This is a genomic window from Neobacillus niacini, from assembly GCF_048572935.1.
Classification (GTDB): Bacteria; Bacillota; Bacilli; order Bacillales; family Cytobacillaceae; genus Neobacillus; species Neobacillus niacini.
Window position 1 is genome coordinate 980,343 of sequence record NZ_CP183883.1, and the last position, 461,373, is coordinate 1,441,715.

General features: G+C 39.5%; 436 protein-coding genes, 9 pseudogenes and 1 riboswitch (2 of these 446 running past the window's edge). Of the genes and pseudogenes, 322 read left to right on the forward strand and 123 right to left on the reverse strand.

The window, feature by feature from the left end:
• On the reverse strand, positions 1–114 hold the beginning of the coding sequence (gene pepT, locus ACN6MT_RS04655; RefSeq protein WP_419954915.1) for a peptidase T. It extends 1,113 nt beyond the left edge of the window; only the first 114 of its 1,227 coding nucleotides appear in the window; it begins with the start codon at positions 112–114; its stop codon lies off the left edge, out of view.
• A 294-nt stretch (positions 115–408) separates the two neighbouring features.
• Here pepT and ACN6MT_RS04660 point away from each other — a divergent pair, with 294 nt between their 5' ends.
• Both ACN6MT_RS04660 and ACN6MT_RS04665 read left to right on the forward strand, forming a co-directional pair.
• Complete coding sequence (locus ACN6MT_RS04660; protein ID WP_419954916.1) at positions 409–2,334, forward strand: hypothetical protein; 1,926 nt, start codon at positions 409–411, stop codon at positions 2,332–2,334.
• A gap of 101 nt (positions 2,335–2,435) precedes the next feature.
• Entirely contained in the window at positions 2,436–2,900 is a 465-nt protein-coding gene (locus ACN6MT_RS04665) for a hypothetical protein (RefSeq protein ID WP_419954917.1), read from the forward strand.
• A 687-nt stretch (positions 2,901–3,587) separates the two neighbouring features.
• Here the strand turns inward: ACN6MT_RS04665 and ACN6MT_RS04670 are convergent.
• Positions 3,588–5,303: an LPXTG cell wall anchor domain-containing protein gene (locus ACN6MT_RS04670; RefSeq protein ID WP_419954918.1), complete on the reverse strand. Its 1,716-nt coding sequence runs from the start codon at positions 5,301–5,303 to the stop codon at positions 3,588–3,590.
• Between the two features lie 329 nt (positions 5,304–5,632).
• Between ACN6MT_RS04670 and ACN6MT_RS04675 the strand changes: the two genes are divergently transcribed.
• The 13 genes from ACN6MT_RS04675 to ACN6MT_RS04735 all read left to right on the forward strand — a co-directional run bounded on the left by ACN6MT_RS04675 (position 5,633) and on the right by ACN6MT_RS04735 (position 19,071).
• Positions 5,633–6,256 (forward strand): TetR/AcrR family transcriptional regulator, encoded by a 624-nt coding sequence (locus tag ACN6MT_RS04675; protein WP_419954919.1) that lies wholly within the window; start codon positions 5,633–5,635, stop codon positions 6,254–6,256.
• A 13-nt stretch (positions 6,257–6,269) separates the two neighbouring features.
• Positions 6,270–7,154: an ABC transporter ATP-binding protein gene (locus tag ACN6MT_RS04680; RefSeq protein ID WP_419954920.1), complete on the forward strand. Its 885-nt coding sequence runs from the start codon at positions 6,270–6,272 to the stop codon at positions 7,152–7,154.
• Positions 7,155–7,958 (forward strand): ABC transporter permease subunit, encoded by an 804-nt coding sequence (locus tag ACN6MT_RS04685; RefSeq protein WP_419954921.1) that lies wholly within the window; start codon positions 7,155–7,157, stop codon positions 7,956–7,958.
• Positions 7,959–7,986: 28 nt separating this feature from the next.
• Positions 7,987–8,784, forward strand: a complete 798-nt coding sequence (locus ACN6MT_RS04690) for an ABC transporter permease subunit (RefSeq protein ID WP_419954922.1) — start codon at positions 7,987–7,989, stop codon at positions 8,782–8,784.
• A 67-nt stretch (positions 8,785–8,851) separates the two neighbouring features.
• On the forward strand, positions 8,852–9,199 hold the full coding sequence (locus ACN6MT_RS04695; RefSeq protein ID WP_419954923.1) for an ASCH domain-containing protein: 348 nt from the start codon (positions 8,852–8,854) through the stop codon (positions 9,197–9,199).
• Between the two features lie 95 nt (positions 9,200–9,294).
• Positions 9,295–11,025: an ABC transporter ATP-binding protein gene (locus ACN6MT_RS04700; RefSeq protein ID WP_419954924.1), complete on the forward strand. Its 1,731-nt coding sequence runs from the start codon at positions 9,295–9,297 to the stop codon at positions 11,023–11,025.
• Positions 11,026–12,885, forward strand: coding sequence for an ABC transporter ATP-binding protein (locus ACN6MT_RS04705; RefSeq protein WP_419954925.1), 1,860 nt, complete (start codon positions 11,026–11,028; stop codon positions 12,883–12,885). It begins immediately after the preceding gene.
• Positions 12,886–12,944: 59 nt separating this feature from the next.
• Positions 12,945–14,144 carry an MFS transporter gene (locus tag ACN6MT_RS04710; protein ID WP_419954926.1) on the forward strand — a complete coding sequence of 400 codons (1,200 nt, stop codon included), beginning with the start codon at positions 12,945–12,947 and terminating at the stop codon, positions 14,142–14,144.
• 289 nt (positions 14,145–14,433) lie between these two features.
• Positions 14,434–15,612, forward strand: coding sequence for an ABC transporter substrate-binding protein (locus ACN6MT_RS04715; protein ID WP_419954927.1), 1,179 nt, complete (start codon positions 14,434–14,436; stop codon positions 15,610–15,612).
• 131 nt (positions 15,613–15,743) lie between these two features.
• On the forward strand, positions 15,744–16,622 hold the full coding sequence (locus tag ACN6MT_RS04720; protein WP_063254713.1) for a branched-chain amino acid ABC transporter permease: 879 nt from the start codon (positions 15,744–15,746) through the stop codon (positions 16,620–16,622).
• 13 nt (positions 16,623–16,635) lie between these two features.
• The gene (locus tag ACN6MT_RS04725) at positions 16,636–17,610 is read left to right on the forward strand and encodes a branched-chain amino acid ABC transporter permease (RefSeq protein ID WP_063254714.1); all 975 of its coding nucleotides are present in this window, start codon (positions 16,636–16,638) and stop codon (positions 17,608–17,610) included.
• A complete protein-coding gene (locus ACN6MT_RS04730; protein WP_063254715.1) occupies positions 17,585–18,364 on the forward strand; it encodes an ABC transporter ATP-binding protein in 780 nt (259 codons plus the stop codon). The genes ACN6MT_RS04725 and ACN6MT_RS04730 overlap by 26 nt, the downstream gene beginning before the upstream one ends.
• Entirely contained in the window at positions 18,364–19,071 is a 708-nt protein-coding gene (locus tag ACN6MT_RS04735; RefSeq protein ID WP_063254716.1) for an ABC transporter ATP-binding protein, read from the forward strand. Before ACN6MT_RS04730 ends, ACN6MT_RS04735 begins: the two co-directional genes overlap by 1 nt.
• A gap of 35 nt (positions 19,072–19,106) precedes the next feature.
• Here the strand turns inward: ACN6MT_RS04735 and ACN6MT_RS04740 are convergent, their stop codons facing one another.
• Positions 19,107–20,918, reverse strand: a complete 1,812-nt coding sequence (locus tag ACN6MT_RS04740) for a TIGR04190 family B12-binding domain/radical SAM domain protein (RefSeq protein ID WP_419954928.1) — start codon at positions 20,916–20,918, stop codon at positions 19,107–19,109.
• A 311-nt stretch (positions 20,919–21,229) separates the two neighbouring features.
• On the opposite strand from ACN6MT_RS04740, the gene ACN6MT_RS04745 reads away from it, so the two are divergent.
• The 7 genes from ACN6MT_RS04745 to ACN6MT_RS04775 all read left to right on the forward strand — a co-directional run bounded on the left by ACN6MT_RS04745 (position 21,230) and on the right by ACN6MT_RS04775 (position 29,348).
• Entirely contained in the window at positions 21,230–21,667 is a 438-nt protein-coding gene (locus ACN6MT_RS04745) for a hypothetical protein (protein WP_419956379.1), read from the forward strand.
• Positions 21,668–22,021: 354 nt separating this feature from the next.
• Positions 22,022–23,887, forward strand: coding sequence for a GAF domain-containing sensor histidine kinase (locus ACN6MT_RS04750; protein WP_419954929.1), 1,866 nt, complete (start codon positions 22,022–22,024; stop codon positions 23,885–23,887).
• The gene (locus ACN6MT_RS04755) at positions 23,862–24,512 is read left to right on the forward strand and encodes a response regulator (RefSeq protein ID WP_419954930.1); all 651 of its coding nucleotides are present in this window, start codon (positions 23,862–23,864) and stop codon (positions 24,510–24,512) included. Before ACN6MT_RS04750 ends, ACN6MT_RS04755 begins: the two co-directional genes overlap by 26 nt.
• Positions 24,513–24,677: 165 nt before the next feature.
• On the forward strand, positions 24,678–27,137 hold the full coding sequence (locus ACN6MT_RS04760; RefSeq protein ID WP_419954931.1) for a S8 family serine peptidase: 2,460 nt from the start codon (positions 24,678–24,680) through the stop codon (positions 27,135–27,137).
• A gap of 80 nt (positions 27,138–27,217) precedes the next feature.
• Complete coding sequence (gene ybaK / locus ACN6MT_RS04765) at positions 27,218–27,694, forward strand: Cys-tRNA(Pro) deacylase (protein WP_419954932.1); 477 nt, start codon at positions 27,218–27,220, stop codon at positions 27,692–27,694.
• Between the two features lie 211 nt (positions 27,695–27,905).
• On the forward strand, positions 27,906–29,021 hold the full coding sequence (locus ACN6MT_RS04770) for a PRK06851 family protein (RefSeq protein ID WP_419954933.1): 1,116 nt from the start codon (positions 27,906–27,908) through the stop codon (positions 29,019–29,021).
• A gap of 123 nt (positions 29,022–29,144) precedes the next feature.
• Positions 29,145–29,348, forward strand: coding sequence for a hypothetical protein (locus ACN6MT_RS04775; protein ID WP_419954934.1), 204 nt, complete (start codon positions 29,145–29,147; stop codon positions 29,346–29,348).
• Positions 29,349–29,392: 44 nt separating this feature from the next.
• On the opposite strand, the gene ACN6MT_RS04780 is transcribed toward ACN6MT_RS04775, so the two are convergent.
• On the reverse strand, positions 29,393–29,548 hold the full coding sequence (locus ACN6MT_RS04780) for a hypothetical protein (RefSeq protein ID WP_419954935.1): 156 nt from the start codon (positions 29,546–29,548) through the stop codon (positions 29,393–29,395).
• 146 nt (positions 29,549–29,694) lie between these two features.
• On the opposite strand from ACN6MT_RS04780, the gene ACN6MT_RS04785 reads away from it, so the two are divergent.
• The 4 genes from ACN6MT_RS04785 to ACN6MT_RS04800 all read left to right on the forward strand — a co-directional run bounded on the left by ACN6MT_RS04785 (position 29,695) and on the right by ACN6MT_RS04800 (position 32,633).
• Positions 29,695–30,360, forward strand: a complete 666-nt coding sequence (locus tag ACN6MT_RS04785; RefSeq protein ID WP_419954936.1) for a DNA alkylation repair protein — start codon at positions 29,695–29,697, stop codon at positions 30,358–30,360.
• 72 nt (positions 30,361–30,432) lie between these two features.
• Complete coding sequence (locus ACN6MT_RS04790; protein ID WP_419954937.1) at positions 30,433–31,287, forward strand: HAD family hydrolase; 855 nt, start codon at positions 30,433–30,435, stop codon at positions 31,285–31,287.
• Between the two features lie 15 nt (positions 31,288–31,302).
• On the forward strand, positions 31,303–32,385 hold the full coding sequence (locus ACN6MT_RS04795; protein ID WP_419954938.1) for a PQQ-dependent sugar dehydrogenase: 1,083 nt from the start codon (positions 31,303–31,305) through the stop codon (positions 32,383–32,385).
• Between the two features lie 14 nt (positions 32,386–32,399).
• Entirely contained in the window at positions 32,400–32,633 is a 234-nt protein-coding gene (locus tag ACN6MT_RS04800) for a hypothetical protein (RefSeq protein WP_419954939.1), read from the forward strand.
• A gap of 78 nt (positions 32,634–32,711) precedes the next feature.
• On the opposite strand, the gene ACN6MT_RS04805 is transcribed toward ACN6MT_RS04800, so the two are convergent.
• The 7 genes from ACN6MT_RS04805 to ACN6MT_RS04835 form a co-directional block, all read right to left on the reverse strand.
• Positions 32,712–33,614 (reverse strand): FixH family protein, encoded by a 903-nt coding sequence (locus ACN6MT_RS04805; protein ID WP_419954940.1) that lies wholly within the window; start codon positions 33,612–33,614, stop codon positions 32,712–32,714.
• A complete protein-coding gene (locus ACN6MT_RS04810) occupies positions 33,611–34,288 on the reverse strand; it encodes an ABC transporter ATP-binding protein (protein WP_419954941.1) in 678 nt (225 codons plus the stop codon). Before ACN6MT_RS04810 ends, ACN6MT_RS04805 begins: the two co-directional genes overlap by 4 nt.
• The gene (locus ACN6MT_RS04815; RefSeq protein ID WP_419954942.1) at positions 34,285–35,082 is read right to left on the reverse strand and encodes an ABC transporter permease subunit; all 798 of its coding nucleotides are present in this window, start codon (positions 35,080–35,082) and stop codon (positions 34,285–34,287) included. Before ACN6MT_RS04815 ends, ACN6MT_RS04810 begins: the two co-directional genes overlap by 4 nt.
• A 177-nt stretch (positions 35,083–35,259) precedes the next feature.
• Complete coding sequence (gene nosD, locus ACN6MT_RS04820; RefSeq protein WP_419954943.1) at positions 35,260–36,576, reverse strand: nitrous oxide reductase family maturation protein NosD; 1,317 nt, start codon at positions 36,574–36,576, stop codon at positions 35,260–35,262.
• Positions 36,573–37,139, reverse strand: a complete 567-nt coding sequence (locus ACN6MT_RS04825; RefSeq protein WP_419954944.1) for a hypothetical protein — start codon at positions 37,137–37,139, stop codon at positions 36,573–36,575. The genes nosD and ACN6MT_RS04825 overlap by 4 nt, the downstream gene beginning before the upstream one ends.
• A gap of 67 nt (positions 37,140–37,206) precedes the next feature.
• Positions 37,207–39,075 carry a Sec-dependent nitrous-oxide reductase gene (gene nosZ, locus ACN6MT_RS04830; RefSeq protein WP_419954945.1) on the reverse strand — a complete coding sequence of 623 codons (1,869 nt, stop codon included), beginning with the start codon at positions 39,073–39,075 and terminating at the stop codon, positions 37,207–37,209.
• A 16-nt stretch (positions 39,076–39,091) separates the two neighbouring features.
• Positions 39,092–39,535, reverse strand: a complete 444-nt coding sequence (locus ACN6MT_RS04835; RefSeq protein ID WP_419954946.1) for a cytochrome C — start codon at positions 39,533–39,535, stop codon at positions 39,092–39,094.
• A 232-nt stretch (positions 39,536–39,767) separates the two neighbouring features.
• Between ACN6MT_RS04835 and ACN6MT_RS04840 the strand changes: the two genes are divergently transcribed.
• Complete coding sequence (locus ACN6MT_RS04840) at positions 39,768–40,511, forward strand: Crp/Fnr family transcriptional regulator (protein ID WP_419954947.1); 744 nt, start codon at positions 39,768–39,770, stop codon at positions 40,509–40,511.
• 798 nt (positions 40,512–41,309) lie between these two features.
• Here the strand turns inward: ACN6MT_RS04840 and bshB2 are convergent.
• The 3 genes from bshB2 to pdxK all read right to left on the reverse strand — a co-directional run bounded on the left by bshB2 (position 41,310) and on the right by pdxK (position 43,328).
• Positions 41,310–41,981, reverse strand: a complete 672-nt coding sequence (gene bshB2 / locus ACN6MT_RS04845; RefSeq protein WP_063254734.1) for a bacillithiol biosynthesis deacetylase BshB2 — start codon at positions 41,979–41,981, stop codon at positions 41,310–41,312.
• 18 nt (positions 41,982–41,999) lie between these two features.
• Positions 42,000–42,350, reverse strand: coding sequence for a YojF family protein (locus tag ACN6MT_RS04850; RefSeq protein ID WP_063254735.1), 351 nt, complete (start codon positions 42,348–42,350; stop codon positions 42,000–42,002).
• 150 nt (positions 42,351–42,500) lie between these two features.
• Positions 42,501–43,328, reverse strand: a complete 828-nt coding sequence (pdxK, locus tag ACN6MT_RS04855; protein WP_419954948.1) for a pyridoxine/pyridoxal/pyridoxamine kinase — start codon at positions 43,326–43,328, stop codon at positions 42,501–42,503.
• Between the two features lie 453 nt (positions 43,329–43,781).
• On the opposite strand from pdxK, the gene fdhD reads away from it, so the two are divergent.
• The 13 genes from fdhD to ACN6MT_RS04920 all read left to right on the forward strand — a co-directional run bounded on the left by fdhD (position 43,782) and on the right by ACN6MT_RS04920 (position 57,113).
• The gene (gene fdhD / locus ACN6MT_RS04860) at positions 43,782–44,543 is read left to right on the forward strand and encodes a formate dehydrogenase accessory sulfurtransferase FdhD (protein ID WP_419954949.1); all 762 of its coding nucleotides are present in this window, start codon (positions 43,782–43,784) and stop codon (positions 44,541–44,543) included.
• An 82-nt stretch (positions 44,544–44,625) separates the two neighbouring features.
• Complete coding sequence (gene fdnG / locus ACN6MT_RS04865) at positions 44,626–47,598, forward strand: formate dehydrogenase-N subunit alpha (protein ID WP_419956380.1); 2,973 nt, start codon at positions 44,626–44,628, stop codon at positions 47,596–47,598.
• 2 nt (positions 47,599–47,600) lie between these two features.
• Positions 47,601–48,431, forward strand: coding sequence for a 4Fe-4S dicluster domain-containing protein (locus ACN6MT_RS04870; protein WP_419954950.1), 831 nt, complete (start codon positions 47,601–47,603; stop codon positions 48,429–48,431).
• Positions 48,424–49,161, forward strand: coding sequence for a formate dehydrogenase subunit gamma (locus ACN6MT_RS04875; RefSeq protein ID WP_063254741.1), 738 nt, complete (start codon positions 48,424–48,426; stop codon positions 49,159–49,161). The genes ACN6MT_RS04870 and ACN6MT_RS04875 overlap by 8 nt, the downstream gene beginning before the upstream one ends.
• Positions 49,162–49,364: 203 nt before the next feature.
• On the forward strand, positions 49,365–50,174 hold the full coding sequence (locus tag ACN6MT_RS04880; protein ID WP_419954951.1) for a formate dehydrogenase accessory protein FdhE: 810 nt from the start codon (positions 49,365–49,367) through the stop codon (positions 50,172–50,174).
• 15 nt (positions 50,175–50,189) lie between these two features.
• Positions 50,190–50,801: a molybdenum cofactor guanylyltransferase gene (gene mobA / locus ACN6MT_RS04885; protein WP_419954952.1), complete on the forward strand. Its 612-nt coding sequence runs from the start codon at positions 50,190–50,192 to the stop codon at positions 50,799–50,801.
• Between the two features lie 6 nt (positions 50,802–50,807).
• On the forward strand, positions 50,808–52,040 hold the full coding sequence (glp, locus tag ACN6MT_RS04890; protein WP_419954953.1) for a gephyrin-like molybdotransferase Glp: 1,233 nt from the start codon (positions 50,808–50,810) through the stop codon (positions 52,038–52,040).
• A 13-nt stretch (positions 52,041–52,053) separates the two neighbouring features.
• Positions 52,054–53,976 carry a molybdopterin biosynthesis protein gene (locus ACN6MT_RS04895; protein ID WP_419954954.1) on the forward strand — a complete coding sequence of 641 codons (1,923 nt, stop codon included), beginning with the start codon at positions 52,054–52,056 and terminating at the stop codon, positions 53,974–53,976.
• A 13-nt stretch (positions 53,977–53,989) separates the two neighbouring features.
• Positions 53,990–54,454: a molybdenum cofactor biosynthesis protein MoaE gene (locus ACN6MT_RS04900; protein ID WP_063254746.1), complete on the forward strand. Its 465-nt coding sequence runs from the start codon at positions 53,990–53,992 to the stop codon at positions 54,452–54,454.
• Positions 54,447–54,680, forward strand: coding sequence for a molybdopterin converting factor subunit 1 (gene moaD / locus ACN6MT_RS04905; RefSeq protein WP_419954955.1), 234 nt, complete (start codon positions 54,447–54,449; stop codon positions 54,678–54,680). The genes ACN6MT_RS04900 and moaD overlap by 8 nt, the downstream gene beginning before the upstream one ends.
• A 28-nt stretch (positions 54,681–54,708) precedes the next feature.
• Entirely contained in the window at positions 54,709–55,728 is a 1,020-nt protein-coding gene (locus ACN6MT_RS04910; protein WP_419954956.1) for a MoeB/ThiF family adenylyltransferase, read from the forward strand.
• A gap of 442 nt (positions 55,729–56,170) precedes the next feature.
• The gene (locus tag ACN6MT_RS04915; RefSeq protein WP_419954957.1) at positions 56,171–56,458 is read left to right on the forward strand and encodes a YwdI family protein; all 288 of its coding nucleotides are present in this window, start codon (positions 56,171–56,173) and stop codon (positions 56,456–56,458) included.
• Positions 56,459–56,741: 283 nt separating this feature from the next.
• Positions 56,742–57,113, forward strand: a complete 372-nt coding sequence (locus tag ACN6MT_RS04920) for a DUF423 domain-containing protein (protein WP_063254751.1) — start codon at positions 56,742–56,744, stop codon at positions 57,111–57,113.
• 43 nt (positions 57,114–57,156) lie between these two features.
• On the opposite strand, the gene gerQ is transcribed toward ACN6MT_RS04920, so the two are convergent.
• Both gerQ and hemQ read right to left on the reverse strand, forming a co-directional pair.
• Positions 57,157–57,621, reverse strand: a complete 465-nt coding sequence (gene gerQ / locus ACN6MT_RS04925) for a spore coat protein GerQ (protein ID WP_063254752.1) — start codon at positions 57,619–57,621, stop codon at positions 57,157–57,159.
• A 212-nt stretch (positions 57,622–57,833) separates the two neighbouring features.
• Entirely contained in the window at positions 57,834–58,577 is a 744-nt protein-coding gene (hemQ, locus tag ACN6MT_RS04930) for a hydrogen peroxide-dependent heme synthase (RefSeq protein WP_419954958.1), read from the reverse strand.
• Between the two features lie 235 nt (positions 58,578–58,812).
• On the opposite strand from hemQ, the gene pta reads away from it, so the two are divergent.
• Together pta and ACN6MT_RS04940 are read left to right on the forward strand one after the other, a co-directional pair.
• Entirely contained in the window at positions 58,813–59,787 is a 975-nt protein-coding gene (gene pta, locus ACN6MT_RS04935; RefSeq protein ID WP_419954959.1) for a phosphate acetyltransferase, read from the forward strand.
• An 83-nt stretch (positions 59,788–59,870) separates the two neighbouring features.
• Positions 59,871–60,701: a lipoate--protein ligase family protein gene (locus tag ACN6MT_RS04940; protein WP_419954960.1), complete on the forward strand. Its 831-nt coding sequence runs from the start codon at positions 59,871–59,873 to the stop codon at positions 60,699–60,701.
• Positions 60,702–60,895: 194 nt separating this feature from the next.
• On the opposite strand, the gene ACN6MT_RS04945 is transcribed toward ACN6MT_RS04940, so the two are convergent.
• Positions 60,896–61,654, reverse strand: a complete 759-nt coding sequence (locus ACN6MT_RS04945; RefSeq protein ID WP_419954961.1) for an RsfA family transcriptional regulator — start codon at positions 61,652–61,654, stop codon at positions 60,896–60,898.
• A 259-nt stretch (positions 61,655–61,913) separates the two neighbouring features.
• On the opposite strand from ACN6MT_RS04945, the gene ACN6MT_RS04950 reads away from it, so the two are divergent.
• The 3 genes from ACN6MT_RS04950 (at position 61,914) to ACN6MT_RS04960 (ending at position 64,086) form a co-directional block, all read left to right on the forward strand.
• Entirely contained in the window at positions 61,914–62,135 is a 222-nt protein-coding gene (locus tag ACN6MT_RS04950; protein ID WP_179598768.1) for a DUF1450 domain-containing protein, read from the forward strand.
• A 119-nt stretch (positions 62,136–62,254) separates the two neighbouring features.
• Entirely contained in the window at positions 62,255–63,553 is a 1,299-nt protein-coding gene (locus ACN6MT_RS04955; protein ID WP_419954962.1) for an HD domain-containing protein, read from the forward strand.
• A gap of 23 nt (positions 63,554–63,576) precedes the next feature.
• The gene (locus ACN6MT_RS04960) at positions 63,577–64,086 is read left to right on the forward strand and encodes a YwgA family protein (protein ID WP_419954963.1); all 510 of its coding nucleotides are present in this window, start codon (positions 63,577–63,579) and stop codon (positions 64,084–64,086) included.
• 52 nt (positions 64,087–64,138) lie between these two features.
• Here ACN6MT_RS04960 and ACN6MT_RS04965 read toward each other — a convergent pair whose 3' ends face one another.
• Positions 64,139–64,324 carry a 2-hydroxymuconate tautomerase gene (locus ACN6MT_RS04965; RefSeq protein ID WP_045515968.1) on the reverse strand — a complete coding sequence of 62 codons (186 nt, stop codon included), beginning with the start codon at positions 64,322–64,324 and terminating at the stop codon, positions 64,139–64,141.
• 109 nt (positions 64,325–64,433) lie between these two features.
• Between ACN6MT_RS04965 and ACN6MT_RS04970 the strand changes: the two genes are divergently transcribed.
• Together ACN6MT_RS04970 and ACN6MT_RS04975 are read left to right on the forward strand one after the other, a co-directional pair.
• Positions 64,434–65,087, forward strand: coding sequence for a site-2 protease family protein (locus ACN6MT_RS04970; RefSeq protein WP_419954964.1), 654 nt, complete (start codon positions 64,434–64,436; stop codon positions 65,085–65,087).
• Between the two features lie 66 nt (positions 65,088–65,153).
• On the forward strand, positions 65,154–65,666 hold the full coding sequence (locus ACN6MT_RS04975) for a YwhD family protein (protein WP_419954965.1): 513 nt from the start codon (positions 65,154–65,156) through the stop codon (positions 65,664–65,666).
• A gap of 157 nt (positions 65,667–65,823) precedes the next feature.
• Here the strand turns inward: ACN6MT_RS04975 and ACN6MT_RS04980 are convergent, their stop codons facing one another.
• Positions 65,824–67,893: a transglycosylase domain-containing protein gene (locus ACN6MT_RS04980; RefSeq protein WP_419954966.1), complete on the reverse strand. Its 2,070-nt coding sequence runs from the start codon at positions 67,891–67,893 to the stop codon at positions 65,824–65,826.
• A 221-nt stretch (positions 67,894–68,114) separates the two neighbouring features.
• Here ACN6MT_RS04980 and speE point away from each other — a divergent pair, with 221 nt between their 5' ends.
• The 5 genes from speE (at position 68,115) to ACN6MT_RS05005 (ending at position 72,673) form a co-directional block, all read left to right on the forward strand.
• Positions 68,115–68,942, forward strand: coding sequence for a spermidine synthase (gene speE / locus ACN6MT_RS04985; protein WP_063254556.1), 828 nt, complete (start codon positions 68,115–68,117; stop codon positions 68,940–68,942).
• A 280-nt stretch (positions 68,943–69,222) separates the two neighbouring features.
• Positions 69,223–70,095, forward strand: coding sequence for an agmatinase (gene speB / locus ACN6MT_RS04990; protein WP_063254557.1), 873 nt, complete (start codon positions 69,223–69,225; stop codon positions 70,093–70,095).
• Positions 70,096–70,230: 135 nt separating this feature from the next.
• Positions 70,231–70,650, forward strand: coding sequence for a DUF1934 domain-containing protein (locus ACN6MT_RS04995; RefSeq protein ID WP_419954967.1), 420 nt, complete (start codon positions 70,231–70,233; stop codon positions 70,648–70,650).
• Positions 70,647–72,317 carry an arginine--tRNA ligase gene (gene argS, locus ACN6MT_RS05000; protein WP_419954968.1) on the forward strand — a complete coding sequence of 557 codons (1,671 nt, stop codon included), beginning with the start codon at positions 70,647–70,649 and terminating at the stop codon, positions 72,315–72,317. Before ACN6MT_RS04995 ends, argS begins: the two co-directional genes overlap by 4 nt.
• Before the next feature lie 176 nt (positions 72,318–72,493).
• Positions 72,494–72,673 (forward strand): H-type small acid-soluble spore protein, encoded by a 180-nt coding sequence (locus tag ACN6MT_RS05005; protein ID WP_063254560.1) that lies wholly within the window; start codon positions 72,494–72,496, stop codon positions 72,671–72,673.
• A 407-nt stretch (positions 72,674–73,080) separates the two neighbouring features.
• Here ACN6MT_RS05005 and ACN6MT_RS05010 read toward each other — a convergent pair whose 3' ends face one another.
• The 3 genes from ACN6MT_RS05010 to cls (ACN6MT_RS05020) form a co-directional block, all read right to left on the reverse strand.
• A complete protein-coding gene (locus ACN6MT_RS05010; RefSeq protein WP_082799618.1) occupies positions 73,081–73,209 on the reverse strand; it encodes a DUF4023 family protein in 129 nt (42 codons plus the stop codon).
• A gap of 66 nt (positions 73,210–73,275) precedes the next feature.
• Entirely contained in the window at positions 73,276–74,232 is a 957-nt protein-coding gene (gene uvsE, locus ACN6MT_RS05015; protein ID WP_419954969.1) for a UV DNA damage repair endonuclease UvsE, read from the reverse strand.
• Between the two features lie 15 nt (positions 74,233–74,247).
• A complete protein-coding gene (gene cls, locus ACN6MT_RS05020) occupies positions 74,248–75,450 on the reverse strand; it encodes a cardiolipin synthase (RefSeq protein WP_419954970.1) in 1,203 nt (400 codons plus the stop codon).
• A gap of 217 nt (positions 75,451–75,667) precedes the next feature.
• On the opposite strand from cls (ACN6MT_RS05020), the gene ACN6MT_RS05025 reads away from it, so the two are divergent.
• From ACN6MT_RS05025 to ACN6MT_RS05070, 10 genes are all read left to right on the forward strand, one after another.
• Entirely contained in the window at positions 75,668–77,767 is a 2,100-nt protein-coding gene (locus tag ACN6MT_RS05025; protein WP_419954971.1) for a heterodisulfide reductase-related iron-sulfur binding cluster, read from the forward strand.
• Positions 77,768–78,220: 453 nt separating this feature from the next.
• Positions 78,221–79,408, forward strand: coding sequence for an acetyl-CoA C-acetyltransferase (locus ACN6MT_RS05030; protein WP_419954972.1), 1,188 nt, complete (start codon positions 78,221–78,223; stop codon positions 79,406–79,408).
• A gap of 134 nt (positions 79,409–79,542) precedes the next feature.
• Positions 79,543–80,394 carry a 3-hydroxybutyryl-CoA dehydrogenase gene (locus ACN6MT_RS05035; RefSeq protein ID WP_419954973.1) on the forward strand — a complete coding sequence of 284 codons (852 nt, stop codon included), beginning with the start codon at positions 79,543–79,545 and terminating at the stop codon, positions 80,392–80,394.
• 14 nt (positions 80,395–80,408) lie between these two features.
• Positions 80,409–81,539, forward strand: coding sequence for an acyl-CoA dehydrogenase (locus ACN6MT_RS05040; RefSeq protein WP_419954974.1), 1,131 nt, complete (start codon positions 80,409–80,411; stop codon positions 81,537–81,539).
• A gap of 412 nt (positions 81,540–81,951) precedes the next feature.
• A complete protein-coding gene (locus ACN6MT_RS05045; RefSeq protein ID WP_419954975.1) occupies positions 81,952–83,091 on the forward strand; it encodes an acyl-CoA dehydrogenase in 1,140 nt (379 codons plus the stop codon).
• 30 nt (positions 83,092–83,121) lie between these two features.
• Entirely contained in the window at positions 83,122–83,778 is a 657-nt protein-coding gene (locus tag ACN6MT_RS05050; protein ID WP_419954976.1) for a TetR/AcrR family transcriptional regulator, read from the forward strand.
• 11 nt (positions 83,779–83,789) lie between these two features.
• Positions 83,790–87,056 (forward strand): fused isobutyryl-CoA mutase/GTPase IcmF, encoded by a 3,267-nt coding sequence (gene icmF / locus ACN6MT_RS05055; RefSeq protein WP_419954977.1) that lies wholly within the window; start codon positions 83,790–83,792, stop codon positions 87,054–87,056.
• 329 nt (positions 87,057–87,385) lie between these two features.
• Positions 87,386–87,583 (forward strand): hypothetical protein, encoded by a 198-nt coding sequence (locus ACN6MT_RS05060; protein ID WP_063254570.1) that lies wholly within the window; start codon positions 87,386–87,388, stop codon positions 87,581–87,583.
• A gap of 141 nt (positions 87,584–87,724) precedes the next feature.
• Positions 87,725–88,312, forward strand: a complete 588-nt coding sequence (gene rpoE, locus ACN6MT_RS05065; RefSeq protein ID WP_419954978.1) for a DNA-directed RNA polymerase subunit delta — start codon at positions 87,725–87,727, stop codon at positions 88,310–88,312.
• A gap of 240 nt (positions 88,313–88,552) precedes the next feature.
• The gene (locus ACN6MT_RS05070) at positions 88,553–90,148 is read left to right on the forward strand and encodes a CTP synthase (protein ID WP_419954979.1); all 1,596 of its coding nucleotides are present in this window, start codon (positions 88,553–88,555) and stop codon (positions 90,146–90,148) included.
• A 28-nt stretch (positions 90,149–90,176) separates the two neighbouring features.
• Here the strand turns inward: ACN6MT_RS05070 and ACN6MT_RS05075 are convergent, their stop codons facing one another.
• On the reverse strand, positions 90,177–90,674 hold the full coding sequence (locus ACN6MT_RS05075; RefSeq protein WP_419954980.1) for a DUF2529 domain-containing protein: 498 nt from the start codon (positions 90,672–90,674) through the stop codon (positions 90,177–90,179).
• Between the two features lie 167 nt (positions 90,675–90,841).
• On the opposite strand from ACN6MT_RS05075, the gene ACN6MT_RS05080 reads away from it, so the two are divergent.
• The 10 genes from ACN6MT_RS05080 to prmC all read left to right on the forward strand — a co-directional run bounded on the left by ACN6MT_RS05080 (position 90,842) and on the right by prmC (position 100,692).
• Entirely contained in the window at positions 90,842–91,213 is a 372-nt protein-coding gene (locus ACN6MT_RS05080; protein ID WP_063254574.1) for a response regulator, read from the forward strand.
• A 232-nt stretch (positions 91,214–91,445) separates the two neighbouring features.
• Positions 91,446–92,303, forward strand: a complete 858-nt coding sequence (locus tag ACN6MT_RS05085) for a class II fructose-bisphosphate aldolase (protein ID WP_419954981.1) — start codon at positions 91,446–91,448, stop codon at positions 92,301–92,303.
• A gap of 401 nt (positions 92,304–92,704) precedes the next feature.
• Positions 92,705–93,994, forward strand: a complete 1,290-nt coding sequence (locus tag ACN6MT_RS05090; RefSeq protein WP_419954982.1) for a UDP-N-acetylglucosamine 1-carboxyvinyltransferase — start codon at positions 92,705–92,707, stop codon at positions 93,992–93,994.
• Between the two features lie 80 nt (positions 93,995–94,074).
• Positions 94,075–95,037 carry a class II fructose-bisphosphatase gene (gene glpX / locus ACN6MT_RS05095; RefSeq protein WP_419954983.1) on the forward strand — a complete coding sequence of 321 codons (963 nt, stop codon included), beginning with the start codon at positions 94,075–94,077 and terminating at the stop codon, positions 95,035–95,037.
• Positions 95,038–95,300: 263 nt separating this feature from the next.
• A complete protein-coding gene (gene rho / locus ACN6MT_RS05100; RefSeq protein WP_063254578.1) occupies positions 95,301–96,566 on the forward strand; it encodes a transcription termination factor Rho in 1,266 nt (421 codons plus the stop codon).
• Between the two features lie 346 nt (positions 96,567–96,912).
• Entirely contained in the window at positions 96,913–97,134 is a 222-nt protein-coding gene (gene rpmE / locus ACN6MT_RS05105) for a 50S ribosomal protein L31 (protein ID WP_419954984.1), read from the forward strand.
• 308 nt (positions 97,135–97,442) lie between these two features.
• Positions 97,443–98,054, forward strand: coding sequence for a thymidine kinase (locus tag ACN6MT_RS05110; protein WP_063254580.1), 612 nt, complete (start codon positions 97,443–97,445; stop codon positions 98,052–98,054).
• 102 nt (positions 98,055–98,156) lie between these two features.
• Positions 98,157–98,612, forward strand: a complete 456-nt coding sequence (locus tag ACN6MT_RS05115; protein ID WP_419954985.1) for a hypothetical protein — start codon at positions 98,157–98,159, stop codon at positions 98,610–98,612.
• A 168-nt stretch (positions 98,613–98,780) separates the two neighbouring features.
• Positions 98,781–99,854 carry a peptide chain release factor 1 gene (gene prfA / locus ACN6MT_RS05120; protein WP_063254582.1) on the forward strand — a complete coding sequence of 358 codons (1,074 nt, stop codon included), beginning with the start codon at positions 98,781–98,783 and terminating at the stop codon, positions 99,852–99,854.
• Positions 99,847–100,692 carry a peptide chain release factor N(5)-glutamine methyltransferase gene (prmC, locus tag ACN6MT_RS05125; RefSeq protein ID WP_419954986.1) on the forward strand — a complete coding sequence of 282 codons (846 nt, stop codon included), beginning with the start codon at positions 99,847–99,849 and terminating at the stop codon, positions 100,690–100,692. Before prfA ends, prmC begins: the two co-directional genes overlap by 8 nt.
• A gap of 306 nt (positions 100,693–100,998) precedes the next feature.
• On the opposite strand, the gene ACN6MT_RS05130 is transcribed toward prmC, so the two are convergent.
• On the reverse strand, positions 100,999–101,124 hold the full coding sequence (locus ACN6MT_RS05130; protein ID WP_268875102.1) for a hypothetical protein: 126 nt from the start codon (positions 101,122–101,124) through the stop codon (positions 100,999–101,001).
• 161 nt (positions 101,125–101,285) lie between these two features.
• On the opposite strand from ACN6MT_RS05130, the gene ACN6MT_RS05135 reads away from it, so the two are divergent.
• From ACN6MT_RS05135 to ACN6MT_RS05285, 31 genes and pseudogenes are all read left to right on the forward strand, one after another.
• Positions 101,286–101,489: an alpha/beta-type small acid-soluble spore protein gene (locus ACN6MT_RS05135; protein WP_063254584.1), complete on the forward strand. Its 204-nt coding sequence runs from the start codon at positions 101,286–101,288 to the stop codon at positions 101,487–101,489.
• A 141-nt stretch (positions 101,490–101,630) separates the two neighbouring features.
• The gene (gene spoIIR, locus ACN6MT_RS05140; protein WP_419954987.1) at positions 101,631–102,512 is read left to right on the forward strand and encodes a stage II sporulation protein R; all 882 of its coding nucleotides are present in this window, start codon (positions 101,631–101,633) and stop codon (positions 102,510–102,512) included.
• Between the two features lie 114 nt (positions 102,513–102,626).
• Positions 102,627–103,073 (forward strand): GNAT family N-acetyltransferase, encoded by a 447-nt coding sequence (locus tag ACN6MT_RS05145; protein WP_419954988.1) that lies wholly within the window; start codon positions 102,627–102,629, stop codon positions 103,071–103,073.
• 174 nt (positions 103,074–103,247) lie between these two features.
• On the forward strand, positions 103,248–104,291 hold the full coding sequence (locus tag ACN6MT_RS05150; RefSeq protein ID WP_419954989.1) for an L-threonylcarbamoyladenylate synthase: 1,044 nt from the start codon (positions 103,248–103,250) through the stop codon (positions 104,289–104,291).
• Positions 104,292–104,387: 96 nt separating this feature from the next.
• On the forward strand, positions 104,388–104,945 hold the full coding sequence (locus ACN6MT_RS05155) for a manganese efflux pump MntP family protein (RefSeq protein WP_419954990.1): 558 nt from the start codon (positions 104,388–104,390) through the stop codon (positions 104,943–104,945).
• A gap of 88 nt (positions 104,946–105,033) precedes the next feature.
• Positions 105,034–105,468, forward strand: a complete 435-nt coding sequence (locus ACN6MT_RS05160; RefSeq protein WP_419954991.1) for a low molecular weight protein arginine phosphatase — start codon at positions 105,034–105,036, stop codon at positions 105,466–105,468.
• Positions 105,469–105,546: 78 nt separating this feature from the next.
• Positions 105,547–105,987: a ribose 5-phosphate isomerase B gene (rpiB, locus tag ACN6MT_RS05165; RefSeq protein ID WP_419954992.1), complete on the forward strand. Its 441-nt coding sequence runs from the start codon at positions 105,547–105,549 to the stop codon at positions 105,985–105,987.
• Between the two features lie 9 nt (positions 105,988–105,996).
• Positions 105,997–106,563, forward strand: a complete 567-nt coding sequence (locus ACN6MT_RS05170; protein ID WP_419954993.1) for a TIGR01440 family protein — start codon at positions 105,997–105,999, stop codon at positions 106,561–106,563.
• Between the two features lie 198 nt (positions 106,564–106,761).
• Complete coding sequence (glyA, locus tag ACN6MT_RS05175) at positions 106,762–108,003, forward strand: serine hydroxymethyltransferase (protein ID WP_419954994.1); 1,242 nt, start codon at positions 106,762–106,764, stop codon at positions 108,001–108,003.
• A gap of 114 nt (positions 108,004–108,117) precedes the next feature.
• Complete coding sequence (gene upp / locus ACN6MT_RS05180; protein ID WP_063254591.1) at positions 108,118–108,747, forward strand: uracil phosphoribosyltransferase; 630 nt, start codon at positions 108,118–108,120, stop codon at positions 108,745–108,747.
• Between the two features lie 698 nt (positions 108,748–109,445).
• Complete coding sequence (locus tag ACN6MT_RS05185; protein WP_419954995.1) at positions 109,446–111,632, forward strand: S8 family serine peptidase; 2,187 nt, start codon at positions 109,446–109,448, stop codon at positions 111,630–111,632.
• A gap of 325 nt (positions 111,633–111,957) precedes the next feature.
• Positions 111,958–112,179: an AtpZ/AtpI family protein gene (locus ACN6MT_RS05190; RefSeq protein WP_063254594.1), complete on the forward strand. Its 222-nt coding sequence runs from the start codon at positions 111,958–111,960 to the stop codon at positions 112,177–112,179.
• A gap of 7 nt (positions 112,180–112,186) precedes the next feature.
• Complete coding sequence (locus ACN6MT_RS05195) at positions 112,187–112,561, forward strand: ATP synthase subunit I (RefSeq protein ID WP_063254595.1); 375 nt, start codon at positions 112,187–112,189, stop codon at positions 112,559–112,561.
• 23 nt (positions 112,562–112,584) lie between these two features.
• The gene (atpB, locus tag ACN6MT_RS05200) at positions 112,585–113,295 is read left to right on the forward strand and encodes a F0F1 ATP synthase subunit A (RefSeq protein WP_063254596.1); all 711 of its coding nucleotides are present in this window, start codon (positions 112,585–112,587) and stop codon (positions 113,293–113,295) included.
• A gap of 73 nt (positions 113,296–113,368) precedes the next feature.
• Positions 113,369–113,581 (forward strand): F0F1 ATP synthase subunit C, encoded by a 213-nt coding sequence (atpE, locus tag ACN6MT_RS05205; protein ID WP_053368380.1) that lies wholly within the window; start codon positions 113,369–113,371, stop codon positions 113,579–113,581.
• Between the two features lie 162 nt (positions 113,582–113,743).
• The gene (locus ACN6MT_RS05210; protein WP_419954996.1) at positions 113,744–114,271 is read left to right on the forward strand and encodes a F0F1 ATP synthase subunit B; all 528 of its coding nucleotides are present in this window, start codon (positions 113,744–113,746) and stop codon (positions 114,269–114,271) included.
• Positions 114,268–114,804 (forward strand): F0F1 ATP synthase subunit delta, encoded by a 537-nt coding sequence (locus ACN6MT_RS05215; protein ID WP_419954997.1) that lies wholly within the window; start codon positions 114,268–114,270, stop codon positions 114,802–114,804. The genes ACN6MT_RS05210 and ACN6MT_RS05215 overlap by 4 nt, the downstream gene beginning before the upstream one ends.
• Positions 114,805–114,830: 26 nt before the next feature.
• Complete coding sequence (gene atpA, locus ACN6MT_RS05220; RefSeq protein ID WP_063254599.1) at positions 114,831–116,339, forward strand: F0F1 ATP synthase subunit alpha; 1,509 nt, start codon at positions 114,831–114,833, stop codon at positions 116,337–116,339.
• A gap of 149 nt (positions 116,340–116,488) precedes the next feature.
• Positions 116,489–117,346: an ATP synthase F1 subunit gamma gene (atpG, locus tag ACN6MT_RS05225; protein WP_063254600.1), complete on the forward strand. Its 858-nt coding sequence runs from the start codon at positions 116,489–116,491 to the stop codon at positions 117,344–117,346.
• 162 nt (positions 117,347–117,508) lie between these two features.
• Positions 117,509–118,930 (forward strand): F0F1 ATP synthase subunit beta, encoded by a 1,422-nt coding sequence (atpD, locus tag ACN6MT_RS05230; RefSeq protein WP_419954998.1) that lies wholly within the window; start codon positions 117,509–117,511, stop codon positions 118,928–118,930.
• A gap of 21 nt (positions 118,931–118,951) precedes the next feature.
• Positions 118,952–119,362: a F0F1 ATP synthase subunit epsilon gene (locus ACN6MT_RS05235; protein WP_063254602.1), complete on the forward strand. Its 411-nt coding sequence runs from the start codon at positions 118,952–118,954 to the stop codon at positions 119,360–119,362.
• Positions 119,363–119,506: 144 nt separating this feature from the next.
• Complete coding sequence (locus ACN6MT_RS05240) at positions 119,507–120,604, forward strand: GerAB/ArcD/ProY family transporter (protein ID WP_419954999.1); 1,098 nt, start codon at positions 119,507–119,509, stop codon at positions 120,602–120,604.
• Between the two features lie 28 nt (positions 120,605–120,632).
• The gene (locus tag ACN6MT_RS05245) at positions 120,633–122,195 is read left to right on the forward strand and encodes a spore germination protein (RefSeq protein ID WP_419955000.1); all 1,563 of its coding nucleotides are present in this window, start codon (positions 120,633–120,635) and stop codon (positions 122,193–122,195) included.
• A 178-nt stretch (positions 122,196–122,373) separates the two neighbouring features.
• Positions 122,374–123,522 carry a Ger(x)C family spore germination protein gene (locus tag ACN6MT_RS05250; protein WP_419955001.1) on the forward strand — a complete coding sequence of 383 codons (1,149 nt, stop codon included), beginning with the start codon at positions 122,374–122,376 and terminating at the stop codon, positions 123,520–123,522.
• Between the two features lie 16 nt (positions 123,523–123,538).
• Entirely contained in the window at positions 123,539–123,703 is a 165-nt protein-coding gene (locus ACN6MT_RS05255) for a hypothetical protein (RefSeq protein WP_419955002.1), read from the forward strand.
• 669 nt (positions 123,704–124,372) lie between these two features.
• Positions 124,373–125,647: an ABC transporter substrate-binding protein gene (locus ACN6MT_RS05260; RefSeq protein ID WP_419955003.1), complete on the forward strand. Its 1,275-nt coding sequence runs from the start codon at positions 124,373–124,375 to the stop codon at positions 125,645–125,647.
• A 95-nt stretch (positions 125,648–125,742) separates the two neighbouring features.
• Positions 125,743–126,618, forward strand: coding sequence for a carbohydrate ABC transporter permease (locus ACN6MT_RS05265; RefSeq protein WP_419955004.1), 876 nt, complete (start codon positions 125,743–125,745; stop codon positions 126,616–126,618).
• Between the two features lie 161 nt (positions 126,619–126,779).
• A pseudogene (locus ACN6MT_RS05270) lies at positions 126,780–127,436 on the forward strand (carbohydrate ABC transporter permease); the annotation flags it as partial.
• Positions 127,406–127,543 carry a hypothetical protein gene (locus tag ACN6MT_RS05275; protein ID WP_419955005.1) on the forward strand — a complete coding sequence of 46 codons (138 nt, stop codon included), beginning with the start codon at positions 127,406–127,408 and terminating at the stop codon, positions 127,541–127,543. The pseudogene ACN6MT_RS05270 and the gene ACN6MT_RS05275, both read left to right, overlap by 31 nt.
• 91 nt (positions 127,544–127,634) lie before the next feature.
• Positions 127,635–128,648, forward strand: a complete 1,014-nt coding sequence (locus ACN6MT_RS05280; RefSeq protein WP_419955006.1) for an SIS domain-containing protein — start codon at positions 127,635–127,637, stop codon at positions 128,646–128,648.
• Positions 128,649–128,768: 120 nt separating this feature from the next.
• Positions 128,769–129,605 carry a PfkB family carbohydrate kinase gene (locus ACN6MT_RS05285; RefSeq protein WP_419955007.1) on the forward strand — a complete coding sequence of 279 codons (837 nt, stop codon included), beginning with the start codon at positions 128,769–128,771 and terminating at the stop codon, positions 129,603–129,605.
• Positions 129,606–129,940: 335 nt separating this feature from the next.
• Here ACN6MT_RS05285 and ACN6MT_RS05290 read toward each other — a convergent pair whose 3' ends face one another.
• Positions 129,941–130,927, reverse strand: a complete 987-nt coding sequence (locus ACN6MT_RS05290) for an SIS domain-containing protein (protein ID WP_419955008.1) — start codon at positions 130,925–130,927, stop codon at positions 129,941–129,943.
• Positions 130,928–131,131: 204 nt separating this feature from the next.
• Here ACN6MT_RS05290 and ACN6MT_RS05295 point away from each other — a divergent pair, with 204 nt between their 5' ends.
• From ACN6MT_RS05295 to nuoN, 15 genes are all read left to right on the forward strand, one after another.
• Entirely contained in the window at positions 131,132–131,968 is an 837-nt protein-coding gene (locus ACN6MT_RS05295; RefSeq protein WP_419955009.1) for a sugar phosphate isomerase/epimerase family protein, read from the forward strand.
• 121 nt (positions 131,969–132,089) lie between these two features.
• The gene (locus tag ACN6MT_RS05300) at positions 132,090–132,809 is read left to right on the forward strand and encodes a GntR family transcriptional regulator (protein WP_419955010.1); all 720 of its coding nucleotides are present in this window, start codon (positions 132,090–132,092) and stop codon (positions 132,807–132,809) included.
• A 65-nt stretch (positions 132,810–132,874) separates the two neighbouring features.
• Entirely contained in the window at positions 132,875–133,708 is an 834-nt protein-coding gene (locus ACN6MT_RS05305) for a YitT family protein (protein ID WP_419955011.1), read from the forward strand.
• Between the two features lie 61 nt (positions 133,709–133,769).
• Positions 133,770–134,426 carry an HAD family hydrolase gene (locus ACN6MT_RS05310; protein WP_419955012.1) on the forward strand — a complete coding sequence of 219 codons (657 nt, stop codon included), beginning with the start codon at positions 133,770–133,772 and terminating at the stop codon, positions 134,424–134,426.
• 1,404 nt (positions 134,427–135,830) lie between these two features.
• Positions 135,831–136,205 (forward strand): NADH-quinone oxidoreductase subunit A, encoded by a 375-nt coding sequence (locus ACN6MT_RS05315; protein ID WP_419955013.1) that lies wholly within the window; start codon positions 135,831–135,833, stop codon positions 136,203–136,205.
• Positions 136,196–136,708 carry a NuoB/complex I 20 kDa subunit family protein gene (locus tag ACN6MT_RS05320; protein WP_063254614.1) on the forward strand — a complete coding sequence of 171 codons (513 nt, stop codon included), beginning with the start codon at positions 136,196–136,198 and terminating at the stop codon, positions 136,706–136,708. The genes ACN6MT_RS05315 and ACN6MT_RS05320 overlap by 10 nt, the downstream gene beginning before the upstream one ends.
• Positions 136,709–136,711: 3 nt before the next feature.
• A complete protein-coding gene (locus tag ACN6MT_RS05325) occupies positions 136,712–138,214 on the forward strand; it encodes an NADH-quinone oxidoreductase subunit C (RefSeq protein WP_419955014.1) in 1,503 nt (500 codons plus the stop codon).
• Between the two features lie 3 nt (positions 138,215–138,217).
• Entirely contained in the window at positions 138,218–139,318 is a 1,101-nt protein-coding gene (locus ACN6MT_RS05330) for an NADH-quinone oxidoreductase subunit D (protein WP_419955015.1), read from the forward strand.
• A complete protein-coding gene (gene nuoH / locus ACN6MT_RS05335) occupies positions 139,318–140,322 on the forward strand; it encodes an NADH-quinone oxidoreductase subunit NuoH (RefSeq protein WP_419955016.1) in 1,005 nt (334 codons plus the stop codon). The genes ACN6MT_RS05330 and nuoH overlap by 1 nt, the downstream gene beginning before the upstream one ends.
• Positions 140,323–140,566: 244 nt before the next feature.
• Positions 140,567–140,986 (forward strand): NADH-quinone oxidoreductase subunit NuoI, encoded by a 420-nt coding sequence (nuoI, locus tag ACN6MT_RS05340; RefSeq protein WP_063255622.1) that lies wholly within the window; start codon positions 140,567–140,569, stop codon positions 140,984–140,986.
• Positions 140,983–141,501: an NADH-quinone oxidoreductase subunit J gene (locus tag ACN6MT_RS05345; protein WP_063255621.1), complete on the forward strand. Its 519-nt coding sequence runs from the start codon at positions 140,983–140,985 to the stop codon at positions 141,499–141,501. The genes nuoI and ACN6MT_RS05345 overlap by 4 nt, the downstream gene beginning before the upstream one ends.
• Positions 141,498–141,812, forward strand: a complete 315-nt coding sequence (gene nuoK, locus ACN6MT_RS05350; RefSeq protein WP_063255620.1) for an NADH-quinone oxidoreductase subunit NuoK — start codon at positions 141,498–141,500, stop codon at positions 141,810–141,812. Before ACN6MT_RS05345 ends, nuoK begins: the two co-directional genes overlap by 4 nt.
• 159 nt (positions 141,813–141,971) lie before the next feature.
• Positions 141,972–143,834 carry an NADH-quinone oxidoreductase subunit L gene (nuoL, locus tag ACN6MT_RS05355; protein ID WP_419956381.1) on the forward strand — a complete coding sequence of 621 codons (1,863 nt, stop codon included), beginning with the start codon at positions 141,972–141,974 and terminating at the stop codon, positions 143,832–143,834.
• A gap of 1 nt (position 143,835) precedes the next feature.
• On the forward strand, positions 143,836–145,344 hold the full coding sequence (locus ACN6MT_RS05360) for a complex I subunit 4 family protein (protein ID WP_419955017.1): 1,509 nt from the start codon (positions 143,836–143,838) through the stop codon (positions 145,342–145,344).
• A 6-nt stretch (positions 145,345–145,350) separates the two neighbouring features.
• Positions 145,351–146,868 carry an NADH-quinone oxidoreductase subunit NuoN gene (nuoN, locus tag ACN6MT_RS05365; protein ID WP_419955018.1) on the forward strand — a complete coding sequence of 506 codons (1,518 nt, stop codon included), beginning with the start codon at positions 145,351–145,353 and terminating at the stop codon, positions 146,866–146,868.
• 132 nt (positions 146,869–147,000) lie between these two features.
• Here nuoN and ACN6MT_RS05370 read toward each other — a convergent pair whose 3' ends face one another.
• From ACN6MT_RS05370 to ACN6MT_RS05380, 3 genes are read right to left on the reverse strand one after another with little or no spacing between them, the layout of a single operon-like run.
• Positions 147,001–147,600, reverse strand: a complete 600-nt coding sequence (locus ACN6MT_RS05370; protein ID WP_082799701.1) for a general stress protein — start codon at positions 147,598–147,600, stop codon at positions 147,001–147,003.
• 60 nt (positions 147,601–147,660) lie between these two features.
• Positions 147,661–147,831, reverse strand: coding sequence for a CsbD family protein (locus tag ACN6MT_RS05375; RefSeq protein ID WP_419955019.1), 171 nt, complete (start codon positions 147,829–147,831; stop codon positions 147,661–147,663).
• Positions 147,832–147,874: 43 nt separating this feature from the next.
• On the reverse strand, positions 147,875–148,123 hold the full coding sequence (locus ACN6MT_RS05380; protein ID WP_063255615.1) for a hypothetical protein: 249 nt from the start codon (positions 148,121–148,123) through the stop codon (positions 147,875–147,877).
• 231 nt (positions 148,124–148,354) lie between these two features.
• Between ACN6MT_RS05380 and ACN6MT_RS05385 the strand changes: the two genes are divergently transcribed.
• The 3 genes from ACN6MT_RS05385 (at position 148,355) to ACN6MT_RS05395 (ending at position 151,801) form a co-directional block, all read left to right on the forward strand.
• Complete coding sequence (locus ACN6MT_RS05385) at positions 148,355–148,516, forward strand: hypothetical protein (RefSeq protein WP_169803758.1); 162 nt, start codon at positions 148,355–148,357, stop codon at positions 148,514–148,516.
• A 73-nt stretch (positions 148,517–148,589) separates the two neighbouring features.
• Positions 148,590–150,095, forward strand: a complete 1,506-nt coding sequence (locus ACN6MT_RS05390) for a mechanosensitive ion channel (protein ID WP_419955020.1) — start codon at positions 148,590–148,592, stop codon at positions 150,093–150,095.
• 404 nt (positions 150,096–150,499) lie between these two features.
• Positions 150,500–151,801 carry a hemolysin family protein gene (locus ACN6MT_RS05395; protein ID WP_419955021.1) on the forward strand — a complete coding sequence of 434 codons (1,302 nt, stop codon included), beginning with the start codon at positions 150,500–150,502 and terminating at the stop codon, positions 151,799–151,801.
• Between the two features lie 97 nt (positions 151,802–151,898).
• Here ACN6MT_RS05395 and ACN6MT_RS05400 read toward each other — a convergent pair whose 3' ends face one another.
• On the reverse strand, positions 151,899–152,621 hold the full coding sequence (locus tag ACN6MT_RS05400; protein WP_419955022.1) for a hypothetical protein: 723 nt from the start codon (positions 152,619–152,621) through the stop codon (positions 151,899–151,901).
• A 494-nt stretch (positions 152,622–153,115) separates the two neighbouring features.
• On the opposite strand from ACN6MT_RS05400, the gene gsiB reads away from it, so the two are divergent.
• From gsiB to ACN6MT_RS05420, 4 genes are all read left to right on the forward strand, one after another.
• On the forward strand, positions 153,116–153,502 hold the full coding sequence (gsiB, locus tag ACN6MT_RS05405) for a glucose starvation-inducible protein GsiB (protein ID WP_063255587.1): 387 nt from the start codon (positions 153,116–153,118) through the stop codon (positions 153,500–153,502).
• Between the two features lie 94 nt (positions 153,503–153,596).
• On the forward strand, positions 153,597–153,746 hold the full coding sequence (locus tag ACN6MT_RS05410; protein ID WP_419955023.1) for a hypothetical protein: 150 nt from the start codon (positions 153,597–153,599) through the stop codon (positions 153,744–153,746).
• A gap of 153 nt (positions 153,747–153,899) precedes the next feature.
• Positions 153,900–155,051 (forward strand): AI-2E family transporter, encoded by a 1,152-nt coding sequence (locus ACN6MT_RS05415; protein WP_419955024.1) that lies wholly within the window; start codon positions 153,900–153,902, stop codon positions 155,049–155,051.
• A gap of 76 nt (positions 155,052–155,127) precedes the next feature.
• On the forward strand, positions 155,128–155,610 hold the full coding sequence (locus tag ACN6MT_RS05420; RefSeq protein ID WP_419955025.1) for a TraR/DksA C4-type zinc finger protein: 483 nt from the start codon (positions 155,128–155,130) through the stop codon (positions 155,608–155,610).
• Positions 155,611–155,984: 374 nt separating this feature from the next.
• Here the strand turns inward: ACN6MT_RS05420 and ACN6MT_RS05425 are convergent, their stop codons facing one another.
• A complete protein-coding gene (locus ACN6MT_RS05425; protein WP_419955026.1) occupies positions 155,985–156,254 on the reverse strand; it encodes a hypothetical protein in 270 nt (89 codons plus the stop codon).
• A gap of 127 nt (positions 156,255–156,381) precedes the next feature.
• Here ACN6MT_RS05425 and ACN6MT_RS05430 point away from each other — a divergent pair, with 127 nt between their 5' ends.
• The 6 genes from ACN6MT_RS05430 (at position 156,382) to ACN6MT_RS05455 (ending at position 160,829) form a co-directional block, all read left to right on the forward strand.
• Positions 156,382–157,314: a magnesium transporter CorA family protein gene (locus ACN6MT_RS05430; RefSeq protein ID WP_419955027.1), complete on the forward strand. Its 933-nt coding sequence runs from the start codon at positions 156,382–156,384 to the stop codon at positions 157,312–157,314.
• A 173-nt stretch (positions 157,315–157,487) separates the two neighbouring features.
• Positions 157,488–157,796, forward strand: coding sequence for a hypothetical protein (locus tag ACN6MT_RS05435; protein ID WP_419955028.1), 309 nt, complete (start codon positions 157,488–157,490; stop codon positions 157,794–157,796).
• A gap of 267 nt (positions 157,797–158,063) precedes the next feature.
• Positions 158,064–158,387, forward strand: coding sequence for an anti-sigma factor antagonist (locus ACN6MT_RS05440; protein ID WP_419955029.1), 324 nt, complete (start codon positions 158,064–158,066; stop codon positions 158,385–158,387).
• Positions 158,384–158,866, forward strand: coding sequence for an anti-sigma B factor RsbW (gene rsbW, locus ACN6MT_RS05445; protein WP_419955030.1), 483 nt, complete (start codon positions 158,384–158,386; stop codon positions 158,864–158,866). Before ACN6MT_RS05440 ends, rsbW begins: the two co-directional genes overlap by 4 nt.
• Positions 158,832–159,623: an RNA polymerase sigma factor SigB gene (gene sigB / locus ACN6MT_RS05450; protein ID WP_419955031.1), complete on the forward strand. Its 792-nt coding sequence runs from the start codon at positions 158,832–158,834 to the stop codon at positions 159,621–159,623. Before rsbW ends, sigB begins: the two co-directional genes overlap by 35 nt.
• A 66-nt stretch (positions 159,624–159,689) precedes the next feature.
• Complete coding sequence (locus ACN6MT_RS05455; protein WP_419956382.1) at positions 159,690–160,829, forward strand: PP2C family protein-serine/threonine phosphatase; 1,140 nt, start codon at positions 159,690–159,692, stop codon at positions 160,827–160,829.
• Positions 160,830–160,869: 40 nt separating this feature from the next.
• Here ACN6MT_RS05455 and ACN6MT_RS05460 read toward each other — a convergent pair whose 3' ends face one another.
• Positions 160,870–161,343, reverse strand: a complete 474-nt coding sequence (locus tag ACN6MT_RS05460; protein WP_419955032.1) for a Dps family protein — start codon at positions 161,341–161,343, stop codon at positions 160,870–160,872.
• A 475-nt stretch (positions 161,344–161,818) separates the two neighbouring features.
• Between ACN6MT_RS05460 and ACN6MT_RS05465 the strand changes: the two genes are divergently transcribed.
• The 3 genes from ACN6MT_RS05465 (at position 161,819) to cls (ACN6MT_RS05475) (ending at position 167,047) form a co-directional block, all read left to right on the forward strand.
• On the forward strand, positions 161,819–164,599 hold the full coding sequence (locus tag ACN6MT_RS05465; RefSeq protein WP_419955033.1) for a CHASE3 domain-containing protein: 2,781 nt from the start codon (positions 161,819–161,821) through the stop codon (positions 164,597–164,599).
• Between the two features lie 98 nt (positions 164,600–164,697).
• Complete coding sequence (locus ACN6MT_RS05470) at positions 164,698–165,468, forward strand: CheR family methyltransferase (RefSeq protein WP_419956383.1); 771 nt, start codon at positions 164,698–164,700, stop codon at positions 165,466–165,468.
• Positions 165,469–165,547: 79 nt separating this feature from the next.
• Positions 165,548–167,047, forward strand: coding sequence for a cardiolipin synthase (gene cls, locus ACN6MT_RS05475; protein WP_419955034.1), 1,500 nt, complete (start codon positions 165,548–165,550; stop codon positions 167,045–167,047).
• Positions 167,048–168,261: 1,214 nt separating this feature from the next.
• Here cls (ACN6MT_RS05475) and ACN6MT_RS05480 read toward each other — a convergent pair.
• Together ACN6MT_RS05480 and ACN6MT_RS05485 are read right to left on the reverse strand one after the other, a co-directional pair.
• On the reverse strand, positions 168,262–168,513 hold the full coding sequence (locus tag ACN6MT_RS05480; RefSeq protein ID WP_419955035.1) for a GlsB/YeaQ/YmgE family stress response membrane protein: 252 nt from the start codon (positions 168,511–168,513) through the stop codon (positions 168,262–168,264).
• A 68-nt stretch (positions 168,514–168,581) separates the two neighbouring features.
• On the reverse strand, positions 168,582–168,791 hold the full coding sequence (locus ACN6MT_RS05485) for an IDEAL domain-containing protein (protein ID WP_063254767.1): 210 nt from the start codon (positions 168,789–168,791) through the stop codon (positions 168,582–168,584).
• A 169-nt stretch (positions 168,792–168,960) separates the two neighbouring features.
• On the opposite strand from ACN6MT_RS05485, the gene ACN6MT_RS05490 reads away from it, so the two are divergent.
• From ACN6MT_RS05490 to ACN6MT_RS05515, 6 genes are all read left to right on the forward strand, one after another.
• Complete coding sequence (locus ACN6MT_RS05490; RefSeq protein ID WP_063254768.1) at positions 168,961–169,287, forward strand: general stress protein; 327 nt, start codon at positions 168,961–168,963, stop codon at positions 169,285–169,287.
• A gap of 407 nt (positions 169,288–169,694) precedes the next feature.
• Positions 169,695–169,946, forward strand: coding sequence for a DUF1146 family protein (locus ACN6MT_RS05495; RefSeq protein ID WP_063254822.1), 252 nt, complete (start codon positions 169,695–169,697; stop codon positions 169,944–169,946).
• A 288-nt stretch (positions 169,947–170,234) separates the two neighbouring features.
• On the forward strand, positions 170,235–170,981 hold the full coding sequence (locus ACN6MT_RS05500; protein WP_419955036.1) for a YwmB family TATA-box binding protein: 747 nt from the start codon (positions 170,235–170,237) through the stop codon (positions 170,979–170,981).
• Positions 170,982–171,013: 32 nt separating this feature from the next.
• Positions 171,014–172,324: a UDP-N-acetylglucosamine 1-carboxyvinyltransferase gene (gene murA, locus ACN6MT_RS05505; protein ID WP_419955037.1), complete on the forward strand. Its 1,311-nt coding sequence runs from the start codon at positions 171,014–171,016 to the stop codon at positions 172,322–172,324.
• 178 nt (positions 172,325–172,502) lie between these two features.
• Positions 172,503–173,531, forward strand: a complete 1,029-nt coding sequence (spoIID, locus tag ACN6MT_RS05510; RefSeq protein WP_063254772.1) for a stage II sporulation protein D — start codon at positions 172,503–172,505, stop codon at positions 173,529–173,531.
• Between the two features lie 1,234 nt (positions 173,532–174,765).
• Positions 174,766–175,722 (forward strand): nuclease-related domain-containing protein, encoded by a 957-nt coding sequence (locus ACN6MT_RS05515; protein ID WP_419955038.1) that lies wholly within the window; start codon positions 174,766–174,768, stop codon positions 175,720–175,722.
• Positions 175,723–175,749: 27 nt separating this feature from the next.
• Here the strand turns inward: ACN6MT_RS05515 and ACN6MT_RS05520 are convergent, their stop codons facing one another.
• A complete protein-coding gene (locus tag ACN6MT_RS05520; RefSeq protein WP_419955039.1) occupies positions 175,750–176,166 on the reverse strand; it encodes a VanZ family protein in 417 nt (138 codons plus the stop codon).
• Positions 176,167–176,286: 120 nt separating this feature from the next.
• Between ACN6MT_RS05520 and ACN6MT_RS05525 the strand changes: the two genes are divergently transcribed.
• The 4 genes from ACN6MT_RS05525 to ACN6MT_RS05540 all read left to right on the forward strand — a co-directional run bounded on the left by ACN6MT_RS05525 (position 176,287) and on the right by ACN6MT_RS05540 (position 180,641).
• Positions 176,287–177,177 carry a M23 family metallopeptidase gene (locus tag ACN6MT_RS05525; protein ID WP_063254775.1) on the forward strand — a complete coding sequence of 297 codons (891 nt, stop codon included), beginning with the start codon at positions 176,287–176,289 and terminating at the stop codon, positions 177,175–177,177.
• 159 nt (positions 177,178–177,336) lie between these two features.
• A complete protein-coding gene (locus tag ACN6MT_RS05530; protein WP_419956384.1) occupies positions 177,337–179,325 on the forward strand; it encodes a penicillin-binding transpeptidase domain-containing protein in 1,989 nt (662 codons plus the stop codon).
• An 89-nt stretch (positions 179,326–179,414) separates the two neighbouring features.
• Positions 179,415–180,179: a hypothetical protein gene (locus tag ACN6MT_RS05535; RefSeq protein ID WP_419955040.1), complete on the forward strand. Its 765-nt coding sequence runs from the start codon at positions 179,415–179,417 to the stop codon at positions 180,177–180,179.
• 15 nt (positions 180,180–180,194) lie between these two features.
• Positions 180,195–180,641, forward strand: a complete 447-nt coding sequence (locus tag ACN6MT_RS05540) for a hypothetical protein (protein WP_419955041.1) — start codon at positions 180,195–180,197, stop codon at positions 180,639–180,641.
• A 13-nt stretch (positions 180,642–180,654) separates the two neighbouring features.
• Here the strand turns inward: ACN6MT_RS05540 and ACN6MT_RS05545 are convergent, their stop codons facing one another.
• On the reverse strand, positions 180,655–180,960 hold the full coding sequence (locus ACN6MT_RS05545; RefSeq protein WP_419955042.1) for an MGMT family protein: 306 nt from the start codon (positions 180,958–180,960) through the stop codon (positions 180,655–180,657).
• A 529-nt stretch (positions 180,961–181,489) separates the two neighbouring features.
• Between ACN6MT_RS05545 and spoIIID the strand changes: the two genes are divergently transcribed.
• The 5 genes from spoIIID to ACN6MT_RS05570 all read left to right on the forward strand — a co-directional run bounded on the left by spoIIID (position 181,490) and on the right by ACN6MT_RS05570 (position 184,844).
• Positions 181,490–181,762 (forward strand): sporulation transcriptional regulator SpoIIID, encoded by a 273-nt coding sequence (gene spoIIID / locus ACN6MT_RS05550; protein ID WP_007086083.1) that lies wholly within the window; start codon positions 181,490–181,492, stop codon positions 181,760–181,762.
• 534 nt (positions 181,763–182,296) lie between these two features.
• Positions 182,297–183,298 (forward strand): rod shape-determining protein, encoded by a 1,002-nt coding sequence (locus tag ACN6MT_RS05555; protein ID WP_063254779.1) that lies wholly within the window; start codon positions 182,297–182,299, stop codon positions 183,296–183,298.
• 251 nt (positions 183,299–183,549) lie between these two features.
• On the forward strand, positions 183,550–183,864 hold the full coding sequence (locus tag ACN6MT_RS05560) for a DNA-directed RNA polymerase subunit beta (protein ID WP_063254780.1): 315 nt from the start codon (positions 183,550–183,552) through the stop codon (positions 183,862–183,864).
• An 84-nt stretch (positions 183,865–183,948) separates the two neighbouring features.
• Positions 183,949–184,374 carry a 3-hydroxyacyl-ACP dehydratase FabZ gene (fabZ, locus tag ACN6MT_RS05565; protein WP_063254781.1) on the forward strand — a complete coding sequence of 142 codons (426 nt, stop codon included), beginning with the start codon at positions 183,949–183,951 and terminating at the stop codon, positions 184,372–184,374.
• Between the two features lie 110 nt (positions 184,375–184,484).
• Positions 184,485–184,844, forward strand: a complete 360-nt coding sequence (locus tag ACN6MT_RS05570) for a hypothetical protein (protein ID WP_419955043.1) — start codon at positions 184,485–184,487, stop codon at positions 184,842–184,844.
• Between the two features lie 36 nt (positions 184,845–184,880).
• Here the strand turns inward: ACN6MT_RS05570 and ACN6MT_RS05575 are convergent, their stop codons facing one another.
• Positions 184,881–185,312 carry a YwpF family protein gene (locus tag ACN6MT_RS05575; protein WP_063254783.1) on the reverse strand — a complete coding sequence of 144 codons (432 nt, stop codon included), beginning with the start codon at positions 185,310–185,312 and terminating at the stop codon, positions 184,881–184,883.
• Positions 185,313–185,574: 262 nt separating this feature from the next.
• Here ACN6MT_RS05575 and ACN6MT_RS05580 point away from each other — a divergent pair, with 262 nt between their 5' ends.
• Positions 185,575–185,964 (forward strand): single-stranded DNA-binding protein, encoded by a 390-nt coding sequence (locus ACN6MT_RS05580; protein WP_419955044.1) that lies wholly within the window; start codon positions 185,575–185,577, stop codon positions 185,962–185,964.
• Positions 185,961–186,236 (forward strand): hypothetical protein, encoded by a 276-nt coding sequence (locus ACN6MT_RS05585; RefSeq protein WP_419955045.1) that lies wholly within the window; start codon positions 185,961–185,963, stop codon positions 186,234–186,236. Before ACN6MT_RS05580 ends, ACN6MT_RS05585 begins: the two co-directional genes overlap by 4 nt.
• A gap of 265 nt (positions 186,237–186,501) precedes the next feature.
• Here ACN6MT_RS05585 and ACN6MT_RS05590 read toward each other — a convergent pair whose 3' ends face one another.
• Complete coding sequence (locus tag ACN6MT_RS05590) at positions 186,502–186,912, reverse strand: helix-turn-helix domain-containing protein (protein WP_419955046.1); 411 nt, start codon at positions 186,910–186,912, stop codon at positions 186,502–186,504.
• Between the two features lie 219 nt (positions 186,913–187,131).
• On the opposite strand from ACN6MT_RS05590, the gene ACN6MT_RS05595 reads away from it, so the two are divergent.
• Both ACN6MT_RS05595 and ACN6MT_RS05600 read left to right on the forward strand, forming a co-directional pair.
• Positions 187,132–187,524 carry a hypothetical protein gene (locus ACN6MT_RS05595; protein WP_419955047.1) on the forward strand — a complete coding sequence of 131 codons (393 nt, stop codon included), beginning with the start codon at positions 187,132–187,134 and terminating at the stop codon, positions 187,522–187,524.
• Between the two features lie 450 nt (positions 187,525–187,974).
• Positions 187,975–189,051, forward strand: a complete 1,077-nt coding sequence (locus ACN6MT_RS05600) for a 3D domain-containing protein (RefSeq protein ID WP_419955048.1) — start codon at positions 187,975–187,977, stop codon at positions 189,049–189,051.
• A gap of 356 nt (positions 189,052–189,407) precedes the next feature.
• On the opposite strand, the gene ACN6MT_RS05605 is transcribed toward ACN6MT_RS05600, so the two are convergent.
• The 4 genes from ACN6MT_RS05605 to ACN6MT_RS05620 all read right to left on the reverse strand — a co-directional run bounded on the left by ACN6MT_RS05605 (position 189,408) and on the right by ACN6MT_RS05620 (position 194,930).
• A complete protein-coding gene (locus ACN6MT_RS05605) occupies positions 189,408–192,317 on the reverse strand; it encodes a DEAD/DEAH box helicase (protein ID WP_419955049.1) in 2,910 nt (969 codons plus the stop codon).
• Between the two features lie 235 nt (positions 192,318–192,552).
• The gene (locus ACN6MT_RS05610; protein WP_419955050.1) at positions 192,553–194,184 is read right to left on the reverse strand and encodes an SWIM zinc finger family protein; all 1,632 of its coding nucleotides are present in this window, start codon (positions 194,182–194,184) and stop codon (positions 192,553–192,555) included.
• A 271-nt stretch (positions 194,185–194,455) separates the two neighbouring features.
• Positions 194,456–194,599: a hypothetical protein gene (locus ACN6MT_RS05615; protein ID WP_419955051.1), complete on the reverse strand. Its 144-nt coding sequence runs from the start codon at positions 194,597–194,599 to the stop codon at positions 194,456–194,458.
• 193 nt (positions 194,600–194,792) lie between these two features.
• On the reverse strand, positions 194,793–194,930 hold the full coding sequence (locus ACN6MT_RS05620) for a hypothetical protein (RefSeq protein ID WP_419955052.1): 138 nt from the start codon (positions 194,928–194,930) through the stop codon (positions 194,793–194,795).
• 195 nt (positions 194,931–195,125) lie between these two features.
• On the opposite strand from ACN6MT_RS05620, the gene ACN6MT_RS05625 reads away from it, so the two are divergent.
• Together ACN6MT_RS05625 and ACN6MT_RS05630 are read left to right on the forward strand one after the other, a co-directional pair.
• A complete protein-coding gene (locus tag ACN6MT_RS05625; RefSeq protein WP_063254825.1) occupies positions 195,126–195,692 on the forward strand; it encodes a TetR/AcrR family transcriptional regulator in 567 nt (188 codons plus the stop codon).
• Between the two features lie 100 nt (positions 195,693–195,792).
• The gene (locus ACN6MT_RS05630; protein WP_419955053.1) at positions 195,793–197,946 is read left to right on the forward strand and encodes a YhgE/Pip family protein; all 2,154 of its coding nucleotides are present in this window, start codon (positions 195,793–195,795) and stop codon (positions 197,944–197,946) included.
• Between the two features lie 747 nt (positions 197,947–198,693).
• On the opposite strand, the gene ACN6MT_RS05635 is transcribed toward ACN6MT_RS05630, so the two are convergent.
• Together ACN6MT_RS05635 and ACN6MT_RS05640 are read right to left on the reverse strand one after the other, a co-directional pair.
• A complete protein-coding gene (locus tag ACN6MT_RS05635; protein WP_419955054.1) occupies positions 198,694–199,380 on the reverse strand; it encodes a DUF1129 family protein in 687 nt (228 codons plus the stop codon).
• A complete protein-coding gene (locus ACN6MT_RS05640) occupies positions 199,358–199,708 on the reverse strand; it encodes a PadR family transcriptional regulator (protein WP_419955055.1) in 351 nt (116 codons plus the stop codon). The genes ACN6MT_RS05635 and ACN6MT_RS05640 overlap by 23 nt, the downstream gene beginning before the upstream one ends.
• Positions 199,709–199,922: 214 nt before the next feature.
• Between ACN6MT_RS05640 and ACN6MT_RS05645 the strand changes: the two genes are divergently transcribed.
• The 3 genes from ACN6MT_RS05645 to ACN6MT_RS05655 are packed head-to-tail and all read left to right on the forward strand — an operon-like array spanning position 199,923 to position 201,557.
• On the forward strand, positions 199,923–200,282 hold the full coding sequence (locus tag ACN6MT_RS05645; protein WP_419956385.1) for a cupin domain-containing protein: 360 nt from the start codon (positions 199,923–199,925) through the stop codon (positions 200,280–200,282).
• Positions 200,282–200,929, forward strand: a complete 648-nt coding sequence (locus tag ACN6MT_RS05650; protein WP_419955056.1) for a metallophosphoesterase family protein — start codon at positions 200,282–200,284, stop codon at positions 200,927–200,929. The genes ACN6MT_RS05645 and ACN6MT_RS05650 overlap by 1 nt, the downstream gene beginning before the upstream one ends.
• A 55-nt stretch (positions 200,930–200,984) precedes the next feature.
• The gene (locus tag ACN6MT_RS05655; RefSeq protein WP_419955057.1) at positions 200,985–201,557 is read left to right on the forward strand and encodes a nucleotidyltransferase family protein; all 573 of its coding nucleotides are present in this window, start codon (positions 200,985–200,987) and stop codon (positions 201,555–201,557) included.
• Between the two features lie 222 nt (positions 201,558–201,779).
• Here ACN6MT_RS05655 and ACN6MT_RS05660 read toward each other — a convergent pair whose 3' ends face one another.
• Positions 201,780–202,007: a hypothetical protein gene (locus ACN6MT_RS05660; protein ID WP_419955058.1), complete on the reverse strand. Its 228-nt coding sequence runs from the start codon at positions 202,005–202,007 to the stop codon at positions 201,780–201,782.
• Between ACN6MT_RS05660 and ACN6MT_RS05665 the strand changes: the two genes are divergently transcribed.
• From ACN6MT_RS05665 to ACN6MT_RS05680, 4 genes are all read left to right on the forward strand, one after another.
• Positions 201,988–202,614, forward strand: coding sequence for a hypothetical protein (locus ACN6MT_RS05665; protein WP_419955059.1), 627 nt, complete (start codon positions 201,988–201,990; stop codon positions 202,612–202,614). The two genes, ACN6MT_RS05660 and ACN6MT_RS05665, sit on opposite strands and share 20 nt — an antisense overlap.
• A 16-nt stretch (positions 202,615–202,630) precedes the next feature.
• Positions 202,631–203,269, forward strand: a complete 639-nt coding sequence (locus ACN6MT_RS05670; protein WP_419955060.1) for a hypothetical protein — start codon at positions 202,631–202,633, stop codon at positions 203,267–203,269.
• Positions 203,270–203,715: 446 nt separating this feature from the next.
• Positions 203,716–204,384 (forward strand): alpha/beta hydrolase, encoded by a 669-nt coding sequence (locus ACN6MT_RS05675; RefSeq protein WP_419955061.1) that lies wholly within the window; start codon positions 203,716–203,718, stop codon positions 204,382–204,384.
• Positions 204,385–204,465: 81 nt separating this feature from the next.
• Positions 204,466–204,951: a tetratricopeptide repeat protein gene (locus ACN6MT_RS05680; protein ID WP_419955062.1), complete on the forward strand. Its 486-nt coding sequence runs from the start codon at positions 204,466–204,468 to the stop codon at positions 204,949–204,951.
• An 80-nt stretch (positions 204,952–205,031) separates the two neighbouring features.
• On the opposite strand, the gene ACN6MT_RS05685 is transcribed toward ACN6MT_RS05680, so the two are convergent.
• Positions 205,032–205,712 (reverse strand): hypothetical protein, encoded by a 681-nt coding sequence (locus tag ACN6MT_RS05685; protein WP_419955063.1) that lies wholly within the window; start codon positions 205,710–205,712, stop codon positions 205,032–205,034.
• A 224-nt stretch (positions 205,713–205,936) separates the two neighbouring features.
• Here ACN6MT_RS05685 and ACN6MT_RS05690 point away from each other — a divergent pair, with 224 nt between their 5' ends.
• Both ACN6MT_RS05690 and ACN6MT_RS05695 read left to right on the forward strand, forming a co-directional pair.
• The gene (locus ACN6MT_RS05690) at positions 205,937–206,809 is read left to right on the forward strand and encodes a hypothetical protein (protein WP_419955064.1); all 873 of its coding nucleotides are present in this window, start codon (positions 205,937–205,939) and stop codon (positions 206,807–206,809) included.
• An 87-nt stretch (positions 206,810–206,896) separates the two neighbouring features.
• A complete protein-coding gene (locus ACN6MT_RS05695) occupies positions 206,897–207,250 on the forward strand; it encodes a VOC family protein (RefSeq protein ID WP_419955065.1) in 354 nt (117 codons plus the stop codon).
• A gap of 265 nt (positions 207,251–207,515) precedes the next feature.
• Here the strand turns inward: ACN6MT_RS05695 and ACN6MT_RS05700 are convergent, their stop codons facing one another.
• Positions 207,516–208,127: a LysE family translocator gene (locus tag ACN6MT_RS05700; protein WP_419955066.1), complete on the reverse strand. Its 612-nt coding sequence runs from the start codon at positions 208,125–208,127 to the stop codon at positions 207,516–207,518.
• Positions 208,128–208,371: 244 nt separating this feature from the next.
• On the opposite strand from ACN6MT_RS05700, the gene ACN6MT_RS05705 reads away from it, so the two are divergent.
• Positions 208,372–209,559 carry a glycosyl hydrolase family 28-related protein gene (locus tag ACN6MT_RS05705; RefSeq protein WP_419955067.1) on the forward strand — a complete coding sequence of 396 codons (1,188 nt, stop codon included), beginning with the start codon at positions 208,372–208,374 and terminating at the stop codon, positions 209,557–209,559.
• A gap of 32 nt (positions 209,560–209,591) precedes the next feature.
• On the opposite strand, the gene ACN6MT_RS05710 is transcribed toward ACN6MT_RS05705, so the two are convergent.
• Together ACN6MT_RS05710 and ACN6MT_RS05715 are read right to left on the reverse strand one after the other, a co-directional pair.
• Entirely contained in the window at positions 209,592–210,032 is a 441-nt protein-coding gene (locus tag ACN6MT_RS05710; RefSeq protein WP_419955068.1) for a hypothetical protein, read from the reverse strand.
• A 143-nt stretch (positions 210,033–210,175) separates the two neighbouring features.
• On the reverse strand, positions 210,176–210,658 hold the full coding sequence (locus ACN6MT_RS05715) for an FUSC family protein (RefSeq protein ID WP_419955069.1): 483 nt from the start codon (positions 210,656–210,658) through the stop codon (positions 210,176–210,178).
• A gap of 265 nt (positions 210,659–210,923) precedes the next feature.
• Here ACN6MT_RS05715 and ACN6MT_RS05720 point away from each other — a divergent pair, with 265 nt between their 5' ends.
• Positions 210,924–211,253 carry a four-helix bundle copper-binding protein gene (locus ACN6MT_RS05720; RefSeq protein WP_419955070.1) on the forward strand — a complete coding sequence of 110 codons (330 nt, stop codon included), beginning with the start codon at positions 210,924–210,926 and terminating at the stop codon, positions 211,251–211,253.
• A gap of 97 nt (positions 211,254–211,350) precedes the next feature.
• Here the strand turns inward: ACN6MT_RS05720 and ACN6MT_RS05725 are convergent, their stop codons facing one another.
• From ACN6MT_RS05725 to ACN6MT_RS05735, 3 genes are all read right to left on the reverse strand, one after another.
• A complete protein-coding gene (locus ACN6MT_RS05725) occupies positions 211,351–211,971 on the reverse strand; it encodes an NAD(P)-dependent oxidoreductase (protein WP_419955071.1) in 621 nt (206 codons plus the stop codon).
• A 248-nt stretch (positions 211,972–212,219) separates the two neighbouring features.
• Positions 212,220–213,209 carry a DUF3231 family protein gene (locus tag ACN6MT_RS05730; RefSeq protein ID WP_419955072.1) on the reverse strand — a complete coding sequence of 330 codons (990 nt, stop codon included), beginning with the start codon at positions 213,207–213,209 and terminating at the stop codon, positions 212,220–212,222.
• 394 nt (positions 213,210–213,603) lie between these two features.
• Entirely contained in the window at positions 213,604–214,617 is a 1,014-nt protein-coding gene (locus ACN6MT_RS05735; RefSeq protein WP_419955073.1) for a DUF3231 family protein, read from the reverse strand.
• Positions 214,618–214,922: 305 nt separating this feature from the next.
• Between ACN6MT_RS05735 and ACN6MT_RS05740 the strand changes: the two genes are divergently transcribed.
• The 4 genes from ACN6MT_RS05740 to ACN6MT_RS05755 all read left to right on the forward strand — a co-directional run bounded on the left by ACN6MT_RS05740 (position 214,923) and on the right by ACN6MT_RS05755 (position 218,528).
• The gene (locus ACN6MT_RS05740; protein WP_419955074.1) at positions 214,923–215,927 is read left to right on the forward strand and encodes a DUF3231 family protein; all 1,005 of its coding nucleotides are present in this window, start codon (positions 214,923–214,925) and stop codon (positions 215,925–215,927) included.
• Positions 215,928–216,823: 896 nt separating this feature from the next.
• The gene (locus ACN6MT_RS05745) at positions 216,824–217,636 is read left to right on the forward strand and encodes an aspartyl protease family protein (protein WP_419955075.1); all 813 of its coding nucleotides are present in this window, start codon (positions 216,824–216,826) and stop codon (positions 217,634–217,636) included.
• A gap of 115 nt (positions 217,637–217,751) precedes the next feature.
• The gene (locus ACN6MT_RS05750; RefSeq protein WP_419955076.1) at positions 217,752–217,961 is read left to right on the forward strand and encodes a hypothetical protein; all 210 of its coding nucleotides are present in this window, start codon (positions 217,752–217,754) and stop codon (positions 217,959–217,961) included.
• Between the two features lie 351 nt (positions 217,962–218,312).
• The gene (locus ACN6MT_RS05755; protein WP_419955077.1) at positions 218,313–218,528 is read left to right on the forward strand and encodes a hypothetical protein; all 216 of its coding nucleotides are present in this window, start codon (positions 218,313–218,315) and stop codon (positions 218,526–218,528) included.
• A gap of 150 nt (positions 218,529–218,678) precedes the next feature.
• Here the strand turns inward: ACN6MT_RS05755 and hpaB are convergent, their stop codons facing one another.
• On the reverse strand, positions 218,679–220,124 hold the full coding sequence (hpaB, locus tag ACN6MT_RS05760) for a 4-hydroxyphenylacetate 3-monooxygenase, oxygenase component (protein ID WP_419955078.1): 1,446 nt from the start codon (positions 220,122–220,124) through the stop codon (positions 218,679–218,681).
• Positions 220,125–220,416: 292 nt separating this feature from the next.
• Between hpaB and ACN6MT_RS05765 the strand changes: the two genes are divergently transcribed.
• From ACN6MT_RS05765 to ACN6MT_RS05830, 14 genes and pseudogenes are all read left to right on the forward strand, one after another.
• On the forward strand, positions 220,417–221,526 hold the full coding sequence (locus tag ACN6MT_RS05765) for a glycosyl hydrolase family 18 protein (RefSeq protein WP_419955079.1): 1,110 nt from the start codon (positions 220,417–220,419) through the stop codon (positions 221,524–221,526).
• Between the two features lie 125 nt (positions 221,527–221,651).
• Positions 221,652–221,753, forward strand: a pseudogene (locus tag ACN6MT_RS05770) (N-acetyltransferase); the annotation flags it as partial.
• 1,068 nt (positions 221,754–222,821) lie between these two features.
• The gene (locus ACN6MT_RS05775; RefSeq protein ID WP_419956386.1) at positions 222,822–223,490 is read left to right on the forward strand and encodes a Type 1 glutamine amidotransferase-like domain-containing protein; all 669 of its coding nucleotides are present in this window, start codon (positions 222,822–222,824) and stop codon (positions 223,488–223,490) included.
• Positions 223,491–223,649: 159 nt separating this feature from the next.
• Positions 223,650–224,084, forward strand: coding sequence for a GNAT family N-acetyltransferase (locus ACN6MT_RS05780; protein ID WP_419955080.1), 435 nt, complete (start codon positions 223,650–223,652; stop codon positions 224,082–224,084).
• Positions 224,085–224,282: 198 nt separating this feature from the next.
• Positions 224,283–225,110, forward strand: coding sequence for a hypothetical protein (locus tag ACN6MT_RS05785; RefSeq protein ID WP_419955081.1), 828 nt, complete (start codon positions 224,283–224,285; stop codon positions 225,108–225,110).
• 498 nt (positions 225,111–225,608) lie between these two features.
• Entirely contained in the window at positions 225,609–227,231 is a 1,623-nt protein-coding gene (locus ACN6MT_RS05790; protein ID WP_419955082.1) for a spore germination protein, read from the forward strand.
• The gene (locus tag ACN6MT_RS05795) at positions 227,231–228,418 is read left to right on the forward strand and encodes a Ger(x)C family spore germination protein (RefSeq protein WP_419956387.1); all 1,188 of its coding nucleotides are present in this window, start codon (positions 227,231–227,233) and stop codon (positions 228,416–228,418) included. The genes ACN6MT_RS05790 and ACN6MT_RS05795 overlap by 1 nt, the downstream gene beginning before the upstream one ends.
• 5 nt (positions 228,419–228,423) lie before the next feature.
• A complete protein-coding gene (locus tag ACN6MT_RS05800) occupies positions 228,424–228,648 on the forward strand; it encodes a hypothetical protein (protein WP_419955083.1) in 225 nt (74 codons plus the stop codon).
• 39 nt (positions 228,649–228,687) lie between these two features.
• The gene (locus tag ACN6MT_RS05805; RefSeq protein WP_419955084.1) at positions 228,688–229,803 is read left to right on the forward strand and encodes a GerAB/ArcD/ProY family transporter; all 1,116 of its coding nucleotides are present in this window, start codon (positions 228,688–228,690) and stop codon (positions 229,801–229,803) included.
• A gap of 102 nt (positions 229,804–229,905) precedes the next feature.
• Positions 229,906–231,063, forward strand: coding sequence for an acyltransferase family protein (locus tag ACN6MT_RS05810; protein ID WP_419955085.1), 1,158 nt, complete (start codon positions 229,906–229,908; stop codon positions 231,061–231,063).
• Between the two features lie 112 nt (positions 231,064–231,175).
• Positions 231,176–231,556 (forward strand): hypothetical protein, encoded by a 381-nt coding sequence (locus ACN6MT_RS05815; protein ID WP_419955086.1) that lies wholly within the window; start codon positions 231,176–231,178, stop codon positions 231,554–231,556.
• Positions 231,557–232,295: 739 nt separating this feature from the next.
• The gene (locus ACN6MT_RS05820) at positions 232,296–233,468 is read left to right on the forward strand and encodes a DUF3231 family protein (RefSeq protein ID WP_419955087.1); all 1,173 of its coding nucleotides are present in this window, start codon (positions 232,296–232,298) and stop codon (positions 233,466–233,468) included.
• 169 nt (positions 233,469–233,637) lie between these two features.
• The gene (locus ACN6MT_RS05825; protein ID WP_419955088.1) at positions 233,638–234,141 is read left to right on the forward strand and encodes a CBO0543 family protein; all 504 of its coding nucleotides are present in this window, start codon (positions 233,638–233,640) and stop codon (positions 234,139–234,141) included.
• A 99-nt stretch (positions 234,142–234,240) separates the two neighbouring features.
• Positions 234,241–234,603 (forward strand): YciI family protein, encoded by a 363-nt coding sequence (locus ACN6MT_RS05830; protein WP_419955089.1) that lies wholly within the window; start codon positions 234,241–234,243, stop codon positions 234,601–234,603.
• A 204-nt stretch (positions 234,604–234,807) separates the two neighbouring features.
• Here ACN6MT_RS05830 and ACN6MT_RS05835 read toward each other — a convergent pair whose 3' ends face one another.
• From ACN6MT_RS05835 to ACN6MT_RS05850, 4 genes are all read right to left on the reverse strand, one after another.
• On the reverse strand, positions 234,808–235,110 hold the full coding sequence (locus ACN6MT_RS05835) for a hypothetical protein (protein ID WP_419955090.1): 303 nt from the start codon (positions 235,108–235,110) through the stop codon (positions 234,808–234,810).
• Between the two features lie 181 nt (positions 235,111–235,291).
• Positions 235,292–235,762, reverse strand: coding sequence for a DinB family protein (locus tag ACN6MT_RS05840; protein ID WP_419955091.1), 471 nt, complete (start codon positions 235,760–235,762; stop codon positions 235,292–235,294).
• 319 nt (positions 235,763–236,081) lie between these two features.
• Complete coding sequence (locus tag ACN6MT_RS05845; RefSeq protein ID WP_326160860.1) at positions 236,082–236,192, reverse strand: YjcZ family sporulation protein; 111 nt, start codon at positions 236,190–236,192, stop codon at positions 236,082–236,084.
• A 323-nt stretch (positions 236,193–236,515) separates the two neighbouring features.
• Positions 236,516–236,623, reverse strand: coding sequence for a YjcZ family sporulation protein (locus ACN6MT_RS05850; protein ID WP_419955092.1), 108 nt, complete (start codon positions 236,621–236,623; stop codon positions 236,516–236,518).
• A 222-nt stretch (positions 236,624–236,845) separates the two neighbouring features.
• On the opposite strand from ACN6MT_RS05850, the gene ACN6MT_RS05855 reads away from it, so the two are divergent.
• The 7 genes from ACN6MT_RS05855 to ACN6MT_RS05885 all read left to right on the forward strand — a co-directional run bounded on the left by ACN6MT_RS05855 (position 236,846) and on the right by ACN6MT_RS05885 (position 240,792).
• Positions 236,846–236,977 carry a hypothetical protein gene (locus ACN6MT_RS05855; RefSeq protein WP_419955093.1) on the forward strand — a complete coding sequence of 44 codons (132 nt, stop codon included), beginning with the start codon at positions 236,846–236,848 and terminating at the stop codon, positions 236,975–236,977.
• 262 nt (positions 236,978–237,239) lie between these two features.
• The gene (locus ACN6MT_RS05860; protein ID WP_419955094.1) at positions 237,240–237,578 is read left to right on the forward strand and encodes a YolD-like family protein; all 339 of its coding nucleotides are present in this window, start codon (positions 237,240–237,242) and stop codon (positions 237,576–237,578) included.
• A gap of 203 nt (positions 237,579–237,781) precedes the next feature.
• On the forward strand, positions 237,782–238,279 hold the full coding sequence (locus ACN6MT_RS05865) for an arsinothricin resistance N-acetyltransferase ArsN1 family A (RefSeq protein WP_419955095.1): 498 nt from the start codon (positions 237,782–237,784) through the stop codon (positions 238,277–238,279).
• Between the two features lie 320 nt (positions 238,280–238,599).
• Positions 238,600–238,947 carry an ArsR/SmtB family transcription factor gene (locus ACN6MT_RS05870; protein WP_419955096.1) on the forward strand — a complete coding sequence of 116 codons (348 nt, stop codon included), beginning with the start codon at positions 238,600–238,602 and terminating at the stop codon, positions 238,945–238,947.
• Positions 238,948–238,972: 25 nt separating this feature from the next.
• Complete coding sequence (arsB, locus tag ACN6MT_RS05875) at positions 238,973–240,028, forward strand: ACR3 family arsenite efflux transporter (RefSeq protein WP_419955097.1); 1,056 nt, start codon at positions 238,973–238,975, stop codon at positions 240,026–240,028.
• Positions 240,029–240,056: 28 nt separating this feature from the next.
• A complete protein-coding gene (gene arsC / locus ACN6MT_RS05880; RefSeq protein WP_419955098.1) occupies positions 240,057–240,479 on the forward strand; it encodes an arsenate reductase (thioredoxin) in 423 nt (140 codons plus the stop codon).
• A gap of 184 nt (positions 240,480–240,663) precedes the next feature.
• Positions 240,664–240,792 (forward strand): hypothetical protein, encoded by a 129-nt coding sequence (locus ACN6MT_RS05885; protein WP_419955099.1) that lies wholly within the window; start codon positions 240,664–240,666, stop codon positions 240,790–240,792.
• Positions 240,793–240,836: 44 nt separating this feature from the next.
• Here ACN6MT_RS05885 and ACN6MT_RS05890 read toward each other — a convergent pair whose 3' ends face one another.
• From ACN6MT_RS05890 to ACN6MT_RS05900, 3 genes are all read right to left on the reverse strand, one after another.
• Positions 240,837–241,064: a hypothetical protein gene (locus ACN6MT_RS05890; RefSeq protein ID WP_419955100.1), complete on the reverse strand. Its 228-nt coding sequence runs from the start codon at positions 241,062–241,064 to the stop codon at positions 240,837–240,839.
• A 28-nt stretch (positions 241,065–241,092) separates the two neighbouring features.
• Positions 241,093–241,284 carry a hypothetical protein gene (locus tag ACN6MT_RS05895; protein ID WP_419955101.1) on the reverse strand — a complete coding sequence of 64 codons (192 nt, stop codon included), beginning with the start codon at positions 241,282–241,284 and terminating at the stop codon, positions 241,093–241,095.
• 73 nt (positions 241,285–241,357) lie between these two features.
• Complete coding sequence (locus tag ACN6MT_RS05900; protein ID WP_419955102.1) at positions 241,358–241,684, reverse strand: ArsR/SmtB family transcription factor; 327 nt, start codon at positions 241,682–241,684, stop codon at positions 241,358–241,360.
• Between the two features lie 292 nt (positions 241,685–241,976).
• On the opposite strand from ACN6MT_RS05900, the gene ACN6MT_RS05905 reads away from it, so the two are divergent.
• From ACN6MT_RS05905 to ACN6MT_RS05930, 6 genes are all read left to right on the forward strand, one after another.
• On the forward strand, positions 241,977–242,393 hold the full coding sequence (locus ACN6MT_RS05905) for an ArsI/CadI family heavy metal resistance metalloenzyme (RefSeq protein ID WP_419955103.1): 417 nt from the start codon (positions 241,977–241,979) through the stop codon (positions 242,391–242,393).
• Between the two features lie 460 nt (positions 242,394–242,853).
• The gene (locus ACN6MT_RS05910) at positions 242,854–243,240 is read left to right on the forward strand and encodes a BlaI/MecI/CopY family transcriptional regulator (protein ID WP_419955104.1); all 387 of its coding nucleotides are present in this window, start codon (positions 242,854–242,856) and stop codon (positions 243,238–243,240) included.
• Complete coding sequence (locus ACN6MT_RS05915; RefSeq protein ID WP_419955105.1) at positions 243,240–245,036, forward strand: BlaR1 family beta-lactam sensor/signal transducer; 1,797 nt, start codon at positions 243,240–243,242, stop codon at positions 245,034–245,036. The genes ACN6MT_RS05910 and ACN6MT_RS05915 overlap by 1 nt, the downstream gene beginning before the upstream one ends.
• Positions 245,037–245,155: 119 nt before the next feature.
• Positions 245,156–247,198, forward strand: a complete 2,043-nt coding sequence (locus ACN6MT_RS05920; RefSeq protein ID WP_419955106.1) for a peptidoglycan D,D-transpeptidase FtsI family protein — start codon at positions 245,156–245,158, stop codon at positions 247,196–247,198.
• Positions 247,199–247,451: 253 nt separating this feature from the next.
• Positions 247,452–248,366: a class A beta-lactamase gene (gene bla, locus ACN6MT_RS05925; protein ID WP_419956388.1), complete on the forward strand. Its 915-nt coding sequence runs from the start codon at positions 247,452–247,454 to the stop codon at positions 248,364–248,366.
• Positions 248,367–249,165: 799 nt separating this feature from the next.
• Positions 249,166–250,086, forward strand: coding sequence for a DNA/RNA non-specific endonuclease (locus ACN6MT_RS05930; RefSeq protein WP_419955107.1), 921 nt, complete (start codon positions 249,166–249,168; stop codon positions 250,084–250,086).
• A 571-nt stretch (positions 250,087–250,657) separates the two neighbouring features.
• On the opposite strand, the gene ACN6MT_RS05935 is transcribed toward ACN6MT_RS05930, so the two are convergent.
• The 3 genes from ACN6MT_RS05935 to ACN6MT_RS05945 form a co-directional block, all read right to left on the reverse strand.
• On the reverse strand, positions 250,658–251,077 hold the full coding sequence (locus tag ACN6MT_RS05935; protein WP_419955108.1) for a GNAT family N-acetyltransferase: 420 nt from the start codon (positions 251,075–251,077) through the stop codon (positions 250,658–250,660).
• Between the two features lie 697 nt (positions 251,078–251,774).
• On the reverse strand, positions 251,775–253,193 hold the full coding sequence (gene nhaC / locus ACN6MT_RS05940; RefSeq protein WP_419955109.1) for a Na+/H+ antiporter NhaC: 1,419 nt from the start codon (positions 253,191–253,193) through the stop codon (positions 251,775–251,777).
• 510 nt (positions 253,194–253,703) lie between these two features.
• On the reverse strand, positions 253,704–254,099 hold the full coding sequence (locus ACN6MT_RS05945) for a hypothetical protein (RefSeq protein WP_419956560.1): 396 nt from the start codon (positions 254,097–254,099) through the stop codon (positions 253,704–253,706).
• Here ACN6MT_RS05945 and ACN6MT_RS05950 point away from each other — a divergent pair.
• The 6 genes and pseudogenes from ACN6MT_RS05950 to ACN6MT_RS05975 form a co-directional block, all read left to right on the forward strand.
• Positions 253,996–254,205 (forward strand): annotated as a pseudogene (locus tag ACN6MT_RS05950) (hypothetical protein); the annotation flags it as partial. The gene ACN6MT_RS05945 and the pseudogene ACN6MT_RS05950 sit on opposite strands and share 104 nt — an antisense overlap.
• A complete protein-coding gene (locus ACN6MT_RS05955) occupies positions 254,202–254,336 on the forward strand; it encodes a hypothetical protein (protein ID WP_419955110.1) in 135 nt (44 codons plus the stop codon). The pseudogene ACN6MT_RS05950 and the gene ACN6MT_RS05955, both read left to right, overlap by 4 nt.
• Positions 254,337–254,438: 102 nt before the next feature.
• Positions 254,439–254,813: a YciI family protein gene (locus tag ACN6MT_RS05960; protein WP_419955111.1), complete on the forward strand. Its 375-nt coding sequence runs from the start codon at positions 254,439–254,441 to the stop codon at positions 254,811–254,813.
• 864 nt (positions 254,814–255,677) lie between these two features.
• Positions 255,678–257,450 carry a group II intron reverse transcriptase/maturase gene (gene ltrA / locus ACN6MT_RS05965; RefSeq protein ID WP_419956389.1) on the forward strand — a complete coding sequence of 591 codons (1,773 nt, stop codon included), beginning with the start codon at positions 255,678–255,680 and terminating at the stop codon, positions 257,448–257,450.
• Between the two features lie 208 nt (positions 257,451–257,658).
• A complete protein-coding gene (locus ACN6MT_RS05970; RefSeq protein WP_419955112.1) occupies positions 257,659–258,051 on the forward strand; it encodes a VOC family protein in 393 nt (130 codons plus the stop codon).
• A gap of 184 nt (positions 258,052–258,235) precedes the next feature.
• Positions 258,236–259,078 (forward strand): pentapeptide repeat-containing protein, encoded by an 843-nt coding sequence (locus ACN6MT_RS05975; protein WP_419956390.1) that lies wholly within the window; start codon positions 258,236–258,238, stop codon positions 259,076–259,078.
• Between the two features lie 267 nt (positions 259,079–259,345).
• Here the strand turns inward: ACN6MT_RS05975 and ACN6MT_RS05980 are convergent, their stop codons facing one another.
• A complete protein-coding gene (locus ACN6MT_RS05980) occupies positions 259,346–259,807 on the reverse strand; it encodes a DinB family protein (protein WP_419955113.1) in 462 nt (153 codons plus the stop codon).
• A gap of 257 nt (positions 259,808–260,064) precedes the next feature.
• Here ACN6MT_RS05980 and ACN6MT_RS05985 point away from each other — a divergent pair, with 257 nt between their 5' ends.
• The 3 genes from ACN6MT_RS05985 to ACN6MT_RS05995 are packed head-to-tail and all read left to right on the forward strand — an operon-like array spanning position 260,065 to position 263,196.
• Positions 260,065–261,045 carry a serine hydrolase domain-containing protein gene (locus tag ACN6MT_RS05985; protein ID WP_419956391.1) on the forward strand — a complete coding sequence of 327 codons (981 nt, stop codon included), beginning with the start codon at positions 260,065–260,067 and terminating at the stop codon, positions 261,043–261,045.
• 13 nt (positions 261,046–261,058) lie between these two features.
• Positions 261,059–262,657: an ABC1 kinase family protein gene (locus ACN6MT_RS05990; protein WP_419955114.1), complete on the forward strand. Its 1,599-nt coding sequence runs from the start codon at positions 261,059–261,061 to the stop codon at positions 262,655–262,657.
• Between the two features lie 11 nt (positions 262,658–262,668).
• Complete coding sequence (locus ACN6MT_RS05995; RefSeq protein WP_419955115.1) at positions 262,669–263,196, forward strand: dihydrofolate reductase family protein; 528 nt, start codon at positions 262,669–262,671, stop codon at positions 263,194–263,196.
• A 27-nt stretch (positions 263,197–263,223) separates the two neighbouring features.
• Here the strand turns inward: ACN6MT_RS05995 and ACN6MT_RS06000 are convergent, their stop codons facing one another.
• Entirely contained in the window at positions 263,224–263,559 is a 336-nt protein-coding gene (locus ACN6MT_RS06000) for a DUF3889 domain-containing protein (RefSeq protein WP_419955116.1), read from the reverse strand.
• A gap of 108 nt (positions 263,560–263,667) precedes the next feature.
• On the opposite strand from ACN6MT_RS06000, the gene ACN6MT_RS06005 reads away from it, so the two are divergent.
• The gene (locus ACN6MT_RS06005) at positions 263,668–264,324 is read left to right on the forward strand and encodes a hypothetical protein (RefSeq protein WP_419955117.1); all 657 of its coding nucleotides are present in this window, start codon (positions 263,668–263,670) and stop codon (positions 264,322–264,324) included.
• 1 nt (position 264,325) lies between these two features.
• On the opposite strand, the gene ACN6MT_RS06010 is transcribed toward ACN6MT_RS06005, so the two are convergent.
• Positions 264,326–264,631: a putative quinol monooxygenase gene (locus tag ACN6MT_RS06010; RefSeq protein WP_419955118.1), complete on the reverse strand. Its 306-nt coding sequence runs from the start codon at positions 264,629–264,631 to the stop codon at positions 264,326–264,328.
• Positions 264,632–264,753: 122 nt separating this feature from the next.
• Here ACN6MT_RS06010 and ACN6MT_RS06015 point away from each other — a divergent pair, with 122 nt between their 5' ends.
• From ACN6MT_RS06015 to ACN6MT_RS06055, 9 genes and pseudogenes are all read left to right on the forward strand, one after another.
• On the forward strand, positions 264,754–265,401 hold the full coding sequence (locus ACN6MT_RS06015; protein WP_419955119.1) for a CBO0543 family protein: 648 nt from the start codon (positions 264,754–264,756) through the stop codon (positions 265,399–265,401).
• Positions 265,402–265,696: 295 nt separating this feature from the next.
• Positions 265,697–265,840 (forward strand): annotated as a pseudogene (locus tag ACN6MT_RS06020) (transposase); the annotation flags it as partial.
• A gap of 460 nt (positions 265,841–266,300) precedes the next feature.
• Positions 266,301–267,488, forward strand: coding sequence for a glycosyltransferase family 4 protein (locus ACN6MT_RS06025; RefSeq protein WP_419955120.1), 1,188 nt, complete (start codon positions 266,301–266,303; stop codon positions 267,486–267,488).
• 25 nt (positions 267,489–267,513) lie between these two features.
• On the forward strand, positions 267,514–268,803 hold the full coding sequence (locus ACN6MT_RS06030) for a glycosyltransferase (protein WP_419955121.1): 1,290 nt from the start codon (positions 267,514–267,516) through the stop codon (positions 268,801–268,803).
• A gap of 148 nt (positions 268,804–268,951) precedes the next feature.
• Positions 268,952–270,952, forward strand: a complete 2,001-nt coding sequence (locus tag ACN6MT_RS06035) for a methyltransferase domain-containing protein (protein WP_419955122.1) — start codon at positions 268,952–268,954, stop codon at positions 270,950–270,952.
• 4 nt (positions 270,953–270,956) lie between these two features.
• Positions 270,957–273,230, forward strand: coding sequence for a glycosyltransferase (locus ACN6MT_RS06040; protein WP_419955123.1), 2,274 nt, complete (start codon positions 270,957–270,959; stop codon positions 273,228–273,230).
• 53 nt (positions 273,231–273,283) lie between these two features.
• A complete protein-coding gene (locus ACN6MT_RS06045; RefSeq protein ID WP_419955124.1) occupies positions 273,284–274,561 on the forward strand; it encodes a nucleotide sugar dehydrogenase in 1,278 nt (425 codons plus the stop codon).
• On the forward strand, positions 274,558–275,361 hold the full coding sequence (locus ACN6MT_RS06050; RefSeq protein WP_419955125.1) for an ABC transporter permease: 804 nt from the start codon (positions 274,558–274,560) through the stop codon (positions 275,359–275,361). The genes ACN6MT_RS06045 and ACN6MT_RS06050 overlap by 4 nt, the downstream gene beginning before the upstream one ends.
• Positions 275,362–275,378: 17 nt before the next feature.
• Positions 275,379–276,344, forward strand: coding sequence for an ABC transporter ATP-binding protein (locus tag ACN6MT_RS06055; RefSeq protein WP_419955126.1), 966 nt, complete (start codon positions 275,379–275,381; stop codon positions 276,342–276,344).
• A gap of 55 nt (positions 276,345–276,399) precedes the next feature.
• Here the strand turns inward: ACN6MT_RS06055 and ACN6MT_RS06060 are convergent, their stop codons facing one another.
• Entirely contained in the window at positions 276,400–277,695 is a 1,296-nt protein-coding gene (locus ACN6MT_RS06060; RefSeq protein WP_419955127.1) for a glycosyl hydrolase family 28-related protein, read from the reverse strand.
• 414 nt (positions 277,696–278,109) lie between these two features.
• On the opposite strand from ACN6MT_RS06060, the gene ACN6MT_RS06065 reads away from it, so the two are divergent.
• The 6 genes from ACN6MT_RS06065 to ACN6MT_RS06090 all read left to right on the forward strand — a co-directional run bounded on the left by ACN6MT_RS06065 (position 278,110) and on the right by ACN6MT_RS06090 (position 282,803).
• On the forward strand, positions 278,110–279,111 hold the full coding sequence (locus tag ACN6MT_RS06065; RefSeq protein ID WP_419955128.1) for a hypothetical protein: 1,002 nt from the start codon (positions 278,110–278,112) through the stop codon (positions 279,109–279,111).
• A gap of 66 nt (positions 279,112–279,177) precedes the next feature.
• A complete protein-coding gene (gene wecB, locus ACN6MT_RS06070; protein WP_419955129.1) occupies positions 279,178–280,326 on the forward strand; it encodes a non-hydrolyzing UDP-N-acetylglucosamine 2-epimerase in 1,149 nt (382 codons plus the stop codon).
• A gap of 133 nt (positions 280,327–280,459) precedes the next feature.
• Positions 280,460–281,641, forward strand: coding sequence for a hypothetical protein (locus ACN6MT_RS06075; protein ID WP_419955130.1), 1,182 nt, complete (start codon positions 280,460–280,462; stop codon positions 281,639–281,641).
• 227 nt (positions 281,642–281,868) lie between these two features.
• Positions 281,869–282,144 carry a hypothetical protein gene (locus ACN6MT_RS06080; RefSeq protein ID WP_419955131.1) on the forward strand — a complete coding sequence of 92 codons (276 nt, stop codon included), beginning with the start codon at positions 281,869–281,871 and terminating at the stop codon, positions 282,142–282,144.
• Between the two features lie 297 nt (positions 282,145–282,441).
• On the forward strand, positions 282,442–282,597 hold the full coding sequence (locus ACN6MT_RS06085; protein WP_157411865.1) for a hypothetical protein: 156 nt from the start codon (positions 282,442–282,444) through the stop codon (positions 282,595–282,597).
• A gap of 53 nt (positions 282,598–282,650) precedes the next feature.
• A complete protein-coding gene (locus ACN6MT_RS06090) occupies positions 282,651–282,803 on the forward strand; it encodes a hypothetical protein (RefSeq protein WP_034673593.1) in 153 nt (50 codons plus the stop codon).
• A 184-nt stretch (positions 282,804–282,987) separates the two neighbouring features.
• On the opposite strand, the gene ACN6MT_RS06095 is transcribed toward ACN6MT_RS06090, so the two are convergent.
• A complete protein-coding gene (locus ACN6MT_RS06095) occupies positions 282,988–284,217 on the reverse strand; it encodes a LysM peptidoglycan-binding domain-containing protein (protein WP_419955132.1) in 1,230 nt (409 codons plus the stop codon).
• A gap of 214 nt (positions 284,218–284,431) precedes the next feature.
• Between ACN6MT_RS06095 and ACN6MT_RS06100 the strand changes: the two genes are divergently transcribed.
• Positions 284,432–284,584: a hypothetical protein gene (locus tag ACN6MT_RS06100; RefSeq protein WP_419955133.1), complete on the forward strand. Its 153-nt coding sequence runs from the start codon at positions 284,432–284,434 to the stop codon at positions 284,582–284,584.
• Between the two features lie 34 nt (positions 284,585–284,618).
• Here the strand turns inward: ACN6MT_RS06100 and ACN6MT_RS06105 are convergent, their stop codons facing one another.
• The gene (locus tag ACN6MT_RS06105; protein WP_419955134.1) at positions 284,619–285,380 is read right to left on the reverse strand and encodes an SGNH/GDSL hydrolase family protein; all 762 of its coding nucleotides are present in this window, start codon (positions 285,378–285,380) and stop codon (positions 284,619–284,621) included.
• Positions 285,381–285,687: 307 nt separating this feature from the next.
• Here ACN6MT_RS06105 and ACN6MT_RS06110 point away from each other — a divergent pair, with 307 nt between their 5' ends.
• The 23 genes and pseudogenes from ACN6MT_RS06110 (at position 285,688) to ACN6MT_RS06220 (ending at position 308,039) form a co-directional block, all read left to right on the forward strand.
• Positions 285,688–286,446: a YveK family protein gene (locus ACN6MT_RS06110; RefSeq protein WP_419955135.1), complete on the forward strand. Its 759-nt coding sequence runs from the start codon at positions 285,688–285,690 to the stop codon at positions 286,444–286,446.
• Positions 286,436–287,140, forward strand: a complete 705-nt coding sequence (locus ACN6MT_RS06115) for a CpsD/CapB family tyrosine-protein kinase (protein WP_419955136.1) — start codon at positions 286,436–286,438, stop codon at positions 287,138–287,140. Before ACN6MT_RS06110 ends, ACN6MT_RS06115 begins: the two co-directional genes overlap by 11 nt.
• Before the next feature lie 102 nt (positions 287,141–287,242).
• A complete protein-coding gene (locus ACN6MT_RS06120) occupies positions 287,243–288,007 on the forward strand; it encodes a tyrosine-protein phosphatase (RefSeq protein ID WP_419955137.1) in 765 nt (254 codons plus the stop codon).
• 320 nt (positions 288,008–288,327) lie between these two features.
• Positions 288,328–289,221, forward strand: a complete 894-nt coding sequence (galU, locus tag ACN6MT_RS06125) for a UTP--glucose-1-phosphate uridylyltransferase GalU (RefSeq protein WP_419955138.1) — start codon at positions 288,328–288,330, stop codon at positions 289,219–289,221.
• A 19-nt stretch (positions 289,222–289,240) separates the two neighbouring features.
• Positions 289,241–289,918: a sugar transferase gene (locus ACN6MT_RS06130; RefSeq protein ID WP_419955139.1), complete on the forward strand. Its 678-nt coding sequence runs from the start codon at positions 289,241–289,243 to the stop codon at positions 289,916–289,918.
• 143 nt (positions 289,919–290,061) lie between these two features.
• Entirely contained in the window at positions 290,062–291,162 is a 1,101-nt protein-coding gene (locus tag ACN6MT_RS06135; protein ID WP_419955140.1) for a glycosyltransferase family 4 protein, read from the forward strand.
• A gap of 10 nt (positions 291,163–291,172) precedes the next feature.
• Positions 291,173–292,321: a DUF1972 domain-containing protein gene (locus ACN6MT_RS06140; protein WP_419955141.1), complete on the forward strand. Its 1,149-nt coding sequence runs from the start codon at positions 291,173–291,175 to the stop codon at positions 292,319–292,321.
• Between the two features lie 50 nt (positions 292,322–292,371).
• A complete protein-coding gene (locus ACN6MT_RS06145; protein WP_419955142.1) occupies positions 292,372–293,511 on the forward strand; it encodes a glycosyltransferase family 4 protein in 1,140 nt (379 codons plus the stop codon).
• Complete coding sequence (locus ACN6MT_RS06150) at positions 293,508–294,827, forward strand: O-antigen ligase family protein (RefSeq protein ID WP_419955143.1); 1,320 nt, start codon at positions 293,508–293,510, stop codon at positions 294,825–294,827. The genes ACN6MT_RS06145 and ACN6MT_RS06150 overlap by 4 nt, the downstream gene beginning before the upstream one ends.
• Positions 294,811–296,337, forward strand: a complete 1,527-nt coding sequence (gene murJ, locus ACN6MT_RS06155; RefSeq protein ID WP_419955144.1) for a murein biosynthesis integral membrane protein MurJ — start codon at positions 294,811–294,813, stop codon at positions 296,335–296,337. Before ACN6MT_RS06150 ends, murJ begins: the two co-directional genes overlap by 17 nt.
• Entirely contained in the window at positions 296,330–297,544 is a 1,215-nt protein-coding gene (locus ACN6MT_RS06160) for a glycosyltransferase (protein WP_419955145.1), read from the forward strand. Before murJ ends, ACN6MT_RS06160 begins: the two co-directional genes overlap by 8 nt.
• A 2-nt stretch (positions 297,545–297,546) precedes the next feature.
• Positions 297,547–298,614 carry a glycosyltransferase gene (locus ACN6MT_RS06165; RefSeq protein WP_419955146.1) on the forward strand — a complete coding sequence of 356 codons (1,068 nt, stop codon included), beginning with the start codon at positions 297,547–297,549 and terminating at the stop codon, positions 298,612–298,614.
• Positions 298,615–298,626: 12 nt separating this feature from the next.
• Positions 298,627–299,151: a serine O-acetyltransferase gene (locus ACN6MT_RS06170; RefSeq protein ID WP_419955147.1), complete on the forward strand. Its 525-nt coding sequence runs from the start codon at positions 298,627–298,629 to the stop codon at positions 299,149–299,151.
• Between the two features lie 85 nt (positions 299,152–299,236).
• The gene (locus ACN6MT_RS06175) at positions 299,237–300,613 is read left to right on the forward strand and encodes a sugar phosphate nucleotidyltransferase (protein ID WP_419955148.1); all 1,377 of its coding nucleotides are present in this window, start codon (positions 299,237–299,239) and stop codon (positions 300,611–300,613) included.
• A 287-nt stretch (positions 300,614–300,900) separates the two neighbouring features.
• Positions 300,901–302,220, forward strand: a complete 1,320-nt coding sequence (locus ACN6MT_RS06180; RefSeq protein WP_419955149.1) for a UDP-glucose dehydrogenase family protein — start codon at positions 300,901–300,903, stop codon at positions 302,218–302,220.
• 103 nt (positions 302,221–302,323) lie between these two features.
• Positions 302,324–303,202: a glucose-1-phosphate thymidylyltransferase RfbA gene (gene rfbA, locus ACN6MT_RS06185; protein WP_419955150.1), complete on the forward strand. Its 879-nt coding sequence runs from the start codon at positions 302,324–302,326 to the stop codon at positions 303,200–303,202.
• Between the two features lie 95 nt (positions 303,203–303,297).
• A complete protein-coding gene (rfbC, locus tag ACN6MT_RS06190) occupies positions 303,298–303,780 on the forward strand; it encodes a dTDP-4-dehydrorhamnose 3,5-epimerase (protein ID WP_419955151.1) in 483 nt (160 codons plus the stop codon).
• Between the two features lie 3 nt (positions 303,781–303,783).
• On the forward strand, positions 303,784–303,906 hold the full coding sequence (locus ACN6MT_RS06195) for a hypothetical protein (protein ID WP_419955152.1): 123 nt from the start codon (positions 303,784–303,786) through the stop codon (positions 303,904–303,906).
• A 15-nt stretch (positions 303,907–303,921) separates the two neighbouring features.
• Positions 303,922–304,630 (forward strand): annotated as a pseudogene (gene rfbD, locus ACN6MT_RS06200) (dTDP-4-dehydrorhamnose reductase).
• 4 nt (positions 304,631–304,634) lie between these two features.
• The gene (gene rfbB / locus ACN6MT_RS06205) at positions 304,635–305,657 is read left to right on the forward strand and encodes a dTDP-glucose 4,6-dehydratase (protein WP_419955153.1); all 1,023 of its coding nucleotides are present in this window, start codon (positions 304,635–304,637) and stop codon (positions 305,655–305,657) included.
• Positions 305,658–306,533: 876 nt separating this feature from the next.
• Entirely contained in the window at positions 306,534–306,737 is a 204-nt protein-coding gene (locus tag ACN6MT_RS06210; protein WP_419955154.1) for a hypothetical protein, read from the forward strand.
• Between the two features lie 85 nt (positions 306,738–306,822).
• On the forward strand, positions 306,823–307,326 hold the full coding sequence (locus ACN6MT_RS06215) for a glycosyltransferase (protein WP_419955155.1): 504 nt from the start codon (positions 306,823–306,825) through the stop codon (positions 307,324–307,326).
• Between the two features lie 263 nt (positions 307,327–307,589).
• Positions 307,590–308,039, forward strand: coding sequence for a VanZ family protein (locus tag ACN6MT_RS06220; RefSeq protein WP_419955156.1), 450 nt, complete (start codon positions 307,590–307,592; stop codon positions 308,037–308,039).
• A 315-nt stretch (positions 308,040–308,354) separates the two neighbouring features.
• Here the strand turns inward: ACN6MT_RS06220 and ACN6MT_RS06225 are convergent, their stop codons facing one another.
• The 6 genes from ACN6MT_RS06225 to ACN6MT_RS06250 form a co-directional block, all read right to left on the reverse strand.
• A complete protein-coding gene (locus ACN6MT_RS06225) occupies positions 308,355–308,630 on the reverse strand; it encodes a hypothetical protein (RefSeq protein WP_419955157.1) in 276 nt (91 codons plus the stop codon).
• Between the two features lie 354 nt (positions 308,631–308,984).
• Positions 308,985–309,215, reverse strand: a complete 231-nt coding sequence (locus ACN6MT_RS06230) for a helix-turn-helix domain-containing protein (protein ID WP_419955158.1) — start codon at positions 309,213–309,215, stop codon at positions 308,985–308,987.
• A 307-nt stretch (positions 309,216–309,522) separates the two neighbouring features.
• Positions 309,523–309,753 carry a helix-turn-helix domain-containing protein gene (locus tag ACN6MT_RS06235; protein WP_419955159.1) on the reverse strand — a complete coding sequence of 77 codons (231 nt, stop codon included), beginning with the start codon at positions 309,751–309,753 and terminating at the stop codon, positions 309,523–309,525.
• Between the two features lie 44 nt (positions 309,754–309,797).
• A complete protein-coding gene (locus ACN6MT_RS06240) occupies positions 309,798–310,325 on the reverse strand; it encodes a competence protein ComK (RefSeq protein ID WP_419955160.1) in 528 nt (175 codons plus the stop codon).
• Between the two features lie 256 nt (positions 310,326–310,581).
• Entirely contained in the window at positions 310,582–311,424 is an 843-nt protein-coding gene (locus tag ACN6MT_RS06245; RefSeq protein ID WP_419955161.1) for a hypothetical protein, read from the reverse strand.
• Positions 311,425–311,886: 462 nt separating this feature from the next.
• The gene (locus ACN6MT_RS06250) at positions 311,887–312,822 is read right to left on the reverse strand and encodes a LytR family transcriptional regulator (RefSeq protein WP_419955162.1); all 936 of its coding nucleotides are present in this window, start codon (positions 312,820–312,822) and stop codon (positions 311,887–311,889) included.
• A 581-nt stretch (positions 312,823–313,403) separates the two neighbouring features.
• Here ACN6MT_RS06250 and ACN6MT_RS06255 point away from each other — a divergent pair.
• Entirely contained in the window at positions 313,404–316,721 is a 3,318-nt protein-coding gene (locus tag ACN6MT_RS06255; protein ID WP_419955163.1) for a glycosyltransferase, read from the forward strand.
• 216 nt (positions 316,722–316,937) lie between these two features.
• Here ACN6MT_RS06255 and ACN6MT_RS06260 read toward each other — a convergent pair whose 3' ends face one another.
• On the reverse strand, positions 316,938–317,123 hold the full coding sequence (locus ACN6MT_RS06260; RefSeq protein ID WP_419956392.1) for a hypothetical protein: 186 nt from the start codon (positions 317,121–317,123) through the stop codon (positions 316,938–316,940).
• Between the two features lie 790 nt (positions 317,124–317,913).
• Between ACN6MT_RS06260 and ACN6MT_RS06265 the strand changes: the two genes are divergently transcribed.
• Positions 317,914–318,654: an SDR family NAD(P)-dependent oxidoreductase gene (locus ACN6MT_RS06265; protein WP_419955164.1), complete on the forward strand. Its 741-nt coding sequence runs from the start codon at positions 317,914–317,916 to the stop codon at positions 318,652–318,654.
• A gap of 420 nt (positions 318,655–319,074) precedes the next feature.
• Here the strand turns inward: ACN6MT_RS06265 and ACN6MT_RS06270 are convergent, their stop codons facing one another.
• A complete protein-coding gene (locus ACN6MT_RS06270) occupies positions 319,075–319,827 on the reverse strand; it encodes a hypothetical protein (RefSeq protein WP_419955165.1) in 753 nt (250 codons plus the stop codon).
• Positions 319,828–320,321: 494 nt separating this feature from the next.
• On the reverse strand, positions 320,322–320,477 hold the full coding sequence (locus ACN6MT_RS06275) for a hypothetical protein (protein ID WP_419955166.1): 156 nt from the start codon (positions 320,475–320,477) through the stop codon (positions 320,322–320,324).
• Positions 320,478–320,590: 113 nt separating this feature from the next.
• On the opposite strand from ACN6MT_RS06275, the gene ACN6MT_RS06280 reads away from it, so the two are divergent.
• Positions 320,591–321,973 carry a reverse transcriptase domain-containing protein gene (locus ACN6MT_RS06280; protein WP_419955167.1) on the forward strand — a complete coding sequence of 461 codons (1,383 nt, stop codon included), beginning with the start codon at positions 320,591–320,593 and terminating at the stop codon, positions 321,971–321,973.
• Between the two features lie 260 nt (positions 321,974–322,233).
• Positions 322,234–322,374 carry a VanZ family protein gene (locus ACN6MT_RS06285; RefSeq protein ID WP_419955168.1) on the forward strand — a complete coding sequence of 47 codons (141 nt, stop codon included), beginning with the start codon at positions 322,234–322,236 and terminating at the stop codon, positions 322,372–322,374.
• Between the two features lie 72 nt (positions 322,375–322,446).
• On the opposite strand, the gene ACN6MT_RS06290 is transcribed toward ACN6MT_RS06285, so the two are convergent.
• Complete coding sequence (locus tag ACN6MT_RS06290; RefSeq protein WP_419955169.1) at positions 322,447–322,590, reverse strand: hypothetical protein; 144 nt, start codon at positions 322,588–322,590, stop codon at positions 322,447–322,449.
• A gap of 582 nt (positions 322,591–323,172) precedes the next feature.
• Between ACN6MT_RS06290 and ACN6MT_RS06295 the strand changes: the two genes are divergently transcribed.
• The gene (locus ACN6MT_RS06295) at positions 323,173–324,549 is read left to right on the forward strand and encodes an ATP-dependent nuclease (RefSeq protein WP_419955170.1); all 1,377 of its coding nucleotides are present in this window, start codon (positions 323,173–323,175) and stop codon (positions 324,547–324,549) included.
• Positions 324,550–324,999: 450 nt separating this feature from the next.
• Here the strand turns inward: ACN6MT_RS06295 and ACN6MT_RS06300 are convergent, their stop codons facing one another.
• From ACN6MT_RS06300 to ACN6MT_RS06310, 3 genes are all read right to left on the reverse strand, one after another.
• The gene (locus ACN6MT_RS06300) at positions 325,000–325,512 is read right to left on the reverse strand and encodes an AAA family ATPase (RefSeq protein ID WP_419955171.1); all 513 of its coding nucleotides are present in this window, start codon (positions 325,510–325,512) and stop codon (positions 325,000–325,002) included.
• Between the two features lie 488 nt (positions 325,513–326,000).
• Positions 326,001–326,723, reverse strand: a complete 723-nt coding sequence (locus ACN6MT_RS06305; protein ID WP_419955172.1) for a hypothetical protein — start codon at positions 326,721–326,723, stop codon at positions 326,001–326,003.
• A 371-nt stretch (positions 326,724–327,094) separates the two neighbouring features.
• A complete protein-coding gene (locus tag ACN6MT_RS06310; protein ID WP_419955173.1) occupies positions 327,095–327,493 on the reverse strand; it encodes a hypothetical protein in 399 nt (132 codons plus the stop codon).
• Here ACN6MT_RS06310 and ACN6MT_RS06315 point away from each other — a divergent pair.
• Positions 327,471–327,851, forward strand: a complete 381-nt coding sequence (locus tag ACN6MT_RS06315; RefSeq protein ID WP_419955174.1) for an alpha-L-arabinofuranosidase C-terminal domain-containing protein — start codon at positions 327,471–327,473, stop codon at positions 327,849–327,851. The genes ACN6MT_RS06310 and ACN6MT_RS06315 overlap by 23 nt on opposite strands.
• A gap of 71 nt (positions 327,852–327,922) precedes the next feature.
• Positions 327,923–329,308: an MFS transporter gene (locus ACN6MT_RS06320; protein ID WP_419955175.1), complete on the forward strand. Its 1,386-nt coding sequence runs from the start codon at positions 327,923–327,925 to the stop codon at positions 329,306–329,308.
• A 1,115-nt stretch (positions 329,309–330,423) separates the two neighbouring features.
• Here ACN6MT_RS06320 and ACN6MT_RS06325 read toward each other — a convergent pair.
• From ACN6MT_RS06325 to ACN6MT_RS06355, 7 genes are all read right to left on the reverse strand, one after another.
• The gene (locus tag ACN6MT_RS06325) at positions 330,424–330,978 is read right to left on the reverse strand and encodes a recombinase family protein (RefSeq protein WP_308105479.1); all 555 of its coding nucleotides are present in this window, start codon (positions 330,976–330,978) and stop codon (positions 330,424–330,426) included.
• Between the two features lie 324 nt (positions 330,979–331,302).
• Positions 331,303–331,641, reverse strand: a complete 339-nt coding sequence (locus tag ACN6MT_RS06330) for a L,D-transpeptidase (RefSeq protein ID WP_251461276.1) — start codon at positions 331,639–331,641, stop codon at positions 331,303–331,305.
• 454 nt (positions 331,642–332,095) lie between these two features.
• A complete protein-coding gene (locus tag ACN6MT_RS06335) occupies positions 332,096–332,587 on the reverse strand; it encodes a PTS sugar transporter subunit IIA (protein WP_061810986.1) in 492 nt (163 codons plus the stop codon).
• Positions 332,588–332,602: 15 nt separating this feature from the next.
• Positions 332,603–333,373 (reverse strand): MurR/RpiR family transcriptional regulator, encoded by a 771-nt coding sequence (locus tag ACN6MT_RS06340; RefSeq protein ID WP_251461274.1) that lies wholly within the window; start codon positions 333,371–333,373, stop codon positions 332,603–332,605.
• Positions 333,374–333,459: 86 nt separating this feature from the next.
• Positions 333,460–334,794: a 6-phospho-alpha-glucosidase gene (locus ACN6MT_RS06345; protein WP_061810984.1), complete on the reverse strand. Its 1,335-nt coding sequence runs from the start codon at positions 334,792–334,794 to the stop codon at positions 333,460–333,462.
• Positions 334,795–334,954: 160 nt separating this feature from the next.
• The gene (locus ACN6MT_RS06350) at positions 334,955–336,532 is read right to left on the reverse strand and encodes an alpha-glucoside-specific PTS transporter subunit IIBC (protein WP_308105478.1); all 1,578 of its coding nucleotides are present in this window, start codon (positions 336,530–336,532) and stop codon (positions 334,955–334,957) included.
• 215 nt (positions 336,533–336,747) lie between these two features.
• Entirely contained in the window at positions 336,748–337,740 is a 993-nt protein-coding gene (locus ACN6MT_RS06355; protein WP_308105477.1) for a Gfo/Idh/MocA family oxidoreductase, read from the reverse strand.
• Positions 337,741–338,411: 671 nt separating this feature from the next.
• Between ACN6MT_RS06355 and ACN6MT_RS06360 the strand changes: the two genes are divergently transcribed.
• Positions 338,412–338,888: a hypothetical protein gene (locus ACN6MT_RS06360; protein WP_308105476.1), complete on the forward strand. Its 477-nt coding sequence runs from the start codon at positions 338,412–338,414 to the stop codon at positions 338,886–338,888.
• 311 nt (positions 338,889–339,199) lie between these two features.
• Here the strand turns inward: ACN6MT_RS06360 and ACN6MT_RS06365 are convergent, their stop codons facing one another.
• Positions 339,200–340,060 carry a hypothetical protein gene (locus ACN6MT_RS06365; RefSeq protein WP_419955176.1) on the reverse strand — a complete coding sequence of 287 codons (861 nt, stop codon included), beginning with the start codon at positions 340,058–340,060 and terminating at the stop codon, positions 339,200–339,202.
• 48 nt (positions 340,061–340,108) lie between these two features.
• Between ACN6MT_RS06365 and ACN6MT_RS06370 the strand changes: the two are divergent.
• Positions 340,109–340,444: pseudogene (locus ACN6MT_RS06370) on the forward strand (dimethylarginine dimethylaminohydrolase family protein); the annotation flags it as partial.
• A 713-nt stretch (positions 340,445–341,157) separates the two neighbouring features.
• On the opposite strand, the gene ACN6MT_RS06375 reads toward ACN6MT_RS06370, so the two are convergent.
• Both ACN6MT_RS06375 and ACN6MT_RS06380 read right to left on the reverse strand, forming a co-directional pair.
• A complete protein-coding gene (locus ACN6MT_RS06375) occupies positions 341,158–341,322 on the reverse strand; it encodes a hypothetical protein (protein WP_419955177.1) in 165 nt (54 codons plus the stop codon).
• A gap of 214 nt (positions 341,323–341,536) precedes the next feature.
• A complete protein-coding gene (locus tag ACN6MT_RS06380) occupies positions 341,537–341,662 on the reverse strand; it encodes a hypothetical protein (RefSeq protein ID WP_419955178.1) in 126 nt (41 codons plus the stop codon).
• Between the two features lie 564 nt (positions 341,663–342,226).
• Here ACN6MT_RS06380 and nhaC (ACN6MT_RS06385) point away from each other — a divergent pair.
• Positions 342,227–343,645 carry a Na+/H+ antiporter NhaC gene (nhaC, locus tag ACN6MT_RS06385; protein WP_419955179.1) on the forward strand — a complete coding sequence of 473 codons (1,419 nt, stop codon included), beginning with the start codon at positions 342,227–342,229 and terminating at the stop codon, positions 343,643–343,645.
• Between the two features lie 433 nt (positions 343,646–344,078).
• On the opposite strand, the gene ACN6MT_RS06390 is transcribed toward nhaC (ACN6MT_RS06385), so the two are convergent.
• A complete protein-coding gene (locus tag ACN6MT_RS06390; RefSeq protein WP_419955180.1) occupies positions 344,079–345,152 on the reverse strand; it encodes a PrsW family intramembrane metalloprotease in 1,074 nt (357 codons plus the stop codon).
• 1,212 nt (positions 345,153–346,364) lie between these two features.
• Between ACN6MT_RS06390 and ACN6MT_RS06395 the strand changes: the two genes are divergently transcribed.
• The 4 genes from ACN6MT_RS06395 (at position 346,365) to ACN6MT_RS06410 (ending at position 350,921) form a co-directional block, all read left to right on the forward strand.
• Positions 346,365–346,973 (forward strand): DUF3267 domain-containing protein, encoded by a 609-nt coding sequence (locus tag ACN6MT_RS06395; protein ID WP_419955181.1) that lies wholly within the window; start codon positions 346,365–346,367, stop codon positions 346,971–346,973.
• A gap of 616 nt (positions 346,974–347,589) precedes the next feature.
• Positions 347,590–347,859, forward strand: coding sequence for a CD3324 family protein (locus tag ACN6MT_RS06400; RefSeq protein WP_419955182.1), 270 nt, complete (start codon positions 347,590–347,592; stop codon positions 347,857–347,859).
• 389 nt (positions 347,860–348,248) lie between these two features.
• Complete coding sequence (locus ACN6MT_RS06405) at positions 348,249–348,899, forward strand: FusB/FusC family EF-G-binding protein (protein ID WP_419955183.1); 651 nt, start codon at positions 348,249–348,251, stop codon at positions 348,897–348,899.
• A 105-nt stretch (positions 348,900–349,004) separates the two neighbouring features.
• Positions 349,005–350,921 (forward strand): BglG family transcription antiterminator, encoded by a 1,917-nt coding sequence (locus tag ACN6MT_RS06410; RefSeq protein WP_419955184.1) that lies wholly within the window; start codon positions 349,005–349,007, stop codon positions 350,919–350,921.
• A gap of 389 nt (positions 350,922–351,310) precedes the next feature.
• On the opposite strand, the gene ACN6MT_RS06415 is transcribed toward ACN6MT_RS06410, so the two are convergent.
• Positions 351,311–352,183, reverse strand: coding sequence for an SDR family oxidoreductase (locus ACN6MT_RS06415; RefSeq protein WP_419955185.1), 873 nt, complete (start codon positions 352,181–352,183; stop codon positions 351,311–351,313).
• A gap of 208 nt (positions 352,184–352,391) precedes the next feature.
• Between ACN6MT_RS06415 and ACN6MT_RS06420 the strand changes: the two genes are divergently transcribed.
• On the forward strand, positions 352,392–352,835 hold the full coding sequence (locus tag ACN6MT_RS06420) for an Rrf2 family transcriptional regulator (protein ID WP_100407839.1): 444 nt from the start codon (positions 352,392–352,394) through the stop codon (positions 352,833–352,835).
• A 193-nt stretch (positions 352,836–353,028) separates the two neighbouring features.
• On the opposite strand, the gene ACN6MT_RS06425 is transcribed toward ACN6MT_RS06420, so the two are convergent.
• The gene (locus ACN6MT_RS06425) at positions 353,029–353,631 is read right to left on the reverse strand and encodes a pyridoxamine 5'-phosphate oxidase family protein (protein ID WP_419955186.1); all 603 of its coding nucleotides are present in this window, start codon (positions 353,629–353,631) and stop codon (positions 353,029–353,031) included.
• Between the two features lie 569 nt (positions 353,632–354,200).
• On the opposite strand from ACN6MT_RS06425, the gene ACN6MT_RS06430 reads away from it, so the two are divergent.
• The 4 genes from ACN6MT_RS06430 (at position 354,201) to ACN6MT_RS06445 (ending at position 360,105) form a co-directional block, all read left to right on the forward strand.
• Positions 354,201–356,147 carry a fructose-specific PTS transporter subunit EIIC gene (locus ACN6MT_RS06430; RefSeq protein WP_419955187.1) on the forward strand — a complete coding sequence of 649 codons (1,947 nt, stop codon included), beginning with the start codon at positions 354,201–354,203 and terminating at the stop codon, positions 356,145–356,147.
• Between the two features lie 66 nt (positions 356,148–356,213).
• On the forward strand, positions 356,214–357,173 hold the full coding sequence (manA, locus tag ACN6MT_RS06435; RefSeq protein ID WP_419955188.1) for a mannose-6-phosphate isomerase, class I: 960 nt from the start codon (positions 356,214–356,216) through the stop codon (positions 357,171–357,173).
• A gap of 203 nt (positions 357,174–357,376) precedes the next feature.
• On the forward strand, positions 357,377–358,255 hold the full coding sequence (locus ACN6MT_RS06440; RefSeq protein ID WP_419955189.1) for an aldose 1-epimerase family protein: 879 nt from the start codon (positions 357,377–357,379) through the stop codon (positions 358,253–358,255).
• A gap of 596 nt (positions 358,256–358,851) precedes the next feature.
• Positions 358,852–360,105 carry an SH3 domain-containing protein gene (locus tag ACN6MT_RS06445; RefSeq protein ID WP_419955190.1) on the forward strand — a complete coding sequence of 418 codons (1,254 nt, stop codon included), beginning with the start codon at positions 358,852–358,854 and terminating at the stop codon, positions 360,103–360,105.
• 49 nt (positions 360,106–360,154) lie between these two features.
• Here ACN6MT_RS06445 and ACN6MT_RS06450 read toward each other — a convergent pair whose 3' ends face one another.
• A complete protein-coding gene (locus tag ACN6MT_RS06450; RefSeq protein ID WP_419955191.1) occupies positions 360,155–360,703 on the reverse strand; it encodes a hypothetical protein in 549 nt (182 codons plus the stop codon).
• A 571-nt stretch (positions 360,704–361,274) separates the two neighbouring features.
• On the opposite strand from ACN6MT_RS06450, the gene ACN6MT_RS06455 reads away from it, so the two are divergent.
• Entirely contained in the window at positions 361,275–361,790 is a 516-nt protein-coding gene (locus ACN6MT_RS06455; protein ID WP_419955192.1) for a type 1 glutamine amidotransferase domain-containing protein, read from the forward strand.
• A gap of 208 nt (positions 361,791–361,998) precedes the next feature.
• Positions 361,999–362,454, forward strand: coding sequence for a nucleoside-diphosphate kinase (ndk, locus tag ACN6MT_RS06460; RefSeq protein ID WP_419956393.1), 456 nt, complete (start codon positions 361,999–362,001; stop codon positions 362,452–362,454).
• 162 nt (positions 362,455–362,616) lie between these two features.
• Here the strand turns inward: ndk and ACN6MT_RS06465 are convergent, their stop codons facing one another.
• Entirely contained in the window at positions 362,617–363,585 is a 969-nt protein-coding gene (locus ACN6MT_RS06465; RefSeq protein WP_419955193.1) for a YbgA family protein, read from the reverse strand.
• A gap of 15 nt (positions 363,586–363,600) precedes the next feature.
• Complete coding sequence (locus ACN6MT_RS06470) at positions 363,601–364,473, reverse strand: MerR family transcriptional regulator (RefSeq protein ID WP_419955194.1); 873 nt, start codon at positions 364,471–364,473, stop codon at positions 363,601–363,603.
• A gap of 208 nt (positions 364,474–364,681) precedes the next feature.
• On the opposite strand from ACN6MT_RS06470, the gene ACN6MT_RS06475 reads away from it, so the two are divergent.
• The 3 genes from ACN6MT_RS06475 to ACN6MT_RS06485 all read left to right on the forward strand — a co-directional run bounded on the left by ACN6MT_RS06475 (position 364,682) and on the right by ACN6MT_RS06485 (position 367,016).
• Positions 364,682–364,879, forward strand: coding sequence for a DUF378 domain-containing protein (locus ACN6MT_RS06475; protein WP_419955195.1), 198 nt, complete (start codon positions 364,682–364,684; stop codon positions 364,877–364,879).
• 401 nt (positions 364,880–365,280) lie between these two features.
• Positions 365,281–366,243: an ATP-binding cassette domain-containing protein gene (locus tag ACN6MT_RS06480; protein WP_419956394.1), complete on the forward strand. Its 963-nt coding sequence runs from the start codon at positions 365,281–365,283 to the stop codon at positions 366,241–366,243.
• Complete coding sequence (locus ACN6MT_RS06485; protein WP_419955196.1) at positions 366,240–367,016, forward strand: ABC transporter permease; 777 nt, start codon at positions 366,240–366,242, stop codon at positions 367,014–367,016. The genes ACN6MT_RS06480 and ACN6MT_RS06485 overlap by 4 nt, the downstream gene beginning before the upstream one ends.
• Positions 367,017–367,145: 129 nt before the next feature.
• On the opposite strand, the gene ACN6MT_RS06490 is transcribed toward ACN6MT_RS06485, so the two are convergent.
• Entirely contained in the window at positions 367,146–367,361 is a 216-nt protein-coding gene (locus ACN6MT_RS06490) for a spore germination protein (protein ID WP_419955197.1), read from the reverse strand.
• 668 nt (positions 367,362–368,029) lie between these two features.
• On the opposite strand from ACN6MT_RS06490, the gene ACN6MT_RS06495 reads away from it, so the two are divergent.
• From ACN6MT_RS06495 to ACN6MT_RS06525, 7 genes are all read left to right on the forward strand, one after another.
• On the forward strand, positions 368,030–368,203 hold the full coding sequence (locus tag ACN6MT_RS06495) for a hypothetical protein (RefSeq protein WP_063254623.1): 174 nt from the start codon (positions 368,030–368,032) through the stop codon (positions 368,201–368,203).
• Between the two features lie 753 nt (positions 368,204–368,956).
• A complete protein-coding gene (locus ACN6MT_RS06500; RefSeq protein ID WP_419955198.1) occupies positions 368,957–369,619 on the forward strand; it encodes a DNA-binding response regulator in 663 nt (220 codons plus the stop codon).
• Positions 369,620–370,948: 1,329 nt separating this feature from the next.
• On the forward strand, positions 370,949–371,626 hold the full coding sequence (locus ACN6MT_RS06505; protein ID WP_063254624.1) for a FadR/GntR family transcriptional regulator: 678 nt from the start codon (positions 370,949–370,951) through the stop codon (positions 371,624–371,626).
• A gap of 16 nt (positions 371,627–371,642) precedes the next feature.
• Positions 371,643–372,812 carry a trans-sulfuration enzyme family protein gene (locus ACN6MT_RS06510; protein ID WP_419955199.1) on the forward strand — a complete coding sequence of 390 codons (1,170 nt, stop codon included), beginning with the start codon at positions 371,643–371,645 and terminating at the stop codon, positions 372,810–372,812.
• 66 nt (positions 372,813–372,878) lie between these two features.
• Positions 372,879–374,204, forward strand: a complete 1,326-nt coding sequence (locus ACN6MT_RS06515) for an ABC transporter substrate-binding protein (RefSeq protein WP_419955200.1) — start codon at positions 372,879–372,881, stop codon at positions 374,202–374,204.
• A gap of 67 nt (positions 374,205–374,271) precedes the next feature.
• The gene (locus ACN6MT_RS06520) at positions 374,272–375,204 is read left to right on the forward strand and encodes a carbohydrate ABC transporter permease (RefSeq protein WP_419955201.1); all 933 of its coding nucleotides are present in this window, start codon (positions 374,272–374,274) and stop codon (positions 375,202–375,204) included.
• On the forward strand, positions 375,204–376,037 hold the full coding sequence (locus ACN6MT_RS06525; RefSeq protein WP_419955202.1) for a carbohydrate ABC transporter permease: 834 nt from the start codon (positions 375,204–375,206) through the stop codon (positions 376,035–376,037). The genes ACN6MT_RS06520 and ACN6MT_RS06525 overlap by 1 nt, the downstream gene beginning before the upstream one ends.
• 358 nt (positions 376,038–376,395) lie before the next feature.
• Here ACN6MT_RS06525 and ACN6MT_RS06530 read toward each other — a convergent pair whose 3' ends face one another.
• Both ACN6MT_RS06530 and ACN6MT_RS06535 read right to left on the reverse strand, forming a co-directional pair.
• Positions 376,396–377,061: an HAD family hydrolase gene (locus tag ACN6MT_RS06530; RefSeq protein WP_419955203.1), complete on the reverse strand. Its 666-nt coding sequence runs from the start codon at positions 377,059–377,061 to the stop codon at positions 376,396–376,398.
• Between the two features lie 163 nt (positions 377,062–377,224).
• Positions 377,225–377,704 carry a sigma-70 family RNA polymerase sigma factor gene (locus tag ACN6MT_RS06535; protein ID WP_419955204.1) on the reverse strand — a complete coding sequence of 160 codons (480 nt, stop codon included), beginning with the start codon at positions 377,702–377,704 and terminating at the stop codon, positions 377,225–377,227.
• A 585-nt stretch (positions 377,705–378,289) separates the two neighbouring features.
• Between ACN6MT_RS06535 and ACN6MT_RS06540 the strand changes: the two genes are divergently transcribed.
• On the forward strand, positions 378,290–379,006 hold the full coding sequence (locus ACN6MT_RS06540; protein ID WP_419955205.1) for a cell wall anchor protein: 717 nt from the start codon (positions 378,290–378,292) through the stop codon (positions 379,004–379,006).
• 6 nt (positions 379,007–379,012) lie between these two features.
• Positions 379,013–379,654 carry a class D sortase gene (locus ACN6MT_RS06545; RefSeq protein WP_419955206.1) on the forward strand — a complete coding sequence of 214 codons (642 nt, stop codon included), beginning with the start codon at positions 379,013–379,015 and terminating at the stop codon, positions 379,652–379,654.
• Between the two features lie 375 nt (positions 379,655–380,029).
• Here the strand turns inward: ACN6MT_RS06545 and ACN6MT_RS06550 are convergent, their stop codons facing one another.
• Both ACN6MT_RS06550 and ACN6MT_RS06555 read right to left on the reverse strand, forming a co-directional pair.
• On the reverse strand, positions 380,030–381,454 hold the full coding sequence (locus tag ACN6MT_RS06550; protein WP_419955207.1) for a diguanylate cyclase domain-containing protein: 1,425 nt from the start codon (positions 381,452–381,454) through the stop codon (positions 380,030–380,032).
• Positions 381,455–381,589: 135 nt separating this feature from the next.
• Complete coding sequence (locus ACN6MT_RS06555) at positions 381,590–382,189, reverse strand: TetR/AcrR family transcriptional regulator (protein ID WP_419955208.1); 600 nt, start codon at positions 382,187–382,189, stop codon at positions 381,590–381,592.
• A gap of 225 nt (positions 382,190–382,414) precedes the next feature.
• Between ACN6MT_RS06555 and ACN6MT_RS06560 the strand changes: the two genes are divergently transcribed.
• Both ACN6MT_RS06560 and ACN6MT_RS06565 read left to right on the forward strand, forming a co-directional pair.
• Positions 382,415–383,170: an SDR family NAD(P)-dependent oxidoreductase gene (locus tag ACN6MT_RS06560; protein ID WP_419955209.1), complete on the forward strand. Its 756-nt coding sequence runs from the start codon at positions 382,415–382,417 to the stop codon at positions 383,168–383,170.
• An 87-nt stretch (positions 383,171–383,257) separates the two neighbouring features.
• Positions 383,258–383,992 carry an SDR family NAD(P)-dependent oxidoreductase gene (locus ACN6MT_RS06565; RefSeq protein WP_419956395.1) on the forward strand — a complete coding sequence of 245 codons (735 nt, stop codon included), beginning with the start codon at positions 383,258–383,260 and terminating at the stop codon, positions 383,990–383,992.
• A gap of 215 nt (positions 383,993–384,207) precedes the next feature.
• Here ACN6MT_RS06565 and ACN6MT_RS06570 read toward each other — a convergent pair whose 3' ends face one another.
• The 12 genes and pseudogenes from ACN6MT_RS06570 to ACN6MT_RS06625 form a co-directional block, all read right to left on the reverse strand.
• Positions 384,208–386,091, reverse strand: a complete 1,884-nt coding sequence (locus ACN6MT_RS06570) for a M48 family metallopeptidase (RefSeq protein ID WP_419955210.1) — start codon at positions 386,089–386,091, stop codon at positions 384,208–384,210.
• Between the two features lie 1,024 nt (positions 386,092–387,115).
• Positions 387,116–389,056, reverse strand: coding sequence for an FtsX-like permease family protein (locus ACN6MT_RS06575; RefSeq protein ID WP_419955211.1), 1,941 nt, complete (start codon positions 389,054–389,056; stop codon positions 387,116–387,118).
• Positions 389,046–389,807, reverse strand: coding sequence for an ABC transporter ATP-binding protein (locus ACN6MT_RS06580; protein WP_419955212.1), 762 nt, complete (start codon positions 389,805–389,807; stop codon positions 389,046–389,048). The genes ACN6MT_RS06575 and ACN6MT_RS06580 overlap by 11 nt, the downstream gene beginning before the upstream one ends.
• Positions 389,808–389,906: 99 nt before the next feature.
• Complete coding sequence (locus ACN6MT_RS06585; RefSeq protein WP_419955213.1) at positions 389,907–390,911, reverse strand: sensor histidine kinase; 1,005 nt, start codon at positions 390,909–390,911, stop codon at positions 389,907–389,909.
• Complete coding sequence (locus tag ACN6MT_RS06590; protein WP_419955214.1) at positions 390,908–391,597, reverse strand: response regulator transcription factor; 690 nt, start codon at positions 391,595–391,597, stop codon at positions 390,908–390,910. Before ACN6MT_RS06590 ends, ACN6MT_RS06585 begins: the two co-directional genes overlap by 4 nt.
• Positions 391,598–392,105: 508 nt before the next feature.
• The gene (locus ACN6MT_RS06595; RefSeq protein ID WP_419955215.1) at positions 392,106–392,843 is read right to left on the reverse strand and encodes a class I SAM-dependent methyltransferase; all 738 of its coding nucleotides are present in this window, start codon (positions 392,841–392,843) and stop codon (positions 392,106–392,108) included.
• Between the two features lie 122 nt (positions 392,844–392,965).
• Positions 392,966–393,652: pseudogene (locus ACN6MT_RS06600) on the reverse strand (YetF domain-containing protein).
• Positions 393,653–393,960: 308 nt separating this feature from the next.
• Positions 393,961–394,272: a heme oxygenase gene (locus tag ACN6MT_RS06605; RefSeq protein ID WP_419955216.1), complete on the reverse strand. Its 312-nt coding sequence runs from the start codon at positions 394,270–394,272 to the stop codon at positions 393,961–393,963.
• A gap of 36 nt (positions 394,273–394,308) precedes the next feature.
• On the reverse strand, positions 394,309–395,022 hold the full coding sequence (locus ACN6MT_RS06610) for an ABC transporter ATP-binding protein (RefSeq protein WP_419955217.1): 714 nt from the start codon (positions 395,020–395,022) through the stop codon (positions 394,309–394,311).
• Complete coding sequence (locus tag ACN6MT_RS06615) at positions 395,022–396,143, reverse strand: ABC transporter permease (protein WP_419955218.1); 1,122 nt, start codon at positions 396,141–396,143, stop codon at positions 395,022–395,024. The genes ACN6MT_RS06610 and ACN6MT_RS06615 overlap by 1 nt, the downstream gene beginning before the upstream one ends.
• Before the next feature lie 174 nt (positions 396,144–396,317).
• A complete protein-coding gene (locus tag ACN6MT_RS06620) occupies positions 396,318–396,836 on the reverse strand; it encodes a PadR family transcriptional regulator (protein ID WP_419955219.1) in 519 nt (172 codons plus the stop codon).
• Between the two features lie 286 nt (positions 396,837–397,122).
• A complete protein-coding gene (locus tag ACN6MT_RS06625; RefSeq protein ID WP_419955220.1) occupies positions 397,123–397,986 on the reverse strand; it encodes a cation diffusion facilitator family transporter in 864 nt (287 codons plus the stop codon).
• 471 nt (positions 397,987–398,457) lie between these two features.
• Here ACN6MT_RS06625 and ACN6MT_RS06630 point away from each other — a divergent pair, with 471 nt between their 5' ends.
• The 3 genes from ACN6MT_RS06630 (at position 398,458) to ACN6MT_RS06640 (ending at position 400,085) form a co-directional block, all read left to right on the forward strand.
• On the forward strand, positions 398,458–398,928 hold the full coding sequence (locus ACN6MT_RS06630) for a GNAT family N-acetyltransferase (RefSeq protein WP_419955221.1): 471 nt from the start codon (positions 398,458–398,460) through the stop codon (positions 398,926–398,928).
• Between the two features lie 18 nt (positions 398,929–398,946).
• Complete coding sequence (locus ACN6MT_RS06635; RefSeq protein WP_419955222.1) at positions 398,947–399,486, forward strand: GNAT family N-acetyltransferase; 540 nt, start codon at positions 398,947–398,949, stop codon at positions 399,484–399,486.
• A gap of 128 nt (positions 399,487–399,614) precedes the next feature.
• Complete coding sequence (locus tag ACN6MT_RS06640; RefSeq protein ID WP_419955223.1) at positions 399,615–400,085, forward strand: hypothetical protein; 471 nt, start codon at positions 399,615–399,617, stop codon at positions 400,083–400,085.
• 187 nt (positions 400,086–400,272) lie between these two features.
• Here the strand turns inward: ACN6MT_RS06640 and ACN6MT_RS06645 are convergent, their stop codons facing one another.
• On the reverse strand, positions 400,273–400,410 hold the full coding sequence (locus ACN6MT_RS06645) for a hypothetical protein (protein ID WP_419955224.1): 138 nt from the start codon (positions 400,408–400,410) through the stop codon (positions 400,273–400,275).
• A 22-nt stretch (positions 400,411–400,432) separates the two neighbouring features.
• Positions 400,433–400,516: riboswitch (cyclic di-GMP riboswitch) on the reverse strand.
• A gap of 682 nt (positions 400,517–401,198) precedes the next feature.
• Here ACN6MT_RS06645 and ACN6MT_RS06650 point away from each other — a divergent pair.
• The 7 genes from ACN6MT_RS06650 (at position 401,199) to ACN6MT_RS06680 (ending at position 410,357) form a co-directional block, all read left to right on the forward strand.
• Positions 401,199–401,585, forward strand: a complete 387-nt coding sequence (locus ACN6MT_RS06650; RefSeq protein ID WP_419955225.1) for a RidA family protein — start codon at positions 401,199–401,201, stop codon at positions 401,583–401,585.
• Positions 401,586–401,780: 195 nt separating this feature from the next.
• Entirely contained in the window at positions 401,781–403,553 is a 1,773-nt protein-coding gene (locus ACN6MT_RS06655; protein WP_419955226.1) for a sigma 54-interacting transcriptional regulator, read from the forward strand.
• Positions 403,554–403,734: 181 nt separating this feature from the next.
• A complete protein-coding gene (gene dpaL / locus ACN6MT_RS06660; protein ID WP_419955227.1) occupies positions 403,735–404,958 on the forward strand; it encodes a diaminopropionate ammonia-lyase in 1,224 nt (407 codons plus the stop codon).
• A gap of 71 nt (positions 404,959–405,029) precedes the next feature.
• Positions 405,030–406,247 carry a YgeY family selenium metabolism-linked hydrolase gene (locus ACN6MT_RS06665; RefSeq protein ID WP_419955228.1) on the forward strand — a complete coding sequence of 406 codons (1,218 nt, stop codon included), beginning with the start codon at positions 405,030–405,032 and terminating at the stop codon, positions 406,245–406,247.
• Positions 406,240–407,874: an N-acyl-D-amino-acid deacylase family protein gene (locus ACN6MT_RS06670; protein ID WP_419955229.1), complete on the forward strand. Its 1,635-nt coding sequence runs from the start codon at positions 406,240–406,242 to the stop codon at positions 407,872–407,874. Before ACN6MT_RS06665 ends, ACN6MT_RS06670 begins: the two co-directional genes overlap by 8 nt.
• Positions 407,875–407,915: 41 nt before the next feature.
• Positions 407,916–409,325, forward strand: coding sequence for a sodium:solute symporter family protein (locus ACN6MT_RS06675; protein WP_419955230.1), 1,410 nt, complete (start codon positions 407,916–407,918; stop codon positions 409,323–409,325).
• A 231-nt stretch (positions 409,326–409,556) separates the two neighbouring features.
• Positions 409,557–410,357 carry an ElyC/SanA/YdcF family protein gene (locus tag ACN6MT_RS06680; RefSeq protein WP_419955231.1) on the forward strand — a complete coding sequence of 267 codons (801 nt, stop codon included), beginning with the start codon at positions 409,557–409,559 and terminating at the stop codon, positions 410,355–410,357.
• Between the two features lie 1,100 nt (positions 410,358–411,457).
• Here ACN6MT_RS06680 and manA (ACN6MT_RS06685) read toward each other — a convergent pair.
• A complete protein-coding gene (gene manA / locus ACN6MT_RS06685) occupies positions 411,458–412,405 on the reverse strand; it encodes a mannose-6-phosphate isomerase, class I (RefSeq protein ID WP_419956396.1) in 948 nt (315 codons plus the stop codon).
• Between the two features lie 678 nt (positions 412,406–413,083).
• Between manA (ACN6MT_RS06685) and ACN6MT_RS06690 the strand changes: the two genes are divergently transcribed.
• The 21 genes from ACN6MT_RS06690 to ACN6MT_RS06790 all read left to right on the forward strand — a co-directional run bounded on the left by ACN6MT_RS06690 (position 413,084) and on the right by ACN6MT_RS06790 (position 440,264).
• The gene (locus tag ACN6MT_RS06690; RefSeq protein ID WP_419955232.1) at positions 413,084–413,956 is read left to right on the forward strand and encodes an ROK family protein; all 873 of its coding nucleotides are present in this window, start codon (positions 413,084–413,086) and stop codon (positions 413,954–413,956) included.
• 89 nt (positions 413,957–414,045) lie between these two features.
• Positions 414,046–415,164: an ROK family transcriptional regulator gene (locus ACN6MT_RS06695; RefSeq protein WP_419955233.1), complete on the forward strand. Its 1,119-nt coding sequence runs from the start codon at positions 414,046–414,048 to the stop codon at positions 415,162–415,164.
• A 74-nt stretch (positions 415,165–415,238) separates the two neighbouring features.
• Positions 415,239–416,897: a glycoside hydrolase domain-containing protein gene (locus ACN6MT_RS06700; RefSeq protein ID WP_419955234.1), complete on the forward strand. Its 1,659-nt coding sequence runs from the start codon at positions 415,239–415,241 to the stop codon at positions 416,895–416,897.
• Between the two features lie 149 nt (positions 416,898–417,046).
• Positions 417,047–418,027: an ROK family protein gene (locus ACN6MT_RS06705; protein WP_419955235.1), complete on the forward strand. Its 981-nt coding sequence runs from the start codon at positions 417,047–417,049 to the stop codon at positions 418,025–418,027.
• A 54-nt stretch (positions 418,028–418,081) separates the two neighbouring features.
• Positions 418,082–419,557: a CehA/McbA family metallohydrolase gene (locus ACN6MT_RS06710; RefSeq protein WP_419955236.1), complete on the forward strand. Its 1,476-nt coding sequence runs from the start codon at positions 418,082–418,084 to the stop codon at positions 419,555–419,557.
• Between the two features lie 72 nt (positions 419,558–419,629).
• Entirely contained in the window at positions 419,630–420,580 is a 951-nt protein-coding gene (locus tag ACN6MT_RS06715; RefSeq protein WP_419956397.1) for an ABC transporter permease, read from the forward strand.
• A gap of 25 nt (positions 420,581–420,605) precedes the next feature.
• Positions 420,606–422,297, forward strand: a complete 1,692-nt coding sequence (locus ACN6MT_RS06720; protein ID WP_419955237.1) for an extracellular solute-binding protein — start codon at positions 420,606–420,608, stop codon at positions 422,295–422,297.
• Positions 422,298–422,370: 73 nt separating this feature from the next.
• A complete protein-coding gene (locus ACN6MT_RS06725) occupies positions 422,371–423,267 on the forward strand; it encodes a carbohydrate ABC transporter permease (RefSeq protein WP_419955238.1) in 897 nt (298 codons plus the stop codon).
• 13 nt (positions 423,268–423,280) lie between these two features.
• Positions 423,281–424,204 (forward strand): metallophosphoesterase family protein, encoded by a 924-nt coding sequence (locus ACN6MT_RS06730; protein WP_419955239.1) that lies wholly within the window; start codon positions 423,281–423,283, stop codon positions 424,202–424,204.
• Positions 424,205–424,233: 29 nt separating this feature from the next.
• The gene (locus tag ACN6MT_RS06735) at positions 424,234–427,368 is read left to right on the forward strand and encodes an alpha-mannosidase (protein ID WP_419956398.1); all 3,135 of its coding nucleotides are present in this window, start codon (positions 424,234–424,236) and stop codon (positions 427,366–427,368) included.
• Positions 427,369–427,381: 13 nt separating this feature from the next.
• Complete coding sequence (locus ACN6MT_RS06740) at positions 427,382–428,167, forward strand: endonuclease/exonuclease/phosphatase family protein (RefSeq protein WP_419955240.1); 786 nt, start codon at positions 427,382–427,384, stop codon at positions 428,165–428,167.
• Between the two features lie 36 nt (positions 428,168–428,203).
• The gene (locus tag ACN6MT_RS06745; RefSeq protein ID WP_419955241.1) at positions 428,204–429,178 is read left to right on the forward strand and encodes an aldo/keto reductase; all 975 of its coding nucleotides are present in this window, start codon (positions 428,204–428,206) and stop codon (positions 429,176–429,178) included.
• 40 nt (positions 429,179–429,218) lie between these two features.
• Positions 429,219–429,983 (forward strand): sugar phosphate isomerase/epimerase family protein, encoded by a 765-nt coding sequence (locus ACN6MT_RS06750; protein WP_419955242.1) that lies wholly within the window; start codon positions 429,219–429,221, stop codon positions 429,981–429,983.
• Positions 429,984–430,112: 129 nt separating this feature from the next.
• A complete protein-coding gene (gene iolC / locus ACN6MT_RS06755; RefSeq protein WP_419955243.1) occupies positions 430,113–431,114 on the forward strand; it encodes a 5-dehydro-2-deoxygluconokinase in 1,002 nt (333 codons plus the stop codon).
• Between the two features lie 55 nt (positions 431,115–431,169).
• Positions 431,170–432,633, forward strand: coding sequence for a CoA-acylating methylmalonate-semialdehyde dehydrogenase (locus ACN6MT_RS06760; RefSeq protein WP_419955244.1), 1,464 nt, complete (start codon positions 431,170–431,172; stop codon positions 432,631–432,633).
• 430 nt (positions 432,634–433,063) lie between these two features.
• Positions 433,064–434,983, forward strand: coding sequence for a 3D-(3,5/4)-trihydroxycyclohexane-1,2-dione acylhydrolase (decyclizing) (gene iolD, locus ACN6MT_RS06765; protein WP_419955245.1), 1,920 nt, complete (start codon positions 433,064–433,066; stop codon positions 434,981–434,983).
• Positions 434,984–435,361: 378 nt separating this feature from the next.
• Entirely contained in the window at positions 435,362–436,150 is a 789-nt protein-coding gene (locus ACN6MT_RS06770; RefSeq protein ID WP_419955246.1) for a 5-deoxy-glucuronate isomerase, read from the forward strand.
• Positions 436,151–436,179: 29 nt separating this feature from the next.
• Complete coding sequence (locus ACN6MT_RS06775; RefSeq protein WP_419955247.1) at positions 436,180–437,178, forward strand: histidinol phosphate phosphatase domain-containing protein; 999 nt, start codon at positions 436,180–436,182, stop codon at positions 437,176–437,178.
• 82 nt (positions 437,179–437,260) lie between these two features.
• Positions 437,261–437,782, forward strand: coding sequence for an MgtC/SapB family protein (locus tag ACN6MT_RS06780; protein WP_419955248.1), 522 nt, complete (start codon positions 437,261–437,263; stop codon positions 437,780–437,782).
• A 72-nt stretch (positions 437,783–437,854) separates the two neighbouring features.
• Entirely contained in the window at positions 437,855–439,240 is a 1,386-nt protein-coding gene (locus ACN6MT_RS06785) for a leucyl aminopeptidase family protein (protein WP_419955249.1), read from the forward strand.
• Positions 439,241–439,838: 598 nt separating this feature from the next.
• A complete protein-coding gene (locus tag ACN6MT_RS06790; protein WP_419955250.1) occupies positions 439,839–440,264 on the forward strand; it encodes an SRPBCC family protein in 426 nt (141 codons plus the stop codon).
• 223 nt (positions 440,265–440,487) lie between these two features.
• Here the strand turns inward: ACN6MT_RS06790 and ACN6MT_RS06795 are convergent, their stop codons facing one another.
• The gene (locus ACN6MT_RS06795; RefSeq protein WP_419955251.1) at positions 440,488–441,279 is read right to left on the reverse strand and encodes a histidinol-phosphatase HisJ family protein; all 792 of its coding nucleotides are present in this window, start codon (positions 441,277–441,279) and stop codon (positions 440,488–440,490) included.
• Between the two features lie 187 nt (positions 441,280–441,466).
• Here ACN6MT_RS06795 and ACN6MT_RS06800 point away from each other — a divergent pair, with 187 nt between their 5' ends.
• From ACN6MT_RS06800 to ACN6MT_RS06820, 5 genes are all read left to right on the forward strand, one after another.
• Positions 441,467–443,530, forward strand: a complete 2,064-nt coding sequence (locus ACN6MT_RS06800; RefSeq protein ID WP_419955252.1) for a BglG family transcription antiterminator — start codon at positions 441,467–441,469, stop codon at positions 443,528–443,530.
• 36 nt (positions 443,531–443,566) lie between these two features.
• Positions 443,567–443,848 (forward strand): PTS sugar transporter subunit IIB, encoded by a 282-nt coding sequence (locus ACN6MT_RS06805; protein WP_419955253.1) that lies wholly within the window; start codon positions 443,567–443,569, stop codon positions 443,846–443,848.
• Between the two features lie 266 nt (positions 443,849–444,114).
• Positions 444,115–445,491, forward strand: a complete 1,377-nt coding sequence (locus ACN6MT_RS06810; protein ID WP_419955254.1) for a PTS ascorbate transporter subunit IIC — start codon at positions 444,115–444,117, stop codon at positions 445,489–445,491.
• A gap of 57 nt (positions 445,492–445,548) precedes the next feature.
• Positions 445,549–446,391, forward strand: a complete 843-nt coding sequence (locus ACN6MT_RS06815) for a transketolase (protein WP_419955255.1) — start codon at positions 445,549–445,551, stop codon at positions 446,389–446,391.
• Entirely contained in the window at positions 446,391–447,347 is a 957-nt protein-coding gene (locus tag ACN6MT_RS06820) for a transketolase family protein (protein ID WP_419955256.1), read from the forward strand. The genes ACN6MT_RS06815 and ACN6MT_RS06820 overlap by 1 nt, the downstream gene beginning before the upstream one ends.
• Positions 447,348–448,054: 707 nt before the next feature.
• Here the strand turns inward: ACN6MT_RS06820 and ACN6MT_RS06825 are convergent.
• Complete coding sequence (locus ACN6MT_RS06825; protein WP_419955257.1) at positions 448,055–449,200, reverse strand: M20 metallopeptidase family protein; 1,146 nt, start codon at positions 449,198–449,200, stop codon at positions 448,055–448,057.
• Between the two features lie 1,012 nt (positions 449,201–450,212).
• Here ACN6MT_RS06825 and ACN6MT_RS06830 point away from each other — a divergent pair.
• A complete protein-coding gene (locus ACN6MT_RS06830) occupies positions 450,213–452,951 on the forward strand; it encodes an Ig-like domain-containing protein (RefSeq protein ID WP_419955258.1) in 2,739 nt (912 codons plus the stop codon).
• Positions 452,952–453,264: 313 nt separating this feature from the next.
• Here the strand turns inward: ACN6MT_RS06830 and ACN6MT_RS06835 are convergent, their stop codons facing one another.
• Complete coding sequence (locus tag ACN6MT_RS06835; RefSeq protein ID WP_419955259.1) at positions 453,265–454,611, reverse strand: S8 family serine peptidase; 1,347 nt, start codon at positions 454,609–454,611, stop codon at positions 453,265–453,267.
• A gap of 491 nt (positions 454,612–455,102) precedes the next feature.
• On the opposite strand from ACN6MT_RS06835, the gene ACN6MT_RS06840 reads away from it, so the two are divergent.
• Positions 455,103–455,474, forward strand: coding sequence for an aminoacyl-tRNA hydrolase (locus ACN6MT_RS06840; protein WP_419955260.1), 372 nt, complete (start codon positions 455,103–455,105; stop codon positions 455,472–455,474).
• 11 nt (positions 455,475–455,485) lie between these two features.
• A pseudogene (locus ACN6MT_RS06845) lies at positions 455,486–455,584 on the forward strand (LCP family protein); the annotation flags it as partial.
• Here the strand turns inward: ACN6MT_RS06845 and ACN6MT_RS06850 are convergent.
• Positions 455,578–455,736: pseudogene (locus tag ACN6MT_RS06850) on the reverse strand (LCP family protein); the annotation flags it as partial. The pseudogenes ACN6MT_RS06845 and ACN6MT_RS06850 overlap by 7 nt on opposite strands.
• Positions 455,737–455,880: 144 nt before the next feature.
• Here ACN6MT_RS06850 and yidA point away from each other — a divergent pair.
• The gene (gene yidA, locus ACN6MT_RS06855; RefSeq protein WP_419955261.1) at positions 455,881–456,702 is read left to right on the forward strand and encodes a sugar-phosphatase; all 822 of its coding nucleotides are present in this window, start codon (positions 455,881–455,883) and stop codon (positions 456,700–456,702) included.
• A 356-nt stretch (positions 456,703–457,058) separates the two neighbouring features.
• Here yidA and ACN6MT_RS06860 read toward each other — a convergent pair whose 3' ends face one another.
• From ACN6MT_RS06860 to ACN6MT_RS06870, 3 genes are all read right to left on the reverse strand, one after another.
• Positions 457,059–457,199, reverse strand: a complete 141-nt coding sequence (locus ACN6MT_RS06860) for an anti-repressor SinI family protein (RefSeq protein WP_419955262.1) — start codon at positions 457,197–457,199, stop codon at positions 457,059–457,061.
• Positions 457,200–458,161: 962 nt separating this feature from the next.
• Positions 458,162–459,454: a hemolysin family protein gene (locus tag ACN6MT_RS06865; RefSeq protein ID WP_419955263.1), complete on the reverse strand. Its 1,293-nt coding sequence runs from the start codon at positions 459,452–459,454 to the stop codon at positions 458,162–458,164.
• A 170-nt stretch (positions 459,455–459,624) separates the two neighbouring features.
• Entirely contained in the window at positions 459,625–460,998 is a 1,374-nt protein-coding gene (locus tag ACN6MT_RS06870; protein ID WP_419955264.1) for a sigma-54 interaction domain-containing protein, read from the reverse strand.
• A 338-nt stretch (positions 460,999–461,336) separates the two neighbouring features.
• Between ACN6MT_RS06870 and ACN6MT_RS06875 the strand changes: the two genes are divergently transcribed.
• Positions 461,337–461,373, forward strand: partial view of an aromatic ring-hydroxylating oxygenase subunit alpha gene (locus tag ACN6MT_RS06875; protein ID WP_419955265.1) — the beginning only. The gene runs 1,022 nt beyond the window's last position; the window shows 37 of its 1,059 coding nt (coding positions 1–37); it begins with the start codon at positions 461,337–461,339; the stop codon falls past the right edge of the window.

Here is a 461,373-nt window from a genome sequence, read left to right on the forward strand (position 1 = left end):
CATATTGGCTAAGGTTAGTTGTCCCGGCGTAGAAGGACAACTTTCATTGCTCTCATTTGACTGTGTATCTACCTTTACATAAGAAGTAAATCTCTCTATAATCTCTTTTTTCATATACTTCACACTCCTTTTCTCATTTACTATTTATAATAGCACTTTCATTCTATATCTACACTAATGGGTGATAGAAACTATGGTTCAGTATAAACACATTGTTCTTGATTGAGAACAAAATTGTTCTCGAAAAAATAAAAAAGTGAGAAAACGGGAGATATTTCTATATAACGCACGAAAAACGTGCGTTATATGCTAAATTTAACCATTTTCAGGAATTTCCTTAATTATACAGGGAAGTTATACTTTAGTTGTGTAAAGGCACACAATTTACAATATTTGGAGGAATGGGAATTGAAGAACGTAGAGAATTATGGGAAGATCAAAAATGTACTTAACATGAAGAAAATTGTTGCAACAGCAGTTGTAGCTGGGACTATCTTTGGTTCTACATCTGCATTTGCTTCATATGGCGGTGTACAACAAAGCCAAAATCACCAATACTCAAATCCAGCATTCACAGTGGGTGCAGGTAAATTTATTTCACAATCTCAAGGATTTAATGTGCAAGCATATCCTTCACAAACTGCTTCTCAAGCTAAGTATTCAAAACAAAGCCAAAGTTTAGCTGGCAGTGCGTTACAAGGTCAAGTTGGTGCTGGACTATTGCTCGCTCAACTACAAGGCTTTGGCAGCTTAACAGTTCAAAATCAAGGTGTAGTTGGTAAAGCCAATACTCAAGATTCAGATGTAACAGAAGCTAGCGGTCAATTACAAGTTGGTGCAGGTGCGGTAATTGGTCAAGCACAAGGTGCAGGAAATGCCAATCAGCAAGGCCAAACTGCTGGTGGAAAGTACAATGATCAATATCAAGATATTACAAACGGAAATTTACAAGGTCAATTGGGCGTTGGTGCACTAATTGGTCAATTACAAGGATCAGCTAATGAAAACGTTCAAGACCAAGCTACTGCTGGAAAAGGCAATAGCCAAAGCCAAGACGCTACAAATGGCACTGCGCAAGGTCAAGTTGGTGTTGGTATATTAATTGGCCAACTTCAAGGATCTGCAAATTCAAATAACCAAAGCCAAGTTTCTGACGGCAGGTATAATAATCAAAATCAAGGCAGCACGAACTCCACTGGTCAACTTCAAGTTGCTATTGGCGGATTAATTGGTCAAGCACAAGGCTCTAGTAATAGTGTCGGTCAACTTTCTGATGCATATGGTAACTATAATGATGTCGATCAAAATGTAGAAAGTGATACTGCACAACTACAAGTTGGTTTAGGATTAGGAGTAGGCCAAGTTCAAGGTTCTTCTAATAGTACAGCTCAAGGTGCAGGCGCTTTTGGTAAATTCAATGATGTTGAGCAGGATGCAGAATATGAAACAACACAAGCTCAAGTGGGCGCATTCGGAGCTCTTCAAGTCCAAGGTTCTGAGAATGCTACAGGACAATCTGCAGTAGCTGCAGGTAAATATAATGATGTTGAACAAGAAGTTGAAATTGAAACAACACAAGTTCAAGCAGGCGGTCTTGGTGCGGTTCAATCTCAAGGAGCTGGAAATCTTGCTGAACAAGGTGCAGCTGTGACAGGTAATGTAAACGATGTTGAACAGGAAGTTGATAACGATATTAACCAAACTCAAGTAGGCGGTCTTGGCGCAGATCAATCTCAAGGTGCTGCTAATGGATCTCTTCAACTAGCTGATGTTGATGGTAAATACAACGACGCTGAGCAAGAGGTTGAAAATGACACAGACCAAACTCAAGCTGGCGGTCTAGGTGTTGATCAAGATCAAACAGCTGTAAACGCTGCAGGACAATCTGCTGAAGCTACAGGTGCTGGCAACGAAATTGAACAAGAGGTTGAAAACGATACTGAACAGGACCAAACTGGTGCACTAGGTGCTGACCAAGCTCAAGCAGCTTCAAATGGTTCTGTACAAATTGCAGACACAGCTGGCTGTGAAAATGAAGTGGAGCAGGAAGTAGAAAATACTACTGAGCAAACTCAAGCTGGTGTTGGTAATGTTGATCAATCACAAAATGCAGCAACAGAAACTGCACAGACTGCTACTGTTGTAGGTGCTGATAATGAAGTTGAGCAAGAAGCTGCAAATGACATTGCACAAGTTCAAACTGCTGAAGGTAACGCTGTACAAAACCAAAGCGCTTCAAGCACTACAACTCAATCAGCTTCTGCATTTGGCAGCAATATCAGCCAAAGCCAGTCTTCTAGCTTTACAGTTGTTCAAGGCCAATCAGCTAACTAATACCGTTTATTAACTCTTCAGCTCCATCTAGTGTTCTGCTGGATGGGGCTTTCTTACTAATTATCATAAACTAACCATTCAAATTATTGGAGGAATCATAGATGATTAAAAAAACCATTGGATCTCTTGTAGCAGTTTCAGCATTAAGTATTGGCCTATTAGGCTTTAATTTAGAAGCAGAGGCAAGTACAGGAGTTACCCAAACTCAAAATTTTAGCGGTGCTTGGGCAAGTAAATACAAAACCCAATCAAGCAGTGTGACAGGTGCAGGCTCTAGCCAAGCGCAAAGCGGAGCTGCAACAGGCTTCCAGCTGCAATATGGAAAAACAAAAGGGGAAGCTGCAGCCACTCAAACTACAGCTAGTGAAATTGAAGTTGGACAGACTGCAGGTCAAAAGGCAGAACAAACGACTGCTACATCAAGCCCAACTACTGTTTTACAATCACAGCGTACTTCAGCTGCTCTATTCAATTTCCAAGGATCTATTGAAGGTGGAGCGTCCATCCAAAACCAAATGGCGCAAGGACATTCTTATCAATTTAATGCAGCAGCGGCAAGACCTTAATTCTACACAGACAAAGCACCTTCCTTATTTTAGGATGGTGTTTTTTATATTACATTTTAGAGTGTTTCAGACATGTTTGATGAGTATTAAGGTATTTGTTTTCGAAAGAATGGCATATGTACGGTTTGTCCCTCAGGGCCCTGGATTGAGGACAAATCTTTCTGGTTACTTATGAGAAATGTCCTCAAGGGCCTCGATTGAGGACAAATCTATTTGGCTACATATGAGAAATGTCCTCAAGGCCCTCGATTGAGGACAAATCTATCAGGCTAAATATGAGAAATGTCCTCAAGGGCCTCGATTGAGGACAAATCTATCAGGCTACTTATGAGAAATGTCCTCAAGGGCCTCGATTGAGGACAAATCTATCTGGCTACTTATGAGATATGTCCCCAAGGCTCCCGATTGAGGACAAATCATTCTGGCTGCTCATGAGATATGTCCTCAAGGTCCTAGATTGAGGACAAATCTATCTGGCTACTTATGAGATACGTCCTCAAGGTCCTAGATTGAGGACAAATCTATCTGGCTACTTATAGATATGTCCTCAAAGCCCTCGCTTGGGGACATATCTATCTGGCCACTCAAGAGATATCATCGAACGAGTATAGATTGATAGATCGAAAGCCCAGCCAATAAAAAAATGAGAACGAGTAGAGGATTATTCCCATACTGTTCTCATTCTATTTATGCTCTTTTTCTTCTATTAAAAAATAATGCACCTGCTGCAACTAAGAAAGCACCTAAAATTAGATAGTTATAAGAGTTTGTTGCAGTATCCGGAAGGCTGTTGCCATTTGAAGGCACAGCAGCTGTTTTTACAACAGTTACGGATGGTGCAGATTTTTGTACGTCGTTTACGACTGGAGTTACAACAGGTTTTTCCTCATTTTGCTCTGGAGCTGGCGTTACAGGAGTCTCGTTAGTATTGCCATCCCCATTACCAGGAGGAGTTGGTTCGTTTTCACCTGGCGGCGATGTAACAGGAGTTTCGCCATTGTTGCCATCCCCATTGCCAGGAGGAGTTGGTTCGTTTTCACCTGGCGGCGGTGTAACAGGAGTTTCGCCATTGTTGTCATCTTCATTGCCAGGAGGAGTTTGTTCATTTTCGCTTGGCGGCGGCGTAACAGGAGTTTCGCCGTTGTTGTCATCCCCATTACTAGGAGGAGTTTGTTCATTATCACCTGGCGGCGGTGTAACAGGAGTTTCATTGTCCTCTTCATTTGGCTTTGTGCTGCATGCACAAGAACGCTCGATACCAAAAACGACAGATAGGAAACTAGTCATTGACGTGTTAAAAACCTGTAATGGTTCATTATAATTAATCGTTGCTAAGTTCTGAACAAAGATACTTCCCCAATCATAATCTTTTTGATAGGTTTGGTGAGGCATCTGAATACCAATTTCGTCAACGTTGTAATCTTGGTGGATACTATCCACTAATTCATCATTTACAAAAATTTCTTGAATGACTTTTACAAAATTTGCAGCTGTGTCTTTTACAATCTCAATATAGTTCCTAGAGGTAACAACTACACCTGCTTCAAAAACTTTTTTCAGGGCATCAACTGCACTGCCTTTTACTTCTGCTGTTTGAGTTTGTTCCATTTTAGCTGAACCCGAAGTCGTCATATTTTGACTTTGAAGTGCTTCTATAGCGGTTTGTTGTTTTAGTTCGTCCACCTGTTTATTCGTGTCAGACAACTGTTGTCTTTGGTTAACGGCTATGTCAACCAGTTGGTTCTGTACGAACAATGTTTGATCTTCTGCACTTACCGTTTGTTTCTGACTTGAAGACGCATTTGTTTGTTGACCATGCGAAGAGTTTTCTCCTGCAGGTACTGCAACCTCCTGCACCTGCTCTGCATCAACATTTAAATTTTGGTTCTGTTCTGCTTCTACCGCTCCAGATGATAAACCATTCTGTTGTTGACCCGCTTCAACTTTAGTGGTTTGACTTTGGTCAACATTCCCTTCAACATTACTTTCGAGTTTTTCTTCACAGGAAATGGTTGCATGAACGGATTGTTCTTGGCAAAGAGAGCCGGTAACTTGCTGGTCCTGGTCAACCACGATATCTTCCGTTACATTTTGATCTTGGTTTCCGCTTGTATCAGCTGATTGATCTTGATCAATCTTTCCTTCAGAAGCTTTTTGTTCCTCATTGCTTGGGGTAAGTGGATCCTGAATCTCCTCAACAGAATTAAACTGTTCTTCAGAGAACGAAGTTTCTTCAGAATTAGCAGATTCCGATTGTAATTCGTTTGAGTTTGTTAAGTCCTCTGTGTCTTGTTCACTAACAACGGGTTCTTCCACATTTCCCTCTGCCATAACATTCGTCACGTTTAACCCCATTGTAAAGGTATGTAACAGTAATGCTGTAAGTAAGAGCTTTTTTAGCATCCTTTCCCCTCCTTTCAAAAATAAGATTTAATGGATATGTTCAGTATATAGAACAAAATGATAATTTAAAAAGTCCGTTTTCCGCCGTTTTTGTAAATAAATATACATTTTTTACCCATTTTTACACCTTTTTCTCCCATTTTCACAATTTCTCTATTTTGAACAAAATTTTCACTATAAAGAATTAATCACTAGCAAAAATAACTGGAGGATTTAATTTCATAATTTTGTAAAAAATATAACTTGTTCACCATTGACCAGACCAGTCAACAGGCGTAAACTGAAATTGACTGATGTGGTCAACGATTAATCGAAAGGGGCCAGCCCAGATGTTTTCGAAATTTTTAAGCCTGGATTCGGAGAAACAGGACCGCATAATAAATGCAGCCATAAAAGAGTTTGCCCAAAAAGGATATGATAGTGCCTCAACGAATGAAATCGTAAAGGATGCGGGTATCTCAAAGGGACTGCTTTTTCATTATTTTCAAAGCAAAAAACAGTTGTTTTTCTTTCTATTTGATTACTGCTATAACCTAGTTGCCGATGAATTTTATAAAAAGGTTGACCTCACCGAACGTGATTTTTTTAAACGAATTCGTCAGGCTGTACACATTAAAATGGACCTTCAAACGAAATATCCAGAGATCTTAACTTTTATCCAAGAGGCATTTATGCAAGACTCTCCGGACATAAAAGACGAATTTGATAAAAAGAAGCAGGAGCTAAACTCAGTTAATGCAGGGATTATTTATGATGGGATTGATCTCTCAAAATTTAGGGATGATGTGGATGTCCAAAAAATCTTAAAAGTCATATCTTGGACGTTTGAAAAAATGAGTGATGAGGAGCTGCAAAAAGCGAAGGTGGTTCCGGGTCACAAGATTGATTATGAAAAGGTCTTTTTAGAAGCAGAAGAGTATTTTGAGATTTTCATTAAATGCTTTTATAAATAAGGGGGCTGTGACGATGAATGTGATTGAGATTAAGAATCTAACAAAGAATTACGGCGCATCTAGAGGAATCAGTGACATTAGCTTTAACGTTGAGGAAGGCGAGATTTTTGGCTTTATCGGTCCAAATGGTGCAGGCAAGTCCACCACGATTCGTACACTCCTTTCACTCATCTACCCAACAAGCGGCAGTGCCATGATTTTTGGCAAAGATATAGTTCAATTTGCTCCCGAAATCAAAAAGGAAATTGGCTATTTACCATCTGAGGTATTCTACTATGACAACATGAAGGTGAAGGATCTATTAAACTATTCAGCTAGTTTTTATAAAAAAGATTGTAGAAAGAGAATAAAAGAGTTAGCAGAGATTATGGACTTAGATCTCAATAAAAAAATTGATGACCTTTCACTGGGAAATAAAAAGAAGGCCGGGATTGTTCAGGGGCTGCTTCACGAGCCGAAACTGATCATCCTTGACGAACCTACGAGTGGGCTTGACCCGCTAATGCAGCAAAAATTCTTTGAACTGCTGGAAGAAGAGAATAGAAAAGGCGCGACAATTCTATTTTCCTCTCATATTTTAACGGAGGTTCAACGTTTGTGTAATCGGGTTGCCATTATTAAAGAGGGCAGGATTGTGGCCGTTGAGAAGATTAGTACATTAAAAGAGAACACCTACAAAAAGTTCAAAGTAGAAACAAAATCAGCCCTCGATCCTCATTACTTTAACCTCGCAGGAGTTAATAAGTTAGAGGTAAAGGATACCCATACAAGCTTTTTGTTTAAAGGGAATATTAACGAAGTTATGAGAAAAATTGCTGACGTAGATATTACGAATCTATGGATTGAAGAGCCAGACCTTGAGGAGATCTTTATGCATTATTACGAAAAGGAGGTCTAAATGATGATGAATATTCTGTTGCATGAGTTAAGGGCGTACCGGAAGTCTACGATCATTTGGACGATTTCATTAATTATGGTCGCAGCACTGTTTATGTCATTTTACCCTTCCTTTACAAAGGATACAGAGGAGTTTAGAGAACTGCTTGAAGGGTACCCGGCTACATTAAGAGAGGCATTTGGGATTAATCTGGAAAATTTCTTTTCAATCCTTGGATTCTATTGCTATGGGCTGTCGTTTGTTACTCTTTGCGGGGCGATTCAAGCAATGAACCTTGGTACGGGTATTATCAGCAAAGAGGTGAGGGAAAAAACAGCTGACTTCTTATTAACAAAACCTGTTACACGTACCGCTATATTGACGAACAAACTATTGGCTGCATTCATTTCCATCATCGTGACGAATATTTTTTATATAACAGCAGCCATTCTACTTGCTTATCAGGTGGCAACGGAAGATTTTGATGTGGGCATTTTCCTCCTGCTTTCATTGACTGTCTTGTTTATACAATTAATATTTTTAGGACTAGGAATCATCATTTCTGTTATTTTTCAAAAGATAAAGTCAGTGTTAACGGTGTCGCTGGCTACGGTTTTTGCCTTTTACTTTTTAGGGATGTTCAGCTCGACTTCCGGTGATGAGGCAAAACGGTATCTTTCCCCGTTTAAATACTTTGATACAGCGTATATCATGGAACATTCTAATTATGAAACCCCCTTTTTAATCACTAGCGCAGTGTTCATTATTCTCACAATTGGAATCAGTTATTTCATTTATGGTAAAAAGGATATCCATACGGTATAAAGGCTGCCCAAAGGAGGGTGATGGAAGCATGAATATTTTTTTAAAAGAACTGAAGTCACATAGAAAATCGCTTATATTTTGGAGTATTGGGATATTCCTTATGGTCACGTCTGGTATGGTTAAATATGAGAGTCTTTCTTCTTCTGGACAGCCAATGAATGAAATGCTGGCAGGAATGCCAAAATCATTGCTGGCTCTGTTGGGAATAGGAGAATTTGATATCTCCACAGCGAGCGGTTATTACGGATTACTGTATATTTATTTGTTGTTAATGGCAACCATTCATTCAGCCATGCTTGGGGCAACGATTATTGCAAAAGAAGAGCGGGATAAAACCACTGAGTTTTTATTTGTTAAACCTGTATCACGGAATAGAATCATTACAGCAAAATTGCTTGCCGCACTCGTAAATATCGTAGTCCTGAATATCGTTACCTTCATTTCATCACTTGTTTTAGTCGGTAAATATAGCAGTGGTGAAGTGGTTACAGGTGATATTGCCATTACAATGGCTGGGATGTTTATTTTACAGCTGTTATTTATGGTCATCGGCAGTTCCCTTGCAGCAGTAAAAAGGAAGTCTAAAACAGCGGCCTCCTTCGCGGCCGGGATTCTATTACTTACGTATCTGATTTCGGTTGTGATTGATTTAAATGAAGGAATCGAAGGATTAAAATACCTCACCCCATTTAAATATTTTGAGGCAAAGAATATAATGTTTGGCGGCGGATTGGAGTTCATCTATGTACTACTATCAGCCGGATTGATTGCGGCACTCACAGCAGTAACATTTATTTTTTATAAAAAACGAGATTTGAATGTGTAAACGTTTTTAATAACATGGTGATAGTGTTAAAATAGTGAAAGCACGATTGAAAAAGGAGGATAACAAGATGAGTCAAAATGAAAACACTACACTGCCGCCAAAAACATGCTCAGTTGAACGATTAGTAACGATGGAGTCTGATGTGAAAAAGGTGCTTGCCGGAGAAAAGACAGCAACCCGAAGAAATGGGAGATATGCCGATCCAGGAGAAATTATGACGCTCGAAGGACGTCAATTTGTTGTAGAAAAAGTATATTCACAAAGTTTAGGTGAATTAACTGATGATGACGCTCGCCGCGAGGGGTTCTCTACGGTTGAAGAGTATAAGCAATCGATTCTTGCCTATCACCCTGGAATGCCATGGCTTCCGCAAATGCGTGTTTGGGTTCATGAGTTTCGTCCGCTGGAAGATTAAGTAGAAGTATGAGTTCTTATCGTAGAACTCATACTTTTTTTTGCTATAATAGCTTTATCCATAAATTTGAAGGGGAATCCTCGAGGTGAAGGTTCATGGGGTTTTTAGCAAAATACATAAAGAAATATTGGAAGTCTTTTAGCTTAGCAGTTTTATTTTTAACCTTTGAGGCGATAAGTGATTTGTTAATGCCAACCATCATGGCAAAAATCATTGATGTTGGCGTGGCAGGCAGGGATTTAAACTACGTATTAAAAATGGGCGGGTTCATGCTGCTGATTACCCTTTTTGGAGCGATAGCAGCCTCTACAAGGAGTATATTAGCTAGTATTGTCTCGCAAAGTTTTGGTTCTGAATTACGATCGGACTTATATCAAAAAATCCAAACGCTTTCATTCAAAAATATTGACCGTTTTGAGCGTGCGTCGTTAATCACAAGGCTGACCAATGATGTGACACAGGTCCAAGTATTTGCCAATGGCTTAATGCGGATATTTGTTAAATCTCCACTTCTCGCCATCGGAGGATTAATCATGGCAACGCGGTTAAACCTTCATTTATCCGTTGTATTGGTTGTCGTTGTCCCGATTGTTGCAATATTTATTATTCTAAATCTTAGACTTGGGTTTCCAAAGTTCTCAAAAGTACAAAAGGCTTTAGATCGTGTTAACAGTGTAATGCGTGAGTACTTGTCTGGTGTCCGGGTAGTGAAGGCATTTAATCGTTTTGATGTAGAAGTGAACAAGTTTGATAAGACAAATGAAGAGTTTAAACAGCAATCCATTTCTGCCACGAGGTTAATGGCGATATTCAGTCCTGCGATTATGTTGACGGTGAACCTTGGGATTGTTGCTGTCCTCTGGATCGGCGGGTATGGCGTAACAAATGGCGATGTACAGGTTGGCCATATTATTGCGTTTATTAATTACATGACCCAAATTCTTTTTTCATTAATGATGATCTCGATGGTGTTTAATATGTTTGTCCGAGCAAAGACTTCCGCAGTTAGAATAGGCGAGGTTTTTACCCAGCAGGATGACCTGACTTGGGAAAAGGGACAGAGTCAGCAACCGGGTGAAAGAGGCGGAATAGAGTTTAACGATGTCTCCTTTTCATATGAAGGAACGAGTGGAGAACCTGTTTTGAAAAATATTAACCTATCCATTTCACGAGGTGAGACCGTGGGAATCATTGGCTCGACAGGCTCTGGTAAAAGCACCCTTGTTGGCTTAATACCTCGTTTTTATGATGTAAGTGCCGGAAGCATCAAGGTGGATGGTGAAGATATTCACCTTGTTGATCCTAAAAGACTACGGGAAAAAATTGCCTTCGTTCCGCAAAAAACAATTCTTTTTACCGGAAGTGTTGAAGAAAACATTAAATGGGGAAAAGAAGACGCGTCAATGGAAGAAATTATAAAAGCGGCGGAGATTGCCGGAGCACATGATTTTATAAGCGCTTCTCCCGAAGGATATCAAACGAGAATTGGACAAGGCGGAGTGAATTTTTCAGGCGGCCAAAAGCAGCGGCTTTCGATCGCAAGGGCATTAATTAAAAATCCTGATATATTGATATTAGATGATAGTACAAGTGCGGTTGACGTCACCACAGAGGCAAAAATTAAAGAGGGCTTAAAAAAATATGCAAAAAGTCTTACCTGTCTTCTCATTGCCCAGCGGATTACTTCGATTGTAGATGCAGATAAAATTGTCGTCATGGACCACGGGGAAATCGTTGGAATGGGGAAGCACGAGGAATTATTAAGAGACTGCAGAGTTTACCAGGAAATTTATCAATCACAAGTGGGTAAGGAGGTGGCACTCTAAATGTCGAAAACACGAGAGCAATCAAGTAACACTCCTCCTCCCCTGTCAATTCCGGGAAGACCAGGCTTTGGAGGCCATCGCCGGGGTGCACCCATTGTCAAACCAAAGAATTTTAAACAAACAATTAGAAGGTTATGGCATTATTTTGGCAATGAACGAAAAATGCTGAGCATTGTGTTTTTGTTCATCTTAATGAGTGCTGCATTATCACTGCTATCTCCGTTTTTAATTGGAAAAGCCGTGGACGCCATAAGTCTTGATACACAAGTGGATTTTCATTTTCTGGAGATCATGGTGATGGTTCTAATAGGAGCCTTTATTTTAGACGCGGTGTTGACGTTTCTCCAGGGCTGGTTGATGGCTGGAGTTTCACAGCGAATCGTCAAACGTTTGCGCGCTGCGCTTTTTAAAAAGCTGCAAAAGCTGCCAGTCGCCTTTTTTGACAAGCGGACACATGGAGAATTAATGAGCCGGCTTTCCAACGATATCGATAATGTCAGCAGTACAATCTCGCAATCGACGACACAGCTGATGTCAGGGGTCATTGTGATCAGCGGCTCATTCATGATGATGCTGATTTTGAGTCCGATTTTGACTGTGGCGAGCTTGGTAACCGTTCCGCTCGTCTTTCTGTTAACCAAGACGATTGCAAAACGAACCAGTGTACTGTTTAAGGATCAGCAAATTCAGCTTGGAAAACTAAATGGACAAATTGAGGAAACCATTTCAGGTATTGAGGTAGTGAAGGCGTTTAACCATGAAGAAAAGGTGATATCTGAGTTTGAAGAAGTCAATCAGAAACTGCGTGAGGTCGGCCTTAAAGCGCAAATTTGGTCCGGCTTTCTTATGCCAATCATGAACGTAATAAATAATCTGGGTTTTGCCATTGTAGCCGTAACAGGGGGATTTCTTGCTGTTGAAAACATGATAACCGTAGGTGCAATTGCGAGCTTTATCACCTATTCTCGTCAGTTTGTCCGGCCGCTTAATGACCTTGCACAAATTTTTAATATGCTGCAGTCAGGTGTAGCAGGTGCAGAGCGTGTTTTTGAGATTCTCGACGAGCAGGAGGAACCAGATGATTTAGAAGACGCAATTGCGTTGACCAATCCAAAGGGACATGTTGTGTTCGAAAATGTCAGCTTTGGCTACCGCGGCGATGTACCCATTTTGAAAAATGTTAGTTTTGAAAGTGACATTGGCAGCAGTACGGCTCTAGTTGGACCAACGGGAGCGGGAAAAACGACCATCGTTAATTTGCTGACAAGGTTTTATGATGTCACAGAGGGCAGAATATTGCTTGACGGACGGGATATTCGCGAATATACCCGCGATAGCTTAAGAAGCTGTTTCGGTTTTGTTTTGCAGGATACGTATTTGTTTTCAGGGACTATCAAGGAGAATATTAAATATGGAAAGCCGTCAGCAAGTGATGAGGAAGTGATCAGTGCGGCTAAAATGGCGAATGCAGATGCGTTTATTAAACGTCTGCCTAAACAATATGAGACCATACTCTCAGAAAATGGCGGAAACTTAAGTCAAGGGCAGCGCCAATTGATCGCCATTTCCAGAGTGATCCTCGCAAAACCTGCTGTTTTGATATTAGATGAGGCTACTAGCAGTATTGATACCCGTACCGAGCTGCATATTCAAGAGGCGCTTCTATCGCTAATGGAGGGCAGAACAAGCTTTATTATCGCCCATCGTTTAAACACCATTCGTGATGCGGATAGAATCATGGTTATTGACAATGGGAAAATAGTAGAACAAGGAAACCACGGAGAACTCATGGAACAGCAAGGAAGATATTATCATATGTTCTTTAATCAATTTAAAAATGTAGAAATTGCCGTAGATTAAATAATGGCAAATCATTAGGGAATAATGTCACTAATGGTATTCAATAAAGGGGGTTGGTTATGAAAAAGGAGATTTCTAACCGGAGATTGCTTTGGGTTTCTGGAACGGGCTGGATGTTTGACGCAATGGATGTAGGAATGCTTTCTTTCATTATTGCTGCATTAAGTGTGGAGTGGGATTTAACGGCGCAGCAAATGGGATGGATAGGCAGTATCCAATCTATCGGAATGGCTGCTGGGGCACTGATTTTTGGCTTAATGGCAGACCGAATTGGACGTAAAAATGTATTTATCATAACCTTATTATTATTCTCAATTGGAAGCGGGATTTCTGCATTTGCCACATCCATAACCATTTTTCTTATATTAAGATTTTTTATCGGAATGGGACTTGGCGGTGAGCTTCCTGTTGCCTCGACTCTTGTTTCGGAAAGCGTTCCGGCAGAAAAACGAGGCCGTATTGTCGTGTTATTAGAAAGTTTTTGGGCCGCCGGCTGGCTGATTGCTGCTGTCATTTCTTATTTTATTATTCCAAAATTCGGCTGGTCAACAGCCTTGTTAATTAGTGCCACACCTGCACTGTATGCCTTATATTTACGCATTGGATTACCGGACTCTCCTAGATTTGAAGCGCTTAAGGATAAAGAGAAAATTTCCGCATGGCAAAGTATTGCAAATCTATGGACCAATGAGTATCGCCGCAGAACCACTATGCTCTGGATTGTTTGGTTTTGTGTTGTCTTTTCCTATTACGGAATGTTCTTATGGCTTCCAAGTGTAATGGTTTTGAAAGGTTTTAGTCTCATTAAAAGCTTTGGATATGTCTTAATTATGACACTAGCACAATTGCCAGGATATTTTACGGCTGCATGGTGTATTGAAAAATTCGGCCGGAAGTTTGTTTTAGCGGTCTATTTAATTGGAACGGCAATCAGTGCTTTTCTATTTGGAAATGCTGAGTCCACTGCCTTGTTAATTACATCAGGGATTCTTTTATCCTTCTTTAATCTCGGTGCATGGGGTGGCTTATATGCTTATACTCCTGAACAATACCCTACGATTATCCGCGGCACAGGGTCAGGCTCAGCAGCGGCATTTGGCCGGTTAGGCGGGGTGTTAGGTCCCTTATTGGTAGGATATTTGGTAGCACAAGAAACATCAATTTCGACTATATTTACAATCTTTTGTATCTCGGTTTTCATCGCTGCTATTGCCGTTATTTTCTTAGGAAAAGAAACAAAAAATAAAGTATTAGTATAATGTTTAAATGAGAGAGATTCCTATTAAAGAATCTCTCTTTTGTTTTTTAACTCAGCATGATTTTATTCCTTTAGTGCACCAAAGCTATTATTCAGAACTGTTTAATCTTATGATAGTAGTAGAAATTCTTTTTTATACTGATTTTTCAGAATTATATTAAAATAATGCAGTTCCTACTAGACGAATAGGAAATTATTTTGTACAATGTTTTCAGAATATTATCTTTTTTTAAACATCTTGAAGATAACAACGGGTAAAGGGGACTATTCAAATATAGGGGGGTTAAACAGTGAGAAAGAAAAAATTAGCAGGTGTTTTTATGTCGTTCATGATGGCGGCAGGTGTGTTGGCTGGCTGCGGTGGTGCCGCCAGTACAAGTGGTGGAAAAGACGGCGATACCATTAAGATTGGTGCCAACCTTGAGCTCTCTGGCGGGGTAGCTTCTTATGGCCAGTCCATTGAAGAAGGTATCAAACTGGCATTGGAAGAGATCAATAAAGAAGGTATTGACGGAAAGAAACTAGAACTTGTGACATTCGATAATAAATCAGACGCGGCGGAAGCAACAAGCGGTACAACCAAGCTGATCAGCCAAGATAAGGTAGCAGCCATTATCGGTGCAGCTACTAGTACAAATACATTGGCGCAAGTACAAATCGCTCAGAAAAATAAAATTCCATTATTGACACCGACTGGTACAAATCCAACGATTACAAATAAAGACGGCGTCTTAAGTGACTTTGTGTTCCGTACTTGCTTCATTGATCCTTTCCAAGGAACAGTGGCAGCCAACTTTGCTGCTAAAGACCTTAAGGTGAAAAATGCAGCAATCATTATTGACAGCTCAAGCGACTATGCAAAAGGGCTTGCAGCCGCGTTCCAAAAGGCATTTGAAGAAAATGGCGGAAAAATCGTGAAGGAAGAAGCTTATGTTGCCAAGGATACAGACTTTAATGCGATCTTAACAAATATTAAATCTGCAAATCCTGATTTTATCTTCCTTCCTGGATATTATGAGGAAGTAGGCTTAATTATTAAACAAGCTCGTGCTCTTGGTATTGAAGCTCCATTCATGGGCGGCGATGGCTGGGATTCTCCTAAACTAGTAGAAATTGCTGGCGCTGATCCGTTAAACAATACCTTTATCACCAACCACTATTCTTCTGGTGACTCTGATCCAAAGGTACAAGATTTCGTAAAAGCATTCGAAGCAAAGTATGATGGTAAATCTCCAGATGCCTTTAATGCATTAGGCTATGACTCCCTATATTTCCTTGCTGACGCAATTAAGCGTGCTGGAAGTGCTGACCCTGAAAAAATTCAAAAAGCACTTGAGGAAACAGATGGTCTTCAATTAGTATCTGGAACCATGAAACTTGATAAAAACCATGATCCAATTAAATCTGCTGTCATTCTTGAATACAAAGGCGGAAAGCAAGAATTTAATACAAAGGTAGACCCAGAATAAATAGAAAAGCGGAAGCGCCTGGGCTGCTTTCACTGGACAAATTTTATAGTGGTCAAAAAGAATAGGGAGCTATTTTGTCTCCCTATTCCTATTTAGAAATATATTTTCCTAATTTTAGGAGGAGACTAGACATGGAATTTTTACAACAGCTGGTTAACGGGGTGTCATTAGGCAGTATATATGCGTTAATAGCCCTTGGTTATACAATGGTCTACGGAATTGTAAAATTAATTAATTTTGCTCATGGAGACGTCTTCATGGTTGGTGCATTTATCGGTTTTTATTCTATTACTATCTTAGATTTAGGATTTTTCCCGTCTTTGCTTATTTCCATGGTAACTTGTGCCATCTTAGGGGTTCTCATTGAAAGGATTGCCTATAAACCTTTGCGTAATGCCACTAGGATTGCAGCACTCATTACTGCAATTGGAGTCTCTCTGTTAATTGAATATGGGATGATTTATGTACGCGGTGCTCAGCCAGAGGCGTATCCCGGCAATCTAATTCCAGCAACAAGCATCGATTTCCTTGGAGTGAAAGTAAGCAGTCAGTCACTGCTAATTTTAGGTACATCCCTCGTTTTAATGATTTTATTACAATTTATTGTTCATAAGACGAAAATTGGGAAGGCAATGCGTGCTGTATCCCACGATATGGACGCTGCAAGACTGATGGGAATAAACGTTAATAATACCATTTCCGCAACTTTTGCGATTGGATCTGCGCTAGCAGGTGCAGCCGGTGTTGCGTTTGGAATGTATTATACAAAGATTGAACCATTAATGGGGATTATTCCAGGACTTAAAGCCTTCGTTGCGGCCGTACTGGGTGGTATCGGAATTATTCCAGGCGCAATGGTTGGCGGCTTGTTATTGGGTGTCATTGAGTCACTTGTAAGTGCTGCTGGCTTCTCCTTATGGCGAGATGGCGTAGCGTTTGTCGTACTAATCTTAATTTTGATTTTCCGTCCAGCCGGTTTATTCGGTAAAAATGTACGGGAAAAAGTGTAAGGGGGCTTTAGCGATGAATATTCTTAAAGGTGCGAAAGGTTTTTGGTCATCAATCGTTTTAGCCGTTGTTTTTGGTATTGTCATGCAATTTTTAATTACTGGCGAAATCATTAATTTCTTTTATGTAAACACACTTTATTTTATTGGTATTAACATAATTCTTGCTGCCAGCTTACATCTGATTATTGGAATTACAGGTCAGTTTTCAATTGGACATGCAGGCTTCCTTGCTGTTGGTGCTTATGCATCTGCTATTATTACGATGAAATTAGAGCTGCCATTCTCACTGGGGTTATTGGCGGGAGGAGTTGCAGCCGCTATTGCAGGTTTAATTATTGGAATTCCTACACTTCGGCTAAAAGGAGATTATCTTGCAATTGCCACGCTGGGATTTGGTGAAATTGTCCGGATTATCTTTTTAAATATTGAGTATGTCGGCGGAGCAAGCGGGATGACCGTTACGCAGCTGACTACTTGGCCATGGCTTTTCGGGAGTATCCTTTTAACACTTCTTGTCATCAGGAACTTTACGAATTCAACGCATGGACGAGCTTGTATCTCTGTAAGAGAAAATGAAATTGCGGCGGACGCCATGGGGATTAACACTACTTATTATAAGGTCATTGCGTTTGCCATTGGGGCATTTTTTGCTGGAGTGGCGGGTGCTTTATATGCGCACAACTTTTTCATTATCCAGCCGACGAACTTCGGTTTCTTAAAATCATTTGATATCCTAATCTTTGTCGTTCTCGGCGGGTTAGGCAGTTTATCTGGGGCGGTACTTTCGGCCATCCTGCTAACGATTGTCTCGACCTATCTGCAAAGCTATCCTGAACTTCGGATGATTATTTATAGCTTAGTATTAATCATTATGATGCTTTACCGTCCACAAGGAATTATGGGAACAAGAGAATTAACTTCATTCTTTAAGTTTGGTAAGTCTGGAAAAGGAGGAGTCAATGATGACAGCAAACAACCCGTTGCTTAAAGTAAATAATGCAGGCATCCGTTTTGGCGGATTAAAGGCTGTTTCAGACGTGAACCTCGAGTTGAAGCAAGGTGAATTAGTAGGGTTAATTGGGCCAAACGGTGCCGGTAAAACCACATTCTTCAACTTGTTAACAGGCGTATATGTACCAACTGAAGGCAGTATTGAGCTAGATGGAGATAAATTAAATGGATTAGCACCCTATAAGATTACGAAAAAGGGAATCAGCAGAACCTTTCAAAACATTCGTTTGTTTAATGAATTGTCGGTGCTTGATAATGTAAAGGTAGCCTACCACTCTCTTGCAAAGCATTCGATTATGAGTTCGATTTTCCGCCTCCCTAAGCACTTTTCAGAGGAAAAGTATATGGAAGAAAAGGCGATAGAGTTTTTGAAGATCTTTAATTTAGATAATGTTTTACATGAAAAGGCAAAGAACCTGCCGTACGGCCAGCAGCGCCGTCTAGAGATTGCTAGAGCACTGGCAGCGAATCCGAAATTATTGCTGCTGGATGAACCTGCAGCGGGTATGAATCCACAGGAAACAGAAGAATTAATGAATCTCATTGCCTTAATTCGTAAAAAGTTTGATTTAACGATTCTTTTGATTGAACATGACATGCTCCTTGTTATGGGTGTATGTGAGCGGATTTATGTACTTGACCACGGTCAGCTTATTGCAGATGGGACTCCCGAGCAAATCAGAAATAATCCAAAAGTCATCGAAGCGTATCTTGGGGAGGAGGTTTCGTAATGCTGAAAATTGAAGATATCAATGTATTCTATGGCAATATCCATGCCTTAAAGGGCGTTTCTCTCGATATCAATGAAGGGGAAATCGTTACCTTGATTGGAGCGAATGGAGCAGGGAAAAGTACACTGTTAAAGACGATTTCCGGATTACTAAAGCCGAAAAACGGCAGCATTTTGTTTGAGGGCCAATCGATTTCAGGGAAGGTAGCACAAACCATTGTAAAACAAGGACTTTCCCATGTTCCTGAAGGACGCCGTGTCTTTGCCAATATGTCTGTAGAAGAGAATCTTGAATTAGGTGCTTATTTACGAAAAGATAAACAAGGTATTAAGGAGGACTTTGAGAAGGTCTATAGCTTGTTCCCGCGCCTTCTAGAGCGCCGTAAGCAGCTGTCTGGTACATTATCCGGGGGCGAGCAGCAAATGCTTGCGATGGGCAGAGCCTTGATGGCGCGTCCGAAGCTTTTGCTATTAGACGAGCCTTCAATGGGGCTTGCTCCTCTATTAGTTAAAACGATTTTTAAAATCATCGAAGAGATTAATAAATCGGGTACTACCATCCTGTTGGTCGAGCAAAATGCGAATATGGCCTTATCCATTGCAGACCGAGCCTATGTCATTGAGACAGGAAAAATCGTCCTATCAGGCTCTTCAGATGAATTGAATCAAAGTGACCAAATAAGAATGGCCTACCTAGGTGGACATTAAAAAGACATGTGATTTCACATGTCTTTTTTCAGGGATTAGTACACTTTTGCCTTTTGGTGCTGCGTTTCAAGTTTGAATTGGTGGCGGAGCTTTGGCTGGAAAGCATGTTTAATTTTAATCGCATACTCTTCGTATAGCTGCTCTAAACCAACTAATGCCAGGGAGAAGAAGTTCGCATAATTCTTTTGAACCTCCCACTTTAATTCGTTCTTACCACAAATGCTATATTTATTTAATTCTTCAATTTCTTTTTGTATTTTTGCTAATTCTACTTGCTGTTCTGCCTCAGGAAGAGAAAGGACATAATCAATCTTTTCAATATAGGCTTGTGATTTTTCAATCTTACCTTTAATTTCTTCGTAGCCGTCTTGTTCAATCAGATTGTACTTTAATTTAAAATCGTTTAATTTTTGAGCAGAATCATAGGTTGATCTTACGATATCATCGCGTGTCATCTGAGTTGTTTCATAGCTTAGCATATGCTTCCAAGATGGCTGGGTAATGGCCTTGCGGTGGTCCTCAAGGGTATGACAGAATTTTTTAAAGCCGTGAAGCTCTGGATTTTCAAAAGCTGGGCTTGCAGGGTCAAGGAACGGTGCAAGCGGTGCGACAAAGTAGAAAAGTCTTGGATCTTGGCTGCATGCAAGATGAATTTCTTCACAGAAATCAATGTTTTCAAGCGCACTTTGATAGGTTTGACTCGGAATACCTGTCATAAAGAATAAATCGATTTTCTTGGCACCATGTTTTAAGGCGAAATTAAGCGTTTCAATTACCTTTGGATTGGTACAATTAAACTTACCATTATAGCGTCTAATTTTTTCATCATGAGTTTCAAGCGTAATTTCAATGCTGTATTTTGGACAGCTTTCATTCATCATCTGGAAGAACTCTTCACCTGCGTATTGGAATAATTCGAACACGATTTCATTTTTAAGATTAAGCTGCTTAAGACGGCTGAAGAATTCCTTTACATATTCACGTCCGCCTTGACGCAGATCATGCAGGATAAAGATTGGAGCACGGCTGAAGCGTGAGATAAATTGAATGTCTTCAACCAGCTTTTCTGGAGACCGTAATGCTAAAGAACTTCTGCCGCAGTTTTGATCATAAGCGTCCTTTGAACCGCCGCAGATGAGACAGTTTTGCGAACAGCCTCTTGCTGTCAGTAATGCGGTATTAGGATATTGCAGCCAGCCGTTATATGGCAGCGGGTCAAGGAAGTTACGATATTTAAAGACAGACCGGACGGTGTACCGGTAGCCTGGAACATCAATATCATCCAAATCCTTTGGTACATAAGTGAGGGGGTTATAACCAATCTCACTGCCTTTTTTCCAAGTTAGATTTGGAATGTCAGCATAGTGCGTATTTCCAAGCTCCAATTTATTCATCAGCAGAAGCATAAGCTTTTCTGTTGAGTCACCACGCATAACGAAATCAATAAAAGGATATTTAATTAACTCTTTATGATAATAGGTGGCTGATAAGCCCCCAAAAATCATCGGTGCATTAGGGTGAAGCTTTTTTACAATTTTAGCTAGTTCGATACTGCCGTGTGCATGCGGAAGCCAGTGCAGGTCAATCCCGAACGCACGTGTTTTGATTTTTTTGAGCTTTTTTTCTACATCAAATTTCTCACTCATCAGCATTCGGTTCGCGATATTAATAATTTTTACACGAAGTCCGAACCGCTCTAAATAGTCAGCAATACTTGTTAATCCAATGGGATACATTTCAAACACTGGTGATGACGGCACTACATCGCTGATTGGACCTGCAAGCAGGGAATTTTTTCGGAAGTCATAAACACTTGGTGCGTGTAAAAGGACTAAATCATACCTCATTTTTGCCACCCTTTTCCATTTAAAAATATTTATATTTATATTTGTGAAAGTTTTCACATATTTTCTTTAATTTAAACGTGGCAACGTTATAATCAGATAAGCTCTTGCCAAAATCCAAAACTGTAATTATTTTCTATCTGCCTTTATTTTACTATAATGATGGATTAATAGAGTGACAAACGGGTGACAACAATGTGGAGATTCCGTGGAAATAAATTAAACCCAAATCATCGATTAAGCATATTTTATAGGGTAAACACATAAAGGAGGAATATGTCTTGTATTATTATGGTTATCCCAATGATTATGGAATGTATCCAATTTTAGAACAGAGCGATCTGCTAGCTCGTTTTGGAGGAGGGCAGCAGCCTGGATTCATGCCCCCTCCATTTGGCGGTGGACAGCAAGGTTTTCCACCATTCGGAGGAGGTCAGCAAGGTTTCCCGCCGTTTGGAGGAGGGCAACAAGGGTTTCCGCCATCCGGAGGACAGCAGCAAGGCGGTCCGCCAGCTTCACCACCACCCTCTTACACACCACAAGAATCACCTTCATTGTTTGCAGTAGACCCGGGTGCAATTAGAGGGTGCTTATACCGCTTTACCTTTGTTTGGTTAAACAATGGTAACAGCTTTTGGTTTTATCCAACATTCGTAGGCAGAGATTCCGTTGCAGGGTATCGCTGGCGCAGGTTCCGTTGGGAATATTATGGAACTGACTTAAGGAGAATACGTTCATTTAGATGTTCATAAAAGCAAAAGGGTAAGGAAGCTAGTACTTTTATTTTACTAAATGATGGATTAATAGAGTAACAAACGGGTGATAACAATGTGTAGATTCCATGGAAACGAGTTAATACAAAAGTAGTACCAAAGAATAATCCTTTAGCAGAATAGGAAAGTAACAGTTCCTTTGCCATAATAGTAACAACAAACCTAAAGGGTTTGTCCCAGTATCGGTCAGTGAATATCATTGGACCGGTCTGGTTTTTTTTTGTGTGTAATAAAATTTCCCAATTATCCTAATAAAAACCAGCTTGTGTGCGAAGGATGTATTGGATACATTATTATCAGAATATTAAAATTAAATGATGAGGAGAGGAAGGGATGATTGAGTCTTCAGTCTTACAGATAAAGGAACGCCAATCTAAACTATTTTTGCTGATTATCTCCTGTACTGGCGGCTGGCTTTTTATACAACAGGGTTTGTTAAAATTAGCTGAAATAAATGATTCAATGATTTTAGGACTTCTAGTTCTTTTCCTATTGATTGTCGAACTGTTTCCCCTGCCTGTTTGGAAGGGAACCATCACGATTTCTTTCCCTCTTGTATATGCCATTTATGTTATGGAAGGACTGCCATATTCAATTTTTACATACGCGCTTGTGGTCTGTGCGGTAAATGTATTCAAGAAGCGGCCGCTCCGCATTGTTTTATTTAATCCCGCTTTATTAATTGTCAGTTTTTATTTGGCTTATTTAATAGGTGATCTGCTGTTCTCACATTATTCTATTGATGGGAAACCGAGGGTACAAATCGGCGTCGTTCATTTCACCGCTATAATGGTTCCTTTTTACGTGATCAATAATTTAATTGTTGATGTCCTTCTTATAATTAGACCGCAAACCTATAGTCTACGAGATTGGAGGCAAAAAACAGGGCAGGAAGTTAATAGTTTGATCATTTCTTTTATCTACCTCTTTTTCTTTCATCTCTTTGGAAATCAAAACAGAGGGGAAATTGACGCAATCGCTTTTTTCTTCTTCTTTTCTCCCCTTGTGTGCTTTGCCTTGTTAAGTTCCATCATTGCGAATTTAAAAAGGGAAAAAGCAAAACTGAAAGCACTATTTAGTATTTCTTCAGAACTTAATAAGAAAATGGCCGCTGCAGATTGGCTCGATTTTTTGAAGGATAATTTAAAGGAATTCATCGATGTCGATGCATGGGTATTCTTAAAAAAGGATAAGCATAGCTGGAGGATAAAGCTTGCAGTAGGTTTAGCAGAAGAAAATTTATCTTTAAGTGATGATAGGATTTATAGCTTCAATAACATAAAAAGTTTAAGAGTTTATCCGAATACAAAAGAGGCAGGAGGCCCTGCAAATGGATTATTAGATCCTGAAATCCGCTCTTTATTATATGCCCCTTTAATTTTGGAGGATGAGATAGTAGGGTTGTTTATCTTTGGAAGAAGCCGTACGAAAAGTTTTATTGAAGAAGATAAGCAGGCAGCTGCGACTCTTGCGAATCAATTGGCTGTATTAATTAAGACAAGATGGCTAATTACAGAACAAGAAAAAAGGATAATTTTAGAGGAAAGAAATCGAATAGCCAGAGATATCCATGATGGTGTGGCACAATCACTCGCTGGAGCGATTATGAATCTGGATACAGCCAATCGTAAATTTACGAAAACACCTGATGAGTCCCGACAGTTAATGAATGAAAGCACTGTAAAATTACGTAAGTGTCTGAAAGAGGTAAGAGAATCCATTTATGCCCTCCGCCCATATCCAACAGAAAGAGAAGGCCTTTTATCGGCGATGGCCACAAAAATTCAGACAATCCAAAGGGAAACCAATGTACCCATTAAGTTAGAAACCAGGGGTCCGGAGTTCCAGCTCAGTCCGATGGTGGAAAAAATCATTTTTGATATTTTTCAAGAAAGTACTCAAAATGCATTGAAACATGCAGAGGCAACAAAGATTGATATATTAATTAGCTTCCAAAAGGAACATGTCCTGTTAAAGGTGAAAGATAATGGAAGCGGATTCTCGCTTTTTCAAGCAATGATTAAAGCACGTAATCATCCGCATTTTGGAATATTACACATGAACGAAGGTGCGGAAAAGATTCAAGCCTCCCTGCAGGTGGATAGTAAAGAAGGGGCAGGTACAGAGATTACGTTAACAGTACCTAGAATGGGAATTGAGGGGGGGAAAATTCATGATAAAGCTTATGCTGGTCGATGACCATGCAGTATTAAGGGATGGACTGAAAAATATATTGGGAATGGAATCAGATATTGTAGTGGTCGGTGAAGCAGTAAATGGAGGTGAGGCATTAGGAAAAGTAGAAGAATTCATGCCAGATGTCATATTAATGGATATCAATATACCCGAAAGGAACGGGATTGAAGTTACCGGATTGATAAAAAGGATTTATCCCTCTATAAAAATATTAATCTTAACGATGTACGATCATGAAGAATATTTCCTTTCAGCCATTCGCGAAGGGGCGGATGGATATTTATTAAAGGATGCCCCTTCGGATCATGTCGTAGATGCGATTCGTGCAGTAGCAAAGGGACAATCAGTTATTCACCCTGCGATGACAAAAATGTTTCTAAATTTTACTCCTTCGAAAAAAGAGAGTGTGGCAGTGGAAAAAAAGGAGTCTTTGTTGACGGAAAGAGAAAAGGATGTACTTCTATGCCTCGTAAAAGGAATGAATAACAAGGAAATCGCTCAAAACCTTTTTATTAGTGATAAAACAGTAAAAATTCATGTAAGTAATATTTTTAAAAAGCTGGAAGTAAAGAGCCGCTCACAAGTAGTTATTTATGCGGTACAAAATCAGTTAGTACCATTACCGTAAGACGACCAGAGAAGACTCTGGCCGTCTTCTCTTTTGAAAAGAGACTACTACCTTTGTATGAGATAAAATAGTACTTCTACCCGTTTTAAATACGCCCTTTGCGGAATAGTATCCCCTCTTAAAAAGTAAGAAAATGGACATATAAAGATGAGAGGGGTATGGACTTTGAAAAAATATGTATCGATTTTTCTAACGCTTTTATTATTAGTAACGCTAATGGTTCCAGGACAGTCGAAGGCGAATACAAGTGTTGTATCTACTGTTCTTGATGGCAGCTTAGTTAAAGCATTAGAAACTGCTGTAGAACCACTTCAAGTGATTGTAACCTTTGAGGGACAGGGTGGACCAACAACAGGTAATCTTAATCTATTAAAAGATTTAGGCATTTTATCGGGAATCACCATGAAATCACTACCAATTGCGGGCGTTATAGCGACAAAAGAACAAATTAATAAGCTTGCAGCCATGCCGGGAATCAAATCAATCTATTTAAATAAAAGGTTAACGTATTCAAACTTTGACGCAAGTAATCTAACAGGAGTCGATAAAGCCAGAACAGATGCGGCAATGCAAAAAGCAAACGGCGGACTGCCGCTGACTGGAAAGGGAATAGGTGTGGTCATAAATGACAGCGGTGTTGATGGAACACATCAAGACCTTCAGTTTGGCAATCACCTAGTTCAAAACGTGATGGGGAGTACAAATTTAAATGCATTAGAACCGGAACTGCTTCCAATCACTTATGTAGAAAATGTACCGAATACGGATACCAACTCAGGACATGGTACACATGTAGCTGGTACAGTGGGTGGAACAGGAGCTGCCTCAGGAGGAAAATATGAAGGTGTTGCACCTGGTGCGGATTTAATCGGTTATGGTTCAGGAGCTGCACTCTTTGTGCTCGACGGGATTGGCGGGTTTGATTATGCCATTACACACCAATCACAGTACAATATTCGTGTAATTACAAATTCATGGGGTTCTTCTGGTGATTTTGATCCCAATGATCCTATTAATATAGCAAGTAAAGCAGCTTACGATCGTGGTATAACCGTCCTGTTTGCAGCCGGAAACGAAGGACCAGGCGAAAACACGCATAATCCATATGCGAAAGCCCCTTGGGTAATCTCTGTTGCTGCGGGTGAAAAGGATGGCTCATTAGCTGATTTTTCATCAAGAGGTACAAAGGGAGTCGGAGGTACGTTTGAAATGGACGGGAAAACATGGACATGGAAGGATGAGCCTAGTGTTACGGCTCCAGGAGTAGATATTATCTCAACACGTGTCCTTGCTCCAATATCAAGCTTAGCTATTACATCGGATGCGGAGCTGATAGAACCTGCATATCTTCCATTTTACACATCCATGAGCGGAACTTCGATGGCAACTCCGCATGTAGCGGGTATAGTTGCACTATTACTTGAAGCAGACCCAACCCTCTCTCCAGATGAAATTAAGAAGGTTTTACAGGATTCTTCAACCAATATGCCAGGTTATGAAGCATGGGAAGTTGGAACAGGGTATGTGAACGCGTATGCGGCACTCGAGGATGTCATGTTTGGCAAATCATATGGCGAAACCGTAAATACTTATCAAACCTTTAATAGCAATGCAAATGTAACGGTGGAGCGATCAGAATTTCAAGTGGACTATAATCCGCTGTTATTGTCGTCCAATTCCTATTCATTTAAGGTGCCTGAAGGTGTGTCTCAAATCAGCGCAAGAATGGATGCTGCCGGTTTAATTGGCCAAACAGGAAATCCGTTGAACTTAATCCTTGTAGGTCCAGATGGAACAACCTATAGCTCTGGAGTGAGCCTGCTGTTTCCACTTTATTATGACCGTACCGTTTCCGTCACTTCACCACAGTCAGGAGATTGGCTGGTGAAAATAGATGGCTTGCATGGAGACGGTGCTAACCCTGTTGGGGTTGGTCTGCCTGAAATGGTTACTGGCACCCTTTCTTTCTCAAAGGTAGGTAGTTTTTCAGGATTAAAAGATATTGCTGGACATCCAGCAGCTTCTGCTATTCAAATGGCAGTAAGTGAAAGACTTATGGATGGCTATGGTGATGGGAGTTTTAAGCCAAAGCAGTATCTTACACGCAGTGAATTAGCTCGTTACTTAGTGATGGGGACAGGAATCAGACAAAGTCAGTCCGTTAGCATGAAAGACGTTTCAGCAGCTGATCTTCCATTTGCCCAAGCGGCAGTGGGAAAAGGGGCAGCAATCCGTGATGGATTGCAAACGCAGGGCGGCGTCATGCAGCTTGACACCGCAGGTAATTTTAATCCCAATGGTGAGGTCAACCGCGCTGAGCTCGCTTATTCCCTTATTCAAGCACTTGGTTTAGAAAAACAGGCGAAGGAATTTAGTGGAGATGTCACCGTTCAATATAAAGATGAGCGAATTCCAGTAAAAGATAGCAGTTTAATTCCAGATGCTTTGAAGGGGTACGTTCAATTAGCCTTAGATTTAAATATTCTTAATGCTAGCTTTACTGTAAAGCAGGGTTCTTATGATTTATTCCCAACAGTTGAAGCAAGTTTTAATCCAGGTAAAAAGATAACCCGCGGTGACTATGCAGTGGCCATTACTCGTTATTATCAGGCGTGGTTCCAGTAAAGGGTAGGAGGAGAGTTATACAGCTCTCCTTTTTTTATTTGAGTTGGTATAATTAAGAGAAAAACTTTAGGATGATGAAAATGGCAAAAGTCAAAACGAATGCAATTCGGATTCTCGATAGCAAAAAGATTGCCTATGAGGTGCTTACATACGATAACCAAGATGGACAAATAGATGGAATTTCTGTTGCAGCGAAGATTGGCAGAGAGGCTCGTGAAGTATATAAAACACTGGTCGCCCAAGGGGCAAGTAAAAACATTTATGTATATGTGATACCTGTAGAAGCTGAATTAGATTTAAAAAAGGCGGCAAAAGCTGCAGGGGAAAAGAATGTGGAAATGGTTCCAGTTAAAGATATTCTTAAATGGACAGGATATATCCGCGGCGGCTGCTCACCGATTGGGATGAAGAAGGAATATAAGACATTTATCGATGAAAGCTGTTTAGAGCTGGAAAATATGGTTGTCAGTGCTGGAAAAATAGGTGTCCAAATTGTCATAAATCCAAAATTTTTAATCGACCTGACAAAGGCTGAAACTCCCCTTGTTAGAAAATAATGAAGTAGGCATTCACCTATAAACACACCCTGCATAAGATATGGTGAAAAGAAAAGCGGAAGCGCCTTGCTTAAGGAAAAAAGGAAATTGCTTTTTTCTAGGAAAAAATGGACTGCTTTTTCTTTAAGGAAAAATGAAGTTCAATTTTTCCCGGGCGCTGCAGCTAGACAAATGAAACTTTGCTATGTCACGTAAAGGAGAGTGTTTGCGAGTGGCAGGAAAGATAAAAAACTATTATGCAGGCGGGAATACAGCTAGAGGGTTTCATAGCTTATATGATTCAAATCTCCAAGGACTGGAACGACTCTTTATACTTAAAGGCGGTCCTGGAACAGGCAAATCCACGTTGATGAAAAACATAGGGAATGAGTGGAAGGAAAAAGGATATGAGATTGAGTTCCTACATTGCTCGTCAGATAATAATTCCATCGATGGAGTAATCATTCCTGCATTAAAAGTGGGGATTGTCGATGGAACAGCTCCACATGTAATAGAGCCGAAAACTCCAGGAGCAGTAGAAGAATATATCAATCTAGGGGCAGCATGGGATGCAAAGGCACTTGTCGGTGAGAAAAAAAATATTCAGCGGTTAACCAATCAAATCAGTGCCTCCTTTAATTTGGCGTATTCAACCTTTAAGCAGGCTTTAGATGTGCACGATGACTGGGAGAAAATCTATATAGAGAACATGGATTTCGAAAAGGCTGACCAGCTAACCAATAAATTGATTCAATCCTTTTTTGGTAAGTTAAAAATAAATAAGCAATCAGATATCCGCCATCGATTTTTGGGGGCGGCGACACCAAAAGGAGCAGTGGATTTTGTCCCGAACTTAACAGAGGATATCGAAAAACGTTACTTCATTAAAGGACGTCCTGGTTCCGGAAAATCAACCATGCTGAAGAAGCTCGCGGCAGCTGCAGAAGAAAGAGGAATTGATGCAGAGGTTTATCACTGTGGGTTTGACCCCAACAGCTTGGATATGGTGATTTTTAGAGAGCTGGGCATTGCCATCTTTGACAGTACAGCTCCTCATGAGTATTTTCCAGACCGTGACAGCGATGAAATCATTGATATGTATGAACTGCTGATTACCCCGGGTACAGACGAAGCCTATGAGGATAAAATTAAGCCGATTGCTGAAAGCTACAAAGGGAAAATGAAAGAAGCCATCTCGTATTTAGCCAGAGCGAAAGAACTTCATGATCACCTTGAAGGTATTTATGTGCCGGCAATGAATTTTGCGGTTGTCGATCATATTCAGGAAAGAATTTCGGAGGAAATCCGAGAATTAGAGCATGATATAATTGTAAACACCAAGTCATGATAAGAAAAAGCGGAAGTATGTGAACTGTCCCAAATAGGGGCAGTTTATTTTTGATACTTCTATGCAGACTGGGGGAAAATAACAGTAGTGCCTATTATTTTACTGCAGAAGGAGTTTTTTATCGTGAAAAATGATTCAAATTCATCAAATAAGATTGTAGAAGCGAACATTGAAATCAATAGCCAATTGGAAGATGGAAAGGTTCATGAGCCCGTACAAGCAAGTTCAGAGGCAGAAAAAGCTAACATCGAGCTGCAGAATCAGTTCAATCATGATGAACATAAAGATATTCGAACTTCGCCTGCAGCCATTACCACCCCTCAGTAAACCCAAAGAGAGTCGGCCTTCCAAAGCGGTAAGCCGACTCTCTTTTATTCATGAGGATTGGTCTTGCTTTGCTGGCTCTTATTTCGCTTATTTCCCTTGCTGTTATCTCCGCTTACGAACTCACTAGCAAATTCAGCCTCTGCATGTCCTGCACGCGGTGAGTTTTGGTTTTGACTGCCTTTATTAACCTTTTTTGTCATAATAATTGTCTCCTTTCGTCTATCGGTACAGTTTAGTTTGGCATTTGCATCATTCTTTATGCACTTTTATAGAGGGGATAGACAGTGTTTATAGAATTATTAGGAGAGTTAAAATAGAATGATCGCATTTTCTAGGGGGAACGTTTTTGAAAAAAGATATTGAGCGACTAACACTTTTGTATGAAGAACACCGGAATGAAGAAAATGCAGGTCCAATGAAAAAGTATATGAAAGACCATTTTCCCTTCTTAGGAATGAAGTCACCGCTTCGCAAAGAGCTTGAGAAGGAATTTTTTAAAGAAACAGAGATGTTGAAACAGCCATTTAACCAGGATTTTGTTGAAGAACTATGGGAGAAAGATGAAAGAGAATATCAATATACCGCGATTACCTATATGGGGAAATTCGTAAAGAAATTACCGAAAGACAGCATTGCTTTTATAAAACGGTTAATCACAACCAAATCGTGGTGGGATAGTGTTGATTCCATTGCCCCTTTAGTGGGAGAACTCGCTCGGAAGTATCCTGAAGTAATAGAAGAGACGATTAATGGCTGGGCGGTCGATGATAACGTTTGGCTGCGGAGAACGGCAATTCTTTTTCAATTAAAATTTAAACAGCAAACCAATGAAGAACTTCTCTATGAATACATCATAAAGAATGCCGATAGTAAAGAATTCTTTATTGAAAAAGCGATAGGCTGGGCGTTAAGAGAATACTCCAAAACCAACCCAGTGTCCGTTAAGAAGTTTATTGAAGGACATGAGCTAGCTTCCTTAAGTGTTAGAGAAGGCAGTAAGTATCTTTCATGAGCATAATGGTGAAAATGTCTAGTGGAATCATGTTAGAATGGCAATAACATATAAAGGAAACAGGTGAACAACATGATTAAGTGCATTGCCTCAGATATGGATGGTACCTTATTAAATTCAAACCAACAAGTTAGTCAGGAAAATAAAGAAGCGATTCTAAAAGCCCAGGCCCAAGGAATTGAAGTAGTTATCGCCTCGGGGAGATCTTATCAGGAAATACGGTTTGTACTTGATGAAGCGGGTATCGATTGCCCGGCCATATGTGTAAATGGAGCAGAAGTCCGCACAAAAGACGGAGAAATACTTTCTGCCGTACCCATTGAAAAGCACGTAGCTAAAAAAGCCGCAGAAAAGCTAATGGAAAAGGATATCTATTTCGAAGTATATACAAATCAAGGTACATACTCACTAGATCCTAATAAAGCTGTAGAAATTTTAGTTGATATTGTAGTCAGTGCGAATCCTGATGTGGACCGGGAAGATGTAGTTAAACGAGCAGGTGAGCGAACTCGTCATGGATTAGTCCATCAGGTTGATAGCTATGATCTTCTATTCAATGATGAAACACATCAAATTTACAAGCTATTTGGATTTGCTATGGATGCAGACAGGCGTGGAGCTTGTGAAGACGCACTAAAAGAATTAACACAGTTGGCAGTGTCTAGTTCAGGACATAACAATCTAGAAATAACACATCGAAATGCTCAAAAAGGAATTGCGTTAGAAACGTTTGTTCAATCAAAAGGAATTGATATGTCAGAAACGATGGCAATGGGTGATAGTTTTAATGACGTTTCCATGCTTGAGCGGGTCGGCAGGGCCGTCGCGATGGGAAATGCTGATTATGAAATTAAATCTCTTTGTGATGTCATCACCGCTACAAATGAAGAACATGGTGTAGCCAAGGCGATCCTCGAAGTTTTATAAGAAAGGAAGAGATGGATGGTCAAAGTATGTTCCATTTTCTTATCAATGATCCTATTGATATCAGGTTGTTCCCTTTTTGAAAAAGAAAAGCTGCAGCCGAAAGACCACCAAGAGGATGAAGCAATTGTCCTGCAGCCAGAAATGGAAGTTGTTGCTGATACACTGAGTGTCCCATGGTCGATTAATAAGGTTAATGAGACTTTTTATGTGAGTGAACGAACAGGAAGTATCGTGAAGGTTGATAATGGGAAAATGGAGCGACAACAAGTAGAGTTACGAAAGCCGCTCGCAAAAGCAGCGGAAGCTGGACTGCTTGGCTTTGTCCTAGATCCGGAATTCCCTGAGAATCAAAAGGCATATGCGTATTATACGTATGAGAATGGACAGGGACAGTTTAACCGTGTTGTAGTCTTGCAGCTGGCAGGGAATAAGTGGACGGAAGAAAGGATTCTGCTTGATGAGATTCCGAGTGCCGCGTACCACCATGGAGGTCGTCTGAAGATTGGACTGGATGGAAAGCTGTACATTACTACAGGCGATGCCACTACCCCTGAACTTTCACAGGATCTTAAGTCCTTGAATGGGAAGATTTTAAGAATGAATGTAGACGGCAGTATTCCTGGGGATAATCCATTTCAAAATTCCTATGTTTACAGCTATGGACATCGGAATCCTCAGGGTCTAGTGTGGATGGATGATACGTTATATGCCAGTGAGCATGGTCAATCTGCCCACGATGAGGTGAATCTAATAAAGCCAGGTGAAAATTATGGCTGGCCAGTGATCCAGGGAAATGAAAAAAAAGCTGGAATGGAGACACCTTTGTTTCAGTCAGGTGACGAAACCTGGGCTCCTTCAGGAATGGCGACCCACAATAGGAAGCTCTATGCAGCAACATTAAGAGGAAATGCAATCCGGGAATTTGACCTGGAAAAGAATACAACCAGGCCGGTTATTACAGGATTAGGCAGGTTACGTGATGTGTATGTGGATGGTGAATACCTCTATTTTGTCAGCAACAATACAGATGGCAGAGGAAATCCTGATGAAAAGGATGACAAGCTGTACCGAGTGCTGCTAACCAATCTGAACGGGTAAAGGCTGGTGTGATTATGACGACAAAAAGCAATAAATTACAATACGGGTGGACACTGATTGCCCATCCCACCTATCAAATCTTTACAAACAAAAACGCCTACGTCATCATCGACGAAGACAATGACGTCATGCTCAGATTTACCCTCCAAGAAAACGAAATCGAAATCCATGGCGCAAACTGGAACCTAAACTACAAAATCAACCTCGGCTTCAAAACCCTAAAGATTATTAACACACCAGAAGACTAAACGGTGACAGGCACCAAATATACAAAAACCGCTGTTTATGCAGCGGTTTTTGTATATTTGGTGGTGGTAGTGGATGATTTAAAGGATTTCTATTTTTAATGAGTTAACTTGTGAGACTAGGAGTTCTTCGTATTGTTTTTGGGCTTGGAAGTTGATTTCTTGTTGGCTCATTTCTGGGTTTTCTTTTTTTACTTTTTCAATCATGTCTTTTTGTACTTTTTGGGAAAGGACGATGAGTTGGTATTGCTGCTTTTCAGTTTCCCAGAATTTTTCTTCACCGTATTCGTTGATCATCGCTTTTGCTGAGGCGAATTGATCGTATTGAGCCCGGACCTTGTTGAGTTCTGTTTCGATTTCTGCGTCGGTCGCGGTGTGTCCTTTTTCTTCAGCAAGCATGGCCATTGAACGAAGGCGGATAATCTGGGTTAATAATTGGTTTTGATCTTCAACCAGCTTTTCTTGAGCCGTCCAATAGGCTAAGGATTCCTTCAATTGGTCGCCTGTGTAGCGCTTTTGATCGGTTTCACGATTAATCGCAAGCTGGAGATAATTAATAAGCTTATAAAAATCTAAATCCTCATAGGTAATCCATTCCCCATTAATGGAGGCAACACCGTTCGGTTTTTCCACTTCATAACTGATTACTTTTTCAGTCTTATCCCCATCCTTTTCCAAGATAAAGAGTATTTCATATTTCCCAGGCATAGGAAGCTCAACGTTACCGGAATAAATTCCATCTTCCCCTTCCGTTAATTCTGCTTTTGTCATTCCATGGTCCATATTCGTCATAGAGAATTCAGCAGTAACATCTAGACCGGTTACTCCCTTGTCTTTTTCCTTTACTTGAATTTCCATAGGCATTTCCTTATCTGGCTCCTGGTAAATCGGCTTTGTGATTTCAATACTATAGTCAGGGCCCGCACTACAGCCCCCAAGTAGTGCTGCTAGCAGCAGTGCAGTCAACCTTATCGCTTTTTTCATGACTCTATCCCTCCAAGATTATGTGTTTGCAAGAATTCCTCCACTGTGTATTTCTCTATTTTTCCATTATTTAAGTAGGCGACATGCGTACAGACCTGCCTGATTTCATCGAGATGATGGGAGGAGATGAGGATGGTTTTATCATGAAGCGATTTTAACACTTCTAAAATTTCCTTTCTTCCCATTGGGTCGATTCCGCTTGTAGGCTCATCAAGAATCAATATACTTGAGTCTTGATAGAGTGTGATAGCTAATCCAAGCCGCTGCAGCATGCCTTTTGAATATTTTTTGACCTGTACATCTCGGTCATCCCACAAACTTACCGACCTAAGAACCTTCTCAATTCGTTCTTGCTCAGCTTTCTTGTCAACAGCCTCAGCAAAGAAAGTAATATTTTCAAGACCCGTCAGCATGGGATAGAGCTGGAACTTTTCTGGCAAGTAGGCGATTGCTTTTTTCCATTCATGACTTTTTTTTGTGACTTGAACGCCATTAATCAAAATCGAGCCCTGTTTCACAGGGAGAAGGCCAAGAAGGCTGTTAATAAAAGTTGACTTTCCGGCACCATTACGACCGACAAGAGCGCAAATTTCATGTTTATGAATCTCAATATTGATCGACTCCAGGATGACTTTTTTCCCGAAGGATTGGTTTAAATCAGATACCGTAATCATTCAAAGCCCTCCTTACGGTGAAAAATAATCGCTGCAGCAATAGAGCTGATGAACCAGAATACCAGATTCCCGAGTAAAAAGAAAACGGGCTTGGTCCACATGAAGGCTTGGAGCAGCCTTGACATGTGACCAAAGGAATAAACACCCATGCCTGTTTCTAGGAACATTCTTACCGACTGCAATGGATTTAAAAAGTATCCTGCAGAAAATAATTTTACATTTTCATAGGTCACGTCAGGCAGCAGTGAGAGTAAGAGAAAATCGTGTAAGAAGAAAAAGTAGAACCAAACAAATATGGTATACCCAATAATCTGCATTCTTGAAGTGCTAAAGCTTCCGATAGCTGCTCCCATTTGCAGGAACACGAGAGACATGGTCACAATGGCTGCAATAAAGATCGAATATGCCTTTATATCAAGCTGGAATTGAAACTTAAGCAATAATAAATAAAGAAAAAACCACACGATGATTGGTATAAGTACAACCGTATAGAGTCCTATACTTTTTCGTAATAAAAAGCTCGTATAGTTATCCTTCTTGGTCAGCAGCATGATCAACGTCTTTTGTTCCTTTTCCTGAAAAATAGAAAAGGCGCCGATAAACAAGCAAAGAATCGGGATGAAATAAATAATCGTATCAAACAAATTCAGTAAGAGGACATAAAAGCCTTTATCAAATGAAAGGGCCGTGGAACGAAACAAAATACTAATTGAAATCAGAACAATGATGCTTAAGGCGAGCCAAAATCCTTTTCCTCTTATATTTTCCTTCCATTCCTTCCAAATGTAATGCATAGTATTTGTCTCCCTTTTAGTAAGTATCTTTTCTCAACTGTGTAGCTAATTAAATTATCATTATGGTCGATTAAATTGATTATCATTGAAATATGCGAAAACGATTGAGAAAAGAGCATGCAAACTCAACTACGTCGCTAAAATAGCTATTTCCACGTTAAAATCGGCTTTAGGATTTTAACAATTATTATTACGATAACGTGCCTTTATTAAAATCAACACTGCGGCCAGCCCTGCAGCGGCTATTAAGATGAAATGGTTCTTGCCTTTAGCAGCAGCCAGCGGGTGTGGGTCATTAAACATAACTTTTTCGTCCATCCATACCGCATTCAATTTTTCATAGATGGGTAATGCGGGACTTTTTAAAAATAAATAAGATAATTCTTGGTCTTCGAGTAATTGATATAAAGAAGAGTGATAAGTTATAGGAAAGTCCCCAATATCATCCTGGTTTAAATCGGTGAGCGGGAAGGAGCTTCCCCAGTCATTTCCTTTGCCATTATAACTCCAGAAATTATTTTCACCACTTCCACCAATGGTAACAGCGGGAATTGTATTTTCGGTAATAAGGTTTTTAGAAAAAATTTGTTCATTGGAGCTGGCCCAAAGCTCAATTCCAATTTGGTTTTGAGAAATTTTATTGCCTTCAAAACGGTTTCTTGTAGCCTGGTCAATGTACATTCCTCTTTGGTTCATGTAAAACGTATTGTTTTTAATCTGATTATCATTGGCTTGCAGCAACAGTAATCCAAATGATTGGTTTCCATAGTTTACGATAAAGTGATTATCTTCTAAAACTAAGTGATTGGAATTCATGACCGCAGCGCCGCCCGTATTCATCGTAAAGGTATTCTTCTTAAAAATATTTTCATCGGAATACATGTAATGCAGACCGTACCGTGTGTGACTAATATTATTTTGATAGCTTTCATTCTTGTTACCATAGTCAAAAAACATGCCATCACGCGTTCCTTCGATGGTGTTATGGGATAAAAGGTTGTGATTGGAGTAATAGATATGAATTCCATTACCCTGTGCCGCAATTTCTCCTTTGCCCATCCCTTGGATTTCAACGTTGGTGATTTTATTTTCGTGTGCTTGACTTAAATAGATTCCATGAAAGGAATCTGTAATCTTGATGTCATCTATTACATTCCCGTTGGTATGAATCTTAATCCCCGCATACTCTTCAGAAGAGTTACGGTCCATACTGCTATTGGTGACGCTAAGTTTTTTTATGGTCACATTAGGAGCTTTAATCGAGATGACATTTCCCGTTCCATCTCCTTTTATCACCGTATTAATAGTGCCAACTAAAGTCACTGATTTATTGATGACGATATTGCCCTCATATGTTTTATTTTCAAGTTGTAAAACTGCTCCTTCTTCCAAGCTGTCGATCATGGCTTGCAAGTTTTCGGCAGCACTATTTTTCTCGGGAAATACTAGAAAAGTGATAGAGAAAACGAAAAGAAAGAGCAGTAATTTTTTCATCTTGTTCGATCCTTCCATAGCGGAATCAATAATAAAATAAAGGCTGCAATTAGGAAATAAGAGCCGTAGCCAAGGATACTTTCTGTGACAAAGTTTGCAACTGTATTATGCCCGATAAGCGGCGGAACAAATGGGTCAATTTTTATCGGTGCGGTTGGACTTAAGTTGGTGCCGAATTTACGAAGGGCACGTGAAAGGTCCCAAACACCGAGACTGCCGCCAAGGATAAACACACCAATTAAACCATATAGCACTGATTTTTTTCGCAGAATGGCTGTCAATAGAGTAATCACGGCTAAACCAATTACTAAGTAGGATAGATAGGCTAATTCTGGGAAGTTCTCCTCGCTGAAGTTTTCCATTCCAATGTAGTGGTTCAGACCGTTAACGATATCAATCTCGCCTTCGAGCTTATTAGGGTAAACAATGATATTTAACCCTTCTGGATACTGCGGAGCAAAGAAGATCATTTGCCACCAAGGAAAGAATAATGAAAGTCCGACTAGGACGGCAGCAAGGGCAATCAATATCGATGAAACAAGTGATAATTTTTTTGCCTTCATGTAAAACAAGTCCTTTCTAAATGGAGAAGGGTACCAATTGATTCAATTGATACCCTTACCATCCATTTTACTTTGTAGGTTTAACAAGGAAGTAGCCAGTCATTTCTTGGTGCAGGGCTGAACAGAAGTTAGTACAGTAAAGCGGGAACGTACCTGCTTTGTCTGCAGTAAATTCTAGCGTATTCGTTTGGCCAGGCTGAACTTCCATGTTTAAGTTATAGCTGTTGATGGCAAATCCGTGGGTAATATCCTCATCAAAATCCGTATTCGTTAAGTGGATAAACACCTTATCTCCTTGATTGACTTCAATCACATCAGGTCGTTTTGCTTTTGCGTCAAAGATAAATTTTGACCGCATGGCGATACCGTAGACATGAACTTCATTTCCATTGCGGACGATTTTCGCATCCTCTTGCTTGTAGGTTGCAAGCTTGTTGTTTTCATCCTTCGGATAAACTTCAATCGTTTTAATCTTATCTGCCTTAATAATTTGAGCGTAGTGCGGCTCAGGGTTTACAGGTGAAGATTGAATCACTTTCATCTTGCCGCTGATATCAATCAATTGCATAGACTCAGGATGTGAAGGTCCAACGGATAAATAGCTGTCTTTTGCAATTTTGTTCAAGGCAATCAGCCATTTTCCATCAGGTGAAACAGTATCACCTTCAGCTGCTACAGAGTGGCCTGGTGAATACTGAACAGGAACACGGTCTAACGTTTCGCCTGTTTTAGGATCCCATTTCACGATTTCAGAAGAAATGAACATCGTTGTGTAGGCCATACCCTTATCATCAAACTGAGTGTGAAGCGGTCCAAGCGCGTTTTCAGGGTTAACTTCTCTTTCCATGACAGATTCATATTTTAAGATTGGAATACCGTTACGTTCACCAGTGAAATCTTGGTTTTTAACGGCTTCAAATGCTTTTTCAAAAGAGAACACTGTCATAGATGGTGCAAGCTTACCTGAAGCGATAAAGTGCTTACCGTCAGGTGTTACGTCCACACCATGCGGTGATTTTGCAACAGGAACTAAGTAAATACCGCCCTTATGCTTTTCAGGGAAAATCATTTTTTGACCAGTAACTTCATCATATTGTCCCTCAGCGACCATTTTCTCTAGCTCTTTCCAGTTAAAAAGAACAATGTAGTCACGGTCAGCCTGAGAGGCGTTAATTTCTAGATTCGTAGTTGCTTCTTCTGTGTTGTAAGTGGTCATAACTGCCCAATCAGCAGAGCTTTTCTTTCCGGCGTCTGATAAATCATAAGACCATGGCGGAAGCGCCACTTGGTAGGCAATGTTAAGCTTTTCTTTGTTTTGGTCAAAAGTTACGGCTGACATTACACCGCGGTACTGGTCGCTGTATTCGTCTAAAGACTTGTATTCAGAGCCAATTGGAACCGCGAAACGTGTTGGCAGGAACATGTACTCAGTATTCTCCGTAACGAACGCCGCACAGTGCGGACCGCTTGTGTTTGGAACATTAATAATGTCTTTAACCGTAAACGTTTCTAAATCCATCGCTGCTGCACGGCTGTTTCCGACATCTGTGGCAAACATGTATTTACCGTCATAGTCACCTTTTGTTTCAGAGAATGCTGGGTGATGGAGGTCTCCCCATGTGTACCCGCCCATCATTTTCTTAGAATGCTCATCAAATCCATATCCTGTTGCAGAGTCTTGTGAGAAGACCGGTACGGTACGGATATGACGCATGGATGGAACACCATAGATAAACATTTGACCAGAGTGGCCGCCTGACGCAAATAAGTAATAATCATCTTTTTCACCGAAGGGAACATAAACTTTCTCTGCGTTACTTTTCGTACTTCCTGAGGCAACTTGAGTGTTTGTGCTCTGTGAAAAATCGGCAAATGAAATCGTTGCTGCTACAAAACCTGCTAGTAAACCAGAGGCAATTGGAACCCATTTCTTCATCTATCACACCGCCTTTTTATTTTTCAGAAGCTTGTTTCAACATATCTAGCACTTGTGTGCGTTCTTCATCTGTTAATGGATTGCCGCCAATTACACTCGACATTACGGCTGAAGTTGGTTCTTTTAAGAATTCCTCAATCGGCTTGCCGTGTTTGCCTTCAACCTCAGTAAAGGCTTTAGAAAGGTCTGGACCAGTGGCTCCACCTTTTAAGCCAAGTTTATCAACAGCGTGGCAGCCGAGACAGCCCTTGCTGTTAAGAATGTTATCGGCGTCAACAGCAGCTGTTTCCGTCTTTGTTTCTTCCTTTTGGTCTTCTGTTGTGCTTTTTTCCTCGGTTGGCTCTGTTTGAGCAACTTGAGGCTGTTTATCAGAATCTCCCATAATGACACCAAACACCAAGTAACCAAGACCAAAACCAATTACAATGCTGACTGCAAAGCTGATAATTGCCTTTTTCATACTTCCCCCTCCTTCTGTCTATTCAACAACTTCATCCTAATCGGATTTCAAGCGTGAATTTGTGATGAACCTCACTGTTTTTTATATAATCTTGAACGTTTTGTGAAGGAGCTTGATATGTAAGTGTTTTAAAAATTGAACGTTTTGTGAAGATAATCACTTCGAGCTGCGGCTTTTTTTACTACAATGGGAAGTAACAAATAAATGAAACTTTAAGGAGAGGAGGGCAAAAATGAATCCCGTACATGCTTTAGAGGAACAGCCTTTAGGAAGAGTAAGGGCGTTGAAACTCGAAGACTTCCTGCGGAAAATTGTGATTTTTAAGGATTTATCGGCGAAATCCCTTCATCTTATCGCAAATCGTATTCAGACGTTAAACGTTAAAAAAGGAGTACAAGTGATTTGTGAGAATGACGCGGCCAAAGGGGTGTTTTTTATCCAAGCTGGAGCCGTAAAGCTGACGAAACAAGATGAAAGTGGAAATGAGATCATCGTTTGTATGAAGCAAAAGGGCGATGTGTTTGCGGAGGCTTGTCTGTTTTCAAAGACTTCAGAGCTGTATCCAGCCACCGCCACCATGCTCCAAGATGGACAGCTTTTCTATTTGGATAAAATGGAATTAGAGAAAGGGCTTCATGAATATCCGGAGCTTGCTGTTCAAATGATTCAATACATGAGTGATTCGCTGCGCGAGATGACCTCAACATTAAGGGACGTAGCGTTGTTAGATGTTTATGCGAAGACAGTGAAGACGTTAGAACGGTTAGGGAATAAATTTAATACCTCTACATCAAGATGGAACATTGAGATACCCTTGACGATTCAGGAGTTTGCAACCGTGGTGGGGACAACGAGGGAAAGTGTAAGCCGGGTATTTTCAAAATTGAAAAAAGAGGAAATCATCGAAATGAAATCAAGGAAAATCATTATTCTTGATATGTGCCGGCTTTGTGCGCTGATGAATCATTCCTATTAAAATAAACCCTTCGTCCATGTTTTTGTTGGGCGAAGGGTTTGTTTGTGAAGATAAGGCTTTTTAAGGACAAAACTCAGATGAGCTGGTAGAGATATGTCCTCAATAAGGGCTCTTGAGGAAAACTTAGATGAGCAAGTAGAGATATGTTCTCAATCAGGGCTCTTGGGGACAGAACTCAGATGAGCTGGTAGAATATGTCCTCAATCAGGGCTCTTGGGGACAAAACTCAGATTAGCTGATAGAGATATGTCTTCAATAAGGGCTCTTGGGGACAAATCTCAGATTAGCCAGAAGAGATTTGTCTTCAATAAGGGCTCTTGGGGACAAAACTTAGATAAGCTGGTAGAGATATGTCTTCAATAAGGACTCTTGGGGACAAAACTTAGATGAGCCAGTAGAGATATGTCCTCAATAAGGATTCTTGGGGACAAAACTTAGATTAGCTGGTAGAGATATGTCCTCAATAAGGGCTCTTGGAGACAAAACTCAGTTGAACTAATAGAGATTTGTCCTCAATAAGGACTCTTGGGGACAAAACTTAGATGAGCCAGTAGAGATATGTCCTCAATAAGGACTCTTGGAGACAAAACTCAGTTGAACTAATAGAGATTTGTCTTCAATAAGGGCTCTTGGGGACAAAACTCAGAAGAGTTAGTAAAGATATGTCCTCAATAAGGGCTCTTGGGGACAAAACTCAGAAGAGTTAGTAGAGATATGTCCTCAATAAGCAGTCTTGAGGACATATCTCTAATGAGTCAGCCTGAAATTGTCTTCAATAAGTATTTTTAGTGAAGAGAGTTATTTTTCAAATTTATACGTCCAGAATCGTTCGTTGTTAATCCATACCATCATTTGTGGGTCTTGGTTTTTCAGCTTCTCCGTCACGTCGCCAAACATTTGCTCTGTTTGGGAACGATGTGCTTGGATCGCAGCAAGCTTTTTATCCGCAACGGCGCTAATATTATGGACAATGTCGGCCTCACCGAGTTCCTCGACACAATTGTTTGAAAAAGCCACACAATGCAGTGTAGGTCTTGCGTCCGCGGGGAGTTTTTCTACTGCTCTGACAACGGCCGCGCCGGTGGCGTCATGGTCAGGGTGAACAGAGTAGCCTGGATAAAAAGTAATGATTAATGATGGATTTACTTCATTTATGATAGATAACATCGCATTTGCCAGTTTTTCATCGTCTTCAAACTCAACCGTTTTATCACGGTACCCAAGCATTCTTAAATCCTGGATACCTAATGCCGCTGCAGCAGCCTTAAGTTCTTCTTTTCTAATTTTTGGGAGATTTTCACGGTTGGTAAAAGGGGGATTCCCCATATTTCTTCCCATCTCGCCCAAGGTTAAACAAGCATAGGTGACAGGAGTACCATTCTGTACATGAGTGGCGATGGTTCCTGACACTCCAAATGCTTCATCATCCGGATGTGGAAAGATGACTAATACATGACGTTCTTTTTCCATAATAGGCAGCTCCTTCCTTTACTCAAACGGTGTAGCACTGATTTCAAGAGCTACCGCGAGTTTTCCTTTGTTATCATGACCAGCTAGAAGCAAACGGTTTTGCTCATCTACTTCAAAATGAGTGAGACCTTCCGCGTAAATCCAGCCAAGGTTTATTTTTAAGCCAACACGATAGGGGTCGTTTCCGGTGATTTTCCCAATTTCGTATCGAACCAATGCGTTGCGGATATAGGCACCTGCTGAAAAGAAAGTTTGATCATGATGAGATGCATAGGCACCATTTGTCGTTTCTAAGTGAATGTATACATCCTGGTTCGCGTATGCGTTAATCGCTTCTTGAACCTGGCGATGATTCTTAATCGGTTCCATAATTCTATCTCCTTTCTCTATGCAAGGTATGTAATCAAAACAAGTGTATTTAATAATGTAACTATCATACTAAAATCACATTGAAAAAGCGAAATCCTTGCTTTAAAAAAACCAGAGTCGAACCCAAGGTCCGACTCTGGTTTTTTACCATTAGCAATCTGTGCAGTATTCCGTTTTAGCACCGCGGTAGGCACCATGCCAAGTAGGTCCGACAAATTCATTTAGGCGGAAGCCCTGGCTGATGGCAGCTGAAATGAAGTCTTTTGCCACCTCGACCGCTTCAACAACAGAACTGCCTTTAGCAAGCTCTGCTGTAATAGCAGACGAGAAGGTACAGCCTGCTCCGTGTGTAAAGTTTGTTTCCACCTTCTCAGATTCAAATACAGTAAAGTTTTTGCCATCGTATAGAAGGTCAATGGACTTTTCTTCTGTTAAAAGCTTGCTTCCGCCTTTAATGACAACATACTTTGCACCTAAATCATGTATTTTTACGGCAGCTTCTTTCATCTGCTCTAATGTTTTAACCGGACCAGTTTGAGCTAATTGGCCTGCTTCGAACAGGTTCGGTGTCACAACTAACGCACGCGGTAATAATAGCTCACGCATAGCGTCGGTCGTTTCTGGATTTAAGACTTCATCCTCACCCTTACAAACCATAACAGGATCGATTACGACAGTTTCTAATTTATGTTCATCAATGACTTTTGCCACTAACTCAATAATCTCAACAGTACCAAGCATACCTGTTTTCATTGCGTCAATTCCTACAGATAAGACAGTATCAATTTGCGGTTTTAATGTCTCAACGGAGATTGGAAAAACACTATGGTGCCAATCCTTTGGATCCATCGTTACGATAGTAGTCAGGGCGGTCATCCCATAAACACCTAACTCTTGGAATGTCTTTATATCGGCCTGAATCCCTGCACCCCCGCTTGTATCTGAACCAGCGATTGTCATAACCTTTTTGATTGTCATATGTACTCCTCCTAAAACGAGTTGGTGAATCTCACTATTCCTATTATAAAACAAACATGAAAATATAGTAGAAATTTTACAATCACTCTGATTTTGTCGGAAACATGACAATTTACCGTTTTTACCCTAATTATATAGTTTTATGTGATAAATCTTACTTCAGAGAAAAATGACTCATCGTACGATAGTACTAAAGATACACGTGAATAATTGGTATCGCTTACAATGCTTTATTTTATAGTCCTAAAGAAACTGAGTTGGACAAAAATTCGAAAATCCGACACAAAATCGACCGAAATTCGTCAAAGCCTGTGAATCAAGGGACCGACATTTATTATAGGTTTAATATAGATAGCTAATTCCTATTCATTGTGACAAATGTCGCTGAGAAGGCTGGGTAACATCATTACAATTGAAACGCCATGAAGGTATTTCCTGAAAGGAGGGAAAACAATGTACCGCAAAGGATGTCCTGATGAATACCCGATTACTTTAGTTTTAAATGGGTATGAAATTGCCGTATTTCAACTAACAAAACATGATTTAGAGGATTGGGCCTATGGTTATTTGTTTTCGGAAGGATTTATTCACGGAGCGAGTGACGTCGGTTCCATTAGCATAAATGATGAAATGGGCAGCATACATGTTTCACTTCTGAATGGTTTTAATGAAGAAGAGTTGTTTACGAAGAAGAAGCACTATACAGCAGGCTGCGGCCGCGGTGTTACATTTTTCTCAATGACAGACGTGAAAAACTTTCGAAAAGTGTCTTCTGGGCACAGCTATAAATTGAGTTATTTATTAAAAAAGCGAAGTGAATTTGCTCAAAATTCACCGTTTTACTTAGAAACTGGCGGAATGCATGGAGCTTGTATCGTTGACGAAGCAGGCAATATCACCGTCCGTGAAGACATTGGCAGGCACAATGCAGTCGATAAGATCATTGGCCACACCATACGAATGGGTTTGCAGCCTGAAAGGTTAGTTTTATTAACAACTGGACGGGTTTCATATGAAATGCTCTCCAAAGCAGCAAAATTTGGCTTTCCTGTTATTGGCTCACGAACAGCAGCCACCAAACAGGCTGTTCAACTGGCTAAATATTTAAATATCGAGGTAATTGGCTATTTACGAGGGAAAATGGCTAATATTTATACCTCAACAGGCCGAGTTCAAAATGATGTAGTGGAGGAACCCGCTGTAGAGATGCATTGAAAGGGGGAATAAACAAGGTAAGTAATTAGAGAAAAAGGGATGTTCTATTCAATTCTGGGAAGGAGATAGAAAAATGGTTGAAATCAACTTAAACCGCCGGCAATTCTTGAAGTTGTCAGGAGCTACTGCGGCAACATTGGCTGTTGTTGAATTAGGCTTTGATACAAAAAAAGCCCATGCAGCAACTAAAGAATTTAAAATTGCCAAATCAACTGTAACACCAACCATTTGCTGCTTTTGCGGCGTTGGCTGTGGAATTTTAGTCCATACAAAGGACAACACAGTGGTTTATACGGAAGGGGATCCGGATAACCCAATTAACGAAGGTAAGCTATGCAGCAAGGGTACTACTATTAGACAATTATATACCTCTGAAAAACGAGTAAAGAAACCGCTTTATCGCGCACCAGGCAGCAATAAGTGGGTAGAAAAAGACTGGGAATGGATGTATGAAACCATTGCCAAACGTGTAAAAGAAACACGTGACAAAACATTTGTAGCCACAGAAAACGGCTTAACTGTAAATAAGACCGAGGCAATTGCAAGCCTTGGCGGAGCAGCTCTTGATAATGAAGAGTGTTACCTGCTTGCAAAAATGATGAGAGGGCTTGGTGTTACCTACTTAGAGCACCAGGCACGAATATGACATAGTTCTACGGTTGCCGGTCTGGCACCTTCATTTGGTCGTGGAGCAATGACTAACCATTGGAATGATCTGCAGTATACTGATTGTGCATTGATTATGGGCGCAAATCCTGCTGAAAACCATCCAATCAGCTTTAGATGGTTAACAAAGGCGAAGGAAAAGGGAGGAAAAATTGTTTCTGTTGACCCGCGTTTCACAAGAACGTCGTCAATGGCAGACATTTATGCTCCACTTCGTTCCGGAACGGATATTCCGTTTATGGGCGGGATGATCAAGCATGCCCTTGATAATAATCTTTACCACAAAGAGTATGTTGCTAAATATACTAACGCAAGCTTTATCGTAAAAGATAGCTTTACATTCGAAGACGGTCTATTCTCAGGATATGACGAATCAAAACGTGCCTATGATAAAACGAAATGGGCATGGGAAACAGCAGAAGACGGAAAGCCGGTAAAGGATGAAACCTTACAACATCCGCGTTCCGTGTTCCAATTAATGAAAAAACACTACTCACGTTATGATGTGGATACGGTTTCAAAAGTAACGGGAACACCAAAAGAAGACTTATTAAAAGTTTATGAAGCGTTCTGTGCAACTGGTCAGGTTGGTAAATCTGGAACCATTATGTATGCAATGGGAACAACCCAGCATACCGTTGGAACACAAAACGTTCGTGCTTTCGCCATTATTCAAATGCTGCTTGGAAATATCGGGATGCCTGGCGGTGGAATTAATGCTATGCGCGGTGAATCAAACGTACAAGGATCAACGGACTTCGCTTTATTGTATGACACAATTCCTGGCTATTTAACAGCACCTAAGGCAATTCCAGAGCATGCTACACTTGCAGCATATAACGCAAAAGAAACACCGCCAACAGGCTACCAAAGCAATAAGCCAAAATTTGTTGCCAGCCTATTAAAAGCTTGGTATGGTCCGAATGCAACGGCAGCCAATGAATTTGGCTATCAATATCTGCCAAAAGGCAATAAAAACTACTCACATATTAATTTGTTTAAGGCTATGTATGAAGGCACATTAGAAGGAGCTTTCCTTTTCGGAACAAACCCTGTAGTAGGCGGTCCGAATGCTGGAAAAGAAAAAGAATCTCTAAGCAATCTGAAATGGTTAGTAGCGGTTGACCTTTGGGAAACAGAAACATCTGCATTCTGGCAAGAATCTGCTGGCAGCAACCCAGCTAAGATTAATACAGAGGTGTTCTTCCTCCCAGCATGTTCTTCTTATGAAAAAGAAGGAAGTATCTCAAACAGCGGCCGCTGGATGCAGTACCGTTGGCAGGCTATTAAACCATTAGGCGAGTCAAAACCAGACATAGAGATTATTCATGAGCTTGCAACTAGAATTAAAGGTCTTTATAAAAATGAAGCTGGTCCTCAAGCTGCGCCAATCAATGCTCTTTACTGGAATTATGGTGAAGGTCACCATCCAGATATTGACCTTGTATGTAAGGAAATCAATGGTTATGACGTTAATACTGGTAAACAGGTGGCTGGCTTTGCTGCTCTTAAAGATGACGGATCGACATGTTCTGGAAACTGGATTTATTCAGGCTTCTATCCTGAAGAAGGAAAGAACCGTTCAAAAAACCGTGACAATAAAGATACAGGCATGAGCAATTACTTGAACTGGGCATTTTCATGGCCAGCAAACCGCCGTATTATCTATAACCGTGCTTCAGCAGATCCAAGCGGTAAGCCTTGGAGTAAGGATAAAGCTGTTATATGGTGGGATGACCTCCAAATGAAATGGGTCGGTAATGATGTACCAGACTTTGTCCCAACGAAAGCGCCAACAGACCCAACAGGAACTGATCCATTTATCATGAACAAAGATGGAGTAGGTTTACTATATGCACCAACATTGAATGATGGTCCGTTCCCTGAGCATTACGAGCCATTTGAAAGCCCAATACCGAATGCTTTCTCGAGTCAGGAGCTAAACCCGGCTGCTGTAGTAATTGAGGGTGACTTCAATAAGCGAGGATTTAAGGCAGATTATCCAATTGTTGCAACCACTTACCGGGTAAGTGAGCACTGGCAATCTGGAACGATGACTCGTAACCAAGAATGGTTATCAGAACTTGTACCTCATATGTATATCGAAATGAGCGAAGAGCTAGCAAAAGAAAAAGGCATTAAAAATAAAGACGAAGTCATTGTAACCTCAGCTCGCGGCGAGGTAAAGGCTTATGCAATGGTGACGAAGCGCTTTAAGCCTCATAAGATTAATGGAAAAAATGTTCACCAAATCGGAATGCCATGGCATTTTGGTTACAAAGGTATTGCAACTGGGGAAACAGCTAATCGCCTGACACCTCATATCGGGGATGCAAATACAACCATTCCTGAATATAAGGCATTCCTCTGCGACGTAAGGAGGGCCTAACAATGGCAACTGAATATGTAAAATTTGTCGATGTAACCAAATGTGATGGCTGTCGTGCTTGTATGGTTGCCTGTAAAAACTGGAATGACCTTCCAGCGGAACCGCAGGATTTCCTCGGAAGCGCTCAATCACATATAAAAACAACAGCTGATACTTGGAATGTATTGCAATATATCGAGCATGAGAACTCAAAGGGCGGTCTCGATTATCTATTCCGTCACTCCGCATGCTTCCATTGTACGGACGCTGCTTGTGAAAAAGTGTGTCCAGAAAATGCGATCAGCTACACTGAATTTGGTACAGTTGTGATTGATCATGAGAAATGTGTTGGCTGTGGCTACTGCGTAAATAACTGTCCATTTGAAGTTATTTCCCTTAAGGAATATGTAGATAAAAATGGTGATAAATACCGTAAAGCAAATAAATGTACAATGTGTACAGATCGTTTGGAAGAAGGCTTGCAGCCAGCATGTGTAACAACTTGTCACACTGGGGCCATGGAGTTTGGCGACAAAGCTGCCATGATCAAGAAGGCAGAAGAGCGTGTGAAGCAAATTAAAGACCGTTATCCGAATGCAATGGTCTATAATCCGCAAGGTGTTGGCGGCACTCATACGGTTTATGTTCTTGCTGAAAAGCCATCTGTTTATGGATTACCTGAAAACCCTAAAGTGCCTACATCTGCGGTTGTTTGGAAGGATTATGCACAGCCAATTGGTAAAATGATGATTGGTGCAACTACGATGGCAGTGGTTGGAGCATTTATTACCAACAAGATTTTCAGTAAAAAAACGAATGGTCATGACGAAGACGGAGGTGAAAGCCATGAGTAAACCTCAAAAGTCGACAGTAAAAGTAAAACGTTTTTCCAAGGCATTTGTCTGGGCGCATGCAGTGAACGCAATTTCGTTCTTTGCTCTTTATATCACCGCGCTTCCAATGTATACGGAGTTTTTTGACTGGTTATATCCCGTTCTTGGCGGACCAGAGGGAGCACGTCTCCTTCACCGGATTTTCGCGGTTGCTTTTGTAATGCCAACGTTTATCTGGGTAATCTTTGACTTCAAAGGCTTTAAACTTTGGATGAAAGAACTGGTTACCTGGAAAAAGAGAGATATCGCATTCTTTGGTAACTTTGTGAAAGAATTATTTGGTCTCAGGTTCGATCATGTAAGACAAACTTTCTTTAACGCTGGTGAAAAAATCAACTCGCTAATTCAAATTTTTACGGCGATTTTGATTATTGGTTCAGGTATTCCAATGTGGTTTTCTGAATATTTCCCAAGAGCACTTGTTCAATGGGGATATTTATTACACAACGTAGGCTTCGGTCTGGCTATTGCGGTAGTTGTGGGACATGTTTACTTGAGTGTTGTACACAAAAACTCAAGACCAGGCTATTCCGGTGTTGTTACTGGAGAAGTACCAGCATGGTGGGCGAAAGAGCACTATGAAGAATGGTATGAAGAAGAAGTTAAAAAGGGTAACTTCCCTGACATTGATGCGAATGGCAATCCAAAAAAACCAACTAGTCCTAACAAAAATAAGAAAAAAGGCGCTTAGAAAAGCGGAAGCGCCTTGCCCAGGGGCGACAGGCATAAGACGAGCCGGCGAGAAGGTTGCTCTTTAACCTTCTTGACGGATTGGCTTATGACCCCGAGCCCCTAGGCGCTGTAGCTAGACACAGCCATAGAACGAATAAACTGAAATGGCTGTCTTTAACAGGACAGCCATTGCTTTATAAATTATAAAAGAGGTGCACAACGATGAAAAAATCCGTTGTTTCAAAAGAATATCTGAATTTACAGAAGGAAATTATAGCACTTCAGGAGAATTGGAAAGAGAGGATTAATCCAGAATCGATTATTCCTAATCTAGACGCGCGAGCAATGTCGGCAGGAGTGCCTGCAGCGGCATTAACGTCTATTAACTTTGAAATTTCACTATTCCTACAGTGGATAGAGGAGATAAATGAACTATTAACAAAAAATAACGCTGAATTGGAACCAAAGCTTTCAGTAGTTCTGAGTCTATTAGACGAAGAAACAGCCATTCGCTGGATTGATGAGGCCTTTTCGTTTAACAGTGTTTATTTTGCTAGGTTTGCTGAAGAAAATGGATTAGAAGAGTGGATTCCGCAATTTCTTGCAGAAACGGCGCTTCGACCATATTTGCAGGTAACCGCAGAAAAAATACAGCACGACATTACTCATGGTGTTCCTGGTTCTGGATGTCCAATTTGCGGTGAACCTGCACGACTTGCGGTTCTAGAGGATGAAGGGAAAAAAGTGATGACCTGTCCGCGCTGTCTTGCACATTGGAATGCAAAAAGGGTTGAATGTGCACACTGTGGTAATGATGACCATAAAACCATTCAGTTCTTGACAATCGAGGGCGATGCTTCCTCTCAAATCCAGGTTTGCGACAAGTGTACAGGATATATTAAAGTGATAGATACAAGACAATATCTCAGCAAGCCATCCGCTTCCATGCTGGACCTAAATACCATTCACCTAGACTTTGTAGCCCAAGAACAAGGTTACCAAGCAGTTGGACAGATAAAACAAACAAATTAAGAAGGTGCGCTATTCATGAAGGCTGCGGCTATTATTTTATCAGGTGGAAAATCTAGTAGAATGGGTACGAACAAGGCTCTCTTAAAACTGAATGAGAAAACAACAATAGAAAGAATGGTTGATATTCTTAAAGTCTATTTTGATGACATCATCCTTGTGACCAATGATATGGAAACGTATCAGTCCTTAGGGGTAAAAATGGTGTCCGATCACTATCCTGGAAAGGGACCGCTGGCAGGCTTTCATGCCGGCTTATTGGCCACTGACTATGATGTGAATTTCATTGTAGCCTGCGATATGCCGTTTATTTCTGGTGAGCTGGCTTCGGCACTTGTGAAAAAAATAGACCATTATGATGCTGTAGTGCCAGTTGTAAATGGAAAAATGCAAACCCTTTGTGCGGTTTTTCAAAAGAAGACGGTCAAGAAAATTGAGGAATGTATTGAAAATGGACGTCTTCCGATTAAACATCTGCTTGAACATGTAAATGTCCTGTATGTAACGGAAAAAGATTTAGAAGTTGATAGTAACATTGATTTGGAGCGTGTCTTTTTCAATATGAATCACCCGCATGAGTATGAGGACGCTAAAAAGTGGCTTGAAGCTGATGATGCAGGAAGGATGTAAGGCACAGTGCAATTTTTCAAAGTAAAAACAGTTGAAGAAACCTTTGCAATGATTGAAGAACAAATTCCAGCTATAAAAGATACCGAGGAGCGCTCACTTGAAGAGGCTCTCCATTATATAACTGCGGCGTGCGTCACCGCGAAGGAAAATGTCCCTGGTTTTGACCGCTCAACCGTTGATGGATATGCTGTTAAAGCAAAAGACACATATGGTACATCTGATTCTATGCCGGGTTTTTTAACGGTGGTGGGAGAAGTCAGAATGGGTGAGTCTGCCCTGATTTCTGTTGGTCAAGGCGAGGCAGTCTATGTCCCAACAGGAGGGATGATTCCTCCGGGCAGTGACAGTGTGATCATGATTGAACACTGTGAAGACCATGATGGGCTGTTAAACACCTACAAGCCAGTGGCACCTGGAGAAAATATTATTCGTGCAGGTGAAGATATCCGTGAAGGGGAAGTTCTTCTTCCAGAAGGGACAATGCTTAGACCTCAGGAGTTAGGCGCGATTGCCTCGCTTGGAATTAGTCATGTTACGGTCTATCGTAAGTTAAAGGTTGGTTATCTATCATCTGGTGACGAAATTGTACCCTATCAAACAGAAAAACTTGCAGAAGGGCAAATCCGGGATATCAATTTTTTAACGATTGCAGGACTCGCTAAACAATGGAATATCGAGGTTGTATATGGTGGAATCGTAAAAGATGACTATCAGGAATTTCAGAAAAAAGCTCAAGGCCTATATGATGAAGTGGACTGCTTAATTCTTTCAGGGGGAAGCTCAGTCGGTGCCAAGGATTACACCACAGATGTGATTCAATCCCTAGGTTCACCAGGCGTTTTTGTACATGGTATCTCAATCAAACCTGGAAAGCCTACGATTCTTGCCATGGCAAATGGAAAACCTGTCATTGGCCTGCCTGGCCATCCAGCTTCAGCGATGATTATTTTCATGCTTTTTGGTGAAAGAATTTTAAGAAAATTAAAAGGCGAAAAAATAGATAAGACACCTGATCGCATTTTTGCCCGTATTACAAAAAATATCCCTTCCGCACCAGGACGGTCTGATTATATAAGGGTCCGTTTGTTTGAGAAAGAAGGAGAATGGTGGGCAGAGCCAATCATTGGGAAATCAGGTTTAATTACGACACTAGTAAAAAGTGATGGAATTGTTGAGATTAGTTCAGAAAAAGAGGGAATATCACAGGGAGACTATGTTCCCGTGATTGCAACACGATGAGGGGGATAAGAATATGGACCAGAAACGCTATAAACGGAAAATATATTTAGAGGACAAACCCCGATCGGAAGCAAAGCGAGAAATTCTCGAAAATTTTCAGCTGCCCCTTGAAATTGAAATGGTCCCAACAAGTGACGCCCTTGGACGGGTGACGGCTGAGCCAATCTTTGCAAATGTGTCCATGCCTCACTACCATGCCTCCGCAATGGATGGTATTGCGGTTATTGCAGAAAAAACATATACCGCTCATGAACAGAATCCATTACGGCTTAAGCTGGGTAAGGACTTTTCCATTGTCGATACAGGAAATGCCATTCCTGCTCCGTATAATGCCGTCATTATGATTGAACATGTCGATATGATTGATGAGGAAACGATTGAAATCATTGAGCCGGCAACACCTTGGCAGCATATTCGCCCAATCGGCGAGGATATTGTCCAGGAGGAAATGCTGTTTCCACAGGGACATATATTAAGACCTGCAGATTTAGGCGTTCTATTAGCAAGTCAGCAGCTCCATATTCCGGTCATCAAAAAACCAGTTGTCACGATTATCCCAACAGGGAATGAGCTTGTTGAGGCAGACGCTCAGCTTTCATCAGGAAATATTATTGAATTTAATGGAACAGTATTTGCGAATTTTGTAAAAGAATGGGGCGGGGAGCCTAGACTTAACAGGATTGTGAAGGATGACCCTGAAAAAATTAAGTCAGTCTTGCTAGAAGCTGCCGAAACCTCTGATATTATCGTTATTAACGCTGGTTCTTCAGCAGGTTCAAAGGATTATACGGTTCATATCATTGCTGAAATTGGTACCGTCTTTACCCATGGTGTGGCCGCAAGACCTGGAAAACCTGTTATTTTAGGGGAAATAAATGAAAAGATTGTTGTAGGTGTTCCAGGTTATCCAGTTTCAGCCTATTTAGCATTAGAGTGGTTTGTACGCCCGTTAATTTGCAAGTATTTGCAGATACCTGAGCCAAAAAGACAAACCGTAACAGTCAAACTTGGCCGCCGTATTGTTTCGAGTATGGGTGCTGAGGACTTTGTACGAATGAATATCGGCTATGTGAATGGACAGTTTGTCGCCAATCCACTGACAAGAGCAGCAGGTGTAACGATGTCCTATGTTCGAGCAGATGGCCTTCTTGTCGTACCAGCCAACGTAATTGGCTATGAACAAGGTGAGTTTGCGGAGGTGGAGCTTTTAAGACCGCTTGAGGAAATTAAAAACGCGATTATGTTTTCTGGAAGTCACGATTTAACCATTGACCTTTTATCGTCTCAGTTAAAAAGAGTCCGCTCTGATATGAAAATAGTTTCCTCCCATGTTGGCAGTATGGCAGGAATAATGGCGATTCGAAAAGGAGAGGCCCATGTAGCGGGCATTCATTTGCTTGACCCCAATACAAAGCAATATAATATTTCATATGTTAAGAAACTAGCAGCTGGATTGGATGTTGTACTCTATCCATTTTTAAAAAGAAAGCAAGGATGGATTTTACCAAAGGGAAACCCGCTTGGTATTGAAACAGTAGCTGATATAGTTGAGAAAAAAGCGATTTTCGTCAACCGTCAAAAAGGTGCAGGCACGAGAATCCTCCTCGATATGCTGTTAGAGGAAAACGGTATTTCATCAGAAGAAATGATCGGCTACGACCGTGAGATGTTTTCACATCTAGCAGTAGCGGCAGAGGTAAATGGAGACAGCCATGGAGCCGGCTTAGGAATCTTTCCAGCGGCAAAAGCGATGAACCTGGACTTTGTTCCCGTTGCAGACGAAGAGTATGATTTACTGATGACGAGGAACTTCTATGAAAGTGAAAGCGGAAAACTGTTAATAGAGATTATTCAATCACCAATTTTTAAACAGCAGGTCGAAAAGATTGGCGGATATGAAGTGGTAGAAAATGCAGAGCCAAAGAAATTGGTCTGAAGAGGTGCACAAAATGAATTTTCAAATTTCGAAAGAACCGATTGATATTCAATCTGTAATAGATAAAGTTGTTCAGCGTAATGCGGGAGCCATTACTACTTTTATTGGAACCGTTCGTGAATTAACCAAAGGAAAAAAGACACTATTTTTAATATATGATGCATACGAAGCGATGGCAGTGAAGAAGTTAGAGCAAATCGGCAGGGAAATTGAAGAGCGCTGGGAAGGTGCTCAGGTAGCCATTACCCATCGAGTGGGCAGGCTGGATATAACGGATATTGCTGTAGTTATTGCCGTTTCCACTCCTCACCGTGCCGATGCCTATGAAGCGAACCGCTATGCCATTGAAAGAATTAAAGAAATAGTCCCGATATGGAAAAAAGAGCATTGGGAAGATGGTGAAGAGTGGATGGGCAACCAGCTTGAAACCGTTGCTTATCCTAGTGGAAAGCCTGAGGAGGACGATTTAAATGAATAAGATATTGTTTTTCGCTCATTTACGCGATGCAGTGGGAGAAGAATATTTGAAGGTAGATGCCAAGGGGAAGACGGTCGGAGAGTTGAAAGCGGAATTGGCTGGGACCTACAATCTCCCAAAATTAGATACCGTTATGACCGCTGTTAATGAAGAATTTGCTCAAGATGATGAAGTGATTCAAGATGGTGATGAAATTGCCTTTATCCCGCCAGTAAGCGGCGGTTGATACGGTTTTTGGAAAAGGGGAAAACAGAATGGATGAACGATACTCAAGGCAGGTCCTCTTTCCAGGAATCGGTAAAGCAGGACAAGAAAAAATTCGCAAGAAGCATGTATTAATGATAGGGGCTGGTGCCCTCGGTTCTGGTAATGCGGAGGTGCTTACCCGGGCAGGAGTTGGCCGGCTAACCATCGTGGATAGAGATTATGTGGAGGCTAGTAATCTCCAGCGCCAACAGCTTTATACAGAAGAAGATGTAGCTGAAAAGCTTCCGAAGGCCGCCGCAGCTAAGAAACGCTTAAGGGAAATCAATTCAGATGTCGAAGTAAAAGCGATTATCGGGGATGCCACTCCCGCTATGCTGGAGGACTTAGTGCATGATGTCGATATCATTATCGATGCGACTGATAATTTTGAAACGCGGATGGCCATTAATGATGTTTCACAAAAGTATAAGATCCCTTGGATTTATGGTGCGTGTGTTGGCAGTTATGGAATGAGTTTTTCCATTATTCCAGGGAAAACACCATGTTTAAATTGTTTGTTACGGACCATTCCTATGCAAGGATTAACCTGTGATACAGGCGGAATCATCTCACCTGCTGTCCAAATGGTGATTTCTCATCAAAGCGCAGAAGTACTGAAAATGCTTGTCGAGGATTGGGATGCGGTTAGGACTTCATTTGTGAGCTTTGATTTATGGCGAAACCAATATACTAGTTTGAAAATGGGTAAAGCTAAATTTGCTGGCTGTTTATCGTGCGGCGAGGAAAGGACCTATCCTTACCTAGACCAGGAAAATATGACAAAGACGACAGTCTTGTGCGGCCGGGATACGGTCCAAGTTCGTCCATCCACACAAGGTGACCTATCGCTAGAGAAGCTCGCAGGACAACTGAGCACACTCGGGTATACGGTTAAAGGAAATCCGTATCTTTTATCAGTAGAAATGGGTTCTGAGCGAATGGTCATCTTCAACGACGGTCGCGCGCTCATTCACGGCACAAAAGATTTAACCCATGCCAAATCTATATACCAACGAATTTTAGGATAATCAAAAAAGAAGGCCGCCAGTGATTCGATTGGCGGCTTCTATTTTTATGGCTGTGTTAAAGGTTATGGTTGATTTTATTAATTTTAAGAATCTCGATAGACGGAGAAATCTCGCTTATTTAGTAATTACTAATAAAAAAAGCCTAATTAGACGGAGGGATTCCGCCTATTAACCCGAAATACGTGAAATCCGATAAGATTAACTTGCTTAACCGGAAAACCTTCCCTTATTACCCCCAAAACAGGCTCCATTCTGCATGTAACCGGAATGTCTCCGCTTATGTTACTCTCGCTTGTTACTGAAATGTATATCAACAGCCTCATTTACCAGAGCCCTTTTTAAAAATCGACATGTTTCACGTGAAACATGTCGAATTTCTATTTAGCTGTCAGATTTGGTATGATGATGATATAAAGAATGATATAGAGGAGTTTATAAAATCGTGAATATATCTGTAGATAAATTATTAAGGAAAATCGAAGAGGAATTGACGCTGGCAAAAAACAGCACAAAGCAAGAAAACTTGCGGGAAAAAGTGTACTCTATTAAAATATTATGCGAGCTGATTCTGGATGAAAAGCACAGGCAGCAGGAAGCACCACTAAAGCCTGTCCCTGCCTATCAGCCTGTAACCGTACAGCCATCCTTTCAGCAGCCAGTAACATTAAATCAACCAAAAAGACTAGAAATGGAAGACGAAGCAAACGGCGATTCGTTATTTGATTTTTAATAGAAGGCTAGGCTGTGTCAGTACTAAATAAATTTTTGCACTCTGTTGATTGGAGCGGAAGGCACGAAGACTTCTGCGGGAGGACGGGGTAGGGGAGACCCCGCAGGCGCTTAAGCGCCGAGGAGGCTCCCCGGGCCGCCCGCGGAAAGCGAAGTGCCTCGCGACAGGCAAAAACCGCCTGTCCCTGCGGTGATTATTCGAAGAAGCTTTCCTTAGTGGAGCGGAAATCAACAGACCATATTAAAACAGCTAAACCAGGAAATGCGGACAAGGGGGAGAGAACATGAAAACATTTATTATTATCGGTGCGATTAACGCTTTTTTAGCGGTGGCACTTGGAGCCTTTGGAGCTCATGGACTTAAGGATAAGCTAGATCCCTATTACTTAGATATTTGGAAAACAGGCGTTACCTATCAAATGTTTCACGCAACAGCACTTTTGGTGATTGGAATCCTGCTGGGTAAAGTGGCAGCGAGTACATTCTTTACTTGGTCAGGCTGGTTATTTCTAATTGGGATTATTCTTTTCAGCGGCAGTCTCTATGTATTAAGCTTAACGAAAATAGGAGTACTTGGCGCTATCACACCGCTTGGAGGAGTTTGCTTCTTAGCAGGTTGGATTTTAATGATCATTGGCACGGTAAAAGATTTATAAAATAGTAAAAGGCATTGGACTTGAGTTCCAATGCCTTTTACTATTATCTTGGCGGGAAAGTACTTAAACCAGGTGAACCCCCAAAAGGGTATTCGTATTCAAGTTCTTCATCAAATGTAGCATAATCAAAAGCAACCATTGGGATGAGCGTTCGCTGGCCAGTTTGTGGATCACTTAAAATGAGATGATCACGACCTGCAGCTTCAATAATGCCGACAAATTTCTTCCCATTCCATTGGCTGTTGCCTTCAAAAGTGGCATATACCGTTGCTAATTTCCCTTTGTTTAAGCGTAAAATATTTTCGATGTACGATTGCTCTAACGGTAGCATTCCTTGCGGCTGAACAGTTCCGGGCGGTGACTGAGGTGCACTAGCCGGTGGAAACTGCGGGAATCCTTGCTGTTGTGTACCAGGAAAAAATCCTTGTCCTTGCCCTTGAAATTGATTCCCTGCTTGTTGTCTAGCGGGATAAGGCTGATACCCTTGTTGATTATAATATTGACTCATGTTTTCCCCTCCTAAAAAATAACGAAATGAATGCCCAACAGACTATTCATACTCTAAAGACCTTTAATTGGTGACAATCGGGAAGGTCCGATATGAGTTGATTCGGAGCTAAAACTCTAGACTCGCTGTTTTATTAGTATGAGAGGGGAAAGGGAAATATGACTCATGAATAAGACAAAAAAAGTCCTCGGCATGAGCCGAGAACTTAGCCATTAAACATGTAGGAATCGAGAAACTCTTTCCACCTCTAATAGGTTACCAACAAAGAAAGCACCGAATTCACCATAGCGTGCACTTACTTCATCAAAACGCATTTCATAGACAAGCTTTTTAAATTGAAGAACATCTTCTGCAAAAAGCGTTACGCCCCATTCATAGTCATCAAAACCAACGGAACCTGTAATGATCTGCTTTACTTTCCCTGCATATGTACGGCCAATCATTCCGTGGCTGCGCATCATATTGCGGCGCTCTTCCATCGGGAGCATATACCAGTTATCGTTACCTTCACGTTTCTTATCCATTGGGTAGAAACAAACATACTTTGTTCTAGGTAATTTCGGATATAAACGAGCAAGAATTTGTGGATTTTGGTATGGATCTTCGCCAGCTGGCAGGTAGTTACTGAGTTCAACTACAGACACATAAGAATGAGCTGGAATGGTGTATTCAGCTAATTTTGTTTTATTAAATTCCGTTTCGATTTCATTTAATTCTTCCATCGTTGGGCGTAAGATCATCATCATGAAATCTGCCTTTTGACCAACAATTGTATATAAAGCATGACTGCCTTCGTTACGTTCTTGCGTGTGATTCCATTTTTCAACTAGACTTAAAAACTCGTGAATCGCGGATTGGCGTTCATCACTTGAAAGCATTTTCCAAGTTGTCCAATCAACGGTACGGAAATCATGCAGACAATACCAGCCATCAAGCGTTTGAGCTGCTTCACTCATTACAATCACTCCTAAATAATCATTCTTCTTATTTACAATCTTTACTATAACATAGTTTGACCAAGACTCGCTCGAATAAACCACCATGGATAATTTTTAGAAAAGAGGTAATAGTAAAGACGAGTGTGAAGTTTTTTGAATAAAAGAACATTTGTCATGTAAACGCTGCCTGAGTTGAATTTTTCCACAGGTAAAGTATGCTAAATTAGGTAGATATATTTAGGGAGGATGTAAGATGGCTGATTTATTTGAAGGCTTAAAACAAAAATTATCCGGTCGCGATATGAAAATCGTTTTTCCTGAAGGTTTAGATGAGAGAATTGTCCGAGCTGCAAGCAGACTGGCTGAGGAAAAGCGCCTAACTCCTATTTTGATTGGAAATATCGAACAAGTTCAGGCTAAGGCACAGGAGCTTGGGGTTTCCTTAGATGCAGCTGAGATCTATGACCCTGCAAGCTATGCGGCAATGGACGAGCTAGTAGCAGCGTTTGTTGAACGCCGAAAAGGAAAAGCAACTGAAGAGGACGCCCGAAAAATCTTATTAGATGAAAACTATTTTGGCACCATGTTGGTGTATCTAAATAAAGCGGACGGTTTGGTAAGTGGTGCGGCGCACTCTACAGCAGACACAGTTCGTCCTGCCTTACAAATTATTAAAACAAAAGCAGGCGTGAAGAAAACATCTGGCGTCTTCATCATGGTTCGCGAGGATGAAAAATATGTATTTGCTGATTGTGCCATCAATATTGCGCCAGACAGCAATGATTTAGCGGAAATTGCCGTGGAAAGTGCGAAAACAGCAGATATGTTTGATATCGAGCCAAGAATCGCTATGCTAAGCTTTTCAACAAAGGGTTCAGCAAAGTCTCCAGAAACAGAGAGAGTTTCAGGGGCAGTGGAAGAAGCAAAACGTCGTGATCCATCATTAATGATTGATGGTGAGTTCCAATTTGATGCGGCATTTGTTCCATCTGTTGCAAAAAGTAAAGCACCAAATTCACCACTTCAAGGGGATGCAAATGTGTTTATCTTCCCAAGTCTGGAAGCTGGAAACATAGGCTACAAAATTGCCCAGCGTTTAGGCGGATTTGAAGCAGTAGGACCAATCCTTCAAGGGTTAAATAAACCTGTGAATGACCTTTCACGCGGCTGTAACGAAGAAGATGTCTATAAGTTAGCATTAATCACAGCGGCGCAAGGAATAAAATAAGACGGATCATGCCAGTCCAGTGTTGGACTGGCTATTTCTTTTTGCTAAAATAAACTTACTACCTATTATGAGGAGAAACCAATATGGAAGGTTTATTACGTCAGCCAGAATGGAGGATAATCGATCAGTCCACCGCAGGCAGGCATTTTCAAGCATTACAATCATTCGGGATAGACGATACACTTTGTGCCTCAATCGGCTCAGGAAAGGCTCCAGCAACGGCACGAACCTGGGTTCATGACAATACCATCGTTCTCGGAATACAAGATACGAAACTGCCATTTTTAAAAGAAGGAAGGCAGTTTCTAAGGGAACAGGGCTATCAGTCTATTGTACGCAATTCTGGCGGCTTAGCAGTTGTCCTCGATGAAGGGGTCCTAAATATTTCACTGATTTTACCTGAGAGTGAAAAGGGCATTGATATCAACCGAGGCTACGATACGATGTGGCAGCTTGTTGAAAACATGTTTGCTGATTTTAATAAGAGAATCGAGGCAAGAGAAATCGTTGGCTCCTATTGTCCAGGAAGCTATGACCTTAGTATCAATGGAAGAAAATTCGCGGGTATCTCACAGCGCCGGCTTAAAAAAGGGGTGGCGGTACAAATTTATTTGTGTGTCAATGGGAGCGGCAGTGGGCGTGCTGAGGTAATTAAACAGTTTTATGAAATTGCCAAAAAAGAGCAGCCGACAAAATTTACATATCCGGAGATTGTCCCGGAAGTAATGGCGTCACTATCTGAGCTTTTGGAAACACCGTTAACCATCTCGGATTGTTTACTACGTCTATTAAACCAATTAAAAAACAACACCGGCTATCTGTATTCGGGATCATTAAATGAATTTGAACTAGAACTTCTCCCCGGTTATCACCAAAGAATCGTGGAACGAAATCTAAAACTGGATGAAATGTAAAAAGCCGTAAATCTCAAAAGGATTTACGGCTTTCTTTAAGAGGATATTGCTCTTCTCCCAAAATTTTGTTGTCTAGCTCCAGGCGCCATCGGCTCGGGGTCATAAGCCAATCCGTCAAGAAGGTTAAAAAGCAACCTTCCTGCCGGCTTGTCTTATGCCTGTCGCCGATAGGCAGGCGCCTTCCGCTTTTCGTTTTACTCAGCGACCTTCTCTAAATTCCCATTGCGGTCCATTTTGAATTTTGTCGCAGGTCTTTCTTCTTCTTCAAATAATACAAGCTTACGAGCGCGGTTCATAATTTTCATAAGTGTCTCGTAATCTTCTTGGATGGTTTCGGTATTTTGCTCGAGACCTTCGATTTTTGCTGCCATTTCCTCATTTTGTCTGCGCAGATCTGCAATTTCACGCTTTAATCTTTCATTCTCACTTTTTAATGCTTCATTTTGCAGATTCGCATGATTGAAGTTTTGTAAGTAATCAATCACGCTATCAAGCGATAAACCACCTGCTGGTACGGATGGTCTGTACGTTTGAACCGGCTGCTTCACATACACTTCAGGTTTTACATACGTTTCTTCTGCAATTTCAGCGGTTAAATCTGGCATTTCATAGGAAGCTTCCATTGGTACTTCCACTGGTGCTGAAAGTGTTTCAAAGTCATCAGCAGCAGGTACTGGAGGATTGTAGAGTAACTTCTTCTTTCCTCCTTGGTCTTTCCCTAGTACTCTTTGTCTTTGTTTCCGTTGTTTTTTTGCTAATTGCAATGCTTTTTCATAGCGGTGGCGCACAACGGCATTCCATCTGAATCCACACGCTGCAGAAGTCCGATTTAACTTGTCGCCTACCTCTTCAAAAGCATTTAGCTGGGTACTGCCCTCGCGTACATGTCGAAGAACGGTTTCAGCTAACAAAAGATCATTTTCATCTGTCCATGCATCTTGCCTTACTTTCATATCTTTTCAACTCCCTAAATAATAATTACGATTAACTCAAGATGAGTTTTTAAAAGTTCTAGTCTTATCTTGGACAAGTTTGTCAAGGTTTATACCAAAATGTCTGCAAGGATAATAGTTTTTTTAACTGAAAGAGTTAGAAGGATTGCCAAAGAAAAGCAACTTGCAATGGATTGAAAGAAATTGTAAGATATCTAAGGAGTTAAACGGTTATAAAGTTGGCTAAAATAGTAGTAATAGATAAGAAAGGGTGGAAGTAATGTCAAATGAATTCCGCGTTTGTGATGATTGTCAGGCCGTGAATCTAAAGACATTAATCCCTCGTTTGAAAGAATTGGATCCTGAAGCTGAAATTAAAATTGGCTGCCAATCTTATTGTGGACCTGGCCGGAAGAAAACATTTGCCTTTGTCAATAACCGTCCGGTTGCTGCCCTAACGGAAGAGGAATTAATGGAGAAAGTAAATAAAAAGCTAAAATAATCACCTTTTTCTTACGAACGAAGGTGATTTTTCTTTTTAGAGGATTGTCGAAAAATCCTGCAGAAAATTGCTGGAAATTGGGATATAATAGAAGAAAGTTTAGAGGAAGAGGGAAAGCAATGCTATATTCGGCGGAAAAACTGAGTGAAGAAAAAGTGTTTAAAGATCCTGTTCACCGCTACATTCATGTACGTGACCGTGTCATTTGGGATCTAGTCGGAACAAAAGAGTTTCAGCGCCTGCGCCGTATTAAACAGCTCGGAACCACTTTTTTAACGTTCCATGGAGCTGAGCACAGTCGTTTCAACCACTCTCTCGGAGTATATGAAATCGTCCGCCGTATCATTGATGATGTGTTTGCAGGCAGACCGGAATGGAATGATGATGACCGCCTCCTAACCCTATGTGCTGCACTTCTCCACGATTTAGGGCATGGCCCATTTTCCCATTCGTTTGAAAAAGTCTTCGATTTTGACCATGAAGATTTTACCCAGAATATCGTTTTAGGAAATACAGAGGTTAACGCCGTTCTAAAAAAGGTTAGTCCGAATTTTCCTCAGCAAGTTGCTGAGGTGATTGCGAAAACATCTGCAAAAAAACTAGTCGTCAGCTTGATTTCCAGTCAAATCGATGCCGATCGGATGGACTATTTACAGCGAGACGCTTATTTTACCGGAGTAAGCTATGGTCAATTTGATATGGAGCGGATTCTTCGTGTCATGAGGCCGAAAGAAGACCAAGTAGTCATTAAAAAGAGCGGTATGCATGCGGTTGAGGATTATATTATGAGCCGCTATCAGATGTATTGGCAGGTATACTTTCATCCTGTGTCCCGCAGTGCTGAGGTTATTTTGACCAAAATTCTTCACCGAGCCAAGCAGCTGTACGAAAACAACTATTCTTTTAAAAATGAACCGTTGCACTTTTATACTTTTTTTACCGATAAAGTAACGCTAGAAGATTATTTAAAGTTAGATGAATCCATTATATTGTATTACTTCCAAATCTGGCAGGAAGAGGACGACGATATTTTAAGCGACCTTTGCCGGCGATTTGTGAACCGTAATCTTTTTAAATATGCCGAGTTTGACCCTGCAAAGGAATATAAGAAGCTCGCTGAACTGACCCGTCTTTTTGAAAAAGCAGGGATTGACCCGGAATATTACTTAGTTGTCGATTCATCTTCTGACCTGCCATACGATTTCTATCGTCCAGGTGAAGAAGAAGAGCGATTGCCGATTCATTTATTAATGAAAAGCGGGGAATTGAAGGAGCTTTCCCGGGAGTCCGAGATTGTGGATGCCATCTCTGGTAAGAGGAGAACCGACCATAAATTATATTACCCCGGTGATTTCCTACAGGATGAATCCTCGGAAACAGACATAAAAAGACAAATACGTACCCTATTAGAGATATAATCCTGGAGTAGGAGATGACTGTGTTGTTAAAAGATCATGCCAAGCTGATGCAGGCTGTTTTAGTATCCGGAGAGATTATTGGGAGAAAAAAGCTGCAGAAGATGATATACATTGCCAAAAAGGTGTCCTTTCCGTTCCATGAGCGGTTTCAGTTTCATTTTTATGGTCCATATTCTGAGGAACTAACGCTGCGTGTTGAAGAGCTTTGCAATATGGGTTTTCTCAATGAAATCAAAGAGAAAAAAGGCGGTTATTTTCAATATCGCTATACGCTGACAGACACGGGGAAAGAGTTTTTGAGCTTAAATGAAGTCGAGATGCCATTTTTACAAGATTGCCTTGAAGACATGAACGAGCAGAATGCTAGATTCCTCGAGTTAGTTTCGACGGTTTTATATTTTGATAATCTATCGAAAGAAGAAGTAACCGACAAAGTATTTACGTTAAAAAGCAGCCAGCGCTATACAGAAGAAGAAATTGACCAGGCTTATGCTTATATTGAGGCATTAAAAGGAAAAGCTAAGCTCCAATAGAAAAAGCGTCCGTGTTTTTGAAGTTTCCTTCAAAGACACGGACGCTTTTTGATTATTTATCGCTTGCTCTAACGCCGGCAACACCGTAATGTTCTTTCTGCATTTCTTCAATAAAAACAACAACTGCTTCTTTTGGAGCTCCAGTCGTTTCACTGACAGCGTCCGTTACTTTTTCAACAAGTGCTCTTTTTTGATCATCTGTACGTCCTGGAAGCATTTTTACAGTCACATATGGCATTATGTATTCCTCCTTTGATTACTACAAGGATAGTTTAGCAAACATTTTCATTTTATATCCAGTTTAAGGTATACTTATAGGAAAATAGAGGAGAAATGGGGAAACTAATTTGGAAGGATTCCTTGCCTATTCATTAAGGGAAATTCCCTATGTCGCGATTACGTTGATGATCGCGTTCACGTTTCATGAATTTGCACATGCTTATGTCGCCTATAAGTTCGGAGATCATACGGCTCAAAAGCAGGGGCGTTTGACATTGAACCCGCTGAAGCACCTTGACCCATTTGGTACGATCTTAATTTTTATTGCCGGGTTCGGCTGGGCTCGTCCGGTGCCCGTTAATCGTTTTTTCTTTAAAAAACCGCGTCTGGCAGGTATATTAGTTTCTGTAGCTGGTCCTCTTAGTAATCTAGTCCTGGCAGCACTTGGTTTTTTGATGGCATTTGGATTAGCACGGACAGGGTTAGCTGTAAATCTCCCAGGTATATTTGAGTTTTTTGAGATTTTTAACTGGCTTAATCTGGTGCTGTTTGTCTTTAATTTATTGCCATTTCCGCCGCTGGATGGCTATCGGATTGTCGAGGATTTAGCTCCAAACGATGTTCGGGCAAAAATGACTCAATTTGAACAGTACGGTGTCTTAATTTTTCTGATATTGGTGATTACTCCTCTTGATCGTTACACCATTCAGCCGATTTTCCAATTCATTATCCCTGGACTCTGGCAGGGATTAAATAATTTCTTTTATAATTTGTTTTTTTAACATAGTCTAGCGGAAGCGCCTAGACAAGGCGCTGCAGCTTTTCAAAATAGGAGGTTAGAAGCTTTAATGGAAGAAAATAAGAAAAAACCACTTGGCTTTAATATTATAAAACCTGATCCGACGGATGGACATAAAGGCTTTGGCAAGGGCGCGTTAAGCCTCGATAATGTTTCCCCGGTCATTATAGATGTCGATGCTGGTGACGCGGTTATTGATGTTGGCGCTATGCATGCGCGCAGTGTGGTTGAAAAGGGAATTAAATTCCTTAAGACCAAGGAAGAGGTTCCGAACGCGAAACCGTACTGGCTGGTGTGGGTGACTGTGGACAGAAAGCAGGAGGGTCCTTATTATGCGGGAGTTACGGCCTGCGAAATGACAGTGGACCGCGAAATCCGCCGCGGTTACAAATCACTTCCTGAACACGTAAACAGAATGGATAAATCTTTGAAGCGTTATATCATCGTCGATCATATGGACGATAAATCGAAGAAAATTCTATCCGATTTTCTCCAAAATCACAATCAAGACATGTGGAATAACTCAGCGGAAGAGCTGAAAAAAGGATTAGCTGTAGAATAATCATTTTTTACAATAGCAATTTTTGCCGAAAAGTTGTAAAATATATGCAGTGTGTAAACACTGTAAGACTAGGACAGGAAAAGCTCCGGAGACCAATCCCCGGAGCTTTTCCATTTTATCCAGCTATCACAACTGCGAACATTCATACCTAGAGCTTTTAATTACCCCAATTAAATATCCTCTTATACCATGGGTCCTTTGTTTCCTGTTTCTTTCCTTTTGGTTTATCTTCTTTATGATTTAAATGATCGGTACAGTATTCTGTCGGCTCGGTTCCGGCAACAAAGTAGGTAAACCGGCGGACAGGGCAATCTTTTGAAGCTAGCTTGCCGTTTTCAGGGTCAATGTAAACACCTATGACTCCTTCTTTCGGCGGGCTAAACGCCTTGACTGGCTTACCTTTTAGCGACTCCTCCATAAACTTTACCCAAATCTTCTTAGCATAACTTTTTTCAGCAGTAAGGGTTATCGGCTTTCCAACATCATGACCAGCCCAAACCGCCGTTACCAGCTGAGGTGTATACCCAATCATCCAGCTGTCTGTTTCAGTCGAGCCAGATTTTCCAGCATAAGGACGTGTAATGTCATCAATCAGGGAGTTGCCCGTTACCTTCGCATAGCCGTTCAGCTTTTTATCAAACATCCCTGTCATCATTTGTGTCATGACAAAAGCTTTAGCAGGGTCTAAGACTTTTTCTGCTTCATTATTACTTTCAAAAATAACATCGCCATTATAATCTTCTACTCTTGTAATAAGTGTAGGGGTTACTTTTTTACCGCCGTTGGCAAAAAGACTATAGGCATTTGCCATATCAATGACCCGTACGCCTGAGGTTCCTAGAGCCAACGATGGAACTTTATCCATTTTTGTTGAGATACCAAACTTCTTAACTTGATTAATGAGTGTTTCAGTCCCCATAAAAAGGTGAGTTTTAACAGCGTAAATGTTATCAGAGACGGCAAGGGCTTGAGCAAGTGTAATTTCACCATCAGCATACTTGTTATTAAAGTTATGCGGTGAATATTCTGTTTGGCCATCATCCAGTTTAAAGGTTGTTAGTTCACTTCTCATTGTAGAAGATGGTGTAAAGCCATGACTTAGTGCCGCGTAATATAAGATAGGTTTTATCGTTGAGCCCGGCTGACGAACCGCTTGAACCGCCCGATTAAATGGACTTTGTTCATAATTGCGGCCGCCGACCATGGCTTTTACATATCCGTTTTTCGGGTCCATTGCGATGAGACCGACTTGGATTTCGGAACCACTCGCAATAGTATCCTGAATTTGTTTTTCAGCCTCTTGCTGCTGTTTTAGATCGAGTGTGGTATATACTTTTAAGCCGCCAAGAGCGATGGTCCGTTCATCAAGCTGGAGTTGATTTTTTAAAGCATTTTTTACGGCATCTTGAAAATAAGGCGCTGCCTCTACCCGTTTATGTGGATGTTCACCGACAAATGTAAGCGGCGTGGCCTTTGCCTTTTGGGCGGCTTCCTTTTTTATATAGCCGTTTTCAACCATTGTGTTTAAAATAATCCCTTGGCGCTTTGTAGCATTTTCTAATGATTCCAGTGGCGAATAGTAACTAGGACCTTTTGGAACACCGGCTAACATCGCGCTCTCAGCAAGGGATAACTCAGAAGCATTTTTTCCATAATAAAATTGGCTGGCTGCTTGGACACCATAGGCACCGTTACCATAATAAATCGTGTTCAAATAGCCTTCCAAGATTTCTTCTTTGGAATAGTTCATTTCAATACGGATCGCATAAAAGGCTTCATGCAATTTCCGTGACCATGTTTTGTCGTGCTCAAGGAAGAGATTCCGTGCGTATTGCTGGGTGATGGTGCTGGCACCTTGGACCTTCGCACCTGCTTTTACATCGGCGAGGATCGCGCCTGCAATCCGTTTATAGTCAAAGCCATTATGTTCATAAAAGTTTTTATCTTCAATGGAAATGGTCGCATTGATTAAATCTGGTGAAATTTCTTCGAGGGGTACCCAGTACCGTTTTTGACCGCTGTTGCTCTCACCGATTAACGATCCATCATTGGCAAAGAACAGTGTGGATTGCGGGACAGCCAACGGCGGTGCGCCAAGAATTTTGGCATAACCAAGAATTCCAAGAAAAACAACGAACATGCAGCCAAAGCCTATCAAACTAATGATAATAAAAGCACGCAAGTATTTTAACGTTTTTCGAAACCCATGATTCGTCATAACTTCCACAGCAATACCCTCCTTCACCACTTTGATAAAATGCCCATAGTTACAGTATTGAAATAAGACAGTGTTTTTAAACTACCAAAAAGAAAATATTTCTAGAAAATTTGATAGATTATGCTAGACTTTTCTTTATGTTTGTAATTCAATAGTTTGGGTACGATAAAAATGGAATGAATTCATGGGAATAAAGGCTTGACTAAAAAAGATACGGAAGGATGTTGAACATGGCAATTTGGTTTACAGAAAAGCAAACTGAAAACTTTGGTATCACCATGAAAATCAATAAAATTTTACATACCGAACAAACAGAATTTCAAAAGCTTGATATGGTGGAAACAGAAGAATGGGGCAATATGCTTCTATTAGATGACATGGTCATGACCTCTGTTAAAGACGAGTTCGTATATCATGAAATGGTGGCACATATCCCTTTGTTCACACATCCTAATCCAGAGAACGTTTTAGTTGTCGGCGGCGGTGACGGCGGCGTTATTCGCGAAGTCTTGAAGCACCCAAGCGTTAAGAAAGCAACGCTTGTAGATATTGACGGTAAAGTCATTGAGTACTCTAAAAAGTACTTACCTGAAATTGCTGGAATGCTGGATGACCCTCGTGTAGATGTCCGCGTCGATGACGGGTTCATGCATATTGCTAAAAGTGAAAATGAATATGATGTGATTATGGTGGACTCAACTGAGCCGGTAGGTCCAGCAGTAAACTTATTTACAAAAGGATTCTACGCTGGGATTTCTAAGGCTTTAAAAGAAGATGGTATCTTTGTAGCCCAGTCAGATAACCCTTGGTTCAAGGCTGATTTAATTCGCAGTGTACAGCGCGACGTCCGCGAAATATTTCCGATTACCCGTTTGTATGTTGCAAACATCCCAACATACCCAAGCGGACTATGGGCATTCACCATCGGATCCAAAAAATACGACCCACTCGAAGTAAGCGAAGACCGCTTCCACGAAATCGAAACCAAATACTACACAAAAGAACTACACAAAGCAGCATTCGTACTGCCTAAGTTTGTTGGGGATTTATTGAAGTAATTTGGGTGCCAATTTTTTGGGTGCCTGTCACCGCTCGTGGACACTTTCCACCTGAGGTGGACAGTTAGTGACCGAAGAGCTGTTGAAATCAAGATTACGGTCGTTATAAACGGTTTATAGTGACCGAAACGGTAATGAAAGAGGTTTTACGGTAGCTAAAGAATGCTTATAGTGACTGAGATGGCAATAAAAGAGGATATACGGTCACTATAGGTATCCTAGAGTGACCGATATCCAATCAATTCTAGATTGGTTAATACATAGAAGTGAGGGAAGTTACATGCGTTTTGATGAGAGTTATTCTGGTAATGTGTTTATAAAGAGTCATCCGAGTTTTGAAGAGAGTCAGGTTGTGCTTTACGGGATGCCGATGGACTGGACGGTAAGCTATCGCCCAGGGTCACGATTTGGCCCTGCTCGTATTCGCGAGGTTTCGATTGGTCTGGAGGAGTATAGCGCGTATCTAGATCGTGAGCTGGAAGAAGTAAAGTATTTTGACGCCGGCGATATTCCACTTCCTTTTGGAAATGCGCAAAAGAGCTTGGATTTAATTGAGGATTTCGTAGATCAAGTTCTAGCTGCTGGTAAGTTTCCATTTGGAATGGGCGGCGAGCACTTGGTGTCTTGGCCAGTCATGAAGGCGGTATATAAGAAATACCCTGATTTAGCAATCATTCATATGGATGCCCACACAGATCTAAGAGAGAACTATGAAGGCGAACCATTATCCCACTCCACTCCGATTCGCAAAATTGCGGAACATATCGGACCAAAAAATGTGTATTCTTTTGGAATCCGCTCGGGGATGAAGGAAGAATTCCAATGGGCAAAAGAAAACGGCATGCATATTTCAAAATTCGAAGTTCATCAGCCGTTAAAAGAAATCCTCCCTGAACTTGCTGGACGCCCTGTTTATGTAACGATTGATATCGATGTGCTGGATCCTGCGCATGCACCAGGTACTGGTACGGTTGACGCCGGAGGGATTACATCTCGTGAGCTGCTTGCTTCTATTCATGAAATTGCCCGCTCTGGTGTAAACGTAGTTGGCTGCGACCTTGTTGAAGTAGCTCCTATCTACGATCCTTCTGAGCAAACAGCGAATACCGCCAGCAAATTGATTCGTGAAATGCTTCTTGGCTGGGTGAAATAACGATTTTTAGTGCCTGTCCCAATAGTGGGGCAGGCATCTTTTGAATTGTGTACATACTATAGGTATAATGATAAAAGTGTGTAAAATTTTAAAGGACCTAGATAAGGTTTATTTTTAAAAAGGGTGTGCGTTTCATTGTCAATCCCTGAGTTACCTGTGAAAATTAACGTAAAAACAACAATTGACCACGATGAGACTTTTGAATTGATGGTATTTGGTACATACTTTGAAAAAGGAAATGCAGCGTATCTTCGATATGAGGAAACCGTGGAAGAGGGAAGTGTCCGGACTATTGTGAAGATGGGACATCATGAGGCCCTTATTTTACGCGGAGGTGCGATTAAGATGCGTCTGCCGTTTGAGTTGAATCGTAAGTTAAATGGCAGTTATGAAATGCCGTTTGGCCAATTTGCAACCGTGACAAAAGCAAAAAGAATAGATTTTTCCTATGAAAATGGTAAAGGCCGATTCGGTGTGGTTTATGATTTTTCAATGGAGGGTGCAAAGACAAGTACCTATCAGTTAGAAATAGCGTTTCAGGAGGAGAAGAAATGAATATAGTTGAACAGGTTCAAAGTCGTTTAAAAGAGGAAATACGGGCAGCGGTTGTGAAGGCCAATCTTGCCACAGAAGAACAAATTCCAGATGTTATCCTGGAGGTTCCAAAAGAGAAGGCACACGGCGATTATTCCACCAACATGGCGATGCAGCTTGCGCGTGTGGCGAAGAAAGCGCCGAGAATGATAGCCGAAGCACTCATTGAAAATTTCGATCGCTCCAAAGCTTACATTGAAAAAATTGAATTGGCGGGACCAGGGTTCATCAATTTTTATATGAATAATGCTTACTTAACTGATTTGATTCCAACGGTTCTTGAGGCAGGGGAAAAGTACGGAGAAACAACGGTTGGCGGCAAGCAGAAGGTTCAGGTAGAGTTTGTTTCCGCAAATCCAACGGGTGACCTTCACCTTGGTCATGCTCGTGGTGCGGCAGTCGGCGACACCCTTTGCAATATTCTAGCAAAGGCTGGCTATGATGTTTCCCGTGAATACTATATTAATGACGCGGGGAATCAGATTAATAACCTGGCATTATCTGTTGAGGCACGCTATTTCCAAGCGCTTGGTCAAGACAAGCCTATGCCAGAGGATGGCTATCATGGTGCGGACATTATTGGAATTGGGAAGTCGCTGGCAGAAGAATTTGGCGATAAATATGTAAATGTGGATGAGCAGGAGCGTTTTGAATTTTTCCGTGAATACGGCTTGAAATACGAAATGGCAAAATTGCAAAAGGACCTTGAGGATTTCCGGGTTAAGTTTGATGTTTGGTATTCTGAAACGTCTCTTTATAAAAATGGGAAAATTGACGAGGCATTAAATGTGCTTCGTGAGAGCGGCTATATTTATGAGGAAGAGGGCGCAACTTGGCTTCGTTCAACCGATTTTGGTGACGATAAGGACCGCGTGCTGATTAAGCAGGATGGCTCGTATACGTATTTGACGCCGGATATCGCTTACCATAAGGACAAGCTTGACCGCGGCTTTGAAAAGCTGATTAATATTTGGGGTGCGGATCACCATGGTTATATTCCACGGATGAAAGCGGCGATTCAGTCACTTGGCTATGCTGCAGACGCCCTCGAGGTTGAAATCATTCAGCTTGTTCACCTTTATAAAAACGGTGAGAAGATGAAGATGAGTAAGCGTACAGGTAAGGCTGTCACGATGCGTGATTTGGTCGATGAGGTCGGCCTCGATGCCACTCGTTACTTCTTTGCGATGAGAAGTTCGGATACACATATGGACTTTGATTTGGATTTAGCTGTCTCAGAATCAAATGAAAATCCTGTGTATTATGCTCAATATGCACACGCAAGAATCTGCAGCATCCTGCGCTCAGGTGAAGAGCAGGGGATTAAAATCGATAAAGATGCGGATTTCTCATTAATTGGTGCAGAAAAAGAAATCGAGTTATTGAAAAAGCTTGGAGAGTTCCCGCAGGCAGTTAGCGAGGCAGCAGTAAAGCGCGTACCTCACCGTGTGACGAACTATATCATGGAACTGGCTTCAACCTTCCACAGCTTTTACAATGCAGAAAAAGTACTCGACAGCGAGCAGCCAGAACGCACGAAGGCACGCCTCGCGTTAATCAAAACCGTTCAAATCACACTGCGAAATGCCCTTGCATTAATCGGTGTATCAGCTCCAGAAAAAATGTAAAATGTTCATGGCTCCCATTGAGGGAGCCATTTTTACTATTTCCATTGGGTCCGTAGTGTCCATATGGGGTGGAAAGTGTCCACGAGCGGTGCCTGTCACCAAATATTCATCGCTGAATATTTATCCGTTTTTTGGTAGATATTATGAAGGTACTTTTTAGATGAGGAGTGGCCCTGATGAATGTGGGAAGAGCGAAGGAAATTGCTGATTCGATGGATATGATTAATGTGACGTATGAGGGAACGCCGGTGATTATTCAGCATGTGGATGATAACACGAAGATGGCGCGGGTGTATGCGAAGTCTGATCCGGAAAATGAACTGGAAGTTCCAGTCTTGAATCTTATTGAAGAGTAAAAGAGTCTCCTCGAAAGGGAGACTCTTTTTCAAAAAGCTTTGTTAAAGTCTGATGTTGACTTTTTGTGTTTGAAAAATAAACGGAGGATTTCCGGCTAAATTGGGATATGCCCATATTTTATTAAAAATAAGTGGAGTTTTTCCGGTTAGATGATCAAAATCTATGGATTTTGTCTTATTTAGAGCAGTTAACCGGAATCCCTCCGCTTATATCTGCTTCTTAAGCGTCCCCTATATACATTAACCGGAAATTCTCCGTCTATGAATTCTCCTACCTATCTGCCTACACGAAAATCAACAAAGAATTCATAACAGAGCCTCTCATAAATAAAGTATATGTCTTGAACTTAGATTACTGTCTAGCTGCAGCGCCCTAACTGCTGATCAGGGCACTTCAGCTTATCTTTTTAGACGCCTTGTGAATGCTTATGGTTTGGTAATTTGCTTTCCGGGTCGTTGTTGCCATGCTTTTGATTTTTCTTTTGCTTTTTTTCATTTTCCGCTAATTTTTGTACGAATTGGCTGGTGCTTTCCATCGACAATCCCTCCTTGTGTGAATCTGTTGTTACTTTAACCAATCCCGCTTAAAAAAATGCTGGGAGTTATTTCACCTCAATCGCTGCCCCGCTAATGCGTTTAAAGCCGCGTACTTTACTAATATCTTCGACTAATTTCAAAGTAGCCTGATCCTTTGCCTTCGCCTCAATCATGAAGTCGACATCCTGCCCAATTTCCTTCAGCATTTTTACTAACGGCATGATAAATTCGAGGTCCACAAAATCTGCATGAGACCTGAATTCTTTTTCAGCTTTAGGAGAGGAAATATGGATTTTAGGAATAAGATCAACATGATCCCATGTCTTAAAAATCCTCGGCAGCAGCTCCTCGAGCGGAGGTTCGCAAAGATTAGCCATGTGGTGATGATAATCGAATACAAAGGGAATCGTCTCTTTTTCACAGGCAAGCAAGGTCTCCTCTGTATTGTAGGTTTTGTCGTCATTTTCTAAGGTCATCGCACGTTTGATATGTGACGGAAGCTTTTTTAGATTCTCATGAAAACGGACAATCGTTTCCACCTTATCTCCATAGGCGCCCCCAATATGAATATTCATCATGCCTCTATCTTCGACACCCATGGCCTCAAACATTCGATAATGATATTCCATATCGATAACGGCATTATCGGTTATTTTTTGCTGCGGAGAGGTAAATAACGTGTATTGATTAGGATGAAAGCTAACTCTTAAGTTATTCTTTTTGATTAGCTGGCCAATTTCCTTCCACTGCTTCTTAAAGGGGGTAACAAAATCCCAAAACACATCTGGATGGGTCGCTAACGGTACAATTGAACTGGAAAGCCGGTACAATTCAATTTCATGGGCGAGATTGAAATAGAGCATTCGAAGCGTATGGGCTAAATTGAGCCTGGTGAGCTCAAGTAACTTATCTTTACGCTCTTTTTCAGATAGCTGCTGGTAGCGTGTAAAGGTAAGTGTCTTCGATGGAGAAGCATCCCACAAGGTAATAGCAGTTGAAACATAGCCGAAACGAATCTTCATCGTACTAACTCCTTATTATAAAAAGAATGAAAAGGCCCCAGCGATGCCTTCCTTTATCGACCTTAAAAAGTTTGGCTTATTGAGGTCCTCTAGTTTCAATGGTTTTGAATCAAGAATATCTTTATGGAGGACACCCCTAAACCGTTCTACAAAGGCAGGGTCAAAAAAATAACAATTAATTTCTTTGTTTAAAAATAAACTTCTTTTATCAAAATTTGCCGAACCGATATCACATAAATGATCATCGATGATAATAGATTTTGCATGGTAAAAACCATTCTTATACTGAAAAACCTGTGCTCCCGCTAATAACATCTTGCGTAAATATCGGTATGAAGCCTCTTGTACAAGCATATGATCAGTAATATATGGCACAACAATGGTAATTTTAATTCCGCGCTTGGCAGCCCGAAGCAGTTCATCCATGAGTTTTTTGCTTGGTATAAAATACGGAGTACCAATCGTAATCGACTTTTTTGCGTTTTCAATGAAGTGGAAATACTTTTCTTCAAGGAAGCCTGCCTCTGTGGGAACAAATTGATGTGGTACTGTCCCTTTGGGCTGCCGAGGAGCATAACGAGAATCGACAATCACATGATCAGAAGCGTATTCATTCCAATCAATAAAAAACTCACGCTGCAGAAATGGCACACTTTCACCAGTAATCTTTAAATGGTAATCGCGCCAGGGACTTAGCTTCGGATCTTGATCAATATATTCTTTACCAATATTGTACCCGCCAAGATAGCCAATTTTTCCATCAATAATCGATATCTTTCGATGGTTTCGCACCTGAGAGGAATAAAAAAGGAAGGGAAGCCGTATTCGATTGCTAAAGGCAAATTGTACACCGGCATTACGTAATTCTCTTATTGCAGGCTTTTTCACCTTATGACTGCCAATCTGATCGACCAATAATCTAACTTCAATTCCCTCTCTAGCTTTTGCTTTTAAAATATCGAAAAACTGCTGGCTAAATTGGTCATCCCTCACAATATAAAAAAGGATATGAATATGGTTCTGGGCATTTCTTAATTCTTGAAAATAATCGGCAAACAGCTCTTTTCCATGTGGAAAAATATCAAAGTTTCCATACAGAATCGGGGTTTCTCTTTTTTGAAAAGACGAGCGATGCTTTTTTCTGCCTAATGTAAGATCAAGATAAAACCAAACAATGATAAGAAGTATAAGAGCGATGACTATGGATGGTAAATGCATGCAGTATCGTTCCTCCAATCATTTCTGTTAGGTTTGCCAAACAGAGGCTATAGTATGAATTTGAATAAAAGTCAAATAAATTTTCAGAAAACCATTTGACTGAATGCTCATTCATTATATAATGGTGGTAATAGTAGTCAGAAAATTTTATTGTTTTAAAATTTTCTACTAAAGATAAACAATTAGGGATGGGAACAAAACAAAGGGGGCGTATTGAATGAATGGGCTTTTATGGGTGAATCTCATTGCATTTCTTGCTGTAACCGCTTACGCAGTCAGTCTGTTCGTTTACGTAGTAAAAACGAGGATTGAATTCATTAAGCTGGGGAAAAAAGTCGAGTTTGACAATAAAGTCAAAGAACGAATGCAAAAAATCTGGGTCAATGTGTTTGGGCAGAAGAAGTTATTAAAGGACAAAAAGAGTGGGATCATGCATGTGATGTTCTTTTATGGATTTATTCTCGTCCAATTTGGTGCCATTGATTTCATTTGGAAGGGATTAGTACCGGGCTCTCATTTACCGCTGGGGCCGTTGTATGCAGGGTTTACCTTTTTCCAAGAAATCGTTACATTGATGATTCTTGTTGCGGTTATTTGGGCTTTTTACCGCCGTTATGTGGAAAAACTTGTCCGCTTGAAGCGCAACTTTAAATCGGGTCTTGTATTGATTTTTATCGGCGGATTAATGCTTTCCGTTCTTGTCGGAAACGGAATGGGCATTATCTGGCACGGTCACGAAGCCACTTGGACAGAGCCAATTGCATCGTTAATTGCGCTTATTTTTTCAGGGATTGGTGAAACCGCTTCAATTGTCATTTTTTATGTGGCATGGTGGATTCATTTATTATTCTTACTGACCTTCTTAGTGTATGTTCCACAATCAAAACACGCACACTTAATTGCCGGACCGGCAAATGTATATTTTAACCGTTTAGAAAAAGCAGGTAAGTTGAAGAAGGTCGATTTTGAGGACGAGTCACAGGAATCCTTCGGTGTTGGAAAAATTGAGGATTTTACGCAGCACCAAATGATCGATTTTTATGCTTGTGTAGAATGTGGTCGCTGTACGAATATGTGTCCTGCAACAGGAACAGGAAAAATGCTGTCGCCAATGGATTTAATTGTTAAAATGCGTGACCATCTAACCAATCATGGTGCGGCCGTTACTTCAAAACAGCCGTGGGTTCCGACCTTCGCGTTTGGCAGCACCAAAGGGAATCAAATCGCACTAGCTGCAAGTGGTCAAGGTGCCCAAGAAACAGCAGCAACACTTGCTTATAATCCAAGCTTGATTGGCGATGTCATTACCGAAGAGGAAATCTGGGCATGTACGACTTGCCGTAATTGTGAGGATCAATGTCCAGTAATGAACGAGCATGTGGATAAAATTATTGACCTTCGCCGTTATCTTGTTTTAACAGAAGGAAAGTTAGACGCAGACGCACAGCGTGCAATGACAAATATCGAGCGTCAGGGAAATCCTTGGGGCTTAAATCGTAAAGAGAGAGAATCTTGGCGTGAAGTTCGTGAAGATGTTGAAATTCCTACGGTAAAAGAAATGAACAAAAAGGGTGAGGAGTTCGAATACTTATTCTGGGTTGGTTCGATGGGATCCTACGATAACCGCAGCCAAAAAATCGCTCTTTCATTTGCAAAGCTTTTAAATGAAGCAGGTGTTAAGTTTGCAATCCTAGGTAACAAAGAGAAAAACTCTGGTGATACACCGCGCCGTCTTGGTAATGAGTTCTTGTTCCAAGAGCTTGCTAGCAAAAATATTGAAGAATTTGAAAAGGCCGAAGTGAAGAAAATCGTTACAATTGACCCGCATGCCTACAATATTTTCAAGAATGAATATCCTGACTTTGGTTTAGAGGCTGAGGTTTACCATCATACAGAGGTTCTATATGAACTCGTTCGTGATGGCAAGTTAGTACCAAAGCATGCGGTTAATGAAAAGATTACCTTCCATGACTCCTGTTACTTAGGTCGTTACAACGACGTGTACGATCCGCCAAGGGAGATTTTAAAATCAATCCCAGGTGTGCAGCTTGTGGAAATGGAAAGAAACAGAGAAACCGGAATGTGCTGTGGCGCAGGCGGCGGCTTGATGTGGATGGAGGAAGAAACCGGACACCGTATTAACGTTTCAAGAACGGAGCAGGCACTAGCTGTGAATCCATCTGTTATCAGTTCTGGATGTCCGTACTGTTTAACCATGCTGTCAGACGGAACAAAGGCAAAAGAAGTAGAAGAAAAGATTTCAACCTATGATGTTGCAGAACTCCTTGAAAAAGCAGTCTGTGGGGAAGTAGCTTAGAAAAGCGGAGGCGCCTTCGGAACAAGCACAGCTTGTTCCTGCGAGGATTATCCTAGGAGCTTTCCTTAGTGTTCAGCCCCGACAAGCTACTTGCGGGCCAGAGGGTGAAGTCGTGCACTTTAACTTCACCCGTTGGACCGAAGTGACCTCGAGCTGTAACAATCATCGCTTTAACAAGCAATGATTGTTACAAGATAATCTAAGGAGCATGGTCGGGAAGAAAACTGGCTAGGTGCCGGAGCTAGACAGAATAAGTCGGTTGAGGCAAAAGTTGAATGTTGCTTGAATTCATAAAATCTTAAGAATTTTGTGTAAAACATTTCAACTTTTGCCTTTTTTTATGTAAAATAGAAAGTGAGTAGGAAAACGTTTTCATTTGGGGATTTTTTTTAAGCATAAATCGAGCGAGCGTTCAGTCAATTAAAGGATTAAAGAATAGGGAGAGTGCTTTGGATGGGGAAAACAGTTATTTTGAGCGGGGTTAGAACACCATTTGGAAAATTTGGCGGAGCACTTAGCAGTCTGACAGCTTCGCAGCTGGGCGGTATTGCGGTGAAAGAAGCAATCGCACGCGCTGGAGTGAATCCTGATGATGTACAGGAGGTTATTTTAGGAACGGTTTTACAAGGCGGTCAAGGACAAATTCCTTCACGTCAGGCAGCAAGAGAGGCAGGACTTTCCTGGGAAGTCAAAACAGAAACCATTAATAAAGTTTGCGCTTCTGGAATGCGCAGTGTCACGTTAGCGGATCAGATTATCCGTGCAGGTGATGAAGATTTACTTGTAGCAGGCGGCATGGAATCAATGAGTAACGCTCCATATATTTTACCAAAGGCACGCTGGGGATTAAAAATGGGCGATTCATCTGTAAAGGATTTAATGATTCATGACGGATTAAGCTGCAGCTTCACAGGCGTTCATATGGGGACGTATGGAAATTCAACAGCAAAAGAAATGGAAATCAGCCGAGAAGCTCAGGATCAATGGGCATTAAGAAGTCACCAAAGGGCGATTGCAGCGATTGAAGGCGGTATATTTGCAGAAGAAATCGTGCCTGTCACCGTCCCACAGCGTAAAGGTGCTCCGGTTGTCGTAGAGCATGATGAATCACCACGAAAAGACACCTCTATCGAAAGACTTGCAAAATTAGCACCCGTCTTTAACTCAGACGGTACCATCACAGCAGGAAATGCCCCTGGAATCAATGACGGCGCGGCGGCCCTTATTTTAATGAGTGAAGAAAGAGCATTACGCGAGGGTTACAAGCCGGAAGCCGTAATCTTAGGTCATTCAGCAATAGCGGTAGAAGCAAAGGATTTTCCACAAACGCCAGGCCTTGTCATCAACAGCTTATTGAAAAAAACCGGAAAGACCGTAGAAGAAATCGACTTATTTGAAATCAATGAAGCCTTTGCAGCAGTTGCATTAGCAAGTGGAAAAATTGCCAATCTTGATCCAGAGAAGGTCAATGTCAATGGCGGTGCGGTCGCATTGGGCCATCCAATCGGTGCTAGCGGTGCCCGGATTATTATCACGTTAATGCACGAACTGAAACGCCGTGGCGGTGGAATTGGGATCGCAGCTATTTGCAGCGGCGGCGGTCAGGGTGACGCGGTGATGATTGAGGTTCCTAGAGTTTAGTGACTTTCAGATCGTGTCTAATTGTATAAAACAATATAAAACTTGTTCAAAACATCGAAATAAACGTACAAAACTTAAATAGTCTAAAACCCAAATAGGAATTTTTTTAAAAAAGGGCAATTGGAGGGGAAATAATGAAGGTTGAAAAGGTAATGGTAATCGGAGCCGGTCAAATGGGTTCTGGGATTGCACAGGTTTGTGCACAGGCGGGCTATACGGTGTACCTTAACGATTTAAAGCAAGAATTTGTGGAGCGCGGTTTAGGAGTCATCAACAAAAATTTATCCCGTAATGTGGATAAAGGCAGAATGACAGAAGAACAAAAACAAGAAGTCCTAAAGCAAATTAAGGCTTCCACTGATCTGAATGATGCCCGTGCGGTCGACCTTGTGATTGAAGCAGCGGTTGAAAATATGGAAATCAAAACAAAGGTATTCGCGCAGTTAGATGAAATTGCGCCTGCACATGCGATTTTGGCGAGCAATACGTCTTCTCTGCCAATTACGGAGATTGCGGCGGCAACGAAACGTCCGGAACAAGTAATCGGAATGCATTTTATGAATCCGGTGCCAGTTATGAAGCTAGTCGAGATTATTCGCGGCTTAGCAACAGCGGATGAAGTCTACCAAGTGATTGAAGATATGACCAAAACATTGGGTAAGGTTCCTGTTGAAGTGAATGACTTCCCAGGATTCGTTTCAAACCGAATTCTAATGCCGATGATTAATGAAGCGATTTATACGCTGTATGAGGGTGTAGCTACAAAGGAAGCGATTGATGAAGTCATGAAGCTTGGGATGAATCACCCAATGGGACCGTTAACGTTAGCTGATTTTATTGGTCTTGATACATGCCTGTATATTATGGAAACCCTCCATGAAGGCTTTGGCGATACAAAATACCGTCCATGTCCGCTGCTGCGAAAGTATGTTAAAGCTGGCTGGCTTGGCAAGAAATCAGGTCGAGGCTTCTACACATACGAATAATTAGGAGTGTTACTATGAATCTAAGATTTACAGAAGAGCAGGAAATGATGCGCAAAATGGTCCGAGACTTTGCTGAAAATGAAATTGCCCCGTTTGTTGAGCGGATGGAAAAGGGCGAATTTCCGCGTGAAATTCTTCGTAAAATGGGCGAACTTGGTTTAATGGGAATTCCGGTTCCTGAAAAATACGGCGGTGCAGAGATGGATTTTGTCTCCTATATCATCGCAATAAATGAAATTTCAAGAGTAAGCGCAACGGTGGGCGTTATCCTTTCTGTTCATACATCGGTCGGAACCAATCCCATTCTTTATTTTGGCTCGGATGAACAAAAGCAGCGGTTTTTGCCTAAATTGGCTTCAGGTGAGTATTTAGCAGCATTCTGCTTGACGGAGGCGGGATCAGGGTCGGACGCAAAAAGCATGAAATCTCGCGCGGTTAAGAAAGATGACCATTATGTCATCAACGGCTCGAAGATGTTTATCACCAATGGCGGTGAAGCCGATGTTTACATCGTCTTTGCTTCAACCAATCCTGAATTAGGAAGCAAAGGAATCTCGGCATTTATCGTAGAAAAAAATTCTCCTGGCCTTGTAATTGGCAAGGATGAACATAAAATGGGGCTCCATGGCTCAAGAACGGTACAGCTATCCTTTGAAGATATGCGCGTGCCAGTCGAGAATCTCTTGGGTCAAGAAGGGGAAGGCTTTAAAATTGCTATGGCAAACCTAGATGTTGGGCGAATCGGGATTGCTGCTCAAGCATTAGGGATTGCAGAAGCGGCATTAGCTGCGGCAGTGGATTATGCAAAAGAACGGAAGCAGTTTGGAAAGCCCATTGCAGCACAACAAGGTATTGGTTTTAAATTGGCTGATATGGCTACGAATGTGGAAGCTGCAAGACTATTACTCTATCGTGCCGCTGATTTGCGGGCACAGGGTCTAAAATGTGGGATGGAAGCTTCTATAGCAAAACTATTTGCTTCGAAAACCGCAGTAGAGACGGCGACAGAAGCGATTCAGGTATTTGGCGGTTATGGCTATACAGAGGACTATCCAGTCGAGCGCTACTTCCGTGACGCCAAAGTGACCGAGATTTATGAGGGAACGAGCGAGATTCAGCGGATTGTGATTAGTAAATATCTTTAAATTGTAGATAAGTTATGGATTTGGGTAGTGTGTAGATATTTTTGGGATTTGTGTGGATATTGGGACTGGAAAGTGTGGAGTTCTAGGCTAATTGTATGAACTGTATGGTTTTTTGTATAAACTGTACGGTTTTTTGTAAGAACTGTTTGGTTTTTTGTATAAACTGTACGGTTTTTTGTAAGAACTGTTTGGTTTTTTGTATAAACTGTACGGTTTTTTGTAAGAACGGTCTGGTTTTGTATAAACTGTACGGTTTTTCGTAAGAACTGTATGGTTTTTTGTATAAACTGTACGGTTTTTCGTAAGAACGATCTGGTTTTGTATAAACTGTACAGTTTTTTGTAAGAACGGTCTAGTTTTCTGTAAAAACTGTACGTATTAAAGAGAAGTTACCTTGGGGAGGACGTATAAAATGAACTTTCGCTTATCTGAAGAACATGAAATGATTCGGAAAATGGTTCGTGATTTTGCTAGAAATGAAGTGGCACCAACAGCGGCTGAGCGTGATGAGGAAGAGCGTTTTGACCGTGAGATTTTTGACAAGATGGCGGAGCTTGGCTTAACAGGAATTCCATGGCCGGAAGAATACGGTGGCATTGGCAGCGATTACCTTGCTTATTGTATAGCGATTGAAGAGCTCTCAAGAGTTTGTGCATCAACAGGTGTAACACTATCGGCACATACCTCATTAGCTGGCTGGCCGATTTACAAATTCGGATCGGAAGAACAAAAACAGCAATATCTTCGTCCGATGGCGGAAGGCTCCAAAATTGGGGGGTACGGGTTAACAGAACCAGGAAGCGGTTCAGATGCCGGCGGGATGAGAACAAATGCAAGACGTGAAGGCGACCATTACATTCTTAATGGTTCAAAAATTTTCATCACGAATGGCGGAGTAGCTGATATTTACGTGGTTTTCGCCGTAACAGATCCATCCAGCAAACACAAAGGAACCACCGCATTCATAGTCGAAAGCGACTTCCCAGGCTTCTCTGTGGGGAAAAAAGAAAAGAAACTAGGCATTCGTTCGTCACCAACAACCGAAATTATTTTTGAAGATTGCAAGGTGCCCGTCGCCAACAGATTGGGTGAAGAAGGCGAAGGATTCAAAATTGCGATGATGACACTTGATGGCGGCCGTAACGGCATCGCGGCACAGGCAGTTGGAATTGCACAGGGGGCGCTTGACGCTGCGGTCGACTATTCAAAGGAACGTCAGCAGTTTGGAAAGCCAATTGCAGCTAACCAAGGAATTGCCTTCAAACTTGCAGATATGGCGACAAATATTGAAGCAGCAAGACTATTAACCTATCAAGCTGCATGGCTGGAGTCGCAGGGTCTTCCATACGGTAAAGAATCAGCAATGTCGAAGTTATTCGCTGGTGACACAGCGATGAAGGTGACGACAGAAGCAGTACAAGTATTTGGCGGTTACGGTTATACAAAGGATTATCCAGTAGAGAGATTCATGCGCGATGCAAAAATCACGCAAATCTATGAGGGAACACAGGAAATCCAACGCCTCGTTATTTCTAGAATGATAACTAAGTAACCATTTATTGAATAAAGGCGGTAAAAAGGGATGAAAAAGCGAGAAGTGCAGGCGTCTGTGAAAGATGAACGCCTTGTGAAAAAAAGACGGGATGAAATGATCAAAGGGGCCGTATCACTTTTTAAAGAAAAAGGGTTCCACCGGACGACGACAAGGGAAATAGCAAAGGCGGCGGGATTTAGCATTGGGACCCTATATGAATATATTCGTACAAAGGAAGATGTTCTTTACCTCGTTTGTGATAGTATTTATGACCACGTAAGCGAGCGGCTTCAGGAGGACCTTGAGCATAAGCAGGGAACACTGGAGAGCCTGAAGCATGGGATTGGCAATTACTTTCGGGTTATTGATGAAATGCAGGAGGAAATCTTGGTCATGTATCAAGAGACCAAGTCGCTTAACAAGGAGGCTCTTCCATACGTGTTGAAAAAGGAAATTGAAATGGCAGATATGTTCGAAAAACTGATCACGTTATGCGTGGAAAATGGGGAATTGAACCTAACTGAAAAGCAAATCAAAATCCTTTCGCACACGATTATTGTCGAGGGACAAATGTGGAGCTTCCGCCGCTGGACGCTGCAAAAATTATTTACGTTAGAAGAATACATTGAAATGCAAACGGAGTATTTATTTTCGGGAATTAACGGGGTTAGTCAGGACGATAACGAAGTGAATTTTTCCAAATAAGGGGGAGACAAATGAGTACGACGGAGGTTTATCAGCCGAAGCATCATATTCGTTTTGTAACGGCGTCTAGTTTGTTTGATGGTCACGACGCTTCGATTAATATTATGAGAAGAATTCTTCAGGCAAGCGGAGCAGAGGTTATTCATCTTGGTCATAACCGTTCGGTCGAAGCGGTGGTCAATGCTGCGATTCAAGAGGACGCACAGGGGATTGCTATTTCTTCTTATCAAGGCGGTCATGTTGAATACTTTAAGTATATGTACGATTTGCTGAAGGAAAAAGGCGCGCCGAATATCCGCATTTATGGTGGCGGCGGTGGTGTTATTATCCCGCGTGAAATTAAAGAGCTGCATGATTACGGAATTGCTTGGATCTTTTCACCTGAGGACGGCAGGACGATGGGTCTTCAAGGAATGATTAACCGAATGCTGGAAGAATGCGATTTCCCAACCGTTACCGCGGACCATGCTGAGCATATTGAAAAGCTGCCAACTGGCGATGTTAATGCAATTTCAAAATTAATTACGCTTGCTGAGCTCCATGTTGATAGCAACCGGGAAGCTGCAGCTGCTGCGGAAAGCCTGCTTGAAAAAGTAAAATCGTTAACAAAGGAAATCCCTGTTGTCGGAATCACCGGTACAGGTGGTGCTGGAAAAAGCTCGCTTACGGACGAATTAATTCGCCGTTTTATCAACGAACTGCCCGATAAAAAAGTCGCGATTCTTTCCGTAGACCCGACCAAGCAAAAAACAGGTGGTGCACTTTTAGGCGACCGGATCCGAATGAATGCCATCTTTAATCCGAATGTTTACATGCGAAGCCTGGCCACACGATCCTCAAAATCAGAATTATCGCTTGCGATTAAAGATGCAGTTGCAGTCGTCAAGGCGGCTGGCTTTGACCTCGTGATTGTGGAAACCAGTGGTATTGGCCAGGGCGATGCGGAGATTACGGAAATTTGTGATGTCTCACTCTACGTCATGACCAGTGAGTTCGGTGCGCCTTCACAGCTTGAAAAAATTGATATGATTGATTTTGCGGACTTAATTGTCATTAATAAATTTGAGCGCAAGGGCTCTGAGGATGCACGCCGTCAGGTTCAAAAGCAATACCAGCGCAGTCATATGCTATTTGAAAAAGACACAAGTGAAATGCCTGTATACGGTACGATAGCAAGTCAGTTTAATGATCAAGGCACGAATGCGCTATTTGCGGCGTTAATTGAAAAAGTAAATGAAAAAATGGGTACAAATTGGGTTACCTCTTTTACTAAATTTGCATTAGTAGAAAAGCAAAATGTAATCATCCCAACGGACCGCCGCTATTACCTCCGGGAAATATCGGAAACAGTCCGCCGCTATCACAAAAAGGCTGAAGAGCAGGCAAATATTGCCCGGAAATTATTTCAGCTCGAAGGTGCCATTGCTGCGGTCAAAGAAACAGAAGCAAATCCAGAAGTGCTTGCTTCCTTAGAAGGCATTAAGCAGGCAACAGAAGAGAAATTAACACCAGAGTCGAAAAAGATACTCGACGGCTGGGAAAAAACAAAGGCAGCTTATAAAGCGGATAAATTTGTCACAAGAATTCGTGATAAAGAAATTATCACAGTCTTAAAAACTAAGAGCCTGTCTGGCATCGATATCCCAAAGGTTGTATTACCAGGATATAAAGATTACGGCGAAATCCTCCGCTGGGTGTACCGTGAGAATGTACCAGGTTCTTATCCATTTACAGCTGGAGTGTTCCCGTTCAAACGTGAGGGGGAAGATCCGAAACGTCAATTTGCCGGCGAAGGAACGCCAGAGAGAACAAATCGACGTTTCCACTATCTTTCAAAAGATGATTCCGCTAAACGTTTAAGTACCGCATTTGACTCGGTGACATTGTATGGTGAAGACCCCGATCATCGCCCAGACATTTTTGGGAAAATTGGCGAGAGCGGCGTAAATGTTTGTACACTTGATGATATGAAAAAACTTTATGATGGTTTTGATTTGTGTCATCCATCAACATCGGTGTCGATGACGATTAATGGTCCTGCGCCGATTATTTTAGCGATGTTCATGAATACGGCAATTGATCAACAGGTGAAGAAAAAAGAGGCTGAGCTTGGCCGCGTGTTAACAGTCGAGGAATTTGCGCAAGTGAAGGCTTATACGTTAAAAACTGTCCGCGGTACGGTGCAGGCGGATATTTTAAAAGAAGACCAAGGTCAAAATACGTGTATTTTTTCAACAGAGTTTGCCTTACGGATGATGGGCGATATTCAACAATACTTCATTGACCAGCAGGTGCGTAACTATTATTCAGTTTCTATTTCTGGCTATCATATTGCCGAGGCAGGGGCAAATCCAATTTCGCAGCTGGCGTTTACGCTATCCAACGGATTTACCTATGTCGAGTACTATTTAAGCCGCGGCATGAAAATTGATGATTTTGCGCCAAACTTATCATTCTTCTTCTCGAATGGATTGGACCCGGAATATACCGTCATTGGTCGGGTGGCACGCCGTATTTGGGCAACTGTAATGCGTGACAAATATGGTGCTGCAGAACGGAGCCAAAAGCTGAAGTACCATGTTCAAACATCTGGTCGTTCGCTGCACGCACAAGAAATTGATTTTAATGATATTCGCACAACCTTGCAGGCATTGATGGCGTTACACGATAACTGTAATTCCCTTCATACCAATGCTTACGATGAGGCGATTACAACACCGACAGAAGAATCCGTTCGCCGCGCAATGGCGATTCAGATGATTATCACAAAAGAGCATGGGTTAACAAAAAATGAAAATCCACTTCAGGGTTCGTTTATTGTCGAGGAATTAACCGATCTTGTAGAAGAAGCGGTTCTTCAAGAATTTGAACGCTTAAATGACCGCGGCGGCGTTCTAGGTTCAATGGAAACTCAGTATCAACGCGGAAAGATTCAGGATGAATCCATGTACTATGAAATGAAGAAGCATACAGGCGAGCTGCCAATAATCGGCGTCAATACGTATTTAAATCCTAATCCTCCTTCAGAAGAAGACATCGACAGCATGGAGCTGGCAAGAGCGTCCTATGAGGAAAAGGAATTACAAATACAAAATTTACGTGCCTTCCAACAAGCACACGCAGCACAAACCGCCAAAGCACTAGAGCGCTTAAAAGCAGCAGCCGTAAACAACGAAAACATCTTTGCAGAACTAATGGAAACCGTACAAGTAGCCAGCCTAGGCCAAATCACAAAAGCACTATACGAAGTAGGCGGGCAATACCGAAGAAATATGTAAATAAATTACAATGGCTTAATAGGCGACAGCTTGTAAGCCATTGTTTTTTATTTATAATATGTAAAGAGTATCAATAGTATTGGCACCCTGTTGATTGGAATGGAAGGCATGAAGACTCCTGCGGGAGGACGGGGCAGGGGAGACCCCGCAGGCGCTTAAGCGCCGAGGAGGCTCCCCGGACCGCCCGCGGAAAGCGAAGTGCCTGGAATGGAAATCAACAGGCCAAGTTCAGTGAAACGAAAATATTTTTTTGACAAGTACTAATCTTGGCCACTTTTCTTATATAATAGATGAGCAAACATCAAAGGATCCCGGGGCAGGTGTTGACAATGAAGATAAACTATACGTTTTTGGTATTAATCATTTTAGCCTGGCCGTTATACTATCTCTATCAACACCAATTAGGCGCCATCTCCTTCCTAGTATTGGCTATTTTCTTCTTTTCAAAGGCAATGAAAGAGTTGAAAATGATAAAAAAAGAGGAAAACCCTGATGATCACCAGCCAAAACGGGAAAAAATCAAGTAAAACAGTAGATAGAACTAGCATAAACGGGAGAATATTGTTTATAATGAAGAATATGTCAAAAAACTAGCACCTAGGTGCTAAAATTTTTTGCCCGTTATCACTCCTACATAGAGTGTTAAATAGAGAAAGGAAGTGCCGAAATTGAGTTTACAAGGTTACTCAAAGGAGCAATTAAAAGAGTTTTCCCTCATTGAGCTAGCGTACGAATTTCTAAAAAACAGCAAACAGCCGATTTCCTTCAATGAACTAATCAAAGAAATTGCGGCAGCTACAGAGCTTTCAGAAGATGGAATTAGATCAAGAATCGCACAATTCTATACAGACATAAATATTGATGGCCGTTTTCTTTCATTAGGCGATAACCGCTGGGGTCTTCGCGTTTGGTATCCAGTAGATACAGCGGAAGAAGAAGTGGTTACAGTCATTAAGCCTAAGAAGAAAAAGGCGAAAAAGGTTGTCGATGAAGACGAACTTGAAGATTTTGATGATATCGAAGAAGATTACGATGAACTGGATGACTTTGCCGATGAAGACGATCTTCTTGATGACGAGGAGGATGATTTGCTGGATGACCTCGATGAAGTCGATGAATTAGACGACGATGATGATGATGTGATCGATGATGACGATGAATTCGACCTTGATGAAGAAGAAGACCTTGACGAGGTCCTCGATGATGAAGAGGAAGATTTAGATGAAGTAGAGGATGAAGACGACGACTTATTATAGGCTTGACTTTTTATCTCTGCACTTGTAGAATCTTTTTTGGGCTCCTTTAAAAAGGAACGGATCATAATTTGCTTATAGAGCGCTCCCTTACATTGCGTAAGCGGAGTGCTTTTTTATTTTGTCAGTCCATGATACACAGCTCTTTCGGCAATGACCGAGACTTCTTACGTATAAAAAATTTATAAAAGAAGCCTTAAACAACTGAAGATTGCACAAACTGAATTAGAGGAGGATTATTTTATGACGAAGTATATTTTTGTAACTGGCGGTGTGGTTTCATCGTTAGGAAAAGGAATTACCGCAGCCTCTTTAGGAAGGTTGCTAAAAAATCGCGGATTGAACGTAACGATTCAAAAGTTTGATCCTTATATTAATGTGGACCCAGGAACGATGAGTCCGTACCAGCATGGTGAAGTGTTCGTAACCGGTGATGGTGCCGAAACGGATTTAGACTTAGGCCACTATGAGCGTTTTATCGATATTAATTTAAATAAGTACAGCAATGTAACAACTGGGAAAATCTATTCAACCGTTTTACGCAAAGAGCGCCGCGGCGATTACTTAGGCGGTACGGTTCAAGTTATTCCCCACATTACGAATGAAATTAAAGAACGTGTTTTCCGCGCGGGCAATGAAACAAATGCAGATGTTGTAATCACTGAAATTGGCGGAACTGTAGGGGATATTGAGTCACTGCCATTCCTAGAAGCAATCCGTCAAATCAAGAGTGATATCGGAAGCTCCAATGTCATGTACATTCACTGTACGTTAATTCCGTACATTAAAGCAGCGGGTGAAATGAAGACAAAGCCGACACAACATAGTGTAAAAGAGCTTCGCAGTCTAGGTATTCAGCCAAATATCATCGTGGTACGTACAGAAATGCCTGTTTCTCAGGATATGAAGGATAAAATTGCTTTATTCTGTGATATCGATGCAAAAGCAGTCATTGAATGCCGCGATGCCGATACACTTTATTCCATTCCATTGGCTCTGCAAGAACAGCATATGGATCAAATTGTTTGTGATCATCTAAAGCTAACAACTCCAGAACCTGAGATGACAGAATGGAAAGCTTTAGTTGATAAGGTTCTGAACCTTTCAAGTAAAACGCGCATTGGTCTCGTAGGAAAATATGTTGAACTTCAAGATGCGTATATTTCTGTTGTGGAAGCGATGAAGCATGCAGGTTATGCCTTTGATGCTGATGTAGAAATTAAATGGATTAATGCGGAAGAAGTGAACGCAGAAAACGTTGCAGAACTTCTTCAAGATGTAGATGGAATCCTTGTTCCAGGAGGCTTTGGTGACCGCGGAATCGAAGGAAAAATCCAAGCAACCCGCTATGCCCGTGAATCGAAAAAGCCTTTCCTTGGCATTTGCTTAGGAATGCAGCTGGCGACGATTGAATATGCACGCCATGTTTTAGGTTATCAAGATGCTCATTCTTCAGAGTTTGTACCTGATACGAAACATCCAATTATCGATTTACTTCCTGAACAAAAGGATGTGGAAGACCTGGGTGGAACATTAAGACTTGGTCTTTATCCATGCCGTGTGGTTGAAGGAACAAAAGCATTCGCTGCCTATGAGGATGAAGTGGTGTATGAGCGTCACCGCCACCGTTATGAGTTTAACAATCATTACCGTCAAGAAATGGAAGAAGCAGGATTTGTTTTCTCTGGTACAAGCCCAGACGGCCGTCTTGTGGAGATTATTGAGCTTAAAGATCATCCATGGTTTGTTGCGTCTCAGTTCCATCCGGAATTTGTCTCAAGACCAACACGTCCACAGCCGCTTTTCCGTGACTTTATTAAAGCTTCTTTGCAAAAATAGAACAACAAAAGCCAGGCACAAGCCTGGCTTATTCATATTCTGCTAAAATTTCATCAATCGTAAATTTTAAGCCATAATATACATACAAAGCTGCCATCGAAGACGGATAGCCATACCGATTTCCAAAATCATCGGGCAGCAAACCTTTTGTCAGCTGTAAATGAATAGAAACATCAGCTAACTCTTCAAGTTTTCCGTCTTGAACCGATGTGGATACGGCTACAAACGGGATTCCTTTTTCCTGAAGCTTGCCAGCTAGTTCAATGGCTTCTTGGTCAGCAGAGGTCCGTGTAAACAAAAGTACCCGGTCGGCACTGGTTGCAGCATCCGCATTTGTTCTAGCACCTTTTAATGGTTCTGCACCCTCTAAGGCTTCAAATTCAACACCTTTCATTTCCTTGAAGCCTATCACATAAATATTCTGTCCTTGGGCGAGCAGGCGGGCACCGTCCTCAAAGGAAAACTCTTCTTTTTCTTCAATTCGTTTAAATAATCCGGTCAATTGGGTTGTAAACATTTTTAACAATTAAAGCCCCTCCTTTACAAAGTTATTATAGCTCTTTGAAAATAAAAGACAATTACCATAAAATACCTTAAACTAAATAGAGGATTTTTAGTAGAAATGTCGAAGATTATTTAGTGGAAGAAATAGGAATCGTTTATAGATAAAATTAGGGTGGAAGAGGTGGAGTTATGAAAGAGAAAATTTTAATTGTTGACGATCAATTTGGGATCCGCATTTTATTAAATGAGGTGTTCTCAAAGGAAGGGTATCAAACCTTTCAGGCAGCAAATGGAATACAGGCACTTGATATTGTTACGAAGCATGACCCAGATCTCGTCCTATTGGATATGAAAATACCGGGTATGGATGGTATTGAAATTTTAAAAAGAATGAAGGTCATTGACCCGGATATTCGCGTGATCATTATGACGGCTTACGGTGAGCTGGATATGATTCAGGAGGCAAGAGATCTTGGGGCGATCACTCATTTTGCAAAGCCTTTTGATATTGATGATATCCGTGCAGCGGTAAGAAAGCACATACCACAAAAAGCAAATTAGGCATTTTTTAATAAAGAATCATTGTCGAAAACTGGTGCCGCTTTCATTGTGAACATTAAAAAAACTCGTCTTCTTTAATGGAATTTTACGAATCTGTTTGGTATGATAACTATGAACTTTTACTGGTCCCTTTATCTTTCTCGAGTATACATAATCAGTGAAATGGTTGGAAATCCTTAATAGGAAAGCCCTAATTCGAGGAAATATACACCTATACCAAGGAGGAAATAAAATGCCTTTAGTTTCAATGAAAGAAATGCTCATCAAAGCGAAAGCGGAAGGCTACGCGGTTGGGCAATTTAACATTAATAATTTAGAATTTACCCAAGCTATTCTTCAAGCTGCTCAAGAAGAAAATTCACCAGTTATTCTTGGTGTTTCTGAAGGTGCAGGTCGTTATATCGGCGGATTCAAAACAGTAGTGAAGATGGTAGAAGGATTACTAGAAGATTACAAAATTACCGTTCCTGTTGCGATTCACCTGGATCACGGTTCAAGCTTTGAAAAGTGTAAAGAAGCAATCGATGCAGGCTTCACTTCTGTTATGATTGACGCTTCTCATCATCCTTTTGACGAAAACGTAGCAACTACTTCAAAAGTGGTTGAATACGCTCATTCAAAAGGTGTTTCTGTTGAAGCAGAATTAGGAACAGTTGGCGGACAAGAAGATGACGTTGTTGCAGAAGGCGTTATTTACGCAGATCCTGCTGAATGTAAAGAACTTGTTGAGCGTACAGGTATCGACTGTCTTGCACCAGCACTTGGTTCTGTACACGGTCCTTACAAAGGTGAGCCACAACTTGGTTATAAGGAAATGGAAGAAATCGGTAATGCAACTGGTCTTCCACTTGTTTTACATGGCGGAACTGGTATCCCAACTCACGATATTCAAAAATCAATTTCACTTGGTACAGCAAAAATTAATGTAAACACTGAAAACCAAATTGCTTCTGCAAAAGCGGTTCGTGAAACATTAGCAGCGAAGCCAAATGAATATGATCCACGTAAATACTTAGGCCCAGCTCGCGATGCCATCAAAGCAACAGTTATTGGCAAAATGCGCGAATTCGGTTCATCAAATAGAGCATAATACGAAAGCTACAGGCCTAGGCCTGCAGCTAGAAATAATTTTAATATAAGAGGACTTTGTCCTCTTGAAAACACTATTATATGTTGGTACATTGATAGTAAATTTGAAACCGCCCCTTAACCAATGGGCGGTTTCAAAACGCAATGAGAAGACTGAAAATTCACAGAATTCGTCGAACCTTTTAAGGATTGGGAAGGCTTTAACACCTAAATTTTCCATTTTCTAAAACTTTTTTTCATATTGATACATGAAAATAAAATATTGGTGTAAACTATATGATAGACAAACTGTCGGATTATGTAATTTGCTGTTGGAAATAATTACCTAAGACAAGTGGATTATCAATTTAGTTGTTTACTAAAGGTCACATTCCATCCCAATGGCATAGAAGGGAGTCGAAAATGGAAAAACTTAAAATTGCGGGCGGATATCCGCTTAAAGGAACCGTAAGAATAAGTGGTGCAAAAAACAGTGCAGTTGCGTTGATACCAGCGACCATTTTAGCAGAATCACCGGTAACAATCGAAGGGCTGCCGGATATATCTGATGTGGAGATTTTAAAGGATCTGCTTGAAGAAATTGGCGGGAATGTCGAGCTTTCAGATGATTTTGATATGACAGTTGACCCATCGTCGATGATTTCAATGCCATTGCCAAACGGGAAAGTGAAGAAGCTGCGCGCATCTTACTATCTCATGGGAGCGATGCTTGGCCGATTTAAAAAGGCCGTCATTGGTTTACCGGGTGGATGTCATCTAGGACCGCGTCCAATTGATCAGCATATTAAAGGTTTTGAAGCACTTGGTGCTCAGGTAACAAATGAACAGGGCGCTATTTATTTACGTGCGGACGAGCTTCGCGGCGCTCGTATTTATCTCGATGTTGTGAGTGTGGGTGCTACTATTAATATTATGTTAGCAGCCGTTAGAGCAAAAGGCAGGACCATAATTGAAAACGCTGCAAAAGAACCAGAAATTATTGATGTGGCAACCCTTCTTACCAATATGGGTGCGAAAATAAAAGGCGCGGGTACGGATGTTATTCGGATTGATGGAGTCGATAGTCTTCACGGCTGTCGTCATACGATTATTCCTGACCGGATTGAAGCCGGTACGTATATGATTTTAGGTGCAGCAATGGGAGAAGGCGTTTTAATTGATAATGTCATTCCGCAGCATTTAGAATCATTAATTGCTAAGCTTCGGGAAATGGGTGTAACCATCGAAACCGGCGATGATCAAGTGTTTGTCAGCAGTTCGGAAAAGTTGAAGGCTGTTGATATTAAAACACTTGTTTACCCTGGTTTTCCGACGGATCTGCAGCAGCCCTTTACGACATTGTTAACAAAAGCAACTGGATCGAGCGTGGTAACCGATACGATTTATGGTGCCCGTTTTAAACATATTGATGAATTAAGAAGAATGAATGCCAACATTAAAGTGGAAGGCCGCTCAGCGATTATTAGCGGACCTGTGAAGCTTCAGGGTGCGAAGGTGAAGGCAAGTGATTTAAGAGCAGGAGCATCGTTGTTTATTGCCGGTCTAATGGCTGAAGGGATTACCGAAGTCACAGGTCTCGACCATATTGATCGCGGTTATAGCCAGCTAGTTGAAAAACTAAATGGCTTAGGTGCAACCGTATGGCGTGAAGCTTTATCAAAAGAAGAAGCTGAGCAGCTAAAGAATACGTAAATGAGCTATACTAATCCTCTGAATATGTTATACTATTTATATTAATAGGTATAATAGATAATTTGGAGGGACCTGAGAACATGGAGAGAAGTCTATCAATGGAGCTTGTCCGCGTAACGGAAGCGGCTGCACTTGCTTCTGCACGCTGGATGGGACGCGGAAAAAAAGATGAGGCAGATGGAGCTGCAACATCAGCTATGCGCGATGTATTTGACACGATTCCCATGAAAGGAACGGTTGTCATTGGTGAAGGTGAGATGGACGAGGCTCCAATGCTATATATTGGCGAAAAGCTGGGAACGGGTTATGGACCACGAGTGGATGTAGCGGTTGATCCTCTTGAAGGCACCAATATTTTAGCAGCAGGCGGCTGGAATGCGTTAGCAGTCCTTGCGATTGCAGATAATGGCAACTTGCTTCATGCACCCGACATGTATATGGAAAAAATTGCTGTTGGTCCTGAAGCGGTAGGGCTTATTGATATCAATGCTTCTGTTCTGGATAACCTAAAAGCAGTCGCGAAAGCGAAAAACAAGGATATTGAGGATGTTGTAGCCACTGTTTTAAATCGTCCGCGCCATGAGCATATCATCGCGCAGCTTCGCGAGGCGGGCGCACGAATTAAATTGATTAATGATGGCGATGTAGCAGGTGCGATTAATACTGCTTTTGATAACACAGGCGTTGACATTTTATTCGGATCTGGAGGTGCACCAGAGGGTGTAATCTCAGCTGTTGCTCTAAAATGTCTTGGTGGTGAAATCATCGGTAAATTGCTCCCGCAAAGTGATTCTGAATTAGAGCGCTGTGTGAAAATGGGACTAGATGTTAATAAGGTGCTTCGGATGGAAGACCTTGTTAAAGGAGATGACGCCATTTTCGCAGCCACTGGAGTAACAGACGGTGAATTGCTGCGCGGTGTTCAGTTTAAGGGGTCATACGGCTCTACTCATTCAATCGTTATGCGTGCCAAATCAGGAACGGTTCGTTTTGTAGAAGGCCGTCATAGCTTGAAAAAGAAACCGAATTTAGTGATTAAATAGATATTTATAGTAAACACTTACTAAGAGACTGGGCCTAGATTCTAGTCTCTTATCTCCATATCCTTCAATTAGAAAATTTCCAGTTGATTATTATTTTAGACAAAGGGTACAATAGATAGTGTTTTATTATACAACTTATTCTGCTACTCTATTCATTTCTACTATTTCCTCAATTTTTTTAAAAGTTATTTAGAAACCCTCTATTATACGAGTAGGTACTCCGGTAACGAAAATAGAGTAAAAATTTTAAAGTGTGGTGTACTATGGAATTAACAATATCAAGTTTAGAAAACATGAAGCTGAAGGAGCTTTATGAGCTTGCACGCGAATTTAAGGTGACGTATTACAGCAAGTTATCGAAAAAAGAATTAATTTTTGCCATCTTAAAATCACGTGCGGAGCAGCAAGGTTATTTTTTCATGGAAGGCGTACTCGAAATTATCCAGTCAGAGGGATTTGGATTTTTACGCCCGATCAACTATTCTCCAAGTTCAGAAGACATTTATATCTCAGCATCACAAATCCGACGTTTTGATCTTCGGAATGGGGATAAAGTATCTGGTAAGGTTCGGCCTCCAAAAGAAAATGAACGTTATTATGGACTTTTACATGTAGAAGCAGTTAACGGTGAAGACCCAGAATCGGCAAAAGAACGCGTTCACTTCCCAGCATTAACTCCACTCTATCCAAATCGACACATGAAACTCGAAACCACTCCAAAATATATCTCTACAAGAATTATGGATGTAGTTGCTCCAGTTGGTTTTGGACAAAGGGGCTTAATTGTCGCGCCGCCAAAGGCAGGGAAAACGATGCTGTTAAAAGAAATCGCTAACAGCATTACAACCAATCATCCCGAAGTGGAATTAATCGTACTCTTAATCGATGAGCGTCCTGAAGAGGTTACCGACATCGAACGTTCGGTTGCAGGCGATGTTGTCAGCTCCACGTTTGATGAGGTTCCAGAAAACCATATCAAAGTGGCGGAGCTTGTCCTTGACCGTGCGATGCGCCTCGTTGAGCATAAACGTGATGTCGTCATTTTGATGGACAGTATCACGCGTTTAGCGCGTGCGTATAACTTAGTCATTCCGCCAAGCGGCCGTACACTTTCTGGTGGTATCGACCCAGCGGCATTCCACCGTCCAAAGCGTTTCTTCGGGGCTGCCCGAAACATTGAAGAGGGCGGAAGTTTAACGATCTTGGCAACAGCGTTAGTGGATACAGGATCACGTATGGACGATGTCATTTACGAGGAATTTAAAGGTACTGGTAATATGGAATTGCACCTTGACCGTTCTCTTGCAGAACGCCGTATATTCCCAGCACTTGATATTCGCCGTTCTGGCACAAGGAAAGAAGAACTGCTTCTTCCAAAAGATCATCTGGACAAGCTATGGGCAATCAGAAAATCCATGTCCGACTCACCGGACTTCGCCGAGCGCTTCCTGAAAAAACTAAAACAAACCAAATCCAACGAAGAATTCTTCGCACAGATTGGGGAAGAGCTAAAGGGAAGAAGATCGTAGAATATTATGCTGCGTTAAGAGGCTATACTATTGGTTTTAGAACCTGTTGATTTGTGCGGAAGGTGCGAGACTCCTGCAGGAGGACGGGACAGGGGAGACCCCGCAGGCGCTTTAGCGCCGAGGAGGCTTCCCGAACCGCCTGCGGAAAGCGAAGCACCTGGAGCACAAATCAACAGCCTTATATGAGGCAGAATAATTCTTAAATCCATAAAAACCCAACTTGCCAAAATAGGTTCACCTTGTTATAATGTGAACAGTGTGTTTTAAGTATTTGATGCTTGTTTTTTAGACAGGCATTTATATAACTCTGTTTCGAAATGATTCAGGGCGGAAGGAGATGAAAAGAATGAAAGCAGGAATTCATCCAAATTATAAAATGGTACAGGTGACTTGTGCATGCGGAAATACTTTTGAAACTGGTTCAGTGAAAAAAGAAATTCGCGTTGAAACATGTTCTGAATGTCATCCATTCTATACTGGTCGTCAAAAATTCGCTGAAGCTGGTGGACGTGTAGACCGTTTCAACAAAAAATACGGCCTTAAAGATCTTAACGCACAAGAACAATAATCGCTCACACAAAACAGGCAAGCAGAAACACTTACTTGCCTGTTTTTTAATTGCTCTTTTCTTAAACGTGTTGCTGATTGTAACAAAAACTTAGATTGTGCTGTATTTTCGCTTACAGCGTAGGTTTAAAGAGAAAAGAGCGTACAAACTAAATTCAAAGGCCCATAATAAGTATTTCCAAGTTAAAATCGGCCTTAAGATTTTAACAGCAATGGTTGAAAAGGCAGCCTTTTTAATTGAATAAAACTTGTTGAATTTTAAAAATATAGACGTAATAGGTTTCGTACATAGGAAGGAGACGCCGATTTATGTATCTAATGAAGCAACTCGGATGGGTTGAGGTTATCTGCGGCAGTATGTTTTCAGGAAAATCAGAGGAATTGATTCGCCGTGTAAGGCGGGCTCAATTTGCTAAACAAAAAATAGCTGTTTTTAAACCTAAACTAGACAATCGCTATAGCGAACAATCTGTCGTTTCTCATAATGGTAACTCTTTTCATGCGAAGCCGATTTCCCATTCGATTGAGATTTTACATCATGTAGAGGCGGATATCGACATTATCGCAATTGATGAAGTGCAATTTTTCGATGAAGGAATTGTTAGAGTGGTACAGCAGCTTGCTGACAGCGGTCACCGCGTAGTCGTAGCGGGTCTAGATATGGATTTCCGCGGCGAACCTTTCGGGCAAATGCCAGCATTAATGGCGGTTGCGGAAACGGTAACGAAGCTTCAGGCAGTCTGCAGTGTTTGTGGATCGCCATCAAGCCGGACGCAGCGTTTAATCGACGGAAGACCAGCTTCTTATCATGACCCTGTTATCTTGGTGGGTGCTTCAGAAGCGTATGAACCGCGCTGCAGGCACCATCATGAAGTACCGAAAACTGCATCCTACCGCATACAAGAACCTGTAGTGAAATAAAGTGTAAGAGACGCTGTCTTCTTACACTTTTTTATTTTGGAATAATCTTACTAGACCGTTCCTGAAACTGCTTGGGAAAGATAGTTGTAGGAGGTGTATGCTTTGAAAAAGTGGATAATTCCTTCGTTGTTTTCTGTTCTCATGCTTACGGCGTGTATGAAAGGAAACGATACTGATAATACCGCATACGATTTGCGTAAGGATACGATGAACCCGAATTATATGTCAAACCGTTCTAATAATCGGCCTGACAGCGACATGGGTCCAATGTCAGATCAAAATCCGAACTTCCTTAATTTGCGTGGGACGAGTTTGAACGACGCTTCAAATAGAAACAATACCGGCAGAGATATAGACGTTGCTAGAGATATTGTAAATGGCACTGATGATTTTAAATCTCAATCCATTTGGATTGGCAACGCAGGAGATCGAATGACCGTTACAGTTAATACAAAAGGCAATCTCAATGGCAAAAAACGAGATGTTGCGATTGCTAAGCTGCGCTCAAAACTTGAACAGGCATTGCCGCGCTACACCATTATAATAAAAGAACAATAACATGCTCTGGCTTCAGGGCGTGTTTTTTTGCTCTAATAAGGTTTACGTGCCGCCGCCAAACCCCGATACAACCCTCCAAAAATTTTTTCCGGATGAATTTGGTTTTGACGGGGGTTTTCACCTATACTATAATTAGAATGTTATGGACAAAAATAGAGGTGAATAACTGTGTTTGATCGTCTTCAATCCGTTGAAGATCGCTATGAGAGATTAAATGAGCTTTTGAGCGATCCGACCATTATTAATGATTCAAAAAAACTACGTGAATATTCAAAAGAACAATCTGATATACAAGAGACTGTGCAAACATATCGTGAATATAAAGAAGTCCGCGAACAACTTAAGGATGCTAAGGCAATGCTTGAGGAAAAGCTAGACAACGATATGCGTGAAATGGTCAAGGAAGAAGTAAATGAGCTTGAAAAGCAAATCGAGGAACTAGAAGCAAGAATGAAGTTCCTGATGATTCCGAAGGATCCAAATGATGACAAAAACGTTATCTTTGAAATCCGCGGTGCTGCAGGCGGCGAGGAAGCGGCTTTGTTTGCTGGGACGCTTTACCGTATGTACAGCCGTTTTGCGGAAGCGCAGGGATGGAAAACGGAGCTGATTGATGCCAACCCAACCGGTCTTGGCGGCTATAAAGAAATCAGCTTTATGATCAATGGACAAGGCGCCTATTCCAAATTGAAATTTGAAAATGGTGCCCACCGTGTGCAGCGTGTACCGGAAACGGAATCTGGCGGACGAATTCACACTTCAACAGCTACTGTGGTTTGCTTACCAGAAGCAGAAGATGTAGAAGTCGAAATCCATGATAAAGATATCCGTTTTGATGCCTTTGCATCAAGCGGTGCCGGCGGACAGTCCGTTAATACAACGATGTCAGCCGTTCGTTTAACGCATATTCCGACTGGAATCGTGGTTTCTATCCAGGACGAGAAATCTCAGCACAAAAACAAGGACAAAGCGATGAAGGTATTACGTGCGCGTGTTTATGACAAGTTCCAGCAGGAAGCACAGGCGGAGTATGATCAGGTTCGTAAATCTGCCGTTGGTACGGGAGACCGTTCTGAACGTATTCGTACTTACAACTTCCCGCAAAACCGTGTTACTGACCACCGTATCGGCTTAACCCTTCAGAAGCTGGATCAAATCATCGAAGGTAAGCTTGACGAAATCATCGATGCGTTAACGCTAGAAGATCAAACAAGCAAGCTTGAAAGTGGTCAAGATGAGTAAAAAAGTCTATGAAGCTCTGCAATGGGCTTCTTCTTTTTTAAAAAAAGAAAATCGCGATGAAAACGCCGGCGAGCTGCTGCTCCGTCATTTCACTAACATGTCGCGGGCACAGCTGTTTGCGAATGTCCGTGAAGACCTTCCGCAGGACCAATGGGATGTATTTGAAAAAGCGGTCCACGAGCATGTAAAGGGGACCCCGGTTCAATATATCATCGGGTTCGAGGAGTTCTATGGCCGGAAGTTTATCGTCAATGAAGAGGTTCTGATACCGCGGCCTGAAACGGAAGAGCTCGTGTACGAAGCATTGAAACGAATCAATAAGCGAGAGTTAAAGGTGGTCGACATCGGTACTGGCAGCGGTGCGATAGCGATTAGCCTAAAGCTTGAACAGCCCTCGTTAGCGGTATATGCCTCTGATATTGCGGAAGGGTCATTGAAGGTCGCACGAGAAAATGCCGGCCTTCTAGGCGCTGAGGTAGAATTTGTCCAAGGGGATTTACTGCAGCCTTTTCGCGGGCAAAAGTTTGATGTCGTCATCTCAAACCCGCCGTACATTCCGGTTAGTGATATCGAAAACATGTCTGTAGTGGTAACGGAGCATGAGCCGCATCGGGCCTTATTTGCTGGTGAGGATGGACTCGATTTTTACCGCCGCTTTATGATGGAACTGCCGGAAGTGATAGCTCCAAGTGCACTGGTTGGCTTTGAAATTGGGGCCGGTCAGGGAGAGGCGGTAGTTGACCTTTTTAAAAAGGCGTTTGTAAATGTGAAGGTAGAAGTTTTGAATGATATAAACGGCAAGGACCGGATGGTGTTTGCGGAAATTGAAGCAGAGTGATGACTCTGCTTTTTTTTGGAAAAGCTTTGTTTGAAAAATAAACGGAGAAATTCCGGCTAAATTGGAAAATGCCAATTTTTCCTTAGAAATAAAGGGAGTTTTTCCGGTTATATGATTCAAATCTTTGAATTTTGTCTTATTTAGAGCAGTTAAGCGGAATATCTCCGCTAATATCTGCTTTTTAAGCTCCTCTATATACATTAGACGGAAATTCTCCGCCTATGAATTCTCCTACACGCGATCCTGTTAACACAGCCTATTCCAAAAAAGCGATCCTTCGTAACCGAAGCATCGCATTCCACATTATTATTTTTTGTGTTGTCGTTCCTGGGCTTTTAAAGCGACTTTTTCAAGTCCCGTATGCGCAAATTCCACATCCGTTTTCGGCATAGCAGGATTATGCTGCACTTTTTTATTCTTTTGTTTAGACATGTTTTCACCACCCCTCAAAAAAATGCCAACATCTCTGTTAGTTTGCATTCTTTTTGGAAGGCTATGAAACCAAAACTTACCAACACAATGTTACGAATAATCTAAGCTATCCCCTTCCAAACTATAAGTGTAAAACAATTACACTTTAGGAGATGATACAAATGGCAAGAAGCAACAACAGCAATCAGCTTTTAGTTTCAGGAGTAGAACAGGCACTTGAACAAATGAAGTACGAAATTGCACAAGAATTTGGAGTACAGCTTGGAGCCGATACATCTTCACGCGCCAACGGATCTGTTGGGGGCGAAATCACAAAGCGTTTAGTAAGTATGGCTGAGCAGCAATTAGGCGGATCTTTCCGTTAATACAAATAATAACCCGCTCGTAGCAGCGGGTTTTATTTTTTATATCTGTGATTGAAAAGAAATCTAGTTTTTTTAAATTTACTAGTTTAAGATTCTTTGCATTTGTCCACAATGAGGATAGTGAAGGGACGGTGCGAGAATATGAACAGTAAAGTATTAGTTTGGTCTTATTTAATCATTTTATCGTTAGGAACGATATTAAACTTATATATGCCTAAAACGGAAGCGGTGGCGAAGGATTCGATTGTTATTCCAGCAGAGGCCATTCGCCTCCGGATTCTAGCGAATAGTGATAGTGCACAGGATCAAGAGATTAAACGGAAGGTCCGTGACGCAGTCAATGCACAGATTACAGTGTGGGTACAGGAACTAACATCTTTAGAAAAAGCGAAAACCGTGATTACTTCAAAGCTTCCAGAGGTTCAAGCGATAGCAGAAAAAGTCGTCAGAGAGCAAGGCTCGACTCAAAGTGTGAATGTAGAGTTTGGGAAAGTTCAGTTTCCGACTAAATTATATGGTGAGTTTTTATATCCAGCAGGAGAATACCAAGCGATTTTAATTACATTAGGTGAAGGGACAGGCGCCAATTGGTGGTGCGTCCTTTACCCGCCATTATGTTTCTTAGATTTCTCGAATGGAGTAGCGGTTCAAAGTGATGGTTTTGAAGATAAGGCGTATGCAGCTGAGAAAGAAGAACAAGCAGCAGAAGCTGCGGAAGAACTAGAGAAGGTAGAAGAGAAAGTGACGAACTCCGTCAAAAATCTAAGTGCTAAGAAAGAACAAGTTAAAGTAGAAGAGAAGGTCAAGGTAGAAGAGAGAGCTAAAGAAGAAGTGAAGGTTGAAGAGGTAAAGCAAGTTGAAGTAAAAGAGCCTGATGAGGTAAAGACGGCAGAGAAAAAACAACCACCTGTAAAAAAGAAATCAGAAAAGGTAAAAGAAGCTCCGGTTTATACTGCTGAGGACGAGGAACCGGTTAAGGTAAAATTCTTTGTGGTAGAAATGTTTGAAAGTATTTTTAAATAACGGGTAGCTGGTCAGTCCTAAAATCGGGGCTGGCTATTTTAATTTTTCATAATCTAGTTCTAACTCTCTTAAATTTTCATAGTAATAGAGTATCAAATAAAAGAGGTGATCGGAATGCAAGCAGTTATACGTTGCGCGAACAAAGAGGATCTGAACGGTTTAAGAGAGTTTTTGACGAGGGCAAACCTTGGATGTGAGGGATTAACGGAAGAAACGGTTGAGTTCTTTTTATTGCTAGAGGATGAGGACGGGCAAATTTTGGGTACACTTGGAATGGAAGTATTTGCGGAGTGTGGATTATTGCGATCGTTAGTCGTATCAAAGGGACAAGCAGAAAAGGATATTGTTCTGCTGATTACACAGATGATGCAATTAGCGAAGGAAAAAGGTTTGAGAGACTTGTTTTTGGCGACAAATAAAGGTGTGGCATTGCCGTTTTTTGAGCTGCTTGGTTTTGAGAAGGTGGCGCGGGACCAATTACCTGTGGAAATGGGTAGCTTAGAACATATTCGACATGTATTTAATGTGGATAACTCGTTATTTTTGAAATTTTCGCTATAATTGTGGATTAATCCACAAAGTTATCCACTTTTTCCAATTAGTTATGCACAAATTGTGGATAAAGGGTTGTGTTTATCCCCACCTTCTACTATACTTTCAAATGGAATATGAGACAAAGAGCCTAAATTCGGCAAATTTCGATAGCATTTGCACTTTTGATAAAGGTGGATAACAATGGACACAAAAGTTTGGAAAGTGGATAAATATGTGGATAACCTTGAAAATAATCCACAGGTTGTGGATGCTGCTCAATTTTTACTAGAAAATGAAGTGGTGGCCCTTCCTACGGAGACGGTTTATGGCTTAGGGGGAAATGCTGAAAACGATGTGGCGGTGGAAAAAATCTTTGCTGCAAAAGGCAGACCAAGCGATAATCCACTGATTATCCACATTGCGGATAAACAGCAACTTAATGCGTTTGTATCAGAGATCCCGAAAAAAGCTGAAATCTTAATGGAGAGGTTCTGGCCTGGCCCCTTGACAATTATTTTTAAAAAGAAAGACGGCGCTCTTTCGGAGAAAGCAACGGCGGGCTTGGACACAGTCGGAGTTAGAATGCCGGATCATCCAGTGGCATTAGCACTATTGAAAAAATGTCAGCTGCCAATTGCAGCTCCTAGTGCGAATAGCTCTGGGAAGCCGAGTCCAACAAATGCCCAACATGTCATTGAGGATTTGAATGGAAAAATTGCGGGTGTTCTTGACGGAGGTTCGACAGGGGTTGGCGTAGAATCAACGGTTTTAGACTGTACGGAGGACATTCCCGTCATTTTAAGACCGGGCGGGGTGACGAAGGAGCAGCTTGAAGCTGTTGTGGGTGAGGTTTATCTTGACGCCGCCTTAGTGAATGAGGAATCTAAGCCGAAAGCACCTGGCATGAAGTATCAGCATTATGCACCGAACGCACCGCTTTATTTAGTCAATGGAAGCCAGTCTTTTCTGCAGGGTTTAATAGAAGAAAAGCAGAAGGAAGGGCTGCGTGTCGGAGTGCTGGCAACTGAGGAAAGTGTGGAGTCCTATCATAGTGACATTGCAATCGCTTGTGGGAAAAGAAGCCAGCTTGAAACTGTCGCTGCTGCGCTTTACGAGACATTACGAAACTTTAACCAAGAAAAAGTGGATATCATCTTTAGTGAAATGTTTCCGAATACCGGTGTAGGTCATGCCATTATGAATCGACTGCAAAAGGCCGCTGGGAATAAAATCATTCATGAATAGGCACAGGTTCTCCTAGAAGGAGGCCTGTTTTTTTTCTTCTAAAACCTTTTGGACGTGCATATGTTAAATCAGGGCAAGTCCGAGGGGGTAGAGATTGTGTATGGGATGATTGGGGAACTTGTGACGCTGTTACTAATGGCGTTTGCATTAGGAATGGATGCCTTTTCTGTTGGTCTCGGAATGGGTATGTTCAAGTTAAGACTGCGGCAAATTTTTAAAATTGGGATTACGATTGGGTTATTCCATGTGTGGATGCCGCTTGTAGGTATGCTGGCAGGGAAATTTTTATCCGATAAATTTGGAACCTTTGCATCGATTGTCGGCGGGTTGCTGCTAATTGTGCTAGGGGTGCAAATGATATGGTCAAGCCTTAGGAAAGGTGAAGAGTCAGTGATGACACCGGTCGGATTCGGGTTATTGATCTTCGCCACGAGTGTGAGCCTTGATAGTTTTTCGCTCGGGCTTACGTTAGGGATATATGGAGCAAAAACCGTTTTGGTGATTATTTGCTTTGGCGTTGTGGCAACGATATTAACATGGGCGGGCTTGCTCCTTGGAAGAAAGGCACAAGGCTGGATTGGCTCCTATAGTGAAGCGCTCGGCGGAAGTATCCTGCTCGCATTTGGCATCAAATTACTATATCCTTTTTTATAAAACCTTTCCATAAAACAGTGAAAGGTTTTTTCATTGGTTATGGAGAAATGATAGTATAGATACATAAATGAAAAGGAGGGCATGCCGCATGAAGCGCATTTTGTTTGTTTGTACAGGTAATACTTGCAGGAGCCCTATGGCCGAAGCAATTTTAAAAAGTAAAAAGATTAACGGACTAGAAGTGAAGTCCGCGGGAATTTATGCTGCAACGGGCAGTGAGGCATCTGCTCATGCCAAAAAAGTCCTAGAAGCTAATCATATCGAACATAATCATTTATCCAATATGCTAACTTTAGAATCTGTTCATTGGGCGGACTGGGTCTTAACCATGACAGGGTCCCACAAGAATGCGATTCTACAACAATATCCCGAAACAGCGGGTAAGGTTTTCACCCTCAAGGAGTTTACGGGTGAGAAATACGATGTTGACGTAGTGGATCCGTTTGGCGGAAGTGTAGCTATCTACGAGGAGACCTATCAGGAGCTCGAAAAATTAATAACGAAAGCAATCGAAAAATTGTAAAGCTCTCAGTGTTGAGGGCTTTATATTTTTTTATGGGTATGTCAATATTAAGGAAGGATTAATAGGGAGGTTTTAAATATGAAAGTAGCATTAGCGTCAGATCATGGCGGGGTTAATATTCGCAAGGAAATTGCTAGTTTAATGGATGAGCTTGGGATTAAGTACAAAGACTTCGGCTGTGAGTGTGAAGGGTCTGTAGACTATCCAGATTATGCATTACCTGTAGCTGAAAAGGTAGCAAGCGGTGAGTTTGATAGAGGGATTTTAATTTGTGGCACAGGAATTGGGATGAGTATTGCTGCAAATAAGGTGAAGGGAATCCGTTGTGCGCTTGTGCACGATACATTTAGTGCAAAGGCAACACGCGCCCACAATGATACCAATATGCTTACAATGGGGGAGCGTGTCATTGGCCCTGGTCTTGCACGTGATATTGCAAAAATTTGGCTGACAGAAGAATTTGAGGGCGGCCGCCATGCCACCCGCGTTGGAAAAATCAGCGAATATGAGCAGAAGTAGGTTGAGACGATGATTCAAGTATGGGAAAAAGAACTTGAAACCATTCTGATTGAATTTCAAAACCAGGCATCCTTAAAGCCGGGGCAGCTGTTTGTAGTTGGCTGCAGTACAAGTGAGGTAATCGGCGAGAAAATCGGAACAGCTGGTACAAGTGAAGTGGCTGAGATGATTTTCCGTCAATTAAGTGGATTTGCGAGGGATTCAGGAGTTGCTTTGGCATTTCAATGCTGTGAGCACTTAAATCGAGCATTGGTCATCGAACGTTCGGAAGCGGTTAAACGGGGGTTAGAAGAAGTATCGGTTGTTCCGGTAAGAACTGCTGGCGGGGCAATGGCAACCTATGCATTTGAAAAATTTTCGGATGGCGTTGTCGTTGAATTTTTAAAAGCAGACGCGGGCATCGATATTGGCCAGACCTTCATTGGCATGCACTTGAAACATGTTGCTGTACCTATAAGGGTAACGCAGAAAAAAGTAGGACATGCACATGTAACATTAGCGAAAACACGGCCGAAATTAATTGGCGGAGCAAGAGCTGTGTATGAAAAAACGCCGGGGAACTCCAGCTGTAGCTGAATTAAATATACGAACGTTTAGTTATATTTTTAATATAACGTTCGTGTGTAGATTGTTTTCTTTATCATTTTAATAGTGTAAAATAAAAAAAGTGGGGATTTTACGAATCCCCATTTCTCTTTTAGGGAGAAACGTGCTATTATATAGAGGGAATTTTCAAAAAGTTAAATCAGGTTCATACATACAGGGGGGATTACCATGAAGCATTTGTCTAATCAGGACAAGCAGGTATTTGAAGCGATTCAACAGGAATTAGGACGCCAGCGCGGAAAAATCGAATTAATTGCCTCAGAAAACTTTGTAAGTGAAGCGGTAATGGAAGCACAGGGCTCAGTGTTAACCAACAAATATGCAGAAGGCTATCCAGGCCGCCGTTATTATGGCGGTTGTGAATACGTGGACGTTGTCGAAGATCTTGCGCGCAATCGTGCGAAAGAGATCTTTGGTGCTGAATATGTAAACGTACAGCCACACTCTGGCGCACAGGCAAACATGGCCGTTTACTTTACGGTCCTTGAACAAGGCGACACAGTGCTTGGTATGAACCTTTCACACGGCGGTCACTTAACACACGGAAGCCCAGTAAACTTTAGTGGTGTTCAATATAATTTTGTTGAATATGGTGTTGATGAAACGACTCATCGCATTAATTATGATGATGTTCTAGCGAAAGCACGTGAGCACAAGCCTAAGATGATTGTTGCTGGTGCGAGTGCATACCCACGTGAAATCGATTTTGCTAAGTTCCGTGAAATCGCAGATGAAGTTGGCGCTTATTTAATGGTCGATATGGCTCATATTGCCGGTCTAGTGGCTGCTGGACTTCATCAAAATCCAGTTCCATATTCTGATTTTGTAACGACTACTACACACAAAACACTACGCGGACCTCGCGGCGGAATGATTCTTTGTAAAGAAGAGTGGGGCAAAAAGATTGATAAATCGATCTTCCCTGGAATTCAAGGCGGTCCATTAATGCATGTAATCTCTGCAAAAGCGGTAGCATTTGGAGAAGTTCTTCAAGATAGCTTTAAAGAGTATGCAGGTCAGATTATTGCGAATGCACAGCGTTTAGCGGAAGGCTTACAAAAAGAAGGAATCAGACTTGTTTCAGGCGGTACAGACAACCACTTGCTGCTTTTAGATATGCAGACTCTTGGGTTAACGGGTAAGGTTGCTGAAAAGGTTCTTGATGAAGTCGGAATCACTGTTAATAAAAATACAATTCCATTTGACCCGCAAAGCCCATTTGTAACAAGCGGTATCCGTATTGGTACAGCTGCTGTTACGAGCCGTGGCTTCGGTTTAGAAGAAATGGATGAAATCGCATCAATTATTGCATTTACCTTGAAAAATCATGAAGACGAAGCGAAGCTTAAAGAGGCAGCTGCTCGTGTTGAAGCTTTAACAGGTAAATTCACGCTTTATCCTGAATATTAAACATCTGTGAAATCGACTCGAAAAGGGTCGATTTCTTTTTGGTCTCTAGTTGCTACTTGCATCGTTTTTCTGTAAAATGAGACGGAGTTAAATTTTAATAAAGGGGCGATCATTGTGGCAAAGGTATACGTCTTCGACCATCCACTTATTCAGCACAAACTTACATACATTCGTGATAAACATACAGGAACAAAAGAATTCCGTGAATTAGTAGACGAAGTCGCAACACTCATGGCATTTGAAATCACAAGAGATATGTCGCTTGAAGATATCGAAATTGAAACGCCAGTCTGCCCAGCTAAATCAAAGGTATTATCTGGTAAGAAAATCGGGATTGTACCGATTTTACGCGCAGGGATTGGTATGGTTGATGGAATCCTGAAATTGATTCCGGCTGCAAAAGTAGGACATGTCGGATTATACCGCGACCCGGAAACATTAATGCCAGTCGAATACTACATCAAGCTGCCAAGTGATGTGGAAGAGCGTGAATTCATCGTGGTTGACCCAATGCTCGCAACAGGCGGTTCAGCGAACGTGGCCATCGATAGTTTGAAAAAGCGCGGTGCGAAAAATATTAAATTTATGTGCTTGATTGCGGCACCAGAAGGCGTAGAAGCTGTTAAGGCTGCACACCCAGATGTGGATATTTACATTGCTGCGTTAGATGAGAAATTGAATGACCATGGCTACATCGTACCAGGTCTTGGGGATGCTGGGGATCGATTGTTTGGGACGAAATAGGAGTTATTTGAGGCTGAGTAGACTGGATGTCTGCTCAGTTTTTTTGTTTCTTGTTATTTGGAGAGTCTTGAGGACAAATCTGGTGAGGAAGAAGAGAGATTTGTCTTCAATAGGAGGTCTTGGGGACAAATCCAGCGAGGGTAAAGAGAGATTTGTCTCCAATAGGAGGTCTTGAGGACAAAACCAGCGAGAATGAAGAGAGATTTGTCTTCAATAAGAGGTCTTGGGGACAAAACCAGCGAGGGTGAAGAGAGATTTGTCTCCAATAGGAGGTCTTGAGGACAAAACCAGCGAGAATGAAGAGAGATTTGTCTTCAATAAGAGGTCTTGAGGACAAATCCAGCGAGGGTGAAGAGAGATTTGTCTTCAATAGGAGGTCTTGGGGACAAATCTGGTGAGGATGAAGAGAGATTTGTCTTCAATAGGAGGTCTTGAGGACAAACCCTACGAGAATGAAGAGAGATTTGTCTTCAACAAGGGGTCCCGAGGACAAATCCAGCGAAGGGAAAGAAAGATTTGTCCCCAACAAGGATTCATAAAGACAAAACACAGGATAAACACGAAAGGTTTGTCTAAAAAAGAGGTATCCTGAATGGAAACAACCCTTCCCTCCACCCACAAAAAACGCGGCACCCAACAAAAACCTGCATACTTTCCCCGCTAAATGAAAACGATATGAAAAAAGGGGAATTTTTTATATGAAAAAATGGACACTTTTACTCGTACTTGTTTTCTCCCTCCAAACGACCACTTCTGCTCGTTCACTTGAGATGCCTCCGATTCCGAAAGAACGGATTGCCATTGTGGTTCTTGACCAGCCTCAATCTCCACAGGATATCCAGCAACTAATCAAACCCTTTAAAGACATCCATTTAAGGCGTGTTTTTCAAGAAGCCATTAATGGTTTTTCCGTAGAAGGAAACCCTGAATCGATAGAAAAATTAGCACAAAACAGTAAGCAAATCATCAGCGTTTCCCCAGTGAACCAATATAAGGCTCAAGTGGAGGAAGGGGTTAAGATTATCGGCGGCGAGGAGATTCGCGGCCTCTTTGATAAAAATAACCGCCGCTTGACGGGGAAAGGGATAACTGTTGGAGTGATTGATACGGGGGTCGATTACACCCATCCTGATTTAAAAAGAAATTTTGCGGGCGGACGTGATCTCGTTGATAACGATGCCGATCCAATGGAAACGAAAACCTTGGGAAGAGCGACCGTTCACGGTACTCACGTTGCTGGTATTATAGCTGCGAACGGAAAGTTAAAGGGAGTAGCGCCGGACGCCAAAATTCTTGCTTATCGTGCGCTTGGTCCTGGCGGCGGAGGCACTACCGAGAACGTGCTTGCTGCCATCGAGCAGGCGATCAAGGATAAGGTTGATATCATGAACCTCTCACTTGGAAATGATATCAACGGTCCAGACCTGCCCATCAGTCTTGCGTTGAACAGAGCTGTCGATAAAGGAATCGTTGCAATTGCGGCCTCAGGGAATTCTGGGCCAAATGTTTGGAGTGTGGGATCGCCAGGAACAGCGTCGAAGGCAATATCCGTTGGGGCTTCAACCCCAACAATAGAGGTGCCTTATTTATTAATAGAAGGAATCCGGGATAGATTACGTATTCAACCGCTAGAGGGGTCGGCTGGTTGGAGCCTAGACCGTACCTACCCGATTGTAGACGGCGGTCTCGGAACCAAGGAAGATTTGAAAGATGTTATGGGTAAAATAGTGCTCCTCAAAAGAGGAAAAATAACATTTTCTGAGAAGGCAAAAAATGCGCGTGAGGCTGGCGCCAAGGCAGTGATTATCTACAATAACTTAAGCGGCGGCTTTATGGGGAATCTCGAAGAGCCGATGGACATCCCGGTAGGTTCCCTTCCGAAGAAAGAAGGGGAGCTGTTAAAAAGTAAAACGAATTCGTTGGTGAAAGTCGAAGTGGCGGAAGAAAAGGATTTGCTTGCCGACTTCAGTTCGAGGGGGCCGGTAACAGACACATGGGAGGTAAAGCCTGATATTGTTGCACCTGGTGTCGCGATTAACTCGACCATTCCTGGCGGCTATCTATCACTGCAGGGGACAAGTATGGCAGCACCGCATGTAGCGGGGGCTTGTGCCTTGATTAAACAGGCACACCCAGATTGGACACCGGACCAAATTAAGGCAGCCTTAATGAATACAGCCAAGCCGTTAGCTAAAAACGGAAAACCATATCGGACGTATGAACAAGGGGCAGGAAGAATTCAAGTCAATGAGGCGGTGAAAGCAACTTCGCTAGTCAGTCCAAGTTCACTGCGATTCGGAAAATTTGAGAGTGAAGGGGATAATCACAAAGCCTTTTTACATGTGGAGAACCTGAGTGATAAATCCGTGCGTTATACGTTCGACATTCCGAAGCAGGCAGACGGATTGAAATGGCGTTTCCCGCTTGCCTTTACACTCAAGCCAGGAGAAACAAGAGATGTAAAGCTAGAATTAGAAGTCAATCCTCCAGAGTTGAAAGGCAAAATTCATGATGGATATCTTACCATCCATGCTGGTTCCAATCCGATTCATATTCCCTATATCTATGTTCTTGAAGAACCGAATTACCCGAGAGTAATGGGGTTTGACTTTAAGGATGGCGACCGGCAGGGGACCTATCGGTATGAAGTATACCTCCCTGGCGGTGCTGAGGAGTTTGGGATTGCTCTTTTCAATCCGGATGATTTTCGATTTGTTGGCTTCTTAGATACCGAACAGAATGTAAAAAAGGGAATGGTCAGCAGGGATATAACAGAAGAAAACCTTCCTCCTGATGGAATCTATCTCGCGAAAGTCTTCGCCAAAAAGGCGGGGAAAGAAGATTTTATTGAAACAATGCTCGTAATTGGAGAGGTAGTTAAATAGAACAAACAGGGGTGGGACATATTGGACCACTCCTTGTCAAATTTGTTCACAAAATAGACACAATTACGTCACTAAATTAAAGTGTAATTACACTACAATAATAGTGTTAACAAAAACATCCAGATGGAAGAAATTACTCTGCATAGTTTGTGGGTAATTTCACGTAAATCCATTGACATTGGAAAATGGCTGAGGTATGCTAACAAAGGATGTAAAATGAGAGGGTTTTCACGTAAATCGACAGAATTCTCAACAATTTTTATCTATCTTCCTTTTATACATAAGCCTCGATTTCAGTATTCTCTTATAGCGAGGATGCGATAATATGCGTAATGAAAACCGCAATCCATTTAAAGCTTATGCCCTAATGTCAGCTATCCTGGCATCCCTGGTTGGATCGATTCTAATCGGGATTTTTGCAGGCAGATGGCTCGATAAACAGTGGGGTACAGAACCAATTTTCTTAATAATTGGACTGTTTATAGGTTTAGCGGCAGGGACTTACTCAATGCTCGTTTCAATTCGCAAGTTCTATTCAGGAGATTAAACCAACCATGCCAGAATTTCAAACAATGTTTGCCCGACAGCGAAAGTGGATGTTTTTTTTATTGTCTTTTTATGTGCTTGGCTGGGGGTTCACTGCGCATCAATCAATCTTTCTTGGATTGATTCTTGGGACAAGTTTGAGCCTCTTTAATTTGTGGCTGATGGCACGTAAAATTGACAGCTTTGGACAGGCGGCGGCTGAAGGAAGACGTGTTCGTTCACTTGGATCTTTTTCTCGATTGGCAACCGGTGCACTTGCGATTGTCATCACAATGAGGTACCCTGAGCAGTTTCACCTCATTAGTGTAGTTATAGGATTAATGACATCCTACATTGTCATTATGATAGATTTTTTTACGCACAATTTCTTTTTAGATAAATAGCGGGGGAAGCGAGGTGAATACTGTTGCATCACGAAGCTCCAATAGTAACGTTTCTTGGGCTCCAATTTAACCTGGCGAACATTTTGATGATCACCATAGCAAGTGCGATTGTCTTTTTGTTAGCCGTCCTATCTACTCGTAGACTGGCCATGAAACCGACCGGAATGCAAAACTTTATGGAATGGGTCATGGATTTTGTTAAAAACATTATTAACAGTACGATGGATTGGAAAGATGGCGGGCGATTCCACATTCTCGGAATTACCATCATCATGTATATCTTTGTATCCAATATGCTGGGACTTCCATTCTCAATTGTTGTAGACGGAGTTCTTTGGTGGAAATCTCCAACAGCAGATCCGGCTGTAACCTTGACGTTAGCTACATTGATAGTGGGATTATCTCACTACTACGGTGTCAAGATGAAAGGCGCAGGAGCATATGGAAGGGAATTCTTTAAACCATTCTGGTTTATGTTCCCGATTAAAATTATTGAAGAGTTTGCAAATACTCTGACTCTCGGTCTCCGTCTTTACGGAAACATTTATGCGGGGGAAATTTTATTAAGCTTACTCGCAGCTGGTTTAGCAACCGGTGTGGGCGGAACACTCGCCGCTGCACTGCCAATGCTGGTATGGCAAGGCTTCTCAGTCTTTGTCGGTGCCATCCAATCATTTATTTTCTGTATGTTAACAATGGTGTACTTAGCTCACAAAGTGAGCAGCGACCATTAAGATAAACCGTTCTTTTTATAAGGACAAAAAATAAGAATTCATTTTTTCATACATTAAAGGAGGAAATTTTCAAATGGGTCTTTTAGCAGCAGCAATCGCAATTGGTTTAGCAGCACTAGGTGCTGGTATCGGTAACGGTCTTATCGTATCAAAAACTGTAGAGGGTATCGCTCGTCAACCAGAAGCTCGCGGTATGCTTCAAACTACAATGTTCATCGGGGTTGCGTTAGTTGAGGCGATTCCTATCATCGCGGTTGTTATCGCGTTCATGGTTCAAGGTCAATAATCGAGCACTTTCCGAGTGTTCATATAAATGGCGAAGATCATTCGTGAGAACCTTCGCCATTCGTTTATGTTCATTGATGTGCATAAACGATTGATTTCGACAATTATTTCGACTGATATATAGGTTGTTTTAAGGAAAGACCTTGAAGGGAGTGAATCGCAGGTGTTAACAAATAGTTTTGTATTAGGAGCAGCAGCAGCCCATTCTGGTGTAAACTGGGGAGATATTATTTTCCAGCTTGTCATGTTTATCATCTTAATGGTATTGCTGAAGAAATTTGCTTGGGGCCCTTTAATGGGCATTATGAAACAGCGTGAAGATCATGTAGCTGGAGAAATTTCAGCAGCAGAACAAAGTCGCGTTGAAGCAAAGAAACTATTAGAAGAGCAGCGTTCTCTTTTAAAAGAAGCTCGTTCAGAAGCACAAGGTTTAATTGAAAATGCGAAAAAGCAAGGCGATATTCAGCGTGAAGAAATCATTGCTGTAGCTCGTACTGAAGCAGAACGCATTAAAGAATCTGCGAAGTTTGAAATTGAGCAGCAGAAAGAAAAAGCGGTTGCCGCTATTCGTGAACAAGTTGCTTCCTTGTCTGTATTAATTGCTTCTAAAGTAATTGAAAAAGAACTGAATGCAGCAGACCAAGATAAACTGATTAACGAATATATTCAAGAGGCAGGAGAAAAGCGATGAGCAACTCCATGGTAGCAAAACGCTACGCGTTGGCTCTTTTTCAAATCGCAAAAGAACAGCAGCTTCTTGAAGTAGTAGAAGAAGAACTTCGTGTAGTAAAGGAAGTTATGGTCTACAATGCTGATGTTAAGGCAGTTTTAAACTCTTCAAAACTTACAACTGATAAGAAAAAAGGGATTTTAACAGCAGCTTTTTCAACAGTTAATCCATATGTACTGAATACACTATTGATCTTGATTGATCGCCATCGCGAGGACGAGATCATTGAAGTAGCGAACCAATTCTTTGAACTGGCAAATGAAGAAAAGGGAGTAGCGAATGCTGAAGTATACAGCACACGTGGCTTGTCATCCGCCGAACGTGAAGCAATCTCTGCAACATTTGCAGCAAAGATTGGCAAGAAATCACTAAGAATTGAAAACATCGTGGATTCCGAATTGCTCGGCGGCATTAAGCTCCGAATCGGAAACCGTATATACGACGGCTCTTTGCGCGGAAAGCTAGACCGTTTAGAACGTAAATTGTTAAGCTAAGATTCGTAAGAATAGGGGTGAAACTCATGAGCATCAAAGCTGAAGAAATTAGTGCCCTGATAAAACAGCAAATCGAAAATTATCAGGCTGAAATTCAAGTGAGTGATGTAGGTACAGTTATCTCTGTTGGTGACGGTATCGCACGTGTTCATGGCCTCGACAATGTCATGGCTGGAGAACTTGTTGAATTTTCAAACGGCGTTATGGGTATGGCTCAAAACCTTGAGGCAAATAACGTTGGTATTATCATTCTTGGACCTTTCACTGACATTAAAGAAGGTGACGAGGTTCGTCGTACAGGACGCATCATGGAGGTTCCAGTAGGTGAGGAACTAATTGGTCGTGTTGTAAACTCTCTAGGACAACCAGTTGATGGTATGGGTCCAATCAATACAACAAAAACTCGCCCGATTGAAGCAGTAGCTTCAGGCGTTATGGCTCGTAAATCCGTTCATGAGCCATTACAAACAGGTATTAAAGCGATTGACGCGCTTGTGCCAATCGGCCGCGGTCAGCGTGAGTTAATCATCGGTGACCGTCAAACAGGTAAAACATCCGTTGCAATCGATACAATCTTGAACCAAAAAGGTCAAGACATGATTTGTATCTACGTTGCTATCGGTCAAAAGGAATCAACTGTACGTGGTGCTGTTGAAACCCTTCGTAAGCATGGTGCACTAGAGTACTCAATCGTTGTAACTGCATCTGCTTCACAACCAGCTCCATTGTTATTCTTAGCTCCTTATGCTGGGGTTGCAATGGGTGAAGAATTCATGTATAACGGCAAGCACGTTCTTATCGTATATGATGATTTATCAAAACAAGCTGCTGCATATCGTGAACTTTCCCTATTACTTCGTCGTCCTCCAGGTCGTGAAGCATATCCAGGGGATGTATTCTACTTGCACAGCCGTTTACTCGAGCGTGCAGCGAAATTGAACGACACATTAGGTGCTGGTTCCATCACTGCATTGCCATTTATCGAAACACAAGCAGGTGACGTTTCTGCTTATATCCCAACAAACGTTATCTCCATCACAGATGGACAAATTTTCTTACAATCAGACCTATTCTTCTCCGGTGTACGTCCAGCGATCAACGCAGGTCTTTCCGTTTCTCGTGTAGGTGGATCCGCACAAATCAAGGCGATGAAGAAGGTAGCAGGTACACTGCGTCTTGACCTTGCTTCATACCGTGAGCTAGAAGCATTTGCACAGTTCGGTTCTGACTTAGATAAAGCTACACAAGCGAAGCTTAACCGCGGTGCCCGCACCGTTGAAGTTCTTAAACAAGATCTTCACAAGCCGCTTTCTGTTGAAAAGCAAGTTGCAATTCTTTATGCATTAACACGCGGATTCCTAGATGATATTCCTTTAGAAGACATCCGTCGTTTTGAATCAGAATACCTTAACTGGTTAGACCACAACCGCAAAGACTTGTTAGACCATATTGTGAAGACGAAAGATCTTCCTTCTGATGACGATATGGCTGCTGCACTTAACGCTTTCAAAAAGACGTTTGCAGTTTCCGAATAAGTAGGGTCTGACATTTAGTAACGGGTAAGGGTTGGTGAAGGAATGATGAAGGGGTAACAGGCACTAGAAACCGTGCCTGTGACCCTTAACCATTTCCTTCACCTCCACCAAACCCAAACACAATCTTTGTAAGAGGGTGGTGAGAACCTATGGCATCATTACGCGATATAAAAAATAGTATTAATTCGACAAAAAAGATGAGTCAGATTACTAAGGCAATGGAGATGACTTCCGCTGCGAAATGGAACCGTGGAGTGATGAATGCAAAGGCATTTGTTCCTTACATGGAGAAAATTCAGGAAGTGACGGTCGCTGTCGCAATGGGCAGCAATGGAATTAATCATCCAATGCTTCAATCTAGACCTGTCAAGAAAACGGGATATATTGTTATGACATCCGATCGTGGTCTTGCTGGTGCTTTTAACAGTAACGTAATCCGTCGTGTGTTTCAAACAATCCAAAGCCGCCACAAATCGAAAGAGGAATATTCGATTATTGCAATCGGTCGTGTAGCCCGCGACTTCTTTGTGAAACGTGGTATCAATGTCGATCTCGAAATTATCGGGGTATCCGATCAACCGAGCTTCGAAAGCGTGAAAGACATTACTAGCAGTACTGTAGGTATGTTCTCCGATGGAACCTTCGATGAACTTTACTTATACTACACGCATTATAAAAGTGCCATTACGCAAGAAGTAACCGAGAAGAAGCTTCTTCCACTAACGGATCTTTCAACTTCTTCAAAACTTACATCTTATGAATTTGAGCCATCTGCAGAAGAAATTTTAGACGTTCTCCTGCCTCAATATGCTGAGAGCTTAATTTACGGTGCTCTTTTAGACAGTAAAGCGAGTGAACATGCAGCCCGGATGACGGCGATGAGAAATGCTACTGATAATGCGAAAGAAATGATCAAAAATTATTCACTCATCTACAACCGTGCACGTCAAGCAGCGATTACACAAGAAATTGCGGAAATCGTCGGCGGAGCGGCAGCACTAGAGTAGTATTTTTTAAAAATAACCCCTGTTTGGGGGCCTTGATACGTCCTGGCTGAGGGAATGAGTACATCTTTCCAGCTGCATATCAGGATGATAACTAGTAAAGTGTGATTCACATCGTTCTTTTTTAATAGAAGGATGTGAAAAAGTAAGATAGGAGGGAAAAAAATGAACAAAGGACGCGTTCTTCAGATTTTGGGTCCGGTTATCGACGTTAAGTTCGAAAACGGTCAGCTTCCTGAGATTTATAACGCTTTACGTATCGATTACAAAGCGCAGAATCAATCAGAAGTTGATATTAACTTAACCCTAGAAGTAGCCCTTCATTTAGGTGATGATACTGTTCGTACAATTGCAATGGCTTCCACTGATGGTGTAATGCGCGGAATGGATGTTGTTGATACAGGAGCTCCAATTTCTGTACCAGTTGGGAACGTAACACTTGGACGTGTATTCAACGTACTAGGTGAAGCAATTGACCTTAAAGAGGATATTCCAGCGAGTGAGCGCCATGATTCGATTCACCGCGAAGCTCCAACATTTGAAAATCTTTCTACTGAAGTAGAAATTCTTGAAACAGGTATTAAAGTAGTAGACTTACTTGCTCCATATATTAAGGGTGGTAAGATCGGTCTATTCGGTGGTGCCGGTGTAGGTAAAACTGTATTAATCCAGGAATTAATCAATAACATCGCGCAAGAGCACAGCGGTATTTCGGTATTCGCTGGTGTTGGTGAGCGTACACGTGAAGGTAATGACCTTTATCACGAAATGACAGATTCAGGCGTTATCAAACAAACTGCGATGGTATTCGGACAAATGAACGAGCCGCCAGGAGCACGTATGCGTGTTGCTTTGACTGGTTTGACAATGGCTGAATATTTCCGTGATGAGCAAGGACAGGACGTTCTTTTCTTCATGGATAACATCTTCCGTTTCACACAAGCAGGTTCGGAAGTGTCGGCGTTATTAGGCCGTATGCCTTCTGCCGTAGGTTACCAGCCTACTCTTGCAACTGAAATGGGTAAATTACAAGAACGTATTACTTCAACAAATAAAGGTTCTGTTACTTCTATCCAAGCGATTTATGTACCTGCCGATGACTATACGGATCCGGCTCCAGCTACAACTTTCGCTCACTTAGATGCAACAACGAACCTTGAGCGTAAGCTTTCTGAGATGGGTATCTACCCTGCGGTGGATCCACTTGCATCAACTTCTCGTGCATTGTCACCTGAAATCGTGGGTGAAGAGCACTATAATGTTGCTCGTCAAGTACAATCAACCTTACAACGTTACCGTGAATTACAGGATATCATTGCGATCCTTGGTATGGATGAGCTTTCTGATGATGATAAGTTAGTGGTACTTCGTGCACGTCGTGTCCAAAACTTCTTGTCTCAAAACTTCCACGTTGCTGAACAGTTTACTGGACAGCCAGGATCTTATGTACCAGTAAAAGAAGCAGTTCGTGGTTTTAAAGAAATCCTTGAAGGTAAGTATGACCACCTTCCAGAAGATGCATTCCGCTTAGTCGGACGTATTGAAGACGTAGTGGAAAATGCAAAACGCATGGGTGTAGAGGCCTAAAGCCTGTCAGGAGGGTAAAAAATGAAGACGATTAAAGTCAGTGTTGTTACTCCCGATGGCCCGGTGTATGAGTCAGATGTGGAAATGGTCAGTACCAAGGCTCAAAGTGGTGAACTAGGTATTTTACCTGGACATATTCCTATGGTTGCTCCGCTTGCAATTGGGGTTGTACGCCTCAAGAAGTCAGGTGGAAAAGAACCGGATCTTGTTGCTGTGAGCGGCGGCTTCTTAGAAGTACGTCCTGACAAAGTAACGATCCTAGCCCAAGCCGCTGAAAAAGCAGAGGATATCGACGTTGAACGTGCACTACGAGCAAAAGAACGTGCTGAACAGCGTATGCGAGATCAGAAAGCGGAACATACCGATTTCCGCCGTGCTGAACTAGCTCTGCAACGTGCCGTCAACCGTTTAACGGTTACAGGAAAACAATAATAAATATCAATCAAAACCCCTGTTGGTCTTTTGGACTGCAGGGGTTTTTTTGTTGTATGCATAACTAGGTGCTTAATGGAAAATAGTAAGTATTGGAAGGCTTTTTTCCAAATTATAGCTGAGCCTGTTCCGAGGGTGAATACGATGTATACAGAAAGAATAAGTGGACTCCAACTCTTTTATTTAATGACTGGTTATGTATTAGGGACTGCAATGATCTTAGGGTTAGGCTTAGATGCAAAGCAGGATGCATGGATTTTCATATTAGTTGGTATGACAAGCAGTTTATTTCTAATGGCCGTTTATACGCAATTAGCTGTCTACTATCCGGGAGACTCACTGGTTGAGATACTTCCTAAGGTTATCGGAAAGTTTCTCGCGTATCCGGTCATTTTATTGTATATTTCCCATTTTACCTATTCTGCCGCCAGAGCAAGCAGGGAATTAGGCGATCTTATTGTTACGACAATTTTATCTGAAACTCCTATTTTTGTTGTGATTGCAAGTTTCATGGTGCTGATGATTTATTGCTTGCGGGGAGGAGTGGAAACATTTGCCCGAATGGCTGAAATTGTGTTTCCTATTTATATTTTTTCCCTCATTCTTATTTGGATTTTACTCTTTAGCGTAGATCAATTTAGTATCAAAAATCTCACACCTATTATGGGAATGGGCATCATGCCGGTTTTAAAAACGGCCGTTCCTAATGCGATTAACTTTCCGTTTGGTGAAACCTTGGCCATTATGATGTTATTTCCATATTTGAGCAATAAAAAGAATACAAGAAGAATTGGATTATCAATGATTCTAATCGGAGGTATCTTACTAACGATTAACTCGATTATGATGATTTCTGTATTAGGGCCAGAATTTTATAGCAGGGATATTTTTTCTCTCCTAGCGGCTACGCAAATGGTTTCGGTAGCTGATTTTCTCGAGCGTTTTGATGCACTTGTCATTTTAATGATGGTGGCTGGTGTGTTTTTTAAGGTAGGGGTGTTCACTTTTGCTGCAGCTGTCGGCATTTCCCAATTACTGAGGTTAAAACAGTATCGGTCCGTTCTTCTTGGATTAGGGACGATTATCCCAGCGCTGTCACTTGTATCTGCCTCTAGTTATGTGGAACATATCGAATTTGGATTTAAGTTTTATGTTCCCTATGTACTTACTATTTTACAAATCATTTTGCCTTTTCTTTTCCTGTGCATTGCTTTCATTCGAAAAAAATTTGGTCAACTATAGGTTCATTTTATGATAGGTGGTGCTGCCAATGAAAATTTTTCGGCAGATAAAACGATTAACTGCTAAAACTAAAGCTTTTATGTGGGAGGGAAGCATTCATGAGCAGGGTAACAGTGAGGGCTTAACGGGCAGCCTGGAGAATGACTTTCACCAGATCAAACAGCTTTTTGAAGGAGCAGTTGATTTTTCCTATCGAGAAATGAAGATTAACCAAACGAACTCGGTGGTCATTTTATACCTTAATGGGTTAGTCAGTATCGAAAGATTGGAAATACATATCTTTCATCCATTAGTAACGGCTAAAGAAAAATTACCGCGGCATGTGGATATCAACATAGATGACTTGAAAGGGATTCTTAGTTCTGCACAAGTCAGTCAAGGGGCGACCTTCCGAGAGGTAATTGATCAAATTTTAGCAGGTGGAACGGTTGTGCTCATGGATGGCTCTACTCAAGCCCTTTTCATTAGCGAGCAGTCATGGGAGCAGCGCTCAGTTGAAGAACCCGTTTCGGAAGCTGTCGTCTTAGGCCCGAGAGAAGGCTTTACTGAAAATATCCGGACGAATGGAAGTATGATTCGCAGACGGTTAAAAACAACGAAACTAAAGTTTGAGTATATGAAGCTCGGAAGCCTATCCCAAACGGAAGTGATGATTACCTATCTGGAGGATATAGCCGAGCCTTCGATCGTAGAGGAGGTTCGGAGCCGATTAAAACGAATTGAGATTGACGCCATTGAGGATAGCGGCTACATTGTCGAATTTATCGAAGACCAGCCCTTTTCACTGTTTCCCCAGATACTGCAGACGGAACGGCCGGATCGAGTGGTTGGGAATCTTCTCGAAGGAAAAGTCGGGATTTTGGTGGCAAACAGCCCATTCGCCCTTATTGTTCCGGTCTCTTTTTTCGAAATGATGAATTCGCCTGAGGATTATTATGGAAGGTTTATCATGACTTCATTTATTCGGTTTATCCGCTATTTATTTTTAGCAGTCGCTCTATTGTTTCCAGCCATTTATATTGCGGTGACCACCTTCCACCATGAATTACTTCCAACCAATCTAATTTTTAGTGTCGCGGCCTCAAGAGAAAAGGTGCCATTTCCAGCGGTGATAGAAGCGTTGTTAATGGAAATAACCTTTGAGGCGCTGCGAGAAGCAGGACTCAGGCTGCCGAGACCGATTGGGTCAACCGTCAGTATTGTCGGTGCATTGGTGGTAGGGCAAGCAGCGGTTGAGGCTGGTATTGTTTCCGCTCCACTAGTTATTGTGGTTGCAACGACTGGGATTGCTTCCTTTATGTTTCCGAGTTACCCCTTAACTGGAGCGATTCGCCTCCTTCGCTTTTTTTTGATTTTTTTAGCGGCAACGCTGGGATTTTACGGTATCTTGTTGGGGATTTTCTTTATACTGGTTCACCTTGTGCAACTTCGGTCATTTGGTGTGCCGTATATGTCTCCAATCGCTCCCTTTCATTTTAACAATCTTAAAGATATATTTATTCGGGTTCCATGGTGGATGATTAGTGAACGTCCAAATGAAACAGGAAAAAGGAATTTGAAGCGGTTAAACCCTCGGAATCGAAAATATTAGTTCGCTTTTAAAGGCTCTTTTCTTCATCTTTGCTCCTTTTTAGAAAAAAATTAATAAGAAAAGAGCCAGCAAACTCCATTCTAAAGCACAAAATAGATATTTCCACGTTAAAATCTGCTTTAAGATTTTAACAACAATATATGAGGAAAAAGCCTTTTAACAGGACAGGATGGTCATAATGAAAGTGATAAAATTGCTTTTAATTTGGGGAATCACACCGATTTTTCTATCAGGTTGTTGGAACCGGGTTGAAATAAACGATATTGCCATTGTGACAGCCATTGGCTTAGACCTTGTCAAGGAAGATCAAATTCGCTTAACCCTTCAAGTGGCCGTTCCCTCAAAGTTAGTAACCGGAGGCACCGGCGGCACCGGTGGAAAAAGTACCCTTATGATTTCGGAAACGGGAGCAACCGTATCGGAAGCATACCGTAATATTCAAGGTAAGCTGCCAAGAAAGATATTTTTTTCACAAAGCCGTATTCTCTTGGTTGGCGAGGATTTAGCTAAAAAGGGAGTTTTTCATATTGTCGATTTCCATACAAGGTACTCAGAGCCCCGAATTAACAGTTTTATTATGTTTACGAAGGGGGAAGCCTCGAAAATCATCAGTAGTATGCCGCATTTCGAGAATATTTCAGCGGAGGAAACGAGAGAGCTTGCCAAGATGGGCGTGGGGATAAAAGTGTATGTCAGGGATTTTATGAATATGCTTCTGACAGAGGGACTAGAACCATTTGCCTCTCAGTTTACCTTAGAGCCATTAGAGGTTTATACAAAAAATAAATCAGGGAAGACGCAGGCATTAAATGGAATTGCTGTGTTTAAAGGGGACAAGCTCGCAGGCTGGATGGAAGAGGATGAAACCCGAGGACTTTTATGGCTTCGTAATGAAATGAAAGAAGGTGTAATTAGTATTAAAATCCCTCATGACCAAGATGGGGGTAACATTAGTATGGAGATCGTGCGTGCAGAAACAAAAATTGTTCCCATCCTAAAAGGAGGGAAAATAAAACTGGACGTAAATGTGGTCACAGAATTGAATGTAATCGAAAATGACTCAAAGTTAAATCTCTTCGAAACAAAGGCAATCGAGGAGATCCAAAAATATGCGGAGGAGAAAATCAGAAAAAAGGTTGAGCTGGTCATAGATAAGGCACAAAAGGAGTTCGGTTCAGACATCCTTGGCTTTGGACAAGCGATCTATAAGAAATATCCAAAAGGTTGGAATACAGATTATAAAGAGAACTGGGAAAAGGAATTTCCTCAAACCAAGGTGACGATCCATTCTAAAGCCTTAATAAGAAGAATCGGTTTAGTTAAATGACAAAGAGGAGTGAAAAATGCTTAAGATATTTTTGATGATTCTCATTTTCGGGGTGATTTTTGCATGGGAAATTCCACAGTTAGTACGAAAAGGGGAAAAGAAAGAATTAGCGGTGTTTTCATTTCTTGCTTTAATCGGATTTGCGTTAAGTATTTTGATGGTGATACGGTCGTTTATTTAGGTGATGTTTTACAACCCCCTGCTGGTCGACGGACTGGCGGGGTTTTTTTATTTAATTGATTGGCTGTGTTAAATAATGCTGTTGATTCGCGTTCTAGAAACCAGCCTTTGTAAAATAAGCGGAGACTTTCCGGATAAAAGCGGAATAGAGCATGTTTTGGAATAGATAAGCGGAGGTTGTCCGGTTATGTAAAGCAAAACCTCTCATTTTTGAAATTCTCAAGCCAATAGGCGGAATCTCTCCTTTTATTTTAGCTTTTTTTAATCAAAATTATTATTTTAGCGGAATTACTCCGTCTAACTACATTCTTTTAAAAAATATCACCAATAACCGTTAACATAGCCAAATTATTAAATAGATAATATTTCATCTATTCCTGTAGTTGAATTTATGGTATTTTAGGCTAATAATGAACTATTGTAGAATACCTATATAGAAAAAGGGTGTGGGACATCCGGGTTTTTGCCGAGTTGCAATAAAAATTGTTTGAAAGTTCCCCCAATTTTGATATTGACGCCAAAGGTTATATAATGTAATATCATATTATAATACAACAGGACATCTAAGAGTACATCTCGAGCATTAGTCTGGAGGTTGATAGGGACAAAATAAACTTGTAAGCGCTTTTAGTTTTCTATCAAAAACAGAAGAAATATTGGGGGTATGTTTATGAAACGATGGTTTACTCTAGCAATCAGTATTTTGGTAGTAATGTCATTATTAATAGGATGTTCATCTAAGAGCTCTAATTCAAAATCAGAAGATGGAAAAACAACGATTACTTTTTTCCACCGATGGCCGAATGAGCCGTATAAGTCTTATTACAAACAAGTTATTGCAGAGTTTGAAAAACAGAATCCTGATATTAAAGTGGAAGAAGTAACAGCGTTAAACGATGATTATAAACAAAAGGCAAATGTCATCCTTGGCAGTAAGAATCCCCCAGATATTTTCTTTAGCTGGGTAGGAGAATATGGCGAGAAGTTTATCCGTGATGGCGTGGCGTTAGATCTATCAGAATACTATGCAGCGGATACAGAGTGGTCTGGCCAGTTAATCGATTCTCAGGTGGAACATTTCAAAAAGGACGGAAAAGTCTATGGTGTTCCGCTATTTACCGACAGTAAGCTATTTTTCTACAATAAAGAGATTTTTGATAAGTTAAACCTAAAGGCTCCAACGACTTGGGACGAGTTTATTAACGTGCTTGAAACCCTTAAAAAGTCGGAGACAACTCCACTTATCTTAGGGAATAAATCACCATGGGCAGCAGCTCACTATGTGACTGCATTAAATCAGAGAACGGTTCCAAAAGAAGTGCTAGATAAAGACTTTAGTTATCAGGGCGCTGAATTCACTGACCCTGGCTACGTGGAAGCATTAGAGAAATTAAATGAATTAAAACCATTTCTAAATGAAAATCCAAATGCGTCTGCACATGATGAAACAAGAAACTTATTCATTGGCGGAAAAGCAGGAGTGATTCTCTTAGAAACACTTGAAATTTCCTTCTTAGATGATGCTCCGTTTGAATGGAGTTCCTTCAAGGTTCCTTCCATTGAGGGAGCCAAGGGTGATCAAGAAGGAATCATCGGTGCCCCTGAAGGATTTATGGTAACGAAGAAATCAGCACATCCTGAAGAAGCAATGAAATTCTTGAAGTTTTTAACATCAAAAGCAAATGGTGAAAAGTTAATCAAGGACACTGGTTTTGCTAGTACGGTTGAGGGTGCTGTAAATGAAAATACAGCAAGTGAACAAGAAGTAAAGGCAATGGATATGATCATTGAAGCTGGAGATATGCTGATTTGGGCGGATAGTGCGTTAGACAGCCGAGTATTCAAACCATATGGCGACGGTGTTCAAGCAATGTTAGGCGGTACGATGACACCAGAAGAAGTAATGAAGAGTGTTCAAGAAGCAGCAAAACAAGTTAAAAAATAACGGAAAGAAGAAGTCTATTAAATGGTCGGTTTGTGAGATAGGTAGTTTCTATAAACAAACCGACTTTTACTAGATGTTTGATGGGAGGGGTATAAATGCGAAGAACAAGAATCATCCCGATACTGTATATAGCACCCGCTTTAATTATGCTGTCCTTATTTGTGTACTATCCATTAGTTCGAAATTTGGTAAATGGTTTTTATGAATGGAATCCATTTACTTTAGATAGAAGCTTTGTATCCATCGAAAATTACACACGCCTCTTTAAAGATTCCGTCTTTTACACGGTACTGAAGAACAATTTATTTTACGCCGTGATCTCCGTCATTCTTCAAGTTGGGCTAGGTTTAGTGATTGCTGCTATCTTAGAAGATAAAGTATTTAGGAGATTTTCTACCTTCTTTCGGACAACCTTTTTTATCCCAGTTTTAATTTCGATGACCGTAATTGGGATTCTCTTTAGTTTTATCTATAACCCTGAAGTAGGGCTGCTTAATAGTTTTTTAAGAGGAATCGGTTTAGGAGAATGGGCAGAGGGCTGGCTCGGGAATCCAAAAACAGCGATTTTCGCCGTTATATTTGTGTCGCAGTGGCAGAGTATCGGGTATGCCGTCATGCTGTTTGTATTGGCAGTCCAAAAAGTCCCTGGCGAGTTATATGAAGCGGCTACCATTGATGGAGCCGGGAAACTCCGGACGTTTTTTAACATAACGGTGCCACAAGTAAAAGAAATGACCTTTGTGTTATTAATTTATACGGTTACAGGATCGTTCTTAGTGTTTAGTGAAGTGTATGTATTAACGAGTGGTGGTCCTGCTAACTCATCACAAGTCTTTAGTACATATCTCTATCAGAAAGCGTTTATTGATAGTGAACCTGGATTTGCCTCAGCAATTGCCAATGTGATATTGGGAATCACGCTAATCTTTTATTTTGTTCAGAATAAGGTCTTAAAAACGGGGGAGGAGTAAAAATGAAGCCGGTAGAGTCAGAGGTTGCGAGCAGCCCAGTAAAGCTAGCACCTATCACGATGAAGTCAAAATTACGTAAACCAGGTACACCAGTCGTAGTCGGATTAATCTTTGTTTTCCTCCTCCTTTATTTTATCGCAATTGCCTATCCGTTATTTTGGATGGTGATCAACTCTTTTAAAAATACAGCAGACATTTTTAATGACAGCTGGGGATTGCCGAAGGAATGGTTGTTTTCCAATTATGCGACAGCGTGGGAACAGGGTGTTTCGAGCTACTTTGTTAATAGTGTGATTATTACGGTAGGAACTTGTCTGTTAACCGTTTTAATTAGTGCATTGTGTGCGTTTGGATTGACGCGCTTTCAAATCAAAGGCGGGAAATTTCTGTTGCTATTTGTCTCAGCAGGCTTGATGTTTTCACCGCAGAGCAGTTTGATTCCGCTTTATGAGTTAATCCAGCAAATGGGGATTTTTGATACGTATTGGGCGTTGATCCTAACATTTACAGCTTACCGAATACCTTTAACCGTCTTGTTAATTCGCTCCTTTTTCCTATCCATTCCTAAGGAGCTGGAAGAATCAGCTTATCTAGATGGAGCAACAACTCTAGATGTATTTGGGAGAATATTTCTGCCGATGAGTAAACCCATTTTGTTTACCGGGGTCATTTTAACTGCCTATTACGCTTGGAATGAGTTTTTATTTTCATTGATTTTTATTCAAACAGAAGAGGTTAAGCCGATCACGTCTGGTCTATTAGTCTTTAAAGACGCACTCAATACGAATTGGGGAGTGTTAATGGCGGGATTGGTAATCTCGGCGCTGCCATTGATTGTGGTCTTTATGTTAATGCAGAAATACTTTGTCCGCGGTTTGGCCGAGGGCAGTGTAAAAGGATAATAGAGGGGGAATTCCCCCTTTAAAAAATAAATTTACTTATATTGACTAAATTGGCTAATCATTCTATTATTGTTATAACGTTATATAACGTATTATAAAAGAGGAGTGGAATCGATGTTGAATTTTAGTAGAGAAAAGTATTTGAAAGTAACCGGTGGAGCGATAGGATTAAGAGAAGAAATCGAAAAGGTTGCAGAAAAAGTCTTTGAAAAGGGATTTAAAAATATTTTTCTAATTGGATCAGGCGGGGCAGTAGCCACATTTTATCCGTTCGAATACATGATCAACTCAACATCAAGTATTCCAGCTTACGCAGAAATTGCTGCAGAGCTTGTATTACAAAATAACAAACAATTAAGTGAAGAATCTCTCGTCATTTTATCCTCGTTGTCAGGTACAACAGAAGAGACAGTAGCAGCAGCAAAATATTGTAAACAGCTTGGGGCAACGACGATTGGTTTAACGGGTGAATACAACCAGCCGCTTGCCGATACAGTTGATTTCCCATTAGTTAATTTTGCAGAAAATGACTTTGCCAGCGATTCTAACCAATTATTGCTTTATCACCTGATTTTTAAACTCATGAATAAAAATGGTGATTTCCCTCGCTATGAGGAGTTTGCCGCTCAGTTAGAGATTTTACCTGAGAAGTTAATCGAGGCAAAGGAACAGTTTGAACCAAAAGCAGAAAACTTTGCGGTTACTTACAAGGATGAGCATTATCACATGGTAGTAGGTTCTGGTACAACTTGGGGACGAGCATACTCCTATGCGATGTGTGTATTAGAGGAAATGCAGTGGATTAAGACAAAATCGATCCATGCAGCTGAATTTTTCCACGGGACATTGGAAATCGTTGAAGAGGATACCAGCATGTTATTGTTAAAAGGTCAGGATGAAACGCGCCCGTTGATGGATCGTGTGGAACGCTTTGCTGAAAAGTATACAAAGAAATTAACCGTGATCGATACAGCCGATTATGAGTTAGCAGGAATCAGCGAAGAGTTTAGAAAATACCTATCACCAATTGTCACGTCTACGTTATTGCAAAGATTAAGCGTTCATTTAGAAGATAAACGAAACCATAATTTAGAGATTAGAAGATACTATCGAACGGTTACTTATTAATTTGTGCGGAAGGCAAAGCGCCTTAGGACGTAAATCAATAGCTTATTAAAAGGAACATGGAAAGATACAATAACCTTATTGTATCTTTCTCGCATTCAATTTATTGGGAGGGTTTTGAGGATGAGGCTGATAGCGGTTGGAGATAATGTAGTGGATTATTACGATGATCGACAGGAGATGTTCCCGGGCGGAAACGCGTTAAACGTAGCCGTCTTTTGGAAACGCTACGGAATCGAAGAGGTTTCCTACATAGGCATTATCGGAAACGATGAAGAGGGCGAGCATATTATTGATTCGTTACAGAAAGAAGATATTGATGTTTCTCAGGTACGCCGGGCGTTTGGACCATCAGGGGAGGCTGTTGTAACTCTGGATGAGCATGGTGATCGGATATTTGTCGGCTCTAATAAAGGCGGCATTCAAAAGCACCTGAAATTGAATTTTACTAAGGAAGAACTAGAGAGTATTGGTACGTATTCACTGCTCCACACGAGCGTATTTAGCCATATCGAACAAGAACTGCCTATATTAAAAAAGCACATTACTATTTCGTTTGATTTTTCAACCAACCGTGATGACGACTATCTGCAGCTTGTCTGCCCGCATGTGAAGTTTGCGATATTTTCTGGCGGCGATTTATCGGCAGCAGAATGTGAAGCCTTTATCGGAAAGGTTCATGCTGCGGGTACACCGAATGTCATTGTTACAAGAGGATCTGAAGGGTCGCTGTTTTCTGATGGAAACCAGGTGTTTAAACAAGGGATTGTTGAAACTGAGGTGGTTGATACACTCGGAGCAGGTGATACCTTTGTGGCTGTGTTCCTAAAGGAATATATCGTAAAGGGTAATGCACAGGAAGCAATGGAAAAAGGGGCAGCGGCGGCGGCTGAAACCTGCCAGCGATATGGCGCCTTTGGGCATGGGAAGAAGAGAGCTAGGAAGATTGTGCTTTGTTAGGAGAAGGGACCTGTTCTTTTGTAGAGCAGGTTCTTTTTTATGGGGTTTGGGTGGCAAGGAGGCGTTCATGAAGGCACTTTATTGAGGGGTGTGATGATTTAGGGCTCCATGAAGTGTTCATGAGATCTGTTTTAGGGGAATGCAGATGGTTTCGGCCTCATGAAGTGTTTATGGGACCCATGTTAAGAAAATGGAGATGATTTTGGGCTTCATGGAGCAGTCATGAGATCTGTTTTAAGAAAATAGCGATGGCTTTGGACCTCAAACCCCTTATACAATCTAGGACATTAAAATGAAAAAAGCTCCTGAGTCAAAACTCAAGGAGCTCTTGCATTTTAGTATTCTACTTTCCACATATAACGTCGTTTTGAAAGTGGGTGGTTGCGGGCATCCGCTAATTGTTCTGCGTATCGGCGCAACACGTTGTTTAATACGAGCGGTGCGATGTAGCCCTTTAACTCTTCGTCAACACCAGTTAAATCAAGATCCTTGGCATCTAATACCACCAATTTCTCGCCGTACTTTTTCGAGAAGTCTAAAGCTCTTTCATCTAGTGGACGTGTTTCATCTAAGCCAAGAAGGATAATGAAAGGTACGTCTTTATCAATGATTTCGAATGGTCCATGGAAGTATTCACCGGAGTGAACGGCATTGGAGTGGATCCACTGCATTTCCATTAAGATACAAATAGCGTATGAGTAAGCGATTCCATAATTTGCCCCGCTTGCCATTGTGTAAATAACTTTTTCGTCCTTGTATTCCTGGCCGAATTGGAACGCTTTGTCTTTATATTGTACATCTGATTTTTCAAATGCAGCTTGGAGGTTCGATAAGCTGTTAACGACTTTATCAAACTTGTCATTTCCTTCTAACACGTTTAGAACACCAAATGTTAATTGATATAGCAGTCCTAAGTTCGTATTAAAGGCAACAGATTCTGTGCCCCATTCGTATTTGACAACAAATTCGCTTTCAGTAGCTAAAGGTGAGGTTGGCTCATTTGTATATCCAACAGTTAAAGCGCCTTTTTGGCGGGCAAATGTAGCTGCAGCGACTGTTTCAGGTGTTGTACCAGACATGGAGCATAGGACAACAAGTGAGTTTTCGCCAAGTTTTCTAGGATTACGATGAATGAATTCATTGGAACTATAAACGTCTGATGTAAGATTTTTTGCCTCGCGGTCTAGTATGTACTTGTTTGGGTACATAATCGCAGAAGAACCACCGCAAGCTACAAAATATACGTGATTAATAGTGCGTCCTTTCAATGCCTCTAATACATTTTGAACTTGTGGATCTACAACTACTTGTGAATTTACCATTCATGTTTCCTCCTTAGATTCGTTTTGAAGGGGTTAAAATATAATATAACATTATATAACATTATATTAATTCACACCCTTTTAATTGTCAATCTTTTTAGAACATTTAATTTATTAAAATATACCACATTGACATATAACGTAATATAATGTTATATTAATTCTAATATTTTGCTATTTTTTAAGGGGGAAGGGGTTGGAAGGATGGCTAAAATTACGATGGATCAGGTGGCTGGGATGAATTTTCATTATAAACACTATCCATTGGAGTACTTTTTAGATGCTATGGTTCGCTATGAATGTAAAAATATTGAATTATGGGGTGCTTCTCCTCATTTTTATGTGGATGATTTAAGTCTCAACGAAATCCGAAATATAAAAACAGAGATTAATAGAAGAGACTTATCCGTCGTCTGTTTTACACCTGAACAGTGTGTCTACCCAATCAATCTGGCTGCGAAAGAAGATCGGCTGCGTGAGAAAAGTATTCAATACTTTATTAAGTCAGCGGAGGCAGCTAAGGAATTAGGAGCACCATTATTATTAGTTACTCCGGGCTGGGGCTATGAAAATGAAGAACCGGATGAAGCTTGGAAAAGAACAAGAGATTCATTGGAGAGATTATCGACAGTTGCAGCTAAGCTAGACCTAACCCTTGCATTTGAACCTTTAACAAGAGTGGAATCCAATTTAGTTTTTGATTCTAACTCCTTAAAAAGGATGTTGGATGAAGTGAATAGCCCAAACCTAAAAGGGATGATTGATACGATTCCAATGGCGTTAGCAAATGAGGATTTTGAGGACTATTTTCGTTTAGTAGGTGAGGATTTAGTTCATATTCATTTTATCGACGGTAAGCCAGAAGGTCATTTAGTCTGGGGAGACGGCGTGTTACCTTTGGAAAAATACATCCATCAATTAAATGAAATCGGATATAAAGGCTTTCTAACTTTAGAATATACTTCCTATCAATATGTACAAAATCCGGATGACGCAATGGAACGGTCTTTGAAGATTCTTTCCAATGTGATAGATGGTTGAAACAAATTGATAGTGTGAATTAAAAGCTATATACTTAGTAGTACGAAGGATAAAGTAGAGAGGTTATTTCAGATAGCAATGTAAGCCTTTACTTTATCAAATATTAGGCAGGTGGAAGGTTATGTTAAAACAGGATGATCAAGTTCCTTTATACATTCAATTGAAAGAATCAATTCGCGGCTCTATTGTTAATGGTCAGTTAAAATTTGGAGATAAGATTCCGACAGAATTAGAGTTGAGCGAAGAGTATAAAATTAGTAGAATTACTGTCAGAAAAGCGATTCTTGAATTGGTAGAAGAAGGCTATTTGGTCAAAAAGCAAGGCAAGGGTACGTTTGTAAACAAGCGGAAAATTGAAAGGAAAATTGTTCACTTTTTAAGCTTTAGTGACGCCTGTAAGGCAAATGGTCTGATACCAAGCAGTAAAGTAATTAAAAAGGAAATTATCCAGCCAACCCCAAGGGATCAAAAACTGCTTCAGCTTGATGAAGGAGATGCCCTTCTATTTATTCAACGGGTCAGATATGCCAGCGACTCACCGATTATGCTTGAGAATAACTATTTTTCATATAAAGAGTTTCATCCTTTATTAAATGAAGATTTGGATGCGTCAGTTTATCAAGTTTTGGAAGAGAAGATGAATGTAAAACCAACGGACGCCGGTGAACTTTCCTTGGAGATTGTCAGGGCTGGTGAAGATGAAATTCAACTGCTAAACGTTCCGAGCGGTGAACCACTATTTTATATGGAAACGATGGTGTATGACGAAAATGGCAAGCCGGTTCACATTGGCAAGCAGTATATCGTCGGCGAGAGTTATAAATTTATTTTGAAGCAATAGATCGTGGGGAGACCATTTGACCCCGTGGGATAACTGAAATTTTTTTTGTGAGGAAGTAGATCACAATGTGGAAAACGGTCAAAGAATGTCTATACATTTTATTTGGCGGGCTCATTTTTTCAGTAGGTATCAACTACTTTACGATCCCGAACCTGTTGTCAGAAGGCGGTATAATCGGCCTTACGGTTATTGCGCATTATCTTTTTGACTTGTCTCCAGGGATGGTGAATTTCGTCCTCAATACAGTGCTGGTGTTGATTGGATATAAATTTCTAGAAAAAAGAGCGATTATTTATACGTTATTTTCTATTTTTTCCTGTTCTCTGTTTATGTATATTACGGAGGAGACGGGCAAAAAGATAACCGATGACCCGCTATTAGCGGCAATCTTTGCCGGGCTTTTGGTTGGCGGAGGATTAGGGATTATTTTCCGTGCTGGCGGCACCTCAGGTGGAACGACAATCCTGGCGAAATTGGCGAATCAATTTTTAGGCTGGAGCATGGGCAAGGGCATTCTATTGATTGATATCATCGTGGTAGCAGGATCTGTTTTTATCATTGGACTAGTAAAAGCGATGTATACCCTGATTGCCGTTTATATCGGCGCCAAGGTCATTGACTTTATTGTGGATGGACTCGAGGAAAAAGTGGCGGTTTTCATCATTTCGAATTCACCGCAATTGGTGCTGCGTAGTGTTACGAATAAAATGTCGAGGGGTATTACCGTATTAGAGGGGCGCGGCGGTTATACCGGTGATGATAAGGAAGTCCTATATATTGTAATTAGCCGGCAAGAGGTCGTTCGGCTGAAAAATATGATTAGTGAAATCGACGAGAACGCCTATGTCACAGTCCATCAGGTTCAGGAAGTGATTGGGAAAGGGTATAAGGCGAGTTGAATCGGAATAAAAAACATGGCGAAGACTAGTTCTTTGCCTATTTTTTTGAAAGCGAGGGAGTATGGTGGAGACCAAGTTAGTTATTTTTGATATGGATGGGCTGTTATTTGACACGGAGCGGCCTTCGTTCCGAGCTTTGCAAGAGGTTGTTGTGAAGAGAGGCTATTCGTTTACGATGGATCATTATAAACAGCTAATTGGAATTCCGGATAGAGAATCTGATGTGGTATTACAGAAAATGTATGGAGATGATTTTCCATTTCATGTAATTTTGGAGGAATATCACGAGCGGTTAAAAAGGATTTTAGTGGAGGAAGGAGTTTCTGTAAAGCCGGGTGCCCTTCAGTTACTAGAAGAATTGGAGGAACGGGGATTAAAAAAGTGTATCGCTTCTTCCAGCGCTCGGAAAACCATTGAGGGATATTTAAAGAGAACTGGACTTGAAGACCGGTTTGACTTTTATATTAGTGGCAATGAAGTGAAAAAAGGCAAGCCTCATCCGGACATTTTTATTGAAGCATGTAAAATAGCAGGGGAACCAGTGGAGTCGGCCCTTGTATTGGAAGATTCGTTGAATGGATTAAAGGCAGCTTGTTCAGCAGGTATCCGATGTGTAATGGTACCTGATTTAATCGATCCTACTGATGAAATGAGAGATAAAGCTTATAAGATTGTTTCGGATTTAGAAGAGGTAATTGGGTTGTTAGATACATTTTAAAAGGAAGAGATACAAACTTGGGCTGGTCATGGGACTGGTCTTTTTTTGTGTTATTTAGTTGTGGGGTGTGGATTGATTAGGCAGGTAAACGGAGGGGATTGGCAGGTAAAGTGCGGAAAAATGCAGGTAAGGGACCACATTAGGCTGATAGGGGAGTTGGAAAGGCAGGTAAGAGATTGGGAGGTGGATGGATTTCATTTATGAAGGGGGATTTTGAAGGTTTTTAGGAAGGAGGAATGACGATGTCCAGTCTTTCGACTGGCTTTTTTGGTGGTTAGTATGGCGTTGGAGTTGGTTAGGCAGGTAAACAAAGGGGATTGGCAGGTGAATTAAGAAAAAAGGCAGGTAAGCGAGCTGAATTGGCAGATAGAGTAGGGAAAATGGCAGGTACGGGGGTGTGGGATGTAAAAATTTAGGCGTCACAATTGGAGGCAGGGGTATTTGAAGAAATTTGATTAAGGGAAAATGACGATGGCCAGTCTTACGACTGGCTTTTTTGGCGATTAGTAGGGAGGTGGAGTTGGTTAGGCAGGTAAACATAAGGGATTGGCAGGTAAATAAAGAAAAAGGCAGGTAAGGTTATGAAATTGGCAGGTAGAGGAGGGGAAATGGCAGGTAAGGGGCATGTTATGTAAAAACTTAGGAGACTCCAATTGGAAGTTGAGATATTTGAAGAAATTTGATTAAGGGAAAATGACGATCCGCCAGTCTTACGACTGGTTTTTATAGGAGTTTAGTAGGATGTTGATTGTATTTATTCCTTTTTAATAGAAATTTTAGAATGATTTGGTATATTGTGAATATGATGCTGTTGATGGGTTGTACATAGTTGTTAGATAAATTGCAGGTGTTTGCTGGACGTAAATTGAATTTTATGTATATTGGGGTTCGATTTGGTGTATTTTTTATGACAATTCTCACTGACAATAGCAGATTTTTGGTATTTAATGTCGATATAGGGAAGATGTGGCTCTTGCGAGCCTGTAACTAGGCACGTCATCTTCCGCTCACGCTACAGATCACGTGCACCTAAGTTCAAGGTTTAACAATTCGCTTTTGCGTCATCTCTGAAGTGATTTCAGGGAGCCTTTTCTGCGAGATCACGCAACGCTCAGGGGGTGGGGATCTTTGTGTCTTAAAACCAAGGTGAGCGGAAAATTGGAATTTCTATCGCCATGTGCTAACGCACATTGCGCTTCCGCTATCGCGTAAGCTTGCAAAACTTCCCATGCCAAGGCGTTTTTGTGAGCGAGCTCCCAAACGCTTGGCATGGGAAGTTTTGCGGCGATAGAAATTCCAATTTTTAATAGGTGGTGTTGTCGACACAAGATTGTAACAATGCTATAATGTTATCGGTTACAAGTTTCATTGTTATGAAAATTTACAACATTGGAGGGGATGGACATGGAACTTTTGAATTTATATCAGAATAATTATCTGATAGTTTTTGTGTTCCTCTGTCTTGGGGTACTGCTGCCGTTGGTGGCGTTATTTTTAGGTAAGTTTTTGCGTCCTCATAAGCCGAGTGTCGAGAAGTATACCACATATGAAAGCGGTATTGATCCATTTAGCGATTCCCGTGTACAGTTTAATGTCCGCTATTATATTTTTGCCCTTATGTTTGTTATTTTTGATGTAGAGACTGTGTTTTTATATCCATGGGCGGTTGCCTATGATAAGCTTGGAGTTTTTGCGTTAATTGAGATGCTGATTTTCGTTGTAATGCTGTTGATTGGCTTAATCTATGCTTGGAAGAAGAAGGTGCTACGATGGACTTAAAACTAGATGACCTTTCACCACAGGAAATGAAAGAATTAGAAAGAAATGTGTTTTTTGCAACGCTAGAGCAAATTAAAGCATGGGCACGCAGTAATTCGTTGTGGCCGATGACATTTGGTCTGGCTTGTTGTGCGATTGAAATGATGGGTACGGGTGGGGCAAACTATGACCTTGACCGATTTGGGACGATTTTCCGAACTTCTCCACGTCAGTCGGATTGTATGATTGTGTCGGGGACCGTTACGAAGAAGATGGCGCCGATTGTTCGCCGTTTGTATGATCAAATGCCAGAGCCGAAATGGGTGATTGCGATGGGATCTTGCGCAACTGCAGGAGGTCCGTATGTGAAATCTTATTCTGTTGTGAAGGGTGTCGATCAAATCGTCCCTGTTGATGTATATATCCCTGGATGCCCACCGAACCCTGCTGCATTAATTTATGGAATCAATAAGTTAAAGGAAAAGATTCGCTATGAGGCGAAGACTGGGAAGAAGGTGATCTAACCGATGAGCGGGGAGAAGGATCTCGATCAATTAAAAAGAGAAGCGGCTGAGAAAGCGAAGGCGGCAGCGTTGGCAAAGCGCCAGGCAAAGGCAGCAGGAGAATCTCAAGAGTCTCCGAAGCAGGAGGACAAACCTTCTGAACAAGCGCTTAGTCAGATTGAGTTGCCAGCCCAGTCAGAGCAGCCAGCGGGAACACCAGCAGAAGATGGTGCAGATCTAGCAAAGAAAAAGGCGGCAGCAGCAGCGAAGGCTAAAGCGGCTGCATTAGCAAAGAAGAAACGAGAAGGTATCGTGGAGGAAGAGGCTCCTGCTCCGGTTGAAGCAGCAGAAGAAACACCGGCGGCTGAAGACGCGAGCGGTGAAGACGACCTTGCGAAAAAGAAAGCGGCAGCAGTAGCGAAAGCAAAAGCAGCGGCGGCGGCAAAGCGGAAAGCGATGGAGTTAGCGGCAGGCAATGCGCCGGCAGAAGAACCAGCAGCTGAAGCGGAAGCAAGCGATGACAGTGATGATCTTGCAAAGAAAAAGGCAGCTGCAGTAGCGAAGGCGAAAGCTGCGGCGGCGGCAAAGCGGAAAGCGATGGAGCTAGCTGCAGGTAATGCACCGGCAGAAGAACCAGTAGCTGAAGCGGAAGCAAGTGATGACAGTGATGATCTTGCGAAGAAAAAGGCAGCTGCGGTAGCGAAAGCAAAAGCTGCGGCGGCGGCAAAACGTAAAGCGGTGGAACTAGCGGGTGGAGAAGCACCAGCTGAAGACACCGCAGGAGCAACGGATGATGCGAAGGCAAAAGCGGCAGCGGCAGCAAAAGCCAAAGCGGCGGCAGCAGCCAAGGCAAAGGCTGCTGCAGCGGCAAAAGCGAAGGCAGCAGGCACTGGTGAGGCAGACACTGCGGCGACTGGCGATGATGAAAAAGCGAAGGCAAAAGCAGCGGCAGTAGCGAAAGCCAAAGCGGCAGCTGCAGCGAAGGCGAAAGCAGCAGGAGCAGCAAAAGGCAGCGACGTATCGCCAGCCGATACGGCTGAAAAGCCATCACCAAATCAGCCTTTCTTAGACAAGTACAGGAAGGTTATTGAGGAAAACTTAGGCGCTGATGTTTTAGAAGATTCTTATATTAATAAATTATCGAAAGATGTTCCGACACTTGTTGCAAAGAAAGATACATATTTCAAGGTAGCTCAATTTTTAAAATATAATGAGCTTCTAGGGTTCGATTATCTCTCTGAGCTGCACGGGACAGATTTCGTGACACATATGGAAATTTATGTTCACTTGTTCTCATACAAAAATCGCCAATCCGTGGCGTTAAAAGTGAAGATTGACCGCGATGAACCAACAATCGAGTCCTTGCAGCCTATTTGGGCAGGAGCTAACTGGCCTGAGTGCGAAGCTTATGATTTATTAGGAATTAAGTTTACCGGACATCCGAATTTACATCGGATTTTGCTTGGAGAAGATTGGGTTGGCTATCCACTGCGTAAAGATTATGAACAGTATGATGTGGAGGTGTAACCAATGATCAGAACTGAAGAAATGCTGCTAAACGTCGGCCCTCAGCATCCAAGTACGCACGGAGTATTCCGGCTGGTTGTTAAGATCGATGGGGAAATCATTACGGAAGCAACACCTGTCATCGGTTATTTACACCGCGGAACAGAAAAGCTGGCCGAGAACCTGCAATATACACAGATAATTCCATACACTGACCGGATGGACTATTTGTCTGCGATGACAAATAACTATGTCATCTGCCATGCTGTTGAAACCATGATGGGAATTCAGGTGCCGGAACGTGCCGACTTCCTTCGTGTTATGGCAATGGAATTAGGGCGTATCGCAAGTCATCTGGTTGCCTGGGGTACATATATCCTTGACCTAGGTGCAACAAGCCCGTTCATCTATGCGTTCCGCGACCGTGAAATGATTATTAATATGCTAAACGAATTATCTGGTGCTCGATTAACCTTCAACTATATGCGGGTTGGCGGGGTTAAGTGGGACGCTCCAGAAGGCTGGGTTGACGGAGTTAGGGAGTTTGTTCCTTATTTACGCGAACAACTGAAGGGGTATCACAACCTCGTTTCCGGAAATGAAATCTTTTTAGACCGTGTAAAAGGGGTTGGCGTGTATTCAAAAGAGGACGCTATCAATTACTCACTCAGCGGTCCAAACCTTCGTAGTACTGGCGTGAAATGGGATCTTCGTAAAGATGAACCATATTCAATCTATGACCGTTTCGATTTTAATGTCGTCACAAGGGATGAAGGGGATTGTTTAGCCCGTTACCATGTACGCCTTGGGGAAATTGAAGAATCTTTGAATATCCTTGAGCAGGCATGTGAACAATTCCCTGCTGAAGGTGAGATTATGGCGAAAGTGCCTAAGATTATCAAAGCACCAAAAGGGGAAGCTTTTGTTAGAATTGAATCTCCACGTGGAGAAATCGGCTGCTATATCTCAAGTGACGGTAAAAAAGAACCGTACCGCTTGAAGTTTAGAAGACCTTCATTCTATAATCTGCAAATTCTCCCGAAATTATTAGTAGGCGAAAACATATCAAACTTGATTGCGATTTTAGGGGCAGTTGACATTGTCCTTGGGGAGGTGGACGGCTAATGGTAGAAGGGTTGCTCCAATCAAGTCCAGGCTTGTTGAACTTTGGAATCTTCTTTTTACTCGCAGTTGTCTTACTATTAGTAGTCTTAGGTTTCGTAACATATGCGATCTTAGCAGAGCGTAAGGTGTTAGGATACATGCAGGCCCGTCACGGCCCTAACCAGCTTGGTGGTAAATGGGGATTATTACAGACGGTTGCAGACGTTCTCAAACTTTTAATCAAAGAAGACGTTATTCCAAAGGCAGCTGACAGGCCGTTATTTATACTGGCGCCAATCATAGCCTTTACACCAGCGTTTATGGTACTCGCGACCATCCCGTTCACGGACAAATTTCAATTTGCCGATATCGGGGTTGGCTTACTCTATTATATTGCCGTTTCTGGAATGACTGTTTTTGGAATGGTTCTCGGCGGCTGGGCGTCCAACAATAAATATGCACTCCTAGGGGGTATGCGTGCAGGCGCACAGATGATTTCCTATGAAATTCCGCTGGTTATGTCCGTCTTAGGCGTTATTCTATTAACGGGAAGCTTGAATTTAACGGATATTGTCTTGCAGCAGGAGCATGGCTGGTTCATCCTTTATCAGCCGATTGCCTTTATCGTGTTTTTTATCGCATCAATCGCAGAATTAAACCGGACACCATTTGACCTTCCTGAATCAGAGAACGAATTGGTCGCCGGATACTTTGTTGAGTATTCAGGATTCCGTTTCGCATTCTTTATGCTCACTGAATATGTTTACATGTTTGCGATGTCATCATTGATCACCGTCATCTTCTTAGGCGGATGGCTGCCGCCGCTCGATATCTTAGGATTTATTCCAGGTGCAGTATGGTTTGCGCTCAAATTTAGCGGCGTTGTCTTTGTTTACTTCTGGTTACGGGCAACACTTCCTCGTTTCCGTGTCGACAGACTCATGGAATTTGCGTGGAAAGTGCTATTCCCAATCGCATTAGCAAACATCTTCTTAACAGCATTAATTAAAACATTATTTTTCTAAGATTTTATAAAAGGATTTGTTAAGGGAAATTGTGATTTTGCACCCTGTTGATTGGAGCGGAGGGCACGAAGACTCCTGCGGGAGTACGGGGCTGGGGAGACCCCACAGGCGCTTTAGCGCCGAGGAGGCTCCCCGGCACGCCCGCGGAAAGCGAAGTGCCCGGAGCGGAAATCAACAGGCCTAATTAATACAGCATAAAACAATTCCAGTAAGCAATTTTTAAAATGAAAAAGGGGTGAAAAACGTGCTTGGATTTACAAAAGGCTTGAAATATACCCTAAAACAGCTCACAAAAGAAAAGGTAACCTATAATTATCCCGATGAGCCGCTTCCGCTTCCGGACCGCTTCCGCGGTATTCAAAAGTTCTATCCGGAAAAGTGTATCGTGTGTAATCAGTGCATGAACATTTGCCCGACTGAATGTATTAATTTAACGGGTAAGAAACATCCGGATCCAACGAAAAAAGGGAAAATCATTGATACGTATGATATCAATTTTGAGATTTGTATCCTATGTGACCTTTGTACGGAGGTTTGCCCGACTGAAGCGATTGTAATGACCAATAACTTTGAGTTAGCGTCATACAGCCGTGATATGTTATTTAAAAACCTTGAATGGTTAGATGAGAACGACGAAAACGTACGGCAGGTGAATAAACCATGACAATATCAGGCGAGTTTATCGCATTTATGGGCCTCGCCCTTGTCGCCATTATTGGCGGTGTCCTGTTATTGAACCTTACCAAAGTCGTGCACATGGTCGTGGCCCTCATTTTTACGTTTGTCAGCATTGCCGGTATTTACGTGCTGCTGTCAGCTGAATTTGTTGCAGCGGTTCAAATCCTGATTTATTCCGGTGCGATCACCATTATCATGTTATTCGGGATCATGTTAACGAAGCATGATGATGAAGGGGAAACAACCACAGGCAAAGGAAGAAAGGTTCTATTATTTCTAGGTATACTCGGGTTTGCAGCGGCTGTCTACATTGGAATCTATGATTTCAACGTGGTACAGGTACCAACCGACTTACATGTGGACAATACAATGAAAATAGGGGAAGCCCTTTATTCTAAATGGGTCATCCCGTTTGAATTAACATCTGTTTTACTATTAGTGGCACTTGTCGGAGCGATTATTCTCGCGAAGAAAGACGAGAAGGAGGGTGACAAGGAATGAGTTCAGTTCCTGCTTCAGCTTTCCTGGCACTCGCACTGATTTTATTCTGTATCGGATTATACGGGGCATTGACAAAACGAAACACCGTCATCGTCCTCATCTCGATCGAATTAATGCTAAATGCCGTTAATATTAACCTAGTAACCTTCAGCAAATACGGTGTAGCACCATCCATCACCGGCCAGATCTTCGCTCTGTTTACGATTTGCGTTGCCGCTGCAGAAGCAGCAGTCGGTCTAGCCATTCTAATGGCCTTATACCGCAACCGCAAAACCGTCAACATCGACGATATGGACACAATGAAAAACTAATTTGGCAGATATTATTTTTTTTCAACACTGCGGTGCCTGTCACCGCAGAAAGACACTGTCCGTCTCAGGTGGACAAATTGGTAATAATTGGTGTAAGCCCTTGGTGGAATTTGTCCACGATCGGTGCCTGTCACCATTTTTAAAAAGGGGATTGTGATGATGATGGAAAATGCATGGATCATACCGCTTTTCCCGCTATTATCGTTTTTGATTCTTCTTCTATTTGGTAAGCGGCTTAAGGGTGCGAGTGCGTACGTGGGTATTCTGCTTACCTTGGCGTCGCTTGTGTATTCGTTGTTGGTGTTGTTCGAGCGTTTCAGTGAACCAACATTTAAAACTTCAACGGAGTGGCTTAGAATAGGAGATATTTCTTTAACAGCGGGCTTTGAAGTGAATCAATTGAATGCATTAATGCTTGTAATTGTCTCGCTCGTCAGCTTCCTGGTACATACATATTCAAAAGGATATATGGACGGGGATGAGCGGTTTCCAGTATTCTATGCCTATTTAGGACTATTTACGTTTGCGATGCTTGGGCTTGTTATCTCGCCAAACCTGTTGCAAACTTATATTTTCTGGGAGCTCGTCGGAGTCGGTTCCTTCCTCTTAATCGGATTCTATTTCTACAAAGAAGAAGCGAAGGCTGCGGCAAAAAAGGCGTTCATTATGACCCGTATCGGGGACGTTGGTCTCTTAACCGGGATGATTTTATTATTCTGGCAAACAAAAAGCTTTGAGTACAGCGAGATCTTCCGCGCAGTAGAAGCTGGCGCTGTATCAACCACGATGATTACCTTAACAGCGATCTTAATCTTCATCGGAGCTGTTGGTAAATCTGGTCAGTTCCCATTACACACATGGCTGCCGGACGCAATGGAAGGTCCGACACCAGTTTCGGCTTTAATCCACGCAGCGACAATGGTTGCTGCCGGTGTTTACTTAGTTGCTTCGCTTTTCCCGCTGTTCGCAGCGAGTGAAACGGCACTATTAACGGTTGCTATTATTGGTGCATTTACGGCCATCTTTGCAGCCAGCATCGGTCTTGTACAAACAGATATTAAACGTGTTCTAGCCTACTCAACAGTCAGCCAGCTCGGTTATATGATGCTTGCGCTCGGCTCTGCAGGCTATGTTGCCGGTGTATTCCACCTAATGACACATGCTTTCTTCAAAGCGTTGCTATTCTTAGCTGCCGGAAGCGTCATTCATGCGGTTCATACACAGAATATCGAAGAAATGGGCGGTCTTTGGAAAAAGCTTAAGCTTACCGCGCCGCTATTCTTAATCGGAACACTGGCTATCAGCGGTGTACCATTATTTTCAGGATTCTTCAGTAAAGATGAAATTTTAATTGCAGCCTGGGAAGGCGGACATCCAGTTCTGTTCTTACTCGCGCTTGCAGCGGCATTCATGACCGCATTTTATATGTTCCGCTTGTTCTTCATGGTTTTCACCGGAGAAGCACGGACACCAATGAAAAATGTACACGAATCACCATCGATCATGACGTACCCAATGATTCTTCTTGGCGTCTTGGCGATTATCGCTGGTTATGTGCAAACACCATTTAACCATAACCTTGGTGAATGGCTAGTTGATGGAAACGAAGCACTTGGTCATGGTCATGTTGAAGGTCCAATTTGGATTATGATTGCGGCAACTGTTGTTTCCTTAGCAGGTATCTACCTTGCTTACCTTATTTACTACAAGCGTTCCGTCGCACGCAACTGGCTGTCAGGCAGCGGCGATACGCTGCATACCATTTTGACCAACAAATACTACATTGACGAATTCTATCAAATGTCAGTAGTGGCTGTCACAAAAGGTATCAGTTATTTCTTACGCTTCATTGATGTCTTCTTAGTGGAAGGAATCATGAAGGGTGTGGCAGGGATTGTTCAGGGCCTTGGAGCAGCCGGATCGAAGCTGCAAACGGGTCAAACCCAAACTTATGCAGCAGTGGCCTTTGTAGGCTTGGCACTGCTTGCGGTCATCTTCGTGCTAACAGGGGGGTACTTATAAAATGGATCTTTCTTTCGTTCTATCATTACTAGTATTCTCCCCGTTACTCGGTATCGTCGTGTTGGCTTTCATGCCAAAAACAGAAGAAAAAACAATCAAAATCGTTGGCTTCCTAGCAACACTGCCTGCACTGGTTATTGCCATTGGCCTTTATCTCCACTACTTAGCAGGTAAGAAATTGAGCGATTTTGATGTGGCTAAAGATTGGATTACATTCGGCGGACTTCAAGGTGCCGAAGCAGGATTCTGGAAAGTGAACTATGAACTAGGCGTCGATGGCTTCACGATGCTTTTAGTCGTACTAACGGCAGTAGTGGCAACACTTGCAGCGATTGCCTCCATTTATATTAAAAAAGAATGGAAAGGCTACTTCATGCTATTCCTGCTGCTCGAAATCGGAATGCTTGGCGTTTTTACAGCTGAAAACCTAGTTCTATTTTTCTTATTCTTTGAAATTACGTTAATCCCAACCTTCTTTTTAATTGGGAAATGGGGTTATTTTGAAAAAGAAAAAGCAGCATACAGTTTCTTAATCTATAACGGTTTAGGCTCTGCCGTACTGTTAATCGTGATTATGATTCTATTTTCAAAAACAGGAACCACCAATATTGATATGCTTACACAGATTGTGAGCGATCCGAACGTTCCAATGACGAGCGGATTAAAATTAGGTTTATTGATTGCGCTCTTAGTCGCTTTTGGCGTCAAGCTGCCAATCTTCCCGCTACACAGCTGGATGCTTCGCGTTCACGTGCAGGCGCCGCCATCGATTGTTATGATTCACTCTGGTATTCTATTGAAAATCGGTGCGTACGGGTTAATTCGCTTTGGAATGGGCATTTTTCCAGAGCAGTTTGAATCACTTGCCGTACTCTTAGCTATCCTTGGAGTGGTCAATCTCCTCTATGGAGCGTTCCTAGCGTTTATTCAAACAGACTTTAAAATGGTCTTGGCTTACTCTTCGATTTCTCACATGGGAATCGTATTAATTGGGTTAGCAGCCTTGAATGAAGCTGGTGTACAAGGCGCGATTTTCCAAGTCGTTTCACACGGTTTAATCTCAGCATTATTATTCTTCTTAGTCGGAGCCTTCTATGAGCGCACAGATACATCACTCATGGAAAACCTTGGCGGAATGGCAAAAGGAATGCCGATTGCCTCTGGCTTCTTGCTTGCAGGTGCCTTGGCTTCACTTGGATTACCTGGGATGTCCGGATTCGTCAGCGAATTCATGGCATTCTTAGGGCTATTTGAAGAAATGCCTTGGATTGCTGCTGTCGGCTGTATCGGTATTATCATGACTGCTGTCTATTTATTACGTGCCGTGCTCGGCATTACGTACGGGCAATCACACCGTGACTTTACAGGAGTCCTCGATTTGAAGGGCGTTGAATTTATACCGGTTGTCGTGCTAATTGCTTTAATCGTTTTAATCGGAGTAGTACCAAGCGTTCTAAGCTCACCGCTTCAAGCCACACTTGAAACGATTATGCTAGGGTTAGGAGGGTGATGAAGGATGAGTCTTGAGGAATTAACATCATTTAATTGGAGCATCATGACACCAGAGTTCATCATCGTTGGTGTAGCAGCGCTTCTCACAGTAATAGATTTATTTATGCCGAAAAAGCAAGATCGCCGAATTCTCGGATGGATCGGAATTGCGGCGATTTTCGCGGCAATGGTTTCCCTAGTCGGACTACTGGGTGCAGCACCTGATTCGATTTTAGACGATACCTTCCGTCTTGATTCTTTTGGAAAAGCATTTAAACTCCTTCTGCTTGCAGGAGCAGCACTTGTCTTATTTTTAGCAATCTCCTACAAGGCTGATGAGGGGATGGAAGAATATCGCGGTGAATTTTATTATTTATTCCTAACCGGTTTACTCGGCGGAATGATTATGACATCCTCGGGTGACTTAATCACATTATTTATCGGTCTTGAGTTGTTATCGATTTCTTCTTATGTCTTAGCAGGTATTCGTAAAAATAATTTGCAATCAAATGAGTCGGCAATGAAATATGTCATTAACGGTTCAATTGCTACTGCAATTACATTGTTTGGTATGAGCTATGTATATGGACTAACAGGCACAACAAACTTGTTAGCAATTGCTGGCACACTTCAGGCATTGGCTGACGCCCAGCATGCGTATTTGCTAGGTCTGGCATTCTTAATGATATTTGTTGGGTTAGGCTTTAAATTGGCGGCAGCTCCGTTTCATATGTGGGCACCAGATGTGTATCAGGGTGCACCAACACCGGTTACAGCCTTTTTAAGCGTTGTTTCAAAAACAGCAGGCTTCGTTATTGTTGCTAGGATTTTAATTTCTGTATTTGGTGTAGCAGCTACAGAAGGGCCTGGATCGATGCCAATTCTTTATAACATGCAGGACTATATCGCGGTTGTAGCCGGTGCGACGATGATCATCGGAAACGTCGTTGCACTCAAACAAAGCAATATTAAAAGAATGTTCGCGTACTCAAGTATTGCGCATGCAGGGTATGTGCTGGTTGCGTTTACGTCACTCAGCTCGAATTTCTTTTACACTGTTTGGTTCTATTTATTAGCTTACTTGTTCATGAACCTGGGCGCTTTTGCCATCATCCAGTTAGTGGAGGCAAAGACTGGTTCCACAAAGATCGCTGATTTTGCGGGATTGTATCGCCGGTCACCGGTATTGGCCGTTGCAATGGGGATTTTGTTGGTAGCACTGGCAGGTTTCCCAGGAACAGCAGGCTTCATCGGGAAGATGAACATCTTTATCGGTGCCTTTATGGTACAGGAACCGCATTATGTGTTAGCGTCTGTTATGATTGCGACAACGGTAGTCTCGTATTTCTACTACTTTGGTATCATGACGCAAATGTTCTTCCGCCCGGCTGCGGATGACAGCAAGTTCACGAAAATACCAGTAGGAATCTTGGTTGTCTTAGTCGTCACCGTCGCAGCGTCTGTGTTGTTTGGAGTATTCCCAGACATCGCTATCGACTTCGTGAACAATAATTTCAACCAATTCTCAGACTTTCTACAATAGACCGGCAACTTTGGGGGAAGAATCCGGTCTAGGTCAACAATAGGGGTAACATATAAAGTAAAAAGAAGAGGCATGGGGGCCTCTTCTTAAAAAGCAAAACGGTCCTTTCTAGGGGACCGTTTTTTTTAGCTATTATTGTATGGGATCACGGACTTTATCTCTTTCATGCAAATCTTCCTTCGATTCACCATTCTTCATTTCATTGCCAAGCCTCTTCAGTTCATCCCAGTCTTGAGCCATTGAGCTATTGTTTGCTTGTGCTAACGTGTCCCTGTCCTCTATCGGGTTATGCAATCTATTTTTCGTTAGTACTAAAATTTTGCCTTCTTTAACAGAGTTCCCGTAGTATTCAGCTTGATCGTCTGGGATTCCTATAGCAATTAGTGCTCCTGTTAGTCCACCTAAACCAGCACCCGCTACAGCACCAATTAAACTTGAAGCAATCGGACCTGCTGCAATAATCGGGCCAACCCCAGGGATGGCCAGCGCACCTACGCCTACTAATAAACCGGTTAAGCCACCGAGCGTTCCGCCAGCTATCGCACCTGTAGCAGCACTTTCTTCTGCAACTGTACCAGTTTCATCTGCAATATAATTCACATTTTTGATATCTTTACCAATAACGCAGATATCTTGTTTGTCGTATCCCTGTTTGACGAGTTCCTCGATTGCAACAATCGCTTCCTGTTCAGAGTCATAGACACCTACAACATTTTTTTCGACCTTCTCCATTTTCGGGTTCCTCCTCTTTCATCTGTTTTGAGAGATTTAAAGTTTGATAGACAGCCCACACTATCGTGATAATTTATCCTTTACTATCCCGACATCTTCTTTTACTTTACCTTTCGCTTGATCGACTTTACCTTCCGTTTCAGTGGAACGATCATCCGTCAATTTACCCCATTCCTCTTTTGCTTTTCCTTTAACACTATCTACTAATCCATTCATTTTATCTTTATTCATTTTATTCAGCCTCCTAGTTTTTTTAAAAAAATCCCATCAATGATTATTGGTTCACACCATCACTAACACCATTATCCTCAATCTTTTTCTCTACATCTTTTTGAGCTTGTTTTAATTCTTTTTCCACTTTATTTACTGCATCTTTGGCATTTTGCTCTGTGTCTTTATCTACTGCGTCTTGCTGTTGGCCATCACTGGCCCCGTTATCCTGGTCGACTCCGTCACCGCAACCTGTTAACCCGGCAAGAGTAAGAGAAACAGCCAATCCACCAACTAGTAAACTTTTCTTCATACTTACAGCTCCCTTCGTCGTGTTTTGTTCTGCCCTTTTTATATTCCCAATAAAAAAATTCTGAAACTTTTTTTAACAGTCAATCTCGAAGAAACCGTCTTCCTTCTATTAATAGCTTTTTTTAAAAAATTCCCGCTAACCGGTAAATAGCTGACTAGCTTAAAAGAATATGTTTAGGTCACTTACCAAAAGGGTAAATGCATACTAGACAAATTAAAGGAGGAAATAACAATGGATAAAACGTTGAAAAAGAAATTAATGATGACAGGTATGGTATTTGCATTAACATTCGGTGCTCTGACAGGCTGTGGAGATGGAGTAGACCAGGATAACGGTGTAAGTGACGGAGAACACAAAGATGAAGCCGAAAACAAAAATCCAGAAACAAACTAAATACGGCGAGATAGGAATGGGAAGGGATTCCTTCTCACTCTTATCTTAAAAAGTAGAAAAGGAGATAGGTAGAATGAATGTAAACGAAATGATGACAGGATGGTCCTCGTACTTTTACCAGCTTCCAAATCTATTATTTGCCCTTCTAGTTTTATTAGTTGGCTGGTTGATTGCTAAAAGCATTGGTAAAAGCGTGGAAGCCCTTTTAAGAAGAACAAAATTTGATGATAAGTTGTTTGCAAACGTTGGTTCAAGAAAGTATTCATCTGAAGTCATTATAGGAAAAATTGTTTATTATATCTTACTGGTTGTCGTTTGGATTATCTTTTTTAATATGCTTAACTTGAGCTTTATTGCGACGCCGCTCGTAGAAATGCTTTCGATGATTACAGCAGCCATTCCCAACGTTTTAAAAGCTGCCCTCATTTTACTTTTTGCATGGGGTGTTGCCTCGCTGCTTCGAATGCTATTTAAAAAGGGAGCTGCTCTCATTCATTTAGAACGCCGTTTGGTTCAATGGAAGATCGCCATCAGTCAAAGTGAAGCGGTGAACAAGGTAAACGGTATCGCAAAGGCAATCTTCTATTTTGTCCTGTTACTATTTTTACCTGGAGTATTAGGAGCCCTACATATTGAAGGGGTTTCAGAGCCATTTGCAAATACGCTTTCAACCTTACTAGCCTTCATACCTAAGCTATTTGCGGCCGCCCTTATTGTGTTTGTTGGCTGGCTGATTGCAAAAATAGTTCGAGATATTTTAACTAACTTCTTAAGTAGTATTGGTACGGAAAAACTAGGTCAGCGCATCGGGATCGTCAAAACGACAGATTCGATAAGCCTTTCTAGCATTATTGGAAACATTGCGTTTATCTTAATCTTAATCCCTACCATTATTACAGCCTTAGAAAAACTTGAATTAAAAGGCATTTCTGATCCAGCCATCGCCATGCTGCAAGATGTTGTTTCGATTATTCCAAACATTGCGGTAGCCATTATTCTGATTTTAGTGGGGATCTGGATTGGTAAATGGGTGGAGAAAATCGTCACACAAATGCTTTGGCGCCTAAAGGTTGATAATGTCTTTACCCAAATGGGTCTCGGTTCACTTAAACCCGAGCAATCAACCTACACACTTTCTCAGATTATTGGAATGCTGGCTAAAATTGTCGTTGTTTTATTATTTGCTGTTGAAGCACTACAAATCGTTCAATTGGAGTTCCTCGTAGTTCTTGGAACGGCTGTAATTTCGTACTTACCGATGTTGTTTGCGGCGCTGATTATCTTAGGAATTGGTTTATACCTAGGTAACTTAGTACAGCGTATCTTACAAAATATTCTTAAGAACAGCTATTCAAGAACGCTTGCGGCTGTTGCGAAATATGCCATCTTTTCGATTACCATCTTTATGGCATTAGATCAACTGGGTGTCGCACACTCCATCGTCAATGCTGCATTTATTCTCCTTTTAGGCGGATTGGCATTAGCTTTTGGACTTGCGTTCGGTCTTGGAGGAAAAGACTTTGCTTCCAAATACCTGCGTAAGCTGGACCATAAAATCGATAACAAAATAATAGAATAAGAGATTCGTTGAAGCTTAACGAAACAATAACAATCCGGATCTACATGATTTCGGATTGTTATTTTTATAAGCTATGTAAAAGCAAACTGTTGATTTTGCACCCTGTTGATTGGAGCGGAAGGCACGAAGACTCCTCGAAAATGCTATCGCATTTTCTTCGTGCGTGGGCAAATTCGAGGAAGAAATTCAATGTCCTGCGGGAGTACGGGGCTGGGGAGACCCCGCAGGCGCTTAAGCGCCGAGGAGGCTCCCCGGCACGCCCTAAGGTGCGCGAAGTGCCTCGTGACAGGCAAACACCGCCTGTCTCTGCGATGATTATTCAAGGAAGCTTTCCTTAGTGGAGTGGAAATCAACAGGCCCAATTTAAAAACAGCCATTTTATACGAAGGGAGGAAGGCTATTCAATGACCATTGTAAATCTACTATTAATTGCTCTTTTAATCGCATTAACAGGTTTTTTTGTAGCGATAGAATTTGCGATTGTGAAAGTACGTCCATCTAGGATTGATCAATTGATTACGGAAGGGAAAAAAGGTGCGGTTTCAGCGAAAAGAGTGGTAGATCATTTAGATGAATACCTATCAGCATGTCAACTCGGCATAACGGTTACGGCCCTCGGACTGGGGTGGTTAGGAGAACCAACAGTCGAAAAAATAATTCATCCCTTATTTACAGTATTAAATATAAATGAATCTCTTGCACATCTAATCTCTTTTATCATTGCCTTCGCCTCCGTTACGTTTCTCCATGTCGTAGTCGGGGAGTTAGCGCCCAAAACGATTGCCATCCATAAAGCTGAGACGGTAGCGCTTCTATTTGCAGCTCCCATCATAGGCTTTACCAAAGTGATGCGGCCATTTATTTGGGCATTAAACGGCTCTGCCAGGCTATTGGTCGGTATCTTTGGCTTAAAGCCGGAATCCGAACAAGAATTAGCTCATTCAGAAGAAGAGCTCCGTTTGCTTTTGTCGGAAAGCTATAAGAGGGGTGAAATCAATCAAAATGAATTAACCTATGTGAACAATATTTTTGAATTTGATGAGAGAATCGCAAAAGAAATTATGGTGCCCCGGACGGAGATAAGTTCGATTTCGATTACGGATACCATTGAAGAAGTTTTAAACAAGGTAAGAATGGAAAAGTATTCTCGGTATCCTGTCATTGAAGGTGACAAGGACAACATTATAGGACTTCTTAACGTAAAAGTATTGGTAACAGCCCAAATGATGGATAAAAATCATAAGGAAGAAGTGAGTCTAAGACCCTTCATTAAACCTGTGATTAAAGCAATTGAAACCATCCCCATCCATGACTTATTGGTGCGAATGCAAAAAGAACGCACTCAAATGGCTATCCTTGTTGATGAATACGGCGGAACATCAGGGTTAGTGACAGTTGAGGATATTATTGAGGAAATTGTTGGTGACGTCAGAGATGAATTTGATGCAGATGAAGTGGCAGAGATTCAAAAAATAAAAGATAACCATTATTTATTGGATGGAAAAGTGTTAATTGAGGATGTGAATAGTTTACTCGGTACAAATATAACCGATGAAAGAATTGATACGATCGGCGGCTGGTTTCTAACACAAAACTTTGATGTTGATGTCGGGACAGAGGTTAAATTTGATGGATACCTGTTCAAAGTCCGTGAGGCGGTTGGCCACCATATTTTATATTTAGATGTTAAAAAATTTGTTAGCTGAACAAATGGAAAAACAACGTAAGGCACACGTCATTTTAAATAACGTGTGCCTTTTTATGTCGCGCAGCAACAAGTTGAGCCTGCCCTTATTGTCATAATTAATGCTCGCTAACCGGTGTATGCTGGGAATCCTTCAGTTTTTCCTCCATGATTTGAATGTCATTTTTAAATAGCTTAGAAATGACATCTTTTTCTCCGAATATCAGAATCTGATCGCCTTCGTGTATTTTTGTATGATAGATATTTTTTCTGAGTTTTAATTCGCCTCTTAGGATAAACAATACAACAAACTCTAACTGTTCATAATCATGTATCACTTGATTGATTTGTTTATGGAAGAGAGAAGATTCTTTATAGATATGAAGATTTAGCAGCTGGTCTTGTTTTTCGGACATAAAGATATCTCTTATGGGTAAATCACCAAGTTCAATGTTTTGTTTCAAGTCTTGCTTAAATAACTTGGTTAACTTGGTTTGCACAATCTTCAGCTTCAAAATGGCAAAAACCAGCAGAACAGCCCCCGCCGCATATAGGATTTCTTTCGTTTGAAGATCATCAGATAAAATTGTACTAATTGATGAAATGATAACAGCGAGTGAGAAGGCCCCAAACAGGATGAGAAAAGTGGCTAGTTTCCTGCGAACCGGGTGACCTAAAATCAGCTCAGACTCTCCCGTCGTAAAGCCTGTACCGGTCATCAACGAAATCACTTGGAACCTGGAAACCTCCAATTTGAGATCCGTCAGCCGAAATAGAATGACAAAAATTTCGATGACCGCTGTAATGATGATGAAATAGATCAGTAAGAAGAATAGATTCATTTTTTCACCTCTGGAATCAAAAAATGGGTTGGGGCTAGAAGGACCCCAACCTTTTCATCACTGCATTTTCTTTTTAACTAGTTAAATACCCGTTTTGCGTTCCCTTAAACCTCTAATTAAATAACCTTCTGAAAAGATATTTCAATAGATTACAAGTATTTCAAAAATATTAAACGGAGAAAAGGGAGTTTTAGAACCGTCATTAGGTGGTACTACATAAGCATAGGTTACAAGTTAACCTGAATGATGAAAGTGTTAAGGTACGAATCAGATCGAAGGGAGGTAAAAAATGACTGAGCGTGTTAAAACGATGAAATCTACACCACCATGCAATCGAGAGGATCCCTCTTATTTGACCAAAAGTAGTGTGAACCATGGAGAACAACCAGCACATTTTTACTTTTACGATCGAATAATGAGGCTGCATCCCAAGTAAAAAAATGAAGAGTTTGAGATAAAAGAAAAAATATAAAAATCTAAAGGAGGACACAAAAATGGCTAGAAATAATGAGACAATGAGCAGGGAAGAAGCAGGACGCAAAGGCGGAGAGGCAACATCAAATAACCACGATAAGGAATTCTACCAAGAAATTGGACGCAAAGGTGGAGAAGCCACCGCAGAAAACCATGATAAAGAGTTTTATCAAGAAATTGGACAAAAAGGTGGAGAAGCCACCGCAGAAAATCATGATAAAGAATTCTATCAAGAAATTGGGCGCAAGGGTGGAGAAGCCACCGCAGAAAATCATGATAAAGAATTCTATCAAGAAATTGGACGCAAAGGTGGAGAAGCCACCTCAGAGAACCATGATAAAGAATTTTATCAAGAGATTGGCCAAAAAGGTGGAGAAGCGCGTAGTAACCAACGTGATAACGACTAATTTGTTTTCTCCGATTTACTGAAATAAAAAAGAAGCTTGTGCAAATTTGTACAAGCTTCTTTTCTTGAAATGCGATGTAAAGGAGGTCTTTTAGATGAAACGAGTTTTATCAATGAAAGGACTTTTAACGGTTTTAGGAATGGGCGTGTCGGTTGCAAAGTGGTTAGCTCATAAACCAAACAGAATGAAAGTAAAAAGTATTCTCGGAAAATTGAACATCACACCTACACTTGATAAGAAATAACCAACTCCTAATAGGATTAGAGGAAATCAAAAGACGTGCGGTGCTCCGCATGTCTTTTTGTGTGATCAACTATTTTTGTAAATGTGGGATTAGCTTCGGTAAAGAAAGGGTATTTACTCGGAAAGGGTTTTGCTGATAGGAGGTGAGAGGAACATGCTGCAAACAAAGGCGTTTCGAGTTGGTTACGGTCTTTTGCTTATTTTTTTACTTATTTTTATTGCAATGAAAATTAATTTTATTTTCCAGCCTGTCTTTTTACTTTTCCAAACACTGTTTTTCCCCTTCTTGTTTGCCGGGGTGCTTTATTACTTGTTTCGCCCGCTGGTAAATTATCTGCAGTTAAAAAATATTCCAAGACCATTTTCGATCCTGTTGATCTATTTACTATTCGGTCTGTTAATCGCCTTATTAATCTATTTTGGCGGACCCGTTCTGAAAGAGCAAATGAAGAGTTTCGTCGATAGCACGCCGCAACTCATGGAGGCGATACCGGACAAATTAACTGAGCTTGAGCAGAGTAAATGGATCAATCAGTTGCAGGAAAACGACAGTGTTGATGTAGGAAAGGCTTCTGAAGCCATTACAAAGTCGGTTTCTTCGAGTCTCTCTAGGATTGGAACAAATTTCATGAATATTATCGGGGTACTTGCAAGTATTGTAATCGTCTTTACAACGGTTCCGTTTATTCTCTATTACATGTTAAAAGAAGGCGAAAAGGCGCCACAGCAGATTCTTCGTATATTGCCCGCTCAGCAGCAGAAAAATGGACGAAAAATATTAGCAGATTTAGATGAAGCGCTCAGTTCCTATATACAAGGCCAAGTCCTTGTTAGTTTTTGTATAGGAGTCATGCTTTTTATCGGTTATTTGCTAATTGACCTTGACTACTCCCTTCTTGTCGCGATTTTTGCCATGTTTACCAATGTGATCCCGTTTATCGGTCCGATTCTTGCGACGATTCCTGCAGTGATTATTGCGTCGATTGATTCACCGATGATGGTGGTAAAAGTCCTCATGGTTATGATTGTCGTCCAACAGATTGAAGGACACATTATATCACCCCAGGTAATGGGAAAAAAGTTAGAGATCCATCCGCTCACGATCATATCCTTGTTACTGGCAGCAGGACGAATTGGAGGGGTTCTCGGGTTAATTATCGCGGTTCCTGTGTATGCGGTTATAAAGGTGATTGCCCATCATACCTATCGGTTATGGAAGCTAAGAAAAGAAAAATCAATAGAAGAAAAAATCATCAAGGGAGAAAACAACGATGAAACGAAGTCATACAATGATGCCATTTTTTAACTGGATGTGGATACAAAGTTTCATGTCTATACATGAATGGGTAAATAACACGAAAGAAGTTAGGGAGGAAAAATAAATGTTATCAAAAAAAGAGTTAGCATATTTTGAGAAAAAGTTATTACAACTGAAAGAAGAAACCATTCAAATGGCAGAGGCCAATGAGCCTCTATCGTTCGAGGATTACGGTGAATTAACAAGCTATGATAATCATTTTGCAGATACAGCCACACAATTAGAAGAACGGGAAAAACAAAGGGTTTTACATGAAACAGCAAACAATCTTCTGCAAGAAGTGAACGAGGCTTTGGAGCGGATTAAAACAGGAACGTATGGCGTTTGTGTCGATACAGGAGAACCCATTTCCTATGAAAGGCTTAAAGCCCTGCCGTATGCCAAACGAACGGTAGAAGCGCAAAAGGAGCTGGAGAAAGAGAATGTGAATGAGGCAAGCATTCCGGAAGATCCGTCCTTCTTAACGCCGGAGGACGATGTAAGAGGAGATAAGCGAATTCAGGTCGTGGATGAACTGATAAGCGTGCATGGAAACTCATCTTCATAATAAATAAGGCTGTGGTTTACGCTCCAGTAATGAGCGAAATTTAAATAAACGGAGACTTTCCGGTTAAATGCAGAAAGGTGGTTGTTTTGGGGTTCTTAAGGGGAGGTTTTCCGGTTAAGCCAAGCAATCTTATCCGATTTCACGTATTTCAGGTCAATAGGCGGACTCTCTCCGTTTATTTAGGCTATTTTTAATAGTAATTACTAAATAAGCGAAATTGTTCCGTTTATTTAGTTTCTTAAAATTAATAATATCAACCATAGCCATTAACACAGCCATAAAAGATGTCTTCTTTTCGAGAGAAAGGAAGACATTTTTAATTCGAAGAGAAAATAAAAAAGGGTTGGGGTGCTAAGCCCCCAACCACTGCTCAATTATTGAATTTTCTCATTGTAAAATTGAACCCCATACTGTGCTCCCTCGCTCACCATATCGTTATCGGGGAAATCCTTTGGGTGCGGATTCCCGGCCTTTTCAATGGGAAGCTGCTCTGCTTTAGCGTATACGTTCGGTATTACCTTGTTTTTTAAGTCTCTTAACATACTTTCAGCTTTAATTCGATTAGGTTTGTTTGATAGCCATACGGCCGACGCTCCAATTCCAACTGCCACCAGTGAGCTCATACTTAGGACCTTATTCATCATGAAAACCTCCTTAGAATTTGGACTTGCTTTTTACATACCCGTTTCATTTCTGTATGAAACATTTTTTTACGTTTGGTTAACTCTTTTTAAGGGAATCAAAGGGTTGACCTGGAGAGGAGGGAGAAGTGTGGAGAGAAATTTCAATTTTGACCAATGGAAATGGGTTCAATTAAATAAAAATGAGCTGAATACGGTATGGGACAAGGAGACCATGCTATCAAAATGGTTAATGAGTGTTCGGAAAAATAACAACAATTGTGTAAAAGTGCATGGAATGATTGATGGAGAAAAAGTGGTGAATGGGTCGCTCATTTATAGACAAAGTGTAGATGAGGAAGAAGACCATGAGATTTTTCATTTCTATATAACTAGTAATACTTTATTTACGGTTGATTTAGAATTTACCTCTTTTAATCAACTTGATTCAGAAGTCATGCTGCGGCAGCTAAATAAAGCGGAGAATGCAGTGGATGGCTTTTTATTTTTGCTGGGAGAACTGGTTAATGACTTACTGGTCGAGATTGACCAGTTTGAAGAATCGCTCTATAAGTTGATGTGGGGTGTGAAAAAGAGGAATGAAATGCGGATTTTAGAGCATATCTTTCATCAGCGTCATGAACTGTTGATTTGTAATAATCTGTTGATTCCCATTCATGAGCTGAAAATGGCGATAGATGAAACAAACTTTCCAAACGTCAACGACGGAGAAATTTTTACCCGGACCTGCAAACGGATCGACCGGGCCATGGTGTTACTGCGTGAGTATGAGCAGGAGTTAGACTCGGTGATCCATTTAGAAGAGGTCATATCCTCCCATCGCGGAAATGAAATTATGAAAACACTAACGGTGCTGACCACCATCTTTACTCCTATCATGGCATTTGGGGCACTATGGGGGATGAATTTTAAACATATGCCTGAGCTCGAGTGGAAGTATGGGTACCTCATTTCAATCCTATTAATCGTCTTGTCCACCGCCCTGCTCTATGGATACTTAAAAACAAAGGGCTGGACAGGAGATCTATTAAAAGGGAAAAAGAAAGGTTCTTTTTTTCATTGAAAAGGTTTGATCCTTGTCCAAAGGGGTATAACACTATCAAGGTTAGCAACGACGCTAACCTGATGAATATTGCTAGAGTAGAAAGAGGGTGGTTGAAGTATGTGGTTGCGTGTTCGGTAAAACCGATAGGTATGAAAAACAGCAATCTGACAAGTTAAAAGGAGGAAACAATCATGGCAAAAAATTATGTTGATGACACGGCAATGGGTTCATTAAGACGTAAAGATGATAATGTAAATCGTGACATTTACGAAAAAGGCCGAACGGGATATAACGATGATGAAGATCCTTCTATGAAAAAACAAGAGTTCCCTGGCGATGAGATTGTGGAAGATTTAAGAGAACTTTCACGTCAGCAAGGGCAAAGAGGCGGAGACCCAGCCTTTATAAGTGGCGAAAATGTCCAACAAGAGAATGATAGGCAAAGGTATGGGGATTCGATTTCCAAGAATGCCGATAAGGAATTTCAACGAAGCACTTGAGAATCAACCACAGAATCGCAAAATAAAAGTAACGATTAAAATCGTTACGGATTCTTAATCGATCATACACTGCCTTTACTATATAAAAGAGGCTTGCACAAAGAGTGCAAGCCTCTTTTCGTGTGAGAAACGCACTAGGAAGTTGGCACTATTCGTAACCCTGCCTAAATTTGGTATAATGCTAGAAAAATATTTTTTAAAAAAATAGGTTTAACTTTTTTTAAAACGGGTATGTAACACTGTAAATATTTCAGAGGTGATGATGGGATGAAAATAATGATTGAAGAACATCAGAATGATAAGGAAATGTTCGTGTCGGTTACAGGAGAAATCGATGCTTATACTGCACCAAAACTTCGTGAGGAGCTATTGCCGCTTTCAGAAGGCCAAGGTAAAACGATTACAGTCAATCTGAAGGATGTTTCCTACATGGATAGTACGGGATTAGGTGTATTTGTTGGATTGTTCAAGCAGCTGAATAAAAATGAGGGAGAACTAAGGTTAGTAGAATTATCGGATCGATTGGTTCGCCTTTTTGAACTGACAGGATTGGATAAAATTATGAATATTTCAGAGGACGGGGGACGATGAAAAACGTGATGGATTATGTTGAAATGAAGTTTCCGGCGAAAGCGGAATATGTTGGTGTCATTCGATTAACCATTTCAGGCATTGCCAGCCGCATGGGTTATACATATGAGCAAATCGAGGATATTAAAATTGCTGTTAGTGAAGCTTGCACAAATGCGGTGCAGCATGCCTATCCGGAAAGTGAAGTCGGAGAAGTGATTGTCGGCTTTGGTATCTACGAGGATAAGTTAGAAATGATGGTGGCCGATAACGGTCAAAGTTTTAACTTTTTAAAGACAAAAGAGGAATTAGGCCCTTATACAGAGTCAAGTACGATCGATCAACTAACAGAGGGAGGGTTAGGTCTCTTTCTAATCGAAACGCTCATGGATGAAGTCCGTGTGTTGAATCGTTCTGGAGTAACGGTCTTCATGGTGAAGTATCTAGGCGAGGAGCGTGAAAGTCATGACAAAGCCACCTCAGACCGCGAAACGAACTAAGGAAGAAACCTATGCATTAATCCGAGACTATCAGGAGAATGAGAGTGAGAGTGCCCAAATCCAGTTAGTTGAACAGTACACCAATCTGATCGGGAGCATTGCAAGAAAATATTCAAAAGGAAGAAATTTGCATGAAGATATCGTGCAGGTCGGGATGATTGGTTTATTATCCAGCATTAGACGTTTCGACCCTAGTACCGGGAACCCATTCGAAGCCTATTTAATTCCGATGGTCATTGGTGAAATTAAACGTTTTTTAAGGGACAAGACATGGGATGTTCATGTACCTCGACGAATTAAAGAAACGTGGCCAAAGTTGAATGCAGCTGTAGAAGAACTAACCAACCGCTTGCAACGCTCACCAAAAATACATGAAATCGCTGAGCATTTAGGGATTTCTGAAGAAGAAGTACTCGAAACGATGGAATTAGGAAAAGGGTATCAAACGGCGTCTGTGGACCAAACGATTGAAACCAGTTCCGACGGCAGCGGGGTTACCGCGTTAGATGTCATCGGGTCAGAAGACAAAGGGTATGAAAGAGTGGATCAGCAGATGCTGGTGCAGAGTGCCCTTCATGTATTGGACGATAGGGAGAAGCAAATTATTCAGTGGACCTTTATTGAAAATAAAAGTCAACGTGAAGTGGGAGAATCCCTGGGAATTTCGCAAATGCATGTATCCCGTCTGCAAAAAAAGGCGATTGAGAAATTACGAAAGGCACTTGCAGGTAATGCCCATCAGGACAGACTAAACTAGTCGGTGCCTGTCACCGAAGAAGGAGTCATGCTCATCTTTTAAAAAAAGGGAGTGAAGCCAATGCCAATGAAGATTGTCGTTGTAGATGATAATAAAACAAACCTAATCATTGTCGAGAAAATCCTGAGGAAAGCTGGATATAATAGGTTACTTTTATTGTCATCTGCAGCGGATTTATATCAATATTTACAGCTCGATTCACCGAATCCTGGTGAAGTCCCGGTTGACCTCATCCTCATGGATTTGATGATGCCAGGAATTGATGGAATTGAAGCCTGCAGGAAAGTCTTGGCCAATGAGCGGTTCTCGGATCTGCCAATTATTTTTGTTACGGCGATGGGTGATTCAAATATAATGGCTGAGGCTATGGATGCGGGAGCTCTGGATTATGTCATGAAACCGATTAATAAAGTCGAGCTCCTCGCTCGAATTCGGTCTGTACTAAGGCTAAAGCAAGAAAAAGACCTGCGGAAGGAACGAGACCGACGAATTCAATATGATCTCGACCTGGCCAGACAAGTGCAGCGAAGCATGCTCTCAGGGCCGCTCCAGGAAAAGGATGTCAGCATTTCTGCCGTGTACAGGCCAACCTTCGAGCTAGCTGGTGATTTCTATGCCTGGTATCAGATTAGTCCGAGCCAATATGGAGTGATTTTGCTTGATATGATGGGTCACGGGATTTCCTCCTCACTTGTAGGAATGTACATCTATTCCGCGTTAAAGGATAGTATTACGGGAATCGTTGATCCACAAAAGGTCATGAAGGAACTGAACCGTCGAATGCTTCAACTACATACGCCTGATAGTTTAATGAACTATTATTTCACGGCGATTTATTTTGTGCTTGATACGGAAAAGAAAACGATTGAATACGTCAATGCCGGTCATCCTACAGGGATTGCGATTGTCGATGAAGAAGTGAAAATGTTAACAGAAGGTTCCTGTGCGCTCGGGTTTTTTGAAGAGATTGACGTCACCAAAGGGGTGATTCCTTATCGTGATTCTGCCCGAATCCTGCTGTTTACGGATGGATTATCCGAATGGCTGGAGGAGAAATATGAGGATGCGGCCGATAAGCTGATTAGCTCCTTACAAGCTGTGGATATGGGAGATCCGGCAGCAATACTTCATCAACTGCAGCCGGGCTGGGAACTGGTAAATCCTCCGAAAGACGATATGTGTATGGTCTTAATTTCTACTAATTAAAAGGGGTGTCAGCACGGCGGCTGACACCCAATTTTTATGATTACTCCGCAAGATACGCTTCAAACATCCATCTATGCTTTTCTAACGAGGTACGAATGTGAACGAGCAAGTCTTCAGTAGGTTGATCTTCATTTTCTTCGGCAAGGGTGATTCCTTCTGTCAGCTCATTACAAATCATGTCAAAATCATCTGCCAGTGATTGAACCATTTGCTTGGCATTTTCCTCGCCTGTTGCTTCCTTCAGAGTGGTAAGTTCCAGAATCTCCGTAAGGGTTGCAACCGGTAATGCCCGTTGTGCAAGCATTCTTTCTGCGATCGTATCAAGATGTAAGGCTGCTTCCTTGTAAAGTTCTTCAAATTTAAGGTGCAGGGTGAAGAAGTTTTCTCCCTTTACGTACCAGTGGAAATGGTGCAGCTTCATATGAAGAACAGAAAAGTTCGCCACCTGTCTGTTGAGTGTTTCGGATAATGTTTTTTCTTTGGATTTTGATTTTGTTTTTGTTGAAGTTGCCATAGATATTACCTCCTGGTTTGTGGTGTACCAGTTATATACCCTGGTGACTTTAAGTTGAAACTATTAAAATTTTCATAGGTTTTATTAAAGACAAATTTGCTAGGTTGAAGTGGGGAAATGTCCTTCATGAGGGTGGTGAAGGACAAATCCTGCTAGTTGGAGTGGAGAAACGTCCTTCATGAGGGTGGTGAAGGACAAATCTTGCTAGAAGGAGTGGGGAAATGTCCTTCATGAAGGTGATGAAGGACAAATCTTGCTAGGAGGAGAGGGGAAGTGTCCTTCATGAGGGTGGTGAAGGACAAATCCTGCTAGTTGGAGAGGGGAAGTGTCCTTCATGAGAGTGATGAAGGACAAATCTTGCTAGTAGAAGAAGAGAAATGTCCTTCAGCAGGTTGAGACAAATTTCCTATTGGGTGAGATTACTAGAAACGATATGATAGAATTAACTAATTTTTACAAGAGGGGGAAGGAGAGAATGAAGAAAGGATTCCATTTCAACATCCAAACGAAAATTATTGCAGGCTATGTATTCATTTTGGTTTGCTTAGTCGTCTCCCTGCTGATCATCATGGATCGGATGTCGGCTCTGCAAAAAGAAATTGATTTCATATCGGAGCATGATATAGAGGTTCACAATTTGGCGAATCAGATTCAAAAAAATGTCTTAGATATAGAAACAGGTATGAGAGGCTATGTCATTACAGGCAATGAGGAGTATCTCGAGCCTTACAATACAGCTAGCCGAGGCTGGCTCGACAACTACAATACACTTCATTCCCTGCTGGGGGATAATGGGACGCAGCAGCGCAATTTAGAAGAAATGAAACCGCTGATACTAAACTGGATCACCGGTTCTGCCGAATATGCCGTTAATCAAAAAAGGGCAAATAACCAGACGGCATTAGACGAGTATTTTAATAAGAACAAAGGTAAAAAAATGACAGATGAACTCCGGGCACATTTTGAGTCCTTCCTTGAAAATCAGAGGGACATGACAAATAAGCGTGTGGAGAAGCTGAATCAGGAGAATAACAATTTAAAAATCTCGTTGTATGGCCTTATCATCGTGGTCACCTTGATTACGATTGCTACCGCCGTATTCCTGTCCAATTCAATTGTCAACACAATTAAGCAGGTTGTTCGGACGATTAAAAGTGTTACAGATTCAAGAGAGACCGAGGTTGACCTTTCCACTAGAATCGAGGTCAACACGCATGATGAAACCCAGGAACTCGCGGAAGCGATGAACGAACTTCTCAGCAGTCTAGAGAAACACAATTGGATTCAGAAAAGCGTGGCAGAAATCTCGACCATGTACCAGGGAATGACAGATCTCACAGAATTGACGCAAGCCTTTATCACTAAGCTTACTCCTTTGCTTGGAGGTGTCTATGGTGTTGTTTACCTGCGCAGGAATCAAGGAAGCGAAGTTCGTTATGTGAAAGAGGCCGGTTATGCGATTGTTTCAGAAGAAAGGGCTGCTGAGAGTTTCCGGTTAGGAGAAGGGCTAATTGGCCAGGCGGCAATGGATAAAAGAATCTTCCTGATTGATAAGCTGCCAGAGGAACATTTTAAAGTGGCTTCGGGGTTAGGTCAATCTTCACCAACGAATCTATTGGTTGCGCCCATTTTAGTAGATGGCAGGGTAGAAGCGGTGGTGGAATTCGCTTCGTTTCAGCCATTTATATCGCAGCATCTAACTTTATTGGATCTGCTTCAAGATAAGTTCGGTTCAGCGATTACCAATGTAGCCGGACGGATGGAAGTTGAAAGGCTGCTAGGGGAATCACAGGTGTTAACCGAAGAGCTCCAGGCGCAATCAGAGGAGCTTCAAGCCCAATCTGAAGAATTGCAAATGCAGCAGGAACAATTGCGGATTACCAATGAATATTTAGAAGAACAGAAGCAGTACGCCGAACAAAGAGCGTACGACCTGAAAAAAGCGAAGGATGAACTAGAAGACTATTCAAGGAAACTGCAGATGAGCTCGCAGTATAAAACGGATTTCCTTGCGAATATGTCACACGAGCTGCGCACGCCATTAAACAGTATTCTGATTCTATCTCAGATGCTAATGGAAAATGATGAGGAAATGGATGGATCAGAAGTAAGGGATTCCTCACGTGTTATTTACACAGCCGGAAGTGACTTGCTGCGGTTGATTGATGATATTCTTGATTTATCAAAAATTGAAGCAGGTAAAATTGAAATTTTAACAGATGAAGTCAACGTAACGGAAATTCCACAAATGATGAAGAACATGTTTGCCCCTGTTGCCGCCAAAAAGAATCTGACTTTTGAGGTGCAAACAGATTCAAATGTACCTTCTGTGATCACGACAGACGGGCAGCGTTTGCAGCAAATTTGGAAGAATTTATTATCCAATGCATTTAAGTTTACGGAACAAGGTTCTGTAACAGTAAGTATTGAACTCGCTGAAAGAGAAAAGGTTGAGGAACATTTGCCTGGCTTGGATGAAGAGGAATTGGTGCTGGCCATCTCTGTGAGTGATACAGGAATTGGAATTGCTCAGGAGAAGCAGCAAATTATCTTCGAGGCGTTTCAACAGGTGGATGGTACAACCAATCGACAGTATGGCGGAACTGGTTTAGGGTTATCGATATGCCGTGAATTTACCCGTTTACTGGGCGGTGCGATTACGCTTCAAAGTGAGCCGCAAAAAGGAAGTACGTTTACACTATATGTTCCTTGCAGTCTGGAGTCTATGGAATATTCCCTTCCGTTTGATTCACAACTGGCGCTTGAGGAAGTGGCCGCAAGTGTGAGCGGAATGACGGAGGAACAGGAAACGTCCATAGAGGAGGAAGAAACGCCTGAGGAAGAAGAAGCGACAGATGACCGGTTTTTTAAAGGAAAGAAAGTCCTGTTGGTAGAAGATGATCGCCGGAATGTATTTGCACTTGTTACTGCTCTAGAGAAGAAGGGTGTGAAGGTCCAAGTTGCGGAAAACGGCAAGCGGGCGATTGAACTTTTACAAGAACAGGGAGACTTTGACCTCGTGTTCATGGATATTATGATGCCGGTGATGGGCGGCTATGAAGCGATGAAAATGATCAGGCAGGAGTTGGAGTTGGAAAGACTGCCCATTATAGCACTCACGGCCAAGGCAATGAAAGGTGAACGTGACAAGTGTATGGAAGCCGGTGCTTCCGATTATATTATGAAACCATTAAATATCAATCAGTTATTCTCGTTAATGCGGGTATGGCTGACCGAGCAGGTGAATGAAGATTGAACGAAACAACCAGAGAGATTGTAACAAATATCAATCTACTAGAGCCAAATGAGCTTCAGGAAATCGAAATTAAATTGCTGCTTGAGGGCTTATATCAAATGTATGGATATGACTTTCGGGGCTATGTCCGCGGTTCGATTGGCAGGAGGATACTGAACCGGATGAAAGCGGAGAGGCTGCCAACCATTACTGCTTTATTGGAAAAAGTGCTCCACGAACCCGGGGTTTTGGAGCGGCTGTTAAATGATTTTTCTATTCGGATGACGGAAATGTACCGAGACCCTAGTTTTTTTGCCGCATTTCGGAATGAAGTGGTGCCTTTGCTCAGGGAGCTTCCAGAGGTCAGGATATGGCATGCGGGCTGCGCTACGGGTGAGGAGGTTTACTCGATGGCGATCCTGCTGCAGGAGGAAGGTCTTTGGAAAAAAGCGAAGATCTACGCAACCGACATGAATGAAAAAGCTTTGATGGCTGCGGAAAGGGGAGCGTTCCCGCTAAAAAAGATGCAGCAATATACGAAAAATTACTTGAAAGCGGGTGGAAAAATGGCGTTTTCGGAGTACTATTCCACGGACCACCAGTTTGCTTATTTTTCACCCAGCTTGACCGAGAAACTCACCTTTGCTCAGCACAATTTGGTGAGTGACAGCTCGTTTAACGAATTTCATGTAATACTATGCCGTAATGTCATGATCTATTTTGATAACACCCTGCAGCAGCAGGTTCATGGTCTATTTTATGATAGCCTTGCTGACGGAGGATTCATTGGTCTAGGAAGTAAAGAATCGATCCTAGGTATGCCGAAGGGTATGAAATATGTAGAATTTAATTCAAGTGAAAAAATTTATCGAAAAAAAGTAGATGCCTGAGCGTGTTCAGGCATCTTTTTTATGTTTGATAGAGTGCTTGGAAGGGTATTTCATTGTAAAAAGACTGTGAGGGAACAGGATGAAAATAAGAATCGAGATTTTCTTTGTCATAATGATGGTTTTCTTCTGCTGGATGGTTCTTTTTACAAGATTCCCTTTTTGGTGGAAAGCAATCGGTATGGGGGTGTATGCAGCGATTATACTTTACAGTGTAGGAGAGCTATGGCTGCAGAATCGTCCAGTACCGAGAACTCTTTTATGGACATGCTTGTTGATTTTACTGCCGGTTGCAGGCTATATTTTCTACATATATTCGGGGCAAATGCTATTTAAAGGGGAACTTTTTCAAAGTAAGCGTGCAAGTGACCGCGAGTTTTTCGAGGCATTTGGTAAACATAAGCGGCCCATTGAGATGCTATCCACGCTCAATGACCACCAACGAGGTTTTGTCAGCTATCTCGAACGCGTGACGTTAACCAACCAAAGCCAGAATACGAGGACTAAAATTTTGCAAAACGGGGAAATAACCTTTCTTGAGGTGAAACAGAAGTTAAAGGAAGCGAAGGACTTTATTCATTTAGAGTATTATATTTTTCGCTATGATCGGCTGGGGCAGGAGCTGATGGAGATATTGACTGATAAAGTAAAGGAAGGAGTAGAGGTCAGGCTGATTTACGACGCGTTTGGAAGTTTTACCCTTTCCGAACAGGATAAAAGGAAAATGGCGGAATCCGGGATTCAGATTCAACCTTTTCTGCCGCTGATATCCGGTTGGTTTACGCAAAAGTTTAATTTTCGTAATCATCGAAAAATTATTGTGATTGACGGAAAAATTGGATTTGTCGGCGGGTTGAATGTGGGAGTGGAATACCTTGGTGAGGATGACAGGTTTGGTTTTTGGTGTGATACGCATGTGTTGCTGGAAGGAGAAGCCGTCCAGACACTACATGCCGTTTTTTTATTAGATTGGAAATATGTCTGCGGAGAAGCCTTGTTTGAAGACCCCCGCTACCTGCAGCCTGTTTCGTTAGCGGGCAACGGTCTCGTCCACGTGGTTGCTACTGGACCCGAAACCCGAGACATGGGGGATCATTTTTATGCGATGATTTCGAGTGCAACCGAATCGATTTGGATTGCGACTCCCTACTTTATTCCAAGCCAGACTATTATGACTGCGCTTCGGGTAGCTGCAAAAAAGGGCATTCAAGTTCGGCTCATGGTGCCTGAGAGCAATGATAGTTTTCTAACCCAATATGCCACCCAATCTTACTTTCCCGATCTTCTTCGAGCTGGAATTGAGATTTACACCTATCAAAAAGGCTTCTTACATAAAAAAGTAATTATTGTTGATGGCGACATGGCCACGATTGGAACCGCGAATATGGACCAGCGCAGTTTCCATTTGAATTTTGAGGTGAATTTGTTTTTAACAGACACCGACAGCATTGACGACCTTGTGAGTCATTTTGAAGAGGATCTTAAAGAGTGCAAGCGGGTAAGGCCTGTTGCGTTTTACAAGAGGGGGATAGGGGTTAAATGGAAGGAATCTTTTTCGCGGTTGTTTTCGGGTGTGCTTTAGTATGTGGCGGATTTCTTTGGGGAGTCCGCTGATTCCTTTGGTGAGCGGGGTACCTGCCAAAATGTGGTCTTTATCTGCGGATTTTGTTTGCATACCTGCATAGAATGCTGTTTACCTGCATTTTTCCTTAGTTTATCTGCCTAATGAATTGAGTGACCCTACTTGGGATTGGAAAAAAGCCAGGCTGCGGCCTGGCTTAGGTGTTGTATTTTCCTATATTTGGATATTTGTCTCAGAATTAAGCGTTGCTTTTAGAATGGGGCGTGTTTTTTTAGTTCCCCTTTTTATAGAGAATTCTTTTACCTGCCAAAATGTGTTTTCTATCTGCGGATTTTGATTGCTTACCTGTATAGATTGCTGTTTACCTGCATTTTTTCTTAGTTTATCTGTCTAATAAGTTGAGTGACCAAACTCGACATTGAAAAAGCCAGGCTGCGGCCTGGCTTTGGTATTGTACTTTCTTATATTAGGATATTCATCTCGGAATTAAGCGTTGCTTTAAGAATGTGGCTTGTTTTTTAGTTTCCCTTTTTATAGAGAATTCTTTTACCTGCCAAAGTGTGTTCTCTATCTGCGGATTTTGATTGCTTACCTGCATAGAATGCTGTTTACCTGCATTTTTTCTTAGTCTATCTGCCTAATAAGTTGAGTGACCAAACTCGACATTAAAAAGCCAGGCTGAGGCCTGGCTTAGGTATTGTATTTTCCGATATTTGGATATTCATCTCGGAATTAAGCGTTGCTTTTAGAATGGGGCGTTTTTTTTTAGTTCCCCTTTTTATAGAGAATTCTTTTACCTGCCAAAATGTGTTCTCTATCTGCGGATTTAGTTTGCTTACCTGCATTTTTCCTTAGTTTATCTGCCTAATAAGTTGAGTGACCAAACTCGACATTGAAAAAGCCAGGCTGCGGCCTGGCTTGGGTATTATATTTTCCTATATTTGGATATTTATCTTAGGATTAAGCGTTGTTTTTAGAATGGGGCTTGTTTTTTAGTTCCCCTTTTTATAGAGAAATTCTTTTACCTGCCAAAATGTGTTCTTCACCTGCGGATCCTAGAAGCTTACCTGCCATTTGCCCCAATTAACCTGCCAAATTCCTTAGTTTATCTGCCTAACCATTTCAACTGCCACCAACCTCGAGCTGCGATCTAACCCTGATTCTAAAACGTAAAAAAGAAGACTGCACCTTATGCAGTCTTCTTTGGGTCTATATTACGCTTTTCGTCTAATCATTTTCAAGATAACGCTCACGATTAGAACAACGACAATAGCGCCGAGAAGGGCTGGTAAGATATAAAACCCTCCAATGACAGGTCCCCATCCGCCTAAAGCAGATCCAATCCAGGCACCGATAAACCCTGCAATGATATTACCAATTACTCCACCTGGAACATCACGCCCCAGAATAAGTCCGGCCAACCAGCCGATAATTCCTCCAATAATTAATGACCAAATAAATCCCATGAAAATCTCTCCTTTCTGTTTTTCATCAAGCTATGGTTAGTAAATACCCGGTATCACATCAGTTAAACCTAGTAGTGAAAAAACTTATTACGATTTTGCGCCAAACGCTCCTTTACACTCGTCTCGGGCGTGTTCATTCGTGTTTCCAAGTAACGCTGGCAAACCTTTAATTCAAATGATAATCGATTAAATGCTTCCTGATCCCGCTCATCCAGACACTGATCGATTCTTCGTTTTAACAAACTGATTTTTGTAATTAACTCTGCTTTATTCCTCATATTACCCCTCCAGTTATGCTTTTTTTTACCTGAAGGGTATATACCCCAATATTTATCCATTAAAACTAATGGAATTTTTACTAAATAGGTTTGGTGATGTGTTAGAGGGGTTATATAACTGGTACAAGCTGACACATCAGCTAGAAAAATAACACTAGGAGGAATCAACATGGAAAACGTAAAGATTGTGGAAAATGGAGTTCAGGCTAAAAAGGAAATCGCGGACTTTATGATGGAAGGGTTCACTAAGGATGAAATTTATCTATTCGCACATGACGAGGACCGTACAGAACATCTTACAGACGCACTGGAGATCAGCGCGGTTGGTGTTGGGGAGCAGGGAGTATTTGAATCATTCGCCAATGTATTTCGTTCCAGAGGAGATGAACTGCGTGCGAAGTTAGAGTCACTGGGATTATCAGCCGCAGCGGCAGAGCGTTGTGAAGAACAAATGGATGATGGAAAAGTGGTTGTCGTCGCATCAAAAACGGCTTAACAAAAATAATGAGGTGAATAGTCATGAAAAAGTCCAATCAGAGCATAGAAAGATTGAAAGGTATGCGTAAACGGGCAAGGCATAATAATAGAGATAGTCAGTCACTCATGCAATATTTTAATAAACCAATTATTCACAAGGAGATACATGGGGACCGAGTTTACGTTCCGTTAAGAATCAGCAGGATTTGGAATGGAATCTAAACGTCCACATTACTTATTAACTGCCTAAACACTGATTGGGCACACATAAACAGTGTTTAGGCAGTTAATGCGTTAAAAGTTTGCTATAATAGAAACGAAACCTTTCAGGTTTTCATCCGTCAGTATTATATGCACCTACTTTATGCATAAAATTTATGCATAATAGTGGATTTTTGCATAAATGGTGACAGGCACCGGAGGGGTATTATGGAGAATTTTGGGCAGATTGCTTTGTTGAGTATTTTTTCGCATTTGGTGTTTATTGCGCTGGCGTGGTGGGCGCTGCAGTCGATTCGTTTGGATAAGCTGCTGAAACCGAATCATGTTTTTCAGGCGCGATTATTGTATATATTGTTGGCGATTATTATTGGATCGACGGTTAGTAACTTTTTCCTAGACTATCTTTCATGGTCAAGGCAGCTGCCGTTAATTTTACAATACATACACAATTGGTAAAAATTTAGGTCTTCGTACATGTATCTTTTTTGAGGAAAATTGAGTACAATTCATTTTGTGTGAAAAAATGTGCAATCTTCAAGAAAAAGTAACAACTTAGAAAATAGATGGATACATGTTTTAGCAAAAATGAGATTACCAACGCAAAAACTAGAACCTGTCTAATGCAGGAATGAGGTAATTTTCAAAAAGATCTTCTGTATCAAAAAGCTTGTCCAAAAGTGTCGACATTTCCCAAGTATGCTATTCCTCCCCTTGGTAACAATGGTAGTAAGGGGGAGAGTAGAGATGAAGAGAAAAACAAAGGTACTTTTTAGCATAAGTCTTATGATAATGGTTGGTTTGATCGCGGTGCTTGGCAGCCGGTTAACGGCAGCCAGCGGTGAGCTTGATTTGGTAAAAATCGCTGACGCTTTTCAAACAGAAGATATTTTGCTCGAAGAATGGTCGTTTTATGCAAGGGAGCATTTGGTTGACCTCACTACAGAGAAAGAAGTGCAGGGCTATGTAAAGGAGCTTCAGCAAAAGTTTCCTGATTGGGATTGGTCCACAAGGAAGACCAGCGAAAAATGGGAAGTAATAGCAGTATCTCCAACTTCTAAACACCACACAGAAATGCTTCAATTGATGGCAACCCACACAAAACAACCTGTTAATGCGTATATAGTATATAGGGTCAGCGGTAACGAGTGGAATAAGGAGATGGAGTCCTTTTTCACGAAGAATCAAGTCAAAAATAGGCTATCTGACATATTTCGAGGAAATCCAACAATTTTCTCTGGTATGAAGGGCAGCATCAGTGATAAGATGGATAAAGCTGTTCCGACTATGACAAGTGAGTTAATGGAAATTTTTGATGCAAAAGAAATCGAAGCGTTAAAAGAGGATAATTTCATGTCTGTATCGGCGAACTCGCCAATGTTTTCAAACTCCATAGCGCGGGACATGAATTTACAAATTGGCATACGCTCCGAAGGATTGGGCGCAAAGACTACCATTGTAGTTGGCACACCAATCATTACGATTGAATATTAATATAGAGAAAATGGACGCGGAGGGGAATACTCTTGGAAAAGATCATCGTCCGCGGCGGAAAAAGGCTATATGGAACCGTTAAAGTAGAAGGCGCAAAAAATGCGGTCCTGCCTGTACTCGCTGCCACATTATTAGCAAGTGACGGAAAAAGTGTAATTCGTGATGTACCTACACTCTCCGATGTATACACAATTAATGAAGTATTGCGCAACTTGAATGCGGAAGTTGCCTTTGACAATAATACAGTTGTCGTTGATGCATCTAGAGTGTTGAAAGAAGAAGCGCCGTTTGAATATGTTCGTAAAATGCGTGCATCTGTCCTCGTGATGGGTTCTTTATTAGCGCGCAATGGCCGTGCTCGTGTAGCCCTGCCAGGCGGATGTGCGATTGGTTCTAGACCGATTGATCAGCACCTTAAAGGTTTTGAAGCGATGGGTGCAAAGGTAAAAGTAGGAAATGGATTTATCGAAGCGGAGGTTGATGGCCGCTTAAAGGGAGCAAAAATATACTTGGATTTCCCAAGTGTGGGTGCAACCGAAAATATCATGATGGCGGCAACCTTAGCTAAGGGAACTACTATCATAGAGAACGTAGCAAAGGAACCGGAAATCGTTGACCTAGCGAACTTCTTGAATAAAATGGGGGCAAATGTCCGAGGCGCAGGCACGGGCACTCTTCGTATTGAAGGTGTCGATGTATTATTTGGTACAGACCATAACATCATTCCTGACCGTATCGAAGCAGGAACTTTCATGGTTGCTGGTGCCATTACAGGTGGAAATGTCCTCGTTCAAGGCGCAGTTCCTGAACACCTTTCTTCTTTAATTGCAAAAATGGAAGAAATGGGCGTAACAATCATTGAGGAAGGTGATGGCGTCCGCGTCATCGGTCCTGAAAAGCTTAAAGCTGTTGATATTAAAACGATGCCGCATCCTGGCTTCCCAACAGATATGCAATCACAAATGATGGCGCTCCTGCTTCGTGCAGAAGGCACATCAATGATCACGGAGACGGTGTTCGAAAACCGCTTCATGCATGTAGAGGAATTCCGCCGGATGAATGCTGACATTAAAATTGAAGGGCGTTCTGTTATATTAAACGGACCTTCTAACTTACAAGGTGCTGAAGTAACGTCTACAGACCTTCGTGCAGCAGCCGCTTTAATTTTAACAGGGTTGGTTTCTGATGGTAATACACGCGTTACGGAATTAAAACATTTAGATCGTGGATATGTAAACTTCCATGGAAAATTAGCAGCTTTAGGCGCGGATATCGAACGTGTCAAAGAAGCAGAAGAAGCTTTTACAGAAGTGGAAAGCTTTATTACGGATATGAACGCATAAAATAACGAGCCGAAGAGCGTATCTAGTGAGATGCATTCTTCGGTTTTTTATTATGTATATTAGTTTTCTGAATATTCTAGAATCTATTTTTAGTCATAAATGCTTGTCCCCCTCCATATGATGGAATGAGAAAGCAGCCCAAGAAGGGTGCGCAAATTTCATAATTGGAGGCTCCTACATGAAAAAATTCAAACCACTCATCCTACTAGCGTCATTCTTATTTGCCCTCACCTTACTCATTCCAGCCATTTTAGTATTGCCTTTTGGGGATGGAAAGGTCAGCGGTAAATTAGGTGAAGACCTGTCCAACAAAGCCCCAAATACCGAAAATACCTCTACAGCAGACGCAGCAGTGGAAGTGGCCGTTTACCGCTCTTCCATCGGACAAATCGATAACGTTCCACTAGAAGATTACCTGGTTGGGGTAGTGGCAGCTGAAATGCCTGTTGAATTCAAGGAGGAAGCTTTGAAAGCACAAGCCCTGACAGCTAGAACTTATATCGTAAAAAAAATGCTTAGTGATGACAAGATTGGAGTTCCAGAAGGCGCACAGGTGACGGATACGCAAATCCACCAGGTCTATCTCAGTGAAGCGCAAATGAGAAACAACTGGGGAATGGAATTTGAATCGAACTACGCGAAGATCCTTTCAGCCGTTCGTGCAACGAGTGGTCAAATCTTAACCTATGACGGTCAGGCCATCGATGCCTCCTTCTTCTCCACCAGCAATGGCTACACCGAAAACTCCGAGGACTATTGGAACAACGAAATGCCTTACTTGCGCAGCGTATCAAGCCCATGGGACAAAAACTCTCCAAAATTTAATTCGGTGAAAGAAGTTACCGTCAAACAATTTGAATCGGCCCTCGGCGTTAAGGTCGGTACGAGCGGGACGATTGGAAAAATTGTTGAGCGTACTGCTGGGAAGCGGGTCGCGAAGGTTGATTTTAATGGGAAGGTCCTGAGCGGGAAGGAAATACGAGAAAAATTGGATTTAAGGTCGTCTGACTTTGATTGGGAACGGAAAGGAAACAGCATTGTGATTACCACCCGCGGCTTCGGACACGGCGTTGGCATGAGCCAGTATGGCGCAAACGGCATGGCTGCTGCTGGGAAGGATTATCAAGAGATTGTAAAGCATTACTATCAGGGTGTTGAGGTGACCTCAGCGGATAGCATGATCGCGACGATTACGGCGCAGAAATAAGTTTATCGGAGCCAGGCCTCATGGGGGTCTGGTTTTTTTTATGTGGTGTTGTAGCGGTTGGGGTGGCGGCGGGGGCTGAATTTGTTAGGCAGGTAAACTGAGGCAGGTAAGATGAAATCTATGCAGGTAAGCCAATAAAATCCGCAGGTAAGGAACATATTTTGGCAGGTAGGGGATTTTTATATAAAGAGGTAACTAAAAAAGCGCACCTGAATCTGTGATTTATGCGTAATTTTGAGATTAGTATCCAAATTTTAGGTGTTTATATACTTCAGGCTGGCTATTTCAATGTTGGGGGTGGGCGGCTGAATTAGTTAGGCAGATAAACAAAGCAAAAATGCAGGTAAAAAGGAATCTATGCAGGTAAGTAAATAAAATCTGCAGGTAAGGAAAATATTTTTGCAGGTAGGGGATTTTTAATATAAAGAGATAACTAAAAAAGCCTATCTGAATCTGCGATTTATGCGTAATTTCGATTTTGATATCCAAATTTTGGGTAGTTAAATACCTGAGCCTGGCTATTTCAATGTTGGGTGTGGACGGCTGAATTAGTCAGGCAGATAAACAAAGCAAAAATGCAGGTAAAATGGAATCTATGCAGGTAAGCAAATAAAATCCGCAGGTAAGGAACATATTTTGGCAGGTAGAGGATTTTCATATAAAGAGGTAAATCAAAAAAGCGCACCTGAATCAGTAATTTTTGCGTAATTTTGAGGTTAGTATCCAAATTTTGGGTATTTAAATACCTAAGCCAGGCCGCGGCCTGGCTATTTCAATGTTGGGTGTTGGTGGCTGAATTAGTTAGGCAGATAAACAAAGCAATAATGCAGGTAAAAAGGAATCTATGCAGGTAAGCAAATAAAATCCGCAGGTAAGGAACATATTTTGGCAGGTAGAGGATTTTTAATATAAAGAGGTAACTAAAAAAGCGCACCTGAATCAGTGATTATGCGTAATTTTGAGATTTATATCCAAATATTGGTTATTTAAATACCCAAGCCAAGCCGCAGCCTAGCTATTTCAATGCATGCCAGAGCGGCCTAATTACTCAGGCAGATAAACAAAGCAAAAATGCAGGTAAAATGAAATCCGTGCAGGTAAGCAATCAAAATACGCAGGTAAAGCGCACATTTTGGCAGGTACACAAAAACTCCTTATTTCTGTAACAACTTTTATAAAGGAATTCCACACTAAAAAGTAGAATGAATGACAAAAATAGAAAGGAATGCTGCGAATGATAGCTAAACCATGTGTGCCACCGCCAATTCTGGAAAAGTATCATATTTTAAAAAGGAGATTATCAGAAAGTCATATCACAAAATTAGAAGTGATGACCGATATGAATAACCGCATAACTGGTTTTAGTGGAGAGGAATCAGTTATGAACTTCCACCTCGAACCAATATCAAACATGAAATTCAAAATTTATCACGACCTCCGATTATTCTACGGCAACTATTACTTCCAAATAGATATCCTCATCCTGTGTGCCTACTTTGCTTTGGTGCTTGAAGTGAAGAATTGGGCAAGGGATTGGCACTTCGAAAAGGTTCTTCATCAGACTATGACCGATAATAATGGCAAATTGGAAAGAACGAAAAATCCTATTTTTCAAGCAAGGTTACAGGCGTTTAAGTTGAGGGAATGGCTTAAGCTGCAGAATATTACGGGTATACCCATCCAGTATTTATTCGTCAACAGTAATGAAAATTCTAATATCATCATCCAAGAGGACAATAAATACAAGTGGAACGTATGTAATAGCGAATATTTGTTAGAGAGAATTGATCAAATCGACAATGAATTCAAGATTGAATTACTAGACGAAAAAGAATTGAGAAAAATAAACAAACTCCTATTAGCCAATCACACTCCTGAAACTATCGACCTTCTCCAAAAGTATCATCTTTCACACAATGATATACTAACAGGCGTTCACTGCCCCAATTGCGATCATTTACCCATGAAATATTATGCCGGGACGTGGAAATGTCCAACATGTCGAACACAATCAAAAACAGCCTTCCTAAACACCATCCAAGATTACTTTCATTTCATTAGCCCCACCATTACTAATGCAGAGGCACGCAGATTTTTACAAATCGATTCACCGAAAATGGCTCATCATTATTTAAATTCAGCAAACCTAAAAAGTACAGGAACTTTCAAATCCAAAATCTATCACCAATAAAAAACCACCGCGCAAAAAACGCAGTGGCTAAAACTTCCTCACAATCCCAAGCATATCCCGTAACCTCACAAATCGGCCTTTAAACAGCGCTCCCTGAATGAAATAAAAACACACCAATATCCCTGTGACGTCCTTAACAAGGTCAAACCAGGAAGCAGAGCGATAAGGGTAGAAGGATTGGTGGATCTCGTCTGTCAGCCCGTAAAGCCCGGCTATGACGGCGCAAAGGATGTTTAACCGCGCAGTAAACTCACCCTTACGAGTAAGGATGGCCAAAACTAGCAATACATATAGAATCGCGAACTCTATCAAATGCAGGGACTCCTTTATAAAGCGGTCAATCTCTGAATCCGGGAGTTCCACAAAGTGATTGGATGGCAGGCTCGACATAATCCAAATGACTGCCATATAGGCAACCGGAAGTAGTCGTAATACGTATTTCAAAAAAATTTCCTCCTTTATGCATAAAAAAATAGGGTTTATCGAAAAATAAGTACAAAAAATTTTTTTGCTAGTGTATATAATTCTACTTATCTGTTCAGAATGATTGCTGAGGTGATGAAAATGAGAGAGGAAGAAAACAAACGATCTTCTCAAAGTTCCAGTGTAAAACGCTTTTTCAAAAAGCGTTGGGTATTTCCAGCCATTTATATCGCAAGTGCAGCAATCATTCTGACAGCAGTCCTTTGGTATCAAAGCAGCGACAACGCAACAGACAAGTACGGTTACGAGTCTTCAGACCTAACAGGTAAGAAGAACGATACTCCAGCACTTGAAGTGAACTCGAGCTTAGAGAACTTGAAAATGCCTGTGAAGGATCCAATGAGTGCCGTTGTCAAAATGGAATTCTATGATTTCAACGCAAGTGAAGACAAACAGGAAGCAGCATTAGTATTTTACAACAATACCTATGTTCCGCATACTGGTGTGGACTTCACATCGAAAGATGGCGAAACATTTGAAGTAGTATCTGCCCTAAGTGGAACAGTTACGAGAGTAGAAGAAGACGCTACCCTTGGTAATGTCATTGAAATCGAACACGATAAAGGTATTGTAACACAATATCAATCCGTTAAAGATGTTAAGGTTGAGGTTGGCGATAAGGTTAAACAAGGACAAGTTGTTGCCATGGCTGGACAAAGCTTGTTTGATGAAGAATCTGGAACGCATGTACATTTTGAAATCCGTAAAGATGGTGTAGCGGTTAATCCGACTAAATTTTTCAATAAACCAGTAAGTGATTTACATGACGCCAATACAACGGAACAAAAATCAGTAAGTAATCCAAAGCAACAAATGATAGAAGAACCAACTGGTGAAGAAGAAGCTCCTGCGAAAGAGGAAGCTCCATCTAAGGATGAAAAAACTCCATCTAAAGATGAAAAAGCGCCATCTAAAGATGAAACTCCATCCGATGACGAATCTTCAAATTCTACAGAAAAAACAAACTCTTAATAGTAACAAAGGGGAAAGGGGAATTTACCTTCCTCTTTTTTTTTTTGCCGTGGCTCTTTTCTTAAGCCGCTTTAGGATTTCAACCACAATCTTTAAGAAAACAACCTTTACTTAAATATGTTAAAATGGTAATAAAAGGGGGGAGTTTTTTTGAAAAAGATGATGGTGCTGCTGTTAATGGCTGTATTGTTCGCTGTTGTTACAGCAGGCTGCAGCAAGGAGCCGACGCCCGAGGACCGGTTTGACGCCTACATAAAGCTATGGAATGAGCAAAAGTTTGATAAGATGTATGATTACCTAACGGAAGGTTCAAAAGAGGTAATCTCGAAGGAAGACTTCACGAACCGCTATCAAAAAATCTACGACGACCTGCAAATTAAAGACCTCAAGATGACCTTCAAAAAACCGGAAGAAGAAGAACTGGCAAAGGACGTAGACACCGTCACGTATGACTTTTCCGCGTCCATGAACAGCATTGGTGGAGAAATCCAATTTACACACAAAGCAAAGATGAAAAAAGAAGAACATGACAAAAAGAATAACTGGTATGTCGACTGGAACACGACGTATATTTTTCCACAGTTGAAAGATGGCGACAAAATTGGCATCAGCAGTGTGAAGCCTAAGCGCGGCGAAATTTTTGACCGGGCAGACAACCCGCTTGCTTATAACGGGCAGGTATACGAAGTCGGCGTGGTTCCTGGGAAGATGGAGGGGCAGGAAGGGCCTGTCATTGCGCAATTATCCAGCCTGTTAAAGATGACACCGGAGAAAATCAACAAGGCGCTAACCGCCAGTTGGGTAAAGCCGGACTTGTTTGTACCGTTAAAAAAGGTATCGATGGAGGATCAGGAGCGTATCCAACAATTAATCGCCTTAGAACCTGTCCAAACGAAAAAGGTAGAGGCCCGAATTTATCCGTTTAAGGAAACGGCAGCACATCTAATCGGTTATGTTGGTTCTATAACCGCTGAGGAGCTGGAAAAGTTAAAGGATAAAGGTTATACAAGTGCAGACATCATTGGAAAAAGAGGGCTCGAAGAAGTGTTTGACGAGCAGCTTAAAGGAAAAAGCGGTGTAAAAATCACGATTAAAAAACCGGATGGCACAAGCGAAGTACTCGCTGAAAAGCCGGTCGAGGATGGCCAGAATCTAAAGCTTACGATTGATATTGAGCTGCAAATGAAGATATACAACCAGCTTAGCGGTGAGGCAGGCGCAGGAGCGGCGATAAATCCGGTAACAGGCGAGACGCTGGCACTTGTAAGCTCTCCATCGTTTGACCCAAATCAAGCCACCCTGGGCTTCTCAACGGACGAGTGGAACCAATTACAGGAAAATCCACAAAAGCCGATGACAACTAGATTTAATAAAGCATATGCACCTGGTTCTGTGTTCAAGCCGCTCACAGCGTCCATCGGGCTAAAGAATAACATTATTACACCAGAGCAAACAATGGATATTAAGGATTTGAAATGGCAAAAGAGTGCCTCATGGGGCAATTATTTTGTCACGAGAGTCCATGAAGCGAACCCAGTTAATTTAGAAAAAGCAATGGTGTTTTCAGATAATATTTATTTTGCACAGGCGGCATTAGGAATTGGTAAAGACAATTTCAGTGCTGGGTTGAAGGAATTTGGCTTTGAAGAAGAGTCGGACTATCCGTTCCCACTTGAAAAATCAACAATTGGTAATTTGGATAAAGAAATCGCCTTAGCAGACTCCGGCTACGGGCAGGGGCAAATTCAAATGAGCATTGTTCATTTGCTGCAAACCTATACTCCATTTGTAAATGGGGGGAATATGATTAAACCAAGTCTTCTTCTAGATACAGAAAAAAGTGAAAAGCAAGTTATCCCACCTGAAATCGCAGCAACACTTTCATCGCAGTTACGAAAGGTAGTTGGTGATTCGGAAGGGACAGCACATTCTGCAGATATGGCAGACTACCCGCTCGCAGGTAAAACCGGTACCGCTGAAATCAAACAAAAGCAAGGTGAAAAAGGGACGGAGAACGGCTGGTTCATTGCTTACAACTCCAACTCACCAAGTGTGATGGTTGCGATGGTGGTCGAAAATGTTCTGGATCGCGGCGGTTCGCAGATTCCAGTCAAAAAAGTGAAAAATGTCTTTATGGAGCTCAAGTAACAGGAACCAGTCTTTGGTTTCTGTTTTTTTTTAGGATATTTGGACCAGAAAAAAGCAAAAATAATAGTTAAAAAAACAGGAGAATTAAATTGAGCCAATATCCTCAAACCCGAAGACAAAGAGCGTATTTAACTCAATTTTCAACCACTGTACTTTACCCCAGGAACCCATGGGTGGTGGCGTTTTTTTCATTTTCTTATCCAGGCTTTGGCCATTTATTGCTCCATCGTTATATTGCCGGACTTATCCTCATCCTCTGGGAAACCTTTATTAATCATAATGCAAAAATAAATCTTGGAATATTTTATTCATTAACGGGTGATTTTGCAAAAGCAATGGATGTGATCGACGAACAATGGCTGATGCTGTATGTGGCGATCTATATGTTTGGAATTTGGGACGGGTACCGACAGGCGGTAGACATGAATAAACAATACATTTTAGCCGAACGAGAGGACGCGCCAATACAGTCGATTGCGATTGGGACGTGGGATATTAATTATCTCGATAAGCGAAAACCATGGGTCGCCGTTCTGTGGTCGGTATTGTTTCCAGGGCTAGGACATTTATATATTCACAAAGTCATTGTCGGATTTTTTATCTTTGCTTACACGGTGGCAATCATGTATTTTGGACATCTGCCACAGGCTATTCACCTTACCATGGTAGGAGAATTTGATTTAGCGAAAGACATTTTTGAAATTCAATGGGCGATGTATTTACCTTCAATCTATTTTTTTATTCATTACGACGCATATATCGGGACGATTGATTACAATATTCTTTTTGAAAAAGAGATGAAAAAATTTTTGCGGAAAAATTACCAAAATAAAGAGTTTAAATTTCCTATTTAGAAGTGGGTTGAGTAGATGTTTGTTATTGCTACTTTTGAGAATTCCATTTACATTGAGTTAGCGATTACAGCTTTAGAGGAGCAGGGGATCTCGAAGGAGTTGATTTTAGCCGCTCCGCTTGATAAGCGAAAAGAACTAAGAAATCTATTTGATACGATACATAAATCGGATGGTTTTAGTTTATTTGACGGCCCTGCGATTCTAGGAACCTGTTTGATGCTGTTAGGAGCTATATATGGATATGAACTGAAATGGGGACCGATTCTCTGGGGGATCATTGGAGCGGTTTCTGGTATCCTTTTGGGATTTCTCATTAAAATGCTAATGCTAAAAAAATCTAAACGGGGCGGCAAACATATTACATCTGAAATTGTCCTTATGGTTCGATGTGAAGATCAAAAAGGAGAATTGGTTGAAAAAATCCTCTGGGACCATCTTGCGCTCGGGCTGACCAAAATATAAAAATACCACCTCATTAGGGGTGGTATTGGTATTTTTCGAGGTCGATGGTTCCGTTGAGTCCAATTTCTATCCCTTCGCTTTCAAGAGAGAATAGCTGCTCATGATAGGACTCATCATCCTGGAGGGCAATCTGCCCCTTACTGTTGACGACACGGTGCCAGGGAAGGCGATGTTTCCTGCTCATTGAATGTAGGGCGCGGACAACCTGACGTGCTGCACGCGGGCTCCCAGCCTCTCTGGCAATTTGTCCATAGGTCATCACCTTTCCTTCGGGAATCGGTTTTATTATCTCAATAACTCTTTCTGTAAAAGGCTGCATCGGTCAATTCCTTTCTGTCTGCTTGTTCTATTATAAAATAAAATTATTTTCAGTAAAATTTTCATTCGACAATTTCTCGCGACAAATTTCTCAGGAAATAATCAAATCACGTGTTATATTTCCTCTCTTAATCCTATTGCCATGCGCATTACAGCATTTTCGCAGCGGTGTCGAAAAAGGCACTGTTGTCATTAATTTTCGATTAAAGTTTCCGATTTTTCAAATAATTTACAGGAAATCTGGTCCTGTTTGGATAATTCGTGCATATTCTCGTATCCAAGCTAATAAAATGGTTACAAACCTTTACAAAGAGAGTGTTTGAGGTGCAGAGTCGTTTGAGATTTTTGTGGATTTAGTTGGGGACATGATTATTCATCGTATTGCCGCATAATTGCATAAATGGTGACAGGCACCGCTCGTGGACACTTTCCACCTGAGGTGGACAGTTATGTGGAAACAGTATTTCGTCTTAGTGATAAGCGGGTCTCATTTCGCACTTCTCACATCCAATTTAGGGAGGGCGAGTGGTGTGCACGATTACATCAAAGAGAGAACTATCAAGATTGGAAAGTATATCGTGGAGACGAGAAAAACGGTTCGTGTTATTGCGAAGGAGTTTGGCGTATCCAAAAGTACTGTCCATAAAGATTTGACAGAGAGGCTTCCTGAAATAAATCCTGAACTGGCAAATGAAGTAAAAGAGATTTTAGATTATCATAAATCGATCAGACATCTCCGGGGTGGAGAAGCAACGAAAATGAAGTACCAGAAGGAAGAAAAAGAAGGTGAGGCTGTTAAATAGGCCGACTTTCAGAAGAATCTCTGCAATAAAGAAAAATGTTTTAAAATGGCCATTTTCAAATGACTTCTTGGAGCATTCTAAGATAGTCGGGAAAAGGGCCATTTTTAATGTTGGCTGTGTTATATAATGCTGTTGATTTGCGCATCAGAAACCAGCATGAGTAAAATAATCGGAGAATTTCCGGATTAATGCAGAATGGAGCTTTTTTGGGAATAGCTAAGCGAAGGTTTTCGGTTATGTAAAGCAAAACATCACATTTTTGAAATTCTCAAGCCAATAGGCGGAATCTCTCCGTTTATTTGAGCTTTTTTAATAAAGAATTATTAATTTTAGCGGAATTCCTCCGTCTATTTTTACATACTTAAAATTAATGAAATCCACAGCCTAATGGTAAAAAAGGCATGTATTCTCTATCAATAAATTTTTTCCGACAAATTTCTACGTTTTTTGGGATAATAGTATGGAATTTTTATGGAATATGGTACAATTAGCAATTAGGAAAGTATGACCGTTTCAAGGAGGAAAGAATAGAGAATGTTTGCTAGGGATATTGGGATTGATTTGGGAACGGCTAACGTGTTAATCCACGTAAAAGGCCGCGGAATTGTATTGAATGAGCCATCTGTCGTAGCAATAGATAAAAATACGAATCGTGTTCTTGCTGTTGGTGAGGAAGCTCGCCGCATGGTAGGACGTACACCTGGTAACATCGTCGCGATCCGCCCGTTGAAAGATGGGGTAATCGCTGATTTTGACGTAACAGAAGCAATGTTAAAACATTTTATTAATAAGTTAAACGTGAAGGGCTTTTTATCAAAACCACGTATTCTGATTTGCTGTCCAACAAACATCACAAGTGTTGAGCAAAAAGCAATTAGAGAAGCGGCTGAAAAAAGCGGAGGTAAGAAGATTTACCTAGAAGAAGAGCCGAAAGTGGCAGCAATTGGGGCGGGTATGGATATTTTCCAGCCAAGCGGTAACATGGTTGTCGACATCGGTGGCGGAACAACCGACGTAGCGGTCCTTTCAATGGGTGATATCGTTACTTCTTCCTCTATTAAAATGGCCGGCGACAAGTTCGACATGGAAATTCTTAATCACATCAAGCGTGAGTACAAGCTTTTGATCGGAGAACGCACAGCTGAGAATATTAAAATCAACATCGGTACTGTATTCCCAGGATCACGCTCGGAGGAAATGGAAATTCGCGGACGGGACATGGTCAGCGGCTTACCGCGTACGATTACGGTTCGTTCAGAAGAAATCGAAGGTGCATTACGCGAGTCTGTGTCCGTGATTGTTCAAGCGGCTAAGAGTGTTCTCGAGCGTACACCGCCAGAACTTTCTGCAGACATCATCGACCGCGGCGTTATTTTAACAGGCGGAGGAGCCTTGCTGCATGGAATCGACGCATTACTTGCAGACGAGCTGAAAGTACCAGTCTTAGTGGCTGAAAATCCAATGGACTGCGTAGCGATTGGAACAGGAATCATGTTAGACAACATTGACCGCATTCCAAAGCGAAAACTAGGTTAATAAGGTAGGACCTCTTACCAATTTAAAAGTCTAATGACCTCAATCATTGGGCTTTTTATTTTGGATCTATATGACCGTGGAACAAAGATTTTTCGCCACTTTTTGCCATGGAAATACTTTTTCAGCAAAAAATTGCTGTTTATTCCCTAAATATTTTTTATAATAGAGTATAATATAAAAAAAACAACAAAAGAATGGACAAACTATCTGTCCAAGACAATAGATGGATTTCGGTTAAAGGGGAATAAGAAATGTCAGTAGATCATCTAAACCAGGTGAAAACGAGGGAAGAGTATAAAAAGACAAAAGGCGATGAGCGGAAAGGTCCTGCCAATCAAAAGACCCCTAACGTTCAAAAAGCCCAAAAAGAAGACGCTGTAAATAAGCGTGTACGGATTCGTTTGATTCCCATTTGGCTTCGAGTCGTTCTTTTGGTCATTTTTACTGGTGTTTTTTTGGTTGCAGGTGCTGCGGTTGGCTATGGTTTACTCGGTGGTGGGAATCCGGGAGATGTGTTAAAAGGCTCTACTTGGACACATATTATTGATTTAGTTGAAAAAAAATAAACGAGGAAGGGTTTCTTGCCCTTCCTTTTTGTATGCTCTTAATAGTAAAATGTATATATCTGTTCCTATGAGGAGGTACTAATTATGTTAGATGTACAACAAATAAAAGAAATCATTCCCCATCGTTATCCCTTTTTGCTTGTTGATAAGATTTTAGAAGTAGAAGAAGGGGTAAAGGCAGTCGGAATTAAGAATGTAACTGCGAATGAAGAATTTTTTAATGGCCACTTTCCAGATTATCCTGTTATGCCCGGTGTGCTAATCGTTGAGGCGCTTGCACAGGTTGGGGCAGTAGCCGTTTTGAAAAAAGAAGAAAATCGCGGAAAACTGGCATTTTTTGCAGGAATTGACGGCTGTCGTTTTAAAAGACAAGTTAAGCCTGGCGACCAGCTTCGACTTGAAGTTGAAATTATTCGCTTACGTGGACCAATTGGAAAAGGAAAAGCAGTGGCAACAGTAGATGGAGAAGTCGCATGTGAAGCTGAAATCACATTTGCTTTAGGAAAATAGTCGGAGTTTTTCCGATTATTTTTTTTGTAATAGTCCTTTCATACTTGGGGAAAATAACTTAAGACCGATAAAAGGGTCAATATTTTTCCTATGGAAAGGGGCTTTTACGTTTGAAGAAAAAGCTGTTTTTTTTACTAGCAAGTGCGCTTCTATCAGGATCTATGTTAGCGGGTTGTAATAATAATGATAACAACAATCCGCCGCCGCCAACGAATGACAATACACCGCTCGATGATAATAACAACCTAGACAACAATAACGATTTAAACAACACCAACACGCGCTATAACAACGATAACAATATGAACAACAACCGTTATAACAACGGGTTGAACGACAACAACTATCCAGAAAGCGAAGACAAAAATACGAACACTGATAAAGATCCGGCCAAAGACAGAAATACACCACGGGAAGATATTGTGGAAGACGACATTGATATGAACGACCGCGACAACAAAGACGAATAAAGGACATGGGGCAGGCTAAAGCAGCCTGTCCTTTTCCTATTCGTGTTTCATTTTGAGCTTTGGTTTGCGCTTCATTTTGTCCCTGAATTCTTCGAGCAAGGCCTGACCGCCAAGGCCCTTTTCAAGCAGGCTGTCGAGCAGAAGTTCAGAGTAATCACTTCGATTGCGGCGTAATCGGCCTTCAAACAAGACGCTTACGTGGTTCTGGAATTTATGCAGTGAAGCAATTTTGGTTTGGAAGTAGGCAGGGTCGTTTTCGCGTTTTGTTATTACCGCTTGCACAATCACCTCGCGGCTTTGTTCGTGGATTTTTTGGAAGTAGTCGTAAAGAGATAAATCAGTATAGGCTTCAAGCAGCCAGCTAGCGCGTTCATTTTCTTTATTGATAATTAATCCGTCTTCTAATGGAACTTCGATGGAATTCCCGTCCTCAACAACTTCTAAAGCGACTAACTTAAAGGTTTTCATCTGCAATACCTCCGTTTACCGTTTATCGTGTCACATTTTCTAAATTATAACATATCAGTACGAGAAGCAAATGTCGAAAAAAATTTGTCGTATTTTACAATTTGGATATTTGGTCATAAATACTTGTTTAGAAAAGGCAATTTTACCTGGGTGAAAAACCAATTTTGAAGCAAAAAACACGGTTGAAAGCCGAATTTAACCGTTTTACAAACTAGTGGTCAAGGTCTATGATTAAGCCATCAAAAGGAGAGGAGAAAATGGTATGATCAATCAAGTCACGCTTGTGGGAAGACTTACGCGGGATCCGGAATTAAGAAGAACAAGTGATGGGCTGCCTGTCACGACTGTGACTCTGGCGGTTAGCCGCCAATTCCGAAACCAGCAGGGGGAAATTGAAGCAGACTTTGTCCAGTGCACCATTTGGAAAAAGGCAGCTGAGAATACTGTCCAATATTGTCGAAAGGGTTCTGTTGTCGGTGTTACAGGCAGGCTTCAAACCCGTCATTATGATAATAAAGAAGGGAAGCGTGTGTATGTAACAGAAGTGGTGGCCGAATCCATCCAATTCTTGGGGGCGAAGCCAAACTATACAAACGCTGAATCGCCACCGCCAGTTAGGGTGACGGTTACGAAGGAGGAGCTTCCGTTTTGACAAATCATGATGATGTAGCCACTAGTTTAGAGCAGCTGCTTGAAAGTTTGATAAAAATGGTTGGCCGAGCCAATAAAAATAATGGCAATCTACAAATCAAGATCAATGATATGAATGAAAGCATCGAAAGCCTTCAAAAGAGAATCAGCCAGCTAGAATGGATTATGAAAGGGCAGCTAAAGGAAAGAGATTGGGGCCCAATCAGAAATTACCCCACACACCCGCACACACATACACCATCCGAAATTCACGACCACATCTCACATTTCTGAAAAACTTCTCTGCTGACGTCGTCACTTGGGTTATTTTTGGTAAACAAAACGGTTCCTTTTTTTAAAAATTTTCCCCGAAAGTTGAGGTTCCTTTGTTAAAAGATAAACGATTATCCTCTAAACTAATCCTCATTCTCCGGCCACGAAGCGCCGGAATTTTTTTGTTAATAATATGTATAACTTTTCTCGAGTCGGGTAAACTAGTACAAAACCCCCTGTGTTTTATTTTTCAAGGCCGCTGATAATCGATCAGCGGCCTACTTTTTTAGATATTTTTATGTTTTTTACTAGCTTTAATCTGATAGGTTAATAAGTCGATAAAAAACGCCCGCCTTTTGGGCGGCATAAGAAAGATATCAAGTAGATTCCTTTTCAAATCAGGTTCTTGTTGGAGCAGTTGGAGGATAATTCCCAAATCATGGTCCTCCAGGCTTTCTTTTGTCATGTATCCAGGCTCCTCAGCCTTGGGTAGCAGTTGGTCTAGTTCCTCTACTAAATACTCCTTATCCACCTGATAAAGATCAGCAAATCGGATGACCGTTTGGTAGGTGGGAATGCTTTTTCCAGTTTCATACCGACTCACTGTCGAGCGGTCCATATTCATCATGTCTGCCAGGGTTTGCTGGGACCAGTTTCGATTGTCGCGCAGCTTGCGCAATTTATCCGATAAAGACATCCTTTTCACCGCCAATAAACAATTGATGTTTTTAACTTAACGGCAAAAGAAATGTCATAGTTCGAATGTGAGGTATATGCACGGAGTTTCATGTGAAAACAATGCACATGCGGGATTTAATCAAGTTTGGATTTATAGAAGAAAAAAGGAGAACGAAAATTATTGTCGAATAATAAACAAAGATGTAAATATTTGTCTTAATGGAGGTCATATACATATATGCCAAACTCGTTAATATTTATTGGGGAACGACCGAGCCACTTAGAAATGCATATCAAAGGAAAACCGGAATTCTACGATGCCATGCTGCTCTCAAAAAATCCTTCTTCACAACTGTCATACCATTCTATCCCTCTTCATCAATCAAGAGTTACCATCCTCATTCGTGAGAATAACTGCCAATTTAACTGTCACCATCAATCCTTGCAGCTGATCGAAGGCGAAAGGCCGCTTTCTGAGGACGATGCTTACGATATATTCACGAACTTTGCCTTTATGGAAGACAACAAAGTCGCTTTCATCATGCTTTCAGGTAAGAACAGAATGAGACTGCGAGAAAAGGAGGGGCCTAGGGCTCTGTCTGCCTATGCATATGAAAAACTTGATGGCTAAGTTTTGTAATAAAAGCTGAGCTTGTGAGAGGGAAATTTCGACTAATATTACAAGAAGATAACAAAGAAAACAGGAAAAAAGGGTCTCGAAATAATTCGAGACCCTTTTCCAGTTATTCGAGTGAAATTCCAACCCAACATTCACCATGCATTTCACAAAATAGACAATAAAACCCCAATTTTTTCCCCTCTGCGCGTGCAAACCACTCAATTAAACACCATTATAATAGCGTAAATAGAACATATGGAAACAAACTGTCCGCCCCACGTGGGCAAAATGGCTGAAATGTCCACGAGTGGTGACAGGCACCGCAATAGTACCTATATTTTTCATCTGTTTATGTTGTTTTCCTCTGTTATATGACAATTTGTGATAGAGTTTTAATGTTTTTGTAATATAACTGGCATATTGTCATGGTATAAATAGATTAATAGAGAAGGGGGAAAACGTATGCAACTTGTAAGGCGTATGATTTTCATGTTTCTAACATGCGTAATATTGGTGTCAGGTACCGTAGTGGCACATGCACAATCAAGTAAGGAAGCTTTACATAGTGTGGAGCAAGAGCTTGAACAAAAGGCAAATGAGAAGAACTCTATTAGCAATGAAATTAATAAGCTAAACAAAGAGATGGAAGAATTACAGACATATATTACACAAAATAGAGAAGCCTTAGCAGAAACTCAGAAGAGAATTGATGCAACACGCCAGTTAATCGAACAGAAAAAAGAGGAAATTGTCTTCCTTGAGGATAAAATCCATAACCGTAAAGATGTAATGAAAAGCAGGTTAGTGGCTTTACAAGAAGATGAGAAACTGAATGTAGCCATCAATGTCATCCTAGAGTCAAAAAGTGTTGCTGACCTTATTCAACGTGCAAGTGCAGTAACCACTCTGTTTAACGCAGATAATGAAATTATTAAGGATCAAGAAACCGATCTAAAACAAATCGAAGAAAATGTAAAAGTAATTGCTGAGCAAGAGCAACAGCTGGCTGTAGAACAAGAAAATCTTGCAAAACATCAAGCTGAACTTGATCTTAATTTACAAAAGAGACAAGAATCTTTAACCGTTATGCAGCAAAAATATAGTCAAGTGAATCAAGAAATGGCAGGAATTCAAGCACAGCTTCAAGCTGCGCAAGAGCAAGTTCGTCAAGAACAAGCAGCTGCAAGAGCGATCGCAGCAGCCAACGCTCCTGCACCAGCTGCAGCTGCAGCTCCAGCACCAACAGGTACGCCGGGCAAAGAAATGTATGTAACGGCGACTGCTTACAGCTGGCAATCCGCAGGAAATGTTACTTACATGGGCCACAATATTAAAGAAAATCCGAATATCAAATTAATCGCGGTTGATCCATCTGTGATTCCATTAGGATCAAGAGTTTGGGTAGAAGGCTATGGTGTAGCGATTGCTGGTGATACCGGCGGCGCCATCAAAGGTCATAAAATTGATGTAGTAATGCCAGACAATGCACATGCTATCGCATGGGGCAGAAAAACGGTTAAAATCGTCATCTTAAATTAGGAAAAAATATTAGAGATCTTACATCTTTACTAGATGTGGGATCTCTTTTTTTATACCCATAGTATTTTGTATTCAAACATAACAAAAAACCAGTCCGAAGACTGATTAGGGTTTACAGACGGTGCCTGTTGGTGACAGGCACCGAATATACAAGGTTGGCTTACTAAATGTTTCATGAGGCCCATTTGATAGGCTGAATCCTACTTTTTGACCTTATGAATGTTTCATGAGGGCCATTTTTGCTGCAAATTCTTTTCTTTGGGCCTTATGAACGTTTCATAAGAACCATTTTCCAAGCTGATTCCCTTTTTGGGGCTTCATGAACCATTCATGAACGATTCATGAGGGCCAAACATCTATCCTAGATACACCAAATCTTTCAGTTCATCTGTAGAAAGTTCGGTGATCCAGTTTTCACTTTGGATGATTTGGTCGTTTAGGTGTTGTTTTTTCTCCAGCATGGCGTCGATTTTTTCCTCTAGTGTCCCGGTGCAGATGAGTTTATGAACGTGAACGAAGCGGGATTGACCGATTCGATAGGCTCTGTCTGTTGCTTGATTTTCGACTGCAGGATTCCACCAGCGATCGTAATGGATGACGTGGTTGGCTGCCGTTAGATTCAGCCCGGTTCCTCCTGCTTTTAAGGAAAGCAAGAATACTGGGAACTCCTGATTTTGAAACCGCTCAATCATGTTATCACGCTGCGACTTTGGTACACTTCCGTTCAGGAATGGCACCTCAACCCCAAACTTCTTCTTGATTGTCGAACGAATCATCTCGCCCATTTCGATATATTGCGTAAAAATGAGACAGCTTTCGCCAGAGTCTAAAACGGCATCCACAAGGTCGACAAGCTTCTCCAATTTATTTGAGCGATCTAGAAGCAGCCGATCAGCTGATTTTTCCTTCAGATAAAGAGCAGGGTGATTGCAAAGCTGCTTCAGTCTGCTGAGCATTTGTAAGATTAATCCCTTGCGCTCAAAGCCTGACAGCTTTTCAATTTCAGCAAAGGTATCACGGACCAGCTGCTCATACAACGAGGCCTGCTCGGTTGTAAGCGGACAGTATTCTTTTTGTTCCTGTTTGTCAGGAAGATTGAGTGCCACTTCTTCATCCTTTTTCGTCCTTCTCATCAGGAATGGACGGATTAAGGATTGCAGCTCATTGACCTTTTCCTTTTTCTCATCCTTCTCAATTGGAATGACAAATTTCTTCTGGAACTGCCCCAAACTGCCAAGATAGCCATGATTGGTAAAATCAAAGATTGACCACAACTCGGATAAACGGTTTTCCATCGGAGTACCAGTCAAGGCGATGTGATGGCCGCCGTGGAGTCTCCGCACCGCCCGCGATTGCTTTGTCCCGGCGTTTTTAATATTCTGTGCCTCATCAATGGAAATCGAACTCCACAAGATCGACTCGAACTCCTCTGAGTCCATATGACTTAACCCATACGAAGTCAAAACGACATCGACATCTTTAATCTTTTCCTTAAAAGCATCTTCCTTCAAGCGGTTCGAACCGTAATGCAAATACACATTCATCTCAGGAGCAAAACGTTCAAGCTCCTTCTGCCAGTTGCCCAAAACGGAAGTCGGACAGATAATCAGTGCAGCCTTAACTGGTGTTTTTTCAGTGGTGCTTTTTGTACTATCTTTAGTAGCAGTTCCGTCCGCGGTGCCTGTCACCATGTCAGGAATTGCCCCGATATCGTCTTTCACCTTCAATAGATACGCGATTAATTGCACGGTTTTTCCTAGCCCCATGTCATCGGCAAGGACAGCGCCAAATCCGTATTGACGCAGAAACCAGAGCCAGCTCATTCCTAGTTGCTGGTAAGGACGGAGTTCACCGTGCAGACCTGCAGGAACTTCTTCGAGCGGTATCTCATGTGCTTCAGATAGCTGCTTAATCATTTTTTTCCATTGGCTATTTAATTCGATTTGGATTCGTGCGAAGGCTTTTGGATTTTCGAGTTCATCCTCTGTCGGTGGAGTTTCAACCAGTTCCTGCTCGAGTAAATCCCGTACATGTAATCCTTCTTTTTCGGCACGTTTCATCAAATCCTGAATTTGTCGAATAAAGCCTGGGTCAAGCTTCACCCAGCGCCCACGAATGAACACGAGTCGACGTTTTTCTTCGACAAGCTGACCAAACTCTTCCTCGGACAGGTCGACACCATTCATGGAAAAACGCCAGTTGAAATCAAGCATCGCCTGCAGCCCGACAAAGGACGGACGATGGCTGGAGGAACCTTTTAAAGACGCCTTCACCTTTAAGTTGGCATTCTTCATTGCCTGCCACCAAGCAGGGAGGAGGATTTCCACATCTAAAGCCACAAGGGTTTCACTGGCCTCAGTCAAAAACATCCAAGCTTCTTCCTCACTGAGTCCCGATTTCAATGTCACTCCGTCTTCACTCAGCCACGGGATTAACTTGGCCCAGCGTGATTGCTCACGGTCGACTCTTTCCAAAAACGGCTTCCATCGAGCAGGAATCTTCGCCTCCAAGCCATAAACATCATCGACATTTTTTTTACCGCGCAAAAAGACATCCAGGTTCCAAGGTCCTTCTCCATCCAGAGGTTCCTCTAACCTTAATCCAATCGTGAAAGGAGTATCGCTCTCCTTGATTCCGACCCATTCAAGCCAGGACTCTTCGTCAAAATAGCGTGCCAGTTCACCACCCGAAATACCTTGTTTTCTCAGCAAGGCAAGCTTCGGGCCAAACAACTCTTTCATCGATGCATTTCGAGTTAGATAGGAATCTAACGCATGGTCATATAAATCAGAAATAAATTTCTGTACGGTTTCAGAGTTTTCATCTTGGGGGTCCACTTCCTGATCCCAAAAGGAAGGGTCAAACTCATCTTCCACCCGGAGGGGAAGCTTCCAACGGAACTCGCCATTCTCCCAAACGGAAAAGTCAGGCAGCCAATCCTTCTCAAGTATTCCCTCATGGAGAGAGTGGGCGGCAGCTAAACAAATTTCCGATTGTTCACTCCAATCCCATTGAATAAACCGGTTGAACGACTCCTTCGCAAAAAGAGAAACAAGGTGCCAGCCAGTCACCACAACACCCTCGATGCCATCCACTGACTCCGTCTCCAGAAGCGTGCCAAAAAAGCTCTCATCATGACGGCTGAACAACACATTCTTCCACTCAGAAGGAGGTAATCCATACCCGTGCTCATCCTCAGCAGCCAAAAGATATCGGCCATCATCTAATTTAATTGTCAGAAGCTTAACAAATCTAGTCTTCAGCATCGTAAAGTTACTCCTTTTACTGGGGGTGGGGGACAAATTTTAGGGTTCCTACGGGACAAAATCCAGGTCCTTGTTTAGAGATAATATCTATATGTACAAAAACCAAATTAAATCACAAACACAGCAACCAACTGTCCACCTGGGGTGGAAAGTGTCCACGAGCGGTGCCTGTCACCACAGAAAGACACTGTCCACGAGCGGTGACAGGCACCGCCCAATAGCCACCCTCCACCAATTATTCCTCTATAAGTTTGCTCCGTCTGCATTCTTCGTGGAAGGCGCGGAGTCTTTTGGTTTTGTCCATTAGGTTGTCGAGGAAGTATTGCCAGTCGTCGACGCGTTTGATTTTTTTGTATAGTGTACGCAGCTTTTTTAGGTACCGAACGGCGGCTTTGTAGCTGGAACGGTTTTTTTGATTGATTTCGTGCAGCGCCGATTGGTGCAGCATGCCGAGCAGGACTTCTGGATTTTCCTTTTCGATTACCTTAACCCGCTCGCGAGGCAGGTCGTAAAAACTCCAGCCCATGAACGCCTGGAGGTCACCCCATTTGTCGAACTGCTTCCGTTCAAACAATGAATGTTCATATTCTGTATAGCTATAAGGCAAAGTCGCGAGCATGGCGCGCTCATATAATTCAACCTTCCCATTCTCCGAAACATAAGGGGAGATTGCCTTAAGCGCCGACCGGGTAAAAGACGCACACGAATGGTAGGTCCGGAGAAAATCTAAATAGCCTTTAAGTTTAGAGATAAAAAGCTCAACTAGCGGTCCAACTCGTTTCCATGCTTTTGTCTGTGACAATAGTTCAATCCAATGAAGCATATAGGGCGTAATAACCTTATCATCAATTTTATTAATCAAGTCCAAAGCCAGCTCATCTTTTTGCTGCAGAAGACTGATATGAATCCCAGCAACCAAGAGCGGATTCGGATTCTCCCAATCCTTTAAAGACTTCAGCCGGTCATTAATCAATATGATTTCTTGCTCACGCCATTCCTTCTTTTTAAAAAGGTTAGTCCAGAGTAGCCGGTAGAGATAGATCCGTTCCTGCTCAAGGTCCGAACACACAGTCAACAGCTCAAACACTTCATCTTTTAATTTTAAAATAAACTGATCAAAGTCAAACGGCAGCGATTGAACACCAATTTTCAAGACAACCACATCAGCGTCCTCAATTAAATTATGGAACACAGAGAGGTAGGCACGTCTGACAACATCTTCAGCAAACCCCGATTCCACGGTTAAGACCGCAAGCTTCTTAAATGAAACGACAATCCCGACCATTTCATAGAGCAGCCGCCATTCCTGTTCCACGGGAGCACTCGCTTTAATCCGTCGTTCGTAAATATTGAATAACTCCGCAATGATAAAAGCGCTCGAATATTTTTTCGAATTGAGTATCGTGTCAAAGCTGACTTCGAATGATTCAACCCAGCGCCCGTAATCAGGCTTCATCACACCGTTCGCTTTGATCAAATCCTTTGCCTTCTGAAGTCCCCAGTTCGCAACATCATTCTTCTCCTTCATCGGTTCACGCCACTCGGCAACCCACTCGGCTACACTGCCGACTTTCGAATATGCAGCAAAAAATACAGCCATCTGGTGGCGGCACAGTCCTTCGTGAGGACAAGTACAACTATTTAGCGATAAATGTGAAAAATTCAGTTTTACATGGCAAGGCGTCACGTCCTGTACCATCGCAGTAATTTGGGCATTCCATATTTGTAATTGCTTGACCATCCCTTGCCGGTACAGCATTAAGCCCTTTTGAACGAGCTTTACATCATCGGCCGCATGCGGATGCAGCAAATCTTTCATTTCTTCTGCAAGAAGTTCGATCCGTTCATTAGCAGTCGTTGCCTCCAAGCCGCGACCCCCTTTTTAGAAAAATCCATATTCCTATATTATAACCAAAAATTGCCCATTCGAGGAGAGAAATGAGGATTTCTATTCAGAACCCGCTTTTTTATGAAAAAGATTGTGGTTTTACGTGGCGATTTGGAATTTTACGTGAGCCGATTTGGAATTTTACGTGGGAAAATAACAATTACGAGCTGATCCGAAATTTCACGTGCTGAAATATAAATCCACCACCCCAAAAACAAAAAAAGTCCAGGCGGTTATCAACGCCTGGGCTTTAGATATTTTCCATTTCGGTGGTGGTTGGTGGATTCTGTCCTAGTTGATTTGAGACAATGTCAAACAAGTGACTTAAGTATTTACTAAGCTCGAAGCCTTCTTCATTAGCAAACTGTGATAATAGCAATTTTGATTCATTCATGGATTCCGTCCCCCTTAAGATTACCTTCTATCATTACTTTTCCCAATCTATCATTCTCTTATACATAAAAAATAAATTTTTTACGTTCAACCTTAAATCCTTGTCCACTTACAAGGTATGTCTATACCTGAGAATTGGTGACAGCAAGACACGCAAAAACCAGCCCCAGCACCGCTAGGACTGGTAAATTTTTTTATAAATTTTCAACTGAATTTATCTCGTGAGTAACCCCAGGTTCCTGTGTTTCCGTGTCAGACGTGAACCGTTCCAGCCCTCCTGTCGCACAAAACAATACGAGCGCAATAAACAACGCAATTAACAGCCTTTTCATTGAAGTGATCCCCCAGTTATTTCCTTTTATCTCTACTCAATAAGACGTCAGTAAAGGCATTTGGTTCCATAAAACCGTTTGACAAAATTCGCACTCCTCAAGTTGCTTTTCTAATATGGCTATGTTATATTATTTTTCGTACAAATGACCAAATTGGTATTTTAGTCAGTTTTGGAGGTGAAGGGATTGGCAGTAATTGATCGGAAGAAGTTGATACTAGAGGCAGCAGCGAAGTCTTTTTCCTTGTATGGGTATAAAGCAACGACGATGGATCAGGTTGCGAAATTAGCCAATGTGGGGAAGGGAACCATTTACACCTTTTTTAAAACGAAAGAAGAGTTATTTGATGAAATCATCAGTTCGCTTATTGCTGATATTCGATTTGAAGTGGAGAGTGCTCTAGATGATTCAGCTTCGATCCTTGATAATGTGAATCATGTATTAGCCCGGGTTCATGAATTTCGGAAATCGCATCAATTGACGATTAAATTGATACAAGAAGAACGTGACATGGGCACGCAAACGGTCGTAGAAGCGATGCAGCGGGTGGAGCAATCCATCATCCAATACATGAAGGGTATTATTCAAAAAGCGATCGAGAAGGGTGAAATCAAATCCTGCGATCCTGAGATTACAGCCTTTGTGATGCTGAAAATGTACTTTTCTTTGGTGAATGAGTGGCAAAGGAACCATCCGCCATTAAAAAAAGAAGAAATCGCTAAGCTCTTTGAACTCTACCTATTAAAAGGCTTATTAGCATGAGTCTTTTATTTTGCAGTAAAATGACCATTTGAACAAAACGGTCAGTATTTTTTAAAAATAAAAATGACTAATTGAATATAATAGTCAGGAGGTTGCAAGTATGAATGGATTTAAAGCAGAACTAAAAACGATTCTCAGAAATCGCAAAGTATTAATCCCTATTATCGCAATCCTTTTTATTCCAGTATTATATGCGGGAATGTTTTTGTGGGCATTCTGGGATCCTTATAAATATTTAAGTGACCTGCCTGTGGCGATTGTCAATCAGGATAAGGGCGCGGAACTGGCCGGACAGAGGCTCGAGATTGGCGATGACCTGGTCGATAATCTGAAGGAAAGTAATACTTTCGACTTCGATATCGTCGACAAAGAGAAGGGATACAAAGGTTTAGAGGATCAAAAGTATTATATCCTAGTAGAGATTCCAAGTGATTTTTCAAAAAATGCGACAACGCTGCTTGAGGATCAGCCTCAAAAAATGCAAATCAAGTACGTGCCAAATGAAGGAGCAAACTTCCTATCGGCACAAATCGGCGAAACCGCAATGAAGGAAATCAAAGCGGAAATTTCAAAACAAATTGTCGCAACATACTCAGAAAGCATATTTGAAAAAGTAAACCAAATGGGCGACGGGTTAGCGCAAGCAAGTGACGGAGCCGGCCAGCTTAACGAAGGCTCAGCAAAACTCAACCAAGGCGCTGGGCAAATCAAAGAAAACCTTCAAACCCTAGCAAGTAAATCAATCGAATTCGAAGAAGGCATAAACAGTGCCGCAGCCGGTTCGAATAAAGTAGCGCAAGGGACAAAGGCTATTCAACAAGGATTAAAAGAGGTTGATGAAAAGCTTCCACAATTGGTGACAGGCACCGAAAAAGCACAAGCAGGTGCAGAGCAAATTAAAGGTGAGCTGCCGGCAGCTATTGCGGCTGGAATCAACTCGCAGTTATCAGGAAGTACGGAAAAATTAAATGAGGGTATCAATCAGTTTGAAACACAGCTTAATGCCGGTTTGTCGTCGCAGATTGCTGACCAAATGATTGCGCAGCAAACAGCAAAAATGAAGGAGCTTGCTGCAGGGCTAATCGCCAATGGTATTCCAGCTGAAACGGTATCCCAAATTATGGCACAGCAAACAGCGCCAACCAAGGCAGAAGTTGAGCAGCAGGTGGCACAAGCGATTGCGCCTGGTATGCATCAAGGCTTCACGCAATTTAAAACTCAGGTAAATGGACAATTACAGGGAGCGACTGCTGGATTAGAATCTCAATTGAAACAGCAAACTGACCCCGTCTTCGATCAATTAATCGGCGGAATCGGCGAAATCAATTCTAATCAGTTGAAATTACAGCAGGGAATCCATCAGCTTTATACAGGTTCTTCCGAGCTAAATGCCGGTGCGAGCCAACTGACATCTGGAATGGGTGAGTTGTCTGCTGGTGCGAATAAAATAACAGATGGCACTGGTAAGCTTGCAGATGGTTCTGCTGAGTTACAAGCGGGAACAGCAAAATTACAGGATGGCACATCCGAACTGAACGAGAAGCTTGCAGATGGTGCCGAGGCAGCCAATAGTGTACATGCTGATGACGACACCTATAATATGATGGGTGAACCTGTGAAAGTCGATAAAAATGAGATCAACACCGTGCCAAACTACGGTACTGGATTTGCTCCATATTTTATCTCACTTGGACTTTTTGTAGGGGCACTGATTATCTCGATTGTCTTTGGATTAAGAGAACCTGCCGTTCAACCAACTTCAGCGAGACAATGGTTCTTCGGTAAATTAGGAGTTATCACTATTATTGGTGTGATTCAAGCATTATTGGTCGATTTTGTGTTACTCGTCGGCTTAGGTATCGAAGTACAAAACTTGCCGTTGTTTATTACAACAACGATTATCACAAGCATGGTGTTTGTGACATTGATTCAAATGCTCGTCACGACGCTAGCGGATGTTGGCCGCTTTATTGCGATTCTCATCCTGATCATGCAATTAACAACAAGCGCGGGAACCTTCCCACTTGCGTTAATTCCAGAGGCACTGCAGCCATTTAACGCGTTCTTCCCAATGACATATACCGTACAAGCGTTTAAAGCCGTGATTTCAAGTGGAGACTTTGCTTATATGTGGCACAACAACGCTATCTTACTTGGGTTTATTGCTGGGTTTATGGTTGTGACATTCACTTATATGGCGATTCGTTTTAAAAGAAAACAGGGGAATGCTCAGATGATGGAGCAAGCTGCATAAGAAAAGGAAACACCGGGTTCGCGGTATTAGGCGGATTCGGTGTTTTTTTTGATATTGAACTTTTAAAATACCTGTATCTGCCAAAATGTATTGGTTACCTGCGAATTTGGACTGCTTACCTGCATAGATTCATCTTTACCTGCATTTTGGCTAAGTTTATCTGCCTAACAAATTCAGCCGGCTGGCCTCAAGACTGAAACAGCCAGGGTGTGGCCTGGCTAAGGTAATTAAATTTCCTATATGTGGATATTCCGCTCAAAGTTAAGACTGAGTTCCGGAATCAGGGACGTTTTTTTAGTTACCTATTTTAAGGGAAATTCTCTACCTGCCAAAATGTATAGCTTACCTGCGAATTTGGACCGCTTACCTGCATAGAATCCATTTTACCTGCATTTTGGCTAAGTTTACCTGCCTAACAAATTCAGCCGCCCAACCTCAAGACTGAAACAGGCAGGGTGTGGCCTGGCTCAGGTAATTAAATTTCCTATATATGGATATTCTGCTTAAAATTAAGCCTGAATTCGGGAATCCGGGAAGATTTTATAGTCACCTATTTTAGGGGGAAATCCTCTATCTGCCAAAATGTGTAGCCTACCTGCGGATTTGGATCACTTACCTGCATAGAATCCATTTTACCTGCATTTATGCTAAGTTTACCTGCCTAACAAATTCAGCCATGCACCCAACTTCAAACCTGAAAAGCCAGGCATCAGCCTGGCACAGGTAATTGTAAATGAGCCTCCTAATCTATCTAAACCCAATCTCCAATTTTTTCACCATAAATAAGACAACCCAAAGCGCACCGCCGGTTAGGAGAGACGCCCACCATGAAAACGGAAAGGCAGGGCCGAATTCTGGTACAAACTTGGTCGCTGCAAGGATGAGGCCCATGGACAATGCTCCGAAGGTACCGACCTTCACCATGTCTTTCTTTTCACTCGCCTTTTCGCTAAACAACGAACGGCGGATCGTTCTGAAGATAAACCAGACACCGAATGCAATCGATCCTAAGATAAGAGTAAATGTTAATAGAGTGGGGAACACATAAACACTTGAACCCACAGGCTCCTTTTTAAATTGTGAGACCACGGGAATCACCACTCCACGAATCATAAGCATCCAGCTTACTAGATTGAGAACGATCCCCATCATAAATGGAACAACTTCTCGCTTCTTTTCCTTCGGTAAGTTTTCAATAATTTCATCTGCATAGCCTTTGGGATCATCGCCAAAGATTTCATTCGCCGACTTACCCTCGTTTTGACCATCAAGGAGATGGTCCAGCATTTCCATCAATACTTCCTCCGATTGTTGTTCGGACAGGGTAAATTGCAGTCGAATGTATATCATCATATCACTATAGTATTTTTCGTTTTCGGGTGTGAGTTGTTCCCGTTTTCGGTTATTCTCCTCAATTAAATGTTTCGCCTTCATTTTCATCTCTCCCCTTAAATAAAGAATTAACTGGTTCAACCATCTGTTTCCACTCGGATACAATCATGTCTAGTGACTCTTTGCCTTCTTTTGTTAAAAAATAATACTTCCGGTTTGGCCCCGATTCGGATGGTCGCATTTCTCCCTTGATCAGGCCGTTTTTCTGTAAGCGGAGCAATACCGGATAAATCGTGCCTTCACTTACATCACTTAATCCAAATTCCTGAAGCTTTTTCGATAATTCATAGCCATAGACGGGTTCCTTTTCAATAACGGCTAAGACACAGCCATCCAAGATTCCCTTTAATAATTGGCTTCGCAAGGACATGGTATAGCCCCTTTCCTTCAACCTTTCAGCTATTTTGTTAAGCAAGATAGCTAGGTAAAAAAACAACTACTTGGTTATACAAAGTAGCTAAGGTTATAATACCTTTTTATTCCATTACTGTCAATTGCATGTTAGTAGCAATTTTTTTACGAACGTTAAAGGATTATCCTAATTCATCTTGAATACATATAGTCTGAGTTTTTGGAGGTGCATGATGGAAATTTATCATTTTACAAAAGAGAGCGGAAAGAAGATTTCGGCGTTTCAGTCTGATTTTATCATGTCGCGGATTATTCAAACGACCAAGGGTGCACATATAGGATGTATGCACTTAGAGGAAAATGGGTTAATTGGCTATCATCAAGCGGTGATTCCGCAGCTTCTGCTAGTGGTAAGCGGCGAGGGTTTTGTGGGCACGGACCGTGATGAATACGTCAAAGTCCAGCCTGGGGACGCGGTGTTTTGGGAAAAAGATGAATGGCATGAAACTAAAACAGATAAAGGGTTAACGGCGATTGTGATTGAAAGTGAAGAACTAAATCCGGCAGCCTTTATGCCGAGAAGGGATACATAATGAATTATTTTGTGATTGGGGATGTGCATGGCTGCTACTATACGTTTGTTGCGATGCTTACAAACCATTGGGATAAGGAAAACGAAATTTTGATCCAGCTCGGTGATTTAATCGACAGAGGCAATCATTCGCCGAAGATGGTTCAGTTTGCGCGGCAGTTACGTGAGGACTTGCCAGACCAGGTTTATTTTTTAAAAGGAAATCATGAGTTTGAGATGATTGATCATTTTACGAACCAGCCAAATCATAATTGGCTGAGGCAGTGTGGGGAGGAAACGTTGCGGCAGTATAAGGCCGAGGGGCGGGATTGTATGAGCGATGTGAACTGGATGAAACAGCTGCCGCTATGGTTTGAAAAGGATCATCTGTTTTTAAGTCACGCAGGGATTTCGGCAGAAACGGAAACCCCATACGATGAAGAGGATTCCTACGGTGTCTTATGGAATCGGAGTCCATTGAAAAATATTCAGAAGCTGCAAATCATTGGCCACACGCCATGTGAGGAGCCGAAGTATGATGAGCATAGTCATTCGTGGAATATTGATACCGGTGCCGCGTATTCAGGGTATTTAACCGGTGTAAAAATTAATTCGAATGGCGAGGTCATCGAATTTATCCGTGAAAATACAGATCACAGAGATAAATAGATTTGAAATTTCCTCCACGTTCTGGTGTATTAAAATAAGAGGGGTTAACCTTAAAATGCTAAAAAATAAAGAAGATATAGTCAAACTAATCCAAAGCGATGAAAAAATGATGGAGATAATAAGGGCCGCTAGTACATTGAATTTGCCTGACTGGTGGATATGTGCAGGCTTTGTGCGGTCGAAAATCTGGGACATATTGCACGGGTTTAAGGAAAAAACGCAGACACCAGATGTGGATGTTATCTATTTTGACCACATTAACATCGATGAGAATGTTGAAAAGGACTTGGAAAATAAGCTGATAAGCATCATGCCTCAAATACCATGGTCGGTTAAAAATCAAGCGAGAATGCACATCATTAACAATCTTCCTCCTTATACCTCTTCAGAAGATGCGATTTCAAAGTTTCCAGAAACGGCAACTGCACTTGGAGTGAGGTTAGAGAAGGGTAATTTGGTTCTTACGGCTCCTTGTGGAATAGAGGATGTCATTAATTTAGAATTGAAACCAACTCCCTTCTTTATTGAGACAAAGGAACTTGCTGCCACTTACGAGGAACGGATTCTAAGAAAGAACTGGAAGGCTATTTGGCATAAAATTAAAGTCAATCATATAGTGAACAACTGATTTATTCAGATAAATTAAATAATGTTTGGAGTTATTCTAGGGCTGCCATTGGGCAGCCTTTGTTTTTTGATTTCCTTAACAATGCAACGCTTTTTATTAATATAGTTGGCGTTTGTAATTGTCCTCAATCTCCAGGATTAAGGACAAATCCTTTACGTGGCGAGGACGATTAGCCCCCAATCTCCGGTATTAAGGACAAATCCTTCCACAAATAAAGGACGATTAGTCCCCAATCCCCGGTATTAAGGACAAATCCTTCCACAAATAGAGGACGATTAGTCCCCAATCCCCCGGATTAAAGACAAATCCTTCTACACCAAGAGTGGAATTGTCCCCAACTAGAGCTACAATATTTTGTTTAAGCTGTAATCGTAAATAATACATCGTTAATGGTAAACAATACTGATAAAAAGAAAAATGGAGGATGATTATGCGTATATTTCGCACCATACTGATATCACTATTGCTGTTGAATCTTGCTTCATGTTCAACCAATGAGAAAGAAGATAATAAAAAGCAATCGGAAAAATCAAAGGAGGAAGCGAAGGAAGGGAATGTTGAGGTGGAAAAAGGGCTCCTCAATGTCGAAATAACAATACCTGCTTCCATGTTTGAGGGGCAAGATATAAACACGGTTATTGCCGATGCGAAAAAAGAAGGCGTAAAGGAAGTCACTCAAAATGAAGACGGATCGCTAACTTATAAGATGTCAAAAGCGAAACATAAAGAAATGATGAAAGAAATGAAAGAGTCAGTCATTGCATCAGTGGAGGAAATGAAAAATAGTGAAGATTATCAATCAATAAAAGATATTACCTATAACAACGATTTTTCAGAGTTTACGGTTGTAGTGGACAAGGCCGCATTTGAAAACAGTATGGATGGTTTTGCTACCATGGGGTTAGCAATGTCAGGTATGATGTACCAGCTTTATAATGGTGTAGATCCAGATAAGTATAAAGTAACCATATCTCTAAAGGATGAAGCGACGCAAAAAGTGTTTGATGATGTTGTTTACCCAGATGATTTAAATGAAGAACAAACGGAAGCGGAATAAAGCGGGAGGTTCAACTATGAGTAAGCGAATCAATCTATTTATAGTGGGAATCTTGTCTATCGCCATACTTGGAGCATGTGGACAAGATACAAAAGATATTACTGTCAAAAAAGAGGACAATCAACAAGAAACGAAGGAAACTGAAGAAAAAGGGACCTCTGAAAAAAAAGAAGAAGCAAAATCCAAAATAGGTTCACGTTCCAATCCGGTTCCATTTCAGTCAACAGCTACAGTGGACGATGAAATCTATAATGATAATGGGGATGCCTTCCCGATTAAGTTTGATTTAACGGTTGTAGAGGTGGTTCGTGGAGAGGCTGCTTACCAACAATTAAGATCTATGAATGAATTCAATGAACCTGCACCAGAAGGATATGAGTGGGTTCTAGCGAAAACAAAGGTAAAGTTTGTTGAATCAGAAACAGAGGATTTAGCGTTTCATATTGATGGGATTATGAACTTTGATATGGTAAGTGAGAGTGGCGATATCTATAGTGGTGATATCGTCGGATCAACCGACCCAGATTTTAGTTTTGAGATGTATGTTGGAAATGAAAAAGAGGGTTATATTTCGGGTCTAGTCAAAACAGGGGAAAAAGCACAACTTCGTTATAAAGAAGTGTTAGGAGGACAAGTTTTCCTTAACCTTCAATAACATGACAGCAGATAACCTAAGCGGGTTCATTATTGCGGGTAAACTCAAGCATTATCTTTTAACTGTAAAAAGCATGTAAAAGAGCAGCCGAATTCATTCAGTTGCTCATTTTTTTGTTGAGGATAGGAAAGTACACTGTTTTATTCTTTAACCGACAAAACAACATCGGCATAATATTCACCAATATGTGGATAAAGAGCACAACCAATCTCTCGAATTTTTGTGTGATTCTCAAAACAAAATCATTCTTTATTGACTGGATGATAATTCGTTGGAATAGTAGAAACCCACAAAATAAAGGAATTTTCGAACCTCTCTCGAATAAAATATAGCCGGATATTTAAAAGGGAAAGAGGTATGTTATGAAAACAATTCAGATCGCATATGGGGAGCACCCGTCACAATTCGGTGTATTGCGTAGACCGGAGGCTCCAGGGCGCTGTCCTGTGGTGGTGAGCATTCACGGTGGTTTTTGGCAGTCGAAATATGGTCTAGAGGAAAACGAACCGCTAGCTGAAGATTTGGCGAAGCGCGGGTTTGCGACATGGAATATTGAGTACCGTCGGATTGGCGAGGAAGGCGGGGCATGGCCGGGGACTTTTCATGATGTGGTCAGTGCGGTTAATCACCTAGACGAGCTGAAGGATACCTATCAGCTTGACCTTTCAAAGGTGGTGGTCATCGGGCACTCAGCCGGGGGCCATTTGGCTCTTTTACTGGGATCGTTTTTGAACGTAATGGATAGCCCATTAGTTGTTCCGATAAAAGGAATTATCAGCCTCGCCGGGGTTACTGATCTCGGCCAAATGCTGCAGATACATACGGAAAGAGGGATTACGAGCCCCGTTACAGCGTTCCTAGGCGGCTTAATGGAAGAGTTACCAATTGCATCCCCCATCGAATTGCTGCCCTTGAATGTGAATCAAGTGTTAATTCATGGTGAATTGGATCGTCATGTTCCAGTCTCTTTAAGTGTGGATTATCATCGGAGGGCCAAGGAGCTGGGAGATAGCGTCCGTCTAATTACACTCCCGGAAGCAGATCACTTTATGGTTGTCGACCCAACGTCTTTGGCATGGAAAACCGTGACCCATTCGCTGGAGGGATTAATTTGAAATGGCTAGAGTTTGAGCAACAAATAGAAAGTGAAGGTCTATCGATAACGGGTAGGAGCCAACGTGTAAGGAGTGAACGAAATGCAACCAGAAGTAATAAAAGCGATTGACCTGCGACATGAAGGGAAGACAGCGGAATCGAACGAATTACTACAAAAAGTAGTAGAAGAGTTTCCAAAAGACCCTTATGTGAACTATCAATGTGCGTGGAGCTTCGATTTGTTAGGGAAAGAAACCGAAGCGATTCCCTATTATGAAAAAGCAATTGACCTGGGGCTGTCGGGAAAGGACTTAGAGGGAGCGCTGCTTGGTTTAGGAAGTTCCTACCGTACAATAGGAGAATACACCAAGTCCAAAAGCGTTTTTCAAAAGGGGCTAGTTGTATTTCCAAACAACCGAGCTTTAAAGGTTTTCTATTCGATGACCCTTTATAATTTAAAGGAGCACGACACTGCCATGGAGATTCTGCTAACCAGTTTGATCGAAACCACAGCGGACGAGGAAATCCTGCATTATAAAAGAGCCATTCAATACTATTCTGATAAACTAGATAAAACGTGGAGGTAGCAAAAGAGGGTAGATATGCGGTTCCGTATTGCAAAACGTGTTAGCCAAAAAAAACAAGCACCATTAAGGAGCTTGTTTTATCAGTTTAATCTTTCCTCAATTTTCAAGGTTGGGAAATAATCACCAAAACTATTTGTTTCCTTTTCGTTCCGGTTCATACTAATAGTCCCTGCACCAGGATAGGTAACGGTTAGTACTTGCCAGCCTTCATAATTTAATAACTCATCCGATAATGAACTGTATTCATTAACGGCTAAATCATTGGCGGAAAACTGTTCCATTGGTGCTAACTCAATGGTTGCGTTTATTTCACCGTTATTAAAAGAAACGTTATTTACTACATAAGAATAATCACTAATAATTTCCTGCACTTTATCTGCTGTAATTTGCTGTTCTTCGGCTGCTTTGGCCTCCGCTTCTGCCTTAGCTGCCGCTTCTTCTTGTTTTGCTTTTTCTTCCGCTAAACGTTTCTCTTCGGCGGCCTTAGCTTCAGCTTCAGCTTCTATTTGTTTCAGATCCTCTTGCATTTTAAACCATGGAGCTGCTTCATCTACTTTCGCTTGTAAATCTTTATTTTTGGTTTCAAGGCTTGCTACGGTTTCTTTTTTAGTAGATAGTTGCTTCTTTAATTCATCTACCTTGGCGTTAGCCTGGTCTACTTGGTCTTGTGAAGGACCAGTTGCAGCTCCAATACTAAGAGCAATCAATGCTGTTAATACATACTTCCATCTCGTTTTTAAAAATGCTATAACCACTTTCAATTTGGAACTCCCCCTAGTGTATTTTCATATGATGTCTAGTCCAATTTTACCAGAATAATAGAGAAAAAGGCCTTGCCTCTATCAACTACCTTTAATTGGTAAAACGGAATCTTGGACTATTCCGCCCATTAAATGGAGTTATTATGATCCGAATAGATTTTTATGTAGTACAAAAAAGGCGTTTGGTAAAATTTGTTATATAATACATTAAAGGGGGGATTTATTTGAAAAAAAGAATGACCCAAATTTTTGCAACCGCTATGTTTTCTTTACTTCTATTAATGTTAGTGGGATGTACCGAAAAAAAGGAAACGAAAACTCAAGATGAAAATATAAAAACCATTGAAGCTGTATTACAGAATAGTCTTGCAGGTCCAAGCGATGAATTGAAAAAAATATTGGAAAAAGAAAGTGAAGAAAAATTCGAAGCCTTGAATCAATATGAAGAAAAGCGATTTAAAGATTATTTTGCAAATGAAACGTCCTACAGGGATTTTGTTAATAACTACGGTTCAAGATTAATGATTCAACCGAATAATGAAGATTACCAATTTAAGATAAAAAAGATAGAATACGAAAAGGTTGATCCAAAAGATAGCGTTTATAATTTCTCAGTAGAATTACAGTTCCAAAGAGAAGGCAGTGAAAAATCAGAAGTTGGGATCGTCACTGGGCAAGCGAATTTAACGGATGAGCACAAAATAGAAGGTATGTTAATTCGTACGAAGGATTTTTGGAGTTCTTTGATGGAAGAAACGAAGGAAAATAGAGATGTATATACAAAAGATGGAAAAGCGTTATTGATCGTTGCCCCGGACCCATCGCTATCAGCAGGAAAACCGTATGGATACGTATTTCATTTCACGGCACCTTTTGAGACTTTTAAAGGGAAAGAATTAGCTATATATGCTTACCATCAAGAAACAGGAGAAAAAATCACAGGATTGTCCCCGGAAACCATTAATGAGCCGTCAGCAGGTTATTCCACTTTAGAACGCTTCACTGCTACCTTTACAATTCCAAAAAGCGGTGTGTGGCGTTATGAAGTGGTATTAGACGGTGAATTCTATGCTGATGTTGTTTTTGCGGTTAATTAAGTTCCATCTCCCTAATAACGGAACCGTTAAAGAAAATCCGCCGCTTTTCATACTAAAATAAAATTAAAAGATATACGAGGTGCTTATATGAATAATCCCATCTTAAATCAAATTGGAACCGTATTTATCCCGGTAAAAGACATAGAAAAAGCAAGAGATTGGTATTGTAGTCTATTAGGTATCGAGGCAGCAGGTGAAATCCAGTTTGGCCATCTTTACGTCATTCCCATGGAAGGTACGGGGATTGTATTAGATAGCAAAATCTATTCCGAAAATCATGTATTTAAGACACCGGTGTTCCATTTCAATACCTTAAATATTGAAGAAGCCTTTACTTTTTTGAAAAATAAAGGTGTTAACGTCGTAACGGAAATTCAACATGGTCATTATTTTAATTTCCAAGATCCGGATGGGAATCTGTTAATGATTTGTAAATGTTAAAAACAAAGGCATTTGTTCCTAATATAAGCGGAGATTTTTCCGTTAGGCTGTGAATTGAGCTCTGTTCGGGGTAAATAAGCGGAGGTTTTCCGATTAACCTAAGCAAAATGAACCAATTTCACTTCTTTCGAGTAAATAGCCGGAATCCTTCCGGCTATTTAAGCTGTTTTCAGTGCTATATCCTAATTAAGAGAAATTTCTCCGCTTATTCCTCAAACTCGCATATGTTATTTGACCGGTCCACAGAAATAGCTCCACTGCCTTCCTAATGCTGAGCCTTCTCCAGCGCCAGTTTTACCCCGAAACCGATTAAGATTGTACCAGTCAAACCTTCCATAATACGCTGGGTCTTAGGCTTTTTCATAAAAGCACTAATCTGGTTAAGTAAATAGATATAGAACAAAAACCAGACTGCCGTTAAGAGGGTATACGTGATTCCCATGGTGAGAAACGGAATAAAAGTATCACTGCCGGAATGCACAAACTGCGGCAAAAAGGTTAGGAAAAACACGGCTACTTTTGGATTGAGAAGGTTGGTAAGGAAACCTTGTTTAAAACATGATTTACCTTCATATTTACTTTCCGTAGTAATCTCAGGCGTGATTTTCTGGCTTCTGAGGGCCCATAACGTTTTAACCCCTAAATACACGAGATATACAGCACCGACGTATTTGAAGATAGAAAAAACAATAGCTGACTTCACAATAATGGCTGAAAGGCCAACGACGGCTGCTGTTGTGTGGATCAGTAATGCACAACAAGTACCAAACATCGTTTGGAAACCTCCTGTTCTACCGACAGAGAGGGTGTTCTTTGTCGCGATAGCTGTATCAGGGCCAGGCAAAAGAATCAGTAAAACACACATAATCACAAACATATAGAAGTTCTCCAAGGTAATCAGCGCCTCCTAGATAAAAATGGTTAGAATAAATTTATCACAAATGTTTTGAATAGTGTTAAAAATATTTTTAGAATTGCTCTTGAAGTTAGAGACCTCTTCAGCTGCCAGATCGGCGGCTTTTTCTAATTTAGCTAACCTCGCAGAATAGTTAATATGTACCAACACACAGGCATACAATCGCATTAAGACCAGTTGAATTTTTCCAAAGGAGCTGATCATCATGTCTACTCCAAACCCTACACAGCACTACCTGCTGCCAGAGCATTTCGGAGCAAAAGGTGATGGTGTTACGGACGATACAGAGGCCTTGATAAACTGCTTTGCCAGTGCACCGGGAGGAAGAGGAATCGTTAGCCTTAAGCCTCACGGAACCTATATCATTTCACAAACACTTATAATCCCTGAATACATTTCGATTATGGGTAACAACGCGTTAATAAAGGTTTCCCAAGTATGGAATCAAGTAACAGTAGGTGCTAGTGTTCCTGTTAATACGATCATGTGGGTAAAGGGGCGGGAACCTTTTGCGGAATCAGAATTAGCTATGAGCACGAGATTTATAGAGGATTTGAAAATCGATGGAAATCCCCATTACAGGAACATGGTAGGAATGTATATGGGGACCGCTGATCAACGTAAAATTACGCAATCCACCAGTATTAACTATGCTGTCCATAAATGTGCATTCAAGAATATCTCAGTCTCTCATGTCTCTACAGGTTTATTTTTAGCAGAGGTTTGGGGGAGTTATTTTGAAAATATTAGTACGTCGTTTATTGGGGATTGTGGGTTGAAAATACAAGGACAAATTGTTAATAACACCTTTGTCGGCTGTCAATTTTCTGGCTCTAATGATGGTGTTTATGTAGATGGAGCTATCTATCAAGGATCGATCAGACGTCCAGAGGGCTGTATGTTCTTGGGGGGATTCATCGGTGTAGCGAAAAGGGGTGTCAATGTGGTGCGAGGATTGGCATTCAAATTCTCTCACGTCATCATCGACTTAAACGCCGACTTTGCTGTTACAGGTACGGACATGTCAGACGTTGTCTTTGATGGATGTTGGATTTACTGTACAGCAAGGGCAATAGATATCCAAGCGATGTTTACCATTTATAATAATACATACGTAGCCTTTAACAATTGTCAGATTTCGAGTGATGGTGTAACGGACCCTTATGTAGCCTATGTCCATGTCAGGCAAAACGGGATTGTGTTCAATGGCTGTATAATCAATGGTGTTATGTTCTGGGATGATGGGAGTAGTGGTGTAGTAACGAACTGCCAATGGAGTGACCAAACCACTTCCATTCCTAGAATTATAAAATATGGCACTGGGTATGTTAGGCAATCTCTCAATATGTTTAAACATGATGGAAGACTAGTTGCTACATTAGGAACGTGGTAAAAAAATACTTGGAGCCTTGAATGCTCCAAGTATCACAATAACCGTGTATTTGTCCGCTCGTCCGTACTTACAGGGGAAGCAATGACATTAATAAATAATATGTAGACCGGAAACAGCAAGGATGACCCAAAAATTAAGAGACTAAATCTAGGAAAAAGCGTCACTCCTGTATTAAGAGGAACGAAAACAGTGAAAAAGTAGAATAACACAATAAAGTAAGGTACCCACAGAATGAGTTGCCAATAATGATGTTTACTGCCTAACATCCATTTTTTTGTTAAGTTAAAAAAAATAAGGGTAGAAAGAAGAAGTCCAATAACATTAATAACAGCTATGACAATGTAAACATGGTCCCATGCAAAGCCGTATAATTGGCTAATATGAGAAACATTGATAATGAGTTCAATGGCGATAAACAACGCTAACGCGTATAAAGCACTAATCGTATTTAACTTTATAAAAAACTTCATCATAACCTCCGAATTCAGTTAATCTCGTATTCCATTATACATCTTCTAAAAAGGAAACGGGTCTGAATTCGAACTTTAAACCTCTTCAATGAATTTTCTGCAGTAAGATCCTATCGCAAACATTAAAAAAAGTAACTATAGTCCGGTCATGTTTTTCGCGTAAATAACCGAAGCCAAATGAATTGAAGGATCCCTGCAACCAATACACCGATTAGCGTGTCTCTCAACCTATCCATGGCATAATTCTTTGATTGGTGTTCAAAAACAAAAACAAATAGGACCGTAAGTGAGACCTGATGAAGGACTTTTTTGTCCAATTTTAAAAACATCGAGACATAACAGCCTAAAAGAATTAAAATTCCTAAGCTCCAACCCTCAATGGGTAAATGTCTTGCGATAAAAACGGTAACAATTAATCCAATAATCGTTCCCATCATTCGTTTTATAGAAAGACTAATCGTTTTATCCATGGTAGATTGAATCGTTAGGATGACAGAAAGTGGTGATAAATAAGGATGGTGAGAGCCTAAAAGTTTGGATAATTCCCAAGATAGAATAGAGCCTATAGATAATTTCCATGCTAGTATAGTTAAATCTTTATTAAAAAATTGCTTTTTCTGTAATTCCATAGGGAACCTCAATCATGATTGTTTTTTCCTACTTTGCTTCCATAATAAAGCTTAACCAAACTAATATGTTTATATGTAGAGAATTTACGCCGCTCTTTCAATGAAATGGTGAAGGAGTGCACTCAGGTTAACAGCGTGAATGACTAAAAATCTGGCTGCCAATCTGGGTTCCTTTTTACCGAACTAACGAGACAGGATTAACCATGTTTTAGAATACAAGGGTAGGGTATTAATATAAAGAATAACTTGAAGGAGGGAAATGATCATGACACATGAACAATATCAGTCTGTAATGGAGTCACTACATGAATGTATGGTTGCGTGTAATCATTGTTATGATGCTTGTTTGAAAGAAGAGGATGTCAAAATGATGGCAGAATGTATTCGTCTTGATAGAGAGTGTGCAGATATTTGTGCGTACCTTGAACAGGCGATAGGCAGAGGAACACCATTTATTTCGGAGTTGGCAAATGTATGTGCAAAAATTTGTGAAGCATGCGGGAATGAATGCAAAAAACACAATCATGAACACTGCCAAAATTGTGCTGATGCTTGTTTTAAATGTGCAGAAACATGCCGAAGCCTGATTGCTTAAATTTCCTGTTTTACTTTATATCATAAGTGCATTGATCCGGAATGGGTTAATGCACTTTTTTAGGTACCTCAACTAAAGGGCTCATATAAGAATATTATTAGTAGCAGATACCTACACGCGATTTGATATAATCGCTTGCCTTTATCTGTTTAAAAGTAAATTCTGCTGTATCATGTACAGATATTTCGGCTCCACCCTCCGGTAAAAAATCACGGTCGATTCGATATTTTCCTATCCTTTTCCCATCCGGCAAGTAAGTAGGGCAGACAATCGTCCAATCGAGGTTTGATTGTTTGAGCAGATCGTAAACTTTATGATGTTCTTCCGCTGCTCGGGTAGATTTCCGCTTTGATTCACTTGATTGATATCGCAGGGAATTCGGTGTAGTTCTACTCTGCAGAATACCTGCTGTTCCTATCGTAATGATTCGTTTTATACCTTCGTTTTCCATTGCTTCGATAATTAGAGGCATACTTTCTGATAGGGTGGTTGTGCCATCAGTATTTAATGCACTAATAACGACATCCATCCCATGCATGGCACGTACGATATCCTCTTTTTTTAAAACATTCCCTTGAATAATGGTTAAGTTTTCATTAGTTATTTGAATCTTCTCTGGAGTGCGAACGAATACAGTAACTTGATGTCCTTCATGAAGCGCATAAGGAATGATTTGACTTCCAACTCGTCCAGTAGCACCTAAAAGTAAAATATTCATAAAATTAAGCCTCCCTTGCAAATACTACTATTTTACTATAAAAGTTATGTTAATGTCTTTTGGGTTTTAAAAGGAAAACATTATGAAAATGGTGGACTGTGAAGAATCACAAGTTGAAGTAGAGGATATACGGTGGAGTCATTTTACATTAGGCGTATCTAAAGTAAAATGAATCATTAGGAAAATGCGTTGCACTATCGTACAACGCATAATTATTGTTAGATTATCCCTGGACAGAGAACATTCTCTTAACCGGAATCTGGTTGTTTTTCTAGCCATCCATGTTTAACCATAATATTGTAGGAAATAGCGCCAGCCTCCAAAGCGTGGGTAAATACTTTCGTATAGTTTACGAGTATATCCGATCTGAAGCTGGAACCTAGTGATGCACCATAGTAGGTAAGGGCTGCATTGACTAAAAAACCTGCATGAAACATGATTAATTTGTCAGAAAATGGGCTTACGGTAGAGTCGGTAATCTCAGCATCCCATTTCTCAGGGATTGGTAAATGATCCTCTTGTAAGATTGCGTCAAAGCCTGCAGCATCTTTTCCTGCTAATTTCACATTTTTTAAAAGAAAATTACGAACGTCTTCACGCACGGCTACCTGACTAAAAGCTAAACTTAACGAGCTGATAAATCCAGTTTTCGTTGAATTAAAAAATAAAGTACTGATTTCCGAACCATTTAATGGTCGTTTATCTCCAATTAAATTAGCAATGAATCCTGGTGTTTCCATAAACTTCACCCCGTGAGGAGAAGGAATGGCGGGAACACTTTTAAATTTTGGCTGGTCTTTAGCCAATTCCACAATTCTTTGAAACAGGTCCTTTGTAGAAGTCATACAATCATAAAAGTAATTTTGAATGTCCTGTCGCTCAGAGTTTGTAATCGCTAAGCCATAGGCGGTTAAACCATGTATAGTCATAATATAGGAGTAAAAAAGTAAAAATTGGTCAGAAAAAAGACGGGGAGCATTAACATTCACGTCATTCTCAGTAAACCCTAATGGAATTTGGAAATTAGCACTTTTTAAGAATTCGGTGATTTTTGTAACATGGCTCTCAGCCATCTGTAATGCGGTTTCCATAATGGGTTTTATCTCTTCGTTTTCAACAATAGTAAGAAAATATTTGTAAACACAGATTGCCATACTATCACCTGTATATTGCAGCCAAAGAGCAGATACTTCGGCAGCCGTTAAAGTGCTGTTTTTTGCTTTCCTGAAAATTCCCAAAGGAAATACCTCCAATTTAGTATCCAGAGATTATTTTATGGCATTGGTAACCCTGGTTAACGTTAAGTCAGAGAAACTATGTATTTTTCTCCATTGTTCAATAAAAACCACTCATCAATATTAAAAGCTTTCATTTTATATTTTTTCATCCTATCGGTCTCTTCTAGCTTTTACAATGACTAAGAAAAATATGAGAAAGGAAGAGAACTCAGAGATGGAAAGATTGTTGTTTTTGGATTTGAAGAATCAGCGCTTGGGTGGAACAAGGATTAAAAGGTGGCGTTGTTCCAAGTAGGATTAACGCTTCTATTAGTTGAACTTTATTGAAGCAACGGGGTCGTTCGTTCAATAAGAATTTTTCTTGAAAATAAAAATGCCCTCCACAGTGAGGACATTATTTTTTATTATTTTCTTTTGCTATTTCCTTTCTATTCGGAGCAAGAGGTGGCTGTTCTAACCATTTATTTTGTACCATAATATTAAACCACTTTTTCGTAAGCATAAGATTTTGTAGAATGGTGCTTTCATAAGTAGATACAAGGTCTGTTCGCATTGCACTAGCTAAACCTGCCCCATGATACGCTTGTGAAATTTGGAATAAGAAACCAGTATGATACATCATTAACTTATCGGAAAAAGGAGAGTCTGTTGAAGTTGTAACTTCAGTCTCCCACGACTTAGGTATTGGTAAATTATCCGTTTGCATAATTTTTGAAAAATCTTTTATTTGTTCATTAGCTATTTTTTCAGCATACTCTAAAAATTTTCTTACTTCTTTTATTTGTGTGACTTGACTGAATGCAATGGCAAGAGTTTTTGCCATAATACTTTTTTTAAGGTTGAAAGAAATACTTATGATTTCTGTCGCTGCTAACATTCTACCCTTTCCGAAAAATCCATCTGTGAAATCTTTGCTGGAAACATATTCAGGGTTTTCAGCAGGATAAAATAAAGGGTCTCTCTGAAAACTTCCTTTTTCAAGCAATAAATCAATTGTTTGATGATACATCCTTTTCCCATCGTTATCGCACGAGTCATAAAAAAACCTTAAGTCCTCTCTGACAGAAACCGCTAATGAAGTCGAGTGTCCTAGCAAACCGTGTAAAGTCATAATATGTAAATAATTTAAGCAAAAAATATCAGAGAACAATCTTTTTGCACCTTTATTAAGATCAGATTCAGTAAATCCAATCGGAACTGGAAATTTCTCGTTCTCCAAAAGAGTAACTATTTGTCGCTTTTGTTTTTCGAAAGTCTTGATAGCATCCTCAAAAATGGCTTTTATTGACTCGTCTTCTATAATAGTAACCATATATCTATTTACAGTATCAATGGCTGTTCCATTTACATACTCCCCCCACAAAGTTCCTATTTCGGAAGATGTGAGTTTTAAATTATCCTTTTCCATCCTGTCACCTCATCGATATTATTTACCAATTCACCAAGAGATATGAATTGATTGGAATAACGAGGGTAATAGTTAAAGAAGTAGATTGCTGCGGCGTTTTTTTTGCTTGTTGTACCAACATGCAGGATAGCAATGGGGAATACAGCAAATGACCCTGCTCTTTTACTATACAGGTACTCTGCTTCAATATGAGAAAAGGCATTTTTCTTCTTAAGTAACGGGGCAGCATTAGTTAATAAGGGCTTATGGTATTAAATTTAATTATCCTTTTTGGTCATAATAACAATAAAAGGAGATGCATTAAAATGGAACATAACCCAAAACTTGTTTCTTCAGAAATTGCGGCCTTGTGGGGTGCTTATATGCAGAACTCAATGGCTTATTGTATCATTCAGCATTTTGCCACGGTTAATGAAGATCCAGATGCTTCAGACATTATTGAATTAGCTTTAACAAATTGTAATTTTGTTGTAAACGAAGTCAAACAAATCTTTGAAAAAGAAAAACATGCCATACCGATTGGGTTTACACAAGAAGATGTAAATTTAGATGTAGGACGGGTCTATTCAGACCTTTTTACCTTACGATATATTAAGTACATGGCTGCGGCTGGAACAGCAGCTGCAGCGGCGTTACTCGAAGTATTGGCTCGAAGAGATATTAGAGAATTCTTTTCGACAACTTCCGAAATGTTTATGAAGCTTTACAATAATGCTTGCGACTTATTACTGAAAAAAGGTGCTTTTATCCGATCACCAACCATAGCACCAATGGAGAAAGCAGAATACCTTCAGAGTGAATCATTCTTATCAGGATTAATAGGTAAACATCGTCCCTTAACTGCCATTGAATTAGCTCATATTTCTAAAAACTCGGAAACGAACTCAATTGGCAGAACGTTTGTAGCGGGTTTTTCCCAAACGGCTAAATCACCTGAAGTTAGAAAGTATATGGAAAGAGGCGTGGAAATAGCTGCAAAACATGAAACGGTGTTTAGAGAAATATTAGTAGAAGATGGAGTGCCGTTGCCAAGTTCATGGGATTCAACCATCTCGCAATCCATTGACGCACCATTTTCAGATAAGTTAATGATGTTTCATATATTAGGTTTAAATGAACTTAGTGTCGCAGGATACGGGGCGGCAATTGGTGCCAGTTTGAGAAAGGACTTAGGTGGACATTATACAAGGTTAGTCACGGAAATCCTTCAATATGGGCATGATGGAGTGAAATTGATGATTGAAAATAGTTGGTTAGAACAACCACCACAAAATGTAGATAGGGAAGCACTTAGGAACAGAAGGGTTTAAATGTAAAAAAAGTTAACAGCGATGTTTTTGCAAACGCTGTTAACTTCTGTTAAAAGTCAAGATCTTAACTATCATACATTTAAACTAAAGGGGCGTTAATCCGGGAAGGGTTAGCACCCTTTTTTTTAGGCCTAGTTAAGAACATCTGATACCCATAAAGAACAATCGAATAAAAAATATAGGTGATAAAGATGTGAATCGGTCTGAAATTAACCAATTTAAATAACTTTAACTTCTGAAGTATTGTACATATAGGAAAGGCGAGCAAGAAGTTCATAAGCATATTTAACAGAAAATATGGCCCAAAACGACCATAGGTTAAATGAAAAATCCATAAAGTCCCTGAAAAGAAAGGTCCTAAAATGATACTTAAATCAGTAAAAATCTTTTCCTTTATACTACCTTTCTCCACGATCCAAAGCTTGAAAGGGAGAGAAAATAAACTGGTTAATAGGATTAAACTTACTGCTAAATTTGCAACTGGCAGGTATTTTCTAAACGACCTTTTCGGCAAGAAAATAAGTGACAGCCATGATATAGCGAGCAATCCAACTCGAACAAGATTAATCATTCAATAACACGCCCTTAGTTATAGGATTATAGATATTATTGTGAACAAATAAATGAAAAATAGTATTGAAAATTGGTTTATCGAGACGAAAGGGCAAAGAGAATACAAAATGAGTATGGGATTTTGTGATTGCTGACAATTGCGACCATAACCAACCAATACATAGTAGAGGTAATTTATGAGGATGGTATGTATAGTCTTTTGATTTTAGAGCTTACTCATACCCTACTAAGGGGTGTTGATTTTTGTTCAAGTATGGAAGAGGGACGGAAAATTAAAACGTCGAATTAGTAAGATAGAAATTAGAAGAGATGGGAGAGAACAAATGAAAAGTTTTGATTTAATGATTAAGCATGATTTAGAGGAAGAGGATGCTGCAGAGATTTTGGTAAATGGGTTTATTGATGATAAATCCTATCAATTTTTATTTGATACAGGAGCAAATACGACAAGGGTTAGAAATGATGATTACATCAATCGTTTTGAATCATTCGGTTCTAAAGATACGTATGGTGTGTTCTCAAAAATGAAAAATGAATCCATCATTGTACCAAAATTTACATTAGGTCCTATTGAGAAGACAGATTTTCAAATGTACCGATATGATCAAGATTCAACAGCCCACAACATCATTGGGATGGATTTTTTACATGACCATTCCTATTATTTTAACTTTATTGAGAATAAAGTAGAAATTGACAAGGAAGACTGTGAGGGTCTGGAATTTTTTGATTTACATATCGGGAATAAAGTGAAACCATATGTAGATGCGTTTTTAGGGGAGAGAAAAGTTAGTGCTATATGGGATACGGGTGCCGGAATAACGGTTGTCGATTCGAGTATTGTACAAAAATATCCTGAGTATTTTGAAAGGATAAACGATGTTCAGGGAACAGATTCCACGGGAGCTTCCACCACTACACCTATGTATAGGATGCAATCTATGGTCATAGGAAACTATCAATTTCCTGCACTGAAAGTAATTGAAATTGACCTCTCCTCATTAAATGAAAAGTTAGAAAAGCCAATGGAAATCATTCTAGGATATAACTCACTAAATAAAGTAAATTGGCTATTAGATTTTGTGAATAGAAAGTGGAGTATTCTTGAAATGAATACGAATGAGGAGAACATATAAGAACACTGCTATTAATCCCTCCTCGTAAATTTTGACCCTGTTGGACAAAATATGTTACAGGACAGTGCTGTCAAAACAATAGCACTTCCCAATAAAAAACGAGGGAGTGAAATAGATGGCCGATATCAACAAACGCAAACGTGAAGATAATAATGCTGAGGCAGCAGGAATGGGTGTAGGCGCTTTTACTGGTGATACCATGGCTTCTGCTCTTGATCCATTTGGTTCAGTCGCAGCGGAAGGAGCTGTTTCTGGAGGAGCGCTGGATAACAAGGCGGGGAAAGGTGCAGTTGATGACAATCAAGGCTTTAAAACAAAAGATTAGAATGAGTAAAGTCATCCTTTAACCGAAGGGTTATGTCATACAGTGACTTCCTAAAAGAGAATCTCTTTGAGGAACTTTTAATGTTCGTAAATTCATGTATGTTGGGAATCTTGTTATTATTACGTAAGGGATTTTAAATAAAACTAACAGTGGTATTTCTATGATAAAAAGAGACCTGAATCTGGTCCACCCAGACCAAATCTTGAATGAATCTGTTCGATAGGCAGTATCATATAATTACTCAATCCGCATATATCATATAAAATTTGATGATTCGGGCAAATGCCCAGGAATTTATCCCAAAAATGCATATGCTCTAATGTAAATAAATTGGGGAGGATGACGGATTGTATGAATAATGCCTATATTGAGAGGATTGGTTTAGGAGGACCAGGATCAGGTCTTGGTTTTGGTCCAGGAATTGGTTTTGGAGCTCCAGGGGTAGGAGTTGGCTACCACCACCACCATCCGTATCACCATCCGTATCACCACCACTACCCGTACCATTATCACTACCCATACCACTATCACTACCCGTACTATCACCACCACCACTATCCTTATTAAAATTTACTGATAACTACGTCTGAATAGGAGTTTCTGTGAAATAGGCGTGTTCCTACAATAGTAGAAACGCCTGTTTCTTGTTGTGAATGTCGAAGGGTTGTGAATTTAGGGTTTGAGGAAACTGAATCATGACAATCTGTACAGACAAGCTTAAGTTTTTAAATTTAAAAATTTAATAATCTCTTCAACATATTGATCTTTCAGATAGCTGCTGTATAGGTTACTGGATAATCTAACAGGATCACCAAAAAAGTATCTTTCATAGTGGGTTTGCCTTGTACCGAATGAACTCATCGTTAGATCCCATGCTAAACGGAATAGTTTAACTCGGTCCTCTGCGTCCATGCCATCCGCTTGAAGATATTGATCCAGATCTGCTCTTATTTCCGAATCAAAGTCTCTTTCGGTTGGTAATGAAACCATTCCGCTAGCACCAATTAATTGGATAATTTCGCTGAAACGGGGATATATTCTAGGGAAAATATTACTGGCGATTTGCAATGGTATCATGCTGGGACGCATACAGCCCCATTCATCTAATTCTGCGTCATTTTCAGACTTCTCTAATAGTGCTTTCATCGTTTCAAGACCAATGATGATTTCGGAAATTTTTTCTTGTATATGCTGATATTCACCAACATTTATCGTCTTGACGAGGAGTTGAGCCACCCCAAGCATAAATTCTGCTTTTACAATTTGTCTGTTTACTACTTGATGGTACGCAAAAATGTGAAAGGAGCTTCCGTTCATAAAGGTAATAGCTGCTTCGACATTATCATAAAAAAATACACGGTCCCATGGAACTAATACATTGTCAAAGACAACAATTGAATCCATCTCTTCATATCTTGAGCTTAGAGGATGATTAAAAGAAGATGTTCCTCCCACGAAAGATTCTCTACAAATAAATTTTAATCCTTTTGTGTTAGAAGGGATGGAAAAGGCGAATGCTTCATCATGATCAAGAAATAATCTTGGAGCAGAAATAACCAATACTTCATCCGTTAATCCACCCTGGGTAGCGAGGAGGCGTGCACCTTTGATAATCAATCCTTTTTCATTTCGTTCAATAACCTTTGCGGAAATAGGCTTCTCAGACATTCCCAAATAGAACTGGGAACGATTCACCTGAGGAGTAATAAATGTATGTGTAAACGAGAGGTCTTGCTTCATTGCCCTTTCATATAAGGATTGAATGGTTTCAGGGAAACAATTCTCCATGCCGCTTAAAATAGCAGAGGAGGAAGCAAAGCTCATTACTGCTGTATTCATATAGTCAGGACTTCTACCCATCAAACCATGAGTGGATTTTGCCCAGTGTTCCATCATCTTTCGTCTTTTCTTTAAATCCTCTTTTGTTTTTGGCTGCATATAGGAAAGTCCGATAGGCTCTTCTTTATCAGGTAAAAAGAAAGTCATCTCCTCTTTTAGAATGGGATCATTCTGTAAATCATAAAGGGAAGCTTTTGCCTTAAGAATCCCTTTAAAGGCAGGATGCTCAGAAAGTTTCCCCCTAATCTTTTCACCATCAAACCATATTTCACTTTCTAACCTATTTAAACGATCAATAAAATCTTTTCCGCTTATGGTTCCCATTTTCTACTCGCTCCCTTTGTTGGAACATCCCACAAAAAACGTACTAATTTAGTTAGAATCATTTTATTGGATAACTTGATTGCTTGTTCCCATTGGAAAAGCCTTGTTTTAAAATGAGGAAAATGCCAATCCTAATGAACTTTTCAATAATTATAGGTGTTTTTATCCTAAGGATTTCTGGCTATTTGTGATACAAGAGCAGGATAGTGTGGTAAGGGAAAAGTCAATTCGTGTATATTTTACAACTTTTCTAATTAACTTAAGAACGATACTGATTAGAAGAGGGTGTAGTATGGCGAAAAATGGTTATCGGTCATTCACCATCATTTCACTAAGCATGGTCTTTATTCTAATGTCTTCCTGCGGTCAGTCACATAGAAAAGAAGAAAATGACAGTACGAATAAAACTCCTCGCGACGTTTTAGGTTTCTACACAGAACAGGAAGGAGTATTACCAGGGTCTCAGCCTACAGTTGACTCGCATTCCAACAGTTTAAGCAGCATTGCACCTTTTTGGTATAAGCTCGATGATAAACAACCAGGCAATCTGATTGATTCGGTTACAGCCGATCATAAAAAAATCGTTATTAAGAGTGCTCATGAGAAGCACCTCAAGGTATATATGGTTGTACATAATCTCTTTTATGAAACCGTGGAGAAGGGCAAGCAGGTAGCGAGTAATGTACTCATTAACGATAGTAACCGCAATGTTTTCATTCAGAACTTACGCAATGAAATGAATCAGTTTGAGTATGACGGTATTAATATTGACATGGAAAATTTGAATTTGTCTGATCGGGATTCCTTTAGTCTGATGATAAAAGAATTATCTGATGCTTTGCACCGTGATGGAAAAGTAGTTACGGTTTCAGTCCCGGCAAACACAGGTGATTCCCGTGCTAACCCCTGGTCACCATGGTTTGACTACGAAAAACTTGGTCAATATTCAGATAGGTTAATGCTTATGACCTACGATGAACACAATCCCAGAACAAAACCCGGGTCAACAGCGTCAGTCGATTGGACAGAAGCAACGATTCAGTATGCCCTGAAACAGGGAGTCCCACCATCAAAAATATTACTAGGTATCGCAGGTTATGGCTGGGACTGGGATACAACAACAGGCAAAGCCGTGTATAGCTCCTATGCACAGGTAATGGATCAGAAAAAAAAATATAACGCTAAAGTGGTATGGGACTCCCGTTCGCAAACACCTCATTTCAGCTACGTAGATAAAGATCAACATAGCCACCAGGTATGGTTTGAGAATAGCCATAGTCTGGGGTTTAAGCTAAACCTTGTAGAAAAATATAACCTACGGGGAATCGGGATTTGGCGACTTGGTTTAGAAGACCCACTGTATTGGACTACCATATCTGAGAAAATAAAAGTAAAAAAGTGATGGTATGGTTCGCAGTCTTTTTTCTATTAAACTTAATGATACTGAATTGAAACGATCCTTCTTTCATTCCCGTCTATAGTTAAGATAGGAATTTATAAATCTAAATGGGGTAACTAAAAGGGGGGATTTATTTAGAATTCAGAACTGAAAGGTTATTAATTAGGCCATTTAAGGGTACAGACTTACAAGATGTATTTAACATTTATAATAATGAGGCGACATGTAGACGTTCAGATTTAAATTTATGAAAGCAGCAGTAAGATTGAACTTTAAAAGGCAAGGTCATGTCTAAAGTTGTGTGAACTTCAGACAAGGTAGAGCATAAAAAGCCAGGTCATGTCTGAAGTCGTGTGAACTTCAGACAAGGATGAGCATAAAAAGCCAAGTCATGTCTGAAGTCGTGTGAACTTCGGACAAGGAAGAGCATAAAAAGCCAGGTCATGTCTGAAGTCGTGTGAACTTCGGACAAGGAAGAGCCTAAAAAGCCAGGTCATGTCTGAAGTCGTGTGAACTTCGGACAAGGAAGGGCATAAAAGCCAGGTCAAGTCCGAAGTCGTGTGAACTTCGGACAAGGAAGAGCATAAAAAGCCAGGTCATGTCTGAAGTCGTGTGAACTTCGGACAAGGAAGAGCATAAAAAGCCAAGTCATGTCTGAAGTCGTGTGAACTTCGGACAAGGAAGAGCATAAAAGCCAGGTCAAGTCCGAAGTCGTGTGAACTTCGGACAAGGAAGGGCATAAAAGCCAGGTCAAGTCCGAAGTCGTGTGAACTTCGGACAAGGAAGAGCATAAAAAGCCAGGTCATGTCTGAAGTCGTGTGAACTTCGGACAAGGAAGAGCATAAAAAGCCAAGTCATGTCTGAAGTCGTGTGAACTTCGGACAAGGAAGAGCCTAAAAAGCCAGGTCATGTCTGAAGTCGTGTGAACTTCGGACAAGGAAGAGCCTAAAAAGCCAGGTCATGTCTGAAGTCGTATGAACTTCGGACAAGGAAGAGCATAAAAAGCCAAGTCATGTCTGAAGTCGTGTGAACTTCGGACAAGGATGAGCATAAAAAGCCAGGTCATGTCTGAAGTCGTGTGAACTTCGGACAAGGAAGAGCCTAAAAAGCCAGGTGAAGTCTGAAGTCGTGTGAACTTCGGACAAGGTAGAGCCTAAAAAGCCAGGTCATGTCTGAAGTCGTGTGAACTTCGGACAAGGAAGAGCATAAAAAGCCAGGTCATGTCTGAAGTCGTGTGAACTTCGGACTGAATTTTAACCGCCTTTATATACTTAATAATCCTACAAGGAGTTGTGATGATGAAATTACTGCTTACATCTGGAGGCATTAATAACAAAAGCATACATGACGCGCTGGTTGACATGCTGGGCAAACCAATCGCCGACTCCAACGCCCTGTGCATCCCTACCGCTATGTACGGACACCCCTGGGTCGGTCCCGGCGTCAAAGCCTGGGAGTTCATCAGCGGGAAAGAACAGAATCCGATGGTCAACCTGGGCTGGAAGTCCATCGGTGTGTTGGAGCTCACAGCGCTGCCAAGCATCGACGAAGAACGCTGGGTGCCGCTGGTCCGGGAGACGGACGTCCTGCTGGTGTCGGGCGGCGACGCCCTCTATCTGAGCCATTGGATGCGGCAATCCGGGCTGGCAGACCTCTTGCCGTCGCTGAACGCAGTCTATGTGGGAATGAGTGCAGGGAGCATGGTGATGGCACCTAACATCGGGGAATTCTTCGTTGGCTGGACTCCACCCAACGGTGGTGATGAAACACTGGGCCTTGTCGATTTTGCAATGTTCCCGCATTTGGATCACGAAATGCTGCCGTATAACACGATGGCTAATGCAGAGAGATGGGCCGCCGGGTTGCAGGGGCCGTCGTATGCAATGGATGATCAAACCGCGATCAAAGTGATTGACGGTGAGGTCGAAGTTGTCTCCGAAGGGCATTGGAAATTGTTTTCGCACTGAAATTTCTCCGCTGCGGTGCTTTATTTTATAACAGAAGGGACTGTTTTTCGGCAGTCTCTTTTTCCTTTTCGTTATTGAACTAACTGGAGTTTAGTTGAATAAAAAGTCAAATGCTTCTTAAAGGTATAAATGAGTTGATAAAATTGGGGAGTGGAATGAATGGGGATAAGAAAAGCAAATGTTGAGGATTGTAAGCAAATTTCTTTGTTATTAAAACAGTTGGACTATCCAGATGTGGAACCTTTTATTAGAGAAAAAGTTGAAATACTTCTTATGGACCCAAATGAGGAGTTATTAGTGTTCGAAGAAGATAAAAGTGTTATTGCTTTAATTTCGCTTCATTTTATACCTCAATTAGCTGTAAAAGGAGATTTCGCACGAATAAGCTATTTCGCAGTTGATAAAGACATTAGAAGTAAGGGGATAGGACGTAAAATTGAAGAATATTGTACTGATTTAGCTTTAAAAAGAAATTGCGATAGAATCGAAGTACATTGTCATTCAAGGAGAAAAGACGCACATAGGTTTTATATGCGACAGGGGTTTACGGAATCCCCAAAATACTTTATTAAAATGTTACCTCAATCTTACTAATATCCGTATTCTTTCTTCAACTACTAGGGGCTTTTCTTTAATAAAAAGCTCTCTTTTTGTATGTACACGTTCCTGAGGTCGTTTCGCAGGTGAAACCTAACAGAAGTAATGAATGAAATGAGCATAAATATTGTACTATTTTAATAGAATGTTAAGTAGTGGGTAAGTCTTCGATCATAAAATAAAAGGGGATATTTCATGACGAAAAGAATAATTTTGCTGCTTAGCAGTTTACTGCTGTTATTCCTGCTTGCTTCATGCGGAAAGGATAAAGATAAAGAAGTGGTGAAAGAACCAGATACTATTGAAAAACCAAAAACACCAGTTAAAGAAGAACCAGTCAATGAAGAACCAACGAAAGAAGAACCAGCTAAAGAAGAGTCGAATGAGCAGGCTGCACTTACTATAGAGCAAGCGAAAGTAATCATGGATGATTTAGTTGGGAAAATTAGAACTGTCTATCATGAGGCCGGATCCAAGTATCATTTAGTCGACCAGGTTTTAACAGATGAAATTTATCACTCTATGTCAAAGGATTTTCAGCCAATTGCGACTGAACAACTTATTAAAACGGACTTGTTTGAGATCGCGAAGGACTATTGTTACAGTGGTTGTGATGCCAGGTATTTTCCTGGTCCTACTGGATACAGCCTACGCTTTAAAATACTCGATTCTACTAGTGAAAAAGTAATCATAGAGCAAATTTTCCCTGAGAATGAACTATATGGCCCTATCATAGAAACAGTTACGTTAAAAAATATAGATGGAACTTGGAAATTGGACGATTTTACTTTTGCTAATGTTCTGCTGAACTTGACGAAAGAAGAAGCTATGGAAGTGATGACAATGAATGGCTTCAGCGGATATCAGTTTGTTAAAGAAGCTCAATGGGAAGACCCGAATAAGGGACTACGGAAAATATATGTGTTTCAAGTTAACGGTAACCTAAATGAGCAGGTCGCTATCTTTGCAGATACCGGATATACGTATATCCTTCCAGAGGGCACGCCATTAGTAAGCAGCTAAAAGTAACGTTAACAAACTGGGTGCAATAGAGAAAAAGGCAGCGGACGATCCGTTGTCTTTTTCTAATTTTCTATAAAATTCACTTCTACTACGTCCAGTTAACTTAGTAAACATAAGTGGATTTTACTATGTTTGAAAATAAAGGGAGAAATTCCGGCTATATTGGCAAATACCCTTATTTCATTAAAAATAAAGGAAGCTTTTCCGCTTATAGTAGCCAAATCTTTGGATTTTGTCTTATTTAGAGCAGTTAATCGGAATATATCCGCTTATATATGCCTCTTAGCAACCTCGATATACATTAGCCTGAAATTCTCCGCCTATAAGTTCACATGACATGCCTTTACGATAATCACAGAACATAGGACCAGTGAATAGACGAATAAAAATAATAAACCAGTAAATATTAGGTAATATTATTATCTATGATAACCCGATAGCACCAATCATGTAGTAAATTATCTTACTTCTATAAAGAAGTTAAAAGAGAGAGAAAATATGAGGTTTTTAAAGAAAAAGAATAGAAAAATGTTGAATCCTTTTACCTCTTTACCAAGCAGTCAATCGATGGAATCCAACCAAAAGGATAGCTTAAACACGAGTCTTCAACAAAATATCCAAACGCTAAAAGATACCCTTGGGAAAAGTTCAGATATCATCATACGTGAAATTCGAATTGGAAAAGAAGGAACCATTAAAGCGGGTATTATCTACACGGACGGACTAACCGATACACCCTCATTACAAAACTTTATTTTGGAAACGCTCATGCTGGATATCAAGGAGATTGATTTACACAAAAAATCTCCCGAGCAAAACCTAATTAGTGTATTAAAAGATGTGGCTTTAACAGTTGGAGAAATCAAAGAAGAAACTAGTTTTGACGCTATCCTTACTAGCCTTTTGTCCGGGGATACGATTATTTTACTCGACGGATATGCGGAAGGGTTAATCATTTCCAATCGACAATGGGCCGAGCGAGGGGTTACGGAACCAACGGCCCAAACGGTAGTAAGAGGGCCACGAGAAGGATTTACCGAAAATTTGCGAATCAATACGGCTCTAATCCGTCGAAAAATTAAGGATCCCCAACTTTGGATGGAGACAAAGACTATTGGAACACGCACGAAAACCAACATTGCCATCGTTTATATCCATGACATTGCAGATGACAAAATCGTGAAAGAAGTCAATTTACGTTTGGATCGAATCAACATTGATGGAATTCTCGAAAGTGGGAATATCGAGGGATTCATACAAGATTCAACCTATTCGCCTTTTTCTACGATTTATAACACGGAGCGTCCAGATGTAGTAGCTGCAGCACTGCTAGAGGGGCGTATCGCTATTTTAGTAGATGGAACACCATTTGCATTACTTGTTCCAGCATTATTCATTCAGTTTTTCCAGTCTCCTGAAGACTACTATGAGCGTACGGTTTTTGGGAGCCTTATTCGAACCCTTCGATTTATAGCATTTATCATTTCTTTGCTTGCACCTGCATTGTTTATTGCCATTACAACGTACCATCAATCCATGCTGCCGCCTGCACTTCTCCTTAGTCTGGCTGCCCAGCGGGAAGGTGTCCCATTTCCAGCATTTGTTGAAGCGCTCATTATGGAAGTCACCTTTGAAATTTTGAGGGAAGCAGGCATAAGAATGCCGCGTTCCATTGGTACGGCTATGTCGATTGTAGGGGCATTTGTGATAGGTACAGCAGCGGTCGAAGCAGGATTAATTTCAGCTATGATGGTCATCATCGTTTCCATAACCGCCATCTCTAATTTTGTTTCACCCTCTTACGAAATGGCCATCGCAGTAAGGATACTTCGTTTTGTATTTATGGCGTTAGCTGCTTCGTTTGGATTATTTGGCATTATGGTTGGTTTAATTGCTCTTATTCTGCATTTATGCAGTTTGCGTTCTTTTGGCATCCCTTATATGTCTCCGATCGCTCCATTTAATACTTCTGATCAAAAGGACACGTTTATTGTCCGACCTATATGGAAAATGATTACTCGACCTCACCTAATGAATCAAAAAAATTGGATTAGGCAGCAAGATTCAACCGCTGCGAAACCAGAACCGCCAGAAAATAAGAAGGATGAGGGAAGTTCGTGATGAATAAGTGCCTATTTGCGATCCTCATTCTCAGTCTCTTTCTTACAGGATGTTGGGACCGCCGAGAATTGAATGAACTCGCCATTATGCTGGCGATGGGAGTGGAGAAAGTGGAAGAGGAATATCAAGTATTCGCTCAAGTGGTTGTACCTTCAGAAGTGTCCATGAAAGGAAGTACGGGGAGTACCAAGGTAACCCTCTACAGTGCTAAAGGGGAAACAGTCTATGAGGCTTTTCGGAAAATGACAAAGGACTCGCCTCGAAAAATATATCCTGGACATCTTAAAATGCTTGTGATAGGTGAGGAATTAGCGAAAGAGGGGATCGGTGAATCCTTAGATTTACTGTCAAGGGATTGGGAACTCCGGCCGGATTTCTATGTCGTGGTAACGAAGGATACCTCCCCCAGTGAAATACTGAATGTCACGACAAATCTAGAAAGCATACCCGCCGATAAAATGTTTAACAGTCTTCATATGTCAGAAAAAGCGTGGTCCGGTACAAAAAGTATTACCTTAGATGAGCTCATATCCGATCTTATAAGTGACGGGAAACAAGCTGTCATTACAGGGGTTCAATTAATAGGAAACTCTAAAATAGGATCTAGTAAAAAGAATATAGAAATGGTTTCTCCTGCCGCTTCCATTCAATATGATCATTTAGCCGTATTTAAAGGAGACAAACTAGTAGGCTGGTTAACGGAAGACGAAACCATAGGTTATAGTTATGTCACAGATTCAGTAAAAACATCAGTTAGACGAATTTCTTGTCCTGAAGGAGGGAATGCCACAATAGCGATCGAGGAGTCCCATTCTGATGTTAAAGGTTATATAAGAAAAGGGAACCCGGAAGTGGACATCACTATTAAAGTGGAAGGAAACATAGGATCGGTAGAATGTAAAATAGATCTGAACGATTTGGGAAACATTGCAGAGCTTGAGAAAATATACGAAAAAGAAAAGATAGCCATCATTAACAAAATGATTGACACATTACAAGAAAAATATAAAACGGACATATTTGGATTTGGCGAAGCCATCCATCGATCGAATCCAAAGGAGTGGAATAAAATGAAAGATCATTGGGACGAGGAGTTCTCTAACGTAACAGTGAATGTTAACGTAGATTTGAAAATTCTGAGTACGGGTACGGTAAATAACTCCTTCTTAGAAAAGATAAAGGACTAAAAAACATGCTGAAAGTGATAGGAATCCTTTTGATTGCAGCTGTTATTTTGTGGATGGAGGTTCCACCTCTCTTGGAAAAAAAGGATAAAAAAGAGTTGGTGGTTTTTTCTATTTTTCTTGTGATTGGGTTAGGATTAAGTATTGCACAAGGGTTAGGAAAACCCATTCCTAATCCACTGGACTTACTAACTTTGGTGTTTAAACCGATTCATGATGTTTTGGTTCGTTGAAATAAAAGAACTCTTGCGGAAGGGAAGTCTTGGTATGAAATGATGCAAAACGTAAAAATAAATTCATATCAATTTCTAGTTTTAGTCACGCTATTCACGATTGGTACGAGCATCTTAATTGTCCCATCCGGTTTAGCTGACAAAGCAAACCATGACGCTTGGATTGTCGCCATCGTAGGTATGGTGATCGGACTTGCAGTGATAGGGCTATTTTGCTTCATCGCACAATGGTTTCCTCATCTTACCTTTATACAAATGAACGAAATGATTTTAGGAAAATGGCTGGGTAAAGCCGTCTCGCTATTGTTTGTATTCATGTCTTTTATCTATGCCTCAAGTCTTTTGTTTTATTCTGGGACATTCCTTAACACACATTTGTTGCCCAATACTCCAATGGCCTCCCTTAATATTCTAATGGCGATTATTATCGTCATGGGAGTCCGTCTAGGATTAGAGACAATTGCTCGTTCTGCTGAAATCTTTATTCTTGTTTTCTTCGTTCTTTTTTTCTTTTTAGTGTTATTTATTTCACCTGAGGTTAAGTTTGAAAATGTACAGCCTGTCTTTGAGGCAGGGACTAAAACAGTCATTCAATCAGCTTTTCCTTTTATTGAAGTCACTTCTGTCAATGCAATCGTTTTATTAATGTTTTTTCCTATCAATGTTACCAATAGGAAACAAGCGAATAAATCCTTTTTTATTGGATACGTAATAGGCGGTATTGTTATCATCATCTTTACCTTTTTGAGTGTTTCCGTATTAGGTGCTTATAGTACGGCGGCAGAGGTTTTTCCAAGCTATGAATTGGCCAAAAGAATCAATATTGGGGACTTTATACAACGTATTGAGGCATTTATGGCTGGATTATGGATTATCGCCCTTTATTTTAAGGCAACCATTTATTTTTATGCTTCCGTGTTAGGGATTGCCCAAATACTGAATTTGAAAGACTACCGACCTTTGATATTACCATTAGGAATAATTGGCGTGGTCCTCTCACTAGTGATCTATCCTAATGTCGTTTACCAACAAAATTGGAACCAGACGACAGGTATATTCTTTTCGTTTTCGATTGGATTGTTTTTACCGCTTTTGCTGGTTGCGGTGTATGTTATTCGAAAAAAACAATTGAAAAAGGCACCTGAAAGTTCTTGAGAGGATAGAAAGGTGTTAGGGAAAAGATTGACGTAATAATATATTCAATACAACTTCCAATTACGATTATCTTAAGGTAATCTTATTACGGGAGTTGGTTAAATGGTAAGAAGGTACGAAGAATTAGACTCTTTAAGGGGAATTGCTGCCTTAACCGTAGTCATAAATCACTTTTTTAATGTTATTCCAATGTTTTTTAATGCTAATAACTATCCTAATGGGCTTTTATTAAAAATCCTAAAGTTTACTCCCGTTCATATTTTTTGGGCGGGACACGAGGCAGTAATCTTGTTTTTTGTTTTAAGTGGCTTTGTGTTGGCGTTACCCTTTTTAAAAAATAAACAAGGGTCCTATAAAGATTTTTTGGTAAAAAGGTTCTTTAGAATCTATATACCTTATATTTGTGCCGTTACTGCAGCGATCATATTAAAAATGACGATTTCTAGAAATGGTATTGAAGAATTAGGAAAGTGGTTCAATTTTGCTTGGACAGAAGACATCACATTAAGTCAGATTCTCCATCATCTATTTGTTTTGGGCGACTTTAAAAATTATGTGTTTGATCCGGTAATCTGGTCCTTAATACATGAACTAAGGATCTCACTTGTCTTTCCATTCATTATGATTCTAGTTATTAAATATAATTATAAGATATGTCTTGGATTCGCACTGACAGCCTCAGTCATCAGTTATTATGTAAAAACTTCAATCCTTTATAAATTAAATTATATGGATTACTCAACTTCCTTTGTTGACTCTTTACACTATATGTCTATGTTTATTGTCGGGGCATTATTGGCTAAATATCGAGAAAAACTCCAAGAATACATTAAAAATAGGTTAACAAATATGATTTTGTTTGGATCTGCCATCCTATTTTACACCTATCCTTGGTGGTTTTTGATTTATAATGAATCGGTGCATAAATATGTAATAAATGACTGGATGATTACAATAGGGGCAACCATATTTATTATCCTATCGTTTTCATCGAAAGTATTTTCTACTATTTTGTCATTAGGTATTTTCAAGTTTCTTGGCAAAATATCCTACAGCCTGTATTTGTTCCATGCTATTGTTTTATTGTCATTTATTAACCTATGGTATGGAGTCTTACCATATTGGCTAATCATTGTCTTGGCTTTTCCAGCAGCCATTATGGTTTCGTGGATTGCCTATTACGCCTTTGAAAAACCATCAATGGAATATGGCAGAAGAAGAGTTAAGCAGGAAAAAAGCGAACAACCAAGAGTTGCTTAGAGCATAAGAGTCCTTTTATAGGGCTCTTTTCTTTTTTTGAGGGCAATTTTGTCCACACCATGGGACTGCGCCATTCATAGTTTATGGTAAAGAAACTAGGAGGATGAAGCTATTGGCTGAGCACGATAAAGATTATAAACCGAAGGGAGAAAGTGACCGTTTCACAAGGTTAATGTTCGGAAACAGTAAACAGAGCAACATCAATGATGAAAGCGATGATGAACAAGTCAAGTCCGAACAAAAATACAATTCCAATTTCGGTAGGGAATCAAATGGCCACGATGATTGGTTTTGGGGGAATAGGAGAAAAGCTTCGGAAAAGAAATCTAATCTAAACCCGATTGAAAATACGCTGAAAAATGTCGATTTGGAAAAGCTTATGGAAACCATGCATATGTTTGTTACAACATCTAATCAATATAAACCAATCATCAAGGAAGTCAGCCCTTTTTTTAATCGCTTCCTTAAAAAATTCAAATCCAATAAGGATTGAAAAATCAGAATGTGTCTCTTTATGAAGAAGATTAGTGTAAATTTCTTAGCAATTTTTGACTTTTATGTGCATTGAGGACAAATCACGTGAGTACCAAGCGAGGATATGTCCTCAATACAGGGTCTTGAAGACAAATCGCATGAATCTAAGCAAGGATTTGTCCTCAATACGGGCTCTTGAAGACAAATCGCATGAGCCCAAGCAAGGATTTGTCCTCAATACGAGCTCTTGAAGACAAATCGCATGAGCACCAAGCAAGGATTTGTCCTCAATACGGGCTCTTGAAGACAAACGCGTGAGTACCAAGCAGGGATTTGTCCTCAATACGGGCTCTTGAAGACAAACGCGTGAGTACCAAGCAAGGATTTGTCCTCAATACGGGCTCTTGAAGACAAATCGCATGAGCCCAAGCAAGGATTTGTCCTCAATACGAGCTCTTGAAGACAAATCGCATGAGCCCAAGCAAGGATTTGTCCTCAATACGGGCTCTTGAAGACAAATCGCATGAGCACCAAGCAAGGATTTGTCCTCAATACGGGCTCTTGAAGACAAATCACCTGAGTACAAGGCAAGGATTTGTCCTCAATGCAGGCTCTTGAAGACAAATCACCAGTGTACCTGGCAAACGTATCGTATTCTAAGAAATAATTAAACTATAATTATTTACTGTAGATAATGCGTCTACAAAGATAGAAATAGAAAAATGGCATTTTTGATATCTATATTTAGGTTAAATACGGTGGGAAATCATACTGTATATATGGGGCTTTTAGTTGAAAAGAAAGAACACCCTAGTGCACATTTAACACTGTATAAAGAAGTAGGCTTTTTTATTTACATATTGTTAGGAAAATTAGGGAATATTGTACAAAAAAGGATTGTTTGGTTAGATGGAGGTTTATTTATGGAGGAAGGCAATCGTGTACAACTTACATCAGTAGAGATAACAGCTCTTTGGACATCCTATATTAATGATACTGCCATTGCTTGTCAGTTTAAATATTTTTTAACCATAGTTGAGGATGAAAAGATTAAAGCATTAGTCAAACATGCTTTTGAAATTGCTCAAGGAAATCTTAAAACACTAACTGAGATTTTCAAAAAAGAAAAGTATCCAATACCTTATGGATTTAAACTTAATGAGGATGTAAATGAAAATGCTCCTAGATTGTATTCAGACACATATTTTTTGAATTACCTCCATCAAGCATCACAAATTGCTCTGCAAGGGTACAGTATGAATCTGTCAGTATCAGTTAGAGCAGATGTTTACAGTCATTTTAGTGAGTGTATTTCACAATTAGTAATTTTTCTTAGGGAGGTTAAAGAGCTTTTATTATCTAAAGGTCTTTATATCAGGTCTCCTTATTTACCTACACCAGATGATATTGATTTTGTTAAAAAACAAAATTTCCTTAAAGGCTTTTTTGGGGAAAAGAGACCACTAGTAGGTACAGAAATTTCAAACCTCTATGTTAACTTTCAAAGAAATGCTTTTGGAGTTGCAACCTTAATAGGATTTAGTCAAGTTGCACAATCAAAAGAGATAGCTAAGTTTTTATTTAGAGGTGTAGAAATTGCCAAAAAGCATTGTGATGTTTTTGGAGCTATCCTTAGAGAGGATTACCTTCCAGTACCTATGGCATGGGATTCAGATGTAACTGAGTCTACAGCTTATACTTTTTCAGATAAACTTATGATGTTCTATACTACATCCCTTATTGCCCTAAGTATTGGATTTTATGGTACTAGTATGGCAATGAGTCCTAGAAGGGATATAGGTCTGCATTATATAAGGGTTACCGCTGAAATAGCTCTGTATGCTGAGGATGGAGCTAATATAATGATTAAAAATGGGTGGCTAGAACAGCCTCCTATGGCTTCTGATAGGGATGATTTAATAAAAAAATAGAATCAATTATAATACATATTCAAGTCCTTCTGTATAAAAACTGAAAGGGCTTATTTTATAATTTAGGATTTAAGCAATTCACTTAGAGTAACGGTCAGGATGTGGAAGAGTAATAATTTTAACTTGTTAGTAGATATTAAAACCAACCTATTCATAAAGGGTGTTACTAATGCGTGTTGTTCTGGGTCTAACACTTGTACTTTGTTGCTGGAAATTTGGGGATATAAAAAATTGGAGAAAATATTACTCCACTATTTTATACTTGATTGTAAATAATTTATTATATAACTTCTTTGTTAGCGGAAAAAAATATTTTCTATGGAAGTTAGAACCAGATTTTTTATTAAACCAAACCTTTTCATTTTTAGTACAAACTTTCATTATTTTCCCGTGTATTGTAATACTGTTTTTGTCGTATTTACCGATGTCTCAGAAGAAAGTAATATCATATTTAATAATATCGGCATCAATTCTTGTTGGTATTGAAACCATAATGTATTTAGCTGGAAAAATTACATACCATAACGGTTGGAATTATTGGTGGTCAGTTGCCTTTAATTGTTTATGGGTTATTATGTTAAGATATCATTACTTTAAACCTATTCCTGCTTGGGTTGTTTCGTTTTTATTTACAGCATTTTTTATTATTTACTTTCATGTTCCATTACCTTAATACTAAACGTCCCTTTGTTCAACTAATAGGTGAGTTACTTAAAGTTTGGCTGCCATTTTCAGCAGAAAGCTATAAGCTAGTACAAAGGAGGAGTGACGAATGAAATTTATGATGGTTGTGAAGGCTTCGAAGGATTCTGAAGCAGGGACAATGCCAAAGGATCAGATGGAAAAGATGTTTGCTGCGATGAAAAAATACAATGAAGAACTGAAAAAAGCAGGAGTTCTGGTATCAGTTGGTGGACTTCATCCAAGCTCCAACGGCATTCGTATTTCTTACCCTGTTCCGGGAGAACCGCCGACCATAACAGAGGGTCCTTTCGCCGAAGTCAATGAGTTGATTGCCGGATACTGGTTCATAGATGTGAAATCCCGCGAGGAAGCCATCGAGTGGGCGATGCGTGCGCCAGATCCGCATGGTCTTGGAGAAGGACAGATCGAGCTTCGCCAAGTATTTGAATAGACAAATAAGCTGAACGTCAGATTAACAATGATTCTATTGAAGTGGTTCTAATCATTCATAAATCTAGGAATCAAAGATATAGGAACAATAACCATCACACTAAAGAAGGCTTCTCTACCTAGAGAACCTGAACTGGCAGGTTTGGGGTATTTACATTATGCACTTTGGGAAAATTGTGCATTCCCAGCTTTTTTATTTATCAATTTACATAATAGCGGCATGAACCAACGATCCAATCCCACCTTTCCAGCATTTATTCCTGCCAAGAATAAGCAATCCTAGTAAAACCATTTGGGGATTTGTACTTGTTGTTCCAGGTAACATATAAGCAAAGTTCATTGTAAGGCCCATTAGTATAGAAAATGACGTGAAAATACCCAAAATTAGTCCGAGACCTACTAAAAATTCTCCCCAAGGAACTACATTAAAAAGGTCAACGTGTGGTAATGCAACCTTTTTTAAAAAACTTCCCCACCAAGGTTGAACAGCAGGGTTTTCACCAGACATATTTTTTATTGCTCCATTAATAAAGCTGCTTGCATCAAAGTTACCACTAGAGATTTCCCCCAGCCAGCTTATCCCGGCTGAGGATTGAAAACAATAAATAGGGCAAACATAAACGGATTCAGAACTAATCTGTGGAATAAAAAAAGGTGCATCACTATTGTGGTAGCACCATTGGTGTGGATTAATCCCAGATACGGACTCTTGGAACCCCTGCTGTTCTTAAATAATCCAATAACTGACCCGTATGAATAGATTCATGATAGCCAACACGTAATAACATGTCGCCTAAATCTCTTATGTAACCTGAATCAGAGCGGTCTATCTTTATATTTTCTAAGTCTTCTTCAGAAAATGACTTGATTGTTTCTATGAACGCTTTTCTATAAGGTTCAGCATATTCCAATTCGGCATTTACTGAGGTAAATGGACGATTTTCGAAAGGAGAATTGAAAACGGACAAACTCCCGCTATTTTTAATTGCTAAGTGATAGTAATGTTCACTTTCTAGTACGTGTCTAATCATTTCTAGGCAATTCATTGCTTCACCATCTGGCTTCCAAAGAAGTTTCTCATCAGGAATAGAAGTCCAAACTTTAATGCTTCTTCTCCTAATTTCATTAAAGTTTAAAATAATTAAATCAATAGAATTCATTAAAATTCCTCCTTTTATTAGAATATCTTAATTATACACGAATGAATGTTCGTGCCGGTGGAAAAAGAGAAATATTTAGATAATTTATTACTGTTTCCAAACAATAATCTTGTGGAACGGGTATTTTCTCCCTTCTGCTTAAAAAATTTTTGTCCAAAATGCGACATAATTGTATCTGTGATAAATCAGAATGTTCCTCTTTTGTTCTCCGTAATAAAATCTGATGAGGATTAGTCTAAATAAAAAAGAAAACAGAAGCGTCGGTTGACGCTTCTGTTCACTAAAGAATTAGTGTTTTTTTTGTGATTCTTTTATAAGGTTAGTACCCGCCCATGAAACTTGCACCAATAATAACTAAAAGAATAAATAGAACCACGATTAGTGCGAAGTTCATTCTAGATCCACCGCCATATCCGCCTTGGTTTGACATAATGTATCACCACCTCTTAATAGAATATATATTATGGAAAGATAGTAATTCTGAAATGGACAAACATGGATTTTTAAATATATTCGTTCAATTACTTTTTAGTTATGATTTTGAGGAGGCTTGTCAACCTGTAGAAGATGGATAAAGCTCCAACTCCAACAAGTTGACTCCATCTAATCACGTATATTGCTCTTTATTTGAGGCTGTACATGCCTGGCACACAAAAAAGGTGATTCCTGAATTTGGAATCACCTCATTTTGATTTTACTTCAGATAAAGTCAATTTGGAAAATGAAAACCCCAAAATGGAGGTCCATTTTTAATTAGTATCCATAACCCCAGAAACTAGCTCCAATAATGACTAAGAGGATAAACAATACGATTAATAAAGCGAAACCTCCGCCAGCGTATCCTCCAACAGCTCCTGACATAAAATCACCTCCTTATTAGGAGGTATTACAATGAGTGGATATATATTATGCTTTTACATGATAAATGACATAATAAGTTTGGTTTTTAAATCATGAGTAATCAAATAAATTCTTATTGGTCTAGAATCGGTAAATATCCCCTGCATATTTTTTCATTTATGGATAACGGAAAAAAGAGGTGCAATATAAAACTGTTACTATGAATTAACAGTGAGGGATAAAATGATGTACCAACAAATTCATGATATGGGAAGCAAATATCATGAATTTAAAACAGACATATGGCTGCAGCACGATTTATTTAGTCTTGGGTGGTGGAGTATCGTCTTAGACGGAGTAATTCCGCTAAATTAATTATTTCCATTTAAAAAAGCTCAAATAGACGTAGAGATTCCGCCTATTGGCTTGAAAATTTTAAAAATGAGAGGTTTTGGTTTGCATAACCGGAGAACCTCCTCTTATATATCCCCAAACAGGCTCCATTCTGTATTTATCCGGAAAGTCTCCGCTTATATAAGATAATTTTAGGACCTTAATGGGTCCTTTGTATTTGTATACATATAGAACATTTGTTCGTATATAATAGTAGTATTAAATACGAAGGAGTGATTCGGATATGACAATACGCGATCGCGGAAAAATGAAGTGGCAAGGGGCGTTCTTTATGCCGGAGCAAGTAATAATGCAGCATGACTTATTCCACGATATGAAGCGGGAAGCTAAGCCGATTTTAGACGAGTATCAGATGGAGGAGTTCGACCTGCGCATTAAGTACGCTCAGGAGTATAATCACGCGGTAAGGTTAACCGTTTGGTCTGATGGCTTTACAACGGACTATACCGGGATTATACATCGCGTTGATCCTATTACGCATGTGCTGCGCCTAGAGGTAAAGCCTGGGGAATATGAGCACATTGTATTCGATGATGTGACCTCGGTGAAGGTTGTAAATTAGGAGGAAACTCCAAATGGGGAAAGATAGTTTAAGAGGAATTATATATAATGAAACTAAATATCCCGATATTTGATATATTTACTAAAAAGGAAAGCTAATTTTTTCAGTAAAGAACTTCCCTTTAGGAGTCGTGAGATAAATCCCAAGAAGACAGTACGTTATTATGAACCGGCAGACGAAAATTAAGATAGTGAGGGACTTAAATGTCAAAGGATGTTGTAATAAAGATAGCAGGTGAATCCGATATAAACTCTATCCTAGAAATCTACAACCAAGGAATTGAGGATCGGATTGCTACCCTAGAGACCGAAATCAAGGATTACGCTTATATGAAGGATTGGTTTGATAGGCATAAAGGGCGTTATAAGGTAATCGTTACGGAACATGAAGGACAAGTCGTTGGATGGTCATCCTTAAATCAATATAATAATCGAAGTGCCTATGATGGAGTAGCCGACATTTCGGTTTATATTTCTAGGCATTACAGGGGTAAAGGGATTGGAAAGAAACTGCTGATCGAGCTTGAATCCCTTGCCAAACAAAATGGTTTTCATAAAATGGTCCTGTTCACATTTCCATTCAATCAGTTAGGTCAAGGATTATATAAGACAATGGGTTTTCGTGAAGTGGGCGTATTTAAAAACCAAGGGATACTCGATGGTAAATTTGTTGATGTGATGGCAATGGAAAAATTATTATAACAGCAACAAGTACAAGGTGTATCTTTATAATCATATACTCAAAAAATATTGAGGAATAAAAATTATAAAAACTCTAAAGCATTGGATTGATGGCCTTTTGTCATCAATCTTTTTATTTACGAAAACTTAACCTTTTAGAACTTGAAATTGATTCTTTACTGTTTTAATATATAAGCAAATAATTATATTGTTTTAAGGATCACTACGGATTTATAAGTTCATGCATGATGTCCTTTAAGCGACAGATAATTATGATATTTTATATAGAAAATATAATTATATACTAATGTGCTTATCTTAAGTTAAAAGGAGGGTTCGGTATGTTAAAATCGATCGTTGAAATAGAAAGAGCAGCGGGTGTTTTAAAGTTATTAGGGGATAAAACACGATTAACGATGGTAGCTATTTTGAAACAACGGGAATGTTGTGTGTGTGAATTTCTAGAAGTGTTTGATATGAGTCAACCATCTATTAGTCAGCATCTTCGTAAACTAAAAGACTTAGGATTGGTTAAAGAAGATCGCAGGGGTCAGTGGATATATTATTCATTGAATTCGAAAAGTGATTTATATGGCCTAATTGAGGATGTTTTAGTTCATGTACCTGTTCAGACAGAAAAAATTAAACAGATTGAAAAAAGTAACCCTACGCTTCGTTGTGGTTGTTAACTCAAGAAAAAAAGGAGTGAAAAAAATGAATAATCCAGAAAAAAAACGTCTATCTTTTTTAGACCGTTACCTCACGCTATGGATATTTTTGGCTATGGCAGTCGGTATTGGTTTAGGATTCCTCTTTCCAGGCTTTGTGGAGGGAATGAACAAATTGCAGGTTGGCACAACATCTATTCCACTTGCAATAGGGCTAATTCTAATGATGTATCCTCCTCTAGCGAAAGTCCGATATGAGGAAATTGGCCGAGTTTTTAAAGATATAAAAGTCCTTGTTTTATCACTTGTACAAAACTGGATTATTGGTCCGATTCTAATGTTCTTGTTGGCAATAATCTTCTTGCCTGATAAGCCAGAGTATATGGTTGGTCTAATCATGATTGGTTTAGCCCGTTGTATTGCGATGGTTATTGTATGGAATGATCTCGCAAAAGGAGATACGGAATATGCAGCAGGGCTGGTCGCGTTTAACTCAATCTTCCAAATGCTATTCTTTTCCGTTTATGCCTATGTGTTTGTGACCATCATTCCAGAGTGGATTGGACTCGAAGGTGCAGTGGTAAACATTACGATGGTGGAAGTAGCTAAGTCCGTCTTCATCTACCTTGGAATACCTTTTATCGCTGGGATGCTCACACGTTTTACATTGGTGAAGGCAAAAGGTAGACAATGGTATGAAAAAGTGTTTATCCCTAAGATTAGTCCCATTACATTGATTGCATTATTGTTTACGATTATCATCATGTTCTCTTTAAAAGGTGATACTATTGTAGCCTTACCGTTAGACGTAGTTCGTATAGCAATCCCATTATTAATTTACTTTGTGTTGATGTTCTTCGTTTCATTTTATATGGGAAAGAAAATTGGAGCGAATTACCCTGTAACAACAACTCTTGCTTTTACTGCTGGGAGCAATAACTTTGAATTAGCGATTGCTGTGGCAGTTGGTGTATTTGGGATCCATTCAGGTGCCGCATTCGCAGCTGTCATTGGTCCGCTTGTAGAAGTGCCCGTTATGATAGCTCTAGTCAACGTGGCATTATGGTTTAAACGAAAGTATTTTAAAGAACATGCATCCTAAGACTAATCTATAAAAGGTGGTATTCATCATGGAAAACAAAAAAACAATCTACTTCTTATGTACAGGAAATTCATGCCGCAGCCAAATGGCCGAAGGATGGGCAAAGAAACATTTAAGTGAGGAGTGGGAAGTTAAAAGTGCTGGTCTTGAGGCTCATGGATTAAACCCTAACGCAGTTAGAGCGATGAAAGAGGCTGGAATGGATATATCAAACCAAACTTCTGATGTTATCGATCCTGAAATTCTAAACAATGCAAATTTAGTGGTTACTTTATGCGGACACGCTGCAGACCACTGCCCAGTAACTCCTCCGCATGTAAAACGAGTACACTGGGGATTCGATGACCCTGCAAAAGCCGAAGGAACCGAAGAGGAAAAATGGGCATTTTTCCAAAGGGTTCGTGATGAAATTGGTGGCCGGATTAAGCGTTTTGCTGAAACGGGAGAGTAATTATAAATAAGTTTTACATTAGGAGGAAATGGACATGAGAATCACTGACGAAGCTCGTGATGAGTTTAAAAAAATGTTCAAAGAACAAAATGCTGATTGCATTCGTATCTTTTTTGATGGCTATGGCTGAGGGCAGCCAAGGATTGGACTGCGCCTGGATGGTGTAGAAGCAGATGATATTATCGTGACAATTAATGAAATAAAGGTGGCAATTGACCCTATCATTGAACCCAATACGGAAGACCTTATTCTTGATCGAAGTGGAAATGGACAAGGTATTTCAATGATAGGTAATACGGGTAGATGTTGTTAGAAAAGGACCTTTTCAGGTCCTTTTACTTTTTACTCTATCAATAGTTAAGCACAACACGCTCCTTTATCTTCAATCCTAATCGCTAATTGATTATAGGCTTCTAAAAAACGTTCGTATGTCTGGCTGCCATATCGTAAGCGGTTGTTTTTGAAAAAGAAGCTAATGGTTAAATCTTTGGCTTCCTCTAGGGAACAATTTCGAGAGATTCTTACTAGATTTAGATATGATAGAAAATATTCTTTTTTCAACATACCGGCATGGTTAACAGTCAATCTGGCCACCTCCTAATGGAATGGAGTCTTAACAACATATACATTCACAATTGTTTTTTACGATGGCAGTATCCCTTCTGGTTTTAAATCTCGATATAATCCTTTGCAACAACAATACCTTTTGTAACTCATACATCTGCCAAGCATTTGCAGCCTTTTTTTCAACTTCCTCTTGGCGTAATTTTATTAATTGCATTTTTTCATACTCATTAAAATACATGATGAACCCCTCCGGTTAATCAAATAATATTGATGTATTAATCAAAAAAAATTGATTTATTGAATAAAAAAATTTAACAACACGTAGGTTTAAAAATACAACATAGTTCATGGGATAACAAATGATTAAGTTCTTCTTGATTCAGCTCGTAATAACTCCAGGTTCCACGTGTTTCTTTTTTTATTATGTTGGCATCTAATAAAATCTTTAAATGATAAGAAAGCTTGGATTGAGCCATATCCATCATTGGAGCTAGATCGCAGACGCACATTGCACCATTTTGGGTTAGGATATTCATAATCTGTAGTCTTTTTTTATCAGCAATGGCTTTAAATTTTAGTTCATATTTTTCAAAAGTCTGTTCTAATGATATGTCTTTTAATTGAATTTCCTCTTTCATATTTACACCTTCTTTTTAATCAAATAATCTTGATATATTCATCATATATCCATAATTTTCATGTGTCAACTGGAGTAAATCAAAAATATTTGATTTACGCTGTCAATATAATGTCTTCCAGACTAGTTAATTTTGATCTACATTCTTTAATCAATTTTTTTTGATAAATGGGTTGTAATTAGAAATATTTGCTAATATACTGTACCTATAAATCAAAAAAAATTGATTTACGAACTATAAATCAAAAATATTTGATTTATTCCGTCACTAAAACTTAAAGGAGATGTTTTATATGAAGATGCATGTGGGTGTAAATGTAACGGATTTAGAAAAGTCAATTAAGTTTTATTCTCAAGTGTTTAATGCCGAGCCTGTGAAGGTAAAGCCAGACTATGCCAAATTTCTACTGAATGACCCAGCGTTAAATTTCACCTTAAACTTAAAGGATAAAGTATCAGGAAATCAGGTAGGCCATTTTGGATTTCAAGTGGAAAATCGGGATGAAGTATTCAAGCACAAAGAGCGTTTAGAGAAATTAGGTTTCTTTGCTCGTGAAGAAATGGACGTTAATTGCTGCTATGCAACTCAAGATAAATTTTGGGTAACCGATCCTGATGGAAACGAATGGGAATTCTTCTTTACAAAAGGAGATTTAGAAAATATTGTTCAGCAGTCATCATGCTGTGCAGTGGAGACAATCAAATCATAAATAAATACTACCATTTGATAAAGGTTATAGTACTAAATAAACCGTACAAAGTTTTTAGTAAATAGCTGCTAAATGGTTCCTGAGAAGACCATTTAATTTATGCAATCACAAATGATCTATAGAGATAGGTTTAAAAAGGAGTTGCTGCGTCAACTCTTTTTATTTTTTAGCTTAATCATACAGTACGAAGGGGTGCTGATATTTGAAATAAGCGGAGCGTTTTAACTTCCATCCAAGGTCTAAAGTGACGAAAATGCAACATGAGTCCAGCAAATTGTTAGATGAATCGAAGGTTTTTCTAATCTCAGTTTAGTATATTTAAAACTAGAAATATGAGATCCAACACGCGTTGATCTAATATTGATAATTTTTACCATAGGCTACAGTCACCAATATTCTTTTTATATTTGGACCTTCTTGCTATAATAAATACTACAGTTGTAAAAGTAGGAGGGGGATCATGAAGGAGATTCCACAAATATCAGAAGCAGAATATGAAGTGATGAAGGTTATATGGAACTATGAGCCGATTTCGACTCCTGAGGTAGTGGAGAAATTATCAAATCAGAGTGATTGGAAGCCAAATACGATTCACACCTTGCTGGCACGCCTAGTTAAGAAAAAGGCTTTGCAGGCAAAAAAAGCTGGCCGAGTGTTTATTTATACTTCACTGGTTGAAAAGAACGAATATGTTGGGCAAAAAAGTAAATCCTTTCTGCAACAGTTTTTTGGCGGTACGTTGAATTCAATGATTTTAAATTTTATTGAAAATGATCAGTTATCGAAAGAAGATATTTCGGAATTAAAGGAAATTTTATCCAAGAGAGATAAAGAAGGCGACCAATAATGGATACCATGTTGCTGCGGATTTTAGTAAGTACAATCGTGGTATCTTTCCTTATTTTCTTGATTTTGTTAATCAAAAGGCTATTAAACAATCATATGACGGTGAAAGCTCATTATCATATTTGGTATTTTCTTGGCATTCCACTCCTTGCTTCCTTTTTACCTTGGAATTATGTTCGCCTTGGAGAAGGAACTTACTATTTTAAAAGATTCCTTTTTTTTCATAAAGACACGGTACCGAAGAGTGAAAGGATAAATGGAGCGGTTGCCTCTCAAGGGTCCAACAGCGATTTATTACATGATTTCACGGTGTCGGTAAACAAGTCAACGCCAGATTTCATTTACCATACATTTTTTACGGTTTGGATTATTGGAGTGGTTCTTTTGGTTGGGGCTGCTGTTTATTCAAGCATTCAAATCCATCAACTCAAAAAGTCAGCTGCAGCTGTTCATAACCAAAAGCTAAATGAACTAATAGAAACGTGCAAAGTGATGGTTGGGGTGAAAAGAAACATACGGCTGAGGGAGACCTCTCTTATTACCTCGCCGATCACCTTCGGGATTTTTCAGCCCTATATTTTTATTCCAAGCAACACGCTAGAAGCATTCTCGTTAACTGAATTAAAATACGTGTTTTTGCACGAGCTGCACCATCATAAAAGCAAAGATCTGTTCGTGAATTACGTCATGTGGATATTTCGTATTATTTATTGGTTTAACCCATTCGTCTGGTATGCCTTAAAGAGGATTCGAATGGATCGGGAATTGGCCTGTGATGCTTCCGTGTTAAATCTCTTGGATGAGAGCGGATATATCGAATATGGGCATACCATCATTCGTTTTGCCGATAAAAAATATGATAGGGCCATTGAACAGTTTGCTCCAGGTATAGGGGGAACTAAAAAACAAATCAAACAAAGAATCCAGTGCATTGCAAGCTTCTCTAGCGATTCTCGATTATTGAAATGGAAAAGCAAGGTCATCTGTGCGGTTTTAGGAATGGTTGTGCTATTAATTGCTCCCATCACCACCGTTATTGCCAGCCCAGATGATGTGTATCAGTTTAGCGGGAAGAATGTAGTCAATGAAGATTTAAGCTCTTATTTTGAGGGCTACAAGGGCAGCTTTGTTTTATATGATCCCTCTAAAAACCAATATCAAATTTATAATCGAGAGATGAGTGAGCAGAGGATTTCACCTGATAGCACCTATAAAATATATTCCGCCTTATTTGCATTGGAATCGAATGTGATTTCCACGAATAGCAATAACCAGATTTGGGATGGGAACAATTATCCCTTTCCTGAATGGAATCAAAATCAAAATTTAGCGAGTGCCTTGAGCCGTTCTGTGAATTGGTATTTCCAAAATACCGATCGAGAAGTAGGGAGAAAGGAACTGCAAGATTATTTTCACAAGATAAAATACGGGAATGAGGATCTTTCAGGGAATTTGGATCATTACTGGATGGAATCTTCCTTAAAAATATCACCAATAGAACAAGTCCAATTATTATACCAATTGGAAGAAAATCAATGGGGTTTTAAAGCGGAAAATATCAAAGCAGTAAAAAGGGCACTTTTAATTGATGTACAAAAGAATGGGCGATTGTATGGTAAAACGGGAACCGGCATGATTAATGGAAAGAATGTAAATGGCTGGTTTATTGGTTTTGTCGAAAAAGGTGAGGATTGTTATTATTTTGCCATTAATATTCAAAATAAGGATGGACATGCCCAAGGAAGCAAGGCAGCTGAGATTGCCAAGCTGATCCTGCATCATAAAAAGATCTATTAATCATTAACCCCAGAAAGGATTACCCTTCCTTTTTGGGATTTTTCAAGGCCAAATACTACAATTGTAGTATTTTACGACTTTGTGTATACAAGCTTCCATTATGAAAGGGCTGATGTGTTTTGAAACAGAAAAAGCAGAAAAAAAATAGTATCCGATTAAGATTGAATGGTCTCTTTTTCATGGTCTTTGTTCTTTTTTCTATCCTTATTCTCCGTCTTGGCGTTCTCCAAATTATCAATGGGGAAGCCCATGCGGCTCAGGCAAAGAAGACAGATGTGACGCCCGTCAGCTATTCGGTTCCGCGTGGAAAAATATATGATACGAATCAAAAGTTAGTCGTTTACAATATACCGGAAAAGGCGATTACCTATACACCGCCGAAAAATCCGCAGCCGGATGAATTGCTTGAACTGGCCAAAAAGTTAAATACCTTTTTGGCCATGACTGATAAAGAACTCAATAAAGTGACCGATCGAGACTTGAAAGATATCTGGCTGCTGATACATAACAATGGCACGCATTTAATCACAAAAAAGGAGGAGAACCTATACAAACAGGAAAAGCTGAATGACAATGATGTCTATCAATTAAAATTGAAACGCATTGCAGAAAGTGATCTCGAGAAAATGGACAAAAACCTGGCGGCCATCTACCGCAAACTGTCGTCTGCCATCGCTTTAACCCCTACGATGATCAAAAATGAACAGGTAACAGAGGTAGAATTTGCTAAGGTCAGCGAAAATCTAGAAAACCTGCCAGGGATGGATGTTACGACCGATTGGAAGAGGGGCCGCACATACGGGGAAACATTTTGGAATATGCTTGGGGAAGTAACGAGTGCGGATGAAGGTCTTCCAGCAGAAAAGGTAGATTACTATACGGCTAAAGGGTACAAATTGAATGACCGCGTGGGGAAAAGTTATATTGAGGAATTTTATGATGGTGTCTTGCAAGGCCAAAAGGAAAAAGTAAAGACGGTGACAGATCAAAATGGAAATGTGGTGAATACAGAGACGATATCGGAAGGAAAGAGTGGCAATGATATTGTTCTGACCATTGATATGGAATTCCAAGCCCAAGTGGAAAAAATTATGCAGGAAGAGTTGGTCCGTGCCATCCAAAAGCCGCATACGGATACCCTTGACACTGCCTTTGTTGTGGCAATGGAACCGAAAACAGGCCGTATTCTGGCGATGTCAGGAAAAGTGTATAACAGGCAGTCCCAAAAGTTTACCGATTTTACACCGGGAACCTTCACTTATGCATTTGAACAGGGATCCGTTGTAAAAGGGGCCACCGTATTAACCGGATACCAAACGGGTGTCAGGGATATCGGGGAAATCGAATTAGACGAAGTCATGAGATTTAAGGGGTCGGGAACTTTTTCCTCTTACCAAGTCATGAACAGAATTAACGATTTAGAGGCATTAGAGCGTTCATCAAACGTTTATATGTGGAAAACCGCAATAGAAATGATGGGCGGCAAGTATGTCCCCGATGGTACATTGAATATCGATCCTCAAAAAATTGAAACCATCCGCTATTATTTCAACCAATTTGGTTTGGGCATTCCTACTGGAATTGGTTTTGATAATGAAACAGCGGGAATTAAAGGAACCAATGCAAGCACCTACTTTCAAATTGCCATTGGACAATTAGATACCTATACAACGATGCAAATAGCTCAGTATATTACAACGATTGCCAATGGAGGATACCGGATGAAGCCCCAATTGGTGAAGGAGATTCGTGAACCGAATAATAATGGTAATGAGCCGGGCAACGTAATCGATGAAATCGAACCAGTGGTGCTCAATCAGGTGGATATGAGTGAGGAGATGCTTAAGCGAGTTCAACAAGGTTTTTGGCTGGTTACCCATGGTTCCCAAGGAACAGCAAGAGGATATTTTAAAGACGAACCTTACAATGCCGCAGGTAAAACCGGGACCTCAGAATCGTATAAAAATGGGATGAAGACTTGGAATCTTTCTTTTGCTGGTTATGCCCCATTCAATGATCCCGAGATTGCCATTGCTGTTATTGTGCCAAATGCCTACCGTGATGGTTATGCTCAGCCGCACAGTGCAGCTAATATCATTAGCCAGCGGGTTTTTCGGGCATATTTTGACATTAATAAAACAGGACAGCCAACTACAAAATGATTGACATCTATTTATTACAAGTGTAGTATTAAGTTCGTAATAAATACTACATATGTAGTATTTGTGCGTAATCTACTATTACGTAGGTAATCAGATTGGAGAAAGGAGGAAATTATCTCCCAGCATTTTTAGAATCTGCTGGTTAAGAGCTGATCAGGTTAATCTAAACATAATGATTAAACCCGCTGATTCTATTTTCATGAAAGCTAAATATTAATAGAAAGAGGTTATCATCTTGAAGAAAACACATAATATTTTCAGTAAGAATAATTTTATATATGCCTTGCTTGTGCTAGTGGTTGCAATTGTACCCCTCGCCGGATGGTCGATGAGCACCCATAACCTTTCTGACAAGCCCGAAAAGGCAGTTGCTAAAACACCAGCACCCCAATTACACCGTGAGTTTGCAGAACTCGAGAACAAATATGATGCCCGGCTCGGAGTCTACGCCATCGATACAGGTACAAATCGGAAAGTCTCTTATCGGCCTCAAGAGCGGTTCGCTTACGCATCTACTTACAAAGCTCTAGCCGCAGGTGCATTGCTACAGCAATACTCCATGGATCAACTTAACGAGTTGGTCACATACAACAGAGAGGATATCGTTTCGTATTCACCTGTAACACAACTTCACGTAGATACCGGAATGACTCTTGGGGAAGTTGCCGAGGCTGCTGTTCGATATAGCGACAATACTGCAGGAAACCTTTTATTAGAGAAACTAGGAGGCCCTGAGGGATTTGAAGCAGCACTGAGGAATATTGGCGATCACGTTACCCAGGCTGATCGCTACGAGACGGATTTGAACTCAGCAGTCCCTGGAGACAAACGTGACACCAGCACACCAAAAGCACTTGCTACAAGCCTCCAGGCTCTCGCAGTCAGCGACTTGCTCCCAACTGAAAAACGTATGATCCTAACAGATTGGATGCGGGGAAATGCAACTGGAGATACATTGATTCGTGCTGGTGCACCAACAGGCTGGGTGGTCGATGATAAGAGCGGGGCGGGAAGCTATGGAACGCGGAATGACATTGCCATTGTTTGGCCACCGAATAGAGCTCCCATTGTCATCGCAGTTCTATCCAGCCGCGATACACAGAATGCCACCTTTGACAATACGCTCATCGCAGAAGCTGCAAAGGTCGCACTTAACGCCCTGAAGTGAACAGATAAATAAATTTACGCATCACAATACTCGAATAAAAAAGCTGATGAGTTTACCATTTATAACTCATCAGCTTACATTTTAAAATCTAAAGTTATATCCATGTTTATGCTAGAAGCAACCTAATAGCACTACTATTTCTCCTAAATCCCCTTAAAAATCTTTTAGTTATTACAAGACAGTGAATCTGTATATACTAGCGGTAAATTAATTATTTGCTTTTTGTGACAAACCATTCACAGAAATTAATTCGAGAGATGGATGTTTTCTTTAAAAATAAGGAATGGGATGTATCCAGGTTCAATTAGGACATAACGGTCTACATCAAAGCCAGTTGTATGCTCGATTGTACCATCAAGCAAGAAAAGAGATATTTGATCCATGGATGTAAGTGACTATTAGAAGAGATAACTATTCGTATGATATATATTAACGCTTTAATACATGAAGTAATAAAATGTCTAAACCCTTGGTACATATGGGTTTAGGCATTTTTTTATTAATTGATAATTAAGGTTAAGAAGGATTAACACTTATTTGTGGATCAGTTCGTTCAATAAGATATGGAACTGAGGGATTCTTTAGGGGATAACAATGATTCGTTCTCCTGAAATGAATAAAGTTTTAGCTTCTATATATTTATTCGTTGTAAGGGACTTTACAATTGGAACAAAGTATCTACTGAAATAAAGTTAATAGTAGAATATACTATATTAATAGGGTAAAAACGTTAATCTCTCTTGACATTCGGATATTTTTTAGAATAAACAACATAAAAATATTATAGGAGAATCATAAAATGAAAAAGAAAATGAACTATCTAATATTACTTTTAACGACCATCTTTTTTGTTGGTTGTACCAACGTAGAAAATACATCCATTACAGATGGAGAAACAGATTCACAAGAAGTAACGCCAGCTAATCCAAAGGAAGAAACGAACCCTACGGCTGATGATGAACCAGTAGTAGAGGAACCACCAACCCAACAAAATGAACGGTTCGCAGGATACAAACTTATTGAAGTTGATGGTGGTGACGTGTCTGGATATCGTGAACCTAACGTCGTCGTGGACATTGGGTATGGAGACCGTGAATATTGGGCATTTACGAATGAATACGGGCAACTAGTACGTGTGATTGCTGACGAAATCATTCTACAAGATGACAATAACGAACCTGTAACATCGTCTGGCAGATACTATTCAGATGAGGCAAAGGTTCCTGGCGTCGAAAGTGACACTTTAGATGAAGGACATATCATTGCTGATTCTCTTGGAGGGGTATCGAATGCCTATAATATTACTCCGCAAGATAGTACGCTTAACCGACATGGTGATCAAGCTTATATGGAAGAAGTGATCCGCAGCGCAGGTGGAGCTACACATTTTGAAGCCATTATCACCTATCCGAATACGGAAACGCAGATTCCTTCCAGTTATCAGTATACCTATACTTTAATGGGTAACGAGATCGTTGATAAATTTGACAATGTGAACCCTGATGAAGTAAACGCATCCCTCGGTTTAACAGGCAGTGAGCCTTTTGATTCAACTAGTTCAAAAACAAGCAGTGATGTTTCTACTGTTGATACAGACGGTAACGGACAGGTGACGATTAAAGAAGCAAAAGCAGCAGGTTTTCGTATGCCAATAACGAGTGATCATTGGTTATACCCGTATATGCGTGATAATGATCATGATGGTATGGTAGGGGAGTAAGCCGCAAAATAAATGAACGAAAGAACATTTTTGGCTCTATGGGTAATGCAAGAGTTAATGAGGGGGATGCTGCGGCGTTCCCCTTTTCTTTTTGTACGAACGGAGCAGGTTATTTAATAAGAATTCTTAAAAACTAAAAACCTTACTACATATGAAGTGTAGTAAGGACAGATGGCCGAGAAAGAAATCTATCTCGGCAATTTTCATTTTTTCTACCTGCACAAAGGCCTGTTGATTTCCGCTCCAGGTGCTTCGCTTTCCGCGGGCGTGCCGGGGAGCCTCCTCGGCGCTTAAGCGCCTGCGGGGTCTCCCCAGCCCCGTACTCCCGCAGGAGTCTTCGCACCTTCCGCTCCAATCAACAGGGAGAAATAACATGGGAATTGCCACACACTTTCCCAACGCTAAGTACGTGATAGTCCTTTTCATGTTTTGGCGGTGCGGAGAGTCATTGTGAAATCCCCGTAACCTATTAAAGAAAATAATAGCTGCCGAGACTTTCTCGACAGCTTGACCTTACTACATATGAAGTGTAGTAAGGTAAATGAACTGTTTTGCACTTAAAAATTCATCATTAATTCAACTGTTTGTACATATAAAAATGAGAAAAACCTTTTGGGAAATTTTCTAGTTTCCCCATCTCTTTAAATCCGAGCTTTTTATAAAATTCTGGAGCCTGAAAACTATATGTTTCTAAACGCATGAACATACAACCTTTTTCACGAGCGAAAGCTTCAGCCTTTTGCATTAATTCCTGTCCTTTTCCTTGTCCTCGCAAGGACTCATCGACCCATAAAACATCAACGAAAAAACAATCCCAATCTGTATGTCCCACAAGTCCACCAAGAATGTTTCCATCTTCATCTTTTAAAACAAAATTAAATTTCTCTTCTTCTGTATAGTCAACTTTACTTTTATTGTGTTTAATCAAATTATAACGTATAAAAAACGTATCTTCTTCATTGTAACCCGTATGTACTGTTAAATTAGACATTCCGACTCACCTCATTTTACTAATTAAGGCTAACTAACCCTGCCTACTAGTATACTATACTTTTCTATAAGCAAGGTGGTATGTGAATATATATACATCACCTAAAGGGGTGCGTTGATCCAAGAAGGATTAACGCTTTTTTGTTGGAAAATTTCCGGCTAAATTGGGAAATACCTGTATTTCCTTAAGAATAAGGGAAGCTTTTCCGGTTATATTATCCAAATCTTAGGATTTTGTCTGATTAAGAGCAGTTAACCGGAATATCCCCGCTTATATCTGCTTCTTAAGCTTCCTCTTTATACAATAGCCGGAAATTCTCCGTCTATGAATTCTCATACCTATACAAAATCGATACGAGAAGGGCGAACTGGTTTGCAACATCGTAATTCGCAAACCGAAGAATTAGCAATTAAAAACAAAAATAGCAAGGATTTAAACCCTCGCTATTTCTACTGTTTTTTAATCTCTCTAGCCTTACAAATTGTCCTACATTTTAAAGTGCAAAAAAGGATTACATTTAGGTTTGCATTTTCCTGTGCAAATTGACGTTTTGCGGGTAGGAAACGGAACCCGTTATGATATTTTACCTTTCTTTTTCCCATACAATTGAAAATGATATTGAACAAGTTCATCCATATTGCAATGTTCCGGACGAACGTATCTGCAGCAAGCGAATTAGAGTCTAATAAATCCGCATTCATTCCTTTGAAAATGGATGAATAGAACGTACAACTTGTTTGTTTCTAGGAAGTGTAATGCCAGTAAAGCCATAAAAAACGGTAATCAATGGTGATAATAAGCAGAATATCGCAAAAGGAAAGTATTCTAAAACGGATACACCAAGCACTGAAGATAAAAATACTCCACACACACTCCATGGTACGAGTGGATTCACAACCGTACCCGCATCCTCTAACACCCGTGATAAATGCTTCGGTTCCAAACCTGCTTTTTTGAAATGCTCTTTAAAGGCATTTCCAGGTAAAAGGATCGACAGATATTGCTCCCCCAGGATAAAATTAACCGCAATAGCCATTCCAGCTGTCGAACTAATTAATAAAGAAACACGAGTTAATAATCCTTGTAATAGCGATATGAGTGCCGGAATAATCCCAAGGCGGAAAAGCAAACCACCCATGCTTAAAGCAAGCAGGATAACTGAAATACTGAACATCATACTTTCCATTCCACCGCGTGAAAGCATGGAATCCACTTCTTTTATGCCACTCTCTGATACATAACCAGAGTAGAGTAAATCGAACAATCCTTTACCATCCACTCCGCCATTTATAAAAAATGAAATCAAAAGCGCAGACAGTGTACTAGCAGCCAGCGTAGCAATGGCCGAAACCTTTTTTGCCGCCAATACAGACAGGATGATGAATGGCACAACAGAGTACCAATGAACAAGGTTCAGATGATTTAGCGCTTCTTTAATGACTCCCATTTGTTCAATGCTCTGTTCTGTTTCCCCTGGTGAAAGAAAGAGATAAATTATGAATGATAAGATGAATGCCGGGATCGTTGTCCATGACATATTTTTTATATGATCAAATAAGTCTGCCCCAGCCACAGTAGATGCAAGGTTAGTCGTATCCGATAAAGGTGACATTTTATCGCCAAAGAATGCGCCTGAAACAACTGCTCCAGCCGTAATCACAGGCGAGATACCTAGTGCCGAGCTTGCTCCAACAAAAGCCACACCCAAGGTCGCAGCTGTTGTTAGGGAGCTTCCAATACTTAAGCCAATTATAGCTGTTACCACAAAAACAATCGCATAGTAGAATTTTCCCGAAACTAACTCAACCGCCAAATAGATAAATGTCGGAATGGTACCACTCGCCATCCAGCTGCTTATCAGTATCCCAATAAAAAAGAATATCATCACGGCAGCAATTCCGGATTTCGCTCCATCTGCCATCGCTACTTCCAGATCTCTAAAGCTTACTTTTTTTACTGCACCATATACTAGTAACAGGGAAATCCCTGCGATAATCGCAATATGCGGAACGACTTTAATACCAATAATAAGATAACCAACCATCCCCATTAAAAGCGCGGTTATAAATGCCGCTTCAATTGGTTTAATTTCGAGTACCTTTTGATTATGAACCATAAATGATCCTCCTATAAATTATAAAAATAAACGCAAAAAAGCCCCTTCGTCTATTAGGGACGAAAGGACTCCGCGGTACCACCCTATTTGGCAAGGATGATTCCTTACCCACTCAAAGCATATGCCCGTTCAAGACAGCTGTACTTCAAATTGTCACTGCCCAGATTTTCAGCCTCCACCTGGTCTCTTTTTGCTGCTCATGACAATTCTACTGTTACTGTAGGCACGCTATTTACTTTTCTACTAAAACGCTTTTAAGCGTTGAAGTGTGTATGCAAACACTATACACTGGTTTATTTATTATGTCTACAATAACTTTTTTGGGTTTTTTTAACAAAAAAAGGCATTCTTTTTTAAAGGAATTCCATACAAATATAATTAACCTTGAATATCCCGTTTCTTATATTCCATAAAACCATCGACGAATAATATAGCAGCAATGATGGTCAGTACGGACACTTTCGTATAGTCCATATCCTCGATAGAAATCTGCGGGTTATTTCCGAAAGGTCACAGTGTCCCCATCCACTCTGGGAATGGCAGCATCCCGCCTAAATAAAGAACGAAAAAGGAATAGGTCAAGTAAAACCACGTCATACCGGTTAATTTTGGTGCAAAATCAAGCAAGAACACTGCCAATCCGATCATGACGAACAGCGCTGGCAAATACACGATTGCGGCCCGATATATCCTACCGATTGCAATCCCTTCCTCCATTACCGAGTTCCCTACTTGCCCTAAACCAAGTGCTGCCAGCGAAACCATAACAAAACCGGTTACGATGGATACAAGCAAATAACATATGGGAGGTACAGATGAGTTTAATAATCTTGTAATCGTACTTAAAGATGTCCATAAATTAATCCATGCTACAAGAGAAAAGACGATTGAACGATATAGGAACATTCTTCAAGTAGATGGAAAACAATTGAAGAAGCTAAACCAATTTCGTAAAGTTTGTAATTTAGTTGCTTTAGTCAAAAAGAATACGATGGAACGCCTAATGCGGTGAAAGTCGCACGTTGGGTGTGGAGCAGGGGAAAAGATGGAGATAACATCAAAATCTTACCTATTGCTATTAAAGTAACGGGGGCAATGGTTAAAGATGATGATCGCTGGGGCGGTCATTTTTTGTTGAACTAACGGTGCAGTCTAGTTAAAGAAGGAATTATTTAAAACTCGTAGAAATTCTTAGTATAAAAGAATCATTGATAAGCTAAAAATCCAATTAAAAGGAGATTAAAGATGAAATTCTTGTGTTTTGGTTACTTTAGTCCAGAGAAAATGGATGTTCTCCCGAAAGGTGAAATCGAAGCTATTATGAGCGAATGTAGCCCCCACCTTCAGAAATTTTATATGAGCGGTCAAGTATTGATGGATGTTGGTGTGGAAACGGAAGTCAAATCCTTACGGCGTGAGAACGGGGATATCAAGGTAACGGACAACGCTTTAGTCGAGTTCGATCAGAGAATAGGTAGTGTGTTCCTAATAGAGGCAAATGATATGGAGGAAGCAATACGTATCGCCTCTTTACATCCGACCACACAGTTGGATGCTGGAGAGGAATTAGGCTGGAAGATAGAAATTAGGCCAGTACACTATTTCGAAAAGAGTGAGTAAAAGATCGTAACCTTGCATTCCTTTAACAAGGAATGCTTTTTCTTATGGACCTAACGAAGCAGTTTAGTTGTGCGAAATGTTTCTAGCTTAAATGGAGGATGGTTACATCTCTCCGCTAAAGGCTAGACAGTTCCTTACGGAACTGAAGGGTTATATCAAAGAATCAAATGACGGGGTAACGTCCTGAAGGGTTCTCTCTTAATCGAATAGCACTGGATTTAGTAAGAATGATAGTGTTATAAGCTCGGTGAAAAGGCGTGAGAAATTACCGTACCAGTTCGGCTGACGAAAGCCTACTCGATGGAGCGGTGTAATTCATGATGCTTGAGTTGAATGAATATGGTGAGAATGCGAATAAACCTAAAATAAAAGGTTAAGCTGACGAATTTCCGAATGTACAGGTCTATACCTGCGATACATAGAAATGTGTATATCACCAAATTGTGAGGTTAGATGTGGGCGAGTAAAAATAACTAATATGAAAATCCATGATACGTTACAGGCGTATGAATGCTAACAGGCTTAAAGGAAGCACCTAAGTTCATTCTATAATAGATATAACTCAACGTTGTAAGCTGATAACGTGGAGGACTTACTTCTAATGAAACGTTAGTAAGGAAAACAATAATGAAACTAGTTGTTGGATAACTTACTTTTATATCAGTGAAAGTGGTGGCACAGTACCAATGAAATGTCTAATCCACATGGAGGGATAGCCACTAGACTAATAAAGATTTATTCAACCAAGTAAGGCAGTTCTTTATCGATTAATAAGGTTCTCGTGAGACTAAAAGAGGTTTAACTCCGAAAGGAGTCACCAACTTATTGAAACGGAAGAAACTGAGACACAATGAGTATTATAGTATGCAAGATTGTTTCGATACACTATATGCTAAAAGTGTCAGTGGTCATCACTTCTATGACTTAACAGAATTAATGTGTTCTGAAGATAATATACGACTTGCTTACCGAAACATTAAAAGAAACACAGGTAGCAAAACTGCGGGAACAGATAAGTTAACTATTAACGATATTTTACATTTAACAGTCGAAGATGTAATAGCAAAGGTTCAATCCATGTTTAAAAGGTATGAACCACAAACAGTTAGGCGTGTTTACATCCCGAAAGGAAAAGGAAAAACTAGACCTTTGGGGATTCCAACGATTTGGGATAGAATCTTTCAACAATGCATACTTCAAATTTTAGAGCCAATTTGTGAAGCAAAATTCCATAAACATAGTTATGGATTCAGACCGAACCGCAGCACTCATCACGCCAAAGCTAGGCTTGAATTTCTTATCAATCAGTCTGGACTACATCATTGTGTTGATGTTGATATTAAAGGTTTCTTTGATAATGTTAATCACAGTAAACTTTTAAAACAATTGTGGTCACTAGGTATAAGGGACAAATCACTTCTATCTATAATATCCAGGCTATTAAAAGCAGAGATTGAGGGTGAAGGTATTCCTACAAAAGGTACTCCGCAAGGAGGTATACTATCACCTTTACTTTCAAACATTGTATTGAATGAATTGGATTGGTGGATAAGTGACCAATGGGAAACGTTTGAAAGCAGATATACTTACTCTACAAATGGAAGTAAATATCAACATTTAAAGAAAACTGCTTTGAAAGAGTGCTTCATCGTTCGCTATGCGGACGATTTCAAGGTAATGTGCAGAACTAGGTCAAACGCTATAAAAATGAACTTTGCATTGAAAGACTTCTTAAGAAAAAGACTTCAGTTGGAAACAAGTGAGGAGAAATCGAAGGTTATTAATCTAAAGAAAAACTCTTCCGAGTTTCTTGGATTTTCAATGAAAGTTGTAAGGAAAGGAAAAACAAGATTTGGCTATGTAGCAAGGTCCGATATGTCGAAAAAGGCTAAAGAAAACGCCTTTCAAAAGATTAAGGAAGCTATAAAAGTAATCAAGAAAAAGCCTTGCATTCAGACAGTTTGGAATTTCAATACAGTCGTTATGGGAATCCAAAACTATTACTCGGTCGCTACTAACATCGCTATCAATCTGAATGAGTTAAACGCTCACCTACGCAGAACGTTATATAATCAGTTAAGGAACATTAGAACCGAGGCAAGTTTTCATGAGATGACTAAAACCTTACAGAAAAGATACAAGGGATATAAGGCAAAATTGTATATGATACAAAAAATGGTTTTTGTCCCCATCCACGCACAAAGGTGGAAAAAGACATTTTGTTTCTCTCAAGTAATATGTAACTTTACTGCCGAAGGTAGAGCAAAAATCCATAATAGCCTCAAAGCTATTGATAATAATACGCTTTCTTACATCATGAGAAATTACATTCCAAACAGATCCATTGAATATAACGACAATCGAATCAGTAGATTTATTGCCCAATATGGTAAATGTGCCATATTAGGAGAAGAGTTAGGGATACATGAATGGCACTGTCATCACATAAACCCTTATTATCTTTCGAAAGATGATAGTTATTCTAACTTGATTATTGTTCATAAAACAATTCATCAGTTAATTCATCTAAAAGATAAAGTCAAAATAGAAACTCTTTTACAATCTTTAAAGCTCACTAGTAAGCAGAAAGAAAAGCTAAATAAACTACGCTTAAGATGTCTAAATGAAATAATCTAACTTTGGAAAAACAGCACTCGTCTGCTTAACACATAGAAAGAATAAATTGGTTTAGTTGGAACGCCGTATGCGGTGAAAGTCGCATGTACGGTGTGAACAGGGGGAAAAGGGAGCGATAACTTCAAACCCTTACCTATCTGTATTAATTAGAAGGATTAGACTAACTTTTTATGGAATAAGTCCAAAGGCTAATATGGGAGGGATTTTATTGTTTTTTGAAATGACTTATCAGATTCGTGTTACAGATATTAAAGAAGGACATAAGTGGTATCAAACATTCTTGCAAAAGGCACCAGATTTTATCCCGCACGATGGATTTGTGGAATGGGAGGTTGTGCCAGGATGTTGGTTACAAGTAGCTGAAGGAACACCTTCTTCAGGTAGTGGACCTCTTCGTGTGGCTGTAAAGGATTTAGAAGCGGAAAAGTCAAGGTTAGTGAGTGAGTTAGAGGTTGAATATTTTGAAGTGTTTTCTCGTGAGGAAGTTCCAGTAAAGTGGTGCACCTTTTCTGACCCTTGGGGAAATCAAATTGGTTTATTCGAATACATCGATAAGAAGGTAGAAATTGAACGGATTGATACTATTCTGGGTAAAAATTGAGGTTTAACATTCTAAAATATGATGGCATTAATCCGAACAGGGTTGATGCTTTTTTATGGAGTTATTAAACAAACGAAGCAGTTTACTTTAAGAAGGATTTCTTCCAACAACCCTAGAATAGTAATAACCAGTTGAATCAAAAGGATAAGAAAAAAAGGGTGTGTAAGTAGTGCCTCATCAATTAATGAATAATAACAATAGTAAAAAATATTTGAGTGCTGACTGCGAAAATTGTTTTGGTTTATGTTGTGTAGCTCTATCATTTGCTGCCTCTTCAGATTTTGCTTTTGATAAAGGAGAAGGGACTCCTTGCAGAAACTTACAGACAGATTATCGTTGTAGAATTCATAAAAACCTAAGAATGAATGGCTTTCGAGGATGTACGGTATATGAGTGCTTTGGGGCAGGTCAAAAGGTTTCTCAAGTGACATACAATGGAAATGATTGGCGAAAAAGTTCAGCAACAGCGACGGAAATGTTTGCTGTATTCCCTATTATGCAACAACTTCACGAAATGCTTTATTACTTAAATGAGGCTCTTAGTTTAGAAGATGCTCGACCTATCTATATGGATTTAGAGCAGGCAGTGCAAGAAACCGAACACCTCACTTATTTAAGCCCTGAATCTATCTTATCCTTTTATGTACCAAGCCATCGAGACAAGGTTAATGATTTACTTAAAAAAGCCAGTGAACTAGTCCGAACAAAAGTAAAGAATAATAAATATCATAAAAGTATGAGAAAGAGGAAAATGATTAGGGGTCGTGACCTAATCGGCGCGAATTTAAGAGGTGCAAACCTTAGAGGAGTCAATTTGAGAGGAGCTCTACTTATTGCTTCTGACCTTCGAGAAGTAGACTTAAGAGAAACAGACCTTATTGGTGCTGATTTGAGAGATGCTGATTTAAGAGGTGCTAATCTAAAAGGAAGTATTTTTCTCACTCAAGTACAAGTAAATTCTGCTAATGGCGATATTCATACTAAATTGCCGCCTTCACTAAGCATTCCTGAACATTGGCTGGTTTAAGGTTTTATAAATCAATTCAGCGTTCTTACACAAAAACTGGGGTTGCAGAAGCAACCTTTTTAATTTCTGGAAGCAAGATTGTGAAATATTACACTTAAAGTAACGGGTAGCGTTAGTTCAACAAGCTGCCAAAAGAATGAATAATAAAAATAGCTCAGTTCAACTGAATGAACTGGCCATTTTTTTATTGCAAAAACAGATAAAAAAGGGGGTCAAACCAAGGCTGCATGTTCGCTTGCAAATAGTCACTGGCCCCCTCTTTTCTGCTTACCTCATACACTTCTTCAAATCAAGAATGCTCTGCAGATGCATGCCTTCATGGAAGATCGTTCGAATCAGCACTTGCTCGATCGTATGCATTCCCATTTCGGTTGGAGGAAATTCCTCTTCAAGCCGCTCCCCGTACTGTGCTTTAATTTCAGCAGGCTGTTCTTTTAAAAGCTTTTTTAATTCTTCCATCGTTGGTGTTTCTGGAGTGAAGTTTGCGGGGGATGTCCCATACCCGAACCAAGCTTGAAGCTGTTCCGGAACTCCAGCTTTCTCTTTCGTCACAGCTTGAATCCATAAGTATTGATCAAGATAAATATGTCCAAGGTTCCAGCGGATATTATTATTAAATCCCTTTGGAATGATTTCTGCTTCTTCTTCCGTTACATTTTCAACTACCCCTAAAATATAACTGCGATACGATTGTAATTGAGTAAATAATACTTCATGACGATTGTTCATGTGCAGGCCTCCTTTTTTCACTAGCATTTAATTCGAGATGGAGGTGGAAAATCCTGCATAACTTCACGTGAAATCAGGGTTGGGTTCAAAATCTAGTCAAAAAAAATACTGACATTAAAGTCAGTCCAGGTAACGCGAGGTGCTTCCTTGCGTCTACTATAGTATATGCTAGGAGACGAATAAGGGTTCCATTGGGATTGAAGGAAATTCGTCCATTACTATAGAATACTAGACTGATAGAAAGGTGTGTATCGACTATTTTTCAACCACTAATTTCATACATAGAAGATATAAAAGAACGGAACCATAGCAGCGGGGCAGCACTTGTCATTCTCAAGGATAACCAAATCGTGTTAGAGCACTATAGCGGCTATCACGCTAACACAAACAACTCCCGCCCGATTGACGCGACCTCGCAATTTAATGTCGCATCTGCAAGAAAAAGCTACCTGGGGCTAGTCGCTGCATTCGCATTATATGAAGGTAAAATAAAGAGCTTGGATGACCTGGCTGTTCACTATTTTGAGAATATAGACAAAGAAATGCTAGGGAAAACCACGATCAGACATCTGGTTACTCATTCTCACGGCCTTCATCAACGGGAGGACGGGACGATTTTTCGAGAGTTTGAGCCTGGTGCCAATTGGGCGTATCGAGGGATTAATATCATCATGATGACCGAATTGGTAAACAGGCTTTATGGGAAAAGGTTTCCCGAATTCCTAGAGGAACGAGTGTTCAAGCCAATGGGATTCAACGAAACTGCTTGGCAGACGGAACCCAATGAAAAATTGGTTCAAGTCGTGGATGACCCAAAAGAGCCGGCCTCTTATAAAGTAGGACAGACAAAGAACGGGATGGAATCAAACCTCCATATCTCTGCTCGTGAATTTGCCCGCTGGGGAAATCTTCATTTGAACAATGGGATGGACATCGTTCCAAGGGAAGTCATTCAACTAGCGACTCACGTTCAAAATCCTTCTTATAAAAATAACGACTTGCCGCAAAACGGCTTGTTCTGGTTTGTACAAGGTACTCCGGCCAAACATAGTGAATTGGGTGAAAGAGTCCCTAAAGGGTCCTATCAAATACTTGGCGTTACCGGGCCAACCCTCTTAGTGATCCCAGAATACAACGTCGTCGTGGCAAAAATGTTCAATAAACAATACAACTATGGCGGCAGCAATTATCTTCATTATTTAAGGGAGTTTAGCAATTTAGTGGCGGATGTGTTTTAAGGGGGGAACCTGGATGAAACAGAATAAGCTGGTGCGGATGTATAAGGTGCTTTCGCTCGCTTTCGGGATTTTTCTGCAAATTTATTGGTACAAGATTCGCAGGAAGCCGAAGGAGGAGTGGGAGAAGCTTTGGGGACAAATAGGGGCACGGTATCGGAATACACTATTTGAATTGGAAGGCTTATTGATCAAAGTCGGACAAATTTTAAGTACGCGGGCAGATTTGCTGCCAAAAGCGTTTATCAGCCAAATTGAAGACCTCACGGACAAGGTTCCTCCTTCTGACTGGAGTGAAATAGAAAAAGTTCTCGACCACGAGAACTTCCTATCCATCGAAAAAACAGCGATTGCCTCCGCCTCAATTGGAGAAGTCTATAAAGGTGTACTGAAGGACGGCACAGAGGTCGCAATCAAGGTGAAAAGACCTTATATCGATACCATTATCCAAACGGATTTCAAGGTGTTAGCGGTTGTTCATTGGTTTGCCGACCATTTTGTTCCGATTCCAAAAGGGTTTATAAACTTTAAAGTCCTATTTCAGGAACTAAAACAGGTGATCGAACGAGAGCTTGATTATACCCTCGAGCTCGAGACCATTCTCTATTTTAAAGAGCGATTTAAGGACATGGATAGTGTTAAGATTCCATCGGTGTATCCAGAACTAAGTAAGTCGAATGTGCTGGTGATGGAATGGGTAGAAGGAATGCGGCTCACGGATCATGAGACGTTGGAGCGCATATCCGTAACACCTGAAGAACTTGCTCAAAGGCTGATGAAAGTGTTCCTTCCTCAATGGTTAGAGCCAGGGAAGTTCCATGCCGACCCCCATCCAGGAAATGTTCTCGTATCAAGGGAAGGGAAAATAATCTTGCTCGATTTCGGCATGATTGGCGAAATCAGTAAAAAGGACGCAGCGCACTTTCAACGTTTAATTGAAAGCTTTCTTTCGAAAAATTACTCGCAGGCGGTGGATTGCTTAGCTCAACTTGGATTTTTACTCCCGGAAGCAGATTCAAGAACAATTGAAAAGCTGTTGGCGGAAATGGTATCCTTCGAACCAGAACAACTGAAACAAATGGATATTATGGCGTTTAAGAAGGAAATGAACGATACGATTCAAGCCTTGCCTATCCAGGTTCCTACGAGATTCGTTTTTCTAGGCCGCTCCTTTGTTACTATTGAAGGAATCATCCGTAATCTTGCTCCCGAGGCTGATCTGCTCGACCTAGGGAAACCGATTTTTATGGAGTGGCTGAACAAACAAGGAAACAATAAATGGTACTTAATCTGGAAATGGGTTCAATCACAGCCTGCGTTTAAGCTTATTCATTCCGTTACGGAATTTTTACAAGCACCCCAGAGGCTTGAGGATCTAAAGGAACTAGAGCAACGCAGACAATTTCAATTTATGATTTTTGAAAGTAATAAAAAGCATTTTTTTCAACTGACAGTACTCGGAATGATAGGAATCCTAGCGGGTATCTATACATCCCACACACTCGTTTTAAACCTGTCAGCTGGCGGGACCGCAGTGGCTCTTGTAGGGTATTTTGTTTGCAATCTGAAACAGAAAAAGTGGATGAAGTTTATGCATGAAAAACGAAAACACTAGGAGGAAGATGTATGAGTAAACAAAGCAAATTAGTATTTTACGGCGCCATCAGTTTGGATGGCTACCTCGCACGAGAAAATCATTCATTAGATTGGTTAATTGGGACAGAGGGGGAACATGATACAGGCTATCAGGAGTTTTATGAGAGTATCGATACGATTCTGATGGGAAGAAGTACATATGAACAAATCGGCATTCTGTCTCCAGAAAAATTCCCTTACGAGGGTAAGCCCTGTTATGTTTTTTCGCGTACAACAACCGGCTCGGATGAACATGTAACGTTTATCAATGAAAATATTGCTGGTTTCACCCAGTCCTTGAAGGAGCAGGAGGGGAAACGGATTTGGATTGTCGGCGGCGGGGAAGTGCTCCAGCACATGCTACATCTGGTGGATGAGTTTATTATTCAGATTGCCCCGACCATTATTGGACGAGGAATACCTATGTTTGTGCCAGGGGACCAGGAAAACAAACTTAAGCTGGTCGATGTACGGCGCTATAAACAATTTGCCGAACTGCATTATGAAGCCATTAGGTAAAAGCTGTCATGGACCCCTGGGCAAGCATTATCGAGCTGTTTCTGTATAAGTAACATTCACCACTTGTTCTGTTTGCTTGGTAAATTCAATGTCTACATAAACGCCAAATTCTTTTTGATTTTCTTTTAGCCATAATTTAAATTTCTCGGTTGAGGTACGCGGTCCATTTGTTCTTCCAACATAAAGATAATCGACCACTTGCGCATTCGGATATTTTTCCTTCGTCTTAGCTATTGCTATCTTACTCCATTTTGCATAGGATGGCGTCGGTTTTTGTTGGGCAAAGGCAGTTTGGCCGAATTGAGGCAGAGAGGAACTAGTAAAGCCAAATAAGATAGCGAAACAAATTAGAAGCTTTTTCATATAAGCACCTCCTTTGTGTCTTACTATCATGGCATCCCATGTGAAAAATATGTACGCTGCTTCAGAAACGGGATATATGACTCATTTCATAAAAGGAGGTATAGAAGTTTGAAGAAAAGAATCGGCTGTCTGCATGCACATTATTCAAATATTGACTATATCGAAATAGCACTATCCGCCTATGACGTCGAGTTGAGCCACTTTGTCGATCCAGGTCTGATGAAACGAGTCATGAATGACCCGGATTTCACAGATTCTGAAGCTCAGAAGAAAGTGAAGGATCAAGTAGAGTGGATCGAACAAACGGGTGTGGACGCCATCCTTATTACCTGTACGAACTATATTGCCTTAGTGGGAGAGCTTTCATTAAAGGTGCCCATCATTAAGATTGATGAACCTTACTTTGAAGCAATTTGCGGGGTTGACCAGCCTCAAATGATGGTGTTCACGAACCCTGACACCGTTTCTGGTACATTCGAAAGGCTGCAGCAATATGCACAATCAAAACAGAAAACGTTGCATATTGAGGTTCAGGTCATAGAGAATACCTTCCAACTTATTATGAGCGGGAAAAAGGAAGAATACGAAAGAGAAGTAATCCAATTTTTGAAAAAAGATCATCAGAGGGTGGTTTCAGTAGCACAACTATCAATGGTTGGGGCAGCGCGACAGGTAGAGCATGAAACGTCCCAGCCCATTATCAATCCTTTGAATGCGCTCGTCACATCTATGGTAATACAGCTAAATCTAGAGACAAAGGAATAGGCTATATTCCTTTGCCACCTCTAGGAACCAGCGTCGAAATTCGTTCCATTCCTGCAAGAATCGGTTTCGCCCGTTGGATCAATGTTTGTGTAGATTCCAATGTTAAGGATCCTTGATGAGCACTCTCGCTGCTCCACACTTCATACACATAAACAGCATGAGGATCCTCTGGTGCTACACTGACAAGATATAGTTCGCAATCATCTAGAGTTTGCAACGATTCTGCTGCATCTAATAAGATGGAGGCCAATTGTTCACGTTCACCTTCTTTAGCAATCAATTTACCGTAAATCCCGAATTTCTCCATATCTCAAACCTCCTCAACTACGTAACCATTCTACTGTCATCGCCTTATTTCCTTCTGGATATACAAATACAAAAAAATATTTTGAACTCCCAATTTTTTACCAACAAATTGGGCAATTTAAGATGGAAAATACGTTTAAGGCAGGGAATGCGATGAAAGATGCTCAAAGAGAGGCTTTAAGTAAGTTAATAAAAGAACAACAAGATGGAGCCCATCAATGGTTGAATTATTGGCAGGAGCATTCTGCGTTCGATACATGGCAATTTTGGTTTCATGTGATTATGTTTGTGGCCCCGCTAATTGTTCTCTATTTTGCAATGGACTGGAAACGGGCACTTCAGCTCGGCTTCTATGGATTCAACGTCCATGTTTGGTTTGCCTATTTCGATGATTTTGGTTCCACACAAGCCCTTTGGACGTATCCTTATAAGATGATTCCCTTTGTCGCGCACAGTCTCGGAATGGACGCATCGTTAGTCCCGGTATCATTCATACTGGTGTACCAATGGACCATTAAACATCATAAAAATTATTACCTCTATACATTGCTATTAAGTCTTTTTCTATCCTTTATCCTAAAGCCGATTTTCGCCATGCATCAATTGTTTCAGTTCAACGCATGGGCCAATTACTTCCACTTGTTTCTAACCTATATCGTGATCCTTGTTTTATCCAAAGTGATAACAGATCTCTTTTTGTGGCTTCAAAAAAATGCGCAGGAAAAGGGCAGTAAAATGGGAACTACCAAAAAGGGTAAGGTGTTAAAGTAATTTCCCTTTTTTAAAATAGGCTCTGTTAGTATTCATGGTTGATTTTCGTGTTGTAGAATCAGTATGAGAATTCATAGGCGGAGAAATTCCTGCTATGTTTAAGAGTAAGCCCTAAAAAGCAAATATTAGCGGAGTTATTCCGACTAACTGCTCTAAATAAGCCAAAATCCGAAGGTTTGGCTAAGATAGCCGGAAAAACTACCTTTATTTTAAGGGAAAAATCAATATTTCTCCATTTAGCCGGAATTTCTCCGTTTATTATTCAAACACAATGAAACCGACATTAGAGCCATAGATTACACAGGTAATTGGGCTTACCAATTAACACCTTATATCAAAAAGGTATAGGTCTCTTAAACAAGTTATCGATAGACTCAATCGTACGTTTAAGGGCAATTATTGCTCAACAAACAGGTTTGGGTCTGAACATGCAGCAATCGGCGAAGCGAACTCGTGACAAACCGAACTTGCAAATGGTTTAAAATGGAAATACAAAGGTCTATTTGGCATGCTTTCATTTTGTCTCCGTCACCCTTGATAAAGGAATCTCAAACCATTGGCATATTTCCATCAGATAAATAGAAATTCGACTACCCACCTATTGAGTTTTCATAGAACTTTTGACTCTACCACCATAATAAAGAAAAGTGATAAGCTTAATATCGTTTGTAAGATTATAGGTGAAAGTCCATTATTCGTTATTAATACTATTATTAATCTTATATCTTCCATTATTAATTCGACCTTCGCCAATTCATGAACAAAAGAGGTTAATAAAATCAGAAAATATCTAATGAAAGAGTAAGTGCTAAATAGCATTTAAGTTTCTATTAGATATTTATTTTTTTATTTCACGCAAGATTGACAAACTATTATTAATTTCAAAGGTGGTACCCTTAGTGAAAAGAGTATTAATCATATCCCAGCATTTTTACCCGGAAATTGGGAGCCACGCTAATCGAATAAAGAACATTTATATGCAATTAAAAAAAGAAAATTACGATGTAACGATTTTTACAACTGAGCCTTCGTACCCGAATAAGAAAATCTACGAAAATGAAGAATTTTGGGATGAGGAGTTGTTGAATTGTGAAAATAGTAACATTGTTAGAATTGGCATTTCCAGTAGGAAATATTCAAACAGTATTTTAAATCGATTATTTTACTATCTAGAAATCGCATTGAAATTTCTTTTTCTCATCATTAAGGATAAGAAACGATATGATTATATCTTTGTTACTTCTCCGCCGATATTTACGGGTTTCGTTGGAATTTTTGCTAAATATAGGTACAAGAGTAATTTTATCTTAGATATTAGGGATTTATGGCCAGAATCGCTTAAGGGTGTTGGGGTGCTTAACTATCCTTTGATTTTAAAAATTCTCGGAATTTTAGAAATAATCCTTTACAGAAAATCAGACAAAATTGTTATTAACAGCTTAGGCTTTCGAGAGTACATCCAAACAAAGGCTAAAATTGAAGAGTCAAAAATTGTATTTATTCCAAACGGTGCAATAACAGATGAATTAGCTTCTATTTATAAAAAAGAAAACGAAACAAAGAAAATTATCTATGCAGGAAATCTTGGACTTGCTCAAAACACTGACTTGATCAATAAACTCGTACCCCTATTAGATGAACAGGGTATTCAGTTAACAATCATAGGCTATGGAATTAATAAAAAGAAGCTGGTTAACTCCATTAAGAAATACAAAAATGTAACCATCATGAATCCACTAACGAGAAAGCAATGCTTTAAGATCATTGCGGAACATGATATAGGCTTAGTTACGTTGAAGGATGAAGAAGTTTTTAAGACAGTCCTGCCGGGGAAAATGATTGACTATATGACTTGCGGCGTCCCAATCGTGGGTGTTATTGATGGATATGCGAAGGAAATAGTTGAAAAAGAGCGGGTTGGAATAGCAAGCAATAATACAGATTCAAAAGAAATCTTGTCACATATTATGATGTTATTAAATGATGATGAGTTACGAAAAGATATGGCTCAAAGAGAGCAACAAGTAATTCTTAAGAACTTTAATTGGGAAACCAATATTAATAAGTTAGTTAAGCTTATGAAATAGAGCCTATGAAGAAAGGGGGAGAACCATGTCGAAAAAGGTTGGGATGTTTGTTTGGAATCATTTTACCAATGATGCCAGGGTATTACGGGAGTGTACCGCCTTGTCCGAGGCTGGGTATGATGTGGATCTAATTTGTATTCATGATCCAAAAGACGCAAACCTTCCAAGGTTTGAGCAAAGGAATGACCATTTTAAAGTCTATCGATTAAGAAGATATCCAGTTCTATTAGAACTAGGGCAGAAGTTTTACCGCTACTCCTTGCAGAATAAATGGTTTGGGGCTTTTTGTCTGATTATCTGGGCAATCCTTACCCTTTTAGCGCCGGTCGCTGTTATCCCGATTACTATCGTGGTATTCTTACTACTTAAAACGAGGGTAAGAGTGTTATGGGTAAGAAGCAGCTTGATATTCAGAATGATCTTGAAGGGGTATCGAGGGCATTATGATATTTACCATTCAAATGATTTAAATACACTTCCCCAAGGCTATATCAGTGCAAAGTGGCGTTTGAAGCCGAAGAAGTTGATTTACGATTCACATGAGGTCCAAACAAGTCGAACTGGATATTCAAGTCCTATCCATGGGAAAATGGAAGCCTTTCTTATAAAGAAAATCGACGAGATGATGGTTGAAAATGATACAAGAGCGAAATATAACGAAGATTTATATGGATTTTACCCTCATGTTGTTCATAATTATCCTTTCAAACAGCTTAGTCAAAGTAATGAAAAGGTAGATTTACATAAAATCCTAAACATTCCTAGAAACGAGAAAATTCTACTCTATCAAGGTGGAATTCAAACAGGAAGAGGTTTGGACAAGCTAATTAAAGCTGTACCGATGTTTAAAGAGGGAGTATTGGTACTCGTTGGAGATGGGAAAATAAAGAAAGAGTTACAAGAGATGGTTAAGGAAATGAACCTTGAGGAAAAGGTGAAGTTTCACCCAAAAGTACCTCTTTTAGATCTTCCTAAATTTACGAGGAATGGTTATATAGGATTTCAGGTTTTAAATAACGTCTGTTTTAATCACTATTCTGCTTCATCTAATAAGCTTTTTGAATATATGATGGCAGGTGTGCCTGTTGTAGCTTGTGATTTTCCAGAGATCAAAAAAGTTGTAGATCAGGAACAAACTGGGATTACTGTTGATTCTCATAATCCTATGGAAATAGCAGATGCAGTTAATAAAATACTATCAAATCCAACACTGAGAGAGAAATATAGTAAGAACAGTTTTGCCGCAAGAAATAGTTATAACTGGGAAGAAGAAAAGCAAGAATTCCTTAACGTTTATAGTAAATATTGTCACTAGATTGCATTAACTGAGTTCCGCTATTAAAAACACTCAACATCTTCAATGTCATTATTTTGTGCAAAGAAAACGCCGCATTGCACACGCTCTGAAACCCACTAGTGGAATATTGTATAGAATGAATTTCTTAGTAGATAAGGAGATTAACATGACTAAAAAGCCATTAGATAGAATTGCTGAAGCCTATAAAGGTGATATGGGAGAAGACTTCGGTAAAAAAACCAGATATCGGATCAATTGGATTGTTAATCATGTTGAAGGGAACAATGTTTTGGATATAGGGTGTTCACAAGGAATAGTCCCAATTATTCTAGGGCGTGAAGGTAAAAATGTTGATGCTCTAGATATTGCTCAAGAATCGATTGAGTATGCAATGGACGACTTGAAAAATGAGCATGTAACAGTCCAAGAGAATGTTAACTTTAGAGTGTCAAACTTTATGACAGAGGAACAATTAGAACCAACATATGAAACAATCCTTCTGACAGAAGTATTAGAACATATCTCTGATCCGTTAAGTTTTTTAAAGAAAATACATGATCATTTAGATAAAGAAGGCCGTGCAGTAGTAACTGTTCCTTTTGGAATTAATGACTACTTTGATCATAAACGAACATATTACTTTTTAGAATTGTATGACCATCTATCCGCTTTCTTTACGATTGAAAAAATTGAATACCTAGGAAATTGGGTTGGTGTTATTTGTAAAAAGAATATTGAGCTAACTGCCCAACCACAAAAGGCTGAATTTAGTCGCGAAACAATCCAAACATTAGAAAATGCTTTTTACATCTTAGAACGAGAATTAGTAACGAAAATAGAAAATTTCCAAACTACCATTAAACAAAAAAATGAATATGTGAAAAGATTACAAACTCAACATTCTCAATATATTGAAGGTTTGAAAGAACAATTAGAACAACGGAATAGTCAGATTAAAACCTTAAATAACCGGGTAAATGAACTCGAAAAAATAGAAATTAGCAAAACAGTAGAAATTAAAGAAGAAAAAAAGAATAACAGCAGGCTTTTAGAACAAATTCAACAAAAAGAAAAAGAGGTTGAATTTCTAAAGAAGAAAGAATTTGATTTACAAGTTGACCTAATAAAGAAATTAGAAGAAATCAAGCAAGAAAAAGAAAAAAATAAATCACTAGTAAACAAATCCAACAATGAATTAAAGGAATATAAATCATCAATTAAAAAAGTTGAAAAGCAACATCAGCTGGAAATTGAAAAGTTTAAAAAACAGATAAAACATAAAGAAAAAGAAGTAGAAACCCTAAAAAAGAAAGAAACTGATTATCAAAACCAACAAATAAAGAAATTAGAAGAAATTAAACTAGAAAAAGAGAAAAATAAGAATCTTTTGAACCAAGCTAACACCCAATTGATTGAATATAAATCATTGATTGATGATTTAGAAAAACAACATCGAATAAATAGTGAAGAGTTTATAGAAGCAATTCAAACAAAGGAAAATGAAGTAGACGATTTAAAAGTAAAACTAGTAAATCTGCAAATGGAAAAAGAAAAAAATACAGAAGAATTGCTTCAAAAAGATACTATTATTGATGAATTAAAGCAAAATATTAATAATCTAAAAGCAAATGAGGCCAAAAGCTTAGAAGAGATTAAGGAAGAAATAAAAAGTAAACAAATTCTTCTAGCACGAGAAAAGGAAAAAGCTGAACAGATTTCGGCTCTTCAACAGGAAGTGAAGAAACATCTAGGAAGTCTTGAAAAGTACAAAGAGCAAATTAAACTTAAGGATCAAGAGAAAGAGCAATTAAACTTCATAATCAAGCAAAAGGTGCAGAATAGTACTACACCTGATATTCATCCAAATACTAGGCTGTACGATGAAATTAAGAAAAGAGACAATCTGATCATTGACTTAAACAAGCAGGTTGAAATGTTGAAAGCTGAATTACTTACTAGTTTAACTCATGAAGAGAAATCTCTAAAAAGCAACCTAAAGGAAAAAGAAGAATACAGCAAGTTGGAAAACTTCGTTAGAAATATTGAGGATAAATTGAGTAAGTTAGAAAGAAAATATATGGCTTTGAAAACTTCCAGGCTAGGTTCCATGACATTAAAGTATTGGCAGCTCAAACGTAAATATACAAACAAGGTAAGGAGCAATTAATACGATGAAAAAGGAAGAAATACTAGCAAGATTACAGGAAATAGAAAAAATAAAGAAAAAAATAAGTACGTTAAACACTCCTTCTTTACCTGTAATTCCAGGAGGCATCCTAATTAATAAGACTGAAACGGAAGGAAACAAGCCGGTTACTAGAGTAACTAAACCAGCTGTTCCGGTAAATAAATCAAACTTTAAAAAAGGGATAAGCGTAATTATTCCAACTTATAAAGGTGAAAAAGTAATTCTTACATGCTTAGAATCTCTTCATAAACAAACATTAAAGCAAGAATTATTTGATGTGATTATCATAATGAATGGTGAAAAGGATTCTACAGAATCAATCATTAATGATTTTATTACTAAAACAAAAATGAATAACATTACCGTATTATATTCATCAACGCCAAGTGCTTCTTCAGCTAGAAACATAGGTTTGCAACATGCTAAGCGGGAATACACAGTTTTTCTAGATGATGACGATTATACTTCATCCAACTTCTTAGAAGAAATGTTTAATTATGCAAGCCCTGATACAACCGTTATTTCTCAAATCGTTAACGTCGACCAAGCTGGAAATGTTGACCCTACTAATTCCATTAATCAACAAATTATAAATGTCGAGAAAAAAGAACATAACGACTTTATGTCTTTAAATATGGTTGCGACAATTAATGCGTGTAAGCTTGTGCCTACTAGTTGTTTAAAGCCAATACAGTATGATTCTGGATTAAAGAGTGGAGAAGATGTAGTATTCTTCACTGAACTAATCGCCAAAAACGACTTGAAATTTAAAGTTATCCCGATTGATAAACAAGTGATCTATTATAGAGTTTTGCGTGATAACTCAGTATCACGACAAATTATGACATTTGATTTCTATGTCACTCAAAGATTAGCCGTAATCAAACGGTTAGATAAATTGATTGGTCAAACTACAAATACTCAAAAACAAACGTTTATTAAACAAAAAATAAACGCACAATCAACATTCATTAATAGATATTTGAAGGAAAATATCAATGATTGGGAACAAGTTGTTGAGGAAATTAAAAAGCAAAACCTTTCATATATGCCTTATTCTATTGTCAATAGAGGCTTAGCCAATAAGCTAGTTATCTCTTTCTGTTTCCCTCCATATGTTGATACGAGCGGTAATGTAATGGCAAAACGGATTCGAAATATGAACGAAATCGTGGATGTTGTTTACAACAAAATGGATAAAGTGAGAGAGAGAGATCTTAAATTAAATACTTTAGTTGAAGATGTCATCGATGAAAGATTTGAGATTCCAAGTTATCCTAGTTTCTCTAATTGGAAAGCAATTGAAGCCTTTTGTACGTTAGGTATTGACAAACTAGGAAATACAAAAACATATAAAGAAATTTATAGTCGTGCCATGTGGCCTGGATCTCACTTTTTGGCTTACCAATATAAACTCCTTAACCCGAAGGTAAAATGGTCAGCAGAGTTTTCGGATCCTTTATTACTAGATATCCATGGTCAAACTAGAAAAGCCAACATTGAAAACCCTGATTTTCTAAAAAAAGCCAATAAAATGGCTGCCAAAAAGTATAAAATACCACCTGTTTCTGACTCAAACCTATTCTTCTGGTGTGAATATTTGCCATATCTATTTGCGGATGAGTTAATATTCACGAATGAAAATCAGTTGAAATATATGTTAGATAGTTTTCCGATTAAGAAAGTCAAAAATATGATCAAGAAGAAAGCTGTTATTTCACCACAGCCTACCTTACCAACGGAATTTTATAATAGTAATAAAAGCAATTATTCATTAGAAAAAGATAAAGTGAATATCGCATACTTCGGTACATTCTACCAAACAAGAAACTTAGATGACCTTTTCAGTGGTTTGGAAAATGTAACCGAGGAATTAAGAAAAGATGTTAAACTACATATTTTTACTGCCAATCCCGCTTCACTTGAGGAAGAATTAAAAGGCAGTATATTAGCTGAAAATGTAAAGATTAATCCATATGTTAATTATAACGAATTTCTCAATTTAACAACCTCTTTTGATTGCTTAGTTGTTAATGACGCAAAGACAAAACAAAGTAAAGCAATAAATCCATATTTACCTTCTAAATTAAGTGATTACATTGGAAGCGGCACGAATATCTGGGGAATTTATGAAGAGAACAGTATATTAAGTGGATATGAATTAGCTTATAAATCAGAATTAGGTAATATTAAACAAGCAACGGGTGTATTTGAACAAATCGTTAGGGATAAAAAGAATAAAACAGTTTCTGTATAAGTCAAAGATAATTAGAGTGAAAAATAACCATTAATTATTAGGAGGAACTTATAATGAAATTATGTACAGTAGGATTAGGATATATCGGGTTACCAACATCTATTATGTTTGCTAAGCACAATGTGGAGGTTGTCGGTGTAGATGTAAGTCCTAGAGTAATAGATTCATTGAATAATGGCAGGATACATATTGAAGAGCCAGGTTTACAAGAAGCATTAGAAGAAGTAATTGCAAAAGGTACGTTCAGAGCTTCATTGATGCCAGAAAAAGCAAATGCCTTCATTATAGCTGTTCCAACTCCAAACCATGATGATTTATATAAGTCTTGTGATTTAAGCTTTGTAGTAAGTGCGGTTAAATCGGTTCTTCCGTATGTCGAAAAAGGAAATGTTATCATCGTAGAATCCACCATTGGACCACGCAGTATGGATGATGTTGTAAAGCCATTAGTAGAAGAGGCTGGATTCGTTGTCGGGGAAGACATTTTCTTAGTACACTGCCCAGAGCGTGTATTACCAGGTCAAATTATGCACGAACTAGTTTACAACAACCGCATTGTCGGCGGGATTACACCAGCATGTACAGAAGCCGGCGCAATGGTATACGGTACGTTTGTTAAAGGTGAACTGATCAAAACAAACGCAAAAACTGCTGAAATGTCTAAGCTAATGGAAAACACATTCAGAGATGTGAACATTGCCTTAGCGAACGAGCTTGCAAAAGTGTGTAACGAGTTAGAAATCAATGCTTTAGATGTTATCAGCATGGCGAACAAGCACCCGCGTGTAAATCTGCATACACCTGGACCAGGTGTAGGCGGTCACTGTCTGGCTGTTGACCCATACTTTATTGTCGCAAAGGCTCCTGAAACAGCTCAGTTAATCAACCTATCACGCAGCATTAACACATCTATGCCTCACTACGTTGTAGAAAATGTGAATGAATTAATGAAAAATGTCGATGGTAAAGTGGTTACTGTATTTGGTTTAACCTACAAAGGAAACGTGGATGATATTCGCGAAAGTCCAGCGATGGAAATTTATGAAATGCTAAAAGAAGAGAACCAATTCGAGGTAAGAGCATTTGATCCGCATGTTCAATTAGACTGGGTAATCAGTGACATGGAAGAAGCAGTAAATGGATCTGATTTAATCTTAATATTATCTGATCATGATGAGTTCAAAATAATCGAAGGAACTAAATTATCGAAAATGAACAATAAGAGAATTTTCGATACCAAAAATGTAGTTTTCACAGTTTCAGAAGATGTTGAATATATGAATTATGGAAATCTATATGAATTTCTTAAGAAAGAAGCAAGTCTTGTATGAACTTTGTTTGGCGAATCCTGAAAGAACAATTTAGTAATCTTAATCTGATATTCAGATTAAGTATGTTTCAAGAAAAAAGTAAATACAATATGCATTATTTAGGCGCATTTTGGCAAGTTTTAAATCCAGTGATACAAATTTGTATATACTGGTTCATTTTTGGCTTTGGAATTAGGGGGGGCTCTTCTGTCGGAGAGACCCCGTTCTTCCTTTGGTTCATTTGTGGTATCGTACCATGGTTTTTTATAAGCCCAACGATCACACAAGGTTCAAATAGTGTGTATTCAAAGATAAATTTAGTTTCTAAAATGAAGTTCCCAGTGAGTGTCCTTCCTACAATAAAGATAGTAGAAAACTCCTTTTCCTTTATTGCTATGATGTTGATTACATTCTTCATATTAGTCCTAAATGGTTATTTCTCGGGGATTTACCTGCTGCAATTACCATATTTTTTATTATGCCTATATATTTTGCTATATAGTTTAACATTATTATTATCAACACTTACAACCATTATCAGGGATATACAAACAATGGTTCAATCGATTATGAGAATGATGATGTATGCTTTACCGATACTATGGAACGTAGAAAGCCTGCCAGCCTTTTTCGTGAATTTACTGCAGCTTAACCCACTTTATTATATTATTGATGGATTTAGAAATTCATTATTAGGCGGAGAATGGTTTTTTTATGACTTGGATTATACATTCTATTTTTGGTTTGTTACCCTTTTGATTTTAGTTATTGGTTCACGTTTTCATTTGAAATTCCGTCATAAATTTGTTGACTATATTTAATTGGAGGCTTTAAAAAAATGAGGCCGAAAATCGTTTTTTCTAACGTTACAAAAAGTTTTAACTTATATAAAAAGCAATCTGATAAATTGCTTGAAATTATCTCTTTTAAAGATAATAAAGAAAATTTTTATGCTCTTAAAAATCTTTCATTTGAGATTTTTGAAGGGGAAGCAATCGGAATTGTCGGTCTTAATGGATCCGGAAAATCGACACTTTCGAATTTACTGGCACAAATTATACCTGCCACTTCAGGTTCGATTGACATAAATGGAGAGACCTCATTAATTGCGATATCAGCTGGATTAAATAATCAATTAACTGGTTTAGAGAATATCGAACTAAAGTGTTTGATGCATGGATTAAAGAAGGAAGAAGTTCAAAGATTGATGGACGATATCATTGAATTTGCTGATATTGGAAAATTTATTGACCAGCCTGTAAAAAATTATTCAAGTGGAATGAAGTCGCGACTGGGCTTTGCCATTTCCATTCACACGAATCCCGATATATTGATTGTCGACGAGGCTCTTTCAGTTGGTGACCAAACTTTTTATGAAAAGTGTCTTAATAAAATGATTGAATTTAAGAGTCAGGGAAAGACGATTATTTTTATAAGTCACTCCCACTCACAAATAAAAGAATTCTGTGATCGCGTTATGTGGATTCATTTTGGCAGACTTGAAAAATTTGATAAAACGGATGAAGTACTAAAAGATTATATTAAGTTTATTAATTGGTTTAATTCCTTAACGGAAATTGAAAAGAAGAATTACCGAAAACAAATGTTAGAAGCCCAATATAAAGATGAAAATGTCTCGAATCATTCTATTCGCAGACCAACACCTCGAAAGCCGCCTGTAAAGAAGCAAGGCAATATCCTATTTACATTACAATGTGTACTTTTGGTCTTAGCGGTTCTCGTTAGCGCGTCATTCATGTTTGGAGCAAATCCGGTATTGGGTATTGAAAAATACTTTTTATAGTATTTAATAGGTTATCTAAATCCCCATCTTCTAAAAGATGGGGATTATTTAATACTTACTTTTGTACCAATTTTAATCGTTTACCTGACATTTGCTTATTATTTGAGAGAGTAATGTTTGAGTTGGACGATACTATGTTGATAGCAGGTTTTGAACCGTCACCTTCCCAAAAACGATTATTTGCGATGGTAATATTCGTACCGTTTGCCCCCGAAATTGGAATAATCGTGTCTGAAATAGAGTTAGCCAATATGTTACTATCTTGGATATGATTCCAATAAATCCCGCTTGTTGTTACCCTATTTCCACTTGAAGGAGTTAGTCCTCCTCGAATGACATTTCTTTCAACCAAAATTCCAGAAGCTTTACTGTGTACACTGCCACTTAAACTAATTCCTAGGAAGTATGTAGCATCTAGTTTGTTTCCCCGAACCGTTATATGATCTGAATGAATGATATCAATTAAATTGGCTGCATTCGGTAAATCATTTAGGGTTAAGGTATTTATATGGGTATTGTTTACTATCTTCACATTTGATGCCTGTACTTTAATAGCCCTTCTATTACAATTCTTAATTGTGTTACCTAATATAATTCCTTGAGCATTTAGAAACGGAGAGCTACCGTTGTTAAAAAGAAATTGTATCGCATCGCCTTCTTCACCTGTTACTCCAGAAATGGTATTATTTCTTACTATATTCTGTTTAGATGCAGCTTCTTTAGATGTAACTAAGATGGCACGGGATGCGCCAATATTATCCCCCAATTTACCGTTCTTTGTACCTTTTATGCTGATAATCGTATTGTCTTCAATTAGAATGCCCTCTGATGTTTGAGACTTAATTCCGTATGCAGTTTGATTACTTCCATAGATATTGGTAATCTTACTATTTTTTACTGTACATTCGGCACCTTGTATCAAAACCCCTCCTGCAGCTTTGTTGTTTCCATTTAATTCAATGGATACTAGACTATTCTTACCTTTAACGGTAAGCATAATTATATTTGGTGAACCTGCCAAGATTACAGCTCCATCTGACTTAATGGTAATTCCAGATTTAGTAGATAGTAAACCTGATGTAATTTTAAATACCCCATTTTTTAATACCTTATTTTTCCCAGGGGCATTTAACCACGCTTGAAGAGCCTTGGTGTCGTCTGTAATACCATCCCCTACTGCACCAAAGTCTCTGGGATCTATTTTTTCATCAACATGAATGTGTTGCTTACTTACATCTAACCCATCTTGGAGATCTTTTTTTTGAGTATGAATCATCGTAATCGTAAAGAAAATAAGTAAAAAAAACATGATTGCCCAAAAAAACACGCGATGAAGTTTGCGGTTAAACATTGATGCTCCTTTCATAGACCTATGACGTTTTTAGTATAACAAGTTTAAAAGAGAATAATAATGATTAAGATATAGTTCTAATGTTGGAATTATTAGACATTGCATTCTATTACAATTCCTTTAATGCTACAATAAAACAGGTAAAAAAATAAAGAAACAACAAAGATATAGGACGGATACGAAATGTTGTCAAATGAAAAAACATACCAAACAAACCTTCCTATAAAATATATTTTTGAAGAAGGTCAAAAAACTAAAGATTATCTGCTAGTAGTCTTTTCGGGTTTTGCAGAAAATACCTCTAAAGTTAAACATGCATACAATTACATGAGAACACTTAAAAACTTTGACTGCCATAAATTATTTATATTAGATAACTATGGACCCAGCGGATGTTATTATATCGGAGAAAATATGAGTTTTGAAGTAGAAACATCTGTATTGTCTTTGATTACGAACATGATTAGAAAGTATAAAATTAATTATGAAAATGTAATTGTTGCGGGTTCTTCAAAGGGTGGAAGTGCTGCATTGTATTTCGGCTTAAAATATAATTTTGGTTATGTAATTGCAGGCGCATTTCAAACAAAAATCGCAGACTACATTACCATTCGACCGGAAGCGTATGACTATATGCTTGGAAGTTCTAGTAATCAAGCAGGGCACGATTATTTAAACGATATTATTTATAGACAACTAGATAAGGAAATATACACCAAATTATTTTTTATGTCTAGTAAAAATGATTGGCAATACCCTGACCACATCCAACTCTTTTTAGATACGTTAAAAGAAAAAAATATTCCTTATACATACTATGAATGTGAAGAAATGCGGGATCATTCTGATGTGGGAAATCATTTTCCTAAATTCCTATTTGAAAAATTGTTTCTTATCCTTTATTTTGTTGATTTAAAAGAAATTTCTTATTCTTTAAATAAGAATACATTTATTGGAAGAGTTCATGCGACCGATAAATTTCAGAATTTAAAGTTTTACTTAGTTATAAAGGAAAATAATCAAATTATTCACACCAATATGAATGAAATTGAATATAAACCAATTGATTCTGGGTTTTATACACTATCCATGCTGGTTACGAAAGATGATGATACGATCTATGAAACAGACTTATTACAGGAATTTATCAGTACGGGAGAATATGAGTTACAAGATGTAATCTTTCAATTGAATGAAACCGATCTTGAACTAGAAATTAAAACCACTTCCAGTGAATTAAAATATGCATTTTACATTTATAAAAATGGTTTGATCATTGATAAAATCATGTATCACAACAATTCCATTTTGAGATATCCGCTAAATGGAACAGGTAACTATCAAGTTCAGTATTACATTAAAGATCAAAAAGGCAAGGTATCTGTAAATAAAACAAAATTATTACACAAATTTTAGCTGGATGCCGCTGGTATGACACAAAGGCAATTTTTTAAAAGATATGCAATATGAAGGGAGCAAGCAATGGATCAAAAAATAAAAGTAATGACTGTCTTCGGAACTAGACCTGAAGCTATTAAAATGGCCCCTCTTGTAAAAGAACTAGAAAAAAACAGTGAAACAATCGAATCAATTGTGACAGTAACGGCTCAGCACCGTCAAATGTTAGACCAGGTGTTATCTATTTTTAAAATAACGCCAGATTATGATTTAAATATTATGAAGGATCGCCAAACCTTAATAGACGTAACCATTCGCGCTCTAGAGGGTTTAAATCAAGTGTTGCAAGAGGCGAAGCCAGATATCGTTTTGGTTCATGGTGATACTACAACCACGTTCGTAGCAAGTTTGGCTGCTTTCTATAATAGCCTCCCAATAGGACATGTAGAGGCAGGCTTGCGTACATGGAATAAATTCTCTCCATATCCGGAAGAAATGAACCGGCAGTTAACAGGTGTTATGGCTGATTTACATTTTGCACCAACTAGTGATTCAAAACAGAATTTAGTACAGGAAAATAAAAAAGATAACTTCATCTTTGTTACAGGTAATACTGCAATAGACGCGTTAAAAACGACTGTAAAACCAAATTACTCACACCCTGTATTAGATAAATTGGGGAACGATCGGTTAGTATTGATGACCGCACATAGAAGAGAAAATCTTGGTAAACCAATGGAAAATATGTTTCGAGCTATAAGAAGACTTGTCGAAAAACATGATGATATTCAGGTGGTTTATCCAGTACATATGAATCCAGTGGTAAGACAGATTGCAGACAAAATTCTAGGTGATAATAATCGTATCCAGTTAATCGAACCATTAGATGTAATTGATTTCCATAATTTCGCTTCTAAGGCATATTTGATCCTTACCGATTCTGGTGGTGTCCAGGAAGAAGCACCCTCTCTAGGTGTACCGGTTTTAGTTCTTAGAGATACAACAGAACGCCCTGAAGGTGTAAAGGCAGGAACATTAAAGCTGGCAGGAACAGATGAAGACATTATTTTTAGCCTGGCTGATGAACTTTTAAGTGACAAAGAGGCACATGATCGAATGGCCAAAGCATCAAATCCTTATGGTGATGGTAATGCTTCAAAAAGGATTGTAGAAGCGATTCTTTACTATAAAAATAAAATAGAAACAAGACCTAGTGATTTAGGTGAGGTTTAAGAAAAAGGTCAGTTGGGTATTCCTGACAGACCTTTTTTGTTATAAAACAGTTTAAAGCATAGTTTGATTTTACCTTGTACCTAGTAAGAGAGTGTTGTAAAAATGGAAATGTTAACTTAAAGACGAGGTGTGCATGATGTCCAAAAATAAAATTTTATTTTCAGATTTTATTACGATAGATGGAGAAGTAAGTTTTACATATACTGAGACTAATAGTGAAGGTGAAAACCTGTCATCTAATAGGATTTACTTTAATCTATTCCCAGCTATTAAACCAAGACCAGATCTAATTGCACTAGCGATATCAACGTTATGCGCAAAAACATACTCTAGTATCCATTTTGATACGAATGTAAGCGAGTCAATTATAGATGCGATTTCAAAATTTACTTCTGCTGTTGTTACAGCAAGTTTCAGTTTTGATAATTCATATCAAAGAAAGATAAGAAACAACGTTACATTAAATTTTAGCGGTGGATTTGACAGTCTTGCTGCTAAGTGTTTAATGCCTGAAAATACAAATTTAGTTTCAATGGACTTTGGCGGCAGGTTTTCTAGAGAACGTAGGTTTTTTGAGAACTTTGATACCTGTATCGTAAGTACAAATTTGTTAGAAACGCCTTTAAAATCAAATTCTTGGTCAATGATGGGAATTGCTTCTATTTTATATAGTGACTATTTAGCAACTGACTTTCATACTTTTGGAAGTATCTTTGAAGTAAGCCCAAATAATTTTACTGATTACCCTGTAGCTGCACGAAATAATAGTTTCCCGCCTTTTTTAGCAGCAGGAATGGAGAATGCTCCTTATGTTTTGGGTTTGACAGAGGTAGGTACGCTAAAGGTAATTGGACATTATGAGCCTGACTTAATTGCGCCTTCTTTAGATTCCTTAGCAGATCCTGTTGAGGAAAAAAGATATAGAAAACAAGTATTATCTCTAATTGCATCTGAAAAAGCAAAAAGGGATTATAATCTAACTATTATTGATACACCTCCAAGGCCGCACTTTAAATTTGGCCAAAATCTATCTGCTGACTTTCTATCTTTATACATTATCAAACATGCGGGTTTGGATATAGCTTCACATACCATTATGGATATTCCGGATGAAGTAGTAAAAGCAGCTGATAATTTATCGTTACTATTTTATGAAAGATTAAATACAAATTTTATTGAAAATTTTCCAAAAGAACTTGTAGGGGGATTACTTTCTAATTTGGGGAATGCTGGGGTTATTCCATTTACTCCTGACGACTGGAAAGAGTATTATCAGGTTAGAGAATTAATGTCAAAATATCATGAATTAAAGTAGAATTAATTAAAAGAAGTGAATTTAGCAAAATCACTAAAATAAGACCTAGATGAGAAGAATGAATCCTGACTTTCAGGGTTCATTCTTCTTTTTAATTATGTAATTTAAGTCATAGAAGTTTTATAAGTATTCGACAATAATATTGACAGGCATTCCAGAATTCAACATAATATTTACGAAACTTATGAAATAATATAAAGTATAAAACGAAAATGGGGTAGTTGACTATGCTATACATAAAAGATCCTTTAAGTTTTAAAGCATCTATTGATATTTCTTTAGAAGTTCTCTCTGAGTTTGCTGATGGTTTGTTAAAGGAGTTTGTTGATTCTATTCCCAGCAGCGTCCACAGGGTAAGCTTGGATCCCACATCGGAAGTAGAAGAAAGCTTAAAGTTTTGTTTGGTTAAATTCAAAGAAACAAAAACCTATCATTGGCTGAGAGAAGATTTAAAAAATGCTCTGTATGACATTGAAATTCAACTGAATAAGAAGGTTTCATAACAAAAAACTGATTGGGTCGGATTAAAGTCCCCAATCAGTTTTTTTGTATCTAGTTCTTATTGCGCCTTCAACTCTGTCTTAACTCCTAGCTTTTCATCTTGAGCAGATACCAAAAAAACGGGAACATAGATTGATAGAACTTATGGATTTAATATGGAATAATGAATAGTGAATAATTTGTAGAAATTTCTGTTTATTACCTGCGTTATTTCTTAAATTGCACTATTTTTCTACATAATAGACTAGTAATTTACTAAAATACATAATTAAAGAGAAGGTAAGGGAGGCAAGCAGAAGGTGAACGCTAAAGCACAGAGTAATAGCTCGAAACAGGCGGATTTTTCAAAGCTATTGAAGAAGGCTTATGAAAAGGGCGTGAATGAAAGTGAATTAACACTTGATAAGATTATTGAGGATTTAAAAACTGATTTGAAGAATATGATGATCAATTAAACATTGCTTCATTTATTATCATAGAGAATAATTTCATTAAGGACGGAGACGTAATGATCGCTTTTGAACAATTACCAAAATCGATAAAGAAATCACTGCGCTATATCAATCAAGATGTGAAGTCAATTGAGAAGTTAGAGCAGCTTGAGAAAACATTGGTGCTATATATCAAGAAACGTAAGCTTCAGTTGAAAAAAGAGAACTGATTACATAAATAAGGGAGACTAGCAGATATCTGCTAGTCTTCCTTATTTATTACAAGATATTCGAGTAAATGACTTTAGCAGTGGTGTATGTTTTTTGCAAGCAAAAAGTGAGTTTACCTGCCTAACAAATTCAGTGCCCCAAACCTCACCACTGAAAAAGCCAGGCTGAATGCCTGGCTAAAAATTAATAAAATCGCTTAAACCCATCAAAATGCTCCGTGTAATAAGGGCTAGTTAGGCTCGAAATGGTAACACCCTTTTTCTCATCAGCATGAAGGAACTGATTGTTACCAATATAGATCCCAACGTGAGAGATTCCTTTTTTATAGGTATTTTCGAAGAATACAAGATCGCCTGCCTGCGGCTGGTCGACGTAGAACGTACGGCTGTAGTAGCCTTCTGCAGAATAACGCCCAATTTTCTTGCCAGCTAGATTCGCTGCATAGTAGATAAAGCCGCTACAATCAAAGCCCTTTAAAGAAGACCCGCCCCAAGCATAAGGAATGCCCATAACACTATACCCTGCATTGACAAATGCAGCAGCAAAATCACCAGTTGCTGGAGTTACGACCGTAGGTGCCTGACCAGCAACCTTCAGTACTTGACCAACATAAATCATATGAGAATTCAAACCATTCAGCGACATTAAATCCTGAAGGCTCATTTTATATTGCAAGGATATACTGCCTAATGTATCTCCACTTTTAACAGTATAATCAGTCGTCTGCTTTACATCGCTAGGAGGCGCCACAGGAGCAACGGGTGCCACTGGTGCAGGAGTCGTTACAACTGGTGCCTGTGCCTTCACATTTAATTGCTGTCCGATATAAATTCGATCGGAATTCAATCCGTTCAGCGTTTTTAACTCCTGAACACTCATACCAACCTGTAAACCGATTTTGCTTAGCGTATCACCATTAACGACTGTATAGACAGAAGTGGTTGAAGGTTCAACAGGTGGTGTAGGTGGAGTCACTGCTGGCGGCGGTGTGGCTGGTGTTGTAACGGCTGCTGAAACCTTTAGAGTTTGTCCAACAAAAATTAAGTCGGAGTTTAACCCATTGAGCGATTTCAACTCTGCTACGGTTGTGCTAAACTGCTTGGCGATTTTGCCAAGATAGTCACCGCTTTTGACTACATAATCACTAGTAGAAACGGGTGCCGGTGCAGGCGTTGGTACTGCAGGTTGTACAGCTGCTTCAGCAGTAACCTTAAGTGTTTGATTGACATAAATCATATCCGACGTTAAGCCGTTTAAGCCCTTAATTTGCGGGACGGTTGTTTGATATTTTGAGGCAATTTTTGATAGTGTGTCTCCCTTTTGAACGGTGTAGGTACTCGCATATGCGGAACCTGCAAATACAGTCGAAAGGAGTGCCGCAGTCGAAACACTGCGAACAATCGTCTTCTTCATCCTCAAGTCTCACCTCTATTATTCTGGTATTTTAAACATATTCTACCACATATCACCATATTATTTTAGATAAATTTGCAATTAAGGGGCTAGAATACAAGATTTCTAGGTATACACAGAATATACTAAATTTAAAAACTGACAATTTATTTACAAATAGAAAGAAGTTTAGTAGAATAAGCGAAACGATACGAAGAAAGGAGATTCTTGTCTAATGGATGAAAAGAAACACAAGGTTGAGTTGTCACCAAACGATTTCTCTGCCATTGTTAAGAAAGCCTATGATCGAGGCGTAAGTGATCATGGTATAACCGTCCAACAGTTACTTGAAGATTTGAAAGTCGACCTTTTAAAAATAAAAGTTTAATTATATATAGAAAAAAAGGCAAACTAGGTTCAATCTAGTCTGCCTTTTTATTTACAAAATATTCAACAAGGAACTGTGCCCAAACTTGGTTTCCGTTATCGTTCGGACCATTTTCACCCTCTGTTAAATATTCCTTTAATTCAAGATTGTCGGTTGCTGGCCAAGCTGTCCAGTGGTCAAGATAGGTGATATTGTTTTCTGCTGCAAATTGCTTTAAGCCTTCCACCTGAACAGAATAGTATTGCGGCAGATAAATGGGATACGAAGGCTGAAGAATGAAGGTCGTATCCGGATTAGCTGTCTTAATATCTTCCATCAGTTTCGTTACATTTGCCAATGTGGCATTTATCTTGAGTTTGCCATTGTCATTGAATAGAAAGGGTTCGATGACAACTAGCTGTGCTTTTTCAGCAGCAATCTCAAGCTGCTTATTTTCAGCAATTAAATCTTTTGTCGTTTGATCGTATGTAAACTGTGCGGTATGTATTCGATCACTGCCAAAGCTATCTGATAGACTTTGCGAAACGTTCTTTTCCCAATCCATTGCAGTAGAACCGACAAAAGCGATTTTAAAAGGCAGGTTATGCTCCAGTGCTAGCTTTAATTGCTCTTTAGCTGGTTCCGGCCAATTTGAAGCCAGCTCTAAATAATCATCATGATCTATTTCATTCGTATCCTGCTGAGTAAACAAGGGTTCAACTGCTTTTACAGCTATTTTCTGATTCCAGTGGAAATGCCCAAATGCTAAGACAATTACACAGATAATTCCCCAAGTCACTGTGAGAAAATACTTCATTCTGTTACCCCCAAATATATTCTTCTATCATTATAGCAAAAATTTACCATGAAATTTATACCAATTATAAATATCCTACATCAACTTACAAAAAACATGGTATGATTGTTTATGTAATTTACAAAATCCTACAAATATTTTGTGTTTGCTAGTTATAAAGGCCTATATTAACTTAGGTTCAACACACACCGAAACAAATTTAAAATAGTAAAAATAAATATCCACCATTCGTCAAAATTCAACAAATTACGACATTCATTCATGTTATAATACTCTTATTTTGAATTAGCATATACAGGAGGACATTATGGAAGAAACGATTAGTCTTAAAGAGTTACTAGAGACGTTAAAAAAACGAATCATTATGATTATAGTCATTACGATGACAGCTGGATTAGTCAGCGGCGTCATTAGTTACTTTTTTCTAACCCCAATCTATCAGGCTTCGACACAAATACTCGTCAACCAAGAAACGAGCGAGCAATCATTCTACAGTCCAAGTGAAGTTCAAACAAACCTACAATTGATTAGTACCTATAATGAAATCATAAAAAGTTCTCGTATCCTTGATAAAGTTATTGTTCAAACGGGCTTGGATATGACAGCAGGTCAACTAGCAGAGAAAATTACAGTAAGCAGTCAAAAGGACTCCCAGGTTGTGAATGTATCCGTTCAAGACCCTGATCCCAATATGGCAGCGAAGATTGCAAATATTACAGTAGAAGTTTTCCAACATGATATCGTTAATATTATGGGAAAGAGAGTCGATAATGTTAGTATTCTTGCGGCAGCTAAGGTTACTGAAAACCAGGCACCAATTAAACCGCAACCAGTTATGAATGTAGCAATTGCGATGGTTGTTGGTTTGATGGCGTCAATTGGACTAGCGTTCTTACTTGAGTACTTTGACAGCACGATTAAAAACGAACAGGATATTGAAAAAATCCTCGAGCTTCCTATTTTAGGTATTATTGCTCAAATTGATGATCAAAAGATGGAAGAGCTGAAATTACGTAAAGCAGCACGCACTAGAACAGCAGGAAGAGGTGATACTTATGGTGTTTAAGAGAAAAAAGAAACTTAAAACTACCGATCCAAGTCGGAAGTTAATTGCAGCGCTTGACCCAAAGTCACCAATTTCAGAGCAATATAAAACAATTCGGACAAATATTCAGTACTCCTCTGTAGATGAGGAACTTAAAACTATAATGGTAACCTCCTCTGGTCCAGCTGAAGGGAAATCAACAACAGCAGCAAATCTAGCCGTAGTTTTTTCTCAGTTAGGGAAGAAGGTATTACTGGTAGATGCCGACCTTCGTAAACCAACCGTTCATCGAACATTTGCTGTGAATAACCTATTTGGTTTTACTACCGTTTTGACCAAGCAAGCAACACTTGCGAACACAGTTGTTGAAACAGAGGAAAAGGATCTCTTTATCTTAACAAGTGGACCGATTCCTCCGAATCCAGCAGAGCTCCTCAGTTCAAAATCAATGGAACAGTTTATGGAAGAAGCGAAAGAGCAATTTGATTATGTCGTATTTGATACGCCGCCGTTATTAGCGGTAGCGGATCCACAAATTATCGCTAATAAGGTTGATGGCTCTATTTTGGTTGTCTATAGTGGCAAAACAGAAATTGACCAGGTGAAAAAGGCAAAGGAATTATTGGTGAATGCCCAAAGCAAATTGGTGGGTGTTGTGTTAAACCATAAAGAAATGAAGGATAACGACTATTACTATTATTATGGTACAAAATAACTAAAATTCGACAAAAACACCCCCTTTACCGAGGTGTTCGACAGTGTTACCATGAAATATGTCATGTAAAAAATACATTTAACTGGAAAGGGGTGTGGTGTCATGATTGATTTACATTGTCATATATTGCCGGGTGTCGATGATGGCGCACAATCTCTTTCTGATTCACTCAACATGGCAAGGAAAGCCCTTGAACAAGGGATACATATCATTGTGGCAACGCCGCATCATTTGAATAACTCCTTTGAAAACCCCAAACGACAAATACTTGATAGAGTAGAAGAATTAAACCAAATCCTTCAAAAGGAAAGCATCGATGTGAAGATCCTGCCTGGACAGGAAATACGCGTCCATGGAGAATTGATAGAGGGATATACAATGGGGGAAATTCTCACCGTCAATCATACCCCATATGTTTTAGTAGAATTCCCATCCAACCATGTCCCTAGATATACAGAAAAGCTGTTCTATGACCTGCAAATGAATGGTCTAATCCCCGTGATTGTTCACCCAGAACGAAATCGGGAAATCATGGAACGTTCAGAGCTGCTCTATCAGTTAGTGAAGAAGGGTGCGTTAACGCAAATCACCGCTTCTAGTGTTACGGGTGACTTTGGAAAAAAGATTAAGAACTTTACTCTGCAACTAATTGAAGCAAACCTTACGCATTTCATTGCTTCAGATGCTCATAATCTCATAAATCGAACGTTTAGAATGAGAGAAGCTTTTGGCGTAATACAACAAAAGTACGGTAACGAATTGGTCTATTATTTTGAGGAAAATGCACACCTCTTAATCGAGGGAAAAGCAATCTATAAGGAAGATCCTGAGCGTATTAAAAGGAAGAAACTATTCTATTTATTTTAAAACCAATTAAGCCAATAAGATTATTCAAAAAGAGTATACATCTTTCAGGCTTAAACCCCTGAACGGCGAGGCATCCCTGTCCGTTATCCATGGGAGCACTCGATTATGCTGTGGGATGGAAGAGAAATCTCCCCAATCCTTAGACGCATGTCGTCAAAAGCATGATGTGAGGATGGGTTAGATGCCCGATTTATTAAATAAACCTATAGATACTTAATGAAAGGATAAGCCTGTTAAACGCTTGCATTTCCATTAAGTATTTATTTTTTGACAAAAGTATTTAGATAAACGAAAGAAAGAGATAGAGGGGGAAAAGAAAAATGAAAAGGGTTAGAAAGGCAATAATTCCGGCTGCAGGTTTAGGGACGAGATTTTTACCAGCTACAAAGGCAATGCCAAAAGAAATACTGCCTATTGTGGATAAGCCAACTATTCAATATATAGTGGAAGAAGCAGTGGCTTCTGGAATAGAAGATATCATTATTGTTACGGGTAAAGGAAAAAGAGCTATAGAAGACCATTTCGATAATGCTTTAGAGCTTGAACAGAATTTAATAGAAAAAGAGAAGTTTGATTTATTGGAAAGAGTTCAGTATCCTACCAATTTAGCAGATATCCATTATATTCGTCAGAAAGAGCCAAAAGGACTAGGACATGCCGTTTGGTGTGCGAGAAACTTTATAGGCAATGAACCGTTTGCGGTTTTACTTGGTGATGATATTGTCCAAAGTGAAACACCTTGCTTAGAACAGTTAATTCATCAATATGAAGAGACCTTTTCCTCTGTGATTGGTGTTCAGACAGTCCCAGATAATGAAACACATCGTTATGGAATTATTGATCCTTCAAGCCAAGAAGGACGTCGCTACCAAGTTAGTAACTTTGTAGAAAAACCAAAGCCGGGTACGGCACCTTCTAATTTAGCGATTATGGGCCGTTATATCTTAACACCGGAAATCTTTATGTTTCTTGATCGTCAGGAAAAAGGAGCGGGTGGCGAAGTTCAACTTACAGATGCGATACAAAAGTTAAATGAAATTCAAAGAGTGTTTGCCTATGATTTTGAAGGGACACGGTATGACGTCGGTGAAAAATTTGGTTTTGTCAAAACAACCATTGAATTTGCTTTACAACATGAAGACCTCCATGACGATATGATCGATTATTTGAAGAGTCTAGTTTCTTCATTAGATAAAGAAAAAGTAATATTTTAGGAGAAGGAAGGGGTCTTAGTTGTCCAATCTAGCAAATCAAGATGTTGCCTTTTTAGATAATCAAAAGGCAAAGGTGAATGTAAATGACGGAAAATTTTATCTTTTAACAAAAAGAATGATTGATATTATGGGTGCTTTATTCGGAATTTTCTTTTTGAGTCTACTATTTATAGTTATCGGCATTTTAATTAAGATTGAAGACCCTAAAGGGAAAATTTTATTTTCGCAAAAACGTGTTGGATTAAATGGAAAAGAATTTAAAATGTATAAGTTTCGATCAATGGTGTGGAATGCAGAAGAAAAGCTTGCTGAACTATTAAAGTTTAATGAGGTGAGCGGTGCGATGTTTAAAATGAAGGACGATCCTCGGATTACGAAAGTTGGAAAGTTCATACGGAGAACTAGTATAGATGAATTGCCCCAACTTTTTAATGTATTAAAGGGGGATATGAGCTTGGTAGGTCCTCGTCCGCCGCTTCCGAGAGAGGTTGCAGAATACTCCGATTCTGATAAACAACGCTTATTAGTTACTCCAGGCTGTACAGGCTTGTGGCAAGTAAGCGGAAGAAATAGCCTTGGATTTGAGGAAATGGTAGAACTTGATCTTAAGTATATTCAGAAGAGATCGCTATTTGTTGATATTTCTATTATTTTAAGAACTGTGCTAGTGTTACTCGGATCCAAAAATGCATTCTGATTTACCTAGTTTAAGTTGAAGTAAACATAAAATAAAGGTTTACTTCAATCAGTACTATTATTTTAACTAAAATATACAAAATGTCATTTGTGCATTAAATGACATTTTGATAAAAGAAATTTCTGTTATCGGGGTTGAAGTTATTGAGAATAGCTGTGGATGCACATATATTAACCGGAAAATTCCAGGGGAGTAAGACGTATTTAAAAAATCTTTATAGTGATGTAATGAAAATAAATAATAATTATGAGTTTATTTTTCTAGGATATTGGAATGAAAATACTACTGATTTGAATGAGTTTTTCCCTAGGAAAAACTTTAATTCTCAATCAAGGATTAAAAGGCTCACTTATGAACCTAAATTAGTATTAAAAAATAATAAAGTTGATTTCTATCATACCCAATATATTTCACCAGTGTTATTACCTGCAAAATCAATAGTAACTATTCATGATATTTTATTTGAAGACTATCCACATTATTTTAATAAAAGTGAAGTTCTAAGAAATAGAGTACTTGTAAAACATTCTGCAAAAAAGGCTAAAATTATCCATACTGTTTCGGAATATTCTAAATATGAGATTGCGGATAAATACAAGGTATCACCTGAAAAGATAAAGGTTGTACCAAACGGTGTAAATACGGATATCTTTAATCTTAAGAATATAGATGCAGCTAAAGCGTTTGTTAAAGAGAAATATGGAATTGAAGATTATATTTTCACCGTTGGAAGACTAGAACCAAGAAAAAATCATTTAGGATTGATAAAAGCGTATCAGTTAGCAAGAACTGAAAATAAAGACCTTGGTAAGTTAGTAATTGTTGGACAACCTGATTTTAAATACGATGATATTTTTAAATATATCACTGAAAATAATTTAGAAAAAGACATAAATATTTTTTCAAATGTGGATGATGGAGATCTCCCACTACTATACAAAAGTGCAAATCTTTTTGTGTATCCTTCTTTTGCAGAAGGTTTTGGTATACCACCTTTAGAAGCAATGGCTTGTGGAATTCCTGTAATTTCATCTAATTTAACTGCTATGAAAGAAGTTATCGGAGATGCTGGTATATTGGTAGACCCCTATGATATTCAAGATATTGCAGATAAAATAATTTCAGTTAAAGAAGATAGTCAGAATAAAAAAATATTAATTAAAAAAGGTATCGAAAGAGTTTATAAATACTCTTGGGGAAATGCAGCAAAACATTATATAAATTCTCTCTCGGACATTGATTAGGAGTGATAAAGTGGTTCAAAAGAAAATGAGTGTTGTTTTCTGTGGTACAAGGGGTATTCCAGCAAATTATGGGGGATTTGAAACTGCAGTAGACAAAATATCGAGCATTATGAATAATCAGAGTGTGAATTGTTATGTGGTTTGTAGGGAAAATTCATACTCGAAGGAAAATAGACCTACTAATATTAATGGGATTAATCTGATTTGGGTAAAAGGTTCGAAGTATAATAAGCTTGATACAATTGTTTCTTCCATTCAAACTGCTTTGTATTTGATCAAAAACAGAACCTTATTTGATTGTATTTTTTGGTTCAATAATGCAAATTTTCCTGGTATTATTTTATCAAAATTAACGAGAAAAAAAATAATAATAAATACTGATGGGCTAGAATGGAAAAGAGCAAAGTGGTCCTTACCATTCAAAGCATACTATTTTTTTACGTCTTTTTTAATTGCTAGAAATTTTAAAACTCTTATTTCGGACTCTATATCAATTCAAGATTATTATAAAAGTGTATTTAAAAAGGTAACCGAGTTCATTCCATATGGTGTACCCGATAAAGTTACATTAACAAAAGATAAATCTAATGAAATTATAAGCCAATATGGTTTAGAAAAAGATAAATATTTTCTACAAATAACACGATTTGAACCAGATAATATGCCTTTAAAAATAATAGAGGGTTTTATTAATGCTAGTATTAATGATAAGTATAAATTTGTCTTGGTAGGATACAAACATTCAAACAAGTACTCCGAGAGTATTAAACATTTAGAAGAAACGAACAAAAATATTATTGTACTAGATGCAATATATGACGGAGAAATTATTGCTGCACTCAGGCAAAATGCTTTTTGTTATGTTCATGGTAATTCTGTGGGAGGCACAAATCCTGCATTATTAGAGGCAATGCATGAGTGCAAAAGAATAATGGCAATAAATAATGGTTTTAGTAAAGAGGTTCTTCAGTCTGAAGGTTATTATTTCGATGACAGTAATATTGTAGAGGTATATAAAAACACATTATCAACTATAGATAATGGCGAAAGATTAAAGGAAAGATCTAAATATTATAACTGGGATTTAGTTGTGGCATCATACTTAAATTTAGCTTTAGGTAAAAATGCTAATTATGGATATAAAGAGAGTGACTTTTAATGAATATATGTATGATAACAAGAGCATATGTAACAAATTCTTCGGGGGGGATGGAAGATTACACTAAAAAACTTTGTGAAAATCTAATAAAAGCAGGTCACAAAGTTACCGTTATAACAAGTTCAAGTAAGCATGGCAAGACATTTGAGAACTTAAATGGTGTAAATATAAACTACCTTGATAATAAAGAACCAGGGTCTTATAAAGGTGGATTTTTCAAAAAAAGCTATAAGACATTTAAAAAACTAGATAAAGTTGAAATGTTTGACATAGTACATTTTCAAAGTTCTGCGGCTATTGGTTTTTTAACAAAAAGAATAAACATTCCAATGATAATTACTATGCATGGAACACTAAAGACTGAAACAAAGCTAGCAAAGTTCTATAGAAAAGACGGTATGTTACCATTAATTTTTAATACAATAAAAATGTATAAACGACTAATTATACATTTTTTAACATTATTAACATTTATAAAATCTAGTTACATTATTATTCCAAGTGAGTTCTCTAAGAATACATTTAAAATGTATGTTGAAAATAAAAAGTTAAAAGTAATATATCATGGGATAGAAAATTATACCTATAGTGATGAAAAACAAGTGGCTGCAAAGGAAAAGTTAGGATTAAAAAACAAGAAAGTAATCCTTTGTTTAAGCAGAATTGTTGAAGAAAAAGGTATACAAACTGCACTAGATGCATTTAAAAAAATGCAAAATTTAGAAGAAAGCCAAGAATATGTACTAGTTATCGCTGGGGATGGGCCCTATAAAACGCAGTTAGAGAGAAAAGTTGAAATAGATAAAATTCAAAATGTTTTTTTTGTAGGTTTTATTTCAGAAAAAGAAAAAGATCAATATTATTGTGCAGCTGATTTGTATATTAATCCAGAGTTAACAATTCCAGCTTTTGGCTTAGTTTCAATTGAAGCAATGGCTCGTGGCACTTCTGTAATAGCTACAAATCATGGTGCGACGAAAGAGATAATCAAGGATAATAATTTTTTATTTACTCCCGGTGATTCAAATGATTTAGAGGACAAGATTATTAAGTTTTTTAATAAACCAATTGAGGAAAGAACAATTATAAATGAACGTTTCTTAAAATCTCAAAACGAAAGATTTACTATTAAAAATATGATTAATCAAACATTGTCCTTGTATAAGAACGCTATAAAGGAGAAATTATGACATACAGCACAAATAGAAAGTTATTATTACTTTCTTCTTTACTCCTTTTAGGGAGTTTTATAGGTGTATTATCAGTTATTAATATTTATATTAATATAATGTTAGTTATTACTATATTTTTAATATTAATGACGATATATCAGAAAAAGTATTTGTATTATTTTGCGCTTTGCACTATTCCATTTCCATTTGATATACCAGGTATTCATCTTCAGATAAGTACATTAATTTTGTTTTATTTGCTTATAGTAGAATTAATTTCTTTAAGTCTAAAAAAACAATCATTTGATAAATATGATATACTTCCAAGTGTTTATCTATTTCTAGGGTTGTTATCTATATTAAATTCTGAATCGTTCTTTACATGGTTTAAGGGATATTTAGAAAGTTATATGGTACCAATACTTTTTTATTTTTTAATCCGTCAAAAATTATCATCAAATTTATTAAAAGTCGATAATGTTATATTCTCTTTAATAACAGGGATAAATATTTTAAGTACTATAGCCTTGATTGAGTTTTTTATTTTCGGTGGTACGATAAACTTTGTTGGTGATGCAAACTATAAATTATCTGGAACAATATTATCGCAGGGTAATGGAATTGCAATGAACATAGAAATGATTTTGCCTTATATGGTAATTGCATTATTTTTTAAAGGTCAAAAAAAGTCATTCTATAATATTATTTCGTTAATTTTCAATTCTACGATTTTGTTTTTATCATTATCACGAGGTGCTTGGATCTCAGTGTTAGTTTTTACTCTTATATTGCAAATCTATAGAAAAAAATATTTGAGGATTTTTATCCTATTAATAATGGTAGGAATAACAATAACGTTCATAAAACCCATTCGTACAAGATTGTTTACTGATCTTTCTACATTATTTTTTAGAAGTGATCTTTGGGCAGTAAGTATAGAAATTTTTAAAAATAATCTTTTGTTTGGAATTCCTTATAATGAATTTCATGGATATTATGAACTTTTTTTTAATACAGTTGTTGCGTTATCGAGGACCCATAATATCTTTCTGGATTTTCTAATATTTAATGGTATTACTGGTGGCATTTTTTTAATATTATTATTTAAATTTGTATTTAAAAAATTCAATTATTATATCAGAATACCTTATCTAGATAGGAATCAGTATGAACTTATATTTTATTTTGTATTCCTTGTAACTTTTACGCATGGTCTAATTGATAGTACTCTCTTTTCTTATTCAAGAGATATCTATTTTTGGATCTCATTTTCCATTTTTATAATGAGCATAAAGACAAATATCTATAGGGGAAATAATGAACAAGTTAATTAAAAGTTTAGGTATATTTATTATTATTGCTCTACTTTCCAAAGTATTGGGTTTTTTCAGAGAAACCGTAACAGCATTCTATTTTGGTACATCTATTTACTTAGACGCATTTTTATTTGCTTCTATTATTCCTGTTTTGTTATTTGATGGGATTGGAGCAGCTGTTTCCACCTGTGTCGTTCCAATTTTATCAAAAAATAATATTGAAAATAAGCCAGTCTTTCTTAGGACTTTAAATATATTACTCTTTGGCTTTTTAGTAATATTATCTCTTATATCAATTCTATCAATAACAAAAATATTGAGTATAATTCCAATAGGTCTTGGTGAAGAATCAATTCAATTGGTTATTAAATATTCATATTTTCTAATTCCAAGTATTATATTAACTGGTTCAACATATATTTTCATGGCATATTTACTTTATAAAAAAATATATAGCGCTGCAAATATAATGGGAATAGTAAACAATTTGTCAATAATATTGAGTTTCTTTTTATTTTATAAATTCCTTAAACATGAAATTTTAGTATATTCTTGGGTATTGGGTTCAATTATGCAGTTAATTGTATTATATATTTTTGTCCGAAAATATGGTTATAAACCTAATAAAATTTTTAAATTATACCCTGAACATAAAGGATTTTTAAAGTTATCCGTTCCAGTTTTTTTTAGTTCGTCAGTAATTCAAATAAATATGATTGTTGATAGAACATTAGCCTCAACACTTCCAAGTGGAAATATTTCTGCACTAAATTATGCTGGTAAATTAGGAACATTGATTATTGGAACAATTGTAATGGCTCTATCTTCGGTGGTTTTTCCTAATTTATCTAAATATTGGGGAGAGAACAAACAAGGCAAATTTTATCAACTAACTGAAAGCACCATAAAAACAATAATTCTTGTTATGGTACCATTAGTTGGTTTTCTTTTTATATCAAGTTATATCATTGTTAAAATAGTATTTGAAAGAGGAGCATTTAACCAAAGTGATACTTTATTAACTGGATATGCTTTTTCTTTTTATTGTTTTGCTTTTTTAGGATTAAGTATAAGAGAAATTCTAAATAAAGCACTTTTTGCTATGGGTGATACCAAGGGTCCCTTTTGGGGTACTACTGTATTAGTTACATTTAATATTGCTCTGGGACTTATTATGGTAAATTTATTAGGAATAGCTGGACTAACTCTTGCTACAGCAATTGCAAATTACCTTTCGGTGTTAACTCTAATAATATGGTTCTTAAGGAAATACTCGATAAATCCACTAGCTACATCTAAATTTTTATTGCTTAAAACTGGAGTTAGCACAACTTTAGTATCACTAATTTTTCTACAGGTGGGTATCTTCAAAACAACTAATAATAGTATATTAATAAATTTATTGATATTGGTCAGTGGGTTTATAATTTATTTTATTTTTGTCTTTCTCTTAAATATATTATTAAAAGAAAAAACTACTATAAATTTTTTAAATTATTTTCTGAAAAAAGGTGAAATAAATGGATGAAAAAAGAACTATAATATGTTTTCCTGGAACCTTATATGATAAAAGACCATTTACTAATAGACAAAGAGTAATGCAAGAAATGAATAAACTTGGCTATAGGATAATTTATGTAGAACCACCAAAAAACCTCTTTATTCAACTTATTAAATTTATATTAGGTTTAAAAAAAGAACAAAATACATTTAAATGGTTATTAAGAATTTTAACCGGAAAAGAACGTACTACTGACTTTTATATTTTTTCTCAATTGAAATTTTTACCGCTAAAGCAGAAGCGTTTTAGAAAAATAAATAATAAAATTAATAGTTATTTTTTAGTTAAGTATTTGGACAAATTATCAGTTAAAAATCCATTTTTGTGGATATATACCCCAGATGCAGTGGATTTTATTGACTGGATAAATAATAAAAGCCTTATCTATGATTGTGTAGATGAATATTCATCGCAACCTTGGTATATAGATAATTTTGATAATATTCAATTTGATGAAGAATTATTACTAAAACGAGCTAACATTGTTTTTACTTCTGCTACAAAACTTTATGAAAATAAAAAGAAGAGCAATCCAAATACTTTTTTAATTGAGAATGTAGCAGATTTTAATCATTTTAACAAGGTGCTCCATACAAAGAAAATAATCCCAAATGATATAAATGATATTAAAAGTCCTATTATTGGATTTGTTGGAGCTCTAGATAAATATAAACTAGATTATGAATTAGTAACATTCATTGCTAAGAATAAAAGTAATTGGAATATTGTCTTAATAGGACCACATAATGAGGCTGAAAAAAACAGTTCAGTACATGTATTAAAGGAATACGATAACATAAAACTTTTAGGTTCTAAATCATTTGATGAATTACCATACTATGTAAATTGTTTCGATGTTTGTATAATACCCTATGTGAAAAACGAATACACTGAAGGCTGTTTTCCATTAAAGTTTTTTGAATACTTTTCGTGTGGTAAACCCGTTGTGGTATCAGGCTTACCTGCTCTTGATAAATACTCTAATTACGGAATAAAGGCTTCAACTAATGTTGAGTTTATTGAAAAAGTTGAAAGTTATATAACTTTTGATGATGATAACGAAAAAAATAGAAGAATTAAATTAGCAAAAGAAAATACTTGGAATACTAAAGCAATTAAAATGAGTAAAATAATACACGATTACGAAGTTAGCTTGGAAATACGGGGTGAGTGAACATGAAAATATGTTTCTTTGGATCAGATCCTTTAAATTATAATCGAAATGTATCTTGGAAAAATGCTCTAGAAAAACGAGGAAATACCGTCAGTGAATGTTTTGATTCGAATAGTAACTTCTTTACAAAACAGTTTAAACTATTATTTAGATTCTTTAAAGAATCTAAAGATTCTGATGTGATTATAGTTGGAGGCTTCTCTCATACTAATGTTCCATTTGCATATTTAATTGGCAAAATAAAAAAAATACCTGTAGTATTTGCACCGCTATACAGCAGATATGATACCTCTGTATTTGATCGTAAACTATATCAAAAGAATTCTGTTAAAGCATCTATAGAAAAGTATATTGATTATATATCATCCTATTTATGTGATTATTTAATCCTTGACACTAATGAAGTAATGAAATTTTATCATAGTGAGTTTAAAGTTCCATATAAAAAGATGAAAAGAATTAATATTGGCACAGATGAAAATACGTTTTCAATAAAAGGAATTAGTAAGAACAATGATAATGTTTTTAAGGTTTTATATTTTGGTAATTTTATACCTCTCCATGGTGTAGAACATATAGTTGAGGCAGCGGATATAATAAGAGAAAGAAGGGACATTGAATTTATATTTGTTGGACGTGGTCAAGAATATGAAAAAATATTGAATATGGTTGAGAAAAAGAAACTACTAAATATCAAATTTATTGATCCAGTATCACCTAGTAAATTATCAGAAATTATAGGGGATTCATCTATTGGATTAGGTATATTTGGTGTTACCGATAAAGCAAAAAGACATATACCAAATAAAATATTTCAAGTTTTAGCAATGGAAAAACCACTTATTACTGTAGATAGTCCAGCAATAAGAGAATACCTTAATGAAAATAATAGTATACTATGTTCCCCTGGTAACCCTGAGGAGATAGCTACTGCAATAGTTAAGCTCGTTGATAATGTAGATCTAAGAAAAAAAATTGCAGGTAATGGGGAAAAGATTTATAAGAGATTTTTTTCCACTGATGCAATTGGAAGAGAATTTGAATTGGTTTTAAAAGATATTGTTAAATAAAAGGTGTTGAATATGGTAAATTCAATAATTCAGGATTTAAATAGATTTGGTAATAATAAATTAACAATCTTTAATTTTGGGTGGAGAATATTACTTCACAGAGGTTTACAAGCAATTATGTTTTACAGATTAAATAATTTCTTGTGGGTTAAAGGTTTTAGAAATTTATCTAGATTGCTAATGAATTTAAATACTTTTATAACTGGTGCCGAGATACATCCTGCAGCTTTAATAAAAGGAGGACTTAAAATTCATCATACGTCTGGGGTTGTAATTGGTTATGGCACTATATTAGAAGAGAATGTTACTATTTTTTCTGATGTTGTTTTTGGTGAAAAGGGAGGAAAGAAAGATACTGGTAATTATCCTAAAGTTGAATCTAATTCTATAGTTTATTCAGGTGCAAAAATAGTAGGAGATATAATTGTAGGGAATAACAGTATAATAGGCGCTAATAGTGTGTTAACTAAGAGTGTTCCGCCGTTTTCATTAGTTTTTGGTAATCCGTCCATTATCAAAGAAGGCTATTATAGTTAAAAGGTGTTTACAAGTTTTTTATTTAAATTTAACACAAAGTACCTTATAGAGTTTAATTCTTAAAATAGAATTGAGGAGAAATCAGATGAAATTAGTTTTACTTTCAGGTGGATCTGGAAAGAGGCTTTGGCCACTCTCCAATGATGCCAGGTCAAAACAATTTTTAAAGGTATTAAGGAATGAAGAATATAAATTACAGTCAATGGTTCAAAGAGTTTGGGGACAATTAGAAACATTAGGTCTAGCGCGCTCGGCGGTTATTGCAACAAGCAAGTCTCAGGTTGAAATGATTCAAAATCAAATAGGTTATAATGCTTCTATTATTGTTGAACCAGAGAGAAGAGATACTTTTCCAGCTATAGCCTTAGCAGCTGCTTATTTATATTCACATGAGTACACACCTCGTGATGAAGTCATTGGAGTTTTACCTGTCGACCCATTTGTAGATAATAGTTTTTTTGCAAGGTTACTTGAATTAGAAGATATTCTATCCTCTTCAAATGCAGAGCTAGCCTTAATAGGCGCCCAACCAACATTTCCTTCAGAAAAATATGGTTATATTGTTCCCGATGATGAGTATTATACAAAAGGTTTGATAAGAGTAAGTCATTTCAAAGAAAAGCCTAAGACTGAAGAGGCAAAGATATTGTTAGAAAAGCAGGCATTATGGAATTGTGGTGTATTTGCATTCAAGTTAGATAAAATAATATCAATATTAGAAGAAAAGGGATTACCAACTAACTTTGAAGAACTTTACAATAATTATTCTTTACTACCAAAAATTAGTTTTGACTACGAGGTCGTCGAAAAAACTAAGAATATTGTTGCCGTTCCTTTCGATGGATATTGGAAGGACTTGGGTACATGGAATACATTGACGGAAGAGATGGGAGTAGAACTAATTGGGAAAGCAAACAAAAGTAACGACTCTATTAACACACATATTATAAATGAATTAGATATTCCTATTTCAGTTTTGGGATTATCAGATATTCTTGTAGCTGCAAGCCCGGATGGAATACTAGTTACCGATAAAAAAGCCAGTCCGAGGGTAAAAGAACTTGTTGGAAATTTTGATCAAAGACCAATGTATGAGGAACGAAGATGGGGCTGGTACCGAGTTCTTGAACATACCAAGTACTCTGATGAAGCTGAAGTACTAACCAAAAGAATTAATATATCTGCAGGGAAAAATCTAAGTTATCAATATCATAACTACCGTACTGAAGTCTGGACAATTGTAAAGGGAGAGGGAATTCTTCTCCTAAACAATGAATTTAAGGTTATAAAACAAGGAGATGTCGTGGAAATTCCTGTAGGTATGAAGCATGCACTAAAAGCAGTGAAAGAATTGGAGTTTATAGAGGTTCAAACGGGGACTCAATTAGTGGAAGAGGATAATCATCGTATTCTATTACAATGGAATGAAATAGAAGAGTCAATATATTCAATTCATAGTTAAATTTTAGTCTACTTTAGGGTAGATTGTTTTTTTTTCTTATTATAAATATTTACTATTGTTTTTGACCATTGGATCAAACTAAATCCTTATTTTTTAATAATTAATTTATCGCTATTATTTTGAACCAAAATGAAATAAATACTCTTATTTTTAGGTCGATTTGTATGTTGGTGATTGAAAATATATCATATCTTTTCAATTTTACCCAAAGTTATATCGAAAATACATTATTAAATTGCTAATAAAAAATGGTGTTCTATAATAAATCAGATTAAGGTGGTCAAATTATGAGAATTGCAGTAGCAGGTACTGGTTATGTTGGCTTAGTAACTGGAGTGTGTCTTGCAGAACATGGACATAACGTAACTTGTGTGGATATTGATGATAAAAAGGTTGCTATAATGAAGAATGGTGTATCCCCGATTTATGAACCAGGGCTTGATGAGTTAATGCTGAAAAATATGGATCGGTTAGAATTCACAACCGATTATCTAAGTGCGTATAAAGCTGCAGATGTCATTTTTATCGGGGTAGGTACGCCTGAAAAGCATGATGGCTCAGCAAATTTAAACTATGTATATGGAGTAGCGGAGCAAATTGCTAAATCAATTGAGAATGATTGTGTTGTAGTCGTAAAATCTACTGTACCAATCGGCACAAATGATAAGATTGAAGAAATGATAAAAAACAATTTAACTCATAATGTGAATGTTTATGTTGCATCAAATCCTGAGTTCCTATCACAAGGAACTGCAGTAAGGGACACCTTACAAACTTCTAGGATTGTAATTGGTGTGGAAGAAGAATATGCAGGAGAAATTTTAAAAGAGGTTTATAAAGACTTTAAAGCTCCTATTGTTGTGACGAATCGTAAAAGTGCTGAGATGATAAAGTATGCCTCGAATGACTTTCTTGCATTAAAAATTTCGTTCATCAATGAGATTGCCAATCTATGTGAAATAATTGGTGCAGATATTGAAGAGGTTGCACTTGGAATGGGATATGATGGACGTATCGGAAATCGCTTCTTAAATGCAGGAATTGGCTATGGGGGCTCTTGTTTTCCTAAGGATACAAAGGCTTTACACTGGTTGGCAAACTTCCATGATTATGAATTAAAGACGGTTAAGGCTGCAATTGATGTCAATGAGAACCAGAAATTAAAATTAATTAAGAAATCCCGTAGGTATTATGATAGCTTAAAAGGCTTAAATATTGCTGTGTTAGGATTGACCTTTAAACCTGGTACAGATGATTTAAGAGAAGCGCCAACATTAGTAAATATTCCGCTAATGCTCGAAGACGGGGGTAATGTAAAAGCGTGGGATCCTGTTGGATCAGATAATTTTAAGAAATTATATCCTAATGAAGTTTCTTATTATGGTTCAATTGAAGAAACAATAAAGGACGCTGACATTTGCTTTATTTTTACGGAATGGGATGAAGTGAAGGACTTTGATTTAGCTAAATATAGTCAATTGATGAAGAATCCCATAGTATTAGATGGTAGGAATTGCTATGAGATCAATCAAGCAAAGAAAGCAAATATTATTTATGATTCAATTGGTAGAGAGACAGTATATAATTTAGAAACTATTCTTGTCTAAATTAGTAGTATTGTATTTGGGGAGTGTAAAGTAAATCTTACTCCCCTTTTTTATGGAGTAGGAAAAGACAATTAATATTATATATTGAAAGGTGAGAGAAGAAATGAAAGGTATAATTCTAGCCGGGGGAAGCGGAACTCGTCTTTATCCTTTAACAATGGTTACTAGTAAACAGTTATTACCTATTTACGATAAACCAATGATTTACTATCCGTTATCAACCTTAATGCTTGCAGGTATTAAAGATATCTTAATTATATCGACGCCAGAAGACACTCCACGCTTTGAAACTTTATTAGGGGATGGATCTCAGTTTGGCATCAATCTTGAATACAAAGTCCAGCCAAGCCCGGATGGTTTAGCCCAAGCTTTTTTAATTGGAGAAGAGTTTATTGGTAATGATTCTGTTGCAATGATCTTAGGTGACAATATATATTATGGCAGCGGTATGAGGAAAATACTGCAACGAGCTGCACAAAAGGAAAATGGTGCTACGGTTTTTGGTTATCATGTACAAGACCCTGAGCGTTTTGGTGTTGTTGAATTTGATGAAACTGGAAAAGTTCTTAGTGTTGAAGAGAAACCTGAGGAACCAAAATCTAATTATGCCATAACAGGATTATACTTTTATGATAACAGAATAGTGGATATTGCCAAGAATGTTAAACCATCTGTACGCGGAGAATTAGAAATTACATCAGTAAATGAAGCTTATTTAAAGATGGCCGAACTTGAGGTAGAACTTCTTGGACGTGGCTTCACATGGTTAGATACAGGAACACATCAAAGTCTAGTAGAAGCAACCAATTTTGTTAAAACCGTTGAAGAGCACCAAGGGATTAAAATTGCTGCACCTGAAGAAATAGCTTATATCAATGGCTGGATTGGTAAAGAGGAATTATATGAAGCTGGCGAAAAGTTCTCTAAAACTGGTTATGGCCAATATTTATTAAAAGTAGCAAACGGCAGTATTAAGTATTAAATAAGAGGTGTAGTAAATTGAACGTAATAGATACTTCTATACAGTGAGTAAAGATAATTGAACCGAAAGTATTCGGAGATCACCGTGGATGGTTTATGGAAACCTATAGTGATGCAATGTTTGAAGAAGCAGGAATAAATATAAAGTTTGTTCAAGATAACCAATCGTTTTCTGCAACAAAAGGAACATTACGAGGTTTGCATTATCAATTAAACCCTAAAGCTCAAACTAAGCTCGTAAGGTGTACAAAGGGAGCAATATTTGATGTTGCTGTAGATATTCGAAAAGGAAGTCCTACTTTCGGTAAATGGTTTGGAATTGAATTAAGTGCAGAGAATAAAAAACAATTACTAGTACCTAAAGGATTTGCACATGGATTTATGACACTAACAGATGATGTAGAAGTTCAATATAAAGTGGACGAACTCTATGCACCTGAATGTGACAGGGGTATTCTTTGGAGTGATCCTGAAATTGGTGTTGAGTGGCCAATTGATATTTCACCTGTTTTATCTGCAAAGGACGAGAAAGCACCACTACTAGTTAATGCAGAAGATAATTTTTCTTATGGAGAGTAGAAGATGCAAGTTCTAGTAACGGGGTTTACTGGACAACTATGGTTTGATGTTGTCCGAGAAGGATTAGAACGTGGCTTTGAAATGATTGGTGTAGGTACTAATGATTTAAATATTACAGACGAATAATCTGTTACGCAGTTTGTGAGTGAAATGAAACCAGAGGCTATTATTCATTGTGCGGCCTATACAGCAGTAGATAAGGCAGAAGATGCTAAGGAGAACTGCAGGAATGTCAATGTGAATGGTACAAAAAACTTAGCAAATGCTGCAAAGGCAGTTAATGCCAAGTTTATGTATATTAGTACTGATTATGTATTTGATGGATTGGGTGAGGACCCTTTTGATGAAACAAACGCTACTAATCCGGTTGGCTATTACGGTCTAACAAAGCTTGAAGGAGAAAAAGTAGTTCAATCTCTTTTAACTGAATGGCATTGTTCGAATTTCTTGGGTGTTTGGCCTGAATGGAAACAATTTTGTTAAAACGATGCTGCGTTTAGCAGAAACACGGGAGCAATTAAGTGTTGTAGGAGATCAAGTAGGTTCGCCAACGAATACATTCGACTTATCGAAGTTATTACTTGATATGACCCCAACAAATCGTTATGGAATCTATCATGCAACGAATGAAGGATTTTGCAGTTGGTCTGAATTTGCTAAAGAGATTTTCCGATTATCTGAGAAAAATGTAGTGGTTAAGTCTATAACAACGGAGGAATACCCTACTAGGGCTCTCCGTCCTAAAAACTCTTGTTTATCGAAACAAAAATTAATTGAAAATGGCTTCGAACCATTGCCGAACTGGCAGGACTCGTTGGCACAATATTTAATGCATTCAAACATGAGGTGAAATTATGACAAAGAAGAAGATTCTTGTAACTGGTGGGGCAGGGTTCATCGGTGGTAATTTTGTTCAATATATGGTTAATAAATATCCGCAATATGAAATTTACAATCTCGATTTATTAACATATGCAGGTGATTTAGCTAAACACCGTGACATAGAAAAAAAGGATAACTATCATTTTGTACAAGCAGACATTGCAGATCGTGAGGCAATTATCTCTCTCTTTGAAAAAGAGAAGTTTAATTTTGTAGTCCACTTTGCAGCAGAAAGTCATGTGGATCGCTCTATTACAGAACCTGAAATTTTCGTTCGAACAAATATATTAGGAACTCAGGTATTACTAGAAGCCGCAAAGCAAATTGGAGTTACAAAATTTGTTCATGTTTCAACAGATGAAGTATACGGTGAATTAGACTTTGACCCAACTACCTTCTTCACAGAGGAAACACCGTTACAACCGAATAGTCCATATAGTGCTAGTAAAGCATCATCTGACTTCTTGGTACGTGCATACCACGAAACATTTGGTCTTCCTGTTAATATTACTCGTTGTTCTAATAACTACGGACCGTTCCATTTTCCAGAAAAATTAATACCGTTAACTATTTCTCGTGTATTAAATGATGAAAAGGTACCTGTGTACGGTGATGGTAAAAACATTCGTGACTGGTTACATGTTCTTGATCATTGTGCAGCGATTGATCTTGTTTTACATGAAGGTGTTAATGGCGAAGTTTATAATGTTGGCGGACATAATGAGAGAACTAATTTAGAAGTTGTTAAAACCATTATTAGTACATTAGCAAAATCAGAAGATTTAATTGAATTTGTTACTGATCGTTTAGGTCATGATAAGCGTTATGCAATTGATCCTACCAAGCTAGAAAAGCTAGGATGGAAACCAACTTATACGTTTGAAACAGGAATTGCCCAGACTATTGATTGGTATCTAAACAATAAATGGTGGTGGGAACAAATCATTAGTGGTGAATACAAAAACTACTTTAAAAATCAATATTCATTAAAATAATTGATGACATTATTTGAAGTATGATACTTTTTATTATTTTATGAAAACAATCCATTACGTATTAGTCATTTTCAATAACAAGAATAAAAGATTCTATATTGCTTAGGGGAGAGGGCTAAGGTCCTTTCCCCACTTTTCTTATGAAGATGCATAACATTGAAAACTATTGTTCTGACTGATCTAGTAATTAAAATGCTAGCTGGGGAATGATTAGAGCGCATTAAGCGCTAAGGCACCTATTACTACTAAATTTAAAACAGGAAACATCGCTTTTAATTACTAGAACGCAATAATAAGTAGCCTTGTAACTGCAAGAAATTGAACAGTTGGAATTTTGGGGTCAGATCCCCACTCAGTTAAAGTTTAATGCGGTGAAGCGGGACAAATTAATGGAGAGCATACATCTTTTTTTTTGTTTACAATTTGTCAAAATCTAATATACCGATTTCGGTAGGAATTTAGAAGGAAAAAGGGGAATGTAAACGTTAAGTCTAATCGATAAACTAAATCAACAGTTTTTTTCACAAATCAAGACCTGGTGCCAGGTACCATCTAAGGAATTTACACTTATTTGTCGAAGATTAATAGAATATTTCACTGGTAGATCACTAATATTATAAGTTTTTTTGGGGAGGGCATAGGTCTTATCCCGCTTTTTGTGTTTGGAGGCGAAAGGTATTAAAAACTATTGCATATTACATATCGGATTATGGATATGGTCATACCTCAAGAAGTATTGCAGTTATAAGGCAGCTACTTAATCATCCTGAAGTGGAAATTATCATATGCCATTCTTTTGCTCTATCTTTTATTAAAGAATCGCTTCATTCTAACCGGGGTCGATACCGAAAGGTTAAAACAGACATTGGATGCTACTTGGAAAGGGATACTAAATTTCCTGATAAAGAAAAGCTGTTTAAGGAGTATAATAAATTTGTTGCAAATTGTGACTTTATTTTAGAAAAAGAAAAGGAGTTTTTGTTAACCGAAAAGATTAATCTCGTTGTATCCGATATTTCTCCAGTGCCATTTGAGGCAGCTTACCAGTTGGGGATTCCTTCCTTATTAAGGATTGATTGATGATGTTGAATTAACGACATTTAAAAAGGCTTACCAAAAAAAGACCTATTTCTTCTCTTTGGCTGGAAGTAAAGAACAGTGGCAGATGAGTTCTAATAACTATGGATTCTATTCGAGAGAGATCGATTTAAAAGAAGTTCAAAGGATAAGAGGTTCGGTTAACCCGTTGCGAGATAAGAAAATAGTTTTTCTTGGTCTTGGAATGAAAATTGGGGTTGATTCACTTGAACAACTGCCAATTTGGAATAGTCCTAACTGTGTATTTCTAGTATCCGCTAATGTTCAAGTAAACCATAAGAATGTCTATCAAATACCTACAGATTATTTAGAATCGCAAAATTATATTGCTTCCTCTGACTTAGTGATCTCAAAAGCAGGCTGGGGAATGATTGGTGAAGCAAACAGTGCAAACGTTCCTTTGCTCATACTAAATCGTCCATCAATGCAAGAGGACCAGAATACGATTGAATATTTAATGGAGCAGAAACTTTGTGAGCTTGATCGATTGAAAACTGAAATGAATGGTAGTGATTTAGTTCACTATAATCAGGCTGAGAGAATTGCCAATGATTTGTTGAGGCTTTTATAATGAAACATTTGATTGTGGTGGAAGTTAGTATGCCATTTCGCAGGTATTATTAAAAGGCTAATAGAATTCATTTTTAAAAGTTTACGATGAAAACCACTTTGAAGAAATATACTACTGTAATGGGAAACCGTATTTTTAGGTACGTTAACAGGAGGCTTACTGATAAGCTGTTGTTTTAATATTTGAACAACACCATAAAAAGCATTCATTTAATGGTTACGGAAGTACTTGTCATAAATATAAAAAACGAGGAGGTGTAGCATATGCGTTTAAGGAAGTATTGGGTCCTTGCTGCCATTACATGGATGACAGCAATATTCTTTTTTACACAGCTACCGTACTTCACAGGACAGAACACAGGTAAAGTGATCCACAAGGTAGTTGTCACAGAACAACAATCGCTTAATGTAACGAATGCTGCACCTATTGATACTAACGAGCTAAATCTTCTAGTGAGAAAGACAACACATGTCATCGTCTTTGGAATTCTAGCATTCTTACTGTTTAAATCACTAGAAGCCTTGAGGTTTTCATATGTGCTGGCATGGTGCCTAACGGTGTTCTATGCCATAACCGATGAATGGCACCAATCCTTTATGCCGGGGAGAGTAGCGGCCTATCAGGATGTTTTATTTGATTCATTTGGGGCGGCTTTAGTTCTATTATTTTGTTATTTTATAATTAGACGGAAGAAAGAAAGTTTTAGAATTTGATTTTTCTTTAATAAAGTGTCTGTTTGGTAAGCGTGGTAGAGGATATTTAATCAACAATTTTGGAGTCAGACCCTGCCAAGCACTTACCAACCACACCTTTTTTTCAACATTTATTTTTAAAAAACAGGAAAAGTTAGTTTGATTTAAGGGCTTACGCGCTATTTAATTAATCGATTAATTGAATTTACTTTCGTTAATTAAATGTCTGATTAGAAGTGCTCTAAATGCCGTCACCCATAAATTTTAACCTCTTGAATGGTAAAATTATTGTCGAGAAGAGGTCCAAGTAAAAAGTAGGTTATCCTATGGTATCAACTAAATCCTGGCTGGAGGAACGCTGAGCTGTTGTATTGCAGTATGATGGATGTTGTTAATAGCCTCAATCGCTGCCTTTGTTGGATTATGGTCATCACGACCAATACCGATTGGAAACTCTTCTGATAGACGTTGGACTTTACCAGGTCTTTTATTGGCAAAGGCTTGGATGGTGCCATCTATGTAATGGAAAATCTCTACATAATACAATTGGCCATTGCTCTCGAATTTTCTCCAAATTTCCAACTTAACCATTTCAATGTTTTTCTTCTTCATCTGCCAACCCTCATTCTTGGTAAGAATTATTTTAGTAACTGACGGATATAAATATTCAAATTCTAATTGAGCAAGATGATGGGACTATGGAAAAGGAGAGAGCGAAGGAGTGTAGAATGTTGATACATCTTATTTTTGTTTGTCTTCTATCACATGAAACTGAAGGAGAATAACGCCTTCCATTATTCTCCTCGGCCTAACCCCTTTATCATCGTCTAGACATTGGGGTCAGACCCCCAATGGGATAGAAAAGATTAGTTGGTATAACAACATATTTGAATATGTAGGTTATTCTCCCAGTGAATATGTATTTGTTTCGCTTTGATAGCATTTTTCTTTGTTGGTTATTTCAGGTTATCCATCCTTAATAGTTTTAAGAAATTCCCAATCCTCCATTTCAAATGCAGCTGCGAGAGCACAAATGGTTGTTAAGGTGGGGGTACTCTTGTTGTTTTCAAGCTTTTGGATCGTTCGCCGATCTAGTCCGCTCTCTTCTGCAAGCTTCTCCTGTGTCCAACCTCTCTCTGTTTTCCTTAATCTTTTTAAACCTATTCCTATATACTTCTCCTCTTTAGCCTCAGTCAAAGGAATTCTCCTTTTTAAGACCATTACATAATGCTTATCGAGTTTATAACACGTACTACAATACGCATTTTGCTGATTTGACAAGAAATATTTGGATTTGGGGTCAGATTCCCACTTAGAAGGAGAGTAACGCCTTCCGTTACTCGCCTCGACCAGTTGGAATGATAATGGTAATTTCATTTGTCTATTTTGTAATCGTGACCAGCATAATCGCTGAAAGATCATGGTTATTTCATTTCGTTGCCATCTATTAGTAGGGCGTAATTTTTTCCCTTGGATGGATGTCAAAAAGTTGCATTCACTTTATCTAATACTGGATTTTTTCCATTTCCATAATAAATTCTGAAGCCTTTATACCAAGCCCCGCAGCAAGGGCTAATATTGTATATAGACTAGGCAGTTTAAGATTTCTTTCAAGAATACTAATATAGGAACGATCTAACCCGCTTAGGTCCGCCAGTTTTTCTTGGGATAATTTGCGTTCCTTTCGCAGTCTTTTTACTGTCTTTCCAAAATCCAGGTGTAAATGATCATCCACCAAGGGACTCCTCCTTTGAATAGTAGATATTCCATATATGGTTTTTATTTTTTGTTTTCCTCTTTTAGACTATCAAAATTATACTTACCTGATTTTTCCTTAAGAAGCTGATGTTTTTTGGGCGGTTCCAGATAAAAAAGGAGGGGGCTAGCTTGGTTTCCTCTTTCTGTTGTAAGGCGCTTTAATTGATTGGCTGTCTGAAGTTTATGGTTAAAGGTCGTTAATTTTGTATCGACAATCATGAAATGGCCGTTGCTTAATGCTACAGCAGTCTTGTTGCCAATTGCTTTGGTGTTGATAATATGTTCAGGATTAAACCAGATGCAGTCGTGTTTTTGGGGGGATTTACTTGGGAAAAGACAAACGTTTTGATACGGATTCACAATGATTGGACATTTCATTTTCTTATTTAGAATGAATTTTGCTCCTGCCATGGCTCCCCGTAGATCATAGCCTAAGTATGTTAATGTATCGTCTAATAAATGTAGTGGCGCTCTGTCCACCAGTAAAGTTGTTTTTTCTACCAAAATCCTAGAACATAGTTTTCCATTTTGATCATATTCACCCATCATAAGTATCACTTTCTTATTAATATAGAAATTATTAATGGTTCTCCACTCCTTTTAGATAATCGGTTGAAAAAGGTTTCCTTCCTGCAAGTTTGAGAGGCAATGTATGCATTTTCCATACAACTCTATTAAACAGTAAATGGGAATTTTTTACCGCGGACTATGGTGTACATTATTCGCTATAATTCGAGTGAATTTTGTCAAAAATACGACAGTTTTTGCGAAATGGTTCCTTTCGTGTTCTAAAATGGAAAATCCTTTATTCATTTGGATGCAGCCAATCCCAGTCAGGGTCTATGCCATCGATAAAAGCATGAGATATAGGCGTTTTAATCTCCGCTGCAGATATTTTTTCTAGATACATTTTCATGAATTTGTTGTTTAAGATTCCATAAAAGTAGGCGATTGGATTTTTTATAAGATTCGTCTTTTTTATTTTACCTATCAGTTGTCGAAAGGCTTGGATCGAGATGTCTAGTATATCCTCTGTGTCATTTGTACACTCAAAACGAAAAGCAGCAATTTGTACCATCTGCCAAAATTCTTCGATTGTTTTTGCATCGGAGAAAAAGCATTTAACCAGCTCGATAAAGGGTTGTGGAACCCTATTGCTTACATAGGTGTGATCTAAAAGAGACGGTTCTTCGTAACGTTTATTTATCTTTTGATGATTAGTTTTTAAAAGATTACTAGTTTCATATTGGTGGTTCATTTTTTCCTCTTTGGGTAGTTCATTTGATGGAAAACGATTAAACTGATATAAATTGCAAGACTGCGAACCATTCTTCCTTTCTGTTTCAAAGACGGTGATGATTCCAAATTCCTTTGCTTTCAAAATCATTCGTTTAAAGGTAGATCTTGATATGCCGTTATCATGGTATTGGTCGTGAATTGATTTTAAGAGGGTCCCAATTTTAGCATTGCAAACGCCGGGAATTTTAGCTGCAAACCGCACGAGCCTTCTTAATCCGACCAGTTCCCCTTTCGTAAAATCATGCTTGTGTTCTACTAGCCACATTTCTATATGATGGTTAAATTCCTGAAGAGAAGTGAATTGCGAAAACTGCTTAAATTCATTAGTGTTGCCAGATTTTAGACTCACGTTGAATAGCACCCTTTCATTTGTTTAAGTTGTCCTTCGTGAGGGCTTTATGTTTTGTGAAGGCTCACGAGCGGCACTTCAACAATAACGAGATTGGGTGAATAAATCGAACTGCTTATTTCTGTTTTTGAGGGCATTTTTAGAACGAAACGTCAAAAAATGCCTTCAAAAGAGATTTTTGAAGGCGATTTTTGTATTTTGGTGCCAGTAACTGCCCGAATTTTTTTTTTAAGATCGTTAGATAGTTAAACAGTTGTTTATGGCAGTATAAAAATGTAAGGTTTTTGCGGTTAATTTATGTAGTACTGATTTTGAGGATAAATAAAAAAGTCACTTGTCAACAATCTCTCATACAATTAAACTCTCTGTTATTGGGCTAACAATTACAGGGAGGTATAAGGAGTGTTAACAGTGACTGATTAAATTTTTTATCCTAAACTTTTCTCTCCAGTAAAGCGTAAACTACTGAATGTCCAAGTGCTTTTTAATCGTCTCAGACAGCTTTGTTCGTTCTGCCTCAGGGACAATGTAGTAGTAGACACCATTTTCTTCCTTACCGCTTCCGTTTATTTGGATTTGTTGAAGGTTGTGACGTGTTTCGGCATAGTTTGCCTGAATTTCTTTCATTTGCTCAAACGTTAAATTTGTTTTTACATTATCGCCAATTACCTCTAATATGCTTCCGTAGTTTGTGAGAGTTTCGATTTTTACCGCTTCTTTGATGAAAGCTTGAATGATTTTACGCTGGCGTTCTTGTCGGCCTATATCACCCTGTGGGTCAAAAGCACGCATACGAGAATACTTCAACGCTTCTTGACCGTTCAATTTTAGTTGACCGATAGGGAAATCTGTCTTTTCATAGGAAAAGTCCAATGTGTTATCCACGGTCACACCGCCAACAGCATCTACAAGATCCTTAAAGCCATTCATATTTACTTGCACGTAGTAGTCAATCGGGACATCAAGAAAGCTTTCTACAGTTTTAATGGACATATCAACTCCACCATATGTATACGAATGATTGATTTTATCCTTTATTCCCTTGCCGATAATTTCGGTGTATGTATCACGAGGAATACTTACCATTTGAATTGATTTATCTCCTGGGTTTGCCGTCAATAGAATTAATGAGTCTGGACGCCCACGGTCTCCCTCGCGCTCGTCCACCCCAAATAATAAGATGGAAATGGGATCTCCATTTGCTAAATTAATAACACGCTGCTCTGATTCTGAACGTTTCAGTGGTTCATGTGTTTTTTTGAGCGTGCCGGCAACAGAGTTATAAACGGAAAATCCGTATGCGCCTGCACCAATAATAAGCAGGAAAATGATTCCAATTGTTATTTTTAAACCCAACTTCCTTTTTTTAGGGAGCGGGGATATGCGTTCCTGTTCCATTCAAACACTTCCTTTGCAGTAATCTCGTTTTAGTTTAGCATCTAAAAAAAAATACTTGTATTCGACAAAATAACTAGAGAAGCGACAAAATGACAAAAAACCCCCTTAATCAGTAGAATATACTTAGTTAGTAGGAACCTTTTTTATTATCAAAACATTTCTGCCATATTAAAGGTGTATTACAAAAACATTAAGAATCGTTATTTTACTGAAATAATGGCTGTATCCCACTTGAATTTTCATAGGTAGGAAACGAAAAGGGAAAAAGAACTAGGTAAATGGGTAAAGAAATAATTCATTTTTAGGTAATTATGCAGGGGAGATTACTTTGAAGTGGTGATGTCGGCGAAAATTAGATAGATTAGCTCATTTCTTCTGGTAAATCCTCTTGTTACTCTTATAATTGATTGGAATACTGGTAGAAGTTATGGATTTCTGTTATCAGCGGTTTCCTTTCAAACTTGAAAACTATGTTATTAATGTGAAAATGTGAACAAAGTAGTTTGCTTAAATAGCGAATAGGAGGATCCTAGTAGGTCGTTCTTATACAAGATAAAAAATGATATGAGGGATTTAACAAAATGAAAATAAGGACCTTCCGAAGCCGCAGTAAAAATAATAAAACACAATTGCACTTTGAACCCGGCCAAAAAGATTTTATTTTTGAAAGTGAATCGAGTAAACGGTGGAATCTGCTGATTATTCTCATGGCACTGTTCGCTATTCTATTCTGTCTGATGATCTTTTTTTCTGGTTTAGGTCTTTATGCTAATCCCCAGCTTCCTAAATTGGAGACAAAAGAAACGGATGAATTCTCACACATCAGTCCATCTGAAACCATGACTTCCCCTCAGGTTGCATCTGCAAATAATAAAACGAATGAAAAGTATCTCCAGCAGGAAGTTGCCTATAAGGATGATGTTTTCGCATTCTATGTAAATTGGGATAGCAACAGTAAACAATCGTTAACGAAAAATATTGATACAATCGATGTCCTAATCCCGCAATGGCTGAGTTTAAATGCAGATCTGGAACTTGAAAGCAATATTCAGCCGGAAATAGTAGAGCTTGCGAAAAAGAATGATGTTAAAATCGTTCCGTTAATTCACAACATACAGAATGGCAAGTGGAATCAAGAGACAGTTCATCAACTTTTAAATTCTCCAGAAGAACAAGCGAAATTAATTAAAAAACTGCATGAACTAATAAAACAGCAGGGCTTTGATGGGATTAATATTGACTTTGAGAATCTAAACAAGAATGACCGGGATTTATTGACACAGTTTATAAAGGAGCTGTACACGGTTTTTCATGCTGACGGTCTCTCTGTTTCCATCGATGTACCGGCTGCTAATGAGGCGTTTGATTACAAAGAGCTGGAAAAGCACGTGGATCAGATGATTGTCATGGCTTACGATGAGAATGTGAACAATCCAGGCACCATTGCTTCTTCATCCTGGTTTAAAGAGATTCTCGCAAAATTACCAAAGGAAAAGCTGATCGTTGCGCTTGGAAGCTATGGATATGATTGGGAATGGGAAAGCCAGCAGCCGGGAGAAGTTGTTTCCTTTGATGACGTCACAAGACTTGCCGAAAAAGCCAACTTGAACATCCAATGGGATGATATGAGTCATACTCCTTATCTTAAATATATGGAGAACAATAAAGTGCATGAAGTATGGTTCCTGGACAGTGCAACCTTCTACAACCAATTAAAAATGTCTGCCGAGGCTGGTGCAAAGGGGATTGCACTATGGAGGCTGGGATCGGAGGATCCATCTATTTGGGATATTCTTAAAGGGCATAAAATGGAAGAATTGCTCACGGTCAAGAATGGAGGAAATATTTATAGCACAGGAGAAGGGAATATTTATCGCGCGAAAGAGAGCTGGAAAGAAGGAGAACGCAGCCTTCGGTTTGATGACGCTGGATTTATTACGAGTGAAACCTATATTGCCAACCCAGTATCATCCGAGTTTGAGCGTTTAAGCGAACCCGAGGATAAAGAAATTGTCTTAACTTTTGATGATGGGCCCGATCCTAAATATACGGAAAGTATATTAGAGATCCTGAGAAAATACCAGGTTAAGGCTACGTTCTTTGTCATTGGCAATAAGGCAATCCACAATCAGGATATTGTTAAACGAATTTATTGGGATGGCCATGAGATTGGTAATCATACGTTTACCCATCCAAAAACAAATGAAATATCCGATGAGCAGTTAAAGCTTGAGCTAAATAGTACTCAACGCGTCATTCAAGGAATTACTGGACGTACCACCTCTTTGTATCGGTCCCCATATGGAGATGAAGAGGCAAAGTATATGCCAGCACATTTTCAAAGATTACTGGATGTGACCCAAATGGGGTACGTCACCGTCAATTATGATATTGATTCAAAAGACTGGAAGCTGCGTGATAGCAAGGCCATTGTCGAGAATATTTTGAGCCAGGCATCAAGCGGCGATATTATTTTACTTCACGACGGCGGCGGAGATAGGCAGGCGACCGTTGAGGCACTGCCTGAAATCATCGAACAGTTACAGAATAAAGGATATAACTTTGTATCGGTCAGCGATCTAATGGATAACGGCAAAAGTACTATCATGCCCCCTGTCAAAGAGGTGGAAAATCCGATTGTACAAAGCTTCAAAGTGATGCTGTTCAATATAGCAAATTTTAAAGAGAGTATTTCCATTTTGCTTTACAGTGTGATGTTCATTTTGGCTCTGCGCATTTTGATTCTGGGCAGTTTAGCTTTTAGACATAAAAAACATGCCAGTCATCCGTTGAGGCAGTCTACACCGTTTGTAAGTGTCATTATCGCAGCCTACAATGAAGAGAAGGTTATAAGTAGGACCATCGAGTCAATCTTGAAAAGCGATTATCCAAACCTAGAAGTCATTGTTGTCGATGATGGTTCCAAAGACCAAACTTCCTTGGTAGTATCTCGAGATTACGAAGCTAATAAAAAGGTACTTCTTTTCCACAAGAAGAACGGGGGAAAAGCTTCAGCCATCAATCTGGGAGTCAGGAAGGCAAAGGGGGACATTCTTGTTGCGATTGATGCGGACACCATTGTTCCTCCTGATTCGATTTCGATGCTCATTCGGCACTTTGCTGATGAAAATATTGCAGCTGTATCTGGAAATGTGAGGGTAGGGAACAGGAAAAACCTGTTAACTGCCTGGCAGCATATTGAGTATGTAACTGGATTTAACTTGGAGAAGCGTGCCTTTGCCTCGCTTAATTGTGTCCCAGTCGTCCCGGGAGCTTTGGGGGCGTGGCGCAAACAGGTGGTTTGTGAGCTAGGCTATTTTACCGATGATACTCTTGCAGAAGATACTGACATGACATTAAAAATCCTCCGCCAAGGCTATAAAGTTGTGATTGATGAACAGGCCTATGCCTATACGGAGGCTCCGGAAACGATTAAAGATTTCCTAAAACAGCGGTTCAGATGGAATTTTGGAACTTTACAATGTTTTTGGAAGCATAAGAAAGTGTTTGGGGGAATAAAGCATAAATCACTTGGGTTTATTGCCCTCCCAAATATGATTCTATTTCAATTTATTGTTCCTTTCTTTGCTCCGCTTTTAGATTTATTGTTTATTTTAGGCATTCTCGCAGGGGATGTCCAAAAAACATTATTGATTTTTACCAGTTACTTTTTGGTCGATTTCCTTATTTGCTTAGTTGCTTTTAGGATGGAGAAGTTAAGCTTTAAACCTCTCATTTCCTTGATCCTGCAAAGGATTGTCTACCGCTACTTATTACTATGGGTAACGTGGAAATCTATTTTTACTGCATTAAAAGGAACCCGGGTTGGCTGGGGAAAATTAAAGCGGGCAGGAAATCTGACGGTAGAGCATGGATTAAAGGTGAAACGCACCATCTGAATTTTCAAGATTTTTGGAGAGAGACCCCACTCTTCTAAAGTTAATAGGGTAAATCAAATGATCCAGGGTGATATACCTTTTTGTAATAAAGGAGGACAGGTGTGATCTATTTCGAAGATCCATACCTGCCTTTTTTTTATAAATTAGGTTTGCAAACATTGACATGACAACATTTGTGAGTGTTTAATGTTTTAAAATAACCACGTTTAAATCTATTCATTTATGTAAACCCGAATATGGGAATACGAAAATTTGGATTTGGTTTGGACCTGTCCTTTTCATTACTCGGTACCCATTTTGTGCTGGAGTGGCTATTCCATCATCATTTGGTTTACAGAAACCATTTACTTGGCAATTTCCATCATCCCGGACTAGGAGCTTTCCAACCAGTCCAACGGCCATCCACTCTGTTCTTTTCAGACGCGGAAGATACTCTAAGTCAGGATTCGAATGGGGATTAAGAAGGCCAGAGGGACGGTTCTGATGGCTTTTTAATGACAACTTTTGCACTTACTATTTAAGAAGACCCATGTGGTTATTGGGTTTTTTTAAAATTAATTAAACGATTAGTTGGTAATCGAACTTGTTTATTTTTGCCAAAGTTTGTACTTTGCTAGTTTCTATTGTCAATTTTGAAGATAGCTTTTAAAGGTCACAACCTTTATACGACAATTATTTTTCTTGAAAATAGGCAAAAGTTCGTTGATAAGAGGGCTTATGCACGATTTAATCAAACATTTAATTAGTTGAATCCATATTAACTAAACGTTTGATTAGAAGGACTGAAAATGCAGCCTTACCAAGGTTTAGTCCTCCTTTGAGGCAAGAATATTGTCGAGACACTGATCTGGTAAGAAAGGTGGAAGGCCACTTAAAATGGACCTCGTACGATTAAATGAACAAGTACGAAAACGCTGTGGTCTAATAAGGCTAACATACGTTTAATAGAGGAAGGAAGCAGCAATCGTTTATTAGATAATATGATATTTTCTCCTATTCTTCCTGTTCTAATCGTTTTAAAGCAGCTGCATTTAATATCCACCACTTATTAAAGATGTCGAGAATTAGACACATACCGATTTCCTTTGAGTAAACGACAAGGTGCTATAATAATAGTATTGATTGCTCAATGTTTCACATAAAGTGAATTCGATGAATTGCAGCACAAATACTTAATTTTGGAGTGAATGGAATGCAAGGGAAAACAGCTATTATTACTGGCGGTGGAAGTGGGTTTGGTAGGGAAGCTGCATTAAGGCTTGCTCAAAAAGGAGTGAACATTGCGGTAGTAGACTTGTTGAAAGAAACAGGAGAAGAGACCGTACATCTTTGTGAGGAATTAGGCAGTGCGGCTATTTTTATTCAAGCAGATGTGAGTAAAGTAGAGGATGTAAAAAAATATGTAAACGAAACGGTTGACCGCTTTGGAAAAATAGATTTATTTTTTAACAATGCTGGAATTTCCGGTTCTGGCGTACGAACGTTAGAGTGTTCCGAAGAAGAATTCGACGCTATCGTTAATGTCAATTTAAAAGGGGTCTTCTACGGCTTGAAATATGTCGTGACGGAGATGTTGAAAACGGGCGGTGGAGCCATTGTCAATACGGCCTCTCTTGGCGGCTTAGTCGGCATGCCTACACTAGGAGCGTATTCCGCAACGAAACATGCTGTCATTGGTCTGACAAAAACCATAGCAGGAGAATACGGAAGAGAGAATATTCGTATCAATGCCATTGCTCCCGGAACCAATGAAACACCAATGGTAAAAGCATTTCCAGCAGAAGCGATTAAAGCCATGGCTGACGCGGTACCAATGGGCAGATTAGGTCAACCCCATGAAGTAGGGAATGTCGTAGCATTTCTACTTAGTGATGAAGCAGCCTATATTCATGGTGCTGTTATTTCAATTGATGGTGGATCAGCGGCATTATAAGACCAAGAGGATCGTTCTTGTGATCCCCTCTGTTTTTTCATGGTTTAATAATAGGATAGGGAATCTTGCACCTTGCCTGTGCAAAGAATCCCTATCCTATTTTTTGAATTAACTGGAGGGTCATTTTGGAAAACAATTTTTTAAAGTTCCTCGGTTATTTCATTTTATTTAGTGTTGTTATTTTCGAATTGATAAGTAACTCTTCAAATTTGGTTCTAACACGCTTATAGTCTGGTCTATATTTAGGTATCTCACTTTCATTCTGAGCGCTAGGAAGATTAACGATTTGGAGTCAGTCCCCCACTCATGGGCCTAAAGTTTAGTTTCTTAAATTAGATCTATATTGAACTAATGGCTCCAAATTTCAGCGTGTACGGCTTTTTTTGATGGTAATACCCAAGTTATAAAAACAAGCTAGTCCTATAAGGTATCTATTACATCAAATTCGCTTTCAAACAGTTCTTCTTTTTTAGTTATTTTAAGTTGGGTTGATTCAATATAACTAGGTTTATTACCTAGCATGTATTCCTCTTTACTTATTGGATACAAAAGATACCATTTCTTTTCTTCTATTTTTACTTTGAATTGTTTTTCTTTGTTTATGGATAGATACACTGAAAGTGGTTTATATACAATTGGAAGTATCATAGATGAAATGAATGTTACAATAAAAATCAAACCGATTTGTCCCAATGTTAATATGTCCCCATTTTCATAATAAGTTAAGAAGGCCTTCACTCCTATAATTAATGTGAAAAATATTAACCATCCGAAAAAATATATGGATACATAAAGTAACGAAATTAGGTTTTTCTTCCAATCAACATTTGGAACATATCTTTTCTTCTTATCTACTATATATTGCAACCAATAAAAGGCTATAATAAGGCCAATTCCCATTACTATTGTTAAAGTATCGGTTATCCAATTATTTAGCCAATTCCATTTGTAACTCACCAAGGAGAGTGACATAAGGATAGTTGAATAAAATGCTGATTTTGCAATGAAAATGGTTAATAAATAAGAGAAACTCCATTCTTTAGAAGATAATTTTCTATCTAATGAATTCGAAGTTAAAAAGGTGATAGGTTTTATCTTAAGAATTAAAGTAATAATAGCAATTAGTATTGCTGGTACACCCATAGTACCTAAAAATTTAATTATTTCGTTCATTTTTCTAGTACCTCTTTTTCTTTTATATTACGATTTTTAGTTTTTAAAGATTAGACATTAGTTTAGTCTATCAATAATCCTTTTTTTATACACCACTATTTTCCAAGCCAAGCTTTAAGAATCGATTATATATAGAAGGTATCTATGTCTAATGGCCCTTAGGTTCCTTCCACAGACCCTTAATAACTATAATTATTATCTAAATACGCTTCATATCACTTTGAATTTTCAGTTTCCGACGTATTAGATAATAATGTAGAAAGGTTTTTCCTTTCGGAAAAATAATTTCTGTGCTTGTCACTCCTCGATATTTGTAGGGATTAATAGATTGTGTTGCTCAAGAATGATTTGGGGCACCAGAACGTTAGGGTTCGTTGCCTTTTTGGTTTTATCCCTAAACTAATAAAACGTTTGATTTATATGTGTTGTCTAGATTGCAATTGCTTTTGTTTATTTTTGAAAAAAAAAGAAAATTCGTATATAATATTATTAATTCAACCTAGTTGAAGGTGTCTTGCAAAATTGGTTGCAAGGGAGATAAGTTTCAGCTTGTCAACCTCCTTATTACTAAGGACCTCAACAAGTAACCTGACCATGTCCACAAGTGCAATAACCAACAGCAAACCTGGATTGTCAATCAAACTTATCACAGTTATAATAATCTCCTTACTGATATTATAATTGAAATGTTTAACGAGATAGTGGTCACCGGGCTATTCATCTTACTTGAATCCCAAAAACGAATGCTAGGAGGTTTTCTGTTATGAAACAGAGTAATAGGCCACGACAATTACATAGCCTCCCTAGCTCTTCGAAGATTGATTGGTCAAAATATGAAACTAAGTATTATTTACATTTTGATGAACGTGTCCATATTGAGCATGTGAAAGATAAAATCCAAGATCCTGATTGGGTTTCTTCACATGCTTTTTTGCCGTCTATCCATTTTAAAATAAACTTTAACAGGTATGTAACAATCTCTAAGGATAAAACACTCCCTGTCAGCGAACAGAAAATAAAAAAGAAAAAAATACGCGAAATATATTATGCTGCTCACAAAGATCGTTTTATTTATAAATACTACGGTGACTTATTAAATAATGCTTATAATTATTATGCCATAGCAAAAGGAATAGACAATAGCGCTTTAGCTTATCGCAATAATAAGAGGGGTAAAAATAATATTGATTTTGCTTATGAAGTATTTGATTTCCTATTAAACCAAAAGCAAGCTGTTGTCATTTCTTTCGATTTTACAAAGTTCTTTGATCACATTGAGCATAGGACGCTTAAACAGAATATTAAAACTGTTCTCGGTGTCGAAAAGCTAACTAAGGATTGGTATAAGGTTTTCAAAAACCTTACAGAATTTACATATGTGAAAAAAACAGACGTTGATGTAAATTTAAAACAGAAATACGGTGTCAAAAAGCTTAAAGAACTTTTGAAAAGTAAAAAATTAAAAAAGATTATGACCTCTGAAGAGTTTCGGATATTTAAACAAAGCTATCTTTTCAAAAATAAAAAACCTTATGGGATTCCACAAGGATCTGGAATGAGTGCTGTTTGCTCTAATGTACATCTAATTCATTTTGATCAAGAGATAAAAGCGTGGGCTGATACCCAAAAAGCACTTTATCGTAGATACTGCGATGATTTGATTTTAATCATCCCAGTCACTAATGCATCATCAAAATTAGTTGAAGTAAAAAAGAATGAAATACTTCAAATTATTCAAAAGTACCAATCCCAAGGGTTAAAGATTCAAGAGGAAAAAACAGAAGTACGTTTATATATTAACGGCACTATTTTAGATGAATCACAACAAAACAGTAAGTTAGATTATCTGGGATTTGTAACTAATGGCCAATCTATACAGATACGTGAGAAGAGTCTATTTAAATATTACTGCCGTGCATATCGAAAAGCGGATTCAAGTCGACGCATTGCGTTTGTAACAAATCGGAAGGGCCCAAAAACAGAGTTATATAAAATTTATACTCATCTTGGTTTCGACTATAAAGATCGAGGTAACTTTATCACATATGCATACCGGGCCCACGCTAAAATGGCTAGATTAAAAACAAAGAGCCTTATCCGTAAGCAGATTAAACGACACTGGGCGAAAATAAATAAACGGTTATAACTCATTTCTGTGTGACTGTCACTCCCTGGTTTTTGTCGCGAGATTGATAGATTTTTAGAAAGATAAATAGTGATAGAATGGAGTTGCAGATGAATATAGTTGGGTGGCAGGGTTGTTGATCTTTTTTTCTTTCATGAAATATCGGTGCTTGTCACTCCTCGATTTATTCGTAAGAAAGACACACATGTCCTCGTCTTTGGAATTCAAACTTTATTACTGTATAAATCACTTGAAGCCTTGTGGTTCTCCTATCTGCTGGCATGGTGTCTAGCTATGCAATAACTGATGAATGGCACGAGTTTACTATCCCAGAAAGACTTGCAGCTTATTGGGATGTTTTATTTGATTCGTTTGGAGGCGTTTCTAGTTTTATTAATCAGCTATTTAATAACGAAATGTAAGAAAGTAAGTCTTTAGATTTCTAAATCCTAATCCTATTTAACCAAATTTAGAGTAATCTCAAATTGTTACTATTATACAGCTGGATATATTTGAAGCTTTGGATTCCCCCAGCCTCTAATCGCGAGTTCTCGCATCTTTGGATTGTAACGAATCAGATTGTAATGCTCAATGAATTGTTTTAGTAACAAATGAACCACATCATTCGAATAATCCAAATGAAAAACCCTTTGTTTTTTCGTAATTTGATAGATTCCTATATGATTTATATATGGATTTGTAAGAAGATATAGGTGAAAATACTACTCTTGCGGGGGTCATCATCATGCCTTCTGAACCAATCCATAAATCATCATGTATCATTGTATACTTTACCATCGTCAACCACTGCCTTTCTTCCGTTGCGTTTTTATCTTATATTGAGTATAGCGTTCTACACTTTAATCCTTATCCGATTATAAATTCATTAAAATGCACCACCTGTTCTATCTTCTATTTAGAAATCTAAAGGCGAAAAGGACAGGTTAGTTTGCGAAAGGTTGTAATAAAGTTGTGAACTTTTTTGGAATAAAAAAATCTTCCATTTGTGGAAACAATTGAAGTTATATTGTTTCACAACCTCTAGGATTTTCATCTTTGCTCAGAATATTCTGTTGCCAGCCCCCCTTTTCACCAACTAGTCAAATGAAATGAGAAATTATAATTCTTTTAATAATGAAATTATTTTTTGGGGATTTTCTGCAATAGACTTATCCTATTAAGGCGGTTAATATTGAAAGTAAATACCAATTTAGGAGATAATGATGATAAAAGATATCGAGATAAAAGGCTTAAGAGGTTTTGCAACTACTCAGAAAGTAAGTTTTGCCAAGCCAAATGGACAACTAGGAAGTGGTCTCTCCCTTTTTGTGGGCTCGAATAACGCTGGAAAATCCACGGTACTTGAAGCAATAACAGCAGTAACACAACATACCCCACCTAGCCTCTCTACAGGACGAAGGAATATAGAAGCAGGCGATGAAGTTTATATTAAAGTGACTAATTTTGAAGACAATACTCTCGAACTTAAAAGTGAAATGGCAGGTTCAAGTGAAACGGTATTCCTACAAGAAAACACAAATATGAATGGTAAAGTATTCGTTTTAAATTCGAGAAGGGCTTTTAATCCTTTTTTTTCTAAGAGTAATAACAATAGAGAGAATTACTTAAGACATCACACTAATCTGCCTAATCAAAGGTTAAATTCAAAAGAGGAATTTTCCTCAAGGTTATTTCATGCGAATCAAAATAGAGAGAAATTCAACCAATTATTAAAGGAAATTATTAATCCTGTCCCAAATTGGACAATCGATCTAAGTGATAATTCACTATATTTCTTAAAGTTTTCTAAGGGAACTATTAAACATAGTAGTGAAGGTTTAGGAGAAGGATTAATTAGTCTATTTTTCATTATTGATGCTCTTTATGATTCAAATGCGGAAGACATAATTGTTATTGATGAGCCTGAGCTATCACTTCATCCAACATATCAAAAAAGGCTATCTAGGCTTTTAGCTAATATGGCAAAGGATAGACAAATAATAGTTGCAACCCACTCACCGTACTTCGTTAACTTGGAGTATCTTGCAAATGGTGCTACTATTTCAAGAGTGCACCTAGAAAATGGGCATTCAACTGTTTCACAGTTGAGTGATCAACATAATAAATTTATTCTAGGGGCATTAAGAGATTACCGTAACCCACATATGCTTGGAATTAACGCTAGAGAGGTCTTCTTTTTAGAGGATAACGTCATTTTAGTAGAAGGACAAGATGACATAATTTTCTACAGTAAAATCTTAGAGAAACTAGAATTAGCTATTAATGGAGAATTTTTCGGCTGGGGCACTGGGGGAGCTGCAAAAATGGAAAAGTTTGCAGGAATACTCCAAGAGTTAGGTTTTAAGAAGGTAATTGGAATCTTAGATAACGATAAGCCGGAAGAACGAAAAAAATTGGAAACTGATTTTCCTAATTATGAATTCTATTGTATTCCCGCTAAAGATGTACGAACGAAACCGGAATATAAGCAGGAACGTGTAGAAGGCTTGTTAGATGATACTAACAAAGAAATAAGAGCAGAATATAAAACAGAGACAGTAGAAATGTTTAAAAAAATTAATCAATATTTTAATTAGCGGCAAATGTTCATTCCGGGTAGGCAATGAAATCATCCATCACAATTTAGCGTGAATATGTTAGCATGTTTGGTTACCCACCAAGGAGGAATACAGTGTTTTAGAGATGTAACTATTACAAAACCATAAAACTTTGAATCCCCTACCTTTGGTGGGGGTCTTTTTATGTAAAAATCGTCAATCATGTTGAGTTTTTGCATCGTTGCAGAAAGATTGATTTAACCAATAAAATATGGATTGATATACTTAAACTAAACTGTCACTTTACTTCAATAAAGCAACAAAAAGAAGCGTTAATAACCCTTAGATCAACGCTTCCGTTCGTTTAAGTGTACCACTTCATAAAGTTACACCGATTTTAACATATATACATTGAAGCTTTTCTTACTCACATTTATTTTATATCGTATAGAGCACCTCCCAGAGCAAAAGGTACTCTATACACAAGAATCATTGGAACTCCTTGTTATCCTTTTCGTTAAATTCTAATATATGTAAATCCTCAGTTGCCTCTGGTTCTTCAAAAAATTTAGTAACATGATTAAACACCACTTCCGTGTCAAAAGCTGCTCTTTCGGGTTGTTCGTTACGCCTTTGTGCAATTTGACGTAAGCATTGCTCGTTATTTAGATTAAGGAAAATTAGTTGATGGTTTGCATTGACCTCTGACGCCATATCCACAAACCACTTTCGCAGTTTTTGAGTGTTCGCTGGAAAATCCATCACTACATCTGTACCGACACTTAAAATGTTTTGGACATGCTTTTTCACCAGCGGCTTAAGCTGCGCTGAGAATTTTAGATAGTCCTCAAATGATGCGATCTGATTGGGATAAAGAGATGAAAGCCATTCATCCTCAGACAACAGTACCGCATGTTTATCTATCGCCAATTGTTTTGATTTAGTAGATTTTCCAGCTCCCATTTTTCCACAGAAAAAGTATAGCGTCCCCAATTGTTTCATATATATCCTAACCCCCCGCGTTTATTTGAGTTCAAACTTTTTACTTCGTTAGTTCCCATAGCCATTATTCTCTTATTAATATTTAGATTTTAGATTTATATCCAATTCACTTATTCTTCCAATTTCTTTCTTTTATATTTCTTCTAAAACGAACCTGCGCCGTTACTTAAATAAAGTTCAACAAAAAGATGCGTTAATCCTTCTTGGATCAACGCACCCTTGACTTTAAGAGTAATACTTCACATTCTTTTTTTAACCCCTTCAATCAGAATTTATTTAAATTTAGAAAGGTGTTGTCCGTTACTGGTTGTCCAATTACTGCATTTAATATGCATAATTTCAATTGAAAGGTGGTTTAATATGGGTGAAAAAAAGGAGTAGCTTTGAACAGCCATCAACCATTGAACCCCTTTAGCTGACCAATCAGAAGGTAATTTGACTGCGGATCCTCATAAAACAAATTGAATCCCTGTCGGAATGAATTTAATTCAAAAAACTCTAGCCAAACCTCCTAGGCTAGTTCCACCTGTTGCAGTCCCTGTTCCCACAAAAGACCAAAATCCAGTTGAAGGATCAATGACAATAAGCTTACCACCATCGGTTGCAGGTGGTATAGCATTCGCTGTTCCTCCAAATAATAAATTATTGCAGAACTGCAGGCTAACCACACCGCCGCTTGGTGTGGACCCATCAGGGTTCTGAATACGTGTAACAAATGTAGCGGCTCCCGTTTTGGTATCTATTGTGTACAGTCCAGGTGTTCCGTCACTGCGACGAGTGCGTAAAGAACCCCAAAGTGTACCAGTCTCATCAAAAGCGATTCCTTCCATTCCTTCAATGGTGCATGTATCAGTGTCACATATTCCATAGGGTCCAACCACTGTAGCTACTCCTGTACTTTTATTTAGGATAGCCAAATGATCTGCACCTGTTGGGCTGCCACCAATTATATTAACTGAAGCAAACAAAGTACCATCACTCCTAAAATCCAATCCTGCAATAGAGTGAAATTCCCCCAATCCTGTATTGCCAACAAAAGTGGGCCTACCTGTATTTGGATCAACCGTAAAAAGAACCGGTATACCTCCACCAGTACCGGCATACAAGATGCCAGTTGTTGGGTCGGTGGCTAGTGATGGAGCTTGATCAAACATTTTACCTATAATTGTTCCGCTTCCCGTCAGTGTATTAATGGAAATTAGGTTTCCCAAAACTGCGTCAGTTCCATATAGTTTATTACATAATGGTCTTATCCCAATTTATATCCACTCCTTTTTGCTTTATATCCTTTATTAAATGCATGATGAAAGATAGAAGTATAGACAACTAACGTAGTCAGTTGTATCAAATTTAACTTTATAGATTCAGTAGATTTATTTCACAAAACTGCCCCGTTAGAACAATTAGAAACAGGCTGCCGTAGCAACCTGTTTTTGAAGTAAAGCAGCCTTTACTTCAATAAGAAATTGATATTATTTCTTCTGAGTATCCTGCTACGAGGAAACTAGATAAAAGTAATTATTCTCAAATATACGCTTTATCCCCACACAATATCTTGTGTTAGGTTCAAAACAAGTCTCGGTTAACGGCTATATTTAAAGGTGATTTCATATGCGCCGCCTCCTTCTGGTGCGGGAGCTGCATAGGCACGCAGTTCATCGTACGTGAAGCCAGCTTTTGATAATGGTGTAACAATTTTTAGAATTTCCCTATTTGTAATTGCGATAGTTTCTACAGGGAGAGGGCTAGTTAAATCTGTTAGAGTAGCCAAATCCAAAAGGGTTAAAGAAATGCTGTCATCAATTAGCAGGTCGGCTGGTGCCCACATTGCGTAGAAAGTAGCAACATATGCAGTGACGACCAGTGCAACAGCGCCCACTACAATCGATCCGACAGCAAGCGTCGCACCAGCAGCCGCCGCTATTGCCGTACCTACGCCAGTGGTTACAGAACCAATAGTGTGTAACCAAATTTGCTGCAATGCTACTTCATATGCACGAGCTAACGGAATTGCTGAGGGATCTACTTACGAAAGTGAATTTGGAATAAGCCCACTTGTTGAGGCTACAGCTGTTTACAATAATGAAACTGACGAAATTATTGTATTTGCATTAAATTGTAATCAGGAGGAAGAGACAGAGTTCGAAATTCAATTAAATGGTTTCGGAGAACGAAAAATCTCAAAGCACCTTACATTAACTGGGGACAACCTTGAGGCAAGAAATACATTTGAAAATCCTGATTGTGTAACGATGATTGAGAAGAATGTTACGGAAAATAAAAATACAAAAGTGTTATTACCTAAGTTATCTTGGAATGTTCTCTTTTTACAGAAATAAAAGGGAAAGCTAAATAATAAACACTGTAGTCGGTTAAAGGTATTTCCATAATCGGATTAGGGGGATATAAAATGGCTGTTGAGGTAAGAAAAGAAATGATGGTAGAACCTCCTGTAAGTCATAAAGTTGGAACGATGGAGAGGGTTGGATTCGGTTTTGGTGATTTAGCAATTAATTTTGCTTGGGCATCGATGGGAATGTTTATAGTCTATTTTTATACAGATGTTGTTGGTGTTGGTGCAGCATTAGTTGGGACAATATTATTGCTTTCAAGGTTTCTTGATGGTATCTCAGATGTAGCCATGGGAGCAATCGTTGATAAAACAAAGTCAAAACATGGCAAGGCAAGGCCTTGGATTTTATGGCTTGCAATACCGTTTGGCGTTTTTACAGCATTATTATTTGCAGTGCCAGATAGTAGTTATATGGGTAAGGTAATATATGTAATTGTATCTTATAATCTATTAGTATTAATATTTACAGGTGTTGTTATTCCATATGGAACATTAAATACATTAATTACCCAGGATCAGCATCAGCGCTCTGTCTTAAATATATATCGAATGTTTTTTGCTAACATTGGTATTATTATTGTAAGTAACCTTACAATGCCTCTTGTTGAAGCATTTGGAGGCAATCAAACAGGTTGGATTATAACATACTCAATTTTTGGAACTATTGCAGTAATTTTATTAATGATTACCTTTAAAACTGCTAAAGAAAGGGTACAGCCTGCTATTGGTTCGAAGCAAAATGTACCCCTGAAAGAAAGCCTTAAAACTTTAACTCAAAACAAATACTGGGTAATGGTATTTTTGTACTTTATTATTTATAGTATTGGGTATGCCATTAACCAAGGTAGTACAATCTATTATGCTGAATATATTCTTGGTAATTCTAGTTTGGTTGGAATTTTAACACTAGTATATATAATTCCATTACTGCTAGGATTTTTAATGCTTGCTCCGATTTTTAAAAAATATGGCAAAAGAAATGCCATGATCGGTGGTACTGTTATAAGTATTATTGGATCAGTATTAATATTAATAGACCCATCCAGTATAACTCTAGTTGTAGTCGGGCAAATAATAAGAGGTATTGGTCAAGTACCTTTACTAGGGGGATTATGGGCACTACTGCCAGATACTATTGAATATGGCGAATGGAAAACAGGTATTAGAAATGAGGGTGTCTTATATAGTGGCGGAAGTATGGGACAAAAACTAGGTGTAGGGATTGGTGCTGCGTTGATGGGTTGGATATTAAGCTTGAATGGCTATGTTGGTGGTCAAGAATTACAATCAGATAGTGCTTTATTTGCGATTGAAGCAATCTTTATTTATATCCCAATTATCATGTTTGTTGCGCAAATCATTTTATTATACTTCTACAAGCTTGATAAGGAATATCCTAATATAATTAAAGATTTACAGAACCGCAATCTTACAAAAGACTAAAATTTTTAAAATAAAGAAACTTCTAAATTAATAAAGCATTAACATAGAGGGCAGTTCGAAAAGTATTTTTTAAGGCCACATAGGTGAATTGAACTATATGGTGCTTTACTTGAATAAGCCAATCAAAAAAGTCGATTCCTTAACGTACAGGAACCGACTTTTTTTATGTCAAAATTTGCTTAGCGTACAATATATGCTAAACCCTGACGTTACCCCAGCATTCCTTTTCTCAGACAATTTGTTATTAAATGTAAACACATTATTTTTGATGTTGGAATTGAAACTCAGGATTATCTGCTTTTTGAAGTCAGTTTTCGTAGAATGACTTGCTTTTTACAGGTAAATTCTGCGTTCAAAAATCAAACTATGAATAACCCAATATTAATATTAACGTTAACATTTATATTAATGTTAATATTTCTAAAAAAAGACAATTTCCACTCTAAACAGCTAGATGTTTGTCCATCTAAACAAATTATTTTTTAATCAGATAACAACTTCACTCTTACATTTTCATTTTCATTTAAGTATCATTTTCAACTCTGGTGTATATACCTTTGTATCGGAGTATTGATGAGTCCAATCTATCATTTCTTCATGCTGCAGGCCATAACGAATCAATAACGTATTAAATTTTGTTTGACTAAGGGGTTCCTTCCCCTGTTCTCTATAAATCCTTGCTGCTTGTTTGCAAAAGCTCTTTAATTTTATCTGGGTTAAGGGTGAAACAGGAAACTTAATATTATGAGTTTTATCTTTTCGAACAGCTCTTTGATTAACTGGTTAAAGTCCAAAGCACTTCGTACAATCAGCCGTTAAACTTTCTCTAATATTTTTGGCTGTTTCATTATCCATTTTTATACCTTCTATCTTTAGTTGAAAAAATTTTTTGAGTTTATTATACAAGATTCCTAAAGAATCTGGCCCTTTTCTGGAACAATATTATTGACATTAAACATCAATTTTTGATTCCATAGTGGCCCTTGAAATCCAGAATCGTTTCCGTGCCCCTGAAGGGGCAAAAGTCTTTAGAAATCTAAAAATCTATGTATCTAAAAGTTGTAAGTTTTGGAGATATTTTGTGCGTGTTTTAAGTGTTTGTTTGCACATCCGATTTACTGTTTCTCTAAATAGCGATAAATCGTTGTACGAGACACGCCCCACTTTTCTGCAACATCTTTAATCGGTGTACCATTTTCAATTAAAGCTTTCATCATTTCAATATCTTTTGGTCCATACTTCTCAGGACGACCACCAAGACGACCACGCGCTCTTGCAGCTGCTCGTCCTGCAGCCGAGCGCTCCTCAATCAGATTCCGTTCAAATTCTGCAAAAGCTGCGAATAAGTGAAACATCAATTGTCCCGTTGCATTGCTTTTGTCCATGGTTAAGTTTTCTTGTAAACTGTGAAAGCCTATGCCTCGTTCGTTCAAAGTATTTACAATTTGTATTAAGTCCTGCATGTTGCGACCAAGGCGATCTAATCGCCAAACGACAATTGTATCTCCTTCACGTACATACTGAAGTGCCTTTTCTAAACCGGGGCGCTGTCTTTTTGCTCCACTTATTTTATCGTGGAAAATTTTTGAGCAACCATACTGCGTTAACGCATCCATCTGTAAATCCAAATTTTGCAATCCCGTTGACACACGCGCATATCCAATTAACACCAAAATCACTCTTTTCAAATTTTTCTTTTGAATTCATTGTAACATAAAATAGATTTTAATAGGTTACTAGACATAGAAAAATGAACGGGGTTTTATGACATGAATGGTAATAAAAAATGTCCTTTTCCTCATGAAAAATAGCGTGTTCAGAAAAGGACGAGTTTTGTAACATATATCTAGCCTGTAAAATATTAACATGTAATCATTTTGATTAAAGGGCGCTTTTTAATTTTGTTCCGCAAACGGGCCAGTTTAGTGCAATAAGAACTGGGCCGTTGTTGCATAAGACACAAAATATGCAGTATAGAAGCGAGATTAACAGAGTTATTTATGAATGATGACCCTGGTACCAATTGGAACTCTAGATGATAATTCTAAAACATCATGATTAAACATTCTAATACAACCGTGAGAAACGCTTTTACCTATTGATGATGGATTGTTTGTACCATGTATTCCATAATGAGGTCTTGATAATCCCATCCATAAAACCCCAAAAACATGTCTGGGAGGATTTGGCTGCTTATTTATTATGGTGTAAGTACCAAACGGTGTAGCAGTTAATATTTTGCCAGTAGCTATCGGATAGGATTTTATCAGTCTGTTTCCGTCATACAATCTTAATCGGTGTTTTGATGTTGACACGTCAATCCATCTCGCCACGAAGATCAACTCCATTTTTTTAAATAATGTATGTAGTAACTCAAGACTTTGTTAATTAACAGGAATTGATTGAACAGTATTGTATGAGTTTTTGAACAAAACAAATAAGTATCCTGAATGACAAGACTTCTAGGCTGCAGAACAATTTATTTTAGATCTTTCATTTTTAGTTTTGCGCCACTGTTTTTCTAAATGGAAAGCGCCGTAAAACCGTGGAACGTAATAAAAGCCTGAATGAAGGAAGTATCATACAGGCTAATTATTACTTAATAAATTCACTTTTTGATCTAAGAATTAGGTTGTCAAAAATAAATAACAACTATGGCATGAGAATCTTCCTTACCAAGAATGGAGGCCGTTTCGCTTTTTAAAATCAGTTCAAGCTACGAATTTGGCTGGGTCTTAAATTTTTGAGAGCCCCATCACAAATCGATTTTCAAGTATGAAATTTGAGTTATTTAAAAATCAATTGAGCAATTTCCGTTCCACTTTCAACTTCATCTGACTTTAACGGAATCATTTCAGAGATTTTTTCTTCAAAATTCGGGAAAACAAGGACTGAAATAATTTCTTTTCCCTTCTCCTCAATATAGGAAAGATCAAAAGTACCAATGTGGTCATTAACACTAACTATATCTCCAGCATTAATTTTGATATTAAATCCTTCACCTTTTAATTCAACTGTTTCAAGTCCTAAATGTAATAGCATTTCAAGGCCATCTTCCGTTACCATTCCAATTGCATGTTTAGTAGGAAACACTTGTGTAACCTTCCCATTTACAGGAGAAAAAACTTCGCCGTTAGTTGGAATAAAGGCTAGCCCTTCGCCCATCATTTTCTGGGAAAAAACGGGATCTGGAACACTTCCTAATGGAATAACCTCGCCCTTTAAAGGGCTATGGATGAATATATTTTTTTCTTTTTTACTCTTCTTAAAAAACATCATTTCACACCTCAATGTCTATCTTTTACTATTTATATAATCTAAATATCCAAATGCCAATGCTTCTACCACAATAAAAAAGGAAGAGGCAGATCGTACCCACCAATTTTTCGGAATAGGATTCATCGTACTGGAAGCATATAAATTAAAATCAGCATGTCCTGACAACCAATTACTTTTAAAATTGGTAAGGGAAATCATTTTTGCACCCTTAACTGCAGGAATATCAAGTAACCCTTGTAAGTTTGGATTTTCACCGGATAGCGAAAACAAAATAATTAAATCTTTAGAAGTTAACTTTTCAATTATAAGCCTATATTCATTTGCGTGGGCCATTGCAGGAATAATTTGAACGGGTTTGCCAATAAGTAGGAATAATCGTTGCAGTTCTGCAGCTTGATTTTTCTGGGCTATTCCTGTTGAAATGACATAAATATTTTCACTAGTATCAATTGCTTTATAAATAGGTTCAAAGTCCACACTATTTAAATAGTCTAACGTTTTATTGACATCATAAAGAACTTGTTCAAACAATTCATTTGGTTTAAGTTCCTCATTTGGGCTGGCATTTTCCCATTTTACAAAGTTTTTAAATTCACTATATCCACTAAAACCTAATTTTTGAGCAAATCTTAATACAGATGATTTGGATGCTAAACTATTTTTAGCTAACTGATTAATACCCATGTTCCCAATTTTATCTTTATTAGCAAGAACGTACTTAGCAATAGTAAAATCAGTATCACTCAAATACTCATAATTTTTATTAATTAACTCTTCAAGATTCACAAGGAGATCCTCCTAACTTAATTAAAACAGGCAACAGGGTATGAAAACACCTCATACCCGCTACTAGTTTAGCAAACCCTTTTTCCTTAAGAAAGTTCCGGCCAAAAATCCTTGTTTGCCTCGATAAGGTCATCTAAAATTGCTTTTGCAACACTCGCACTTGGTACTGTCTTTGACAATGTTAGCGCCTGCCAAAGTTTTTGATATGATTTTTCTAAATAAGCTTGAACGACTAACTTTTCTACTGATACTTGTTGTTCAATCAATCCCTTTTGGAATTGAGGAATCGTCCCAATAGATAGTGGTTCCACACCTGCTTTACTTACTAAACATGGAATCTCAACCATTGCAGTTGGTTCAACGTTTGCAATCGCCCCATTATTAGGAACAATTAATAGCATTCTTTCATATGTGTTGTATGCAAGCGCTCCTGCCAATCGAACGATGAATTCCGCGTGTTCCCCGGCTTCAATACTTGTTCCTTCAGCGGTGCCAGCTTCGGCAATTCGTATACATTCGGCAAAAACATTCTTTTCACGATGATCCATCACTTCGTTTGCCCGTGTATGTTCTGGGTTTGAATGTTGTACTACATAGTCAGGGAATAAATAATATTTTAAATACGTATTTGGTAGTGTATCCGGGTCAACAGCGTATACGTCCTTAGCTTTAGTAAATGTATCCATCCAGCTGGATTCCGCTAGCAGTGGATTATTAATCCCATCATTTTTAGCCCCATAACCCCATTGTTTTACATGTTCTTTCAATCTTGGCATTAAGTCATTGCCTTCTTTATCATAAAGCTCAGTCCACCAACCAAAATGGTTTAGTCCATAATACCGTTCAATAATATCATTCTCAGATTCCAACCCTAAAATGTCAGCCATTGATTTTTTAATGGCAACTGGCATATCACAAATATTAATGATTTTCGAGTTAGGACGTAAGATACGTGTTGCCTCTGCAACAATCGAAGCTGGGTTAGAGTAGTTTAACATCCAGGCATTCGGTGAATACTTTTCCATATAATCAATTAATTCAATTACTCCTGGAATTGAACGCATACCATAGGCCATGCCGCCAGGTCCACATGTTTCTTGACCAACGGCCCCATATTTTAATGGAATTTTTTCATCTAGTTCACGCATTTTTAGACCACCGACACGAATATGTGCCATTACGAAATCAACATCTGTAAAAGCTTCCTCGGGATCTGTTGTTGCTATGAATTCAATTTTAGGAGCACGTTCCTTAATGATAATTTCACATGCTTTCGCAACGATATCTTGACGTTCTTTATTATTATCGTAAAATTTTAATTTCCGTAATGGAAATTTATCTTGATTTTCAATTAACATCATTACAATTCCAGCTGTATAAGTACTTCCCCCACCAGCAATTACTACAGAATTTTTTTTCATTTTTAGTCCCTCTTTCCTTATTGTTGTTATGTCTTAGTGTATAAATATTTCTTTAAGGTTAGTATACTGCGATTTTTCCTTCATCGTAATAGTTTGGAAAGATGATGGGAAAGGTTTCACTCATTGGGAGATTTCTTTAACCTTCTTACATCCTATTTTACTATCGAACACTTTTAATCTTTTCTTCTATTTTATCTCGAACTTGACCAACTGAGAGTCCAACTATTACTTGGATCGCTTGTTTATTCCGAACTAAGCCATGTGCTCCATGTTTTCTAAAAACTTGTTCACTTTCTAGTTTTTCAGGATCTTTTACTGTAACACGTAATCTCGTTGCACAGTTTGTAATATCTTGAATATTTGCAGCGCCACCTAAATCTGCTAAAAAGTATTCAGCTAATTGTTCAAAAGAACTGCTTCCACCTGTATTTCCTAATTTCTTCTCTTTGTAATCTGCTTTCGTAAATAACTTGCTTTCTACATCATCAGACTCCCTGCCTGGCGTCAAAATATTAAACTTAATAATTAGATATCTAAATAAAACAACATAGATAACGGTAAATCCTAAACCAATACCTATTTGAAGCAGCCAAGTGGCCCAGTGATTTTGCCATGTACTTGCCCAAGTGATTGAGAAATCAAGTAAGCCGTATATAAAGTTACCTGAAACACCAAAGGCATACATAATTGCAGTCATTAAACCAGCCAAAATAGCATGAATTAAAAATAAATAAGGAGCAATAAACAAGAATGTAAACTCTATTGGTTCTGTTATTCCTGTAATTACTGCAGTAAATGCAACAGGTAAAATTAATCCAATTGTTTGTTTTCTTTTCTCTGGTCTACTTGTAATGATAAGTGCAATTGCTATGCCCAAGCATCCAAATACTTTGGAATTCCCAAACAAGGTAAAACCACCCTGAGGAAACAACTCTGTCATTGATTTAGTCGAATTTGCAAACTCTGCTACATGAGAAAACCAATAAGCTAGAAGTCCCCCATTTACTGCAGCCGGTCCATAAGCAAAGGGCTGCCAGATAAAATGGTGTAAACCAGTTGGAATCAGAATTCTTTCTAGAAAACTGTAAAGCCCTACACCTATAGCTCCAGATGTTTTTAATAGCCCTTGAAGTGAAAAAATCCATTCTTGAATATGTGGCCAGACAAGACAAGTTAAAAGTGCTACTGGTATCATAACTAAGAATCCTACTATCGTGACCAAGGCACTTCCTTGGAAAATTGCTAAAAGGTCTGGCAATTTTTTATCATAAAAGCGTTCATGAAGCCAGATAGTAATTCCTGCAATAATTAATGCACCAACCATACTCGTATCAAGCGTTTTAATACCTGCTATACTTGCTAATCCGCTATATCCGCCTACATCCTTAGAGAAATCCACACCAAAAGTTGAACCAGATGTAGATAATAATGAGTTGATAAATACATTAAAAAACATATAAATAACGAAAGCTTCCAGTGCAGCCCTGCTCTTTGATTTCTTTGCTAAACCAATAGGTAAACCGATAACAAATAAAAGGGGAATATTTTGAAATACAACGTAACTCCCATCAAAAATTAATTTCCAAAATGCATACCAAATGGTACCTTTAGCAGCAATACTTCCAACCATTTGCTCATTTAATAAAGTGTTACTGAGTCCTAGTAACAATCCCATAGCTGGCATAATCATTACTGGAATAAACATGGCTCCACCAAATCGCTGCAATTTCTGCATCATAATGAATTACTCCTTTTTAGTTTTTATAAGAAAGCGCTATCTCTAGAGCAATTATAGAGTTGCATGATGATTCTAACAATCACTTAACAATAACTTGGGAAAAGTACCAGACAATGAAACAAATGAGACTAAGAAAATTGAAAATAACTTTTAGGATTAGCCCTTGATTATTAATAAAAAAATCCCTTTAGTTTAAACTGAAGGGATTACTCGTACTATTTATTTATCCTATCCGCCGGAAATTCAAGACCCATCTGTTTCCGCGCTTCTTCTATGATTCTCATAGTTATCATGGAATGATTGTGCGAATTGATACTTGATTCTATCTGACCAGCCTTAATTAAATTAATAAATTCTTTGGTTTCATAATACATTGTGTTGTTAGATTGTGGGTAGGTAATATCTTCTACTCGTCCATCTCGATAACGAATTTCTACTTTTTGTGGTTGATTGATATTATCTATAATAATGTTTCCATTTTCGCCTTGAATTTCAGAAGGAATATTCGAATCCGTTATTTTTGAATACATAATTACTGCATCCATATCTTTATACTTCAGCAATAGACTTCCTTCTCCGTCTATACCCGAGTCAAGCATCAACGCATTGGCTTGGACACTAGATGGTACGCCAAATAATACAACCATTGGATAAATACAATAAATACCAATATCCATTATAGAACCATTTGAAAATAAAGGATTGAATGCATTTAATATTGTTCCTTGCTTGTAAGCATCATAACGAGAAGAGTATTGACAATAACTTGCAAAATATCGACGTATTTTTCCTATTTTATGTAAATTTCTGTAAACACTTTGAAAATTAGGAAGTAACGTTGATTTTAATGCTTCCATTAAAACAACTTTATTACTTTGAGCAACTTGAATCATCGTTTGTAATTCTGTTGTATTGGAAGCAATGGGTTTTTCACAAAGTACATGTTTGCCATACTTCATAAAAATTATAGCTTGCTCTGCATGAAGGGCATTTGGACTCGCTATATAGACTGCATCAATTACATCGCTTTTTGCCATACTTTCCAAATCCACAAAAATATTCTGTATATTATATTTCCTAGCAAATTCTATTGCCTTTTTCTCTGTCCGAGAATAAACAGCAGTTAAAGAAAATTCCTTTAGAGCACTTGCATCTTGAATAAATATGTCCGTTATTAGATTCGTCCCGATTACTCCAAATCGTATCATTTTTCTTCCCTCCAATGGACCTTTAGTCGCAACATTTCCAACTATCGCTAATTTAAGTATTACTTAGTCCTAGTAACAATCCCATTACGGGGATAATCATTACTGAAATAAATATGGCTCCGCCAAATCGCTGCATTTCTGCATCATACTAATCATTTTTTCCTCTTAAGAAGGCGCTATCTATTAAACCATTATACATTTGTGTAATTACTCTAACAATTACTCATAATTAACTGGGGAAAAGTTTCAGATATTGAATCAAATGATGTTGGGGAAATTGACCATATTTGTAAGGCTTAACATTCTAAACGAAAAAAGATAAAAGGTATCTCTATTTTTTATCTTTTTCAATATTATTAATAAGGGGGAGCACTTTTAAAATCATATTAAGCAACAAAGTAGATACACCCTCTCTCAAATACAGAAGGCATCATTAAAACAATTCCTTTACATAAAAAAAGACCCCAGGATTCAGGGCGTTAAATAAGGTTGAGTTTTTGAAAAGAAGAGTATATCATCGCTTAGAACCTAGGATTATTTAGCCATTATGAAAGACTATTAATTCCTTAGCATAGAAAAAGTCGACTTATTTTTGGCTTAGCGTATGTTTTTCGCGTTTCGTTGGTAGGACCCCATAACTGATAAATAATATCTAAAAAGGGGGGAAAGGAATGGTTCCTAATCTGATCCGAATAGGACTAATAATTATTTCATGGATTTCGATTATCTTCTTACCCAAAAGTGCATTTCGTAAATATTTGCCTGTTTCCATCTTTTGTTCCTTACTTGTTATTATCGGATGCTTTTTATCCTATAGGTATAGGTGGTGGAAGGTTAAAGGAGGCATCCCAGAACTTATTTTTATGGATTTAAGTTTTACTTACGGTCCATTTTTTGCTGGCACCATGTGGATCTTCTATTTAACGTTTGGCAAATTTAAATGGTACGTTCTTTTCAATGCATTCTTTAATTTACTTCTCTCGTACCCACTTACTCACTTTTTCCAAAAATATAACGTCTATAAATTGGTTAATTTTAAGCGTATCCATCTTTTTATCTTTTACTTTGGATTTGCTTTTATCATTTATGGATACCAACTGCTGATAGAGCGTTCCAGAAAAGTATTTGATTGGTCTATTGTTAAATAATAAAAAATATTAAAAGGAAGGAGCTTGAAAACCAAGCTACCTATTTGATAACAGAATTATCTTTCTCGACATATTTCCGCCAATTTATTTTACATACCTTATAAAATTAAATGGCCCTTTAACGGAAAAACTCTATTGTCAATCAACAATTTCTTAATCCACTTTCAACTTCATATATTCTTTTAAAAAACCCCTTTAGTGTACCAATCCAAAGGGGTGTCTGTTGCATAACCTTCTGGTAGACGCTGTTGTAGAAAATCACCTAACGCATCTTTAAGGAGAATAAAAAGGGATGAAGAAATTCTCCACCCTTACTGCTCTTTTTGGTTATTTTGCCTTTTAGGTTTGCCTTCGCTTTCTTTCATTTCAAATTTTTCATACAAGCGAGCAAGTTTTTCGTTATAGGATTCATGTATTTCTTGTAATTTAGCTTGATAATTCCGTTCCACATCGATTAAAACACGCTCTTTTTCCAACTCTTTTTTGTCGGTTAACTGGGTTAACTGGTTATTAAAGTTAACCTTTACATTTTCCATTTCTTTGTTATGTTCTTCGATTGCTCTTTCTAATTTGTCTTGCGTTTGTTCAATGACAGCTGCTTGATCGCGAGATGTAGATTTTAATACCTCAATAGACGAAATCATACGACTTTCTTTTTCTCCAAACGCAACTTTCATTTGTTCTTTTTCTGCTAAGTGGTTCGCTTTAATCTCTGCATTCTCAGTAGCATATCCTTTGTATTCATTTACCAGTGACGATAAGGTATCAATCTTTTCTTTGTATTCTTGAATCAAAGCTTGGTTGTTATCATTTGCTGAACGAAAGCTTTCCAGCTGTTCGGATAATTCCTTTTTATCACTTTCTGTTTGTTTGGACTCTTCCTCTAACCGTTTTAATTCCTCTGTCAGCTTTTTCACATTACCCTGAAGCTCTGTAATGGTTAATTCTCTACTTTCCAATTTATCTTCTGATTCCTTCACTGCATCCATTTTCATATATTCAGCTCGCTGAATCATATTAGCGATTAATTCATAAATCCGGGTAGTGTGCACTTCTAATTCTGATAGATCTTGCTTGTAATCTCCAACACCCTCTTTTAAGTCTTGGACTGCTACTACTGCTATGGCCTTTTCAAACCATGCTTTAGCATTACCGCCTGAAACATCAATCATATTTTTTACTTTTTCATGTAATTCTTCACTAACTTTAACTCCAAATGTATTCCTTTTAACCCAAAATATTTACATCTAGACTGTGTGTTCAATATTCTTTCCCCAAAAGATGCGTTGATATATCCTAATGCGTTTCACTCAAAAATCGTGGACCGTTTGTCGAGCATGTATCATTTAATTGAAGTGAGCGCAAGGGAGCAGTTCTCAATGGGCACGAATGTGTTGTCTATTGGTCATAAGCGAGTGTTTAGTTTGCCAAAAAATCATAACGTTAATCTTCAGCTTAGACAGCATGGATATCAAGTGTTGGAGGTCGATTTTTCGGAAATTATTAAATCAGGTGGGTCATTCCGATGTTGTTCAATGCCAATTGTGCGCCATTAACGCCAGTGGGTCAGACCCCCACCAAGATAAAGTTTTAATGCGGCAAAGTGTGGAAAAGGGGGAGAACAAGTTCTTTCAAATTTTGAACCATTTATTGTGGGTTTAGGGGTCAAAAAAACGAGGGGACGTTTGGATCAAATATTTTTGCAAGAGACTGGGAAACTAGTATTAATACAAGCGTGTTTTCTTCGACAATAAAATTTATAGAAAACAAGTAAATGTTCGTTTCTAGAAGTGTTTGTTGCACTTTCAGTCAAACGATTAGTTGGTATAACAATTGTATGAATGCTGTAGGAATAAGTATTTTGCTAGTTTCTATTGTCGGTTATGAAGATGATTCGTATAAAACCACATCTATTAAACGACAATAATTTTACCGAAAACAGGTAAACGTTCGTTTATTAAAAGGGTTTCTGCTCTATTTAAACAAACGATTAATTAGTTGGAATGATATTAACTAAACGTTTGATTAAGATGGCTCTAAATGCCGCCTTACCAAGGTTTAGTCCAACTTTGAAGGAAGAATATTGTCGAGACAAGGATCTAAACTGTAGCCCAAGGAAAAACAACAAGCTTTAACCGATTTTTCAAAGCAGTCCTTGTTGGATTAGGAGCTAGGAGGGACCAAAGGATGGTTCTTGTGTCTACTCCCACTATGGAACATGGGACCATGAGAATCCGCCATGATGGCTACCGTATTTTTTATAAATAATCTATTTTTTAAAATCATCCATATTCCAATTCCAATTAGCATTTATTGTGTCTAAAAACCCTGCGATTTTTTCTTCTGATAAATCCTTTTCTCCAGTCAGCTTATTAGCATAAGATTTCAAATTCCATGTATCACCATAAGGTTTTTTAGGTACTTTCCATTGCACACCGAACCTATAATCATTGCCATCTATGCTAACTTCAACGGAGAGAATATCTCCATAAAATAAAACTCCTCATATCCATTCCCTTACACCCCCATTATTTACGTTATCATATATTTTTCTAACAAACCTGCCCCGATAGTACAATAAGAAAAAGCTGCCTCAACGACAGCCCAAAGCTCTTACTCATGCCCGCGTTTTGTTTAGATACATTGCTTTACATTTTCTTCTTGGTGTTTTTTCGGTATTCTTTCGGTTTTCTCATTAGTGTCAATAGTGCTATAACAAAACAAATCATTAGAATGATATTTAAGCTCCAAACAATGCTATCAATATACTGCATTACCCTTCCTCCTAAGATATGTTTTGTTCACTTTAGCATGATTAATGTGCTAGTTGGTTGTTTTCTACAAAAGAAGATAAAACGTTACAATTTTTTTATTATCAAAATCCGTTTGCTGTTATTCCTATAATAAAACACCACCCTTCACCTATTACAAAATGTAGACAAAGGATATTCAAGGTTAATTATATTTGTATGGAATTCCATTAAAAAAGGAATACCTTTTTTAGTTAAAAAAACCCAAAAAAGTTATTGTAGACATAATAAATAAACCAGTGTATAGTATTTGCATACATACTTTAACGCTTAAAAGCGTTTTAGTAGAAAAGTAAATAGCGTGCCTACAGTAACAGTAGAATTGTCATGAGCAGCAAAAAGAGACCAGGTGGAGGCTGAAAATCTGGGCAGTGACAATTTGAAGTACAGCTGTCTTGAACGGGCATATGCTTTGAGTGGGTAAGGCATAATCCTTGCCAAATAGGGTGGTACCGCGGAGTCCTTTCGTCCCTAATAGACGAAGGGGCTTTTTTGCGTTTATTTTTATAATTTATAGGAGGATAATTTATGGTTCACAATCAAAAGGTACTCGAAATTAAACCAATTGAAGCGGCATTTATAACCGCGCTTTTAATGGGGATGGTTGGTTATCTTATTATTGGTATTAAAGTCGTTCCGCATATTGCGATTATCGCAGGGATTTCCCTGTTACTAGTATATGGTGCAGTAAAAAAAGTAAGCTTTAGAGATCTAGAAGTAGCGATGGCAGATGGAGCGAAATCCGGGATTGCTGCCGTGATGATATTCTTTTTTATTGGGATACTGATAAGCAGCTGGATGGCGAGTGGTACCATTCCGACATTTATCTATTTGGCGGTTGAATTAGTTTCGGGAAAATTCTACTATGCGATTGTTTTTGTGGTAACAGCTATAATTGGCTTAAGTATTGGAAGCTCCCTAACAACAGCTGCGACCTTGGGTGTGGCTTTTGTTGGAGCAAGCTCGGCACTAGGTATCTCGCCTGTGATTACGGCTGGAGCAGTTGTTTCAGGCGCATTCTTTGGCGATAAAATGTCACCTTTATCGGATACGACTAACCTTGCTTCTACTGTGGCTGGGGCAGACTTATTTGATCATATAAAAAATATGTCATGGACAACGATCCCGGCATTCATCTTATCATTCATAATTTATCTCTTTCTTTCACCAGGGGAAACAGAACAGAGCATTGAACAAATGGGAGTCATTAAAGAAGCGCTAAATAATCTGAACCTTGTTCATTGGTACTCTGTTGTGCCACTCATCATCCTGTCTGTACTGGCGGCAAAAAAGGTTTCGGCCATTGCTACGCTGGCTGCTAGTACACTGGCTGCGCTTTTGATTTCATTTTTTATAAATGGCGGAGTGGATGGTAAAGGATTGTTCGATTTACTCTACTCTGGTTATGTATCAGAGAGTGGCATAAAAGAAGTGGATTCCATGCTTTCACGTGGTGGAATGGAAAGTATGATGTTCAGTATTTCAGTTATCATGCTTGCTTTAAGCATGGGTGGTTTGCTTTTCCGCCTTGGGATTATTCCGGCACTCATATCGCTATTACAAGGATTATTAACGCGTGTTTCTTTATTAATTAGTTCGACAGCTGGAATGGCTATTGCGGTTAATTTTATCCTGGGGGAGCAATATCTGTCGATCCTTTTACCTGGAAATGCCTTTAAAGAGCATTTCAAAAAAGCAGGTTTGGAACCGAAGCATTTATCACGGGTGTTAGAGGATGCGGGTACAGTTGTGAATCCACTCGTACCATGGAGTGTGTGTGGAGTATTTTTATCTTCAGTGCTTGGTGTATCCGTTTTAGAATACTTTCCTTTTGCGATATTCTGCTTATTATCACCATTGATTACCGTTTTTTATGGCTTTACTGGCATTACACTTCCTAAAAACAAACAAGTTGCACGTTCTATTCATCAATTTTCAAAGGAATGAATGCGGATTTATTAGACTCTAATTCCCTTGCTGCAGATACGTTCGTCCGGAACATTGCAATATGGATGAACTTGTTCAGAATATCATTTTCAATTGTATGGGAAAAAGAAAGATAAAATATCATAACGGGTTCCGTCTCCTACCCGCAAAACGTCAATTTGCACAGGAAAATGCAAACCTAAATGTAATCCTTTTTTGCACTATAAAATGTAGGACAATTTGTAAGGCTAGAGAGATTAAAAAACAGTAGAAATAGCGAGGGTTTATATCCTTGCTTTTTTTGTTTTTAATTGTTAATTCTTCGGATTGCGAATTACGATCTTGCAAACCATTTCCGCCTTCTCGTATCGATTTCGTACCGTTAGGAAAAGGTGAGCGTGAAAGGGTTTTATATTAAAAAACAAAAAAAGCATTTCTCATGAGTGAAGAAATGCTAATCGATATGGGATATTTTTGGAGCATTAATTTTTCCTATTTCCTTAAGACCGGCACGGATGAGCAGAAAAACAACGATCCAGGAAGCGATCATTAAAAAAACATGTCCATAGGGGAACATTCCTTGTATAGGAGTGTCCCATAAAGCATGAATCGCAACCACTAAGAGAAAGACACGTAAAAATTTAATACGGAATAGCATCTTGAGGTTAAATGGTTGGTCCCCTTGTACTCTGCAGAATGCCGCACCAGTCAGAGCCGCCCAGGCAACATGGCCGCCAGGAGCAAAGATGCCTCGGATCATAATCGTATTGTAGAGATTTGCGCCATCTCCTGTAAGCAGTGTCCTTAGAGCATACCCAGCGGTTTCAAACGCTGCAAAACCGGCTCCAACCGCAGCACCAATGAGAAGTCCGTTTAGTATATATTTATATTTTTTGTAGCGAACAAACGCAATGACCATGATGGCTTTAGCAAGCTCCTCAACAATACCAATCGTAATCGGATTGATATTGTTTTTGAGAATATCGAAAAAAACGATGGCCGCTAACATGGATAGAATCCCGCCGGTCAACACGTAATAGATCACTCGGTAAAAAGCAATATTTTGCGGTGCATTCATCTCCCAGAAGAAGATTAACGTTGAAAATGGAACAGCAAATGCACCAACAATAATTAATCCAGGTATAAAGTTCCAATTTCCAAAATAGTTAACACCTATGTAAAAGCCTGCAAAGATAAGTAGAGCAATGATGAACACCCTGGCAAAAAGCCAAGGTTTTGGCCATGTCTCTTTCACTTCCGAAATCTTCGGTGTCGTAAGCGCTGTTCCGACTATAAACAGCCGTTCCGCTTCCAACTCACTATGATTACGGAAAACACGCGAAAAGATATTTTGAAATTTAGGCTCAATGGACCGTTCCACATTTGGAACCATATCAACATAATGGGCAAATTCATAAAAAAAGCTGTTTTCATCTTCTGCACTATTATTTTTTAAAAACTTTTCGCCGCAGCTTAAGCAGAACTTCACTTCATCCGGATTGGAATAAACACATTGCGGGCATTTCAAAAAAACTTACCCCCTCTTGGTATCATACGTTTTGGCGGTCATTCATTCATACAGGAAAAAATATCCTCAGAAAGAGTATGCTCAAAAATAGGTATATTATTTAGGTGGATAAAAAGAGTCACTTAAACCCACAATGTGATCTAGTTCAATTTTGCAGGATGGAGAGTCAAAGTGCACGAACTGGAAGCAACTTTGGACAAGCGAGATGGATCTGAGAGTAGTGGTGTCCGAACCTGAGGCGACTTCGGACAAGCAAGGTGGATCTGAGAGTCATGGTGTCCGAACCTGAGGTAACTTCGGACAAGCAAGATGGATCTGAGAGTCATGGTGTCCGAACCTGAGGCGACTTCGGACAAGCAAGATAGATCTGAGAGTCATGGTGTCCGAACCTGAGGCGACTTCGGACAAGCAAGATAGATCTGAGAGTCATGGTGTCCGAACCTGAGGCGACTTCGGACAAGCAAGATAGATCTGAGAGTCATGGTGTCCGAACCTGAGGTAACTTCGGACAAGCAAGATGGATCTGAGAGTCATGGTGTCCGAACCTGAGGCAACTTTGGACAAGCATGATGGATCTGAGAGCCGTGGTGTCCGAACCTGAGTCGACTTCGGACAAGGAAGATGGATCTAAGAGTCGTGGTGTCTGAACCTGAGGCAACTTCGGACAAGCAAGATGGATCTGAGAGTCGTGGTGTCCGAACCTGAGGCAAATTCGGTGAGGCATGAGGACGATTCTGTTGCCTTTTTAGCTTGTATATTTTCTAAATAAAGGTGCCACCTGTCTAGTAAGTGCGCCAATATATATTAGTGGAACCATGATAACCCTCCCCATGGCACCCTTTTTAAAAGATCATACCAATAAGTAATTTAATCCACCCGAAAAACGCAATCCATAACGGGATACTTAGAGAGGTACCCCAAACTAGTCCATAAGCGAAATTTCCTTGCTCGTCCATAGAAATCCACTCCCTGATAATAGTTGTAATTTAAGTTCTACAGTATCTTTTCCCGTTAATAGATATATTAAACTATAATACTCTCCGGCTTCTCTCGATGGGACTTGGAGGCAGACCCTAATTAAAGGTTGAAAGTACCACGTTCTAACATAAAACCTGTTAAGGTAGTTGGATAAATATGTTAATATGTAGAGGGTATGCAGGGTGTGTTCATTAAACTTTTACTGAATGGAGAAATGAGTGGAGGGGTGTATGAATGAAATTGGTGAACAAACTGCCAAAGAGTGATCCTCATTTGCATCTGGACTTAATTAACAGTGATTGGGTTCCAATGAAAGAACCTAAAAATTTAATCAGTGCTATTTTGTTATCGATTCCTTTAATGATTGTCGCTGCCATGATCTCGATTGGGATGATTACTATCTTTTCTCCCCTTTCCTTAAGCGATTTCGGAATGACATCCGGTACCATATCAATATCCATTAACGTAGGCATTATATTTTGGCTAGTTTTACTTGTGATCCTTCATGAATTACTTCATCTGATTTTCATTCCTCATTTTATTCAATCCAAAAAAACATATGTAGGTCTAACTCTTTTTGGAGGGTTTGTGGTAACGGAGGAGGAGATTTCAAAATCTAGATATCTCTTCATTACGATTGCTCCTTTCATGATTATTTCAATCATTTTGCCATTACTATTAGGTGTGCTAGGACTATTAACACCGACATTAAAATTCTTGATCATTCTAAACGCTATGGCTTCATCCGTTGATCTCCTTAATCTCCTTCTTATAATGAAACAGGTTCCGCGGCATGCCATTTTAAAAAATAATGGCGCCCATACTTATTGGAAACGAAGATAATTTTAGTTGGGGATTTCGACATATATTTTATAAAAAAACAGTCTAATATTCTTTATTCATAAGGGTTTAGGGCGCTTCTAATTAAACGTTTAGTTGGGTTTTCAAATTGTAGAAGTTTGTCAGGAAACCTACCTTTCTAGTTTCTATTGTCATTTTTGAAGATAATTTGCCCTTTATGTTAGCTGTTTTCACCAATAAATTTACCTGAAAACGAGAGAAAATCCTTTCAGAAAAGGGACTAAATTGATTTTAATTAAACGTTTAGTTAGTAAAATCATGGTTAACCAAACGTTTGATTAGATTCGCTGTAACCGTTGTTATATCAACATTTTTGTGATTTTACAGACATGTAGATTGTCGAAATCGGGTATAAGTAGAAAAGAGTGTAAGTATACTTGATTGCTAGGTTCCTTATGCGTAAAATTCAATTAAAGGGGGTGCTTACAGTTGGATAATCACTTACGACTATCTGATACTTCTTCCACTCATGCAAAGCCTAGTACTGGAAAGGCGATACTTTGCATGGGGCGAAACAGTTAACATTATCGCTCAAAAGGCTTTTCTACTATTTGGCTTTGCACCTTATTTTTCAAAATCAAAATAAGGAGCGAGCAAAATGAAATATATGAATGCAAACCACGTTTTACCCGAAAAGCTGATTGTAGAAATTCAAAAGTATGTCCAGGGAGAAACTCTTTATATACCAAAGCCGGAAACGGAGTATCAGAAATGGGGAACCTCAAGTGGCGGAAGACGGATGCTTGATCGCCGTAATGAAACCATTCGAAGTGCTTTTATTAGTGGCAGCAGTATTCAGCAGCTGGCTGAGGAATATTACCTTTCCACTGAAGCCATTAAAAAAATTGTTTATACACATAAAAAATAGACGAACAGCACTGGTGAGCTCTTTCATCGGTGCTTTTTCTTATGTAAGACTGTGTTAATTTTAAGAATCTAAATAAACGGAAAAATTTCGCTTAACTAGTAATAACTCATAAAAGTAGCCTATATAGACGGAGAGTTTCCGCCTATTGACCCGAAATACGTGAAAACGGATAAGATTGCTTTGCTTAACCGGAAAGTCTCCCCTTATTAACCCTGAAAAAGGCTCCATTCTGCATTTTACCGGAAAGTCTCCGCTTATCTATCTTCGCTTGTTACTAGAGGGTAAATCAACAGCCTTATGTAAAAAACGCTTATAAGTCATTTTTTCTATAGTAGGGGGTTGCTGTATTATTTAAAATAAATGTAGCCAAATGATTGGAGATAGAGAGAATGACCGAAAAATTTATTAAAAATGAACAGTTAAACTTTATAAAAAAGCAGATCGCTTTCATTAAAGACAGCACTAAAAAGAACATTCCGCAAAACGTTTTGGCTTCTGTAATTGAATTAGCGAATGCCAAAATCTTAGAGCACTTTCCAAATGTATCGTTGGAACAACAAGAAATACTGAATCTTTCTAACCTGAAAACAGATAAAGAATACGAGCAATATATCCAGCATCTTTCAGGCTATTTGCTGCCCTTTCCAACCATCACCGAGCAGCAACTGAAAAAAATGTTTCCGAAACATAAAAAACTGAAATTGCCTGATTTATCAACGATAGACCACAGCCAGTTGACCTATTTAAGCTGGAATGATTTGAGATCGAATAAGAAATTTATTGTCTATGAGCTAGAGGGAAAAATGGTCGGCATTGAATGCGAGTTTGCACCAACGAGTAAAAAAAATCTTTGTTCCTTCTGTAATGGTTTTGGTGAGGTTGCCTATTTTTCCACGGTAACAAAAGCGAAAAAGTCGAATAACCCGGATTATTACAAGGCTATCGGCAATCTTATTTGTGCTGACAGCAGCGAATGTAATAAAAAAATAACCACTGTCGACTATTTAACAAGTTTTCTAGAAGACTCGCTAGGAAAATGATAACTTCCGATGTCTCCTATAGCAACGGTCGGATACCGTTCTCGTTTGATTTGGTCTACATTTCAGAGTACACTTTGTATATTGTAATATTGAGCAGGTGCAGATATGAACAGTAGACAGAAGGAATTGTTGAGATTGTTGCTTCTTCATGAGGAAGGGGCTTTACAAATAAAAGATTTGGCGGAGCAGCTGAGTTGTGCAGAGAAGACGGTGCGGAATGATTTGGACCGGCTTGAAGAGAATTTGCATGAGTACGAAAGCGCACATTTGTACCGGAAGCCTGGGATTGGAATTGGGATTGAAATCGATGAGCACGACCGATCAGAAATCATGCGCAGTCTGTTAATGAATGAGCCGAAGACACTGGAAGAGCGCTTGTTTGAGATGTCTTTTCAGTTGTTAACGAGTCGGAAGCCTCTCACGCTTCAGTATTGGGCGGACCGCTATTATGTGCCGAAGGCCTCCATAAAAAGAGATATTGAAACGATTACTAATTGGCTGGAGCGCTTTGGTCTTGAGTTGATTTCAAAACAGCGGCTAGGGAATGTCGTTCAAGGTCCAGAGTTGAAAAAACGCAACGCTTTGGCCCACTTGCCGGAATTAATTCCTGCTTTTTCGAACGGAACCAACGTCGTGCTCGATTTATTCTTACCATATGAAATCGACGCTGTAAGAAAGGCCATACTCGACATGCAACATACCTATTCTATCGCTTATACCGATGAGGCAGTGGATAGTTTATTGGTCCATGCTTTGATTATGGTGAAACGGACAAGGCAAAAATCACCGGTTTTCATTGAGCAGAGCGAAACGGCGACAACTCTTGGACATAAAGAGTATCAGTATGCCACATGGCTTTTCCATCAGCTGGAACAGGCCTTTCAGTTGAAATTTCCAGATGAGGAAAAGGTGTACTTTACTTGGCATTTGATTAGCGCGAAACGGATGGGAGAGGGTCGACAGCAGGACCTTCCATACAATCAAGAAACAAGTAAAGTGGTTCAAGAACTGATGGAGAGAATGGCGAAGTTGACGCTCTTTCCTTTTGAAAAGGATCTGATCTTACGGAATGGTCTTATGGTCCATATGCATTCGGTCATTAGTCGAATTCGCTATCACTTCCCGATCACCAATCCGCTGCTTGCGAATATTAAGCGAATGTATCCGTACATGTTCAGTATGGTTATTTTGTCTTTAGAGGAAATCAGAAAAACCTTTGATATCGAAATCCCAGAAGATGAGGCGGCGTATATTCTCCTTCATTTTCAAGCCTCCATTGAACGGCTCGAAGGGAAACGCGAGTCCGAGAAAAAGAAGGCGCTCATTGTTTGTCATATGGGAATCGGTATGTCTCATTTGCTGGAGGCAAAAATTGAGCAGCAATATCATGACATTGAAGTGGTCGCTTGTGTCGGGAAAGCGGAGGTCCATGAGTTTTTAAAACGGAATTCCGTAGATTTTATCATTACAACCGTCCCGCTTGAAAAGGAGAGCACGGATACCATTGTGATTTCACCGCTGTTTGGCCAAGAGGATAAAAAGAAATTAAGTCAGTTCGTGGAGAAGATTGATGTTCGTCAATCCCAAAACACGTTCTTGCCTTTTTTACATGAGGAGCTTGTTTTTTTCAACCTTCATAAGGTTCACCGGTACGAGGTGGTCGAAATGCTTGCCACGGCCCTTTATGAGAAGGGGTATGTTCAAAAAGAGTTTATTTATAGTGCGGTAAAGCGTGAACAGAAATCGGCAACCGCCGTTGGTGGCGGAATTGCGATTCCCCATGGGGATCCTGGGCTCATTCTGAAGCCGGTTTTAGCAGCAGCAGTCTTAGATGAACCGTTGACTTGGGGGGACGAGAACGTCTCGCTTGTTTTTATGCTTGCGCTCACAAAGGAAAATCAAGGTGAGATTCGTGAAATCATTGGGAAGATTTCTTCGTTGAGTGAATCGCCGCTTTTGGTGCATGAGTTGTGCGAAACACAGAATTTTGATCGGTTTATACAGGTATTGCGGGAAAAGTAAGATTTAGGTGAAAAGCAGTGGGCTAAAGCCTAAAGGGCTCCGTTTTGAGCTTCATATCATTTAAATGGCTTGCAAAATGTCATCCGTTTTGCAAGCCATTTTTAGGATCTCCATATTCTCTTCTCCTTATGGTTTTAGTTTTTTCACATCACTTAGCTTTAAAATTCTGCTTTATTCTAATCAATCCTGGCCTATTTTCTAACTCCACGAGACCATATCACCACTGGAATGAGTAATAAGGATAAAATCCCTCCAACAAGTGATAATGTTAGTTAACTTGAACCTGCCACAATGATTCCCGACATGGCTCCACCTGTAGCCCCTGACAACGCACAACAAGGAAAAAAAAGACCGCCGCAGCGATCTTCATCTTTTAGTTTAAGTTTATTTTATTTTGTTTGTGAAATTGTATTAACAAGTTGGGTCAGTGCTTCGTTGATTGGTGTAACTGAGCGACCAAGAACTTTTTCAAAATCATTGCTTTCAACATCTAGTGAACCGTTCCGAATGCTTTCTTGAATTCCTACTACAATCGGAATCACAAAATCAGGTAAACCTAAGCCTTTCATAATCTCTGCATATTTTTCGTCACTAACTTGTTGTACAGGTACTTCTTTACCCAATACATTACCCAGAGCAGATGCCAATTCTTCTTGAGTTAAAAGAGGACCAGAAAGTTCATACACTGTATTTTCGTGACCTTTTCCAACAAGGACCGCTGCGGCTGCATCTGCGTAATCTTGTTGCGGTGCCCAGCCTACTTTACCTTCTCCAGCAGAGGTTACCCATGGAGCTCCATTCATAGCACCTTGAATACTTCCGATTTCGTTATCCAGATACCAATTATTACGCAAGAAAGAATATGGGATACCTGTTTTAATGATGGCTGCTTCTGTCGCAACATGAGGAGGAGCCATTAAATTTTTGCTTTCTGTTGCGTTTGCTAAACTTGTGTAAGCAATAAATTTTACCCCTGCACGCTCAGCTGCTTGGACAGCATTAGTATGTTGATGAATTCTTGTTTCATTGTCACCATCGGCAGAAATAATTAATAAGCGATCAATCCCTGTAAAAGCATTATCTAAGGTGTCTGGACGATCAAAATCTCCTTGACGAACTTCCACTCCACGAGCCCGAAGCCCTTCTGCTTTCTCTGGGTTTCGAACACTCACTGCTAGCTCACTTGCAGGTATAGATTTCAATAAGGATTCTACAACCTTTGAACCTAATTTCCCTGTTGCTCCTGTAACTAATATTTTCATTTTGTACTCCTCCCATTCGGTTTTTCCTGTAACAATACTCATTACATGTAATCATTTTAATTACATGTAATCAACTTGTCAACATGTAAAAATGCTATTTATTATATTGTTCTTAATTTGGTATAATAAACTTGTAATCAAATTAATTACATGATGAACAAATTAATTTATTATCTCGTAAAAAAGTAAGGAAGGAAGATGACTGAAGATGTCCATCAGCAGCAGATTTTCCGTTGGAATTCATATATTAACTCTAATCGAAATAAATAAAGATGGAGTAAGTTCATCTGAATATTTAGCTGGAAGTGTTAACACGAACCCAGCAGTGATCAGGAAAATTATGGGGATGCTAAAAAAAGCAGGATTAATAAAAGTACAACCTGGTATTGCAGGAGCCGAACTCGCAAAGGATTTATCAGATATTACATTGCTTGATGTTTATAAAGCTGTTAATGTTGTCAAGGACAACGAACTGTTTAGCATTCACGAAAATCCAAATCCTGATTGTACCGTCGGAAGGAATATTCAAAATACAATTGAACCACTCTTTTTCAGTGCTCAAACTGCATTGGAGAAGGTTCTCGAAAATGTAACCATTGAAGATGTAGTAAAGGATGTTATTGAAAAAGAGAAACTAAATGTTAAACGTTAAATGTTAAATGTAAGGAATTAATAAAAGACATTCTTCTTTTCAGGAATGTCTTTTTTGTATTACCAAACCTTTAATAAACTAAGTCTTATTGAGTTAACCTGCTTCTTTAGTTCAATAAGAAAATGCCGCCTACAAAAGGCAACTGTTCTTGAAGGAACACACCCTTTAGTTTAAGTACATTTCTTCACAATCTTTACAGTTTCATACTTTGTTTTGTCTTGAAGAAATCCCCACCCTTTTGTTTTTCATCATCAGTTCCCCAATATATTTCTTTGTTCATTTGTTGTAGTTTTGGGATATGTTTTGAACAGTGAATATACGCTTCATCAACTTTTACCATCACCCAACGTTCGGGTTTGTTTCCTTCTTTTTCTTCAATATCATCTATTATCTCTTCAGGAATATTAAATGAGCATAAATGGCTATTTTCTATAATGGCAGCCTTACCATTAACATGTAACCCTATGTTATTCTCAAAAAAATCTATAAACATTAGTCCTATATGTGGGTTTTCTATGATGTTTCCTAAACTTGCCATAACTCCATTCCCTTTATATTCGGGATAAATGATTGTTTTATCATCAATAACACGTACAAAACCTGTTGAGCCAGCTCTAAAAGAGGAGTCACAATGTCCATTAGAATCAGCCGTTGCTACGAACATCATACCTTGTTTTGATATAAAATCTGTCATCTTATTGTTTAGGTAGTTAAGCATTTGATTTTCATAAAAAGAGGATGCTCTCTTGGTTGTTCCATATTGTTCTTGAAGTAAATGTTCTCCTCTTGACATCATCCAACATCCTTTTTAATAATATGGCTATTATTTTAACACATAGTGTGGACAAAATTAGAAATTGTTAAATTTCAAAATATTGTACTTATTGAAGTAACCTGCATCGTTAGTTCAATAAAGAATATGTATTTTCAATTTTACCGAAATGGCAGTAAAATTGATTGCTAAATTGATACGTGAACCTCAAAACGGAACCCTTAACAAAAGCCTCACTGTTTTAAGTAGGTATGAGCATTCATAGGCGGAGAATTTCCGCTAATGTAAACAGAGGAAGCTTAAAAAGCAGATATAAGCGGAGATATTCCGGTTAACGGCTCAAATTTAGCTGAAATCCAAGGATTTGGATCATATAACCGGAATAGCTCCGTTTATTTGTGAGGGAAAATATGTATTTCTCAATTTAGTCGGAATTCCTCCGATTATTTTTTACACACAGTGAACCGCCATGTTCTAAATAAACACATTTTACCGCAACTTCTGGTAAAAATATAAAAAAATTACCAGACATGAAAGCGTTATGATTTAAGTAAGCAATAACTGAATTTATTTTAGAAGTAGGAGGAACGAGCATGGCAAAAATATTAGCTGTTACAGCTTGTCCTGTTGGAATTGCTCATACGTATATGGCTGCTGAGAATTTGCAAAAAGCAGGCAAAGCGTTGGGCGTCGATATAAAGGTTGAGACACAAGGTTCCATTGGTGTTGAGAATGCATTAACGGAGCAGGATATTGCCGAAGCAGATGGCATTATCATTGCAGCGGATAAAGAAGTACCAAAGGAGCGTTTTGCTGGTAAAAAGGTGATTATTACTGGCGTTCAAGATGGCGTTCATAAGCCAGAAGAACTGATTAATAAGGTGTTAAGCCCAGAAGCGCCGGTCTATAAGCCAGAAATGGCAGGTGCTAGCAAGTCGAGCGCGGGTAGGAAAAAGGAAAATCCAATCTACAAGCACTTGATGAGCGGTGTTTCGTACATGGTTCCCTTCATCGTTGTTGGTGGTTTGTTAATCGCGCTAGCCTTAACACTTGGCGGCCAACAAACACCAGGTGGAATTGTGATTCCAGAGGATTCCATTTGGTCTCAAGTTAGTGCACTTGGCGGCACAGCGTTCATGTTCATGGTGCCAATTTTGGCTGGTTTTATTGCCGTAAGTATCGCCGATCGTCCGGGACTTGTACCAGGGATGATTGGTGGTTATATTGCAGCCAATGGTAGTTTTTATGGAAGTGAAGCGGGAGCAGGATTTATCGGTGGTATTATTGCCGGATTCTTAGCTGGTTATGTGGCGTTGGGCATTAAGAAGATTAAGGTGCCAAAAGCGGTACAACCTGTTATGCCAATTATCTTTATCCCGATTATTTCGTCGGTCATTGTTGGTTTATTGTTCATTTATGTTATTGGTGCGCCAGTTGCTTCAGTTTTTGAATCATTGACAACTTGGTTAGCGGGTATGCAAGGTGGAAGTTCGATTTTGCTAGCGATTATTCTTGGTGGAATGATTGCAATTGATATGGGTGGTCCATTCAACAAGGTTGCTTTTCTTTTCGGATCTGCGATGATTGGGGAAGGAAACTACGAAATCATGGGACCGATTGCGGTTGCGATCTGTATCCCGCCGATTGGTTTAGGTCTTGCAACCTTCATCAATAAACGTAAATTCCGTCCAACGGAAAGAGAAGCTGGGAAGGCTTCCTTTACAATGGGATTATTCGGGATTACCGAAGGGGCGATTCCGTTCGCGGCCCAAGATCCACTTCGTGTTATTCCAAGTATCGTTGTCGGTTCTATGGTTGGTTCCGTGATTGCCATGCTTTCAAGTGTAGGGGACAGAGTAGCACATGGCGGTCCGATTGTCGCGGTGTTAGGTGCTGTTGATAACGTGGTTATGTTCTTTATTGCCGTGATTGTTGGTGTGCTTGTAACCGCATTTATGGTTATTGCATTGAAAAAGAATGTTGATGGTGAAGTTGCTGTTGCTGGCGTTGGTGCAGCGGGTACGGTTGCAACACCGGTACGTGAAGAAAAGGTTGAACAGCCGGCCGTTTCTGAAACAGAAATAAAGAAGTTAACCGATATTACTAGCGAATTCTTAATCGAAACTGATTTAGCAGGTACCACACGTGATGACGTCATTGATGAGTTGATTGCGAAATTAGATGCGAGTGGCGTGTTAAGTTCGAAGGAAGAATTTAAACAAGCGATCTTAAATCGTGAAGAGCAAAGCTCAACGGGACTGGGAATGAATATTGCCATTCCGCACGGTAAATCCGCTGCGGTCAAACATCCAACCGTTGCCTTCGGAATCAAACGTGACGGTGTTGACTGGAAGAGCTTAGATGGCTCATCGGCCAAGCTGATTTTCATGATTGCCGTTCCAGAAAAAGCAGCAGGCGATGCGCATTTAAAAATTCTTCAAATGCTTTCACGTAAGCTGATGGATGAAGAGTTTAGAAATCAATTATTGAAAACCACGACAAAAGCAGAAGCATACAAATTGCTAGAAGATATCCAATAATCTTGTTGAAAAGGGAGCGAAGAAAATTTGCTCTCTTTTCAGCTATCACAGAAGGAGAAGATCAATATGTACAAAACAGAACCAATTTTTTTACAACCGGTATTGCAGGAACGAATTTGGGGTGGCGAGAAATTACATACGGAGTTCCATTATGAAATTCCTTCCGCTCATACGGGGGAGGCATGGGTAATTTCCGCACACCCAAACGGACCAAGCATGATTAAAAATGGACCATTAGCAGGAAAGACACTAACGGATGCATGGAAGGAACAAGGTGAGCTTTTTAACAAGGCTTCTAGTAACGAGGAAGAGTATCCTTTGCTGGTGAAAATTTTAGATGCAGCAGATGATTTGTCTGTACAGGTGCACCCGAATGACCAATTCGCTCGTGAGGTGGAAGGTGTCCCTTATGGAAAAACAGAATGCTGGTACGTGGTCAGTGCAGAAGAAGGTGCAGAATTGGTGTTAGGCCACCATGCGAAAACCCAGGAAGAATTGGCTCAGATGGCAGAGCAAGGAGAATGGGATCAGCTGCTCAGACGGATCAAAGTCAAAGCTGGAGATTTTGTCTACGTTCCAAGCGGGACCATTCATGCGATTGGAAAAGGAATTGTTATCCTTGAGACACAGCAGAGCTCTGACATTACGTACCGTGTCTATGATTATGACCGGACCGATGCAGAGGGCAACAAGCGGGAATTGCATCTTGAACGTTCAATTCAAGTGACCACCGTTCCTCATCAGGATGCCGTTGTTGAGCAAACCGAAACGGTTATTGGGGATTTGGTGGAAAAGAAGCTTGTTGAGGAGCAGTACTTTACTGTTTTTCATTGGAACTTAAATGGGAAGGCATCATTGGATATGGCGAAGGATTTCTTGCAGGTAAGTGTTATTGATGGGCGAGCGACTTTAACTATTGGGGACAACAGTTTTGAGATTGAAAAAGGTACTCATTTTATCTTGCCATATGGAATTGGGGGATATAGTTTGGATGGGCGTGGGGAATTTATTGTGTCGCATGTGTAGTTTTTGGTGCCTGTCACTGCCCGGTTTTTGTCGAAGGTTGTTAGGCTCATAGCGGACTTAATTGCAAGGTAGAGCTATACTGAAGATAGCGGTAACAGTTCGTTGGACCATTAATAAAGAATGTGACTAATTACTAAATGATCAACAGTATTATAAAGGTTCAATAAGGATGAATTGCCAGATCAAAGAGATGAGGGAATAAGATGATTGTCATTGAAAATGATTGGTTGCAGGTCAGTATTGAAAGACACGGAGCAGAAGTACGTAAAGTGACGCATAAGAAAAATGCACTGGATTATATGTGGACAGGGGATCCGGCATACTGGGGACGAGTTTCACCTGTCTTATTTCCGATTGTGGGCCGGTTAAAGGAAGATCACTATCAACTGGATGGCCAGACCTACAAAATGTCGCAGCATGGCTTTTTGCGTGACGTTGAATTTGATGTGGCCGAGCAGACTTCAACAACCGTTTCTTTTGTGTTTGAGTCTCTTGGACGCTTCATTCATGTGTATCCTTACGAATTTAAAGCGGTAATTCAGTACAGTCTCAAAGAAGACTCGCTGATTGTTCAGTGGCAAATCCTGAATGAAAACAAGGAAGAGATGTATTTTTCCATTGGTGCACACCCTGCATTTATGATTCCACTGGTTGAAAATGAAACGATTGAAGATTATCAACTGGAATTTACTCCTGCAGCAAAACAGAATGTGATGGAATATGAGATAAAGAATTCCCTCCTTCATGAGAAAGGAACAGCTCATGATCTTTCAACAATTCAACTCAAAAGCTCTCTATTTGCCAATGACGCTCTTATTTACAGCAATATCGATAAAGTTTCATTGGTATCGAATCAGTCAGGTTATGGTGTAGAAGTAATGTTTCAAGGTTTTCCGTTTGTTGGGGTTTGGTCAAAGTATGATGAAACCGATGGGACGATTGCTCCGTTCGTTTGCATTGAGCCTTGGTATGGGATTGCAGATACAGCTGATACAACAGGAAACTTTAAGGAGAAGTTTGGGGTGAATAGGCTTGGGGTCGGGGAGACCTTTCAGGCTGAGTATGTAATGAAGTTTAAGTAACATTTCTCAAATCGGTGCCAAGTCACCCCCGGTTAGAAAAAGAGTCAAAATGCGTTTTGAGTACCAATCTTTAAAAGCTGCTGATTCCCGCAACCATTACAATAGTGTCTGCACTTATTGGTTGGGGAATCAGGTTAAGCACCTAAGTAGATAGTTAGGCGGAAAAATTCCGCCTAATTCGTAATTAGTATTAAAAAAGACCTTAATAGACGGAGGAATTCCGTCTATTGACGTGAAAAACGTGAAAATTGGTAATTTTGCTAGGCATAATCGGAAAACCTCCCCTTATATACCCCGGAACTAATTCAATTCTGAATCTAACCGAAAAATCTCCGCTTATTATACTATCATTCGTTAACTGAAGATGGGGGTCAGACCCCACCCCAACAAATCCTTCAGATTGTACCGTGTTTTTACGTACATCTGAAGGATTTTTACTTTGGGAATTCGTCATAAATATGGTAACGGGCCCATAATAAACTAATTTCGACTTTATTTGACAAATACGGTCATTAAACCAAATTACCCATCGTAACCTGTAGTAGGAAATATTATCGGGGACTTTCAACTTAGAGTGATTAGGAGTAGAGATTATTTTGACTACAGATTTATTTTTGGATGGAGAATTAATGCTAAGCAGAAAAGAAACTCACAGAAAAAACAAGCAGCCAAAGGGTGTACCAGCGTTCACTTCAAGAATGGAAAAACGGGAGTATTATAAGAGTGTCAATCATTTTGACATCCGGAATGTCTTAGATATTAAAGGATTCTTAAACGATATTCGTGACAATTGGAATACATATGTAGCAAAAGTGAGTCAATGGATTCAGAAAAATCCAGTAAAAAGATTGATTGTGACGGGGATTTTTACCGTAGTTCTAGGGATTTCCTCCATCACGGCGAATGCCCAGCCTTTGATAGAAGAATATACTTATCAGGTAAAAAATGGTGAAAAAATTGAAACGATCGCTGCGAAACATGGTGTAACACCACAAGAAATATTAGATGCTAATGGGCTGACTTCCATTGCTGGAAAGAAGATATTGTTACCAAAAGTAACAGATCAAATCGTTACCGCCACTGTACTGAATATTCGATCGCAGCCGACCGCAAAAAGTAGTATTATCGGAAAATATAAAAAAGGTGATGTGGTTAAGGTTGCTTTTAAAGAAGACGGATGGGCGGGTATTTTGGTTAAAGGAAGAGTTTGTTTTGTGAGTATGGATTACCTTATAACCAAACAAACAGTTGAGTCACATCCGACTACGAAAACGATGTCTGTCACGGCAACATCGTTGAGAGTAAGGCAAGCAGGTTCTACGAGTAGTGCGATCCTTGGCTCTTTAAAATTAAACGATCGTGTGGCCGTGGTATCCACTTCTAATGGTTGGGCTAAGATTGATTTCAATGGCAAAGTTGCGTATGTGAGTGCAACCTATTTAACGAATGAAGAATCTAAACAAACAACTAATGATCAAGTGATTGAAACAAACACTTTTGTGATTAAAAGTGGTGATACTTTTACAAAAATCGCTAAAAAAGCAGGTGTTTCCGTGGCACAGATTCAAAAATTAAATCCAGGTGTTGAACCAACAAAGTTGAAAATTGGACAAACCATCAAGATACCTTCCACTACTGAAGCTGCGGCCAACCAAATTAGAGTAACCGCTCAAATCGGTGGAGTGGACCCTAAAGGAACCTTTCGTTTTATCACGGCAGATGGTACCACCCATGACGCAAAAGCATCGGGCAACTTGATCAATGAATTAGTTGACCTTAAAGGTCAGGAAGTCACATTATCTTTGGAAGGTAAGAGAGGGAAATTATTGAATTTAGTTTCCATTGTGTAGGTAGTCAAGGTAGAGGCCAGTTTTTGAAACTGGTCTCTTTAAGTGCCTGTTATGAAAAAGAATGAATTAAAAATAGAATGGCAAAAGCAATACCTGACCGTAAATGCCACTTCCGGTCCATTCTACGATATCGAAATAGGCCTGATATAGGAACTGGAAGTAGGACTAGCAAGGAAAGCAATCCGCTTATATTACTAAAATCAAATTTGAAGCCGTACATAAAGACAGCTACCGTATGTACGATAATAAATGCGATGGCTATAATTGCGGCTGGAGTATGCCATTTACGGGTAAAGCGCAGCAAAATGGACAACCATTTTTTTATCTGGCTTTGACCTTTCAGCATACGAAGCTTAATAACACGGAGAATGACATAATAAGCAAGTACAAAAAATAAGAAAATTCTTGCGTTGGAGCCAAAACCTTTAAATGTATGTTCGAACTGCTTGCTGTGCAGAGTGGTTAATGAAAGCTGAAAAATTCCCTTAAGTCCCCAAAACAGTATCAAAGTAGCGATAATAATGGCCACGATTAACCATAATCGTTCCTTCCTAGGAATCCATTCTTTTTTTTGAACTTTGATCTCCCGTGTATTCATTTATCTGTCCTCCTATAAATATGAGAAGTGTATACACTCCATAAACCCACTTCCACTTAAGAAACCAAAAAATAAAATACTTCACATCTTTTAAATTAACTCTGTAAGAACCATTCCTTCGCTTTCAACTCTACGTTGTTCAAATACATATAAGTCCCCTGATGTTTTTATAAAAATAAGCCAATTATAGTTAAAATAACCTTCCTTATTTTTTTAATACAAATTCATACATTAATGAGGTTACCTTACAAATCGGTTATGAGAATAGATAGGCGTAGTTTTTCCGGTTAATGTAAATAGAGGGTGCTTAAGGAGCAGATATAAGCGGAGAATTCCGATTAACTGTTCTAAATTGGACCAAATCCAAAGATTTGGATCATATAAACGGAATACCTCCCCTTATTTTAAAGGAAATAGGGGTATTCCCCAATTTAAACGGAATTTCTCCGTTTATTTTCAAACGCATTGAAATCACATAACAGAGCCTTTATATTGGGCTTAATAGAAAGACTTAATTACAAGTTTCACCCAATAAATATAAGGGTACTGTATGGATGAGGAGTTGATAATAATGAGTAAAAAAATTGCTGTTTTAGTAACGAATGATTTTGAGGATTCCGAATATCTCGAACCTGTACAGGCCTTTAAGGAAAAGGGGCATGAGGTAACCACCATCGAGATGAAAAAGGGAAAAACCGTGAAAGGAAAGCAGGGGAAAAGCGAAGTCGTTATTGATGAAAGCATTGATGATGTATCCCATGGAGAATTTGATGTACTTTTCATTCCAGGCGGATTCTCACCGGATATTCTTCGTGCTGACGAGCGTTTTGTTCGTTTCGCAAAAGCATTTATGGATGCTAAAAAACCTGTATTAGCCATTTGTCATGGACCTCAGCTGCTTATTACAGCGAAAACGCTTGAAGGGCGTGACGTAACAGGCTATAAATCCATTCATGTTGATCTAGAAAATGCTGGCGCTAATTTACATGACAAGGAAGTAGTTGTTTGCCAGAACCAGCTGGTCACAAGCAGACAGCCGGAAGATATACCGGCATTTGTACAAGAATCCTTAAGAGTAATAGGATAACAGATAGGCAGAAGGGGCTCCTTCTGCCTATCTGTTGGGGTCAGAACCCCGTTAAGTACGTATTTCAAAGTCAATCTAGTTTTTTGATGATAGGTATGAAATCTGTGAGATGTTGCCATAATTGTGGATAGAATGATCAACCTTTCAAAGAGAGTACGTTCATCTTAGGTTGGTGGTTGAATATTTACTTAGGGGTGATTTTATGGCAATGCAGCGCACATTTATTATGGTAAAACCTGATGGAGTGAAACGACAGTTAATAGGAGAAATCATAAAGCGCTTTGAGCAAAAGGGATTTAGTCTATTACATGCCGAGCTTATGACTGTGGACCGTACAAAAGCTGAATACCATTATATGGAACATCAAGACAAGCCGTTTTTCGGTGAGTTAGTGGACTTTATTACATCTGGACCCGTTTTTGCAATGGTCTGGGAAGGGGAAAATATCATTGAAGTTTCCCGGCTTATGATTGGAAAGACAAGTCCATTGGAAGCAGCGCCGGGTACTATCCGTGGGGACTTTGCGTTTACAAAAGAAGAAAATGTAATCCATGGTTCAGATTCTCGCTTAAGTGCAGAACGGGAAATTGAAAATTTCTTTGGTTTATTGAATAGGCATACCTTAAAGAATGATTTTCCATTCGAAGACAGACAATCTAGTTGATTTTTCGTACCAGCCAATTGGCTGGTATTTTTAATGTTGCTTCCCGCTGAGGATGTGTAAAAAGCAGCCTGATTAGGTTTAGGTTTGAATCAGGCTGGTTCTTCTTGCAGTGATAGGGACTAGTAGCCAAGTAAAAATATGTCTTTTTATATGAAAATGATATTAGTAATCTCGGCCCTTTCCAGAATCAGTGAGATCGTTTAGCTGTTCAGGATAGGGTTGAAAAATGGTTTGATCTAATAAATAGTTGGCCTTGAAACGAACTGCCCAGGAGTTTAATACCATTAAGGGATTGCTAAGCGGGATCCTTTTTTCACGATATTTTTCAATTAAGGTTAGTAGGAATGCCTTTTCTTCAGGCAGAAGCTGTTTAGAAAAATGACCCAATATGTGGTACAGGGCATTGATGTTTGATTTAACCGATCGAGAGTGTTCTAAAAGTTCATGTAACTTTTGTTCGTATAAGTCAAAAATATTCTCCAGGCTTTGGTTTTCGCCATTTGAAACGATTCGTCCCAGTTCTTTTTGTTTTTGTTGATGATAGGCCATAAATAAGTATTTATTTTCACTCTGAAACTGCACTAGAGCCTGAATGCTTTTTTGTTTTTTCCTTTCTCTAAACGAGGCAAGTAGGAAAAGTTTTGTAAGGAAATTTTCTCGAATGAGATAATTCCTAAGTCTGCCTTCATCCATAATAGCCAAATGATGTTGGCTGTCCACGATCTTTCTTGCAAAAACCCCAGCCGTTTTTCCGGTAACCATTCCTTTTTCAGAATAGACCTTACTATCTTTTATTCCACAGGTTGGCGAACGACTTTTCAATATATATCCATCAATGGGTTTGTCGGTTTTTTTGATAAAGGTTTCGGCATAGTGCTTCATAGAATCTGTTATATCTTTACCTGTAACTGGCTGGACGAGGCGAAGACCTTGTTGTTTGGACTCAACCAGACGGACAGGATTTCTAGGTGTCCCCAATCCAATGTCAGCCTCAGGACAAACGGTTATCACTTCAACATACTCTCTCAGTGTATTTAAAAAATGATCTTGAATGATATCTCCATTAAAGCGGCAGGCGTCAAAGCCCAAACATCTGCTAACTACAACAACAGGTTTTATGAATTGATTCATCTATTCATCACCTTATCAATGGAATTGTGATTCATACAATGATTCCCAATTTGAATCCGTTAAATAAGAAACAGATGGTGTATTTGTTCGCTGACTTCTAAGAACACCTTTACCACCGATGGCAAATTTTAAATTGGTATTCGTTTCTAAACAAGCTTGAATCCATTTTTCTACTCTCACCAAAGCAGCAGAATTGGTAATGGAAATGGCGATGATAGAAAGCTTCTTGGATTCAATTAAATCCAATAACCCATCAAAAGGGGTATTCGGCCCTAAATAAATCACTTCATTTCCCTTTTTACGAAGGAATAGGCTAAACAACATCAGTCCAATATGATGATCTTCACCCTCAGGACAAAACGCTACTATTTTGGGCAGCGACTTGTTTACAGGCAGTATCCTTAAAAACTGAGCAAACCGGTTCATGACAAATTGAGAGGCAAAGTGTTCGTGAGCAACCGTAATCTTGCCATTTTCCCAGTCATCACCAATTTGATAAAGTATTTCTGCCAAAATGTGATGAAAAACATCTTCGTAGTCGAATAAAGAAAAAGCTAATTCAATGATGTTGTTAGCTTCTTGCGTATTCATTTCAATGAGCGACTGATACAATGTTGCTTTTATGTCCTCATAAGATCGGCTAACGGTTGGGGATTCAACAGGCTTGGATGTCGACTGATTTAAAAGTTGGACAGCCTCACTAATTTTCATATCATTCTCTGTTGTTTGCTGTTTTAACCATTTTAAAATTTCTACATCCTTTTCACTGTATAAGCGGTGTCCGCCTTCCGTTCGCATAGGCTTGACTACATGATATCTGTTTTCCCAGGCTCTTATCGTTACAGAAGGTATGTCGAGTAATTGTGCCACTTTTTTGATACTGTACATCACGATCACCTCATTATAGTTATACACATTCTATACAAAAACTATATGTGATTCAAGTGTGTTAGTAATGAATAATAAGGAAAAAGGGAAGATAATTGTGGTTTTTAGAAAAAAAGTTAAAATTTTTAAAAAATTACGGTTCTATTTTGTATAGAATTCGTATAATATTAACGGTAAGTTATACAAATTCTATAAGGGGGTCATATAAATGAAAACGTTAAATCTTGTTGCTTTGGTATTAATCATTGTAGGTGGATTAAATTGGTTATTGGTTGGACTGTTTAAATGGGATTTAGTCGGGGGCATATTTGGAGGGATGGACAGCATCCTTGCAAGAATTGTCTATATCCTTGTTGGTCTTGCAGCTATCTACAGTTTTAGGCTTTTATCGACTGTTTCTAAATAATAGATGTTATTGATTTTTAGTAGCTGCCCTGTGACAGCTACTGTTTTTTTATCTGGGGGACTAGGCTGTGCTAAAGGTTTAAATAAACGGAGAAATTTCGCTTATTAGTAATTTCTAATAAAAAATAGGGTCAATAGACGGAGAGATTCCGCCTAATGACCCGAAATACGTGGAATCGGATAAGATTGCTTTGCACAACCGGAAAACCTCCCCTTATTAACCCTGAAACAGGCTTCATTCTGCATTTAACCGGAAAGTCTCCGTTTATTTTACCTTCGCTGGTTACTGGTGCGTAAATCAACAGCCATTTTATTCTTTTTATAATAATTTCACCAACAGGTTTATATAAATAAATAGCCTGCTAGCCATTCATGATACGAGGAGTGATTGTATTGAAACCAATGATTCATGTAGAGAATTTGGTTAAAACCTTTAAAGGAAATGTGGAAGCCGTAAAAGGGGTCTCATTTGATGTAGAAGATGGTGAGTTTTTTTCCTTCCTTGGACCAAATGGCGCTGGTAAATCAACTACTATACAAATGATTACCACTTTATTAAAGCCTACATCGGGCAAAGCTGAAATTGCTGGCTTCGATGTCATGAATGAGCCAGAGCAAATACGGCGTGTGATAGGAGTGGCTCTACAGGAGACGGGAATTGATCCTCAGTTGACGGCTCGTGAACTTTTGGAGATTCAGGGAAAATTATTTGGTTTTTCGTCAAGCATGGCGAGGAAGAGAGCCGACGAATTATTAGAGCTTGTAGGTTTAACGGAAGCTGCCGCTAGAAAATGTGGAAAGTACTCAGGCGGGATGCGGAGACGGCTAGACTTAGCATTAACCCTTGTTCACACTCCAAAGGTTTTATTTTTAGATGAACCGACGACAGGGCTTGATCCCTATAACAGAAAACTCATCTGGGAAGAAATCCGTTCTCTAAATAAAGAAAGAGGCACGACCATCTTTTTGACAACCCAATATCTCGAGGAAGCGGATGAATTGGCAGATCGTATTTCGATTATTAACGAGGGAAAAATCGTTGCCTCTGGGACCCAAGAAAACTTAAAAGCATCAATTGGCAGAGATGTTATTGATTTAGTTTTTACAACAGAAGCGGAAGCAATGCGTGCGTCACTATTGCTCGAACGATTAGCAGGTGACAAGCAACATACAGGGCCAGAACTCCGGTTGTTTGTGGAGAAGGGGACAGCCAAATTGCCAGAAATGATTCGTCTGTTAGATCAGGAATCGATGACTCCTATTACTCTGAATGTATCTCCTCCTTCTTTGGATGATGTCTTTTTGAACTTGACTGGCCATTCCATTCAAACCGCAAAAATAAAGGGAGAGGAGTCCTATGTATGAAAATATTTATAACGCACACGTTGCTTTTTACGAAAAGGAGTTTATTGAATACGATTCGGAACCCTTTCGCTTTCATTCCAAATATGGTCATTAGTCTTTTCTTTCTATTTGTCTATCAAGCTGGATTAAGTGGGATTGCAAATCTCCCGGCATTTGGCGGTGCTAGTTATTTAGCATTTATTTTGCCTGTATCGATTGTTTCTGGGGCCATTGGTGGTGCAGGAGGTGCGGGGCAGTCGCTTATTACAGATTTGGAAAACGGCTATTTTTCTAGGCTTTTGTTAACACCGGCATCACGACTTGCCATTGTTTTGGGTCCCATTATTGCAGGGATGCTTCAACTTCTTGCTCAAACGGTTCTTATATTACTCATTGGATTCATCATGGGTCTAAAAGTGGTAACAGGCTTCGGAGGGGTTGTCGTTGTACTTCTTCTAGCAGTGGGATGGGGCCTTGCGTTTGCGGGCTATTCCGTTGGATTTGCTCTTCGAACGAAAAATGCTCAAGCTGCACAGGCAGGGACCTTTATTTTCTTCCCGCTTTTATTCCTGAGCACGACCTTTGTCCCTTATGAGCTAATTGAGGCAAGCTGGCTAAAAACAGCCGCATTAATCAATCCGACGACTTATGTCTTTGAAGGCATGCGTGCCGTCATGATCAATGGCTGGGGTGGTAGTGATATTTGGAAGGCCTTTATTGTCATTATTTTATTCTGCGCTGCTACCATTAGTTTTGCTGCTTTTAGTGCTAGGCAAGCTGTGAGTAGAGGATAGGGTTTTATAGGGCGAATTGGGATCACATCTGCAACGAAGGTTTAAGGGAAAAGTATAAAAAAACCAGCCTGACACGGTTTGAAATCAGGCTGGTTCTTCAAGGTTAGGGCGGATCCTAGTTCAAATCATTTAGTCTTTGACAATAGGCTGATCAACAAGGTCGGAGTCGAGGGTGGTGGTTGAATTTTGTCCAGTTAAGGTGTTGTTTTGGACCCCTGTATTACTGGAACCGGAACCAACAAATGTTTTTGACGAACTTTTTGGGGAGATGAATAACGTATCGCCAAAATTAATGATACCGCCACTGACGTTATCAATCTTTAAGTTCCCTGGAATAATGGTCATACAGAACATCCTTTACCGTTTAATAATTCAATGTATGTAAAATTCCCACATATAGTGCTTTGGGCAGATAGGAATACAAGGGAGACGGATTTTTAATGACAATTATTGCAGTCCTTTATTTAGGGAAACCCTTAATGTTACTGGATTTATACTCAAGCTAATTAAACGATTAGTTGGTAATAGAACTTGACGATATTTGCGGAAAATTGTATTTTATCCGTTTTTATTGTTGATTTTGAAGATAATTTCTAAAAGTCACAAACATTATTCGACGATTATTTTTTATGAAAATAGGAAAAAGTTCAATGATAAGTTGGATTATCCACGATTTAATCAAACGTTTAATTAGTAAATTTCGAGTTAACTAATCGATTGATTAAAATAGCAATAAATGCTGTTAAGCCTGAGATTATCCCCCTAGTTGGTAAAGAAACATGTCGTAAAGACGATCTAGTAAAAAGTGAAAGGTTTGGATGTAAAAGAAGGGGGATTTTTGCATTTTGTGTGCTAGATTCCCTTATCTTGGTAACTTGGAACCACTTTTCCGTTCGGTTTCTTTCATTCCTAATTCTCTCGCTCACAGGGTCATTTAATCATAATTAATGAGTGAAAAGGGAAAAGTATTATTTGGTGTTTAAACACCACAACTTCGATGTGGAGGGATATTCATGAATATTCGCGAGGGCTTGATTCCAACGGTATTAGGTACGGCGGTAACGGCAACTGGATATGCCTTAAAACAAAAACGAGGTTCCAACAAAATGATAGCAAATACGGTTTTCGGATTCGGTCTTGCTCACATTGTGTTAGGGGCCATCGATCTTGTGGAACATCGACGTTAGGTTAAAGGCGGGCACTATGGAGTGCTCGTCTTTTCATGCTGGGGTCTGACCCCTAGCACTGAGTGTTAGGCGGAGAAATTCCGCTTAATTCGTAATTTGTATTAAAAAAGGCATAAATAGACGGAGGAGTTCCGACTATTGACTCGAAAACCGCGAAAATGGGTGGTTTTGCTTTGATTAAGCGAAAAACCTCCGCTTATTTCACCCGATACGAGCTCCATTCTTCGGTTAACCGGAAAATCTCCGCTTGTTTCACTTTTGCTGGTTACTCGATTAAGGACAAGACATATTAACAAAGAGAAACCGATTTTTGTGCAAAAAGGGAACCAAAATGCCGTTCTAGCCTAATGCCTCTCTTAAGGATGGAGCGGATTAATATAAGTGTTCTTATTAGAAATAGGATAATGTTGACAAATTTAATAAATCTACTAAACTAAAAATAGTTCTATCCTCAAATTCTCCTTTTATAATTCTCCAAGTCTTTATTTGCCTTTTAATTTCTCCAATAACAATTTAAGCAACCACTACTCTTTGATTTTACAGATATTCCCTAGTTCAAACGAATAAATAATCGAGATGATTTATTATGTACGTAGATTAACAGCCAATGTTACTAATTTTCTTCTTATGAAATAGGAGATACTATTTGGCAACTCACTTTGAAAGTAGAATAAATTGAGGAAAGAACGGCTTCCACTAGGCTAGCTGTATTAAATGGTTTATGGAAGTAATACAAGTAGGAGGAGAGATGCAATGGGTTTTGAAGAAGAATACCAGGCCTTTATGAATGCTCACTCGCAAGAAAGAAACGGTGAACGGTTGCGGCGCTTACAAGAAGGCCCCCATCATGCTGAAAAGTCGTTTTTGAAGCAAGTCTGGTGGCCCGCATTCCACCACTTTCGGTATCTGCATCCAGAATATGAAGTTGATGATTTCAGAGATGGAAAAAGGTATTTGGATTTTGCTTATATTCGTCCCGCCATCCGGATTTGCTTTGAGATTGACGGATTCGGCCCCCATTTAAAGAACATAAGCAGATGGCAATTTTCCGACAGTCTGGAACGTCAAAACCAATTGGTGATTGACGGATGGACCGTGATCCGATTTTCTTATGACCAAGTTAACGAGCAGCCTCGTCGATGCCAACAAATTGTTCAGCAAGTGATTGGCCGATGGCTGGGTGATGAACTGGATCAGACCGCTCTGTCCTTTGCAGAAAAGGAAGTGCTTCGGCTGGCGATACGAAAAGGAGAAGTCATATCTCCTAGAGAAGTTCAGGATTATTTGAAGCTAAGTGACAAGACGGTAAAAAAAGTACTTTCTCAACTAGTCGATAAGAAACTACTGAATCCGGCATCTGGAATCGTGAGGATTCACTCTTATCGGTTGGGGGATCAGGTTAAGCAACCGATCTGATAGATAGACGGAGAAATTCCTATTAATTAGTAAATGGGAATCAAAATAGCATGAATAGACGGAGGAGTTCCGACTATTGACTCGAAAAACGTGAAAATGGGTAATTCTGCTTGGCATAATCGGAAAACCTCCTCTTATATACCTCGAATCCACCTCTATTCTAAATTTAACCGAAGAATCTCCGCTTATTACTTTTACCATCCCCGAAGTTTGGGGCCAGACCCCATTCTCTTGATCTGATAAATAATCGGAGAAATTCCTATTAATTAGTAAATGGGACTCAAAATAGCATGAATAGACGGAGGAATTCCGACTATCGACTCGAAAACCGCGAAAATGGGTGATTCTGCTTGGCATAATCGGAAAACCTCCTCTTATATACCTCGAATCCACCTCTATTCTGAACTTAACCGGAAAATCTCCGCTTATTACTTTTACCATCCCGGAAGTTTGGGGTCAGACCCCATTCTATTGCTCTGATAAATAATCGGAGAAATTCCTCTTAATTAGTAAATGGGAATCAAAATAGCATGAATAGACGGAGGAATTCCGCCTATCGACTCGAAAACCGCGAAAATGGGTGATTCTGCTTGGCATAATCGGAAAACCTCCTCTTATATACCTCGAATCCACCTCTATTCTAAATTTAACCGAAGAATCTCCGCTTATTACTTTTACCATCCCCGAAGTTTGGGGCCAGACCCCATTCTATTGCTCTGATAAATAATCGGAGAAATTCCTCTTAATTAGTAAATGGGAATCAAAATAGCATGAATAGACGGAGGAGTTCCGCCTATTGACTCGAAAATCGTGAAAATGGTTGATTCTGCTTGGCATAATCGGAAAACCTCCCCTTATATACCTCGAATCCACCTCTATTCTGAACTTAACCGGAAAATCTCCGCTTATTACTTTTACCATCCCGGAAGTTTGGGGTCAGACCCCATTCTATTGCTCTGATAAATAATCGGAGAAATTCCTCTTAATTAGTAAATGGGACTCAAAATAGCATGAATAGACGGAGGAATTCCGCCTATCGACTCGAAAAACATGAAAATGGGTGATTCAGCTTGGCATAATCGGAAAACCTCCCCTTATATACCTCGAATCCACCTCTATTCTGAACTTAACCGGAAAATCTCCACTTATATTTTCACTATCCTTTGACCCTTGCCGCATACAGCAAGGGTTTTTCCCTATACAGCAAATTCTGTCGGATTTTGACCAAAAGATAGAATTGACTTAACTAAATATTCAGAATAAACTTAACCTATCCGATAGGTTGACAGTCATAGAGCATACAAAATTAATTCTTAGAAGGTGACAGTCATGAAGAGTATTAAAAAGGTTTCCATGCATGAGATGATCGCGGATGAAATCAAAAGATTTATTCGCGAACATCAATTAAAGAGGGGAGATAAACTTCCATCCGTAGCAGAATTAACATCTATCCTCGGTGTGAGCCGTTCGAGTATCCGCGAGGGCTTACGGTTCCTTGAAGGCTTTGACATCATTGAAGTTCAAAATGGAAAAGGAATTTTTGTTAAAGATGGTGATGCCTTAAAAATTGAGGCGAAAATCGATGTGGAGCAGGAAAAAAACTCTCTTTTACATATTAGTGAGCTGCGGAGAGCACTAGAGGGGAAGGCGGTGGAGTTAGCTGCCATCAGGGCCTCTGAAGCGGAGATTGAAGAAATGGATCGGATACTGACGGAAGTTATTGCTCTAAAGGATGCCGGACTAGACTCCTCTGAAGTAGATTGGGAGTTTCATAAAGCCATTTATCGGGCGTCACATAACCCGCTATTAGAGAGTGTCGCTGAATCCGTCTCTGACACGTTTAACCGGCTTTGGAGCAAACCCTTTGGTATTGTCCATATTTTTACAGATACAATCCCTTTTCATCGGACCATGCTTGATGGAATTAAGGACCGAGACCCTGCTTATGCGTTACAAGAGTTTAATAAATTTATAGACATCGTAGAAGATACTCTGCGAAAAATATAGGAAAGAAGGAATAGGCATGACGAAACAGTCCTCAAATGAACATATCGTCACTCATCTCGGTGATGAATATGAGCGGTTTCATGGAGCAGTGGTTCCGCCCATCTATCAGAATTCGCTGTTTGTATTTGAAAACTTCGAACAGCTTGCAGAAGCGATGAAAGATGAGCAAAGCAGTTACCTGTACTGGCGCGGTACCAATCCAACCGTTGAAATTGTGGAGAAGAAATTGGCTGCACTGGAAAAAGGGGAGAGGTGTAAGTTGTTTGCCTCAGGGATGGCTGCCATCTCATCAGCAATCTTAACCTTTTTACAATCAGGCGATCATGTTTTAAGTATCAGCAATATATACGGTCCAACAACGAAGTTCTTTACCTATATTGAAAAATTCGGCATCTCTCACACGAATACCCTCAACACAGACCTCGAGGCAATCGAGTCATTGATTCGCCCCAACACCAAAGTAATCTACCTAGAAAGTCCGACGACCATGTCCTTTAAACTTGTTCATTTAAAAGCAATTGCAGCCCTAGCCAAGCAGCGTGGGATTAAAACCATTATTGATAATACCTGGGCTACACCTATTTTTCAAAATCCGATTACCTATGGAATTGATATCGTTGTCCATTCTGTTTCGAAGTATTTAGGCGGACATAGTGACCTTGTTGGCGGAGCCTTAATTACGAGCAAGGAGATTATGGATCATCTGTTTTATCATGAGTATCAGCTGTTTGGTGGTGTCATGCCGCCGTATGAAGCATGGCTTTTAATGCGCGGGCTTCGGACCCTGCCGATTCGGATGAAGGCACATCAGGAAAGCGGGTTGAAAATCGCTTCCTTTTTAGAAAAAAATCCTGCTGTCAAACGGGTAAATTACCCTGGATTAGAGAGCTCTCCAGATTACAGGCTTGGAAAAGAGCAGCTAAAAGGCTATACAGGCTTGATGAGCTTTGAACTCAAGAATAACACGTATGAATCTGTTCGGAAGGTGGTTAATAGCCTAAACCATTTTCAAATCGGTGTTTCCTGGGGTGGTTTTGAAAGTCTCGTAATTTCACCGAACTATGGCTATAACGTCGAGCAATTAGTGAAAGGCGGGTTGGACCCGGGCTTGATCCGAATTTCGGTCGGTTTAGAGAATGTCGATGAGTTACTCGAAGATTTAGAGGCAGCATTAAAGCTTGTTTAATTATTGGTATAAAAGGGGGCGGCCCCTTTTGTATATAATACAAACATTTCAAGGGGGAGTATGTTGATGCTTCATCTCAAAAAGGGATTTTGGGTTCTTGTTTCATTCATGTTGTTTGTGGGCATCTTGGCAGGCTGCACGAGTTCAGAGGTAGATAACTCTAGTGAGAAAGAGGATAAAGACGGAAAAGTCACATTAAGGATGATTGAAAGTATTACAAGCCCAGCCAGAACGACACTTTTAAAAGAAATGATTGCTAAATTTGAAGAGGAAAATCCGAACATTAAGGTGGAATTGATTTCTCCTCCTTTGCAAAGCGCGGATGAAAAAATCACACAAATGCTCATGGCAAAAGAGGATATTGATGTATTAGAAGTACGTGAGCAGACGGTTAAGAATTGGGCCGCTAACCAATTTATTGAAGACCTATCCTCCTATACAAGCAAGTGGGAAGACTGGAATTCGTTAACGGAAACAATTAAGCATGGAGCAACAGCTGTTGACGATAAACCTTATTATATTCCTTACGGTGTATATGAAAAAACGTTATTCTATCGGAAGGATTGGTTTGAAGAAGCTGGAATTGAGGTTCCGGAAACGTGGGATGAGTTAGTAGACGCAGCAATTAAATTAACCGACCCTTCAAAGAATCGCTATGGCTATAGCTTCCGTGGCGGTGCAGGCTCTTCGGATTATATTGAATTTATGACATGGTCATTCCTCGGGGAAAAGATCGCGACAAAGGACGCGTATTTCACAAATGATGGTAAGGTCATGTTTGATACACCAGAAGCCATGCAGGTGCTCGATACCTTTGTAGAAGTATATAAGAAAGCTTCTCCTCCTGATTCGATCAGCTGGAGCTACCCGGAAATGGTTCAAGGCTTTACTTCTGGAATGACTGCGATGTTAATTCAGGATCCAGAGGTCATTGTAACCGCTGCAGAAAATATGAAAGAAGGAACATGGGATACAGCTCCACTGCCTAAAGGAACTCCATCAGGGGTGGCACAGCAGTCGGCAGGAACAGCAGGCTGGGGAATCGGTGCTTTCTCCAAGCATAAGGAAGAGGCATGGAAGCTTGTATCATTCTTATCAAGTCCTGAACAAAATTTATTTTTCGCCAAGGAAAACTCACTTATTCCGATTCATTTAAGTGCTGGTGACGATCCGTATTTCAAAGAGGGCTACTTTAGCTCTTACATTGAAATGAGTGCGAAGCCAGAAGAATTCTTAATTGCTGATCGTCCTGTCCACTATAAGGGCTATGCGGAATACCGTGCTTTAGCTGAAAAGGATATACAGGCTCTGTTATTAGATAAGCTATCAAAAGAAGATGTATTAGCAAAGTGGACTGATTTTTGGAAAAAGGAAAAAGAAAATCATAAATAAAGAAAATGGAGGGCAGTGGGGAAGACTGCTGCCCTTGTTTCTTTTTTCGGAGAGGAGAATATGAAACTTGAAAATACAAACTGAAACTGTTACAGAAAGAGGCTTGCCATTGTTTCGTATGTCAAAACATGGTCTTTTCATATTCCTTTGTTTACTCCCAGCCATTATACTTGTTTCGATCTTCACCTATTATCCCTTGTTAAAAGGGGTGATTATGGCGTTTCAAAATTATTCGGCCTATGATTTAATGAACATTCGATTTATCGGTCTAGAAAACTTTAAAACCATCATGGCTGATATAGGCTTTAAAGAGTCACTCGTTAATAGTTTATATTGGGTCTTTTTTTCGTTAATTCCTCAATTCTTCATTGGATTTATCGTCGCCTTGATGTTGAGAAGGAAGTTCAAGGGGAGAGGGGTTTACCAAGCCTTTATCTTTTTTCCATGGGCGATGTCGGGTTTTTTAATCGGGTTGATTTGGCGCTGGATGCTGAATGGACAAGGCGGGGTGATTAATGACCTGTTGATGAAGGTTGGACTCATTGATAGTGCGATCCCTTTCTTGGCGGATCCCACCTGGGCGATGGTTTCCGTTATTGTTGCAAATGTCTGGTACGGGATTACCTTCTTCGCGATTATGATTTTAGCTGCCTTACAATCCATCCCGGAAGAATTGTTTGAAGCAGCAAAGATTGATGGTGCCGGTTATTTCCAACAGCTTTTTAACATTACCGTCCCATATATTTTACCAACACTGATTGTCACCACGTTGCTCCGAGTCATTTGGATCTTAAATTTTCCTGATTTAATCTACTCACTGACAAACGGTGGACCTGCCGGTTCAACACATATTCTATCTACCTATATGCTGGAGAAAATCATGTTTGGACAAAACTACGGACAAGCGGCTGCTGTTGGAGTTATTATCATTTTTATTTTAATTTTCTTTTCCATTTTTTATCTGCTAGCAACGAAATTCAATAAAGCGGGTGATTTTTAATGATGAGACTAATAAACTGTAAACTGTTGATTAAGGTTGTTTTCTTATCCTTATTTCTCGTCTTCACGGTGTTCCCGCTGTATTGGATTTTCGTTACTTCATTAAAACCGTCGAATGAAATGTTTACCATCCCTATCCAATACTGGCCGGAAAACGTTACATTCGAAAACTACATTAATATCATTAAGATTTCAAACTTCGATGTTTATATTATGAATAGTTTGATTCTCTCCTTGATTGCAGGTGTTATTTCCTTAATTATTGCAACACTTGGCGGTTATGTTCTAGCCCGGTTTGAGTTTAAGGGTAAAACGCAGGTAATCTTTGCTTTCTTCATTACCCAAATGATTCCCTTATTTATTGGGCTGGCGCCATTATATTTGTTAATGTCAAAGCTGGAACTGATTAATAAATTACCTTCGTTAATGCTCATGTATACGGTAATGATGGTGCCGTTTTGTACGGTTATGATGAAGGGGTTCTTTGAAAGGATTCCGTCAAGTTTGGAGGAAGCGGCCATGATGGATGGCTGTTCAAGGATAACCGCGCTATTTAAAGTGATCATTCCTGTCATGCTGCCAGGATTGGCTGCAACCTTCATCTTCGCCTTTGTACAGTGTTGGAACGAATTGTTCTTAGCGGTTATGTTCATCGATAAAGAAGAGGCCAAAACGATTCCGGTTGCCATGAACTCATTTATTACGAAATTTGATATTGATTGGGGATCGATGTCAGCCGCAACTGTATTATCTGTAATACCGACATTGTTGTTGTTCGCTTTTGCTCAGAAGTATATTGTGGAAGGGATGACACAAGGTTCTATTAAGGGGTAGTGATTGTGCTATCCCTTTTTGTCATTTTGGGGTCTGACCCCATTCTCTAAGCACCCAATAGGCGGAGAAATTCCTCTTAATCAGTAAATATGATCAAATATGGCTTCAATAGACGGAGGGATTCCGCCTATTAACTCGAAAAAGGTGAAAATGGGTGATTCTGCTTGGCATAATCGGAAAACCTCCCCTTATATACCCCGGATTCACCTCTATTTTGAATTTAACCGAAAAATCTCCTCTTATCATCCCGGAAGTTTGGGTCAGACCCCATTCTATCTAGAGCGCAAATCAACAGCATTATATAACACAGCCAAAATAAAAAATAGCCCAATCCTATATGGATTGAGCTGTTCCAACATTATTTGTTTAATACTAATTGATGGAATTGTTCCACTGTCTCAAAGTAATATTTTGATTCCAATTTCATTTGTTCTTTGATTTCCGGAATAGTGTGAGACCATCCAGCTGCCGCAAAATCAACATTACAACTCCTTGCCATCTCCAATCCAGGCTTTAGGTCATCCACCATGAGTGCTTCGGTTTCATGTAGATTAAAGCGTTTCAAGATTTCCTTTATTGGATATGGATGTGGTTTTCTTTGATGTTCAGGGAGCTCCCAACCAAAGACCGCGTCTGGCAAGAATCCGCAATGGATAGAATAATCTCTTTCAATTCGACTTCTCTCAGAATGGGAAACAACCGTCACAATTCCACCTCGTCTTTTAAACTCTTGGATGGTTTCAGTAAACATTTCATAAAAGTCTGGTACAGTTAATTCCGTATATTTTTTCCACACCTCTTGTTGATGTTGTTGCTCTGCGTTTGTAAATTTTATAATATCTTTACATAAAGAAGAAAAACCTGGATTAAAACAGTATCTAACAAACTCTTCGAGGTGAATAGGTTCCTCATTTGGCCGTAAATTTTTAAGAGCTTCTACAAATGATGGATAATGTATATCTGGAGTGCTTTTTACCGCTGTATCATCGTGGTCTAAGATTAAACATTTATATTTTAAAGTCATTTAATATCCCCCAATATGAACCTCTAGTATTTTGATATTCTACCATAATTTCACTAAAACTATTAAAAGCCTTCTTATATATTAAACAGTATTTATTTGATTCAGATTTGCAGGTAAAAATTACATTTTATAACGTTAGCGGTAACGAACGGAATCCGTTATTTTAATTTGCCTTCGTTTCTTTCAACTTCCTTATTGCCCCTGATTTCCACTGCTTAACGGCTGAAACCGAAACTTTCTCTCTTTCCGCTAATTCCTTAATGGATAGTTGGCCGATAGACATAGCCATTACCCATTTCGCTTCTTTTTCCGTTAGACCATTACAATAATCTTTAATGGTTTCCGTCTCAAGATAAAGAGATTCCTGCCCCTCAATCGTTTCCCAGTATTCCTCCTTTGGATGAATAAGTCTTTCATTAACTTGGTTGTTTTTCGACATTTGCGTTAACATTTTTCCTTTGATGTAGGTGTAAGCGTAATTTGAAAAGCTGCCTTTTCTTTCATCAAAGGACTGACTAGCTTCCCAAAGTCCAATTAACCCCGTCTGATAGAATTCATCTTCATTTTTATAGATGTGCAGGGTTTGAATAATCTTATGAATCATGGGCTGATACTGTACAACTAACTCGTCAAAGCTCTCCACTGGTAAGATCCTTCAGGCAGCGCGCTTCCGATTTATTCCTAGGTAGCTCTACCTTAATCCATTCATAGGAAACCTTCGAATCAGGGAAAAATGAATTTAACAGTAAAAAATAGATTTAAACCGTGAAATTCTCTTCAAATTGGAACAAACAACACTTAAATAGGATTTGTTTTTTTAAAAGTATAAGAGTTTTAACTAATCGTTATTAGATTTTTACCAAATGCTCCTAAAACTAGGTTTAATCCTTCTTTGTAAGGGGAATATTGTCGAGTGGGATTCTAGTAAAAGGGGGGAGGAGTCCTAACTAAAGAATAAAATGCCTTGCTGCTATAAACTGGCAAGGTGGGGATGAAGATGTATAAAAACAGTCATTCCTGTTTTATACATATGGGAGTAAAACAAAGCGTTTAAAATATCCAAGTAATTTTGGGGGATACCTAAAAGTTAAAAGAATAAGAGATTCATATAATAATTGTTTCCTATACTTTTCACAAAAACTGACAATTTTCACATATTTCGTTTGAGAAAACTAGCAAATTATGTTATCTTTTATAGATACATAAATATAAAATAGAGGGTGAAGAGATGAATTTTAAGTCAACTTTGAAAAAGGGTTCTGTGATTGCAGCACTTAGTTTGGGTTTAACTGCATTTGCTGCGGTTCCAAGTAATGCTGTTTTAGCAGCAGGAAATACAGATTCTCAAGCACAGAAATTGGTAGATTCTTTAAAGGCATTAAATATTGCAGAGGTAGATTATTTATATGCTTACTTGCAATCTATCACGTTAAGTGACGCCGAGTATAAAGGAATTCTTGACAATACTCAAAAGGTGAGCCAGATCTTAAAGGGTGCAGCGAATCCAGAAGATCTGCCTAATGCACAAAAGGTAGAAGTAGCACGTTTATTCTTAGAGAGCGTGAAACTAGCACACCTTCAAGCGGCTATTACAGATGAAAAAGGGAATCCAATTGATATCACAACGTATAAGGCTGGATCTTCCACACTTGTTATTCAATTAAAAGATCTAAATGGTAACGTACTTGCAGTCGTGAATCCGAAGAAGGAAGATTTAAATCTAACTGTTATTCAATCGAAATTGAATGCATTAAAAAATGCTGTACAAGCTAAAAAACAATTAGATAAAAAAGGGACATTCGTTCCAATGCCAAATGCTCCACTTCCTAACACAGACAGCAACACCGTAGATTACATGGCACTAGGCGGATTATTAATTCTATTAGGCGGAGTTGCAGCTGTTCCGGCGGTACGTTTGGTACGCAAATCCGAAATCGAAGCATAAGAAACCATGGAAAAAATAAGAAAGAAAAAGCGGAAAAAGAAGTGGTATCAGAAGTGGAAATGGGTACTGCTTAGTTTTCCAATTTTACTGATTGCAGCCGGTGTTGGCATTGTTGCTTATTTTGGATGGGATTTATCAAAACAGACAGTCTTATTAGCGCACCAAGTAGTTGATGAATACGAACCAGAATTGCCTAATCAGACATTTGACCAGCCATGGCCAAAACTGCCAGATCCAGGTTCATCAATCGGTGAATTACAGTTCACTACGATTGATTTAAATGTTCCTGTTGTTCAGGGCACCCATGACAATGAGTTGAAAAAAGGCGCTGGCCATTTTGCCGGCAGCGCTCTGCCAGGTCAAGGCGGCAATGTCATCTTAAGCGGACACCGGGATACTGTATTTCGGAAGCTCGAACACCTAAAAGTGGGTGAGCAGCTGACCTTCAGTACTCCGTATGGTGATTTCGTTTATGAAACCACAGACTTCAAAATCGTCCCAGCTGACGATATGACGGTTATGGTACCAACTGATTATGAAACTCTTACATTAACAACGTGTTATCCATTTGATTTTATAGGGGATGCACCAGATCGTTATGTCGTTTATACGAAGTTGGTTTCTAGTCCGATTATTGCAAGTAACTAAAAGAAGCAGCCCGATGAATTTGTTCATTGGGCTGCTTCTTTTTATGGCTTTGTTATTATTCATCGTTGATTTTCGTATAGGAATAGAACTCATAGGCGGAGAATTTCCGGCTAATGTATATAGAGCAGCTTAAGAAGGATATATAGGCGGAGATATTTCGATTAACTGCTTTAAATAGGCCGAAATTCAAAATTTAGGTTGATATAGGCGGAAAAACTTCCCTTTTTAATAAGGGAATAGGGGTATTTCATAATTTAACCGGAATTTTTCCATTTATTTTTCAAACACAGTGAAATCAACATTCAGTTATAACATAGCCTTTTTTAAAAGATATATCGGTACCGATTGAATAATCCAAATCAAAAGCTATTTGCTTTATCTGTGCATGAACTTTTCTTTATACATTTCCTGGTCCGCCAGTTCAAGGATTTCTTCAGGACTTAAGTCGGTTCCAGGTTTATATTGATAGAAACCGTGGCTGGCTGAGATTGGATATGGCTTTTGGCCCGTTCTAACCATATCCTGAAACTCACTTCGAATGCGGGACCAGATTCCCTGTGCAACTTCCATTTGTGGCTCGAAAAATAGAATGATAAATTCATCACCGCCTAGGCGGAAAAGGACGTCCTTTTCCCTGATATGCCGTTTGATGGTTTCGCAGCAAGTCATAATCAGGTCATCGCCTGCAGAATGTCCGTACTTGTCATTTACCATTTTTAAATTGTTTATATCAATATAGCAGACGATGAATTCTGTTGATCCATCTTGCAGGTATTGTGAAAGGATTTCCATTCCTCGCCTTCTGTTGAGGACCCCTGTAAGCGGGTCAAGTGATGCATGTTGATAAAGCTCTTCTTCCGTTTCCTTCAAATCTGTAATGTCTGTGCTTCCAATAAGGACGCAGCGCTCCCCTAAGTAATTGACCAGTTCAAAATTGAGCATGGACCATTTCTGTTTATGTTTGACCATATAATTTTTAAAATTCTGATGTTCTTCAAGTTTTTCTACGATCGATTGTTTTTCCTCAGGCGTGGTCAGCATAAACCATCCATCAAGCTTTGTCATATCTTTATTTTTCAAATGGAAGTATTCGATTGCCTGCTGATTTAGGAGCAAAATGTTGCTGGTTTCAAGATTGCAAAGGACCAACGGATTAGGATTCATGTGAAATAATCTGCGAAAGCTCTCTTCATTCTGCTTTAGTTTCCATTCGTTTGTAAAATTACTTTTTCGAAATGAATAGAAGGCATACGCAATCGTAAACGAAATGACAGCTGCACCCGTTGAATTCACTAGCTTAAATAGGAACGAAAAGTGATTTTTTTCAAGAAGGAACAACCCTGTAATGAAAAATAGATGAATTCCTGTGATAATGCCAGCCTGGTGCCGTGGCTGAACCGGCAAAATAACAGCAACCGCTAAGAGAATAATTATATAAGCATAGATATTACCGTTATTAAGCTGGCTGTTGATCGAAGACACGGCGCCTATAAACAAATAAAGAAATAAATAGGTGAGAATAATCGACCCTTTGGCGTTGTCCTTGCTACGGTGGTAGAGGACTAAAAAGATAAGGGAGATTATCAAGTCTAGGATATGGAAGGTTGATAGGATAAATTTATAAGTCGGGTTGTTCAGGTTAGCCAAAAGGATAAAGTCCACTATGAAAAAACAGGGATACGTGATGATGAGCATATAGGAAACGTGCTTGATTCGTTCGAATAATAGGTTTTCATTATAGTTGATAAATTGTTGCTTGATATCATTTTCACTCGCTGCGTTTTTTGCCAATATCTCCATCAGAACAACCATCCCTTGTAATCAAATGACACCCTGTATTTTATCATTGAAAACAGCGACCTGTCACGGAAACATGGGGATGGTTCGGTTTCTAGTCCGATTATGGCATGTAACGAAAGGAAGCAGCCTTTCGTGTCAAGGATTAGCTAATAATGGACGAATTACGCTCTCAGCAGTAACGTTAATGTGATAAAGACCTTTAGCATTCCACAAGGTAAGACCTTGGGAGAAAGATAAATAGTACGCGGCCAGTTCCATTGCATCACCCTCTATAAATATTCCATCTCGCTGCCCGGCAGAAATAATTCTTGAAAGTACTTTTAATGAGTCAGCGTACTCTTGTCTAATAGTTTGTTTAATTTCTTCAGACAGAAAATCTGCTTGAAGTGCTTCATTAATTAAAATATGCCGATCTAGCGCTACCTCTGGAGAACCTGAAAAGGTAAGTGCTGAAAACCAATTAAGCTTGTCATAGGGGGTCCCTTTTTGGTCCTCTGCTTCAGCAACAGCTTGCTTAAATTGGTCAAGGATATTCATAATAATTGCGACATATATTTCTTCTTTTGATTTGAAATAATGATAAAGCAATCCGTGACTTAAATTGATGGAAGACGTTATATCACTGATTTTAGTTCCTGCAAACCCTTTGCGGGCGAATATTTTTAATGCCGCATCACTAATTTCTTCATAACGTTGGTCACGTATCATTTTAAATTGTTTTTCACTCTTTGCCATATAAAATCCCCATTTAATATTTTTTCTGCGATACATGCAATCACTCTATTATACCATTCACTTCTAGAAGACCAAATGATTGAGGGGTGCCGCCATGGAGTAAAATATGGGGAAATTTCCAATAATCATCTGTATATCTTTGACAGGAATGTATTGATTGACTAGTTAGTCAAAATTATATATTATTACAGTGCTAACCTTATTAAATACAAAGGGGATAAAAAAATGAGCAAACTTCATGGTAAAGTAGCAATTATTACTGGTGGAGCTGGTGGTATTGGTAAAGGTATTGCAACCGCTTTCGTAAAAGAAGGGGCAAGAGTAGCGATTGTTGACCTAAATGCAGAAGCCGGCCATAAAACGATAAAAGAGCTTAAGGAAATTCAACCGGAGTCTATCTTTATTCAAGCAAATCTTATGGAGCACGATTATATAGCCGGTATTGTCAAACAAGTTGGAGAAACATTCGGAAAGATTGATATTTTAGTAAATAATGCTCATGCATCAAAAATGGCCTCTATTGAAGAAACCACTCAAAAGGAATTGGATTTATCATTTAACACTGGATTTTATCCAACCTTCTATTTTATGCAAGCGGCACTGCCATATTTGAAAGATACAAAGGGTAAAATCATTAATTTTGCTTCAGGTGCCGGGATTAACGGTGATGTCAATCAAGGTTCATATGCAGCTGCGAAAGAGGCAATTCGTGGAATTACTCGTGTGGCGGCAAATGAATTTGGGCCTTTTGGCATTAATGTAAATATCATTTCTCCCATTGCAAAATCAGAGGGAATGCTTCAATGGGCTGAAGCGAATCCGGAATACTATCAAGGTATGCTAGCGAAAATTCCGTTAAGAAGGCTTGGTGAAATTGAAAGCGATATCGGACGTGTGGCCGTATTTTTAGCGAGTGAGGATTCCGATTATATTACTGGACAAACCATCATGGTTGATGGTGGTTCCATTAAATTACGTTAATAAACTTTTCGCATGGTATAGATTACCTGTGATAAGCTTTGTCAAAACATTAACAGATTAAAAATATTCGTTTTGGAGGAATTTATGATGAGTCGATTAGAAAATAAAATAGCTATTATTACCGGAGGAGCTTCTGGCATTGGTGAACAAATGGTAGACTTGTTTAGCCGAGAAGGTGCAATTGTCATTGCTGCAGACATCAATGAATCTGCGCTTGAAAAGGCAAGCAAAAAAGAAAATGTATTTGGGATGAAATTAAATGTTGCTTCAGACGAAGATTGGAAGGCACTTGCTGAAGAAGTAAATAACCGTTTTGGACGCATTGATATTCTTGTGAATAACGCTGGGATTTCATCTGAGAAGCCGTATCAGGAAATTGATCTAAATGATTGGCAGAAGATGTTGTCTATTAATGGTTTTGGTCCCTTCGCCGGCATTAAACATGTTGCGCCTTATATGGCAGCTCAAGGAAATGGGTCAATCATTAATATTTCTTCTTACACCGCCCAAATTGGTCAAGGATTTAATCATTATTCTGCATCCAAAGGAGCGGTACGTGCTCTATCAAAGGCAGCCGCAACGACTTTTGGCCGTCAAGGAGTAAGGGTAAATACTCTTTTCCCTGGTATTATTGAAACACCAATGACTCAATCATTAAGTACATCAAAAGAGCTGCTTGGTCGCTTAATACAAGCAACACCACTGCAGCGTTTAGGCCAACCTGAAGATATTGCAAATGCAGCCTTATTCTTTGCATCTGATGAATCATCCTATATCACCGGTTCAGAATTGGTTATTGACGGCGGATTTTCAGCACAATAAAATACTCGGTTATATAATCAGGACAGTTTACCAAGGATTAAAGCTTAATCCGGTGGAAAACTGTCCTTTTTATCTAGCGGGCCGATCAAAGGAATCTATCCTATTACTATTCAAAAAAACTGCTGGTATAGTAGGTGCGGTGAACCTTACCATAAATAGAGATGGTTTTTTCTAATACTAGGGACCATCTCCTGATCTAGATATTTTCAAAACTCCTAAACACTTAGCTGTTTCTGATGTTCATTTTGCCCCAATATTTGCGATCCTTTGACTTCCTTCACCTTTTTCTCAAAATCTTCATAACCATTGAGAATGTAAAAATGAACGTTCTCGGCAATCTGGAACTCTTGAGCATATTTCTCTAATAACTGGTCTGTGTATTCAACCTGATCAATGTTTTCCGGTACTTGCACCGTCAAGGCCAGGGCATAAACCTTTCTTTCTGGAATTAACTCAACGACTTTTCGGACCAGATAGGCATCAACAATTTCGTTGTACCGACTGAGTTCATCGACAATTGCCGCCACTTCCTCTGGAGCTTGATTGTGTGTAACGTAATGGTCGTCCAAGCTAAGGGTCTGGAATTCTTCCTCGAACTGCTTTATGGTATTTGGCCATGCTTCAAGCTGGGCGCTGGTTTCCTCAAATGCCTCCATTTGGCCAGTATAATAGTAATATTTGCAAAGGGACTCCAAAGCCTCTTCTTTTAGCTCCCAGTCGATTTTCGCTGCCTTTCTGACAAAGTCCTCACCCTTTTGGGCAGCGCCTTCCATATACAAGTAGATGTTTCCGAGTGTAAGGAAAGCTGGAGCAATTTGCTCAACGGGATATTCGGCAATTATTTCCTCCAGCAAGGCTGCAGCCGGTTCAAAGCCAACAAGATTCCGGGTCAGAATCGCTTTTTCAAATTTGCTGTGGAGATCAAGTTCCTTTCTATTCTCCAATTCTTGCAATCTATATTTTGCTTCATTATAGGAAGTGATTTCTTCTTTCCACTTTTCTTCATTCCGTTCTAACCATGATTGATTGAATTGTTGCAGGATGGAATTCGGATTGGCAAAGAAATGGTCAACTGCCGATTCCTCATTTTTTGGAATGTCCGATTTCATCCCGACCGCTTTTAACCGGTCAGCTAGGCATGGATGGGTATCCAATATGCCGCTTTCCTTTTCCATTTCACTTTTTAGAAATGTTTCTGCAACGAACGGATCCAGTTTGCGAGACTTATCGAAAAACTGCGAATACGGCTGCGGTACGGCATTTGTTTTTGAACCTTCTTCGAAAAGCTCATCATAGTAATTTTCGTAATAGTATTGCGCGCCAATCGAGATGGCACATAAAGTATCCCGGACGGTTTCAGGTGATGTTACTTTTACAGACGCGGCATCTGCAGCATATTCCTGCTGGCGGGCCATAACAAACGTATGGGCTGAATACCGAGGATAATACCATTTGATAAATTTGCGGAACAAGAATGTTCCAAACTGTTCATTTTTTTCCAGGGAGTTCATGAGCTGTGCCCAAGTCATTCTCACACGGTAAATCATCGCACCGAACGATGTATCGGAATGGGAAATATGAGCAAGCTCGTGGGCTAATACGGAGATAAACTGTTCCCGGGTTAGGCCGGACATCAGCGGAATCCCAATCAGCAAAATATTTTTCTTCGGACCGAACAGCCCAAACTTATGATGCTGTAAAACAGCAGCATTGTAATCATCATCCAATACAATCGCATGAATTTTTGGTGTTTTAAGCTTATTGCTAATGTCTGAGATGGTTTTTTCCAATTCAGGTGCTTCATTTTCCTTTACATAATACCCTTCCGGCAGCGGCATTTTTACATAAAGCGCTTTAATAATGAAAAAGGATAAAGCCCCGGTTATGACCAATACTTTTAGGCTGCCAAACGTAAAATGCCCGTCTGCTATATACAGAACGGAAATCGTCAGTAAAAATAAAACCAAGGAAAGAAAGAATAAAATATATCCGTAGCCAAGTACCGTTAATAGAAGCACTTTAAAACGATAGTTCCCGGGATTCTTCTCCGCCTTTGTTTCTAGTTTTCTTACCAGTAATTCAAACTCCTCATTCGTCATACTTCATCACCTTTCGAGTTTTTTCAATCTACTTCGATTAAATCATGTTTCTCGCAAATGAAATAGTCCTATTTTTTTGAAAAATCATATTTAAATAGAAGCAGTTTTAAAAACTAGTTCAACTTTAGACAAGGAAGGGCATAAAAAGCGAGGTAGAGTCTGAGTTTGGGCGAACTTCGGACAGGGAAGGGCATAAAAAGCGAGGTCATGTCTGAAGACGTGTGAACTTCGGACAGGGAAGGGCATAAAAAGCGAGGTCGTGTCTGAAGTCGTGTGAACTTCGGACAAGGAAGGGCATAAAAAGCGAGGTAAAGTCCGAAGACGTGTGAACTTCGGACAGGGAAGGGCATAAAAAGTCAGGTCATGTCTGAAGTCGTGTGAACTTCGGACAAGGAAGGGCATAAAAAGCGGGGTAGAGTCCGAGGACATGTGAACTTCGGACAGGGAAGGGCATAAAAAGCGGGGTAGAGTCCGAAGTCGTTTGAGCTTCGGACAAGGTAGAGCATAAAAAGTCAGGTCATGTCTGAAGAAGTGTGAACCTCGGACAGGGAAGGGCATAAAAAGCGAGGTCATGTCTGAAGAAGTGTGAACTTCGGACAGGGAAGGGCATAAAAAGCGAGGTAGAGTCTGAAGAAGTGTGAACTTCGGATAGGGAAGGGCAAAAAAAGCGAGGTCGTGTCTGAAGAAGTGTGAACTTCGGACAAGGAAGGGCAAAAAAAGCGAGGTAGAGTCCGAAGTCGTGTGAACTTCAGACAAGGAAGGGCAAAAAAAGCGAGGTAGAGTCCGAAGTAGTGTGAACTTCGGACAAGGAAGGGCAAAAAAAGCGAGGTAGAGTCCGAAGAAGTGTGAACTTCGGACAAGGAAGAGCATAAAAACCGAGGTAAAGTCCAAAGTTGTGTGAGCTTCAGACAAGGAAGAGCATAAAAAGCCAAGTCATGTCTGAAGTCGTGTAAACTTCGGACAAGGCAGGGCATAAAAAGCCAAGTCATGCCCGAAGTGACTGGAGCCTTACCATTTTCTATAATCATAGTGCTTCCTTAATCACCTTTTTGTAATAGAGGACGGATAGTATACCGAAAATCGAGTATAAGGCGGTATATAATAACATGACAATAATCATGGGTGTCCATAATTCAGTACCAAACAGGAACCAGCCAGATTGTACGGCAAAATAACTATGAGCTAAGCCAATCACTAAAGGGATACCAAAATTAAAGATTTGCTTGGCTTGAATGCCTCTTAACAAGTCTCCTTGTGTAAATCCAAGCTTTCTTAATATCGTGTAGTTCGGCTTTTCCTCTTCGCTTTCGTCCATTTGTTTAAAGTATAAAATACACCCGGAAGTGACCAAAAAGGTTAATCCTAAAAAGCCGACGATAAACATGATAAGCCCCATGTTTCTTTTCTGATTATTGCTCATTTCTAGAACCGAATCATTTTTACCAGTAGCATTCATCTTCTGAAAAAGATCATTCGCTTCTACCATTTTGGTTTCATCTTGCAAATCAATTCCAATATAAAGAGTGGAGTCCATTTGAATTTCTGGATTTATATCTTTCTTTAACCGCTCAAAAACAGTTTCGTCCACAATGGCGACGGGGAGGCCACCGCTTGTAAACCGGAATGATACGATGTATTCCTTCCTTAAGCCTAAATAATTTTGCGGGATCACTTCATTTTTCCCTTTTAATTCGATTTCACCTGAACTTTTTAATGGCATGAATTTTTGGATGGTATCATTATAACCGGTAAAAAGGGTTTCCTCTGCAGATAAATCGATACCTTCGGCGGCCTTGTCACTGATGACAGGAATGGTCATGTTCTTTGGATCAGCATTTAGCTCCTCTATATTTATTTCCGTTATTTCTTCTAAGTCTGCATGGACCTGAATGACTTCAATCATTTTTTCATTATACTTAATTTTATTTCCAGCCAATGCTTCTTTAAAGTTTTCAGCATCTTGTTTATTGGTCAGTGAAAAATCAGCAACCACATTATTCTGAGCTAATCTTTCTGCTGAGAAGTGCGAAATATAACTTAAGGATAACAAGCCGATAGCAAGTGCGGATACGGTTGTAATAATCGTTAATAATAAAGCATTTGATTTCATCCGAAACATAATGGATGAAAGAGACAATACTTCATTGATATTCAAATAACCATCTTTCTTTTTCCGAATTACATAAAAGATAAAGCGAACAGAACCTTTGTAAAAAAGATACGTCCCAATAATAACAGAGGCTAAAATGAAGACCATGGCTGAGAATAGTTCAACCATTGTTGTAAAGTCCCCGCCAAATAATTTGGATGAAATATAATAGCCTAAAAGAATCATGAAGATGCCTAAGATTCCATAGATCATTTCAAACAAGGACACTTTTTTAACTTTTTCTTCGGTTGATGAAAGGACTCTAAACAAGGACAGGATACTTTGTCTTTTAATAAATAGGTAATTCATCAACATAATGAAGATATAGATAACAGAAAAGACGACAACCGTTTTCACCAATGCTTCTGATGAAAAACGTAACGTGGCGGCGGTCTCAACACCTGTGATTTTAAATAAGATCATCATGATTAATTTTGAAACAGAAAATCCGATAAAGATTCCAATGAATAGGGAACCGAAATATAGGATTAAATTTTCAAAGGTGAGAATGCGAAAGATTCTGCCCTTTGTCATTCCTATTAACTGAAATAAACCGATTTCTTTACTGCGTCGTTTAATAAAAATGTTATTTGCATATAAAAGAAAAATCGAGACGATGGCAACGAGTAAAATGGAGGCTGTTCCCATTGCCGCTGCCCCTTTAATCGAACCTTTTGCTTCATCCATAGCAGGGTCATATTGCAGGGTGACAAAGGCAAAATAAAGAGAGACCGTAAAGATTAAGGCAAACACATAGAGATAATAATTTTTGAGATTCTTTTTCAGGTTTTGAAAGATGAGGTGATTAATGCTCATTTTGCACCCCGCTTAATACTCCTTGTGTTTTCATGATAGCATGGAAGAAGTTCTGTCTGGATTCTTCCCCCTTTGTTAATTGAGTATAAATTTGTCCGTCTTTGATAAAAATAACCCGGTTACAATAGCTGGCTGCGACGGGATCGTGGGTCACCATTAGAATCGTTGCATGCCTTTTTTGATTTAAATCGCTTAGTTTGTTTAATAAATCTGAAGCGGATTTTGAATCGAGCGCTCCGGTTGGTTCGTCCGCAAAAATAATACTTGGCTCATGAATAAAGGCTCGAGCCGCAGAGGTTCGTTGTTTTTGACCGCCGGAAATCTCATTTGGATATTTATCTTTAATGTCATAAATGCCGAGCTCTTCCGCCAACGTATTAAATTTATCATCTGCTTCGCTCTTTGATATTTTTGTAATCGATAATGGTAAGAGTATATTTTCTTTCACGGTTAGCGTATCTAGTAAATTATATTCTTGAAAAATAAAGCCTAGATGATTCTTTCGAAATTCAGCTAATTGCTTTTCCTTCATGGCTGTCATTTCTTTTCCCTCAATTGTAATGGTCCCATAACTAACTTTATCAATGGAAGATAGAACATTGAGGAGAGTGGTTTTCCCTGAGCCCGATGCGCCCATGATACTAACAAATTCCCCTTTTTTAATGGTTACATCCAGGCCCTTTAGTACTTCCTGTTTGTTATATTTATTGCCATAGCTTTTATGAATTTTTGCTGCCTCTAATATATTCATATCCACACATCCCATGATTTGATAGTTTTAGTATAAACAGCTTTGTTGTTCACTTCCTTCGATTGAACATACAAATAATAAAAGCATGTGACAATTTTGTCACATGCTTGTGATATGAAGAAATTGATTTCTTTTTGGAAAAATTAAAGTAAAAGTTGTCCCCGTTCCAAGTGTTGAATGTACATCAATATGAATCAGGAGTGGCTTGGCTGCTTTTTTTGCCAAATATAACCCCATGCCTGTTGCCGCATTATCTTGATGTTTTGCGGTGGATGTAAAGCCTTTATCAAAGATACGAGATACATCCTTTGGATCAATGCCGCGGCCAAAGTCTTTTACCTCCAGAATGGTTTGTTCATCTTGTTGATAGCTTTTAATGATAATATCGGAAGCCTCACTATATTTTATTGCATTTGTTAAAAGCTGTCTGATGATAAAGGCCAGCCACTTGCCATCACTAAGTACTTCTTTCACCTCTATTTGTAAATCAAAGCCTATTCCTTTTTGAATACACCACGATTGTAAATCTTTAATTTCCTTCGTCATTAAGACTTTTAAATCGATCACTTCAATATACAAATCATTTTCTATAAAGGGAATCCGTTTTTGATGAAGCTGCTGGTCTAGTAGTAGATGAATTCGTAACCATTCATAGGTTAATTGCGATTGTATTGCTTTATTGTCTACTCGATCAATCATTAATCGTATAGCCGTTAATGGTGTTTTTACTTCATGAATCCAAGATAATAATTGATCTTTCTCCTGCTCTAGGGAAACTAGATTTTGTGATGCAATTTGTTTTAGCCATTCAGTCTGGCTCGTAACCGCATTCTCCATGATTTTTTCAAAAGGACTCTCCGGAGCAGCTATACTCGTTAAATCAAGATTGTTTTCCCAAGCTTCTATACTTTTATAAAATTTGGTTTCCTTATTGTAACGAATCATTATAAATAGGATGAAAATAATCAATGATAAAAAGACAATGTAGACGATAGGCAGTAACGGGATTGTTGTATCAAAATAAGCGACAAGGATGATAAAAAAATGTATAAATAAAAAGAGAACAATCCAACTGCGCCTTTCAATTAAGTATTTTTTAATCATTTAGGATTTCCCTCTATCGCGATATAACCTTGCCCAACTTTTGTTTCGATATACTGTCCTAAGCCAAGCTCCTCCAGTTTCTTTCGTAATCGATTTACATTGACGGTTAAGGTATTATCGCTAACAAAGCGCTCATCATCCCATAGGCTTTTGATTAATTCCTCCCGGCTAACAATTTTATTCTTCTGTTCAATGAGTAGTTTTAAAATATAAATTTCATTCTTGGTTAGCTCAATCGACCCTTTGTCATTGATGACCGTATTTTTCTCAAAATCTATGGTTGCACCGCACCATGTTTTAAGTGAAATGGGTTCATGATTGTAATTATGTACCCGCCGAAGAATCGCCTGTATCTTCGCAATGAGGACATCAAAATGAAATGGCTTTTGAATAAAATCATCAGCACCAAGCTGCATAGACATCACCATATCGGTAGGATGATCGCGTGAAGATAAAAATAGAATGGGAACGTTTGAATTAGAGCGAATCATTCGGCACCAATGGAATCCATCAAATTTCGGCAATTGGATATCAATAATGACTAAATCAGGCTTAATATTGATAAATTCTTGAATCACTTGACCAAAATCAGCAATACCATAAACATCATAAGACCACCCAGACAACCGATCTTTGATTTCATTAAATAATGTTTCATCATCTTCAATTAGCAATAGTTTAAACAAATGATTCACCACACTTTTTACTTTTCCTTACTTGAATTGTATAGGAAAAATTTTCTTGGGGCTAGGGATAAAAAGATATAAGAGAGAGATTATGATTCATGTCTGCTATAGCGGAGGAAGGTGAGACGCAAGGCTTGGGATAAACACAAAGCTCTCTGCTAGAAGGCTTATCCTTCCCGTTGTAATCAGTGTTAGTTAATAAGCGGAGATTTTTCCGTTAAACAGCGAAATAGTGTTTAGGACGGGTATATAAGCGGAGCTTTTCCGATTAAGCAAAGAAAAATTACCTATTTTCACGTTTTTTGAGTAAATAGCCGGAATCTTTCCGTCTATTTAGGCAATTTTTAGCTTTAGTTCCTTATTAAGAGAAATATCTCCGCTTATTTATCAAACTTCCTTTAATGTGAACTTGTACAACTTGCAGGAGCTTTTATGAAAAAAAAGGTAATTCAAAAAAGGCTTGTAGTGAATCTGTCTCTACAGGCCTTTTCATGCTGGATTGAGGTATTCAATGATAGATGTTTTCCATATGAACGTTTCTAAAAGAATATTTCGTACAAGAAAACACTCTGTAGTCCAGAGTCCCCTGATATTTTACCATTAAATTAAAATGCTGCTGCATGATCTCATATAGTTCAGGTTCAATATACGCTGAGTACTGGAATTCGGGCGTTGAGGGGTTTTGAAGGATAGGGGGGGTTCTTAGTAAAGTTTTTATATTTTTAAAACCTGATTGTTCCAATAAGGTTATCCAGTCCTCTTCCATCAGGATCGAATCTAACCCATAAAATCGTTTAATTTCTTCCTCGTAATTCGTCCCGATTCTCCTATTAACGGTAAGCTCATTTGCAATAAACCGGCCGCCATGCTTTAATAACCGTAATATTTCCTTAAGTGCTCTAGGCTTGTTGACAAAAGAAAGAACAGATTCGGAAATAATAAAATCATATTTACTGTCTGGTAACGGACAATTTTCGATTGAGCCCTGAATAATTTCCACCGGTAATTGGTAGTTTATCATTCTACTTTTGGCTTTTTCCACCATTACAGGGTTAATATCCATCCCGGTTACGTTTGCACCGTAACGTCCCGCTAAATAGGCAGCTGTTTGGCCGGTGCCACAACCTACATCTAAAATGTGAGAAAATGTGTTGATGTTTTCATTCTTAAATATTTTTTTTGTGAGTTTAATCCCACCAGGATGTGCACCACTAACGCCAAATTTGGATAAAAAGTCTAAATACATTGAAGCCCTAATGAGAACCACCTTCTCCGTTTATCTTAGTTGCATAATATGATTCGATAAATTTGATGGTTCCTTTAAGCCCAGATCAGTAACGAAGAAAAACTGCTCCTTTCAACGTTATGTTAAGAATTCATTTTCAGACAAAAAAAGCCCTCATCCTCTTTCCATTCAGCATACAGGACGTCTTCAAATCTTGGAATATTTCTTATTAAAATTTGTTTACGGAGCCAATTTTCATCAAATCCTGCTTGTCTTAAATTATCTTTATCGACTTTACCATCGCTTATTAATACAATCGGTATATAAACTGCTTTCTGCTTTAGACTTAAATCTTCAATTGTAGGTGAGGCGTATTTAGGTTTTTTTATCGCACTAATGGTACCATTCGGTTCTAAAATAGCAAATTCCACTTCCCGAATCGAAAAAATATTCTGCTGTTGTCTCAACATTTGTTGGACCTCATTTATGTCAATTTTATTAGCAGCTAACTGTTGTCTGTCAATATGTCCATTTCTTATGATAATGGATGGATTACCTTCGAGAAAACTTCGTGTACCTCTAAATTTTTGTGTAATGATTTCAATTGAATAAATTAATATTGCCCACAGTGTGACTGCATATAAAATAGACCATACTCATATTTCTGAATCATAGATAGAATTTCCGACGAGTTCGCCTAGAACAATAGAAGAAATAAAATCAAAGGGTGTAAGTTGAGAAATCTGTGTTTTCCCTAATAATTTGGTAGCAAACAATAAAGCAAAAAAACCAAAAATAAGTTCAATGGACATTTGTCCGATATGATCCATTTTACCCTCTCCTCGTCATAATTCATTTTTAGTATTGCCACAAATATAGTAATAATGAAGTAAATGATTTGTTAGGATTCAAATAGTGAAGAGGAAGGGATATGGATACATCACTGGCGATTTTGCAGATAAGTCAGGAAAAATGTAAAAGAAAAGGCTAAACAAGATGCATATTTTGACATACTTGTTTAGCCTTTTCTTTTGTTTTCTATACTTCACTATGTGAGTAACCGAATCAAAAAAATCCAAGAAGCCATTAGTGGTTAAATGAACTTATCGAGAGTTGCCAAGAAGAATAATCATGAATGTTATTCTAATGTTGAAGCAACCTCAGAGATAATGATTTCACTTCCCAAGATAGGTGAGTCTTGTTCAGTGTTCGTTGGACCTTTATGGGCTTCTTTGAAGGCATCGCTATTTTTCCATTTGGCAAAGTCTTCAATGGTGTTCCAATACATATTTACATTCATCTCATCATATTCTGAAAGATTTTTAGTTAGTAACACTTCGACTTTTACAAAACCCTCCATGGTCTGTAAGGCTCCAGGTCTTGTAAACATTGGAGCCATCTTTGCGGCAAAGCCTAATTTCATTTTAATTCGGTTTGTTACTATAATCATTGATTTTCCCCCCAGGTTTTTAATCAAATCATTATCCTATCGTTGAAGTGTCTTGATGTTTTCCTGTTTGAAAGAATTATCATGCTTAAGTCTGCCATCTTCCATACGGTACACTTTATCGCAGTATTCCAGCATTCGTTCGTCATGGGTAACCATAATCGCTGCTTTGTTTCTTGTTTTGGTTTCCTTGGCTATAAGTTGAACCACTTCATGTGCCCTTTTGGAATCAAGGCTTGCTGTTGGTTCATCTGCTAGAATGATAGAGGGATTGTTTATAAACGCACGGGCAATAGCGGTACGCTGGCGTTCGCCTCCAGACAGCTGATCAGGAAATTTTTTTAATTTTGCTGCTAAACCGAGATTTTCTAGTAAATCTTTTGCAAATTTCTTATCTTCCTTTGTCACTTTACCACTCATTTTTTTCACTACGAGTAATTGTTCCAGTACATTTAAATAAGGTACTAGATTACTTGTTTGTAAAATAAATCCTATTTCCTCTAACCGTAATCGTGCTAAATCTTTAGGATTTAACTGATTAAGGTTCTTACCGTTAAGAATAACCTCGCCTTCAGAAGATTGAAGTAAGGCGCCTGCAATCGCTAGAAAGGTACTCTTACCCGAACCTGATGGGCCAATGACAGCAATAAACTCTCCTTGTTCTACCGTTAGCGATACATCATCAAGGGCTAGGACCTGATTTTCACCCTGTTGGTACAGTTTAGAGACATTATTGAATTGTATTCCTGACATTACTCCAACCTCCCAATTGCTTGAAGCGGATCTATTTTTGTCACTTTTCGAACGGATATCACGGAACTTAAAATGGAAATGACAAGCAATAATAGTGAATAAATGATGACCAGTTTAAAATCAAGTGAAAATGGCATTCCATCCGGAAGAATTAAAGCTGTCCCGTAGGTTAACAAGATTCCGACTATAATACTAACAAATGATAAAAGAAATACCTGGGCTACAATGGCTTTTCCAAGGAACAGGTTGCTGGCACCAATAGCTTTCAATATTCCAAATTGATTTGATTTTTGCAGGGTTAGGACATAGAAAAATACACCGAGTACAAATGTTGAGATAGCCAAAAGGAATGCGAGCATCATCATAATGGTGCCATTTTCCTCTTTATAACCGGGCATTCCTTGAACTGCAGTGCTCTTGGTTACGGTTTCCGTGTTCTTGAATAACTTATTTAGTTTTTCAGAATCGATATTTTCTCCTTGGAGCATAACCGCATTTACAGGATTCTTAATTCCTTTATCAGAACCTGGAGCTGCAAATTGGATCGTGCGCCATTTATCCAATGTAGTAAAAATGGCAGGTAAATGATTGTAGGTTTCATTTTCTACAAACCCGACAATTTTCATTTTTTCTAAAGATCCTTCTATTTTAAGGGTATCACCGATTTCAAAACCCTTTTTCTTTAACGTATCATTGGCGATCACTTCTAAAGGTTCATTTGCTTGAAGCGGATTTCCTTCTATCACATCTGGTTCTAGAAAATTACCAGGCGTTATTCCTAATATGGCGACATCTACTTTTTCTTTATCAGCAGAAGAAGATTCATTTAGTACGGTTCCCATCGTTGCACCCATTCCGGTTGCCGCAGAAACATCATCTGCTTTTTCTAGTTCGTCTGCTAGTGATTCATTTAATAGTGACCGGCTCATGGAGGCTCTAGAGCCTTCTTCAAATGTCACATAATGGGCATCCATATTCTTAAAGGTTGCTGCACTTAACGTTGAAAGGCCATTGCCTAGTCCAGACAGAATAAAGACCAGCCAAGCAATTAGGACCGTTATAACACCAATCATCAGAAACCGAAATTTACCATGCTTTAACTCTTTTAAAGCAAGAAACAATGTATGTCACTCCTTTATTGTAGATCGTATTAGTCACGTCTGACTATTAAAAGTATATTAGTTATTTGTTGATTAGTCAATCGTGATTATATGGTTAAAATATAGTCACTTATTGGAAATTTAAATTAAAAAGGAACCCTCATTGGGTTCCTTTGAATCGTCTGATTATGAAATTTAATCTGTATGAAGAAGCTGATGAATGGTTTTTTCAAGAAAGGCAACTTCTGCTTCTAACATGGTAATTTTATGTTCAACTGCAAGATTAACACCCGTTCGTATTCCATGTGCAGGGGTTTGTTTAAATAAGTCAATTAATTTCTTGTTTTTCATTAATCGTTCTTTCAAGGCTGGTATTGCTTGGTCCATCGGGAGAAAATCAATAAACATTAACCCAATATCTCCTTGGTAATTAACACTTTCTGCAGAAGACAGATTATCCAATAATAATTGATAAAAATAGTCTCGGCCATTTTCATTGATAGAGTACACTTTTCGGGTGGGTCTATTTCCTTCTTGCTCTAACTGAATATCGATAAGACCTTTTTGATTTAGTTTATCCAGAGTTGCATATGCAGTGGGCTTTTTCATATCCGTAACGGTACTTAAGTTTCTTTCGATAAATTCATTAATTTGATATCCGTGTTGACTTTGCCCCATGAGTAACCCAAGCAGAATTAATGAGCGATGTTCCACTGAAATCCTCCTTTCTTTTTAAGCATTCTATTTCATATTTTCTCGTAAAACTTCTTTGTAGTCAATTGAGGGTTACTAATGATATAGAAGCAGCCCGGTGGATTGGCTACTCAGGCTGCCAATTTACAATGAACAAATGCGGGATTAAAGTTGTACCTTTGCAGACGATGGAAAAAGTACACTTAAGCTAAAGACAAAAAAGCCTACTTTCTTTCACTAGATTGAGAAAATAGGCTTTTGGTTTATTAAAGTATCCTTCCAAAATATACGAGCATCATTAAGACTTTTATTTTAAATCAACATAGATATTATCTAAAGGGATGTTGGTATGATTTGATACTAATTCCTTAATCACTTTTTGTATGTTTTGAACGAACGTTGTAGAAGATTTTACTCTAATTAGTGTGTAGACTTCATTTTCATTTATACACCATACTTTTACATCCTCAACAGTTAAGTCTTGGTTTGTTTCTTGCAGCGTTTTTTTAATCCCGTCAACAGAATAGCCGTTAGGGGTTCCTTCCATTAATATATGAAAGGATTCTTTCGTGATTTTAATACCGCCAGCAATTATAATCATCGATGTTAGAATACTTCCAATTGGGTCTAACCATGTGAGTCCAAAATATTTAATACCCAATGCTGCGATGACCACACTCACACTCGTAAATAAATCAGCCAAGACGTGAAGCATTGCACTTTTTACGTTCAAATTAGAGTTGGCCTTTGTCAGAATATAACCAACAATTCCATTTATGGCTAAACCAATCGTACCGACAACTAACATTTGGTTCGGAATGATTTCTATTGGATTAAACATACGACTGATCGCTTCAGCCATTATAAATATAGGGATTATCACCAATGTTAACCCATTAATAAATGCTGCGATTGGTTCAAATCGCTTGTAGCCAAATGTTTTATTTTTTGTGACTGCTTTTGTAGCCAGAATGGTTGCGATGAGTGAAAGAATCAATGAGAAAGCGTCTGATCCCATATGTACACCATCGCCCATCATCATTAAAGATCCAGAAATAAATCCATAGATGATTTCACCTAAAGCAAAAAACAGGGTTAAGGATGCAGCCCAAATGAAGAGCTTTTTATTTTTATTATAATAGTTTTCAGATTGCACATCGTTAGTACTCATTTATTTCATCTCCTTGATGAGAATTATTATAAATTTATAATACGGTTATTGGCAGCTGAAGTCAAGTTTAATTGAGAATGTATTTACTTAAATGAGAATGATAATTTGTTTCAATGCCTTTAATTTTAGGTATTTGTGGTGAATTTTTGGTATTATTAATGATAATTATTATTAATTAATTTGCTATCAAAGAATAAACTAATAAATTTTTATTCGTGGATAATAAGCACAGTTATTAATAACCTTGGGCCTATTAATGGCTGTCATAGCAGTAAGGGTATAGGATAATAATACTTTAAGGTGAAAAGAAGTATGGAATGAACGAATGATGTGTGCGTTGATCTTGGAAGGATTAACGGCTTTTTTGTTGAATTTATTATTTGAGATAATAGGGGCAAAGGTTGAAGAATAGGGTTGCCTGAGGGGATTCTATTTGTTACTGAGCTAACGTTCGTTTTAGGAGGTTATAGAATGTATGAAACAAGATGGGCTACTGATGAAGAAATTCCGATTATTGCAGATTATTGGTACAGAATGGCTTGTGAAATGGGAGAAACGGATGGTGTTCCAAAGCCAAATTTACAGAGGGTTGAAGAAATTAAAAGCTTATTTGTAAAAGAATCTAATACAGGTAATTTAAAGTTCAGAGTTGCCATAGATAGTAATGACAATATAGTGGCTTGTGCAGGTGGTCTAATTAGGACAGAGTATTCCTACCCACTTGCAGAGGAACAAAGCCTATTTGGTTGGGTAATAGCAGTATATACGTTAAAAGATCATCGCAATAATGGATTAGCTTATAAATTAGTAGATGAAATTTGTATATGGCTTAAACAAAATGGGGCAAAACGGGCAAGACTGTGGTCAAGTTCAACCGGAAGAGGCGTTTATGAAAATCTTGGATTCAGAAATATGATGGACATGTCAAAACCACTTACTTAATTGGGAGGGGCAATTAAGATGATAATTAGAGCGGTTAAACAACAAGAATATTGTTTTATCGAAGATTTTGTTTATGAAATTTTTAAGAATACGAGCTTTTCAGATGGTGTAGTTGAAAAATCTCTTGTAAGAGAGATTCGGGAAAAGCAATATTACATTCCACAGTTAGATTTAGTTGCTGAGGAGAATGGGGAAATTATAGGACACTTTATACTTTCAAAACTTCCAATTAGTAATCAATATGAAAACGAAATTTTAATGTTATCACCCGTCTCTGTTGCAATTAAGAAGCAAGGACAAGGTGTTGGCAAGTTTATGTTGCAGGAAGGTATTACATTAGCTGCTGAAAGAGGATATAAAGGAATAATTGTTGAAGGAGATTTTGGATATTATCGACGATTTGGATTTAGAACATCAACCGAGTTCGGTATATATGCGTCCAAGAAAAACTTACCGCCCTCCGAGGAGAATTTAATGGCGATGGAGTTGTGTAAAGACGGGCTGAAGAACATCTCCGGTGAAGTGGACTATACAATTTATCAATCATTAACGCATTGAAATTTATCTAACACTTATTCGTTCAGGCAAGTTGTTGAAATTCATATTATACTAGCTGGCCGGGATAGTGCGAGAATGGATGGGAAGGATATTGTTTAGTAAAGGAAAAATTTTCGAATGGTGATTAAATGAAACTTCCTGTTGGTATTACTGGATTTTACGATTCGAAGAACAAGCAGCCTCCTAAAGTGGATGGAAAACAATTTAAACAGGTGTGTGTTACTCTGGTAAATCGTAGTGGTGGAAAAGTGTTAAAGTTTAAAGAACCGCAATATCCAATGAATTTCTATGACATTGAAGTTAAGGCTTTTCATAAGCATTTTCATATCTTACTTAATGAACATTATCCTTATCTAGCTTTTGCTTCCGTTGTTGAGTATGGGAAGATCAATTTTATTGATGTACCCGAACTAAAACAGTTTTCTTCACTTTATAAAGTTTTGAGTGTAGAGGAACTAAATGAACCTTTAGTGTTAAACCACGATTCTAAAGAGGGGATTTTACAAATTGAAAATGATTTGAATCGTGCTGAGTTGGAACAAGTAGCTTATTGGAAGCCTAATAGAATTGGGGATGTTATCTTCAATTATTGGGACTAGTGTGAGGGAAACAACTTTTCTTGAAGTAGAAGGGAGCAACGGCCTTTCCTGGATTAATCGTGGTAAGGCCGTTTTGTTAGAGTGTAGTGTTGATTTGTAACATTCTCATTTTATTCAAATCATTGTTCACCCACGGTTTCGGTCAAATAGAGCACAAATCACCGTTGGATTTTATAATGACTTTACTTTATATAGAGTTAGCGAGCAACGTAACGGCTGCACTTAGAAAGACGGTGCCAGTCATAATGGCAATATAGAGTAGAATTTTTTTCCTCTTTTTTCTCTTCATAGCCTCTTCAGGCGTGGTCCACATACTTTTTGACATCAAAAATTCCCCTCTTTCATTTGATGGTAGCTGGCTGGCAGGTCCAAGGACGGAAGCCCCTATAGCTTTGCGTCCTCACTTTTCAGTGAGTTTGCCTTTAGATAAATACTTACCATTATAATCATATAATTAGAGAAAAGTCACTAATTTTCGACAAAATTCGCGACGATTCACCAAGAGTGCAATAGTGAGGATGTTGCCTGCTTTTTGGTCCGAGTTGAATAAAAAGAGCTGTCTAATATGGACAGCTCTAGTGAAATATTACTAGCAACTTGCTTAGGAGTAACAAGCTGCATTACTATTATCGACAAATTTTTTAGAATTGACTAGCCCTTTTTTGAAAAAAGTTATTTTTAAATTAAGGCTTGTTATTATTCACTGTTGTATTTCGTGGAAGTATGAGAAATCATAGGCGGAAAAATTCCTGTAATTTATATAGAAGAAGCTCAAGAAGCTGATATAAGCGGAAATTTTTCGCTTAACTGCTCAAAATAAGACAAAATCCAAAGATTTGGATCATCTAAAAGGAAAAACTCCTCTTATTTTTATGATATTAGAGGTAATTCTCAAGTTAGCCGGAATTCTTTCGCTTATTTTTCATAATAACATTCAGTTGTAACAGAGCTTAAAATGGTAGTAGAAAAGAAAAATGTAGGGGAATGTTTAACATTTAGAGGTAGTTTGCGGCCGTTTCAATTCCAGCTATCGAAAACCCTTTTGTGTTTGGCGAGTCCTGTGGCACGGAATTTGCATGAATTTATATGAAAAACAAAAGGAGGAGTTCTACTATGATAACCAAAGTACAGACAGAAAACGCACCAGCCGCTGTAGGTCCCTATTCTCAAGCGATTATTGCCAATGGATTTGTTTTTTTATCAGGAATGCTGCCGCTTGATCCAAAAACTGGGATTATGATTGGAGAACATGCTGGTGAACAAACGGAACAAGTGATGAAAAATATTATTGGATTGCTGGCGGAGTTAAATTTAGGTCTTGAAGATGTTGTGAAGGCTACAATTTTTCTAGATTCTATGGATTCCTTTCAAAGTGTGAATGAGGTTTATGGGTCGTATTTTACCAACCATAAACCTGCCAGAAGCTGTGTTGAGGTTGCAGCAATTCCAAAAGGAGCTTTAGTAGAAATAGAAGTAATTGCTTTACAAAATAACAAATAAATTTTTTTCTCTGAAGAGAATGCCTTTATTAGTAGGGGCTTCTTTTTTTATAAAGAGGCAATCCACATATTTTTTTTGAATAGTAAACTTCTAAATTTTTTGAATTATCTATCTGCAAACCTCCAAAACGATTCTACTTAATGCTAAACTTTATAGTAATCTAATGGGCATGAATTCATATGGGGGGAACTTATTTTGGATTTGCTTACTATTCAGCCGGTTGTACAACAAATAGCAGATGCGATTGCTTCTGTTCTCAAGATTGAAGTCGAAATTGCCAATCACCAATTTATAAGAGTGGCTGGAACGGGGGAGCAGAAAAACGGCGTTCTTACTAAGATGGAAGGAGATTTGGTGTACAGGTCTGCCATCCGCACGGGCCGCCCAGTAATTATTGGTAATCCAGGTTTTGAAGAGATTTGTAAGCGATGTCAACTGTATCAGGATTGTCCGGAAACAGGGGAGATTTGTACACCAATTTTTTACAATGATATCTCCCTCGGAGTCATTGGGTTGCTTGCGTTCAACCAGGAACAAAAGCAACGGTTATTCGAGAATTCTGAGGGTATTCTAGAATTTTTAAATAAAATGTCAGACTTACTTGCAAGTAAACTGCATGAGCATGAAGTGATGGAAAGATTAAAAGATTCCTCCAATAAATTGACACGAATGATGGACCTTGTCGAGCAGGGCATTGTTGTGATGGACAACTTTGGGCAAATTCATGAGATGAATGCGAAAGCAAAAATGTTACTTGGGTTATCGGAGAGTACGTTCCCGGCGGCTATTAAGGAGCAATTAAAAGAACTGGTTCAACATCATCAAGGGAAGGGAAAAACCGTCCAACTTGCTATTAATGGGGAGGAAAAATCGTTTTTTATTGTTAGGCAGGAACTTTCAAAGTATGGGAATCAAGTTGAACATTTATTTATGATTCAAGCTGTGGATGAGATTCAGCATTTAGCGGAGAGAACGGCCGAGGACCGAAAGAAAGCTTTTAATCCGATTATTGGGAACAGCCTTTCGATGAAGGAAATTAAAGAATATGCGTTTCGTGTTTCTCAATCGAATTCGACCATTTTAATTCAAGGGGAAAGCGGGACAGGGAAAGAGGAATTTGCAAGGGCTATTCATTTATCAAGCCCAAGAAAACAGCGTTCGTTTATTACCGTAAACTGCGGGGCGATACCAGAACATTTATTGGAAAGTGAATTATTTGGTTATGAGAAAGGTGCCTTTACTGGAGCCAATCCGTCTGGTAAACCTGGAAAGTTTGAGATGGCCCATCAGGGAACGATTTTCCTTGATGAAATTGGGGAAATGCCTTTGCACCTGCAGGTGAAGCTGCTTCGGGTACTTCAGCAAAAGGAAGTTGAAAGAATTGGCGGGGTTAAGACGATTCCTCTTGATGTCAGGGTCATTGCGGCCACGAATCAAGATCTTCAACATATGGTGAATGAAGGTAGATTTCGTGAGGATCTATATTTCCGATTGAATGTCATCCCCATTTTCATTCCGCCTTTACGAAATCGGAAGGAAGATATCGTCGACTTAAGCTATTATTTTATTCGTATTTTTAATGAAAGTTTTGGGGCAAAGATACTAGGATTAGATAGTGACGTGATGGAGTTCATGCAGCGTCACGTATGGAAGGGAAATGTTCGAGAATTACGGAATTTCATTGAGTATTTATTTAATTTTTTCACCAATGGCTGGATTACGATGGAGGATGCCGGGCCAATGATTCAGAAGAAATTGAATATAGCAGAAGAGAAGGGGCCTTCCCCGTTCTATTCCATTGATGAAATGGAAAAGCAGTTGATTGAAAAAGCGTTGCTCTACATTAAGCAAAATCATGGGAAAATTGAAGATGCCAGTACCCTTTTAGGAATCGGAAGGGCTACTTTATTTAGAAAAATGAAGAAGTATCAAATCGATACTCAGTATCAATCTGATACTAGCTCCTAAATTTCCTGTTTTAATCATAGTGAAGTGATTAATAGCTTCTGCTAAGGTATCAATCTGATACTTTAGCAGACTTTATTTTTTTTTGTGACCTTTAAACAAAGAATTTATATGTTGGCACGGTACTTGCATTATTGTTTAATAAGTCAGAAATTTTAGTTTTATTAAAGATAGGAGTGATAGAGTGAAGCAAACAGTTGAGCATAAAATCAAATGGGTTAAAAATCGATCCTACTATCCGGAGTATAACGAGGATGAGTTAAAACACTTTACGAATGAAGAAATTAAGGGTGTTTTGCAATTTCAGCGGACACACGACGATTATACGAATACTCCTCTGTATTCTTTAAAAAGACTTGCAAACTATCTTAATGTTGCAGATATCAAAGTAAAGGATGAGTCCAAGCGTTTTAGTTTAAATGCCTTTAAGGTGATGGGCGGTATTTATGCGGTTGGAAAATATCTAGCGGATGTGCTTGGAAAAGATATTCAGACGCTATCTTTTGCAGAACTTCGGTCGCCGCAAATAAAGGAGCAGCTAGGAGAACTTACTTTTATATCAGCCACGGATGGTAATCATGGCCGAAGTGTTGCATGGGCAGCCCGGGAACTTGGGCATAAATCCGTGATCTATATGCCAAAAGGGTCATCCCTTGAACGCTTGACTGCGATTCGAAATGAAGGTGCGGAGGCAGATATAACGGACGTTAATTATGATGAAACCGTTCGATTATGTGCGAGATTAGCGGAGGAGAATGGCTGGATTATGGTTCAAGATACGGCTTGGGAAGGTTACGATGAGATTCCGCTATGGATAATGCAAGGCTATGCAGCGATCGCACAAGAAATTCTGGAAGAATTGGAGACACAATCGGAAAAACCGCCAACCCATATTTTTCTCCAGGCTGGAGTTGGTTCGTTTGCCGCTGGTATTGCCGCTTATTTTACGCAGTACTTCAAAGAGCAAGCACCCAAAATTATTGTCGTCGAACCAAATCTAGCAGACTGTTATTATCGTTCATTCCATAATGAAACAGGGGCCATGCAATTCGTTACAGGTGATATGAATACCATTATGGCAGGTTTAGCGTGTGGGGAACCGAATACACGGGCATTCCGGATATTAAGTCAATATGCATGGGCCGCTTATTCTTGTGAGGATTCTATCTCCGCTCTGGGAATGAGAGTGCTAGGAAACCCGCTTGGTGAAGATCCAAAAATTATTTCAGGAGAATCCGGGGCCGTTCCACTAGGCCTGCTCGTCCACCTTTGCACACAGCAAGAAAACCTAGAAGCCCGTGAGGCACTGGAACTCGATTCATCATCCCGAGTACTAGTCATCAGCACAGAAGGTGACACCGATCACCAGCATTACCTGGACATCGTTTGGAAGGGACTTTATTCGTAAGCGGTGTAGCAGTAGTGGTGCCTGTCACCAAATATACATGATATGAATAATTATTCAGGAGGTATACGAGAATGTTATCAGAATGTCGAAAGCAGCAGGTTGTGGAGTTGTGTCAGGAGCTTGTGAGGATTCCTAGTTATTCTGGGGAGGAGGGTTTGGTTGCCGAGCGAATTATGGAGTATGCGAAGGATCGTGGGTTTGATGAGGCAAGGTCGGATGAGTTCGGAAATGTGCTGCTGGTGGTGAACGGGGATCAGCCGGGACCTGTTATCCTATTTGACGGACATATTGATACGGTGCCTGTGCAAAGGGAAAATTGGACGCTTGATCCTTATTCAGGCGAAATCCGGGATGGGAAGATTTATGGACGAGGTACTTCTGATATGAAGGGTGCGGTCAGTGCCATGATTACCGCAGCGATTCATTTTGTGGAAGACACCCATAAACGGTTTCCAGGGAAAATTGTCGTTTCTTGCAGTGTCCACGAGGAATGCTTTGAAGGCGTTGCGACAAGGAAAGTGAGTGAAGCCATCCGTCCAGATTATGTGGTTATTGGGGAGGCAACAAACTTGAACCTTAACCACGGCCAGCGGGGGCGTGCGGAAATTGTTGTCGAGACAATTGGAAAGCCGGCACATTCCTCGAATCCAGATAAGGGAATCAATGCTGTCACTAAGATGATTAAACTCTTATCTGCTATCCAAGAGCTGCCTGTCCAGAACCACAGCGTGTTAGGAAAAGGAATTCTAGAGTTAACCGATATTAAATCTTCTCCTTATCCAGGAGCATCGGTTGTTCCTTCTTATTGCCGTGTGACCTTTGATCGTCGTCTGCTTGTGAATGAAACGAGAGAATCTGTACTCGCTCCGATTCTGGCTTTAGTCGACCAACTAGAGGTTGAAGACCCTAGCTTTAAAGCAAATGTCAGCTATTCCACTGGAGAAGAGCGCTGTTATACGGGGGCTGTCATTGAAGCAGAGCGTTTCTTCCCAGGGTGGCTTTATGATGAAGGAGAGGAATTTGTCCAGGCTGCCTATCAAAGGCTTCGTGAACTAAATACAGATACAAAGCTTTCCCATTATTCCTTCTGTACCAATGGAAGTCATTTTGCAGGTGAAGCCAATATTCCTACCATTGGCTATGGTCCTTCACTGGAGCATTTAGCTCATATTGATAATGAATATATAGAAATTGATCAGTTAACGAAGGCAGCAGAAGGCTATCGGGTCATTATGGAAGCGCTATCTCTACTAAAGAAAAGCAAAAAGGAGGACCTTACCAATGTTTGATTTACTCATTCGCAACGGAAAAATTATTGATGGCACAGGATCGCCCTGGTTTTACGGAGATATTGGTGTGAAAGGCGGGCGTATTGAAAAGATAGGAAAACTTAGTGCTTGCGATGCAAAGGAAGTAATTGATGCCAAGCAGCAGGTAGTTTCTCCAGGATTTATTGATATGCATACTCATTCCGACCTTGTCATTCTTGATGAACCCTTAATTGAGGCCAAGGTTCGACAAGGCATCACCACCGATCTTCTAGGACAGGATGGGATTGCGGCTGCACCTCTTCCAGAGGAATTTGTCTCTCCTTGGAAAAAAAATATGGCGGGGCTCAATGGAACACCGCCAATTGATTGGGATTGGAGAACAGTTGGTGATTATTTGAATAAAATCGAGTCCAACAATCCGAGTTATAACCTGGCTGTTTTGGCACCGCATGGAAATATTCGAATGGAAGTAATGGGTCTAGATAACCGTCCCGCCACCGATGAGGAAATTAAACAGATGCAGGAGGTCCTAAGACGCTCACTTGAAGAAGGGGCGGTCGGGCTGTCAACGGGGTTAATTTATCCTCCATGTTGTTTTGCCGAAATGAAAGAGCTTGAAGCTTTATGTGAGGTAATCGCTGAGTATGGTGTACCGCTTGTGATTCACCAACGAAGTGAGGGCGATGAAATTCTTGAATCCATGCAGGAATTGATCGGTATGATGAAACGCTGCGGTGCTCATCTTCACTTTTCCCATTTAAAGAATTGTGGGAGAGATAACTGGTATAAAACACCGGATGTCTTGAAGAAAATTGATCAAGCGAGAACAGAAGGACTAGAGGTAACGTTTGACCAATACCCGTACACTGCCGGAAGTACGATGCTAAGTGCCATCCTACCCCCATGGGCCCATGATGGCGGAAGTGAAAAAATGCTGGAGCGCCTGACAGATTCGGTTTTAAGAGAGAGAATAGTTTCCGAAATGGCCACGGCTTTAAAAGGCTGGGATAGTATTTCCAAATGGGCTGGGTGGGACGGCATTATTATTACTTCAGTTGACTCAAAAGAGCGTCAGCATGTTGTAGGAAAGACGATTATCCAAATTGCGGAATTGGAAAACCGAACAGACTACGCCAATGTTGCACTCGATCTGATCCTTCATGAAAAAAATGCGGTTGGTATGATCGATTTTGTCATGAATGAAGAATCAATTAAAGCAATTTTAGCTCATCCGGCAGGTACGATTGGAAGTGACGGATTGTTGGGCGGAGAGCCGCATCCACGTGCATTTGGTTCCTTTCCGAGAATACTAGGTAAGTATGTTCGTGAGGAGAAGGTACTGCCATTAGAGAGTATGATCCGGAGAATGACCTCACAGCCTGCAAGAATTATTGGTCTTCAGGACAGAGGGATTCTAAGAGAAGGAATGGCTGCTGATATTGTTATTTTTGATCCTGATCAAATCATTGACCAGGCAACCTTTGAAAAGCCGCGGCAGTACAACATCGGTATTGACACCGTTATTGTAAACGGGCAAGTGGTGATTCAAGGAGAACAGGCATACCGAAAGGCCGCAGGAAAAGTCATCCGTAGAGAGTACAAAGGGGTTCAATCAGGGAAAAAACAGCAGGTTACAGTAGAGTAATCAATCGTTTTTGATGGCAACCATACAAAGGGGGATGATTTATGGGTATTATTTGGACGATTATTATTGTGTATATGGCGGCTATGGTTGGAATCGGGTTATATGCGAAAACCAAAATCAAAGATAGTAATGATTATCATCTTGCAGGACGTCGATTAGGTCCGATTATGCTAGCCGGAACCTTAGCTGCCACTGAGATTGGCGGCGGAAGCTCGGTTGGAGTGGCTTCAAAAGCATATGGTGAGTGGGGACTTTCGGCCGGCTGGTATGTGGTAGCAGCAGGGATTGGGATCTTACTTTGTTCGTTTATCGCACCCTTAATGCGAAGGGCGATGGCCACAACGGTTCCTGAAATTATTGGCAGAAGGTATGGTACAAGTAGTTATGCGATTTCAAGTATCTTGTCTTTTGTGGCATCGATTGCACTGGCTGCGGTACAAATTACTGCAACCGCTACGATCGTCCATGTGTTAACAGGATTTAACTTAACGTGGGCCATTCTTATATCCGGTATTGGTGTTGTTTTTTATACGTATCTTGGCGGAATGTGGAGTGTTACTCTAACGGACTTTGTTCAATTCTTTATCATCGTTTTTGGTTTTGCTATCGCTGTTCCCTTTGCGTTACATAACGCAGGAGGCTTTGATTCCGTCATTTCGAATCTGCCGCCGGAGCAGCTAGGATTTACGAAAATTGGCTGGAAAACGATTATAGGGCTCATTATCTTGTATTTTATGACCTTTTCAACTGGGCAGGAAGCGGTCCAGCGGTATTACTCGGCCCGAAATGAGAAAACAGCTGTTGTCGGTTCGCTATTGTGTGGAATCCTCATGTCCGTTTACGCCTTTATTCCAGCCTTCCTTGGTTTAATTGCGCTAGCTGTATTCCCAAATATCGATGCAAACAATGCCTTAGCCACTGTTTCTGTTGAATTATTACCACCGCTTATCGCCGGCTTACTTCTATCAGGCGTTATTTCAGCAACTTTATCGAGTGCTTCTGGAAATCTGCTAGCGGTAGCGAGTGTTTATGTGAAAGACATTCATGGAACGGTTTTAAAAAGAGAAGTTAAGCCGGAAAATGAATTGAAATTAAGTAAAAGATTGGTTGTTTTATCAGGTGTCGTGGCAATCGTAATCTCCTTATTCAGTCAGGCTATTATTCCTTTACTTGTCTTTGCCTTTACGATTCGCTCAACGGGTCCATTTGCTGCTTATATTCTTGGGTTGCTATGGGATAAAGTTACACCAAGAGCCGGTCTCTATTCCATTGTCATCGGAACCGTAACGGGGGTTGGCTGGCAGTTAGCAAAAGAACCATATGGTATCATGGCTGTTATTGCCGGCTGTGTAGCAAGTCTAATTACCTTTTTACTTGTTAACTGGATCGAACTTAAAAGAGGAGTTCCGAAGGCACCAACTGCATTTAACTCTAACGACTTATCTGTGTAAGGTGCTGCTGTCACAAATGCAGGAGAGAGTGCTTATGGACTAAAAGGGTACCGTTAACGATCGCAAATATTAAAAATGTAACTTAAAATGAGTGTCAAATTGTATATAATTTGACACTCTCATTTTTTATGGATGTAAAGCGGTTTATACGTGTAGTAAGCTTACGTGACAAGATAGTTGAACGAATTGTTATAATAGAATGGAATTGAGTCTTATTTCTGGAGGTGTTAAATGGATTTATATAAAATGGCAGAAAACATAAATATATTAAGTGACTTTCTTGGAAAAAGGGATATTGATTCTTTGACAAGTAATGCATTAGAAGAAAAATATCAAGTTTCACAAACGGATTTACTAATTTTATTTGGTGGTAGTATAGCCTATGGCTGCGACATAGTTGGTAAAGCCATTTCAAATAATATCGCCAAAAACTTTATGATTGTTGGTGGAGAAGGACATACTACAGAGAGTTTACGTCGAGAAATTCATAGTGCTTATCCCGAAATAGTAACTACAGGGAAGACAGAATCCGAAATTATGAGTGATTATATAAGACGGAAATATAATATTGACAATATTTTGTTAGAGCGTAATTCCACTAATTGTGGAAATAACATTACTTATGCGTTAGACGTTATGAAAGAAAATTACCTTTTCCCTAACAATATTATTATTGTCCAAGACTCCACGATGCAGTGCAGGATGGATGCTGGGTTTCGTAAATTTCTCCAGGATTCAAAGGTTAAAGTAATAAATTTTGCTTCATATAAGGTTAGAGTTGAAGTGAAAAATGAAAAAATAATGATTGAACCTTCAGGTATTTGGGGGATGTGGGATATAAAAAGGTATATTTCTCTATTGATGGGCGAAATACCAAGATTATTAGATGACGCTAATGGATATGGTCCTAACGGAAAAAATTATATTGCACACGTTGATATTCCTGTGCATGTATTGAAAGCATTTGAAGAGTTAAAAGTTGAATTTGAAGATTTGGTGAGAGTTGCAAATCCACGGTATGCTTCGAAGTAGGAAGGAAGATTGTGAAGGATTGTCCAGGGTCTTGAGGACAAAACGAGCGGGTATTAGGCAAGATTTGTCCTCAATGCAGGTTCTTGAGGACAAAACGGGTGGGAATTAATCAAGATTTGTCCTCAATGCAGGTTCTTGGGGACAAAACGGGTGGGAATTAATCAAGATTTGTCCTCAATGCAGGGTCTTGAAGACAAACGGGTGAGTATTAATCAAGATTTGTCCTCAATGCAGGGTCTTGAGGACAAAACGAGTGGGAATTAATCAAGATTTGTCCTCAATGCAGGGTCTTGAGGACAAAACGTGTGGGTACCAAACAAGATTTGTCCTCAATGCAGGGTCTTGAGGACAAAACCCGTGAGTACCAAGCAAGGATTTGTCCTCCATGCGGGGTCTTGAGGACAAAACGGGTGAGTATTAATCAAGATTTGTCCTCAATGCAGGTTCTTGAGGACAAAACGGGTGAGTATTAATCAAGATTTGTCCTCAATGCAGGGTCTTGAGGACAAAACGAGTGGGAATTAAACAAGATTTGTCCTCAATGCAGGATCTTGAGGACAAAACGAGTGGGAATTAAACAAGATTTGTCCTCAATGCAGGATCTTGAGGACAAAACGAGTGGGAATTAAACAAGATTTGTCCTCAATGCAGGGTCTTGAGGACAAAACGAGTGGGAATTAAACAAGATTTGTCCTCAATGCAGGGTCTTGAGGACAAAACGGGTGAGTATTAATCAAGATTTGTCCTCAATGCAGGTCGGAGGACAAAACGAGTGGGAATTAAACAAGATTTGTCCTCAATACAGGGTCTTGAGGACAAAACGAGTGGGAATTAAACAAGATTTGTCCTCAATGTAGGGTCTTGAGGACAAAACGGGTGGGAATTAAACAAGATTTGTCCTCAATGCAGGGTCTCGAGGACGAATCGCCGAGTACCAAGCAAGGATTTGTCCTCAATGCAGGGTCTTGAGTACGAATCGCCATAGTACCAAGCAAGATTTGTCCTTAATGCAGAGTCTTGAGGACAAATCTTACTTTTGGTTCAGACCCTTAAGAATAGATTAGTCCCAGGGATGATTAACCCGGGGACTAAGGATGATCTTATGTATGAGAAACAACCAATTCCACGTCCCCATCCAATTCAAACTCACCAAATCCAACTGGAAGGATGAAATGAGTTCCTTTTTTCAACGAATACCGCTCTCCTGTATGCATAAGGGCCCCATCACCATTCACCACACTTACAAGTAAATAATGCTGATCTTCAGAGAATGTTGCTTTACCATGAACATCCCATTTATATACAGAGAAAAACTCAGATTCAACGAAAGTCGTCACAGTGGCATTTTCTCGTTTCTCCACTTTTGGCGTAAAACCGGTTTCTTGGTGTGGTACCGTGGTAACATCAATCGCTTTTTCTAAATGAAGTTCACGTAAATGGCCGTCACTATCTCTACGGTCATAGTCATAGACCCTGTATGTAGTATCAGAGCTTTGCTGTGTTTCTAAAACGAGCGTTCCTTCGCATAACGCATGAATGGTACCGCTTGGAACATAGAAAAATTCCCCCGGCTTGATTTTTACTCTGCGCAGCAGGTCGCTCCATTTCCCTTCATTAATCTGCTGAATTAATTCCTCTTTTGATTTCGCGTTGTGGCCGAAAATCATGTCGGCCCCTTCTTTACAGTCAAGGATGTACCAGCATTCTGTTTTTCCTAGATCACCGTTTTCATGAATTTTGGCATACTCATCTGCGGGATGAACCTGAACCGATAAATCCGCATTGGCGTCAAGGATTTTGGTTAATAGCGGGAAAACGTCTTCTGTAGGATTTCCAAATAACTGAGGCTGCTTTTTCCAAAGTTCATCTAACGTCATTCCTGCATATGGGCCGTTTTCAATGACGGAGGGTCCATTGGGATGAGCTGAGATCGCCCAGCATTCTCCAGTAAGTTCGGTTGGAATCTCATATCCGAATTGATTCGCAAGAGCGGTACCGCCCCAAATTCTTTCTTTAAAAACTGGTTTTAAGAATAATGGTTGCAAAATTCTGACCTCCAAAGTGTCTCTTTAAGTGCTTGCTTGGCCATAGCCCAGCAGCTCCCTATATTTCAATAAAAAATAAGCAGTCCGATTTGTATGAACTGTTAAACTGCTAAAAGATTTATTTAATTTGTACTTTAAAGCAAACCTGTAATCTATGTATCAGGAAGTTTTAATCCCTCCTATCCTCATTCGTTATTCCACGAATAACACGGCAAGGAACACCACCTGCAAAAACTCTGGATAAAATATCTTTCCTTACAACACTGCCTGATTCAATTACGAAATTATCACCGATCGTTTTTCAGTCATTTAACTTCTCCTTGGTCGTTAATTTAGGTAATTTTTATTCGTACTCTGCCTGTAAATATTTTACTTAAGCATATCACATATGAATGTAAGATAGAGAGAGTTCTAGTAACAAAAAACCTGTCACTAGTTCTATCCTTTTGTATGGTAGACACCTGGGATTGTGCTTTCTGTCATTGACATCTTTATTTGCTAGTTTATAATAATTTTATATATTCTGTCATTTAATTGGTAAGGGGTCACGAGCAAACATTTAACGGTTCTTTTCTTCTTTCATGCTATGTTCACTATAATTTGAAAACGTTTACCTGTGTGAAGCGAGCCTTACTGATAATCTTTGTATAAACAATAGAAAATAAAAGGAGTGATAACGTAATGTTAGGTGCGATTGAAGCTGGCGGGACCAAGTTTGTATGTGCTGTCGGGGATGAACAAGGCACTATCATGGACCGAATTCAGTTTCCGACGACGGTACCGGAAGAAACCATCCCGAAGGTAATTGACTTTTTCAAGCAGTATCCGCTAAAGGCGATAGGGATTGGTTCATTTGGACCCATTGATGTAAACCATGAAAGCCCGACTTACGGGAATATTACATCCACACCCAAACCAGGGTGGAGAGACTTCAAGTTCCTAGAAACCATGAAGGAAGCCTTTCCAATTCCAATCGGTTTTAACACGGATGTCAATGCGGCTGCCTTAGGTGAGGCACAACTTGGTGCGGCAAGGGGATTGGATAGCTGTCTTTATATTACAGTTGGTACAGGGATTGGTGCAGGTGCAGTAGTACACGGCAAGCTGCTTCAAGGGCTTTCGCATCCCGAAATGGGACATATTCTTGTCAGACGTCATGAAAACGACGCCTATGTTGGAAAGTGCCCTTACCACTATGATTGTCTAGAAGGTCTTGCGGCAGGCCCAGCCATAGAAGGGCGATGGGGCGAAAAAGGCATCCAGTTAGTAGACCGTCCGGAAGTTTGGGATTTGGAAGGCTATTATCTTGCACAAGCACTCTATCACTATATTTTAATTCTTTCGCCGAAAAAGATTATTCTTGGTGGCGGAGTCATGCATCAACAGCAAGTATTCGCCTCGATTTATAAGTATTTGCCGGAGTTTGTGAACGGATATGTTTCCTTGCCGGAACTTACCGACTATATTGTGCGTCCCGGTCTGGGCGATCTTGCTGGAATTACCGGATCCCTTCTGCTTGGAAAGCAAGCATTAGAAGAGGTCAGTCACGAATAAAATGTCCTGCTATAAGTTTCCTTTCTATTTTTAAAAATAAAGATGCTACTATTAAGCTACTCGAGATTGTTTTTTGAAGGGGTATTAAGATGAAAAAAGGACATATAGAATTAATTAAAAAGATAAACCGTGATCTAGTTCTTGAAACGATTCGCCATGAACAGCCAATCAGCAGGGCGAAAATTTCACGGAATCTCGGAATCAGCCGTTCTACTGTTTCATCGATTGTAGATGAATTAATTGAAAAAAAGTTTGTCGTTGAATTAGGGTATGGTGAATCTACCAAAGAGGGAGGCAGAAGGGCGATCGAGTTAGGATTTAATCCAAGCTCAAGCTTCGGTATTGGGGTGGAAATCTCAAGTACCAAGCTTTACATTTGTATCGCTGATTTGGATGGAAATGTGATTTATAAAACCACATTTTTACCAACCAATCAACTCCATGTTATTCGAGATTCAATTGATAAATGTATCGATTTATCGCCAGTTTCACTGGAGCAGATTATCTCCATTGGTTTTTGTATTCCCGGCACCACGGATAGTGAGCGCGGTATTGTTGATTCCCCCGAATTGCAGTGGAGTGCTGTAGAATTCATTCCGTATATGAAAGAGTTTTTCCCTATGCCTATGTTTATAAACAATAATGTGAATTGCATGGCACTTGGTGAAAAGTTGCTTGGCAATGCCAGAAATACAGATGATTTTGTCTATATTTTTATTGAAAAAGGGATTGGCAGTGCCATTATGGCCAATGGCGAACTCATTCAAGGGAAAAATTACATGGCCGGTGAAATCGGTTATTTTGCCTTTGAAACAGATACAACACATAAAGAGATTAATAGATTAGGTAATTTTGGGACATTTGACAAAAAGGCTTCCTTGCTTGCTTTTGAACAGGATGCTGTGAATTTCTATGAAATGATTAAAAAATATCCTGAATTTGCAGCTGAAGAGTGCCAGTTAGTTGACAATTTTGTCCGCAGTTTTTCGCTGGGACTTGCAAACATGATTAGTTTGCTGAATCCCGAAAAAGTAATTATTGGCGGTAAAATGGGGAAAGAACTCTCTTTCATCCTCCCGATGATTACTGAAAACGTGGTAACAATCACCCCGCTTCCATGTGCGATTGAATTATCGACGGCAGGTGAGGATATTGGAACATTAGGGATTATCTTATATTCTTTTGATAAAGTAAGAGATTTAGTATAGGAATGCCTTTTTTTATCTTTCGTTAGTTTTGAGGGAAAACAAACCAACCACAACAAAAAGATTGGAGTGTTGAAATGGAAGTAAGTCATGGGTTTTATACAAGGGTGCTTAGCTCATTAACAAAGGTTTTTCCCGATTGTGAATTGACCGACCAACCGGTTATAACTGGCACCGCACTGGGGAATGAAACCTTTTCCTTCCAGGTTGCCTATAAGTCTACTTGGCATCTAAAACAGATAAAAGTAAACGTTGAATCAGCCTTAAATGAGTGGGTGACCGTTCGAAGTGTAGGATTAGTTCCTTCGGAGCTGCCGTGTGTTCACGATCAAGATGACATCGTCCTTCGCAAAACGCCCGGACTTTACCCTGATCCTCTCTACCCGCTAGAGGAAACAGAAGGGATTACCGCCTTTCCGGGACAATGGCGTTCCATTTGGATTAGTGTTGATTTAAAGAATGCGAAGCTTTCAGGAAGTTATCCGATTGATATCACCTTTGAAAGTGCTAATAGCGAAATCCTCGGTCGGGAGGTATTTACGCTAGAGGTCATTGCGCTAGAGCTTCCGGAACAAACAACGTATCATACAGAATGGTTTCATACGGACTGCTTGGCAACGTACTACAATGTCGAGATTTTCAGTGAAGCTCATTGGAGGTTAATTGAGCAGTATGTTCATACTGCAGCAACTCACGGTGTGAATATGATTCTTACCCCGCTTTTTACTCCGCCTTTGGATACAGAGGTGGGCGGCGAACGTCCAACGGTTCAGCTTGTTGATGTCGAGGCGGTGGGAGATACCTACCACTTCTCGTTTGAAAAGTTGGAAAGATGGATTACCCTTTGCCGTGAACAAGGAATCAAGTACTTTGAATTCTCGCACTTGTTTACCCAGTGGGGAGCAAAGCATGCTCCGAAAATCATGGTGAACGACCAAGGGGAACTCAAACGAAGATTTGGCTGGGAAACAGATGCCGCGGGTGAAGACTATCACCAATTCCTGCACCAATTTCTACCTAAACTTGTAGCATTTATAGACGAACATCAGTTAGAGCGCAATAGTTTTTTTCATATCTCAGATGAGCCGAATGGAGAGGATTTGCCGTGTTATCAGCGTGCAAGTGAAATTATTTATCAACATTTGGCGGACTTTCCGATTATGGACGCACTTTCAGATTATAGGTTTTATGAGAAAGGTTTTGTAAAAAACCCAATCCCGGCGAATGACCATATCATTCCGTTTCTTGAGAAGGGAGTAGAAAATCTCTGGACCTATTACTGTAATGGCCAAAAGAACAAGGTCTCTAACCGCTTTTTTGCTATGCCATCCTTCCGAACACGAATACTAGGGCTTCAGTTGTATAAGTTTAATGTGATTGGTTTCCTTCACTGGGGATATAACTTCTGGTACTCACAGTATTCAAAAAAGCCGATTGACCCGTTTAAAAATACAGATGCTAATTATTCTTTTCCTTCAGGGGATGCCTTTCTCGTCTATCCAGGTGAGCATGGTCCGATTGAATCAATTCGGCTTGAGGTGCTGAATGACGCCTTTCAAGACATCAGGGCATTGCAGCTGCTAGAAAGCTATACTGGCAGACAACGAGTGATAGAGATTTTGGAGGAAGGTTTGGAGCATGAACTAACCTTTACTGACTATCCTCTTGAACTAGATTGGCACTTGCTTAAAAGGGAAAGGATTAATCGTGAACTTAAGCGGTACCAACATATGTAAGGGAATACATGTTTAAAAAATGGCAATTTATCAAATTATTAGAAAAATGGTTGACGGGCTGTTTGGTAGAAATGTATACTCTTGGTAAGGTTAGTTTGTTTTGATTAAAAACAAACTAACCTTACCAAAGGAAAATGGGGAGATTTCATATGATACCAAATACCAGGGCTACAAAACGCCAAGAGTGTGGGAAAAACTATGGTGTTGGCGTTGACATTGGCGGAACCAAAATTTTAATTTGTATTGCCGATACCCATGGAGATATTGTGTATAGGCAAAAGGTAGAAACAACGAGTGATTATTACAAGATTTACGAGTACATATATCAATCAATAAAAAATGCTAGTCTAACACTAGAACAGATCGAATCGATAGGATTTGGTGTGCCTGGCGTTACGGATAGTGTCATGGGTACAGTCATTGATGCTCCTGCATTTAAATGGAAGAATGAACCGTTTAAGGAAAAGATGGAGCAATATTTCGATTGTCCGGTTTATGTCAATAACGATGTAAATTGTGCAGCCCACGGAGAACGGTGGCTGGGAAGTGCGAAAAATATCGAGGACTTTGTGTTCATTGCGATTGGCACCGGTGTTGGCAGTGCGATTTTTTCAAATGGCGCAATGGTCCAAGGTGATCAATTTATGGCCGGTGAGATTGGTTATTTACTAGGAGACAGCGACATTCCTCAGATTGAAAATAATATTTTTGGAGAATTTGGTGTATTTGAAAAAAAGACATCAGGTACCGCCCTTGCAAGTCATGGAGTCGATCCAAAGGTGCTTTTTGAAAATTTTTCTGCAGGTGAAGCGAATGCAGTCAGCATTGTGAATCGATTTATAACGGACCTTTCCATTGCCATCGCCAATGTTGTCAGTTTGCTGAATCCAAGAAAGGTGATTATCGGCGGCGGCGTTTCCAATTCGATGTCACAGGTACTTGGCTTGATTCAAGGGAAAGTTGCTCAGTTCACTCCCATTCCTGTAACGATTGAATTATCCGCAATGAACGAAGAATCTGGCGCACTTGGTGCCCTTGCTTACGCATTCGAACAAGTTAGAGCCAAGGAGAAAACGGAACCAAGAGATTTGGTACGTATGAAGCCATTAAAACAGGTCTTTCCATCATAATTAAGAAAGCGTTTACAGCTTGTCTTAACATATATAGAAAAGGGGGAATTCTATATGGAACAGACATCATTGAAAAATACAACATTAGGAAACTATTGTTTAACCGTTACACCCGAAACACATCAGTCTCACGTGATTTTCAGAGTGGAGGTTCCTGCATTAACCGACGAAATCAGGATTCATTATTCTTATTCACCGACGGAAGAAAAGGCGGAAGCGAAAATTGATTCATTGTTTTCAAAGTATCAAGAGGACAACCAAATGCCAACTTCAGACCGACTATATATTGACTCCGTTAGAAATTTAATTACAATCTCAGCCAGCTCAAGTCAAGGATATGAAGGCAGCTGCCATCGGTTTGAATCAACGGGGACCATTATCATTAACGGAACAAAATCAACCCCGGGCATGCATACGAGAGAAATTCATCCTGGTTTTTGGGATATATCGTTTAACTTCCATGCGGTGGTCACGGATAAGACGGAAATAAATTGCACCATCGAGGCCATACATAAAGACGACCGAATCGCTTCACAGCCAATAGAAATCGCAGATATCAAAAAAGAACGTCTAAAGCGAGAGCGCGAACTATCTGTACCTGCCCGTTATCAAAAGGTAGAGCTTCATTCACACACACAGCATAGTGACGCTCGGCATACAACAACAGAGTTAATCACCGAAGCGATCAGAATGAATATTGATTGGCTGGCGATCACTGACCATAATACGCTAAGTGCATTTGATGAGATAGCACCGGAAACCTATCCGATTCAATTTATCAAAGGTTTAGAGATGACGACGTTGCATGGTCATTTCTTAACATTAGGCTATCAAAATATGATTCCTGTGGATTGGACCACGATTGACCGAAGTAATATTAATGAAAAGCTAAAAGAGATGAAAGCGCAAGGTTTAATTGTTGGAATCGCTCATCCTTTCGATGTCGGAAGTCCATATTGTACAGGCTGCAGGTGGCAATATGCCTTACAATCACTTGAATATATCGATTTTATCGAAGTCTGGAACTCTGAGGACCCGCACTATTCACTATCAAGTGCGGACGCGATTGCCAAATGGACCCAGCTGTTAAACAGCGGCATTGAAATTCCGGCAACATGCGGACGCGACTGGCACCATTCTAATACCACGAAAAAACCTGCACTTTTGTTTGTAGAGGCCGCGAGGGAAGCAAAAGAACAGGATATTTTGGAAGCGGTTAAACAAGGCAGAAGCTATTTGTCACTCGCACCGGAAATTACTCTGAGCATTAATGGGCAATGGACAATCGGCGACCGGATCCGTTTAGCGGATGTCAAGGAAATCGCTATTAGGATTGCTCTCGAAAATGCAGCAAGCGCAGCTGTGGTGAGAATTGAATCCAATCTAGGAGACTTATATGAAAGTCACCGAGCAGAAATTGATTTTCAAATGGAAAAAGCTAGAGTAGAAGATTTGCTCTGGTTAAGAGTATCCGCTTTTGACAGCGATCTGAACCGAATTTTACTAACTAATCCCATTTACTTTGAATAAAGCTGGTGATTAGAAAAGGGGGGCGTACCCATGGAAATTGCAACAGACAAAGACCTCGGATCGGGGGCAGAAATCAATAACAACAAAAAGAAAAAAAGAAAAAAGGTTAAGCCAATGGGGATGACTTGGAAGAATATCAAGAAGCACCGTGCCCAGTACCTCATGCTGTTACCTTGTATTATCTTTTTTATCATTTTTTCTTATTTACCGATGGCCGGATTGGTTCTGGCATTCAAGGAGTTTCGCTTTGATACAGGAATGTTTGGCGGTGCTTGGGTAGGGCTTCAATATTTTGAGCGATTTTTCCAGGATCCTCAAAGCTGGACCTTTGTTAAAAATACGCTCATTATCAGCGGGATGAAATTAATCTTAGCAATGCCGTTTCCGATCATTTTGGCACTATTATTTAATGAAATCAAAAGTAACAAAATCAGGGGATTCTTTCAAAGTATTTCCTACTTGCCCCATTTTTTATCATGGGTTGTCGTAGTGGGGATTATCCAGAGTATTTTAGCACCAAATACAGGGCTATTAAATGAATTAATAAAAACTATGGGGGGTGATGGAAGCACATTTTTCCTGATGGATGAAAAGTATTTTCACTCAATTATGTTTTGGAGTTATGTGTGGAAGGATATTGGCTGGAGTTCGATTATTTACTTTGCGGCCATTGCCGGGATTGATCCTGCCCTTTACGAGGCAGCGGAAATTGATGGTGCTGGTAGATTGCGGAAAATCTGGCATATTACGTTGACGGGAATAAGGCCAACCATTTTAATCTTATTTATTCTATCGTTAGGTAATATTCTTTCTGCAGGATTTGATCAAATTTATTTATTGAAAACTCCAGGAAATGCAGAGGTTGCAGAGATCATTGATACATACGTGATCCGGACTGGGCTTCAAAGCGGCCAATTTGGCTATGCAACAGCCGTTGGGATGATGCAGGGGGTAATAGGGTTAGTCGTAGTACTTGTAGTAAATCGATTTGCAAACAAGAAATTTAATACATCATTATGGTAAACCAATTATAGGGGGAGAAATTTAGATGAAAAGAGTTTCATATAAATTTATAACGATGTTATTGATTAGTATTTTATTCCTTGCTGCTTGTACAGACAAGAGTTCTACAGAGAGCCGTGAAAAGCCGAAAGATGCGCCAGATACTTGGATAGCAGACAGAACAATTAAAGGTTTAGTGTTTATGAGTGACGGGGATGTTTCAGCTGAAATGAATCCAGAAATTGCTGCGGAATTAAAGAAAAGAACCGGGATTACCTTAGAACTACAAGGAATCACAGTTGAGGACTCGACAGAAGCGTTAACATCTGGACTAGCTGCCGGGGACCTGCCGGACTTTATTGCGTACTACTTAGATCATAGTGGACGTCCTGAAATGCAGATTCTTTTAAAAGGTGCACGTGAAGGAATGTTCCATGATTTAACACCTATGTTGAAAGAGACAAAGATTTACAGCAAGTATTTCGAAGATGGTTACTTGCCTGCAGATACAAAGAATAATGTTATGTTCCGTGAGGAATTTAAAGGAAGCAGCTATTTCGTTCATATGGCGATTCCGCGTGAACCTGGTACAGTGTCACGTAAATATGTTGGCGGTCCGTATATCTTAAAGGATATTGTTGATCAATTAGGCATTAACCCTGCAGAGATTGATACGCATGAAGAATTACGTGATTTAGCTGAGAAAATTAAAGCAGCCAACCTTAAAGATGTGAACGGCAAGCCAATTACACCAATTGGACCAACAGCATGGGGCGGTGCTGACCGTGACTTTATTTTCAATGACCTTGTCTGGACTGGTTCTAAGGGCGAGAAGTTCTTAAAGGACAAAGATGGAAAAATCAAACATGAATCGCAAACTGATTATGGTCTAGAACGCGTGAACTTTATTAGAGGATTATTAGCAGACGGTCTCCTGCATCCTGAGTTCTTTACAATGCCGGAAAATAAAGCGAAGGAAGGCGTTGTGAATAAGTCATTTGGAATTGTTGCCGATTTTCATAACTATCTACCAGAAAATCTTGATATGAAATATGTTCCGCTTGGACCAATCGATACGGCTCAGGGTGATTACCAAATGGAATTAGCTTACAAATCAGGATATGCCGGCTGGTCCATCCCGACAACAACAGAGCATCCTGAAGACATTGTAAAACTTGCTGACTACTTAGCAAGCCGTGAAGGAAAGTTATTAAGCCAATATGGTCTTGAAGGAAGAGACTATACATTAGATGAAAAAGGTAACCCGATTGTGAAGAAAGAAGTATTAGAGTTAAAGTCAAATGACCCAGAAGCTGCTGCAAAACTAGGTTTCAGAGGGGTTCGTTCTTACTGGGCAGAACATCTAGGTTACACAGATATTGATAACGTTGCTGACTTTGGCGAGTTTGAATATGGTGCAAATGTTGCTGGAGCTGATACGGCTTCTGCTGAAAAGATCATCGAAATGTGGAATTATGATGAGAAGTTAAAGAATGCGAAGGTAATCGATGGATCCTCACCAAAGTCGTTCATTTATGAATATGAAAACGGTGATAACTTGAATATTGCCTTAGATACGTACAATGAAAACTTATTACGTGCTTACTATAGTAAGTCTGAAGATGAAGCGAAGAAGATTCTAGAAGAATCAAAGAAATTACTTGAAAAGTCTGGTTTGGAAGACTATATCAAATTGATAGAAAAGAAAGAAAAAGAAGGCACAACGATTCGATTCTAAAAAAAACGGTAATCAGAGGAAGGCTTCCTTTCCTTTAAAAGGAAAGGGAGCTTCTATTTTAGGAGTGATATACATGTATCGCGAACGCAGAAAATCATGGAATTTCTTCCAGGTCTTCAATTATACCATCATCTTTTTACTTTGCTTATCTATTATTCTCCCATTTTTGAATATTCTTGCTCTATCCTTTAATGAGGGAACAGATGCACAGCGAGGCGGTATCTACTTTTTCCCAAGAGAATTTAGCATAGAGAATTATATAGAAGTATTTAAGCAATCAACGGTCCTGAATGCTACAACAGTTAGTGTGTTTCGTACGGTAGTGGGCACGGTGGTCAGTGTATTCTTAACAGCGATGGCTGCTTATGCCTTACAGACAAAAACATTACCAGGACGAAAGGTCATTACCTTCTTCATCTTTTTTACGATGTTGTTCAGCGGCGGGATTGTTCCTTACTATTTAGTATTAACAGACCTTAATTTAACAAATACCATTTGGGTGTATATCATCCCAAGTCTTTATAGTGTATGGAATATCTTAATTATGAGAACGTTCTTCCAGGGGTTACCAGATAGTGTGGTTGAAGCGGCAAGGATTGATGGCTGCGGTGAATTCCAAATCTTTTTGAGAGTTATTCTTCCAATGAGCAAGCCAGTTATTGCAACCATTGCCCTGTTTAATGCAGTTGCTCACTGGAATGACTGGTTTTCAGGATCCTTCTATGTCAGAGATCCTGAATTAAAACCACTTGCCACGCTATTACAAGAAATGCTGACAAGGCAGCAGGCCTTAGCGGACGCCTTGCTGCGAAACTCTGGGGCGTATGCAGCCTTAGAAAAAATAACCGTGACAGGTGATTCACTGAAAATGGCGACGATTATTATTGTAGTAGCGCCAATCATCCTCGTTTATCCATTTGTCCAAAAGTATTTTGCTCAGGGTGTTAACATTGGTTCGGTGAAGGAATAGGAGGCGTGTTTTTATGAAAAAACAACTGCAATTCAGACAAGATGGTACCTTCAAAATTGTGCAATTCACGGATCTTCATTGGGAAAATGGCGATCAATTAGATGCAGATACGAATCGTTTAATGGAACGTATTTTAATAGAAGAAAAGCCGGATTTGGTTGTGTTTACTGGTGATGTTATCTACAGCCCGGCAAGTAATAACCCCATTGCCGCTTTTCGGGGAGCTCTTGAGCCGGTTGAAAAAATGAACATACCCTGGGCAGCTGTATTTGGAAATCATGATACAGAAGGGGATGTATCGAAAGAGGAACTGTTAGCTGTTATGCAGGAGTATCCGAATAGTCTTACGGAAGCAGGAGTTGTCAGCGGGGCTGGTAATTACGTTGTGCGCGTTTTGGATTCTTCGGGCGCTGAAGTAAAATGGGCCCTATTTTTCCTGGATTCTGGGATGGATAACGCAAACAAGCGGGTTGGAGGCTACGATTTTATAAAACGAGACCAGATTGACTGGTACGTCAAAGAGTCACTGGCTATAAAGGAAAACGGAGGTCCGGCGGAGCTGTTATTTTTCCATATTCCGCTTCCTGAGTATAAAGAAGTATGGGAGCACGGAAGCTGTGTCGGTTCTATGAAGGAAGGGGAAATTTGCAGCCCTGTGGTGAATTCTGGACTCTTTTCGGCAATGGTGGAAATGGGCACCGCTAAGGGTACTTTTGTCGGACATGACCACTTAAATGACTTTTGTGGTGAATTACATGGAATTCAATTATGTTATGGCCGGGCCACAGGTTATAACGGCTATGGACAGGATGATTTCCCGCGCGGGGCACGGATTATTCAATTGCAAGAGGGTAAACGGAACTTTGAAACCTATCTTCGATTGGCGGACGGGTCCAAGGTTGTGCAAGAGAACTCAGCATCGAATGCGAAGGTATAAATAAAATCCGCTTTAGGAGGTAGATCATGGTGTTTTGGACAGAGGAGAAAATTGCAAGAAGAATAAAGGAATTAGAAACATACCGATATCGCGAACGAACAGCGATTTCCGAATTTCGTTATCAATTGGATGGCTCCGATGAGATTGTAGCGAGTCCTCCGGAAAATAATGAATGGTCCACCATCCGTCTAGGGGATCATTGGTCTGGGCGTGATTTATATGCCTGGCTGCAAACGGATATTGAAATCCCGGCAGCATGGGAAGGGCATGATGTTTTAGGGATTTTTGATTTTGGTAAAACAGGTGACGGGAACAATTCCGGCTTTGAATCGATGATTTATTTAAACGGGACACCTTATCAAGGTGTTGACTCTAACCACCAAGAAGTGTTCATGCCTCCTGCATTAGCGGGGCACAAGGTTGAATTGACGTTTCGCTTATGGTCGGGACTTGAAGGGGGAGGCGTGCCGGCACCTCAGGAACACAAACTGAAAACCGCAGAAATTGCTTGGCTGGATGAGGCCGCAGATGACCTTTATTATACGGCCATGGCTGTGTTAAAAACAGTTAAGGTTTTGAACGAACACGCTCCGGAGCGTCAGTCGTTACTTACAGCACTTGATCGTGCCTTTTTACAGCTTGATTGGTCGAGACCAGGTTCAAACGGCTTTTATCAATCTGTTGCGGAAGCACGAGATGTTTTGCAGCAGGAATTGAGTCAGCTAAAGAGCCATCACCCGGTGACGATTCAAGCGATTGGACATACTCATATTGATGTTGCATGGTTGTGGCGCCTGAGGCACACGAGACAAAAGGCGACACGTTCCTTTTCAACGGTAATGCGTTTAATGGAAAGATTCCCAGAATACCTCTTTTTACAAACGCAGCCGCAATTATATGATTACATAAAAACCGATTACCCTGAGCTTTACGAGCAAATTAAGGAGCGTGTCAAAGAAGGCCGCTGGGAAGCAGGCGGGGGAATGTGGCTGGAAGCGGACTGTAATATTCCTTCCGGTGAGTCACTCGTACGTCAGCTTTTAATGGGCACTCGCTTTTTCCGCGAAGAATTTGGTGCAGAATCCAGCTATTTATGGCTGCCGGATGTGTTCGGCTACAGCTGGGCCCTTCCGCAAATCTTGAAAAAGTCCGGCATTGATACGTTTATGACGACAAAGATCAGCTGGAATCAATACAATCGGATGCCGCATGATACGTTTAAATGGCGCGGAATTGATGGAACGGAGATTTTAACCCATTTTATTACAACAACAGATACAGATGATGATTGGAAGCATATTTACACCTATAACGGACAAATTCTACCGGAGACCGTCTTGGGCAGCTGGACAGAGTACAAGGATAAACTGATTAACAAAGAATTGCTGCTTTCTTATGGCTATGGTGATGGCGGCGGCGGAGTCAACCGTGAGATGCTCGAAATGCGCCGGCGTTTAAATGATATGCCGGGATTGCCGCGTGTTGAACCAGGCAGAGCGGATGACTATTTTAAGCGACTGCAAAAAACGGTTGCTGAAACGGATCAATATGTTCATACATGGGATGGCGAACTTTATTTCGAATACCATCGCGGCACCTACACGAGTCAGGCCTATAACAAGAAAATGAATCGTAAGCTCGAACTGCTGTACCGGGAAGTTGAATGGCTGACGGTGCTGGACAGTCTTTTGGTTAAAGACTTTGAAAAATATCCGCAAGCGCAAATCAACGAAGGATGGAAGATTATTCTACGCAATCAATTCCATGATATTATTCCAGGCACGTCGATTCGCGAAGTATATGAAGATTGCCAGGTAGAGTATGAGGAGGCGGAAGAGCTAGCAAGTTCCATCTACGCCGATTCTGTGAATTCCCTTGTACAGCCGGCTCAAAACACCTACACAATCATGAATTCTTCGTCATGGGAGCGTTCAGGGTTGGTGGTGATTCCTAGTGAACAAGGCATGGAGCAAGGAGAATGGAAAACTGCCGATGGCGAGAAAATAGCCTCCTGCCGTGAGGGAGACCAATGGCTTGTACAGGTTGATTCTGTGCCAGCAGCAGGAATGAATTTAATTCATTTCGAGGGTGCATTGGGGAAAGTGGATGAGCCTGTTCCGTTTGAGGTTCAAGCTTCAGGCGTTGTTACTCCTTATTATGAAATCACTTGGAATGAACATGGGCAGTTAACGAGGATTTTTGACCGCCGAGCTAACAGGGAGTCTTTAGCGAAAGGTGCAAGAGGGAATGTCCTTCAAGTGTTTGAAGATAAACCAATGAATTTTGATGCCTGGGATATCGATATTTACTACCAGGAAAAAATGCGAGAAATTACTCAGCTGCAATCCGTAAAGGTAACAGAAGTAAACAACCTGCGTTTGACAGTAGAGTTTGAATGGACCTATCTTGACTCGAGTGTGAAACAACAAATGGTGCTCTTTGCCTTAAACCCACGAATTGATTTCGTGACAGATATTGATTGGCATGAGCAAAACCGCTTGTTAAAAGCTGCATTCCCTGTAGCCGTCAGGGCAACGGAAGCAACGTATGATATTCAATACGGCAATTTAAAACGACCAACTCATTGGAATACTAGCTGGGATATGGCCCGCTTTGAGACCGTTGGACATCAATGGGCAGATTTATCTGAACGCGGCTATGGGGTCAGCATCTTAAATGATTGTAAATACGGACATGACATAAAGGACAATGTCATTCGCTTATCATTATTACGTTCTTCAACAGACCCGGATTACTTACAGGATCAAGGGAAGCATGAATTTACCTATTCCCTTCTGCCGCATCAGGGAGATTGGGTTGAAGGGAATACTGTTCAAGCAGCGTGGGATTTAAATCAGCCGCTTGTGGCAGCAAAAGGTGCCGCAGTTAAATCAGCATTCTCTCTATTCCAGATGTCAGCGGACAATATCATGATTGACGCTATCAAAAAAGCAGAAGACAGCGATCAGATTTTAGTGCGTGTCCATGAATTTACCGGCAGCCGCAGTACTGTGAAAATGAGCAGTGACTTAACAATCACTTCTTGGCAGGAATGTGACTTAATGGAACGTCCAATTGGCGAAACGACGGAACAAGGAAGCATTCAATTTGAAATCGAACCATATGAAATTAAGACGTTCCTAGTGGACATAGCGGGACAATAAGGAGAGAGGTACCATGTCAGAATCTAACCTGCTTCGTGTCATGACCTACAATATGCGGTATGCGGACGATACTCCTCCTCATTCATGGAATGAGCGGAGAGAATTGATTAAAGAAGTAGTTCTACGTGAGGACCCTGATCTCATCGGCACACAAGAATGCCTGTTCCGTCAAGTCAAGGATTTATCCTCGATGCTCTCAGACTATGATTGGGTCGGCCTTGGCAGAGAAGGCGGAAGCAAAGGTGAATATATGGCGGTCTTTTTCAAAAAAGACCGCTTGGAAGTTTTAGAATACGGCCATTTCTGGCTCTCAGAAACGCCCGCCGTAATCGGCTCCCGAACATGGGGGAATATTTGTCCGCGGATGGTGACATGGATCCGGTTTCAGGAATTGAAGTCTGGGACCACCTTCTACCATTTAAATACGCATTTGGATAATTACTCCTCTGAAGCGAGGATCAAGGGTGCGAAATTAATTGTTCAACAAGCAAGCGAGTTATCTCCGGCAGAACCTATCGTGTTAACAGGTGATTTTAATGAAGGAAATGGTTCGGTACCGTATCATCTGTTGACAGCAGAAGGGGCTTTTACCGATACATGGTATTTAGCGTCTGAGCGTTTGAACGAGGAGCTGGGGACATTTAATGATTTTGAGGACAAAACCGGCGGAAATGACCGGATTGATTGGATTCTTGTTCATGGGGATATAACCGTCGCTGAAACGAAGATTATCGGAGATTGTCCGGGTGGAAGTTTCCCGAGCGATCATTTTCCGATTATTGCCGATATGAAAATTTAAATAAACACAACGGGAACGTTTCTTGGAGGGATACAGATGAAATACTTAAATATTGATGGAATCGAAAATCAGCAGCATGTCAAAATTGAAGTATCACCGCTTATTTTGGGATCAGGCGATTTTTTTCAATTCGATCCGGAAAATGTAACAAAACTATTAGACACGTTCGTGGAGATTGGCGGTAATACATTGGACACGGCCCATCAATATATCCGCGGTGAGGAAATTATCGGACAGTGGATGAAAGAACGTGGAAACCGCGAGAGAATCACGATTTTAACTAAAGGTGCTCATAATGACGACGGTGAACCGGGCAAACGTGTCAATCCCCAGTCGATTACAAAGGATTTACTAGAAAGCTTGGAGCGTCTACAAACCACGTATATTGATTTATACGCCCTTCATCGTGATGACGAAGAGGTTGAAGTGGGACCAATCCTTGAAATTCTTAATGAACATATCAGAGCAGGACGAATCAAAGCGATTGGGGTTTCCAACTGGACGACCAAACGCTTGGAAGAGGCAAATGCTTATGCCAAAAAACACAACCTTATTCCATTTACCTTCAACAGCCCAAATTTAAGTCTTGCGAAGTGTCTCATCCCTCGCTGGCCTGGATGTGTCTCTGCTGATGAAGAGATGGTTCACTATCATGAAAACTATCAATTGCCATTATTAGCTTGGTCTTCGCAGGCGGGTGGTTTCTTCTCGGGGGCATTCACACCGGAAAACCGTGAGAATCAGGAAATGGTAGAGGTTTATTATTCCGAAGAGAACTGGGAACGATTTGACCGGGCAAAGGAGCTTGCCGCAAAGCTTGGCGTGACACCGATTCAGGTAGCTCTTTCCTATGTGTTAAACCAGTCCTTTCCGACAGCGGCTATTATTGGTCCTGAAAAAGTAACCGAGCTGATGTCTTCTTTCAAGGGCTCCCAACTGGAGCTCTCTCATGATGTCGTGAAATGGCTTGATTTACGGATAGCTGAAAAACCTGTTCTATTAAACTCTTAATTTAAAAATCTATCAAGGTTCCTTAGAAAGGTGATTGTACATGAAACATAAATTTGCCGCTCAGCTTTACACCTTACGTAATGAGCTTGAAAAAGATTTCCCCGGGGTGTTAAGAACGTTAAAAAATATGGGATGGGAAGCTGTCCAAATTGATGGTCTATTCGGATACCCGGCTGAAGAAATTGCTGCGGTGCTGAAAGAAACAGGCTTAAAGGTAGCCGGCATGCATGTCAGTCTTGACCGACTGAACAATGAACTGAAAACAGTATTAAGAGAAGCGGATCTTTTCGGAACAACCCATTTATACTGTCCCTATCTAGATGAGGAATACCTGAATGTTGATGGCTATAAGCAGGTAAAGCGGGAGCTCTTAGAAGTCGCGAGAAAGGTTTCCCCATTAGGCTATCGTGTCGGTTACCATAACGAAGACTACGACTTTCAAACAGAAGTGGATGGGCAATATGCTCTTACTTACATGCTAAAACCGGAAGGCAACCAGTTTATCATTCCGGAGCTTGATACGTACTGGATTAAAAAAGCTGGAGAAGACCCGCTATCGTATATTCAAAAATTCCCAAATCGAATTCCGATTTTACACTTTAAAGATATGACAAAGGATGAGAGACAAACCTTTGCCGAAGTAGGTACAGGCAGCATTGACTTTGAACCAATCCTGCAATGGGGCGAAGAAAATGGAGTGAAATACTATTGTGTGGAGCAAGATTATTGTCCTGGAAGTCCATTTGATAGTTTAGAAATCAGCTTAACGAATCTAGTGAAAATGTCAGAGAAACTGGGGCTATAATCGATCATTAATAGTGTGACCATCAGTTCAAATACCACAGTTCCGATACTGTGGTATTTTCTGCAAACGGGCACGATCGTTGTATTATCGCAGTTTGAATCTATAGGAATATAGGACGGAGGAATTATCATGAATCCCTTAACATTTGACCAATCCCGGCCGCTTGATCTCATTGCCATTGGCCGCCTTTGCATTGACTTAAATGCCAATGAAATCCATCGGCCGATGGAAGAAACTAGTACATTTACAAAATATGTTGGCGGGTCACCTGCGAATATTGCCATTGGATCGGCAAGGCTCGGGCAGAAAACAGGATTTATTGGCAAGGTATCAGACGACCAGATGGGCCGATTCATCACTCATTACCTTGAAAAAAATGATATTGATACGAGCAGTGTGACAATTGATCGGACGGGTGCTGTTACCGGTCTAGCTTTTACAGAGATTAAGAGTCCGAGTGAATGCAGCATATTAATGTACCGTGATAATGTCGCAGATTTGCTGTTGCACCCATCCGAAATTAATGAAAACTATATTAAACAGGCAAAAGCACTCATGGTTTCTGGAACAGCATTAGCAAAGAGCCCGTCACGTGAAGCGGTTTTCCTTGCCCTTGAATATGCCGTGAAACACCAAGTGACCGTATTTTTCGATCTTGATTATCGTCCCTATACGTGGGCCGATGAGGCGGAAACAGCCATTTATTACAATTTGGCAGCTGAAAAATGTGATGTAATTATCGGTACACGTGAAGAGTTTAATATGATGGAAAGCATGTTAAATATGACAGAGGCAGATGACCGCAGTACCGCAAATCGCTGGTTCTCCCACCGTGCCGAGATTGTGGTGATCAAACATGGGGGAGCCGGTTCGATTGCCTACACGAAAGACGGGGAATCCCACCGAAGCGGTATTTTTAAAACAAATGTACTGAAAACCTTTGGTGCCGGGGATTCATATGCCTCTGCCTTCATTTACGGTCTAATGAAAGGCAAAGACATCAGCGAGGCCATGAAAATGGGGAGCGCATCCGCATCCCTTGTCATTTCCCGACACAGCTGTTCAGATGCCATGCCAACAGCGGAGGAATTACTGGAACAACTAAATACAGGTGTGTATGAACCAGTTTAATAGAGTGGTTATTTTTGTAAAAGAGAAGAACCAATGAAATAAGGAGAGATCGTAGATGACAAACACAACCGTTACACTACTAAAAAATTTTATCGGTGGCGAGTGGGTCGCCTCCGCTTCAAATAAAACAGAAATCGTTGTAAACCCGGCTACAGGTAAAGCGCTGGCAGAAGTGCCTTTATCAACGAAAGAAGATGTAGATCATGCTGTTCAAGCTGCAAATAAAGCATTTAAAACATGGTCGCAGGTTTCCGTTCCAAAGCGGGCACGTATCCTTTTTAAATATCAGCAGCTTTTGGTTGAGCATTGGGATGAACTTGCCAAACTCATAACGATAGAGAACGGTAAAAGCTATTCAGAGGCACAAGGGGAAGTACAAAGGGGAATTGAATGTGTAGAGTTTGCAGCTGGTGCACCGACATTAATGATGGGAAAACAACTTCCTGATATTGCTACCAACATCGAGTCCGGCATGTACCGGTACCCGCTGGGTGTGGTTGGTGGGATTACGCCGTTTAACTTTCCGATGATGGTTCCATGCTGGATGTACCCGCTTGCGATTGCTTGCGGAAATACCTTTGTCCTAAAACCATCTGAACGGACACCGATTCTGGCCGCCCGCCTTGCTGAGCTATTTGAAGAAGCCGGTCTGCCGAAGGGTGTATTAAACATTGTTAATGGCGCACATGATGTCGTGAACGGTATTCTTGAGCACAAACTTGTAAAAGCTATTTCTTTTGTTGGTTCTCAGCCGGTTGCCGAATATGTCTATAAAACAGGGACTGCTCATCTAAAGCGTGTCCAGGCGCTTGCCGGAGCCAAGAATCATTCGATTGTCTTAAAGGATGCAAACCTTGATGTGGCCGTGAAGGAAATTACGAGTGCTGCCTTTGGTTCCGCGGGGGAACGCTGTATGGCGGCAGCGGTAGTAGCAGTTGAAGAGTCGGTTGCAGATGAACTTGTCGCGAAGCTAAAGCAGGCCGCCAATGAGATTGTGATCGGTGATGGACTTGAAGAAGGGGTCTTCCTTGGTCCGGTTATTCGTGATTCCCATAAGGAGCGGACGCTTGGATACATTGCATCTGGTGTTGAGCAGGGAGCTGTGCTAGTTCGTGACGGCAGGGAGGATGAAGCTGTAAAAGGAGAAGGTTATTTTGTTGGGCCAACGATTTTCGATCACGTTACGCAAGAAATGAAAATCTGGCAGGATGAAGTATTTGCACCGGTCCTTTCCATTGTTCGAGTAAAGGATTTAATGGAAGCTGTTGAAGTGGCCAATGCTTCACCATTCGCAAATGGGGCCTGTCTCTATACGGACAGTGCTTCGGCGATTCGTCAGTTCCGTGAAACCATCGATGCGGGTATGCTCGGAGTTAATCTTGGCGTACCGGCACCTATGGCGTTCTTCCCGTTCTCAGGATACAAAGATTCCTTCTACGGTGATCTGCATGCCAACGGCACAGACGGCGTGGAATTCTATACTAGAAAGAAAATGGTTACAGCGCGTTTCGTAAACTAGGATTTTTGAAAAGGGGAAGAAGGTTGGACGACGGCTGTCCGTCTGCTTCCCTTTCATAGTTCCAAAGAGTTCGCGTTTTAACATTGGCTGCTTTAAAGAAAGCTTTGTTAAAGATAGATGTTGATTTTTTACGCGAAAAACCTTTTGAAGGACAAAACCCAATGGAAAGCGACCGGATTTGTCCTTCATCAACCTTATGAAGGACAAAACTCAATGGGGTGTTACCCGATATGTCCTTCATTAACCTAATGAAGGACAAAATTCAATGGGAAGTTACCTGATATGTACTTCATTAACCTTATGAAGGACAAAACTCAATGGGAAGCACCCGACTTGTCCTTCATGACCTTTTATATTTAAAAATCAACAATGAAATTTAACAAAGCCTTATAAAAAAGCCTATTTTACTGTTTTGAGAGGAGAATGACCGGTGAGTACCATTCGTTTAACGACCGCACAGGCACTGGTGAAATTTTTAAATAACCAGTATGTAGAGTTTGATGGCAGGCAAGAAAAATTTGTCAAAGGGATTTTTACGATTTTTGGTCATGGAAATGTATTGGGAATAGGTCAGGCGCTGGAAGAGGATCCCGGCGAATTGGTAGTGTATCAAGGACGGAATGAGCAGGGGATGGCGAATGCTGCGATGGCGTTTGCGAAGCAAAAACATCGGAAGCAAATTATCGCCTGCACCTCCTCTGTTGGACCGGGTTCGGCCAACATGATCACATCTGCCGCTGCGGCGACAGCCAATAATATTCCGCTGCTACTTTTACCAGGTGATGTCTTTGCCACACGCCAGCCGGATCCAGTATTGCAGCAAATCGAACAAACGCATGATTTAACAATCTCCACCAATGACGCATTTCGTGCAGTGAGTAAGTATTGGGACCGTGTTAGCCGTCCGGAGCAGCTGATGTCAGCGCTGTTAAATGCAATGCGCGTCTTAACCAATCCGGCTGATACAGGGGCTGTTACCATTGCCCTTCCACAGGACGTTCAGGGAGAAGCATGGGATTTTCCGTTACGTTTGTTTGAAAAACGGGTACACAGAATTGAGCGCCGCCAGCCTTCTGTTGAAAGTGTCAATGAAGCGGTGAAACTGATTCAATCAAAGAAAAAGCCGTTGCTGATTCTTGGCGGTGGTGTCCGCTATTCAGAAGCCGCTGATGCGTTTTTACAGTTCGCGGAAAACTTCCATATTCCGTTTGCGGAAACACAGGCAGGCAAAAGCGGAGTGGGAAGCGGGCATAACCTGAATTTGGGCGGGCTCGGTGTAACCGGCAACTTGGCAGCGAATACGATTGCCAAGGAAGCTGATTTAATCATCGGTGTCGGAACACGGTTTACTGACTTTACCACTGCCTCGAAGCAACTTTTTTCAAATGCAGATGTTTTAACCATTAATATATCAGAATTCCATGCCTCTAAGCTGGATGCAGTTAAGGTTGTGGCTGACGCCAAGGCGGGGCTTGAAGCTATTTCCAGACAGCTGCATGGTTATAAAACAAGCTATCAAAATGAAATTAGTGAAGCAAAACAAGCCTGGCTGAAGGAGCTGGAACGCTTGTCGGACATTTGTTACGGTGAGAACTTCGTACCGGAAATCGCCGGACACCTTGATGAAGAGTTGGCGGAATATAAAAATGCGTTAGGAACAGAGCTTGTGCAAACGAGTGTGATTGCCAAGTTAAACGAGTGTCTAGACGATAATGCGATTATTGTGGGGGCGGCAGGAAGTCTGCCGGGTGACTTACAGCGGATGTGGATGTCCAAATCCCCAAATAGCTACCATATGGAGTATGGATATTCCTTGATGGGCTACGAAATAGCCGGAGCACTTGGGATTAAACTAGCCGCTCCGAATCAAGAGGTCTATGCCATGACAGGTGATGGCAGCTATTTAATGCTTCATTCGGAACTGGTGACCTCCCTTCAGGAAGGGAAAAAAATAAATGTGATTCTTTTCGATAACTCTGGTTTTGGCTGTATTAATAATCTCCAGATGGGCAATGGCATGGGCAGCTTTGGGACGGAATTCCGAAAACGAAACCTTGAGACTGGTAACCTGGATGGCCCGCTGATGACGATTGATTTTGCCAAGGTGGCTGAAGGCTACGGGGCAAAAACATACTCTGTCCGGACAATGGAAGAATTAGAAGCAGCGATTGCTGACGCTAAACAACAAAAAGTTAGTACACTCATCGACATTAAAGTGCTGCCAAAAACGATGACAAATGGCTATGACGCCTGGTGGCATGTCGGTGTAGCAGAGGTTTCGAAAAAGGAGAGCATTCAAACAGCCTTTACCGAAAAGGAGACCGCTCTCGTAAAAGCGCGTGCCTATTAGATTTTTAGCTTGTGTTAATTAAGGTTGTAGATTTGCGCTCCAGTAACCAGCGATAGGAAAACAAGCGGAGATTTTCCGGTTAAATACAGAATGGAGCATGTTTCGGTGTAAATAAGGGGAGATTTTCCGACTATGTAAAGCAAACCCCTCCCTTTCCGCGTTTTTTGGATCAATAGGCGGAAATGCTCCGTCTATTTAAGCTATTTTTTAATATGATTGCTAATTAAGCGGAATTCTTCCGTCTATTTAGAATTCCTAAATTAGTAAATTCTATATTTGCCTTTAACACAGCCGAATTTTTTAAGAACAGCAGAACTGTAAAGAAGCGTCCAACTTCTCTACAGGCGAAAGGCGGACGCTTTATAGGAGGAAATGAGCATGTATGAAAAACTGGGTGAATTAACACAAGGATATACGGAAATCACGAGTATGGATGGTAAACATCCTGATATGCTGCAGGACATTGGGATTTATTCGCTTCTCTCAGGAGAATCCAAAACGGTGAGCGAAGTGAGGAAAGAGAGTGCAATCCTCCTTTTAGAGGGTGAAGTCAAGCTTGAGTGGAACGGTACGATTCAAGAGATGAAGCGTGATAGTGTGTTTGAAGAGGACCCATGGTGTCTACATGTTCCAAAAGGGGTCGAGGTAAAGATTACCGCACTTGCTGACAGCGAAGTGCTCGTTCAGAAAACAGATAATGATAAGGAATTTAAACCAAAATTATATACACCGGAAGAATGCAGCAGCACCGTAGCTGGAGAAGGAGTATGGGACGGAACCGCTGAACGTGTGATCCGAACCATTTTTGATTATAACAATGCCCCTTATTCCAATTTAGTAATTGGCGAAGTGATTTCTTACCCAGGGCGCTGGTCAAGCTACCCACCGCACCATCATCAGCAACCAGAGGTGTACTACTACCGCTTTGATAAGCCTCAAGGGTTTGGCTGTGCCATGGTTGGAAGTGAGGCTTACCGTGTCGAGCATAATAGCTATATTACCATCCCAGGGAATCTCGACCATCCTCAGGCTACGGCACCAGGGTATGCGATGTATTTTTGCTGGATGATTCGTCACCTGCACAACAATCCGTGGACAGAGCGCATTATGGAGGAAGAGCATAAATGGCTTCTCGAACCTAATGCGAAAATCTGGCCTGAAAAGTAAGGATATCCATCATAGGGAGGAACAGAAAAATGAAAGTCGATTACCATTTGCATCTCGAAGAAGGGCCGTATTCATTACGCTGGCTTGACCGCACAAATATAGCCTTAGGCCATTTTTATCCGCAGCGTGAGGATTTACATACACTCGATTGGCTGAAGGAAAGTATGGAGCGGTTAAATGAACGTGTCCAAAAAGGCTCGTATGCACCGGAATGGATTGATTTATATTTACAAGAGGCAAAGCGTAAGGGATTAAGTGAGGTAGGCATTGTTGACCACCTTTACCGATTTAAAGAAACAAGGGCTTATTTTGAAAAGTATATGGATATCAGTGATACGGAGCTTGGCACTAAACAACTGAACTGGCTGAACCAAGTCATGACGGAATCCATGGGCGACTTTGTCCAGGCGATTACGGAAGCGAAACCACGCTGGGAAGCAGAGGGGATCACCTTAAGACTGGGGATTGAAGCGGATTATTTTGCGGGCGGTGAAGAGGAATTAGCTAAACTACTGGATGCCTATGAGTGGGATTATGTCATAGGGTCCGTGCATTTTCTAAATGGCTGGGGCTTCGATAATCCGGATACCCAACAATTATTTACCACATTCGATTTGCACCATCTGTACGAGGATTTCTTTGGTGTGGTGGAAAAAGCCATTCGCAGTAATTTGTTTAATTTTGTTGCTCATTTAGATAATCTCAAGGTTTTCAATTATCGTCCAGACGAAAACGACCTTCTCCCACATTATCAAAGAATCGCGAATGCATTAGTAGAAACGGATACAGCAACGGAGGTAAATGCAGGATTGTATTATCGCTATCCTGTTAAAGAAATGTGCCCGAGTCCGAAATTCCTAGACATATTGCTTCAAAACGGTGTCGATATCACAACGTCATCCGATTCCCACTTTCCTGATGATATCGGAGCATATGTCGACCACAACACAGAAACCCTCTTAGCAAAAGGAGCGGTCAAAGTCGCAACCTATGAAAAGCGGCAGCGAATTTTGAAACCTTTGGGATGATGGGGATAAGGATGGAGGTACCAATGGGGTGCCTCCATCCTTGGCTATATGTAGGAAAAATTTTATTAAAGGGGGTACAGTAATGGATTATTTCGGAATCTTCTATGAAGAACAATTACTAAAAAATATTGAGGTTTATTTGCGGCTTGTCATTAGTGCCCTTCTTGGTATGTTTATCGGCTGGGATCGCAGTGCAAAGAATAAACCGGCGGGGTTGAAAACCTTCACCTATGTCTCTGTATCCTGTACTTTAATAACGATTATTTCCATTTATAGTGCCGAGGCCTTTGGCGGTTCCAATTTCAATAATCGAATGGATCCAATGCGTCTTACGGCTCAAATCGTTTCGGGACTGGGCTTTTTAGGTGCAGGACTCATCTTAAAGGATGGTTTACGAGTTAAAGGACTAACCTCCGCTGCCATGGTATTTTTTGCTGGCGGTGTAGGGATCGGCATCGGATCTGGCTTTTACGGTATTGTTTTTGCTGCCGTATTCACAACCTTTGTATTTACAAAAATCAGCCAAGCGATCGAAGATAAGCATAGTAAAGGGGAACAAGGTGACGGTTCTAGTGGCGTTAGGATTATGGGTCAAAAAAGATGACCCTGGGAGATTGAGTAAGGATTTTGTTTTCGAATACGAACATCATGATGATCGTTAGTAAGGGGGAAGTAAATGTCAATTCAAGCTACAATTCATTTTTCAATTGATTCGCGAATTCAAACTAGTAAACATCTAAAACAATTTATTGAAAATAGCCCTGCCGCTTTTACGCCATTGGTGCTTGATGGTGAGCTAATTGTTGCCGTAAAGGAAATGAAGGAAGAGAAGCAGACGTATGAAGGGCTTCGTATGATCGCTGGAGCAATTGCCCGCGACCTGAGTCGTCGTTTCGTTCCGAAAGCTGTTATTCATCACGATGTCTTTAAAAAGGGGCTGCGAAAGTTACAGACAGGAGCAGCCATTACGGCCTTTGTCGAAGGCTGGCAACTAGGATCATATAAGTTTGATACCTATCAATCAAAGAAGGATTCTTTTAAAACGATACTGCAAGTGGATGGTGGAGCCGAGGTCAGTCCATTTATTGAATTGGGTAAGATCCGGGCAGAAGCGACAGCATATTCTCGTGATTTAATGAATGAACTCCCGAATGTCCTGAATCCGGAAACCTTCCCCATGATGATAAAAGAGGAGTTTACTAATTCAAATGTTAAAGTGAATGTTTTTAATAAAGAAATGTTAGAAAAAATGGAAATGAATGGCGTGTTAACGGTCGGCCGCGGCAGTAAATATAAGCCTTCCTTTGTTGAACTCGAGTACCATGGCGATGAGTCAAAACCTCTTATTGCTCTCGTTGGAAAAGGTGTAACCTTTGATACGGGTGGGATTAGTTTGAAAATTGTGAAGGATTTAAGCGATATGCGTATGGATATGGGTGGAGCAGCAGCTGTTGCTGGAGCCATTAAGCTTTTAGCTGCCTTAAAGGCGAAAGTAAATGTAGTTGGTTTGATTCCAATTGTTGAAAATACACCCGATAATACATCGGTTCTACCAGGTGAAATTATCCGTTACAAAAATGGTTCTACGGTTCAAGTCGGTAACACGGACGCCGAGGGTCGATTAATATTGGCGGATGGTCTGATTCGCGCCGGTGAATGGAATGCCGAATACGTCGTGAATATTGCGACATTAACAGGGTCGATCGGCATTGCACTTGGTTCAAAAATAGCTGGCGTTTTCGGTGATGAGCAGCTTTCTTTTAAAATGAAGGAAATAGGCCAAGAAAATGGCGATTTCATTTGGCCAATGCCATTAGTGGATGCATATGAAAGCTATTTAAAAAGTGATTATGCTGACTTTAGCAATATTAGTTCGAAAACAGAGGCAGGGTCGATAACAGCAGGTTTATTCCTTCGCCGTTTTGTACCAGAATCATGTCGCTGGCTGCATGTAGACATGGCAGGTGTTACCGAAAGTGAAGAAACAGGCTATTATCCAAAATCAGCAACAGGCTTTGGTGTTCGACTGTTAGCTGATTTTGTTACACAAGTGTCCGAGTAAAACTTTCACTTTTTCTCATTGGGAACTTCTACGATTTTTCATATATCGATACCTGTACCAGGTGTTTTAGAATTCGACAATATTCTTCCGTAAGGTAATGCAGAAAACCTCCTTTTATATGGACTTAAAGGAAAACTAATCAATCGTTTGTGTAATATAAAAAATGTTGTCGTCTGTAATACTTTGTAAAGTGAAAGTTTTTATTGTCCGATATTACTTAGAATCAAGCTTTTTATCGACAAAATTTTTCTTGAAAACTAGCAAAGGCCTGGTTATAAAAGGGATTGAGAAGTTTTTAATCAAACGTTTGTTTAAAAGAATCTCTGTTAACTAATCGATTGATTAGAAGTGCTGTACATGCTGCCATTCCTATATTTGAACCTCCATATAGGTAGGAATATTGTCGAAAAGATGTTTTAGTAATAAAGATAATTTTGCATAGATTTTTCACCTATACAATCATGCATAATAAATTTTTCTTGTATTAAATCGTTGGGATTTTAAATAATAGAAAGGAAACAATGAAGGAGTTGTCGAAATTAACTGAATATAGCTAGGCAACTAATCATGTTCGTATTAAGAGAGAGGCGGTAAATTAATGGAATCACTTAAGAAAGTAACAGTAGAAACAACCATTCAAGCACCAGTAGAGAAAGTATGGGAATATTGGGTAGAGCCAACTCATATTAAAAAATGGAACGCTGCTTCAGATGATTGGCACACACCGATTGCAGAAAATGATTTAAGAGTTGGTGGGGAATTCCGTTCAAGAATGGAAGCGAAAGATGGTAGTTTTGGTTTCGATTTTGGTGGAATTTATGATGAAGTGAAAGTACATGAGGTGATTGCATATACACTTGGTGATGGAAGAAAAGTGACAATCACGTTTAAAGGACATGATAACTTCACCAAAGTAATCGAAACCTTTGATGCTGAAACAGAGAATCCCATTGAGATGCAGCAACAAGGATGGCAGGCCATACTAGATAATTTCAAAAAATATGCAGAGCAAACAACCCGTTAAAAAAGATTGTGGTCTGACCCCGCTTACAGTCATTCATATTGGTGGACCATGATTATTATCATTTGCAATCATTTGTGTATTGGTTGGCACCTCTAGGCATAAAACTTCTAAGGAATTTTCTAATCTTCCTTCATTCAGGCCCTTTTGTCCTTTCTTTAACAAAAGGGCCGTCATACTTTATTTCCTCTTTTAATTTATCTTCTTCCAAAAGCCAAACACACCATTAGACTATTTTTACTGGTATCGGCTGTCTTTTCTCAAATTTATAAATATAGTGAAACCCACATTGCTTGGCCAATTCATAGGCCTCCGCAATATTTGCCCCTACATCCTCAACCGTATGAGAGTCCGAACCAATCGTTAAAATTTCTCCTCCTAACTCCTTATACAGCTGGATGATTTCAATCGATGGTAATGTTTGTTTTAACCCTGTTCGAAGTCCGGATGTATTAATCTCCATTCCTATATTTCTATCAATCGCTTTTTTCAGTATTTGCTCAAATTTTTCTCGGTGCTCTTGAAAGACATAGAGACCATGTTCTTTATAAGCATAGCGTTTCATTAAATCGAAATGTGCGATGATATCGATATCCGCTGTCGAAACCATCTGATATAGTTCATTAAAATACCGTTCATAGGCAGTTGGATGGTCTTCTTTGAGGGCCAAACGAAGTTTCTGGTTGTTAAGGTTATGGACGGAACCTAGGATGAAATCTAAGTTAAGTGGCTGCAGAATTTCATCATATTGGTTTTTTAAAAGATGGGGCTCGCATAGTTCAATCCCAGCTTTGATTGTTAATTGGCTGTTGAATTGTTCCTGACAAGCACGAATCTCAGATAAATATTTTTCAAAAACCATGTGTCCGTAGGTTGGCGCAAGCGGATTAACGGAGAAATGCTCGGTAAAGCAAATTTCTATTATCCCGTTTTCTATCGCTCTTTTACATACTTCCACCATGCTTGCGGTGGAATCAAAGGAATGATTGGTGTGATGATGATAATCCATTAGATACATAGTTTTTCACCTGCTTTTTTAAAACTACTATAGTGAAAACTTTCACAATTGTCTATAATGGAACAAAAATTTGTCTGGCAGCGAGATGAGCACAATTTTGTCAGATTGTTCAAACATCAATTGTTCCCAATGACCGGACACTATGAAAGCGTTTTATAATATGATTATTTCAGGAGGTAGAGACACGATGATGATTGATAAACGTCCCGCACTTTTATTGAAACATCTATTAAAAGTGAAGAATACTACCATGAACCAAGTTATGGATCTAACTCAATTAACCAAGCGGCAGATTTCCTATGATTTGGAAAAAGTCAATCATTGGTTGAAGGACAAAGCTCTTCCCGCGATACCTTACAGGGGACATCAATATATCGTCATGCCGGAAGAGGTAGTTGACTATTTCCGGAAACAACAGATAGAAGAGAAGGAACGTGACTTTATTTTAACAGAAGAGGAACGTTTGATCTTCATCTACCTTTACCTATTTATCCGGCAAGAGCCGATTTCATCAGTCCATTTAACACAGCTCCTGCAGGTAAGCAAGAACACGGTTATCTCAGATGTGAAAAAAGCCAATGAAAGGAACATGCCCTTTCTGGTTGAAATACGCTACTCGAGGCAAAAAGGCTACCATTTATCAGGTGCAGAGTCGGATAAGCGGGTACTTGTCCAACATCATTTAGCTGAGTTGATTCGGATTCCGTATTATAAAGAACTCATCATCCATCTAGTAAGTGATCGAAATGAACAAATTCCATTGCCTGCCATTCACGATACGCTTAATGAAATGGAAAAGCTGTTCGATCTCCATTTCGTCGAGGAGCGCTTGCATTTATTTACCTACTTTCTCGTTTTCTACTATTACCGTCAACGAGAGTGCAAGTTTGTGAGATTTCATAACGATGAAGTCGAATTATTAAAAAAAGAACATATGTGGCAGGTGGCAAAAACCTTATTTCAATCGCTTCAGTTTGAGGAAGATGAGAATGAGCTCTGCTATTTCACCACCCAACTGCTCGGTTTATCCCTAGGAAATCGTTCTGTGCAAGACGGGGACTGGGATTTACTTTTTAAATTATGTGAACAGCTAGTCTTTGATTTTGAAAATAAAGCAGCGATTGCTTTTGAGAAAAAGAACGAGGTTATTAACACCTTGTATCAGCATTTTAAGCCCGCTTATTTTCGAATGAAATATCGGATACCGATTACAAATCCGCTGCTTGAGCAAATCAAACGGGAACATCAAGAGCTTTATACCATTGTAAAAGAATTGCTTCAGCCGATTGGATCACTATTAGGTATCAGAATTCCTGAAGAGGAAATTGGTTTTATCACGATTCATTTTGGCGCATTGCTAGAAAAGCCGAAGCAGGTCGTACCGAAAAAGAAACGAGCGATTGTCGTTTGTCCAAGTGGGATTAGCTCATCGTTGATGGTGAAACACCTGCTGGAGTCTCTTTTCTCCGAAATCATTGTCGAAAAAACACTGTCGCTGCAAGGCTATCAAAAGGAGAATGTCGACCAATATGATCTTCTCTTTTCGACAGTAGAGCTGGAGTCAAAGCTGCCATGCTTTTATGTTAAGCCGATTATGACTCCAACGGAAAAGAATAACTTGATCAATGAAGTGTATCATCACCTGTTTGGGATAGAGTACCATGACATCTCGACAAAAGAACTGATTCAAACGATTGGGCGTTATGCCAATGTTTATGATGAAAAAGGCTTAACCAATGCTTTAAATCAACTAACCTTTCACAAAAAGGTAGATATTCAGAGGGGGAATCAACCTGTGTTAAGCGATTTATTGAAAGAGGATACGATTCAAATTGTAGGACAGCTTCCAAATTGGGAGCAAGCTGTAAAAGTAGCAGCCCATCCATTATTAGAGTCAGGGGCGATTGAGTCCTCTTACATCGATGCGATGATTACCAATATTAAGACATTAGGTCCATATGTCGTGATTGGACCAGAGGTGGCGATTCCACATGCACGGCCAGAATTAGGAGTCAATCAAGTGGGGATGAGCTTTTTGAAGCTCGATGAGCCGGTTTATTTTTTAAATGACGAAAAGTATCCAGTCCGCTTACTATTTTGTATTGCGGCTATCGATAATACGACACATCTTAAGGCGTTATCACAATTAACCAAGCTTCTAAGTGAGAACAACAATGTCGGGCTCTTAAAAGAGTTAGAGACAACAGAAGATATTCTTGCATTATTTGAGCGTTATTCAGCCGTGGTTTAATTATTTATTCATTATACATTTTAGGAGGAAATTCAAATGAAAATTTTAGCCGTTTGTGGATCTGGTTTAGGTAGCAGCTTTATGTTGGAGATGAATGTACAACAAATTCTTGGTGAGTTAGGCGTAAGCGGTATTGAAGTTGAACATTCTGACCTAAGCTCTGCCACTCCAGATGCAGCCGATCTTTTTATCGCAGCAAAGGATATTGCGGAAGGAATGGGGCATTTAGGAGAAGTGATTGTGATCGACAGTATTATCGATATGGATGGTCTTCGCAGTAAATTGAAGGAAGTGCTAGAGCAAAAAGGTTTGCTTTAATCATAAAACTCATTGTTGATTCTTAGTACAGCGGTATAAAAGGTCGATGAAGGACAATTCAGGAAAGAGCCCAGTAAGTTAGTCCTTCATAAGGTTGATGAAAGACAAATCCGGAGAGTTCCCAGTGAGATTTGTCCTTTATAAGGTTGATGAAGGACAAATCCGGAGAGTTCCCAGTAAGATTAGTCCTTCATAAGGGTTTTCATGAAAAAAATCAACATCAGTCTTTAAAAAAGCCAATCATAAAGTAAAAGGGGGCCTCTACCATGGGCGAAAGAATTCTTAAATTATTGATGGATATTTTAAGTACGCCAGCTGTTCTAGTTGCGTTAATATCACTAGTTGGTCTAATTATCTTGAAAAAGCCAGCAAGCGATATTGTAAAAGGAACCACAAAAACGTTTTTAGGCTTTCTCGTAATATCTGCAGGTGCTGGTATTATCGTTGGATCACTTGAACCATTTGGAAAAATGTTTGAAGAAGCTTTTAACGTTAACGGAGTTGTCCCAAATAATGAGGCCATTGTGGCGATGGCATTAACCAAGTATGGCAGTGCCACAGCATTTATTATGTTCTTTGGGATGTTAGCGAATATCTTAATTGCTCGTTTTACTCGATTAAAATATATCTTCTTAACGGGCCATCATACGTTATACATGGCTTGTATGCTAGCTGTTATCTTAGTGGTTTCTGGGTTAAAAGGAGTTCCATTAATTATTGTTGGTTCCCTTGCGTTAGGGTTAATCATGGCTGTCTTCCCAGCCATTTGTCAGCCTTTTATGCGAAAAATTACGGGTAACGACAATGTTGGTTTCGGTCACTTTTCAAGCTTAGGTTATGTGTTGTCTGGTCTTGTCGGGAAAGTGGTTGGGAAGGGATCTCGTTCCACAGAAGAGATTAAATTCCCTAAAGGTTTAGGATTTTTGCGTGATAGTTCTGTAACGATTTCATTAACCATGGTTATTCTTTATGTCATTATTGCTCTTTTTGCAGGTCCATCTTATGTAGAAAAAGAATTAAGTGGCGGTACTCATTATATTGTTTTCTCGATTATTCAAGGTGTTACGTTTGCAGCAGGAGTTTTCGTTATCCTTTCAGGTGTTCGACTGGTGTTAGCTGAAATTGTTCCTGCGTTTAAAGGGATTTCTACGAAACTCGTTCCGAACTCAAAGCCAGCTTTAGACTGTCCGATTGTATTCCCATACGCACCAAATGCTGTTTTAATTGGCTTCTTCTGTAGTTTCCTTGGCGGTATTGTGGGAATGGCGATTCTTGGTTTTGCAGGCGCAGTGATTATTTTACCAGGTGTTGTTCCGCATTTCTTCACTGGTGCAACGGCTGGAGTATTCGGTAATGCAACCGGCGGTGTTCGCGGTGCGACGATCGGGTCGTTTGCGAATGGTCTATTGATTACCTTCCTGCCTGTATTCTTAATGCCGGTACTAGGCGATCTTGGATTTGCTAGTACTACATTCTCTGATGCGGACTTTGCAGCTTCTGGGATTTTTCTTGGTAATATCGCTAATTCCTTTGGCTCTACAGGTGTTACTGTTACGGTGGTTGGTCTTGTTGTCCTCGCAGTGGTGTTTGGTTTTTTCAAGAAAAACAAAGCAGCCTCTGATTCACAACAAGTTGGAGCATAAGTCAATGGGGGTGTTTACGCACCCCTATCTTTTTGAATAAAAAAGGGAGGGAAAAATATGAATCTGCAAAAAATTGAAGCGTTTCGCGATGAAATTCGGCTAAAAACATTAAAAGAATTGTATCATCTCGGTTTTGGGCATTACGGTGGCAGTTTATCCATCATTGAGGCCATGGCGGTTTTATATGGTGAAGTGATGAAGGTGAATCCTAAGGATCCGAAATGGGAAGATCGTGATTACTTCATTCTATCAAAGGGTCATGGAGGACCAGGTCTTTATGCGACATTAGCAGCGAAAGGATACTTTCCTGAAGAAGTTCTTTATACCTTAAATCAAAATGGAACGACCCTTCCTTCTCATCCTGATAAGAATTTAACACCAGGCGTGGATATGACAACGGGATCCCTAGGACAAGGAATATCCGCAGCGGTGGGTGTTGCTCTATCTCATAAACTATCAAATAAGAGTAATTATACGTATTGTATCGTTGGGGATGGTGAATTGAACGAAGGGCAGTGCTGGGAGGCAGCCCAGTTCGCCGCACACCATAAGCTGAATCAGCTCTTTGTATTTATAGATGACAATAAAAAGCAGCTTGACGGTCCAACGAAGGATATTATTGATCCCCTAGATTTTGTGGAGAAATTTAAAGCGTTTGGTTTTTACACTTTAAGGGTGGACGGTCGTTCGCTGGAGCAAATCTATCAGGCAATCGAAGAGGGGAAAGGCCAGACCAATCAGCCTGTTGCGATTATTCTGGATACCGTTAAAGGTCAAGGCGTTCCGTATTTAGAGGAAAAAGCGGATAACCATCATATTCGTCCTAGTAAGGAAGATGAAGAGGCCATTTTGGCTGCCATTGCGGAATTGGAAAATAAACTTGGAAAGGTTGTGTCATAATGATTGAAACACCATCCAAAAGCTATGAACTAGAACAAGTGGAAATGCGGCAAATGTATGCGCGGACTTTGGTGGAATTGGCGCAAGCCAATCCAGATGTTATTGCTTTAGAAGCCGATTTAATGAGCGCCATTGCTACGAATAAGATTGTAAAGGATATTCCGAATCAAATTATTAATACCGGGATTATGGAAGCCAATATGATGGGAGTGGCTGCCGGTCTATCGCTGACGGGGAAGATCCCTTATGTCCATACCTTCGGTCAATTCGCAACTCGGCGGACATTTGACCAGCTGTTCGTTTCAGGTTCCTATGCGAAAACAAATATTAAGATATTGGGATCTGATGCTGGGGTAACGGCCGAGCATAACGGCGGAACCCATATGGCGTTCGAAGATCTTGGTCTTGTTCGCCTTCTTCCTCAAGCAAAGGTATATGAAGTAAGTGATTCCACCATGCTTCGTTACTTGCTTCGAAAGATTGAAAAAGAGTACGGTATCCATTACATCCGAACGATTCGCAAAAATGCGGTTAAGCTATACGATGAAAATGAGGTATTTGAAGAGGGGAAAGGAAAGGTTCTCCGTGAAGGCGGCGATGTTACCATTATCGCAAGCGGCATTATGGTAGCGGAATCCTTAAAAGCAGCAGATTTGCTTTATGAAGAGGGAATTGAAGCTAGTGTGATAGATATGTTCTCGATTAAACCAATTGATAAAGACCTAATCGTTAAGTACGCTAAGAAGACGGGAGCCGTTGTAACAGCAGAAAATCATAACGTCATTGGCGGGCTAGGCAGCGCAGTAGCAGAAGTCCTAAGCGAACACTGCCCAACCAAGATGAGACGCATTGGAGTCAAAGAACAATTCGGGCAAGTTGGAAAGCTTGAATACCTGAAGGAATTTTACAAGTTAACTCCGAAAGACATAGTAGCAGCAGTCAAAGAAATACTATAAAAGTGAAAGGTACCGGGTTAAAACGGTACCTTTTATATACTTTCGAAAAAAGGTACTTTTTCTCGGAATTATTTATTTTTATGTGTTTTGAGGACGAATTGTGTGAGTAGCAAGCAAGGATTTGTCATTTAGGCAGGGTCTTGGGGACGAATTGTGTGTGTAGCGAGCAAGGATTTGTCCTTGATGCAGGGTCTTGAGGACAAAACGTGTGGCAGTAAGCAAGGGTTTGTCCTCAATGAAGGGTCTTGAGGACAAAACTTGTGGCAGTAAGCAAGGATTTGTCCTCAATGAAGGGTCTTGAGGACAAAACGTGTGGCAGTAAGCAAGGATTTGTCCTCAATAAAGGGTCTTGAGGACAAAACGTGTGGCAGCAAGCAAGGATTTGTCCTCAATAAAGGGTCTTGAGGACAAAACGTGTGGCAGTAAGCAAGGATTTGTCCTCAATAAAGGGTCTTGAGGACAAAACGTGTGGCAGTAAGCAAGGATTTGTCCTCAATGCAGGGTCTTGAGGACAAAACGTGTGGCAGTAAGCAAGGATTTGTCCTCAATGCAGGGTCTTGAGGACAAAACGTGTGGCAGTAAGCAAGGATTTGTCCTCAATAAAGGGTCTTGAGGACAAATCAGACTTTAACATAGTCAAAATAAAGGCTGTCGAGACTTTCCCGACAGCCTGTAAAAGGTACCGCGTTAAACCCGGTACCTTTCATTTAGTCATGATTTTTCATAATCTCAATAAATAGTTTAATAGCATCCGGAAACACATCTTCATCCAAATCAAATTTTGGATGATGGTGCGGGTATTGGCTCTTTTCACCGCTCATTCCTACAAAAATAAATGCCCCAGGCTTCTTCTGCAAATAATAAGAAAAGTCTTCTCCTCCCATTACGGGGTCTACTAATGTAAAGACATCCTCACCAAATTCATCGCGGATGACCGTTTCAATAAAAAGTGCCTTTTCGCGATCGTTAACAAGCGGCGGCGTGCCGTGAATAAAGTCAACTTGGCCTTTTGCACCATAAGCCTGGCAAATACCTTCTGTTAACTTCACCATTTGCGTTTGAATGGTTTTTACCGCGTGCGGTGTCAGAGCACGTATGGTACCGATTAATTTTGCCTGTTCAGGAATAATATTATAGGTCGTTCCAGCCTCCATTTTTCCAACTGTAATTACTCCTGAATCAATTGGATTTAAATTCCTGCTAATGATACTTTGGAAAGCTTGTATTACTTGAGTGGCTACATAAATAGAATCAACAGTTTCATGGGGCATGGATCCATGGCCGCCTGACCCTTGAATAGTAATTTCAAAATCATCCACGGAAGCCATCATCGGTCCGTGTGTTAATCCGATTTTTCCTTTTTCCATCCCTTGCCACAAATGAATCCCATAGATCGCATCGACCTTATCCAAAACACCTTGTTGGATTAACTGATCTGCTCCGCTTGGTGTGATTTCCTCTGCCGATTGAAAAATAAGCATAATATTTGGCACAACCTGTTCTCTATTTTTCGATAACCAGTCGGCCACAGCTAATAATACAGCGGTATGTCCGTCATGACCGCAGGCGTGAGCAACGCCGGGATTTTTTGAAATATAGGGTTTATCCCCTTCCTCGACAATGGGAAGGGCATCGATATCTGCACGTAATGCTATGGTCTTGTTCCCGTTTGTTCCTTTCACAAATCCGACCACACTTGGTGCCTGGTAGTTTAGAATTTCAATTTTTAACGATTCCAGCCGCTGTCGAATAAAGGCATGGGTCTCATATTCTTTTCCAGAAAGCTCTGGATGCTGGTGTAAGTAGCGTCTATCCTCAATCGCTTGTTTCACTAAGCTGTCATCGATATACATTCAATAAATCCTCCTATGGAACGGAATTTGTCTTTTTAGAGATCCATCTCTCGGCCATATAAATGCCATATTGGATGAATTGGCAATATGGCGGCCTATATTATTCAACAATATAGTAAAAAAGACGTAATCGCCACAGCAAAATGAAGGAAATAAAAAAGCCAGCTCAAATAGCAGCCGGCATGATACATAATGGATTAGCGGCAATAATACCTGCCAATTTTTTACCATATACAAAATAGCTGCCATCCACTTATTATAAAATGAGGCAAGCGGGGTAAACACTAGTTTACATTGAAAACATTCTAATTAGGAAGGTTTTTAAAGAATGGAAAAAAGGTTTTGCGATGAAGCACATTAATAATAAAAGCGACATGATAATCACATAATCTATTTTTCTCATAAAAAATCCCTCCGAATGTCCACTTACAAATACAATTATATGATTTTTAGCGTAATCTAGATATATAATTTTTGGTTAATTTTTGTAAAAATTGGACGGTTAACGGATGATGTTAGTTTCAATCTTGGGAATGTTTTTTTAAAAACTGAATGTTGATTTCAATGTGTTCGAAAAATAAACGGAGCAATTCCGGCTAAACGAAGAAAAACCGATTATTTGTTAAAAATAAAGGAAGTTTTTCCGTTTATATTAGCCAAATCTTTGAATATTAACATATTTAGAACAGTTAATCGGAATTACTCCGCCTATATTGCCTTTTGGTGCTTATTCTTAAACATTAGCAGGAATTACTCCGCCTATGAATTTCTAATACCCATAGTTACAAGAAAATCAACAATATTCTAGTAGTTTAGCTGTTTGAAATTATTGCTTTATTATTAAAACAATCTAGGTACTTAGTAACAAATTTTGCTATTAATTTCTATACTCTATCAAGATTCGACTTTTTTTGATACTATAATATTGTATTATTTTTCCTAGTTTTATAAATTATACCGGAGGTGGATAAACATCATCAAAAAAGTAAACAGGTATATACTGTTCGCTGCCATGTTTACGATTCTCTTAATCTTTACTAATGGTAAAGTGCTAGCCAACAGTATTCCCCTTCAACCGATGGGGTTCATTGACGCACCATCTGCAGGTTCAACGGTAAATGGGATGATGAAAGTCCGAGGGTGGCTTTTAGACACCAGCGGGTTTTCCAAAGTCGAGGTGTTGGTTGATGGAAAAGTTGTCGGACAAGCCACATATGGTTTTTCTCGTCCAGACGTTTTAAACGTTTTTCCTAGTTATCAAAACGCAAATGCAGGTTATGAATTTGATTTTGATACAAGGTCACTAACGAATGGATCACACTCCGTCTCCGTTACAGCTACGTCAACTACTGGAACTACTTTGCCATTACAAGGTAAAACAGTAAATGTGCAGAATTTACCTCCAGTTGGCTATATTGATTCTCCTGCTTCTAATGCTTCTATTAGTGGTGTTACGAATGTAAGAGGTTGGTTCTTAGATGTCAGCGGTATTTCCAACGTTGAAGTCTTCGTAGATGGATGGAGTGTAGGACAAGCCACATACGGCATTTCCCGACCTGATGTACTAAGAGTTCTTCCAGCCTATCAAAACGGAAATGCAGGTTATGAATTTGCGCTGGATACGAGAAATCTTACAAATGGTACACACGTCATCTTAGTAAAAGGGACGGGGAAAAGCGGTACGACAACGGAACTTCAAACCAAAACTGTGAACGTGAACAATCTGCCAGCAGTTGGATTTATGGACACACCAAAGAATGGATCCACGCTTACCGGCATCACGAATGTACGTGGTTGGTTTTTGGATGGCAGCGGTGTTTCCAAAGTGGAGGTCTTAGTTGATGGACAGATCTTTGGCCAGGCCCAGTATGGCGGCTATAGACCCGACGTTCAAAACGTTTTACCTCAGTATCAAAACGCATACGGTGGTTATGAGTTCGCTCTTGATACGTTTAAGCTTTCAAATGGATGGCACTCGATTACGGTAAGAGAGACTGGTAAAAATGGAGCTAGTAGTGAACTCCAAAGTATTAACATAAATGTAAAAAATGCAGTAAATTTGGACTTGGTTGGATTTTTGGATGCGCCAGCTAACGGTTCCGTTATCAAGGGAATTAGTACCGTACGCGGTTGGTTTTTAGATGATGACGGGATTGCTAGAGTGGACGTTTTAGTGGATGGACAATTTGCTGGACAGGCCAATTATGGTCTTTCTCGGACAGATGTTCAAAGATTCTATCCTGAGTATAATAACGCAAATGGTGGTTATGAGTTTGCTCTTGACACTAAGAATTATGCAAACGGCACACACACGATTACGGTTAAAGCTACAGGGAAGAACGGCTCAACGAAACAGTTTGAAAGTAGTGTGAGTATCCAAAATCTTGATCATTTAGCGACATTAGGTTTTCTGGATTCTCCAAAAGCCGGTTCAACCATTGATGGAGTATCATTGATTCGCGGCTGGTATTTGGATGGCAGCGGTGTAGAAAAAATTGAGGTATTTATGGATGGCAAATGGATTGGAAATGCTCAGTATGGCTTAAGTCGTCCTGATGTGGCAACCGTCCTCCCGGAATACCTTAATTCAAACGCTGGTTTCCAATACTCACTCGATACGAAACAGTTCACAGATGGAGCGCATACGCTAACCATTAAAGAAACAGGAAAAAATGGTAAGAGTCATACTCTTTCTTCAAGCATTACGATTAAAAATGGAAATCCATATCTTTCATTAAATCTAATGAAACCTGCTAATATTACGGCAACTGATATCGTTAATTTCTTTAATGCTAAAAATCAATCCAATAGCCCGCTTAAAAACTATGCTCAAAGTTTTATAGATGCACAGAATCGATATGGTGTGAACGCACAATATTTAGTCGCTCATGCCATTTGGGAAACTGGCTGGGGCGGTTCCGATTTAATAGGTTACAAGAATAACCTTTATGGATATGGTGCCTATGATATGTGTCCTTTCACTTGCGGTTATTATTTCCAGTCAGTGCAGGATAGTATTTTTAGAGTAGCCTATCAGGTAAGAGTAGATTATCTAAATGAGTCTGGGATTTATTATGCAGGTCCAAATTTAATCGGGATGAATACAAACTATGCGACAGATCAAAATTGGAAAAATGGAATTGCTAATCTAATGCAGGGTATGAAACTGTATGATAGCTCCTATTATACCAATGCGAATGTCCTTGGGATGTCAAACATTGCTCCACCTCCGCTGGTAAGAGATATTCCAGCAGGGCTGCCATATCCGGTAGATAAGATCATTAACTTCCCTAGTGGAATTAACGCAAAAATTGTTAATACAACTTCTTTAACTCTTAGATCTTTACCATATATTTTAAGATCAACGGTTATAGGAACAGTTCCTCAAGGTACACCGATAACAATACTAGGATATAATACAGACGTGTATTACAATCCGACTTCAACAGGTAATTACGCCTATCGTTGGTACCGGGTAAGTGTCAATGGTCAAACTGGATGGCTTTACGGTGGATATTTAGAGATTCAAAACCTAGCACAGGTAACCCTTACTAGTGGTTCTTTAAATATTCGCAGTGGTAATACAACAGATTCAAGTGTGATTACTAGTGTCAGTAAAGGTGCTTATTTGAATCTTGTTACAAACAACGGTCTGCCAGTAACACAGAACGGCTGGGCTCAAGTGTATGTGCCAAATTCCACAACCACTGGCTGGGTAAGTGGAGAGTTTATTACACAAGTAATAAACTAGAATTGTATAAAGACTAGAACACCCTTGAAAAATCGAGGGTGTTTTTTTCTCGACATTTTACGCACCTCTGGGTGGGAAGCTCCCAGTTAGCAGAAGGTTCTTGCCTAAACTAATCAATCATTTAATTAATTTTCTGTTTGTCAAAAGGAGTCTACTAGTGTGGCAATCTGGTATTTATTGAAAGTGTTTGTAACTGCTAAAATAAAAAGGACCTGGGTGAGGTCCTTTTTGCAACACCTTGGGGACGGTTCTCATGACTTTTTCGGGGCGTTTTACCCATTATGAAACCGTGAGAACCGTACCTGTGTTATTTTTATTTTAATGCACTAACGGCATTGATAGACCCAAATCCTGATTCTCCATCATAACCTGGCTTGAACCAATCATCTGCTGAGTTTTGGATTAAATTTTTTACTTGAGAAGGAGATAAAACATCCTTTCCATATTTTGCAATAATGACTCCAGCAAGACCGGCCGTTTTAGGGGCAGCCATGGATGTACCTGCATAGAATGCATATCCACCAGGAACTGTTGATAAACATAATTTAGTAGTATCTCTTAATGATCGGTCACCAGTGGCTAACCAAGCTGTACCATAATCGCCACCAGGTGCGATTACATCGATTTTTCCGACACCATAATTTGAATAGTACGTTAGGTTCTTTTCTTGTCCGCCAGCGGATACGCGAATCATTGTCTGGCTGCTTGGACTTCTATGTGTAGCTCCCTTATCATCACCAGAAAGCTTTCCAGGGCTGGAAATATCCACACCTGCATTCCCTGCAGAACCAACAACCGTCACGCCTTTTTTAATAGCGTATTGAATCGCACGGTTAAATAAACGAACATCTGCTACAACATCTTTCGTTGCATACTCCGGATTTTGAAACCAGTCATATCCACCAAGAGACATGTTGACTACATCGACATTGTCATCTGCTGCTGTCATTAAAGCATTCGCAATATCAGATGTGTAGGCCCCACCCTCTGGGCCAAATACACGATATGCCGCCACTTTTAACTCAGGTCCAATCCCTAGGACTCGACCATTTCCAGCGATGGACCCAGCAACGTGTGTTCCATGGCCATCTTCATCCATTGCACTATCTATCCCAGGAACGAATGACTTTCCGTAAGCAAAATTATTTTTAATATCTGGATGAGTATAGTCGATACCTGTATCCACTACTGCTACAATAATATCTTTATCATTGGCGGATTTTCCTGTTCCACCTTTCATATTCCAAGAGGCACCATTATTTGTTACTTGTTTAATATCCCATTGATAAGTGTTATAAAGGTCATTAGCGGTACTAGAAGTGAAATTATCCTCGAGAACCTGAGTGTCCACAGGTGCTTCAGGATATACGGTACTTTCCACACCAGCATTCAAAACGGCTGTACTTTTTTGAACCTCCGACAAGAAATTCGGATTATCTGAGTTTACTTTAACAGCTCCTAATTTTGGTAATGCCTTTGTTACTTTACCGCCAGAATTTTTTACAGTTTCTAAATAGTTTGATGGGAGGCTCGACTCTGACTTAAAGACAACTATGTAGTCCTTGTCCACACCTTGGGCATGGGCAGCCCCTAAACTACCAACGAAAGCCCCAACACTCAAAGTGGCGGTTAAAGCACCTGCGATAAATTTCTTTTTCATACTCATCCCCCAATATTATGAAAATTTTCCAACAACTAGATTATAATTTTCATATAGTATTATCACAATGGGTGTATTTTGTTTAAACCTGTCATTACTTGGTTTATATAAAAAAACCTTTCGACACTTCTATTCCGAATTCTGTTAACATTATTATTTTATTAAAGAGAACCCTATCCCAAGTGACACAACTTTAAGATTGCTTAACTTCTAGGTGGTATTCTACAAAGTAATATTATCTTGAAAAAATCCTCCCTACTTTCGACAAGTATCTCTCCTGAAAACAACCAAAAACGCTTATATCAAGGGGTTTATTAGCAATGTAATCAAACGTTTGATTAGTAAAATTGAAGTTAACCAATCGATTGATTAGAATTACATTACGTGCTGTTAATACTGCGTTTGCTCCTGTTTAGCAGGAAGAAAATTGTCAACGAGGATTACGGTTACAATTTAGTTGGTATTAATCAATTATATAGAAGGACTGATAAATGAAGATGGATAAACGAGATCTTGTCCAATATTTTATTGTAAATAAAGACCTGAAAATGTCGACGGGAAAAACAGCCGCACAAGTAGCGCATGCTGCAACTCTCAGTACGATTAACCTGATGTCTTCGCAATCCCCTTTTCAGGAAAAGCATGATGATTTTGTAGAATGGATACAGACTGGAATGAAGAAAATTGTATTAAAGGGTAAGCAGGGCGATCTTGAAAAGTTAGAAAAAAGAGGATTTTTTAGCATTCGAGATAGTGGTTTAACCGAAATCAAAGCAGGTTCTTTGACTGTGATTGCACTTCCACCGATGGAAAAATCTGAAGCGAAGGAAATCGTTGGACACTTAACTCTCCTTAAAAACTAAGGATTATGCCACTTGATATTCCCATGGATTATTACGTGCAAATTAATATGGAAGGTTTTGAGGATATTGTCGATGCCGTTGGTGGTGTGACTGTTCAAAATGACCAATCTTCAACGGTATTTATGGCCATGGGAACCTCCCCAAAGGCGTAGGAATGGTTAAGTTTATCTTCAAATCCTTTTCAAATAATTTCTGTTCGTGTGTCACGTGGGGTGCTAAGCATTTTTGATTTGTCTTTGGAATTAACAGTAAGCACGAAGAGGTCGTGTAAAGTGAACCTTGTAGCTATCGGCAGTTGACGGTCCAAAGTAACGAAGGATTTGTCTTGATCTGTCTGGATTAATATTTGTCCTTCTTGTAGTATAGTTATATGCTTACTGACAACTAAGACTTAGGAGGATAAGATTTGTATAAATTAATCGCAATCGATATTGACGGAACGTTGATGAATGATCGAAAAGAGATAACGAAAGAGGTCAATGATGCCATTCAAGCTGCAAAAGCAAAAGGTGTGAAGGTAGTTATCTGTACAGGGAGACCGATCGTTGGTGTCCAATCGATTATTGAGGAATTGAAATTAAATGATGAAGATGAATATGTGATTACATTTAATGGAGCCCTTGTGCAAAATACTCACACTCAGGATGTAGAATCACAAATTACTTTAACCTATGAAAACTTAAAAGAAATTTACGAATTAGGCCAAAAGCTAAATTCACCGCTTCATTACTTTGATACAGAAAATCTGTATACCCCTAATCGAAGAATAAGCAAGTACACTATTCATGAGGCCCATATCAACCAAATTGATCTTCATTACCGGCCAATTGATGAAGTACCAGAGGACATGCTTATTCCGAAAGTAATGTTTATTGATGAACCGGAACGTTTGGATACGATTATTGCAAAAATACCTGAATCATTCTGGGAAAAGTATACGTTTGTTAAAAGTACTCCATTCTTTCTAGAAATCCTAGACCCAAGTGTCAGCAAAGGGAATGCAGTAAAACTACTTGCCGAAAAACTTGGAATTAAGCAGGAAGAAGTGATCTGCATCGGCGATGGCGAAAATGATTTAAGTATGATTGAGTATGCTGGCTGTGGCGTGGCAATGGCCAATGCAGTATCTGTTGTAAAAGAAGTGGCTCAGTTCCATACATTATCGAATAATGAACATGGTGTCGCTTATGCGATTGAAAAATTAGTACTGGAGCCAGACGGCCGCTAAGCTCTAAAGGGGATCCGACTCTTAGGGGAAACACTTATAATTTTTTACAAAGACTTTACCTCTAAGCATGGGGTAGAGTCATATTTATTTTTGTGAAACTCGATTGATGCCAACTGTGTATTCCTCGACAATAAATTTACTTAAAAACAGGTGAGGATTAAAAGGGTCGTTCATTATAACGTACATATCTATAATAATTAATCTGTTGGAGAACCCCTATATCTGGAAGGTTTAAAAAATATCAAGAAAAATTAAAATATATCAGGAAGTTTTAATAGTTTATCAGGAAAACTAGAACTGTCGACGGAGTGCTAATAAATGTTCAGCGGTAATTGGCTGGCCTTCTACTTTAAAAATTATTTGTCGGTATATTCTGCTGTAGTAGCGTTATGAAGAAAGCTTCTAATTTCTTCAAACGATATACCAATCTCTTGAGCTTGTTTAATAAGTTCAATCCATTCAAGATCTAGTTCTTTATTACCGGAAATCGTAGTCACAATTTAACCTCCTAAAATATGAATAATGTTGGTATACTCAGCAATAAAGTCTAGTCTGTAGGACTGTATTTTTTGTCTAGAAGTGATTCTCTTTAAAATGAGTAGTGTTAAAGTACTATATTTATCCTACTACAAATGTTTCTAGTATCGAACAAAAAGTATCCCAAAAAGTTCGACAAAAGTTTGAATATTTTGTAAATAATAAGCTTGTCAATCGTTAAGAGTAGAATCTATTAAACTTGATAAGTTAATCGATTATGGCCAGTTTAAGAGGTGGTTTATTTCTATCTAAAAGTATCTGTGCCCTGCAAAACTAGCGAGCTGCCTGAAGAATTCGTCCTTAATGCGGGCTCTTGGGGACAAACCGAACGCGCTGGCAAGAAGATTTGTTCTCAATGCGGGCTCTTGGGGACAAACCGAACGCGCTGGCAAGAAGAATTGTCCTCAATGCGGGCTCTTGGGGACAAACCGAACGCGCTGGCAAGAAGAATTGTCCTCAATGCGGGCTCTTGGGGACAAACCGAACGCGCTGGCAAGAAGAATTGTCCTCAATGCGGGCTCTTGAGGACAAACCGAACGCGCAACCCAAAGGATTTGTCCTCAATCCGGCCTCTTGAGGACAAACCGAACGCGCAACTCAAAGGATTTGTCCTCAATGAAGGCTCTTGAGGACAAACCGAACGCGCAGCCCAAAGGATTTGTCCTCAATGCGGGCTCTTGAGGACAAACCGATCGCATAGCTCAAAGGATTTGTCCTCAATCCCGGCTCTTGAGGACAAACCAAACGCACAGCCCAAAGGATTCGTCCTCAATCCCAGGTCTTAAGGACAAATCAAACGCACCTTCCCGAGGATTTGTCCTTAACCAAAAGGGATAACTGGCACCTCTAAAAATGCAGAGCAAATTACCACTTTTTAAATAAAAACAGGGCTCGGATACTAAATCCGAACCCTGCCTCTGGTTTATATTTTTACAACTTCCAGATATTTAAGCTGGTGCCCATCTAACTCGAGAACTCTAAGAATATGTCCCTCTGCTTCAATTACAGTACCAACCTTTGTATCGATGTTTTGAGACAAGAACCAGCCGCCAATTGTATCCACATCCTCATGTACAAGGCTTGTAGCTAATAGGTCGTTCACCTCATCAATAAGCAATTTGGCGTCCAAAACATAGTGATTTTCCTTTAGCTTCCGTATTTCTGGGACCTCATCATCATCAAACTCATCTCTGATTTCTCCTACAATTTCCTCCAGTATATCTTCGACCGTTACAAGACCAGCTGTACCGCCATATTCATCCATCAGAATCGCCATATGGGTTCGTTCTTTTTGCATTTTAATCAGCAAATCATGGATAGGGATGTTTTCGATTACTCGAATTACGGGTGTGATGAATTTTTTTAGATTGATATCTTCGTTGCGGTTCATTGTAAGATTTTCTGTTAACAATTCCTTAATATTGATAAATCCAAGGATATTATCTTTATCACCATCGATTACGGGATAGCGTGTGTAATTTTCTGATTGGATAACTTTTATTATATCTTGGAAGTGATCATCGATGGATATAGAAACGATTTCCGTTCGGGGTACCATAATTTCTTTCGCAATTCTTTCGTCAAACGCGAAAATGTTATTCATATAGTTCAATTCATTCTGGTTAATTTCACCGCTTTTATAACTTTCCGATAACAAAATCCTAAGTTCCTCCTCTGAGTGAGCCACTTCATGCTCAGAGGCAGGTTTTAAGCCGAAAAGCCCAACAAGAACACGGGCTGACCCGTTCAAAAACCAGATGAAGGGATACATTAACTTATAAAACCAAATAATCGGTACGGCAAACAAAAGGGTCACGGCCTCTGCCTTTTGGATGGCAACCGTTTTGGGAGCCAGTTCTCCAATCACAACATGGAGAAAGGTGACCAGTACAAACGCAATACCAAAAGATAGAATATGTGTAAGTGATTCATTTATATGGAAATGCTCAAATAAAGGGTGCAATAGCTTTTCGACAGTGGGTTCACCAAGCCAACCTAGTCCTAATGCTGTAATGGTGATCCCTAGTTGGCAGGCAGAAAGGTACTCGTCCAAATGAGAAACCACTTTTTTAGCGGAAACAGCACCTTTTTTCCCTTCGGCTATGAGCTGGTCAATTCGAGAAACACGGACTTTTACCATCGCAAATTCTGTCGCTACGAAAAAAGCTGTTAACGCAATGAGTAAAGCAATCAATAATAAGTTAATAGTTGTCAATAAGTAGTCTTACACAAAGTAAGACATACACCTCCTGTAATTATGTTCCGAACCATTTTGAAAAAAGCCGGTACACACTTTTACGCAAGAGGAATATAAAAGATTCATATTTTTTATAATAGATTTTTTCAATGGACTAGCAATCTTTGCTGCAAGGTTAAATTGGCAGCTCAATCCTCCGACAAGTCCTGACAATATTCTCTAATCAATCTGGCCGCATAGGTTTGGCTAATTTGTAGATCCTTGGCCACGCGCCTAGAGCTTTTATTCACTTTATAGGATTTACGAACCATCTCTTTTTTTGCCAATTCGACGGCCTCATTAAGGGTAGCGGGAGCAGTATTTTCAATTTGGGCCAGTCCTTGGTTATAAATGCCTTCGGGCAGGTCATCGATTCCGATGACATCATTGCTGACAATGACAAGCTTTTCTATTAGGTTTTCTAATTGTCTTATATTTCCGGGCCATGAATAATGGGTAAGCCAATCAAGGCAATCTTTAGAAATTAATTTATTCATTTCAAGGATTCGATTAAATTTGTATAAGAAATTATAGATAAGCGGGACTATATCTTCTTGCCTTTCCCGAAGCGGAGGCATTTTGATATCCACTACGTTCAGCCGATAATATAAATCTTCTCTAAACATTTTGTTTGTTACCATTTTGTTTAAATCTTTATTGGTCGCGGCAATAATTCGGATATCGACTGACTTTTCTTTATTGCCGCCAATGGGAATGAATTTTTTCTCCTGAATAACTTGCAATATTTTAGCCTGAAGAGGCAAAGGCATGTCCCCAATTTCATCAAGAAACACCGTACCCCCATCTGCGCATTCCAGTATCCCTTTTTTACCAGAACGGTTTGCATTTGTGAAAGAACCAGGTGTATAGCCAAAAAGCTCGGACTCCATTAATTCTGCAGGGATTGCGGCACAATTGATGGTTAAAAAGGGGCCGTTCCTTCTATTTCCGTTTTCATGAATATATTGGGCTAACATGCTTTTACCTGTTCCGGACTCACCGAGAATTAATATAGTAGAGTTTGCAGCTGCCACCTTCTTGGCAAACTTCAATACATTTTTCACCTTTTCATTATTTGTAATAATGCTGCTGCCAAATGGATCTTCAGCTTCTTTACTATTTTTTGAATCGTTTTCTTTTACTTTCAGCATTTTGTAACTTTGTAATTCCCTTGCGGTCGTTACGATTAATTCCACTTCTTTTTGATCATTTAAGATAGGGACAACAGAGGTGAGCAGTTCCGCACCAAGGATGGTGGTTTGTTTAATCGTAATGGGCTCTTTTCTTTCCAAAACATCGGGGAAAATAGAGGGATACCAATAGCCTTTATCTGCAAATTCCATGCTCGTTTTCCCTATAACTTCTTCCTTGTTTAAACCATAATGCTTTTTACAGGCATCATTCACATAGATAATTTTCTTATCCTTATTTAATACAAAGATTTCGTCAGAAGAATAATCTAAGATTTTTATAAGCGCTTCCATATTTAAATCTAAATCGGTTAGAAAATTGGATAATGTCATGAAGTGACCTCCCGAAAATCATATTCTGAGTTTGATGGAACTCAGAGTGAGTTTGATTGTATTCAGAAAAGTGTTAAAATAGGCAAAAGTGTGATTATAATCACATCCACTCTAATAGTAGTCGAAATATTTTGAATTGTAAATAGCCGGAAAAGTGGCGGAAATAGGAAAATATCCTTGGGAAAGTCAGCCGGTGAACACAAATGAACTCACTTCCTCTTTTTAAAATCCTATTAATCTCGGCTTTTTAGATAAAAAGATAGTTGGCACGAAATTTGCATTTAATAAAATATGAAAAGTACTTTAAAGGATTTGAATGACAAAAGGAGGAACAACAAATGAAACCGTTAACAGGGCATACCCTGGAGCACACTC

What these genes read in the sequence shown, in the direction of transcription:
- ACN6MT_RS04665 (WP_419954917.1), top strand. Translation starts at nt 2,436, where the DNA reads ATGATTAAAAAAACCATTGGATCTCTTGTAGCAGTTTCAGCATTAAGT.
- ACN6MT_RS04670 (WP_419954918.1), bottom strand. Translation starts at nt 5,303, where the DNA reads ATGCTAAAAAAGCTCTTACTTACAGCATTACTGTTACATACCTTTACA.
- ACN6MT_RS04675 (WP_419954919.1), top strand. Translation starts at nt 5,633, where the DNA reads ATGTTTTCGAAATTTTTAAGCCTGGATTCGGAGAAACAGGACCGCATA.
- ACN6MT_RS04680 (WP_419954920.1), top strand. Translation starts at nt 6,270, where the DNA reads ATGAATGTGATTGAGATTAAGAATCTAACAAAGAATTACGGCGCATCT.
- ACN6MT_RS04685 (WP_419954921.1), top strand. Translation starts at nt 7,155, where the DNA reads ATGATGATGAATATTCTGTTGCATGAGTTAAGGGCGTACCGGAAGTCT.
- ACN6MT_RS04690 (WP_419954922.1), top strand. Translation starts at nt 7,987, where the DNA reads ATGAATATTTTTTTAAAAGAACTGAAGTCACATAGAAAATCGCTTATA.
- ACN6MT_RS04695 (WP_419954923.1), top strand. Translation starts at nt 8,852, where the DNA reads ATGAGTCAAAATGAAAACACTACACTGCCGCCAAAAACATGCTCAGTT.
- ACN6MT_RS04700 (WP_419954924.1), top strand. Translation starts at nt 9,295, where the DNA reads ATGGGGTTTTTAGCAAAATACATAAAGAAATATTGGAAGTCTTTTAGC.
- ACN6MT_RS04705 (WP_419954925.1), top strand. Translation starts at nt 11,026, where the DNA reads ATGTCGAAAACACGAGAGCAATCAAGTAACACTCCTCCTCCCCTGTCA.
- ACN6MT_RS04710 (WP_419954926.1), top strand. Translation starts at nt 12,945, where the DNA reads ATGAAAAAGGAGATTTCTAACCGGAGATTGCTTTGGGTTTCTGGAACG.
- ACN6MT_RS04720 (WP_063254713.1), top strand. Translation starts at nt 15,744, where the DNA reads ATGGAATTTTTACAACAGCTGGTTAACGGGGTGTCATTAGGCAGTATA.
- ACN6MT_RS04725 (WP_063254714.1), top strand. Translation starts at nt 16,636, where the DNA reads ATGAATATTCTTAAAGGTGCGAAAGGTTTTTGGTCATCAATCGTTTTA.
- ACN6MT_RS04730 (WP_063254715.1), top strand. Translation starts at nt 17,585, where the DNA reads ATGACAGCAAACAACCCGTTGCTTAAAGTAAATAATGCAGGCATCCGT.
- ACN6MT_RS04735 (WP_063254716.1), top strand. Translation starts at nt 18,364, where the DNA reads ATGCTGAAAATTGAAGATATCAATGTATTCTATGGCAATATCCATGCC.
- ACN6MT_RS04740 (WP_419954928.1), bottom strand. Translation starts at nt 20,918, where the DNA reads ATGAGGTATGATTTAGTCCTTTTACACGCACCAAGTGTTTATGACTTC.
- ACN6MT_RS04745 (WP_419956379.1), top strand. Translation starts at nt 21,230, where the DNA reads ATGTATCCAATTTTAGAACAGAGCGATCTGCTAGCTCGTTTTGGAGGA.
- ACN6MT_RS04750 (WP_419954929.1), top strand. Translation starts at nt 22,022, where the DNA reads ATGATTGAGTCTTCAGTCTTACAGATAAAGGAACGCCAATCTAAACTA.
- ACN6MT_RS04755 (WP_419954930.1), top strand. Translation starts at nt 23,862, where the DNA reads ATGATAAAGCTTATGCTGGTCGATGACCATGCAGTATTAAGGGATGGA.
- ybaK (WP_419954932.1), top strand. Translation starts at nt 27,218, where the DNA reads ATGGCAAAAGTCAAAACGAATGCAATTCGGATTCTCGATAGCAAAAAG.
- ACN6MT_RS04780 (WP_419954935.1), bottom strand. Translation starts at nt 29,548, where the DNA reads ATGACAAAAAAGGTTAATAAAGGCAGTCAAAACCAAAACTCACCGCGT.
- ACN6MT_RS04790 (WP_419954937.1), top strand. Translation starts at nt 30,433, where the DNA reads ATGATTAAGTGCATTGCCTCAGATATGGATGGTACCTTATTAAATTCA.
- ACN6MT_RS04795 (WP_419954938.1), top strand. Translation starts at nt 31,303, where the DNA reads ATGGTCAAAGTATGTTCCATTTTCTTATCAATGATCCTATTGATATCA.
- ACN6MT_RS04800 (WP_419954939.1), top strand. Translation starts at nt 32,400, where the DNA reads ATGACGACAAAAAGCAATAAATTACAATACGGGTGGACACTGATTGCC.
- ACN6MT_RS04805 (WP_419954940.1), bottom strand. Translation starts at nt 33,614, where the DNA reads ATGAAAAAAGCGATAAGGTTGACTGCACTGCTGCTAGCAGCACTACTT.
- ACN6MT_RS04810 (WP_419954941.1), bottom strand. Translation starts at nt 34,288, where the DNA reads ATGATTACGGTATCTGATTTAAACCAATCCTTCGGGAAAAAAGTCATC.
- ACN6MT_RS04815 (WP_419954942.1), bottom strand. Translation starts at nt 35,082, where the DNA reads ATGCATTACATTTGGAAGGAATGGAAGGAAAATATAAGAGGAAAAGGA.
- nosD (WP_419954943.1), bottom strand. Translation starts at nt 36,576, where the DNA reads ATGAAAAAATTACTGCTCTTTCTTTTCGTTTTCTCTATCACTTTTCTA.
- ACN6MT_RS04825 (WP_419954944.1), bottom strand. Translation starts at nt 37,139, where the DNA reads ATGAAGGCAAAAAAATTATCACTTGTTTCATCGATATTGATTGCCCTT.
- nosZ (WP_419954945.1), bottom strand. Translation starts at nt 39,075, where the DNA reads ATGAAGAAATGGGTTCCAATTGCCTCTGGTTTACTAGCAGGTTTTGTA.
- ACN6MT_RS04835 (WP_419954946.1), bottom strand. Translation starts at nt 39,535, where the DNA reads ATGAAAAAGGCAATTATCAGCTTTGCAGTCAGCATTGTAATTGGTTTT.
- ACN6MT_RS04840 (WP_419954947.1), top strand. Translation starts at nt 39,768, where the DNA reads ATGAATCCCGTACATGCTTTAGAGGAACAGCCTTTAGGAAGAGTAAGG.
- bshB2 (WP_063254734.1), bottom strand. Translation starts at nt 41,981, where the DNA reads ATGGAAAAAGAACGTCATGTATTAGTCATCTTTCCACATCCGGATGAT.
- ACN6MT_RS04850 (WP_063254735.1), bottom strand. Translation starts at nt 42,350, where the DNA reads ATGGAACCGATTAAGAATCATCGCCAGGTTCAAGAAGCGATTAACGCA.
- pdxK (WP_419954948.1), bottom strand. Translation starts at nt 43,328, where the DNA reads ATGACAATCAAAAAGGTTATGACAATCGCTGGTTCAGATACAAGCGGG.
- fdhD (WP_419954949.1), top strand. Translation starts at nt 43,782, where the DNA reads ATGTACCGCAAAGGATGTCCTGATGAATACCCGATTACTTTAGTTTTA.
- ACN6MT_RS04870 (WP_419954950.1), top strand. Translation starts at nt 47,601, where the DNA reads ATGGCAACTGAATATGTAAAATTTGTCGATGTAACCAAATGTGATGGC.
- ACN6MT_RS04875 (WP_063254741.1), top strand. Translation starts at nt 48,424, where the DNA reads ATGAGTAAACCTCAAAAGTCGACAGTAAAAGTAAAACGTTTTTCCAAG.
- ACN6MT_RS04880 (WP_419954951.1), top strand. Translation starts at nt 49,365, where the DNA reads ATGAAAAAATCCGTTGTTTCAAAAGAATATCTGAATTTACAGAAGGAA.
- mobA (WP_419954952.1), top strand. Translation starts at nt 50,190, where the DNA reads ATGAAGGCTGCGGCTATTATTTTATCAGGTGGAAAATCTAGTAGAATG.
- ACN6MT_RS04895 (WP_419954954.1), top strand. Translation starts at nt 52,054, where the DNA reads ATGGACCAGAAACGCTATAAACGGAAAATATATTTAGAGGACAAACCC.
- ACN6MT_RS04900 (WP_063254746.1), top strand. Translation starts at nt 53,990, where the DNA reads ATGAATTTTCAAATTTCGAAAGAACCGATTGATATTCAATCTGTAATA.
- moaD (WP_419954955.1), top strand. Translation starts at nt 54,447, where the DNA reads ATGAATAAGATATTGTTTTTCGCTCATTTACGCGATGCAGTGGGAGAA.
- ACN6MT_RS04910 (WP_419954956.1), top strand. Translation starts at nt 54,709, where the DNA reads ATGGATGAACGATACTCAAGGCAGGTCCTCTTTCCAGGAATCGGTAAA.
- ACN6MT_RS04920 (WP_063254751.1), top strand. Translation starts at nt 56,742, where the DNA reads ATGAAAACATTTATTATTATCGGTGCGATTAACGCTTTTTTAGCGGTG.
- gerQ (WP_063254752.1), bottom strand. Translation starts at nt 57,621, where the DNA reads ATGAGTCAATATTATAATCAACAAGGGTATCAGCCTTATCCCGCTAGA.
- hemQ (WP_419954958.1), bottom strand. Translation starts at nt 58,577, where the DNA reads ATGAGTGAAGCAGCTCAAACGCTTGATGGCTGGTATTGTCTGCATGAT.
- pta (WP_419954959.1), top strand. Translation starts at nt 58,813, where the DNA reads ATGGCTGATTTATTTGAAGGCTTAAAACAAAAATTATCCGGTCGCGAT.
- ACN6MT_RS04940 (WP_419954960.1), top strand. Translation starts at nt 59,871, where the DNA reads ATGGAAGGTTTATTACGTCAGCCAGAATGGAGGATAATCGATCAGTCC.
- ACN6MT_RS04945 (WP_419954961.1), bottom strand. Translation starts at nt 61,654, where the DNA reads ATGAAAGTAAGGCAAGATGCATGGACAGATGAAAATGATCTTTTGTTA.
- ACN6MT_RS04950 (WP_179598768.1), top strand. Translation starts at nt 61,914, where the DNA reads ATGTCAAATGAATTCCGCGTTTGTGATGATTGTCAGGCCGTGAATCTA.
- ACN6MT_RS04955 (WP_419954962.1), top strand. Translation starts at nt 62,255, where the DNA reads ATGCTATATTCGGCGGAAAAACTGAGTGAAGAAAAAGTGTTTAAAGAT.
- ACN6MT_RS04965 (WP_045515968.1), bottom strand. Translation starts at nt 64,324, where the DNA reads ATGCCATATGTGACTGTAAAAATGCTTCCAGGACGTACAGATGATCAA.
- ACN6MT_RS04975 (WP_419954965.1), top strand. Translation starts at nt 65,154, where the DNA reads ATGGAAGAAAATAAGAAAAAACCACTTGGCTTTAATATTATAAAACCT.
- speE (WP_063254556.1), top strand. Translation starts at nt 68,115, where the DNA reads ATGGCAATTTGGTTTACAGAAAAGCAAACTGAAAACTTTGGTATCACC.
- speB (WP_063254557.1), top strand. Translation starts at nt 69,223, where the DNA reads ATGCGTTTTGATGAGAGTTATTCTGGTAATGTGTTTATAAAGAGTCAT.
- argS (WP_419954968.1), top strand. Translation starts at nt 70,647, where the DNA reads ATGAATATAGTTGAACAGGTTCAAAGTCGTTTAAAAGAGGAAATACGG.
- ACN6MT_RS05005 (WP_063254560.1), top strand. Translation starts at nt 72,494, where the DNA reads ATGAATGTGGGAAGAGCGAAGGAAATTGCTGATTCGATGGATATGATT.
- ACN6MT_RS05010 (WP_082799618.1), bottom strand. Translation starts at nt 73,209, where the DNA reads ATGGAAAGCACCAGCCAATTCGTACAAAAATTAGCGGAAAATGAAAAA.
- uvsE (WP_419954969.1), bottom strand. Translation starts at nt 74,232, where the DNA reads ATGAAGATTCGTTTCGGCTATGTTTCAACTGCTATTACCTTGTGGGAT.
- cls (WP_419954970.1), bottom strand. Translation starts at nt 75,450, where the DNA reads ATGCATTTACCATCCATAGTCATCGCTCTTATACTTCTTATCATTGTT.
- ACN6MT_RS05025 (WP_419954971.1), top strand. Translation starts at nt 75,668, where the DNA reads ATGAATGGGCTTTTATGGGTGAATCTCATTGCATTTCTTGCTGTAACC.
- ACN6MT_RS05030 (WP_419954972.1), top strand. Translation starts at nt 78,221, where the DNA reads ATGGGGAAAACAGTTATTTTGAGCGGGGTTAGAACACCATTTGGAAAA.
- ACN6MT_RS05035 (WP_419954973.1), top strand. Translation starts at nt 79,543, where the DNA reads ATGAAGGTTGAAAAGGTAATGGTAATCGGAGCCGGTCAAATGGGTTCT.
- ACN6MT_RS05040 (WP_419954974.1), top strand. Translation starts at nt 80,409, where the DNA reads ATGAATCTAAGATTTACAGAAGAGCAGGAAATGATGCGCAAAATGGTC.
- ACN6MT_RS05045 (WP_419954975.1), top strand. Translation starts at nt 81,952, where the DNA reads ATGAACTTTCGCTTATCTGAAGAACATGAAATGATTCGGAAAATGGTT.
- ACN6MT_RS05050 (WP_419954976.1), top strand. Translation starts at nt 83,122, where the DNA reads ATGAAAAAGCGAGAAGTGCAGGCGTCTGTGAAAGATGAACGCCTTGTG.
- icmF (WP_419954977.1), top strand. Translation starts at nt 83,790, where the DNA reads ATGAGTACGACGGAGGTTTATCAGCCGAAGCATCATATTCGTTTTGTA.
- ACN6MT_RS05060 (WP_063254570.1), top strand. Translation starts at nt 87,386, where the DNA reads ATGAAGATAAACTATACGTTTTTGGTATTAATCATTTTAGCCTGGCCG.
- ACN6MT_RS05070 (WP_419954979.1), top strand. Translation starts at nt 88,553, where the DNA reads ATGACGAAGTATATTTTTGTAACTGGCGGTGTGGTTTCATCGTTAGGA.
- ACN6MT_RS05080 (WP_063254574.1), top strand. Translation starts at nt 90,842, where the DNA reads ATGAAAGAGAAAATTTTAATTGTTGACGATCAATTTGGGATCCGCATT.
- ACN6MT_RS05085 (WP_419954981.1), top strand. Translation starts at nt 91,446, where the DNA reads ATGCCTTTAGTTTCAATGAAAGAAATGCTCATCAAAGCGAAAGCGGAA.
- ACN6MT_RS05090 (WP_419954982.1), top strand. Translation starts at nt 92,705, where the DNA reads ATGGAAAAACTTAAAATTGCGGGCGGATATCCGCTTAAAGGAACCGTA.
- glpX (WP_419954983.1), top strand. Translation starts at nt 94,075, where the DNA reads ATGGAGAGAAGTCTATCAATGGAGCTTGTCCGCGTAACGGAAGCGGCT.
- rho (WP_063254578.1), top strand. Translation starts at nt 95,301, where the DNA reads ATGGAATTAACAATATCAAGTTTAGAAAACATGAAGCTGAAGGAGCTT.
- rpmE (WP_419954984.1), top strand. Translation starts at nt 96,913, where the DNA reads ATGAAAGCAGGAATTCATCCAAATTATAAAATGGTACAGGTGACTTGT.
- ACN6MT_RS05110 (WP_063254580.1), top strand. Translation starts at nt 97,443, where the DNA reads ATGTATCTAATGAAGCAACTCGGATGGGTTGAGGTTATCTGCGGCAGT.
- prmC (WP_419954986.1), top strand. Translation starts at nt 99,847, where the DNA reads ATGAGTAAAAAAGTCTATGAAGCTCTGCAATGGGCTTCTTCTTTTTTA.
- ACN6MT_RS05130 (WP_268875102.1), bottom strand. Translation starts at nt 101,124, where the DNA reads ATGTCTAAACAAAAGAATAAAAAAGTGCAGCATAATCCTGCTATGCCG.
- ACN6MT_RS05135 (WP_063254584.1), top strand. Translation starts at nt 101,286, where the DNA reads ATGGCAAGAAGCAACAACAGCAATCAGCTTTTAGTTTCAGGAGTAGAA.
- spoIIR (WP_419954987.1), top strand. Translation starts at nt 101,631, where the DNA reads ATGAACAGTAAAGTATTAGTTTGGTCTTATTTAATCATTTTATCGTTA.
- ACN6MT_RS05145 (WP_419954988.1), top strand. Translation starts at nt 102,627, where the DNA reads ATGCAAGCAGTTATACGTTGCGCGAACAAAGAGGATCTGAACGGTTTA.
- ACN6MT_RS05150 (WP_419954989.1), top strand. Translation starts at nt 103,248, where the DNA reads ATGGACACAAAAGTTTGGAAAGTGGATAAATATGTGGATAACCTTGAA.
- ACN6MT_RS05160 (WP_419954991.1), top strand. Translation starts at nt 105,034, where the DNA reads ATGAAGCGCATTTTGTTTGTTTGTACAGGTAATACTTGCAGGAGCCCT.
- rpiB (WP_419954992.1), top strand. Translation starts at nt 105,547, where the DNA reads ATGAAAGTAGCATTAGCGTCAGATCATGGCGGGGTTAATATTCGCAAG.
- ACN6MT_RS05170 (WP_419954993.1), top strand. Translation starts at nt 105,997, where the DNA reads ATGATTCAAGTATGGGAAAAAGAACTTGAAACCATTCTGATTGAATTT.
- glyA (WP_419954994.1), top strand. Translation starts at nt 106,762, where the DNA reads ATGAAGCATTTGTCTAATCAGGACAAGCAGGTATTTGAAGCGATTCAA.
- ACN6MT_RS05185 (WP_419954995.1), top strand. Translation starts at nt 109,446, where the DNA reads ATGAAAAAATGGACACTTTTACTCGTACTTGTTTTCTCCCTCCAAACG.
- ACN6MT_RS05190 (WP_063254594.1), top strand. Translation starts at nt 111,958, where the DNA reads ATGCGTAATGAAAACCGCAATCCATTTAAAGCTTATGCCCTAATGTCA.
- ACN6MT_RS05195 (WP_063254595.1), top strand. Translation starts at nt 112,187, where the DNA reads ATGCCAGAATTTCAAACAATGTTTGCCCGACAGCGAAAGTGGATGTTT.
- atpE (WP_053368380.1), top strand. Translation starts at nt 113,369, where the DNA reads ATGGGTCTTTTAGCAGCAGCAATCGCAATTGGTTTAGCAGCACTAGGT.
- ACN6MT_RS05215 (WP_419954997.1), top strand. Translation starts at nt 114,268, where the DNA reads ATGAGCAACTCCATGGTAGCAAAACGCTACGCGTTGGCTCTTTTTCAA.
- atpA (WP_063254599.1), top strand. Translation starts at nt 114,831, where the DNA reads ATGAGCATCAAAGCTGAAGAAATTAGTGCCCTGATAAAACAGCAAATC.
- atpG (WP_063254600.1), top strand. Translation starts at nt 116,489, where the DNA reads ATGGCATCATTACGCGATATAAAAAATAGTATTAATTCGACAAAAAAG.
- atpD (WP_419954998.1), top strand. Translation starts at nt 117,509, where the DNA reads ATGAACAAAGGACGCGTTCTTCAGATTTTGGGTCCGGTTATCGACGTT.
- ACN6MT_RS05235 (WP_063254602.1), top strand. Translation starts at nt 118,952, where the DNA reads ATGAAGACGATTAAAGTCAGTGTTGTTACTCCCGATGGCCCGGTGTAT.
- ACN6MT_RS05240 (WP_419954999.1), top strand. Translation starts at nt 119,507, where the DNA reads ATGTATACAGAAAGAATAAGTGGACTCCAACTCTTTTATTTAATGACT.
- ACN6MT_RS05245 (WP_419955000.1), top strand. Translation starts at nt 120,633, where the DNA reads ATGAAAATTTTTCGGCAGATAAAACGATTAACTGCTAAAACTAAAGCT.
- ACN6MT_RS05250 (WP_419955001.1), top strand. Translation starts at nt 122,374, where the DNA reads ATGAAAGTGATAAAATTGCTTTTAATTTGGGGAATCACACCGATTTTT.
- ACN6MT_RS05255 (WP_419955002.1), top strand. Translation starts at nt 123,539, where the DNA reads ATGCTTAAGATATTTTTGATGATTCTCATTTTCGGGGTGATTTTTGCA.
- ACN6MT_RS05260 (WP_419955003.1), top strand. Translation starts at nt 124,373, where the DNA reads ATGAAACGATGGTTTACTCTAGCAATCAGTATTTTGGTAGTAATGTCA.
- ACN6MT_RS05265 (WP_419955004.1), top strand. Translation starts at nt 125,743, where the DNA reads ATGCGAAGAACAAGAATCATCCCGATACTGTATATAGCACCCGCTTTA.
- ACN6MT_RS05280 (WP_419955006.1), top strand. Translation starts at nt 127,635, where the DNA reads ATGTTGAATTTTAGTAGAGAAAAGTATTTGAAAGTAACCGGTGGAGCG.
- ACN6MT_RS05285 (WP_419955007.1), top strand. Translation starts at nt 128,769, where the DNA reads ATGAGGCTGATAGCGGTTGGAGATAATGTAGTGGATTATTACGATGAT.
- ACN6MT_RS05290 (WP_419955008.1), bottom strand. Translation starts at nt 130,927, where the DNA reads ATGGTAAATTCACAAGTAGTTGTAGATCCACAAGTTCAAAATGTATTA.
- ACN6MT_RS05295 (WP_419955009.1), top strand. Translation starts at nt 131,132, where the DNA reads ATGGCTAAAATTACGATGGATCAGGTGGCTGGGATGAATTTTCATTAT.
- ACN6MT_RS05300 (WP_419955010.1), top strand. Translation starts at nt 132,090, where the DNA reads ATGTTAAAACAGGATGATCAAGTTCCTTTATACATTCAATTGAAAGAA.
- ACN6MT_RS05305 (WP_419955011.1), top strand. Translation starts at nt 132,875, where the DNA reads ATGTGGAAAACGGTCAAAGAATGTCTATACATTTTATTTGGCGGGCTC.
- ACN6MT_RS05310 (WP_419955012.1), top strand. Translation starts at nt 133,770, where the DNA reads ATGGTGGAGACCAAGTTAGTTATTTTTGATATGGATGGGCTGTTATTT.
- ACN6MT_RS05315 (WP_419955013.1), top strand. Translation starts at nt 135,831, where the DNA reads ATGGAACTTTTGAATTTATATCAGAATAATTATCTGATAGTTTTTGTG.
- ACN6MT_RS05320 (WP_063254614.1), top strand. Translation starts at nt 136,196, where the DNA reads ATGGACTTAAAACTAGATGACCTTTCACCACAGGAAATGAAAGAATTA.
- ACN6MT_RS05325 (WP_419955014.1), top strand. Translation starts at nt 136,712, where the DNA reads ATGAGCGGGGAGAAGGATCTCGATCAATTAAAAAGAGAAGCGGCTGAG.
- ACN6MT_RS05330 (WP_419955015.1), top strand. Translation starts at nt 138,218, where the DNA reads ATGATCAGAACTGAAGAAATGCTGCTAAACGTCGGCCCTCAGCATCCA.
- nuoH (WP_419955016.1), top strand. Translation starts at nt 139,318, where the DNA reads ATGGTAGAAGGGTTGCTCCAATCAAGTCCAGGCTTGTTGAACTTTGGA.
- ACN6MT_RS05345 (WP_063255621.1), top strand. Translation starts at nt 140,983, where the DNA reads ATGACAATATCAGGCGAGTTTATCGCATTTATGGGCCTCGCCCTTGTC.
- nuoK (WP_063255620.1), top strand. Translation starts at nt 141,498, where the DNA reads ATGAGTTCAGTTCCTGCTTCAGCTTTCCTGGCACTCGCACTGATTTTA.
- nuoL (WP_419956381.1), top strand. Translation starts at nt 141,972, where the DNA reads ATGATGGAAAATGCATGGATCATACCGCTTTTCCCGCTATTATCGTTT.
- ACN6MT_RS05360 (WP_419955017.1), top strand. Translation starts at nt 143,836, where the DNA reads ATGGATCTTTCTTTCGTTCTATCATTACTAGTATTCTCCCCGTTACTC.
- nuoN (WP_419955018.1), top strand. Translation starts at nt 145,351, where the DNA reads ATGAGTCTTGAGGAATTAACATCATTTAATTGGAGCATCATGACACCA.
- ACN6MT_RS05370 (WP_082799701.1), bottom strand. Translation starts at nt 147,600, where the DNA reads ATGGAGAAGGTCGAAAAAAATGTTGTAGGTGTCTATGACTCTGAACAG.
- ACN6MT_RS05375 (WP_419955019.1), bottom strand. Translation starts at nt 147,831, where the DNA reads ATGAATAAAGATAAAATGAATGGATTAGTAGATAGTGTTAAAGGAAAA.
- ACN6MT_RS05380 (WP_063255615.1), bottom strand. Translation starts at nt 148,123, where the DNA reads ATGAAGAAAAGTTTACTAGTTGGTGGATTGGCTGTTTCTCTTACTCTT.
- ACN6MT_RS05385 (WP_169803758.1), top strand. Translation starts at nt 148,355, where the DNA reads ATGGATAAAACGTTGAAAAAGAAATTAATGATGACAGGTATGGTATTT.
- ACN6MT_RS05390 (WP_419955020.1), top strand. Translation starts at nt 148,590, where the DNA reads ATGAATGTAAACGAAATGATGACAGGATGGTCCTCGTACTTTTACCAG.
- ACN6MT_RS05395 (WP_419955021.1), top strand. Translation starts at nt 150,500, where the DNA reads ATGACCATTGTAAATCTACTATTAATTGCTCTTTTAATCGCATTAACA.
- ACN6MT_RS05400 (WP_419955022.1), bottom strand. Translation starts at nt 152,621, where the DNA reads ATGAATCTATTCTTCTTACTGATCTATTTCATCATCATTACAGCGGTC.
- gsiB (WP_063255587.1), top strand. Translation starts at nt 153,116, where the DNA reads ATGGCTAGAAATAATGAGACAATGAGCAGGGAAGAAGCAGGACGCAAA.
- ACN6MT_RS05410 (WP_419955023.1), top strand. Translation starts at nt 153,597, where the DNA reads ATGAAACGAGTTTTATCAATGAAAGGACTTTTAACGGTTTTAGGAATG.
- ACN6MT_RS05415 (WP_419955024.1), top strand. Translation starts at nt 153,900, where the DNA reads ATGCTGCAAACAAAGGCGTTTCGAGTTGGTTACGGTCTTTTGCTTATT.
- ACN6MT_RS05420 (WP_419955025.1), top strand. Translation starts at nt 155,128, where the DNA reads ATGTTATCAAAAAAAGAGTTAGCATATTTTGAGAAAAAGTTATTACAA.
- ACN6MT_RS05425 (WP_419955026.1), bottom strand. Translation starts at nt 156,254, where the DNA reads ATGATGAATAAGGTCCTAAGTATGAGCTCACTGGTGGCAGTTGGAATT.
- ACN6MT_RS05435 (WP_419955028.1), top strand. Translation starts at nt 157,488, where the DNA reads ATGGCAAAAAATTATGTTGATGACACGGCAATGGGTTCATTAAGACGT.
- ACN6MT_RS05440 (WP_419955029.1), top strand. Translation starts at nt 158,064, where the DNA reads ATGAAAATAATGATTGAAGAACATCAGAATGATAAGGAAATGTTCGTG.
- rsbW (WP_419955030.1), top strand. Translation starts at nt 158,384, where the DNA reads ATGAAAAACGTGATGGATTATGTTGAAATGAAGTTTCCGGCGAAAGCG.
- sigB (WP_419955031.1), top strand. Translation starts at nt 158,832, where the DNA reads ATGACAAAGCCACCTCAGACCGCGAAACGAACTAAGGAAGAAACCTAT.
- ACN6MT_RS05455 (WP_419956382.1), top strand. Translation starts at nt 159,690, where the DNA reads ATGAAGATTGTCGTTGTAGATGATAATAAAACAAACCTAATCATTGTC.
- ACN6MT_RS05460 (WP_419955032.1), bottom strand. Translation starts at nt 161,343, where the DNA reads ATGGCAACTTCAACAAAAACAAAATCAAAATCCAAAGAAAAAACATTA.
- ACN6MT_RS05465 (WP_419955033.1), top strand. Translation starts at nt 161,819, where the DNA reads ATGAAGAAAGGATTCCATTTCAACATCCAAACGAAAATTATTGCAGGC.
- ACN6MT_RS05470 (WP_419956383.1), top strand. Translation starts at nt 164,698, where the DNA reads ATGTATGGATATGACTTTCGGGGCTATGTCCGCGGTTCGATTGGCAGG.
- cls (WP_419955034.1), top strand. Translation starts at nt 165,548, where the DNA reads ATGAAAATAAGAATCGAGATTTTCTTTGTCATAATGATGGTTTTCTTC.
- ACN6MT_RS05480 (WP_419955035.1), bottom strand. Translation starts at nt 168,513, where the DNA reads ATGGGATTTATTTGGTCATTAATTATTGGAGGAATTATCGGCTGGTTG.
- ACN6MT_RS05485 (WP_063254767.1), bottom strand. Translation starts at nt 168,791, where the DNA reads ATGAGGAATAAAGCAGAGTTAATTACAAAAATCAGTTTGTTAAAACGA.
- ACN6MT_RS05490 (WP_063254768.1), top strand. Translation starts at nt 168,961, where the DNA reads ATGGAAAACGTAAAGATTGTGGAAAATGGAGTTCAGGCTAAAAAGGAA.
- ACN6MT_RS05500 (WP_419955036.1), top strand. Translation starts at nt 170,235, where the DNA reads ATGAAGAGAAAAACAAAGGTACTTTTTAGCATAAGTCTTATGATAATG.
- spoIID (WP_063254772.1), top strand. Translation starts at nt 172,503, where the DNA reads ATGAAAAAATTCAAACCACTCATCCTACTAGCGTCATTCTTATTTGCC.
- ACN6MT_RS05515 (WP_419955038.1), top strand. Translation starts at nt 174,766, where the DNA reads ATGATAGCTAAACCATGTGTGCCACCGCCAATTCTGGAAAAGTATCAT.
- ACN6MT_RS05525 (WP_063254775.1), top strand. Translation starts at nt 176,287, where the DNA reads ATGAGAGAGGAAGAAAACAAACGATCTTCTCAAAGTTCCAGTGTAAAA.
- ACN6MT_RS05530 (WP_419956384.1), top strand. Translation starts at nt 177,337, where the DNA reads ATGATGGTGCTGCTGTTAATGGCTGTATTGTTCGCTGTTGTTACAGCA.
- ACN6MT_RS05540 (WP_419955041.1), top strand. Translation starts at nt 180,195, where the DNA reads ATGTTTGTTATTGCTACTTTTGAGAATTCCATTTACATTGAGTTAGCG.
- ACN6MT_RS05545 (WP_419955042.1), bottom strand. Translation starts at nt 180,960, where the DNA reads ATGCAGCCTTTTACAGAAAGAGTTATTGAGATAATAAAACCGATTCCC.
- ACN6MT_RS05555 (WP_063254779.1), top strand. Translation starts at nt 182,297, where the DNA reads ATGTTTGCTAGGGATATTGGGATTGATTTGGGAACGGCTAACGTGTTA.
- ACN6MT_RS05560 (WP_063254780.1), top strand. Translation starts at nt 183,550, where the DNA reads ATGTCAGTAGATCATCTAAACCAGGTGAAAACGAGGGAAGAGTATAAA.
- fabZ (WP_063254781.1), top strand. Translation starts at nt 183,949, where the DNA reads ATGTTAGATGTACAACAAATAAAAGAAATCATTCCCCATCGTTATCCC.
- ACN6MT_RS05575 (WP_063254783.1), bottom strand. Translation starts at nt 185,312, where the DNA reads ATGAAAACCTTTAAGTTAGTCGCTTTAGAAGTTGTTGAGGACGGGAAT.
- ACN6MT_RS05580 (WP_419955044.1), top strand. Translation starts at nt 185,575, where the DNA reads ATGATCAATCAAGTCACGCTTGTGGGAAGACTTACGCGGGATCCGGAA.
- ACN6MT_RS05590 (WP_419955046.1), bottom strand. Translation starts at nt 186,912, where the DNA reads ATGTCTTTATCGGATAAATTGCGCAAGCTGCGCGACAATCGAAACTGG.
- ACN6MT_RS05595 (WP_419955047.1), top strand. Translation starts at nt 187,132, where the DNA reads ATGCCAAACTCGTTAATATTTATTGGGGAACGACCGAGCCACTTAGAA.
- ACN6MT_RS05600 (WP_419955048.1), top strand. Translation starts at nt 187,975, where the DNA reads ATGCAACTTGTAAGGCGTATGATTTTCATGTTTCTAACATGCGTAATA.
- ACN6MT_RS05605 (WP_419955049.1), bottom strand. Translation starts at nt 192,317, where the DNA reads ATGCTGAAGACTAGATTTGTTAAGCTTCTGACAATTAAATTAGATGAT.
- ACN6MT_RS05615 (WP_419955051.1), bottom strand. Translation starts at nt 194,599, where the DNA reads ATGAATGAATCAAAATTGCTATTATCACAGTTTGCTAATGAAGAAGGC.
- ACN6MT_RS05620 (WP_419955052.1), bottom strand. Translation starts at nt 194,930, where the DNA reads ATGAAAAGGCTGTTAATTGCGTTGTTTATTGCGCTCGTATTGTTTTGT.
- ACN6MT_RS05630 (WP_419955053.1), top strand. Translation starts at nt 195,793, where the DNA reads ATGAATGGATTTAAAGCAGAACTAAAAACGATTCTCAGAAATCGCAAA.
- ACN6MT_RS05635 (WP_419955054.1), bottom strand. Translation starts at nt 199,380, where the DNA reads ATGAAGGCGAAACATTTAATTGAGGAGAATAACCGAAAACGGGAACAA.
- ACN6MT_RS05640 (WP_419955055.1), bottom strand. Translation starts at nt 199,708, where the DNA reads ATGTCCTTGCGAAGCCAATTATTAAAGGGAATCTTGGATGGCTGTGTC.
- ACN6MT_RS05645 (WP_419956385.1), top strand. Translation starts at nt 199,923, where the DNA reads ATGGAAATTTATCATTTTACAAAAGAGAGCGGAAAGAAGATTTCGGCG.
- ACN6MT_RS05650 (WP_419955056.1), top strand. Translation starts at nt 200,282, where the DNA reads ATGAATTATTTTGTGATTGGGGATGTGCATGGCTGCTACTATACGTTT.
- ACN6MT_RS05655 (WP_419955057.1), top strand. Translation starts at nt 200,985, where the DNA reads ATGCTAAAAAATAAAGAAGATATAGTCAAACTAATCCAAAGCGATGAA.
- ACN6MT_RS05665 (WP_419955059.1), top strand. Translation starts at nt 201,988, where the DNA reads ATGCGTATATTTCGCACCATACTGATATCACTATTGCTGTTGAATCTT.
- ACN6MT_RS05660 (WP_419955058.1), bottom strand. Translation starts at nt 202,007, where the DNA reads ATGGTGCGAAATATACGCATAATCATCCTCCATTTTTCTTTTTATCAG.
- ACN6MT_RS05670 (WP_419955060.1), top strand. Translation starts at nt 202,631, where the DNA reads ATGAGTAAGCGAATCAATCTATTTATAGTGGGAATCTTGTCTATCGCC.
- ACN6MT_RS05680 (WP_419955062.1), top strand. Translation starts at nt 204,466, where the DNA reads ATGCAACCAGAAGTAATAAAAGCGATTGACCTGCGACATGAAGGGAAG.
- ACN6MT_RS05695 (WP_419955065.1), top strand. Translation starts at nt 206,897, where the DNA reads ATGAATAATCCCATCTTAAATCAAATTGGAACCGTATTTATCCCGGTA.
- ACN6MT_RS05700 (WP_419955066.1), bottom strand. Translation starts at nt 208,127, where the DNA reads ATGTTTGTGATTATGTGTGTTTTACTGATTCTTTTGCCTGGCCCTGAT.
- ACN6MT_RS05705 (WP_419955067.1), top strand. Translation starts at nt 208,372, where the DNA reads ATGTCTACTCCAAACCCTACACAGCACTACCTGCTGCCAGAGCATTTC.
- ACN6MT_RS05710 (WP_419955068.1), bottom strand. Translation starts at nt 210,032, where the DNA reads ATGATGAAGTTTTTTATAAAGTTAAATACGATTAGTGCTTTATACGCG.
- ACN6MT_RS05715 (WP_419955069.1), bottom strand. Translation starts at nt 210,658, where the DNA reads ATGGAATTACAGAAAAAGCAATTTTTTAATAAAGATTTAACTATACTA.
- ACN6MT_RS05720 (WP_419955070.1), top strand. Translation starts at nt 210,924, where the DNA reads ATGACACATGAACAATATCAGTCTGTAATGGAGTCACTACATGAATGT.
- ACN6MT_RS05725 (WP_419955071.1), bottom strand. Translation starts at nt 211,971, where the DNA reads ATGAATATTTTACTTTTAGGTGCTACTGGACGAGTTGGAAGTCAAATC.
- ACN6MT_RS05735 (WP_419955073.1), bottom strand. Translation starts at nt 214,617, where the DNA reads ATGGAAAAGGATAATTTAAAACTCACATCTTCCGAAATAGGAACTTTG.
- ACN6MT_RS05740 (WP_419955074.1), top strand. Translation starts at nt 214,923, where the DNA reads ATGGAACATAACCCAAAACTTGTTTCTTCAGAAATTGCGGCCTTGTGG.
- ACN6MT_RS05745 (WP_419955075.1), top strand. Translation starts at nt 216,824, where the DNA reads ATGAAAAGTTTTGATTTAATGATTAAGCATGATTTAGAGGAAGAGGAT.
- ACN6MT_RS05750 (WP_419955076.1), top strand. Translation starts at nt 217,752, where the DNA reads ATGGCCGATATCAACAAACGCAAACGTGAAGATAATAATGCTGAGGCA.
- ACN6MT_RS05755 (WP_419955077.1), top strand. Translation starts at nt 218,313, where the DNA reads ATGAATAATGCCTATATTGAGAGGATTGGTTTAGGAGGACCAGGATCA.
- hpaB (WP_419955078.1), bottom strand. Translation starts at nt 220,124, where the DNA reads ATGGGAACCATAAGCGGAAAAGATTTTATTGATCGTTTAAATAGGTTA.
- ACN6MT_RS05765 (WP_419955079.1), top strand. Translation starts at nt 220,417, where the DNA reads ATGGCGAAAAATGGTTATCGGTCATTCACCATCATTTCACTAAGCATG.
- ACN6MT_RS05775 (WP_419956386.1), top strand. Translation starts at nt 222,822, where the DNA reads ATGAAATTACTGCTTACATCTGGAGGCATTAATAACAAAAGCATACAT.
- ACN6MT_RS05780 (WP_419955080.1), top strand. Translation starts at nt 223,650, where the DNA reads ATGGGGATAAGAAAAGCAAATGTTGAGGATTGTAAGCAAATTTCTTTG.
- ACN6MT_RS05785 (WP_419955081.1), top strand. Translation starts at nt 224,283, where the DNA reads ATGACGAAAAGAATAATTTTGCTGCTTAGCAGTTTACTGCTGTTATTC.
- ACN6MT_RS05790 (WP_419955082.1), top strand. Translation starts at nt 225,609, where the DNA reads ATGAGGTTTTTAAAGAAAAAGAATAGAAAAATGTTGAATCCTTTTACC.
- ACN6MT_RS05795 (WP_419956387.1), top strand. Translation starts at nt 227,231, where the DNA reads ATGAATAAGTGCCTATTTGCGATCCTCATTCTCAGTCTCTTTCTTACA.
- ACN6MT_RS05800 (WP_419955083.1), top strand. Translation starts at nt 228,424, where the DNA reads ATGCTGAAAGTGATAGGAATCCTTTTGATTGCAGCTGTTATTTTGTGG.
- ACN6MT_RS05805 (WP_419955084.1), top strand. Translation starts at nt 228,688, where the DNA reads ATGATGCAAAACGTAAAAATAAATTCATATCAATTTCTAGTTTTAGTC.
- ACN6MT_RS05810 (WP_419955085.1), top strand. Translation starts at nt 229,906, where the DNA reads ATGGTAAGAAGGTACGAAGAATTAGACTCTTTAAGGGGAATTGCTGCC.
- ACN6MT_RS05825 (WP_419955088.1), top strand. Translation starts at nt 233,638, where the DNA reads ATGCGTGTTGTTCTGGGTCTAACACTTGTACTTTGTTGCTGGAAATTT.
- ACN6MT_RS05830 (WP_419955089.1), top strand. Translation starts at nt 234,241, where the DNA reads ATGAAATTTATGATGGTTGTGAAGGCTTCGAAGGATTCTGAAGCAGGG.
- ACN6MT_RS05835 (WP_419955090.1), bottom strand. Translation starts at nt 235,110, where the DNA reads ATGTCTGGTGAAAACCCTGCTGTTCAACCTTGGTGGGGAAGTTTTTTA.
- ACN6MT_RS05840 (WP_419955091.1), bottom strand. Translation starts at nt 235,762, where the DNA reads ATGAATTCTATTGATTTAATTATTTTAAACTTTAATGAAATTAGGAGA.
- ACN6MT_RS05845 (WP_326160860.1), bottom strand. Translation starts at nt 236,192, where the DNA reads ATGTCAAACCAAGGCGGATATGGCGGTGGATCTAGAATGAACTTCGCA.
- ACN6MT_RS05850 (WP_419955092.1), bottom strand. Translation starts at nt 236,623, where the DNA reads ATGTCAGGAGCTGTTGGAGGATACGCTGGCGGAGGTTTCGCTTTATTA.
- ACN6MT_RS05855 (WP_419955093.1), top strand. Translation starts at nt 236,846, where the DNA reads ATGATGTACCAACAAATTCATGATATGGGAAGCAAATATCATGAATTT.
- ACN6MT_RS05860 (WP_419955094.1), top strand. Translation starts at nt 237,240, where the DNA reads ATGACAATACGCGATCGCGGAAAAATGAAGTGGCAAGGGGCGTTCTTT.
- ACN6MT_RS05865 (WP_419955095.1), top strand. Translation starts at nt 237,782, where the DNA reads ATGTCAAAGGATGTTGTAATAAAGATAGCAGGTGAATCCGATATAAAC.
- ACN6MT_RS05870 (WP_419955096.1), top strand. Translation starts at nt 238,600, where the DNA reads ATGTTAAAATCGATCGTTGAAATAGAAAGAGCAGCGGGTGTTTTAAAG.
- arsB (WP_419955097.1), top strand. Translation starts at nt 238,973, where the DNA reads ATGAATAATCCAGAAAAAAAACGTCTATCTTTTTTAGACCGTTACCTC.
- arsC (WP_419955098.1), top strand. Translation starts at nt 240,057, where the DNA reads ATGGAAAACAAAAAAACAATCTACTTCTTATGTACAGGAAATTCATGC.
- ACN6MT_RS05895 (WP_419955101.1), bottom strand. Translation starts at nt 241,284, where the DNA reads ATGTATTTTAATGAGTATGAAAAAATGCAATTAATAAAATTACGCCAA.
- ACN6MT_RS05900 (WP_419955102.1), bottom strand. Translation starts at nt 241,684, where the DNA reads ATGAAAGAGGAAATTCAATTAAAAGACATATCATTAGAACAGACTTTT.
- ACN6MT_RS05905 (WP_419955103.1), top strand. Translation starts at nt 241,977, where the DNA reads ATGAAGATGCATGTGGGTGTAAATGTAACGGATTTAGAAAAGTCAATT.
- ACN6MT_RS05910 (WP_419955104.1), top strand. Translation starts at nt 242,854, where the DNA reads ATGAAGGAGATTCCACAAATATCAGAAGCAGAATATGAAGTGATGAAG.
- ACN6MT_RS05915 (WP_419955105.1), top strand. Translation starts at nt 243,240, where the DNA reads ATGGATACCATGTTGCTGCGGATTTTAGTAAGTACAATCGTGGTATCT.
- ACN6MT_RS05930 (WP_419955107.1), top strand. Translation starts at nt 249,166, where the DNA reads ATGAAAAAGAAAATGAACTATCTAATATTACTTTTAACGACCATCTTT.
- ACN6MT_RS05935 (WP_419955108.1), bottom strand. Translation starts at nt 251,077, where the DNA reads ATGTCTAATTTAACAGTACATACGGGTTACAATGAAGAAGATACGTTT.
- nhaC (WP_419955109.1), bottom strand. Translation starts at nt 253,193, where the DNA reads ATGGTTCATAATCAAAAGGTACTCGAAATTAAACCAATTGAAGCGGCA.
- ACN6MT_RS05945 (WP_419956560.1), bottom strand. Translation starts at nt 254,099, where the DNA reads ATGTTCCTATATCGTTCAATCGTCTTTTCTCTTGTAGCATGGATTAAT.
- ACN6MT_RS05960 (WP_419955111.1), top strand. Translation starts at nt 254,439, where the DNA reads ATGAAATTCTTGTGTTTTGGTTACTTTAGTCCAGAGAAAATGGATGTT.
- ltrA (WP_419956389.1), top strand. Translation starts at nt 255,678, where the DNA reads ATGCAAGATTGTTTCGATACACTATATGCTAAAAGTGTCAGTGGTCAT.
- ACN6MT_RS05975 (WP_419956390.1), top strand. Translation starts at nt 258,236, where the DNA reads ATGAATAATAACAATAGTAAAAAATATTTGAGTGCTGACTGCGAAAAT.
- ACN6MT_RS05980 (WP_419955113.1), bottom strand. Translation starts at nt 259,807, where the DNA reads ATGAACAATCGTCATGAAGTATTATTTACTCAATTACAATCGTATCGC.
- ACN6MT_RS05990 (WP_419955114.1), top strand. Translation starts at nt 261,059, where the DNA reads ATGAAACAGAATAAGCTGGTGCGGATGTATAAGGTGCTTTCGCTCGCT.
- ACN6MT_RS05995 (WP_419955115.1), top strand. Translation starts at nt 262,669, where the DNA reads ATGAGTAAACAAAGCAAATTAGTATTTTACGGCGCCATCAGTTTGGAT.
- ACN6MT_RS06000 (WP_419955116.1), bottom strand. Translation starts at nt 263,559, where the DNA reads ATGAAAAAGCTTCTAATTTGTTTCGCTATCTTATTTGGCTTTACTAGT.
- ACN6MT_RS06010 (WP_419955118.1), bottom strand. Translation starts at nt 264,631, where the DNA reads ATGGAGAAATTCGGGATTTACGGTAAATTGATTGCTAAAGAAGGTGAA.
- ACN6MT_RS06015 (WP_419955119.1), top strand. Translation starts at nt 264,754, where the DNA reads ATGGAAAATACGTTTAAGGCAGGGAATGCGATGAAAGATGCTCAAAGA.
- ACN6MT_RS06030 (WP_419955121.1), top strand. Translation starts at nt 267,514, where the DNA reads ATGTCGAAAAAGGTTGGGATGTTTGTTTGGAATCATTTTACCAATGAT.
- ACN6MT_RS06035 (WP_419955122.1), top strand. Translation starts at nt 268,952, where the DNA reads ATGACTAAAAAGCCATTAGATAGAATTGCTGAAGCCTATAAAGGTGAT.
- ACN6MT_RS06040 (WP_419955123.1), top strand. Translation starts at nt 270,957, where the DNA reads ATGAAAAAGGAAGAAATACTAGCAAGATTACAGGAAATAGAAAAAATA.
- ACN6MT_RS06045 (WP_419955124.1), top strand. Translation starts at nt 273,284, where the DNA reads ATGAAATTATGTACAGTAGGATTAGGATATATCGGGTTACCAACATCT.
- ACN6MT_RS06050 (WP_419955125.1), top strand. Translation starts at nt 274,558, where the DNA reads ATGAACTTTGTTTGGCGAATCCTGAAAGAACAATTTAGTAATCTTAAT.
- ACN6MT_RS06055 (WP_419955126.1), top strand. Translation starts at nt 275,379, where the DNA reads ATGAGGCCGAAAATCGTTTTTTCTAACGTTACAAAAAGTTTTAACTTA.
- ACN6MT_RS06060 (WP_419955127.1), bottom strand. Translation starts at nt 277,695, where the DNA reads ATGTTTAACCGCAAACTTCATCGCGTGTTTTTTTGGGCAATCATGTTT.
- ACN6MT_RS06065 (WP_419955128.1), top strand. Translation starts at nt 278,110, where the DNA reads ATGAGTTTTGAAGTAGAAACATCTGTATTGTCTTTGATTACGAACATG.
- wecB (WP_419955129.1), top strand. Translation starts at nt 279,178, where the DNA reads ATGGATCAAAAAATAAAAGTAATGACTGTCTTCGGAACTAGACCTGAA.
- ACN6MT_RS06075 (WP_419955130.1), top strand. Translation starts at nt 280,460, where the DNA reads ATGATGTCCAAAAATAAAATTTTATTTTCAGATTTTATTACGATAGAT.
- ACN6MT_RS06080 (WP_419955131.1), top strand. Translation starts at nt 281,869, where the DNA reads ATGCTATACATAAAAGATCCTTTAAGTTTTAAAGCATCTATTGATATT.
- ACN6MT_RS06090 (WP_034673593.1), top strand. Translation starts at nt 282,651, where the DNA reads ATGATCGCTTTTGAACAATTACCAAAATCGATAAAGAAATCACTGCGC.
- ACN6MT_RS06095 (WP_419955132.1), bottom strand. Translation starts at nt 284,217, where the DNA reads ATGAAGAAGACGATTGTTCGCAGTGTTTCGACTGCGGCACTCCTTTCG.
- ACN6MT_RS06100 (WP_419955133.1), top strand. Translation starts at nt 284,432, where the DNA reads ATGGATGAAAAGAAACACAAGGTTGAGTTGTCACCAAACGATTTCTCT.
- ACN6MT_RS06105 (WP_419955134.1), bottom strand. Translation starts at nt 285,380, where the DNA reads ATGAAGTATTTTCTCACAGTGACTTGGGGAATTATCTGTGTAATTGTC.
- ACN6MT_RS06110 (WP_419955135.1), top strand. Translation starts at nt 285,688, where the DNA reads ATGGAAGAAACGATTAGTCTTAAAGAGTTACTAGAGACGTTAAAAAAA.
- ACN6MT_RS06115 (WP_419955136.1), top strand. Translation starts at nt 286,436, where the DNA reads ATGGTGTTTAAGAGAAAAAAGAAACTTAAAACTACCGATCCAAGTCGG.
- ACN6MT_RS06120 (WP_419955137.1), top strand. Translation starts at nt 287,243, where the DNA reads ATGATTGATTTACATTGTCATATATTGCCGGGTGTCGATGATGGCGCA.
- galU (WP_419955138.1), top strand. Translation starts at nt 288,328, where the DNA reads ATGAAAAGGGTTAGAAAGGCAATAATTCCGGCTGCAGGTTTAGGGACG.
- ACN6MT_RS06145 (WP_419955142.1), top strand. Translation starts at nt 292,372, where the DNA reads ATGGAAGATTACACTAAAAAACTTTGTGAAAATCTAATAAAAGCAGGT.
- ACN6MT_RS06150 (WP_419955143.1), top strand. Translation starts at nt 293,508, where the DNA reads ATGACATACAGCACAAATAGAAAGTTATTATTACTTTCTTCTTTACTC.
- murJ (WP_419955144.1), top strand. Translation starts at nt 294,811, where the DNA reads ATGAACAAGTTAATTAAAAGTTTAGGTATATTTATTATTATTGCTCTA.
- ACN6MT_RS06160 (WP_419955145.1), top strand. Translation starts at nt 296,330, where the DNA reads ATGGATGAAAAAAGAACTATAATATGTTTTCCTGGAACCTTATATGAT.
- ACN6MT_RS06165 (WP_419955146.1), top strand. Translation starts at nt 297,547, where the DNA reads ATGAAAATATGTTTCTTTGGATCAGATCCTTTAAATTATAATCGAAAT.
- ACN6MT_RS06170 (WP_419955147.1), top strand. Translation starts at nt 298,627, where the DNA reads ATGGTAAATTCAATAATTCAGGATTTAAATAGATTTGGTAATAATAAA.
- ACN6MT_RS06175 (WP_419955148.1), top strand. Translation starts at nt 299,237, where the DNA reads ATGAAATTAGTTTTACTTTCAGGTGGATCTGGAAAGAGGCTTTGGCCA.
- ACN6MT_RS06180 (WP_419955149.1), top strand. Translation starts at nt 300,901, where the DNA reads ATGAGAATTGCAGTAGCAGGTACTGGTTATGTTGGCTTAGTAACTGGA.
- rfbA (WP_419955150.1), top strand. Translation starts at nt 302,324, where the DNA reads ATGAAAGGTATAATTCTAGCCGGGGGAAGCGGAACTCGTCTTTATCCT.
- rfbC (WP_419955151.1), top strand. Translation starts at nt 303,298, where the DNA reads ATGGAAACCTATAGTGATGCAATGTTTGAAGAAGCAGGAATAAATATA.
- ACN6MT_RS06195 (WP_419955152.1), top strand. Translation starts at nt 303,784, where the DNA reads ATGCAAGTTCTAGTAACGGGGTTTACTGGACAACTATGGTTTGATGTT.
- rfbB (WP_419955153.1), top strand. Translation starts at nt 304,635, where the DNA reads ATGACAAAGAAGAAGATTCTTGTAACTGGTGGGGCAGGGTTCATCGGT.
- ACN6MT_RS06215 (WP_419955155.1), top strand. Translation starts at nt 306,823, where the DNA reads ATGAGTTCTAATAACTATGGATTCTATTCGAGAGAGATCGATTTAAAA.
- ACN6MT_RS06220 (WP_419955156.1), top strand. Translation starts at nt 307,590, where the DNA reads ATGCGTTTAAGGAAGTATTGGGTCCTTGCTGCCATTACATGGATGACA.
- ACN6MT_RS06225 (WP_419955157.1), bottom strand. Translation starts at nt 308,630, where the DNA reads ATGAAGAAGAAAAACATTGAAATGGTTAAGTTGGAAATTTGGAGAAAA.
- ACN6MT_RS06240 (WP_419955160.1), bottom strand. Translation starts at nt 310,325, where the DNA reads ATGATGGGTGAATATGATCAAAATGGAAAACTATGTTCTAGGATTTTG.
- ACN6MT_RS06250 (WP_419955162.1), bottom strand. Translation starts at nt 312,822, where the DNA reads ATGGAACAGGAACGCATATCCCCGCTCCCTAAAAAAAGGAAGTTGGGT.
- ACN6MT_RS06255 (WP_419955163.1), top strand. Translation starts at nt 313,404, where the DNA reads ATGAAAATAAGGACCTTCCGAAGCCGCAGTAAAAATAATAAAACACAA.
- ACN6MT_RS06260 (WP_419956392.1), bottom strand. Translation starts at nt 317,123, where the DNA reads ATGGCCGTTGGACTGGTTGGAAAGCTCCTAGTCCGGGATGATGGAAAT.
- ACN6MT_RS06265 (WP_419955164.1), top strand. Translation starts at nt 317,914, where the DNA reads ATGCAAGGGAAAACAGCTATTATTACTGGCGGTGGAAGTGGGTTTGGT.
- ACN6MT_RS06270 (WP_419955165.1), bottom strand. Translation starts at nt 319,827, where the DNA reads ATGAACGAAATAATTAAATTTTTAGGTACTATGGGTGTACCAGCAATA.
- ACN6MT_RS06280 (WP_419955167.1), top strand. Translation starts at nt 320,591, where the DNA reads ATGAAACAGAGTAATAGGCCACGACAATTACATAGCCTCCCTAGCTCT.
- ACN6MT_RS06285 (WP_419955168.1), top strand. Translation starts at nt 322,234, where the DNA reads ATGGTGTCTAGCTATGCAATAACTGATGAATGGCACGAGTTTACTATC.
- ACN6MT_RS06295 (WP_419955170.1), top strand. Translation starts at nt 323,173, where the DNA reads ATGATGATAAAAGATATCGAGATAAAAGGCTTAAGAGGTTTTGCAACT.
- ACN6MT_RS06300 (WP_419955171.1), bottom strand. Translation starts at nt 325,512, where the DNA reads ATGAAACAATTGGGGACGCTATACTTTTTCTGTGGAAAAATGGGAGCT.
- ACN6MT_RS06320 (WP_419955175.1), top strand. Translation starts at nt 327,923, where the DNA reads ATGGCTGTTGAGGTAAGAAAAGAAATGATGGTAGAACCTCCTGTAAGT.
- ACN6MT_RS06335 (WP_061810986.1), bottom strand. Translation starts at nt 332,587, where the DNA reads ATGATGTTTTTTAAGAAGAGTAAAAAAGAAAAAAATATATTCATCCAT.
- ACN6MT_RS06345 (WP_061810984.1), bottom strand. Translation starts at nt 334,794, where the DNA reads ATGAAAAAAAATTCTGTAGTAATTGCTGGTGGGGGAAGTACTTATACA.
- ACN6MT_RS06350 (WP_308105478.1), bottom strand. Translation starts at nt 336,532, where the DNA reads ATGATGCAGAAATTGCAGCGATTTGGTGGAGCCATGTTTATTCCAGTA.
- ACN6MT_RS06355 (WP_308105477.1), bottom strand. Translation starts at nt 337,740, where the DNA reads ATGATACGATTTGGAGTAATCGGGACGAATCTAATAACGGACATATTT.
- ACN6MT_RS06360 (WP_308105476.1), top strand. Translation starts at nt 338,412, where the DNA reads ATGGTTCCTAATCTGATCCGAATAGGACTAATAATTATTTCATGGATT.
- ACN6MT_RS06365 (WP_419955176.1), bottom strand. Translation starts at nt 340,060, where the DNA reads ATGATTGATGTTTCAGGCGGTAATGCTAAAGCATGGTTTGAAAAGGCC.
- ACN6MT_RS06380 (WP_419955178.1), bottom strand. Translation starts at nt 341,662, where the DNA reads ATGCAGTATATTGATAGCATTGTTTGGAGCTTAAATATCATTCTAATG.
- nhaC (WP_419955179.1), top strand. Translation starts at nt 342,227, where the DNA reads ATGGTTCACAATCAAAAGGTACTCGAAATTAAACCAATTGAAGCGGCA.
- ACN6MT_RS06395 (WP_419955181.1), top strand. Translation starts at nt 346,365, where the DNA reads ATGAAATTGGTGAACAAACTGCCAAAGAGTGATCCTCATTTGCATCTG.
- ACN6MT_RS06400 (WP_419955182.1), top strand. Translation starts at nt 347,590, where the DNA reads ATGAAATATATGAATGCAAACCACGTTTTACCCGAAAAGCTGATTGTA.
- ACN6MT_RS06405 (WP_419955183.1), top strand. Translation starts at nt 348,249, where the DNA reads ATGACCGAAAAATTTATTAAAAATGAACAGTTAAACTTTATAAAAAAG.
- ACN6MT_RS06410 (WP_419955184.1), top strand. Translation starts at nt 349,005, where the DNA reads ATGAACAGTAGACAGAAGGAATTGTTGAGATTGTTGCTTCTTCATGAG.
- ACN6MT_RS06415 (WP_419955185.1), bottom strand. Translation starts at nt 352,183, where the DNA reads ATGAAAATATTAGTTACAGGAGCAACAGGGAAATTAGGTTCAAAGGTT.
- ACN6MT_RS06420 (WP_100407839.1), top strand. Translation starts at nt 352,392, where the DNA reads ATGTCCATCAGCAGCAGATTTTCCGTTGGAATTCATATATTAACTCTA.
- ACN6MT_RS06425 (WP_419955186.1), bottom strand. Translation starts at nt 353,631, where the DNA reads ATGATGTCAAGAGGAGAACATTTACTTCAAGAACAATATGGAACAACC.
- ACN6MT_RS06430 (WP_419955187.1), top strand. Translation starts at nt 354,201, where the DNA reads ATGGCAAAAATATTAGCTGTTACAGCTTGTCCTGTTGGAATTGCTCAT.
- manA (WP_419955188.1), top strand. Translation starts at nt 356,214, where the DNA reads ATGTACAAAACAGAACCAATTTTTTTACAACCGGTATTGCAGGAACGA.
- ACN6MT_RS06440 (WP_419955189.1), top strand. Translation starts at nt 357,377, where the DNA reads ATGATTGTCATTGAAAATGATTGGTTGCAGGTCAGTATTGAAAGACAC.
- ACN6MT_RS06450 (WP_419955191.1), bottom strand. Translation starts at nt 360,703, where the DNA reads ATGAATACACGGGAGATCAAAGTTCAAAAAAAAGAATGGATTCCTAGG.
- ACN6MT_RS06455 (WP_419955192.1), top strand. Translation starts at nt 361,275, where the DNA reads ATGAGTAAAAAAATTGCTGTTTTAGTAACGAATGATTTTGAGGATTCC.
- ndk (WP_419956393.1), top strand. Translation starts at nt 361,999, where the DNA reads ATGCAGCGCACATTTATTATGGTAAAACCTGATGGAGTGAAACGACAG.
- ACN6MT_RS06465 (WP_419955193.1), bottom strand. Translation starts at nt 363,585, where the DNA reads ATGAATCAATTCATAAAACCTGTTGTTGTAGTTAGCAGATGTTTGGGC.
- ACN6MT_RS06470 (WP_419955194.1), bottom strand. Translation starts at nt 364,473, where the DNA reads ATGTACAGTATCAAAAAAGTGGCACAATTACTCGACATACCTTCTGTA.
- ACN6MT_RS06475 (WP_419955195.1), top strand. Translation starts at nt 364,682, where the DNA reads ATGAAAACGTTAAATCTTGTTGCTTTGGTATTAATCATTGTAGGTGGA.
- ACN6MT_RS06480 (WP_419956394.1), top strand. Translation starts at nt 365,281, where the DNA reads ATGATTCATGTAGAGAATTTGGTTAAAACCTTTAAAGGAAATGTGGAA.
- ACN6MT_RS06485 (WP_419955196.1), top strand. Translation starts at nt 366,240, where the DNA reads ATGAAAATATTTATAACGCACACGTTGCTTTTTACGAAAAGGAGTTTA.
- ACN6MT_RS06490 (WP_419955197.1), bottom strand. Translation starts at nt 367,361, where the DNA reads ATGACCATTATTCCAGGGAACTTAAAGATTGATAACGTCAGTGGCGGT.
- ACN6MT_RS06495 (WP_063254623.1), top strand. Translation starts at nt 368,030, where the DNA reads ATGAATATTCGCGAGGGCTTGATTCCAACGGTATTAGGTACGGCGGTA.
- ACN6MT_RS06500 (WP_419955198.1), top strand. Translation starts at nt 368,957, where the DNA reads ATGGGTTTTGAAGAAGAATACCAGGCCTTTATGAATGCTCACTCGCAA.
- ACN6MT_RS06505 (WP_063254624.1), top strand. Translation starts at nt 370,949, where the DNA reads ATGAAGAGTATTAAAAAGGTTTCCATGCATGAGATGATCGCGGATGAA.
- ACN6MT_RS06510 (WP_419955199.1), top strand. Translation starts at nt 371,643, where the DNA reads ATGACGAAACAGTCCTCAAATGAACATATCGTCACTCATCTCGGTGAT.
- ACN6MT_RS06515 (WP_419955200.1), top strand. Translation starts at nt 372,879, where the DNA reads ATGCTTCATCTCAAAAAGGGATTTTGGGTTCTTGTTTCATTCATGTTG.
- ACN6MT_RS06525 (WP_419955202.1), top strand. Translation starts at nt 375,204, where the DNA reads ATGATGAGACTAATAAACTGTAAACTGTTGATTAAGGTTGTTTTCTTA.
- ACN6MT_RS06530 (WP_419955203.1), bottom strand. Translation starts at nt 377,061, where the DNA reads ATGACTTTAAAATATAAATGTTTAATCTTAGACCACGATGATACAGCG.
- ACN6MT_RS06540 (WP_419955205.1), top strand. Translation starts at nt 378,290, where the DNA reads ATGAATTTTAAGTCAACTTTGAAAAAGGGTTCTGTGATTGCAGCACTT.
- ACN6MT_RS06545 (WP_419955206.1), top strand. Translation starts at nt 379,013, where the DNA reads ATGGAAAAAATAAGAAAGAAAAAGCGGAAAAAGAAGTGGTATCAGAAG.
- ACN6MT_RS06550 (WP_419955207.1), bottom strand. Translation starts at nt 381,454, where the DNA reads ATGGAGATATTGGCAAAAAACGCAGCGAGTGAAAATGATATCAAGCAA.
- ACN6MT_RS06555 (WP_419955208.1), bottom strand. Translation starts at nt 382,189, where the DNA reads ATGGCAAAGAGTGAAAAACAATTTAAAATGATACGTGACCAACGTTAT.
- ACN6MT_RS06560 (WP_419955209.1), top strand. Translation starts at nt 382,415, where the DNA reads ATGAGCAAACTTCATGGTAAAGTAGCAATTATTACTGGTGGAGCTGGT.
- ACN6MT_RS06565 (WP_419956395.1), top strand. Translation starts at nt 383,258, where the DNA reads ATGAGTCGATTAGAAAATAAAATAGCTATTATTACCGGAGGAGCTTCT.
- ACN6MT_RS06570 (WP_419955210.1), bottom strand. Translation starts at nt 386,091, where the DNA reads ATGACGAATGAGGAGTTTGAATTACTGGTAAGAAAACTAGAAACAAAG.
- ACN6MT_RS06575 (WP_419955211.1), bottom strand. Translation starts at nt 389,056, where the DNA reads ATGAGCATTAATCACCTCATCTTTCAAAACCTGAAAAAGAATCTCAAA.
- ACN6MT_RS06580 (WP_419955212.1), bottom strand. Translation starts at nt 389,807, where the DNA reads ATGAATATATTAGAGGCAGCAAAAATTCATAAAAGCTATGGCAATAAA.
- ACN6MT_RS06585 (WP_419955213.1), bottom strand. Translation starts at nt 390,911, where the DNA reads ATGATTAAAAAATACTTAATTGAAAGGCGCAGTTGGATTGTTCTCTTT.
- ACN6MT_RS06595 (WP_419955215.1), bottom strand. Translation starts at nt 392,843, where the DNA reads ATGTATTTAGACTTTTTATCCAAATTTGGCGTTAGTGGTGCACATCCT.
- ACN6MT_RS06605 (WP_419955216.1), bottom strand. Translation starts at nt 394,272, where the DNA reads ATGATTATAGTAACAAACCGAATTAAAATGAAATTAGGCTTTGCCGCA.
- ACN6MT_RS06610 (WP_419955217.1), bottom strand. Translation starts at nt 395,022, where the DNA reads ATGTCAGGAATACAATTCAATAATGTCTCTAAACTGTACCAACAGGGT.
- ACN6MT_RS06625 (WP_419955220.1), bottom strand. Translation starts at nt 397,986, where the DNA reads ATGAGTACTAACGATGTGCAATCTGAAAACTATTATAATAAAAATAAA.
- ACN6MT_RS06630 (WP_419955221.1), top strand. Translation starts at nt 398,458, where the DNA reads ATGTATGAAACAAGATGGGCTACTGATGAAGAAATTCCGATTATTGCA.
- ACN6MT_RS06635 (WP_419955222.1), top strand. Translation starts at nt 398,947, where the DNA reads ATGATAATTAGAGCGGTTAAACAACAAGAATATTGTTTTATCGAAGAT.
- ACN6MT_RS06640 (WP_419955223.1), top strand. Translation starts at nt 399,615, where the DNA reads ATGAAACTTCCTGTTGGTATTACTGGATTTTACGATTCGAAGAACAAG.
- ACN6MT_RS06645 (WP_419955224.1), bottom strand. Translation starts at nt 400,410, where the DNA reads ATGTCAAAAAGTATGTGGACCACGCCTGAAGAGGCTATGAAGAGAAAA.
- ACN6MT_RS06650 (WP_419955225.1), top strand. Translation starts at nt 401,199, where the DNA reads ATGATAACCAAAGTACAGACAGAAAACGCACCAGCCGCTGTAGGTCCC.
- ACN6MT_RS06665 (WP_419955228.1), top strand. Translation starts at nt 405,030, where the DNA reads ATGTTATCAGAATGTCGAAAGCAGCAGGTTGTGGAGTTGTGTCAGGAG.
- ACN6MT_RS06670 (WP_419955229.1), top strand. Translation starts at nt 406,240, where the DNA reads ATGTTTGATTTACTCATTCGCAACGGAAAAATTATTGATGGCACAGGA.
- ACN6MT_RS06675 (WP_419955230.1), top strand. Translation starts at nt 407,916, where the DNA reads ATGGGTATTATTTGGACGATTATTATTGTGTATATGGCGGCTATGGTT.
- ACN6MT_RS06680 (WP_419955231.1), top strand. Translation starts at nt 409,557, where the DNA reads ATGGATTTATATAAAATGGCAGAAAACATAAATATATTAAGTGACTTT.
- ACN6MT_RS06690 (WP_419955232.1), top strand. Translation starts at nt 413,084, where the DNA reads ATGTTAGGTGCGATTGAAGCTGGCGGGACCAAGTTTGTATGTGCTGTC.
- ACN6MT_RS06695 (WP_419955233.1), top strand. Translation starts at nt 414,046, where the DNA reads ATGAAAAAAGGACATATAGAATTAATTAAAAAGATAAACCGTGATCTA.
- ACN6MT_RS06700 (WP_419955234.1), top strand. Translation starts at nt 415,239, where the DNA reads ATGGAAGTAAGTCATGGGTTTTATACAAGGGTGCTTAGCTCATTAACA.
- ACN6MT_RS06705 (WP_419955235.1), top strand. Translation starts at nt 417,047, where the DNA reads ATGATACCAAATACCAGGGCTACAAAACGCCAAGAGTGTGGGAAAAAC.
- ACN6MT_RS06710 (WP_419955236.1), top strand. Translation starts at nt 418,082, where the DNA reads ATGGAACAGACATCATTGAAAAATACAACATTAGGAAACTATTGTTTA.
- ACN6MT_RS06720 (WP_419955237.1), top strand. Translation starts at nt 420,606, where the DNA reads ATGAAAAGAGTTTCATATAAATTTATAACGATGTTATTGATTAGTATT.
- ACN6MT_RS06725 (WP_419955238.1), top strand. Translation starts at nt 422,371, where the DNA reads ATGTATCGCGAACGCAGAAAATCATGGAATTTCTTCCAGGTCTTCAAT.
- ACN6MT_RS06730 (WP_419955239.1), top strand. Translation starts at nt 423,281, where the DNA reads ATGAAAAAACAACTGCAATTCAGACAAGATGGTACCTTCAAAATTGTG.
- ACN6MT_RS06740 (WP_419955240.1), top strand. Translation starts at nt 427,382, where the DNA reads ATGTCAGAATCTAACCTGCTTCGTGTCATGACCTACAATATGCGGTAT.
- ACN6MT_RS06745 (WP_419955241.1), top strand. Translation starts at nt 428,204, where the DNA reads ATGAAATACTTAAATATTGATGGAATCGAAAATCAGCAGCATGTCAAA.
- ACN6MT_RS06750 (WP_419955242.1), top strand. Translation starts at nt 429,219, where the DNA reads ATGAAACATAAATTTGCCGCTCAGCTTTACACCTTACGTAATGAGCTT.
- iolC (WP_419955243.1), top strand. Translation starts at nt 430,113, where the DNA reads ATGAATCCCTTAACATTTGACCAATCCCGGCCGCTTGATCTCATTGCC.
- ACN6MT_RS06760 (WP_419955244.1), top strand. Translation starts at nt 431,170, where the DNA reads ATGACAAACACAACCGTTACACTACTAAAAAATTTTATCGGTGGCGAG.
- ACN6MT_RS06770 (WP_419955246.1), top strand. Translation starts at nt 435,362, where the DNA reads ATGTATGAAAAACTGGGTGAATTAACACAAGGATATACGGAAATCACG.
- ACN6MT_RS06775 (WP_419955247.1), top strand. Translation starts at nt 436,180, where the DNA reads ATGAAAGTCGATTACCATTTGCATCTCGAAGAAGGGCCGTATTCATTA.
- ACN6MT_RS06780 (WP_419955248.1), top strand. Translation starts at nt 437,261, where the DNA reads ATGGATTATTTCGGAATCTTCTATGAAGAACAATTACTAAAAAATATT.
- ACN6MT_RS06785 (WP_419955249.1), top strand. Translation starts at nt 437,855, where the DNA reads ATGTCAATTCAAGCTACAATTCATTTTTCAATTGATTCGCGAATTCAA.
- ACN6MT_RS06790 (WP_419955250.1), top strand. Translation starts at nt 439,839, where the DNA reads ATGGAATCACTTAAGAAAGTAACAGTAGAAACAACCATTCAAGCACCA.
- ACN6MT_RS06795 (WP_419955251.1), bottom strand. Translation starts at nt 441,279, where the DNA reads ATGTATCTAATGGATTATCATCATCACACCAATCATTCCTTTGATTCC.
- ACN6MT_RS06800 (WP_419955252.1), top strand. Translation starts at nt 441,467, where the DNA reads ATGATGATTGATAAACGTCCCGCACTTTTATTGAAACATCTATTAAAA.
- ACN6MT_RS06805 (WP_419955253.1), top strand. Translation starts at nt 443,567, where the DNA reads ATGAAAATTTTAGCCGTTTGTGGATCTGGTTTAGGTAGCAGCTTTATG.
- ACN6MT_RS06810 (WP_419955254.1), top strand. Translation starts at nt 444,115, where the DNA reads ATGGGCGAAAGAATTCTTAAATTATTGATGGATATTTTAAGTACGCCA.
- ACN6MT_RS06815 (WP_419955255.1), top strand. Translation starts at nt 445,549, where the DNA reads ATGAATCTGCAAAAAATTGAAGCGTTTCGCGATGAAATTCGGCTAAAA.
- ACN6MT_RS06820 (WP_419955256.1), top strand. Translation starts at nt 446,391, where the DNA reads ATGATTGAAACACCATCCAAAAGCTATGAACTAGAACAAGTGGAAATG.
- ACN6MT_RS06825 (WP_419955257.1), bottom strand. Translation starts at nt 449,200, where the DNA reads ATGTATATCGATGACAGCTTAGTGAAACAAGCGATTGAGGATAGACGC.
- ACN6MT_RS06830 (WP_419955258.1), top strand. Translation starts at nt 450,213, where the DNA reads ATGTTTACGATTCTCTTAATCTTTACTAATGGTAAAGTGCTAGCCAAC.
- ACN6MT_RS06835 (WP_419955259.1), bottom strand. Translation starts at nt 454,611, where the DNA reads ATGAAAAAGAAATTTATCGCAGGTGCTTTAACCGCCACTTTGAGTGTT.
- ACN6MT_RS06840 (WP_419955260.1), top strand. Translation starts at nt 455,103, where the DNA reads ATGAAGATGGATAAACGAGATCTTGTCCAATATTTTATTGTAAATAAA.
- ACN6MT_RS06870 (WP_419955264.1), bottom strand. Translation starts at nt 460,998, where the DNA reads ATGACATTATCCAATTTTCTAACCGATTTAGATTTAAATATGGAAGCG.